Here is a 456,909-nt window from a genome sequence, read left to right on the forward strand (position 1 = left end):
GGAGTAGGCCAGCACACGGTTGGCGGTGTCCTCGATGCTGACGATGCCGCCGGTGAGGATGGCGGTGGTCTGCGCGAGCGCGAACAGATCGCCTTCCTCGGCCCCCTCGCCGGGGCGCCCCTGCGGCGCACTCTCCAGGGCCGCGCGGGCCAGCGCGTCCACCTGCTCCCAGCGCGCTTCGCTCCGTACGGACAGCAGCGCGATGCCCGCCTCGACGGCGGTCGCACTGAGCGCCGCGGCCTGCCCGGGAGCGTCCAGCTTGACCGCCACGGCAGCGGCTCCGTCGCGTCCGCCGGCCCGCAGTGCGGGGAACGCCGCGCGGCCCCGGGCCCCTATGGCGAGGATCAGCTCGCCGGGGTGGGCCATCGGGGGGTCCTCGGGGTCGAGCAGTGCGACGCTGCGGATCTCGACGTCCAGCCCGTCGGGCGCGGCCTGGAGTTCCACCAGGGGCTCGCCCAGCGACATCAGCAACTGGCGCAGGCTGATGCCCGTACGGGGTGGCGGTGCCGCGGCAGCTGGATCCATGATCGGCGCCTCTGGAGGGTTCGGGTGGCCGGGGCTCATAGGACTGCCGGCCCTCTCGCAGGACTTCCGATCAGGTGCTGTCACGTACTCGACCGGCCCACGAGGGAGCCATCACCGCAGGTATGAGCCACGCCAACAGTACTGATGCTATCCGCCGGGACGATCGTGGCCCTGGAGCAGACGAGGCACCGGAGATCCCCCAGGGGGTGTCTCCCCTAGGCCGACGGTGGCGACAGTTGCTTCCCCGCCGCCTGCTTCCCGGCAGGGGGCGCCGCCGCACCGGTCCGGTTCTCCGTTCTGAACGCCCAGGTCATCTTCGGCTCCATCACGCAGCGGAAGACCCGCTGCACGGGTGGTGTGCACAGCAGTGTCACGACCGCTCCGGCGAGGAAGGTGACGGCGATGGCGCCCCACGGGGTGCGGACCCAGCCGACGTCGTACCAGTCCCACCAGCGGGAGGCCTTGGCGAGGAAGCCGTGCAGCAGATAGCCGTAGAGCGTGCCGGCGCCCAGCGCGGTGCACCACATCCGGCGGCCCGGCACCCAGGCCAGGAAGCACGCCGTCAGCACCAGCGAACAGCCGAACATGGCGAGCTGCATCAGCGCACCGATCCACCACGGAGCGCCCAGGTTCTCGGCGCTGTCGGTGTGGTAGAACCAGGCGTCGTTCATCCGGGGCACGGCCCAGTACGCGAAGACCAGGGCCACCGCCAGGACGGGTACCGCGGCGATCCGCACCGGCCAGCGGCGCACCAGGCTGAAGTGCTCCGCCTTCAGGCACATGCCGAGCACGAAGAACGGCAGGAATTGCAGCACCCGCTGGAGGTCCAGTTCGGTGCCGACGTCCGGGGACGCGGAAGCCGCGATGGCGATCACGAGGGCCAGAGGCACCGGCCAGCGCACGATCCGCCACAACGGAGCGGTGAGTCGCCAGATGAACAGGGCCGCCAGGAACCAGGTGAGGAACCACGGATCCAGCAGGCTGACCGTGAAACTCGGGATGTCACCGGCCCAGTAGCGGAAGAGCGCGAAGGCCGTCTGGAAGACGACGAACGGGACGGCGACTCCGGTGACCAGTCGCTGGAGCCGGTCGCGGCGCAGGTCGAAACTGCGCGAGAAATAGCCGGAGATGACGGTGAAGGCCGGCATGTGGAAGGCGTAGACGAAGAGATACAGCGACGCCGCGCTCCGGCTGCCGTGGTAGTACGGCTCCCAGGCGTGGCCGAGCGCCACCAGGACGATGGCCAGGTATTTGGCGTTGTCGAAGAACGCGTCGCGCTGTTTGGCAGGGGCGGGCGGCTTGGCAGGGGCGGGCGGCGCCGGTTCGCCCGAGGCGCCGGCGGATGGGGGCGCCGGGGTGGTGGGCGGTTCGGCGGGGGCGGCAAGCCCGGTGCCCCGCTGGTCGGAGGGCCGGGGAGCGGGGATCACGACACGGCCTCCCAGCAGTCCGTCGGCCGCCGTGGCTCTCTTGCCGTGCTGGTGGGGGCGATGGCCATGGCGATCACGGTGAGCGGCATACCGGCTCCTCGGGTGGACTGCGGGACGGGGAGGCCTGCGGGTGTGCCCTTCCTCCCCCTGGTCGTCTACAGTGCTGTAGACCGTCGGTGAACTTTAGACGCCGGACGCATGGGGCGCACCCGGACCCGGCACCGGAGAGACGGCGACACGGCCCAATGCCCGGCCGTCCGCGCCCTGTTCACCATTGGCCACGGCTGTTTCATCCGTATCGGATCCCGGTGGCCCGCCGCCACTCGATGCCGCAGTCGTGATCCTTCTCTCCCCGTTCCTGCCCGCCGTACGGACCCTCACCGTCCTGTCGCGGCGGCGCCCGCGGAGCGTCACGCTTCGGCCGGACCGCGAGCGCGCCAGTACAGTCACCACACCGACCCGTGTGCCGCGGCGCCCCCACGCCCACCGATCACCCTTCACCCGGAATGGATCCCATGAGCGCGATCAGCATCGGCCAAGCCGTCGTCCTCGGAGCCGTCGAGGGGGTGACGGAATTCCTTCCGGTCTCCTCCACCGGCCACCTCAAGATCGCCGAAGGGCTGATGGGTATCCCCGTCGGCGACAAGACCGTCGTCGCGTTCTCCGCGGTCATCCAGGTCGGCGCGATCGCCGCGGCACTCGCCTACTTCTTCAAGGACATCGTGCGCATCATGGGCGCCTGGTTCCGCGGACTGCGCAATCGTGAGGAGCGGTACCACCACGACTACAAGTTCGCCTGGTGGGTGATCTACGCCACCCTCCCGATCGTCGCCGTCGGGCTGGCCGCCAAGCCGCTGATCGAAGGCCCGCTCGCCTCCCTCTGGGTGGTGGCCGGGTCGCTGATCATCGGCAGCGGGGTGATGTGGGCGGCGGACCGGATGGGCCGCCACAAGCGCGGTGAGGACGACACCTCGCTCAAGGACGCCATGTTGGTCGGCTGCTCACAGATCCTCGCGCTCCTCTTCCCCGGCTTCTCCCGCTCCGGCGCGACCATGTCCACCGCCCTGATGCTCGACCTGGAGCGGGTCGCGGCCACCCGGCTGTCCTTCTTTCTCGGCATCCCGGCCCTCACCGGTGCCGGGATCTACGAGCTGAAGGACGCCATCGGCACCGGCGCGGCCGTCGCCCCGCTGGCCATCGGCACCGTCGTCTCCTTCGGCGTCGCCTACGCCTCGATCGCCTGGCTGCTGAAGTTCGTGGCCAAGCACTCCTTCAACTCCTTTGTCCTCTACCGGATCCTCGTCGGGGCGCTGCTCTTCGGGCTGCTGGGCGCGGGCGTCCTCAGCTGACGGTCGCCGGGGCCGGCCGTGGCTCTCGGCCGCACGGAGGCCCGGCGCGGCCGCCGCGCCGGGCCGTGATGCCGGGTTGCTGATGGTATGGGTGCAGGAGAGCGCCCCGCCCGCGGCGGGCCGCAGTGCCCTGGAGGTGGCCTTGTCGAACCGGGATGGCGCGGAGACGGACCCGGACGCCGAGCACGCCGGCGTCCTGGCCCGTCTGCACACGGCGGAAGAGGCCGCCGAGCGGATCGGCACGACCCTGGACGAGCAGACCACCTGTGCCGAGCTGGCCCGCTTCCTGTGCCGGCACCTCTGCGACGCCGCGGCCGTGGACCTGCTCACCGACCAGGGCACCGGCGCCCGGTCCCCGTCCCCGGGGGCGCTCACCCGCGTCGCGACCGCCGGCCTGGTCAAGGTGCTGGAGGCGCGGTTCCCGGACGAGGGGCGGGCCGAGGACGCGCCCTCGGCGCGGGCGCTGGACGGGGAGCACCCGGTCACCGCGGCGGCGGTCCTGCCGGGTGGCCGTGCCGTCCAGGCCGTAGTTGCGCCGCTCCTGGCGTACGGCCATCGCTACGGTGTGCTGCTCGCCCTGCGCGCGGGCGGCGGCTTCTCCGCGCAGGAGACCGCCACCGTGCACCACCTGGCGCGCCTCACCGCCACCCGGCTCGCCCACGCCCGTCGCCATGCCGCCGTCCAGCGCACCGCGATGGACCTTCAGCGGGCGCTCCTCGCGGAGCCGGGCCGGCCGCACCCCAACCTGGAGCTGGCCACCCGCTATCTGCCGTCCGGCAGCAGCGCCCTGGTCGGCGGGGACTGGTTCGAGACGGTACGGCTCCACTACGGGCGCACCCTGCTCGTCATGGGGGACGTCATGGGGCACGGGCTCGACGCGGCGGTCGATATGAACGCCTACCGCTCCCACCTCCGTTATGTCGCCTCGACCGATCTGCCGCCCCATCGGGTACTGCGGCAACTCGACGCCGCCGTGGCCGAGGAGGAGTCCCGCCGGCCGGCGACCTGCCTGCTGGCCAGGGTCGATCCGGCGCGCGGTATCGCCGCGTTCGCCAGCGCGGGCCACCTCCCCCCGGCGGTCATCGGTCCCGAGGGCGCCGCCGGTCTGGTCGACGTCCCCGTCGGCCCGCCCCTGGGCACCGGCGTAGGCGGCTACGAACTCGTCACCCGTGCCCTCACCCCCGCGGAAACCCTGCTGATGTTCACCGACGGGCTCATCGAGCGCCGCGGCGAGGACATCGACGCCTCGCTGTCCCGGCTGGCGAGGATGCGACTGCCCGCCGGGGCCGGCGTGGAGCAGATGCTCGACGAGGTCCTGCTCCGCCTCGACGGACTGCACGCCGAGGACGATGTCGCCGTCCTCGCCGCCCGGATCCGCCACCATCCGGGCGCGGAGGCGGCCGGGCCGGTGGAGAGTTGACGCCGACAGGGCCCTAGGGGGTGTCCCGGCCCGGCGGTTCAGGATCGGGGCCGGATCGGACACCCCTGAGGTCCGCACAGCGAAGAATCCGGAAGTCGGCTGAACGACCCCGCCACGCGGTGCGTATCTCAGGGTGAGCCGAGGGATTTTCCCCGATTCCCGGCTCGGCCCTGGTTTTGCCTGTGAACCCGGGCCGCGCGGTCGCTCCGCCTCTGCTACCCCCTGGCAGAGGCGGAGCGACCGCCCTCCCCGTAGACGCGGGCCGATCCGGCCTCGATGATGGGGCGTCAGCCGCACCGAACCCCGCCTCAGGGGCAAGTGTCCAGGTCAGCGGCGCACTCGATACGCTTTTTCGGCCGTCGGCCACGCTCTTCTCAGGCCGGCCCATGCCGACTTCTTACGGGGGTTTCCATATGTTCGGAATCGTCAGGCCGTGCACCCATCGCCTGTCCCAAGGGCTCAAAGCGGAGTGGATGGCCCATCTGTGCGGCCTCTGTCTCGCGCTGCGCGGCGATCACGGGCAGTTCGCCCGGGTCGTCACGAACTACGACGGGCTGATCGTCTCGGTGCTGACGGATGCTCAGTCGGGCCCTGCGAAGGCCGGCCGCCGCACCGCCGGACCCTGCCCCCTGCGGGGGATGCGGACCGCGTCGGTGGCGAAGGGGGAGGGTGCGCGGCTGGCGGCCTCGGTGTCCCTCGTGCTCGCCTCGGCGAAGATACGTGACCATGTCGCCGACCGGAACGGCCTGTTGCGCCGCCGGCCGGTGGCCGCCGCCGCGCGCAAGGTCGCCGCGGGCTGGGACCGGGCCGGGGCGCGCACCGGCGCCGCCCTCGGCTTCGACACCGCGGTGCTGGTCGACGCGGTCGACCGGCAGGTGGGCATCGAGGAACTGGCCGGTCCCGGCACGCCGCTGACGGTCATCACCGAACCGACCGAGACGGCGACCGCCGCGGCCTTCGCCCACACCGCCGTGCTGGCGGGCCGGCCGGGCAACGCCGCACCGCTGGCCGAGGCCGGCCGGTTCTTCGGCCGGCTGGCCCATCTCCTCGACGCCGTGGAGGACCGCAGCACGGACGCCGCCGAGGGCGCCTGGAACCCGCTCACCGCCACCGGCGCCACCACGGCGCAGGCCCGTCGGCTGTGCGATGACGCGCTGCACGGCATCCGTCTCGCCCTGCGCGAGGTGGAGTTCACCGACTCCACCCTGGTGCATGTGCTCTTGGTGCACGAGCTGCGCCGGTCGGTGGACCGGGCCTTCGGCACCGCCGCCTGCTCCCATCAGGGACACGGCACGCCGAACCCGTACGGCGGCCAGGGCGGCAACCCGTACGGGAACGGACCCGGTCAGCCCGCCCCGTACGGTCAGCCCCCGCAGTACGGTCAGGCGCCGGCCGGTGGCCCGTACGCCCAGGGCGGGCAGTATCTCAACGGGCCGCAGAACCCTTACCACGGTGGCCAGATGCCCCCGGGCGGCCTGGGCGGCGGCGACGGCGGCGGCTCGGGCGGTGGCGGCGGTGGGATGCCGCAGTTCCCGCAGCAGCCGAAGAAGCCCCGGGGCTTCTTCGCCGGCTGCGCGGTCGCCATCGGGCTGTGCTGCACCTGTCAGCTCTGCTGTGCCGAGGAGTTCGAGGGGCCGTGGTCGCGCAAGAAGCGCGAGGGGTGCTGCCAGAACTGCGACTGCAGCGGCTGCGGGTGCGAGTGCCTCGGCTGCTGTGAATGCCTCAGCTGCTGCAACTGCTGAGCGCTGACGGGGCCCTACCGGACGCGGCCGCCGAGCGCTGACGGTGCCTCACCCGCCGCGGACGGCTCCCCGCATCCGGAGAGAACCGGTGCGGGGCGGCCACGGCACCGTGCCCCGGCCGCCCCGTCCGGTCAGGCGCCCGGCGGCAGGTGGGACGGGCGGCCGGAGCCCCGGGTGAAGCGGTAGCCGGCGATACCGGCGAGGGCCGCGAGCACCCCGCCCACCGCGGTCCAGATCCAGCGGTCGGACCACCAGCCCGAGGACCAGCCGCCGTCCGGCTCACCGAGGGCCGCGGAGGTCCCGGGAGCGCTGCTCTCCTCGGCCTGTGGTGTCGCGGTGGCGACGCCGGGCACCAGGGGCGCGGCGAGGCTGCCGTCCACCGCATGGGCACCGCCCGTGTCGGCCGTGGTGGCGTCGATCTCGGCGCGTACCGGCAGACCGAGGTCGTCCTTCCGCAGGTCGACGACCGTCAGCCGGACGTAGTAGCTGCCCGGCAGCGGATCGTTCGCCCACGGTTCCGCCCAGGCGCGGACCGTGCGCAGGGTGCAGGACAGTTCGACGGAACCGGCGTCCGGTGCCGCCTTCCTGGTCTGCGCGCCGTACGTACACGCCTGGCGGCGGCGCAGCCCGTCGTAGACATCGAGCTGCCAGGTGGCGGCGCCGTGCCGGGCGGCCTGCGGGAGCGTCACCTTGGCCTTCACGGTGGCGCGCTGTCCCGCGTCCACGGGCAGCACCCAGTAGAGGTAGTCGCCGGTGGAGGCGCTGGCCGTGGCCCGCTGGTCCGGCTTGATGGCGGTCGCGGTACGGAAGGAGGTGCCGGCCTCGGTCGGAGCGGCCGCCTCCGCATCGGCGTCGGCGCTCGCGCTGGGGGAGGGGCTGTCGGCGACGGCGGTTCCCGCCAGGCCGAAGAGCCCCGCGCTCGCCACCACGGCCGTCATCAGGGTGCGTAGGGTGCGCATCAGTTGGTCCTCCAGACGGTGACACGCCAACGGGAGATCCAGCCCCACAGCAGACCGGCCGCCAGGCCCGTGAGCACCAGGGCGATCAGGTACCACCAGCCGTGGCCGAGGCCGAAGAAGGCCGCGTCGGAGGCATCGTCGGGACCGTCCACCAGATCGACGGTCAGCTCGACCGGCAGACCCGGGTCGGTCTTGACCGAGGCGGGCGCCGAGAAGGAGTTGCTCACCTGGAGACAGACGGTCTCCGTCGCCGGCTCCGCATCGTCCGAGGACGCGAGCGGTGCCTTGGGATAGCGCAGCCCGGAAGAGATCACATCCGTACGGCCGTCGCCGGCCTCCGCACCGCGGACGATCTCCCGGCCGTGCACGGTCGAGGCGCGCAGCAGGACCCCGTAGTCGTTGTTGACCGCGCGGTCGGCGGCGATGCTCACCGAAGCCCGCAGTTCCTGGCCGGGCCGGACCGCCACCCGGTACCAGCGGTGCTCGGCGAACTTCTCACGGTCGCTGTAGAGACCGGCCTTGAGCTCCGGGGCGCCGGCACACTGCTGGGCACCCTCGGTCGGCTTCGGTGTGGCGACGGGGCGGGCGGCGCGGTCCACCAACTGGTGTACGCGGTCCCGGAGTTCCTTGGTGTGCTGTACCGAGGTGTAGGTACCGCCGGTCGCCTCCGCGATGCAGCTCAGCTGGTTGCGGGTCTTGGCGTCCGGCAGTAGTCCGAGGGTGTCGACGGTGAGGTGGATGCCCTTGGCCGCGATGTCCCGTGCCACCTGGCAGGGGTCGAGCGGGGCGCAGGTGTCCTCGCCGTCCGTGATGAGGACGATCCGGCGGGTCGCGTCGCCGCCCTTGAGGTCGTCGGCCGCGCCCAGCAGGGCGGGTCCGATGGGCGTCCAGCCGGTGGGCGCGAGGGTGGCCACCGCGGTCTTCGCCTCGGTCCGGTCGAGCGGTCCGACCGGGTAGAGCTGCCGGGTGTCCTTGCAGCCGACCTTCCGGTCCTCGCCACGGTAGTTGGCGCCGAGGGTACGTATGCCGAGCTGGACATCGTCCGGCACGGCGTCCAGTACCTCGTTGAACGCCTGCTTCGCGGCGGCCATCCGGCTCTGCCCGTCGATGTCCCGGGCCCGCATCGAGCCGCTGACATCGAGCGTCAACTCGACCTTGGGGGAAGACTTCGCCGCCGGTTCACCGGCGACGGCAGGTGTGGGGAGCAGCCCGACGGCTATCGCGGCGAGCAGGCCGCACACCCCGGCCGCCAGCCGTTTTCTTGTGATCATTGCCGGATCGTATGGAGAAACGCCCCGCACTCCAAAACGGCCTCAAGGGCAGTGCGCGGAACGGCCGGTGGCCGCCCCGGCCGCCGCGCCGCCGAGCGGTCCCGGACCTCCGCCCGCCCTTCCGCCGCGGCGTCGTCCGGCCGCCGTGCCTTCCCCGCATTTCCAGCAGATCCGGTCGTTGCGGCCGACGGGTGGTCTCCCGTACGGTCAGCACACTGCGTCTCACTGGATGGTGTCGAGTCCCAATTAATGGGACATGCCTTGTTGTTGAGGAGTAAATCATGTCACGGACCGCCCAGGGGCGGGGTCGAGATGCGGATCCCGCTTGTCCGCACGCACGGTGCCCGGCGTCATAGGCGCGTCCGGAGTGCTGCCCCGCACCGAACGCTTCCTCCGCCTCTGCCGAGCGCCCCACCGCACCCGCGACGGGGCGCCGTACCGCCCTGGAGAGCCCATGTATCTGGCCACCCTCATCCATCAGGGGCGCGACCGGCTCGCCGGCCGGCTGGCCCCGCAGGACCCCTGGCGGCTGGCACCGCCCTATATCTCCCTGGCGGAGGTCATCGCCGGCGGCACCCTTCCGTGGTCGTGGGGTCAACTGCCCACCGGGGCCGACCTCGTGCCGGCCCTGCCGTACCGGCCGGGAGCGCTGTACGGAGTCGGGCTGAACTACCGGGACGCCCTCGCGGAGCGGGGCCGGGAACGCCCCGCCGAGCCCTGCCTCTTCCCCAAGCTCTCCTCCAGCGTCATCGGCAGCGGCGAGGCGGTCGTCATCGACCCGGATCTCACCCAACGCGTCGACTGGGAAACGGAGTTGGCGGTCATCATCGGCACCGAGGCCCGGCAGGTGTCCGAGGCGGACGCGCTGCGGTACGTCTTCGGCTACACCGTCGCCAACGACATCTCCGCCCGCGATCTGCAGGAGCGCGACGGACAGTGGCTGCGGGGCAAGGGCCTGGACACCTTCTGCCCCTTCGGGCCGGTGCTGGTCACGGCCGACGAGATACCGGACCCGCAGCGGTTGCGGATCCGTACCCGGGTCAACGGCGAGACGGTGCAGGACGGTTCGACGGCCGACATGGTCTTCGGCGTCCCGGCGCTGATCGCCTACCTCAGCCGGTTCTTCACGCTACGGCCCGGTGATGTGGTGCTGACCGGAACCCCGGCGGGCAGCGGCGACTACATGCGGCCGCCGCGTGCCCTGCGGCCGGGCGATCTGCTGGAGTCGGAGGTGGAGGGAATCGGGCGGCTGACCAACCCGGTGCGGAGCACCGTGCCCGATGGTGCCGGGGAGTGCGTCGCCGTGCCCTAGGCGGTCTCCTTCACACCTGGCGGGACTCCGCGGACGTGCCCTGGGCCGCGGGGGGCAAGTAGCCCAGCGCCGAGGAGAGTTCCCGGCACACCTGCGCCACCACCGGGCCGTAGGTCGGCACCAGTGGCGCCATACGTTCGGCCACGCCGGCCACGCTGATGCAGGCGACCGGCATCCCGGTGTGGTCGTAGACGGCGGCGCCGCAGCAGCAGCTCGACTCGTCGAAGTCCCGCAGGTCCTGGGACCAGCCGCGCTCCCGGGTGCGCTCGACCTCGGCATGCAGGTCCGAGACGGTGGCCGCGGACACCGGGGACATCGGGTCGCGGACCAGCTCGATCAGGGTGTCCTCCAGCTTCTGCTGTGGCAGCGCGGCCAGATAGGCGCGGCCCAGCGAGCTGGAGTGCAGGGGACGGGAGGTGCCCAGCTCGGCGGTCACCACGGCCGGCCGGGTGCCGCGCTCGCGGTGGACGAACACCATGGTCAGGCCGTTGGGCACGCCGAGGCTGACGGTCTCCTGGGTGAGCTCGGCGAGCTTGCGCAGCGCGGGCGCCGCGGTATCGCGCAGATTGGTCGAGGACACCGCCGCGGACGCCAGCCGGACCGCCGTCGGCCCCAACTGCCACTGCCCCGCGGCCGGGGTGTGGGTCAGCCAGCCCTGCTCCTCCAGGCGGTCGACGAGACGGTACGCCGTGCTCCGGGTCAGCCCCAGCGCCTGGGCGATCTCCGGAGTCGAGACACCGCGGTTCCCCGCCACATGGGTCAGGATCGCCAGCCCCCGGTCCAGCGCGCCCGCGGCCCGCTCCCCCGGCCCCCCGCCGCCGGAGTTCCGGCCGGTGCCCGGCGCCACTGACTCGCTCATCGTCGCCCTCGGCCCTTCCGGTAACACGCTTCGGATCCGACTGGTCGAGTGACACTACCGACCCAATTCCGGCGCTGCCACTGGGACTTGCCGGTGCCGTGAAGCCGTCGCCGCGCCCCGGATCCCCGCAATGAACGAGATCATGTCCTAATGAATGGGAATCCCGCAAGGTGTGACAGCGGGGCCGAGGGGCCGGGGCCGCCGGATCAGGTCGCGCGCCGGCCACCAGGCGGGGGAGCGGACCGCGCGGCGCCCGCTCCGTCGTCAGTCCACCGCCGCGGCCATCCGCCGGACCGCCTCGGTGAGCAGACCGGGCGAGGTCGCCAGGTTGAGCCGGACGTGGCCGGCGCCGCCGGTGCCGAAGCTCGGACCGGGACTGAGGGCCACCCGGCCGCGGGTGAGGAAGGCCGCCGCGGGGTCGTCACCGAGACCCAGCGGGCGGCAGTCCAGCCAGGCGAGATAGGTCCCGGCGGCGGGGCGGTAGCGGACCCGGGGGAGCCGGTCGGCCAGCAGGTCCGCGAGCAGCCGCCGGTTGTCGTCGATCCCGGTGCGCACCGCGTCGAGCCAGTCGCGGCCGTCCCGCAGGGCGGCGGTGTGGGCGATGATGCCGACGTGGCTGGGGCCGTGGCTGACTTCTTCCGGGAGGCGGGCCAGATCGTCGGCCGCGGCGGGCCCGGCGACGGCGAGCGCGGCCTTGAGACCGGCCAGATTCCACGCCTTCGAGGCCGACATCAGCGCAAGCCCGTTCTCCGCCCCGGGCACGCTCAGATAGGGCACGAAGACGGCGTCGTGGGCCACCACGGGCGCATGGATCTCGTCGGCGACGACCCGGATGCCGTACCGGTCCGCCAGCGCCGCGACGGCGGCCAGCTCCTCGGCGCCGTGCACGGTGCCGGTGGGATTGTGCGGGCTGCACAGCAGGTACGCGGCCCGGCCGCCGCCCGCCGTGGCATGCCGGAACGCCTCCTCCAGCGTGGCGAAGTCGATCCGCAGATCGCCGCCCAGCGGTGCCTCCACCACGCGCCGGTCCATGTGCGTCACGAACTGGTAGAACGGCGGGTAGACAGGGCAGTTGACGACCACCGGGTCGCCCGGCCCGGTGATCAGCTTGAGCATCTCGACGATGCCCAGCATCACGTCCGGCACGATCGCCGTGCGCTCCACGGCGAGCCCGTCCCAGCCCCACCGTGTGCGGGCGAAGTCGGCGAGCGCCCCGGCGTACGCGGTCCCCGCCGGATAGCCGGTGTCGCCGAGCGCGACCGCGTCCGTGATCGCCCGGACGACCGGCGCGGCCAGCGGGACGTCCATCTCCGCCACCCACAGCGGCAGCACATCCTCCGGGTAGGTGCGCCACTTCATGCTCGTACGCCGGCGCAGTGCGTCGAGGGAGAGCCGGTGCAGCGGGTTGGCGTTGTCGTCGGGGGTGTCACGCGGCGCGCTGTCCATGGGGCCAAAATAAGCAGGTTCCCCGGAGAAGGGCAGGGGCGCGGGCGCATCGGGCGACCTCGTATGCGCCGGACGGCGTTGCGTGCTCATCGGTCGGTGCCGGGTGTGCTGAAGCGGTCAGGTGGCGGTGAGGACCAGAGCGGCCTGGTCGTCGGGGGTGGACGGGCCCGCGAAGGCCGTCACCGCGGCATTGACGGAATCGATGAGACCGGCGGCGCCGGCGGACGCGGTGGGCCGCGGGTGGAGGGCCGCGGCCAGGCGCTGCTCGTCGAAGAACTCGCCGGCGGCGGAACGGGCCTCGGTGATGCCGTCGGTGACCAGGACCAGGCTGTCGCCCGGGAAGAGGTCGACCCGGCACACACAACCGTCGAAGTCGGGGGCCACACCCAGCAGCATGCCCGACTGGGTGATCTGTTCGATCGTGCCGTCGGCGCGCAGGACGAGCGGGGGGACATGGCCGGCGCGGATCAGGTCCAGCGTGAGGTGCGATGCGGTGTGCCGCAGTTCGCCGTAGACGAGCGAGACGAACAAGCCCTCGTCGACGGAGCCTTCGGTCAGTGCGTCGTTGATGGCGGCGACCACGGCCACCGGGTCGTGCAGCAGCCGCGCGGCGGCGCGGGCGGTGTGGCGGACCATACCGGTGGTGGTGGCGGCCAGGGCGCCGCGCCCGCACACATCGCCGATCATGAGCGCCCAGCGGTTGTCGGGGAGCGGGAAGACGTCGTAGAAGTCGCCGCCGACGTCGAGCCCTTCGCCGGCGGGATGGTAGGACGCCGCCAGATCGGCGCCGGGAATCCTGGGCAGCTCGGGAGGCAGCAGACCGGCCTGTAGGTCGCGGGCCAGCCGGACGCGGTCGGTGAACTGGTGGGCGTTGTCGGCGCTGGACGCGGCCCGGCGGGCGAGCTCCTCGGCAAGGGCGAGGGCATGGCCGTCCAGGGGCGGGCCGGTGGCCAGGAGGGTCAGGACCCCGAAGGTGCGGCCGCGGGCACCCAGCGGTACCGAGACGTAATCGGTGATGCCGGGCAGCGCGGGGCGGCCGCCGCGTGCGACATCGGCGTGGTCCGTCTCCGTCGCACCGGAGGCCAGGACCCGGCGCACCGCCCGGTCGACCTCCTCATGCAGGCCGGGGGCGGCGAGCAGCTCCTCGTCGGCCGGGGTGGCGGCGGCCACGGCGATCCGCCGGGTCCGGCCGTCCTCCAGCACATGGACCGTGCACAGCGGCGCCAGGGCCGGCACGGTCAGCCGGGCCAGGCATTGCAGACAGTCGTCATAGTGCAGCTCACGGGTGATGGCCGTACTGGCCTCCAGCACGAAGGCCAGGTCGTCCCGGACGGCCTTCTCCCGCTCCTGGGCGGCGCGCCCCGCCTCCAGGGCCTGGTGACGTTCGATGGCCAGCGCGGCAATACGGGCGAACGCGCCGCTGAGGGCCACGTCCTTGTCCGCGGGGGCCTTGGGGGCGCGGTGGTATATCGCGAAGGTGCCCAGCAGCCGGTCGTCCGTCCCCATGATCGGAGTGGACCAGCACGCCGCGACCTCGGCCCGCGCGGCCAGGTCGCGGTAGTCCTTCCACCGGCTGTCGGTGGCGATATCGGTGACGATCACCGGCTCGCGGAGATAGGCGGACGTCCCGCAGGAGCCGACGTCCGGACCGATGGCGACGCCGTCGATGGCGTCGTTGTAGAAGGCGGGCAGGCTCGGGCCGGTGCCGTGCAGCAGATGGGTGCCGTCGGGGTCGGCGAGCAGCACCGAAACGATCAGTTCCGGGGACAGCTCCTCGATCGCCCGCGCCATGCCGGTGAGGATCTCGCCCAGTGGGGCGTCGCTCGCGATCTGCTCCAGCAGGAGGCGCTGCTCGGCCGCGAGGAGCTGCGCGTGGTGGAAGGCGGTGGTCTCCACCGCGATCACGACCACTCCGTCGATCCGGCCGAGTGCGTCCCGGCGCGGCTCGTAGGTGAAGTCGAAGAACCCCTCCCGCTCCGCCCCTGGCGGACCGAGCACCAGCCGCCCCGCGCGGGCCCGGTACGCGGTACCCGTGCGGTACACCGCGTCGAGCCGGTCCAGGACGCCCTGCGGAGCCAGCTCGGGGATCAGCTCGGCGATCGGCACATCGGCACGTCCGCGGTCGCCTCCGAAGGCCTCGAAGAACGCCGGATTCGCCGCCTCCAGCAGATGGGCCGGGCCGCTCAGCGCAGCGAAGATCACCGGAGCCTGATCGAAGAGGTCCTCGTACTCCTCGCTCCGGCGAGGCGGGGACCCGGGATGTGCGGCGACCGCGTCGACGCGGTCCGACTGAAGGGACATGACAGGCACTCTCCCTGCACGCACCGGTACCGGCCCGTACCGCTACACGGTCCGTCCTCCTCCACTCTGGCACACCACCCGACGGAGTCCAGGCCGCGCCGGGAACGGTCGCGGAGCGGATCTGCCTGGTCACATGGTGCGCAGTGGGTCGGCGACAGAGAGACGGCGCGAAAGGGGGACGGGATGCAAGGCCGATGCGGCGTCACGGGCCGACGGGGACCGGGCGACCCGGCGACACGACGAGCGCCGAAGCGGATCATGCCCGGCTTCGGACTTTCCTCCCGTATCGTCCTGGCGGTCGATGTGCCTCAGGCGCCGAGCGGGCGGCCCCGGTTCCGCACGGGCCGGGCCGTCCCGCGATCACCTCAAGGGACCGCAGTGATCGAACTCGCCTCGGACCAACTCCCGCCGCTCGCCCGCTGGTTCGCCGCCGGGTCGCCGGGGACGGCGGCGCTGGCCGACCATGTGTCGGCCTCCGGTACCGGCCGCTGGTGGGCCGACCGCGTCCACGCGCCCCGCACGCTGGCCGTCGCCTGCGCCGGACATGTGCTGCTCCGCGGCGACCCGAGGGCCCTGGCACCGGATGCCCTCGCCGTCTTCGACGCGCACTACGTGCAGGCTCCCCGCTGCTTCCTGCCGGTCCTGGGCAGCGCCTTCGACCGGATCGTGCCGTGGGAGCGGATGCTGTACCTGCACCAGGTGCCGGTGGCGGCGCCGCGCCCGCCGCGTGGGGTGACGGTGCGCCGGCTGGTGCCGGCGGACGCTCCGGCGCTGGCCGCCCTCGCTCCCGACACGGCATGGCTCCATGCCAGCTGGGGCGGCCCGGCCGGTCTCGCCGCCTCCGGACTCGGCTGGGCGGCCTTCGGGACGGACGAGATCCTCGCCGTCGCCTGTACGTACTTCCACGGCACCACGTACGAGGACATCGCCTGCTACACCGCGCCCGCACACCGCCGCCGACGCCTCGCCCTGGCCTGTGTGACCGCCCTGTGCCAGGACATCGCGGGCCGCGGCCACGCCCCCAGCTGGACCTGTTCCCGCGACAACCGCCCCAGCCGGCTCCTAGCCTGGACCGCCGGCTTCCGCCTGGCGCACGAGTACGTGCACTACCTCACCGGAAAACCGGCGCGGCGCGATGGCGGTGGCCCGTCCGGCCCTCCGGCCGCCACGGCGGCCCTCGGAGACACGCCGGCGCCACAACACTGAACACCGCGGTCGCGGGGCCCGGACTCCGTACGCTGACCTGGCCGTCTCGTCGATGGCGGGATGCTTTCGCGGTACGACAGGAGCACACGATGGCCGCCTCCGTCCCTGCCGGTGCCTCCTCCGGGGCCACGGCGCGGCAGCGCCTGCACGCCTGGATGCTGGAAGGCCTGTCCGATATGGCCAAGCATCAGAAAGGGGCGCACGGCGGGCCGGTGAGCTCCCACCCGGGCCAGCGGTGGTGGCGGGTGATGTGCCTGACCGGTGTGGACTACTTCTCCACCCTCGGCTATCAGCCGGGCATCGCCGCCCTGGCTGCGGGGCTGCTGTCGCCGATCGCCACCATCGTCCTGGTCCTCGTGACGCTCGCCGGCGCGCTGCCGGTCTACCGGCGGGTGGCGAAGGAGAGTCCGCACGGCCAGGGCTCGATCGCCATGCTGGAGCGGCTGTTGTCCTTCTGGCAGGGCAAGCTGTTCGTCCTGACCCTGCTGGGCTTCGCCGCCACCGACTTCCTCATCACCATCACCCTGTCGGCGGCCGACGCGGCGACCCACCTGGTGGAGAACCCGCACCTCACCAGCGTCCTGCACAACGGCCAGATGGTCATCACCCTCCTCCTGATCGCACTGCTCGGCGCGGTGTTCCTCAAGGGCTTCCTGGAGGCGATCGGGGTGGCGGTCGTCCTCGTGGGCCTCTACCTCACGCTGAACGTGGCCGTGGTCGCCGCCGGACTGTGGCATGTGGCGACCGCGGCGCAGGTCGTCACCGACTGGTCCCAAGCTCTGACCACCGAACACGGCAGCCCCCTGGCGATGGTCGGCGTGGCCCTGCTGGTCTTCCCGAAGCTGGCGCTGGGTCTGTCCGGCTTCGAAACCGGTGTGGCGGTCATGCCGCACATCGAAGGCGACCCCGGTGACACCGAGGAGCGCCCCACCGGACGCATCCGCGGCGCGAAGAAGCTGCTCACCACCTCTGCCGTGATCATGAGCGTCTTCCTCATCGTCACCAGCTTCATCACCACCGTGCTCATCCCGGAGCAGGCGTTCCAGCCCGGCGGATCGGCCAATGGCCGCGCCCTGGCCTATCTCGCCCACGAGTACCTGGGTTCGGCCTTCGGCACGGTCTACGACATCTCCACCATCGCCATCCTCTGGTTCGCCGGCGCCTCGGCCATGGCCGGCCTGCTGAACCTGATGCCGCAGTACCTGCCGCGCTACGGCATGGCGCCCCACTGGGCGCGCGCGGTGCGCCCGATGGTGCTGGTCTTCACCCTGATCGCCTTTCTGGTCACCTGGATCTTCAACGCCGACGTGGACGCCCAGGGCGGCGCCTACGCCACCGGCGTCCTGGTCCTGATCAGCTCCGCCGCGATCGCCGTGACCATCGCCGCCCGGCGGGCCCGGGAGCGCGGCTGGACGATCGGCTTCGCCGTGATCTCCCTGGTGTTCCTCTACACCACCATCGCGAACATCATCGAGCGCCCCGACGGCGTCAAGATCGGTGCCTGCTTCATCGCCGGCATCATCCTGGTGTCGTTCCTCTCCCGGCTCGCCCGCGCCTTCGAGCTGCGCGTCACCAGTGTCGTGCTCGACGCCATGGCCGAGCGGTTCATCCGCGACATCGCCCACCGCAAGATCCGCTTCATCGCGAACGAGCCCGACCAGCGGGATCTGGCCGAGTACCGCGACAAGCTCGAACAGATCCGCACCGACAACGACCTCCAAGCCGACGACGACTTCATCTTCGTCGAGGTCACCGTCGGCGACCCCTCGGAGTTCGAGAGCGAACTACGGGTACACGGCGAGGTCCTGCACGGCCGTTACCGTGTGCTCTGTCTGGAGAGTTCCACCATCTCCAACGCGCTGGCCGCCCTGCTGCTGCACGCCCGCGACATGACCGGACAGCGGCCGCACATCTACTTCGAGTGGACCGAAGGCAATCCGTTCGCCCAGTTCCTCCGGTTCTTCCTCTTCGGCCAGGGCGAAGTCGCCCCCGTCACCCGCGAAGTCCTCCGCGAGGCCGAACCCGACCGTACCCGCCGCCCCCGCGTCCATGTGGGCTGAGCTGCGCCGATGCCCGCTCATTGCCCGACCCGTCCGCGCAGCAGTACGCAGTCGCCGCACAGGGCGCCCCCGCCGCCCGGTGCGGCGCGGTAGATGAGGCAGCAACTTCGGCGGGTGAAGCGCCCGTTGGGAGGGTTGCGGGCGTGGGTGTTCCGTAGTTGCGGATGCTGTAGGAAGGTCAGGGCCGCTGCGCGGGCGGGGTGTGCCAGGGAGGGGGCGGCCGCGGTGATGCCTGTGGCGGCGCCGTTCACGGCGGAGGCCACATTGCCCCACAGGATGTGCGGGGAGACCGAGAAGGGGGCGAAGGCGGCCACCAGGTCGCGGACCGGTCCGGCCAGCAGATCTTCGGCGAGGGCGCTGACCGGGCGGGTGTCGCTGTCGGCGCCACCCCCGTGCCGCACGCCCTCGGCCACGGCCGGGGTCACCGCCTCCCGGGGCAGCGAGAGTCGGAACGCGCCTCCGAGGGCGGACCCCCACCGCAGGTCGCCCAGGGCGAGCGGCCGCGACGGCAGGCCGTGCAGAGCGGCGAGGCCGAGGGCCGGTGAGATGACCCGTGCCACCAGGCCCAGATGGGCAACCGAGGCGGCCACCCGTTGCTCGACGGCTTCGGGCGGTCTGCCGTAGTTGGCGGCGAGGGAGGCCCGCACGGAGGCGACCCGTTCGCGCAGGACATCGTTCCCCTCCTCCGTCAGCTCGCTCAACTTCCGCCAGGGAGGGGTGAGTTCGGAGCCCTCGGCATGGGTCTCGAAGGCGCAGAAGGGGCCGAGTGCCGCCAGATGTGGCGGGGGTGTGGCAGCGGGTTCCGTCATGGGTGCGGTCCGATTCATCGAGAAGGGGCGGGCGTAAGCACCCGGATGGAGACGAGCGGGTCGGCGTTCACGTGCGCTGCCGGTAGAGGTCGGTGAGTAGCGCGACGGCGGCATGCGTGGCCGGATGTGGGTCATGGCGCCGCCAGATGAGATGGACCTCGACGGGGGCGGCGTCCCGGAGGCGCCGGAAGACGATGCCGTCGCGCCGGTACTGGTTGGCGGTGCTCTCCGGTGTGATGCCGACGCTGCGGCCGGTGGCGATCGCCGTGAGCCAGTCGTCGATGTCCTGGGTGTACTCGACGACCGGCCGTGCGTCGGGGGGCCACAGGTCGGCTGTGGTGGTGCCGGTGCGGCGGTCGAGGAGGAGGGTGCGGGAGCGGATGTCGGCCAGGGGGATGGCGCGGCGGGTGGCCCAGGGGTCGTCGGCGGCCATCGCGCAGTAGCGGCGCTCCTGGCCGACGACGGCGCTGGCGAAGCGCACGTCGTCGAAGGCCGTACGGACCACGGCGAGGTCGCACAGCCCCTCCGCCAGACCACCCGTGGCGGAGTTGGTGCGGACCAGATACAGCTCGATATCGGGATGGCGGGCCGCCCAGCGGCGCTGGTACTCGGCGGTGTGCCGGCCCATGGCCGACCAGGCGTGGCCGATGCGCAGCCGGGTGTGGCCGGTGGTGGCTTCGCGGATGAGGTTGTCGGCCTCGGCCAGTACCTTCCGGGCGCGGGCCAGCACCTGGACGCCCGCGGTGGTGGGAATGACGCTCCTGCTGGTGCGGTGCAACAGCCGTACGCCGAGGAAGTCTTCGAGCGAACCGAGCGTCCGGGACACCGCCGCCTGCGAGATCCCGAGATCGATGGCGGCGTCGGTGAAGCCACCGGCATCGACGATCGCCACCAGGCAGCGCAGATGTCGCAGTTCCATCCTCAGATCCATAACCAGAGCGTATTGATGCGTACGAGGATGCATTTTAGGTATCGCCGCCGTGGGCGGAGGCTGCCGGGTATGAGACGAAGCACGCAGGGTCTGCCGCATCCGGAAGCCGTCCGTGGGGGACCGGCGGCGCGCTCGGGCAGACTGGCGGGCGTGGCGATGATGTGCGGCAGCGGACTCGCCAACCAGACCGGCGCGGCGACGGGAGCGCTGGCCTTTCCGGCGATCGGACCGGCCGGGGTGGTGGCCGTGCGGCAGTGGGTGGCCGGGCTCGTCCTCCTGGCGGTGGGCCGGCCCAGGCTGCGTGCGTTCACCTGGCGGCAGTGGTGGCCGGTGCTGTGCCTGGCGATGGTGTTCGCCACGATGAACCTGACCCTCTACACCGCCATCGACCGCATCGGCCTGGGCCTGGCGGTGACCCTGGAGTTCCTCGGCCCGCTGGCCGTGGCCCTGGCCGCCTCCCGCCGTCCGGTGGACCTGCTGTGCGCCCTCGTCGCCGGGGCGGCGGTCGTCATCCTGACCCGTCCCGAGCCGACCACCGACTACGCGGGCATCGCCTTCGGTCTGGTCGCCGCCGTGTGCTGGGCGTCCTACATCCTGCTCAACCGCCTCGTCGGCGCCCGTCTGCCCGGCGCCGAGGGCTCGGCCGCGGCCGCCGGTGTGTCCGCTCTGCTCTACCTCCCCATCGGGATCACCGTGCTCGCCCACCACCCGCCGAGCCTGCGCGTCCTGGGCTACGCGGCCGTCGCGGGCGTCCTCTCCTCGGCCGTACCGTTCCTCGCGGACCTGCTGGCCCTGCGCCGGGTTCCCGCGCGGTTCTTCGGGATCTTCATGAGCGTCAACCCCGTCCTTGCGGCGCTGGTCGGCCTGGTGGTCCTGGGGCAGACGCTGCGCGGGATCGAGTGGCTGGCCGTCTCCGCGATCGTGGTGGCCAACGCCGTCAGCATTCTGGCCGCGGGCCGCCGCCCGGCGCCCTCGTCGGCGGGGCGCGGCAGCACCGCGCTCCCCGCACGGGCGAGGCGCCAAGCCCCCGCGGCGGACTCGGTCACGCCACACGGTCCGCAGGCCGGGGCGCCGCCGGCGCGGTGTGACGCCCGCTGAGCCGCGTCACGGGTACCTCGGGGATCGCCGCAGCTCAGGAGGGAGGCGGACGAAGCCGGGGCCGGGGGAGGGGGCAGTCCCGGCTCCGGGACGCCGTCGGCGCGTGGCGGCCGCCCACCCGCTGCGCAACCTTCGTCCGCCCGCCCGCCGCGAAACCTCGGCCGACCGGTTCTAACCTGGGGGAATGGGCGGTGACTTGCTCACACTGTTCCTCTGCGGCGATGTCATGCTCGGCCGTGGTGTCGACCAGATCCTGCCGCACCCCGGTGACCCGGCGCTGCGGGAGGGGTACCTCCGGGACGCCCGCGCCTATGTCGAGCTGGCGGCGGCGAAAAACGGCCCCGTTCCGTGTCCGGCCGGCTTCGCCTGGCCATGGGGGGACGCGCTGGAGGTACTCGACGAAGCGGCGCCCGCCGCCCGGGTGCTCAATCTGGAAACCAGCGTCACGCGGTACGCCGGATTTGCACCCGAGAAGGAAATCCACTACCGGATGAACCCGGCGAACCTGCCCTGTCTGGCCGCCGCCCGCCCCGACGTCTGCGTACTGGCCAACAACCACGTCTTGGACTTCGGCCGCCAGGGGCTGGCGGACACCCTCGGCGCGCTCGCGGGCGCGGGCCTGCGGACGGCGGGGGCGGGAGGGGACCCCGACGCCGCGCGCCGCCCGGCGATCGTCCCTCTCGCGGACGGCCGCCGGATCCTGGTCTTCTCCTTCGGGATGCCGTCCAGCGGTATCCCGCGGGCATGGGCGGCAGCCGGCGGCGACTCCGGGGTCGACTTCGTGGCCCGGCCCTCACCGGCCGCAGCGGGCGAGATCATCGGGCGGGTACGGCAGGTGAAGCGGCCGGGGGACATCGCGGTCGCCTCCGTCCACTGGGGCCCCAACTGGGGCTATCACGTGACCCGTAGCGAGGCCGCCTTCGCCCGCGGACTCCTGGAGGGCGGGGTGGATCTCGTCCACGGCCACTCCTCGCACCACCCCCGCGCCCTGGAGGCATATCGCGGAAAGCTCGTGATCCACGGGTGCGGCGACTTCATCGATGACTACGAGGGCATCACCGGCTACGAGGAGTACCGGGACGACCTGCGGCTGCTCTTCCTCGTCACGCTGGACCCGGACACCGGCAGGCTCCACGACGTGCGGATCGTCCCCCTCCAGGCCCGGCGCATGCGGCTGCGGCACGCCTCGCGCCAGGACTCCCGGTGGCTGCAAGGGCTCCTCGACCGGATCAGCTCCGGCTTCCGGCCCTGCGCCGCCGACGAGCCGGAGGGCACGCTCACCCTCCGTCCGGCCTAGGGGAAGGGCGGCGGTTCTGGCCGCCCCTTCACCCCTCAGCAAATTCGCAGCAAACGTGCATTTCTCACGGGTTCTTCGTGACAGTCATGACTGTTTCCCGGTCCCCGCGGCATGACAGCGTGATCCCTGTCACCAGCCGAGGGAGTGCGATGAACAAGGGTTACGCCGTCTTTTGCGACGCCGACCGACAGTTCTACGACGCTCCCCACCGGCTGCCCGCGAGCAGCACGGGCCGCGGTGCCCCGTACGCGACGCTGAGCCGGGAGTTGCCCGAGGGCTGGCAGCGCCACCGCTCCGGCGACTGGCTGGCGTTCCGCCCGCTGGACCGCGAACTCCCCAGCCAGGGCTGGAAGATCCATGTCTCGGCCTGCCTGGACAACGCCGAACGTGTCCTGTCCAAGGTCTGGGACTACTGCGTCCCCCGCTCGATCGCCTTCAAGTGCATGCCGACCCGATACCTGCTGCACATCCGCAACGCCAAATACGCCGACCGCGGCGCCAGCGGAAAGTTCCTCACGGTCTACCCCGCCGACGAGGAGCAGTGCGGCCGCATCGCCGAGGAGCTGAACGAGCTGCTCGCCGGCGAGCCGGGCCCGTACATCCTCAGCGATCTGCGCTGGGGCGCCGGTCCGGTGTATGTGCGCTACGGCAGCTTCACCGAACGGCACTGCTACGACGACAAGGGCGAACTCCGCCCCGCGATCGAGGACGGCCAGGGGCAGTTGGTCCCGGACCGCCGCGAGCCCGCGTTCCGCGTCCCCGAGTGGGTCACCCTCCCGGAGTTCCTCCAGCCGCATCTGGCCGCCCGCTCCGCCACCACCGTCACCGACCTGCCGTACAAGATCGAGCAGGCACTGCACTTCTCCAACGGCGGTGGCGTCTACGTCGGCCGGGACCTGCGGACCGACCAGCGGGTGGTGCTGAAGGAGGCACGGCCGTATGCCGGACTGGCCGCCGATGAAGCGGACGCCGTGACCCGGCTGGAGCGGGAGCGGGACGCGCTGAAAAGACTCTCCGGACTCGGCTGCGCCCCCGAGGTGCACGACTGGTTCACCCTCGGCGAGCACACCTTCCTGGTGCTGGAGTTCGTCGAAGGCCGGCCGCTGAACAGCTTCTTCGCGCACCGTCACCCGCTGATCGAGGCCGATCCGCGTCCCGAGCGGCTCGCGGAGTACACCGAGTGGGCCATCCGCGTCCACGGCCTGGTGGCCGACGCGGTCAAGGCGATCCACTCCCGCGGCGTGGTCTTCAACGATCTGCACCTCTTCAACATCATGATGTCCGAGGACGAATCCTCCGTGGTGCTGCTGGACTTCGAGGCCGCATCCGTCGACGACGAGTCCAGCCGCCAGGTGATCGCCAACCCCGGCTTCGTCGCCCCCGCGGACCGCCGGGGCTTCGATGTCGACCGCTACGCCCTGGCCTGTCTGCGACTTGCGCTGTTCCTCCCGCTCACCAGCCTCTTCGCGGTGGACCGCAACAAGGCAGCACATCTCGCGGAGATCGCCGCCGCACAGTTCCCGGTGCCCCGCGACTACCTCGACGAAGCCGTGGCGGAGATCCTGCGGGGCTACCAGCCCGCGCATGCCCCCGTCCGCACGGGCCGGACCGGGGGAGCGGACTACCTCCCCGTGGCCCTCGGCGACTGGCCGCACAGCCGCGACTCCATGGTCCGGGCCGTGCTCGCCTCGGCCACCCCGGACCGGGAGGACCGCTACTTCCCCGGCGACATCGCCCAGTTCTCCACCACGGGCGGGGGCACCTGCTTCGCCTACGGGGCGGCCGGAGTGCTGTACGCCCTGGCGGAGACCGGCGCGGACCGCTGCCCGGAGGCGGAGGAGTGGCTGCTGCGCAGGACGAAGACCCCCGCGTCCGGCAGCCCACTCGGCTTCTATGACGGGCTCTCCGGCGTCGCCTGGGTCCTGGACCGGCTCGGACACCGGGATCGGGCCCTGGACCTCATCGACACCATCGCCACCCAGCGCTGGCAGGACATCGCACCCGATCTGCACAGTGGCCTGGCGGGCCTCGGTCTGGCCCTCGACTCCCTGGCCGGCACCACCGGTGAAACCGCCCTCGGTGAGCGGGCCTTGCACTGCGCCCAGCTGGTGGCCGACAAGCTCCGGACCGCCGCGCCCACCGCCGAGGGCGGCGCGACGCCCCGCGCCGGGCTGCTGCACGGAGACAGCGGAGCGGCCCTGCTCTTCCTGCGCCTGTACGAGCGCACCGACGACCCCGCGTTGCTCGATCTGGCCGCCGACGCCCTGCGCCGGGACCTGTCCCGCTGCGTCCGCGGCGCCGGGGGCGCCCTCCAGGTCAACGAGGGCTGGCGGACCATGCCCTACCTCGGCGCCGGCAGCGTCGGCATCGGCATGGTGCTCGACGACTTCCTCGCCCATCGCCCGGACGACGAGTTCGCACGGGCGCGGAGCGAGATCGTGCAGGCCGCCCAGGCCAAGTTCTATGCCCAGCCCGGCCTGTTCCGCGGCGCGGCGGGCATGGTGCTGCACCTCGCCCGCACCACGGCCGGCGGCCCCGGCACCCATGCCGCCGACCTCCGCCGCCAGATCGACTCCCTGGCCTGGGGGGCCGTGCCCTACCAAGGCCATCTTGCCTTCGCCGGGGAGCAGATGATGCGGCTCTCCATGGACCTGAGCACCGGCACCGCCGGATGTCTGCTCGCACTGGGCAGCGCCCTGCACGACACCCCCGTGCACCTGCCCTTCCTCCCGCCGCCCAGGCGGCCCTGAAGCCGGCCCCGTCCGGGGCCGATCGAGAAACACCGTCCCCATCAGAGAGGAACCACCATGTCCCTTCTTGACCTGCAGACGCTGGAGACCCCCAAGGCCGAGGCCACGGAGGAGCTGCACACCGGCAGCCGCGCGAGCCTGCTGCTCTGCGGTGACAGCAGCCTGAGCGTCACCACCTGTAACTGACTTCCCGCCGTTACGGGACCTCGGTCCCCGTAGCGCGTAAGTCACGGCGAGCCCCGGGTGGCAACACCGCCCGGGGCCTGCCGCTGCCGTTCGTATCCGTACCTTGGAGGCGAGGTCCGCACCCCTATGCCCCGCACCCCCGGGCCCTCCTCGCCCCCGCCGGCCGCCCGGCGCGGACCGGACCCCGGCGCCCGCTCCGTCCTGACCGGTGCCTTCCGGCACAGCCCCGTACGCACCCTCGCCGTCTGCCTCTTCAGCGTGGCGTCCGCGGGTGCCGCCATCGCGCTGCCCGCCGTACTCGGCCACACCCTCGACCTCGTGCTCGGCGCCCGTCCGGGCCTCCACGGGGCCCTCGTGCTCTGCGCCGTGCTGCTGAGCGCGGAAGTGCTGCTGGACGCGCTGGTGGCGCTGACCGGCGGCGTCACCACCGCCCGCAGCACCGCCTGGCTCCGCCGGAGCGGTATCGACCATCTGCTCTCCCTCGCCCCGCACCGGGTCGCCGACCGCTTCACCCCCGGTGACCTGGTGACCCGCCTCACCGGGAACGCCGCCGACGCCGGGACCGCACCCACCGCCGCGGCCACCGGCCTCGCCGCCGTCATCACCCCGGCCGGCGCCCTGATCGCCCTGGCGCTCACCGACATCTGGCTGGCCGCCGTGTTCCTCGCCGGACTGCCGCTGCTGACCCGGCTGCTGCGCCGCTTCGCCCGCGGATCCTCCGACAGCGTCCGCCGCTATCAACGCGTCCAGGCGGACCTCGCGACCCGGCTCGTCGAGGCGCTCGGCGGCGCCCGGACCATCGCCGCGGCGGGAACGGCGGAGCGCGAACGGGCCCGGGTCCTCGCACCGCTTCCCGAACTGGGCGCGCAGGGACGGCACATGTGGCAGATCTACGGCCGCGCCGTGGTCAGCAGCAGCATCCTGGTACCGCTGCTGACCACCGCCGTCCTCGCCGTCGGCGGCATCCGGCTGGCGTACGGCAGCCTCTCCGTCGGTGAACTGCTGGCGGCCTCCCGGTACGCCGCCCTCACCGCCGGGCTGGGCGGGGTCGTCGGGCAGCTCAACGCCCTGGTGCGCAGCCGTGCCGCGGCCCACCGCACCGGCGAACTCCTCACCCTGCCCACGCCGCCGCAGGGCTCCCGGCCGCTGCCCGCCGACGGCCCCGGCCGGCTCGAACTGCGCGCGGTCACCGTCCTCCGCGGTGGCACCCCCGCGCTGCGCGAGGTCGACCTGGTGGTGCCCGGCGGCACGACCATGGCGGTCGTCGGGCACTCGGGGGCGGGCAAGTCGCTGCTCGCCGCCGTCGCTGGCCGGCTCACCGATCCCGACAGCGGGCAGGTGCTGCTGGACGGGATACCCCTCGACGAGGCCGATCCCGCGCAGCTGCGTCGCGAGATCGGCTATGCCTTCGAACGGCCCGCCCTGTTCGGCGCCACCGTAGGGGACGCCATCGGCTTCGGTCCCTACGAGCCCCCGGACCGGACGATCGAGGCCGCCTCCCGCGCGGCCGGTGCGGACTCGTTCGTCCGTCTCCTCCCCGGGGGATACACCGCGCCGCTCACCGACGCCCCGCTGTCCGGCGGCGAGGTCCAACGCCTCGGCCTGGCACGTGCGTTCGCCCACGCCGGCCGACTGCTCGTGCTCGACGACGCCACCTCCAGCCTGGACAGCGTCACCGAACTCCATGTCCGCCGCGCCCTGGTCCATGACGTACGGACCGGCAGCAGACTGCTGATCGCCCATCGCGTCTCCTCCGCCGCCCGCGCCGATCTGGTCGCATGGCTGGAGAACGGACGGCTCCGCGCCGTCGCCCCGCATGACCGGCTCTGGGCGGACGCCGACTACCGCGCGGTGTTCGCCCACACCGAGAACGAGGACACCCGGACCGCCTCATGACGACCGCGACCGCACGACTGCTGCCCCGGGCGAGGCGCTTTCTCCGCCGCCGGACCCGCGTCCTGCTGCTGCTGGCCGGCTGGTCACTGCTGGAGTCCGCCCACACCTTCCTCGGTGGCTACGGCCTGGCAAAGGCCCTGGACCAGGGCTTTCTGGCCGGCCACACCGGCGTCGGGCTGGTCTGGCTGGGCGTCACCGCACTGGCCGTCATCGTCGGCGGGCTGGCCGGCCGAGGAGTCTTCCGCGGACTGGCCGACCTCGTCGAGCCGCTGCGCGACGGCCTGGTCCGTCAGGTGGTGGCGCGGTCGCTGACGCACGCGGTGGCGCAGCCGGCGCGTGCGGCGGACAGTGCCGTGGTCTCCCGGCTGACCAACCAGACCGAGATCGCCCGGGACAGCTTCGCCGGACTGGTCCTGGTCGCCCGCTCCTTCGTGTTCACCGCGGCCGGAGCGGTGCTCGGACTCCTCTCCCTGGCGCCCCAGTTGCTGCTGATCGTGGTGCCTCCGCTCGCGGCCGGGCTGCTGCTCTTCCTGGCCACCCTCCGGCCGATGGCGGCCCGCCAGCGCGCCTTCCTCCAGGCGGACGAGGACCTGGCCACACAGTTCGGCGCCGTCGCCGAGGGGCTGCGTGACGTGGTGGCCTGCGGTGCGCAGCAGCGGACCGCGGACCGGGCGTACGGCGTCATCGAGGACGAGGCCCGCGCGGCACGGCAACTGGCGCGCTGGGCCGCCGTCCGCTGTCTCGCGCTCGGCCTGGCCGGCCAACTGCCCATCCTCTTGCTGCTGGTCACCGCGCCCTGGCTGCTGCGGCAAGGACTCACCCCCGGCGCCGTGCTGGGCGCGCTGGCCTATCTGACCCAGTCCCTGCTGCCCGCCCTGCACACCCTGATGAACGCGCTGGGCTCGGCCGGCACCCGACTGCTCGTGGTCCTCGACCGCCTCACCACCGGCCCCGCTCCGCAGCCCTCCACCGCGCCGCCGCCCGCCACCACGCAGGAGCCCGCGCCCCACGTCCCCGCCCCGCCCGACGGCCCCCGCGTCGAACTGCGCGCGGTGACCTTCGCCTACGGGCCCGCCGCCCGGCCCGTGCTGCACGACCTCGACCTGACCGTCGAACCGGGCGAACACCTCGTCGTGGTGGGACCGAGCGGCATCGGAAAGTCGACCCTGACCGCGCTCGTCGCCGGACTGCTCGCACCCGCCCACGGCGAGATACGGGTGGCCGGCCGGCCGGTCCGCGCCCCCTTGGGAACCGATCCGTCCCTGCTGCGAGTGCTCATCCCGCAACAGGCCTACGTCTTCTCCGGCACCGTGCGCGAGAACCTGCTCTACCTCCGCCCGGACGGCGCCTCCACAGCAGCCCTGGAGGCGGCGTCGGATGCCGTGGGCCTGGACGCGCTGGTGCGCCGGCTGGGCGGATTCGACGCACCGCTCGACCCAGGCACCCTGTCCCAGGGCGAACGCCAGCTGATCGCACTGGGCCGGGCCCATCTGTCACCCGCCCCCCTCGTCCTCCTCGACGAGGCGACCTGCCACCTCGACCCGGCGGCGGAAATGCGGGCCGAGCGCGCCTTCGCGGAGCGCCCCGGAACGCTGATCGTCGTGGCCCACCGGATCACCTCGGCCCGCCGGGCCGACCGCATCCTGGTACTCGACGGCAACCGGGCCACCTGCGGTACCCATGACGAGCTGCTCGAACGCTCGCCCCTCTACCGGGACCTGGCGGGAAGCTGGCAGCCGGACGCACCGGAGCGCGAGGAGAACCTCACCGCGAAGTCCCGCTTTCCCGTCTGATCACGGGACTTCACGGACTCTCCGGACATGCCCCTATACCCAGCCCGCCCCCTGCGATATCCGTATCGCGTCCACCCGGTTACGCGCGCCGGTTTTGCGATTGATGGCCGCCATGTAATTGCGTACCGTCCCGCTGCTCAGATGCAGTTCACGGGCGATCTCGGAGACCGGAGCGCCGCCCGCGGCGAGTGACAGCACGCTTAACTCACGCGGGGTCAGCGGCATGTCGGCGGCCTCCAGGAAATCCGGACTGAGCGAATGGTCGACATAGCGCTTCCCGGAGGCGACCAGGGTGATCGCGTGCAACAGCCGGGCCGGTGGCGCGTCCTTGTCCACGAACCCCCGCGCCCGGGCGGCGATGGCCCGGCGCAGCGTGCCGGGCCGGCAGGCGCTGGCCAGGACCAGCAGGGCGCATCCCGGGCCGCCGGGATGGTCCGCCGAGGCCACCGAACCCGTACAGTCGCCATCGATGACGCACACCTGCGGCCGGAAGGAACGGGCTCGCCCGGGGGCACTTCTCCAGCAGGAGGCGACCGCGTCGATACCCTCCTCGTCGCGCAACAGCGCGGTGAGCGCCGAGCGCAGCAGCCGCGTTTCGTGCACCACCAAGACCCGGATCACGTTCGTCCCTTCGTTTCTGCTTCTGCGGTCTGCCCCCGTCGTCGGACAGCCACCCGGGGAACAACCGGCGATGTGGCGACAGTTACCCGACGAGCATCTGCCGCAGCACACACTTTCAGCCCCGAACGCTGCCTTGCAGAATTGTTACGGCTGTCATTCCCGCCAGATGGATTTTCGCTGGAGATGACTGGAAACCGCGTCATCGAGCCCGGGTGCGGCCTCGTTCATTACCGCTCAGGATGGCAGGACTCCACAATGCGCGGGGCGGTCGGTGGGCACCGGTGTCCCCGCAGGCCGGTGCGCGGGCGGAGCTGCCGCGGCGGAGCGGCGGGCGCCCGGTGGCCGGCGGTGTTCGTAGGAACTTCACACACCAAGGGGGCGGATTCCGGAAAGCGTCCAGGGCGTCAGGCGCAAAATTCCCGCCAACCTCGTGATGACCGCTTAGCGGGTTGTTTCCTGCACTTGTTACGGGTGTGACGGACGTGCCGGGTGATTTCGGTAGGGGGGCGCGCGGAAATTCCGCGCGCCCCCCTAGGAGGTGTCTCAGGGCAGCAGGGTGTCGAGGAACGTATTGGAGAACACCCTCGCCGGGTCATAGGAGTTGAGGATGTCCCGGGCGGTGCGCCACTCGTCGAACGCGGCCGGCACGCTGCCGCCCAGCGTGCCGGAATCGTGCCATGGCCCGCTGTCCGTATAGGCCCAGCCCTTGGACCACTCGGGACGCACGGTCGCATACGACCCGGTGTAGGTCTGCCAGATCCACTGCTCCAGCTCACGGAAGAAGGGGGCGGCGCCCGGCGTACCGGGATAGGTGGCGAAGTCGAGCCACACCACGGTGTCCCACTCGGGACGGTCCCGGCGGGCCCGGGCCGGGGAGAGCAGGGGACCATCGAGCGGGTCCGTACCGGTGATGCGCAGTTCGATCGGCCCGTTGACGGGGTAGGAGCCGCGGCCCTGGTGAGCCGTGAGCACCTGCTGATAGCGGGAGTAGAAGTCACTCACCACCCGCTGCACATTCGCCCGGGAGGTGAGCACCGCCCACCCCGCCTCGACGATCCGCAGCGTGGTGGGTTCGACGTACAGCAGGCTGTTCTTCGACCAGCCCCAGACATCCCAGGTGCCAGTGACGATCAGCCCGGAGCCGACGATGGACATCGCCAGCTTGGTGAAGACGGGGGTCTTGTCGCCCCCGCCCGCGGCGATCTCCCCGAGCAGCCGCGACATCTCCTCGGTGACCCGGTTGGCGAAGGTGTAGGCGTACGGGGTGTCGATCTGCCGGGAGAGCAGCGGCTTGCCGGGCGCCACGCTCCACACCTTCAGCCACGGCACATCGGTGAACGGGAACCAGATCGCCTCGATACGCCCGGTGCGGTCCAGGTAGGAGCCGATCGTACGGCCGCCCGTACCGGGCGGGCCGAAGACGGTGCCCACGTTCACGTCGTACCAATTCTGGCAGCGCAGCCGGGTGTTGGCCGCGGCCGTCAGCGTCACCTCGGTGACGAAGGCACGGCCCAGGTGAACGAGGAAGGCCCGGATGTCCGGGTCGGAGCGGGAGAACGTCTTGAGTACATAACGCCTCTCCGCCGCGCTCCAGACCACGGCGGTGAGCGAGGTGACCAGCGAGCTCAGGGTGCCGAAGCCGGAGCCCGCGGGCGGGTTCTCGGTCGCGGTGGGCACCCCGGTGCCGTGACCGCCGATGGCCAGCACCCCGCCGATGGTCAGATCACCGGGCGCCGTAGTGGTGGCGAGACCGAGCCCCGACTCCTCCAGGCGGGCGAGGATCCGGTCCAGCGTCGCCCCCGCCTGCGCGGTGACGCTCCCCGGATTGCCGCCCTGCACACTGACCGCGGTGAGGTGGGAGGTGGTGTCGACGATGACCGTACGGTTGGTGTCGGCTCCGGCGGGTACCACCAGCGGCGACCAGGTGTGGCCCTTGCCCCGCGCCCGGAGCCGGTAGCCGTGCTGATGAGCCCAGTTGGCGAGGGCGACCACATCGTCGGGCGTACGTGCCGAAGCCGTCCAGACGCCCTCGACGACGATCTCCAGTGACCAGTTCCGGAAGGCCTGTTGGGAGAGGGGAATGCCCGCGGGAAAGTCGGGCGGAGGGGTGAGGGTGGCCGCGGCGCTGCCCGCGGGGATGCGATGCGCGGGCTGTAGCCCGGCCGCCGCCGCAAGGCCCGCGGCGGCGGCCCCGGTCAGTAACGTACGGCGGGTGAGGGAGGGTCTGCGAGCGCTGTCGTCGGACATGGCTGTCCTTCCGGCACGCGGCGCGCCGCCCCGTTGCACCGCGCACGGATCGTAGGGGTGAGACCGTACGAGCGCCCCGGTGCGGTGGGGGTGTGCCGGAAGGGTAGGGTGACGGCCCGTCAGTTGCAATGCCCGTGCGACGGACGGCGGAAGCGGCCGGCCGGGACCGCGAATCAGGCGGCGTCGTCACGGGGCAGCAGAGACCCCAGGGGACCGAGATCGAGATTGAGGTCCCGCATCGTGAGGCCGTAGCGCTCACAGAGTTCCGCCATCCGGTCCTGGAGAATCATCAGCGTCAGCCCGACCCGCTCTTCCTGCTCCTCGCTCAGGTCTCCCTGGTCGACACGGTGCAAGGCGGTCCGCTCCATCAGCTGCCGCAAAAGTTCCACGATGGTCAGCACCAGCTTGATGAGATCGCGCTCCACCGTCTCCGGGTCGGTCCGCAGCCGCTGGGCGAGAGCGCTGTCCCGCCCCTGCGGCGGCTCGTCGGACGGGGCCGGCACCAGGTCGAAGGCCCGGGCCGCGGCCTGCGCCACCTCCGCGAAGGCGGGCTCCACGGGGGCGGCCGGTTCATTCGTCATGGATATCCCTCGTCATGGGCGCTGCTCGTTTCGGGAAGGCGGACGCACGGTCACTCACCACGGCGCCGGACCGTCGGGTGTGATCGAGCGAATGACGGCCCGCAGATTGATGTGCACCAGGTCCACATCGGCGATCGACAGCACCACATCCCCGGTGAGCACCGCGCCGCCGTTCAGCAGACGGTCCAGGAGATCGATGAGCGCGATCTGCCGGCCTGCGAGAGACTCTTCCGGGGTGAGGTCCGCCGGGGCCGAGACCTCGGTGGACGAGACCTCGGCGCCCGCGGCCTCGGGAAGAGCACCCTCCATCATGCACTCCGGCTTTCCGCGGGCGGGGTCGCGAAGGAGTACGGGGCCCATGGCCCGGTGACCTCGATACGTACGCCGGGGACACCGTCGGCCAGGCCCGTCACCGCCTGGTGGAACTCCCGGAGCCGGTCCGTGGGCACCAGATAGGCCTCATTCGCGATGTTCTCCCCCGCACCGGCGGCCAGTTCACCCTGCTGGGGTCGGTGTGCGACCCGGTCCCGGGCAAGGGCGGCCGCCCGGCCCCGGACCTCGTCGGCGACGGCGCCCGCCGCGCGGTAGGCATCACGCTGCGTCCGGCGCTGGGCCCGGCGCTGTTGCAAGTAGGCCCGGCCGGGGCTGACCGGGGGATCAGCGGGCTCCGGGCCGTCGGAGGCGGGAGCCGGGTCGGCGGCCGCGGCACGTGGGTCCGCGTACACCTTCACCCCAAGCTCGGCATGGCCTTCGAGCCGGGAGAGCAGCGCGTCGAACTCCGCGCCGCGCTCCCGCAGCATCGACCGCACCCGGGCGTCATCCAGATACACGGTGGCCAGCCGCATGGGGAGCACCGTCGTGCCGGTGTGGGCGGCCTCGACGACGGTGTGGTGGGTACGGGCGATCTCCTCCAGCTCGGTCAGGTTCTCCAGCTGTGCCTTCATGCCCTCCTCGCTGAAGGCGTCGGCCGGGACGGAGGAGACGAGCGCCGTGAGGCCGTCGGCGGACGCCGTCCGCACCCGCCCGTCCCGCAGCCCGGTGAGCCGGGGAGCCGCCGTGTCGAGACCGGCGCCCGCCCGGCCGATGGCGTAGACGTACGAGCTGGACGGGGGAGCGGACTCCCGCTGCTCGGGGGGAAGACCGAGCGGCTGCCGCGGGGCTGCGGCGGTCGCCTCGTCTCCTTGCGGGTGGCTGGTCACTGCTCCTCCTCGTGGTGCGTCCGGTGCCCGTCGGATCCCTGGGGCGAGCCGATGGCCGCCCGCAGCTCGGCGAGCTCGGCGCGCAGCTGCCGGTTCTCCTCGGCCAGCGGATCGCGGCCGGCCTCCGGCGGTCGCCCGGCGGACACCTGCTGCGGCGGGCGGGCACGGGACGAGAGCGAGGGATCGTGCTCCCACCAGTCGATGCCCATCTCCTTGGCCTTGTCGACGGAGGCGACGAGCAGCCGGAGCTTGATGGTCAGCAGCTCGATGTCGAGCAGATTGATCTGGATGTCGCCCGCGATCACGACGCCCTTGTCGAGGACGCGTTCCAGGATGTCGGCCAGGTTGGCGGAGGACCCCTGCCGGCCGTACGGGGACGGACCGGAGGACGGCCCCATACGGCCGGCCAGTGAATCGGACATGATCAGCCTCGTCTGTGCGGTCGGGACGGGTCAGCGGGCGGCGGCGGTACGGCGGCCCCGGGAAGGCGGCACCGGCTCGTCCTCGTACGCGTCCCGCTCGTCCTCGTAGGCGTCCGGCTCGTCCGGAGCGGCGTCGTCCTCGTCGAGGGGCTCATCGTCATCACGCGGCTCGTCGAGGTCCTCGTCCTCGTCGACCGGCTCATCGAGGTCGCCGTCTTCCACCGCGGTCCCGTCCTCGTCGGCCAGGTCCTCGTCGGCCAGGTCCTCGTCCGTCTCGTCCTCGGGCCCGATGTCCGGGTCGTCGGCTTCCTCGTCCTCCCCGGCCTCGTCGGCCGCCTCCGCGTCGGGGCCTCCGTCGTCGTCGGAGCCGGGCTCGGCGTTCTCTTCGCCCTGCTCCGCCTCGACGGCGTCGGCGTGCTCGACCACGACCTCGCCGTCCTGGATCTCGCCCCGCCAGCCGTCGGTGGCTGCACCGCGCAGCATGATGAATTTGCGGTAGAGCTTGAGGTCCAGCCGGGCCCGGCGGCCCTGGGCGCGCCAGATGTTGCCGGTCTTCTCGAACAGCCCCTTGGGGAAGTACTCCAGAACCAGCAGCACTCGCGTCAGGTTGTCGGTGAGGCGGTGAAAGGTCACCACGCCCTTGACCGTGCCCTTCGCGCCCTCGGTGGTCCAGGTGATGCGCTCGTCGGGGACCTGCTCGGTGACATTCGCCCGCCAGCTGCGGGTGGACTTGGCGACCTTCACCTTCCAGTTGCTGGTGGTGTCGTCGGTTTTCTCGACACTGACGACGCCCTTGGCGAAGGTGCTGAACTCCTGGAACTGCGTCCACTGGTCGTATGCCTCGCGCACGGGAACGCCCACATCGATGTCCTCGACGATGGTCACGCTCTTGGACTTGCCGCCGCCGCCCTTGCGGCCCTTGCCGAACAGCCCCTTGAGCTTGTCCTTGACGGTGTCCTTGAGGTGGGAGGCGCCGGCGGTCAGTGCCGCCTGCTGCGGCGACTTGCCCTCACCGAGCGCCGCACCGCCCTTCGTCAGGCTGTTCACCAGGCCCCCGGCGCCCCGGCCGGGTTCGGCGAGCTTGCCGACGCTCTCGCCCAGCTTGTGGCCGAGGCTGGTGACGGCGTGCTCTGCCCGTGCCTGGAGGTAGTGCTGCAACTCCTCCTTGAGCCGGTCGGCCGCCGGGCTCTTGGTCACCTCGTGCTTCACCTTGCGGAAAGTGGACTCAGCCATTGCGGCCTCCACGGTCGGCGGCCGTGCGTGCCGCACCGGACGCCTTCTTACGGGCCCCCGAGGCGGTCTTCCGCGCCGGGGAGTTGGCGGGGCGCCCGCGGGACGCACCACCGGCGTTCTTGCCCGATGACTTCGAGGTCCCCGAGGCGCTTGACGACGAGCGGCGCGCGGTGGACCGGGCGGCGCTGCCGGACTTCTTCGCCGAGGCGGCGGACGGCTTCGTGGCCGTCTTCGCGGACGCGGCGGCAGGCGCCTTGCGGCTCGGCGCACCCTTCTCCTCGTCGTCCGCCGCGCCCCCGTCATCCTCGGCGTCGCCGCGTGTGCCGTCCTCGGGCGCCTGCTCCTCGTCGTCCGCCGCGGCACGCTCGTCGTCCGCGGTCCGCTCGGTCTCGCCGCTCACGTCCCGGCCTTCGTCGAGGGCCAGGGTCCGCTCGTGCAGGGAGTCGGCGAGGCCGGACATCCGCTGGGTGAGCGCGGTGCCGGCCGCCGCCTTCGTGGCGTCCACCAGTTCCTTGCGCACCTGGTCGTTGAGGGGGCCCAGCACCGGCGAGTTGGCGACCAGCGTGCCCAGCTGCTTCGGATCCAGATTCAGCTTCTTGCCGGCCAGGAACAGGCCCAGGCCGAGGGCCATCTTCGCTTTCTTCGTGCGCCCCAGGAGGTAGCCCCCGACGAGGGCGACTCCTATCTTGGCGTGGGTCATCATCTGTCGTACACCTCAATCTCCCCTGATCAGGAGTCGGTACGGAGTCGTTGTCGGTGGGCCTCCAGCCACTCCAGCCGGTCCAGGAGCTCGTCCTCGCGGGAGTCGAACTCGTCGGGCCCGATGCTGCCGTCCAGCAACTGCTGCTCCAGTGCGGCCAGTTCCTCACGGACCGGCGCCGGGTCGTAGTACTCGCGCTCGGCGGTGAGCAGCACCTGGTCCAGGACCCAGACCGTGCCCCGCACCGGGGCCAGCGGCAGGGTCAGAAGCTGTGTGAGCAGGCCCATGGCCGATCTCCTCTCGGAGGTCAGACGAAGCTGTACGGCGGCAGCGGGCCGTGCAGGCTGAACGTGTAGGTGTCACCGCGCTGCCCGGCCTCCGCATGGACCGCCTCCGAGAAGGCCGCTGCCTTCTCCCGCTCGACGAGGAAGGACACATTGAGGAAGTGCCGCTTGGTCGGTTCGACGTCCGCGGTGCGCACGGCCGCCGGAGCGAGCCGGGCCACGATGTCCGCACGGGCCCGCTCCTGACGGGCCTGCACCTCCTGCGAGATCAGCTCGCCGAGCGCCACCTTGTCGTCGTACGCGCCCGGGTTCTGGCGGGTCCGGTCGTTGAGCCGCCGCACCTCGGCGGACTCCCGCATGATCTCCCGCAGCAGGTCGTCCTCGTCGCGCTCCACCTTGAGGTGGTACTCACAGCGGCCGTCGACCTCCGAGAGCCGCTGGAGGTAGCTGTCGCGATCCTGCTCCAGCACGGCGGCCACCTGCGCGTCGTCGGTGCCGACCAGCCCGAAGCGCATCGGCAGCGCGGCGCCGTCGGCCAGCAGCCGTTCCTGAACTCCCTGGTGGGCCGCCACATCGCGGCGCTTGGCCCGGAGCTCCTGCGGTGCGTCGCTGACCACCGCGCACAGATCCTTGGTGGTGACGGTGCGCAGCTCGGCCGCGGGGTCGCCGACCCCGTTGAGGCCGGACAGCCGCAACGGGTGGCCGGCCGCGGTGATGGCGTAGAGGTACGTTCCCATGGCTCAGTCCTCCCGGCGGCGTGCGGTGCGACGGTTGCTTGCCGCGGAAGACTTGCGTGCCGGGCGCTCTTCCTCTTCCGCGGAGTCCTCCTGGCCCTTTTGCAGGGATTCACTGAAGGCCTCGACGGCGCCGGTCAGCGCGCCTTTCGACTTTCCTTTGGCGCCGCTCTCGGTTGCCTCACCGACCAGATCGGTGAGCTGGCTCGGCGCCTTGCGGCCGGATTCCAGATCGAGCCGGTTGCATGCCTCGGCGAAGCGCAGATAGGTGTCCACGCTCGCGACGACGACACGCACATCAATCTTGAGGATTTCGATGCCGACGAGGGAGACTCGCACAAAGGCGTCGATTACCAGCCCGCGGTCGAGGATCAGCTCAAGAACATCGTAGAGATTTCCCGAACCGCTCCCGCTGGTGGGCGCGTTGGATTGCTGAATGGCAGTCATGATGGATCGTCCCTTCCAGTTGACTGGAGCGGGTCATGCGGCCGTGTGAGGCCGTGGTGGGGTGCCGGGCGACGGCCGGTCTACCTGTCGATCTGGCCCCGCCCGTAGCGGCGGGTCCGCTCATATCCCACGAGTTGGCCCTGCTCATCGAGGTGGACGCGGTAGGAAGCCATGACGCTCGCGGTGTCCGGCACCCTTTCGATCTCCACCACTTCCACGTTCGCCAGCCAACCGTCATCGGTGGGCTTGAGTGCCGACACCGAAGCGGGCTCGCATTGCAGCATTTGGGCAAGTTGCCCGGTGGCGTGGCGCATAGCCGTGGGGGCGGAGATCCGCTCCGGTCGCTCGTCGTGTGATTTCCCGCGTTCCGTGTTTTCCTCGGTTGCCATGATCCCGCCCGTCGTACGTCGTAGGGCTTTCTGTCGAAGTGCGGAGGCCGTTTGCTGGCGGTAGAGGATCGGGTGCCCCTGGGACTCGAACATATGCGTAGCCGCACACAGGGGGCGGCAATTCCATTGCCCCGCGGACCGCCGTCGCCCGGCAGCGCGGGAACTGATGCGCAGCTGCACGCGCAGGTCGACGCACAGGTCACCGTACGAAGCGGAAGGCGGTCACCGGCCCGACGGGCGGATCGACACAGGCATGCGCTCACCGTCGTCCATCGTGAGCAGCGCAGGACGACAGGCGCAGCGGAAACAGGCAGCCCAACACCGAGCTGCGAAAGGGTAGTTCAGTGGCGGGTCGTTACGCGTCGGCCGGCGGTTCGCCCGCGACGGCCACCTGGGCGGGGCGCAGCAGCTGGTCGCCGACCCGGTAGCCCAGGCGGAGCACCTCGGTGCATGTGGCCTGTTCCAGCCGGTCGGTGGGGGTGTAGGTGATGGCCTCGTGGATCAGCGGGTCGAACGGGTCACCCACCGCGCCGAGGGCCTGGAGGCCCAATGCCCCGACCTCGGTGCGCAGTTCGTCGGCGATGCGCGCGAAACCACCGGTCACCTCGCCCCGCGCGGTGGCCTCGGCGAGCGAGTCGAGCACGGGCAGCAGCCGGCTCAGTACATTGGCCACCGCGATCTCGCCGACCGCCAGCCGGTCGCGGTGGACCCGCTTCCGGTAGTTGTCGTACTCGGCCTTCAGCCGCTGGAGGTCGGCCGTCCGCTCCCGGAGCTCGGCGTGCAGCACCGCCTCCGGGGGCGCCGGCCGCCCGGCGGACTCGTCCGGGCCGGACGGCCGGCCGGTCCCCTGCTCGGTCCGGCTCTCCGGGGGGACGGCGGCGTCGGGCGGGCCCGGTTCGGGGCTCTTCGGTGGCCCGTGTCCCACGAGGGCCGGCGGCGGGTGGGGCAGGCCGTGGACATCGGTCGGGCGGTTCATCGTCCGCTGCCCTCCTGCTTGTCGTCGTCGACGATCTCCGCGTCGACGACATCGTCCTGCTCGCCGGCGGCGGCACCCGCCCCGCCCTCACCGGCAGCCGCGCCCTGGGCACCCGAGGCGGCCTGCGCGCCCTGGGTGTCGGCGTACATGGCCTGGCCCATCTTCTGGGAGACGGCCGCGAGCTTCTCGGAGGCGGTGCGGATCTCCGCTGTGTTGTCGCCCTCGCCCTTGAGCTTCTCCTTCAGCTCGGTGACGGCTTCCTGGACCTCGGTCCTGACCTCGCCGGGGACCTTCTCCTCGTTGTCCTTGAGGAACTTCTCGGTCTGGTAGACGAGCTGCTCGGCCTGGTTGCGGGTCTCCGCGGTCTCCCGCTTGCGGCGGTCCTCCTCGGCGTGGTGCTCGGCATCGCGGACCATCCGGTCGATGTCGTCCTTGGGCAGCGAGGAGCCGCCGGTGACGGTCATCTTCTGCTCCTTGCCGGTGCCCAGGTCCTTGGCCGTGACGTGCATGATGCCGTTGGCGTCGATGTCGAAGGAGACCTCGATCTGCGGGACGCCGCGCGGGGCCGGCGGCAGACCGGTCAGCTGGAACATCCCGAGCTTCTTGTTGTACGCCGCGATCTCGCGCTCGCCCTGGTAGACCTGGATCTGCACGGACGGCTGGTTGTCCTCGGCCGTCGTGAAGATCTCGGAGCGCTTGGTCGGGATCGTGGTGTTGCGTTCCAGGAGCTTGGTCATGATGCCGCCCTTGGTCTCGATACCGAGGGACAGCGGGGTGACGTCCAGCAGCAGGACGTCCTTGACCTCACCCTTGAGCACACCGGCCTGGAGCGCGGCACCGACGGCGACGACCTCGTCCGGGTTGACGCCCTTGTGCGGGTCCTTGCCGGTCAGCTCCTTGACCAGCTCGGTCACCGCGGGCATCCGGGTCGAACCGCCGACCATGATCACATGGTTGATGTCGGCGACCTTGATCCCGGCGTCGTCCACCGCGTTGTGGAACGGGGTCTTGCAGCGCTCCAGCAGGTCGGCGGTCAGCTGCTCGAACTGGGAGCGGGTGAGCTTCTCGTCCATGTGCAGCGGCCCGTCGGCGGACGCGCTCAGATAGGGCAGATTGATCGTGGTCTCGGTCGCCGCCGACAGTTCGATCTTCGCCTTCTCGGCGGCCTCCCGCAGCCGCTGGGTGGCCATTTTGTCCTGGGACAGATCGATGCCGTACGCGTTCTTGAACTGCTTGGTCAGATGATCGACGATCCGCTGGTCCCAGTCGTCGCCGCCCAGGTGGGTGTCGCCATTGGTGGCCTTCACCTCGACGACGCCGTCACCGATCTCCAGCAGCGAGACATCGAAGGTGCCGCCGCCGAGGTCGAAGACCAGGATGGTCTGGTCGTTCTCCTTGTCGAGGCCGTAGGCCAGCGCCGCCGCGGTCGGCTCATTGACGATCCGCAGCACCTTCAGGCCCGCGATCTCGCCCGCCTCCTTGGTCGCGGTGCGCTGGGCGTCATTGAAGTACGCCGGAACGGTGACCACGGCATCCGTGACGTCCTCGCCCAGGTATTCCTCGGCGTCGCGCTTGAGCTTCTGGAGCACCCGCGCGGAGATCTCCTGAGCGGTGTACTGCTTACCGTCGATGTCGCCGCTTTCCGGGAAGCGCCACTGCGCCTCGCCCATGTGGCGCTTGACCGACCGCGCGGTGCGGTCGACGTTGGTCACGGCCTGCCGCTTGGCGACCTCGCCCACCAGCACATCTCCGCCCTTGGCGAAGCCGACCACCGACGGGGTGGTCCGGGCGCCCTCGGCATTGGTGATCACCGTGGGCTCGCCGCCCTCCAGCACACTGACCACCGAGTTCGTCGTACCAAGGTCAATACCCACTGCACGCGCCATGGTCTTCTCCTCACCTTGCGGGCCGTCCGGGGAGCGGTCCGCGTGGGCCTCCTCACCTGCTGATATGGGGAGCAAGCCGCCTACTCATCTGCATAAAACGCACTGTCCCGCATGTCAAGATATTCCTATTCAAGGCAAAAGTTCGGTATGCGCCAACCGCTGCCCGGCACCTTCCGACGGCCGCTCCCGGGTGATCCTCCTCCCGGCATCCGGCCGCACCGCGGCACTTCCCGGGGCGGCACGGTCCCGGCGCCTCCCGCGCGGCCGCACCGACGCGGGCCCGATCGCTACCCCAGGGGAGTGAGGCGTCGCGGTAGCGCGCTGCACGGGCACATGCGCGGTGCGCCCGGCGGATCACCGTCCGGGCGCACCGCGCGAGCGCGCTCACGTCGTGGCAGGGGCCGAGGCCCAGGTGCCCAGGGCCATCTCGGCGGTGATGCCGGGGCCGAATCCCGCCAGCAGACCGCGCTGGCCGTCGACGGCCGACGCCTCGTCGAACATCCTCGCCAGGGCGTCGAGCACCACACCGCTGGCGATATTGCCGTACTCGGTCAGCGTCGCGCGGCTGAAGCGGAACGCGTCGGGCGGTACTTCGAGGAAGCGGCACAGGTCATCCAGAATGCGCGGACCGCCCGCGTGCACGATGTAGAAGTCCAGTTCACCCGCGTCCCATTGGTGCTCCCGCGCGATGGCGCGCAGGGCGGGGGCGAGCGGCTCCATGGTGCCGGGCACCCGCTTGTCCAACTGGAAGTGGAAGCCGGTGGACCGCACCGCGTAAGAGATCCAGTCCTCGGTGTGCGGTATCAGATACGAGCTGTTGCGCTCCAGCCGGACGCCGGTGCCGCCCGTCCCCCGGACCACCGCCGCGGCGACCGCGTCGCCGAAGAGACCGTTCGACAGCAGCGATCCCACGCCCAGATCGGTGGGCTGGTAGCACAGCGAGCAGAATTCACACGCCACGATGAGAACGTTGGAGTCGGGGTACGCCGTGCAGAAGTCATGCGCCCGGTTGATCGCCGCGCCTCCCGCTGCGCAGCCGAGTTGGGCTATCGGCATCTGCCGGGTCTCCGAGCGGAAGCCCAGAGTGTTGATGAGCCATGCCGTCAGGGACGGCATCATGAATCCGGTGCAGGAGACGTAGACGATCAAGTCGATCTGCGCCGGCTCCAGTTCGGCCCGGTCGAGGGCCTCGCGCACCACGGCGGGGACCCGGGCCTTGGACTCCTCCTCGTAGACCGCGCTGCGGGCGTCGAGCCCGGGATGCTTGAGCACCTTGTCGATCGGCTGGATCAAATGCCGTTTGCGTACACCGGTGTGCTCGATCAGGCGGAGCACCAGCCGCAGCTGCGAATGATCCTTGTGCATCCGTCGCGCGAGTTCGAGGGTGTCTTCTTGGGTGAGGATGTATTCAGGGACCGCGATTGCAGGTTTGCACAGAACCGCCATGGGATGGGCTCCTTGCAGACTTGTGGGCCGCTCAGGGAATTCCCGGTATCCATTTCGGTCGCAGTCGGCCGGTGGGCCCGCCCACGGCAACCTGCCCGAGATGACGGGCAAGTTGGCATGGGCGGAATCGGCGGACTGAAGTTGCACGACCTGGAGAGAACTATGGGCGGACCATCCGTCGAAGAATGAACTCTCCCCGTGCTGGTGGATCTTCTTTCCGACTAGTAACCGTACGCCAGCGAGGTGAGTTCTGCATTCGCGGCAGCGGCCCCCATTACCAGGCGACCGGCAGCTCCAGCGGATAGCGCCAGATCGAGTTCGTGTTCCAGCGCACGTCCTCGGCCGGCTGGGCCAGCCTGAGCTCGGGGAAGCGCTCCAGAAGGGCGCCGAGGGCGACTTCCAGCTCCGTGAAGGCGAGCGGGGCACCCAGGCAGTGGTGGCCGCCCCAGCCGAAGGTCATGTGGGACGGGCGGTCCTCCCGCTCCAGGTCCAGCTCGTCGGGCCGGTCGAACTTGCGGCCGTCCCGGTTTGCCGTCAGGTAGGAGACGTGCACGATGTCCCCGGCCCGGATCGTCACCCCGCTCAGCTCCACGTCCTCGGTGGCGACCCGGGGAATGCCGACGCCCTTACGGAACGGGATGAACCGCAGCAGTTCCTCCATCGCCTGCGGGAGCATCTCGGGGCGGGCCCGCACCATGGCGAGTTCCTTGGGCCGGGTGAGCAGGGTGTAGGCGAGATTGCCGATCTCGTAGGTGGTGGTGTCCTGGCCGGTGATGAGCAGCACCATGGCCAGCACCGTGAGTTCCTGGTCGTTGAGGAGCTCATCGCCGTCGCGAGCGGTCGCCAGCGCGCTGATCAGGTCGTCTCCCGGGTGCTGGCGCCGCTTCGCGGTGAGCGTCTTGAAGTACGCCCGCATATCGGCCTTGGCGCGGACGGCGCGGTCCCGGTTCTCGACGGTGACGTTCATCATCGTCCGTGCGTGCCCGCGCAGTTGGCCGCGGTCGGCCTCGGGGATGTCGAGGACCTCGCAGATCGTCGTCAGCGGCAACGGGGACGCCAGGCTCTCCATCAGGTCCGCCGGCGAGCCCTGCGCGGTCATCCGGTCCAGCAGGTCGTCCACGACCCGCTGGGTGCGGGCCCGCATGCGTTCGACTTGACGCGGGGCGAACGCCTTGGAGACCAGGCTCCGCAGCCGGCTGCTGGCGGGCGGGTCCATCACGTTGATCGCCTCGTCCTGCACGATCGGCTCAGGAGTCATCCGCGGGAAGTCCCGGCCGATGATGGCACTGCGGCTGAAGCGCCGGTCGGTCGTCACCGTGCGCACATCCTCGTACCGGGTCACAAGCCAGGCTTCGCCCTCCCCGTAGGGCAGCTTGATGCGGGCGACCGGTTCCTCGGTCAGCAGACGCTTGAGCGTCGGATCGAATTCCAGTGCCTCGGCATAGTCGAACGGGCAGTTCCACACGGTAGCGCCGGATTCCATCATGAGCTCCCGAAGTCAGAGGTGACGAGCGGATTCACCGCCTGTGCAGGCAGGAAAGAAGGCGCACGTACGCGTACGTACCAGGCCGTCAGCCATAAGCGCGCCAATTCATCCCGGATATCGTAAACACCGGGATGCGGGGGCGGCTTAACTGGCCGATCACGCTGGGGAATGACGGACGCCGTGGTCCGCCATTCCCCGGTGAATTGCGCCGGAGGGCGGGCCTCCGGGGTGTTGCGCCATAAGGGTGATATCCCCGAGATGCTGTACCGGTCGCGGCAAATTGACAAACGTGGTTGCCGATACGGCAAAGAGGAGGGTTCGACGGCCTTCGTGCGGTGCCGGGGTGTGCGGCACCCAGGCACCAGCCGTCCTGGTCGCGGTGCGCTCCGCCGTGGAGGCTCGCCGGTGAAACAACTGGCAAAGGAGCAGCCCATGACGGAGCACGAGAAGGTCGTCCTGATCACCGGCGCGAGCAGCGGCATCGGCGAGGCGACCGCCCGCCGCCTGGCCGCCGGCGGGCACCGCGTCTTCCTCGGTGCCCGCCGCACCGGACGACTGGAAACGCTGTGCCACGACATCCACGGGGCCGGCGGCACCGCGGCCTTCCGGCGGCTGGACGTCACCTCCGCCGAGGACATGCGGTCCTTCGTCGCGGCCGCGCACGAGGAATTCGGCCGGGTCGACGTCCTGGTCAACAACGCGGGGGTGATGCCGCTGTCGCCACTGGAGGCGCTGCGGGTGGATGAATGGGACCGGATGCTCGACGTGAATGTGCGCGGCGTCCTTTACGGGATCGCCGCCGCGCTGCCCGTGATGCGGGCCCAGGGCGCCGGACACCTCATCAATATCGCGTCGGTCGGGGCGTATGAGGTGGTGCCCACCGCCGCGGTCTACTGCGCCACCAAATTCGCCGTACGCGCCCTCTCCGAAGGGCTGCGCCAGGAGGCTGCGGCCGGTATCCGGGTCACCCTGGTCTCACCGGGCGTCACGGAATCCGAACTCCCGGACGGCATCACCGATCCGACGGCCCGGGAGGCCATGGCGGCCTACCGCGCGGTGGCCCTGCCGGCCGCCGCGGTCGCGGACACCATCGCCTTCGCCATCAGCCGGCCGCCGGAGGTCGATGTGAACGAACTGGTCGTGCGCCCCGCGGCCCGTAACTGAGAGCAGGGCGCACCTCGCGGCACCGGGAGCGCCACCGACACCGGTGGCGCTCCCGGCCTCTCCACCCGCCGGGCCCGGCTCAGTTCGCCTGCCCCAGGGCGTGGCCCTCGCTCGCGGCGAGCACGAAGGGGTGGCCCGCGGGATCCGCATAGCGGCGGGCGTCATAAGGCCCGCGGTTCTCCCGGGTCTGCAACGGCCGCGCTCCCAGGCTGACCGCCTCGCGCTCCGCCTCGTCCATGTTGTCCTGCGGGACGAGGAAGTGCAGATGCGCCTGTTGTGAGTCATCCGGACGGGGCCAACTCGGCGGCGCCGCGCCCCGGTCCCGTCGAATCGCGAGGTGTACCTTGTCGCTCTCGACGACCTCGATGTAGTCCGGGCTGGACCCGATCCGCACTTCTCCGCCGAGGAATTGTGCGTAGAAGTCCGCCAGTGCCGCGGGCTCCGCGCAATCCAGTACCAGGACGCTGGTCTTGGCGATGGCCATCCCGCCCCCTTCCTGTCGACGGGCCCCCGCCCGCCTCTCCCGACCGCTACCCCGAGACGGCCCCGGCACTCCGCGGACCGGAAAAGCCGCCGCACCCGACGCGGCGTTCCGGCCCTGGGGAAGAAGGCGCGCGCTGCGGGTGTGGTGCCGAGGGCCGGTCGCGGCAGTAGAGTCTGCTCCCATGTCGAAGCCCGACGAGCTGCTTGTCGACATCGCCGCCATGGTGGAGTCGGAGCAGAGCAATCAGATGTCTCTCACAGTGGTCGTCCAGGGCGCTGTGATCACCGGACGGTTGGCGCCCGAGAGCGTGTGGCGGCAACGAGTGGCCGAAGTCCTGGAACAGTCGGAGCGGCTGGGACCGTTCTCCGCCCTCTTCTCCTCAGCCGGCGCGGACACCCGCCCGCCGCAACGGAAAGGGCCGCCCACCCACCTGTATTTCCATGTGGCGAGGATTCTCCAGGGCAGCATCGGCCTGCCCGAGACCGGCGGGATGTACCGGGTCGAGATCAAGGACGTGGGCGCCTGGACGGTGGGCGACTTCAGCTACTCCGACCACTGAGGCCGCGGGACCGCCCCGGCACGGGACCGCCCCGCCGTCCCGGTCGGGGCCGCCGCGCGACGACGGCCTGTCATGAGCCTTGAGGACTGCCCCCGTACAAAGCTGGGCTCCGACCGGTGCGGTCGGAGCCCACTTCGTTGTCCGGTGGTGTCCGGTCTCAGCTCGCCGGGTCACCATCAGGCGTCGACGGAGCCTGGAGCAGGGCCGACGCCTCCTCAAGAGGGGTACGGACGGTGGGGGCCGAGGAGCTACAGGTGAAGCCGAGGCGGGTCAGCGCCCGGGTCACCTCGCCGGCGCTGAAGTCGCGGCGGTCCTGCCGGGTGATGACCTCGCCGACCTGCTTGACGGGGTAGTGGCGGCCACCGATGAGTACCGAGTCACCCGTGATGGGTTCGGGCTCGACACCCTTCATCGAGTCCTGCACCTCGGTCTTGATCAGGTCGAAGGGAAAGCGGGCGATGACGCAGCGCATAGTGCCTCTACAGGGTCGAAGCGAACCGGAATCGGACTGACGGCGGAGCGGGAAAAGCGCGGTGTACGAACCGTACGGCTTCCGTGCTACGAGGTCTTGCCGGCCGAGCGCCGACGCTGCGGCGCCCCGGACGTGGTCCGGGGCGTTCCCGTGCCGGAGGACCGACGGGCCTGGGCGGAGCGGCTGCGCCGGCCGCGGGTCGAGGACCCGCTGCGCTTCGGGCGTTCGACGACCGGCGCCGCGATGGTGACGGGAATACCGGAGGGGGCCTGCGCACCGGTGATACGGGTCAGCTCGGCCTCGCCGGAGCGCACCTGGGTGGACTGCGGCGTGATCCCCGCGTCCGCCATCAGCCGGTCCATCTCGCGGCGCTGGTTGGGCAGGACGAGGGTGACCACGCTCCCGGACTCCCCGGCGCGGGCGGTGCGACCGCCGCGGTGCAGGTAGTCCTTGTGGTCGGTGGGCGGGTCGACATTGACGACGAGGTCGAGATTGTCGACGTGGATGCCACGGGCCGCGACGTTGGTGGCTACCAGCACGGTGACCTGGCCGGTCTTGAACTGGGTCAGGGTCCGGGTCCGCTGGGGCTGGGACTTGCCACCGTGCAGGGCCGCGGCCCGTACCCCGCTGTTCAGCAGGTGCTTGGTGAGCTTGTCCACCGCGCGCTTGGTGTCCAGGAACATGATCGACCGGCCTTCGCGGGCGGCGATCTCGGTCGTGGTGGCGTGCTTGTCGGCGTCGCGGACGTGCAGCAGGTGGTGTTCCATCGTGGTGACGGCGCCCGCCGACGGGTCGACGGAGTGGACCACCGGATCCGTCAGATAGCGCCGGACCAGCAGGTCCACATTGCGGTCCAGGGTGGCCGAGAAGAGCATCCGCTGCCCCTCGGGACGCACCTGGTCGAGCAGCGCGGTCACCTGCGGCATGAACCCCATGTCGGCCATCTGGTCGGCCTCGTCCAGCACCGTGATGCCGACCTGGTCCAGCCGGCAGTCACCGCGGCCGATGAGGTCCTTGAGCCGTCCGGGAGTCGCGACGACGACCTCGGCGCCACCGCGGAGTGCGCTCGCCTGGCGGCCGATCGACATTCCGCCGACGACGGTGGCCAGCCGCAGCGACAGCGCCCGGGCGTAGGGGGTGAGCGCATCGGTGACCTGCTGTGCCAGCTCCCGGGTGGGGACCAGGACCAGGGCCAGCGGCTTGCCCGGCTCGGCGCGCTGCCCGGCGGTACGGGCCAGCAGGGCCAGCCCGAAGGCGAGGGTCTTGCCCGAGCCGGTGCGGCCACGGCCCAGTACGTCACGCCCGGCCAGCGAATTCGGCAGCGTGGCGGCCTGGATCGGGAAGGGGTTCGTCACCCCTTCCGCGGTCAGTGACGTCAACAGCGCGGCCGGCATGTCGAGTTCGGCGAACGACTCGGCCGGCGGCAGCGCGGGCGTATGGGTGACAGGAAGGGCGAACTCCCCCTGCGGCGCGGGTCGGCGCCGCTTGCCACCGCCACCGGAGCGGTTGGACGCCTGCGGGCGGTAGCCGCCACGGCCGGAACCGGCGGAGCGGGTACGGGAGGAACGGTCGTTCGGGCGAGATGTGCGGTTCATGGAGAACCTTCCTCGATGCGGTACGTCGAGGAATTCCCGGCAGCTGTCAGCCGCACACAGGAGAATCGCAAAACGGACCGGAGAAAACAGATGGAGCGCGGCGGGGCGGAATCGACCGCCGGCGCGGGAAAAGACTTCGCCGGAAAGCGGCGAGTGTGTTGCCGGATCGGGGAGCCGGGCGGGGCGGCGTGCTGTCGCAGCGGGCCGCGTGGTCCGGTATCGGGCGGGTTGCGCCGTGTCGCCGGCGCGGCCGTGACGGCACCCGCGGCGTATTCCGGGCAACGAGCTGGGGCCCGCACCCAAGGTGCGGGCCCCAGCTGCGATGTGTGCGTCGGCGTCAGGCAGGGAGAATGTTCTCGGCCTGCGGGCCCTTCTGGCCCTGGGTGACGTCGAAGGTGACCTTCTGGCCTTCCTGGAGCTCACGGAAGCCCTGGGTGGCGATGTTCGAGTAGTGGGCGAAGACGTCAGCGCCGCCGCCGTCCTGCTCGATGAAGCCGAAACCCTTTTCCGAGTTGAACCACTTCACGGTACCGGTTGCCATGTCTATCTCCTTCGGGGGCAGAGCCGGGGCCGCACTGTGCGGACCCCGCGTCGCCGCGATGATTGCCCCGTCCGGAAAACCGGAAATACAAAAGCGCTCCCGCCGGCCTGGAATGGCGGCGGGGGTGCGAGAAGTCTTTGGGAACCACAACCACAACTGCAACTGAGATCGACAGTAGCACGGCACGAGCAGCCGTGCGCAGCTGTTGCCCCGCCATTTCCGGGCGTGGAAACCCTGCTGACCTGGCGAATTTCCGGTGGTTCGGCGGGCCCGAGTCGCGAGACGGCAGTGCGGGGAGAGGCCGGCGCCCGATGGCCGTCCGGCGTCGGACAGGGACCGTACGGCCCCTGTGCGGCGGGCTCGGCACCTTCCAGGCTGGAGGTGTCACGGGCCGGGGGACATCGGTCCGGTACCGAGGAGGCATCATGCAGAACACTCCGCACCTCGTCAGCGATGTGATGACACAGACCGTGGCCGCGGTCGACCGGGAGGCGCGGTTCAAGGAGATCGTCGAGACCATGGAGCAGTGGCAGGTCAGCGCGCTGCCGGTGCTGGCGGGGGAGGGCCGGGTGGTCGGTGTGGTCTCCGAGGCCGATCTGCTGCCCAAGGAGGAGTTCCGGGAGTCCGACCCCGACCGCCTGGAGCAGCTGCGGCGGCTCGACGATGTGCGCCGGGCGGGCGCGCTGACCGCGGGGGAGCTGATGACCGGTCCCGCGCTCACCGTGCGGGCCAATGCCACGCTGTCCCAGGCGGCCCGGACCATGGCGCGCGGCTCCGTCAAACGGCTGCCGGTGGTGGACGCGCACGGGGTGCTCCAGGGCATCGTCAGCCGGGCCGACCTGCTGAAGGTCTTCCTGCGTTCGGACGACGATCTCGCGGACGAAGTCCGCTACGTCGTGGGGGAGCTGTTCACGGCGCCCGTCAAGGATCTGCGGGTCACGGTCGTCGACGGGGTGGTCACGCTCAGCGGCCGGGTCCGGGACACCTCGCTCATCCCGGTGGCCGCACGCCTGGTGCGCGCGGTGGAGGGGGTCGTGGACGTGGAATTCGATGTCAACGCCCCGGCTGCCGCCCGGGCCCGGACGCCGATGGCGGGCCCGCAGCGCTGACGGGACCGTTCGCCGGTTCTCGCGGGCCCTCGCCGCACGCACCGGAGGGCCGGGAGCGGGCGCGACAGCGCGCCGTACCGAGGAGGCGTCATGGCGCACAGCCCCTACACCGTCGGCGATGTGATGACCCGGGCCGTGGTCGCGATCGGCCAGGAGGCGCGGTTCAAGGAGATCGTCGAGGCCATGGAGCGGTGGCGGGTCAGTGCGCTGCCGGTGCTGGCGGGGGAGGGCCGGGTGGTCGGTGTGGTCTCCGAGGCCGATCTGCTGCCCAAGGAGGAGTTCCGGGCGGCGCAGCCGAGCCGGCTGGAGCAGGTGCAGCGGCTGGACGACGTACGCAAGGCCGGCGGGCTGACGGCGGGGGATCTGATGAGCGCGCCCGCGCTGACCGTGCACGCCGGTGACACCCTGGCCCAGGCGGCGCGGACGATGGCGTTCAAGTCGGTGAAGCGGCTGCCCGTGGTCGACGGCCAGGGGCTGCTCCAGGGCATCGTCAGCCGGGCCGACCTGCTGAAGGTCTTCCTGCGACCGGACGAGGACCTGGCGGCGGAGATACGTACGGAGATCATCGGCCGGCTGTGCCCCGCGGCCCCCGACCAGCTGTCGGTCAGTGTCACCGACGGGGTGGTCACCCTCGGCGGCACGCTCCGCGACGCGTCGCTGCTTCCCGTCACCGCCCGTCTGGTGCAGGCGGTCGAGGGCGTCGTGGACGTGCGGTTCGACGTCACGGGACCGGTGCCCGCCGGGCAGGAGCGCCGGGCGGGGTCCGGCTGACGCGTGCTTCCGGCCGTGCCCGCCGCGGGACCGTTCAGGCCTGGCAGGCCCCCGCGAGAGGGGTCACGATGGGGACAGTGAGACGGATGTCTTGGCAGCCGGAGGGCGTCATGAGCGAAGCGGAGGCCTTCTCACCGCACCGGCCGATCCGGGTGTTCCTGCTCGACGACCACGAGGTCGTCCGGCGCGGCGTGGCGGATCTGCTCGATGCCGAGCCCGACATGGAGGTGGTCGGCGATGCCGGGACGGCCGCCCATGCGCTCGCGCGCGGACCGGCGCTCCGGCCCGACGTCGCGGTGCTGGACGTGCGGCTGCCGGACGGCGACGGGGTCTCCGTGTGCCGGGAGCTGCGCTCGCGGATGCCGGGACTGGCCTGTCTGATGCTCACCTCGTTCGACGATGACGAGGCGCTGCTTGACGCGATCATGGCCGGCGCGGCCGGCTATGTGCTCAAGGAGATCAAGGGGGCGGACCTCGTCGCCGCGGTGCGCACGGTCGCCTCCGGCAGCTCGATGCTCGATCCCGCGACGACGGCACGGCTGATGAGCAGTCTGCGCGGCGGCGACTCCGAGGCGCCGCCCGAGGAGGCGGCGCTCTCCGGTCTGTCCCCGCGGGAGCGGGAGATCCTCGGCCTGATCGGTGTCGGCTTGACGAACCGTCAGATAGGTAAGCGGCTCTACCTCTCCGAGAAGACCGTCAAGAACCACATCTCCCGCCTGCTGGCCAAACTCGGTGTGGAGCGGCGCATCCAGGCGGCCGTCCTCGCCACCCAGGCCGCCTCGGCCCCCGGCGCGGGACCGGGTCCGCACGGGACCTGAGGCGGGAGCAACGGTGCTTCCCGCCTCGTACGGCCCCGAAGCCCAGCGCCCCTCCGGCCCGTTTCTCCGACCCCGAAAGGAGCACCGTCATGGAGCCGGACATCATCACCGTGGGGCTCGACGGTTCGCCGGAGAGCCTGGCCGCCGCGCAATGGGCCGCTGACGAGGCGGACCGGCGCCAGGCGGTGCTGCGGCTGCTCCATGCGTGGATACTGCTGGCCGCCGAGGCGGCGGACACGGCCGCTGAACGTGATCAGAACGCCGCCGCCCGGCAGATCATGCGCCAGGCCCTGGAGGAGGTCCGGGAACGCCGGCCGCATCTCCAGATCATCGAGGACCTGGTGGGGTCCGAGGCGGAACCGGCGCTGGTGCGTGCGGCCGGGGAATCCCTGATGGTCGTGCTCGGGTCGCGGGCTCTGGGGACCTGGGAAAGCTATGTGCTCGGCGATGTGAGCCTGAATGTCGTGGGCGGGGCCAAGGGGCCGGTCGTCCTGGTCCGGGCGCCCGGGCGGGCGAAGACACCGCGCCATCCCTCCGGGCACGGCACGCCACCCGCGCCTCAGCCCCGGGTCGTCGTCGGCGTCAGCCTCAACGGCCCCAGCGACCGGATGCTGACGTTCGCCTTCGACGCGGCGGCGAGCCGCGGCCTTCCGCTCCAGGCCGTCCACGGGCGCCCGCTGCCCGTGCAGGCGTACACCCCGTGGGGCATCGACCCCGATGCCGCGAAGGAACTCACCAAAGAGGCGGACATCGAGCTGCGGGACGCCCTGCGCCCCTGGTGCGAGCGCTTCCCCGGTGTGCTGGTCCAGGAGACCGTGCTGCCGGAGAGCCCGACCCGGGCCCTGGTACAGACGGTCTTCGGGGCCGAACTCCTGGTGGTCGGCCGCCGGCTGCACCGTCCCCTGCTCGCGCCCCGTGTCGGCCCGGTCGCCCATGCCGCCATCCACCACGTGACCTGCCCGGTCGCCGTGATCCCGCACGACTGAGCACATGCCGAGCGCACTCCCCGCCCACGGGGCCGACGACATCCGGCCCGGCACACCCGGAGGGACTGGCCGAAGATGAGGCACCGCACCGTGGCAGACCTGATGACGCCCGAGGCCGTCGTCGTCCAACGGGGCACCCCGTTCAAGGAGATCGCGCGGCTGCTCGACGAGTACGACATCACCGCCGTACCCGTGCTCGACGAGGACGACCAGCCGGTGGGGGTGGTGTCCGAGGCCGATCTGCTGCGCCGGCAGATCGCCAAGCTCGGGGCGACCACCGCCGAGGCGATCATGACCAGCCCCGCCGTGGTGGCACACCCCGGGTGGAGTGTCGTCGAAGCGGCCAAGACGATGGAGAAGAAGAGGGTCAAGCGGCTGCCCGTGGTCGACGACTCCGGACGGCTCATCGGGGTGATCAGCCGCAGCGACCTCGTGCAGCTTTTCCTGCGCCGGGACCGGGCCATCCAGGAAGAGGTGCTGGAGGAAGTGCTGACGCGCACGCTCGGGGTGGCACCGTCCGCGGTCACGGTCGAGGTCTCCGACGGCCATGTGACCCTCACCGGCTCCTTGGAGCGCAAAAGTCTGGTCCCCATTGCCGTGCGGTTGTGTGAAAGCGTCGACGGGGTGGTCGAGGTGGTCGACCGGCTCAGCTATCTGCGGGACGACACCGCCACACACCGGCAGGACGCGCCGGAGTAGCGCGAACGGGCCGTCGTCCGGCGTCCGGGAGATGCGCGCGGCACCCGGAACTCAGCCCTGCGGCACGACCGAGACGGGGCAGTTGGCATGGTGCAGGGCCGCATGAACGACGGGGCCGAGCAGCATCGGTGACCGCCGGTTGCGGCGCCCGACGACCAGCAGGCCCGCATCACAGCAGGCCGCCAGCAGCACGGGGGCGGCCCGGCCGTTCGCCACATGCGGGACCACCTCGACGGCGGGGAACTTCGCCCGCCAGGGCAGCAACGCCTCGGCGAGCGTCTCCTGCTCCGCGACGCCGGCCGCCGTCCCGTCCGGCGGGTGGCCCGGGCCGGCGCGCACCGGTTCCACGGTCGCCGCCGGGCCCCACGCCCGTACGGCGCGCACCCGTGTGTGATGGGCGTCGGCGGCCGTGAAGGCGAATTCCAGTACGGCCTCGTCCTCCGGCCCCGCATGCCGCACGCCCACCACGATCTCCCGCTGCGGAAACGCCGCGTCCTCGCGCACCGTGACGACCGGACACACCGCCTGGCCCAGCACCTGGAGACTGACCGAGCCGAGCAGGAAACCGGCGATCGCGCCGTGCCCGCGCGACCCCAGAATCAGCATCGTGGCCTGCGCGCTCCGCTCCAGCAACGCGTCCGCGGGCCGCTCCGCGACCTGCTCGGTGGTCACCGGAATCCCCGGGTGCCCGGTGAATGCCAGGTCCACCGCGCCACGGAGCAGCTCGGCGCCACGGCGCTCCTGGCCGGCCACCTCAAGAGCAGCCGGCGGGACGTCCGCCGACGGGGATCCCCAGGAATGCAGCAGATGGAGCGGCAGACCCCGGGCCGCGGCCTCCTCGGCGCCCCAGAGCACGGCCGGCACGCTGTTCCCCGTGCCGTCCAGTCCTACGACCACCGGGCCGGCCATGACGCACCTCCGCGCACTCGGAGCCTGCACGGGCGCCGACATCTCGCCCCTGCCTCTCCAGCGTGGCCGCAGCGGCACCGCCCCCGGCATGAGCCACTCGGCCCCATCACCCGGCCGGCAGGCCCGGAGGGGCTCGCGTCCGGTCCCCGGCCGGAGCACCCTGGAAACAAGACCGTGTAGCCGTGAACCGAGCTGTGAGGTGCCTGATGAGCACTCTCGAAGAACACATTGACGTGGGCGTTCCCCTCGATACCGCGTGGGACTGCCTGCACCGGGCGGAGTCCTATCCGCGATTCCTGGACGGGGTGCGCGAGGCCCGGCAGGAGGGCGAACACCGGACGCATCTGGACATCGACGCGGGCGGCCGGCCACAGGAGTGCGTGGTCGAGATCACCGACCGCAGCGTGGAAAACGTCATGAGGTGGCAGACCACCAGCGGCCCCGAGCTGGCGGGCACCTTCTCGCTGCTGCCCCTCGACGAGCAGCACACCCGGGTCCAGGCCCGGTTCGAGTACGACCCGGGAACCATCAAGGAGACGTTCGGCGGACCCCAGGGCTTCGCCCAGGCCTCCGCGATCGAACGCGGCCTCCGCAGTGACCTGGAGCAATTGAAGCAACTGGTGGAACGGGAGGGCTGAGCCCGGCCGGCACGCCCGTCCCCGTGGCCCGCCCTGGCGGATCTTCCGCCGCATCGGTGCGGGCCACGGGTGGCCGGGCCGGCGTTCACGAGCCTTCGTGATCATGCGCGTCGTCATCATTCGCGGTGGATGCGCGCGGCAACTATCACTCCGTCCCGAACGGTGTAGGTTCCGGCGAAGAAGCGATGGCTGCCATCGGTCTGTGTGGCGTCGAGTTCCACCTCAACGTTGTTGCCGACCACGGAGCGCACCGTGACGTCATCCCGGGCTGTGTCGCTGAAAGTTCGCACGAAGTAGTCGTACGGCCGCCCCGTGATGTTCTTCCCACCGAGCGCCCAAGCGGCCACGTACTCCCCGTTGTTGATGGCCCGGAAATAGGCTTCGACCACCTCGGCGGGGTCCGGCGCGGGCTGGTTCGGCGCGACCGGGCGGTGGCCGGCGCTGTCGGGTGCCCACGCCAGGGCCAAGGGCTGAGCGACCGCTGCCGTACGGGCGTGGGCCGGGGCCACTGCCGCTCCGGTGGCCACTGTCGTGGACGCCCCGGAACCGCTCGCGGCCGCCGGGGCAACGCCCAGAACCGCGCCGGTACCAATGAGGATCGCGGCCATCGCCACCCTGAAGCTCCGCATCAGGCGGTCGATGACTCCTGGCCGAGTGCCGAATCGGGAGCGGTGCCCGCCGCCCGTCCGCTGTGCGTAACGGCCCTTTGTGCAGTGAAATCCTGAATGCTCCATCATCGAAGTCCCGAGCAATACGAGGATCTGGATCTTCCTCTTCCATCGTGCGCTCCCTGTCTGTCGGATGCACCTGCAAGGGCGAGGCCGTGGAAGGGGGCAGTGCGGCATTGCGGCGGCGCGCCTCAACTGGACTCCTGCCTTGCCGTGTTCTGCGGGCAGCGCGCTGTTGGGGGAGTGGCACGAAGATGCGGGGCTCTGGGAGCTGTGATGTGCTGAGGGCAGTCAAGTGCCGCCGTTTGTACGCATGGAGCCACTGACCATGACGCGGAGTGCACGTCGCAAATTCCTGATCATTACCTGCGCGCCCCTGCTCGCTGTGGGGCTGGCGGTGGGCGTGCCCCCTACCGCCACCGCAGCTTCCGTCGACAGCTGTTCCCTCCGCACGGTTGACGACCAGGAGATCGGCCGGACTGTGGGGGCCCCTGACGCCGATGCTGACGCAACCTCAACTCAAGCTCGCCTTCAGTTGGTTGGGGACAGTTGCCGGTTCATGGCTCGGAACCGCGCCGAGGCCGCCAAGCGCGACCCCGTCGATCTGAGTGCACAGCCCATCACGGTCAACGGGATGGGCCCGCTGCGCATAGGTATGAGCCGTCAAGCGGCCGAGCGTGCGGTCGGGGCCCGGATTCCCGACGGGCCGGGTGGGCCGGAGTGCCGTGACCTTTCCGTCGAGGGAGGGCCCCAGAACCTCTTGCTGCGCTTCTCCAACGACGACGACCGGCTGGTGGCGATCTCCGTCCTGTCGTCGACGCCGGCATCGCTTGCCACCGCCTCCGGAGTTCATGTGGGGAGCACGAGGGAGGACGTGCTGGCGACATACGACAGTGAGGTGACGTCACGTCAAGTCGAGGGCGGGCCCGAGGAACTCGTCTTTGCTCCCAGGTCGGCGAAGTTCCAGGGGAGGATCATCACCTTCCTCATGAACGACGACGGTACGGTCGCGTCCTTCATCGCAGGGGAGCCCTCTTTCGCCGATCCGCTGCCCTGCGGCAGTGACTGACGGCTCCTCAACGGCCAGCTGCTGGAACTACAGCCGGACGACCACGAGGGCGATGTCGTCGCGGGCGCCGGCGCTGACGCCGAGGCGGGCCAGCAGGGCGTCGGCGAGGCGTTCGGGGCTGAATGTGCTGTAGCGGGCGAGGGCGTCGGTGAGCCGGGTGAGGCCGGTGTCGATGTCCTCGTCGCGACGTTCGATGAGCCCGTCGGTGTAGAGGACGAGGGTGTCGCCCGGCACGTACGGAAGGTGGGCCTGGGGGCGCGGCACCTGTTCGGGGTGGGCGCCCAGGGGTGGGTCGGTGGCGCGGTCCAGGAGTGCGTGGGTGCCGTCGGCGTGCAGCAGGACGGGCGGGGGATGGCCGGCGCTGCTGTAGGTGACCTGGCGGCCGGCGGTGTCGATCAGTGCCTGGACGGCGGTGGTGGCCAGCGCCTTGTCGACCGAGCGGGCGTACAGGCCGAGGACTTTGAGCGCCTGGGCGGGACCCTCGACGGAGCGGGCGGCGGCACTGAGGGCGCTGCGGAGCATGCCCATGACGGCGGCGGCATCCAGCCCGTGGCCGACGACATCGCCGACCGCGACGGCGAAACCGTCCCCGGGGAGATCGACGATGTCGTACCAGTCGCCGCAGACGTTCAGGGAGCCGATGGCGGGCAGGTAGCGCACCGCGATGTCACGGTGCCCGGCGAGGTCGGGGGAGTGCAGCATGGCCTCCTGGAGGGTGAGGGCGACCTGGCGTTCGCGGGCGTGGGCCCGGCGCAGTTCCTCGTTGAGGTGCTGGAGCGCGCGGGCCCGGACGTACAGCTCGGCCTCCATCGCCTCCTCGCGTTCGCTCAGCCGCCCGCCGGGCATCGGACGGGCCCGGCGGGAGTGGACGAAGGCCGTCACGTCCTCGACGCGGTGGATGATCCACGCCACCCTGCCGTCCGGCCCGGGGACGGGGGTGTTGATCGTCGACCACCAGCGCTCCTCGAACTCCCCGGGCCGCTCCGTCACGGGGATGTCGTACCTCTGCACCGCCATCGTGTCCGGCTCCCCGGTGGACAGCACGCGGCGCAGTGAGGGGTGCAGGTTCTGCACCCCTTCGGCGTCGGGGTCCGCGGGGTTGTCGGGGAAGGCGTCGAAGACGTACTGCCCGAGCAGATCGTCGCGGGTCCGCGCGGTCGCCTGGAGGTACGCCTGGTTGACGTCCACGATGACCAGCTCCGGATCGAGGACCAGGCATGCGCTCGGGGTCGCGGCGAACAGCGCCGCATGATCGAGCTCCGGTCTCCTCACGCTCCCTGCCCATCCTCCCGCGGCCCGGTGCTGCCGACCCTCGTCAGGCCCGCCGTCCACAGCCGCCGCGTGGCCCGCGTCCGCCGTCGGCCTCGCGCACCGCGCCGCGGGTCCGCCCGTCCCGGGCAGCGGCGGATTACGCCCCCGGCGGGCGGAAGCTGACCGACTTCTTGGTGGCCTCGTCGATCTCCTCGACGGTCAGCAGCGGAATCGTCTTGGAGTGCAGGGCTCCGCTGGCGCGGACGGTCATGGCGATGGCGGCCATCGACACGTGGTCGGGGAAGTCGAGGACGCAGTAGAAGTCGGCGTCCCCGTAGGCGAAGTAGATCGTCTCCAGCTTGCCGCCGCACGAGCTGACCACCTGCTCGACGGCCGCCTTGCGTCCGGTGCCGCCCTCGGCGAGCAGCCCCTTCATGCCCTCGGCGGTATAGCTGGCCTGCACCAGGTACTTCGGCATCCGGCTCTCCCATGCTTCAGCCCATGCGACAGCGGACCGCGATACGGCGGTCACACGGCCACCCTCGCCCGTACGGTGCGGACCGGCCAGCGGGCGGACGCCGGATGGATGAGCCGTCGGACGCGGTCGGACTCCCGTGGCGGGCCGCCGGGACCCGAAGCCGCCCGGTGAGGTCCGGGCGTGTCACCGAACGGCGCGACGAGTTCTCTCCCCCGCAGGCTGCCGGGAACCAGGCGCCGGGACCGTACGACTGACTGGAACGGGGCCCGGAGGAGGGCCGGAGCTGTGGGGAGGGCGCGTGCTGGTGGAACGTGGCAGGGAACCGGGGGCCGCCGGGCCGGACGGTGGTGCCGCACGGGCGCCGGGCGGCCGGTCGCTGACCGTGCTGCTCACGACGGCGATGGCGTTCTCCATGCTCCAGCTGTTCGTGATCGGGGCGCTCGGGCCGCGGCTGGTCGGGGAGTTGGGGATCTCGCGCACGGTGCTGGGCCTGACCACCACGGCGGGCTTCGGGGCGGCGGCCGTGCTGTCGCCGTTGGCGGGCCGGCTGGTGGACCGGGTGGGCCCGCGCCGCTGCCTGATCGCACTGCTGCTGCTCACTGCCGCCTCGCTGGCGCTCATCGGCGCCGTGCCGGGGGCCGGTGTGCTGCTGCTGGCCGTCGCTCTCGGCGGCGTACCGCAGGCGCTGGCCAATCCCGCCACCAACAAGGTGATTCTCGCCGCTGTTCCGGCCGAACGCCGGGCCGCCGTCACCGGCTGGAAGCAGTCGGGGGTGCAGTGCGGGGCGTTCGTGGCGGGGTTGCCGCTGTCGCTGCTGGCGGCGGGGGTGGGCTGGCGCGGCGCGGTCTGGGCGGCCGCGGCCGCGGCGGCAGTGGCCGCGCTCTGGGCGGCCCGGGCGCTGCCGGCCGACCGGCCTTCGGCCACCGCGGGCCCACCTTCCGCGGCCTCGTCCCCCCGCGACACCTGGCGGCTGGCCGCCTTCTCCCTGCTGCTCGGCTGTGGCATCGCCTCGGTCAACACCTACCTGGCGCTGTTCGGCTCGCAACGCCTCGGGTTGGCGCCGACCACGGCGGCGGCACTGGTGGCCGTCCTGGGCGTGGCCGGTATCGGCGGACGGGTCGGCTGGGCACGGGCGGCGGGGCGGCCGGGCTGGGCCGAGGCGCTGCCGGCGCTGCTGGCGGCCGGTGCGGTGGGTGCCGCACTGCTGCTCGCCGCCGCGCTCCGGGCGCATCCGCTGGTGTGGCCGGCCGCCGTCGCGGTGGGCTCGTTCGCGGTGTCGGCGAATGCCGTCTCCATGGTGCTGGTGCTGCGGAAGGCGGCGCCCGGCCGGGCCGGGAAGGACTCCGCGCTGGTATCGGCGGGGTTCTTCGCGGGGTTCGCGGTGGGGCCGCCGCTGTTCGGCGCACTGGTCTCCGCGACCGGATACGGGCCGGGCTGGCTCCTGGCGGCGGCCGAGTTCGCGGCGGCGTCGGCGATCGCCGTTCCCCTGATGCTGCGTCGTAGCGGAGGACCCGATGCATGAGATCGCGCATGAGACCGCGCGTGGGACCGCCCATGGGAACGCGCGTGAGAAGAGCCCTGAGCAGCGCCATGAGACGACCGGCCACGCGCCATGGGCCGACCGTGCCTGGGCGGCGGTGCTGGAGCGGACCGGGCAGACGGCGGCTGAAGTGGGGCCGCGCTTCCCGCTGTACGCCGACCCGGAGAGCGGCACCTGGAAGACCACCTCCCGGGGGTCCTGGACGGGCGGCTTCTGGGCCGGACTGCTCTGGCTGCGCGCCCTCACATCGGGCGCTCCCCAGGACCGGGCGGCCGCATCCGAGTGCACCCGGAGACTGGCCCACTGGACCGACCAGGACACCGCCACCCGCGGGCTGATCTTCTGGTACGGCACCGCCCTCGCCGCGGGGCCCGGGGGTGACGGCCTGGCGGCCGGGCTGCGGGAGAGCGCGGCCCGGTCCTGTCTGGCGGCGTACGACCCGGAGCGGGAACTGGTGCCCTGGGGTGCGGCGTTCGGCGGCCCCCGGATGCTGGCACGGGTGGACGCGGTGCCGGGGCTGGTGCCGCTGCTGGCGGGCCTGGGCACGGCGGGAGAGCGTGCGGCGTACGGCCATCTGACCCGGCATCTGACGCTGAGCCGCAGCGAGAGCCCACCCCGCCCGGCATGGCAGGCCGGACCCGATGACGGCTGGACGCCCTGCGCCGAACCCGCACCGGGATGGAGCCGCACCACGCCCTGGCTGCTGCTGGGCCTCGCGGACGGACTCCACTGCCTCACCGACGGGCTCACCTCCCGTGCGGCCGGAGCCCTGTGGGAGGCGGCGGACCGGCTCACGGCACCGCGGCTCGCCCCGGCCGCCCCGCTCGTCCCGCCGGCACAGGAGGATCAACCGTCCGGCCCGCTCGACACCTCAGCGGCCGCCATCGAGTCGGTGGCCCTGCTGAAGCTGGCCGCCCTGGCGCGGGCCACGGACCGCGGCGACGAAGCCGACCGGCTGACCGCGCGGGCCCGGCAGATCCTGCACCGCCTGTGCACCCGCCACCTCTCGGCCCGTGGGGCGCTGACGGACGGGTGCTACGACGCCGCCCGCGGTCTCGCCCCGCGCCATGAGCTGATCTGGGGCGACTTCTTCCTGGCGGCGGGACTGGCGCTGCTCACCGGCCGGATGGAGCCGTTCACGGCGTGACGGGGTAACCGCGCAGCACCCGGCGGGCCACGGCCGTGATGTGCAGCTCGTCGGGGCCGTCCAGCAGCCTGGCCGTGCGGCCGGTGCGGAACAGCCCCGGCAGCGCGGTGTCCGGGCCGAGCCCGGCGGCGCCGTGCACCTGGATCGCGGCGTCGGCCACCTGCTGAAGCATGCGGGCCGCCGCCACCTTGGCCAGACCGGTCTCCAGCCGGGCATCACCGCCCGCGGCCAGCCGGGCCGCCGCCTCATGGACCAGGAGCCGGGTGGAACGAATCGCCAGCAGCGAATCGAAGACCATCTGCTGGACGAGCTGACGGTCCGCCAGCGGCCCGGCCGACTGGCTCCGCGACCGCGCCCGCAAACACATCAGATCGAAGGCCCGCTCGGCCTGGCCGAGCCAGCGCAGACACCGCAGCACCCGGCCGAGCACCAGCCGCTCCCCGGCGATCCGCAGCGCCTGGCCGGGTGCGCCCACCACCTGCTCGGGCGGCACGGCGACACCGTCGAGCTCGATCTCCCACTGGCCGCCGGCGCCCAGTACCGGCAGCTCCCGCACCACCGTGAACCCCGCGGCCGACACGGGCACCAGAAACAGCGACAGGCTGTCCGTACCGGGCCCTTCGTCATCCACCCGCGCCAGCACGGTGACCAGATCGGCGTCGCCCGCGCCCGAGGTGAACCACTTGCGGCCGTGCAGCACCCATCCGCCCGCGGCGTCCGAGACGGCCCGGGTCGCGGTCAACCCCGGGTCGGTACCGGGGGTTTCGGGCTCGGTCATCGCATAGCAGGTCCGCACCTCGCCGTCGGCGATCCGCCGCAGCAACTGTTCCCGCACGGTGTCGTCGGCATGCCGGGCGAGCATCAGCACATCGAGGAGGGGCGCCGAGCCGAGTGCGGCGGGGCCGTGGTCGCTGGCCCCTTCGGCCTCCGCGACATGGAAGTAGAGCGGCAGGCCGAGCCCCTGGCCGCCGTACTCCTCCGGCAGCGGCAGGGCCCACAGACCCGCCCGCTTCGCCTCCGCCTGGAGTCCGCGCAACGCGGTGCGCGCCGCGTCGCCACCCGCGTCCAGCACCGGCTCGCACGGCATCACCCGCTCCCGTACGAACGCCCTGACCCGCTCGCGCAGGGCCTCGGCCTCGGGCGGGCAGCCGGGCTGCCCGAGTCCGGCGGCCCCCAGGGGCGGGTCCGTCGCCGACAGGGGGTGCTGCTCAGGGTTCATGGCGTGCACGGCCTCCTCCACATTCACCGGGAACTCGGTGAACCGACAGTCCGACTTACTGGCCGTGGAGTTGGTCGGCGCGGGACGCCGTCCGGTTCCCGTGTCTGTGTGTGAACCAGGCGGCGGTCCGCCGCCGGAGAGGAGTGCCGTGGGACACCCTGCCGTCATCCGCGCGTCCCGACCGCTGGAAGAGGTGACCGTCCGGGTCGCGGGCCCGTCGGCGCTCACCGCGCCGGCGGCCGGCCATCTGCGGGCGCTCGGCGCGACCCTGACACCGCAGACGCCCGGGGCGCACACCGGGCCCGCCACGTTCGAGGCCACGGGCGCGCCGGGCGCGGCCACCGCGCACACCTCCTGGGCCGATGTCCTGCCGGCCGCGGACGCCGTCGACGAGCCCACCGTCCAGGCGGCCACCGGCATGATGCAGGTGCACGGCAGACGCGACGGCCGGCCGCGTGGTCTCGCCGTCGACTACGCCGCCACCTGTGCCTCCGTGCTCACCGTGCAGGGCCTGCTGGCCGCCCTGCTCGGCCGGGCGCGCGGCGGCGCGCATCCCGCGCAGGTCACCACCGGCGCCGACCGGGCCGCGCTGCTCACCCTCGGCCAGTACCTCGCGGCGGCGAACGCCCCGGAGGCCGAGGCCGTACCGCTGGCGCCAGGTGGGCCGCCGTTCACCGCCCGATGCGGCACCCGGTTCGAGCTGGAGGCGCTGGACCCCGCCCCCTGGGCCCGGTTCTGGCGGGAGCTGGGCGCGCCCGAGGAGGCGATCCGCACCGGCTGGCAGCCCTTCCAGTTCCGGTACGCCACCGCCTGCGCCCCGATACCCGAGGCCCTGCACCGGGCGGCCCGTGCCGTGCCCTGGGCGCGGGTGCAACAGGCGGCCGCCACCGCGGGGGCAGAGGTGTGTGCCCTGCACGCCCCGGCCGCGCTGCCCGGAACGACGGCCGGCACGGCGCCCTGGACTCTGACCCCCCGGACCGCGGACCACCCCCGGCCGGCCACCGGCACCGCCTCGCACGCCGCTCTTCCCCTCTCGGGGCTGACGGTCCTGGAAGCGGGCCGCCGCATCCAGGCCCCGCTCGCCGCCCATCTGCTCCGTCAACTCGGGGCGGAGGTCCTGCGGATCGAGCCTCCCGGCGGTGACCCGCTGCGCGGTATGCCGCCCTGCTGCGAGGACGTATCGGCCCGCTGGCTCGCCCTCAACCGGGGCAAGAACGCCGTACAGATCGACATCAAGTCCCCCGTCGGGCAGGCCGAGTTGCGGGAGCTGGCCTCCGGCGCCGATGTCTTCCTGCACAACTGGGCGCCGGGCAAGGCCGAACAGCTCGGCCTGGACGCCGACCGGCTGGCGGCCGTCAACCCGGGGCTGGTGTACGCCTACACCAGCGGCTGGGCCGGGCGGCTGCCCGAGGCCCCGATGGGCACCGACTTCATGGTCCAGGCGCGTATGGGCATCGGCGCGGTGGCCCGCCCCGCCGACGAACCGCCCGCGCCGTCCCTGATGACCCTCATCGACGTCCTCGGCGGACTGCTCGGCGCGGAAGCCGTGGTCGCCGGGCTGCTGCTGCGCGAACGCGGCGGCAGCGGCGTACGGGTGGAGTCCTCGCTGCTGGGCGCCGCGGAAGCGCTCACCGCACCGGCGCTGCACCGGGCGGCGGCCGGCGGCGAGCTCCGCCGTCCCGCGGGCTTCCGCCGTCCGCTGCCGACCGCCGACGGCTGGATCGCCCCCGCCGACGACTCCGCTCCCGCCGCCGGGGTCCGCGCGGCCCGGTGGACGGAGATGACCTCCGAGCAGGCGCTGGCCGCGCTGCGGGCCGACGGGCTGGCCGCGACCGCCGTGACCACCGACCTCGGTGCGCTCCCGCAGGACCGGCGCCTGAGCGGTGCCTTCACCCGTGACCCCCATGGCTCCCTCGTCGTCCCCACGCCCTGGAGATTCGTATGACCCCGCGGATACCCGACCTGGTCCCCGGCCCGCTCCGCCGCGCCTGGGCGGCGGAGGGACACTGCCCCGATCTCGACCTGTACGCGCTGTTCCGGGCACACCGGATGCGTCACCCGCTCCGGACCGCCGTGATCGACGCACAGGGCGAGACCACCTACGCCGAGCTGGACACCGAGGCCCGATGTCTGGCCGCCGGCCTCGCCGAGGCCGGTATCCGTCCGGGCGATGTGGTGGGCGTCCAACTGCCCAACAGCAGAGCGGCGGTGGCCGCCGACCTCGCGCTGGCCGCCATGGGGGCGATCGCCCTGCCCTTCCCCGTCGGGCGCGGCGGCCGCGAAGCCGTCTCGCTGCTCGGCCGCTCCGGGGCGCGCGCGGTGATCGCGGCCACCACCTACCGGGGGAGCGAGCACGCCCGGGAACTGGCGGAACGGGCCGACGCCTTGCCCGCCCTGCACACCGTGATCGCCGCCGGCCCGGGCCCGGTCCCCGCCGGCTGCCGGTCGGCGGCCGAACTGACCGGCGACGAGCGGGCCTTCACCCCCGATCGGCCCGACCCGGACTCCGCGGCCCGCATCCTGGTCTCCTCCGGATCCGAGGCGGAGCCGAAGATGGTGGCCTATTCGCACAATGCGCTGGCCGGCGGCCGGGGAAATTTCCTCGCCTCGCTGCTGACGGACGGCACACCGCCCCGGTGTCTCTTCCTCGTCCCGCTCGCCTCGGCGTTCGGCAGCAGCGGGACCGCGGTGACCCTCGCCCGGCACGGCGGCACCCTGGTACTGCTCGACCGCTTCACGCCCGAGTCCGCGCTGGCGGCGCTGCGCGCCCATCGGCCCACCCATGTGCTGGGCGTGCCCACGATGGTGCGCATGATGGTGGAACACTGCGCCACGGAAGGCCGTACGGCGGACGGGCCGACGGCGCTGGTCCTGGGCGGCTCCGCGCTCGACGCGGCCACCCACGACGAGGCGGCCAGGGTCTTCGGCTGCCCGGTGGTCAACCTCTACGGATCGGCCGACGGGGTCAACTGCCATACCGGCCTGACGCAGCGGCACCCGCTCCCGGACGACGGCCCGGGGATCGTGGTGGGCCGCCCCGACCCCGCCGTCTGCGAGATCCGGATCGCGCCGCCGCCCGGCGCGGCCTCGGACGGCACCGGGGAGATCCTCGCGCGCGGCCCGATGACCCCCCTCTGCTATGTCGGCGCCCCCGAGCTGAACATGCGCTACCGCACGGCGGACGGCTGGGTACGCACCGGTGACCTGGGGACGCTCGCCACCGACGGCACCCTGCGGGTCGTCGGCCGCCTCAAGGACATCGTGATCCGCGGTGGCGCGAACATCAGCCCCGCGGAGGTCGAGGGCGAGCTCTCCTCCCACCCGGACGTACGGGACGTGATCTGCGTGGGCGTGCCCGACCCGCTGATGGGGGAGCGGCTCGCGGCCTGTGTGGTGCCGAGAGCCGGCCGGGAGATCACCCTCCAGAGCCTGTGCGCCCACCTCGATACACGGGGTGTGGAGCGCCGCAAACACCCCGAGCACCTGTTGCGGGTGACCGGCGCGCTGCCGCTCACCCCCGCGGGCAAGCCCGACCGCACCGCCCTGCGGAACCGGATCGCCGCCGGGCTCCCGGCCGAGCCCGCACGGACGGGGTGACCGGCCGGCGGTGGTGGGCGCAGGCGCCAACGGCCCACCACCGCCCGCTGATTCACCGAGTGGTCAGGACGCGGCGAACGCCTTCTCCATCTGCTGCGCGGCCTTGCGGTACACCGCCAGCAGATCGAGGTCCTGCCCCGGGTAGTTGGCGATGTTCAGCTGCTTGGCGCCCGAGCCGGGCAGCACCGTTCCGGTCGACATGTTCTCGTTGTCGAGCACGAACTTCGGCTTCTTCGCGGACAGTTTGGACAGCTGAGCCGGAGTCACCGCCTCGGGTCCGTAGGTGCCCACCAGCTGCGCTCCGGCGAGTTTGGCCGCCCAGCTGGTGAACATCTGGGCAGTCACCGCCGGGGCCTTGCCGCCGGGCCAGGCGCCCCGCACCTTCTTGTTCAGCGACTCCCACTCCTTGCCGAACGTGGTGTTCCACCGCGCGGCCGCCTTCTGCGTACCGAACGCCTTGCCCAGACGGGTCACATTGGCCGTCGTCTTCGACGGGGTGTTGTCCAGGTTCAGTTCGATCATCTTGGCCCGGGAGCCCGCCGCCTCCTTGATCCGGCCGGCGAAGGGCTCGAAGGAGGAGTAGAGGACGTAGTCGGCTTGCGCCACCTTGGCCAGATCGGACGGCTTGACGTCGTAATCGGGCGCATGCCGGATCGAGGCGGGGACGATGGAGGTCACCTGCTTCGCCCCGGCGGCCTTCGCCAGCGCCGCCTCCCAGACCGTGGTGGCGACCACCACGGGTCCCGAGGAAGCCTTGTCCGAGGTGGCCGCGGTCTTCTCCGAGGTTGCGCCGGAGCCGCAGCCGGAGATCAGCAGCAGGCCCGCGCTCAGTGCGACGAGGGGACGGACGAGGCCGCGGGTTCGCGCCATGAGGGAGTTCTCCGTTCAGGGATGAGATGAGCTGCGAGGGCGACCGCACCCGCAGCGAGGACGAGGACCGGCCCGGGCGGCAGGTCCCAGGCCAACGAGGCAAGAAATCCGACGACGTTCACCACCAGCCCGATGCCGATCGCCCACAACGTGATCGAGACCAGCGAGCGGCCGAGCCGTCGGGCGGCGAGGGCCGGCAGCAGGGTGAGCGCGTCCACCAGCAGGGCCCCGGTCAGCCGGATGGCACCGGCCACCGCGACCGCCACCAGGACCAGGAGCAGCACGGTCAGCCGCTGCACCGCCACCCCGGAACACAGCGCCAGCTCCCGGTCGTGCAGCAGCAAAGACAGCTCCCGGCGCCGCCAGACGAACAGCGCGGGAAGGGCCACCGCCAGCGCGCCCAGCACCGCGAGATCGGCGGGCCGCACCGCCAGGATCGACCCCCACAGCAGCGCGAAGGCCCCGTTCGCGTTCACCCCGGACAGCGCCAGCATCAACAGCGCGGCGGCGATGGCCAGGCTCATCAGCAGCCCCATCGCCCCCGACAGCCCGTCCGCCGTACGCGCCAGCGGCGCCACCCCGGCACCGGCCAGCGCACACGCGACGAGCGCACACAACACCGGGTCGAGGCCCAGCAGTTGCCCCGCCGCGATCCCCAGCAGCGCCACATGCATCATCGCGAAGCGCACCGGCATGATGTCCAGCCCGACGATCACCACGCCCACTATCGGCAGCCCCAGAGCGGACAGCAGCAGACCGGCCCCGGCACGCTGCACCGGTACCAGCTGGAGCAGGTCACCGACCTGTCCGAGCGCGCTCACCGGACCTCCCGCAGACGCCCGGCGGCCATCTCCAGCGTCCGGTCGCAGCGCGCGGCCATCGCCCGGTCATGGGTGACCACGAGCACCGTCACCGGCAGCGTGGTGAGCACCTCCGCGGCCTCCTCCTGCCCGGCGAAGTCCAGCGCCGCCGTCGGCTCGTCGGCAAGCAGCACGCCGGCGCCCGCGGCCACACACCCCACCGCCCGCGCCAGATGCATCCGCTGCAACTGCCCACCGGACAGACTGCTCAGCGGACGGTCCCCGAGCGCACCCACCCCGAGACGCACGGCGGCGCTCGCCGCCTCGTCCGGGGCGCCGCTGCTCGCCAGCAACTCCTTCGCCAACAGCGGGAAGCGCCCGGCCGCCGGGCGCTGCGGTATCCACGCGCAGGCCCGTCTGCGCCAGGCCCACTCCGCCGCGCTGCGACAGCCCCGCCGCCCGACGAGGATCTGCCCGTCGACCTGCCGGTGCAGGCCCAGCACCGCCCGCAGCAGCGTGGTCTTGCCCGAACCGTTCGTACCGGTCAGCGCGATCCGTTCGCCGGCTGCCACGTCCAGATCGACACCGCTCACGGCCTCCAGGCGGCCATGCCGGCACACCACGCCGTGCATCCGTACGCCGAGACCGGACGCCCTGATCTCCTGCCGTGCCGCTGGGGGCTCCGGCTGCTCATTGCTGCGCTCCACAGCCCACTAGTCGGCCCGGCCGGGCGTCGAGTTCCCGGCCGGGCGGGATTCTCTGTGCGGGGGTGCGCGGGCCCCTGGCCCGTAGGACGCGGCCGGGGCGCGCGGCCGCTGCTCCACATGTCCGCGCGCCCCGGCCTTTCCCCTCGGCCGCCGCATCCGGCCGCCGCTCCCGGACCCCCGTCCGCCGCGGCTACCGCATCACGCCGAGGCCGTCGAAGCGGACACCCGCCACGCCGCGCCGAAGCCGGCCGGCGCCGCTTCCCGCGCCGCGCCGTCCGGCCGCCGCACGGTGCTGCCTTCCGCCGAGTTCACCAGCGCGATCAGCGTCTCCCGGGCCCGTGCCACCCGGGACCGGACGGTGCCCACCGGACACCTCGCCACCGAGGCGGCCTGCGCATAGGGCAGCCCGAGCAATTGCGTGAGCACGAACGCCTCCCGCCGCGCGGGCGCGAGAGCACAGAGCAGATCGGCCAGCACGATGCCCTCGTCGAATCCCGGCAGGATCTCCGGCTGCGCCTGTTCGGCCATGGTCTGCCAGTCGTCGAGCGCGGCGATACGGGGCCGGGCCCGGTTGGCGCGGATCCGGTCGGCGACCGTGCGCCGTGCGATCGTCAGCAGCCAGGTACGGGCCGAGGACCGGCCCTCGAAGGAGGGGAGGCCCCGGAGGGCCCGCAGATAGGTGTCCTGCACCAAGTCGTCCGCCGCCTGGAAGTCACCGCTCAAATGCGTGACATAGCGCAGCACATCGCGCCGGGTGGCCCGTACGAACCGCTCGACGGCGGCCTCGTCACCGCTGCGGCCCTCCAGCGCCCACTGGGTCACCTGCGCGTCCTCAGCCGCACGCATGCGATGCCTCCTCTCCCTCACGCAGTTCCATGGGCACGGGTAGGTGCGATACCGGCATCTGGGCAGGCGTCATCATCGATAGTCCTTCGCTGGATCCGGCCCGGCGAACGGCGCGGGGACCGGAGAAGTCGGGGCGGGCGCGGCCGGCGCGGCATACCCGCGCCTCCGTCCGCTGCCCGGAGGGCGCTGTGCTGTCAGTGGACAGCCGGCGCTCGCGGTGGTCCCCGACGCGAGACGACATGGACCAGGAGCCGGCCCCGCAAGGCGCGATGCGGTGTCCGCTCCGGTTCCCGGGGCTCCGGGGGGAGGGTCGGCAGCACGGTGTGCCGTACGAGGCGGAGGCGTGGCACGAGGGCGAGGGACACCGCCCGTACCAGCCGGAAGACCGCGCGTTCGCCGCCCCACATCCACCACACGCTCAGCGTCGCGATCAGCAGATGCGCCGCGAGCATCACGCCGGCGCCCCCCGGCGCCCCCGGATGCGGGGTGTGCCCCATGACGGCCATCTGGCCGGACATCGACAGACCGCCGAAGTGCCCGCCATGCGCCATCTCCTGCACCGGCGAACCGTCGACCAGGGCCGCACGCACACCACTTGGCACCCGCAGCGGATGAAACGGCACCCCGCCACCGCACCGCAGCGATTCCCACCACAGCCTGGCCCAGGAGAGTTTGCTGTGCCCGGCGTGGTCCAGCGCCTGCCCGAGGGCGAAGGCGGAGTGCAGCGTCGCTTGGGTACCCACCGTCAGGGCCGCCACCGTCAACGGACCGCGTTCCCGTCCGGCGAAGCACCACGCGCCGCCCGCGGCCCCTACCGCGGCCGTGAGCAGCACCCGCCACGGCAGCACCGCCCCGGACGTCAGCACATGCCCGACAGCCGTGAGCAGCACACAGACCACCGCGAACGCGATGGCCCGCAATCCCCTGAGTACGTTTCCGGCTTCCATGGCGAGAACAGCTTGCCCCTCCCGTGCTCCGTCAGACAGAAGAGACCTAAAGATGCTCACTTCCGGAGCGAAAATGACTGCCGGAACGGATGGCGGACTACGGCACATCGAGGGCCGGACGAGCCGCCCAAAGACGTACGGGACACCCGCCACCGAGCAAGAGCCGAATCCGTGGCACATCCGACGGTACGGCGATATCGATCCCGATCACCGCCCCTTTCCGGCCCTTCGACAATGCCCTTTGGACAACGGCCCTGCGGCAACAGCCCTGCGACAACGGCCCTTCGGCCGCCCGGGGACCCCGCGGACGCGCCCGGGACGAACCCCCACCACCCCCACCACCCCCACCACAACCAGTAGCGTCGGGCGCATGCGTGCCTTCATCGTCGATGCGTTCACCGACCGGCCCTTCGCCGGGAATCCCGCCGGGGTGTGTCTGCTGGACCAGCCGGCCGACGCCGCCTGGATGCAGCGGGTGGCCGCCGAATTCAACCTCTCCGAAACCGCCTTTGTGCACCGGACCGCGGAAAACACCTACGGACTGCGGTGGTTCACACCGACCGTGGAGGTCGATCTGTGCGGCCACGCCACGCTGGCCACCGCCCATGTGCTCCACACGACCCGGTCCGCCACTCCTGACGCGCCGCTGCACTTCACCACCCTCAGCGGGGTACTGACCGCCCGTCAGCACCGTCGGGGCGCGATATCCCTGGACTTCCCCGCGGATGCGCCGACCGCAACCCCCGTACCGCCGCTCCTCGCCGAGGCTCTGGGTGCCGAGCCGCAGTGGACCGGCCGGGCCAGGAACGATCTGCTCGTGGAACTGCCGGATGCGGCGACGGTGCGCGACCTGACCCCGGACATCGCCGCGCTGGCCGACTTCAGCGGCCGAGCCGTCATCGTGACCGCGAGCGCCCCGAACGACACCGACCACGACTTCGTCTCCCGTGTCTTCGCCCCCGCCGCCGGCATCCCCGAGGACCCCGTCACCGGCGCCGCCCACTGCGTCCTCGCACCCCACTGGGCCGAACGCCTCGGCCGCACCGCACTGAACGGCAGGCAACTCTCCCCACGCGGCGGCCGGGTGGGCGTCGACCTACGCGACGACCGAGTCACCCTGCTCGGCCACGCGGTAACCGTCTTCACCGGCGAACTCACACCTTGAAGCCGGCGCAGTGGCGTGGGTGGCACCTGCCCGGCCCCCTGCACGTCGCCCGTGTACCTCGCGGAGTTGACTTCCCTCTACGGAGGAACGGAGCTGGGAAGGGCGTTCTCCTCCGTGGCGTGGGAGCTGGCCGGCTGGATCGAGAACCCCAGGGAACCGGCGGCCTGGCGGTCACTGAAGGGACTGCCGGCACCCCGAGGAAGCGCCAGCCCCGGGGCGCTGAACCGACGGACCGGGTAGGGGAGACACGTGGGGGACGACGCCGTGGTGTTCTCGGACGCCGACGCTGCCGCGCTGTATGACCTGGTGAATCCCTGGGACCCCGAACAGTGGCCCGGCGACGGCTTCTATGACGAGCTGGTGAGGGCCGCGGGCTGGTCCACCGGGCGCTGCACCGCGGCGGCCGCTTCGCGTTCGAGACGCGGCACCCGCAGGCGCGTGCCTGGGAGGGCTGGAATCCGTCGGCGGCCTCCGACCTCGTCGACCCGGCCGGGCGGGCCCTGCGCCTCTGGCACGAGACCGAGTCCGTCATCGGTGACGTGGTCACCTTCACCGGGACGACGGCCACGGCCGACGGCACCGTGCTCCGCGTCGACCGGATGCGCCTGCGCTTTCTCGACGAGGCGGTGCTTGACGCGTTCCTCGCCGACGCGGGCTTCCTCATCGAGGCCCGGTACGGGGACTGGGGCGGCGGGCCGGTCACCGGTACGAGCCGGGAGATCATCACGATCGCCCGCCGCCGATAGGCCCCCGCCCCCCGTGTAAAAGGCACTTGATGGGACGTCAAGTGACTGACATCACAAGGCTCTGATATTCGACAAAGTGCCGCACTGTCCAATTTTGGCCTGTGCTTTCGTGATACCTTCCTCCCGCTTCTTATTCTGTCATTACATCCATGGGGGGCCGCGGATGTGTTGTCACTCATCCCGGAAGGATCACCGGTCGACGTCTGACCGACCCTCCTCATCGCGAGGTTCCGCAGGGGCATGAGGTCTCGCCGAGGGGCGGGGCATTGTCGATGTGGACGAGGGGTACGCCGAAAGGCGGCTCGTCGCAGGGCGAAAAGCGCCCGCGAAACTATCGCGATCCGGCCTTTTCTTCAGGGCAGCGTGCCTGGTGAATTGGGCGCCGTGAGCGGCGAACAAGGATCGCCCCGCCGGATCCGGCAGAGATTCGCCGGAAATCGCGCGAGAACCAATGAATTCCCGGTCCGGGAACGCGCTTTCGCGGCCCGGCTCCTTCAGCTGAACCCGGTCGCTTCGACCCTTCAACGGACAGGCTCATGAAACGAATACCTTGGGTGCGCGCCGCTGCCGTCGGTGCCTGCGCCTCGATCGCGCTCGCCGTACCGGCCGTCGCCGCGCACCAAGCGACGTCGGACGCCCCGAACGTCCCCGCCGCCACGACGACTCCGGCGACGGCCGGCCCGGCGACACCTTCCCCCGGCCCGGTGAAGCGTTCCGAGGGCGTGACGCGGGAAGACATCCGCAAGGCGCAGGAGCTGGAGCGTTACTGGACGCCGGAGCGCATCCGGAGCGCCGTCCCGGTGGACGCGGTGCGGGCCGGGGGGACGGCGCAGGCCCCGCTGCGTGCTCCGCACGCGGCGGGCCGGAGTGCGCTGTTCGCGCCGAGCCATCAGGTCGCCTCGGGGGTCCCCACGGTCGGTGTGTTCCTGATCCGCAGCGAGGACGGCTCGGCGACGCCCAACCAGTTCTGCAGCGCCGGGGCCGTCACCTCGCCGACCAAGAGTCTGGTGCTCACCGCGGCCCACTGCCTGAAGGGCGGCAAGCCGTACCGCAACGTCGCCTTCGTGCCCGGCTACCGCGGCGGGGCCTCGCAGGCCGGGGAGCCCGGGGAGCGGCCCTATGGCCTCTTCCCGATGGAGCTGGGCAAGGTGTGGATCGACGAGCGGTATCTGTCCTCGTCACCCAGCGACGATGTGGACTTCGCCGTCCTGCGCGTCGGACCGAACTCCCAAGGGCAGCTCCTGGAAGACGCCATCGGCCGCGGCAACACCCTCACGACGGTCCCTGCCGCCCAGCTGGCCCGCCGTGAGGTGACGCTCACCGGCTACCCCGGCGGCCAGAAGACCCCGCTCCAATGCACGAACGCGACCCGGGCGTTCCAGGGCCGGTTCATGGAGATCGCCTGCGACGGCTTCCGCACGGGGGTCAGCGGTGGTCCGTTCCTGGAAGGCTTCGACGGCAGCCGTGGCAACCTCGTCGGTGCCATCGGCGGCTACAAGACCGGCGGACTCCAGGACAACATCTCCTACAGCTCGCAGTTCGACAACGACGTCCTCCGTCTGTACAACCAGGCGGTCGCGGACGCGGCGCCGGACACCGTCAATCCCCTCGGTGACGCCACTACTTGGCAGCACGCCACCAGCTTCCTCACCGGCCGGTTCCACTCCGACTCGGTGCGCAACAGCACCGGCGACCTCATCGTGCGCTGGTCCGACGGCGAAGTCTCGCTCTACCCCGGCAACCGCGCCTACGGCCTGGGCAAGGACATCCGGCTCGTCAAGGACACGGCATGGAAGCAGGCGAAGGCCCTCACGGCGGGCGAATTCACCGGCAACAGCACCGACGACCTCCTCGTCACCTGGGCCGACGGCAAACTGACCCTCTACAAGGACGTCAACGAAACCAACAAGCTGAACAACCCGGTCCAGCTCAAGGGCCCCAACGGCACCTGGACGCATGCCGTGGGTCTCACCGCCGGCCGGTTCGGCGGTGGTAATACGCGCCGCGACGACCTCGTGGTGCGCTGGTCCGACGCCGAGATGACCCTCTACACCAATGTGGACGGCCGGGGTCTGCACGCCGAGAAACAGCTCGCCAAGCGCAAGAACACGACCTGGTCCCACGCCCGCGACAGCGTCGCCGGGAATTTCGCGGCGGCCGCCGGCGACCAGGATCTGTTCGTCCGCTGGTCCGACGGTGAGGTGACGGTGTACGAGAACCTCGGCGCCAAGGGCTTCAAGGGCGAACACCAGCTCCGCCCGGCGAAGTCGGCATGGCGCTACGGCAGCCTGGTCACCGCGGGTGCCTTCGGCGGCGGTACCCGCCAGGACGACCTCCTCGCGCTCTGGCCCGGCGGCAAGCTCGTCATGTACGGCGACACCACGGCCAAGGCCCTGGGCGGCGAACGCCTGCTCGTTCCCGCACGGATCAGCTGAACCCGTACGTCTCGCCCCAGGAATGCCGTCCGGTCCCGCCATGGAACCGGACGGCATTTCCTGTCGTTGACGTCCCCGTGGCGCCCGTCGCAGGTCAGGCCGGTGCCGGCAGGCCGCGGATCAGATCCGCCGCCTTCTCCGCGATCATGATCGTGGGAGCGTTGGTATTGCCCCGCACCACCGTCGGCATCACCGACGCGTCCACCACGCGCAGGCCGCTGACACCGTGCACCTGGAGCCGGGAGTCCACCACGGGGCCGATCGCGCAGGTGCTCGCGGGGTGGTACAGGGTATGGAGCTCGCGCCGGGCGAACTCCAGCAGCCCGGCGTCGTCCGTGGAGCGGGGGACGCGGAAGTCGGCACGCCGGTGCTTGCGCAGGCTGGGCTGCTCGGCGATGTCCAGCAGCAGCCGCAGCGCCCGTACCGCCGTGGCCCGGTCCTCCTCCGTCGCCAGGTAGTTGTGCAGGATGTGCGGTTTGGCGCTGGGGATCGCCGACCGCAGCGAGACCTTGCCGCGGCTGGTGGGGGCGAGCAGGGCCGCGCCGAACATGAAGGCATGGTCGGTGACCGGGCTGATGCCCTCCTCATGGAACATCACCGGAGTGGCGTGTACCTGGACATCGGGAGCGTCCAGGCCCTCGCGGGTGCGGTGGAACCCCCCGACCTCACCGACGTTGGAGCTCAGCGGGCCGCGGCCCTCGGTCTCCAGCATCCGCACATTGTCCGGTGTCTGGGCGGTCAGCAGGGATTCGGTGTCGGTCAGGTACAAGAGGCCGATGTGCGCGTGGTCCTGAAGGTTTTCCCCCACCGGGAGCTCCACCCGGGGTGTGATGCCGTGCGCCGTCAGCTCATCGCCCACACCGATACCCGACAGCATCAGCAGCTGCGGGGAGTTGTACGCCCCGGCCGCCAGCACCACCTCCCGCTCGGCGTGCCGCTGGAGCAGTTCACCGCCCCGTTCCAGCTCGACCCCGCTCGCGCGGTCCCCGTCGAACAGCACCCGGGTGCACTGGGCGCCGGTGAGCACTTCGAGGTTCGGCCGGTCCAGGGCCGGCCGCAGATAGGCGACGGCCGTGCTGCACCGCATACCGTCGCGCTGTGTCAGGTGGTAGTGGCCCACGCCGTCCTGTTCCGGACCGTTGAAATCATCCGTGTACGGGTGGCCGGCCTCCTGGGCGGCCGCCACGTAGGCAGTCATCAGAGGATGCTGCGAGCGGCCTTCGCTGACGGTCAGCGGTCCGCCGGTGCCGTGCCACGGCGAGGATTCCCCGCGGAAGTCCTCGGCGCGCAGGAAGTAGGGGAAGACGTCGTCCCAGCCCCACTGCTCCGCGCCGGCGGCGGCCCAGGCGTCGTAGTCCCGGCGGTTGCCCCGAATGTAGATCATCGCGTTCATCGACGAGGACCCACCGAGCATCCGCCCGCGGGGCAGGAACCGGCGCCGGCCGTCCAGGCCCGGTTCGCAGTCGCTGAGGTAGCTCCAGTCGTACTTCGTCTGGAACAGCTTGCTGAAGGCGGCCGGCACATGGATTTCCTGCGCATCATCCGCCGGCCCGGCCTCGATGAGGAGCACCCGGGTGTGCTCGTCCTCGGTGAGCCGGGCTGCCAGCACACATCCGGCCGACCCGGCCCCCACGATGATGTAGTCGTACACCCGTACCCCTCACGCAGCGCTGTTGCGGACCCCTCCAGCCAAGCCGCACCGGCAGGTCCGCTCACACCGGGAAACCAGCCAAAGTGTGCGGTCGGCGGGCGGGCCGCGGCGCTCCAGGGCGGTGCGCTCACCGCCGGAACCGCGGCGGCCCGGCGGCCACGATGCCGCTCGCCCCGGGCCCGGTACCACGCCGAGTGTCCGCACCTGAGGGACGGGCGCAGAATGAAGAGAGCCGCTCTGGCGCCCGGAGGGCGGACGGGCCACCGCGCGCGGCGGGTGGAAGGACAAGCCGGTGCCATCAGATCGGCCGAGCGACCAGCAGGCTCGCGGTCCACTCTGGTCCGAGCCCGGTTCGCTGCTGGAGCATGTCGCCGTCGCCGTATTCGGCATCGATGACGCCAACCACATCTGCTACTGGGGCCCCGGCGCCGAGCAGCTCTTCGGCTACCGGGCCGCGGAGGCGCTGGCGAAGCCCGGTGCCCTCCTCTTCCCCGCCGCACCCGATGAGGGCCCCGACGCCTGCGCCCGCCTGGCCGAGCGCGGCCGGACCGAGGGCTACTGGCGTGGGCGGCTGCTCGCCGTGCATCTGGACGGTTCGGTCTTCGACTGCGGCTTCCGGGTCTTCCCGGTGGCCGGGGAGGCCGGGCATTCGGTGGTCATGGCCCTGGCCAGCCGCGGCGACGAACTGGACCGGGTGAAGACCAATCTCGCCTTCCTCGACGCGCTCTTCGAGACCTGCCCCATCGGCCTGGTCATGCTCGACGAGCAGCTGCGCTACGCCCACCTCAACCAGGGTCTGGCCGACATCAACGGGCTGCCCATCGAGGACCACCTGGGACGGTACGTCACCGAGATCATGATCACCGCGGACGGCGGCGAGTACGAGCGGATGCTGCGCGGCGTCGCCGAGGAGGGCAAGCCGATCGCGGGGGCGCGGGTCGGGATGCGCACCCGGGGCCACCCGGACCGGGACAAGGTGCTGTCGGTGAGCTTCTTCCCGCTTTCCCGGGCCGGGGGCACCCGCCCGGGAGTGGGCGGCCTGCTGGTGGATGTGACCGACCGGGAGCAGGCCATCGTGGAGGCGACCGCGACCCGTCAGCGGCTGGCGCTGCTGGACCAGGCGTCCACCCGGATCGGCACCACCCTGGACGTGAAGGTCACCGCCCAGGAGCTGGTCGACGCCGTGGTTCCGGTCTTCGCCGACGCGGCCGTCGTGGAGCTCGTGGAAGGGCTGGACGAGCGCGAGTCGTTCGACCCGGCGCTGCCGGTGATCACCCGCCGTCTCGCGCACGGCACCGTGCTGCCCCCTCCCGCGACGGAACTCGTCAGCGGGGTGGCGGGAGTGCACTACCCGCCGGGCTCCGCCATCCACCGGATGCTGCGCACCGGCCGTCCGATCGCGGTGCCGGTGAACCGGGAGTTCATGCTGCGGACCATGCTCGACGAAGCACGCGCCCAGGTGCTGGCCGACAGCGGTCTGACCTGTCTCCTCCTCGCCCCGCTCATCGCCCGGGGCACGGTGCAGGGCATCGCCATCTTCGGCCGGTCGGCGGCCCGCGCGACCTTCACCGAGCAGGACCTCAGCCTGGCCGCGGAGCTCGCCTCCCGGGCCGCGCTCTGCCTGGACAACGCCCGGCTGTACAGCCGCGAGCGGAACATCGCGCTCACCTTCCAACGCGCGCTGCTGCCCAGCTCCCTGGGGTCCTGCCCGTCCCTGCACCTCGCCCACCGCTATCTGCCCGGCAGCCACGTCACCGAGGTCGGCGGCGACTGGTACGACGTGGTCGACCTGCCCGACCAGCGAGTCGCCCTGGTCGTCGGCGATGTCATGGGCCACGGCGTCTCGGCCGCCGCGGCGATGGGCAGGCTGCGTATCACCGCCAAGGCACTGGCCCGCCACGACCAGGAACCGGAGGAGCTGCTCACCGAGCTCGACCAGTGCGCCCAGGAGGCGGGCATCGAACTCGCCACCTGCCTCTACATCCGCTACGACCCCGTCACCGGACGCACCCGGATGGCCAGCGCGGGCCATCCCCCGCCGCTCCTCCGCTACCCCGACGGACGGACCGAGGTCGTCGACGAGGTGCTGGGGGTGCCCCTTGGCGTCGGCGGCTGTCCCTTCGGCTCGACGGAGCTCGACCTGCCCGACGACACCACCCTCGTCCTCTACACCGACGGTCTGATCGAGGCCCGGGACCACGACATCGACGAGGGGCTGACGGCGCTGCGCAGCGAACTGCACCGGCTCCCCGACTCATTGGAAGCCGCCGCGGACCACATCCTCGCCCGCCTCGTACCGAGTTCCCCGGCCGATGACACCGTCCTGCTGCTCGCCCGGGTCCACCGCGTACGGCTGTGAGGACGCGACCTCGCCGGCACCGACGGGCCGGCTTCCCTCAGGGGCATCCCGGCGCGGCGACGCGCGCGGAGACGCACGGGTCCTCGTTGCGGTACCCGAGGCGGGTGTAGAGCCGTTCGGCGGGGGAGTTGTCGGCGAGCTGCCACAGTGTGCAGAACCCGTGCCGGCGTACGGCGTACCGGGTCAGCCACGAGGTCAGCGCCGCGCCGAGACCCTGGCCGCGCAGCCGCGCGTCCGTCGCGACCGACGCCATCAGCGGGGCCCCGCTGTCCCGCAGGCTGCTCAGGGCGCCGCAGGCCACCAGCCGTCCGTCGGGGTCGCGGATACCGGTCCACAGGCTGACGCCGGAGGAGCCGGGGCCGGTCGAATGGGCGGGGCTGTGCTCGTTGAGGAAGGCGAGCAGTTCCTCGTGGTGCGTCTCGTCAAGCTCGATCACCCGCTCCTCGGCCCGGTGGAGGGGCGGTTCCTCCAGCGTCCACCGGAAGACCCACTCGACGACATCGGACACCGCCAGGTGCCGGCCGACCAGGGCATCGGTGCCCCGGGGCCCGGTGAACTCCCGTATGCCGTCGGGGAGTTCATGCGCAGCGCGGAGTACGAGCCCGGCGGCGGGAACCGCTTCGCCGACGCTCCACAGATGTCCGCGGGCGTCGTCGAGCCAGGCGGCGGCACCGTTGCCGGACCAGCTGATCCGGTCGGACGGGCGTCGTCGGGCAGCGCCGAAACGCAGCAGGGCGGCGCCGGCCTGGCGCTCCAGACCCTGCTGGAACAGGTCTGCGGTCCGGGGAGGAAGAGTCGTTGCCTGCATCGCTCTCTCGGGAAGGACGTAACGGGAGGGCGACGGCCCGGACACGCACAGGGCGCAGCCGGAACCGACCGTCTGGGGGGTGGGGGATTCCCGGCAGGGGCTGCGCAGGCGGCGCGCCCGGCTGACCGGGAGGCCCACTGTTGCACACCGCCCCTGGCCCGAGGCAAATCCGGGGCCCGGGCGCCGAATGCGTACCGGAAATTGCGGCGGCGGACACCGCGGACTGTCCCCGCCGACCCGCCCCGTTCACCCACCGACCGGCCCGTAAAGCGTGCCCGGGATCGCCTGCTCCACGGGGCGTGACCAGCGGGGATGCCGTTTTCCGGGCGCACGCTCCTGACCCGCCGGGACACCGCGGCAGGGGTGGTGTTGATCACGATGCGGGCCGGTGCGCTCCCTGCCCACGGCATCGGCGGCTCGTGACGCCGCGGGCGCGGACCGGAGCGACTGCGCGGCCCCCCTGATCCGGGGAACATGGAAGCACTGCGAGGTGTAGTGGGTACGGGCCGCAGCCCGAAGCCGGCGGGACCGCATGCCGCGCTCACAGGCGGAGGAGGTGCCTGGGATGGGTACAGCAGGCCCCTTCGGCCCGGCGGGCGACCAGCCGCCTCCCGGGGTGCCGCAGCGGAGCGGGCTGCTGGATCTGCTCAGCGTCGCGGCGGTGCTGCTCGACGGCGAGGGCCGGATCGTGCTGTGGAGCCCGCAGGCCGAGAAGCTCTTCGGCTACACCGCGCAGGAGGCGCTGGGCCGGTTCGCGGGGCGGCTGCTGGTCCATGAGCAGGACCTGGACCTGGTGATCAGGCTGTTCACCGAGGTGATGGCGACCGGCGAGAGCTGGGCCGGCGCTTTCCCCGTCCGGCACAAGGACGGCAGCTCCCGGCTCGTCGAGTTCCGCAATATGCGGCTGCTGGACGACCGGGGTGACTTCTACGCGCTGGGCATCGCCACGGACGAGGAGATCCTGCGCCAGGTGGAACGCGATGTGGCGCTGTCCACGCGGCTGGTCTCGCAGTCCCCGATCGGGCTGGCCGTCCTGGACACCGAGCTGCGCTATCTCGCCGTGAACCCGGCGCTGGAGCGGATGAACGGGGTGCCCGCCGAGGAGCACATCGGCCGGTCGGTACGGGAGGTGCTGCCGTTCCTGGAGACCGACGCCATCGAGGCCGCCTTGCAGCAGGTCCTGGCGTCCGGCACGCCGCTGGTCGACGAGTACACCGTGGGCCGCACCCCCGCCGACCCCGACAACGATCACGCCTGGTCGGTCTCCTACTACCGGCTGGAGGACCCGGGCGGGCGGGTGCTCGGGGTGGCCGCGCTCGCCGTGGACATCACCGACCGGCACCGCGCGGCCACCGAGGCGGCCCGCGCCCGCCGCCGCCTGGCCATGATCGCCGACGGTACCGCCCGGATCGGCACCACTCTGGAGGTGGAGCAGACCGCCCGCGAGCTGGCCGAGGTCGCCGTTCCCGAGCTCGCCGACGTAGCGGCGGTGGACATCCTGGATTCCGTCCTGGAAGGCCGCCCGCCCCAGACACCCGGCGCCCGTCATGCGCTCTTCCGGGCCCTCGCGGTCAAGGCCGCCTACCCCACGGAGGCGGTCCGCGCCGCCGATCCTCCCGGCCACCTCACCAGCTACGGAGCCGACCGGCTGGCCACCCGGTGTGTGCGTACCGGCCGTCCCATCCTGATACCCCACGTCGAGGAGCGGGACCTGGCCCGTATCGCCCGTGACCCCGAGGCCGCCGCCCTGCTGGCCCGGGCCGGTATCCACACGTATCTCACGATGCCGCTGATCGCCCGCGGCGAGGTACTCGGCACCCTGGGCCTCACCCGCGCCCGTAACCCGCTGCCGTTCGACGAGGACGACCTCGCGCTGGCCGCCGAACTGGCCGAGCGCGCCGCGGTGTGCATCGACAACGCCCGCCTGTACCAAGGCCAGCGCAACGCCGCCATCACCCTCCAGCGGAGCCTGCTCCCCGACCGGCCGCCGCACCGGAAGGGCCTGGAGATCGCCACCCGCTACCAGCCCGCCGGCACGACCAGCGAAGTCGGCGGCGACTGGTTCGACGTGGTCCCCCTCGGGGCGGACAAGACCGCCCTCGTCGTGGGCGATGTGATGGGCAGCGGCATCGACGCCGCCACCACCATGGGACGCCTGCGCACCGCCACCTCCACCCTGGCCGACCTCGACATCCCGCCGACCGAGGTGCTGCGGCACATCGACAAGATCACCGCAGATCTGGACCAGTACGCCACCTGCGCCTACGCCGTCTACGACCCGCACCACGCGGCATGCCACATCGCCGTCGCCGGGCATCTGCCGCCGGTACTGATGCGCACGGGCCGGTCACCGGAGCTGCTCGACCTGCCCATCGGCGTACCTCTAGGGGTCGGCGGAGTGCCCTTCGAAGAAGCCACCTTCCCCCTGCGCCCCGGCGACCAGCTGGTCCTCTACACCGACGGTCTGGTCGAGACCCGCCACGACCCCATCGACGAGCGCCTGGCGCTCCTGCTCCGTCTTCTCGACCGCCCGGACCGCACACTGGAGGACACCTGCGACCGCCTCCTCGACGCACTGCGCGACCCGGACGACCCGGATGACGTCGCCCTCCTCATCGCGCGGGCCGGGGGCGAGGGACGGGGCACGTAGGGGCCGGCAGGAGAGGCGCCCTAGATGCGGCGGATCCGGGAAGCCAGCGCGTGCCCGATGCACACATAGACGACGGCGGGCAGCCCGTAATTCAGCACGGTCCGCAACCAGTCGGCATCCATGGTGAACAGATCGTGCGACCACCCGGCGAGCCAGCCGGCCGCAGCATGGACAAAGCTGACCAGGTCGTTGGCCCGGTTCGCGTCGAGGAGGGCGAACAGGATCCACAGACCGAGGATCAACGCCGTCAGATCCGCGAGGACGACGATGACCTTCGCTGCTTCGTTGTTGCGGTAACGAGCGCGTGTGGACATGCACAACGCGTTGCCGCTTTCGGCCGCTTGAAACGCGGCCGTGAGACGTCCGCCGCAAGCAGTCCGGTCGGACCAGGGCGGAGGGGCCCGCGAGTCGGTGACCGGCCCGGCAGGTCACAAGGTCACTCGGACGGCTCCTGGTCGGTGCGCGTCAGGCTCGCGATATGGGCGCGGTAGGCGGCGACTTCGGCCTCGGTGAGGGCCAGGCGGCCGGGGCCGGGCTGGTCGGCCGGGAGCTCGGTCGACTGGACCGCGGCCCGGTACATGGGGCCGGGCAGGTTCAGCAACAACTGGCCCTGTTCGGCGGTTTCGATCACCAGCCATGAGTCGGCCTTGTCGTCGTGGACATCGGTGACTCCGATGGTGCTGATGGCGGTCACGGTCAGAACCGGAGGTATTTCGCTCATGTCACCTCCCTATCAGCCGTCGCCGGACACGGCGAATCGCCACGGGGGTGGGTTCCCCAGAGGAGAGCCCACCCCCGCAGCACAGCAGGGAGCCGGCCGGCACCCGGTCACCGACCGTCGCGCCCGGCCCGGCCCGTCCTAGCGCAGGAGGTCGGCCAGGGCCCCGCCGCCGGTGTGCACACCGCCGGACGGCCGGTGGTGGTCCCGCTTGTGGTGGTCCCGCTTGTGGTGGTCACGCTTGTGGTGATCGCGCTTGTGGTGGTTCTTCTTGCGGTGGTCCTTCTTGTGATGGTCGCGCTTGTGGTGTCCGTGCTTGCACCTGTCGTGGTCGTGGTCGGAGCTGCTCGACGCGACATGGTCCGTCGTGTGGTCCTCGACCGTGGACGCGGCGGACGCGGCGGGTGCGGTGATCGCGAACATCGCGGTGATGACGGCTGAGGCGAACAGAGTGCGGGCAGTGCGCATGGACATGTTCCTTTCGGCCTGCTGCGAAGGGCGACACCCTGTCGGCCTTCTGCGGCGCAGTAGTGATATGACACGCAGCCAGTTGCATTGTCACGGCGCACCACTTGAGAGCACCGAATCCGGGCGAATAATTGAGCCTCCCGGGTGGCCCGGACGCGCCGCCGTTGCCGGTGGTCTGAGCAGCAAGGGCATGAGCATGACGGCCACGCCCACCCCGGGGCTTCCCAGTGACCGGCCGCCGGTGGAGTCATCGAATCAAGCCATATCGGAATTCGGCTGCGCAATTAACCCGTCGACGCCTAAGAATTTGCCCTTTAAATGCGCGCATTCAGTCAGTGGAGCTTTGCAGCGGGATGAATGCTCCACGCCAGGAAAACCACATGCGCCGCAGCGCGAAACCGGAGACGCTGGTACGTCGTACTCCGAGGATCAAGGAGAAGGCATGGAACCCTGCGCAGAGTGCGGTGCGCCGAGGAACCCGCGATCTTGTGACGAGCTGTTCCAGTCATTGCTCGCGCTGGACCATGCGCGGCAGGCACCGTGGGGGCCGCTGCACGGCGTATCGGTCTCTTGCTTCCTGCTCCAACACCCCAGTCAGTTGCCCGCTGACGACGGCGCGATGGCCTGGGCGCTCCTGCACGCCTACCTCGAAGGCGGCCTCGACGAAGTGAACCAGCTCGTCGGTCGGGCTCGTCGCGGCAATTCCCACCGTGCGAAGGGCAAGCCCTCACCCGACGTCCGGCACACGGCCCCGCCGCACCGGGACGCGCCGCCCTCCCGCTTCTCCGTCACGATCCATGATGTCGCCGTCGACGGTTCGTTCCCCTCCGCGGAGTTCACGGAACGCGTCCAGGCTTGGGCCGCCGCGACGGTCGACGCGTGGAGCTAAGGGCTGTCCCGCCAGGGATTACGGGAGGAGCCCTTAGGGCTGTCCGGGCGGACGACGGGACGGTGCGGGCACGTCTAGAGCGTCTGCGGGGGGAACCGCTCGGTGCCCGCGATCAGCAGAGCGACGTCGTCCGGGTCGTCGGGACGCCGTAGTTCGCGGAGGAGGCGGTCGCAGGTTTCTTCCAGGGAGTGGTCGGGGGCGTCCAGCAGGCGGAGCAGGGTGTCGAGGCGTTCGTCGAGGGAGTGGTGGCGGGTTTCCACCAAGCCGTCGGTGTAGAGGACCAGTTGGTCGCCGGGGTCGAGGGCGAAGGTGATGGTCTCGAAGGGGACGCCGCCCACGCCGAGTGGGGTGCCCGTGGGCAGGTAGAGGAGCTCGGGGTGCTTGCCGCGGCGTACGAGGGCGGGCGGCAAATGGCCGGCGGTGGCGATATGGAACACCGCGCGGTGGGGGTCGTAGGTGGCGTACACGCAGGTGGCGATGTAGTGCTCCAGCCCCGAGGTGATCTTGTCGAGGTGCTGGAGGACCTGGGCGGGGTCGAGGTCGAGATCGGCGAACGCGCAGGTCGCGGTGCGCAGACGGCCCATGGTGGCGGCGGCGTCGATGCCGCTGCCCATGACGTCGCCCACGACGAGGCCGGTCTTGTCGCCGTCGAGCGGGAGGACGTCGTACCAGTCGCCGCCGATCTCGTAGGTGGCCTGCGCGGGCCGGTACCGGGAGGCGAGCTGGAGGCCGGGGCGGTGCGGTGGGTGGTCGGGGAGCAGACTGCGCTGAAGGGTCTCGGCGGCGTTGCGCACGCTCTGGTGCGAGCGGGCGTTGTCGATGCACACGGCGGCACGGGAGGCCAGTTCGGAGGCGAGGGCGAGGTCGTCCTCGTCGAAGGGGGGCGAATTGCGTGCGCGGATGAGGCCCAGGACGCCGAGGATATGGCCGCGGGCGGTGAGCGGGGCCAGCAGGTAGGAGTGCACCCCGGCGCGGGCCAGCAGGGTGGCGGCGTGGTCGTCGCGGGCGATGCGCGCCAGGTCGTCGGCGTCGGCGTGCGGGACGAGGATCGGGCGGCCGGTGCGCACGCACTGGGTGGCCAGGCGGTCCGTGTCGTACGCGGCGATATGGCCGGGTGGATCGGCGGCCTGGACGGCTTCGGTGGGGTAGGCGGCCTTCACCGCGAGGGCGCGGAAGAGCGCCGTGCCGTCGTCGGGGGTGGGGCGGTGCTCGTCCAGGACGGAGTCGAGGACATCGACCGTCACCACGTCGGCGAGCTCGGGCACGGTGACCTCGGCCAGCTCCCGGGCGGTCTGTCCCACCTCCAGCGTCGTCCCGATCCGGGCGGAGCCGTCGGCGATCAGGGCCAGCCGCTGGCGGGCCTCGGCGGCCTCCCTGGCTGCCTGATACCGGTCGGTGACATCCACCACCAGGTCGGCCACTCCGAGCACCCGCCCATGGGGGTCCTCCAGCCGGTACAGCGAGATCGACCAGGCGTGTTCGTGGTCCGGGTCGGAGGGGGTACGGCCGACGACCGTGGTCTGGTCGACCATGGGCGTTCCGGTCTTCAGCACCTCCCGCATCGCGGCCTCGGGCACCTCGAACTTCGCGGCGGTCATGATCTCGCGGTAGTGCCGCCCGAGGTGATCTTTCGCGGGTATGCCGTGCATCCGCTCCAGGGCGGGGTTGACGGCCACGTACCGCAGTTCGGTGTCGAGCATCGCCAGCCCGATGGGGGACTGGGAGATCAGCCGGGTGGACAGGGCGACATCCCGCTCCACCTCGCGGAGCGTCGAGGAGTCGGTGGCCAGCCCGAGGGCGTAGAAGTCGCCGCGGTCGTCCATCAGCCGCATGTTGCGCAGCTCCACCAGCCGTACGGTGCCGTCCTTGTGCCGGACGGGGAAGGTGCCGCTCCAGCTGCGGCCGGTCTCCATGACCCCGGCGAACCTCCCGATCACCAGGTCCCAGTGCTCTTGGTGGACGAGCAGGGGTGCGGCGTACCGCCCGAGCGCCTCCTCGGCGGTGTAGCCGTACAGGTCCTCGGCCTGCGGGCTCCACAGCACGATCCGCCCATCGGCGTCCAGCAGGACCGCGGCCACACCGAGGAGGTCCATCAGCCCGCTCGGCTGTGGCAGTACTCCCGCCGGCTTCCCGGTCTCGGCCGGACGCCCGTCGGCTGCGCTCACCCGGGCACTCCTTCCACCCGACGGACCACGTGGCCGGGCCCCTCGCTCCGGCCCGTGGCCTGTCCACCTCGCTGGCTGTGGCCCTCCCCTTCGCTGGTGAGTGCTGTGGCTTCCATGGTCCACCAGGACCGGCCGCCCGCCCACTCCGTCCCGCAGGGGCCCCGGCGCCACTTGGCCGGAAGCAACCTGACAGCACTTACATAAGCGCTGTTACGATCCGCGGATGGCCGAGGACCCCACGTTCGATCCCACCGAGCAGACCCTGTGGCGGCCGCTGCGACTGCTACAGGCAGCGATGGACGCGGACATCGCCCGGCTCTACACCGAGGAACGGATCACCGGGCTCAAGCCGAGCTTCGTCCTGGAGCTGCTCCGGCTCCACGCCCGCGGGCCGATGACCATCACCGCACTGGCCGAGTCGGTCGGCCGGACGCACTCCGCGCTCAGCCAGAAGGTGGCCGCGATGCGCGCGGCCGGCTGGGTGGAGACCGCGGCGGGCGACGACGCGCGCAGCAAGACGGTGACGCTCACGGACCGGGCCCGCGGCATCGTCGGACGGCTCGCCGCGGAGTGGCGCGCCACCGAGGCGGCCGTTGCCGAGATCGAGGCCGAGCTCCCCTATCCGCTGACCCGGGTCGTCGCCGATATCGAGCAGCTGCTCGCGCGCAAGAGCTTCCATGACCGGATCGCCGAGAAGCTCGCCGAGGACCCCGCATGGGAGTGAAGCACGCGCTGCTCGATGTGACCCCGCTGCGGCGGTCGGCACCGTTCCGGCGGCTGTGGCTCGGCCAGGCGCTCTCCCGGCTCGGCGGGCACATGACCCTGGTCACCGTGATGTTCCAGGTCTGGCAGACGACCCACAGCACCGTCTGGACCGGGGCCGTCGGCCTGGCCCAGGCCGTCCCCCTCATCGTGCTCGGCCTCTTCATCGGGTCGGTCGTCGACCGCGTGGACCGGCGGAAGTTCTACCTGATCATGACCACCGGCCAGGCCGGGTGCGTGCTGCTGCTCGCCCTGCAAGGGCTCGTCGGGCAGTTCCCGACGCCGGCGGTGCTGTTACTGGTCGCGGTGGAGTCCTGCTTCACGGCCGGCAGCGGACCGGTGTCCCGCACCTTCATTCCGCGTCTGCTGCCGGAGCAACAGCTCGCAGCCGGGCTGGCATTGAACCGGATCTCCTTCCAGGGCGCCATGCTGACGGGCCCGGCACTGGGCGGGCTGATCCTGGGCCGGCTGGGCGTCGGCGGCTGCTATCTGATCGACGCCCTCACCTTCGTCGCCGCGTTCTACGGGGCGTACGGCCTGCCACGGATGAGCCCCGGCGACGAGCCCGCGCGGCCCGGTCTGCGCGGTGTGGCGGACGGTCTGGCCTTCCTGGTCCGCACCCCCGTTATCCGCGGCGCGCTCCTCACGGACCTGGCCACCACCGTGCTGTCGATGCCGATCAGCCTGTTCCCCCAGGTCAACGCGGAACGCTTCGGCGACAACCCCCGCACGCTCGGCCTCTTCCTGACCGCCGTGGCCGCCGGCGGGGTCGTGGCGTCCCTCTTCGCCGGGAGCTTCACCCGCCGCTCCCGCCCCGGCCTCGTCATGCTCGGCGGCTCGGCCACCTGGGGCGCGGCCCTCGCCCTCTTCGGCCTGGCGGCCGACCCCTGGGCCGGCCTGGCCTTCCTGGTGCTGGCGGGTGCCGCCGACACGGTTTCCGTCGTCTCCCGAAGCACCCTCGTGCAGCTGCACACCCCCGACGAACTGCTCGGCCGGGTCAGCGCCGCAGAACAAATCGTCGGCCAGGCCGGCCCGGACCTCGGCAATCTGCGCGGCGGCCTCGTCGCGAACGCCACATCAGGCACGACGGCCCTGGTCAGCGGCGGTTTGTTGTGCATCGGCGCGGTGGTACTGGTCGGCTCGACCACACCGGGGCTGCGCTGGTTCTCCGCGCCGTCCGCGCGCGGGGCGGCGGCCGGTTAGGGGTGTCCTTCCAGCATCTCGGGCCGATGGTCGGCGCGAGATCATCCCGGTCAGCCGTTCTCCGTTGCCGGTTGCGGCTCCGGTTCCGGCGCCTTGCCGGGCCAGATGGTGGTGGTTACGGGCCAGACGAGACTGTAGACGAGGACCTTGGTGAGCGGGTTGAGCCAGACGAGCAGCGGAGCCCCTTTGTCGAGCGTGCCGACCAGCGCCACCAACCCAAAGATCATGCCGACACTGATCGCATAGGCCAGCAGGAACCTGAACCAGGACTTCCAGGCGTCGACGACGGCCGCGCGGCCGTGGAGTCTCGGCCGGGGCGGTGCGGCGCCCGCACCGAAGCGGCGGGCGAACTTCGCATCGGCCCAGCGGACGGTGCGGTGTCCGTAGACGACGGTGAGGCCGAGGTAGGCCGCCGACAGGCCGTGCCAGACGGTCGGTCCGGCGCCGTCCTGGATGCTGACGACGGTGGCTCCCAGGAGCACGACATCGATCAGCGGGACGCAGAGCAGCAGCCCACCACCGAGGGTCCGCCAGCCGGCGGCGTAGCGCGCAGCCAGCCCGCCGACCAGGAAGATCCAAAAAAGCACATCACAGGCGAGAATCAAGTAAAAGATGATGCTGCCCCCCTCTATGCACAATTCGATCATTATCGTTCGAGGGGACCGAGACCCGGCCTCCGGATCCAGCCAGTCCGGGGCGAGCCGCTCATGGGAGGCGACGCACCTTCCGGAGTCTGGTCACACCGGCGGGAGCGGGTGCGTAACGAGCACATCCAGCCCACAAGGCGTATATGTGAAGCCATCGGAATGACGCACATGGCGGTGCGGCACACCGTCCGCCGGTCGCCCCGCGTCGCGGGCGCGGTCCGGCAGCAGGAGATGCGCTGTGAATGGCCTGCAACCCACGCTGGCGAAGGTGCCCTGGATACTCGCGGCGCTGGCCCTCCTGGCCGGCGTTCTGCTGAACCTTTTCGCGCCCGAGCCGTATATGGGGCTCCCGCTGCTGGCCGCCGCACCGCTCGTCGCCGGGGCCACGCTCACGTTCCGCTCCGCGCTCGCCGTCGTGTGTGTCACCTGTGTGGTCTCGGTGGCTCTGGACATCGAGCGGGGGCGTCCGGCGACGCCGCTGTTGGTCGATCTGGCGGTGGTCGGCCTGATCGGCGTGCTGGCGCTCGGGGTGAACCGGCTCATTGTGCGGCAGGGCCGCGATCTGGCGCTGGCCAGGGATGTCGCGGAGGCGGTCCAGCGGGCGGTGCTGCCGGACCCGCCGAAGGAGGCCGGGCCGCTGGCCGTGGCTGCCGGGTATACCGCGGCGCAGGCCGAGGCGCGGATCGGCGGTGATTTCTACGCGGTGCAGGAGACGCCGTTCGGGGTACGGATGATCATCGGCGATGTGCGGGGCAAGGGCATCAAGGCCGTCGCCGCGGTGTCGGTGGCGCTCGGCGCGTTCCGTCAGGAAGCCGAATACGTTCCCAGCCTGAACACGCTGGGGCAGCGGTTGGACGAGGCGCTGGCCAGGGCGGCGGCCGGGAGCGGGCCGGTGATCTCCAGCGAGGGCTTCACCACCGCTGTGCTGGCCGAGGTCTCCGCCGACGGCGAGATGCTGAGCCTGGTGAACCGCGGGCATCCACCGCCGTATCTGGTGCACGGCGGTCAGCTCGTCCGGCTCGACCCGACCATCCCTCAGCTGCCCCTCGGCGTGGGGCTGGGCGACCTCACAGCGGCGGCCTCCGTACCGGTTGACGGGGTGCGACTGCCCCTGGGAGCCTCCCTGCTGCTGATCACGGACGGGGTCACCGAGGCGCGGGACAAGCGGGGCACCTTCTACGACCCGGTGTGCTCGGGGCGCCTGGGCCGGCGGTTCACGGACCCCGAGGCGCTGGTGGAGGCCGTGACCAAGGATGTCGGCCGCTGGACCGAAGGCGACCACGAGGACGACATGGCCATCCTGGCCGTCACCCGGCGCCACCTTCCCCACGACGCCTGATCAGAATGGGCCCGCTCAGGATGCGCGGGGCGGGGAGACGATGAGACTTGGGGTATGGCAGAGCAATCCCGCACGCGGGTGCGGTCGTCCACGGCTACCCGTAAACGGAAATCAACGCCGGAGAACACTCCGGCGGAAGTGGCGCAGCGCGCTGCCGAATTGCTTCAGAGCGTGATCAGCCACCGGACCGAAGGGGTTTCGGCGGTCCGGCGGACCGACGACGGCTGGTGTGTCGTGGTGGATGTGCTGGAGCTGGCGCGGATCCCGGACACCACGAGCCTTCTCGCGACGTACGAGGTAAGGCTCGACAACGAGGGCGAACTGCGCGAGTACTACCGGACCCACCGCTATCGACGAGGTGCGGCCGATCAGTGAGCGCCGTCCCGACCAGCTGAAAGGGCACCCCAGATGAGCATGACGACGTATACCGGCCTGTCCGGAGAGGTAATTCCCTGCCCGCCCAGGGCCGGCACGTTGTACGACGTGATGGAGCTCATCCTGGACCGCGGGATGGTCATCGATGTCTTCATACGGGTGTCCCTGGTCGGGATCGAGATTCTGAAGATTGATGCCCGCATCGTGGTCGCCAGCGTGGATACCTACCTGCGTTTCGCGGAGGCGTGCAACCGGCTGGATCTGGAGCGGGATTCGGGAAGTGTCACCGTTCCCGAACTCTTCAGCGGCCAGGCCGCCAAAGGCATCGGAAAGCGCAAGGTGAAAGACGCCGCCAAATCCGTGGGCGAGACCGTCCGTTCGGCGGTGGGCAAGGGCGATGACGAGGATGACGATGCGGACGAGGAGGCGCAGCCGCAGCGGCGGCGGCGCAGTTCCGCCCGGTCCGGAGCCGCTTCCCGCCGGCGGCACACAGAGGAGGAATGACCCGTGACGGACGACGGTATCTACGTTTACGGCATCATCCGGACCGACCGCCCGTTGCCCTCGCATGTGGGCGGAGTCGGGGATCCCCCAGGCGTCGTGGAGAAAATCGAGGAGGGGCGGGTCGCCGCGGTCGTGAGCCAGGCGCCGCCGAAGCTGCGGGCCCGCCGTCGTGACCTGCTGGCGCATCAGGAGCTGCTGCTGGCCCTGTCCGAACGCGGGCCGGTCCTGCCGATGCGATTCGGCATGGTGGCGCCGGACGAGACGGTGATCCGCCGTCAGCTCGCCGACGACGAGGAACGCCATCTGACGGCGCTGGAGAGCCTCGCGGGCCGGGTCGAGATCAATGTCAAGGCGATGCCGGCCGACGACTCACTCGCCGCGCTCGTCAAAGGGGACGCCACCATCCGCGGGCTGCGCGAAGAAGTGCACCGGCGGCCGAGCTACGAGGCCAATATGCGGCTGGGAGAAGCGGTGGCGACCGCGTTGTCCCGCCGGGCCGCCGAAGCGGGCCGGGAGATCGTGCGCGAGCTGAAGCCCTGGGCCCATGCGGTCCGCCCCGGGCCGGAGGTATCCGGGTGCCAGCTCAATATGTCGTTCCTGGTGGACCGGAGTGACAGCGCCGAATTCGCCGCGGAGGCGGAGCGCCTCGCCCAGGACCGGCGCGAGCGCGTCGCCCTGCGGGTGGCGGGACCGTTGCCCTGCTACAGCTTCCTGGAGCCGCAGGTGCTCGCGGGAAGAGCCGGCGGCTGACATGGGGCTGATCAGCGGAGTGCTCACCCTGCCGCTCGCCCCGGTGCGGGGAGTGGTCTGGGTGGCCGACCAACTCGCCCGGGCGGCCGACCGCGAGCTGCACGATCCGGCCGTCATCCGGGCCCGGCTCGCCGCACTGAACCAGGAGTACGAAGCCGGGCACCTCAGCAAAGCGGCGTTCGAGCGGGAAGAGGAACAGCTGCTCGACCTGCTGTACGAGAGCTGACCGGCGCTCCGGAGCCACCGCCCGCCCGGTACGCGACGAAGAGGAAGGAGTGACCACATGACCGATGTCGACTACCGACCGGCCGCTCCTCCTGCCAACGGTCCCAGCACCGCGAACCTCGCCGACATCCTCGAACGCGTCCTCGACAAGGGCATTGTCATCGCCGGGGACATCAAAATCGATCTGCTGGACATCGAGTTGCTCACCATCAGGCTGAGGCTGTTCGTCGCCTCGGTGGAGACGGCCAGGAAAGCCGGGATCGACTGGTGGGAGACCGATCCGGCGCTCAGCTCCAAGGCGGCGCGGAGTGAACTGCGCGAGGAGAACGCCCGGTTGCGCGAGCGGCTGGATGCGCTGGAGCCGGCCGACGACGGCGAAGCGTCCTCCTCCCGGACGAAGGACAAGGCGGGGTCATGACGAGGGAGCAGCCCGGCGCCCCGGAGACCGCGACCGCGACCTATGTCTATGCGGTGTGCCGCCGGCTGGACCCGGCCGCCCTCAGCGGGCTCGCGGGCCTCGCCGCGGGCTTCCCCGTGCGCACCCTGCCGCTCGGTCCTCTCACCGCGGTCGTCCAGCACGTACCGGCCGACGGCTTCACCGAGGACGCCTGGCAGCAGCGGCTGGCGGACCGTGCGGAACTGGAACGCTGCGCCCGCGCGCACCACGAGGTGGTGACCGCGGCCGCCGCCTGCGGGTCGACGGTGCCGCTGGCGCTCGCCACCCTCTACCGCGGGGACGAGCGGGCACAACAGGCCCTCGGCGCGGACCGGGACCGCTTCGCCGCGGCGCTGGCCCGCATCGAGGGCCACGCCGAATGGGGCGTGAAGGTCAGTCTCCCGGCGACCGTGTCCGAGGCTCCGCAGAGCGCGCCACCCGCACGTCCCCGGGACGGCGGCGGGGCGGGCCGTGCCTACCTGGAACGGAAGCGCGGGCTGCACCAGGCGCGCGAGCAGCACCACGACCGGGCGCTGCGGACCGCCGAAGACATCGATGCCGCCCTGAGCCGCCTGGCCACCGCCACCCGCCGGCTCCGCCCGCACACCCAGGAGATGACGGGGGAGCGGCACCGGCTGCAAGTGCTCAATGCCGCCTACCTGGTGACCACCGTGCGCGAGAAGGAGCTCCTCGATGCGGTGGAGCTCCTGCGGCGCCGTACCGGCGCGGAGGTCGAGGTCTCCGGCCCCTGGGCGCCGTACTCCTTCGCCGGGGAGGTGTGAGCGGTGTCAGGTCACGAACCCGTCCCCTGGGACACCCCGGGCCCACTCGCCGGGCCGATCGGGGTGCCGCTGGTCGACCTCCTGGACCGCGTGCTGTCCACCGGGGTCGTGGTCAGCGGCGACCTGGTCATCGCCATCGCCGAGGTGCCGCTGGTCCGGCTCTCCCTGCACGCACTGCTGTCCTCGGTCAACGAACGCGTCCCCGCGCCGTGGTCGGACGGAGGCCCGCTGTGACCGGAAGAACGCCGGGTACGCCGGAGAGCAGATTCGACCTCGACCGTGAGCAAATGGGCCGCGATCTGGTCTCCCTGGTGCTCACCGTGGTGGAGCTGCTGCGGCAGTTGATGGAGCGTCAGGCCATCCGTCGCGTGGAGCAGGGCGACCTGAGCGAGGAGCAGGTGGAACACATCGGGGAGACCCTGATGCATCTCGAAGCGCGGATGACCGAGCTGTGCGAGCAGCACGACCTGCGCCTTGAGGACCTCAACCTCGACCTGGGGCCGTTGGGGTCCCTCCTGACCCGCAACTGAGAACGCCGGCCGTCTTCGTCAACTCCCCCCTGGTCAGCCGAAGCGGCAGAGGGCCGGCGTGTGCCAGGTGCGCTCCGGGGCTTCGGGCCGGGGCCAGGCCAGAACCTGCGCAGCATGACGTTGAAGGAGCCCTCCGGCGCCGGAAGCCAGTTGGTCAGAAGGCGGGTGCGGGAGTTCCGGGTGGTGGCCATCTGGTGAGCTCCTTGGGTGCTGCGGTGGGTGTGTGGTGCTCGGATGAACGGAGATTGCGGGGTGATTCATCCCAGCCGCCACGAATATTGGGCAGTTGGGGATGCTGGAACACAGAACGGACTTCGTCCGGGAGACATCTAAGGGCCTGGAACGCGGAACGGGACGCGCCGGGTCAGGCGTGGAAGGGGACAACGATGTCTGGGGCGATGGGGGCTGCCGGGGACGCGGACGCGTTCGCGGAGTTATTGCGCGGGTTGAAGGAACGCTCGGGGCTGAGCTACGGGACGCTCGCCAAGCGGCTGCACATGAGCACATCGACGCTGCACCGCTACTGCCGCGGCAGCGCGGTGCCGACCGAATACGCGCCGGCCGAGCGGTTCGCGCGGGTGTGCCGGGCAACCCCCGAGGAGCTGATCGAGCTGCACCGGCGGTGGATTCTGGCGGATGCGGCGCGGGGTCGCCAGCGGCCGGGGCCGGGGCCGGGGCCGGGGCCGGGTGGGGTGGTGGTGCGCGGTGCCGGGGCCGACGAGCCCGAGGGGGCGCCGAAGCCAGACGCGAAGGCGGCCGCCGACGGGAACCGCCTCCGAGATGCGGCCGGTTCGGGTGGTGGACCGCCGGAGGTGAGGGCGGGGACGGAGCCGGTGTCCCTGGACCCGGAACGCAGCGAGGCCCACGAGGTCCACGAGTTCCACAAGGTCCACGAGGCCCGCGATCCCGGTGAGGCTGGTGAGGTCGGTGAGAACGGCGATCCCGGTGAGTCCGGCGGCAGTGATGAACCGGCTGTCGGCGGCGCTGTCCGGTCCGCTCCCGTGCGGCCCCGTCGGCGCCGCTTCACGCTCATCGCGTCCGTCGCCGCGGCAGCCGCTCTGGGAGCCGTCGTGCTGGCCGTGAATCTGCCGTCCTCCGGAGGCGACGGCAGCGGGCAGAAGTCCGCCGGGACCGACCGAGCCGGCACCGGCACTCCCAGCAGCACCGGTACCGCCCGTGCACACGACAAGGGGCGGTCCCCGTCGGCCACTCCTTCTCCGTCTCGGAGCGCGAAGACCGGCAGACCCTCCGCCTCGGCGTCAGAGCCCTCCGCCCACAGCGGCGGGGGCGACGGCGAGGACGCGGACGATGTACGGGTCAACGTCGCCACCCGCCCGTATGTCTACGACAGCCCGTGCAGTCAGCACTTCCTGGTCGACAGGGAGCCCGAACAGGTCGGCCCGCCCGCTGTCGAGCGGGACGCGCCCCGCTGGGCCGCCGCGAACGGAGCGGCCTCCTCGGGGGAGCAGCGGGTCGCGCTCACCGTGCAGGGCACCGGAAAAGAGACCGTCGTCCTGGAAGCCCTGCATGTACGGGTCGTCGCGAAGGGCGCCCCGCTCGCCTGGAACGACTACTCGATGGGTGTCGGATGCGGCGGCAACGTCGAGACCAAGTCATTCGACATCGACCTCGACAACGGCAGCCCCACCGTCACCGTCAAGAACGGCCAGCGCGACTTCCCGTACAAGATCAGCGAGTCCGACCCGGAAGTCTTCTATGTCACCGCCCACACCAAGGCGCACGACGTCCGCTGGGACCTCGCCCTGGACTGGTCCAGCGGGAACCGCCACGGCACCGTGCACATCGACAACCGCGGCACCCCGTTCCGCACCAGTGCCGACGCGGGCCGCCCCGGCTACGACTACCCGTTGGGCGGCAGCGAGTGGATCAAGCGGGAGGAGTAGCCATCGACGTCATACGAAACCGCCCCCTCGCTCTCGCGCCGAGGGGCCGACACCCATCTCGGGTTCAGGGAGTCCAGTGAGTTGACCGCCACCAGACGCCCTTGACGGCAGTGGCGTTGAAGTCGGCCGGCCACGGGCCGCCGCCGGAGCCGCTCATGCCGATACCGGCCACGCCCGGAAGGACGTGGCCGGCATCAGTGAGCCGGGTGCGGGCAGATTCACGCTGCGGAAATGCCGGCGCCCGTCCGGGAAGCGGCGGTATCCGGGAAAGGGAACTCAGTGGCAAACGGCCATTCCGGGCCAACGCCGCCCCGTTGACTCGTCGTTAGCTCGTCACAGGATTTCGATGTCGTTGACCTTCGGCGGGCGGTTCGGGAAGGTGATCTCGTGCCACCGTTCGATCTTCACGGAGTCGCCGTTCGCGTCGTAGTAGATTAAGTCGTTGTTCCCCGTGGAGATCTTGTCGACCCACCACCCGCCGAAGGAAATCTTCCCCGCGTTCGCGTAGCAGTCCACGCTCTGACGCCCGTCGCTGTGCGACCAGATCTTCAGGAAGTTCTCCCCGCCGCGGCAGGGGACCTTGTCAATGGCGAAGGCGTTGCCGGTCGGGACGGTCACGGTGAACGCGGCGGCTGCGGCGAAGGCCACGGCCGCGGACCGGACTACCTTCTTCGTTTTCGAGATCACAAGTTCTCCTTGCTTCGAATGTCGAACCCGGAGCTCAATTCGCGCCACCGGGGGTGGCGTCGATGTGGTGCTCCGGTGATCCGAGCGTGTGGGGTGATCCGTCCCAGCCGCAACGAGAGCCGGGCAGTTCGGCACGCCGGAACGCGGAAATGGGCCATGACCAGGGGATACGCAAGCCGCCTGGGACACGGGAACGGGACGCACCAGGCCACGGGAAGAGGGAGGGCCGGCGGCGATGGCGGCCGGCGCGGATGCGGGGGCCGGTGGTGCGTTGCCTCAAAAGGGAATAACCAGGCCGATTTCGTCCAGATCATTCGGAACCTTCTGGCGCAGCGGGGTGTCTCACCACGTGGTACGGCCCATGCCCCAAGGAGAGGAACTGGTCCGGATGTTGCATCGCGTGCGTGTGTTGCTGCTGACCGCCTTACTGCTGGTGACGGGCTCGGTGATGTCGTCCGCGCCGGCCTCCGCCGTCATCGGCGGGTCGAAGAGCACCTACGGCCCGTGGGCGGTGCGCATGCTCGTCGACGGTGAACCGGCGTGCACCGGGACGGCGGTGGCGCAGCAGTGGATCCTCAGCGCCTCGCACTGCTTTTTCGAGCAGGGGCAGCCGGTCGCCGACAAGCGGATCTCGTTCCGGGTCGGCAGCCTCGACATGCGGAAGGGCACCACGGTCCGTCCGGTGCCCGGGGGACGCGTGGGAAGCGCGCACGCCGACATGATGCTCATCAAGGTTCCGCCGATGAAGGTGCGCACGGCGCCCTTGGCCACCGCCCGTGTCCATCCTGGCCAGGCCGTGCGGCAGTACGGGTGGGGCGCCACCTGCTCCGGGGACGAAAACACCTGCCAGTCGCCGGTGCTCAAGCAGTCGGACCTGCGGGTCGTACGGCCGGACGACCCGCGATGCGAGGGCTACACCGCACCGGGCGGCTCGGACTTCTGTATGGAAAGGGTGTCCGGGATTCCCGCCGGTGGCGACTCCGGAGGCCCGGTGATGAGCCTCGGCCCACACGGCACCGAAACCCTCCTCGGTGTCTTCGACGGCTCTGACCGGGAGAAGATCGCTGAGGCCGGGGAGGTCTTCCAGCAACTCGCCTGGATCCGCTCCGTCACCCGGCAATAGCACACATCGCGGGCAGATCGTGCCGACGAAGGCCGGCGCTCACGAGTTCGCCGCTCACGACGAGGTCGTGGAGCGCACTCTGCGAGCGGCCTGAATGTGGTGTGTTCCGGGCTTACTTGCCCCAGATATTCAGATACGCCGCACGGTATCCGGGCGGGTCCCAGGTGGTGGCCCCGCCGCTGTTGGCGGCCGTGGAGATGTGTACGGGAGCGACATATCCACTGGGGGGCTCGCCGGAGAAGGCGCGGTTGAATTCGTCGAGGATCTGCCAGCCCTGCTGGGAGAGCGGCTCGGGAACGGTGGCTGCCTGGAACTGTCGGCTGTTGATGCGCTGGAAGGCGGAGGGATCGCCGTCACCCGCGCCGATGTTGAAGGGGGCACCGGCCCCCTTCTTACCCGCTGCCCGCAGGGCCGGGGCGGCGTCGGCGAAGTACACATCGTTGATGGCGACGGAGTACGTCCACCGGTCCCGGAAGCGGGAGAGCAGCGAGGAGACCTGCTGGGGAGTCCGGCTGCTGGTGTCCGGGATCGGGATGTTCTCCTCCGCCAGCAGCCGTACACCGTCGCAGGTGGCCAGCCCTTTCTTGATCAGCTCGGATTTGTTTCTGGCGAACGGGATCGAGGCGTCCGTGAAGACGACGACTCCGGCGTGGCCGTGCGCATGCGTGATGACCCAGTCCGCGCTGATCTTCGCCACATTCCGGACCCTGGTGGTGATGTTGCTGAACAGCTCGGGGTCCTTGCTGGGGCCGGGGGAGTCGACCGCATGCCAGCCAATGAGCGGAATGTGCCGGGCGTTGGCCTTGGCGACCTGCTGCGATGTCAGCTTGGGGTCGAAGCCGCCGATCACGATGCCCGAGGGCTGCAGGGCGAGGGCCTGGCTGAAGGCCGCTTGGATCCCGGCGGGAGTGCCCTGGCCATCGATCACCCGGACGTTCCAGCCGAGAGCCCTCGCCGCCTCCCGCACCCCCTTGGCGGCACCGGCGACACCGGGGTTGGTCATGGTCTGCGCGACATAGACGATGCTTTTGCCGGGCACCGCCCGGGGGCCACGGGTGGGGCCGTGCCATGCGGGGTTGGTCTTCATGGCCCGTTGCACGGCCGCCTGGGCACCGGCCAGTACGGCGGGGCAGCCGGCCGTCGTCGGACCCGGGGCGGAGGACCCGCCACCGGTCGAGGTGCCGCGCTCACAGCCGACGAGGGCGGCGGCCACCACCGCCACGGCGACGGTGAGGCCGAGGGCGGTCTGGCGGTTCGGGTGCACGGGCGCTCCTCGCGGAGGGACGACACGGTGATGGGCTGTCACGAGGCGACTTTCCGCAGGTCATGGTGGGCACGGGGCGGCTCCGCCCGTCGGTGGCGCAGCTGTCGGCGCGCGGCGTAGCCGGCCATACCGACGGCGAGGAGCAGCGTGGCGCCGTTGAACAGCGGGGTGACCCAGAACTGGGCCCCGAACTGGCCGATGCCGGCCAGGCCGATGGCGAGGATGACGACCGCGACCAGCGTGCCCAGAGCGTTCGGGCGACCGGGTTTGATCGCGGTCGAGCCGAGCAGCGCACCGACGAACGCGGGCAGCAGATAGTCCAGTCCGACACTGGGGTTGCCGATGCGCTGCTGCGCGGCGAGCAGGACCCCGGCGACACCGACGACCAGGCCCGATCCGGCGAACGCGTAGATGACGTAGCGCCGGGAGGGGATGCCCAGCAGATCGGCGGCGCGGAGGTTGGAGCCGATGACGTACAGATACCGGCCGAGGGGCAGCCTCTCCAGGAGCAGCCACAGCACGGCGGTGAGGGCGAGGACGTAGAAGGCGCAGACCGGCAGGCCGAGGAACCTGGAGTCGTAGAGGTCGGTGAAGGCGGCCGGCAGTCCTTGCGGGCCGGGGATGATGCGGGCCCCGTTGGTGATCCAGCCGGTGAGGGCGTACAGGATGCTGCCGGTGCCGAGGGTGGCGATAAACGAGTTGATCTTCGCGAATTCGACCACGATGCCGTTGAAGGTGCCGACGACCGCCCCGCCGGCCACGACCACGAGGCAGGCGAGCGGCCAGGGCCACGCCGCATTCGCGAGGAGCTGCATCGTCATCACATGCGCGAGGCCGAGCCCGTAGCCGATGGACAGGTCGAAATTGCCGGTGACGATGGGGATCATCGCACCGAGCGCGAGGAGGGCGGGGATCGACTGGTTGGACAGGATCTCGGAGATGTTGTCCAGGGTGGGGAAGGTGTCCGGCAGGGCGAGGGAGAAGGCCAGGAACAGCAGGGCGGTGAGGGCCAGGAGGCCGTAGGCGCCGACGAGGTGTCCCAGCCGGCGGCCCAGTGGGGAATGCGGGGAAGGCGTCATGATCAGCTCGTCTCCCCGGTGAGCGCGGACATGGCCGACGAGGCGCGGGCGAGCTCGGCGACCGTGAGGGCCTTGCCGCTCAGCTCCTCCGTCACCGCCCCGCGAACGAATACCAGGGCGCGATGGCACACATCGGCGACCTCCTCGAAGTCGGTGGAGAGGAGCAGCACGGCGAGCCCTTCGGCCAGTGCGTCCTGGAGCAGCCGGTAGACCGCCGTTTTGGCGCCGACGTCCACCCCGGCGGTCGGCTCTTCGAGGATCAGCAGACCGCGCGGCATCCGCAGCCACCGGCCGACCATGACCTTCTGCTGGTTACCGCCGGACAGGGTGGCGATCGGCGCCTCGCTGTCCCGGGGGTACACCGAGAACCGCTCGGCCAGGGCGGTGGCCTCGGCCCGTTCGCGCCGGGGGCTGATCCAGTGCCAGGCCGTCAGCCCGCCGGCCCGCGGGTTGGCCAGGAAGTTCTCCCGTACGGTCAGTTCCGCGGCACAGCCCTCTTCCTGACGGTTGCTGGTCACGAAGCCGACTCCGGCGGCGACGGCGTCGGTGACCGAGCCCGGGGCGTACGGCCGGCCGTGGAGCCGGGCCCGCCCGTCGACGACCGGCCGGGCGCCGGCCAGGGCGCGGCCCAGTTCCATGTGGCCGGCGCCGGTGAGGCCCACCATGCCGAGGATCTCTCCGCCGCGCAGTTCCAGGCTGACCGGTGCGGTGTTCTCGGTCCGTACGCCGTCGAGGCTCAGGACGGCCGGCCCCGCGGCGGGGGCGAAGTCGTAGCCGGCCGGTTCCTGGCCCACGATGTCCTGCACCAGCCGGGCAGGGCTGTGACCGGCGAGCGGGCCCTGGCTGATGAGACGGCCGTCGCGGAGGACGGCGAAGACATCGGCGGCCTTGTACACCTCGTCGAGGCGGTGGGTGACGAAGACGAGGGCGTGGCCCTGGTCGCGCAGGGTGTGCAGCACCTCGAAGAGCCGGGCGCAGTCCGCTGCCGGGAGGCTGGCGGTCGGCTCGTCGAGGACGATCAGCTCGGCCCGGGTGGCCAGTGCGCGGGCGATGGCCACCAAGGAGCGTTCGGCGCGCGGGAGGTCGGCGAGGACGGTGCCGGGGTCGAGGTGCGCGGCGACGAGGTGCAGGGCCTCGGCGCACCGTGCGCGGGTCTGCCGCCAGGACAGCAGCCCGGCGCGCCGTGGGTAGCCGGTGCCCAGGGCGATGTTCTCGGCGACCGTCATCCACTCGACCAGCCCCAGGTCCTGGTGGATGAAGGACATGGTGCCGGAGGCGGCCTCGGTGCCGAGTGGGTGCCCGGCCACGGTCACCTCGCCCTCGTCCGCGTGGTGGACGCCCGCGAGCACCTTGATGAGGGTGGACTTCCCGGCGCCGTTGGGGCCGAGCAGGGCGAGGATGCGGCCGGAATGGATGTCGAGGTCGACCGCGTCCAGCGCGAGGGTGCCGCCGAACCGCTTGCACAGGCCGCGTATGCGAACGAGAGGCTCCGGGCCGTGGCGCGGGGGCGGGGTGCGGTCAGGAGCGTCGTGCACGGACTTCTCCGGGGTCGGCCTCGTGGTTCTTCCCGGCGGAAAGGACACTGCTGCGGGGCGCTTCGCGGTGGTGTGGGCGCCGGGTGCACGGTCCTGACGGTGCATTACCGGTCCGGTCGCCACATTTCGGTCATGCTAAGGCCCGCCTCGGCCCGGATGCCGGATGGGCTGTCAGATGGCGGGAATGTCGTCGAAGCAGACCTCGGCCGTGCCGGGCTTTCCGCCCGGAGCCTCCAGGGCGCACTCGGCCCAGATGATTTTGCCGTCGGCCGTGTAGCGGGTGCCCCAGGACTGGGTGAGCTGCGCGACGAGGAACAGACCGCGGCCGCCCTCGTCGGTGGTGGCCGCCCGGCGCAGATGCGGGGCGGTGCTGCTGGCGTCGGAGACCTCGCAGATCAGCGTGCGGTCGTGGAGCAGGCGTACCTGAATGGGCTCGGTGCCGTACCGGATGGCGTTGGTGACCAGCTCGCTGAGCAGGAGTTCGGTGGCGAAGACGACCTCGTCCAGCCCCCATTCGGCCAGCCGGCGGGTCACGGCCGCGCGGATGCCGGAGACGCGCGCGGGGTCGGCGGGCACGTCCCAGGTGGCGATCCGCTGTGGGTCCAGGGCGTGGGTGCGGGCGACGAGCAGGGCGATGTCGTCGGTGGGGTGCGGGGGCACCACGCTCCGGAGCACGGCCTCGCAGGTGTCCTCGGGCGAGCGGTCGGGGTGCGCCACGGCTTGGCGCAGCCGGTCGAGCGCCGCGTCGAAGTCACGGTGGCGGTCCTGGAGGAGTCCGTCGGTGTAGAGGACGAGCTGACTGCCCTCGGGGAGGTGGAACGCGGCGGTCTCGAACGGGAGCCCGCCCAGGCCCAGGGGCGGGCCCGCGGGGAGATCGGGGAACGTCACCGTGCCGTCGGGGTGGACGATCGCGGGCGGGGGGTGGCCGGACCGGGCCATCACACACTGCTGGGAGGTGGGGTCATAGATGGCGTACAGGCAGGTGGCGCCGATGATGCCGGGGCCGGCGGTGGCGGCCTCCGCGGTGTCCTCGTCCCGGTCGAGGCGGCCCACGAGATTGTCGAGGTGGGTGAGGACCTCGTCCGGGCCCAGGTCCAGTTCGGCGAAGTTGCGGGCGGCGATCCGCAGTCGGCCCATGGTGGCGGCGGCGTGCATCCCATGACCGACGACATCCCCGACGATCAGGGCGGTACGGGTGCCGGAGAGCGGAATGACATCGAACCAGTCTCCGCCGACCCCGGACGCGGCGGGCATATAGCGGTGGGCGACCTCGACGGCGTTCTGCTCGGGGAAGCTGTGCGGCAGCAGGCTGCGCTGCAGCGCGAGGACCATGGTGTGTTCGCGGGTGTAACGGCGGGCGTTGTCAATGCAGATGGCCGCGCGCGTGGCGAGTTCCTGGGCCAGCGAACGGTCGTCGTCGCCGAAGGGGGCCGGATCGGTCGAGCGGTAGAAGCTCGCCACGCCCAGGGCGATGCCACGGGCGAGGAGGGGGACGGCGATGAGCGAGTGGACGTGGTGGTCCAGGAGCCGCTGGGCGTGCCCGGGATCCTGCCCGATCCACCCGGTGGCGGCCCGCAGATCGGGCTCCAGGACCGGCTCCCCGGCGGCCAGACAGCGGAGCTGGGGCGTGGTCGGGCGAAGAGCTACCGGTTCGCCGGCGGGGTAGAAGGGGCAGTCGTCGCGAATTCCGTGGACGACCGTGCGGTGGAGGCCGGAGCGCGGGTCGGTCGGTTCCTCGCCGCGCAGCACCGCCTCGGGCAGGTCGATGGTGACGAAGTCGGCCAGGCGCGGTACGGCCATCTCGGCGAGCTCCCGGGCGGTCCGGCTCACGTCCAGGGTGGTGCCGATGCGGGTGCTGGCCTCCGACAGCAGCTCCAGACGGCGCCGGGCCGCCACGGCGTACTTCCCCACCTCCGGTTCGCCCAGCAGCACCAGCCCACTGGTCGCAGTGTCGGGTGCGGTGTGACCGGCGGTGTCGGGGAGGCCGGCCGCACTGGGCGTGCCAGGCCTACGGGCGGTCGCCACCGCCGGGCCGGATCCGGCGTCGGGAAGCTGCTCGGGCAGCAGCATGGCGGGTGTGAGGGCCTGCTCCACCGGGGTGGCGGCGGGTGTTCCGGCGCCGGCGGGTACGGCAAGGCGCTGGTGGGTCGACGGGAGGACCGCTTCGATGGCGATCCCCTCCACCCCCGAGGCGCTCGTCACGGGGCGGCTCAGCAAGGTGACCCGCCGGCCGCCGGGCAGCGACACCTCGACGGCGGCCCGCTGGGCCGAGGTGATCAGTTCGGTGGCCTTCTCCTTCAGGATCATCTGGTCCCGCCAGTCCAACCCGCTCTCGGCGAGCTCGACCGGCTGCCCGTTGCCGCTCGTATCGCCGCTCGGCGTACGGCGCCTGGCTTCGAGGTAAGCCTCCAGCAACGCCCGCTCCCGCGTCGAACTCTGCTCCAGCAGCCGCCGTTCGATGGCGCCGGCGGCCTTGCGGATCACGGTGTTCAGCGCGGCGTCCGTGTCGGTGAGCGGATAGCCGAAGCAGAGCACACCTTCAATACGCCCACTGAGCAGGTCCCGGACGGGAATTGCCGCACAGGCGTTGGACTGTGAGCGTTCGGCGAAGTGCTCGGCCCCGAAGACATTGATCAGCTGCCGTTCCGCGAGCGCCAGCCCGATCCCGTTCGTGCCGCCGAACCGCTCGGCGAACACGAAGCCCGGGACGCTCTGGATCGCGGCCAGGTGCCGTACCAGGGAGGGTTCGCCGAAGCGGCGTTGCAGCACCGCACCGCGCCCGTCGGCGAGCGACACATTCATGTTCCGGCCCGCGAACCGGCTCTGAAGTCGGTCCAGTACGGGCACCGCGGCGCGGACGAGCCGGCCGTCCAGATCGAGGTCCTCGCTGTAGGGAAGTTCGCAGCCGTCCGGGGAGAGCCCCAGTGACCGGGAGCGCTGCCACGAATCCAGGATCGGGCTCCGGACCGCTCCCTCGACCGGCCCACCACGAAGGAACTGCTCACGGGCGCGTGCGGGACCGTGGTCCTCTCCCGCCAGCCCCATCCCAATCACTTCCCATATGGGTGCATGCCACGATGGCCACCCGTACGTCGGAGCAGCTGTCCCATTTGATTTAATTGTAGAGCTTTGTACATATGGCGGTCCTGATCACGGCCCGGAAGAGAGCCGTCGCCGCGGGTGCATCCCGGGACCGGCCACGCCGCCCGACGGGCGGAGCTCAGGGCCGGGACAGCGCGGTGATCATGGCCGTGAACTGCACTCCAGCCGGTCGCCCGGGACGTCTCCCGGCACCCGCCGGTCGTCACAGGACCGCGACCGGACTGACGGGCGAGCCGGTGGCGCCGGGGATGTTCAGGGGAGCTACCAGGAGTAGGAACTCGTAACGGCCCGTCGAGGCGCTCGCCGCGGAGAGCGCCTCCAGGTCGAGGTTGTCCAGGAGCGGCACGCCCATCGCGGCGACCGCGAGCGCATGCACCGGGGAGTGCAGACCGTCGACCGGCGAGGGGCGTACATCGCTGTCGCCGTCGCCGCCGAGCAGCGCGATGCCGCGCTCGGCCAGCAGGGGCATCGCGTCCACATGCAGGCCCGCACTCGCCGCGCCGGTGTTCCAGGCGCCCCGTTCCTGACGGCGGCGGAGGCTGCCGGACCGGAGCAGCACCGCGTCGCCCTCGCCGATCGTCACCCCCAGTGCCTGCTCCGCGGCGACGAGGTCCGCCGCGTGCACCGCCCGTCCGGGCTCCAGCCAGGGGACCCCGAACACGGTGGGCAGATCGAGCAGCACGCCCCTGGTCACCAGCGGCCCCAGCGCCGACACGGCACCGAACCGCGCCCCTCCGGCATCGATGCACTCCTGCGCCGCACGGCCCTCGTAGAGCTGCCCGCGATAGGCGATATGGGACAGCGCGTCCAGATGACTGACGGCCTTGCCGTGGTAGTCGACGGCGATGAAGTCCTTGTGCGTGGCGGGTTCAGGAGGCTCGACGTCACCGAGGTCGGACATGTAGTGCAGGGCGGGCTTGTTGTTGTCCGGGCCGGGTGCCGTGTCCCAGGGGCGCGCCATCGGGACGAGTGTGCCGGACCGGACCAGCGCGGCGGCCCGCCGTACCTGCTCCGGCGTCACCCGGTTCCAGGCCCCGCGGTCGGCGTCGGCCCAGCGGCCCCAGGTGCGGACCGCCGAGAACAGGGCGTCGAACTCCTGGCGGGACACGGCGCCCTCGCCGGCGGTGGCCGGCGGGGGAGCCGGTGCGTCATCAGGGTTGCTGCTCACGCCCGGGTGACCGCTTGCGGGAAGTCGAAGACCTTGTCCGGGTCGTATGCGTACGCGACCGAGCGCAGCCGAGCCAGATTCGGGCCGTAGTAGGCCGTGCCCCAGTCGGGGAGGGCCGGGTCGATGTAGTTCACGTAACCGTCCTTGATGCCCAGGTCGGCGAGGCCCGCCACGACCTGGCCGACGCTGTGCGTCACCGTGGCTTCGGACGCCGCCGTCGCGCTGGCGTAGATCTGCGCGGTGGCGAAGGCCTTGCGATGCGGGAAGGCGGTCTGCTGGACGTCGACATCGGCCACCGCACCACCGAGTGCGTCGAGGATCAGTGCCATCCCCGGGCGGTTCTTGAGCAGGGCCTCGACGCCGCCCGGTTCAGCGGTGTGCGTGGCGAGGATCCGCGACGAGGCGACGAACGACTGCCGGTCGGGACTGCCGGAGAAGAAGCGCATGGCCTTGAAGTAGTCGCGGTCCTCGACCCTTCGCTGGGTGGGCCGCACCGCGGCGCGCGCGATCAGGTCGTTCAGCAGGGTATTGCAGGCGCTGCTGGGCCCGACGAAGCAGCCGGCCACCTTGCAGCCCGGTTTGGTCCCGCCCGACACATTGAGGTTGGCCCACATCTCACGCGGCGCAGCCGTGATCCACGGCTGCCATCCGGCCAGCACCTTCTTCACGTTCCCCGCCCCGAAGTCCAGCACGAACACCGTCAGCGCCGGAGCCGGGTCGGTCGCGAAGGTGAACTGCGTGACCACCCCGAAGTTGCCTCCGCCGCCACCGCGCAGGGCCCAGAACAGATTCGGCTCCTGGGTGGCCGAGGCGGTCAGCGTCCTGCCGTCCGCGGTCACGACCTCGGCGGACACCAGATGGTCACAGGTGAGCCCGAACTTGCGTTGCAGCACACCGATTCCGCCACCCAGGGCCACCCCGGAGATGCCGACGGTGAAACAGGAGCCGCCGGGCATACAGCGGTTGGCCTTTCCGAGTGCGGTGTAGATGCCCCCCAGGGTGGCCCCGGCGCCGATGGTGGCGGTGCCGTCCGGCCGGACCCGCACGGTCGACAGACGCCGGAGGTCAATGGTGAGACCGCCGGGCGGTGCTGAGTAGCCGACGTACGAGTGCCCCCCGCTGCGGGCCGCCAGTGGGACCCGGTGCGCGGCCGCGAGCACCGCCTCGCGGACATCGGCCACCGACGCACACTGCGCCACCGCCGCGGGCACCCGGTCGTCATTGAGCGGATTGAACAGCTTCCTGGCGCTGTCGAACCCGGCATCGCCCGGCCGCAGCAGTACTCCCTCCAGCCGCCGGCGAAGGCCGTCCCAGTCCACGTTGTTTCTGACGGTGGCCGTCCGCCCACCGGTCCCTGGGGAACTCCCCTCGCCTCCATGGGCCCCGGTGCCGGTCCCGGATGCGTGGAACAGAGGATCCCGCGCCATGGTCACCATCTCCCTCTGGAGAGGCCAGGAAAGCGGGCAATAATCCGTTTGGTACGGATATCTTCACGCTAACACGGTGCAATAGCCCCCTCCAGTTGACGGCCCTGCGCCTCGGAGCCGCCGGGCAGGGCCGGTTGAAGCGTTGACGATCCCGGGGCGCGAGGGATGCGTCAGAGCCGGCGACCGAAGAGCTCCAGCAGATTGCGCCAATGGCGCTGGTCCGCCTCGGAGTTGTACGCGGCGGTGTCGGTCTGGGTGTAGCCGTGCCGGGCGCCCTCGTACAGCTCGCTGCGGTAGGTCACGCCGTCGGCGTCCAGGGCCCGTTCCAAGCGCGTGATCTGGTCGGCCGGCATCGAGTGATCGTGGTCGGCGTGGCCGAAGTACAGCTCCGCCGTGCTGCGGCCGACGAGCCGGTGCGGGCTGTCCTCGGCATCGGTGACCAGATGGCCGGCGTGGAACGAGGCCGCGGCGCCGACGCGGTCGGGGTAGGCCGCGGCGGTGCGGACCGCGAGCACACCGCCCATGCAGTAGCCGGTGGTGCCCACCGGGCCGTCGGTGACGAGGGGCGAGGCGGCCAGCCAGTCGAGATAGGCCCCGGCGTCCCGCATCGCCCGGTCGGGGGTGAGCTCCCGCATGATCGGGGAGAGCCGCTCGAAGACCGCCGACCGCTCCGAGGGGCCGATGAAGTCCGGCAGGTCGACTACGGGTGCCCGCCCGGCGCGGTACATGACGTTGGGCACCAGCACCGTGTAGCCGTGCCCGGCCAGCCGTCTGGCCATCTCCTTCAGCGCGGGGCGCAGTCCGAATGCGTCCATGTACAGCAGCACACCGGGATGCGGTGTGCCGTCGTCGGGGTGAGCGAGATAGGCGTCGGCGACGCCGTCCGGGGTGGGGATGTCCAGGGGGTCACCGTGCACGCTCGTCATGTCCGCACCTTTCCTCGGGCTCCGGGCGGCAGCGACGCGCAAGGCGGCCACCCGTCCGCCGGTGACACCTCGGCGGATTTCCCCACCGTAGTCACCCGGGGGCCGACCGCACGGGAACCCGAAGCCCCCCTCAGAGCGGCAGCCCCGTCCCCCGCCCCGGCTGATCTGTCGAGAGCCCACCACGGGCGCCCCGCAAGACTGTGCATGCTCGCACAAGTCCCTTGTGTTTCCCCTGTGTTGGAATCCAGTCATGGCCACTCCCGCTGCCGGACCACCCATGCCACCCTCCTGGAACGAGCCCTCCGGTCGGCTGCGCGCCGAGGTGGAGCGGTTATGCGAGGAAGCGCTGCGACAGAAGGACCTCGCGCATCGCAGAGCAGACTTCTGGGCCAAGGTCGATATCGCGCTCGGGTTCCCGGCGGCGCTCCTCGCCGGTGTCTCCGGGGCGGCCGGTCTGGCCTCGGTGGACGCCCGCATTCCCGCGGCGTTGGTGGCGCTGACCGCCGCGGGGTGCGCGGCGGGGGCCGGCTTCCTCCGGGCTGACAACCGGCGGGTGGCCAACAAGCGTGCCCGGCAGGCATGGGCCTCCGTCGAGGCCAAGGCCCGGATGAAGCTGGCGAAGGAACGGCTGGACCCCGAGGACCTCGGCGAGGTGCTGGAGAGGCGCCACATCGCGCTGGCGGCGTACGAAGGGGAGGACTTCCCGCCCGAGGGCCCACCGGCGGTGCCGGGCCGATAGCCGCATGCGATCGACGGGCCTACTCGACGCCCTTCCGTTCGGCCAGCTTCTTGAGGGTCAGCAGCTGCTTGCGCATCATGACGAGATCGCCCCAGGCGAGCAGCCTGCGGCGGATTCTCTGGGGGAGCGTCCCCTTGGCCTCGACCACGACCTTCACCACCAAACGGCAGCCGCCGCCGTCCAGCGGGCGCACGGTGTAGCTGACCGCCATCTGCCCATACCGTGCGGCGAGCTGGGCCGGGAGCACACCGGTGAGGTGGATGCCGGTCTCGAAACCCGTGATCTCGAAGACGAGGAGCGGCTGTCCCACGGCGAGCTCCGGCAGCCCCTCGACCAGGGTGCGCGGGCTCTTGCGTCCGCGGAAGTCGATCCAGTCATAGCTGTACGGCGCGATGGTCAACTGCCGTAGCCAGCGGAAGACGTGGTCGGCCGGCGCCGCTACATCAACGGCCCGCGTCCACCCCTCGGCAGGGACCGCCACAAGGCGATCGCAGGGATAGGGCGCCTCCTGCTCGGGACGGGTGGCGCCCCAGACTCTCCCGGACATGTCCATGCCGCGATCCTAGGGGACCGCTCGTTCCCCGGTTGCGGCCGGTCGCCGGACGTCAGTTGTGGCCGAACTTCCGCTGCGCCTTATGGGCAACATGCTTCGACATCGGCTGCTCCGGCTCCTGCGGGGCCGAGGACTTCGTCTTCCCCTTCGCCTCCGCGACGGTGCCGTGTTCATGGCCGCCGGTGCGGGCGCCGCGATTCTGCCGGCTCTGTTTCTTGCCCACGATCGTGCCTCCTGGCGGATCTCGAACGATGAGCCGGTACCAGACTTGCATGCGTGCACAGGGAGTGCATGTCGGCGGATCCTGAAGGTCGGCCCGACAGCTCGTGAAGGTCGGCACGGTCAGCGATCTGTCTCCGGAAACTGCGCCTGACCAGGCGTCATGGGGGATCTACGAGCGCCGTCATGGCCGCGAAGGCCGTCGGCTTCCGGCTCAGGATGCGCGGAGGAAGCACCCCGCGGACAATGAAAGAGGCGGGGATCCGTAGCGGCGCGCACGCAGCCGCAGCCGCCACCCGCCTTGCACGCCCCACGCATACGGGGCCTTGATTCGGGGCACCGCGGAGCCCCGTTCCGGGGGCGCGCTCTCTTCTGGAGGCGCCGAGATGCCCGTGCTGTACTTCGATATCGGTGAAACGCTCGCGGATGCGAGCATCGGGGCCGACGACTCCCTGACTCTCCACCCGCGGCCCCGCGTTTTCGAAGTTCTCGATGCGGTGGCGGGTCTGCGGAGAGGCATTATTTCGAACCCGGGCCCCGGGGAGGCCGCACGTGCCCGCCTGGCAGCGGCCTTGCAGGCGGCCTTCGCGGGACGCTTTACGGACGAGAGTCTCCTGCACTGGGGCCCGAAGACCGCGCGTGGGATCTTCGACGATGCGGTGGCGAGTGCGGGTGTCCCGGCCGATGACTGCGTATTCGTCGGTGAAGCCCCGGAGGAGCGTGCGTTCGCCCGCGAAGCCGGGATGCGGGCTGCCGCCCACCCGGTATTCGCGCTCGCCGCCGTCGAGGGCCGCCCGGTGTTCTGGGCGAGAATCGAGGTGCCGGCCGACCGGAGTCTGGCCGACCTGGAGGCGATCGCGAATGCCGCCGAAGTCGTTCCGGTCCATGTGGCCTCCGACCGACTCGTCCTCGTCATGGCGAGCGCACGCGGGGTGAACGCGCTGGAGCAGGGCGGCTTCCCGGCCGACCTCCGGGGACAGGTGGCGGAGACCACGGCCTTTCTGATGCGCGACGACCGTCCGGTCTCCCTCCCGGAGGCGTTCACGGAGGACTCGGCGACCGCCAGGGCAACGGCGGAAGCCACCATGCGTGCCGCGGCGGCGTTCGGCTTCCTCGCGAGCGCCCTCGATGAGCCGGAACGGTCCCTCGTCCCGCTCGGCCCGGCCCCGGGCGGCGCCTATATCGCCGCCGTGGCCGGTACCCCCGTCGAAGACCTGCACCCCGCGGAGGCGAAACCCGGCCACACCGAGCGGCTGCTTCCCGACCCGGCTCTTCTCTCCCGGCCGGGGGAGGCCCAAGTCCGGGGATTCACCGATGAGTTCGCGAACGGGGTGCCCTCCCCGGAGACCATTGCCGCGGTCCGGGCGGCCATCACTCCCGCGGCCCTGAGCGGCCACGTCGCCCGTATCTCCGGTGTCGACCCGCTCGTGGAGGGCGACCCGCTGACGGTACGCAGCCGCGACGCGTCGAGTCCGGACAACCCCCTGGTCGTCAGCGCGCTCGCCCGCCGGCTCCATGACCTCGGCCTCACGGTCCGACGGCATGAGTTCACGTGGCACGGGCGCCGGCTCTCCAACGTCGAGGCGGAGTTCCCCGTCGCGGGAGCGGACTCCGCCGTACTCGTCACCGCACATCTCGATTCGACCGCGGCCCGGGGCGAGTTCCTCGACAGCAGCGGCCGGCCGCGCCCCTATGACCCCGCTCGTGACCCGGCACCCGGCGCCGACGACGACGGAAGCGGTACGGCGGCGGTCCTGGCCGCGGCCGAGTGTCTGAGCGCGATGATCGCCGACGGCAGGGCCCCGGCACGGACGGTGCGCTTCGTCCTCTTCAACGCCGAGGAGCAGGGCATGGTCGGCAGCAAGGCCTATGCGCGCGCGGCGGCCGCGGCCGGAGACCGGATCGTCGGCGTGCTCCAGATGGACATGATCGCGGGCTTCCGGGGCGGTACCCGCACGATGGAGATCCACACCGGCTCGTCGGTCCCCGGCCCGGTCGTGGGCGCCTCCGACGCGCTCGGGGGACTCGTCGCCCAAGCCGCCCCGGCGCTCGCGGCCGACTTCTCGCTCCAGTCCCTCGCGGGTGCCGGCGACCCGGCCGCCGGACGGAGCGATCACGCGAGCTTCCATGAACGCGGTTGGGCGGCCGCCGCCGTCTGCGAGAACTTCTTCGACGACACGGCGCCCGCGACCGGCACCCGGCAGTACCACATGCCGGGCGACACCCTCCTCGACGAGGACCACGACACGGACTACGCCGCCGGGATCGCCCGCACGGTCGCGGCGGCGGCACTCACGCTCGCGGGCCTCTGAACCCGCACAAGGAGCACGCCATGAGCGTAATGATCGACAAGCGGAACAAGAACTACGACCGCTTGGCCAGTGTCGCCGAAGCCGACGCCTTTCTCGACCACACCGAACGCGTGGCGGCAGAGGTCGACCACACCCTCGTGGCGGACCGCAGCAAGGTGAACCGCTTCACCGGCCATCTGACGGAGCTACGGGTGGCCGGTGCGCCTGGTTTCACCGGCCTGGACGAGTCGGTGCCGATGCCCGACACCGGCTATATCGCCCAGGCCAAGCGGTACGTCACCTCGGTCGCCGAGGCGATCGGCTTCGCGGCCGGTGAGCCGGCGGAGTTCGAGGCCGACCCGAATGTGATGACGACGAGCGAGGGCCTGCGCGTCGTGAGCCTCCAGCAGGTGCTCAACGGCATCGAGGTGTGGGCCATGGCGCCGAAGGTGTGGCTGCACGAGGACGGCACGGTCGACCGGGTCATCGGCGACACGGTGAGCGCACCGGCGGACCTGCCCTCCAGGCCGACCGTCCCGGCCGAGGTGGCGCTGCGGGTGGCGGCCGCGAAGGCCGCCGAGCCGACCACGCTCCGCGGAGTCTTCGGCGACGACGAACTCCCGCGGCTCGACATATCGGCCGGCTTCGAGCGCCTGTCGCACCAGGCGCGGAACGACCAGCCGATGACGTTCGGCAAGGGGCCGTTCGAGGAAGCCGTCCCGGCCCGGCTCGTCTACCTGTACATGGGCGACGATGCCCGCCTCACCTGGATGTTCACCTTCTCCCGGGAGAAACTGGCCGCTCAGTACCACGCCTTCGTCGAGGCCGACGACCGGACGCAGAACCCGGACGAGCCCGAGATCCTCTACTTCTACGACACGGTCCGGCACGCGGTCGCCGGACGGGTCTTCCGGCGCAACCCGGCCGAGAGCACCTTCGACACCGTTCCGTTCCCGCTGCCGACGGACGACTATCCGACCGCGGTACCCAGCGGACTGCCCGCCGGCTTCCCGCTGCCCTGGGCGGAGACGCACCAAGGGAAGGTCTCGACCGAGGGCAACAACGTCCGCGCGCTCAACGGGACGACCCGCCGCCCCGTCGAGGTCATCGTCGATGACGCCGGCAACAGCCTCTTCGACCCCGCACAGGACAGCCCCGAGCAATTCGTCACCAACATCTTCTACTTCTGCAATTTCGCCCACGACCTCTTCATGATGCTCGGCTTCACGGAGGACCAGGGCAACTTCCAGACCACGAACGTGACGGGCCTGGGGCAGGGGGCGGACCCGGTCCGGGCCCTCGCGCACCCGGGATCGGTGTTCGGGACGGCCAACATGGCCACCCGGGCGGACGGCCTGGAAGCCGTGATGAACATGGGCCTGGTCACCGGCACCGGCCGCCACACGGCCGACGACTTCGACGTCGTCCTGCACGAGTTCTGCCACGGGGTGTCGAACCGTCTCGTCGGGGGCCTGTTCGACGCGAACGGGCTGGAGGAGGACCAGTCGGTCGCGATGGGCGAGGGCTGGGGCGACCACTTCGCCCTCACCACCAGGAACTTCTCGAACCCCCAAGAGCGCACCGTACTGGGCAACTGGGTCGTCAACCGGTCGAAGGGCATCCGGCAGCGGCCTTACGACTCGCAGTACCCCGGCACCTTCGGAGACATCGGCAAGGGGCCGGGACAGGTCGCGGGCGCCGGCAACAGCGACCTGAGCTATCAGGAAGTCCATGACGTCGGTGAGATCTGGTGCGCGGCACTCATGGAACTGACCCGCAAGGTCACCACCGCGCTCAACAACAAGGAGCGGGGCTACCAGGTGACATGGCAGGCGGTGGTCGACGGTATGAAGCTCACACCGAAGAACCCCACCTTCCTCGTCGCCCGCGACGCCATCCTGCGCGCCTTCAAGGCGATGAAGGGCGGCCCTCTGACCAGTGCCGAATACACATCGGTCCGGAAGGCGGCCTGGGAAGCCTTCGCCCGCTTCGGGATGGGCTTCGACGCCTTCTGCCCGAACGCCACTTTCACCGGCTGCCGGGGCGGCACCGCGATGCCGCCGGCCGGACATGAGGACTAGCGCGACGCACGGTTGTCAGCAGGCCGCCAGCCGGACGATCTCGCGAGGGCGTGATTCGCGCTCGTCGAAGGCGAGGTCCAGTCCTGCCGACATGACGGCGGCGAACGACGTGGCGGAGGCTTCCTCGGACTCCCACTGCACAATCGAAACGACCGCGTCGGCGGACTCCCAGCAGTCCGCCGACAGACATCCCGATGTCCCCCGGAACGCCTCGGCGACCTGATGGACGCGTGCGATGAACTCCGCACGGTGAGCAGCGTGCGGATAGTGGTGCGCGACCATTGCTACCTTCATGATTCTCTCCTTGGTGGTGTGTGGTGGTGGGTCTGGTCCTGGTTCTGCCAGGCACGCCCGATCATCCGCATCAGCGCCGGATCCACGATCAGATGTCGCAGCGGCCGGATCGCGGCCATGTAGGCCCTCCCGAACAGCCCGTTCGGCTTCACCAGGACAGCCATCTGACCGCGGTAGCCGCCGGACCCGTCCGGGACCCAGCCGATGTGCATCACCGCGTGCACGGTCCGGTTGGCCACCTCCGCCGCCCACTCGTTGTCCGTCAGATAGACGGGGGTGAGCGGGAGCGCCCGGAAGCCGGGTCCGGGCGCGGCGGCACGGAGATCCGCCGGCAATCCGTCGCGCAATGTCGGCACCCGTGCGCCGAGGCCGGAACCGGGCCGGTCCCAGCCGAGCAGCGACCCCAGCTTCCAGCGGAGCGCGAAGAGCGCGCGGGTGGCACCGGAGAATCGCCCGCTGCCGGAGGTCATTTGCCGCACCAGCCGGGTGAGCTCATCAGGTCCACCGGGCGTCGGCAGCGCCCATACGTCCTCCAGTCGGAAGTCGGAGGTCAGGGCGTGGATCCGCCAGGGATGGGAGAGATGCGCGGAGTTCGGGATTCTCATCGGTGGACCGCTTTCCGTGGGGCCGAGGACTGCCGGCGCCGGTCCCATTCGGCCATCAGGCCGAACAGGGCGAATCTGTCGAGTACGGGCTGGTCGGCGTGGATCTCGCGGTAGCGCCGGTAGATGTTGACCACGACGCGTTCGGCGTCCAGCCAGTCGGCGTACTCGGCCAGATCGACGCCGAATGCCGCCTCCTGGAAGTCGAGGCCCTTGGCGTAGGCGGCGTCGGCCTGTTCGACGATATGGCCGAAGTAGTCGCGGACGGCGCGGATCCCGTCGGCGTCCGTCACCGGGCCGTGCCCCGGCACCACCGTCGACGCGCCGAGGCCGAGCATCGCGTCGCAGGCGGCGATCCAGTTGGCGAGGGGGCCGCTCCATACGATCGGGGTGCACCCGATGAACAACAGATCGCCCGCGAAGAGCACCCCTGCGTCAGGAAGGTGCACCACCGTGTCGGCCTCGGTATGGGCGGGCCCGAGATTGAGCAGTCGTACCTCGCGACCGCCCACGTCGACGGTGAGCCGCCGTTCGAAGGTCCGGTCGGGAGTGCGCAGCCGGATGCCGCCGAAGTCGAACCGACCGAAGCGGTCACGCAGATACGGCGTGAGCGTCGGCCCGAGATCCATGACCTGGAGGGCCGCGGTCAGTTCGGGTGCCATCTCGGTGCGCATCTCGTGTGCCGTTCCCTCGGCGGCGATGACGCACACCGAACCGGGAAGCAGCTGGCCGCCGTGGGTGTGGTCGCCGTTGGCATGGGTGAGCACGGCATGGCTCAGCGGGTGTTGATCCGTCACCGGCCGCATGCCCGAGAGCATCTCGGCGGTGAGCGGCAGGTCATAGAGCGTATCGACCAGCAGGGAGGCGCCGTCGCCCGCGATGAGCCCGGCGTTGCTCCAGCCGTACCCGCCGTCGGGCAGCAGCCACGCCCAGACGCCGTCACCGACCTGATGCAGCCCCTTGGTATACGGCAGGGGGGAGGCAGCCGGGTTGACCCGCGGCCGCCGGGGCGGCGCGGTGGGATCGGGCCGGGCGGCGAGCGGATGGGGCGGGGCACCGGCCCGCACGCTCTGCCGTACCTCGCCCAGCCCCTCGGCGCGCAGCGACACCACATCGCCTTCCTTGAGCCAGCCGCGGAACGCCGTGAGGTCGCCGAAGTCGAGGTGTTCCAGCAGACAGCAGCCGGGAACGGTGCCGGAGCCGAAGACATCTCCCGGCTGGAGCTCGACTCCCCGGGAGGCGTAGGAGATGACTTCGCCGAAGGACCAGTCCATGGCATCGGTACGGCCCGCACCGACCAGCTCGCCGTTGACCTCGGCCTGCACCTGGAGCGCAAGCCTGCCGTCCGGACCGAAGGGCAGCTCGTCCGGCGTGACCAGCCACGGCCCGAGCGTGGTCGCACCGTCCTTGCCCTTCGCCTGGCCGATCTTGAGCTGGCCCTCCAGAGCCTGGAGGTCGCGGGCGCTCCAGTCACAGAAGAGGGTGTAGCCCGCGATATGGCCTTCGGCCTGTGCGGGCGTCAGATCGCGGCCCGCGGTGCCGATCACCGCACCGATCTCCAACTCGAAGTCGAACCAGGCGCTGCCGGGGGAGATGGGCACCTCGTCGTACGGACCGAGGACGGTGGCGGGGTTGGCGAAGTAGAAGGCGGGGATCTGGTACCAGGCCCGCTCCAGCGCTTCCGGGGCGCCGACGGCCTTGCGGCAGGCGCGCAGGTGGTCGAGGAAGCACAGGCAGTCCCGGAGGGACGGGGGTCTGGGGAGCGGGGCTTTGAGTGTGACGTCGGCGAGCGCGACGACGTCGGCGGGCTCGGCGAGGGCGCGCTCGCCGGTCTGCCGCAGTGTGGGGCCGAGCAGTTCGAGGAGGGAGGTGCCTTCCGGTAACGCATGGATCAGGTCGCCGTTGAGGACGCCGGTCCGGTCGCCGTCCGCTGTGGCGTAGGTGACGAAGCGCAAAATGACCTCCCTGTGTTGGCCAGCATAGAATATTATTGCTAGCACAGAGGAGGTGTCGTGACAACGCGACGAGAGCAGACCAGTCACGAGAGCAGCGAGCTGATCCTCAGGGCGGCGGCGGAGCTGTTCGCGGCGAAGGGCTACCGGCAGACCACGTTCGCCGACGTCGCCGAGCGGTCCGGAATCAGCCGGGGATCGATCCCCTGGCACTTCGGCAGCAAAGAAGGACTCCTGCTGGCCGTTCTCGAACGCTCGGTGGACCTGATCCGGACAGGGCTCCCCGAGGAGCCGGCGGAGGGGGCGGAGCCGGAGGAGGTGGCGGCGGGCTTCGACCGCCTGATGGGCGGCGCCGACGCCCTGTTCGCCCAGCCCACCACCAAACTCTTCGTCACACTCCTGGTGGAGGCGCTGGAGCCGGGCTCCCCGATCCACGGCCGCTATGTCGAGATCCACAACACCCTGCGCGACCACTGCCGGCGCTGGCTGGAACGGCTGCCGCTGCCACCCGGGCTGTCCGCCGAGACACTGGCCGTCACGATCATCGGCGCCGGCATCGGCATCCACCAGCAGTGGCTACTCGCGCCCGAACGGGTTGACCCCGAGCAGGCGTTGGTGGCACTGCGCACGCTGGTGGACGGGGCGGTGCTGTCGGCCGGGGAGTGAGTGGGGGCGCGGTGCGCGAGTTCCGGCTCGGGGCAGAGGACCCCGCCGCTGTTCCCACGGCCGGCCGCCCGCCCCTCCCCTGAGAGGCATTCACGAAAACCCCACGCAGATGTACAACCATTCACATCTGTCCCGGGTCTGGTCTGCGGAGTCACCGGACTCCAGACCGATTCGGGTCCCGCCGACAGCGTCCGACGCCGAGGGGCCCCTTCCCTTTCGAGGAATACATGCGCATTCGAGCCACTGTTGCCGCACTGTCCGGCGCCCTGGCCCTCTCCGCCCTCACCGTCCCGGCCGCACAGGCCGTGGACGCCCCGGGCGCCCGCGCCGCCAAGGCGCAGCTCTCGCCGTTCCTCGCGAAGTCTCCCGCCAAGGCCATGGCGGACGACGCGCAGGGCGACACCGAGATCACGAACGTCACCGTCAACGGCGGCAAGGACATCGTCGTCGGCACCAGCCTGAAGAAGACGTACACCGTCTCGGTGACCGCCACCGACCCGGCCGGCATCTACGACGGCTACGCGTTCCTGTGGCACGGCACCGACCTGAAGGACGGTGTCGACGGCGCCATGACCCCGGGCGTCGACCACGGCACCTGCAAGACGGTCAACGCCACGACCGCCACCTGCTCGGTCACCCTCGTCGCCGACCCGAAGTCCACCGTCTACGGCAACATACTCGCCGGCCGGTGGCGTGTGTTCGCGTCCGCGGTGGGCAAGGACGGCGACTTCGTCACCAAGGACACCTACAAGTCCTCCTGGGTCAAGCGGGCCGCCCGGCTGACCACCAACGCCTCGCCCGAGCCCGTGGCGAAGGGCAAGACCGTCACGGTCACCGGCGCCCTGACCCGCGCCAACTGGGACACCGACACGTACGCGGGCTACACCCAGCAGCCCGTACAGCTCCAGTTCCGCAAGACGGGTGCCAGCAGCTACAGCACGGTCAAGACCGTGACCTCGGACAGCCGTGGCAACCTGAAGACGACCGTGAAGGCGTCCGCCGACGGCACCTGGCGCTACACCTTCGCCGGTACCTCGACGACCCCGTCGGTGACCTCCACGGGTGACTTCCTCGACGTGAAGTAAGAGGCGGGAGGGGGGAGTTAGGCTCCCCCACGCGACTCGCGCCGACCGTCCGGAACAGACGAGCAACCGGTCCGTTCCGGGCGGTCGGCACCGCGGTGGACGGGAGCGCGGCTGATGGCACCGCGGCCGTCGGGACGGCGGCGGAGGGGAGCGCACCGAGGCCCGCTCTGCCTGCCCCGGTGCGTGTCGCGCCCCATGTCGGGTACCCGCCCCGCATGGAGAACCTGCTGAGGGAAGCCACGCATCCGTACGCACCTCTGGCCGCTCCGCACGGGACGAGCGGCGTCCTGTTCACGCTCGTGGGCGTCCTCGTCGTCGCCCTGCTGATCGCGGCCTTCGCATGGGGACGGCGCATCAGGTCACGCGAACCGGGCCCACCCCACCCTGAGTCACAGCCCCGGCTGCCGGGCGGCGAACCGGTCGGCGATTCCATGGAGAGCCGCGAGCCCGAGGAACTCCCCCGGACGGACCACCGGCGCAAGCCCCACGAGCTGCAGGGCAACGGCATCGACTCGCGGCGCCGCGGCTAGGGGGCGTACCTCCGCCACGGTCGCCGGGCGGGCCGTCGGCGCGGTGGGACCCGTCGCTGTTCAAGTGAAGAGTCGCTGTTCAAGTGAAAAACAGTGGTGCCTTCGGCATGGCGTGGTACGCCGTTGCCGACCCGTGAGTATCCAGGTGCCATGACCCTTCGTCACCCCGTGGAAAGGGGCGGAAGTCAACGGGGGCGGTTCGCCGAACTGGCCAGGAAATCTTCACATTTCACCAGCTCTCCCGCCTTCTTCGTGGTCTGCCTCGCTCTGATCGCGCTCTTCCTGGCCGTCCATTTCGCGCGTCTGTCGCTGGGATGGCAGCTGCTGGTAGGCGATTTGATAACGGCGGTGACGCTGCTCCTCCTCGCGCTGCTGAAGAATTCCGAGCTCCGCGCGGAACACGCGATCCAGCGGAAGCTCGACGCCTTGGCAGCTGCCCTGCTGGAGTCCCGGGAAGGCCAGGGCGGCGAGGCGGCGGAGGGTCTCAAGAAGGTGATTCGCATGGAGGACGAGACATAGCGCCGTGCGAACGAACAGACGGGTTTCTACGGCCGCCTGGCCACCTGCGCGGCCGGTGAGAGAAGCAGGGCGATGACAGCGAAGACGGAACGCGACGCCGAAAAGGCCGGCCAGGATTACGACGCCACCCCGTATCTGCCCCGACGAGGTGGTCTGCCCGCGCACCGGCGTGCCGCGGCGGACTGCCAGGGGTGCCCGCTGTTCCTGGATGCCTCCGGCACCGTCTTCGGCTCGGGGAGCGCCTCAGCGCGCCTCATGCTCGTCGGTGAGCAACCCGGTGATCAGGAGGACCGGGCGGGGGAGCCGTTCGTCGGGCCGGCCGGGCATCTCCTGAGGAAAGCCATGAGAGAAGCCGGTCTCGACGAACGGCAGGCGTATTTCACCAATGCGGTGAAGCATTTCAAATTCACCCTGGCCGAGCGGGGCAAGCGCCGCATCCACAAGCCGCCGTCGCTCCGGGAGCTCACCGCCTGCCGTCCCTGGCTGACCGCCGAACTGCATCTCGTCGACCCCGATGTCGTCGTCGCGCTCGGTGCGACGGCGGGCAAGGCGCTGCTCGGGCAGTCGTTCCGGGTGACGAAGGACCGCGGCGCCCTCATCCCGCTGCCGGTGGGGGACCGGCCCGCGTCCCGAAGCGCGGCCGACGGCGGCAACGGGCTGGTCGTGGCCACGCTCCATCCCGCGGCGATCCTGCGGTCCACGGAGCGCGAGACCGCGTACGCCGGGCTCGTCTCGGACCTCGGGGTGGCGGCCGAAGCGCTGCGCTGACGCATGCCGCGGCCGGTCGGAGGGCGGTCACCGCGTCCAGGCAGGCCCGAGGCAGCCTCCTGGCAACGTCCGCCGCCCAGGGCCGGTACCGGCGGGCGCGGGCGACCGCCGTTCTCTCGCGAGGTCTACGGATGCAGGACGACCTTGGTGTACCCCTCGATGCGCTTGTCGAACTTGTCGTACGCCGAGGGGGCCTGGTCCAGGGGCAGGTCGTGCGAGACCACGAAGCTCGGCTTCGCCCGGCCCTCGATGATCATGTCGCGCAGGAACCGGTTGTAGCGCTTCACATTGCACTGCCCCGTACCCATCCGCAGGCCCTTCTCGAAGAGCTTGCCGATCGACATCAGCAGCATGCCCCGCTTCGCCTGCTCGTCCGGGCCGCCCGGATCCGCCGGCACGTACAGGCCGGGTACGCCCAGGGCACCGGTGGCGCGGACCGTGTCGACGAGCGAGTTCAGCACGGTCGCCGGTTCCTCGTGTGCCGCGCCGTGCGCCATCGCCTGGTAGCCGACGGCGTCCACGCCCTTGTCCGTGCCGACGCCCTCGGTCTGATCCTTGATCTGCTGCACCGGGTCGCCCTCGGCGAAGTTGACCGGCACCGCGCCGATCTCCTCGGCCTTCGCCAGCCGCTCGGGCACCCGGTCCACGACGAAGACCTTGCTCGCACCGCGCAGCAGTGCCGAGTAGGCGGCCATCAGCCCGACCGGTCCGCCGCCGTACACCGCGACTTTCTCCCCGGGGCGTACCTGGGCGAGTTCGCAGCCGTGGTAGCCGGTCGGGAAGATGTCGGCGAGCAGGATGAAGTCGGTCTCGTGCTCGTTTCCCGGTGGCAGCTTCAGGCAATTGAAGTCGGCGTAGGGCACGCGAAGGTATTCGGCCTGGCCGCCCGACCAGGGGCCCATGGCGACATAGCCGTAAGCGCCGCCCGCAAATCCGGGATTGACGGTCTGACAGAATCCCGTGAATCCCTCGACGCAATTGTCGCAGAATCCACAGGCGACATTGAAGGGCATGACCACCCGGTCGCCCTCCTTGAGGGAGGTGACGCCCTGGCCGAGCTCCTCGATGATTCCCATGTTCTCGTGCCCGAAGACGATGCCCGGCTCGGCTGCCGTACGCCCTTCGTACATATGCAGGTCCGAGCCGCAGATCGCGGTGGAGGTGATCCGTACGATCGCCTCGTTGGGATGCTGGATGCCTGGCTTGTCGACATTCTCGACCGCTACCGAGAACGGCCCTTTGTAGACGACGGCTTTCATTGCTGCCACCTCCCGCTCAGCGAAGAGTGCGCATGGATTCCCCACCCCTTTGACGTGAGCTATCACTCATGATTCTCCGGTCTGCTGGGCGGGGCAAGCCGCTAATGTAAGAGGGAATATCCACTTTCTGGCATCGCAATGTCGCACCGAGCAGTGAATGAGGAGGGCGAGACGTGGCAGCACAGCGACTCGGGACTTTGCTCGTCCCGGTGCCCGGCCTGTCCGGCACCACCTACCCGCCCGGTACCACGGTTACGGTCCGTGGTCGTGGTGCGACTGTCGATGCTTTTGTGAACGGCGACTGGCTCCCCCTTTCGTGGTGGGAGTTCTCCGACGGCCTCCGTGAGGACATCGCCGACCGCTGACCCGCCCCACCTGCGACTTCGCCATGCGCCGCCGCCGCGCGGCCCGCGGCGGGCGGCCGTCACAACCGGGTGATGATCAAGGCGATGTCGTCGCGGGCACCACCGGTGAGACCGAGGTGGGCGAGCAGCGCGTCGGCCAGGCGTTCCGGGCTCAGGGCCCGGAAGCTGCTGAGCGCCTCGGTCAGCCGGGAGAGCCCGGCGTCGATGTCCTCGTCGCGGCGTTCGATCAGCCCATCGGTGTACAGCACGAGGGTGTCCCCGGGGAAATAGGCCAGGCCGGCCTGGGGGCGGGGCACGTGCTGGGGCCGGGCGCCCAAGGGCGGGTCGGTGGCCTGGTCCAGCAGGTCATAGCTGCCGTCCGCGTGCACCAGGATCGGGGGCGGATGCCCCGCGTTGCTGTAGATGATCAGGCGGCTGCGGGGATCTACCAGCGCTTTGACGGCGGTGGTGTTCAGTGCGCCCTCGACCGATCGGGCGTACAGCCCCAGCACCTCCAGCGCCTGGGCCGGCCGCTCCAGGGCGCGGATCGCGGCGCTCAGGGCGCTGCGCAGCATGCCCATCGCCGCGGCGGCCTCCAGGCCGTGCCCGACGACGTCGCCGACCGCCACCGCGAAGCGGCCGTCCGGCAGGTCGACCATGTCGTACCAGTCGCCGCACACATTCAGCGATCCGGCGGCGGGCAGATAGCGCACCGCGACTTCCCGGTGCCGGGCCAGATCCGGTGACTGGAGCATGGCCTCCTGGAGAGTGACGGCCACCTGGCGCTCACGGGTGTGGGCCAGGCGCAGCTCCTCGTTCAGCCGCTGGAGCTCGCGCGCCCTGGCGTACAGCTCGGCCTCCAGGGCCTCACGCTCGGTGAGCTGCCCGGTCGGCGGCCGGTCGCCACCGGCCCGGGCCTGGACGAATGCGGTCACATCCTCGACCCGGTGAATGATCCACGCCACCGCGCCGTCCGGCCCGAGGATCGGCGTATTCACCGGGGACCACCAGCGCTCCTCGAACACCCCGGGCCTGCCCATGAGCGGGATGTCGTACTTCTGGAGGGCCATCGTGTCGGGCTCACGCGAGGTCAGGACCCGGTGCAGCGAGGCGTCCAGGTTCTTTACGCCGTCGGCCTCGGGATCGGCGGGGTTGTCCGGGAAGGCGTCGAAGATATGCCGCCCGAGCAGGTCGTCCCTGGTGCGCCGGGTCGCGTCCAGGTAGGCCTGGTTGACTTCCACGATCACCAGGTCCTGCCCCAGCACCAGGTAGGGGCTCGGCGTGGCGGCGAACAGTGCCGCGTAATTGATCCCTGACATCGCCGCCGTCTCCCTGCCCTTCTCCGCGCCGCCGGCTCCGCCCCCTCACGCTACGGTCCGACCGCCTCACCCGCCCGCTCAACGGCCGCCGGTGCCCCGCGCACGCCCGGGCGGAATCCGCTGGTGGCGCCGGTACCGCCTGGCAAGGACGCCGGGCCCCTCCGCCGCACCGCCTCCACCATCTGGCTGCGCGGACGCAGCCTGGTCGGCTCTCCCATGTCGCGCACCGCGCCCATTGGCAGTGGAGTAGGAGATGCACGGCCACCGCCGGTGGGACGCGCCCGGCTGTGGGTAGGCGACCTTCGGCACAGGCAAACGCCCCATTCGACAAGGAGCGGCACCATGCCGGCAGGTTCGGACAAGAAGCGTGAGCGGCAGTACGAGCACATCAAGGAGAACGCGCTGGAGCACGGGGTCTCGGAGAAGCGCGCCAAGGAGATCGCGGCACGCACCGTGAACAAGGAACGCGCCCGCTCCGGCGAGGCGCAGTCCGCCGGCAAGGTCTCCACCCGCGACCCCAAATCCGCCTCCCGGCGCGGCGGTGAACGCTCCCGCAGCGGACCGCAGGGCCCGACGAAGGACCAGCTGTACGAGGAGGCCAAGAAGAAGCACATCGACGGCCGCTCCCACATGAACAAGGAAGAGCTCCGCAGGGCTCTCGGCCGCTAGGGCCTCTGGCCCGCCGATGCCGGCGCCCGCGTCGAAGCCCGAAAAGACATGTCGTTCCCACGGATCGTGCCCTAAAGTGCCGTCCGCGCCGAACCCTTGAAAGCGTGGTGGCTCCGGATGTTTCCAGCGGGAAACACCGCCACCCGATGGGTGCCGGATTCCGCCCGGCAGGTGCTGCGGACAAAGGAAGGAGGGGGTCGCGGTGACATTCCGAACCTGGCCGCCCGCCCGGAAAGTCCGGGAGCACGGGCGGCGGTTCCGGAAGGAACGAGATGTCCCGTACGGACAAGACGAAGCCGCTGTGGGTGCGCCATGCGGAACACCACCCCCGGCCGGTCCACGATCACCGCTACGGTGCCTGTGATCTGCCGCCGCACCCGGCGCAGGAGGACACCGACACCCGCTGTCGGTGGGAAGACCCCGGCATGCTGCTGCTCGGCCGCACCTGCTGTGCGGGGTGCAATGTCCGCGCCTGCATCAAGGAGCGGCAGCAGATGGTGAAGGCCGACAACCGCAAGGAACGCTACGCGGGCCGGCGTACGGCACGTCGTTTCGTCGCCGGAGTGGACCGCGACTGACCCGGCTCTCGCCGGCAGTCGAAGAAGGGATCAGGACCCCAGGAGCGGCAGGATTCTGCGACCACCTGAACGACGGTTCCTGTCGCCTGTTCCCGGTCCGCCTCGTTCAGCGGGGCGGCGAGCACCGCACGCAGGAGGGCCGCGAGGTCCTCCTCGTGCGGAACGCTTCCATGGGTGTTCTGGGTTGCGGGCTTCGCGGGCCCCGGCCTCCGGCCGTGTTCGTTATGCCAGGGGGTACCGGTGGACGGGCGGCAGATCGGGCAGCAGGCCGGGCCAGACGACATCCAGGACATGGGCGCTGGGTGTGAACAGGTCGGCGGCAAGAGTCGGGAGGTCGGCGATGTCGTGCCACTCCCAGCGGCTGATGAGATCCGGCTCCCGCACGGCCGGCTCGCCGCGGAAGTCGACGACGCGCACCGCGGCGGTCACCCGCGGCATGCCGTGTACGGCGTCCATCAGGATCGCCAACACCCGTGCATCGGCTGCCCCGGCCGTCAGCCCGGTCTCCTCTTCCAGCTCGCGCACGGCGGCCTCGGCGAACGATTCGCCGCCGTCGTTCTTTCCGCCGGGCAGCTCCCACGTCCCCTTCCGAGACCTGCCCAGCAGCACATGACCCGCTTCATCGGTCACCACGACGCCCGCGCCGGTCAACGCGTGTGGGGACGGGCGCCCCTTGCCCCGGTAGGTCACCGGGCCCGAGGCGGGGTCGCGCAGCACGAGGAACGCCAGCCCCGCGGCGTCATGTCGTTCGGCCGTGTGCCACCCGGCGGACAGCAGGGCGATCTCCTCCTCGTCGAGCGCGATGCCGCGGCGGTCGGCAGGCACCGCCGCCGCGACCGGGGTGATGACCACGACCGCGCCGCCGGGGCTGAGTCGTTCGCGCAGCCGGCGCATGACGCGGGTGCGGTCACCGATGAAGGCGTAGCTGAGCCGGAAGGCGATCAGGTCGTACGAGGAGTGCAGGCAGTCGAGGGGGTCCCGCTCGATGTCGCATCGTACGAACCGCACCGTGCCGGGGGCCGGTGGTGTCTGTTCGGCGATGCCGAGGGCAGCGGGAGCGTGGTCGAGGGCATCGACGGTGTAGCCGGCGGTCGCGAGGTGCCGGGCGAGTTCGCCCAGGCCGCAGCCCACGTCCAGGGCATGGCCGCCGCCGGGCGGGGCCGGGACCAGTTCACGGAGCAGGGTGACTTCGGCGTCGTCGAGCGGCCGGAAGGAACGCCCTTCTCTGTAGTGGGCGTCCCATGAGTCCTGCGTCACGTATCCCATCGTGAACTGCCTTTCCGTGTATTGGCGGAGCCGGACATGTGGCCGCGTTCAGCGGATGCTCCCAGTTCACACCTTGCGGCACCCCCGGGCCCCGGGCCCCGGACCTTCAGCCAATTCCGGTGTCAGTGCTCGCCCTTACAGTGTCCGCATGACCGCTGAGACACAGCCGGAGAACTCCCCGCCGCATCTCCTCCAGAAGTGGCTCGACGAACTGCCGTATCAGCTACTGCTCCTGGAGAGGGTGCTCCTCCCCGAGGACTTCCCCTTCGACTACGGTCCCCTGTCGCTGGACGCGCTGGAGGCTCAACTGCTGGAGCAGGACAACTCCGGCCAGGAGAGTGAGAAGCGGGCCGAGTTCGTGGAGAGTGCGGCGGCCTTCCTCGGTGACGTCCTGCTCGGTGTCGCGGGTGGTGGGTGGGGCTGGAACACCCGGCCGGTCGAGGGTCGCCCCGGGCAGCCGGTCGTCTGCCCGGACCCGGAACTGGAACTCTCGCCCGTCGCCCCGATGTTGCTGATCGCGTACGCCCTCCGGGTCCGTACGGGGACCGCCTTCGCCGAGGAGATAGCGCGGCTGCGGCAGGCCGTGACGGCGCGGCAGCAGGCGATACCGGGTTGGCAGCCGGTCAAGGAGCACACGCCGCTGGTGGACCCCAGGGAGGCGCGGCCGGAGGATCCGGTGCTGTCGGCGTGGCTGGCCGAGCGGAGCGAGGCACTCTCGGCCTGGGTCAAGGAGGCCTTTGACGGAGCGTGGCGGTGGAATTACCACCCCGGCACCCTGGACTGGCTGGAAGCGGTCGTGAAGCAGCGCTTCGCCACGGTGGCGGAGTTCGACGCCGCGCGGGACGAGCCGTTCGTGCAGGGTGCTTGCTGGTATCTGGGCGAGGTGATCCGGCGCAACAAGGGAGCGGTGTGGCAGTACATACCCTTCGACCCTGACGCCGAGCCCGGGGCCCCGGGCTCGCGTGAGAACGTGTGGACCGAGGTGCCGTTCGTGGATCAGCCGGACAAGCGGCTCGGGGGCGCGGCGATTCCGCTGGAATGCCTGCGTGAGCTGCTCCCGGCGGGGGACGGGGACGTGGAGCCGGGCGAGCGGCAGCGCGGGCTGACGGACGAGCTGTTCTGGTTCAGGGCGTCGTCGTACGCACATGTGGGGGCGCTCCTGACGCGGCTGGGCATGGTGTCCCGGGAGAAGGTCGACAGCGTGCTCACGGAGTACTCGCGCTTCGCATACAACGAGCTGACACCCCACGAAGTACCCGGTGCGCTCGAATCGTTCGGCGTGGCGATCTCAGCCCACGCGGACGATGTCGACGACCTGGAGGGGAGCTACACGAGCCTGCTGCAAGAGGCCGCGGCGCTCACCGACGGCGCGGTCACCATCACCGACGTCACACTGCACGGCGGCGAGTACGGCGAAATCCTGGAGTTCGCCCGCAACGGTGTCCTGGTGACCCAGGACACCGAGCACCATTCGTTCGACTACCTCGACCATCTGGCGATCTCGGAGTTCATGGGCCACGTCGATCCCGACCCCGACGACGACACCCGCCGGTTCTACCTGGCCGACTTCGTGTACCTCAGGGAGGCCACTTACGACAGCTACTACGTCTTCGCCACACCGGAACAGGCCACCGTGCTGGAGAAGGAACTCGGCCTGGATCTGCGCTGAGCGAGCCGAGCCACCGGGCGAACCGAGCCGGCCGCCGACCGGACGCACAGAGCCGACCGGCGATCGCCCCCCCGCGGCAGGACTTCACCGCTTGGAGGGAGCGACGGCCGCCGGGACTGGCACCATGAACGCCCATGGATGATCAAGCAGCCCCGACCGCCCAAGCTCTTCACCTGATCGCGAGCCGCTACCCGCAGGCCCTGGGAGCGGTACTCGGCGGCTCAGCCGCTCAAGGCCGTGCCACTGCGACCAGCGACCTGGACGTGGCCATCCTGCTTCCGGACTCGGACACCAGCCGCCGCGAAGTGATCCGCCACGACGGCCGCCTGGCCGAACTCTTCTTGCACACCCTTGCGGACCTCCCCGGGTTCTTCGAATGGGACAGAGCACGCCGCCGGGGCACCGTTCTCTTCATCTACGACCAGGGCCTGACCCTGATGGATCCGCACGGCCAAGTGACCCGAGCACGCGCCCAGGCCCGCGCGGTGCTCGCCTCCGGCCCTCCACCCCTCACCCCCACCGAGTGGGCAAGAGGCCGCTACGTCCTCACCTGTTTCATGGACGATCTGATCGACACTCAGCCGGCCGACCGGTACGAACAGCTCTCCCTCGCCGACTTCATCCTGCGCGAGGCCGCACACCTGCTCACCGCCCACCACCGTGCCTGGACAGGCATCGGCAAATGGCTGCCCCGAAGGCTCCTCAGCGCTGACCCGGTACGAGGCAGGGCCCTGCTGGACGGCCATAAAGCAGTGGCCGAACACGGCGACCCCGCCCCCTTGTCAGCCGCAGCCGGGGAACTGCTCGACCTGGTCGGCGGCCCGCTGCGAGAGGGGTACACACAACGCTGGGGTGAATGACTCGCGACGACGTCTTCGGACAGCCCAACTCGGCCACGGCCAACCCGCGTTCCGTCGAATCTCCACATGGCTTGTCACCGCCCTTCGCGCCGGCAGGGGCACAGACCCGCAGGCCCAGGGCCTCCACCGATCCTTTGCCGGTGCGCGTCGGCCTCCCCGCGCTTTCGAATCTGATCGAATTCGGTGTACCTGCTGTGCGACAAGTGCTTGAATCAATCCGGCTCCGACACCGGGCAGCGCCTGGGGGAGGGGGCATTCCATGACCGGGAAGGCCCCACCCACGTCGGTAACACCGTTGATTCAAGGGGGAGAAGAGCAGATGAAGCGCAACATCATGCGGACGGTGAGCGCGGCGGCGCTGAGCACGGTGGGACTGATCGGGATCGGCGCGGCCACCGCGGACGCCACCACCGCCACTCCGGACGTGCCGCACGCAGCGGCAGATGACTCCGCGGCCCCGGCCGAGGTGGGCCTGGCCGCTGCCAAGTTCTATTTCTTCAAGGACGACGACCGGCACGGCGGCTACGCCTATGTCACGGGTTCCGACCGCGACCTGCGGAACAACCGCTGGCTGAGCGGACCGCACAAGGGCCGCACGATCGACAACGGCACCAGCTCGGTCAACAACACCACGTCCCACTTCGTGGTGCTGAGCGACCATCCCGGCAGCTGCGTCGGGCCGCACTACTACTCCAACGCACACAGCTCCGACAACGACCTGTCCAACAACGGGTTCGACAACAAGGCCAGCTGCGTGACGTTCCGGTAGCAGAGCAGTGCGGTGGGGCGTCCGGCAGCGGCCGTCCCACCGCGCCGCAGTGCGTAGTGAGGCCACCATGCGATTCCGTCATACCGCCGCCGTTCTGGCCCTGTTGGTGCCGGCCACCGGGTGTTCGTCCGGGGTGGTGCCCTCCCCGCCGCGCCACAGTGCACCGCCCCCGGCCGTGCCGCCCGCTTCGAAGGAAGTACGCCGCCTGGTCCTGCCGTTCGACGCCTACGCGCTCTCCGGCCCCGATGTCCACACCATCGAATCGGCCGAAGACGTCCTGATCCGCGGCTGCATGCGCGCCGAGGGGAAGGGATGGACCGCGCTTCCCCAACCGAGCGCCCTCGACCCGGACCCGCCGCAACGCCGCCGCTACGGGGTCATCGAGCCGGAGGTCGCCCGCCGGTTCGGCTACCACCAGCCGCCCGCCCCGCCCGAAACCGCTCGGCGGGACGAGATCTGGCGCGCCCGGGAGAAAATGCCACGCGCCGCGCAGCTCGCCGCATACGGGAAGGACGGCGTCAGCGGGTGCTGGAAGAAGGCCCACCTCCGCCTGCTCCGAGACGTCCCGAAGAGCAGCACGGCCCTGTTCAACCGCCGAATCCGTGAGGAGTTCACCGCCTCCCAGAAGGATCGCGCGGTGAGCTCAGTCGTCCGCTCCTGGAGCGCTTGCATGAAGCGGGACGGATATCGCTATCCGGATCCGCTGGCCGCCGCCGGCGACGACCGCTGGGCGAAATCGCCCCGGCCTTCCCGTCATGAGATCGCGGTGGCACAGACGGACGTGCGGTGCAAACGAGAGACCCGTCTCGTGTCGGTCTGGAGCAAGGCGGAAACCCGGTTGCAGCACGGTGCGGTGCGCAGTCACGCCGCGGAATTCCAGAAGCTTGCTGCCCAGAAGGCCGGCTGGCTCAAGGCCGCCCGCAAGGTCCTCCGCAGCGGCGCCTGAGGTGCGCCGCCGCGGGCGTGCGGGCCGCGTGTCACCCGATTGCCGGACGGTGCGGTAGCCGATTTCCGTGAGCGGGCAGAGGTCAGTCCCAGGACGGAGCTGACCAGCGACCCGAGCAGGAGCGTGGCCGTGGCACGGCTGATGGTGGACGGCGACGAGCTGGTGATGGGGCTCGCGTGGTGGGAGAAGCTCATCACCAGGCACGGAGACGTACGGGTGCCGCTGGCCGCCGTGGAGCAGGTGAGCATCCAGCCGGACTGGTGGCGAGCGCTGCGCGGCATCCGCGTCCGTACCCATGCACTGGCGGTTCCGGGCGCACTGTGCTTGGGAGTGTGGCGGCACGGTGACGGCCAGGACTTCCTCGCCTTGCGCCGCCCACGCCGGTCGCCGACGGTCGTGGTGGACCTCCGTACCGCGGCCCCGTACGCGCGGGTCGCGGTGTCCTGTCCACCGGGGTCACAGATGGTGTCGGCCATCAACACAGCCCTGGACCGTCAGCGACGTGCGGAGGCCGGTGAGGATTCCTGAGGGGGTTCCGATACCGCCTCGGACCGCTCGCTCCGCGACGGCCCGCTCGCGCGGCGGGCATTTTTTCCCCCGGCCGTCGCCACTCGAACTCGGCACGACGCCGGTTCACCCGACCGGCCCTTCCGCGATGGCCCAGGGGAGTGCCCTCGTGTTCCATGAGCAACGGATGGAACCGGACCCACGGCACTGGCGGCGGCTAGTTCCCTGCCGTCCAGTCCCCCCACCAGCACCAGGGAGAGGCCCATGTACGAGATGCGCGCCGGCCCCTCGACGACCGGCAGCTCAGGACAGGTGTGGCACGTCATGGCCAAGCACGACGCCCGTGCCACCTTGTGCGGCCGCAAGCTGGCTTCGCATGGCCCCAGGCCATCGGAGCAGGAAGACGACCCCACCGCACGCTATTGCTCGCCGTGCATGACCGCTTTCCGCGAGATTCTGGACATCAATTCCGCCCCGGCGCACGAACACCGGCCGACCTGATCATCCTGACCGAGCCCGGGGAGTGCTCAGCGAGCCTCCCCGGGCTCGATCGCGGACGGGTATGGGAGGCTACGGAGCCGGAGAAGTCGGCCTGCTCGGGTGGTAGCCCTCAGCGTCCGGATAGACGTCCCGGTATATGGCGCGGGAGACGGTCTCTATCGTTTCGATCCCGTAGTCCCACCCCTCGTTCGTGGGGTGTCCTTCGGGGACCCGGTTGTTCTCGGTGAGGACGACCAGCCCGGAGTCGTACCCGTTCTCCGTGAGGGCTGCCATGCTGTTCACCTTCCAGTCACCCCTGTCGAAAGAGTCGACGTCGGGGTTCTGGCTGCGCTGTAGCCAGCCGTCCTTCACATGGATGACGGAGTCGAGCGGAGCGCCGGCGGTGGCCCCCCAGCGCTGGATGCTCTGCACCTGATTCATGAGCTCAAGCGCATAGGACCGGCTCTTGCTCCCGAGGACCGAGTCGTCGTCACCCGTGAAGAGGCGCAGAAGCTTGGCCTGGTCGTCCGCGGTGACCTGGGTGAGGCCCCAGGAGCCTTCCTTGTCGAGGACGGTGTTGCCCATTCCGGCCTCATCGAGGAATTCCTGGATCTTGACAGGGTCCGGCTTCTTGGGATCCTTCAGATCGGACAGCTGCTTCCACAGTGTGGTCGCGGCGGTGTTGTCCGAATCGATGATCATCTTGCGTGCGAGAGCGTCTTCCGCCTCGGTGAGGGTGCCGTCCTTCTGGTACAGCAGCGCCCCGAGAATGATCGTCTTCGCCACGCTGGCCGCGTCGTACTTCTTGCCGGCGTCAGAGGTGCAACTGGTGCCGGTGGGCCGGTCGAAGAAGGAAAGCGACGCCATGCTCTTACGGTTCGCCAGCGCCTCGGCTATATCCGCTTCCAGCTTCTTGGCCAGCTTGTGATGGTTGGACGTGCAGTGCACCTTCGAGGTAACTGCCGTGGCCCGCTGGGGTGCCGCGACGGAAGGCGTAGCCGCTGCGACGGGTCCGGCGACCGCGCCGGCTCCTATAGCGGCCGCGGTGAGGGTGGAAGCCCATCTCATTTCTGCTCACTGTCCTATCTGGGGGCAGGGACAATTGGCTGGTGGAGTAAGGGGATTGGCGCTGCTCTCCGGCTCGCGGGGCAGAGCGGGGCAGAGCTGGGGGGCAGCGCACAGCAGGGGGTGTGCCGGGGAGCGTTCCCGGGTGGCTGATGCCCCATCAATTCGTATAACTGGCAGGGGTTTTGCCGCCGGTTTCGCATCCCCACGGCGTTGCCGTCAGGGCGCGGGGGCCGGGGCGGGGGTCCACGCCCTCCGGCACTCGTCAGCCGCGGCCGGTGAACTTCTGGCCGACGCCGAGTTGGCGCAGGTCGGTGAGGACCTTGGGGTCCTGGGCGTCGAGCCAGTCGCACAGCTGGCGGAAGGAGACCAGCCGGACGTCCTTGTGCTTCTCGTCGGCGATGTGCTTGATCGCCTCCTCGACGGCGTCCATGTAGATGCCGCCGTTCCACTGCTCGAAGTGGTTGCCGACGAACAAGGGGGCGCGGTTCGTCTCATACGCCCGCTGGAAGCCGGCGATGTAGGCGTCGGCGGCCTGCTTGCGCCAGCGCGGGTAGTTGGCCGGCGGGCCCTTGGTGGAGTTCTGCGACTGGTTGTACAGCATGTTGTAGTCCATCGAGAGGACCCCGGCGGGGAGGTTGCCGAACGGTATGGACTGGAGCGGGAAGTCCCAGATGCCCTGCTTCTTGGTGGGCCAGACCTGGAGGCCGCCGGGCGAGCTGGCGTCGTAGCGCCAGCTGCGCTTCCTCGCCGTCGGCAGCAGGTTCTCCTGGCCGAGCAGGCACGGCGTGCGGGCGCCGACGAGTTCCTTGCTGTAGTCGAACGGCAGCGGGTCGAGGTCGGTGAAGCCGGTGTTCGTCCGCCACTTGGTGACGAAGTCCATGGCCTGCTGTATCTCGGAGTCCCACTGGGCGGGGGTCCAGTGGGCGACCGAGCCGCTGCCGGTGCCGCAGAAGTGGCCGTTGAAGTGGGTGCCTATCTCATGGCCCTCCAGCCACGCCGCGCGCAGGTTCTTCAGCGTCAACTTGATGTGGTCATCGGTGAGGTAGGGGATGTCGGAGGCGCCGACGGGGTTGTTCGGCGGGTGGTACAGGCGCTTCTTGGACTCGGGCAGCAGATACAGCCCCGAGAGGAAGAAGGTCATCGAGGCGTTGTGATCGCGGGCGAGCTTGCGGAACCGGGGAAAGAGGCCGTTGCCCACCTCGCCCGCCCCGTCCCAGGAGAAGACCACGAACTGCGGCGGCTTCTGCCCCGGCGCCAGCTTCTCCGGCGCGGACGGCTGGTGGGGCTGCTTGCCGGTATGCGCGGTCGAGCCGTCGCCGATCGGCTTCGACCGGGGCTTCTGCTGCCCGGGCTTGGCCGCCACCTTGCCGGATTCCGACGAACCGGAGGGGGAGCAGCCCGCTACGGACAGAGCCGCCGCCGCTCCCACCCCGAGTCCGAGCATTCCCCGCCGACTGTAATCACGCATAACGGTCCTCATCGCATTTATTCGCCCTGAAGTGCCCCAGTGGACGCCCAGAGAGAGGGGCTGATGGATGCCGGGGTTCCGTTACGGCGGCGAAACTCAAAAAGTGGACCACGATGCCACGGAGGGTCGCTATCCGGTCACCGATGGGCGAGATCCGGCACACTGCCGGGCCTCCGCTGTGCTGCGGAGCGACCGGTGCCGATCAGCCGGATTCCCGCCCCGCCGCGGTCCGTCCCACCGTCAGGGCCAGCCTGCGCACCCTGCGCCAATCCATCGGCGGCTTGCCGCGCGGCGTGCCGGGGCGGTGGCGGGGCAGCCGTACGCGCAAGGCGCCGGGTTCGATCCAGCAGCGTACGGGGGTGGGCACGGTGAGGGCCTCGCCGTCGACACCGGCCGGGATGGCGGGTGCATCGGCGTCGATGACCACCTCGCGGGCGGTGGTCGAGGTCAGGCCGGGCCCACGTCGGCCGCGAAGCATCGCGGCCGCCTGCACCGCATTGTCGACCGTGACACCGAGCACTCCGAGGACGCCCGAGTCCAGCCGTTCCCGCCGCCCCAGACCCGCGGGATCGCCCATCCGGTAGGGGTTGTTGCTCACCAGGACAGCTTGGGGACCGTCGACGGACACGGCGTCCGTACGCACCTTCAGGTCCGGGCCGCTGTGGTGGGTCAGCAGGTCCGGCAGCATCTGGAGGATGGTCCTGGCCTTGTCGTCGCGATAGGCCGGGCTCTGCACCACACTCGCGTACGCGCCGAAGGAGGCGTTGTTGACGAAGACACGCCCCTGGCCCTCTGCCGTGGGCTGCCCGACATCTATGAAGCCCAGGTCGATGCGCAGCTCGACACCGTCGGTGAGCGCCTGAAGGCAGGCAGCGGGATCCTCGCGGTCGAGACCGAGGTCCATGGCGAAATGATTGCGGGTGCCCGCGCAGATGACGACGAACGGTACGTCGCGTGCCGCCGCCACACCCGCGACCAGCGCCTGCGTCCCGTCGCCGCCCGCGACACCGAGCAGGTCGGCGCCCTCATCGACGGCCTGCCTCGCCAGCTCGGCCACATCCTGCGGCTGCGTGGGATCCAGGACGACGACCTCGGCGCCGAGAGCCCTGGCCTGCTCCGCCAGCCGGAATCTGCCGACCTTACCGCCGCCCGAGCGCGGATTCATGAGGAGGAACGGGCGTCTCGGAGGGGCGACCGGCCGCTCCGGTGTGCGCGCCGGCTCGGTGTGCGGTGCCAGCGCTGTTCTGCCTGTGAAGACGGCGAGCGTCCACAGGGCGAGCGAGACCAGCACCACCCACAGCAGTCCGGCGACCGCGTAGAGCACCAGGACGACGACCGGTGTGGCGGTCGCCAGGATGAGCGCGAGCACCCTGATCGCCCCGGTGTGCGCGAGCACCCACCACAGCCCGGCCGCTGTGGCGGCCAGCCCGGCCGCCCCCACGCCCACCAGTGCGATGCTCCGGAGCCCGGCAAACACCAGCAGGACCAGCAGCGCCGCCGCCCCCGCCACCAGCGCCAGACGTGCGGCCCAACGCCTGTCCACCCGCATACGCCTCCCGCCGACTCCGCAGCTTTCCCCCTTCCCCTCCATTGCACGTTCGCAGGCGGCGAAGCGCATCATCTGGGGCGGGCGGACCTGCCCGAAAGCGCGCGTGGCGCTCAACGGCCGGGCGTGCGGGAGGCGACTGCTCAGGACGCAGGATGTGGAGAAGGACTTCACTACGGCGACGAAAGGATGTGTGGCGCGGATGCGGCAGATACGGCAGGTGCGGTGGCTGCGAGCGAACGGCAGGGCAGGGTTACCCGTCACAGCGCTGCTGGCGCTCTCCCTGGGTGCCGGTGGCGCGGTCGTGGCCCAGGCTCGGCCCGCGGTCGCGAGCGGGGTGCTCCCGGGACCGGTGACACCGGCGGCCCGTATGACGGAGCCCGTCACTCCCAAGACCGCGCACCTCAGAATCACCGAGGGCCAGGTCGGCGAGGTCGGGCCCGGTGGGACGATCCGCTACCCGGCCGTGACCAGTTGTCTGACGGTGACCGTCCGCCTCCAGGACGGTGGCAAAGTCGGCGCGCACGCCAGCTTGTTCCAGGTGCCGGGGGAGTACCGGTCGGATCGGATCCTCGCCGCCGTCAAGCAGCGCATCGGGGCGCGGGGAGTACGCGAGGTGGAGGTCAGGGGCGCCGTCGGTGCCTGGGATCCGAGCTACTTCACCAGGGCGATCGAGAGTTACGCAGCGGGCGAGCCGGTGCCCGTGCCTACCGGGCCCGACCCGGAGGGCCTGGCCAGGGCGGTGGCGGACGGGCTCGGGGAGCCGCGGGGAAAGGTGACGGTCGAGGACCTGCCCGACGGCGACCAAACGGTGGACTGAGCCGGGCCGGCCCTCCCGCGTGGCCGCGGCCGGGCACAGGGGTGACCCGGCCCCCGGTCACCTGCCCGGTCCGCCCTGGTCACCGGCTTGGTGACCAGGGCGACAGGCCCGCCGCGGAGGAAGCCGACAGCTCACTTCCCGGCGGGCGCCGGGGCGGCCAGTAGCCGGGCGGCCCGGACGCGGTGCAGATGCACGACGATGTCATGCGACCGCGCGAGCGCGATCCGGTACTCCGTCCCGGGCCCGGGATACGCCGTGCCGATGCACTTGGTCGTACGGGCCGTGGCCAGCCAGGTGCGTGCCGCGGGCGGGGCGGTGCGCAGGTCCAGGACGTAGTCGCGGTGGCGCACCCGGTCCAGGGTGTACTCATTGCTGCCCGGTTTCGCGGGACCCACAGCGAAGGCCCGGACCTGCCCGTCGGCTCCGGTGGCGTTGAACGAACCCCGGTCGAAGGTTATGCCGATGCTCACATAGCGGGTGCCCAACCTGTCGCGCAGAAAGCTCCCTTGCACCTTGGGGTAGTGCTTCGGGTCGTGGGTCCGCAGGGCGACATGCCCATCATGGGCCGACAGCAACGTCTTGTCCCCGGTGTGCTTCTGCCACCAGGCCACGTTGTCCGCCATGATCGCATCGCGGTAGCGCATGGCCGCCGCCGCTTGCTGCGGATCGTCGAGGTCGAAGGCGTAGCCACGGGCCGTCTGGTCGATGGCGGTGGCGTGCTGTACGGCCCAGGCGTGCGCCTCTCCACCGGCGGAACCCGCGCCGGGCTGCTGCCGCTTGAGCAGGTTCAGCGCGCGCTCGGTCCGGTGGGCTATCTCCTTCCGTTCGGCCAGCGGCCGTTTCAGATACCCGTTGATATGGGCGTCGACGGTGGTCGTCGGCCGCAGACCGCGGTAGAGCTCGGTGAAGAGCGGCAGCAGCGCCGGGTGGGACTTGGCCACATAGCCGGTCACCCGGTCATAGAGTTCCGGGCCGGCGTACCCGAAGTCATCGCCCATGAACTGGACCGGGTCGTGCGGATGCCGGCTGTTGTAACCGCGCATCCACGTCAGCAGGTTCAGGTAGTCGGTGTTGTTCCACCAGGAGTAGTTGCTCTGGAACTCCTCGCGCATGATCTGCCGAGGATCGCCCTTGCCGTGCAGCACATAGTCGTTGAGCCGTAGCCCGGTGCTCCAGCTTCCTTCCAGGGCGAAGCTGCGAAAGCCCTTTTCCTCGACGAGGTAGCGGAAGACCCGGTGCTTCATGGCGAAGAACTCATGCGAACTGTGGGTGGCCTCGCCCAGACCCACCACCCGTGCGTCCTTCACCATACGGCCGACCGGGCGCAGATCGTCCAGGCTCCCGTGGGGCTCGGTGGTGCGCAGCGGGTGCGCATCACGTTCCAGCGCGGGTACCGGCGACTGCGCCGGAGAGGGGGCCGCGGCGGCGGCCACCGCGCCGAGCGAAAGGAGCAATGCGAGGAAGGCTGACCTGTGTTGTCTCATCCCCCAAGACTTGCTGCCGGGCGGGACGGGGGCCATGCGCCCCACCCCCGAATCATGGGTGGGGTTGTCCCCACCGACCAGGCGTGCAGCGGCCCACCCGCCGCACCGGTCCGGTCAGCTCAGCTGCCCGCCGACGCATACGGTTCGTCTCCGACACGGACACGGACAGGGACACGTGCAACGATCGCGTTCATGAGCAGTGCGGGAGGTGAGCGGATCGCTGCCGGCATCCGATCGGGTGCTGACGATACGGCGCGCGGAGAGCATGGCCTACCAGGACGACCGCGACGAACTCGCCCTGCACGAGGCGACGACAGGCGAACAGATCGCGCTGTTCGACCTGGAGGAGATCGCCGTTGACCCCGACTACGACGAGTTCGACGACGCCTACGTCCTCGATTCCGGCCATGTCCTCGTCACCGGCAAGCTGAAGCCGCAGGGACGCACCCCAGGAATCTGCCACTGGCTGTTCAAGGCGGCAACGCTCCAGCCACTAGGCCGGCTGCGCTACCCGGTACCGGTCAGCGAGGACGTAACCCCCCTCGGCGACGGCGCCTGGCTCACCCGCCATGGCGGACAACTCCATCACTGGGCGCTCGGCTGACAGCGGGGTACGGGTGGGTGGCGCGGGCTTCCCTTGTCTGAACCACGGGCGGGCTGGCTGGCCACCCTGCTCACCCAGTACGGCACCCACTCCGCTCGCGGCCACGCCTCCGGCCTGGGTATCGCCAGCTGGTCGGCGCCCCCTGGGCGCTGCACGGCCGGCGGGCGGGGACCCCCGTCGGAGGAGGCTCCTCAGCAACACTGCCAGGTGAACATCGCCCGGTCGAAGCGGCATTCGGCCAGGTCTTCGGGGCGTATGAGCCAGTAGAGGGCACCGCAGTCACCCCACATCATGTCCGCGTCGTGATCCGTGTCGAACTGCGCGAGCAGCACCCACCGGAGGGCCTCCTCCTTGATACGGGGGTCATTCCACGGCGGGTTCCCCAGCGCGCCGTGGGCGACCTCGGTCTCCACCTCGCCCTGCACCGGGTGCGCATGGCCACCGATGCGGTGCTCCGTGCCCTCGAAGTGCTCCCCCAGGGCCTCCTGGAAGTCCTCGTCCCACACCGGATGGTCATCGGGCATCGGCGCGAACTCCCGGTAGACGACCGGGTGCCAGAGGTGTGGTGCCGTCGTCTCCACGCGTGCGGTCAGCGGTACCTCGGGGTACGGCTGAATGCCCTCCGGCGCCGTCCGCTCGGCAACGGGAACACCCGCAGGTATGTACAGCACGCGCGCTCCCGCCCAACTGTCGGGCTCATCGGGAGCGACCACGGCACAGCCGTCGTCCAGTTGCCCGTCGAAGTAGAAGAAGGCCAGCGTGCCGTCCGTCGGCATGGCGATGTCGAGGGCGCCCGAGGGCAGCACGGCACAGTCGAGTGAAGCAACAAAGGCAAGCGGCCCGTGCCCCTCCCACACAGGCCACTCCTCGCCCTCCGGCAGCCCCGGCAATCCACCGAGCCGGCCGACGACTGAGCCCGCCCCCTCCGCCTTCTCCAGGCGCAGCCCGGGCCGCAGCAGCCCGATCCACCGCTCGGCGATCTCCTGGGGCAAGTACTCGCGCGCGAGCGCGTGCAGTGCATCGACAGTGCTCTGTGTCATGCGAACCATGATGCCGGGAGCCACTGACAACGGGCTGTCCCGTTCCTGCCCAGCCGGGCATGGACGAACAGCCATCGACGCGCGCGCTCGTCGAACCGCCCGCCACCGGCCCCGGCGCGCTGTCGACAGCGCTGCTGGTCACAGCCTTGAGCAGAGTGACTGTGACCAGCCGTTCCCGACAGAGGCTAGGCGTCATCCGCGCCCTCGTCAGGCACCCAGCGCAGTACATCGCCCGGCTGGCAGTCGAGGGTGCGGCAGATCGCGTCGAGCGTGGTGAAACGCACGGCCTTCGCGCGGCCGTTCTTCAGTACGGCGATGTTGGCGGGGGTGATGCCGACGGCATCGGCGAACTCGCCCACAGACAGGCCGCGTTTGGCGAGTTGGAGGTCGAGATCGACGATGATCGCCATCAGACCACCTCGGCGATCTCGGTCTGTAGCTCCGTCGCCTTGTGCAAGAGGCTGCGCATGATGACGATGAGCATCGCGAACGCTGCCCCCACGCCCACACTCGCGGTCGCTGCGGCCAGTGCGCCGAGGACCTCCATGCCGTCGCTGGGGGAGGGGATGTCTGTGAGGGCCAGGTGTCCGGTGACACCGATCGCCAGCAGTGTCGCGACGAGCGAGCAGCCGATGATGGTGTCGACCCATCGGAAGGCCCGCGGAGTGAAGATCGCGTCGCGTTCGACCATGGTGAGCAGCATCCACACGGCGACGAGCGCGACTTGGACGCAGGCGATACCGGCGATCGCCACCGTCACGTAGGGCGCGGCGAACGGGGCGTAGGGAGGGAAGCGGTCGACCTCATCGGCTGCCGTCGTCGGGAGGACCACGAGCTGGCCGAAGAGGCCGAGCAAGATCACTGCGGCGATGCCGGCCCGGAGCGCGGCGATGTAGAAGCGATGCATGTATCGATTATCGATTGGTTTCGATCGAAAATCAATCGATGGCGCCCCCGGGGTGCGTGCTGTGCTCCCTCCCCGCCGGATGCTGCTCATTGCGTCTGCGCGCAAGAGGTGGCACCTGCGCCGGGCTCGGGCGGAAGGAACTTGGCTGCCTTGGCGGCGAGTTGCTGGTGGAGGTAGGGCGCGGCGTCGTCGGGGCGCATGCGGGCGAGAGCGACCAGGCCGGTGATGATGACGTCGGCGACCTCGGCGTGCACGTCCTGCCAGGTGTGGCTGTCGCCCTTGCGGGGGTTGGTGCCGCGGACGCCGATGACGGCCTGGGAGGCTTCGCCGGTCTCCTCGGCGATTTTCAGCACCTGGAGGGTCCACTGCTGGGCGGCGTCCAGACCGCGTTCGCCGTCATGGGCGTTGAAGCGTCGGGCCAGGCGGGCGACGGTGTCCCAGGTGTCGCTGTGCATGGTGGTGTCTCCTTTGGCGGGCGGGGGTCAGTGGGAGGGGTGTTGAGGGTGCGGGCTGTGGTGGGGAGCGTCGGCGGGGTGGATGGTGCGCGCAGGGCGGAGCCGTTTTGCGGTGGCGTCGGTCAGGTCCAGCCCCACTCGGTGTAGAGGCGTCCCGCCCGGATGCCGTCGATCGCGGCGCGGGCGTACGGCACGAGTGGCTCGGGGAGTGCCTCCGATCGGCACCAGCTCCAGCTGACGCACCTGTCGGGTTCGAGGACCTCGGGTGTTCCCGTCCAGTGCCGGGCGCGGAAGACCAGTTGCATGCGCGGCGGTGTGCCGGGCGTATCGACGAGATGGACGGCGTGCACATACGCGACGTCGCCGGGGTCGATCAGCAGGCCGGCCTCCTCGCGGGCTTCGCGGACGAGGCAGGCGACGGCGGATTCCTGTTCGCAGTGGCCGGCCAGGAAGTGCCAGGTCCTCCCTGCGTAGGCGCAGTCGGGGTGGCGCAGCCCGAGCAGGATCTCGCCGTGGGCGTTCTCCAGGTAGAGATGGACGCCGATGGTGTGGGGGACGGGCCGTCCGCTTGTGGCCGCTGCCGACGGGGAGCGTGGGTACGGAGGCCGAACGGCGGCGGTGGTGGTGGTGTCAGCGTCGGCGAACGTCATCGACGGACCGGGGTCGTCGTGGCCGGCGTCGGGCGACTCGGCGTGGCGGCGGACCAGCTCGCGGGTCGATGGCGGCGGGGCCGGGTCGGTCTGTGACGTCTGGTCGTTCACGGGTGCGCTGTCCTCGGTTCGGGGTCGGAGGCCGTGGACACGGCCTGGTAGGCGGCTGCCTGGAGGGTGAACATCTGGGCGTAGTCGCCGCCGAGGGCCATGAGTTGCTGGTGCGAGCCGGCTTCCGTGATCCGGCCGCCGTCGAAGACGAAGATCCGGTCGCACTCCACGACGCTCGCCAGCCGGTGCGAGATCAGCACGGTGATCTGATCCGCCCGGTTCTTGTTCCGCAACACCGCCTGATATACCGCGTGTTCGGCCTTGGGGTCCATGCTCGCGGTCGGTTCGTCGAGCAGGAGCACGGGAGCGTTCTTGTACAGCCCCCGCGCGACGGCGATCTTGGCCCATTGGCCGGCCGACAGCTCCTGGCCGCCCCGGAACCGTTTGGACAGCACCGCCTGCCAGGTACCCGGCAGACCGGCGATGACCTGCTCGGCGCCGGAGGCCCGTGCGGCGTCCCAGGCCCGTTGCGGATCGGCCTCCGTCAGCGTGCCGCGTGAGACCGTGAGGTTCGCCAGCGCGCTGAAGGGAAAGTGCACCGGGTCCTGCAACACGGTGGCGACGCGCGCCTGTAGCGACTCGGAGTCCATGTCCCGCACATCCACCCCGTCCCAGCGCACCGCACCTTCGTCCGCCTCGTACAGTCCGGCGATCAGTCGTGAACAGGTGCTCTTTCCCGAGCCGTTGACGCCCACGAAGGCGACGGTCTCCCCGGCGCGCAGCGTCATCGAGATGCTGCTCAGCGCGGGAGTCTCCTTGCCGGGGTAGGTGAAGCTGACGTCGTCGAGCGTGAGGGTGGCGACGGTCGCGGGCGCGGTCACCGCACGCCGACGGGGCTGTAGCCCACGGCAGCGTTCCTGGAACGCCAGGAGGTCATCGACCCACATGGCGTGCTCATAGACCAGATGCGCCACATCAACGAAACGCGTCAACGCGGTCTGTCCGGTCTGGATCGCCAGCACCGCGCCGGCGCCGGCCGCCAGGGGAAGCCACCCGGCGATCAGCATGGCTCCCAGCGCGACATACGTGACGCCGGTTCCGACGCCTCCCACGGCCCGGCCGGCCAGTGTCAGCAGCGCGGAACTCACTCCGAGGTGGGTGTCCTCCTCGGCGATCCGGGCGGTAAGCCGGCGGTGCTCGTCCAGGATGGCGTTCTGGGCGGTGTCGGAGCGCAGTTCGGCGGCGGCGTCCCGCTCCAGCAGCAGCCAGGAGAAGACCCGCACCCGGCGCTGGAGCGCGTTCCACCGCTTGAAGCTGTGGAACCGGGCCCGTGCCGTGCGGACGGCCGCGGCGCCCACGGGCAGGACGGACAGCAGGAGCAGGGGGAGGAGAGCGGGGTGCAGAGAGGTCAGGACGCCGGCCGTCCCGATGAGCCCGAGGAGGGTGGAGGCCAGCGAGACGACCTGGCCGACGATTTGCCGGGCGTAGAACAGGCCGCGGTCGGAGGCGCGGTAGGCGTCGTCGTGCCAGTCGGCGTCATCGACGACCTCCAGCCGGACGTGCGCGGTCAGCCGTAGGAAGTCGCACTCCAGCGCGGTGCGGATCTTCGGTGTCACCCGCGCCTGCGCGACGGCGACCCCGGCCTCCAGAAGCGCCCGTGCGGACAGGAAACCCACCACGAGCAAGATCTGCGGCACCGCGTTGCGGACCTTGTCCGGCGTCGGCCCGTGACCGAACAGCTCGCGCAGCACACCCACCGAGGCCACCAAGCCGAAGGCCGCCATCGCCGCGGAGACCAGCTGTAGCACCACGACGGCCAGCGTGGCCGAGCGGTCGGCCTGCCACGCCAGCCGGCCGATCTGCCGGACGATGCGCGGCAGCCGCACCAGGACTTCGCGGACCGTCGACTTGGCCGCGGCGCCGTCGTAGACCGACCAGTACGCCTCTTCCAACTCATCGGCCATATCTCCGTCTCCCGGCCCCGTGGGCACCGCCGTCGGTGGCAGCCCCAGTGGTGCACGGCGGGGGCCCGGCACGCCGGCTCGCTCATTCGGTGACGGGGACGCGGCCCCTTGCGCCGCGCTCATGCCGACCACCTCGTGGCCATACGGGACGAGCGCTCAACGAGCCATGCGGCAGCGTCAAGCACGCGCCTGCGGCGGAGGGCCGGTAAGAGCCCAGGCTGCCGCCGTTCGAACCCGGCGGGGCCATGCACGAGGACGGGCACAGGATCCATGACGTCTCCAGGAGGGCGAGTCGTGGGCACAGGTGCTCTAAAGAACGGTCGATTTGGCTCCCCGTAACGGGTGATGAGGGGGCAGATCGTGGATGCATGTTCTATTGGGTGGTGGAGGCCGGTCGTGGCCCTGATGGCGGGGCCAGGTAGCGACTCGAACGGTGGGTGCCACCCGTTCGTGGGATTGCGTCGGCCTGGCGGCCGGTCGGCCCGGGGTGGGTTTCGGCATGCGGCATGCGGCATGCGGCCGGGGGCGGTGGCGCCGATGTGCCCCGGGTATGCCGGCGGGCGCGGAAAATGCATCAGGTGACGGCGGCCGCCGGAGGCGGGGGCGCGTGCAAGCCGTCAAGCTGGTGGAGCGTCAACTGCGCGCCGCTCACTCGGAATACGGCTGTATGACGCCGCATCGCGCGGCGAGGGTATCGTCGGCTTCTCCCTGCCATCGCGGCGCGCTTTCCGAAGCATTGTTACGTTCTCATCATGTGGCGACAGAAAAACCATGACATGGGGTTCCAAGCATGACCTCATGACCACGCAAACCCCCCTCCGTGGCCCATATCCCCCCACCTCTGCGCTCCGCGTTCCCCTCGCGTCGTTAACCGACGTCTGCGTCCTGGTGCTTACCTCCCTGTGCGGCGGCGGCAATGGCGGGGTGAACGGCACAAGTTCCGTCTTCATTTCCCACGCTCCGCGCTCCGCCCGGTCCAAGGACCAGGTGGCCCCAGACAAGGGCGACTTGGGTGCACCGCGCGATGAACTCCACCGCAAGCGGCGGTTAACAGCGACGGATGAACGACGGATCAGATCCCTACCCATGGTGAACAAGGGCCGACGAAAGGCCGATACGTGAACACGCTGTGCCTGCGCCGTCTAGAGATCTTCGTTGCGGTGGTGGAGTGCGGGGGATTTTCCGCTGCCGCACGGAAGCTGTACATGAGTCAGCCGTCGGTCTCCAACCAGGTGCGGCGCTTGGAAGCCTCTCTCCAAACTACCCTCATCGACCGGTCGGGGGCACGCATCCGGCTGACCGCCAAGGGCGAGACCTTTATGTCGTATGCCCAACGCCTCATGCCCCTGGCCGAAGAAGCGCTGACCGCCGTGCGGATGACGGTGCCTTCCTCTGAGCCTCGGCTGCGAGTGGCCACCACCAACGATGCGGCCTCCTTTCTGGTTCCGGCCGTACTCGCCCGTCTCACCGCCCGGATTCCCGGACAGCGGTGGGACATCCACACGGGCGGAATGGAGCAGGTGACGCAGCAGCTCATCGACGGGGTGGTCGGCATGGCACTGCTCGATGGCGAGCCGAATGCACCGGGACTTGTCATCGAGCCCATTCTGTCCGAACGACTCGTCCTCGTTGTGGGCAGCGGACATCCGCTGGCTGACCGTCAGGCCACGGCGGAGGACCTGACAACGGAGCGGTTGCTGCTGCGGGAAAGCGGCTCCGTAACGCGTCACCTACAGAACGCCGCCCTGCGACGCTGGAACATTCAGCCTGTCGACAAGGGGGAGGCGTGGGGGAACGAAGCGCTCAAGCTCGCGGTGTCCGCCGGGCTGGGAGCAACTCTCATGTCCTGGCACTGCGTGGCGCAAGAAGTGGGTGATGGACGACTTGCGCTGGTCGACCTCATCCCCCCGCCCCCTAGCCACCCGATCGTGATGGCGCACCTCCTGGGCCGGAAATTCTCCGGCGTGGAAGAGGCTTTCGCGCAGCTTCTCTTCGACCTCAAGGAATAGCTGACTCTCTGTCCCGCCGAGAGGTCTGATGGGGAAGCGCAATATGCGGCACCACGTGGCGAGGGGGCGGGCGAATGCCGTCGGATGGCCCATGGCTCATGGCTTTGGCTATGAGCTCATAGCCAAAACAGGGGTTCTCGGGCAGGGGACCGGCTGCCAACAATTGGACCTGTCACACCATCACTGATGACGCGAACACGATGGGCGTCCGGAACCGGGTTGTGCAGCGGACGGTGTCGCCCCCGTGAATTTCCCGAAAGGATCGAGTCGTATGAAGAGGCGTAGCAAGGTCCTGCTCGGCCTGGCCACAGTAGCTGGTGCTTGTCTCCCGCTGGGGGCGTTCGCCACCACTGCGTCTGCGGCGGAGGGCACTCATATCCAGATCAAGCAGAACGCCGCGATAGCCGCCACCACCTGCTACACGTTCGTGGGTGCGGAGGACAAGAACTACTGCCACATCTCCCGCCCGATGGGCGATTCCGTCACGGTGGGGGTCCCGGCGAACACCACCCAAGTGGTGATCGATCTCAAGAACTTCCCCTGGGAATCCCCCTCGGACAGCATCGCCGTGGACCCCAGCAAGAACCGCTGTGTCGAGGTGAGCGGGACGGCCTACAACTCGAAGCTCCTGGAAGTCGGTTGCTGATGCCGGCTGGTGTCGGTACCTCACACATCCCTTGAGCCGTAAGGCTCCCGTCACCGAGAAAGCGAGAAAGTCCCATGACCTTCCGTTACCGGGCAGGAATCGCCGCCGCTGCGTCCGTGATGGCACTCGCCGTGGCTGCGCCGACGGCGTCCGCGGCGCCGTCCCTGCAAGAGATCAACGGCCACACCGACAACTGGCTGAACGAGGGAAGCGCGACCGTCAAGTACGACAACGGCACCACGCTGACCCGACAGGCCGACGTTCTGGAAGCGCTCCAGCAGTGCAGCAACCTCTCCGTTTCGTGTGCCTCCACGACGACTCAGGACGCCGGCCAGGTCACCAAATGGTATGACGCGGAGAACCAGGACCTGGGAACCGGACCGATCGACAACTGTAAGTCGAACGGAAATGACATCACCCAGACGATCACCGCACTCCACACCTTCTCCTGGGGGTGGAACATCGGCGCCAGTGTCGACGTCACCCTGGTCAAGGACCGCCTGGGAATTGGTGCCGAGGCGGGATTCACCCAGTCCCACACCGAAACCAGCTCGGGTGCTGTGGGCATCGCTGTGAAGCCCGGCCAAAAGGGAATGCTCAAGATGGGTTACGACATGGACCGCAAGGTCACCAACGTGTCGATCCAGGGCGGAAAGTTTGGCGGCGCACAGATCACCGGCCTGCGTACCGAAACTCCCCTCCCGGGAGGGAAGCGGGTAGGCCAGGACATTGTCACGTGCGACCAGAAGCTGTTGAACGGTCGCTGAGTTTTCTCCCTCTCAGAAAGGTAATCCCTGTGTCAAAGTCAAAGCGATCCATGGCCTACGGTGTCGCCACGCTGCTGCTCGCCCTCGGCGGCACGGCCGTAACGGCGTCTCCTGCCGCTGCCCAGGACTCGGGCCACATCGGGTTCTCCAACAAGGGCTGGTTCCTCGCCAAGACCTGCTACAAGTGGCAGGGTTCGGCGACTCCGGACAGCTGCGACGACAACAAGGCCATCGGCACGGACTGGGGCGTGGACATTCCCGCCGATGCCACCGGCGTCGAGGTCACGGTGCTCGTTCACGGTCAGCAGATCGGCGATCTCGAAGCACCGCAGATCACCGATTTGAAGCGCAACCACTGCTACGAGCTCAGCGGTTACACGTGGGGCCCGTCCATCACCGAGAAGAACTGCTGACCCTCCTCGGCGACGAGGAAGGGACAAGGAAAGGAATTCCAGCGTGCGCGCTGTCAAGAAGTCGATGACATTTGCTGCCATGGCATGCCTGACCCTCATGGGAACGGTCGCCGCGGCACCCACCGCCTCCGCCAGCTCCGGCAACTACATCCAGTTCTCGAACAATTCGGGCTTCCTGGTCGACACCTGCTACCAGTGGAAGGGCCCGGACGGCATCGAGAGCAAGAACTACTGCCACACGTCCAAGCCGGTCGGACAGACGTGGAAGGCGTACTTCCCCGAAGAGGCAACGGGAGCCACGGCCACCGTGACCTTCGCCATGGGCAACGGGGGCGCCAAGGAGTACCTGTACGACCTCAGCTCCGACAAGAACCACTGCTACCAGACCACCGGCCTCTGGCCGAACGGCGGTGAGGTTCTCGGCACCAACTGCTGAGCACCGAGCCCGGGGCCTGCCGACACCCTGTCGGCAGGCCCCCTTCGCTACCGGAGATCTGGGCTTGCAGCTGCTCGTGCGCCCTTGTTAACGTCACACGCGACATCTCACCGTAGGGTTCCGCCCTCGCCATTCAGCCTCCTTGTGTCCGGTGACACCAGGAAGGTGGGAGTCACACCAGATTCTGACAAGGGTGTGCGGCGATGGCTGCGCTTCGGCGAGCAAAAACGGCTCTGGAAGCTGTTGATCTGATCAAGACCTACTCGGCCGGCAGGAACAAACCCCCGGTCACCGCGTTGCAGGGACTGAGTTTCGCTGCCGCGAAGGGGACCGTTTTCGGGCTGCTCGGCCCGAACGGGGCAGGCAAATCCACCACGGTGAAGATTCTCTCCACGCTCTCGGCTGCTGACTCGGGATCAGCGCGCGTCGCAGGTATCGACGTTGCGGCGAAGCCGGATCAGGTGCGCCAGGCGATCGGGTTCGTGGCGCAGAAGCCAGGGACGGATCCGATGGCGACCGCGACCGAAAATCTGCTGCTCGCGGGCCGTCTCCACGGGATGTCCCGCGTGGACGCCAAGGCGCGGGCCCGTGAGCTCATCGACAGGTTCGGCCTGACCGAGGCCACGAACCGGCGGGTCAGCACGTACTCCGGTGGCATGGCGCGCAAGCTGGATGTCGCACTGGGGCTGATGCACCGCCCGCAGGTGCTCTTCCTCGATGAACCGACCACGGGGCTCGATCCCCAGGCCCGCAGTGAGATGTGGCACGAGATCGCCAGGATGGCCGATGACGAGCAGATGACGGTCCTGCTCACCACGCACTACCTCGACGAGGCCGACCACCTCGCCGATCGGCTCGCGATCGTCGACCACGGCAGGGTGGTGGCGGCGGGCACCCCGGAGGAACTCAAGAGTGCGCTGCGCGGTGACGCGGTGCAGGTCGAGCTGGCCGAGGGCGACAGCCAGGCACGAGCGGTGCTGGAACGGGTGCCTGAGCTACGTGAGATCACCGTGGACGGGTGCACGGTCCGGGGCCGGACCGATGACGGTGCGCGGGCGTTGCCGCCCGTGCTGGCCGCACTCGAAAAGGCAGGGATCGGCGTGACGTCCGCGACGCTGTCCCGCCCTTCGCTCGATGACGTCTACCTCCGGCACACCGGACGGAGCCTTGCGGCCGCGGGAGACGAGGACCGCAAGGCTCTGGAGGCGGCGAAGTGAGCACAGTGCAGAGGGAGTTCGCCGGTACACGACCGCTGACCGTGATCACACACTCCGCCCTCCTCACCGGCCGTCTGCTGCGCACCCTGCGGCGGATGCCCACCTTTCTCGTCGTCGGGCTCGTGCAGCCGGTGATCTGGCTGCTGTTGTTCGGGCAGCTCTTCCGCTCGGTCGTGAATCTGCCCGGATTCACGCTCGGCAGCGGCGGTTTTCTCCAGTTCCTGACGCCAGGCGTGGTGATGATGACCGCGCTGTTCGCGAGCGCGTGGGCAGGGACGACCTATTTGCAGGACATCGACCGCGGTGTGATGGACCGGCTGCTGACCTCTCCTGCCGGCCGGGGCGCCATGATGTGCGCGACCATGGCCTACCAGGCGATCCAGACAGTCATCCAGAGTCTGGTCATCGTGGTCATCGCGCTGATCGCCGGCGCCCGCTTCCCGGGTGGTGTCGTCGGCATCGGTGTCACGGTCCTGGCCGCGGTGCTGCTGGCGCTGATCTTTTCGGCGCTGTCCAACGCCGTTGCGCTGCTGACCCGTCAGCAGGCCACGCTGATCGCGATCTCCCAGTTCACCACGCTGCCGCTGATGTTCCTGAGCTCTGCGGTGATGGACCTGCGGGTGGCTCCGAGCTGGGTGGGGCGGGTCGCCGCGTACAACCCCGTGGAATGGGCGGTCGTGGCGGCGCGGCGGGCGATGCTCGTACCCGCCGACTGGAGCACGGTCTGGGCGCGACTGGGACTGCTCGCGGTGGCGGCCCTTGTCATGGGCTTCCTGGCCACCCGGGCATTCCGCGCCTATCGGAAGTCGGCGTAGGAGCGGCGGGCCGGCCCTCTAGGGACCCGGACTCCTGACTCCGGCCCCAGCTGCCTGCTGGGGCCGGAGCGCCGGCTCAGTGCAGCGGGGGCGGGTGGACTCCAGACCCCGGCGCCCCTCCAGGTCAGCCGGAACCCCGCACGCCGCCCCCCTGCCGAGCCGCTGCCCCGCCATATATAGGCTCACGTCCCTAACGAGCCTGACGGGGGAGAAGCCGAGTGGAGAGGCTGCGGCAGGACGATCCTGCGCGGATCGGGGATCTTGTGGCGTTGGCGCGTCTTGACGCCGAGGGCAGTCGAGGCGTTCCCGAGCGCCGTTATCTGGCCCGCAGTGTCGACGGCGGACACACCGTTCTGGCGTGCCTGCCGCCGCCCGGCGGTGACCCGGCGCGGTGGGCGGGCGAGGTGCAGCAGGCGGCCCGGCTGACCCAACCGGGGTTCTGGCCGGTTGCGCAGATCGGGGGGACGCCGGCCTTCCCCTGGTACGCCTCGCCCTACCGGCCCGTGCTGCCGCTGCCCGCCGCCCTGGCCGCGTACGGCGGCCCGCTGCCCGAACCGTTGGTCCGTACGCTCGGCGGCACGCTCGCCGAAGCCCTGGCCTCGGCCCATGTCCTGGGCATCGTGCACGGTGGTGTCTGCCCGGCGGGCGTGTTGCTGACCGCCTGCGGGCCGCTGCTGGGCTGCTTCGGTGCGACCCGTGCGAACCCGGTGGCAGCGGCTTCCCCCGCGCAGGCGACCGGGCTGGAGACCGGCTGCCTCGCTCCCGAAACCGCGGCGGGCGGTGCGCCGGACCGTGCCGCGGACGTCTACGCCCTGGGCGCCGTGCTGGCGTACGCGGCGACCGGGCACACCGTGCCCGAACGGCAGGAGATCCCGGCCGGACTGCGGGACATCGTCACGGCGTGCCGCTCGCGTGCCCCGGAGGACCGGCCCGAACCGGCAAGAGTATTGGCGGAGTTGCTGCCGGGCGCGGCCTACGGCGCGCTGGCCGGCGCCACGGAGCCGGTGTCGCTTCCCGGCCGCGTCGTCGAGGCATTGTCCCGTCAGTCGGCGGAGGTCCTGGCCGCCGCACTCCCCACCCAAGGGCGCTGAGGCCATGATCTCCCCACTTCTGCACGACGACCCGCACACCGCCGGGCCGTTCCGGATCCTCGCCCGCCTCGGCGGAGGCGGTATGGGCACCGTCTACCTGGCCCGTTCGGCGGGCGGGCACACGGTCGCGGTGAAGACGCTGCACACCCGTCTCGCCGCGGACACCACACTGCGGACCCGCTTCCGGCTGGAGGCGGACGCGGCACGCGTCATCGGCTCCGCGCACGGTGCGGTGGTCGTCGACGCCGACCCCGAGGCCCCGACACCGTGGCTGGCGACGGAGTACGTCCTCGGACCGCCGCTGGACACGGCCGTCGAAGCGGGCGGGCCGCTGCCGGAGGCGGCCGTACGTGCCCTCGGCGCATCCCTCGCCGCCGGGCTGGAGCAGCTTCACCGGTCGGAGGTGGTCCACCGCGACCTGAAGCCGTCCAACGTCCTGGTGACCGCGCAGGGCCCGCGGATCATCGACTTCGGTATCGCCCGGGCCTTCGGCGACGAGCACCTGACGAGCGTGGGCAGTGCCGTGGGGACGCCGGCGTTCATGTCGCCCGAGCAGGCGGCGGGCCAGGAACACGCGGTGGCGGGCGATGTGTTCGCCCTGGCCGGGGTGCTGGTCTTCGCCGCCACCGGCCGCGGCCCGTTCGGCGGCGGGGCCCCGACCGACCTGCTGTACCGCGTCCGGTTCGGTGAGCCGGACCTCGGCGGGGTGCCCGAGCCGCTGCGCCCTCTGCTCGTGCGCTGCCTGGCCAAGGACCCCGCGCACCGCCCGTCCACCACCGAGCTGCGTACCGCGCTGGGTGGCAGCGGGGCCGTCCCGGCCGACCGCGGCGGCTTCGCGGAGCTGCTGCCGGACGCGGTGCTGCGGGAGATCGCCCGGCGCAGCGACGAGGTGTGGCGTGAGCCGCCGCACCGCTTGCCGCCACCGGTGCCCGCCGAAGCACCGCCGGCCGCGGCCGCCCCCGTACCGGGCCTCTCGCGGCGGCGGCTGCTGTCCGTGGCCGGGGGCGCCCTCCTGGGCGGCGGCCTCCTCGGTGGCGGGGGCTGGGCCCTGCTCGCGGGCTCCGGCGAGGGCGGGGACGGCGTCACGAAGAAGGACGCCGTCGACCGGCCGAAGCCGCCGGCCCCGCTGTGGAGCGCCGGTCTGCGCTGCCCGGACTCCGGGGGCGAGGTGATGCGGGTGGGCCGCAACCTGGCCATGCGTGCGGGGATCGTGCTGTGCGGCATCAACGCCGAGTCGGGCGCGTCGACCTGGCAGGCGAACGTCGCCGAGCCCTGGCGCTCGGCCACCGAAGGCAGCCGTGTCTACGCCCTGCGGGGGTACAAGGAGGCGGGCGCGGCGCTGGCGGTGTGCGAGGTCGCGCAGAGCGACGGCCAACTGGGCAAGCCGCTGGTGCAACTCTCCGCGTTCACCGGCAAGGAGCAGTACAACCAGCTGCTGTGCGTGGCCGACGGAACCGCCTACCTGGTGGCCCGGCTCGCTTCCGGCGCACGCTGGTATCTGGTCGCGGCCGACCTGAAATCGGGCAAGGAGCGCTGGCGCAGCCCGGTGGAAGCGCCGCGGGCCGAGGGCACTCCGCCCGCGCTGTGCGGCGCCGTGGCCGGCTCCCGGGTGGTCCTGTGCGGGAGCCCGAGGTTCGCCTCGAATTTCATCCGCCTCTCCGTGCACGACAAGCGCCACGGCCGCGAACTGTGGAGGCTCTCCGAGACGTTCGCGGGCACCGCGCCGTCCCGGTTGGTCCTCGACGACCGGAACCTCTACATGGGCGCCGAGCATCTCACCGCCCGCCGGCTGTCCGACGGCGAGCTGGCGTGGCTGTTCGGGACCGGGCGCGATGTCGGTGACAGCGCGGGCGAGGAGCGGCGCTACGGCGCGCCCATCGTCCACGACGGAGTCGTCTACTGCACCGAGGCGGACCGCGGGCTGATCGCCGTCGACGCCACCTCCGGCACGCTCAACTGGCAGGAGAAGGGGCTGTCCGGCAGGAAGAACAAGCGGGACGTGGCCCCGGCGGTCGGCAAGCGGTACGCCTACTGCGCCGACGACAGGGGCCTGCGCGCCATCGATCTGCGCGCCCGTCAGGCCGTCTGGACGTACGAGTCCGAGCCGATGGTCCTGACCACGGACCCCGAGGGCGGCCGGCTCTACGTCCGTCAGGAGAAGCGGAGCATCGCCCTCCCGCTCGCCTGACGGCAGGCCCGGCCCGGTCTCTGCCCCGCCCCCTTCCACGATCCAGGAGACGACCCACTGTGAAACCCCTCGGCCAGGGAGATCCGCTGCGCCTGGGCCCCTACCGCCTCCACGGCGTCCTCGGAGAGGGCGGCATGGGCAAGGTGTACTTCGGCGCGGACGCCTCCGGAAGCCCCGCCGCGGTGAAGGTCCTGCTGCCGGAACTCGCTCATGACGGGCACCTGGCCGAGCGTTTCCTCCGGGAGGCGCGGACCGCGCAGGCGGTCACCAGCGAGGGCGTGGCGCGCGTCCTGGCCGCCGAACTGGAGGGCGGCAGGCCGTGGATCGCCACGGAGTTCCTGGCCGGCCCGACGCTGGACGACGCCGTCGCGCGCTTCGGGCCGCTCGACGACGCCGCCGTACGGGAGCTGGCGCGGTCACTGGCCCGCACGCTCCAGGATGTGCACGCCACGGGGCTGGTCCACCGCGATGTGAAGCCGCCCAACGTCGTCCTCACCTCGCGCGGCCCCCGCCTGATCGACTTCGGCATCGCCCGCCCCGAGCACGGCCTGACCCTCACCCGTACCGGACAGATCCCGGTCACACCGGGCTACGGCGCACCGGAACAGGTCCTCGGGCAGCGCGTCGGACCGGCCGCCGATGTCTTCTCCCTCGGCGCGGTCCTCGCCTTCGCCGCGGGCGGCCGGCCGGCGTACACCGGCGCCGAGGTCACGGCCGTCCTGTACGAGGTCGTGCACGGCAGCCCCGACCTGTCGGCCGTTCCGGAGGCCCTGCGGTACCTCGTCACGCCATGCTTCGCCAAGGACCCGGCGGCTCGTCCGCTGCCCACCCAGGTCGCCGACGCCGCAGCGGCCCCGCGGCAGTCCGAACGGCTATGGAAGTCCGGCCCCTTGGGGCAGGAGATCCGGCAACGGGAAGCGACCGCCCGCCGCCTGACGGCCCGCCCGGCCGGCCCCTCGACCGCTCCCGACGGCGCGGCCGGCGGGGCACCCGGCCTCTCCCGACGGCGGCTGCTGGTGGCGGCCGGCGGTGGGGCGCTCCTGGCCGCGGCCGGCGGCGGCACCGCCTGGTGGCTCAGCCGGGGCGACGCGCCGTCCGACCCCTTCGACATCCCGCCGGCCGCAAAGGTGCGGGCGGCACCGCTCGGCTCCGCCGAAGGCTCCCCGGAACCGCTGTGGGGCCCGGTCCAGGACGTGGCCGACGCCGCGTCACCGGCGCCGCTGCCGGTGCGCGACGTGGTGGTGTTCGCGGCCTCCGGCGGCGGCATCGCGGCCCGCCGGGTCACCGACGGCCGGGAGCGGTGGCGGGTCGACGAGGCGAAAGCGGACGCCGGCTACCTGTCGATCGGCGACCGGCTGGTGGCCACCGCCGACAGCGAGGGGACGCTGCGCACCTGGGTGGCCGCCACCGGATCCCCCCGGTGGACGGTGGACGCGGAGGTCGGTGCCCTGCTGGCCGCGGACGCCGACGCGGTCTATCTGCTGACTTCCGACGGCCGGCTGCGCTGTGTGGGGACCGACGGGAAGGTGCGCTGGACCCGGCGGCCACCGCTGACGCTGTCGGGCGGCCACCCCGCCGCGGCCCTCGGCGCCGGCCACCTGGTGCTCTGCACGGAGACGGGGGACGTGGCCGCGGTCCGTGCCGGCGACGGTTCCCGCGCATGGGTCCGCAAGGGCCAGGCCGCAGGACCGCTGCGGCCCGCCATCGACGGCGGAACCGTCTACCTCGGCGGCAACAGCCTGGCAGCGGTGAAGGCCACCGACGGCCGCGAGCTGTGGGCCCAGAACCCGTTGCGACCGCCCAGACGGGGCACCGGCGGGTGGGGCCCGCCCACCGTGGCCGGCGGCGTGATCCATGCGCTGGACTGCGAGGCACTGCGTTCCCTGCACGCCGACGGCAGCCAGGCCGCCGACCCGATGATGGTCGCCGGCGTCGCCCCGCCCTGGCGGCCACCGGTAGTCCAGGGCAACAGCGTCTGGATCGTGGAGACCGGCGACACCGGCGTGAGCGGCCTGCCCCGTGCCGGCGAGGGACGGCCCCAGACGTACGCCCTCACCGGCGGCCAGGCCCGCTCCCTCGCCGCCGCCGCCAACCGCCTCTTCGTCCTCAACCGCGCGACACTGCTGGCGCTGCCGGTTTATTAGGGGTGTTCGCCAGGTCGTCGACGCCGGAGTGGGCCTCGCCGAGGTGGCTCCGGTGGCGCCACTGGCGTGGGTCGCGCCTTGGACCTGACCCGTAGCCCGGCCCCCCGCTCACTTACGGCTCTGCCCACGGACCACGTCGAGGAGGTCCGTCGGCGTGAGCCGGGCGCCGTACAGCAGACCGACCATGACGAGGCTGACGATGCCCACGACCTGGGCGATCGCGGCATCCGACACGCCAAGTGCGGAGGCTCCCACCGCCGACCCGATGACGACAACGCCGAGGATGACCATGCGTACCCATTCGCGATTGACCGCCCGGGAGGCGCCGGCGAGGTCGTCGGGGTCCAACAGCGCAAGGGTGCGGCCCTGCGCATAACGCTCGGCGATCTTCGCCAGCATCCGCGCCATGTCCTCGAATACGCGCCCTCTATCGGCGTCTGTGTCCTGCCGGGTCTCCATCATGCGCAAAGCCCCCACCACCTCTGCCGCGTGCTCTTTGTGCTGGGCCCGCAGCACACCGCGGATCGTCGTGTGCCGGGTCCGCCACGCCGACCACACCACCCGTTCCGCGTCCGCCAGATGTACCCGTGGTGCCATCAGCGGGCTACGGATGCGGAGTGACCAGCGGTGACGCGACTGCGCGGCTCCCACCCTGGCCAGACAGTTCACCAACACCACTACCGGCCGGTTCTCCCTGTTCGGTCCCACCCGCAGACTCAGCAGCCTCCGGGCCCACGTGAACCGGGTGCGGGGCTCGGCGTAATGCGGGCCGTGATCCTGGTAGGAGGGTCTCGCTACCTGCCGGAGCGCGAGCCAGGCGACGCGCGACGCCAACAGCATCATCGCGACCAGAACGAGCGAAGCGGCCGCAATGAGCGCCTCGATGGGCCTGCCCACTGGATCGGTGAGTGCTGAGAGATAGGCGCCCGCCTTCTCCGCGATCACCGCGCCCAGCCTGCGCAGTGCCGCCATCAGCGCGAGGAGCGGGTCCGACCGGTCGCCTCCACCGCCCTCGACGACATGGTCTGAAGGTGAGCCTCCAGGGGCCCACCACGGCGCGTTCGCCTGCTTGCTCTTCTCCCACAGGTGAGACACGCCCGTCACCAGTTTGGTCACGATGACGCCTATGTTGACCGTTGCCAGGAGAAGTACGCATGCCTTGATGACGTATGCGATGCCCGCCAGCGGCATGGTGCAGTACCAGTCGAACACCGCACTGCGCACCGCATGGGAACGAGGGAACAGCCGCTCCGCGTCCTGACCGAACCCACGCCGGGCCCATCGCAGATGACGCGTGGTCACCCGGGCACCCCACCGCACATACCAGCGCGCTGCCGGGCGCACCGTGTGGGCATGCACCCATGACACCAAGTGGAACGTCCGGTCCGCGAGGGCTCGTACCCGGGAGCGCACGGGGGCTGGTTCCCGCCATCGGTCCTCGGGGTCCATCCTCCGCAAAATAATGAGCATCCAGACGAGTCCCGTCAGCACCAAGGCGCCTCCCGTCAGCACCAAAGCGAGCACGATGACGGTCCACAACGTTTCGAGCATTCAGGAAGTCTCCTCGAACTGTCGGTAGGCAATGACCCGTTGCCCTGTGACGCTCCTCTCAGCTGGTGCTCAGCCGGTGAGGTCGATGGCGTGAGGAGGACCGCCACGGCCATGCCGGCTTGGGGCGCCGTCCCGGCCGGCATCGGCAAACCCGGGGCGAGGGCCGGGTGGTGAAGGTACGAGGGGGCCATGCCCCTCCCGGCCATACCGGCGTACCCAGTCACGAACCCTTGTGCTCGATTCTGTTCTACATGACACTCTCAGGGCACAGAATCGCGCACCACTGAACATGTTCACACCTTGAATGACGGTCGGTCGAGTCGAGGAGAGCAGAGATGACGCAGTTCAGCCGGCGGAGATTTGTGACTGCGGCCGCGGTGGGGGCCGCGTCCATGGGCGTGTCCCTGGGCGGTGGCCGTACGACCCTGGCGCAGGCCGACAGTCCGCGGGGGCTGACCGTGCGCGGGAACGAATTTCTGCTGGACGGTGAGCCGTTCCGGATCCTCTCGGGGGCCTTCCACTACTTCCGGACGCATCCCAAGGACTGGCGCGACCGGTTGCTACGGATGCGGGCCATGGGCCTCAACACGGTGGAGACCTACGTGGCCTGGAACTTCCACCAACCGCACGAGGGGAAGGCCGACTTCACCGGATGGCGCGATGTCGTGTCCTTCGTACGGGTCGCGGACGAGGTCGGGCTCAAGGTGATCGTGCGACCGGGGCCATATATCTGCGCGGAATGGGACTTCGGTGGCCTGCCGGCCTGGCTCCTCAAGGACAAGGACGCGCCGCTGCGCCGCTCCGACCCCGCCTACGAACGGGCGGTGGACGCCTGGTTCGCGGAACTGCTGCCCCGGTTCACCGATCTGCAGGCCACGCGTGGCGGGCCCATCATCGCCATGCAGGTCGAGAACGAGTACGGCAGTTACGGCGACGACCATGCGCACCTGGAACATCTGCGGGACACCATGCGGGCGCAGGGCGTGGACAGCCTGCTGTTCTGCTCCAACGGGGCCAGCCAGGAAATGCTCAAGAACGGCAGCCTCCCCGACCTCCTGTCCACCGTCAACTTCGCCGGGGACCCGACCGGACCCTTTGCCGAGCTGCGCAGATTCCAGCCGGACAAGCCCCTGTTCTGTACGGAGTTCTGGGATGGCTGGTTCGACCACTGGGGAGAACCGCACCACACCACGGATCCGGCCCAGACCGCTGCCGACGTGGCGAAACTCCTCGAAGCGGGAGGGTCGATCAACTTCTATATGGCGGTGGGCGGGACGAACTTCGGCTGGTACGCGGGTGCCAACCTGACCGGCAGCCACTATCAGCCCACCGTCACCAGCTACGACTACGACTCCCCGATCAGCGAATCCGGCGAACTCACCGAGAAATTCCACAAGGTGCGTGAGGTGCTGGCCAAGTACACCACCCTGCCCAGCACGCCCCTGCCGGCCACGCCGCGCCGTATGCCGGCCCAGCGGGTCGCGGTGCGCGAGTCGGTGCCATTGATGGACACCCTTGACGCGCTGAGCACTCCGGTACGGCGTACCGCTCCCGCTCATATGGAGGGGGTCGGGCAGTCGTACGGACTGATCCACTACCGCACTCGGGTGCGGGGGCCGCAGGGGACCAAGGGGCTGAGGCTCACGGGCCTGGGCGACCGTGCGCTGGTGTTCGGTGACGGTAAGCGGATCGGCACCTTTGACCGTAACCAGCCGGACCACACCGTCGACTTCACCGTGGTCGGCGCGTCCGGCACTCTCGACCTCCTGGTCGATCCCACCGGGCGGATCAACTTCGGGGAGGGGCTGAATGACCCGAAGGGAATCAGCGGCAAGGTCCTCCTCGGCGAGGACGAACTGAGCGACTGGGAGATTCGACGGCTGCCTCTCGACGACCTCTCGGCTGTGAAGTTCGGCAGTGGAGACGCGCCGGCCGGCCCCGCGTTCCATCGGGCCCGGATCCATGTCGACACCCCCGCTGACGGCTTCCTCGCCTTCCCGGGCTGGGACAAGGGCATGGTGTGGCTCAACGGGTTCGCGCTCGGCCGGTACTGGTCCCTCGGGCCGCAGGTCACCCTGTACGCGCCGAGCCATCTGTGGCGGCGGGGGCGGAACGAGCTCGTCGTTCTGGAGATGGAGCGGACCGGGGACCGGATCGAGGTACGGTCCGAGCCCGATATCGGTTAGGTGCTGCCCGCATGTGTCGTCGTGCACGGTGGACTCTCACCTACCTTGCACTACAAGGTTTTTGGCGAGATCGGGTGGGGGCCGGCGGCCCGAGCGCACCGTCCCGTGTGGACCGGGACGGCTGTGCCGGCCCGGTCCTCCGCGGTGACTGGCCGTTCGTTACTGCTTATCGCGCGGGGCGGACCGTTTGGTGATCTCGGTCTTGACCGTCTCGCGCAGCTCGTCTGACGTGAAGCCGAGGTTGCGCAGGATCTGCGCGGCCGGGCTCTCCTCGGCGCGGATCAGGCCCAGCAGGGTGTGTTCCGTGCCGACCCAGTCGTGGCCGAGGTCGGCCGCCGCGCGGCGTGCCTGCTCGATGGCCTCCTTGCTCTCCGGCCGGAACGCGATGTGACCCCGCAGCGCCTTCTCCCCGGCCGGCGGCAGCGCTTCCTCGATCGCGTCGCGGATGCGCTGCTCCGACGCGGTTTTCGCCATCAGCACCTCGTATGCCAGGCCCCGCGGTTCGCCGAGCAGGCCGAGCAGGAGGTGTTCGGTGCCGATGAAGTCGTGCTTGTGCGTGCGGGCGGCCTCCTGCGCCAGCACGATGCTGTGCCGGTTCAGGTGGGTGTACCCCTCGAAAGGACCGGGTGCGTGGCGTTGCTGGGCGGCCTGCTTGGACACCCCGATGGCGTCGCCGATCTCGGTCCACGACGCGCCGGTTTGCTTGGCCTTGCTGACGTAGTGGTCGATGAGCTGGTCACCGAGGTCGGACAGGGTCTGGGCGCGCAGTCGCGCCTCGCTGATGCGGGCCAGTTCGCTGGCGCCGGGGAGTTCCTCGTCGAGCCGGGCGATCAGGTCGGCGAGGCTGATGTCGAGTGGGCTCATGCGTCAACCTTAAGTTGACGATCGAGGATCGTCAACCTGTAATTGACGATCCGTGCTGTCCAGTGCACGGTCCCGTCGCGGATCCCCGCGCACGGCTGCGCCCCGGCATCGCCGCACGCCCGCCACCGGCACGCGGGGGCGATCGATTCAATAGTGCTCGCCACGGGAGGGATGCGTCGGAAGGCCCAGCCCGGTAAGCCACAGAGCGCCGTCGTCCCCCGCGCTGATGTCATGAGCCCGCAGCTCGTTCGGACCGGTGGCCTTGCGGGCCCGGCACTCGGCGATGGTGAGCTCAGCGATCAGCCGGGGCGCGGCAGGATCGGTCTCCGGCAACTTCGTACGCCACCACTGGTGTTCATCCAGGGTCTGCCAGCCGCGCTCGTGCATCTGCACTCGACGCTCCTCGGTCTGTTCGACGCGCCGGTCGTCGATGCACACGGCCAGTTCGCGCCCGTGGTCGGCGGGCGTGTACGACACGATCATGTCCCGGCGCCAGTCGCGGGCGGTCCACAGCGTGAAGCCGATCCAGTCCCCGGGGGCCTGGACGGGATACTGCTCCACCCACGCGGCAAGCATCAGCTCCAGACCAGTCGTCGCATGGTCCCAGCTGCCCGCGACGAACACCCCGTTGTACGTCCACGACGGAGCGGCTCCAGGGCCTTTGCGGTCGAGCTGCCAGGTGTAGGGCAGTGCATCAAAGCCAGACGGCTCCCCGGCCGACCCGAGCTGAGTCCGGTCAAAAGTCCACCACTCGTCACGCTCGAACTCATCGGCGTCGTGCACCGAAAGCTGGGCGCGCGTGTGGTCGCCGGACAGCAGCAGGATCTTCTCCGGGGTGCACCAGCGCACGCTCGGCCCTCCGGCGGCACCGCCGAGCAGGGTAGGGGCACCGATACGCGCCACGATCGCCTCGTACACCGGACGCAGCGCCTCGCGGCGGGCGAGATGATCCGCTCCGGCGGCGTAGGCCAGAACGGGGACAGGCGCTGAGCCGACACCCCCAGCCGAGATGAAGAGGGCTTCCGCGATGTCCGCGGCCTGAGCCGCAGGGCTGCTTGTGCTGGTCATGCCGATCATCGTTGCAGGCCTCACTGACAGCACGGCAGGCCCGCCCGGCATCGGGTGGGCTCAGGCGCCCTGGGTGGGGCGGCCGAACATCACCGGGACACCGGGGGAGTACAGCACACTGAGCGGCGGGCCCATCGGCGTGGACAGGCCCGCCGCCGCGATCAGGTTCTCGTCGAGGTGCAGTAGTTCCGCCCGGTGCAGTGGCCAGCGTGGATGGGCGTTGTGCAGATACGACGGCCGCCCGTGAAACGTGTGGTGCAGGCCCCAGCGCGCGGTCAGGAAGTGTTCGAGTGCGGTGGGCGCTGTCACGGGAGCACCCTTGCGCAGGGTGATCCGGCAGTGTGCCCCGCGCGGACCGGGCCAGCGCCGGGAGCTGGCGTAGCTGACGGTGTCTCCGTCGTGCCGGACGGACATCCGGGACCACAAATACGGCAGCCGGACCACGGCTCGCGCGAAGGCCACCGGTATCAGCCGGGAGGCGTCCAGGGACCGGAAGACCACCCCGCGTCGTCCGCTGCCGTCCACCGAGTAAAGACGGACATTCGTCTCCGGAAACGTGCCGAGGTAGGGGATGCCCGGAAGCCTGAACCATCCGACCCGATGCATCCGGAACGCCACCAGTCCGACGTAGGTGGCTCCGTCGAAGGTGTCCGGGACCGTCCCGGCCGGCAGTAGAGGAGCCACCTCCGCAGGATCAACGGCCCAGTGGAGGAACGCCAGATCGAGCCAGCTCTGGGTGAGCAGGACCGGCGCGAGGGCGTGCGGCGGCTCGACGGTGACGGGCTCCGGCGCGGCGAGTTCGGACAGCACGGCGTCATCGTGGCAGACCGTTCGGCGTGGACCGCCCCCGGGCCACGCACCGAGGTCCGACCGGCCTGCCGGCCTCGCCACGACAATCGCGGCGAGGCCGGCTGTACGCTCGATGCCCGGACCAGGAGGTGAGCCGGCATCCGTCGTGGCCGGCACCGAAGGGATCCGGGAATTCCGCCCGGACATCATGGTCACTCATGACGCCTACGGCGGGCTGCCCGGCCATCCGGACCACGTCCACACCCACCGGGTGACCATGCTGGCTGTCCAGGCGGCCGGACTCGCTCAGCTCTATCCCGATGCCGGTGCCCCCTGGCAGCCACATGCCCTCTACTTGGCCACCCACCCGCACTCGGCCGTGCCGGCGCTGAGAGCGGTGATCGGTGCGCGCAAGGCGGTGTACAGCGTTCCGGACGAACAGGTCACCGCAACCGTCGACGTCAGCCCGTGGATCGAGCAGAAGATCGCCGCCGTACTGGCCCATCGCTCCGAGGTGGCGCGGGGCGCCCTGCCGGGGCTGATCGCCGGCCTGCCGCCGGATGCACGGGAGCGGCTCTTCGGTACCGAGTGGTACATCCGCCACACCCCCATGACCGCGGCGGCACCCCGGACGCGGCTGACCGTCTGACGCGCGGTTCAGTCCGCGACGAAGGCGCAGTGACTCCCGAGCTCATCGGCATTGATTGGGTGTCCGCAACGTGTGCCGGTAATTTCCGGAAGCTACCGGTCAGTTCAACGCAACCGGGCGTAAAGGACTTCCGTCTCTTTACTCGACAGAGACCTACAGGGCTCTGAAGCCGGCCACGGCACCAGGATTTCACACGCTCGAAGTTCGTGCCCATGGCGAAAGCTCCAGGCGTAACGCAGCGCCGTCTTTTCTTCCTCCTTCTCCGTCGCACTTCCGTCCTGCGCATGTGCGCGACCAAGGGGGTTCCGTTCCAGGTGAAAGAGAGAGTCGCATGTCCATACCCACCTCCGCTGCCGCCCGGCGTCAGCGCAGAAGCAGAAGAATGGCAATCGCTGCCACGACCGCATTTCTCGCTGGGGCGTCCGTACTCGGTTCGCAGTCGCCGGCCTTCGCGGACGAAAAGCCCGCAGTGCCCGACGGCATCTATGAAACGGATGACCAGGTCATGGCGGACCTGGCCAAGTGGACCCCGGTCAAGGACTCCGAAAGCGTGATGGGCCTGCCCACCGGGCTCGACGACAAGCAGGTCAACCTCTCGGACGTGCAGGGCGGGCAGGTCAACTACGACCCTGATCAGGCCATCAAGGACGCCCAGGCCGCGGCCAAGACATTCGCCGAGGACCCCAACACCAAGGAACCTGCCCGCGAGAGCGCCAAGCGGCTCTACGAGCCCGTCTCGGGGCTCAAGGAGTCGGCCAACCACACGGCATCCGTCTTCACCGGCAAGGGCGCCTACAAGGACGAGTGGACCCAGGAAAACCTCGATCAGCTCTGCAATCGGCAGAACCACGACTCGGCGCGTGTGGGGCAGAAGCCACCGTGTGCGTTCGTCGGCAAGCTCACCGAGAAATATCCGGTCAGGGGGTCGGCCGGCGACGGTCTGGCCGGCGGCGGGAAACTGACCTACAAGATCTCCAGCTCGGTGGCTGACGAAAAGAGCGAGACGGAGGGCTGGTCAATAGGGGGAAAGATCACGCCAAAGATCGGCGACGGAAAGAGTGAGATTCCGGTAGAGGCAAGTTTCGCCTACAGCTACGCGGCCACATCCACCAAGAAGCTCCAGAGCACCCTGGAAACCGACGTCGAGATCAATGTGCCCGACGGCAAGAAGAAGGGCTGGCTGGAACCCCGGGGGAACGGGGCGTACTACACCGGCTACATCGTCTATCGGCAGAACAACGACACCGAGCAGAGGATGGTGGCCGTGCCGGCCCGCGTCTACGTCCAGGCCCGCGACACCACCAGCCCGATCACCTGGTTCAAGCGCGTGATGTAGGGCCCTGAGCAAGTCATCGGGCGACTGCCGGGGCCCTTCATCCTCCCCGCTTCAAGTGGCCCACGGCGGCGTCAGGATGCTGCCGTCGGCCGGCTTGGCGCCGAGGCCGGCGCGGGTGGTGCCACCCATCCGCGCCGGCTCGTCGCCCGGGTTGGCCACCGCCAGGACGGACCCCGCGGGGGCCACCGAGCCGTGACAGGTCCACCACCCCAGCTGCGTTCGTCCGAACGGCCGGTGGCGAAAGGCCGGTTTGATAGCGTCCCTCGTGCGGCGAAGATCCGTTTGTTCCGTCCGCGCAGAGCGTTTCCGGTGGGATGTCGGCTCGAGAGGCGGAGTTCAGGTGAGGCTAGGCACTGTCCGCGACGCTGTCGTCCCGGACGGAAGGGCCGCCCTCGTTGGCCGCGCGCCGGGCGAACGCCGCGTGAAAGGCCTCCAAGCCGGCCGCGAGCTTGGCGACATCGGCGGGTTTCATCTGCTCCAGGGTGGCCGTGACGTCCCGGCTCCGTGCCGCGCGGTACTCCTCCAGCAGCACTCTGCCGCGCAAGCTCAGCCTCAGTTCGACCTCGCGTCGGCTCGTCGCGCTGGGGCTCCGTTCAGCCAGGCCCATCGCCTCCAGGCGGTCGCAGAGTCTGCTGACCGCCGGCGGCCGCGAGGCGAGCGCTTCGGCGAGGGTGCGCAGATTCGTGCCTTCCCGCTTTTCGAGCACGAGGAGTGCGCGGAGCTGGGAAGGGGAGACCTCCGCCGAGCGCGCCGCTTCCTGTCCACGTCCCCACAGAACCTCGAGCAGCTCGGAGGCGGCAAGGGCCGCCGCGCTCGCCTGCTCGCGGGAAGGGGACCGACTGGTGAAACGGGACACACGAACACTCTGTCACCCTGTGCGTCCTGTTGTCAGACCGACCCTGCCCTTGGCGCGGCACGAAGGGGGTCAGCGAAGGCATGACGGAAGGCATCGATGTGGGCCGGGCGCTGCGTGCATCGGCCCCACACGCCCTGCTCGACACCGTGCGTGACCACCTCGCCACGGCCTACGGGGCCACTTCGGTGCGCCTGTATCTGACGGACTACGGCGGCACCGTTCTCAGCCCGTGCGACTCCTCGGGGGACGAGGACGGACCGCTGCGCATCTCCAGCAGTCCGGAAGGGCGTGCGCTGGGGAGCCAGGAGCGCCGCGCGCAGCAGGTGCCGCACGGTGACGCCGTCGACCACCATCTCCCGGTGACGGTGCGGGGCGACCGGATCGGCATTCTGACGGTCCGGCTTCCCGGGGACCGTTCCACCCCCGCGGTCCTGGATGAGCTGAGGCAGGTCGTTGACCAGCTGGGGCACGAGATCCTTGTCGCCGAGCGGGACACCGACGTCTATCAGCGGGTACGCCGTATCAGTCGCCTCACCCTGGCGGCGGAGATGCAGTGGCAGCTGCTGCCTGCCCGGGCGTGCACCGCCGCGCAGTACGCCCTCGGTGCCCAGCTGGAGCCCGCCTACGCCGTGCACGGCGACAATTTCGACTGGGCCTCGGACGGCGACGAACTGACCCTCGCCGTCACCAACGGCATGGGGCAGGGCATCGACGCCTCGCTCCTCACCCACCTCGCCGTCAGCGCGCTGCGCAACGCCCGGCGAGCCGGCGTCGGCCTCGCCGACCAGGCGGCATTGGCCGACCAGGCGGTGTACGACCACTACCAGGGCGCGTCCCACGTCTCGACGCTGCTCGTGCGGGTGGAACTCGCGACGGGGCGGATGGAGGTCATCGACGCGGGGTCGCCGCAGATGTGGCGGCTGCGGGGCAGGACCGTCGAGCGCATCGAGCTGGACAGGCAACTGCCCCTGGGCATGTTCGAGGAGTCCCACTACGCGACCGAGAGTTTCGCGGTCGAGCCGGGGGACCGGCTGGTGTTCGTGAGCGACGGGGTGTACGAAGCGCCCTCGCCACGCGGCGGAACGTACGTCGAGGCGGCGCTCGCGCGGGGGCTGCACGCCACGCGTCTGCTGCCGGCCGCCCTGGTGCCGGGCGCGCTGCTGCGCGATGTGGCCGAATACCGTGCGGCGGAGACGCTGGATGACGCCTTGGTGCTGTGTTTTGACTGGTTCGGCGACGGTCTGGACTGAGCGCGGATCGTTGTGCGGCCCTGGTCGGCGTCCTTGAGTTCGCCGTCTTCGGGAGGTCCGCCGCCGGGACGCTGCGCGGGCGGCGGGCTCCGCCCCGTGGCCCGGTTCCGTGGCCGCCGACCTGCTACGGCTCTTGTCGCCGGTCGTTGCTGTGAGATCACCCGCGAGGTGCGGCCCGCTGCCCGCCCACAGGGGCGCCGTAACGCCGGATCCCGGAAAGAGCAGGGGTCTCATATCCGCTCCCTGGCCGCAAAATCACCGCACCGATTCGGCCGTCCGGCCATTCCCCGCCTCGTCGGGTGAAGAGGGGGCCCGTGGGTTACCGGGCTTGATCGCGCTCGATAATATTTGCCGGAAGGCAACTATTGACGAGCGCGGCTCGGCCCGGCCGCCCCGTCGGGCGAGCAGTCCGACGGTCACCACGGGTCGGCCGGACCGAAAGGACGAAGAGTTGGTTTCCGCTGAAGCTGCCGCACGCGAGCGTGTCACGAGCGTGCTGCGCGAAGAGGCCGATGAGATCTCGGACCGTTGGGTGCAGTTGCAGCTGGCGCAGCCGTCGCTGGACGGGGAGGTGAGCGAGGCCGAGCTCGGCGAGGAGGCCGACGCCCTGGTCGGTGCCCTGCTGTCCGGTCTGGATCTCGGGCTCCCGGTCGAGCGCGTGGTCACTTCGCACGAGGAGATGCACCGGACGGTGTCCGAGATCTCCATGCGCCGTGCCCGCAGGGGCGTTTCGCCCACCGCGACCTCCCTGGCGGTGCTGTCCCTCAAGGAAGCTCTGCTGGAGGCCGTCCAGCGGCGGACCCGCGAGGGGGACGACCTCTTCCCCAGCGCGGTGCTGATCAACCGCCTGCTGGACAGCGCCGGTGCGCTCTCGTTCGAGACCTTCGTCGAGGGCCGCGAGGAGATCATCCGCCGGCAGAGCCAGCAGCTGCTGGAGGTGTCCACCCCGGTCGTCAGGCTGTGGCGCCAGGTCCTGGCCGTCCCGCTGATCGGCACGCTCGACACCGCACGCACGCAGGTCGTGATGGAGAACCTTCTCCAGGCCATCCAGGAGCACGAGGCGCTGGTCGCCATCATCGACATCACCGGTGTGCCCACCGTCGACACCGCTGTCGCCCAGCACCTGATGCACACCGTCAACGCGGTGCGTCTGATGGGCGCGGACTGCGTCATCAGCGGCATCCGGCCGCCCATCGCCCAGACCATCGCGCAGCTCGGGATCGATTTGTCGACGATCCTGACTCGCGCCACCCTCGCCGACGCCCTCGGAGAAGCCGTGAAGCTCACCGACGCCGCCGCTTCGGACCACGCGCCGCTGGACAAGCGATGAGCACGCCGGCCTCGGGCGGAGTCCCGATCCTGCGTCTGGGGGACGTGCTGGTCACGGGCCTCCTCAACGAACTCGACGACAAGACCGCCGTGGCGTTCACCGAGGAGCTCACCAGCCGGATCAGCAGCGACGGAGCCCGTGGTGTGCTCATCGACATCTCCCGGCTGGAGATCGTCGATTCCTTCGTGGCCCGTACGTTGATGGAGCTGACCACCATGGCGCGGCTGCTGGGCGCCCGGGTGATCGTCGCCGGCATGCGGCCGCCGGTCGCCATCACCCTCGTCGAGCTGGGCATCCAGCTCACCGGGGTGGAGACGGCACTCAACGCCGAGCAGGCGATGGCTGCGATGGGCTGGCGTCAGAGCCTGCAACCGTCCGGAGGGGGCCTGGGTGAGTTCCGCCCGGAACACTGACCACACGGTGACTTTCGCCCCCACGGCGTCCGAAGCCGCCGGGCGTGCGGCGCACACGGAGCGGACGGTCCACCACGTGCGCACCGAAGAAGACCTGTTGACCGTCCGCCACGCTGTGCGGGCGGCCACCCTGCGTGCCGGATTCAGCATCGTGGACCAGACCCGGGTGGTCACCGCCGCCAGCGAGCTGGCCCGCAACGCCTACATCCACGGCGGAGGGGGAATAGTGACGATCGACCAGCTGACACTGGGCGGAAACGCCGGGCTGCGGCTGACGGTCAAGGACGAGGGCCCCGGCATCGTGGACACCGACGCGGCGCTGGCCGACGGCTTCACCACCGGCGCGGGACTGGGTCACGGCCTGGGGGGCGCCCGACGCCTGATGAACGACTTCGAACTGCACACCGTGCCCGGACAGGGCACGACCGTGATCGCCACGCGATGGGCGGGGCGGTGACTTCCCCCGAGACCTTGCCGACGGCACACATCGCCGTGGACCACTACAGCGCCGTCCATCTTGCCGCCGAGACCGCCCGTACGGTGGCCGGGCGCTGCCGCCTGCCGGGCGCCCTGCCCGACCAGGCCGCCGTCATCGCCTCGGAACTGGCCAGCAACCTGGCCAAACACGCGAGCAGCGGCTCGCTGTTCATCCAGCCCCTGCCGCTGGGCGGCGGGATGGAGATCGTCGCGGCGGACCGCGGTCCCGGCATCGACGCACTCCAGCAGTGCCTCGCCGACGGCTACACCACCAGCAACACCCTCGGGGCCGGGCTGGGCGCCGTGAAGCGGATAGCAACCGCCCTCACCATCCGTACGCAGCCCGGGGCCGGCACCCTCGTCTGCGCGCGCCTCACCGGGCCCGACGCCACCCACCCGGCCGACCAGGAAGTGGGAGCCATCTGCCTGCCCGCGGACCGCGAGCAACTCAGCGGCGACGCCTGCGCCGTCGTCGATCAGGGCACCGCCCGCACCGCGATCGTGGTCGACGGCCTCGGGCACGGCCCTCAAGCGGCCGAGGCCGCGCAGACGGCCATACGTTCCTTCCACCGGGCCCCGGACCTTCCGCTGCCCGAACTCCTCACCGCCCTGCACCGAGCGCTGCGCCGCACCCGGGGCGCGGCGGTGGGGCTGCTGCGCCTGCACCCCGGCCGGGCGGAGTACAGCGGTATCGGCAACGTACGGGTCCTGACGCTGACGCCGCTCGACGTGGGCCACCGCCTGACCGGCCAGCCCGGTATAGCCGGTCTGAACATGGCGACGCCTCAGGTGCGGTCCTTTCCCGTCCCGCCCGGCGCCACCGCCGTGCTCCACTCCGACGGCATCGACCAGCGATGGGCCCGGTCGCCCTCGGCCTTCGTGCACCGGCTGCCGCCGCTCCTCCTCGCCGCGTCCCTCGCCCACAGCCACCGCCTCAGCCGCGACGATGCGACCGTGATCGCCGCCCGACCCAGCCAGAGACTCCCGTGAGCCCCCACACCTTCCACACCCTGCCGAGCCTGCGCCGCGCCGTCCGGGGAATCTGCGAGGCGCACCGCCTTCCGTCCCAGAACGGAGCGCGGCTGCTGCTCTCCGTGTCCCGGATGGCCACGGCCGCCCTCGACGCCGGCGGTCCGGTTCGGCTGGAGGCCGTTGAGCGCACCGCGCCAGGCGGAGAAACCCTGCTGGCCGTGACGCTGCACGCCGGGCCGACAGCGGCGGCACCGAGCCCGGCCGACTTGCCGCTGCCCGGCCAGTCCACGCCCGAGGGCACCGTTGCCTGGCACCTCCCTCTCAGCGAAGGGGAGGGCCCGCCGCTCTCCGCCGTGCTGCCCGCGCACCGGGGAACTGCCTCAGCCCCGGCCCGTACCCGCGAGGGGGCGGCCGCCGAGGCGTACGAGGCGGAGATCGCGGCGCTCGAAAGTGATCTCGCTGTCGCACTCTCCCGCGTCGACACCCTCAGCACCGAACTGCACCGGCTCAAGGACGAACTCGCCGAAACCAACAGCGGCGTGCTCGCTCTTTATGTCCAACTGGAGGAACGGGACGAGCAGTTGCGCCGGGCGCACGGCCAGATCCTGCGCGAGCTGGAGGACGCGCTACGGCCCCCGCCGATCACGGTCAGCGGGCTGGAGCTCGCCGTTCACTACGCGCCGGCCGATACGGACGCACCCACGGGAGGCGACTTCTACGACTGGCTCCTGCTTCCCGACGGCACGGTGCACATCACGGTCGTGGACGCGCTGGGCCACGGCGTGCGCAGTACCCGCAGTGCGCTCAATGTCGCGCACGCCGTGCGTACCCTGGCCCTCGAAGGCCATCCGCTGGAATCCATCGTGGCCCGAACCCACGACATCCTCGTGCCGTTCGACCCCGAAATCATGGCCACTGTCCTGCTTGCCCGGATTCACCCCGAGACCGGCGCACTGAGTCTGGCCAACGGCAGCCACCCGCCGGCCCTGGTCGTCCGCGCCGACGGGAGCGCCGACTACCTGGAGGTCCGCGGCCGGGGTATCGGATTCCCGCTTCCCGGGAGTGAGTCCGTACTGGAGGACGCCCTGCACGAGGGCGACCTCCTCATGCTCTACACCGACGGCCTGACCGAGAGCCGGCGGGACCCCATCGAGGGTGAGGCGCGCCTCGTCAAGGCCGCCCAGGCCCATGTCCGACGCCCGGTGCGGGAGATCCCCGGCGCCGTCGCGGAGGACATGCACACCGTCATCCTGCATCCGGACGACACGCTCGCCCTGGCCGTCCGCCGGGCGGAGAGCCCGCAGGTCAGGCGGCCCGTGGCAGGGCAGCCGTGAGCAACGCACCCCGCGGCGGGCCGAAGACGTCCTTTTCCCGATCGGCTGTCTGGGTAGACGCGTCTCGGACAGCCGCCGCGAACGGGACCCTACGAGCGGGGGGAGAACGCCATGCATCGCAGGCTAGTGATTGAGGACCATCCGATACAGCTGACGCAGCACGTCTGCCGTCCAGGCTCCGCGGCGGACGCCCGCGATTTCGCCCGGAGTTTCGCTGCCCTGCTCCACCCCGCGCCACCCGCGCTGACCACCGAGAACCTGCTGCTCGTGGTGTCCGAGCTGGTCGCCAACGCGCTACGGCATGCCGGTGCCGTCACGTCCCTGCATCTTCGCGCGGACCGTGAACGGATCGAGGTGTGTGTCGAGGACCCCAGCCCCACGCGTCCACAGAAGCGCGACCCCGACCTTTCCGGCAGCCACGGCGGCTTCGGATGGCCCATGGTGCACGCGCTGGCCCTCGACGTCGCGATCCTGCCGGGCTCCGGCGGCGGCAAGACGGTACAGGCGGCCCTGGCGCGCTGAGGCGCCAACTGGCTGTTGCAGGGGAGAGGTTCGCTGAGCTGCTGAGCGCGGTGCGAACACCTGCCGGCCGGAGGAGCCCTACGCGCTGAGCACAGCGCGAGAGTTAGCCTTCGCGATCGCCGCCGTCGGCCCCGAGAGGGGCTGCCGGCTCGGCGTCGAGGGCCTTTGCCACGGAGTCGTACAGCGGCAGGACGGTGTCGAGCCCGGTGAGGGTGAAGAGCCGCTCCAGAGCGGCGGAGGGGGCCGCGAGGCGCAGCGCCGGGCCCAGTGCGCTGTGCGCCTGGAGCAGGACATTGACCGTGGTGGAGTCGGCGAACGGGGCTGCCGACAGGTCGACGACGACCCGGGCCACGCCGTCCTCGTCCGCCTTTCGCAGTATCTCTTCCAGCGGCGCGACGCTGTCGAGATCGAGGGGGCCCGTGACGGCGACGACAAGAGCGTCACGCTCCTGCCGCACGGCCACCTCTCCCTCTATCGGTCGGCCTCCTCTGGGCTGGGGCACGGTGAACCTCGCTGTAGGGGCTGACGGTTGGAGCAATGCAGTGGCCCGGACGTGCACACGACCAAGCGACCAGCTCGGACCAGGATAGAAGCGATAGTTGCCGTTTGACAACATTCGCCATAAGGCAACAATCTGTTCTCGTCACAGAACAAGGCGGCTGCGCCTGGCGTGGCTTGGGACGAAAGCGGCCTGAGATCCGCTGCACGCTGTCAGAACATGAGCGTGGCCGCCGACGATGCGTGGGCGGTCACCCTCATATGTGAGGGGGAGGAGGCCGCGCGTGAAACGCATCCAGCCCCGCCTCCACGCCGCGAAGTCCTCCGCCGCCGGGCCCGCCGCGCACCGGAAGGGAACGCGGCCGTGACGACAAGGCCCCCTCCTGGCGGGAGGACTCTTTACGCACCCCTAGGCGCCGCCACCGGTTCAACGGCGCAAGGGGCTTCCCCCCTCCCGCGCTCGCGGCGGTCCGGCCCGCCACGGTAACGGGACACACCCGGCCACTCCGTTCCGTCCCGCGGCGCGGTCCCCGTCAGCCCCCGCCTTTGCCCTCGTCCACGGACGAAGAATGTTTGAGAGACCGTGACTCAGCGTCGTGAGGTAGAACGAGCGGTGCGGGCATCGGCCCCGCACGCTCTGGTGGACACGCTTCGTGACGTGCTCGCCGAACGCTACGGAGCGCTCTCCGTGGAGTTGCTGCTCGCGGACCACGGGGCCACGGTGCTCACCCCCTTCGGTGCGGTGGGGGCGGCAGCCGCGCCGGTCCCGGTCGCCAACAGCGCCGAGGGCAGAGCGTTCGACGGCCGGCAGCCCCACCAGCAGACCCGGCACGGAGACGTCGTCGAGCACCATCTCCCGGTGACCGTCCGAGGGGAGCGCACCGGCCTGCTCACGGTACGGCTGCCCGCCGAGCGGTCCGTTCCGGACGCGGTCCACGACCTGGTCCACGCGGCCGGTCTGCTCGGCCACGAACTCCTGGTGGCCGAGCGCGACACCGACGTCTACCAGCGGGCACGACGCATCGGCCGGTTCACCCTGGCCGCCGAGATGCAGTGGCACCTCCTCCCGGCCCGGGCCTGTTCCGCCGACGAGTACGCCATCGGCGCCCAGCTCGAATCCGCCCACGACACCCACGGCGACAACTACGACTGGGCCTCGGACGCCGACGAACTGACCCTCTCCGTCACCGACGGCATGGGCACCGGCGTCCATGCCTCGATGCTCACCCACCTCGCCGTCAACGCGCTGCGCAACGCCCGCCGGGCCGGTATCAGCATCGAGGACCAGGCGGCACTGGCCGACCAGGCCCTCTACGCCCAATACCGGGGAGCCGCCTACGTATCCACCCTGCTGCTGCACTTCGACTTCGCGACGGGCCGGGTCCAGGCCGTGGACGCCGGGTCGCCCCAGCTGTGGCGGATGCGGGGCAGAGTGATCGAGCGCATAGAACTCGATCCCCAGATGCCGCTCGGCATGTTCGAGGAGACGCACTACAAGGCGCAGGAATTCGAGGTGCTGTCCGGGGACCGGCTGGTCGTCGTCAGCGACGGGGTGTACGCGGCGCGGTCGCCGCAGGGGGAGGCGTACGCGGAGCGAGCCCTGGCCCGGTCCATCCATGCCGGCAGACTGCTCCCGGCAGCCGCCGTGCCCCGTGCCGTACTGCGCGACCTGGCCGACTTCCGTGCCGCGGAACCGCTGGACGACTTGTTGGTGCTCTGCGTCGACTGGTTCGGGAGACCCGGAGACCGGTCGCCCGGGCCGGCAGGCGCCGGGGGCGGTCCCCGTTAGAAGCCGGGGATCCGGGTACGAGGGCCAAGGCACCGCTTCAAGGGCGCAGTTGGTGCCGTCACGGGAGCCTCGAACGCGTCGGCAACCCGACGCACCGGCTCCCTGCCGTCCCCGATACGGAAAGGCGGAGCATGCTTTTCTTGGTCGTAGCCCTGTTCCTGTTCGGAGTCCTGCTGGGGACCGCGGCGCATGTCCCGGTGCCGGTCACGGTCGCCGCCGGAATCGCCATCGCGGCCTGGCTGGTGTTCTTCTTCACCAAGGAGCGCCGGAAGGCCGGCCGCACGACGAAGGGAGCCGGCCGATGACCTCCGCCCGGATCCCCCTGAGGACCGGACCGCATCCGCAGGCCGACCGGATGGCTGTCGCCGCGTTCGTCTGCGGCCTGCTGGGCGTCCTGGTGTTCAACGTCTTCTTCGGCCCGTGCGCCCTTTTCTTCGGCGCCGCGGCACTCCACCGCGGGACCATCCGGCGCCTGCGCGCCTACCTGGGCCTGCTGTTCGGCACCGTGGACCTCGTGCTCCTGGTAGTGCTGTCCGCCCACAACGGGACCATCAGCTGGCACCTCTGAGAGCCGCCGACGGGTCGGCGGCAGCGCGCCGTCTCCCGGCCGGGTAGCCCTCACGTCATGCTGCGCACCGTGTCCCGCAGCCGCCGGGCCTCGTCGATCCGCTTCTCATAGGTGGCCCCGAGCAGCAGCAGGAGCAGGCCGGCCGCGGCCACCGGCACCCAGCGGGGCAGAAGGCCGAAGACCTGGACCACGGTCGGGGCGAGTTCGTGCAGCCCGACCAGCACGAGTACGCCGCCGCCGACGACCAGCGGTGCCTGGAGACGCGCGCGGACCCCGACAACGGTGACGAGCAGGGCCGCCGCACCCAGCAGTAGCGGACGCACCCAGTTCTCATCGCTCCACATGGCGGCGAGGCCGGGGAGCATGGTCGCACTCAGCCCGGCCCCGTACGCGGGCCAGGAGCCCGTGCCCGGTGTGCCGGTACGGCGACGGTGGCCGACGACCAGAGCGGCTGCCGTGATCGGCAGCGTGTACGCCTCGGGGGAGGAGACGCCCGCCAGGGCCAGACGCACCCAGGAGGAGGCGATGAGCAGGCCGGTCCCGACGAGTGCGGCGCGGCGGCGGTCCGGCCGCAGCGCGACGGCCAGGCCCGCGACCCCGGTCACGGCGAGGGCGAGGCTCAGCGCATCGGGGTGAAGCACCGTCAGGGCGATGGCGATCGCCGCCAGGGCGTAGCCGGCGCCTTCGACAGCCGTGGAGACCTGACCGCGCCCCGGCATCCGGTGCCAGGCCGCCGCGGCACCGGCGGCGGTGACGGCGACCGCGAGTACCGCGAACGCGGTGACGTGCCGGGGCAGGCCGGCTGTGGCCCCGGACGCGACCGCCTCGACCCCCAGGGCGAGGACGGCGAAGGCACCCGCGACCCGCGCCGTCGTGCGCACAGCGGGCGGGGAGGCCGTGGCCGAAAGGACGTGGGCGAGTACGGCGGCCGACGCGGCGAAGGTCCCCCACACCGCGAGCACGGCGGCCCGGTCGGCCGACGACCACAGCAGAGCGAGCGCGCCGGTGGCGGCCAGTACCAGGAGCCGCGGTAGGAGTGCGGCGTCCGGCCGGCGCACGACGTCCACTGCTACGGCGACGGACGCGACTACGGCGGCCGCCAGCACCCACGCGTACGGCAGCCCCAGCGCCACCGGCAGTAGGAGCACCGCGGGAACGGCGGTCAGCGCCTGTGCGTTGCGCAGCGCGTTCGCCAGTCGGTCCGGGTGCCGGTCACCGTCACCGACGGCACGGGCCCGCAGCCCGGCCATGGCAGCCAGGACGGCGGCGGACAGCCAGAGCACGACCAGGGGCGCGGCCGCGAGCTGCCAGCTCCACCGCGGCGGGTGACCGCCACCCCAGAGCGCCACGCCGTGGGCGACGGGCCGGATGAGGGCGTGCGCGAGTTTCGGCAGCACCACAACACCGGTCAGCAGCAGGGCGGTTGAGGCGGCGGCCAGCTCTCCCAGCGCGGCCGCGGCTCGGGACGGCGGTGCGAACGGCCCACCCGTCGGCCCACCCGTCGGCTCGCCCGCCGGCCCACCCGTCGCAGGCTTCGCCCACCGGCCGCTCCGCGCGCAGGACACCGCCGCCCACGCGGCGATGAGCGCCGCCGGTGCCGCGTATCCGACCACGGCCCACCCCGGGGGCGTGACGTACCGCAAGCCCGCGCCGACGGCCACGATCACGGCCACGGCGGCCACGCCCTCCGCGCCGGCGCGCAGTGCGAACGGCAGAGCGCGGAAGCCGCGGCACAGCACCGTGCCCAGCAGCACCAGCAGTCCCAGCGGCACCCAGGCCCGTACCACCGCGGCCGGCGACGGAGCGACCACCGCGTATCCCACCGCCAGCGCCCCGCCGAGCAACGCCCAGCCGCCGGCGACCGCCCGGGCCACCGTGACCAGAGTGGTGGCCGCCCGTTCGCCACCCACCCGCTCGCGGAACCCGGCCTGCCCGGCGGTGTCGCGTGCCGTGAGCGCGTACAGGACCGCGAAGTCCACCGCGGCCGTGGCGATCACCGCGGTCGCGTAGTCCTCGGTCGTTCCGCCCAGGGCGGCGGTGCCCAGGAGGGCGGGCAGTCGTGCCATCAACAATCCCACGGGCAGCGGGAGCCGGAGCCGCTGCCACCAGCCGTAGCCCGCCGCACCCACTGCCGTCAGCGCGGTGAGCACCGCCCAGTAGCCGGCCGCCCCGACGCGGTCCAGACCGCCGAGCCCGGCCTGCCGGGCGGCATAGCCGTCCAGGAGCACCAGGGCGAGCCCCACCGCGGCCGACGTCTCGGCGGTGGCCGTGAGCTGCCGCCGCCGCAGCGGACGGGGCAGTGCGAGGGCGCACGCGGTCAGCGCGAGCAGTACGGCGGCCCGCCCGCCGATCCCCAGCCGGCCCCAGCTCACCACGGTGAACACCACCGCGGCCACCACCACCAGCACTCCGCCGACGATCAGCAGCGCGGTCCGGGCAGAGGGCGCGGAGAGTTCCCGTGCCGCGGGGCCGCTCACGGGAACGATCGCCGGCGCTCCCGCGGAGGCGGCCACCGGTATCTCCGCGGGTGCTTCCCGGCGTGCCCGCAGCGCGGCCAGCAACTCGGCGTGCCGCTGCGCCAGCCACTGCCGTCGTGCGTCCAGTGCGCTCAGCTCTCCGGTGACCTGCCACAACGCGAAGGCATCCGGCCCGGTCAGGGGCAGCCGGCAACGGGTACACCGAGCGGGCGGAGGCGACCCCAGCGGTATTCCGCAGTCCGGGCACCCCGGCGATTGCATGTGCATGGCGTGAGTATGCGCAGCCCTGTCGGCCACGGGCCTGAGTACGCGTACTCAGTGTCGGCCTGGTGTCCGGGGCCGAGCCTCAGGCGTCGCCGGTGTCGTCGCCCGGCTCGGTCAGGAGATGCGGGCCGTTGTTGCGCACGTCGTTGACCGCGGTCGATACCGCGCGGGCGGCCAGGTGTCCGGCGGCGGGGGCGGTCAGCAGGGCGCGTAGCTCGCCGGGGTCCTCGTGGGCGGGGTCGAGCCAGGCGCCCCAGTCGGCGGGGGCGATGGCGAGCGGCATACGGGGGTGGACGCGGCCGGCGGCGTCGGTGGCTTCGGTGGTGATGATCGTGCAGGTGGTCCACCAGGCCCCCGGAGCGTCGTCTTCGACGGCCGGGTCGCGCCAGAACTCGTACAGTCCGGCCAGGGCCATCACCTGGCTGTCTTCCGGGCTGATGAAGTACGGCTGCTTGTGGGCCTTGGCGGTCTGGGTGGCGGCGACGGTCTGCCACTCGTAGAAGCCGTCCGCGGGCAGCAGACAGCGCCGCTTGGCGAACGCCCGGCGGTAGGCCGGCTTCTCCGCGACGGTCTCCACCCTGGCATTGATCATCTTCGCGCCCGTCTTCAGGCTCTTCGCCCAGGACGGCACCAGGCCCCAGCGCAGCGGCCGCAGCTGCCGCGTGATCTCCCCGGTCTCCCGCTCCACCCGCTCCAGCACCGACCACACATCGTCCGTCGGCGCCACATTCCAGCTCGGCTCCAGAGCCCGGTCAGGGTCCCAGCGGGGGACATCGAAGACGCTCGCCAGGTCTTGCGGGCTACGAGTGGAGACGAATCGACCGCACATACCTCTACCTTGCCAGGCACTCCGCCGGATACGCCCTCATTGGTCCCCCGAGCGTCGTCGTCAGGCGTCCCATCCGCCCGATCGCACAGGCCGTGACCGGGCGGCGCGTCCGCGAGTCTTTCGAGACCGTGGGAGCCCGGACGCCGGGGTGCGGAGCGCCGCTCTCGCACCCCGGCGTCATGCGGCGGACCTCAGTGCAGATATTCCTCGATCACATCCGCGCCGCGGACGGCTCCTCCGCTGTCCTTGACCACGGTGCGCATCCGGTCGAGATTGCTGCGCACGGCGGGGTCGGAGGCGACTCGGGCGACCGCGGTACGCAACGACTCGGCGGTGAGCGTCGCGGGGTCCAGCTGCACGCCGAGCCCCAGCTCCTGCGCGCGCCCGGCATTGGCGGCCTGCTCGGGCATCTGCGGAATGGTGATCAGGCCCACCCCGTAATACAGGGCCTCCATGGTGGAGTTCATCCCGGCGTGCGAGACGAAGGCGTCGGCGTGCCGCAGCACCGCCGGCTGCGGGAAGTAAGGCCGGACGTCGAAGGTGGGCGGAATGTCTCCCAGCGCGGCCCGGTCCAGATCGCCGATGGCCATGGCCACTTGGTAGGGGCCGTCGCGGAAGGCTTCGATGCAGGTGCGGTAGAACTCGGGCCGGTCGTTGAAGACCGTGCCCAGCGAAATGAACAGTACGGGAGACTCGGGATCGGCCGGCGACCAGGGTTCCGCGTGCTCCCGGCTGCCCAAGGAGGGGCCGATGAAGTGGAAACTTTCGTCGAAGGTGTCCCCGGCGGGCTGGAATTCCCTGGGTATGGACACAAGGTTCAGATTTTCGGTGCCGTTCAGGATGCTCTCCGGGGTGAGCGTGACACCGTGTTCGGCGGCGAAGTCCGCGCAGTCGGCGACGAGCGCGGCCAGTACGGGATTTTCGTCGCCGGCTTCGCTCATCACATCCTCGAACAGCGAGAACTCCTCGTTCGAGGCGAAGTTGGGAATGAACCGCACGGCGGGCAGGCCCAGATTTTCAGCGACGACCCGGGCAGGCCAGTTCATGCCGTCGTAACAGATCGCGTCCGGCGACTCCGCGGCACAGTAGTCGCGCAGCACGGGGTACTGCGCACACATCTCCGCGAACATGCCGCGCATCCAGACTTGGATCTCTTCGAGGCCGAACTGGCGGGGCGGAGTGAGGATTTCAGGCGACTGGAGCTTCAGCTCCACCCAGCGCGCGCCGGCTTTGGTGACCGCCTCGGAGTGCTCCGCACCGGTCGCATAGTCCACTCGGTGCCCTCGGCGTACGAGCTCCTCGACCAGCGGCAGCGTGGGGTTGACATGCCCGTGTCCGAAAAGGGCTACGAATAACAGGTGTTGTGCCATGCCGTCGATCGTACCGAGCCGGGATTTCAACTCCTCCGTTCGCATGCTCTTTCGGTCACCGGAAGAGCTGAGGCCCGCTCGACCATGGGCTTCCCGCGCCCTCCAGCAGGTAGCTGGAGGCAGCGGGCTTCGCCTTCATCCCGCCGACGAGGACGGATCAGTCGCCGACGGCCTTGGCCCAGTTCTCCCGGACGGTGCGCAGAGCCTTGGTCAGCTGGGCCTCATTCGGGAACTGCGGTGTGCCCTCGACCGTCGGCAGCCGTGCGGCCAAGTCCTTGTCGAGGGTGCCGTTCTTCGCCATGGCGGCCATCAGCACCGGGCGGGCGTAGTCCACGAGGCGGAGGTTCTGGCCTTCCGGGCTGAACAGGTACTCCTCCCAGAGCCGTGCCGCGGCCGGGTGCGGGGCGTCCTTGTTGATCGCCTGCGCGTAGTACTGCGAGAAGCTGCCGTCGAAGGGAATGGAGACCTTCCAGTCCACGCCCGTACCGCGGAGTTCGTCGATGAGCGCCAGGTTGAGGTAGTCCCATTCGATGCTGATCGGTGTCTTGCCCTTGGCGATCGAGGCCGGGTCGGGGTCGGCCCGGTTGTAGTTGCCGACTTTGTCGAGCCGGGCGAAGAAGTCGATGCCGGGCTGGATGTTGTCGAATGACCCTCCGTTGGCGAGCGCCGCCGCGTACACGGCGGCGAAGGCCGAGCCCGCGTCTGTGGGTTGGCCGTACATCGAGACCAGGCCCTTGTACTCCGGCCGGAGCAGATTCGCGAAGGAATCCGGGCAGGTCTTGACGCGGGCGGCGTCGCAGCCGATGGAGACATAGCCGCCGTAGTTGTTGTACCAGCGGGCCTCGGCGTCCTTCTGCTCCGGTGGGATCTGGTCGAACTGGGCGACCCGGTAGGGGGCCAGTAGATTCTGCCGCGCCGCGGACTGGGCGAAGGGATCTGCGACGTCGAGCACGTCCGGGGCGCGCTCCTGGCCCCGGTAGCGTTTGACGGCCTCGATCTCCTGCTGGCTGTGGCCGGACGGGTTGTCGATGACGACCTTGATGCCGTACTTCTTCTCGAAGCCGTCGATCAGCCTGCCGTAGCCGGCCCACTGGCGCGGCAGCGCGATCGTGTTGAGCCTGCCCTCCCGCTTCGCCGCCTTGACCAGCGCCGCCGACCCGCCCACGTCGGCAGCGGACTCGGCCCGGGAGGGCGCGACCGGCCGCTTGGTGCCCTCTTCCTGGCAGGCACCGAGACCGAGCACCGCAAGACCGAGACCGCACAGGAGGGCGCCTGCGCGGACCCGATGATGTGTAGCCACAACGCCTCCAGCAGGGCCAGGTGGGGGAGCGGTCCGCCGGGCGGGTGGCGGACGCGGCTCGGGGGCGAGCCATGACACGGTGCGGTCGCACGGCCCGTACAGCGGCCCACCACCAAGGACGGCGCACGCCCGGAGGGGGCGGAACGCCGACGGGGCCTCGCGGGCCGGCCGACCGGACGTCCTCGGCACTCCCGCACGCCGACGACGCCTCGGTACGCGGCCGGTCCGGCGCCACCCCGCAGCGCCTCCACCGGCCGAAGCTTCCTCTACGGCAATGGTCCGGACCAGCCTACTCCGCCCCTTCGCAGGCTTCCGCCAGGACGGTTACCCGGCCAGGTCATGGCGGCCGGCAGACGCCACGCCCGTACGGAGCCCACGCGTGTCCTCGGACGGGCAGGGCAGCCACGGCCTCACCACTGCCCGCGCTGCTCCCACTGGTTCAGGAGGTCTTCCGACGGCTCCTCCTCCGAAGGCAGGGCGTCGGGGGCGATCACCTGAGCGGCCCAGATCGTCTTGCCCCTGGGGGAGTAGCGGGTGCCCCAGTGTTCGGCGAACTGCGCCACCAGGAAGAGTCCTCGGCCTTCTTCGTCGGTGTCCTTCGCCTGGCGGATGTGCGGGGAGGTGCTGCTGCCGTCGGACACCTCACAGATCAGGGTGCGGGTGTGCAGGAGCCGCACATGGATGGGCTCGGCGCCGTGCCGAATCGCGTTAGTGATCAGCTCGCTGAGGATGAGCTCGGTACCGAAGGCGACGGTCTCAAGGCCCCAGTCCACCAACTGGCGGACGCACGCGTTGCGGACCGGGCCCACCGCCGCCGGGTCGCGGGGAACGTCCCACTCGGCGACGTGTGCCGGGTCCAGCCGCCGGGTCCGGGCCACCAGCAGCGCGACGTCGTCGGTTGACCTGGCGGGCAGCAGCGACTGCATGACGGTGGCGCAGGTGTCCTCCGGCGTACGGTCCGGCCCGGCGAGCGCCGCACGCAGTGCCTCCAGCCCCGCGTCCAGGTCGCGGCTGCGGTTCTCGACCAGCCCGTCCGTGTAGAGCACCAGCCGGGAGCCCTCCGGCAGCGACAGTTCGGCCGTCTGGAAGGGCAGACCGGTGCCCAGCCCCAGCGGCGGGGAGACCGGCGAGTACAGGAACTCCACCCTCCCGTCGGGGTAGGCCACGGCCGGTGGCAGATGTCCGGCCGTGGCCACACTGACCCGCCCGGAGACGGAGTCATAAATGACGTAGAGACAGGTGGCGCCGGTGATTGCCGGCACCTCCTCGCCGTCCTCGTCCTGGACGTCGATATGGGTCACCAGCTCGTCCACATGGCCCAGCAGTTCGTCGGGGGAGAGGTCCAGGGCCGAGAAGTTGTGCACGGCGATCCGCAGCCGGCCCATGGTGGCCGCCGCATGCAGACCGTGTCCGACCACGTCGCCGACGACCAGCGCCACCCGGGCGCCGGGCAGCGGGATGACGTCGAACCAGTCCCCGCCGACCCCCGCCCGGGCCGGAAGATAGCGGTGCGCCACGTCCAGGGCGTCCTGGTCCGGCAGGCCGCGGGGCATCAGACTGCGCTGGAGCGTCATCGCCATCGTGCGCTCGCGGGTATAGCGCCGGGCGTTGTCGATCCCCACCGCGGCCCGCCCCGCCAGTTCCTCGGCGAAGGACAGATCCTCGTCGTCGAACGGAGGAGAGCTCCCCGACCGCCAGAAGTACACCATTCCCAGCACCACCCCCCGGGCACGCAGCGGTACGACCGCCAGGGAGTGCACCCCGTGGTCCAGGATGCGTCGGGCGCGTTCCGGGTCCTGGGGCCGCCAAGCGGTGGAGCCGGCCAGGTCCGGCTCCACCATGGACCTGACCTGGTCCGCACTCGTCGCCGCCGGGGTGCCCGGGGCGGCCGTGATCAGCTCGCCGACCGGGTAGAGCGGATGGTCCGGCGTCAGACCGGCGAGGGCCGCCCGGCGCAGCGCGCTGCCCGCCACGCTCGGCTCCTCGCCCTTCAGCACCGGTTCCTGAAGCTCGACGGTGACGATGTCGGCGAACCGGGGGACCGCCACCTGCGCCAGCTCCTCGGCCGTGCGCACGACATTCAGCGTGGAGCCGATCCGTCCCCCGGCGTCGTAGAGGAGCCTCAACCGCTCCCGCGCCACCTCGGCGCGCCCTGACAGCCACCTCAGTTCGGTGGTGTCGCGCAGGGTCACCACGCTTGCCTGGTGGGCTCCGTAGGGGGTGGTGGACCGCTTGTTGACGGCCAGCAGTCTGTCCTGGGCCAGGTGCACCTCGTCGGTGGCGATCCGGTCCGACGCCATGAGTTCGGCGGTGCGGCGGTCCAGCCCCAGATCGTCGACCCGGCGGCCCTCCGCGTCCGCCGGCAGGTCCAGCAGCCGCCGCGCCTCGTCGTTGGCCAGCAACAGGCGCCCGCCGCCGCCGACGATGAGGACACCCTCCCGCACCGCGTGCAGAACCGCATCGTGATGCTCGTACATCCGGGTCATCTCGACCGGGCCCAGACCGTGGGTCTGCCGGCTCAGCCGACGGCTCACCAGCCCCGCGCCTCCTCCGGCGAGTGCCAGCGCCGCGACCGCGGTACCCAGAAAGAGGGGCAGCTGCTGGTTGACCGACTTCTGGACCTTTTCCACCGTCACCGGGGCGGCGACGATGGCGATGACCCGGCCCGACGAGTCCTTGACCGGGGCCGCGGAGATCACGGAGAGACCGAGGGCGCCCTCGAAGGTCCTGGTGAAGGGCTTGCCCCGGGCGGCCTCCGCATACGGGCCGATGACGTGCTTGCCGATCTGCCGCGGGTCGCTGTGGGTGAGGGTGATCCCGTCGAGCTTGTACACGATGAGGGCGTCGACACCGGATGCCTTCCGGGCCGCCTCGGCCAGCGGCTGGAGCTTCGCGGTCGGATCGTTGCTGTTCAGAGCCTCCTGGAGCCCCCAGGAGTGCGCGAAGGACTCAGCGGCGGCGAGCGTCCGGTGCCGGGCGTCGGTCATGGTGTCCCGCCGGGTCTGCACGACGAAAGCCACCACTGCCGCCGCGACGAGCAGCACCACGAGCAGCAGCTGAAGGAGAAAGACTTCCCGGGCGACGCTGCGCGTAGACCAGGACGGCCGAACGTGCTGCCGATCTCCGGCCCCCGCAGAACGCTCGTCCTGACGGCCGCCGCCACCGCTCCCGGTGGACTCCCCACCCGAAAAAGCGGAACGCCCGGGCGCACGGCGCAGCCAACGCCGGAAACCACCCGAAAATCCGCTCATGATTCACATTTATCCTGCTTCGCCCGGGCGGTGGCAAGGCGTGCTACGGCAGGTGCCCGATGGGGCGGCGGGGGCGCGCCGGGCTGGGGCTGTGGTGGCCCCCCGGAGCCCGACGGCGCGGCGGGCGGGGCGAGACGATCTGGTTCATTCCGCGGGACGGCGGCCCCATGCCGAAATGGTGATCTGGGGGATGTCGATGAAAGCGGGGTCCTTCAGAAGGGTGGCGAACTCCGCCAGGTCGGCTTCCGTGATCAGATCGTCGGCGAGAAGAGCGGGGGCCGCTTGGGTGATGAGTGGGAGCCAGCGGTCCTTGCCGAGTCCGCCCATGCAGCCGGGGTTTCCGGCGAAGGCCACCTCGGTCAATGAGTGGCGAGCCAGCAGGGCTGGCAGGCCGCGAACCCAGGTCAAGTCGGCGCCGTGCTCGTGGTACATGCGCTGATAGGCGTCCAGAATGCGCTGGACCACGGGGAAGGGGGAAGAACCGGCCGGCAGATGAAAGGGCTCTTCGATGAGGAGCCAGCCGCCGGGGGAGAGCCAGCGGGTGACACGCGCAACCATCTCATCGCGTTCCGGGAGGTGGCAGAACACATAGCGGGCGTGGATGAGGTCGAAGCTGCCGGGCGCGTAATCCTCGTGCGTGATGTCAGCTTCCTCGATCTCCAGATTCGCGGCCCGACCCGCTTCGAGGTGGCGCGTATCGAGATCAACGCCGACGACGCGTCCGTCCGGGCAGCGTTCTGCGAGCCAATAGGCGATGGAGCCGGCGCCTGCACCCAGTTCCAGGCAATTCCAGGAGGTCTTGAGGGGAAGGCCGTCGAGGATCCCGGTGGTGAATGCGTCGACGTTGCGTTGGATGGACGCCAGGCGGTCACTCTCGCGATGGGCGCCATTGCTCAACATGCCGCTGTTGTAGGGGGTGGTGGCGGGCTGCTGTGTCACGGGTGCGCCTAGCTGGTGGGAGTGCCTCAGCTGGAAGACCCGCGCTTCGCCAGATCGGCGACGAAGTCGATGCAGGCCATGCTGGGGCTGTGCTTCAGGCCACGCTGAAGGTCCACTTTCGACCAGTCACCATCCGTCTTATAGAGATCGGTCTCCTTCTTGAGGTCCGCGGCTTGCTTCTGGAGGGCGGTCTTGACCGACGCGGGGACGTGGGGCTGGTTCAGGGCCCTTTCGGTCAGCGTCGTCAGCTGTTGGAGCAGCGGAATCACCGGAGTATCGCTGTCGTATCCGGAGGACCCGATGGGGTTCTCCTTGGCCAGCTTGTTGTTGATGTCCATCATCTGTTTCTGGTTCTGGCATCCGGCGACGTGGGCGATATTGCACATGCCCGCGCGCGCATCCCAATTCTTTGCGCCGCCCGTACAGAAGCCCGGTACGCGTTCCCCCTGCTTCGCCGTCGGCTTTTTCTCCTGCTCCCCACTGTCGCCACTGAGCCCCACGGCAGCCCCTACGCCGATCGCCGCCACGACGGCCACACCGGTGACGATCAGGCCGAGCTTGTTCCGCTGCATCATCTCTACCCTTACCTGCCTGTCTGCGCGATCGAAGAATCGAAAAGGGGTGACAGTTCTCCCTGGCGGGCGGACCTCACTTCCAGCAAAGGAACTTCAAATCGTCCACGTCCTCTTTCAAGTGCTTCATGGCGAGGTCGGTGGCCTTGGTGCTGACGAGGCGACCATCCACCACTCGTGGGAGCTGGGCATCGAGCGCGTCAGCTTGGGTATTCAGGTCCCCCGCGATGGCGTGGAGCTTTGCCTTGACCGGCGCCTCGGTGGCGTGATCGGCAAGATCCGAAACCTGTTCGGCCCCGTCGCGCAGCGCCGCGCTGCCGTCATGCGCCTTGTCGGCCGAACTGCGGTTGGGATCGCCCAGCGCGACGCCGGAGAGCTGAAGGGCGTTTCCGGCTGTCTGCACCGCCGCATTGCACGCGCCCGCATCAGGCCCCGGACTGCGGCCTTCGGTGGGCGTGGGCCTGGCCGTGGGAGTGGGAGTGGGCGACGGACTGTCGGCGCGCGTCGCACTCACCGCCGCGTCCGACGACTTGCCGGAAGGGTGGCCCTGCTCGCGGAATTGGGAGGCCACCACGAAGGCCAGCAGCCCGGCCGCGCCCACACTCACTACGGACAGCGCCGGCCGTAGCCAGATACGTCTCCGGCCGGCTTCCGCCCTCGGCAGCACCTTCATCCTGCTGGGCGGCTGCGTCCCGTTCAGCATGTGCAGCACGGCGTCGATGCCGGGCCGGGTCTTCGGGTCCTTGTCCAGCAGCGCCATGATGACCGCTGTCAGGTGACCGGCACCGACCGGCTCATCGGGCTGGTCGTGGCTGACGGCATGGATCGTGGACAGCACCGAGCCCCGGTCGAACGGTGAGACGCCGGTGACCATTTGATAGAGCGTCACACCCAGAGACCACAGGTCCCCGGCCGGACTCTCCACGCCCTTCAAACGCTCGGGGGCGACGTAGGCGGCCGTGCCGACGACCGCCCCGGTCATGGTGATCTTGGTATCGGCGTGGTGTCTGGCGATTCCGAAATCAGTCACGAGAACGTCGCCGCTGTCCGTGATCATGACGTTCGGCGGCTTGATGTCCCGGTGGGTGATCCCGACTCCGTGCGCCGCGGCGAGCGCGGCGAGGACACCCCGGGCGATGCGGTCGGTCAGCTCAACGGAAAGCCCGTCGGGTTCGTCCTCCAGCAGCTCCGCGACCGACTGCCCACGCACGAGACGCATCACCGTCCACGGCAGCCCGTCGTGCTCGACGACGTCATGGACGGCCACGATGTTCGGGTGGTCACGCAGCGCGGCGGCGTGCTGTGCTTCCTTGCGGGCGTACGCGAGGGCGGACCGGTGCGGTTCGGTGGTGTCCTGGGGGTGTATCCGGATGGACTTGACGGCCACATCGACGTTCAGGCTCAGGTCCCGGGCCTGCCACACCTCGCCCATGCCCCCGCGGCCCAGACGCTCGACCAGCTCGTACCGGTCGGCGATGACCATGCCAGGTGCAACCTGCGTCGCCAAATCTTCAGCCCCGCCCCGAGATCCGACACTGCGCCCTATCGACGGCACATTGTAAGGGCGTGGTTACAGGCCCGGTAGCGGTAATGGCCTGACCGGCGAATCCACCGGACCGATGCCCGGCACGCACCCGCTGCCGGGGAACTCCTGGCTTGTGCCGCTCACTTGCCGGCCGTCCAGGGGGCGCCTGATCACTGCCCTCTCCCGCAGGGGAGGGCCGGAGCGTCATAATCGAGCCATGGGGAAGAGCTACGAGCGGATAGACGGCAGGCTGCGTACCTTCATCGAGGCGCAGCACATCTTTTTCACCGCGACGGCGCCGCTGGACGGCGACGGCACCGTCAACCTTTCACCCAAGGGCCTGAACGGCTCGTTCGCCGTGCTCGACGAACTCACCGTGGCCTACCTCGATTTCGCCGGCAGCAACGCCGAGACCATCGCGCATCTGCGCGAGAACGGCCGCATCACCCTGATGTGGTGCGCCTTCGACGGTCCACCCAACATCGTGCGGGTACACGGTCGCGGAGAGCCGGTCTTCCGCGACGATGCCCGTTGGACCGAGCTGATGGGGCACTTCCCGGACATCGACCCGACCGCGCACGGCCTGCGAGCGATCATCGTCGTGACGGCCGAGAGCATTCGCGACACCTGCGGGTACGGCGTCCCGTTCATGACCTATGACGAAGACCGCCCGCTGCATGCCTCGCGCTTCGCGCGCGAGACCGATGAGTCACTCGACGCGTACTTCCACAAGAAGGACCACATCGCGACCAGCATCGACGGCCTGCCGGGTCTTCCCCTGCCGCTGCCACCGCTTCCGCGGGCCGCGAACCACCGCGGGTAGGGGGGCACGCAGCCGCCGACGGTGCAGAACAGATGGTTCTGGACGGCAGAAGTGCAGGATCTTGGACTCCTGACGGATACCCGGCCACCCTTCGGCGATGGGCGCGTCGATCCTGAGTTCCCTCCCGCTCGCCGTGTGCTGATCGTCCTCGCCTTCGGCGGACCGCGGGCGTCCGTCCCCTCCTCCCACCTGTGTTAGCCGGACGTTAGTGGAGCGGCAGCCTTGCGCTAGTGGCCCCGGTCAGAGTCGTTGACGTACCGAGGAGACCACGTCACCGACTGTCCGGGGGGACCCGAAATGAGCTCCAGCCCTACTGTTCGCACCGCTCGCCGCCGTACCCTGCGAGTTGCCGCCGCGGCTTTGACCGCGGCCGCCGCCCTTGCCCTGACCGCCTGCTCCGGCTCGGACGCCGCCGGCACGAAGCCCGCGGGCCATTCGGACAAGGACATGGCCGCCGCCGGGTCCAGCGGCACGAACTCCTCCGCCAAGGCGCAGGGCTCCGATGCCCCGCCGAGCCCCGGGGCCAAGGCCGACGCCAAGGCGGGCGCCGCGGGCAAGCAGTCGGGCGGCGCGCCCGCCGCCGACGGTGGCAGGGCGGCATCCCCGGTTCGCACCCAGCGCCTGGCGGACGGCATCAGCAAGGCGGAGATCTACAAGCTCGGCGACCAGCGCTACAGCGCCAAGATCGTCGCCCGCGGTGCGGTCCTGGCCACGCTGGAGACGAAGGGGCACGACGACGGGCTCGACGCCAACGACATGTTCGTCACGCTCACGCTGGACGGCCAGGTCCATTCCTGGATGGGCGGCGGACACCAGGGGCCGGGCACCTTCAAGCTCGCGGGCGGCTGGACGGCCAAGGTCACGAAGGTCGGCGAGCTGCGGTACCGCGCGCAGATCATCGGCCATGACGGCGTAGCCGCCACGCTGGAGGCGAACCAGCACGACGTCGGGCTCGACGCCAACGGCGTATACGTCGTGCTCAGCAGCGGCGGTGTGATCAGCGCCCACGAGTAAACGCCTGCCCGGCTGCGCGGTGGAGCTGCCTCCGGTGGCCCCACCGCGCAGGTGACGGAAGCGTTCGGGCGGTCCTGAAGCCCTCCTGACGCCTCGTGAAGCCGGGACCGGCAACGACACGGGCGGACCTTCGGGGAGCCCACATGTGCACATCCGATGCCGCGCGCCTGTCCCACGGCCGGTGGCCCAGAGACTTAAATATCGGAGCGTGACTACAAAGCCGCAGCGCTTCACGATCTTGTTGGTCCCCGAACATGTTGAGGACAGAGGCGGTGCCTCCGAGGAGGACTCAGCCGTCCGGTCGGCGGTCGTCGAGGCCACCGGCGAGACGGGCGCCTCTGGCTACCCCCGCTACGCCGGACACGGGATCGTGGCCGACATCGACCCCAGCACACGGACGGTCGAGGCGCTACTCGTCGATGGTGCAGAGCTGGACTACGGGCTGACCGCCAAGGTCACCTCCTGATCATCCGTGGGTTCACACAGCCGCACAGCGAGGGCGGCGATGTCGTCGTCCAGGCGTCCTCTGCTGTAGCGGAGGAGGTCGCGGTGAAGGGCTGCGAGCAGTTCGTGGGGCGGCAACGGGGGCTGTTGGCGCATCCAGGCCGCCAGCGGGAAGAACCCGCCGTCGCGGGCGCGGGCCTCGGCGATCCCGTCGGTATAGAGAAGCAGCAGGTCGCCGGGGGCGAAGTCGAAGGTGTCGATGGTGTAGTGATCGCCGATCAGCTCCGCGAGGTTGAGCAGCGGCGAGGGGGTGGTGGGCGCGAGGGCACGGAGTTCCCCGTGGTTCAGGAGCAGCGGTGGGGGGTGTCCGCAGTTGAGGATCTCGATACGTCTGTCCCCGTGCGGGATCTCGACAAGAAGGGCGGTGGCGAAGCGCTCCATCGGCCCCTCGGGGGGAAAGGCGGCGTTGTAACGGGTGCTGCTGGCGTCCAGCCGGCGCGCGACGCTGACCATGTCGGCCTCGTCGTAGGCCGCCTCCCGGAAGGAGTTGACGATCGCCGCGGCCGCCCCCACTGCCGGCAGCCCCTTGCCCCGCACATCACCGATGAGCAGCCTGACCCCGTAGGGCGTGTCGACCACCTCGTAGAAGTCCCCGCCGATACGGGCCTCCGCCGCGGCCGCGAGATACAGCGACTCGATCTCGACGCTCCCGAAGCGGCGCGGCATCGGACTCAGCACCACTTGCTGCGCCGCGTCGGCGACGAGCCGCAGCTGAAAGAGGGTCCGCTCCCGCTGGAGCCGGACATGACTTCCGTACGCGGCCGCCACGGTGACCGCGATGATCCCCGCGGCCGTCCACCATGTCCCCAGACCGGGGAACACGATGCTGAGGCCGATCATCAGAAACAGGCACACCGTCCCCAGCAGGACGGTGGGGAGCACCGGCCACATAGCGGCGGCGAGGGCCGGCGCCGCGGGCAGGAGGCGGCTGAAGGCCACTTCAGGGGGAGTGGCGTAGGCCAGGGCGGCGATGACGACGGTCAGGATCACCGGCGACAGCCGCACAAGCCATCGGCCGTGGCGGCGACGGAGCCGCGGCCGTCCAGACTCGATCACACTGCACAGAATATCTACGCAAAGGGAACATAGCGCTCTGGCGGACCGGAGTCGGCCGCCTGTCGGGGTCCGGCCCCGTTGGGCGACGGCCGGTGCTACGGGCTCACGCCCCCACTGCTCTCGACGCTTGAGTGGGACGGCGCGCGCAGTACCCGTAATCGAATGCGAGAGCGAATTATCTCCTGGTCCTGGCCACCTCCAGGCCCTGGCGGCCTGCCTGCGGCTGGAGCTGGATGTCGGGGCGGTTTCACGTTCGGCCTTCGTGCGTCACGCTGAGTGTTCAGCCGGCGGCGCGCGGACGAGGTGCCGGGCCTGGCGGTGGGCGGCGTCAAGCGGCGAGCCGCACGGGACGCGAATGGCCCAGTAGCCGGTCGGCGCTGGGCCACGCCGGCAGCAGAGTCTCCACCGTTTGCGCGGCACCCCGTGGGCGCGGGCCCCGGTCCGCCCCGGGCCCCATCCGTGTGCCTGGTGGGCGGGGACCCGGGAAGGAGCGTCAGGACCGGGCGTGGGCGAACAGGGTGGCCAGGCCCCGGGCCAGATCCTCCTTGAGGTCATTCAGGGCCTCGAAGCCGACGTGCACGCGCAGCAGCGGGCCGCGGCCCGTCCAGGTGCCCGGGAGGCGGTGGGTGACCGGATCGGCCGGCACGATCAGGCTCTCGTAGCCGCCGTAGCTGTGGCCGAGGCCGAACAGCCGCAGCTCTCCGAGCAGCGCGTCCACGGCGGGCTTGCCCGGCCCGGGTTCGAGTTCGAGGCCGAACAGGCCCGCGGCGCCGGTGAAGTCGCGGCACCACAGCTCGTGCCCCGGGTCCCCCGGCAGCGCCGGGTGCAGCACGGCGCGCACCCCCTCCTGTTCGCGCAACCAGGAGGCGAGGCCGATGGCTTGGTGATGGTGCTCTCGCATCCGGACCCCCAGCGTGCGGAGTCCGCGCAGGCCCAGATAGACATCGTCCGCGCCGGCGCACTGGCCGAGCCGGATCGCGGTGGCGCGCACCGCGGGGTAGGTCTCCTCGGAGCACACGATGGCCCCGAGGATGCTGTCGGCGTGACCGGTGAGGTACTTCGTCGCCGAGTGCACGACGACATCGGCGCCCAGCTCCAGGGGGCGGTGAAAGACGGGGGTGGCCCAGGTGTTGTCGATGAGGGTGACCACGTCGTGGGTACGGCACACGCTCGTGACGGCAGGGACGTCCTGCACCTCGAAGGTCGTGGAGCCGGGTGACTCCAGGCAGACCAGACGCGTGGTGGGGCGGAACAGCTCCTCGATGGACTTGTCCGCACGCGGATCGTAGTACTCCGTCTCCACGCCCAGATCGGCCAGCGAGTTGCAGAACTTGCGGGTGGGCAGATAGACGGAGTCGCTCACGAGGATGTGGTCGCCGGCCCGGACGAACGACAGGATCGCCGTGGTGATCGCCGCGAGACCCGAGCAGGTGGCGACGGCGGCGTGCCCGCCCTCCAGATCGGTCAGGGCCGTCTCGAAGGCGCGGCCGGTGGGTGTACCGAAGCGGCCGTAGACCGGCATCCGGCGTTTGAGGGGGTCGGCCTGCGAGGCGTCCATGGCGGCCACGTCCTCGTAGAGCACCGTCGAGGCCCGGTGGACCGGCGGGTTGACGTAGCCGTGTTGTTGCCGCGGGTGGGAGCCGGCGTGCACCAACCGGGTGTCCATCGAGGTTTCGCCGGTCATGACACCACTTCCAGATCCGCCTTCTCGTCATGGGGCACGGCCGCCGCGGTCCGGCGGCCGCCCAGTACCAGGGCGATGGCGGCCGCGACGGCGCACTGCACGGCGACGGCGGCCCAGAACATGCCCAGGTCGTGTGCCGTTTCGTAGTGGGCGAAGAGGAAGCCGCCCACGACGCCGGCGAGGAGGCCGCCGACACCCGCCGTCAGCCGCTGGACGCCGAAGGCGAAGGCCGGATTGCTCGGTATGCGGTCGACCATTTCCAGGTCACAGCGCAGGAAGAGGAAGACCTCGCCGAGGCTGAAGAGCACAGTGCCGCCCAGCAGGGCAGCGGTGTGCCCCAGCGACATCACGGCCGTCCCGGCAGCCATCAGGGCGAATGATCCGGCCACCAGACGGCGGTAGTCGGCCCGCGCGATCCAGCCCGACAGCGGCGGCTGGAGCGCCACCATCATGGCGCAGTTGACGAGCATGGCCCAGCCGAGCACCTGGATGTTGTGCACGCCCGCGGCGTACAGGCCCAGGAAGCTCTGGAAGAAGAAATAGAGGTAGAACGCGAGGGCCGTGAAGAACACCGGCCGCAGGGCGCCGCGCAGTGTCCGGAGCTTCCCGGAGGGGGCGGGCCCGTCGACGATGGCAACGTCCCGCGCGTCGTCCTGGCGGCGGGCGAGGGGCCGCATGGTGAGCTGGTGGGCCAGGGCGATCAGGCCGAAGAGCGCCGCGGCGCCGAGGAGCAGCACCACCGGATCGGCGTCGATCAGGACGGCGGCCAGCAGCGGCCCGAGCCCCATCCCGGCGTTGAGGGCCGCGCTGCTGACGCCGAGGAACAGCGGCCGCAGCTCGTCGGAGACGCAGGTGACGATGTAGGCCTTGTTCGCCGGGAGGTAGAGCGCCGGTCCCGCGGCAACGAGGACCACCGCCGGGTAGGCGACCCAGGGGACCTGCACGGCCAGCCCCAGCAGGAGCAGACCCGTGGTCCGCAGGGCGAGGGAGCCGACCATCGTCCGCTTGAGGCCGAGCCGGTCCACGACCAGGCCCCCCAGGATGCTGCCGCCGAACTGGATGAACGTGGCGACGGCCACCAGTACACCGGCCAGGCGGACGTCCAGGCCCACCGCTTGGACCATCAGGACGCCGATGAACGGGGTGACCATGTAACTGCCGAGTGCGACCACGAAGGACAGCACGATCAGCGACTTGAGGCTCGACGACAGCCCCCTGAACGTGCGCCACTTGGCCGAGAGCGCGGACATCACGCCTGCGGACCTCCGCTCTGCGGACCGGTGACGACCGGCCGGTCCGCGCGCGGCAGACCCCATTCGCTCCAGGACCCGTCGTACACGGCCAGGTCGTCGTATCCGGCCAGCTCGGCCCCCAGCGCCAGGATGCAGGCGGTGACGCCGGAACCGCAGCTGAAGAGCAGGCGTTGACGCTCCCCGGCGAGCGGGGCGAACGCGTCGCGCAGCTGCGCAGCAGGACGCATCCGGCCGTCCCGTTGGAGCTCGCCGAACGGCAGGTTGAGCGCTCCGGGCATATGGCCGGGACGCAGTCCCGGGCGCGGCTCGGCGACCGCGCCGGCGAAGCGGTCGCGGGAGCGGGCGTCGAGGACCGCAGAGGCCGGATCGGCCAGGGCCGCGGCGACCTCGTCGCTGCCGACGATCAGGCCGGGACGCGGTCGTGCGGTGAAGTCGCCGGGGCGCGCGGCGGGCGCGGGTGCGCCGGTCTCCAGCGGCAGCCCGGCGGCGCGCCAGGCGGGCAGGCCGCCGTCGAGCACGGCCACCCGGTCGTGGCCCATGGCCCGCAGCATCCACCAGGCGCGGGCACTGGAGTAGAGGCCCGCCCCGTCGTAGACGACGACGGTGTCGCCGTCGTCCACGCCGAGCGCCCGCAGTTCCCGGGTGAAGTGGTCGGCACCGGGCATCGTGTGCGGCAGCGGCCCGGAGTGGTCCGAGAGCGCGCCGTCGATGTCGAAGGGCCGCGCCCCCGGGATCCGTTCGCCGGCGTCGCGGTGCCCGCCGATCGAGGCGTCGAGCACCACCAGCCCCGGGGTGCCCAGTCGCGGTGCCACCCAGTCCGTACCGACCAGCGGGCCCGGCAGGGCGCCGGGCGCCGGCCCGTTCATCGCGTGCCTCCCTTGGGAGCGGGGGACCACTGGGCGCGGTCGGCGAACCAGGCCGCCACGTTCTCCAGGTTGGCCGCCACGTCCTCCTCGGTGTCGCCACCGACGACGTAACCGGCAAGGAAGAGACCGGACTTGACCCCGCCGTGGAACTCCTGGCCGACCGTGCCGGTGAGCGCGACCTCCTTGACGCACGCCGGCTCGTCACCGGAGGGCAGACGGTTCAGTACGCCGTTCGACGGCGGGATGCACAGGGCGCCGGTGGGCCGGTAGGCGGGGGTGCCCAGGGTGCTGGGCAGGCCGCATTCGGCGTACAGCCATTCCTTGTCGAGATCGATGCCGAAGGCGTGCCGGACCATCGAGCTGATCATCCCGCCGCCGGTCCGGCTGGCGATCTCGCAGAACACCGTCCGGTCGTCGGGGGTGATCCACAGCTCCGCGTGAAAGGCGGTGTGCGGTGGTGTGGGCAGCTCCGCCAGCACCGCCCTGGCCGCCTTGAGCAGCCGGTCGTGGACCGGGTCCTGGGGTGTCAGCGGGAGGTTGGCCACCCAGTCGTTCGCCCGGAAGGACAGACAGTCATTGAGGTAGCGGAAAGGGTGGGCGAACACCACCTCGCCGTTCACGACCAGCCCGTCCACGTGGTACATCTGCCCGGGGACGAACACCTCGATCTCGCTCGCGCCGCGCCACGGGCGGGCGAGGTAGGCGTCCAGCTCCGCCTCGTCACGGATGATGGCCGCGCCCAGGGAGCCGGACTCCGAGAGCGGTTTGATGACCACGGGATAACCGTGCTCGGCGATGAACTCCAGGGCGGTGTAGGCCGAATCCAGGGCCCGGTAGGCGGGAATCTCCACCGGGCCGCCGACGAGGTGGTCCTTCATGACCACCTTGTCGCGGAAGGCAAGGGCGCTCGCGGTCCGCTGTCCCGGCAGGTCCAGCAGGTCACGCAGCTGTGCCGCGCGTACCACGTCCGCCTCGGCCCGGGCGAAGACGGCCGTGACGGCGTGCTCGCGGGCCAGGCGCAGTGCCGTCTTCTCGACGAGCTGATTGGTGTCGTAGTCGTCGAAGGCGTGCACATGGGGCAAGTGGCCGTATCCGGCGGCGAACTCGGTCGTGGTGAGGATGACCGGCTCGACGCCGGAGCCGGCCAGCCAGCGGTCGTAAGGGGTCTTGGCGTAGGGCGTCTTGGCGAAGACGAGGACGTGCGGCATGTGCGTGTACTCCTTCAGCCCGTCGTCTCGACGAGAGGAAGCCGGCGGCGCGCGGGAACCCGGGAGACCAGCTGCTGCTCCTGGGCGAGTTCGCGGGCGAAGCAGCCGTCCTTGTAGGCGCCGGAGAGGCGCTTGTTGGTGAACGCCTCGATGGCCGCGTGGTCGAATTCCAGGTCGTAGCGGACGTCTTCGCCCCCGTCGGCGACCGTGCGGACGAGGATGCCCAGGTGCGGCTCGAAGGTGTTGACGCAGCCGACGATGTCACCGATCTTCTCGCGGCGCCCGTCCGCGGACTCCGACAGCACGCTCTCCTCGGTGGGGATGGCGGCGAACAGCTGGCGGCCGGCCCGGCACCAGCCGACATGCCCGGGGAACCCCATCGCCTTGATGCCGAAGGTCCCGAAGTCCTCACTCACGCCGAGCTGGAAGCCCAGTTCGACGTTCTCGTGCAGCCACTTGAAGTCGCGGTAGGCCTGCTCGATCTCCTCGTAGCTGAGCTGGAGTTCGGGGTGCCGGCCGCCGTGGTCGGAGAAGTTGTTGAAGCGGACCGTGTCGACGCCCAGCTTGTTGAAGTAGTGGGCGTAGCGCTCCAGGGACTGGCGGCCGTGGTTGTGCTTGCCGATGGTGACGCCGATGTTGACCCGGAAGGCATCCGAGCGGTCGGCGTCCGCGGGAAGCGTGCTGCGGTGGTGGTCGTTGTAGTGGTCGATCCGGCGCAGCACCTCCTCGGTGTTCGCCCCGCTGAAGACGCCCTTGATCGGGTAGCTGCCGTCGTCGATGACGGCCAGGTTCTCGTCGATGACGCCGTGGTAGGTGATGGAGATGGTGCCGTAGCCGTTGACCCGGGCGAGGTCGAGAAGCTCCAGGTAGTTGTCGGCGAGCAGCGGGCGGCCGCTGGTCCAGGCGTCGCCCTTCTCCATTGTCTCGGTGGGCTTGTGGTCGGATTCCTGTCTGAACTCACGGTTGTTGGCGGGGCCGTAGATGCGCATGAACTCACCGTCGTACGCGAAGCTGTCCACGTACCGCGGGTAGACGTGGTAGCCGTGCGACTGGAGGCCGGAGAGGATCCGCGGGCCCTCCTCCATGGCGAACGACTTGTCGTAGACCTTCTCGTAGTTGACGAACCAACAGTGCGTACATTTCTGTCCGCAGGTGTTCTTCCCGACCTTGGTGTCCAGGTCGAGGTAGATGTGGATCTCCTCGGGCTTGATCTCGTGGAACGGCGTCGTGAACGGCGCGTCTCCGTGGAAATCATAGGAAATCGGCGCGTTGTCGACAGACATGTTTCCCCCTGGGGCGTGGTCGAGTCGAGTGATGAGAGACGTACGGCTGTAGCGATGAGCGAGGTACGGCTGTGATCGGCCCAGGGTGCTCCCTGTGGCAGGGCGGGCCCCGGACCGGAATGTGGGGGTGGTGGTGCGTGTTACGCGACGGGCGCGGGGACGTCGGGTCGCGTGGTGACGATGGGCAACGCCGTCAGCTCGGCCACCGCCGCCACGCACGCCGCCGCGTCCGCGGCGGTGACGACGGCCGTGCCCAGGCGGTCGGTGGAGGACCTGAGCGGGCGGACCGGGTCGCCAGGCTCCACGGTGACCTCCCACTCCACGATCGTTCCGTGCGCCAGTGACGGTGGTGGGGCGACGGCGGTGACCGTGCCGGGCGGTGCGGTGAAGAAGACGGTCGCGGCCGCGGCGGCCACGGCCTGCCCGCGCGGCACTCCCGCGTCCACGGCCCATCCCAGGGCGGCGACCCGCCAGTCGATGCCCGTGGTGAGCCGCACCAGGTCGGCGATGCCGTCGCCACCGAGGCGGTTGTGCGTCTCGATCACGATGACGCGGTCGCCGTCCACCTTGACCTCGGTGTGGCTCGGCCCGTCCGTCAGCCCGAGGGCGTCCAGCAGCTGTCCGACCGCCTCTTCGACCCGTGCCCGCCCGCGGGCGTCCAGGGCCGGAGGCGGCATCATGTGGCTGACCTCGACGAAGCTGCCCGTCGTCCCCTTCTGGGCGATGCCGACGACGGTGTGCCGGCCGCCGGCGGACAGCGTCTCCACGCTGAACTCCAGCCCGCCGACGAAGGCTTCCAGCAGGGTGCCGGCGGTCCGGCGGTCCGCCGGCAGGTCCGCCGCAAGGTCCAGCAGAGCCACCGCATTGCTGCCGACGCCGCTGACGGGCTTGGCCACCACGGCGGTGTGCCCGGCGAACAGCCGGGCCACCGCGTCCGGGTCGCCGCCGGACGCGAAGGCCGGGTTCAGATGTGGCGCCTTCCGTTCGAGGACCCGCCGCATCTCCAGCTTGTCGCGGGTGTGCCGGACGACTGCGGGGGTGACCCCCCGCACGCCGAGCCGCTCCGCCGCCGCGGCCGCCGGCTCCAGACCGAGCTCGGTGAGCGAGACAACGGCAGTGGGCGATAGCGGCTTGAGCACCTCGTCGACGAACGCGAGGAAGGCCGGGCCGTCGTGGAAGTCGACGGTGTGCACCTGCCGTGTGCCCGGCGTTCCGTTGCTCCGGTCCAGGGCCGGGGCCCCGGGCAGCTGTACATGAAGGAGATCACCGGGGAGAGCCTCGGCCGCTCGCGCGACCGTCGGATTGGCACCGATGACCACCAGGGTCACGACAAGGTCTTTCTGGATTGCATGCTGCGATACACGTCTGGCCCCCCGCTTTCTTCAGGTCCGGGAACACGTCCGCCGACGGCACCGGGACCACATAACTGAGCCAACGCCAAAACGGGGGCCGCAGCGCGACGACCGACCGTTCGAGTGGCGAGGCGTTGACAAGGTCGCAGCGGTACTCCGTCCCTGTCAACAGACTTGCGCAAAGCTTGACTTACCGGGAAGGGCGCTCTGACCTGCATCAAGTCCCAGGGCCAGAGAGTTGACTGAAACTGTGCGATGCCCGTCCCATATCCGCCCCTGACGTTTTCCAGTCGATTCCACCCCCACCCCAAACCGCCCGGAACCGAGCGGCAGCACCGGAGGCAAAGGCCCGCTGCGCCTGGTCAGTACGCGAGGTGCGAGGGGCACCCGATGCCTCCTCCGGGGGCTGCTTTCGGACAGGGCGCGCCAGCCATCCTTGACGGTAGCCCTCCGTCTCCCCTCTTGGACGGGCACGTCCCCAGGAACCGGAGAAGCTACGCAAAAGCACATGACTCCGGTTCGCGGGAAGACGCAGTTTCCGTACGGCGAACGAGGGGCGGCGCCCCGGTTGAGGAGGGCGGCTGCGTGGAGCTTCGCGAGCCGGGGGAAGGCGGTGCCGGGCTCAGTGAACGGAGAGCCCGCCGTCGACGAAGATCGCCTGCCCGGTGACGTAGCCGGAGGCGCGACCGGCCAGGAACACCGCCGCTCCGGCGAAGTCCTCGGCCAGGCCGTTGCGACCGACCATCGTGCGCGCGGCCAGCGCCGCCACCTTCTCCGGGTCGGAGGACAACCGCGCATTGAGCGGGGTCATGACGAAGCCAGGAACCAGCGTGTTGCAGGTGACGCCGTGTGGTGACCACGCCTCGGCCTGAGAGCGGGCCAGCGACTCCAGCGCCCCCTTGGAGACTCCGTAGGCGCCGCTCTGGACGAACGCCCGGCGCGCCTGCTGGGAGGTGACGTGGATGATCCGCCCGAAGCCCCGCTCGGCCATGCCCGGCCCGAACCGCTGGCCCAGCAAGTAGGGCGCCTCCAGGTTCACCGCCATGGTGGCGTCCCACACCTCCTCGCCCAGCTCGCCCATCGGCGGACGCAGGTTGATCCCGGCGCTGTTGACGAGAATGTCGGGCTCGCCGAACACCCCAGCCGCCTGCTCCGCCGCCGCGCGCACCCCGTCACGACTGCTCAGGTCGGCGCTCACCCAGGCCGCCCGACAGCCGTCCGTCGCCAACTCGTCGACCGTGGCGGCAAGTTCCCGCTCCTTGCGCGCCACGATCACCACACGTGCCCCCGCTCGGGCGAGAGCCCCGGCGATGGCTCGGCCAATGCCGGAACTGCCGCCCGTCACCACGGCGACCCGGTCGTCCAGCGAGAACAGTTCGGAGAGATAGCTCTGCGAGATCATGCCCGCACCCTAAGGGCAGTCGCACCCTAAGGGCTGTCCCGTAATCCCTGGCAGGCGCACGACGACAGCTACGACACTCTGTTGCCGCCCTTGTTGACGATGCTCGCCCTCGTGCAGTTGCTCCAAGTGAGCCTGAGGCCGGTGCTGCCGCCGCCCTTGCCTCCCCACTTGATCAGCGGGAGCCGCCTGCCGGAGTAGCCGGTTCCGTACTTGTTGCTCTTGAACACGTTGCCGCGACCGCAGGTCTCGCCCTTCTCCAGCCGACCCCACTCGCTGAACATGGCGTACTTGCCGGACTTGCCGAAGGTGTTCCCGCTCACCGTGTTGTTCCGGCTGCCGTCCCTGATCCGTACGGGATCGCCGGTGATCGACGAGAATTTGTTGCTGGTGACGCTGCTGCCCGACGTCTGCACCAGGTAGACGCCGTGCATGTTCCCGCCGTTGCGCAGCCCGGAGAAGGTGTTCTTCCGGATCACGATGCCGGAGGAGTGCTTCACATGGACGGCGGCGTAGCCGGTGGAGCCGCTGAGGTTCTTGAACGTGTTTCCGCTGACCGTGACGTTCGAGACGTTCCTCAGCAGGATCGCGTTGGCGTGGCCGGAGAACTTCCTGCCGCTGATGGTGAAGCCGCCGGGACCGCCGTCGATGCACAACTGGTAGTCGCCCCTGGGGCACTTGACCTGCCCCGGGTATCTGGCGGCGGTGGCACCCCAGCTCGGCTCAGCCATACCGCCGAGCAGCAGTGCGGTGCCGATGGCGGTGGTGAGGGCGGCGGTCGGTACGAGACGGCGGGCACGCGGGCCGTGTGTGGGCATGGACGACTCCTGCCGGTGGTGTCGGGTGGGTGGTGGTGCGCGTCGGCCGGCCCCCCGTGTGGCCGGCCGCCGCGACAGCAACCGAGCCTGGGCGACCGGATCCGTTCCGGCAACGGCTTTCGGTGTCCGGGACAGCCGTTCGGCTGTCCGGGCTGGTCAGCGGCTTGTCCGGAAAGTTGCGGCTGGGGCATCCGACGTGGCCGGGACGGGAACCCTGGTCCCCCCCCCCGCGACCGGAAGGCCGCCGAGCACGTCGGCCTTCCGGTTGCCGCGCCCGTTACGGTGCGTGACGATCGAAGAGGGGCAAAGCGGCGGGGGTGCAATGAGGGGTTATGGCCATGTCACACCTGGAACGGTTTCGCTATCACGTTGCCGACGACCCGGAGGTGCGCGGCGCGCATCTGGGCCCCGAGATGGTGCGCGGAGTGAGCGCGCCCGAGGGTGAAGAGAGCCGGCAGGAGTTCAACTCGGCAGAGTCTGCCGCGCGGTTCTATCTCGCTGAGAAGCTCGCCCAGGAAGAAGCACCGGGGCTGCGCCGTGCGGTCCGGGACGACCGGCCTGAGCGCGTTCCCGATTTGGCCCTGCGCGAGGCGCCGCGCCGTCAGCTCGGCATGGGCACCACCCTGGTCCGCTTCGAGCAGACGCAGCAGGAGATCCCCATCTTCGGCACCGAAGCGTTGGTCGAGATAGACGAAGACCAGCGACTGGTGTCGATGGACTGCCGGCTCGGCGAGGTGACCGGTGTCGGCTCCGTGCCCGAGCTGTCAGGGACGGATGCGCTGGAGCGCGTCAAACAGGAGACAGGGAGCACGGTCGCTGCTGAAGAGCTGCCGCCGGCGAAGCTGGCCTACGTCAACCAGGGCGACGACTGGCACCTGGCCTGGCATCTGCGAGAGGTGCCGGCCCAGCTGCCCGCCATGCGCCGTGAGGAGGGCGACCGTGGCCATGGTCTGGGCCGGTCCCCGCGCGAGGACTTCCCGCTCACCGGTTACCTCGTCGACGCCTATTCCGGCGAGATCATCCAGTCCTACGGGATGACGCCCACGGTGACGGTGCCCACTCGGCTGGAGGGCGACGACGAGGTCAGCGTCCACCACCGGTTCCACGGCAGCCGGCAGGACGGCTCATACCTCCTGGACGACCTGCGGCGGCAGATCGCCACCTACGACTTCGATTTCGCCGACCTTGCGCAGGTCGACGAGCTCCCGGCGTCGGCGATCCGTTCTCCGCAGGCCGACTTCGGCACCGACCACCGGGCCGGGATCTCGGCCCACGTCAACGCTGAGCGGGTAGCGAGGTTCTACCGTGATCAGCTGTACCGCGACGGCATCGACGACGCCGAAATGGACCTGGCCTCGGCGGTCAACTGCATCTACACCGAAGACGGGCCGGGGCCTGAGTGGGTCAACGCCGTCTGGTGGCAGGGGCGGATGTGGTACGGCCAGGTCTCCGTAGGAACCCGGCTGGTCAGCCTGGCCCGCCATCTCGACATCATCGCGCACGAGCTGACCCACGGAGTCATCGAGACCTCCAGCAACCTCGTCTACCAGGACCAGTCCGGTGCCTTGAACGAGTCGCTGGCCGACACGATGGGCACGATCATCGCCAACTGGTACCAGGCGCCCCACCGCGACGATGTGCGCACCTGGACGTGGGAACTCGGGGTCGGACTGGGCGGCAACGGGCTGCCGCTGCGTGATATGAGCGACCCCACTCGTACCGGCGATCCCGACCATATGCGTGACTACCTGCACACCACACGCGACAACGGCGGCGTCCACACCAATAGCAACATCCACAACAAGGCGATGCACCACCTGCTCACCTCGGTGGACGGCGCGGGCAAGCCGGTCCTCACGGTCGAGGAGTGGGCGCTGCTGGTCTATTGCGCGTTTGTGCGACTGCTGAGTCAGTCGGGGTTCGCGGATATGCGCCGGGCGCTGCGGGACGTCACGAAGACGTATCTCGCCGGCAACACCGCCGCGCGGACCGGCGCGCTGGCGGCAGTCGATGACGCCTATCGGAGTGTGGGCATCACCTAGGGACCGTCCGGCAGGGAGCGGCCACTTTCGGCGGAGCTTGCTGGGGTTTACCGGCGCGGCCGCGTCAGAGCCCAAGGTCGCGGGCGAGGGCGGTCATCACGGCCCGGGTCTTGGTCTCGCCGAATCGCGGCGATGCGACGTTGCGCTTCCGCAGCGCGCGTTCGAGCAGCTTCTCGGCCTCAGCCGCTTCGGCCGTACTCATACGGACCGAGACCTCAAGGAAGCGCAGGCCCTCGGTGGTCCACTCCTCGATGGCCACGGGACGGGGCAGCATGTCCCACTCCTGCTTCCACTTGACGGCGTGCACCGGACCGAGCGCCCGCAGATCCGTGAGGTCGTTCTTCTTCAGCCCGACGGCGTCTTCCAGGAGGTCGCGGTGCGGCTCGGCGAGGAGGTGGTCCAGCGCTCCGTGCCCGGGGCCGAGCGCCGACTCGATGAGCTTTGCCTTGACCTCCCGGTCGGCCTGAAGTGAGGCGGACAGCACGGGCGTGAAGGCGGGGCCGGTCCGGTCCTCCTCGATCGTGAACTCCCAGTCCTCGTCCTCATTCTTGACGTTCTTCTGCCAGTCGCGTGGCAGCGGGGGGCACGGTCGCAGCTTGACGGTCATGTCGGTTTCGCGCTTGGACCCGTGATCCTCGTTGTCCATACGCAGGCGGATGATGACCCCGCGGTCGAGGAAGGGCAGCGCGATGCCGTCGCCACCCCTCTCGGGACTGTCCCAGAAGTGGATGGTGCGACTGCGGCCCTCACCGGCCTTGAGTTCGAGCGCACGGGCCGCCTGCTGGGCCTCGTCTCCGGAAAAACTGATCTTGATTTCCGCGGCCGTGGCCGTTGGAGTCTGTGTCATGGTGCTGTTATTCCACGACGTACCGCACCTGGCGTTCTGCCTCACCGGCCCGGTCGACGGGGGTGCTGCCCATTCCCCTTCCCGGAGCAGGCAGAAGCGGCTCACAGCGCCGACGGGGGCCGGCCCCGGATGAGAAACAGGCACTCAGCTGGGCGATGTCGCCCCATGGTCGCGGACCTCGCGCCCGTGTACCGGCTCAGTTGCCGCGGCGCACCCGGGCTGCCTTGCGGGCTTCGGCGAGCTTACGGGCCTCGTTGGCCTTGCGGGACTTGCCGCCGGCGCCGCGGGAGGCGTCCTTGCTGGTGCCCAGGCCGCGGAAGGGGGAGTTGGTGTTCTTGGCCCGGGGCGCGGAGGGCCCACCGTCGAGCGGGGTGCCGGAGGGGGTCTTGGCCCCGGTGATCCGGCTGAGCTCCGCCTCACCCGAGCGCACCTTGGTGACCGTCGGCTCGATGCCGGCCGCGGCTATCAGCCGGCTCGTCTCGCGGCGCTGGCCCGACAGCACCAGCGTGACGACGCTGCCGGACTCACCGGCCCGGGCAGTGCGGCCCGCCCGGTGCAGATAGTCCTTGGGGTCGGTGGGCGGGTCGACGTTGACCACCAGATCGAGGTCGTCGACGTGCAGACCACGGGCCGCGACATTGGTCGCCACCAGGGCGGTGATCTGGCCGTTCTTGAACTGTGCGAGGGTCCGAGTGCGCTGCGGCTGCGATTTTCCGCTGTGCAGGGCCGCGGCGGGCACTCCGCTGGCCCGCAGATGCCGGGTGAGCTGGTCGACCGCGTGCTTGGTGTCCAGGAACAGCAGTACGCGGCCGTCGCGGGCGGCGATCTCCGTCGTGACTGCGTACCGGTCGGGGCCGTGGACGACCAGCACATGGTGGTCCAGCGTCGTGACCGCACCGGCGGACGGGTCGACCGAGTGGACGACGGGGTCGTGCAGGTAGCGGCGGACCAGGTGATCGACGTCGTGGTCCAGGGTGGCCGAGAACAGCATCCGCTGGCCGTCGCGGTGCACCTGGTCGAGCACCGCGGTGACTTGCGGCAGGAAGCCCATGTCGCACATCTGGTCGGCCTCGTCGAGGACGGTGATCCGCACCCGTTCCAGGCGGCAGGCCTTGCGCTCGATGAGGTCGTGCAGGCGGCCGGGGGTGGCGACGACGACCTCGGCCCCGTCGCGCAGCGCAGCGGCCTGCCGGCCGATCGACATACCGCCGACGACCGTGGCCATCCGCAGCCGGAGCGCGTCGGCATACGGCGCGAGCGCCTCGGACACCTGTTGGGCCAGCTCCCGGGTAGGCACCAGGATCAGGGCGAGGGGCTGCTTCGCCTCCGCGCGCCGCCCGGCCGTCCGTGCGAGCAGCGGCAGACCGAAGGCGAGCGTCTTGCCCGATCCCGTGCGCCCGCGCCCCAGGACATCGCGTCCTGCGAGGGCGCTGGGCAGTGTGGCCGCCTGGATCGGGAAGGGCTTGTGTACCCCGAGCCCGGTGAGCGTTCGCAGCACCTCGGCCGGCAGTTCCAGGTCGGCGAAGGAGGCGGCCGGGGACACCGCCGGGGTGAGGGGCACCGGCCGGGCGAGGTTGCCGTGCGAGGTGCCGAGGCGGTCCGGGTGGTTCATGAAGAGCCTTCCGCAGGGGAACGTACCGAAGAAGGCCCGGCAGGAATGAGCAGCCGACGAAACAAAGGGAACCGCTCGGACGGAATTGTCGACCGTCATGGCCGCCCGAAAATTTGAGGCTAACACGAAGTGACTGCTCGGCCCGGCCCTGCGGCACTGATAGGGCCCCAGCAGACGCCCGGAAGCTGACAGGAAGAGCTGCGGTTTCCGGTGCCAATATCCACCGCGTCCACCCAGGCGCTCACGGAAGACCCAGCAGCCCACCGGCATAGCGCGATCGATCGGCCCGAGGGATGCGGCGTACTCCGGACTCACGGAAAGCCGGAGATCCTCGAATAATCGGTGCGTCGACTCCAGCGCCGGGACGGGAGTTGGAGCCCATCTATGTGCCTCAGGGATCTGGAGGACGTATCGGGTGCGGTTACCGGCCGCGGCCGGTGACGTAGTCGCGGGCCCGGTCGACCAGGCCGAGGCCGGGTGCGAGGAGCCGGTTGGCCGGGGGCTTACTCGGTGCGGCCGGGTGCGGGCGGGTGGGGGCGGTCTTCTTCGCCTCGCGGACCTTTTCTCCCAGACTTTCGAGGATGTAGGAGTGCACGTGGTTGCGCAGCTGGGGGAAGAGGTGGTTCTCCTCGTCATCGACGTGCGAGGTGACCTCTGTCTTGAGCTTGACCACGAGGCGGTCGAAGTCGGTGTCGTCCGGCGCGCGCTCTTCGAGGTCTTTGAGGAGTTGTTCGACGCGTGCGTGGTCGGCGATCTCCTTGTCCGCCAGTGCGTCGCCCTCCTCCAGGTGCTCGCGCACGGCCGGGTAGAGGTGCATCTCCTCGGCGACCGAATGCCGCACCAGCTCGATGGTGATCGCGTCGACCAGCCGCTTGCGGTCCGCACTGCCGGGCAAGGCGTCCTCGAACTGCCCGAACAGCTCGTCGACCTCTCGGTGGTCGGTGGTCAATTCCTGGATGACATCTCCGCCGTGACCCACGAACTTCGCCTCCGCTCGCTGCGCACCTCGGCCGGTACCGGGTGTGTGAGTGCACGGGTTCCCGAGGCGGGCCCTGGATAACGCGATGCGGGCGAATTACGCCGGACGCCCGGCCGGGGGCCGAGCAGTCAGCCTGGAATCATGCGGATGCAGCACAGAGCGCGACAGCGGCCCTCAGGGCCCTCGCCGAGAGCCCCAGCAGCTGCTGGGACGCTGTCTCTGCCGGTCTTCCTGGAATACGGGTGACGGACAAACTGAGGCAGCACGAGGAAAAAGGACCATTGCGCGCGTGGCACCCACGCGCCCGGCCCAGCAGCCGGGATGATCACCGGCGGGTGCGGTGCGTTCTGTGCCCATCGTCCCGGCCACCCTCACCGGCCGGCGCCTCTGTGCCCGCCCGCCTCCCGTTCCAAGGGCGTCCGGCGGGCACAGGGGCGACGACACCTGACGTGAAGGGACTTCAGCCACCCCACACGGGCCGGCCGGGACCTGATGTATCAGCGCCATGCGCGGCCCGGTGTCCCGTGGCTCTCGGAGGCAGCGCGTGGGAGGTGTGGACACGACAGGCCGGAACGGTCGTTGGGCAGACGCATGCGATGGGCCAGGTCACGCGTCATGCGTTGAGTGAGGCAGCTGCGCCAGGTGACATCGGGGTAGCAGGCACGCAGGTGCGCAACGGCGCGTGTGCCCAGGCCGCTGTCCTGCAAGGGCGTAGCGACATGGACCTGGGTGATCACGCCGTTCGCACAGATTTCGCACACCTCGTAGGTGACCTCGCCGACGACGCGGCGGATGTACACCAGCAGCAGGCTTTGGGCCCACTCACTCGTCGCAGCCGGGGAGTGGAAGATCTCCACATCGCGGTAGGCGAGCACCCGCCGGTGGAGCTTGCCACGCCGGCGGCGGGGGCGGATGTGTCGTGGCCGGCGGCGGTGGAGGTTCTGTCGTAGGGCTCCCGGCACAAAGTTACGTGTGGCAACCATGCACGCCGTCTACCCCCGGCGAAACTGGACAATCACCTCAGTGCGGGCCACTGCTCCCGCCACCGCGCCCAGTGGTTCCGCCGGGCCCGCGCCCCTCGGCGGTGGTCGAAGCTCGTCTGCGAGCTCGGTAGGCCGCAGCCTTGACGCGGTTGCCGCACTCGTCCATCCCGCACCAGGTGCGCCGGGCGCCGCGTGAGCGGTCGAGATAGATGCGGGTGCAGTCAGTACGACCGCACTCCTTGAGGCAGGCGTGGGGATCGGCGAGCACGGCGATGCCGCTTCTGGCTGTGTGAGTGAGTACTGCGAGAAGGTCTCCCGCGATATGCAGCCCCGCGTCGCTGAGTTTGATGACGGGGACTGGCCCGGTAGCCGTGTCGTTGACGATCTTGAGGCTGCCCGGATCGAAGGGCCGGTCGAGCACGCGATCCAGAGCTAGTCGGTAGATCGCTTCTCGCAACGACAGCGCGGACTCGAAGGCGGCGAAGTCGGCGGTGACGCGGTCCGGGAGCTCGTCGCATTCGGCCACCCACCGCTCAAGGTCTGCGGGCGCGGCTAAGAGGTCGACGGGCTCGTCTCGGCGAGACACCACGGTGCCGGCCAGATCGAGGGCTGGGTTGCCGCTCACGAACGCAAAATTCACGTCACCATCTTGACCGGTGACGAGGCTGACGGCAAGATCGTCACCTGTTGAGCCGGTGACGCAAGCGCGCAGGAGAACGCATGGCCGAGATCTGCGACATCGAGGTCGTCGTCTTCGACGTCCTCGGAACACTGGTCGACGAACGCAGCGGGCTTCGAGCGGAAATCCGCGAGGCGGTGTCCGCGTCCCCGTATGCGTCTGTCGATGAGCTGTGCACCTTGTGGCAGCAGCATGTCGAGGTCGAGCAGCAACGCATCACGGAAGGGCACCGCACGTACGTCAACACTGAGATCATCGACAGCGAGGCTGCTCAACGGGTGGCCGACCACGCCGGGTTCGCCGATCCGACGACCATCGCCCGGCTGGCCACAGCGGGGCAGCGACTGCCCCCCTGGGGCGACTCCGTCGCCGGTCTCGCGCGGCTCGCGCAGCGATTCCCCGTGCTGGGGCTCTCCAACGCCAGTCGCACCGCTCTGCTGCGGCTCAACGCACATGCCGGCCTGCGCTGGCACCAAGCCCTGTCCGCCGAAGCTGTCCTCGCCTACAAGCCGGCGCCCGAGGTCTACCAACTCGCCGTCGACGTCGCCGGATGCCCACCAGAACGCGTGCTTATGGTGGCCGCCCATGCCTGGGACCTCCGCGGAGCCCAGGCGAAGGGCATGCGGACCGCCTACGTCCAGCGACCGGTCGGGGACCCGCCGACGAACTCCGACGTCTTCGACGGGCGGTTCGACGGACTGGACGAACTGCTCACTGCGCTGACAGCGAGGTAGCCAGTCGGCGGCCCGCGGTTCGCGGCGGCGACATGACGAGTGGAGCCGGCCGGGTCTCTCGGACCTCAGCCGTCGGCCTGCCACGGGGCTGGGCCGATGCCTGCTTCCCAGGCGAAGAGCATGTCGTGGTCGAGGCATCGGATGCCGCTCTGCTCCGCGTAGGCGACTGCGGGTTCGGTGAAGGTGCTGGTGGTGATGACCGCCGCAATGTCGGCGTCATGGACGGTGAAGCAGGTCCCACCGAAGCGTTGGAGGTCCTGGGACCCGACCCGGTTGGCCTCGCGGTACTGCTTGCACTGGATGACGAGACGGAGTCCGTCGGGCGTCACGGCGAGAACATCGGCCCCCAGGTCATTGGCACCGCCGACGACACGGACGTCCAGGCAGCCATCACGTTCACACAGGAGCGCCACCAATTGCTCGAATTCATCCGGGCTCACGTCGGCGTCATCGGCCAGATAGACATCTTCGTCTGCTGGGTCTTCGCTCTGGACGCTGAGTTCGGGGGCGGCCGGAGACGCTTGGGCACAGGTGGTCTCGGCCCCTCGCCGTATGGGTCGGCTGCGATATCGGCGCCGGATGATGCCCAGGGCCGTGGCGGCGAGCACCAGGCTGAGAAGTGCGACTGCCCCAGGGCGGACCGTCGAGCCCTGCAAGAGCGCCTTGAGGACGAGTCCTACGCCGAGAACACCGCTGGCGACGAGACCGAATGCAATGGTCAACTGCCGCATGCGGAAACGGGGGCGGCGAGTTGGGGCATGCTCCCGGGGCATCGGTGACACCATGGCGATTGTCTCCTAGCCTTGAGTCGATGATCGTTTAGATCTCCTGCCCCACGGCTTCCGGATCATTGCCTGAAGATCATTCCCGCGAAGAACCCCTTCCCCGGGTGGGCATCGCGCTCGCTACAAGCCGCCCGTCCGCCTCTGCTGGACGACGTAACGGAGCTTGCCCGGACCCTCGATCTCGGGGAGCCTTCGCGGGAGATCACCGACGGGGGCTCCGTGAGCGCGGCCGGCAGCGCTTGCGTTCAGGCTGATCTGGCCCGGTGCAAGGCTCGTGCCGGCCACCGGCGCCTTGCGCGAGGCCACCCGCCCACATGCAACGTACGCAGGGTGCAGGCAAGGTCATCCATCCGCTGCCGTGCCTCTTCGCCCCCCGGGTGGGCCACCGGCATGGTCAGGTCAGGTGAGTCCGCCGTCGGCGCGAATGTTCTGGCCGGTGACCCAACGGTTGTCGGCGCGGACGAGCAGGGCGACGAGGTCGGCTACGTCACCGGGTTGGCCGATCCGGCCGAGCGCGGTCATGGCGGCGGCTCCCTCCAGCGCACCCGGTTGAGCGCTGTCCCGGAGGAGGTCCGTGTCGGTCGGGCCGAGAGAGAGGGTGTTGGCCGTGATGCCCCTGCAACCGAGTTCGCGGGATGCGACGCGGGTGATCTGTTCGACGGCAGCCTTGCTGGCGGCGTAGATGGCCTCGCCCGGGCTGGGCCAATGCGTGCCGACCGTGGAGATGGTGATGATCCGTCCACCGTCGCGCATGCGGGCTGCGGCCTGTTGCACAGCCAGGAACGTGCCTCTTGCGTTCACCGCCATGACGCGCTCCCAGTCATCGACAGTGGCCTCAGCGATGGGTGCACTGGTGAACACCCCGGCGTTGACCACCAGAATGTCCAGCCCGCCGGCTCCGGCCTCGCGGAAGGCTCCGTCAGCCGCAGCAAAAGCCTCGGCGACCTCGTCGGGCGCGGCAAGATCGAGACGTACTGCGTACGCCCTGCCGTTCAGCTCAGCGATTTCGGCGACCAGACTTTCGGCTGCCTCGGGCTGCGTGCGGTAGGTGAACACCACAGTGGCGCCGTCCGCGGCCAGCCGGCGGGCGATGGCGCGGCCGGTACCGCGCGATCCGCCGGTGACCAGAGCACCGCATCCTGCCAGGGGCCGAGGAGAAGCATCAGATGAGCCCGTCGAAGAAGTCATGACGGCACGATGACATCGATTGCGGCACAGATCCTTCCTCATTCGCGGAAAGCGTGACAGATGTCGAAATCGCGCTCAGGAGAGCAGCTCAGATCCGATTCGACGCAGTCCCACGCTGCTGCGCGTGGCGACGGGCACCGCCTGGCCGGTGGCCGCTGCGCGCACGTCAGGTCGCGGAACCGGCTGCCCGGTTGTGGTCAGGTTCCACGAGAACGACGGTCGCGCCGGGCGGCGTATCGGCTCCCGCGTCAGCCGCCTGCTGGCGGCCAGGGACAAGGCATGCTCATGTAAAGGGCTTGTTCGCCCGATGAGGGTGTGCCGTCGTAGAGCGCTGCGTCCAGTCCGCAGAAGGTGAATCCCATCCGCCGGTAGGCGTGGATCGCCGGGGCGTTGACGTTGGTGACTTCCAGCCAGATGTGCCCGGCGCCGCGCTCACGGGCGAACTCGACGGCGTGGCCCATCAGGCCACGGCCGACGCCCTGGCCCCGGTGGGCCGGAGCGACCTCGATGTCCTCGATGGTCAGCCGCTGGTTCCACGGAGCGTAGGAGACAGTGGCGAAGCCCGCCAGGCAGCCGTCAGTGCCGACGGCGACGAAGGTACGGATGTGGGGATCCTCCTCGGTCGCGGGGCCGTCGCCGTCGTCGTCGGTGTCCTCCGTTGGGAAGACTTTGTGGAGGGGCGGGTCCACCGGGATCTCCTGGAGGGCGAACCCGTCCTCGGTGACGGCCACGTGGAAGATGGTGCGGGTGGTGAAGGACCCGTCGAGCGCCTCGATGGCCTCGGTGTCCTCAGGGCGGGCAGTGCGGAACTCGTAGTCCTTGTCGTCAACGGTCGTCATGGCATGAATCTACGACCGGCCTGACCGGCATGGATCGGATTCTCCCTCCGCCGCTGGGTGCACGCCACACTGTGCTGGACGAGGCGGCGAAATCGCAGGTACGGAGCCGCGAAACCCGCCTATTTCAGAGGCGGGTCAGGACGCTGCCGCCACTCTGGTGCTTGGGGGATGGGCCCGATACCGGGCACTTTCCGTCGGACTAAGGGGGCTTTGGGGGGTGCCGTGGATCCGCTGTGGGTCCGCGGCCGCCCTCCTGGATACTGATCCTCATGCGCATTGACTTCGATCCCGCTGCTATGTCCCGCAACGAGTTCTACCGGCTGCTGACCGCCACCGTGGTGCCGCGGCCCATCGCCTGGGTGTCCACCACATCGGCGGACGGAACGCACAATCTCGCGCCGCACTCCTTCTTCACGATCGCCAGCGTCGCGCCGCCCGTGGTGCAGTTCAGCTCCGTCGGACGCAAGGACACCCTGCGGAACGTCGAGGCGACCGGACAATTCGTGGTGAACCTCGCGCCGGAGGGGCTCTTCGAGCAGATCAATGACACGGGTACGGATTTCCCGCACGGGGTGAGTGAGTTCGAGGCGGCCGGGGTCGGATCCGAGCCGAGTCTGCGGGTCAAGCCGCTGCGGGTGGCGGGCTCGCCGGTGGCTTTGGAGTGCGAGGTGCACACCACGCTGGGAATCGGTGACGCGACCGTGGTGTTCGGGCGCGTGGTGCATGCGGTCGTGTCGCAGGAGGCGCTGGTCGACGGGCACCCGGAAATCTCCAGGATGAAGCCCTTGTCGCGGCTCGGGAAGGACGAGTGGGGGACGGTCGGCGACGTCCGGGAGATCTCCCGTATCCGTCACGCGGACTGGCGGGGGCCGGCGGGCGATCGGTAGGGGAGTGGGAGACGGGGCGGGAGAAGTTCCCGGGAGGCCGGGGGAAGGGATCACCCCCTGGTTTCGTGAGCGTTCCACGTCGATTTATCCGTAGGCAACTTATGGCCTGTGGCGGGGTTCGAGACTTTCGCATGATGGTTGTTGCTGCGCCGGTGGTGCCGGCTCCGGTGCCGGCACCCATGCCGGTTTCCGGGCCGGTGGCTGCCTCTGCGACGGATGACTGGAGTTGCTGTGACTGCTCTCGTTCCTGGGTGGAAAGCTTCATCCGTTTCCATTGATGTCTCTGGTCCCGCTGCTTCCGCCCTTTCCTCTGACTTCACTGATGCCGCTGCTTCCCCGGCGTCCCTGAATTCCGCTGATTTCTCTCGTTCCCCGGGGAGCAGTTCCCCGGCACCGGGTTCCCGAGGCGCGATGGCGTCGGTCAGCCGGCGGTTTTCCCTTCGGGCGGTGGCTGCGGCGGCGGTCGCCGGGCCGGCGGCGGCGGTGTACGGGCCGGGGACCGCATACGCAGCCGACGGCCGGCGGGGGCTACGGGTGATGACCTTCAACCTGCGGTACGCCTCGGATGCCCGGCCGCACTCCTGGGCCGAGCGCCGGCCCGTGATGCGGACCTTGATGCGGGACGAGGTCCCGCATCTGCTCGGGACGCAGGAAGGGCTGTACGGGCAGCTGCGCGATATCGCCGAGGATCTCGGACCGCATTACGACTGGGTGGGGACCGGGCGGGGCGGCGGGAGCAAGGATGAGTTCGAGGCCGCTTTCTATGATGCCCGGCGGCTCGCGCCGGTCGAGTACGACCATTTCTGGCTGTCCGATACGCCGTATCTGATGGGGTCGGCGACCTGGGGAAACACCGTAATCCGGATGGTGACCTGGGTCCGGTTCCGGGATCTGCGAGCCGGCGGCGAGTTCTTTCTCCTCAATACGCATCTCGATCATGCGAATCAGTACTCGCGTGAGCGTTCCGCCGGTCTGATCAATGAACGGCTGGGTGGGCTGGACCCTTCGCTGCCCCGGATCGTCACGGGCGACTTCAATGTCGCCGCGCACAAGAATTCCGTGTACGAGGCGATGCTCGACGGCGGCTCGCTCGTCGACAGCTGGGACACGGCCGACGAGCGCAGCCGGCAGTACGCCACCTTTCATGGCTACCGGCCACTGGTGCCGGATGGGGACCGCGTCGATTGGATCCTCACGTCACCGGGGGTGCATACGCGCCGCGCCACGATCAATACGTACTCCGCACACGGGCAGTTTCCGAGCGATCACCTACCGGTGCAGGCGCTGCTCGATTGGTGATCGCGAGCCGTGGTGCGGGCGCGGAGTCGCGGTCGCTGCTCAGGAGTGTGTGTGCCGGCGGGCGACGGGGCCGCGGATCCGGAGGCCGTCGAGAAGTTCCTGGGTCGCGGCGGCCACGGCGTCCACGGCCTGGTCGAACACCTCGCGGTTGTGTGCGGCCGGGGCGCGGAATCCGGAGACCTTGCGGACGTACTGCAAGGCCGCGGCCCGGATGTCCTCGTCGGTGACCTCGGGGGTGGTGGGCGGACGGAGTGTCTTGATGCTGCGGCACATGAGTCCAGTGTGCCTCGCGGGCCGGCGTCAGCCGTCGAGTCCGGTCACCCGCATCGTGATGTTGAGGCGGCCGCCGGCCAGACCGGACGCCGGGTCGCCGGTGCCCGGCCGGACCTTGGGAACGCCGTGGTAGGCGAAGCGGGACGGTCCGCCGAAGACGAAGAGGTCACCGGAGGCCAGCTCGACATCGGTGTACGGCTTGGTCCGCGTCTCGGTGTTGCCGAACCGGAAGACACAGGTGTCGCCGATGCTGAGGGAGACGACCGGCGCGCCGGAGCGCTCTTCCTTGTCCTGATGCATGCCGAGTTTCGCCTGGTCGTCGTAGAAGTTGATCAGTGCGGTGTCCGGTGTGTAGCCGTCACCCGCAGTGGAGTCCTGGTACGCCTCGACCAGCGCGCGGCGGCCCAAATCGACCATCCAAGGGGGGAATTCGGCCACCCGGGCCCCGTTTACATCGTCGGCGGTGCGGGTGTACGCGTACGGCTGCCAGTGCCAGCCGATGCACACCGTCTGGACGGACATCACGCCGCCGCGCGGAAGCTTGGTGTGCCGGATCGGGGCCGGGCCGCGCGCCCAGCCACGGCACGCGGTGACCAGCTCGCGCTGCTGGGCCATGGTCAGCCAGCCGGGGACGTGAACGGCGCCGGGGGCGATTTCCCGCCGGTGGTCGCTACGGGCAGGGCTCTGGCCGGGCACACCGGAGTGGCGGCCTCCGGGTTCGCCGGAACCGACCGCTCCGCCATCGCCGTCCGAGCCTCCATGTCCTCCGGAGATCCCCGGTCGACCAGGTCCTTTGGCGCCCGCGGGCTCCTCGAACTCCTCGAAGCCGGGAAGTGGCGTGCTCATCTGCTCCTGCCTCATCGCTACCTGCTTACAGCGTGCCATGGGGATGAACCGGCGGCTTATGGGCCGGTAGCTGCTGGGTGACCCAACCACGGTCGATGGCCCAGGTGGCCCCGTCCGCCGTGGCACCGCGCATGCCGTCCAGCGTTGCCCGGCCGGCCAGGGCGGGGACGCGGGAGTCGCCGAGTGCCGCAAAGCCGAAGGTGCGGGCGGGGTCCCAGTCGGTGCTGTGCCGCAGTCGGCGGCTCATCTGGGCCCAGCCGACGGGCGCGGCGGCCACCACCCAGGCGTCCGGTCCCTGAGCGCTGAAGCGGCGGGCCGCACGTAGCCAGGACGCGGCGGATTCCGGCCAGTCGACCATGGCGAGGACCGGCTGCCGGCCGGCCGCGCGCCATGCTGCGGCGAAAGCCGCCGCGGACGAGCGCGATGCCGCGTCCCTGCTGTGCCCGACGATCACGGTGGCGATGCGCATTCGGGGCGCGGTCAACAGCGCGAGCAGCGCGGCGAGTTCTGCCTCGGTATGCGGGGCGGGGGAGGGGAGGCTGCCATGGGCGGCCACCTCGGCGGGGGGAATGAGCGGTGAGGTCATCGTGAGGGGTACCGGGCTCGCCGGCGTCAGAGGAGGGTGGGCTGGAGAGCGCCCTCGTGGGTGAGCAGCGCAATTTTGGCTTCGACGCCCGCCGCGTAGCCGCGCATCGTGCCGTCCGCGCCGATCACGCGGTGGCACGGACGCACGATCAGCAGAGGGTTGGCGCCGATCGCGGCGCCCAGCGCACGTACCTCGCCCCGCGGCACCCCTAGAGCGTCGGCAAGGCGCCCGTAGGACGTTGTGGTGCCGTACGGGATCGCCTCCAGGGCCTGCCAGACGCGCTCCTGGAAGGCCGTACCGCTGGTGCGGAACTCCAGCTCGAAGTGGGTGAGCTCACCGGCGAAGTAGGCGCGGAGCCGGCGGACGACCTCGGCGAAGGGGGCAGGGTCGCGCTGCCGGCGCGGGTGTACGGTGACGCCCCGCTGCTGCGGCAGGGAGAGGGCGGTCAGGGCGGTGCCGCCGGGTGCGGTGGCCGATTCCTCTCCGACGAGCAACAGCTCACCGAGGGGGCTGTCGAAGGTGGTGTAGCTGGTGGTGACCGTGGTCGTCTCGGGGGAGATCATGACGCGTCCTCGTTCGTGTCCGCTGCTTTCACTCTTCGAGTCTGCGGGGCCGGGGGCGCGTCGGCTGGCGAAAATCGGACGTCACGGTTGCTGGCTTGCTTGCTGTGGCGGGCCGGCTTGCTGGCTCGCTTGGTGCGTGGGTGGCGGCCGGTGGTCTGTGGTCCGGCGGCTGGTCACGGGTGACGAGCGGGTATGCGTCCGCCGCGACGGACCGGCCATCACCACCGACGAGCACCGGCGCGCTGACCTGCCCGACTGGGGTCGGGCCCGATCCCGTCGCCCCGTGGTGAGACCTGCCTCCCGGGCCAAGCGCCGCCGACCGGATACGACGGCGCCGTCAGGGGTGGGGCACCGCTTACCACCAGGCTCGGGAGGCCCGGGCCGGTCGAGCGCTCCCGCCCCCCCGCTCAGGACCGGTAGTGCTCGACGATCTTCGTCGCGACACCGCCCTTGATGGTGACCTTGACCTCGATGGAGCTCATCTTGGCCGCCTTCTCCAGCTGGGCCTCGGTGCACGGGGAGGTGCCGTAACTGCTGCTGTCGATGGTGACATTGCCGTTCGACGCACATATCGCGGCGGCACCCAGTGTCTTGGTCTGGGGCCCGATGAAGAAGGCCTGCTCGGTACCGGCGTCCGGAGTCACGGTCAGTTTGCCGGGCGCCAGGTACTTGAGGACGCCGTTCACGGTGGCGTTGACCCCCTTGCCCCTGGAAGCGGAGCCGGAACCGCTCGTGCTGCCGCCGCCGCTCGCCCCGCCGTTGGTTCCGCCGCTCTTTCCGGGCTCGGACTTCTTCGGGTCCTCTGCCGCGCCGTCCTTGGAACCCGGCTTGTCGGCGGTGTTGCCGTCGGATGCCGCGTCGTCCGAGGGCTCGGCAGGCAGGGGGCTCGACGAGACCTTGGTGCTCGCCTGCGTGTTGTCGTCCTCGCCTTGGCCACAGGCGGTCAACGCCAGCGAGGCGACGGCTACCAGCGAAGCGGCGGCGATCAGACGCCCCCGGCGGAAGCCAGAGCCCGCGGCATGGGTAGTCGGCGTGGTGCGGACGGCTTCGACTTCTACTTCGGCTTCGGCGGCCTTGTTCCAGGACACAGATCCCCCTTGTGTACGGGCTACCGCTCAACATCTCCGCGGAGCGGCGGCGTTGCTGCGTGGGTGAGGCGTTGACATGGCCTTGCCGTCAGGCGGTTGCCTTTGGCTTTGCCGTTCGCACCGCTTCGGGGAGCGGTACATGCGTCAGCTTGATCGCGCACGCTGCCGCACGGCTAACACACCACTAACGCAGCCTTCCGATCCGGGGAGGCCCTTGCCCTGACCGCGGGCGGCTACGCCGCCTCGACAACCTCCGCTACCTCAGAGCGCACCGCCAACGTCCATATCTCCAGCAGCACCGCATACTCCGCCATGTCCTGAGCCGACCACGCCAGACCGCGCCGGGCGCGCACAAAGCGCCGGATCGATTCGTTCGCCTCGGAAGAAGGGACGGGCACGCCTGTAGGGGCAGAAGGAGTTGGGGACATATGAGCAATGCTAGGGGCAGACACTGACAACGCGGCCCCACGCGCATTGGCCCATGGCCGGCAGCTGCTGCCCGCGCGGGTCCCCCGACGGTCACTCAACTTCCTGACCAGCACAGACCGTCGGCCCTCCGATCCACTCCCGCTACCTGCATGTGTCCATTCCCACACGCTCCGCGATCACTCGGGGGCACGAACGGAAGTCCGCGACACCGAGGCCCCTCAGTGGAGGAAGAGGCAGAACGGGTGACCCGCCGGATCAAGGAACACCCGGACATCGTCCTGCGGTTGGACCGTCGCGCGCCGTGCCCCGGCCGCGACCGCATACGCCTCGGCCTCGTCGAGATCACCAACCCGGAGATCGAGATGGAGCATCTTCTGCTGCTCCTCGGGCCGTTCGGGCCACACAGGGGCCTGGTACCCGGCCTCGGACTGGAACGAGAGCCCGGTCCCGCCGTCCGGGCAGCGGAGCAGGACCCAGTCCGGTTCGCTGCAATTCACTTCCCAGCCGAGCAGTTGCCGGTAAAACTCCGCCAGGGTGTGAGCATCCGGACAGTCCAGGACCACCGTCGCCAGCGAAATCCGAGGTCGCCCAGTCATCATCGGTTCCACGCCTCCTACCGCTTCTGCCACTGTCGTCGCATCCACCATTCCTGCCCTCGGGCCCGCGGAAACGGGCGAGGCCGGGTTGCCGCTGCCCAGGACGAGCTCCCGATCGGGTGACGTACCGAGTCCTTCGTCGGCAGCGGGGCGGAGGGGCCTCACCCCGGCGTCACCTCAACGAAGGCCCTCTGGCGGAGCCGCCATCCCCTCATCGCACTCGGCCGGCGGGCGGCGCCCGGAGGCCGGCCCGTAAGCGCACCGTCGTGTGCTTCCGATCTGCGTTGTCAGTGGTGGCCCGTACCGTGGTTTCCGTAACCATCCGAGCTGCTGGCGCTTCTCGGACCCGCTCCGCTCCCGTGACAGCGCACGGGAGCGGAGCACACCCCCGAGTGGCCGAGCGTGCTCATTGGTGGGGTATCGGGAGGTGAGGCTCCTGCGGAGCGACCAGGAGTGAGTTGAAGGGGTTCGTTTCGGTCGCGCCCGGGGGCCGGCCGGCACTGGTCCCGCACAACGCCTGTGCGACGTGCGCGTTCATGGCGGCGTCTATCGGGCCGGTCTGGGGAACGCCGTTCCCGTCGAGCTTCTGGTAGCGCGTCAAATTGAAACCGAGGGACATTTGTCGTTTGCCGTCCGCACTGGACATGGACCAGGTCATGGCACCCAGCACCAGGCCGTTGTGTCCCCAGAACTCTCCGCACGGCAGGTGCCTGGTGAACAGGCCCAGGCCGTAGCGGAACGGGCTGCCCTCGATGGGCACCGTGGTCTTCATCTGCCGCAGCTCAGCCGGGGCGAGCAGTTCGCCACCCAGCAGTGCACGGTAGAAGCGGTTCAGATCGGCCATGGTCGAGACGAGTGATCCCGCCGTACCGGCCCAGGAACCGTTGTAGACGCTGAAGTCCCGCGGTGGGTTGAACCCGCCATACGCGGCCTCGTACATCTTGGCGTGCGGCCCGGTCAGGTAGGCCGATCGCGGAAAGTATGTGTGCCGCAGTCCTGCCTTCCGGATGACGTGCTCGGTGATGTACGCCTCCGGCGACTTGCCGGTGATCTTCTGGAGCAGGAGCCCCGCGAGCACGAAATTGGTGTTGGAGTAGTGATGAGCCTGGCCCGGTTTGCCCAACGGCTCGGCCTTCAGCCCCAGCCGGGCCAATTCCCGGGGATCGAACTGGCGGAAGCGGTTGCCTTCGATGCTGTCCGCCGAGGGGAAGATCGCCCCGGCATAGTCGCCGATGCCGCTGGTGTGGTTCAGCAGCATCCGGACGGTGATGGCCCGCCCGCGCTCACCGGGAACCAGGCCGGACAGATAGCGGCCTATCGGAGCGTCCAGCTCGATGTGTCCCTTGCTGACTTCTTGGAGGACGGCGACCGCGGTGAAGGTCTTGGTGATGCTGCCTATCCTGTGCCGCATCTGTGGAGTGGTGGGGCGCCCGGTGTCGACGTCGGCGACCCCCGAAGCGCCCTGCCATTCCTCGGCGCCGTCCCGCACCGCAGAGTAAGCGCCGTACATCCCTGCGTGATGGAAGGCGTTGAGCGTCGCCTTCAGGGCTGCCCGGTCGATGCCGGACCGGTTGGCGTTCCCGGCGGTGGTGGCGTTGCTCGAGTCCGTGGTCGGCGCCGTGGTGGCTGAGGCGGTGGTGGGAATCGTCAGCGCGAGTAAGGCGGCGGTGGCGGTGCCGGCCAGCCGCATGCGCCGGCGATGGGGGGTAACAGGCATGGATTCTCCGGGAGTTCAACGTCTGCGTCAGCATTCGACCTTCGCGGTCCTGATTCTCGCGGTGGGGCAGCGGTCAGACGTCAACCCTCGGAACGACCTTGATCACAAGCCCGCATGACAAATGTCAGGTTTACCGAGGCTGGGCTTTGCGTTCCTGTCGAGGGGGCGCGGGGGCCGCCCTCGGGCGCCTCGGTGAGGCCCGGCCGGCAATGCCGCCTCCGGCCCGGGAGTCGCGCCCCGGTGGTCTCCTCAGGCGCCGTGGGCGTGAGTGGGTGACGATGGAATGGCCGAGGTGCAGCGGCGCGCTGAGAGCGGCGGCGGGGAGCGCCGCCGGAGCACCTGCCCAGTTGTATCGGGAGGCCCTGATGGATTACCCGGAATGCTATGAGCTGGTATTTCAAGCTCCCGCGGTGGAGGACGACGTGGTGATCGTCCACCGCACCGAGCGAGCGGGAGCGGGCGGGTATCCGGTCTACGAGGATGAGTCGGGGATCGTACGCGCAGAGATCAGCGACCGGGGCGAGGTCCGGATGCTGGCCAGCGGGGGGCACCAGATGCTCCGTACGCCGCTGCTGGCACGCCCCCTCACCCCGTGAGCTTCAGGAGCCCATCCGGCAGCGGGGCATGCGCACACGTGCACACGCTCTGTAAAGGCTTACTCGCGTTGCGTTGAGGCGACGGTATTCGAGGTGCCTCGCGTCCGCGTTGGCATCCCGATTCCGCCCGCGGTAACCTTCTGCGCTTCATCCGTTGCGGTGCGTGTGGAGTGCGGGATGAGTGGCGGGTTACTTCTGTGCCGGGCAGTCATAGGGTCTCCGCTCGGCGAATTTCCTTCGCCGAGCGGAGAGCGGATTTCACAGGCCGCGTAGATGGCCGCGCTTCCGAGGCGTTCGCCGGGCGTCGGGCTTTGGCGCTTTCTCGGTGTCCGCGTCGCTTTCGTTGGCCGCCCCGGCCGTGCCGGGTTCGTCGGCCCGACCGTTCTCGATCCCGCCGTTCTCGACCTTGCCGAGCTCACCCTCACTGTCGTCGAGATTGCTGTGCTCGGCGGCATCGGGCTTGGCGTCGGGTTCGGATGGCGATGTGTCGGCGGTGGTATGGCCTTCGAGCACCGCCATGGCGCGTTCCAGCGTCTCACCGGTGACCTGCATCCGGATCCTGGCCAGTCGTTCTAACTCGGTACGCGACACCACGTCAGAGTACCTGCCGTCAGTTCAAACCTCGGTACGACACAAGAATCTGTGGAGAGCGGCGAGTTGGGGATGGTCATTTCTCCAACCCGGGGTTTCGGAGAACTACTGGATTTACCCGGCTGTGCTGCTACGGGGCGTCGGTGAGGGCGCGGGCGACGGCTGCTTCGGCATGCAGTCGTGTGGTCGGGAAGACCGGGACCGGGCTGTGATCCGGCCCGATGAGCAGCTCGATCTCGGTGCAGCCCAGCACAATGCCCTCGGCTCCGGCGGCGACGAGGTCCCTGATGACGGCCATGAATGCCTGCCGGGATTCCTCTTGGACGATGCCGAGGCACAGCTCCTCGTAGATCACACGATGGACGGTGCTGCGCCCGGCGGCATCCGGAACGAGCACATCCAGCCCGTGGCTTTCCAGTCGGCCTCGGTAGAAGTCCTGCTCCATGGTGAATGCGGTGCCAAGCAGTCCGATACGACGCAGGCCGCGCGCACGGACGGCGTCGGCTGTGGTGTCGGCGAGGTGCAGCAGCGGGACGGTGACGGCGGCGGCCACTTGGCCGGCGACCTTGTGCATGGTGTTGGTGCAGATCAGCAGCATGTCCGCGCCGGCCGACTCCAGCGCCCTGGCGGCGTGGGCGAGAACCTCGCCCGCCTCCTCCCAGCGCCCTTCGGCCTGTAGCCGTTCGATCTCTGCGAAATCCACGGAGTAGAGCACGCACCGCGCGGAGTGCAGGCCGCCCAGACGCTCGCGCGTCAACTCGTTCAGCAGCCGGTAGTACTCCGCCGTGGACTCCCAGCTCATGCCTCCGAGCAGCCCGATTGTCTTCATCGGGCCACCTTTGCACAGGGGGGAGGGGCGTTGTGTCTCCACCCCCGGTAACCACCGTTCTGCGCTGTCCTGCCGCCATGTCCCCAGTCTCTCGCGGGGGTCTGACTGCCGCGCTGCTGAGCGCCGCGACCGTAGTCGGGGGCGTAGCACTCGTCGTGCCGACGATGCCGGCGGCTGCCACTACGGGCTGTGCCCACTGTGCCCACTGTGCCGCGGCCCCGGCCGGTGCCGACGTCCGAGCCGAGGGGTTCGTCGTCAGCGAGGCGCAGTTCAACCAGATGTTCCCGAACCGGAATGCCTTCTACACCTACAGCGGGCTGACCGCGGCTCTCAGCGCCTACCCGGAGTTCGCGAACACCGGGAGTGACACCGTGAAGCGTCAGGAGGCAGCGGCCTTCCTCGCGAACGTCAGCCACGAGACCGGTGGCCTCGTCCATGTGGTCGAGCAGAACACAGAGAACTATCCCCACTACTGCGACGCCACCCAGCCATATGGGTGCCCCGCGGGACAGGCGGCCTACTACGGCCGCGGGCCGATACAGCTCAGCTGGAACTTCAACTACAAGGCGGCGGGTGATGCGCTCGGCGTCGACCTGCTGAACAACCCCTATCTGGTGGAGCGGGATGCCGCCGTCGCCTGGAAGACCGCCCTCCGGTACTGGAACACACAGACCGGGCCGGGCACCATGACCCCGCACCACGCGATGGTCAGCGGCGCCGGTTTCGGCGAGACGATCCGCAGCATCAACGGCTCCCTGGAGTGCAACGGCGGCAACCCCGGCCAGGTGCAGAGCCGGATCAACAACTACAAGAGCTTTGTACAGATCCTGGGAACCACACCCGGCGACAATTTGAGCTGCTGACGGGGCGCGCGGCGGTGTCTGTTGATCACTATCAGCCCATGCGGCTCCCAGCCATGATGACGGTCGCTCAGAGCCGCGGACGCGCTGCTCCCGGAGCTGCCTCCGCCCTCCTGGGCGGAGGACAGTTCCTCGTCGGCGCGGCCGCCTCCCCCTTGGCCGGGCTGTTCGGTCAGGCGCCCTGACGCCGGCCTTGAGACGCTCTAGTCCTTCCAGCGCACCGGCAGTTGCGCCGGTCCGCGAAGCATTCCGACGCGCCAGGTGAGGTCGTCGAAATCGGCGTCCATAGCGAGGTCGGGGCAGCGTTCCAAGAGGGAGCGGAGGGCGATACGGGCCTCCAGCCGGGCCAGTGGGGCGCCGAGGCAGAAGTGGATGCCGTGGCCGAAGGCGGTGTGTCCGCGCGCGTCGCGGGTGATGTCGAAGTCGTCGGCGACGGCGAAGAGTTCCGGGTCCCGGGAGGCGGAAGCCAGGGCGATCACCACGGTCTCGCCGGCGGGGATCAGGGTGCCACCGATCTCGACCGGCTCGCCGGTGAAGCGCCAGGTGGCCGTCTCCACCGGGCCGTCATAGCGCAGCATCTCCTCCACGGCGTTGTCGAGGAGGGAGAAGTCGGCTCGCAGGGCGGCCAGTTGGTCCGGGTGCTGGAGCAGGGCGCGTACACCATTGGCCAGGAGGCTGACGGTGGTCTCATGGCCTGCGACCAGCAGCAGGAAGGCGGTGCCGACCAACTCGTCACGGGAGAGCTGGTCGCCGTCCTCGTCGCTGGTGCGGATCAGGGCGCTGAGCAAGCCGTCGCCGGGAGCGCTGCGCTTGGTTTCGATCAGGTCGACGAGGTAGCCGGACATCGCCTCAACCGCCTCTTGTGCCGCCTCGTCACTGGTCGGCGCGACGATCTCGTTCGACCAGGAACGGAAGGCCTCCCGGTCCATGGCGGGGACGCCGAGCAGTTCGCAGATGACGGTCATGGGCAGCGGGAAGGCGAGGGCCTCCACCAGGTCGGCCCGGCCCTCCGGGGCAGCGAGCATCGTGTCCAGCAGCTCGTCGGTGATCTGCTGCACCCGTGGCCGTAGTGCCTCGACGCGGCGGGAGGTGAATTCCTTGGCCACCAGCTTCCGCAGCCGGGTGTGCTGAGGCGGGTCCGCGTCCAGCATGTTCGTGAAGAGGGCCGACTCCTCGCCCTCGTTGTCCTGCGGCCTGGCGAGGCGCCAGTCCTTGTTGAGGCGGGAGTCGCTGAGCGCGGCCCTGACCGCTTGGTGCCCGACGACGAGCCACGCGTCGTTGCCGTAGGGGAGGCGCACCCGGTGTACGGGCCCCTGGGCACGCAGCTTGGCGTAGTACGGGTAAGGGTCCGTGGTGAAGTCCTTGCCGTACGCCCCCAGATCGACAATCTCCGCCATGCGTGGTCCGCCCCTCTCGATGATCCCCGATGGTGCACGAGTTCCGGCACCGGTCAGACCGTACGTACGCGAACCCGGGGTCAACATCGGCCCCACGGAGGAATCACAGCGGTCCATGTCCTCCCGTTGCAGTGCTCCGGCTGTAGTTCTGTCGTCCCACGGCGGGTTCCCTGGGACGAGCCCGGGCCGGCTCGCGGCGGGTGCGCGGCTGGGGGCCGATCGGTCCCGCCGGTCGGTGCGTGGGGGAGGGCCGCGCCGGCCGTCAGCAGCGGGCATGGGCGGTGATGTCGGCGCTGAATTCGTCGACCATGGCGGGGGTGACGGTCGGCCGGCACCGGTCGATGGCGGCGAGATAGTCGTCGGTGCTCGCCCCGAGCCTCCCGGGCGCGGCCGCGCCGCCGCCGATCGCCTCCAGGTCCCGCTCGAAGGACGTCTGGGCGGCCATCCGGGCGGCGTGCTCGATATCGGCCGGGGTGAACAGCTCGCTGGCCGCCACCAGCGCCGCCACCTCCACCTCGGGACGGCCGTCCGTGTACCGGGACCAGATCGCCGACCGGGCCGCCGGGTCCGGCGTACCGATCGGGATCAGGTAGTCGAACCGACCCGGCCGCAGGAACGCCGGATCGAGCGAGCGGACGGAGTTGGTCGCACACACCAGCAGCCGCTCGTCCCGCTCCCGGAACCCCGGTATGAGCTTGAGCAGCTCATTCGTCACCCCGTGCAGCCCGCCCGGCCGGGCCGGCTCATGGCGGACCGGAGCGATCTCCTCGACCTCGTCGATGAAGACGAGGACCCGCTCCAGTTCCGCGATCCGGGCGAACGCGCTGCGCAGTGCCGCCGCCAGATTGCCCTCGTCGGCCAGCCGGGACGGAAGCAGCTCGACGAACGGCCAGCCGAGCCTGGCGGCGATACCCCTGGCGAAAGTGGTCTTCCCGGTCCCCGGCGGCCCGAACAGGGCGATGGCCCGAGGCGGCCGTACTCCGTGCCGGGCGGCTCGCTCCGGCTCCGCCAACGGCAGCACGACCCGCCGCTCGATGAGGTCCTTCTCCGCCTCCATGCCGGCGACCTTGGCCCACAGATCAGCGGGCAGGAAGCGCCCGCCGAGCTCCTCCAGGAGGCTGGCCGCGGGGCCGTGGTGCGGTTCGACCTTCTCGAAGTAGGCCACCGCGGGCTGCCGCGTATAGCCCGCATTGAGCAGGCCCTCCCCGAGCAGATCCTCTTCTGGAAGCACATAGGCGATCCGGCTCACCCGGGCCGCGACCAGGCGCCGCTCCAGTTCCACCAGCAGCGCACTCGCCAGCCCCCGGCCACGCCAGGCCGAAGAGATCGCGATCCGCATCACCCAGCCCCGCTCACCCGCCACACATGCGAGCGCCGCCCCTACGGGAGCGCCCTGGTGGACGGCCACCACGGCAGGCTGCCGAGAGGTCAGCGCACTGATGCACTCGGCGAGCGAGAAGACGGACTCCTGCCCCAGCTCGGCCGTGGAGTCGATCAGGTGGACCACTTCGGCGAGATCGTTCTCGCGGTAGTCGTGGATGTGCCAGTTCACCGGTACCGCCCCTCATTGGTGATGGTGGTGATGTGGTGGCAGTGAGGCTAGGGGCGGCGGGGGAGCGGGGCCTGCTCCACCGTGCACAATCCGGGGCGCCGACCGCTACGGTCCGTATGTAGCCAGACGCACCACCACCGCGGTCGAGCCATGGCACAGCCACCTGCCGGGCGGCTCACCCCGTGCCTCTGACCGGCAGGAATCCGCTCGCTGGCGTGACTCGCCCGATGGCATGCTGTCCGGCGTGAACGGACCCGAGATCCACTTCAGCTTCGACCCCGCGCTGCACCTTTTCGTCGCTTCAGCGCACAGCACCGCCGGTACGCCTGTGGCAACCGATGGCTCATCGACGCTCGGCCATGTCGTCGAGTCGCTCGGCGTCCCGCTCACCGAGGTCGGCCGGCTTGTCGTGGACGGTGCGGAGGTTTCCGTCTCCCATGTCCCGCAGGAGGGCGAGCGCATCGAGGTGCACGCCATCGAGCGCCCACAGCGGCTCCCCGGCGCGCCGCTGAGGTTCCTGCTCGACGTACACCTCGGCACCTTGGCGCGCAGGTTGCGGCTGCTCGGCGTGGACGCAGCGTACACGAACGAGGACCCCGGCGACGCGGCGCTGGCCGCCCTCTCGGCGAAGGAACAACGGGTACTCCTCTCCCGGGACCGCGGTCTGCTGCGACGGCGGGAGATCTGGGCGGGTGCGTTCATCTACAGCGACCGTCCCGACGAACAACTCCGGGACGTGCTGGGGCGCTTCGCCCCCACCCTCGCTCCGTGGACACGCTGCACCGCGTGCAACGGCCGGCTCATGGATGCCGACAAGGACTCCGTCCGTGAGCACCTTGAGCACGGCACGCAGCGTACGTATGACGTCTTCGCGCAGTGCACGGCATGCGGCCGCGTCTACTGGCGAGGGGCGCACCATGCCCGGCTGGAGGCGATCGTCGAACAGGCGCTCCGGGAAAGTGCCACCTGAAGGGCGGGGCAGGTCGCTTTGCGATGTTTCACATGAAACATCGGGCGGCCTCTCGGCTGATCCTGTTGGGCGTACGGATTCCGCAATCCGGGTGAGGCTCTCGTTCAGGGGTGTGGGCAGAGCTGGTCATTGCCTATGGCCGGGAGGTGGTCGAGTGGGCGGCGAGAGCCGTTGATCATTAGCGGGCTCGCGGACAGCGCGACGCCGTCCACGAGGCCGAGTAGGCCGACGACCAGGTCTCGCGGAGCCGCTTCCCAACTCGCCCTGAGAGCAAGGCGATGCGGCATCGGGATAGTCGACCCGAGTTGATTCCGTGGCGGCGCTTCATCGCCCGAGCCCTTCGCGGCTGCCTGCGATGACGACCTGCTTGTCGTTTCCTCGAAGGGACGGCGACAGGAGGGGAGTTGGCGAATTGGCCGCCGCCCCCCGGAGCCCCGTATGCCGCCAACAGGTGCCCCGTGCCCCACACCGCCGATATCGACCAGCATCGCCGTGCGAAACGAGAGGAGATGGCCGGCGAACGGCGAGCCGCCCTCGTCGGCAGGCGCAGCCGGAGCCGTTCCCGATGCCCGCCGGAGCCTTGCGCGCCCAGGGCCGTACGCCCGTCGAGCCGGCTGCGGCCTGCCACCCGCCCGCCCCTCCAGGGGACGTGGACTCCCGGCTGCGCCGCCCCGCACAGCGAAGCTGTTCAGACCGTCAGGAACCGTCGGCGGGTCGCGGAAGGGCCCCGTTCGCGATGCTCGTTGCGCGAGGAATGGCGTGGCTCGAAGGGCCCCTCGGAGTCCTCTAGCCCACTCGTTACGCGACACGCCGACGACGCGCGCCGTCCAATGGGTGAATCCGCTGCCTTCCGCCACCCGAAGAGCCCACGACGTACCTCGAATGCGACGTTCTCCGGTGGTGCGCGGCCGCAATCCGGCTGACGGTGATCACGTCGCCACTGCGATCCGATGAGCCGACAAAGAGTCAGCCTTCGCAGTCGCGCCGAAAGGAACATGTCCCCATGCGCACTGCTCGCACCCTGTTCGCTTCAGCCGCCATCACGGCGGTGCTTGCAATCTCTGCTCCGGCTGCGAACGCCATGATCACGGAGGACATTGCGTCGGACAGCGCTTCCTCCAGCAACCACAACCAGGCCACGAACGGCGACCGCGACCGTGACCGTGACAACGGTCGGGACCGTGACCGTGACCGTGACCGTGACCGCCGGCGTGACCACTGCCGTGATGGCCGTGACGGCCGCGATGGCCGCGATGGCCGGGGCAACGGTCGCGACGGCCGCGACGGCCGCGACGGCCGGGGCAACGGTCGCGATGGCCGTGACGGCCGTGACGGTCGCGATGGCCGCGATGGCCGCGATGGCCGCGGCGGACGTGACTTCGGTCGCGACGGCCGTGACGGCCGGGGCCACGGACGTGACCACTGCCGTGACGACCGCAGGCCGAGCGGTGGCATGCACACCGGTGGCGGTGCCATGGCCAAGACCGTGCTCGGTGACTGGGACCAGGGCAGCGGCTACGGCGACGACCACGACAGGCGTGGCGGCCACGGCGACCGTGACCACGGCCGCGGCGGTGACCGTGACCACGGCCGTGGCGGCGACCGTGACCACGGCCGTGACCACGGTGGCTACGGCGACCGTGACCACGGCGGCTACGGCGACCACCGCAGGCCGCACGGCGGCATCCACACCGGTGGTGGCGGCCTGGCGACCGGCGGCGGGATGGCCGCGGGTTCCGTGCTGATGCTCGGCGGTCTCGGCGCCGGTGCGTACATGCTGCGTCGTCGCAATGCCTCGGGTACCGCGGCTGCCTGATCAGGCGCCCGCACGGAGACCGATGCGCTGTCGCGGCCACCGTTCCACGTGGACGGTGGCCGCGGCGATTGCGCACCGATGCCCCCCCTCACGCCCCACCGCCTCGTTCACGAAAGGCACCCTGACATGACCGCCCCGCAGTCGCCTCAGCCGAATTCGAATCCCTCCCGGACCGCCTCCGCGTCGCGCCCCATCGGCCGCGGTCTGCTGTGGTCTGCGGGAGCGTTTCTGCTGGGCTCACTCCTCGTCTACAACTCCGTGGACACCTCGGCGGACCCCAAGCCGCAGTCCCACTCCGCCGTGGCCGAGTCCGCCAACCCGCACAGCTCCGCCTCCCCGGCGGTCCCCGACCTGGCCCTGCCCCGTTCCGCACCGAAGCGGGTGTCGATTCCGCAGATCGCCGTCGACGCGCCCTTCACCCAGCTGACCATCGGCCCGACCGGGCAGCTCAACGCGCCGCCCGCGGGCGACAAGAATCTCGTCGGCTGGTACAAGGACGGTGCCGCGCCCGGCGAGCGCGGATCGGCGATCATCGCTGGTCACGTGGACACCAAGACCGGACCGGCGGTGTTCTTGCAACTCGAATCGCTCAAGCCCGGCGCCACGATCAACATCACCCGTGAAGACGGCATCATCGCCACCTTCAAGGTCGACTCCGTCGAGACCTTCAACAAGGCGCGATTCCCCAGCGAGCGGGTCTACTCCGACGCTCCCACCGCGCAGCTTCGCGTGATCACCTGCGGCGGCGCATACGACCGGAAGGTCAAGGACTACGTCGACAATGTGGTGGTGTTCGCCCACCTCGCGTCGTTCAGAAACGCCTGAGTGGGCGCGCTGCGCATCGCAGAAGCCCGCACCGGCATCTCAGGACAAAGCCCAGGCCGCCTCTCCACCGACCGGCCTGGGCCTTTGTCATGGGCGGGAGCCGGGGGCCACCACCGGCCCGCCATTGACCGGCCGATGAGTTTTCACGAGGCACCCAATTCCGCCCCTGTTGACGGGATGAGAAAAACAGCGCTGTGGGCAGGTCGGACAACGCCTGGATCCGGACCTAACCGAGTGCCGACGGGTCCTCGGCTGGACGGCGTCCCCAGGCCGAAATCAGTGGCGCGAGTGTCAGGTCGAGTTTGCCGGCGTGGATGGCGGCCAGGTGCGCGTCGATCTCGGCGTCGTCGGCCAGGCCGGCCGCGAGCAGCTCGCCGCGCACGTGCCGGATGGTCGCCGCCTCCAGCCGGTCGCAGGCCGGCCCGCCGACCGGGAAAGCGCCCCCCGCGGCGACATCTACCAAGCCGGCCTCACGCAATGCCCGCGGCAGGGTCCGGCCGTAGCGCAGGTCCGCGCCGCGGCGCGTCAGCAGCTCCCGGACCGCGTCACGCAGCCGGTTGGCCCGCCGCTGATCAGGGCCGCTGTCGTCCAGGCATGCCAGTGGCTGCAGAGCGGTATCGGCGTCCTCGATCAGCAGCCAGCCGCCGGGTCGTAGCGCTGCCGCCATCGTGGCCAACGCCCGGGCCCGGTCGGGTACATGGACCAGCACGAGGCGGGCGTGCACCAGATCGAACGTCCCCGGCTCCGGGGGCGGGTCAGTGGCGACGTCGTGCCGGCGCACCTCGTACCCGCCGCCTGTCTTCAGCCACGACGGGTCGATGTCCGTGGCCAGCACGTGCCCGGTCGGACCGACGGCCGCCGCGAGCGCCTCCGGGATACCGGGGCCACCGGCCCCCACTTCCCAGCAGCGCGAGCCGGCCCTGACCCCCAGTCGATCGAAGTGCCCGCGCGTCACACCGTCGAACAGCTCGGCTAGCCAAACGAATCGCTCGCCCGCCTCGGCGCGCGCGTTGTCCAGCAGATACCCGCGGGCGGGAGCGGGCTCTCCACCGAGCGCGGTGGTCCCGTCCATCGGATCCGGTCGGTCACCAATGTGCGGCGGGCGGGGTAAGGAGGTCATTACTGCATGATCAACCTCCCCAGGCCACCAGCGCCACGACGACGGCAGAGGGATATCTCACACAGCCGGCGAACCCCGTACGTCCTACAGCACGGTTCTGCGCCGTGACGCGCCGAAGGGGTACATGTATTCGGCCCCGGGCGGCCGCTGGGCGGCCTGGTATTCGGCCCGCTCGGCGACCGGATCGGCCGCCGGAGTGTCCGCGCCCGCCCCGGCTCACCCGGCCGGTGTCATCACGCGGGACCTATCCCCGCACCCTCGCGTCCCGGCGCCACGTGGTGCGCCGAGGCTGACCCGGCAGCCCGGCGCGCCCGGTGGCCCCCAGCGGTGACGGCCGACGGCGGGAGCGCGGCTTCGGTGCCGCGGGAAGTTGACCGGGGGTGGGACCGTACCGATACGAGTGGAGCCGGGCGGAGCCGGGAGCTGCGCGTGGTCGGCAACGGGATCTGACGGTCTATCGTGGGCCCATGTCCGCCCCAGAACTGATCCGTATCGTCTCCCGCGACTCGCCCATGGCGCTGGCACAGGTGGAGCGCGTCCGCGCCGAACTCGGCGCGCTGCATCCCGGCATCGCCACGGAGGTCATCCCGGTCAAGACCACCGGCGACCGCTGGATGGGCGCCCTCTCCCAGGTCGAGGGGAAGGGGGCGTTCACCAAGGAGGTCGACGCCGCCCTCCTGGCGGGCGAGGCGGACCTCGCGGTGCACTGCGTCAAGGACATCCCCGGTGACCGTCCGCTGCCGGCCGGCACGACCTTCGCCGCCTTCCTGGAGCGCGATGACGTCCGTGACGCGCTGATCCACCCCGGCGGGCTCACCCTCGACGAACTCCCCGCAGGCACCCGGATCGGCACCTCGTCGGTCCGCCGGATCGCCCAGCTCGCCGGATCCCATCCGCAGCTCCAGTGTGTGCCGATGCGCGGCAACGCCAACCGCCGGATGGAGAAGCTGGCAGCCGGGGAGGCGGACGCACTGCTGCTGGCCGTTTCCGGCCTCCAGCGCATCGGGCGCCCGGACGTGATCACTCAGATCCTGTCCGTGGACGAGATGTGCCCGCCCGTAGGTGCGGGCGTGCTCGCCCTCCAGTGCCGCGAGGACGACACCCGGACCATCGACGCCGTCAGCGGCCTCGGGCACCCCCAGACGTTCCAGGAGACGACCGCCGAACGCATGCTGCTGCACGTCCTGCAGGGCCACTGCAACAGCCCGATCGCCGGCTACGCCAAGACGGACCGTCGCGGCGAACTGTCCCTGCGGGCCTGCGTCTTCACCCCGGACGGCAAGACGGTCCTCAACGCACACGAATGGGCCGGCCCGCTCACCCCGGAGACCCTCGGCACGTCCGTGGCCGTCGCCCTGCTGCGCCAGGGTGCCCGCGAACTGATCGACAGCATCGCGCACTGAGGACCGAGTCCCCGGAGGGCCGGTCACTGCGGTCGGCGGCGGTCACCTTGCTCTCCGGGCCGGGCCGGCGGTACGACGGTGTCCCTCAGCGACGTCCCGGCGGCCCTGACGCGCCGACCGCCTCCCGGAGGGCCTGCCGGCAGGCCCGGATGGCCGGGTGCCGGCCGCGGCCACGCCGGATCGCCGTGAACAGTCTGCGGCCCCGCCGGCCGCGCGGGAGCTGGTGGAGGGGGACGGTCGCCGGGCGGCCGTCCCAGACGAGATCCGGAAGCAGGGCAGCGGCGTGGCCCTGCTCGACGAGCCGCAGATGCAGCAGCAGGTCCGTGGACTCGAACCGGACATCGGGCTCGAAGTCCGCGCTACGGCACAGCGTCATGGCCCAATGCCGCGCCGCGGTGCCCTCGGGTTCCAGGACCCAAGGGTGGTCGGCGAGCGCGCGCAGCCGCGCCGTCGGGCCGGTGGCGTCCGTCGCATCCGCCGTGCCACCGGTTCCCGCACGCTGCGGGTGAGCCAGCCGCAGCGGGTCGTGACACAGCTCCTCCTGCTCCAGCTCGGCCGGCCGGGGATTCGGGTTCCCCGGGTACTCCTCGGCGATGACCAGATCGAAGTCGCGGGCCAGCAGGCCCGGTAGCGCCCGTTCCGGCTCCATCTGGGTGACATGCACCCGCAGCCGGGGGTGGGAAGCACGCAGCGACGTGAGCGCGGGCGGCACCAGGGCGAGCGCCGCGGTCTGGAAGGACGCGACGCGCAGGGTGCCGGTGAGATCGACGAGGGAGGTGGCGATGTCCGCCTCGGCACGCTCCAGCCGTTCGAGCACCGCTTCGGTGTGGGCGACCAGAATCTCCGCCTGCTGGGTCAGCCGCACCCGCCGCCCCACCGGCTCCAACAGCGGCACCCCGACCTCCGTTTCCAGCTGCGACAGCTGCTGCGAGACGGAGGACGGGCTGTACGAGAGGGCGGCCGCGACGGCGGCGAGCGTGCCGCGGTGCTTGAGCTCGCGCAGCAGCCGGAGACGGTGGAGGTCGAACATGGGCGGGCCTGACCTCCGGATCCGTTAGCTTTCCTGATGAATATAGATGGGAAACATTCGCTGGACCGAGCAATGGGAAGGGCCGCAGGCTGCTCAGGTGTCTGAAAATCTTGCCTCCCTCCCCGCACCCTCCTGGTTCGCGCACCCCGCCGCCCGTACCTGGACCTGCCCGCCCGCCCCTGCCGACGTGCTCGGCTTCCATGCCGCGCTCCCCGGCTACACCCCCACGCCGCTCACCGAACTGCCCTCCCTGGCGGCCGAATTGAACGTCGGCCGGGTCTTCGTCAAAGACGAGTCGTGTCGTTTGGGCCTGCCCGCGTTCAAGGCGCTGGGGGCGTCCTGGGCCGTCCACCGGACCCTCGCCGAACGGGCGGGCACTCGGGAAACCGGCAGTCAGGAAGCCGACGGCCCGGTCACGCTCGTCACCGCCACCGACGGCAACCACGGTCGGGCCGTGGCCCGTATGGCCCGCCTGCTCGGGCAGCGCGCCCACGTCTTCGTCCCGCACGGGGTCCACCCGGCCGCCGTGGCAGCCATCGCGGCCGAAGAGGCGCGGATCACCGAAGTCTCCGGCAACTACGACGAGGCGGTACGGCGAGCGGCCGCCGAGGTCGCCGCCACCCCGGCCGCGATCCTCATTCAGGACACCGCCTGGCCCGGCTATGAGCGGATTCCCGGCTGGATCGTCGAGGGCTACGCGACCCTGTTCGCCGAGATCGACGCCCAACTGGCCGCACTGGACGCCGGATCGCCCGATCTCGTCGCCATACCGGTGGGCGTGGGCTCACTCGCCCAGGCCGCCGTCACCCATTACCGGAGCGGCCCGGCCGGCGCGAACCCGGCGGCTCTGCTGTCGGTCGAGCCCGACAGCGCAGCCGGCGTCCTGACGAGCCTCACCCGCCAGACGCCGGTCACGGTCACGACCGGCGAGACCACTATGGCCGGCTTGAACTGCGGCACCCCCTCCACCCTCGCCTGGCCCTACCTCCGCGACGGCCTGGATGCCGCCATCGCCGTCACCGACGCCGCCGGCGCACGCGCCGCCGACGACCTCGCCGCCCTCGGTGTCCCCTCCGGCCCGTGCGGCGCCGCCTCGCTGGCCGGTGTCCGCGCCGCCCTCACCGGCGACGGCGCTCCCACCCGCCGCGCCTCCCTGTCCCTCGGCCCCGCCTCAACCCTCGTCCTGCTCAGCACCGAAGGCACCGCCGCCAACCCGCATCACCTGGAGAACCCGTCATGACCGCCCCGCCCAGATCACCGTCGGCCGGCCGGTGCAGTCCTTGGCAGAGCTCGCCGGGACCGGTGCGTACGAGGACCGGCGCACCGGTCGGCGCGGCGTCGCACTACCCGGCACTCATCGACGCCGAGGCGGTCGGGCGGCCGGTACGACGGGGGCAGCCCCAACCCCCACCGGCCGCACCGGCGTTGCTGCGGAACCTTGGCCCGACGTGCAGTGCCCGGCGACCAGCGCGGTCAGTCGTTGAGATCGACCCGGAACGTCAGCAAATTCGTCCCCACCGCCCGGACCGCCGTGCTGTTCAGCCGGGGCAAGGTTTTGAGCCGCGCGCGGGCGTCGTCCTCCGGGATCGGATGGGCGATACCGGCATGCCATCGCCCCTTGATCCGGACCCGGACCTGCGGATGCGCCTGAATGTTCCGTACGTACTGTGACTTCTCGCCGTACTCCGAAACGAACCAGAAGGCCCGCCCGATACGGCGTCCACCGATGGGTGTCCGCCGGGGCAATCCGGACTTGCGCCCGGTCGTCTCCAGAAGAGTCTGCTGCGGAAGCCGGGAGAGAATCGGATTGCCGATTCTTCTCTGGAACGACGTAACAGCCCGGAACTTGATCTCGCGATAGCCCGACATCCACGGCCTTCCCGTTGGGTGCTTGGTTGCTGCTGCTGGTACTCGCCATGCCCGCCGGCTACACGACAGGTGGCCGGCCGGCGCGCGTCAGACGGACAACGGTGCGCCACCGCAAGGGAGTTCTGGTCCCCCAGCCGCCCGTCAGTCCCTCCCGGAGGCCGCTGAACCACGTGCGGAGGGCCTTGGGGGAGTGGATGCGGACGAGACTCAGCAGGATCCAGGTGGCGAGGTAGACGGGGATGAGCGGCAGCGGCAGGAGTCTTATGGCGAGCCATACCCGGTTGCGGGCGACCAGCCGGTAGTAGCGGCTGTGGCGAGCCGGGTCGGTTGCCGGGTGATGGACACTCCGGGATGCCGACGTTCTCCCCGAGGCTGACGGTCCTGATGCCGTCGGGCACCTGCTCGGGCACCACGCCGTTGCCGACCACCACGATCTCCAGCTCGACGCCCTGCTGGGCCAGCAGCGAGTCCAGGGCACGGGGGAAGTCCTCCGGCCGGTCATTCATGGTGAGCAGAATCGCGCCGAAGCGAGGTAGCGGCAGGGGCATCAGGAGAACCTCGTCGAGTGCGTCGGTCAGGCTGGGCTCCCGGGGGTTCGGAGCGGCCCGCAGGAGTTGTCGGCCGGGGTGCCCGTGGGCAGCCGTAGGACGCCACTCATGCCGTAGACCCTTGGCCGTCGCTCAGAGTTCACCCACTGGTCGGCTCACCCTAGCGGTCGACCGGACGATGGTCGGTGGACACGGCCATGGCGTCGGGTTCGAACGCGCGCGCCCGAAATGCAGCGCGCCTCGCGCGGTGGCATGGGGGCCTCAGGCCGGGGTCTCAGGCTCTGGGATGATCTTTTGCGTGCTCGCCGCGCACATGACACGATGTCCAGCGCCGCACGGGGGAGCGGCACACGTGTGGGGACAACCTCCCTTTGCGCACCGCGTTTTCCACCGTGGTGCTCCCTTCTTCCCAGGGCGGCGAGAACCTACCAAGCCGCAGCACAAGGAATCACTAGGGAACGGGACGAGACATGACGACCTCCACGCACACCTCCAGCCCCACGCCGATCTACGAAGAGCTCGTCGAGGAGCACGGAGATATCCTCGCCGAAGCCCGTGAGGCCGCCGAGCGTTCCCAGCTGACCGCGTCACAGGCGCTGGACTGGAGCGATCTGCGCCGTCGCTGACCGCGGTCTGCTCGGTGAGCAACGGCAGCAGCTGGTGGCAGACGGCAGTAATCGGCGGATCAGCGCTGGACGGATCAGTCGTTCCCCGGGAAAGTGTCCACCAGCCGCGTCGGGGCCGCTTGTTTCCAGGAATCCACGAGGATGTCCCGTAGTTCGGTGAGGTCATCGAGCGCGGCCAGGCGCACTCTCACCCAATGGGAGCTCGCCTCGTGCGGTGGTACCCAGAACTTTTCCGGTTCCGCTGCGATCAGCTCCTTGCGCTCGTGAATGGGGCATCGCACGGCGAATGACGTCTCATCGTCGGGGATCGTGATGAACATCTTCCCGGCGACCCGGAAGGTGGGCATCTCCCAGGCTTCCTTCTCCACTGTCTCGGGCAGGGAGAGGGCGATACGGCGGACGTCAGCGGAATCGATCACGGTGAGTACTTTAGACGCGCGGCGAAGTGCACGAACAGGGATCTGCCGGGCTCCCCAGATACGCGAAGCTGCCCCGAGGGCCGCGCCGCCCTGGCTCAGGAGGCGGAGTGCGTCCCCTTGTCCCGGATCAGACTCTCGACGTGATCGAAGCGCTCGTGCAGCGTGTGCAGCTCCGAACGCAGCGCCTCCGCGTCCTCGCGCGCATGGTTCCCCACCGCCTTGCCCAGGCGGACCATGTCCTGCTCCGCGTGGCCGACGAACCAGGTGGCGAGGGCCGCGGTGATGACCCCGAATGCCGTAATGGCGCTGAGCATCAGCAGGGAAGCGATGACGCGACCCCACAGTGTGACGGGATAGAAATCCCCGTAACCCACGGTCGTCGCAGTCTCGATCGACCACCACAACGCCTTCGGATAAGACGTGATATTGGCGTGTGGCGCACCGGATTCGGCGACCACGACCAGAGCGGCACCCGCAAGGAGTACCGCGGTCATGACCACGGTGACCCAGATCGCCGCTTGTGCGTGCAGCCGGCGCCAGGCCTCATTACGGAAGAGGCGATTCAGTACGGATACGAGAAACGACGGCACCAAGGGGCGTCACCTTCCACTGCGGCCTGGCGGGCAACCGGCCTTCCGCCATCGCCGACATTAACAGGAGCGAACACCATGCCCCGGATATGCCGGCGGCCGTGATCAGTGCGATGCGACGTTCTGGCGTGGTGTGGCCGGGGGATCGCCATGGACGGCGTGCAGATAGAGCGCCAGGGTGTCGAGCGTGAAGTATGAGCTGTAGGAGACGTCCGGGAAGTCGCCGCCCGTGTGATAGCCGCCGATGACGCCGATCAGGGCGTAACCGGTGACATTCCGCACCAGGAATGGACCGCCGGAGGTGCCGCCGATATAGCCCGCACAGGCAATTTCCAGGAAATGGCCGGGGGCTGCTGGATCGGTGCTGGTGTATCGGTGTGTGGAGGAGGTGCAGTCGAGCGGTTTGGGGTGGGTGGTGTCCTTGTTGCCGGGGTAGCCGATGAGCCGTACGGTCCGGTGGGCATAGCCCGGGTACGGCAGGAGGTCGAAGCCGCCGGTCACCTCCTCCACCTCGGCGCCGTCCTCCCGTGCGCCGAGCCGCACGACGGCATAGTCCCAGCGTGCGCCCGCGTCCGTGCCGAGGTCGTAATACCGCTGGTCGAGGTAGATGCGCTCGATGGGGTAGATCCCATGCGGTTTCAGCCCGTCGTGGTACTGCGGGACGAACGACAGATGTCGCTTCGGGTCGGGGGAGCGCAGACAGTGGGCGGCGCTGACCACCAGGTCGCGGTGCGGACTGCGGACGACCGTGCCGCCGCAGAACCGGCCGGTGTTGCTGCCGTCCGTCCAGAAGAACGTCCCCACCTGGGGGAGGCCGTCGAAGGGGTGGCTCGGCGGGGTGTCGGCCGGCGTCGGGCGCGGCGTCTCTGTGTCCTTTCTCGCGGCGGCCGGTCGCGCTGCCCGCATCCGCTGCGGAGTCCAGTACGTGTCGGCCGCCTCGGCGGTGCGGCGTGACCCGTGCCCGGGGCCGTGCGCGATGTGCGCGGCGTGCGCCGGCGCCGCCGGGGCGAGGGGGAACGACAGCCCGAGCAGCAGCGGGGTGAGCAGCAGGGTGAGGCGGCCGCGTACAGCGTTCGGTCTGCTCATGATCCGGGTCCTCCCGAGGGCCGGCTACGGAACGAGAGACGTGTGCGAGGTGAGCGTGCCATGGTCCTACGGCCGGGGAGCGTATGGCGAGAGGCCGGGGCGGAATGTCTGGCATACCGTCAAGAGCACATGAGGTGACGGCTGGGCGCGGAACTCATGGCTCCGCGTAGCTGAACCGTGGCCGGGCCGGAGCCAGGGCCCGGCCGACGGGCCCGCGGGGCTCGGCGGTCTGACAAGCCCCCGAGTATGCGGGCCACCGGCCAGGCCCCGCCACTCAGCATGTCGGCAGATGCCGGGCGAAGAACGAGACCACGTGGTTGCGGACCAGGGGGACCGAAACGGCCGGATCGATCGCGCCGACCAGCTTGATCCGGTGGGCGGCGGACATCAGCCCGGCGGCCTGCAACTGGGGCGCTATGGCGGCGTAGTCGTTGAACACGGCGTGCGCGGCGTGGTCGAGCTGCCGACGGGTGGTGCAGCCGTGCCGGTGAGCGAGCATCGCCGACCAGGAACGCTCCAGCTCCTTCTTGTAGGGGAAGCCATCGGTTCCCAGGAGGAGCAGCGGCCGGTCCGTGCCGTATTGGGCGATCGGAAAGAGCTTTCCTTCCTGGCCGGGGGACGCCGGGGGGTGATCCAGAAAGCCTTCCAGGTTGATTGCGGCCTGGAGGCGCCGGTCCTCGTACATCGCCTCGGCCGCGGTGGTGCCACCGGCCGAGTGGCCGTAGATGCCCACCCGCCGCAGGTCGAGCGCACGACCGAGGTGCTCCGGCAGCGGACGGCCCTCCGCGTCCGGATTCCGTCCGGCGGCCAGCGCCTCCAGCTGGTTCAGCACGAACCGGGTGTCGGCAATCCGGGTGTCGATCGCGGTACGGAATATCTTCGGGTCCGTCCGCGGGTTCCCCCGGAAAACCGTCTCCCGGACCTTCTTTCTCCCCGCCCGCGCGTGCGGAAACTCGACCTCGCTGCCGTCCCCGGGGTGGTCGATGGTCACCACCACGTAGCCGCGCCCGGCCAGTTCTTCGGCGATACCCGTGCCGAGGGTGCGCGGGTCGCCGCCTCCCGGGCTGTACAGCAGCACCGGCCGTCGCACGTCCTGTGCGGGCGCGCCCGTATGCGCATGGGTTTTGGTGGCCGCCCAGTTGACGCCTTTCGCCGGCAGCCCCTCATGGAAGAGCAGGTCGATGAAGGGCAGACGTTCCGCGGCGCCCCTGGACATCTGCGGTGCGACCGGGTAACCGCGCACGGTGCGGGCCGGATAGAACACCGTCGCCATCACTTCCCGGACGGGGAGCGGCTCCCACGGGTCGCGCCTGGTGCGATCGACCAGATACAGCGTGGTGACCCCGATCCGGTGCGGTCCGGTCGGCGCCGGCAAGCGGAGAGTGAGGTCCTTCGCGCCGGGGGCCTTCCCGGGCTCCGCCTGCGCGATCCCGCCGCTCGCGAGCAGCATCGTGGCGGCCAGCGCGGCTGATTTGGTGAGGGTCCGACGGTCCACTCCTGCCTTCTCCCCGCCGCCGGACACGGCCGCCTCACGGCCGCGCTCCAGTGCAGACCTGCCGCCCGCTCGCTCCCCATCGTTGCCGTTCTTGTGGAACATGACTCTCCCCTTGCGCCTCTGTGATCTCGGTCCTTGTGCCTTCCGGCGACCCCTGAGTGAATGGAGGGGCGTGGCCTGGATGTTGGCAGCGAGGGGGCAGGGCAGACCATCCTTCAGGCCCTGCCCTAAACGATGGCGGTCCGCCGCCGGGGAGAGTAGTGATCCGGATCCATTTCACGGCGGCCGACTTCGCCCAGGTCCGGTTCGCACCCCGGCCGGCCCCGCTGCAAGAGCTGAACGTGGCGCTCATGAAGATGTGCACGCCGGGCGACGAGTTGCTGTTCGGCCGCTGGCGACGGCGGTTGCTCCAGTCCCTGCCGCCCGCCGTCCAGCCGTTCGGTGACCTGGTCCCCGCCGCGATCGCCCCCGCCTTCCTCGACGTTTTCAGCGACACCCTGAAGGACGGACTGGACACCGTCCGAGCTTCACCCCCGGAGCTGGTCCGCGCCGAAATCGAGCGGGTCTACGCCCGGCAACCGGCCCCGGCTCCGCTGTGGCTCCGCGATCTGCACCGTGGGGACGGCGCCGCCTGGCACCTCCTCCGCCGCGCGCAGCATGCGGCGTTCGATACGGCCCTGCGCCCGGTATGGCCCGTGGTGCAGGACCTCCACCAGGCGGAGTTCACCCGCCATGCGCTGGCGGTCGCCGAGCACGGCATCGGCGCGGCACTCACCGAACTCGTCCCGGGCGCCCGGCTGCGGGAGAACGTCTGGCACTTCGCGGCGCCCTACGAGCACGACATCGAGCTGCGCGGTCGCGGCGTACTCCTGCTGCCCACCTTCCACTGGACCGGCCACCCGCTCATCTCCGACCTGCCCGACCGCCCCGTGGCCGTGACCTATCCGGCCGGCCAGGGGCTGCCGCTCTCGCCGGCCGGGGCGGTCGGGACGGACGAGGCGCTGGCCGGCGTACTGGGACGCACCCGCTTCGACATCCTGCTTCTCCTCGCGGACGAGCACACCACCAGCGAACTCGCCCGGCGGCTGAACGTCAGCAACGCCACTGCCTCCGCCCACACCGCCGCACTGCGCGGCGCGGGCCTGATCACCACGGCCCGCGCGGGCCGGGCGGTCCTGCACCGGCGCACCGCGCTGGGAAGTCTGCTGGTGCAGCGCCGCGCCGAACGGGGAGCGCGAGCGGCTGAGGCGGTCCCCTAGGGGGAGACACCCCCTAGGGGAGGGGCCGGCTCGCGGAGGCGCCGGCTACCGGAGCGCGCTCAGGGCTCATTCCGGCCGCGTCCGGAGCCGCTCCGCCAGGAAGGCGATGATCTCGTCCCGGGCCTGCATGGTGGGGTGACCTTCCTGGTCGACGAGGTGCGCGGTGACGACGCTGTGGGCGCAGCCGACGACGTCACGGAAGAAGGGCGGCGGGTTCGTGTTCGCCGTCCCGGCTTCGAGCACCCGACCGTCGAAGGCGTCCCCGAGCAGCGCGCGGTAGGCCGCGAATCGTTGGCCGGTGCACCACCTGTCGTTCTCGAAGCGGTAGGCGAGCACCCGCAATCCGTCTCGCGCCACACGTTCCGCCACGGCAGTCGCGTCTTCGTCGCTGATCTCCAGACCGCCGGGGTCGTCGAGCGGAAGCGACGGATGGTTGACGACCGGTGCGATGACGGCGGGTTCGAGCGCCATGGTCAAGGCGAAGTTGCCGGTGAAGCACAGACCGACGGCGCCGACGCCGGGCCCGCCGCACTCGGCGTGCGCCAAGCGCGCGAGGCCGCGCAGCCAGGTGACGACGGGACTGGTGCCGCCACCGGCGAACGCTCGGAACTCGGCGCTGACGCAGGCGCGTCGCACGACGGTCTCGCGTGCCTCGGCGAGTGGATACGCACCGTCGACGCCGAAAAGAGAGGGCAGGTAGACGGAGAAGCCGGCCGTACGGACCCACCGTGCGAACCGCGCGACGTCGGGGCTGATACCCGGCATCTCGGGCATGAGAACGACCGCCGGTCCCGACCCGGAAACGTACACGGTCTTCTCGGCGTCCTCGACGCTGACGGTTCTCCGGACGAAGTCGTCCAAGGGGTCGCTCTGGCCTCGCATGTTTGTCATGACCGAGAGCATGAGGAGTGGCCGCCCCTCCTGAGAAGCGGCGGCATCGCCACGTATCCCGGTAATATCGCCACCCGTTCCAAGGCGCCGGAGGGCCGCATGAGTCCGCTGCGAGTGGGTGTGCTGGCCTACCCCGGCTGCTTCGCGTCGGAGGTGTTCGGAGTCCCCGACCTGCTGGCGATGGCCACGCACATCGCCGCGGCGCACGGGGCGGTTCAGCCGGCCTACGAGGCGTCGGTCCTCTCGCCCCGGCGGCGGGTGATCGCGTCCGGCGGCTCGGTCCTCGACGTCTCGGCGATGCGCCCGGTGGACGTCCTGATCGTGCCGGGCTTCGAGCTCTCGCCCACGCTCGATCTCGACGCGACACTGGCCGACTTGGGACCGGAAGCAGCGTCGATCCGGTCCCAGGCGGCCTCGGGGACAGCTGTCGTATCGATCTGCGTGGGCGCCTTCCTGATCGCCGAAGCCGGGCTGCTCGACGGGCGCGAAGCGACCACGTCCTGGTTGTTCGCGGATCGCTTCGCCCGCCGATACGCCGATGTGCGCCTCCGCCCGGACAGCCTGGTCGTGACCGACCGGGGAGTGACGACCACCGCGGCCTTCAGCGCCATGTACGACTTCGCGCTGCAATTCATCCGTGCGCACGACGGCCCCCGCGTCGCCCGTAGTACCGCGCGTATCGCGCTGGTCGATGACGCGCGCTCCACACAGGCTCCCTATGTCGATTCGGCGCTCATACCCACGGTGGGCAGGGAGTTCTCGCTCAGCGTCAAACGGTGGCTTGACCAGAACCTCAGCGCGCGCTATGACCTGCCCACCCTCGCCCAGGAGTTCCACGTCAGCACGAGAACCATGCTCCGTCGCTTCGGCGGCGAAGCCGGCGAGACGCCACTCGGCTACCTTCAGACGGCCCGGGTGCGGCGGGCCAGGCACCTGCTGGAGACGACTGACAAGACCGTCGCGAGCATCGCCGCCGACGTCGGGTACCGCGACCCCGGAGCGTTCAGCGCCCTCTTCGCCCGGCACACAGGTCGGCGGCCGCGGGAGTACCGCGCGATATTCCGTCGTAGCTGCGATCGCGGCGGGACAGAAGAACTCCGGGGGAGACGTGAGGAAGGCCTGCCCGCGTGCGATCCGCCGTGCGTTTGATCATCGTTTCGGGGTGCGTTTCGGATAGGGTGGGGGTGGAGGTGTTCTCTGTGCCCAACGATCAGGATGAGCTGTTCGCATCGGTCGATGCGCTGCTCGCGCAGGCTGCCGCGCAGGACGCATTGCCCGAGCCGGCCGAGCGCAAGCGGCTGCGGGAGGCCGGTGGCCTGAGCCAGGATCAGGTCGCCAAGGCCCTTTCTGTACGGCGCGAGACCATCACCAGCTGGGAGTTGGGCCGGACCGAACCGCGGCCACCGAAGCGCGCCGCCTACATCCGGCTCCTGGAGGGCCTGGCCGAACGCTTCCCCACCCAGGGGAGCCAGGGCAACACGGCGCCCGCTGCCGCGCCTGAGGCCTGCCATGGCCCTGCCGCCACACCACCGTCGCCACCGGCCCCGGCCGTGGCCCCGCCTTCGGCACCCGGCGCTGCCACCGATCCCGCCCCCGTCCCTGCCCCCACCAGGGCGGCGCGCACCGGACCCACCTCCTCATCCTCATCCTTGTCCGCGTCCCGCCGTCCGCCCGCGAAGAAGGCCGCGACGAACAAGCGGGCCACCGCTCCGGCCCCGCCCCCGCCCGCAGCCGATCCCCGGTTCGTCCACGGCCCGCTCGCCGTACTGGACGGCGACGGCTCGGCGTACTGCGTCGACGGTCTGGTCCTCGACTGCCCAGCCGCGACCTTCCCGGCCCTGGTCGAATGGACGCTGAACGAGGCGAAGCTGGGCGCGACGCGCCTCCACCGCCATGGCAAGGACGCCGATCCGCTCATCGTCATCACCGCCGAAGCCGCCGAACGTCTGGGACTGCCCCGCGAGTTGGAGGACCGGCGCGGTCTGCGACTGCCCGAGGACCACCCGGTCGTCAGGCACCTCGGGCGCGCGAAGTGGCGGCTCACACGCCGTGGTTTCGGACCCTGGCCGCGCATCTACCGTCCGGCGCAGGGCGGGGAGCGGCAGTGTGTGCAGTTCGCGATCCTTCCCTGGGGCGCGCTGGATGCGCGCTCCTGGGGGGACTCGGACCAGCTGCCGCCGGCGGAACTCGCGCGCGTACTCGGCTCCTACGCGACCCGGGTCATCACCCCGCGCGGCTCGACCGCGGTCTGCGGCCTGGAGCTGATGACGGCTCTGCGCCCGCCGACCCGCGCCGTCAGGGACGAGGCCACCGGCTCATGGGTGTCCGGCCCGAACCCGGGCGCCCTGACCGAGCCGGTCGACCCCGCGCCCCCCGAGGCGCCCGGCGAGCATCCGGTCGTCGCCTCCCGTTACCCGCGCCACCACGAACGCACCCCGGACCAGGCCCTGGACGAGGAGGCGTACGACTGGTTCCGGCCGCTCACCGACGAGGAGTGTGCCCGGGGCTACTCCCACGGGGTCGGCATCGACGTCAATATGGCCTTCGCCGCCGCCGCGAACCGCCTCAATGTCGGGACCGGCCCGGCCACCCACGTCAGCTCCCCGGCGTTCGACGCCAAGCTGCCCGGCTCCTGGCTGGTGGACCTCTCCCACCTCGACCTGGATCCACGGCTCCCGTCGCCCTTCACCCCTAAGGGCACCCGCCCTACGGGCCCGGCCTGGTACGCGACCTCGACCGTCGCCTACGCGGTGGAACTCGGTGCGACGGTGCAGCCGATCGAGGCATACGTCCGGTACGAGCACGGCGCCTACCTGGACGCCTGGTACACCCGGCTGCGTGATGCGTACATGGCCACCATGGCGGATCTCGGCGTCACCGCCGGTATGCCGGATGACGACTTCCTCGCCGCCATGGCCCGCCACAAGGATCTCGATCCAGGACAGGCCGCTGTGCTGTCCGCCATCAAGTCGTCCGTCAAGGGCGGCATCGGCAAGCTCCGTGAGCGGCCGCAGGGCATCGGCTACAAATACGGTGAGCGGTGGCCTGCTCTGGAGCGGCCGACCTGGAGCCCGCACATCCGGGCGGAGCTCATCGGCAAGGCCCGTACCAACATGCACCGCAAAATGCGGAAGCTCGCGTCGGCCGGCGTCTTCCCGGTCGCCGTACTGTCGGATTGCGCCGTCTACCTCTCGCACGGCGCCGGTCCGCTCGACTTCCTCCCCCGTACGGAAGAGGGCAAGCCGCTGCCGGGTGGGTTCCGGCTCGGCGTCTCCCCGGGCATGGTCAAGCACGAAGGCACCCAGGACTTCCTGTGGGTGGCGTCGATGATCGAGGACGAGCAGATCAACCCGGCTCGGCACATCAAGGGCAGCGACGCCGCCGCAGGCGGAGAGTAGGCAGACGCGATGGGCATCCTCGGCGACAGCCTGGACAAGGCCGCGGCGAATACCGCCACGCGCCCGATTCCGAAATCCGCCGGTGCGCAGATGCGGTTCCTGGTGAAGCGCGAGAAGGGCTCCACCAAAGCGGTGGCGCAACGACTCGGCATCTCCCAGCGCACGGTGGAGCGTTACCTGAAGGACCAGATCAAGCGGCCCCGCAAGGAGCTGGCTGCGCGACTCGTCGCCGAGGTCACCAAGGACTGGCAGCCCAGGGTCCGCGACCGGGCCAAGAAGCAGGCGGCCAGCACAGGCGGCATCGTCATCGAGACCCGCGCCCGCTTCGGTTTCACCGCCGCACCGGGCACCACCGACGACGGCCGTATCCGTCTCATCACCCAGCATCTGCCACCGGCGTACGCAGCCCGCCTCTTCGACGCCCAAGCCGCCGGAGCATCGGAACAACAGCTCCAGAACATCGCCGCGGAAGGCCTTCAGGAGATCTATTTCAAGGACCGCGGCCGACGGGCGGCCGGGCTCCAGGTGGAGTTCACCGATATCGATTATGTCGAGATGGAGTTCTAGGGTCTTCAAAGTCCCGCCTGCCTCGCTCCGCAAGCATCACGTGCGGGGCCGCGTGCGGGCGCCAGATCCACGGTGAGGAACTCCAGGCCGCCCGCGGCTCGGCCTCACCCGTTCGCGCGGTGTGTTTGCGGGACGTGAGTGAGGCGTTTCCGGAACGTCAGCGGCCCCGGGAAAAGTGGTGGCCACACCGCGGGAACGACCAAAGACTCCCGCACGAAACGCAGGGGGAACCCGATCATGCGCACTTCCCGGATTCGTACCGCCACCCTGGCCGCCGTCACCGCCGCGCTGGCGCTGGGCCTGACCGCCTGCGGCGGCGCCGACGGCAGCTCGAAGGCGGCGGGCGGCGACGACGCCGCCGGTACCGCGCAGAGCCGGTCCGCGATCAACGGGGAGGGCAAGGGCGGCGGTGACACCAAGGAGGGCGCGCGCTCGACGACCGCCTCGGGCGGGACGGACGAGGGGGCGAACAGGGGCACCACGGCCGGCGCCCAACAGTGTCGCGGCGACGAGGTGCAGCTCACCGCGGTGCACCGGTTCGCCGGGCAGCAGGGCGACCACCTGCTGGTCACCGCGTCGAACGCGGGCACCAAGCCCTGCTGGGTCACCTCGTACCCGACCGTGAAGCTCGGCGACGTCGACGGCACCGCACTGCCGCACGCGAAGAAGGACAACCCGGGCGGCGGCAAGCACCTCATGCTCCAGCCCGGCGGCAAGGCATACAGCGCGGTCAACCTCTTCGACTACGGCTCGAAGAACCACACGGCACAGTCGTTCGCCCTCGCGCTGCGCGGCACGGACGGTCACAACGGCCCCTTCTACTCCGTCCACCTCAAGGGCGAGAAGCCGCAGTTCAGCTGGAACGAGGCCGACGTGCTGAACTGGAGCACCAAGAAGCCGTACGACTTCTGACGGCCCGTTGGCCAGTGACGCGTCATTCGGGACGCGCCGCACCGCGCGTCCCGAACTCCGCCGGCACGGCGTCGGTGTGCCGGAGATCGTGTCCGGCTGGTCGGGGGACGGGACGACGCTGGGTCTCGCGCTGAAACTCAGTCAGACTCTCGCTTGCGCAACCCACTTCGATGACCCGGCGTCCAACTCCCTGACGGACGGCTGCCGATCACCCGGGAGAGCACGTGGCGAAGAAGGACCAGACGACGGACGCGGCGACGGAGAAGGACCGCGAAAAGTGGATGGCGCGTTTCCAGGTACGGCTGGCCATGCAGCCGGGCGTGGACCGGGCAGTCGTGCTCCAGGCGGTCAAGGATGTCACGGCGCACTGTGCGGATACGGGAGAGCACCCGCGGACCGCCTTCGGTGACCCGGACGCCTGCGCCGTGCAGGCCGCCGCGCGGCTGGTGCCGGCGGACCGGGCGGCGCGTACGAGGCGGCACGACGCCGTGGTGGACGCGCTCGATTCCGTGCTGAAGGGTGCCAGGGACGTCGCCGGTCTGTGACCGGTTGAAGCGACTTCCGTCATGGCCCGGTGCAACGGGTTCTTGCCCAGTGTCTGTCCGCCGGGGCTGCTGGGCTGGGCAGCTCAGGCGATGGCGGAGCGCCGGAGCCGGTGACACCGGCGGGCAGGGCCCGGTACCCCGATCGTCGTCGGGTAGCCGGGGCGAATTGCGTCACGGTGAGTGACTGAATCGCACCGTGTGGAGCTGGGGGCGGTGGCGGTCGTGCCCCGTCCGCCACAACGGGGACGTAGTGGCCCCGGGAGGTAATCTGAAGGCACTGCACCTGCTCCCCAATGCCGGGGAGGGCATATGACAGCCGGTGTGAGTCTTCGTCCCAGCAAGGCGGATGAACTCCGTTATACGCCCATCGCCGAGCACGGCATGATCGGCGATATGCGTACCGCTGCGCTCGTCGGTACCAATGGCACCATCGACTGGTATTGCTGTGCGCGATTCGACGCACCCAGCGTATTCGGGGCGCTCCTGGATGCCGATCGCGGTGGCGCCTTTCAGCTGGCCGCGGATGTTCCCGCCCGGACGAAGCAGTTCTATTTTCCCGACACCAACATCCTGATCACCCGGTTCTTCGCGGACAACGGGGTCGGTGAGGTCCAGGACTTCATGCCGATCGTCGATGACTCCCGGGAGGCGGACCGGCACCGGCTGATCCGCCGGGTGCTGTGTGTGCGCGGGTCGCTGCCGTTCATCGCCCGGGTCGCTCCGCGCTTCGATTACGGGCGGAGCGTGCACACCGTGAGCTCCCAGCAGGGTCAGATCGTGTTTGATTCGCCGGGGCTTTCGCTGGCGCTGTCGTCCAGTGTTCCGGTCGAGATCGATGGTCCGGACGCCTGCTGCGCTTTCACACTGGACGAGGGGAGTGCCGCGGTGTTCGCCCTGGACCGGATCGGTGACGGGGTGGAGCCACGGGCCTGTCCGCTGTCGGAGGCGGAGGATCTGTTCGGCGCCACGGTGCGGTATTGGCGCGGCTGGCTGTCGCACTCCCGCTATCGAGGGCGCTGGCGGGAAATGGTGCACCGCTCCGCGCTCACCCTCAAGCTCCTCACCTACGCCCCGACCGGCGCCATCGTGGCCGCGCCCACGACCAGCCTGCCCGAACAGATCGGTGGCGAGCGGAATTGGGACTATCGCTATGCGTGGGTGAGAGACGCCGCGTTCTGCATCTACGCGCTGCTCAGACTGGGCTTCACCGACGAGGCCAAGGCCTTTGTGCACTTCCTGTCCCAGAACGTCTGCCTCACGGAATGCCCCAAGGGCCCGTTGCAGATCATGTACGGCATCGACGGCCGCAGCGAGCTGCCCGAGGAAGAACTCCTCCATCTGGAGGGTCACTTGGGCTCAAGCCCCGTCCGGGTCGGCAACGACGCCGTCAACCAGCTCCAACTGGACATCTATGGGGCACTTATCGACTCCCTCTACCTCTATGACAAATGGGGGGAGCCGCTGTCCAGCGAGCACTGGGACACCATCGGCATGCTGGTGGACTGGGTCTGTGACAACTGGGACCAGCCGGACGAAGGCATTTGGGAAACCCGCGGCAAGACCCAGAACTTCCTGTACTCGCAGTTGATGTGCTGGGTGGCGGTGGAACGGGCGATGCGGATCGCCGCTCACCGGGGGCTGCCGGCGGACATGGTCCGCTGGGGAAAGGCCAGGGACACCATCTACCGGCGGATCATGGACCGGGGCTGGTCCGGCAAACGGCAGGCGTTCGTTCAGCACGAGGGCGATGACGTTCTCGACGCCTCGGTTCTGATGATGCCGCTGGCCAAGTTCATCTCCCCCACGGACCCGAAATGGCTGTCCACTCTGGACGCATTGGGCGAGGAGCTGGTGTCCGACTCCCTGCTCTACCGCTATGACCCCCGCAGCAGCCCGGACGGGCTGCGCGGTGAGGAAGGCACCTTCTCGATCTGCTCGTTCTGGTACGTCGAGGCGCTGTCCCGCGCCGGCCGGGTGGATGAAGCCCGGCTCGCCTTCGAGAAGATGCTCACCTACGGAAATCACCTCGGCCTGTACGCGGAAGAAATCGGCCGCACCGGCGAACAGATTGGCAACTTCCCCCAGGCCTTCACCCACCTGGCCCTCATCAGCGCCGCATTCAACCTCGACCGGGCGTTGGGCTGAGGCCGGCAGTCGCGACCACTCCGGAGCGGCTGAATCCGGTTTTCTCCCTGCGGATTGCTCCCCCGCGCGCCCCGTTCGGCGTCCCCGCATGGCGCGGTGCTGCGAGCGGCTCTACCGTCGGCGGAGAACCCGTCCCGATGGCGGGGAAAGGCTGCGGCGCACTGCCCTTCGCACGTCGGTGCGCCCCAGCCGCCTTCTTTGCCCGGGTGCGGAGGTGTGCGGAGGGCTCCCGCGCCTTCGCCGGCCGGGCGCCCGTCTTCAGTGCCTGGGTGGCGGGCTTCAACAGGTGAACCTTCGCGGCTGGGTAAGACTTGCGGCCTGATGGCTTCAACTGCTCTGCGACAGTCGGGAAGTTGACGATCGATCAGTTCGCGCTGTGGTTTTCCGGCAGAACCCTTGACGCACCGTCCACACATGGTGAACATGCATCGGGCAAGAGAGCGCTCCCATGAACTTCAATCGTTCACTTCCTGAATCAGGAGAGCCGCTATGCCCATACCCCCCACCGGCGACCCGGCGCCCCGCACACCGAGGCCCGCACGCCGCAGAGTCCTGGCCGCGATGGCGGCTGCCGTGCCCGCCGTGAGTCTGTCGGCCCTTCCCGCCCGGGCGTCCGCAGCGCCCGCCGCCGCGCTGCCGGGCGGCGGCGACCTGGGTCCGAATGTGCTGGTGTTCGACCCCGCCACACCCGACATTCAGGGCACCCTCGACGAGATCTTCCAGCGGCAGGAGTCGGCGCAGTTCGGCGAGGGGCGCTTCGCGCTCCTCTTCAAACCGGGTACGTACCGCGGGCTGAACGCTCAGATCGGCTTCTACACCTCGATCGCGGGGCTCGGACTGTCGCCCGGTGACACGACGTTCCACGGCGATGTCACCGTCGACGCCGGCTGGTTCAACGGCAACGCGACCCAGAACTTCTGGCGCTCGGCGGAGAACCTCACGCTCCATCCGGTCAGCGGCACCAACCGCTGGGCCGTGGCACAGGCGGCTCCGTTCCGGCGGATGCACGTCAAGGGCGGACTGAATCTGGCGCCGGACGGCTACGGCTGGGCCAGTGGCGGCTATATCGCCGACAGCCGCATCGACGGCACCGTGGGCCCCTACTCGCAGCAGCAGTGGTACACCCGTGACAGCGCGGTGGGCGGCTGGAACAACGGCGTGTGGAACATGGTGTTCTCCGGCGTCGAGGGAGCCCCGGCACAGAGCTTCCCGGATCCGCCGTACACCACCCTCGACACCACCCCGGTCTCCCGCGAGAAGCCCTTCCTCTATCTCGACGGCGCCGACTACAAGGTCTTTCTTCCGGAGAAGCGCGTCAATGCCCGCGGCACCACCTGGGGGAGTGGCACACCAAGGGGCGAGTCCCTGCCGCTCGACCGGTTCTATGTGGCCAAGCCCGGTGCCGACGTGGCGACTCTCAACGCGGCGCTGGCCCAGGGCCTCAACCTGCTGCTCACGCCCGGGATTTACCACCTCGACCGGCCGGTCGAGGTGCGGCGCGCGAACACCGTGGTTCTGGGGCTGGGGTACCCGACCCTCGTTCCCGACAACGGTGCGACGGCCATGAAGGTCGCCGATGTCGACGGTGTGCGGCTCGCCGGGTTCCTGATCGATGCCGGTCCGGTCAACTCCGTCACGCTGCTGGAGGTCGGCCCCGAGGGCGCGTCCGCCGACCACGCCGCCAATCCGACCACGGTGCAGGACGTGTTCATACGGATCGGCGGGGCGGGCCCCGGCAAGGCGACCACCAGCATGGTGATCAACAGCAACCACACCGTCATCGACCACACCTGGGTCTGGCGGGCCGACCACGGGGACGGTGTGGGCTGGGAGACGAACCGGGCCGACTACGGGGTCCGTGTCAACGGGGACGACGTCCTGGCAACGGGGCTCTTCGTCGAGCACTTCAACAAGTACGACGTGGAGTGGCGCGGCGAACGGGGGCGGACGGTCTTCTTCCAGAACGAGAAGGCCTACGACGCGCCCAATCAGGCCGCGATACAGAACGGCGACACCAAGGGGTACGCCGCGTACAAGATCGCTGATGGTGTGACCACCCACGAAGGGTGGGGCCTGGGCAGCTACTGCTACTACAACGTGGACCCCACCATCCGTCAGGACCACGGTTTCCGGGCTCCCGGCAAACCGGGCGTGCAGCTCCACCATCTGCTGGTGGTCTCGCTGGGCGGCAAGGGGCAGTACGAGCACGTGATCAACGACCTCGGCGCTCCCACCTCGGGCACGTCGACGGTGCCGTCCACGGTGGTCTCCTATCCGTGACCCGCCTGCGCGGGCCCCCCGTGACCCCGGCATGGCCGCCGTGTGGCCCCCGTACGGTAGCGGCAACGGTGGCGGTGCCGCGCCAGGGGGCCCCGACGGGCGGGCCGGTGCCCGAAAGTAACCGTTAAGGGAAGAATGCCCGGCTTTTCGCCGTGTGGTTCGCCCCCAACCTCACCATGACCGGAGTGTTCTCCGGCACGGTGGGCGTCTCGCCGGGGCTGGACTTCTGGACGGCCTTCACCGCCATGGTGCTCGGCACGGTCGTCGGCGCGGTCCCGGCCGCATACCTGGGCACATGGGGCAGCCATACCGGAACCGGTCAGCTGCCGCTCTCCCGGCTCGCCTTCGGGTGCGGGGTGGCCCTGCCCGGCATCATGCAGTGGCTCTCCTCCGGGGCCTGGGACGCGCTCATCGGGCTCTTCGGCGGTGAGGCGCTGGCCCAGCTGCTCGGCCGGCCGTTCTGGCTGGGGGCGCTGGCGCTCGTGCCAGGGCAGGTGTCCGGGGCTGTGCTCCTCGCACGGGGAGGCGGGTCCGGGGCCGTTGGCCGTCATGAGATCTGCCGCGCGGCGGGTCGTGCAGCGGAAGGAGCGCAGTCCCTTTTACCCACCGGATCGTGCGGCAAACCGGGGGTGATTTCCGATTGGCGGCAGCGGATACGGGCACGCGATTGTCTTGAGGTTGACAACTGTGGTTCCCCTTCTTCTGATGCTGCCGCACTGATCATTTCCGGTGCCGGAATCGTAGGGAAGACCTGATGGCCGTGGCGGTCACCGAGCTCACCGTGCGACTTCCGGTCCGGTGCGGTGTTCCGCGGCGCTCCGCGTGCCCCGTGTCGGTTCGGGCAGGCCGGGGTTCGATCATTCCGAGGTTGCGAAGAGCAAACATTTTCGTCCGAACTCGGAAATGTGTGGTTGACACTTCGGGGAGGGGGCACGCTTTCCGGCCTGAAGGTAAGTCGATGCGATACGAGGTGAGCTTTATCATGAGCACCGCCGAGGCTCCGCGCACGGTCACGGCGTCGCCGGTGCTGGAGCTTGAACTGGACTGCTATTCCGAAGTTGTCGGTCCCGCCCGGCACATTGCGGCCACGTTCCTGGAGCGCCTGGAACCCTCCCTGGAAAGGGATGCCAGGGACGCGGTGATCCTGGTCGTCTCCGAACTGGTCACCAACGCCGTACGTCATGCGGGAGGCAAGCTCTGCACCTTGCGGCTGACGGCCGACCCGGAGTCGGTCGTGATCGCCGTGGGCGACTCCAGCCCCGTTCTTCCGCGCCCCCGTACGCCGGACGTCACCGGAGAGGGCGGCGGTTTCGGCTGGTCGATGGTGTGTCGCCTCGCGACATCCGTAGAGGTCCACAGCAAGTCGGCCGGTAAAACCGTGACGGCGGTCATCTCCCGCCTGAGCGCCCCGGACGGTGGCCGCTCAGGCCGTGACTCAAGAGCCACGGCCTGAAAGCGAACCGTCTGCCGCGCAATTCTCCGTGAGCCCGGTCGGTGAGGGTGTCATGGTCGGCGCAGTCGGAATGTGGTGGGGCCGGCGCTGAGCCGTCGTTCACATTCCTTGACGTGTAATCGACAGCTAAATGCGCTGTGTCGCAGTCAGCCGAATCCATCACACCGTCAACAGCCCGCCTGAATCGCAGAGTTACGCGACAATCCGGCGGAGACGGAATCGTCCGAGCACGCCCGGTGACGCCCCCTCACTTCCGTTGTTTTTCCCAACTCTCGGGCGTTCGACCGGCATTCCTTCCGGGGGTCAGGAGACGGCGTCCGGCCAGGGGACCTGGGTGGTGGTCGGGGCCGAGTAGTCGATTCCCGGTACCGCGAAGCCGTAGAGCCGCTGGACCTCGGCGTGGAACCAGTCGAGGTCGGCGAGGCGGGTGATGCTCTCGGTGGTGGCCGTGTCCCACCGCTCGGTGACGGCGGCCTGGACCGCGCTGTTGAGCTCCCAGGAGTCGAGACGGACCCGGCCGTCGTCGTCGACGTCGAGCGGCCGGGCATCGGTGAGCTGGTCCCACAGGCTGGTCAGCTGGGCGATCGGCGGCACCATCGCATCGCCGAGGACACCGCGCAGCAGGCCCACATAGAGCGCGATCCCGGGGATGGCGGTGGAGGACTGGGTGACCGCGGCCCCGTTCACGGAGGTCACCGCGCGGCCGCCGACCAGCTTCTCCAGGCGCTCGTTGAGCGTACGGGCGGTCGCTTCGAGGTGGCACTTCGCGGCGCCGATGGTGCCCTGCCGGTAGATCCCGTCCGTCAGCGGCGAGCCGATGTACGACAGGGCGGCGGTGCTGAATCCGTCGGCGAGCAGCTCACGCTCGGCGAGGTGGTCGATCCACCGCTCCCAGTCCGCGCCGCCCATCACGGCGACGGTCTGCTCGATGTCGTCATCCGTGGCCGGCGCCGTCTCCACCTCCTTGACCTCCGGCGTCCCGTCGCTGTCGAAGGCGAGGGTCTTGGTGCGGTACGCCTCGCCGATGGGCTTGAGGGCGGAGGCGTAGGTGGCACCGGTGTCCGGGTCGGTGCGGCGCGGTGCGGCGACCGAGTAGATCAGATGGTCCAGGCGGCCGAAACGCTCCCGGAGCACCTCGGCGACCTGGTCCTTCATCGCGTCGGAGAAGGCGTCGCCGTTGAGGAAGACCATCTCGTGGCCGTGTTGGCGGGCGAGTTCGGCGGTGGCGGCGGTGCGGTACCAGCCGGCCGTGGCGGTACGCCGTTCGGTGGGGCCCTTCTCGAAGCAGACGCTGATGCCGCGGATGCCCACCCGGGCGAGGCCGGCGATCGTCGCGGCCAGCCCGTAGCCGGCCGAGGAGCCGACGATGAGCGCCACCGGTGCGTCGCCCGGAACCTCGCTGGGCGCGGGGACGGCCTGCCACATCTCCTGCACCAGGCGGGCGCAGCCGGCCGGATGGGAGTCGAGGAAGAGGAAACCGCGGCTGCGCGGGGTGATGACTCGTTCGCTCATGAGGCACGTCCTTCGGGTCGTCGCGGAGGCGGCGGCCCGAACCGGAGCACGCACCGCACCCTGCAAGTCTGCGACCACGCACCATTTCATGATCAGTTGGACGGTCACAGCAATGAGGGGGCCGTTTTGGAGGATTTCCCTCAGTTCGGGCAGTGAGGGGGCGGCCGAGGTGCTGACAAGCCGGCCCTCAGCGCGTCGTCTGCTCCCTCGTCGTCGGAAGCCGGCGCAGCCAGTGCTCTCCGGTGCTCCAGCCGAGGAAACGGCGGGCCCGGCCGCCGAGCGCCGTCCCGTCTGCGGTGAAGCTTCCGCCGTCCGCCACCAGGCGCAGCCCTGCCAGTGCGGGGGCGAGCCGGGCGGCGACATGCGCCGGGTGACGGGCCGTCTCCGCATCCAGCCCGGCGAGCAGCCGGGTCTGCTCAGCGGGCGTGCACAGCGCAAGAAAGAAGATCAGCTGGCGCCAGGCGTACGCCGCGTCCTTGATCGTCGCCAAGGGCCGCGGGTTGTGGTGCACCCGGGCCGTCAGCCGGCAGACCGTACGGAAGCAGCGTTGGGCCAGATCCGCCCAGCCGGGCTCCGGGGCGATGCCCACCTGGCGCACCAGGGTCGCCAGATTGTGCGTGGTCAGGATCTGAGACTGCTCGATCACCTTGCCGTTCGCCGCCACCGAGCCCCGCCCGGACGACCCGGCCCGCGCGGCGCACAGCCGCGCGAACTGCGGGGAGGTACGCGGCCGGTAGGTGCGGGTCAGTGCCTCAGCCGTCTCGGCGATCGCCAGGTTGCGCAGCGCCCCGTAATCGATCCCGTAATAGCGCTCGTAAAGCGTGCCGCGCAGCAGGTCGCCCGCGATCCGCGCGGCCGTGAGGAACTTCGGGGCGAAGGTGCCCATGAAGATGTCCGCCGCCAGCTCCTCGACCATCGGAGCACCGAGGTCGGCCTGACGGGCCAGCACGCCGAGTTCGCGGACCAGGGGGTTGGGGAGAAGCGTGCCGGGGAACCCCTGCACGGCCAGCTCGCCCAGCTGCCGCAGCGCGGAATGCGCACCCTCCTGCGCCGCCTCGTCGCCCCGCTGCCCGGAGACCGCCCGTACCCAGGGCAGCTCCTCGATCCGCACCTGCCGCTCCAGATGGAGCAGCAGCAGCGAACGGCGGTTACGGAACGCCCGGTAGTTCGCGGCCATCAGGGTGCGCAGCGCCTCATCGGGATAGCCCTGCGCAGTAGTGGCGGCGACCAGCTGCGGCACCAGCTCGGCCAGGACCTCGGCCGAGGGCACCACGCCCCGCTCCACGAGCGTGCCGAGCGGAGCGCTCAGCGTGGCCTCGACGACCCCGCGGAGCGTCGCCGGAACCGGCGCTCCGGCCGGCAGCCCGGTCTCCCGGTGCTCCGGCTCGGTCACCGGAACCACCAGTGCCCCGACATCGGCCGCGCCCACGTCCTGGGGGAGATCGCCGAGCCGGCGCAGCACCAGCTGCGCCAGGGCGTGGTGCGAGGGGAGCGCCCCCTGCGCCGCCTGCCGGGCACGCAGCGTCAGATGCCGCTCGGAACCGGGCATCCCGCGACGCCGCACCATGGACGAGACGGCGTGCCGCAGCAGACCGAGCCGGCGGGCATCGAGCGGACGCCCGGCGGCGGTCTCCTCCAGTGCGCCGCGCAGGATGCCCAGGTTCTCCTTGGGGTCGCGATGCTTTGCGCAGCGTGTGTGGGCCGTTGCCAACTGTCGGTATCGACGCAGGAGGGCGGCCCCGCGCTCGTGCCAGCCCTCGTCCGGCGTGCGCGCGAGGACGCGCTCGCCCTCGGCCGTCTCCAGCCAATGGACCAGCAGGTCATCGGCGAACGGCTGCCAGACCGTGAGCGCTTCCCGCTGGGTCTCGACCGCCGCGTGGGGCCGCCGTCGCGCCAGGGTGCGGGCGGCGTCGGCGACCGTGCGGCGGTGCACCGCGGAGGCGTCCGGCGCGGGCGCGACCGACGGCCGGGGGGTGAACCGCAGCCGGCCGGCGAACGGTCCCAGCGCCTCGACGAGCTCCACCGCCTCGGCCAGTTGCCCGGAGCGCACCAGCCAGGCGACGGTGAGCAGCGCGGCTTCCTCGGGCACCGACACCTCATAGCGCCCGGTGTCCAGCAGCGCGCACAGGTCGGCCAGCCCGGCCTCGGTCAGCGCGTGCGCGAAGAGCGCCCGGCGGTCGGCCTTGACGCCGGCCCGGCGCGCCGCCTCCTTCTCGTACGGCTGGAGCGGCCCGCCGGCGCTCGCCTCACCGGTCGCGAAGCCACCCCGGACGACCTCGGGGGTCACCCAGACCGGAAGGCCGGCCACCGGGGTGCGCGAACCCACCGTCAACGATCCCTCGGCCACACCGTCCAAGACTGCGCGCCAGCGGCGGGCGCGCTCCTCCGCACGATGGCGGGTATCGGTGTCCTCGTGGGTCAGCGCCGTGACGAAGGCCTTCGCCAACTGGTCCCGCGCATAGGACGGGGCGCGGGTGAGGGGCTGCTGCTCAGCGTCGTCGTTCATAGCCGACGTGGCGGGTTCCGCCCCCGCGCCCTCCGGGTCTGAAGCCCGGTGCTCTACTGCTGAGCTACACGTCGATGATCCGTAAGACTAGACGGGGCGTCGGCGGCCGTACAAACGAGTTTTCGACGGCGGTCGTCGCCCCGGACTCCCGGCCTGGTCAGGGCACTCGGGGCCGCTGTCCAGTGGGGCCACCGACGCTTCGTAAGCTGCCTGCATGCTCCCCGGACGTACCCCAGCCCCTGACGCCACCATGTTCCGCTTCGGCAAGCAGCGGATGCGCCGGACCATGCCCGGTGCGGTTGCCGCTCTCGCCCTCGGACTGTCGCTGCCGGTCTCCTGCGTGGTCTACGGATACGGCGTCGGCACCTGGGTGTTCGCGGTGATCTGGTTCCTGGTGTTCGGCACGGCCGCGGTGTTCATGGCGTGGGCCGTGTGGGGCGACCGCGACGCCTGCCTGGCGTTCGACACCACCGGTGTGTGGTGGTGGCGCAGCAAGACGGCATATGTGGTCATTCCGTGGGACTCGCTGGATGCTGTGGGCCTGTTCTGGTGCCCTCAAGGACCGGCCGACTCGGGGCACCGGCTGGTGAGCCTTGAGCTGTGCCCCACCGGTGGTGTGCGGGAACCGCAGGATCCGGCGCTGGCCCCGCTGTTCATCGAGGAGCGGTCCGGCGTGGCGGGCGTACCCGACCGGCGCTACCGCATCGGCCTGCCGGTCTTCGTCATCCGCCACTACGGTGGCGCGCTGATCGAGGCGGCCCGCTCCCGTGCCGCTCACCGCTGGTTCGGCGAACACGAGCGGCCCGCCGGTTATCTGCGCACCCAGGACCTCATCAGCTAGGACGCGCGCACCGGCCCGCGCGGTCCGTGCTCCGGCGGGCGGGCCGCGTTGTCAGACCCTGCGGCTACGGTCTGTGGGCATGGACGAACTGTCACCGCACGCCGCGCGGTTGCGGGCCGCGATGGCCGGACGCGGCCCGGCGCTCGACTGGTCCGGCGGTCTCCGGTCCGCGTGCCCCCAACTGACGTCGGAGGAACCGCGCACTGCTCCACCGTCCGCCGGGGCCGGGGCCGGGCCCGGGCCGGGGCCGGGCCGGGGCGCGGAGGGCGGCTCGCCGGGCGGAAATTCGGCGTTGCGGAACGGGCGGCAGCCTTGATGTGACCGTTGCGCAAGGGGTCCTTCCTGCGGAGAAGGCGATTTACCTCGGCAGAAGCGGAGCGTGATGAAACCGATAGCAAGCAATTCGTGAAGGGGATGTGAGAGTTGGTGTGAGGCGTGGCACACTCCCCTCACCGGTCGCGAACGACGAGGGGGGCGAGCGGGGTGCAGCGGATTCCTGTGCGGTTCGGGGCGGAGTTACGCCGGCGAAGGATTGAAGCGGGGCTGTCGCTGGGAGGACTGGCGAGCCTGATCTGTTTTTCCAAAGGGCACTTGAGCAAGATCGAGCGCGGTGTGAAGGCGCCCAGTCACGATCTTGCACAGTTATGTGACAGCGCTCTCCACGCCGGCGGACAACTCAGCAGCCTGATTTCCGCACCCGAGCGCAGTACCCCCGCGCCGCCGATGACCGAGGCGGAGGTCGGTACGCCCTGGACATTACGTATGCAGGCCGGCGGTGAGAGTGACTTCGTGGCATTTGACCCCGCGTCGTCCGGTGGCGGGGCCATGCCCTCCACCATTGTGAGTTGGTCTCTCGCACCGCCTCTCCTCGAAAGCGGGGAGACGAATTCGGCATTGCCGTACTTCCGCAATGTCTTCGACGAGTTCCGTCGGCTGGGACAGCTCTTCGGGCCGTCGGTGGTCGCCCAGCTCTGTATCGCGGCCACCAGCGCGCTGCGGGGCATGGCACACCAGGCGCAGCCCGCGCACCGCGATGTGGTGCTCCGGCTCGCCTCCCGGTTCGCCGAGTACACCGGCTGGATGGCGCAGGAGGCAGGCAGCGACGCGGCCTCGCTGTGGTGGACCGAACAGGCGGTCCAGCTGGCCGCGGACGGCGGCGACGACGAACTGGCCGCCTACGCCCTGATCCGACGCGCGGAACTGGCCCTGTACTCCGGCGATTCGGTGGCCACCGTCCAGCTGGCGCGACGGGCGGCGCAGCAGGCCCGCAGCGTACGCATCCGCGGACTCGCGGCGCAGCGCGAGGCGCAGGGGCATGCGCTGGTGGGGGACCGTGACGCCTGCCGGCGGGCGCTCGACCGCGGCGCGGAGCTGACGGCCGGTGCGGTGACGCCGGACGGCACGGACCCGGTCCTCGGCAGCATCCATCTGCCGGATCTGACGGCCTTCGTCGCCGGCTGGTGCATGCACGATCTCGGTTCCCCGGCGGAGGCCGTTACTTTGCTCGGCGACGGTCTGGATGCCATTCCGCCGGAATCCCGCCGTGCCAGAGCCCGATATGGCGCCCGGCTGGCGCTTGCACTGGCGAACGTCGGGGAAATCGAGCAGGCCTGTGCGATCGCGGAATTGGTCGCTTCTCATGTTGCCCTGATCGACTCGGCCACCATCCGCGCCGACCTTCTGCGGCTGAGCCGCGCCCTGAATCGTTGGCCAAAGAATCCCACCGTCCGTCGGACCCTTCCGCACCTCGCGATCGGACTGCACACCCACCGGACCGGTCCGGGAACTCCGGCCTGACATCTCACCCATCGGCCCGCACCACGGAGAAGGCCGCCCGAAGAACCGCACTCCCGCCGCATCCGCGGTGTTCCGTTGCCCGGCCAAAAGGCCGGGGGCAACGCGTTGACCACGCCTGAAACCCCTGTGAATCTCGGCTTCATCCCCCTGTGCCCGCGACAGCCCGAGTAACCAACACAGCACCCGGCTGCCGCAATCCACCGCTGTCCGCATGAGGAAAGGCAGAACAATCATGGCCGGAGTATTCATCAACTACCGGACCAACGACGGCACCGAAGCGGCTGTCCTGCTCGATGAGCAATTGAAAAAGGTATTCGGGCCGGAGAACGTCTTCCGGGACCGCCGCACCACGCAGCCGGGCGTGCACTTTCCGCCCGTTCTGTGGGGCCACCTCGAAAGCTGTGGGGTCCTCCTCGTGCTGATCGGCCCGAACTGGCTCTCGCTGTGCGACACCGACGGCCGGCGCCGGATCGACGTACCGGGCGACTACGTCCACGACGAGATCCAGCGCGCCCTCACCTGGCGCAAGACCGTCATCCCCGTGCTGATCGATTCGGCTCAGCTCCCGACGAAGAAGCAACTGCCCGCCGATATCGCCGAGCTGACGGAACGGCAGTTCATGCAGCTGCGGGTGCCGTACGCGCATCTTGACCTCCCCGTCATCACGGAGGCGCTGCGCAGCCACGTACCGGTGCGCAGGCCCGAGCCGCAGCCGGCACCTCCCGCGAGCGGCGCCGCGCAGCCCGGCTCGCACTCCACCTACACCGGCTGCGCCGTGGTCAACAGCGGGAGCGGCAACGCCATCGTGAACGAGGACCGCAACGGACAGAGCGGAGGCCGACAGTGAGCGAGACCGAACAGGCCGGGACGGAGAGCGCGGCGGCGGACGTGCCCGCCGAGGAGCCCGCTGCCGCCGCGGAGGAACCGGCACCGCCCGAAGCCGTGGAGCCGGGCCCGGCCGGACCGTCGGACGGCACCGAGGCCACCGGTGCGAGCGCCCCGGACGACCTCGCAGCAGCCCAGAACGGTGACGGCCGGCCGTCGGCCCAGGACACCGCCCGGGCCGCCGCCCGCCGGGAAGCCGGCGACGGCGGCGACTTTACCCGCTACCAGCAGGCCCGACAGCAGAACGCCCTGAACAAGCTCAAGCGCAGCGCGGTCGCCAACGGCAGCGGCTCCGCCTTCTACGCCGAGCAGCTGACCATCGGCGGCGACAACGGCATCGAGATCCAGGTGCTGAGCGTCACCTCACTGACCGTCGCCCAGCACCTGGACTCCCACCAGGACGTCGAGCAGCAGACCCAGATGGCCGCCCGGCTCGCCGCCCAACACGTCCTGGTGCTCGCCGGGCAGCCGGGCAGCGGCCGGCAGTCCACGGCACTGACCCTGCTCGCCGGCTGCTGCCCCGACGACCGCATCAAGATCCTGCACAGCGAGGCCCCGGGCATCCTCCAGGCGCTGTGCCAACGCGCCGACGACCTGCTCACTGACGGTGGCTTCGTGGTGGACCTGGACGACCAGCCGCTGAAGCTGTCGACACTGGAGACCCTCGGCCATCTCGCCCGCAAACACCGCGCCTTCCTCGTCATCCTCGGTGAGCTGGGCCGGGTGGACCCCGACCGGCTGCGGCCGCACGCCTTCGAGCACCGGCGCCCGGCCCTCGGCCAGGTCCTCGCCGTACATCTGCGCCGCCTGCTCGCAGGGCACCCCGGTGTGTGCCCCGAGCCGGACTGCACCGCCGAGCACACCACGTCGTTCACCGCCCGGATGCTGGAGTCCCAGCAGGTGCAGCGCACCCTTGACGGGGCTCCGTCCGTACGCAGCGTGGTGGAGTTCGCCGAGGTCCTGGCACAGAGCATCCACTCCGAGGACACCAGCCTCAGCGACGTCATCGGCCAGTGGCGCGACCGGCTGCGCCGACTCGCGAAACAGCTGCTCCAGGTCCCCGCCGAGACCTCGCACGGGCCGGTGCTGGACCCGCACCGCCAGGCGTTCCGGATCGCCTACGCGTTCTTCCACGGCCTCCCGCTCTCCGATGTCTTCGAGGCCGGTGAGGTCCTGAGCGCGACCGTGCTGCCGCGCTACGAGACCCGTGAACCGGCCCCCACCAACCATGTCTTCGAGCGGGAACTGGACCAGCTGATACCGCAGGAGATGCGCGCCTCCGGGGACGCGATGTCCGGCGGGCGCACCGACGACAACCCCCGGTGCGCCCGGCTGGTGGACGAAGAGCTGATGCACGCCGTCATCGAGGTCGTCTGGCACGACTACGACAGTCTGCGCGACCCCATGCGCGAATGGCTGACGGCGCTGGTCGCCGGGCCGCTGGAGCGGATACGGGTACGGGCGGCGCACATCGCCGGGATTCTGCTCAGCCATGACTTCGACAGCGTCTACCGGGACTTGATCCGGCACTGGGCCCGGAAGTCCGCGGCCTACCGGCAGTCCGCCGCGCTCGCCCTGGAGATGGCCGCCCACGACCCCCGGATGGTGGGCCGGGTGCGGGCCCAGATCCGCAGCTGGCTGAGCAGCCCCCGGTGGGAGTACCAGGACAGCGCGGCACGGGCGTACGGAACCCTGGTCGGCGCCCAGGACGTCCCGGACACCCTCTGGGCGCTGCGTGAACTGGGCACCCGGCCGGAGCTGGCGTTCAGCAGCTCGGTGGCCTTCTCGATGTCCTGGCTCTACCTCGCCGGCGCCCCGGGCCAGACCGCCGACGCCCTGGACCGCTGGATCGCCTCGGACAACGACCATCTGGCCAAGCACGCGATCCGCACCCTGCTGATCCTCAGCCGCTACGGCGCCGGCCCGGACCGGCGCGACCGGCCCGTCCTGGCCGATACCGCGATGACCGACCCGGACCGTGCCGATGCCCTGGTCCGTCTGTGGCGGCACGCCCTGATGGGACAGGACAGCTCGACGCGTGCCTGGGACCTGCTGCGGCGCTGGCTGCTGGCAGGGGACGCGGACAAAGAGCTGGCCGCCTTCCTGGAGGTCCTCGTCCCGCGCATCTGGGCCCGGCCGCTCTCCCTCCGTGCCGGGTTCTACCTCGGCATGTGGGCCGGCCGGCACCCGGACTCGCGCACCATCCGCCAGCTCCGGGACCAGCCCCCCGACGCGGGGACCGCTCCCCGCTCCGCGTCCTGACGACACCCCGTACGAAGAGGAGACAGACCATGACAGAGCGCAAAGGACTCCGCACCAGGCTGCGCAACTGGTGGCGCCGGGTGACACGCAAGGACGAGACCGGGCCCGCCGGCACCCCGGAGCCCGCTGACGACCCGGAGAGCCCGGACACCCCGGCGCTCGGGCAAGCGGCCCAGGGCGAGGTGGCCGTGGAGCTGCCGCCGGTCGAGCAGACGCTGTCGGTGGCCGCCGACGGCGATGTGTTCGCCTTCGAACTCGTCCCGCACTTCCGCTGGAGCAGCCAGGAGATGACGCTGGACGTCCTGCGGGAGCGTGCGGCGCTCCACGAGGAGGCGGCCCGCGGCAAGCTGCTGCGACGCGCCTGGTCCGTCGCCCGCGCCTGCGACGCCGGCGATCCGGTGGCCGCGGAGAAGGCCGTCAACAGGGAACTGCGCGGCGGCTGGTGCTACCACGACGAGAAGGGCCTCATCCGCTGCCGCCCCTCGGTACGGATGCGGATGGACCCGGCGCTGCGCGAACATGTCCTGCCCTTCCACCTCGCCGAAGTACGGATGGAGAAGGAGCACCGCCTCGGCAAGCTCAAGGCGGACCAGGTGCAGGTGCTGACCGAGCGCTGGCTCCAGGTGATGAGCGAACTGGAGCTCCTCGGCACCCTCGGCGCGGCCGAGCGGCGGCTCCTGGTGCCCTTCGCCGCGGCCCTCGCCGACGAGGACTTCTTCAAGGTCATGCAGGCGCTCAAGAACACCCGCCGCAACGGCGCCGAGGCGCTCGCCGACGTCCTCACGGCGGCGACCAAGCACCACGAGCAGGTGGGCCTGTTCGAGTACGCCAACGCCTACGACAAGGCCCTGAGCGAATTCTGCCGCCAGATGGGGCTCAACCCCTTCTCCTGGGTGGACACCGTGGGCGACGTCGGGGAGTTGGCGCCGTGAACACCACCACCAGCGCCGCGGTCGCACCCGGACGCCGCCGGGGCACGTCCACGATCGCCGGCGCCCTGGGAGCGGCGCTGATGGCCGGCCTCCTCGGCGCCTGCGGCGAGCAGCCCCGCCTGGACCCCTGCGCCTGGATGAAGCAGCCCGCCGACTCCGCCGGCCGTACGGTCGTCCTCGTCGACGCCTCCTCCTCCGTACGCGGTTCGGACGCCGGGCGCGACTACGCGCACAGCATCGGCGCCCTGCTCACCTCGGTGGTCGAGCGCAAGGACACCGTCTCGGTCGGCAGCTTCAGCGGCGCCTCGGCGCAGATCAGCTGGATCGCCAAGGACCGCTCGGCCGACTGGGTCAAGGACAACAACAACGAGATCAATCAGAAGACGCGGAAGCAACAGGCGGTCAGCTGCCTGACGGGGCTGGTCGGCAAGGCCGAGCGCGCCGTTCCCCGCAGCGGCGGCAGCAACGTCCTCGCGGCCCTCACGGCCGGAGCGTCCTCGCTGGAAGGCGCGTCCGGCAGCCGCAGCCTGCTCGTCCTGACCGACGGGCTGTCCACCACGGGCTGTGCCGATCTGCGCGCGGCCGCGTTCCGGGACAGGCGCGAGATCAAGGCCATCACCCGGGTCTGCGCCGCCCGGGACGAGACACCCGCCCTGACCGGAGTGCATCTCACACTCGCCGGGCTGGGCCAGCCGGCCACCGGCCAGCCCGCGCCCACCGCGGCCCAGCGGACCTGGCTGGGCAACCTGTGGCGCGCACTGTGCGGCGCGGGCCGCAAGGCCGCGCACGGCACCTCCTGCACCCTCGCCCCGACCGCCATCGGCACGGCCGAGGGGCGCCGCCGGCCGGGGAAGAAGTCACCCCAGGACCCGGCGGTCCACTACGCGCAGGACCGCCCGCAGACCTACGAACTCCCGGGCGCGGCGCTCTTCGACACCAACTCGTCCACCGTCCGCCCGCAGGCCCTGCCGCTGCTCAACGATGTCGCGGTCAGCGCCCGTACCACCCCCGGCAGCAGGGTCGTCGTCTCCGGCTATGTCGACCCGCGCGGCCGGCCGGACAACAACCACCGGCTGTCGCAGGCACGCGCGGACGCGGTGAAGGACGTGCTGACCGGACTCGGGGTGGAGCGGGTGACCGCACACGGACGCGGCCTGCCCACGGGCTGCGCGAAGCCGGACCACAGCGCGGGCGGCCGGATGACCGCCGAGGACAAGCTTCAGTGCGACCGGCGCGTCGATATCGAAATCACCAGGAAGTGAGGGCGGCGGGCAGCGATGAACACCACCAACGGAACGAACCGGGCGGGGCCTGCCGCCCGCTTTCAGTCGGCGGTCGACTGCCCCGGCAGCGACCCCGCCTTCATTGAACTGGACCTCAGGAATCGGCCGTCCGCCCGTCCCGTGGACCAGACCGACAGCCGGGAACAGGCCGCCCTCATGCGGGCCTTCACCGACGCCAACACCGCGCTGACCGCGGCGCAGCCCGGGCTCGGCACCGCGGCCACCGCGGTCGCCGACACCTTCCAGCAGGCCCGGACGACCATCGAAGCGGCCGAGCGGTTCGTCGTTGCCCGGTCGTCCCAGCAGGCCCAGGAGCGCGTCGGAGAACTGCGCGCCCGCCATGCCGGGGACGGACCGGAGAGCCTGCGCCGCCGGCCGGTGCTCTGGCGACGGCTGCTGTGGCCCACCCTGGTCGCCTGCGTGGCCTTCGACACGATGTTCATCGGTACCCTGATGCAGCGGTTCTTCGGACTGGGCGAGACCGAAGTCGGTTACTACCTCGCCTACTTGCCCGGCTTCGGTGTCGCCGTCTGTCTGCTCGCCGCGGGCAGTCTGCTGGCCGAGTCCGTCTTCCGGCGGCGTACCCGTACCGCCCGCACGCTGGAGCGGACGCGCCGCGGTCCGGTCGCGGTGCTGCGCGAAGCACTCTGGCCCAGGAGCCCGCGTACGGAACGGCGTAAGGCCGGCGAACTGCCCTGGCCCAACGCGGCCGGGCCGGTCCTCTTCACCCTGGCCATCCTCACCATGGTCGGTATATGGGCGCGGATGCGCGCGGCCGGTGCGGTGCGTGAACATGTGGATCTGGCGCCGGACCAGAGCGCCGTCGTCATCCTCACCCTGGTACTCAGCACCGCCGCGATCGTGGTCAAGGTGCTCGCCCACAACCCCTGCGCCGACAGTGACCGGGAGGCCCGGCGGGACGTCACGGACGCGGAGCAGCAGGGCAGAAAGCTGCTGGGCGCGGCGCGGCGCAGTCTGGTGGCGCACACCGAGACCTGGTGGCGGCTGCGGTCCACGGTCGAGGCGGCGGCGAGCGAGGCCCACCGTACGCTCGACGAGGCCTGCATCCGCATCGTCGAGGAGCGCGCCCGCACCGGCGTGGCCGGCAGCTACGACCTTCCGCTGACGGCACCCGCCTGGCCCTACCCCGCCGCCGCCCGCAACGGCGCCCGCCTGCCCACCGGAGACCGGGCACCCGCCCACCCCACACCGCCCCGGGCCCGCCTCGAACTCCTCGATCACGTCTACACGGTCCTCGTTCGCTACGGCCCCGGTCAGCTCGAAGACCGCCTCAACGGCATCGCCGGCGATCTGAACGCACAGTTCCGTGCCTCGCCGGGGCAGCCGGTGGAGCAAGCAGGGCCGACGCGTTCCGACGAGGACGAAGGGGATCAGGCACCCGAGGGGGCCCCGGCGGCAGCGGAGGACGTCCGGGCACCCGAGGAGGACCGGTCCGAGGAGGACCGGGCGCCGGAGGAGGAGGACCGGGCGTCCGAGGAGGAGGGCCGGGCACCCGAGGAGCCCGCCGCCCCCAGCCAGGCACCCGATCCCGATCAGCCGCCGGGAGAAGAGCAGGCCGCCGGTGAGTCCACGGCCGAGCCCCGCGACGCCGGCCCGGACAATCGGCCGTCCGGGGACGAAGGCTCGGCATCATGACCGCCCAGCCGGCCCTCGGCCCGGAGGAAGTGAAGCACCTGGAGTTCCTCCAGGCGGTGATCGCCCGGCACGCCAACACCTCGTTCCTCGTCAAGAGTTGGGCCATGACCGTCAGCGGTGCCTTCATCGCGGTCGCCACCCGCGGGCCGAGCTGGAAAACGGCCGCGGTCGCCGTGGGACTGGCGACGGGATTCTGGCTGCTCGACAGCTACTACCTCCGCCAGGAACGGAGATTCCGCAGCCTCTACGAGAACGTCGCCGGGCGCGTGAGCCCGGCGGTGCCGCCCTTCAGCATGGACGCCGAGCAGCACGGCGGCCCCGTGCCCTGGCGGGCGGTGGCGCTGTCCCGGACGATGCTGCTCTCCTATGGCGTGCTGGTCGCCATCGACACGATGACTGTGCTCTTCCTCGCCTGACTGCCGCCGCTGGTGGTCCGCACAGGGGCGCTGCGGTTCACCTCTCCGCGGGCCGGGCGGCGGTCCACGGCAGCAGCAGACCGTCGCCCTCGGCACGCGGGACGAGGTGGAGATGGAGATGGCGGACGGTCTGGGTGGCCGCGGGGCCGCGTGAGGTGATCACATTGCAGTCCCCGGCCTCCGCCGCGAGTTCGGCGGCCCGCAGCATGGTGGCCGCGGACACCACCGGGTCCTCGGCGACATCGGCGACATGCACCCGGGGGATGACCAGCACATGCCCGGCGGTGACACCGCCATGGCGGGGCCGGATGGCGAGGGCGTCCGGCCATGCGCGCAGGACCGTGGCCGGCGCCCGGCCGCACACGATGAGGCAGAAGGGGCAGCCGGGCCGCGGAGCAGTACGGGGAGGCCGCGGGCGGGCGTCCGCGGCCTCATCGGTCACCTCGCGGGACTCCCCATAACTGACCATCGATCCTCCGCAGGGGCCGGCCGGGCGGGTCGGATCGTCACCGGGCCGGGCCGACGCACACATCCGCTGCCCCCATCATCGCCCCTTCGCTCCGCTGATGCGGTACTTGGCCTTGTTCCATCCGATTTGCACGCCATCACCGCCCCGGGGCAGCCGTCGTCACCAGAGCCTGTCGATCTCGCCCGGGTACAACTCGATCCGGGAGTGCGGGAACGAGGAACGGTGGTCCCGGCCCAGCGGCGAGAAGAAGTCGGCCATGGTGACCTTGTCGAAGCCGGGCCGGTCGCTGGCGAACGGGGCCTGGGGCGTACCGCCGATGAGCACCGCGCCGGGCAGCCACTGCCAGCCCGCACTCTCGTAGAACGGCTGAAGCGGCCGGTCACAGGTGAACAGGCCGATATCCAGCTCCATGGTGGCCATCGCGTCGTGGGCGGCCGTCACCAGACGGCGGCCGTGGCCCTTTCCGCGGGCGGTGCCACGGGTCACGACCGTGCTCAGCCCCGCGGCCCGGTACCGCTGTCCGGCGTGGACGATCTCTTTGAAGAGGATGTCCAGCGCGGCGAGCACCGTGGCACCGTCGACGAGCAGCATCGACACCGGCCGCAAGGCCGGGTCATGGGCGAACGTGCCGGGTGCCGACGCGGAGTCCGGCGGCCACGCCTCGTCCTGGAGCTCCGACACCTGTGTCTGAAGCGCTGTCGGGGTCTCGGTCTCCGGGAAGGTCATGATCGGCACGCGCTCATTGTGACGGCCCCGTACGACGGAGGCCAGGGGTTTTGGGCCGGCCGACCGGACCCGCACGGTGCCGCGCCCACGGTGCTCGCGAACCCGCATCGTGCCTGCATGCGGCGGCGGGCTCCGGGGCAGGTGAATCTCATGGGAATATTGAGGCGTTGGGAGCGCGTGGTGGAGGACTGCGAGAGCGCACTGGTGGCCAAAATCTTCCGCACCGACCCGGTCCAGTTGCTCGATGCCCTCCGGCAGGAATGCGACGATCACGCGATCGTGTGCAGCCAGAGCCGAGTCCTGGTACCCAATGACTACACCGTCGAACTCTCGCGGCACGTACACGACGAACTGGCCGCCCGCGGCGGAGAGGTGGGCCGGCAACTGACCGATGTCCTCGCCGGGCACGCCGTCGACCGCGGCTACGAATGGGCGGGCCCGCTCACCGTCCATGTCACCACGGCCGAGGTGCCGAACGGCCGGTACCGCATTTCGAGCGCGGCCCTCGCCCACATTCCCGCCGATGCCGCCGGTCCCCGGGGAGCCTGAGCAGGAAGCCCGCCGAGGCCGCGGGGTGGCGCCGGATGCGCACTCCGCCGCCGTCTCGCTCTTCATGACCGAGTAGGCGGCCGCCCCCGCGTGACCGCGGATGTGCGCGGGGACGGGCCGCCTACTCGGGGTTGCTGCAAGCGGCTACCGGTGAACTGCCGGAAGCCGTGCGGGGTTTACAGCGGCCGGGCCCACAGGTCGTACTGGAGGCCCGTGCCATCGCAGAAGGGGTCGGCCCACTTGCCGCTGCTGACCAGGTCGGTGCCGGCCGCCTGGCAGCCGCTGAGGGTCCAGAACTTCTTGCCGGTCCACACGGTTCCGGGCGGGCCGTCCATCGGCTTGACCTGGTGCTGCGCGGAGGAGACGGCCGGCGCTGCGGCCTCGGCCCCGGTGGCGGCGTGGGCCTGGGCGGCACCACCCAGTCCGACGACCGTGAGGGCCGCAGCGGCGACCGCGGTGCTGAGAATTCGCCTGTTACGCATGTGTTGTCCTTCCCCGTAGTCAGGGCCCCTCGTGGGCCCGTCACCCTGCACACGGATGCCACCCCCTCGACGTATGACACCTCTTCATGTGACGTGCGTCACATTAGCGTCGGGATCTGGTGAAGGGTGGCCCCTCCCCCCGCGCTCCGATGAAGTGCCATGGCTGAAAAGGGATTTGACGGCAAGTCAGCGCTCTGGGATCGGCCCCTGCGCGTCTGATAGGGAAGTGTGCCGTGGCGCCCGATTTCGCCCGTCGCCTCGAAGTCGGTGCCGTGGGGCGTGCTGATGGGGCGTCCGGCGTGGTGCGCAGGTTTCGGGAGGTACGGATGTGATTGGGCGAGCTGTCCCTACCTGCGGGTTTACCTGTTCTTTTCAGGGTGTTGGCCGGAGACGCTTGCCTTGGAAGTGCGGGCATGGATAGCGTAACCAGCACCTAAAGCTTTCTGGACAGCTTTAGTGAAAGCTAAAACATCGTTCCGTTCCCGGGTGGGGGAGAAGTATGCAGATCAAGGTTGCGGTGGCGTATCACAGTGGGTACGGCCACACCGCAAAGCAGGCGGCGGCCGTCGCGGCCGGCGCGGAGAAGGTCCCCGACACCCAGGTACGCCTGGTCTCCCTCGCCGAGCTCAACGACGAGCTGTGGGAGGTGCTTCAGGAGTCCGACGCCCTGATCTTCGGCACGCCGACCTACATGGGCGGCAGCAGCGCCGTCTTCCGCGCGTTCGTCGAGGCCACCAGCCAGGTCTGGGGCGACAACATGCGCTGGAAGAACAAGATCGCGGGTGGCTTCACCAACAGCGGCAACATGGCGGGCGACAAGCTCAACGCGCTGATCGACATCGCGCTGTTCGCCGCCCAGCACGGCATGGTCTGGGTCGGTCTCGCCGAGTACGGCGGCTGGAACACCTCCTCCGGCAGCCCCGAGGACCTCAACCGGCTCGGCAGCTGGCTGGGCGCCATGTCCCAGTCGAACAACGACGAGGGTGCGGACGTCACCCCCTGCGCCAGCGACCTGCGCACCGCCGAGGCACTCGGCCGCCGGATCGCCGAGACCGCCCACATCCACAAGGCCGGACGCGCGGCCGTCGGGTTCGACGAGGTGTCCGCCTGACATCCGGTGAGCCGCACTGAGGCAGCTGCGACCGGGGGGGGGGGACCCGATGAACAGCCGTCAGGAGTCTGCGGTGTCTCCTGCGGACGCACAGTCCGGAGTGGTCGCACCGCAGCATGACCAGCCGTCAAGAACTCATCGGGACGACGGTGGCCGGGGCCGAGGCGGCCCGCGTCGTGGGGGCGCGGGCACCATGGCCGGGATCACTCCCGGCGCCCCTTCGGGCGACCCGGCCGGCGCCTTCCGTATCGCAGCCCTCCACCGCGGGGTCTTCGGGTTCCAGCCCGCCCGGGGCAGCTCGCCGTCCGGCGGCCCCGGAGCCCCGCAGCCCGGCCCGGGGAGCGGACGGGCCGTCAGCAGCGTGCCGCCGGGGAGAGCGGCGGTCCTCGCTGCCCTCCCCGGGCCGGCCCCAAGAGGTTTCCGCCCGGCGCCACCCGCGTCCGGCATGTCCGGGGACCCCGCCGCACGGGCTCCGCGAGACCTTCCTCGTGCGGCCCCCGACCCCCCGGTTCCCGCTCCGCCACACACCGGCCGGGGCCCGATGAAGCCCCACGGTGCCGTGAGGTCCGCGCGGCCGGTGCCGAAGGGGCGCCGCGCGGCGCCGGCGGGCTTCGCCGGCGGCCCGAAGCAACACCACTCCGGGGGCCCGGCACCCGGAGTGAGCTACCACGGCCGCCATGGCGTGGCACACCTCCCGCTCGCCCTCGCGGCGCCGGCGCGCCCCCGGGCGTACCGGCTCCCACCGGTCCCGGCCGGCTGAAGTTCGTCCCCGTTCGGCAGTCCCACACTTCACCGTGCCCGCGGCCGTCGCGCGCACGGGCATATCCCGGCCGCGCAGGCTGTGCGGCCGTTCCCTGCCATCCCGAGGAGATCAGCCATGTTCAAGACCACCACCGACGCCGAACTGGCGGGCAACCCGATCGATGAGGTGATCGGCTCCACCATCCGCTACGCGGCACTCACCTCCGCCGCCAAGCTCGGCATCTTCCGGACCCTGGAGGAGGACGGCCCCAAGACCCTCGACGAGCTGGCCGCCGCGATCGGCGCGAGCACGGACGGCACCCGCGCGGTCGCCGACGTCGCCGCCGTCCTCGGCTGGCTGACCCTGGAGGACGGGCGCTACCGCAACGGCCCGCTCGCCGAACGCTGGCTGGGCAAGAACGCCGAGTACGACTTCACCCCGGCGCTGCTGTGGGCGTACGAACTCACCAACGTGATGTGGGAACTGCCGCAGGCCGTCCGGGACGGCAAGCCCGCCCAGTCCCTCTGGGAGCGCTGGGCCGACAACCCCGAGGCCGGGCGGGACTTCTCCGCGTACATGCAGGTCAAGTCGCGGCTGACCGTGCAGCCCATCGTCGAGGCGGTCCCGCTGCCCGAAGGGGCGCGGCGCCTCCTCGACCTGGGCGGCTCGCACGGCCTGCACTCCATGGCCATGTGTGAGCGGCACCCCGAGCTCTCCGCCACCATCCTCGACCTGCCCGAGGCGCTCGCCGACACCGGTGCCGCGATCGAGAAGGCCGGGCTGTCCGACCGGATCACCCTCCAGCGCGGCAGCTTCCTCAGCGGCGACCTCGGCACCGGCTACGACGTGGTCTTCCTCTTCGAGATCGTGCACAACCACACCGACGAGGAGAACCGGGACCTGATCGCGCGGGCCGCCAAGGCGCTGCGCCCCGGCGGCCGGATCGTGGTGCTCGAAGACGTGCGCGGCGAGCAGCTCGAGGAGCACAACGCGGCGTTCTCGCTGGCCATGTACGCCTGCTCCGGTGACCGCACCTACAGCGAGCCGGAGATCTCCGGCTGGCTCACCGACGCGGGTCTGAAGTCCGTCGAGCGCATCGCGCTGCCTTCATCCGTGTCTCTGGTCGTCGGCACCAAGTAAAGCCGGCAGCCGGGGAAGGGGGGAGCACCGTGCAGATCGATCTGGCACACCGGTCGACCAGCTCATGGCTGGACGCCGCGGACCTCGCTCGCGAGGTGTACGCCCAGGCATACGGCGCCGATGTGGCGCCCCGGCCCGACTCGTTCATCGTCGCCCGGCCGGCCTGCGGCGCGGCGGAGGAGCCCTGCGCGCCACTGGCCTGCGCGGGGCTCACCTTCGGCAGCGACCAGGAGCTGTTCTCCGAGCGGTACCTCGACACCGGCGTCGAGGACGCCGCACTGGCCCGTCTCGGAGCCTCGGTGGACCGCAGGCGGGTGGTGGAAGTGGGGGCGCTGGCCACCCGCCGCGCCGCGGTCGGCCGCGAACTGATCAGAGCCACCCCGATCATCGCCTGGTGCCTGGGCATGGAGTACATCCTGTGCACGGTCACCCGGAGCCTCATCACGACGCTGGACCGTACCGGCATCTCCTTCGTGCCGTTCGGCCCCGCCGACCCGAGCCGGCTGTCTCCCGACGAGGCGGCGCGCTGGGGCACGTACTACGAGCATGAGCCACAGGTCGGCGTCATCCCGCTGAACGCCCTGGACCGGCTGTTCTCCGACGCCACCGGGCGCTACTCCGTCACCGATCTCCAACTGAGCATCAGCGCCATGGAGGTGGCCGGCCATGCTGGGCATTGAGCAGAGTCTGGTCCGCTTCGGTGAATCGGCGCGTCCGCTGGTCGAGGTCCTGGGGGAGGACGGCACGCCGGCCCGGACCCTCAGCTACCAGGAGGTGACGCGCCGGGCCGCGGAGCTCGCCGAGCGGCTCGGCGCGCACGGCGGCCGCCCGCTGCGCATCGGCGTGGTCTGCGGCAACACCCCGGAATATGTGGTCGCCGACCTCGCACTGATCGCCGCGCGCGCCACCGAGGTGCCGGTCCCGCTGGCCTTCTCCGCCGAGCAGGCCGCCGGTCTGCTGGCCGAGACCGATCTGTGTGTGGTGGACGCCGCCGGACAGGAGCGGCTGACCCAGTGGGGCAGGGACCGGGTCCTGCGCCCGGACTGCACGGTGCTGCCGCTTTCCACGGACGGGCCCGTACCGTCCACGCCCCTGGTGCTGCCGCCGGCCGCCGCCGGGGGAGCGGACTGGGAGTGCAAGATCATCCATACCTCCGGGACGACCTCGCGTCCCAAGGGGGTACGCATCCGGGCGGCGGCCCTGAACGAACTGCTGGGCTCACTGCGGTCGGTGATGCCCGACGGGGCCTTCTCCCGCTATCTCTCCGTCGTCCCGTTCAGCCTGCTCATCGAGCAGGTCACCGGCCTCTACATGGTCCTGCTCGACGGCGGGACCGTGGTCCTGATGCCGCCCGGCAAGGCCCTGGTCGGCACGGCGGCGGCGGCCCCGGCCGACGTCCTGCCGTATGTGACGGCCGCCCGCCCGACCGCGATGGTCGCCACGCCCGCGCTCGTCGACGCCTTCGCCACCGCCGCGGACGAGGCCCTGGCGAGCGGACAGGCGGTCGCACCGGCCCTGTTCGGCACTCCCGGCGCGCCGCTCATCTGCTGCGGCGGGGCACCCGTGCACCCGGAGCTGCTGCGACGGCTGGAAGACCACGGGCTCCCCGTGCACGAGGGGTACGGCCTGTCCGAGAACAGCTCCGTGGTCAGCTGGAACACCCCGGACGCCCGCCGGCCGGGCACTGTCGGCCGTCCGCTGCCGCATGTCCGCGTCCGGACCGCGGACGACGGTGAACTCCTGGTCAGCAGCACCTCGTTGTTCGCCGGCTACACCCGCGACGACCCCTCCAGCCTGGTCCTCGACGCCGACGGCTGGCTCCGTACCGGCGATCTGGCCGAGATCGACGAGGACGGCTTCATCAGCATCACCGGACGCAAGAAGAACGTCATCATCACCGCGGCCGGCCGCAATGTGGCCCCCGAGTGGGTCGAGGCGCAGTATGCCCAACTCCCGTTCGTCCGCGCCGTCGCCGTGATCGGTGACGGGCTCGCCGCCCTCCACGGACTCTTCCTCGTCAAGGAGTCCACCGACCTCGCGGCGGCCGAAACGGCCGTCCGGGAGTTCGGCGAAGCGCACCTCTCCGAGGTGGAGCGGATCGCCGTGCCGCACCTCACCGTCGCCGACGAGCGCCTCTACCGGCGGTTCTTCACCGTCACCGGACGGCCCATGCGGGCAGCCATCCGTACTGCCCTGTCCAACGGAACGCTGTACGACCACCAAGGAGCAGACGTATGACCACCATCGCTGACGTCGAGCCCTACGGGGCCGCCACCGGCCGGCTCGTCCTGCCCACCGGGGACCGGTCGCTCGGTGCACTGGACCCCGCATGGGTCACCGGGCTGCTCGCCGACGCCGGCTTTCTGCTGTTCCGGGGCTTCCGCACCGACCTGGAGGAGTTCACCTCCTTCGTGAAGGCGCACTCCAGCCGGATCACCCTCGACCCGGCGCGCTCCTTCCACGGCGGCGAGGTCGCCCAGAAGGTGGACGCGGGCACCGTCGCCGTCGGCCTCCATCTGGAGAACGGCAACAGCCCGTTCGGCCCCGACCTGACGTGGTTCCTGTGCGAGAAGGCCGCCGCCAGCGGCTCCCAGACCACCGTCTGTGACGGCTACCGGGTCTGGGACGCGGCGAGTGACACCGCCCGCGAGGTCTTCGGCGTCAAGGACATCATGTACAGCCGCCGGGTGGAGGAGCAGAAGTGGAAGGCCTTCGTCTGCCACCAGACGGAAGGCCGCAAAGCGCTCGACGACGTCACCTTCGCCGATATGAAGGACCTGGTGGGCGGCAGTGTGTCCACCACCCTCCAGCTCAACGACGACGGCTCCATCCACTACGCCTACCGCATCGGTGCCGTCCACCCCACGCTCTTCGGCAGCCGGCTCTCCTGGGCCAACAGCGTCTTCGGCCCCTCGTACAACTACGAGGCCCCGCGCATCACCTTCGCCGACGGCACGGAGATCCCCGAGGAGCTGCTCGCCGAATTCCGCCGCCTCACCGAGGAACTGACCGAGGAGCTGGACTGGCAGGACGGCGACGTGGCGCTGATCGACAATACCCGGGTGATGCACGGCCGGCGCGAGATACTCGACACCGACCGGACCATCTACAACGCGCAGAGCTACCTCGACCCCGCGCTGCTGGCCGCCGTGCGGGACGGGAGGGCCCAGGCATGACCACCGCCACCACCGGACTCGCCGACCCGCGCGTGGGCGCCGTCCTGGACGAGATCGCCCGGACCGCCGAGCGCAACGACCCGGACGTCATGAAGCGGGCCTACGCCACCGCGGCCGACTGGCCGCAGCCGCCCACCGCGCAGGAGGCGGCCGAGCTGTGCGCCCAGGCCGCCCTGCCCGTACACCCGCAGGTCGGCACCTTCCTCTACCAGCTCGTACGGAGCCTGCGCCCCGCCCTCGTCGTGGAGTTCGGCACCTCCTTCGGCGCCTCGACGATCTATGCGGCGGCCGCCCTGCGCGACAACGGCGCCGGCCGCATCATCGGCTCGGAGCTGCACCCGGGCAAGGCCGACCGGGCCCGCAGCCACCTGGAGCGCGCCGGGCTCGCCGAATACGCCGAGATCAGGACCGGCGACGCCCGGGAGCAGCTCGGCACGCTCCCCGGGCCAGTCGATGTGCTGCTGCTGGACGGCTGGAAGGAGCTCTACCTCCCCGTCCTCAAGCTGCTCGAACCGCAACTGCGCGACGGTGGCCTGGTCGTCTCCGACAACCTGCCCATGTTGCCGCCCGAGTTCACCGACCATGTCCGCACCGCCGGCAACGGCTATCTCTCCCAGCAGCTGCCGCTGGGTGACGGCATCGAATTCTCCGTCCGCCTCCAGGAAGCCGGATGACACCGACTCCGCCCGGCCGCGCGAAGCCGTCGCCGGCCGCGTCACCCCGTCCGCACGGAAAGGGCACCGAACACCTGTGACTCCCCGTACCCACCGCCGCACCCTGCTCCGCGCCGGCGCCGCCGCGCTGCCCCTGGCCGCCCTGGCGCCGGCCGCACAGGCCGATGAACGATCCGACCGGCTCACCGCCGCCCAGGTGTCGAGCTGGACCGACGCCTATCTGGAGAGCTGGCGGACCAAGAACGACAAGGCCGCGGTCCGGCTGTTCACCCCGGACGCCGTGTACGAGGCGGTGCCCGGCGTGGAAGCGCAGACGTTCCGCGGACGCGACGCCATCGGCCGCTACTGGCGCGACATCACCGCCGGCCAGAGCGACATGACGGGCCGTCACGGCACGCCGGTCGTCACCGGAAACCGGGCGGCCGTCGAACTCTGGGTCACCCTGCGGGCCCCCGCCCTCAACCCCGACGGCGAGCACTGGGTCACCTTCCTGGAGACCAACTTCCTGACCTTCGCCCCCGACGGCCGCTGCCGGCGCAACACCGAGTACTGGAACCTCCAGATGGGCCGCCTGGCACCGCCCCAGGGGTGGGGCACTGCATGACCTCCGCACGCCTGCTCGTCACCGGTGGCCGGGTCCTCACCATGGACCCGGCCACCGGTGAACTCCCATCCGCCGACATCCTGGTGGCGGACGGCCGGATCATCGAGGTACGCCCGGACATCGACCCCGCCGCGGCGGACGAGCGGATCGACGCCCGGGGGTGCCTCGTGCTCCCCGGCTTCGTCGACACCCACCGGCACATGTGGCAGGCGGCGCTCCGCGGCAGCGGCGCCGACCAGACCCTCGACCAGTACTTCGCGACGGTGCTGCACACCCTGGCGCCCCGGCTCAGCGCCGACGACCTCCACCTGGGCAATCTGCTGAGTGCGCTGGGTGCCCTGGATGCGGGGGTGACCACCGTCCAGGACATCTCCAATGTCGACAAGCCGACCGAGGAGCACACCGACGCCCTGCTCGACGCGCTCACCGAGTCCGGGCTGCGCAGCGTCTTCGCCTACGGGCAGGGCACGGCGCAGGACGCCCGCCGTATCCGCGGCGGCCGGCTGCACGGCAGGGACGGCCTGGTGACCATGGCGCTGAACGCCGAGTTCGGCAGCGATGAGGGCACCCGGAACAGCTGGGCCCTGGCCCGTGAACTGGAGGTGCCGACCGCGCTGCACGTCCGGGGCGGCAGACCCGTCTCCCGGCTGCGCCGCCTCGGCGTACTGCGCCCCGGAACGGTGTTCATCCACGGCACCGGGATGGACACCGGCGAGCTGGAGTTGATCCGCGACAGTGGTGGGGCGCTGTCGGTCGCGCCCGCCATCGAAATGACCATGGGGCACGGTCTGCCGCCGTTCGCCGCGGCGGCTGCCGCCGGTCTGCGTCCCAGCCTCAGCGTCGATGTCGAAGTCGCCGCACCGAGCGATATGTTCACGCAGATGCGGACCGCCTTCCAGGTCGGCCGCTTCGCCGCGCTCCAGGGCCACGCGGGCTCCGACGCGCCGTTGCTCACCACTCGGGAGGTGCTGGAGTTCGCGACGCTCGGCGGTGCCGAGGCGCTCGGGATGGCGGACCGGATCGGCTCCCTCACCCCGGGCAAGCAGGCGGATCTGCTCGTGCTGCGGACCGACCGCCCCGGAGTGGCGCCGGTGCATGACGCCACCGCGGCCGTCGTGTCGTCGATGGACCGCGCCGATGTCGACACCGTGATGGTCGCCGGGCGGATCGTCAAGCGCGCCGGGCGGCTGGAGTACGCCGGGCTGCCGCGGCTGCTGGACCGGGCGGAAGAGGTGCGCGACCGGCTGTCCGGACGCTGACCTCGCGTCAGCGCCGGATCAGCACGCCCTCCTCGATGGCGGCCAGCGCGATGCGCAGCTGCTCGCTGAGGGCCTTCGCCGTACGCTCCGGAATCCGGTCGACGAGCCGGGCGTGCACGGCGGTGGTGGCGCGCACCGCCGCCTCGGCGGTCTCCACCCCGCTCGGGGTGAGCTGCACCCAGCTGCTGCGCGCATCGTCCTCGGCCGCCGCGCGGGTGACATAGCCGGCGGCCACAAGACGCTTGATGACATTGCTGGTCCCACCGGAGGACAGCAGGAGAGCGTGCGTGAGCTCGGTCGGCTTGAGGCGGTAGGGGGCGCCGATCCGGCGGAGGGTGGCGAGGACCCCGTACTCGGCCTGGGTGAGCCCGAGTTTCTCCAGCTCGGCGGCTGCGGCGATATCAAAGGCCGAAACCAACAGGGCGGTCCTTTTGGCCAGTTCCAGGGGAAGACCGGCGATTTCGGGCAGCTCGTGCCCCCATGCCGAGATGATCTCGTCTACGTGGTCAGGCTCCACTGCGAACCGCCTTCCCTCTTCCCGATGCTCAGTACAAAGATATCCCACCCTCCGTACAGGCATCTTCTGACCTGGGGAGACTGTGTGGTTGCCAGATGTGGACGCTGTGAAAAGCTTTCCATCTACCTTTCAATATAGCTTTTCCCAATGCTTTCTCTCTATGCTTCTCTCATGTTCACACGTGCGCCGAGACGTGCCCTGGCCATGACAGCGGTCCTGTTTCTGGCCTTGACCAGCGCCACCGGCTGTGCGGGCCGTGACGCGGAAAAGGCCCCACAGGGGAGCGCAATGGCGGAAAACCGTCGCTCCGCCGAGGGAGGAACCACCGAGAAAGGAACCATCGCAGTGCGAGAGTTCAGCGCCACACCGGACCGGCTGCCGTCGTGCTTCCACGGCGTGCGAGGCGCCACCGCCTACCGCCCGTCCGGTTCCTCCGGGGACGACCGCCTGGTCACCTTGGGCACCGGTCCCCGCGGGGTGGTCTTCGCCCCCATCTCCTGGGGTGACGCCTGCGAATGGGCGGCCGAGGCCAAGCGGCTCGCCGCCGGCGGCTATCACGTGGTCAGCCTCGACTGGGGTGCGGACCGCCGCCGGACCATCTCCGACGCGACCCGCTTGCTGCGCTCGCGCGGCGCCAAGGACGTGGCATGGGTGGGCGGTTGTATGGGCGGCACGCTGATGCTCGGCATGCTGACGGACCGCACCGACCGGCCGGCCGGCGTCGCCGGCATCAGCCCCCTCGCCTCGTTGGGCGGCTACTCCGCCGGGAACGGCACCTCGTACGACGGGGAACTGCTGCTCCTGGGCACCGCCGACGATCCGCTCTCCGACGAGAAGCGGCTGCGCGAGGTCGCCCACAGCTTCCCCGCGGCCGAGGTCACGGTCCTGCCCGGCACCCGCCACGCCGCCGAGATCTTCGCCGGCCCGCACGGTACGGCGGCCCGCCGCAGTCTCGACGGCTTCCTCGACCGGACCTTCGCCCCGGCGGACAGCTGAGCCTGCGCGGCCCCAGGGCACCGGCGGTGCGAGCCGGCTTCGGCCCGCACCGCCGGGGAGCCCCGCCGTATCAGCGGTGGGTGGCGAAGTCCTGCGTCCACCAAGGGCCATTGCCGCTGAGATTGACGCCTACGCCGGTGGTCTTGTAGGAGCAGTTGAGGATGTTGTCCCGGTGGCCCGGGCTCTTCATCCAGCCGTCCATCGCCGTGGCCGGGTCCTTGGGGCTCTTGAAGATGTTCTCCGCCCAACTTCCCCACGGGTAACCGGCCTTGGTCATCCGGGTACCGGGGTCGACGCCTTCCGGGGTGTTGTGGTCGTAGAAGTTGCGGGCGGCCATGTCGTCCGAGTGGGCCTGCGCCGCGCGCTGTATTCGGGTATCGACGGTGAGCGGGCCGCAACCGTGCTGCGCCCGCTGCGCGTTGACCAGCTCGACGATCTTCTGCGCGAAGCGCGCGGCGGTGCCCGACGCGGTCTGCGCTCCGTTCGGCGTGGTGGCACCCGCGCCGGAATCGACGTGCGGCGTACGGGGTGTCGTGCGCTGGGCGCTCCCGGAGCCGCTGCTGGGACGGCTGGCCTTCGGCCGGGGTGAAGCGTGCTTCTTCGCGTGCTTCTTGGCCTTGGACGGAGAGGCCGAGGGCTTGCGGGGCTTGGCCGAGGGCGAGGTGTCCGGTGTCGCGGGAGCGGAGACCTTCGCCGTGGGCGCCGACGGCTCGGACGCGTCCGCCGCGAGTGCCCGGTCGGTTCCGGAGTCGGGGCGCATCAGCACCGCGGACGCGCCGCCCACGGTGACCACGGCCGCCACCGCCAGCAGGGTGGCCTTGCGCCGGGGAGTGCTGCCGGCGCGGTGCGAACCGCCGGTCCGCCCGTGCCGGCCTCCCGTCCCGGCCCCGCCGGAACGCCGGTGCATACCGGCCTCGCCCGTCCCGCGGCCGCTCCCGGCCGGAGTCTCGTCGTGGCGCTCCGTCTGAAGGTGGTCGTAGTTCATGGTTCCGTTTCCTGTGGGGGACAGCGATCCGTCGGCCCGCGGAGCCCGGGGGACCCGTTGGCTTAGCGGCCGACACAGGGGAGACCACGGGGCCGGCGCCCGATAACGAAAAGCTCGAAAACTTTTTTCGCGGGCCGTCGGCAGGCCGCATCCCCCGTGGCGTGAACGGTCCGGGACACGGAGCGTTGCCACGGGCGCGGGCCGGGGAACAGCGCTCCTCCAAATCCCCGTAGGTTTTCGTTATCGCGGCCGGCGCAGGGGATCTCCGGTGTGCGGGGGCCACGGGTACGCACGAAGGAACAGGAACGAGTGGGCGTGAAGCAGGAAAACGGGACGGCGGCCGTCGAGGCAGCCAAGGCCGGGGACGAAGAGGCCCGGGAGCAGCTGGTCGCCGCCTACCTGCCACTGATCTACAACGTCGTGGGACGGGCGCTGGACGGTCATGCGGACGTCGACGACGTGGTGCAGGAGACCATGCTGCGGGTCCTGGAGTCGCTGGCCGACCTGCGGGAGCCGGCGTCCTTCCGCTCCTGGCTGGTGGCGATCGCCATGAACCAGGTACGCCGCCGGTGGACCGCCACCCGTAAGACCCCCGTGGTCGGCCTGGACCAGGCGCCGGAACGGGCCGACCGCTCGGCCGATTTCGTGGACCTGACCATCCTGAAGCTGGGACTGTCCGGCCAGCGCCGTGAGGTGGCCGCGGCCACCCGCTGGCTGGACGAGCGGGACCGGTCGCTGCTGTCCCTGTGGTGGCTGGAGGCCGCCGGCGAGATCACCAGGCCGGAGCTGGTCGCCGCCGTCGGCATCGACTCCCGCCATGCGGCGGTCCGGGTGCAGCGCATGAAGGAGCAGCTGGAGGCCGGCCGGGTCGTGGTCCGCGCGCTCTCGGCGACGCCGCTCTGCCCCGAACTCTCCCAGCTCACGGCGGCCTGGGACCAGGAGCCCTGCGCCCTGTGGCGCAAGCGAATAGCCCGCCATGCACGGCAGTGCACGGACTGCTCCGGCCACTGGGACGGCCTGCTGCCCGCCGAGGGCCTGCTGGCGGGTCTCGCCCTGCTGCCGCTGCCCGCGCACCTCACTCCGCCGCACGTCCTGCCGGCCCCCGCCGCCGCGACCGTGCAGGCGAGCTCGGCGGCCCCGCCGCACCACGCCTCCGGTACATCCGGCGCGCACTCCGTGCCGCCGCGGCCGCCCCGGGGGAAGACGGGCCCGGTCGTCGCGGGCACCGCCACCCTCGTGGTGGCCGTCGGCGCCGCCGTGTGGTGGTCTCCCGGCACGTCCCCGGAGAAACAGCAGGCCGAGCCGAAGGCGACCCGTACCGTGGCCTCGCGCACCCCGTCGCCCACCCCCACCCCCACGCCCACCCCGTCCCCGTCGCGCTCCAGGACCGCACCCCCCACCCGGTCCGCCACACCGACTCCCACCCCCTCGGCCACCCCGCCCGACCTCGAAGCGCAGGCCACCGCACTCATCAACCAGCGGCGGGCGCGGGCCGGCTGCGGTCCGCTGCGCATCGACCCGCGACTGCACACCGCGGCACAGCGTCACTCCGCCGATATGGCGGCCCGCCAGTACTACGAGCACCAGTCCCCGGACGGCACCGGCCCCGACGACCGGATCACCGCCACCGGCTACCGGTGGAGCAGCTGGGGCGAGAACCTCGACCGCGGCCCGCGGACCGCTGCCGGGGCGGTGAACGACTGGATGGGCGACCGTATGCACCGCGACAACCTGCTCAACTGCGCCTACACGGAAGTCGGCATCGGCGTCGTCCAGGGGTCGGGCGGTCCCTGGTGGACCCAGGATCTCGCGGCACCGCGCTGACCTTCGTGACCGGAGAGCCCAACGGCCGCCCGGAGCCCGCCAGATGGCGCCGACCGCCGGCACCGGAATGCCCCGTGGGCCGGCAGCGCTGCACCTTTACGGAGAAGCATTCCGTCGCACACAAGGAGAGCAGCGCATGACCGACACCGTGCAGGAGTGGCAGCTGGCCGCACGTCCCGTGGGGCGTCCGGTGCCGGGGGACTTCCGGCTCGTGGAGCGGGAGTTGCCGACACCGGCCGAAGGAGAGGTATGGGTCCGCAACACCTTTCTGTCGGTGGACCCGTATATGCGGGCCCTGATGAGCGCCGAGGAGACGGGGAGCCTGGCCTACGCATTAGACCGGCCGATGACGGGGGGAGCGGTCGGCGAAGTGGTCGTCTCGCGGGCGGCCGGTCTGTCGCCGGGGGACCTGGTCCTCAGCGACCTCGGATGGCGCACCGCCGCGGTCGCGCCGGCCGGACGGTTCACCAGGCTGCGGCGCGTCGAGGGGGTACCGGACTCCGCTTTCCTCGGCGTACTGGGGATGCCCGGACTGAGCGCCTACGTCGGGCTGACCGAGATCGCGGGAATGCGGCCGGGGGACACGGTGTTCGTTTCCGGCGCGGCCGGGGCGGTGGGCAGCCTGGCCGGGCAGATCGCGCGGCTGCGCGGGGCGAAGGCGGTGCTCGGCAGCGCCGGTTCCGCGGCGAAGGTGGAGTATCTGACCGGCGAACTCGGCTTCACCGCCGCCTTCAACTACAAGACCGGCCCGGTGCGTGAACTGCTCGCCGAGGCCGCCCCGGACGGTATCGATGTCTACTTCGACAATGTCGGAGGCGACCACTTGGAGGCCGCCATCGACGCACTGAGGCCGAACGGCCGGGCCGCGCTGTGCGGAGCGATTTCCGGGTACCACGACACCGAACCCGCGCCGGGGCCGCGCAACATGGTCGAGCTGGTGAAGAAGCGGATCACGCTGCGCGGCTTCGAGGTCGGGGACCATGCGGACCTCCAGCCGCGCTTCGCCGAGGAGATGGGCGGCTGGCTGGCCGAACGGAAGATCACCTTCCGTGAAACGGTCGAGGACGGCATCGCCCACGCGGTGGATACCTTCCTCGGGCTGATGAACGGCCGCAACACCGGAAAGATGGTGGTGCGCATCTGACGGCGCCGGACCGCGCCTGACCGCGTCGGCCGCCCGTACGAGGCGCCGTTGACGGCGATGACTGCCCACATCCTTACCCCACCGGAGGACGACGGCGGCGGGCCGGAGTGCCCCACCGGACCGCTACGGCCGGGCCCGGGATCAAGGTGAGACGCGCGTGGTCAGGCGACCAGGCGCAGCCAGGCCGACGCGAGAGCGGCGTGACCGGCCGGCGTCGGGTGCAGGTCTCGTCAGAGATACCTGGGGCCCAGGAGAAGACGCGGCCCCGGCCGCCGGGCGGGCGCGTTGACCGGCCCGCCCGGCGACCGGGGCGGTGTGCGAGGAGCTGTGCGGGGTGTACTAGGGCGCGATGTGCCAGGTCAGCGAGCGGGAGAGCAGCTTGCGCAGCGCCGGGTCGCGGACCGCCTTCGTACGGTCGGTGGCCCGTGCCGTGACCGTGTGGGGGCGCCCGTCGGCCGGGACGCCGAGGGTGCGCGGGATGACCGAGGTCTTGCCGCGCGCGGCCTTGCGTTCGCGGCCGTCGACGGACCACGTCAGCTGCGCGGAGGCGGGTGCGGTGACCCGGATACGGGTCCCGCGGGACACCGCGTGGTGGGTCGAGAGCGGGCTGCTCAGCACGCTCGCATAGCGGTAGAAGCCCGCGATCATCGCCTCGCGACCAGGGAGGTTGAACTCCTGGCCCAGGGTCCGCATGATCGAGTTCTCGGTGGGGCGGTTGAGCCCGTACTGGTAGTAGCCGCCGCCTTCGAACGCGCCCACCGCGCCGCCGTCCGGCGACTGCTGGCCGAGCCACCGGTACCACTTCTGCCGCTGAGCGGTCATCTGGTCGGCGGAGAGCTTGCTGAGGTTCGACTGGGCGGGCTCGGGCCCGGAGTAGGTTCCGGACTGGCCGTAGTCGTACTCGTCGGCGAGCTTGCCCAGCGAGTGACCGGTTTCGTGCACCGCGACCTGGTCCGACTGGTCATTGTCGGAGGAGGCGGTGGCGATCCCGTCGTAACCGACCTGCGAGGAGATGTCGTTGTAGCCCGCACCGCCGTACTTGGTGGAGTTGGAGAGGACCACGACGAGGTCGGCGGCCGGGGCCTTGGAGGCGTACGACTCGACCTTGCCGGTGTCGACGCACAGCAGCCGTTCGGTGCCCTCGCAGAAGAACGCGGAGTCCAGGGCGGTGTCGCGGACCACGTCCTTGGTCGGGTCCCCGGAGACGCCGGACTCGTTGGAGACGGCGTCGACGGCCCAGACGTTGAACAGGCCGCGGTATGCCGCGTACGGCTCCACGGCGGAGATCTTGGCCCACTTGGTGCGGACGTCGGCGTGGAAGTCCTTCTGCTGGGCGGCGGTGTAGCCGTCACCGATGAAGACGACATCGAGCTTGGAGCCGACCGGGCCGCTCTGCACGATCGAGGTGACATCGCCGTCGCCGGCGGCGATCGCGGCCTTCTCGGACGGCGCGAGTGGCTTCGAGACCGGGACGGTGGTCTGCCGTGGGTGGCCGCCCGCGCCGCTGAAGTACTCGACGTGCTGGGTGCGTGCGGCGTGCGGGGGCGGGGTGGCGGTTTCCGCGGTGGCCGCGGCGGCCGTCGCGGCCACCGCCACCGCGGCGACGCCGACGGACACCGTGGTGCGTATGCGTGGCGATATGCGTCTGCGGTGGTGTCCGGAAGTGTTTCTGCGCATGGGGGGTTCCTCCCGATGCCCGCCGCAACGCGGCGGGTTGAGCCGAAATCAGGCGCGCTCAACGTAGAGGCTCCGGGGGCTCCAGGCAACGGATGGTGCGTAAGTGGCACACCGGCAGTTGAGTTCGGGATATGGAGGGGGCGTGCGGAGTCCTTCCGGGAGGGCAACGTCTGTGCCTGGCGGGCGACTTGTGTGCCCGGCGCCGACACCCCGCCCGGCCCCCCCGTCCCGGCACCCGCCCACCGTCCCGTCGGCCCCGATGACCCGTGCCCCGTAAGGGAAGCACGGCGATACGTGTAGGGGGTGTCGCGGGTGGTGGGGCGAGCGCGGGGGCGTACGCGCCTGGCGTGGTGCGGTTGTGTATATGTCCGTGTTTTGTCACACCAACGTGGATTTCTTCCGCCAGGGCGTGACGGGTCGTCACTCTGTGGGGGCCCGGCCAAACCGGCCGGGAGTCCGGTTTTTGGGCGCTCTGAATGTGGCGCCTTTCACAGGAGGTTCGATGTTCCGTAACGCTTCGCGTGTCGCCATGGTGGTACTGGGCTCCGCCGCCCTGGCAGCCACCGCCGCCCTCCCGGCCGGCGCGGATGGCCACCACCGCCACACTCCGCAGCGCTGGCGGTCCGCTGTGGTCCTGGGACCGATCCAGTACGACAGCCCGGGACGCGACGACCGCTCGAACCGCAGCCTCAACGCGGAGTGGGTGACGGTGCGGAACACCGGCCGCACACCCGTCAACCTCAAGGGCTGGAGCCTGTCCGACAAGAGCGGACACGCCTACCGCTTCGGCAACCTGCGACTGGCCGGCCACAGTCAGGTCCGGGTCCACACCGGCTACGGCCACGACAACCGCTGGGAGGTCTACCAGGACCGGCGCAACTACGTCTGGGACAACGACCATGACCACGCGACCCTGCGCAACGACCACCGCCGGGTCGTCGACCAGGTGCGCTGGGGACACGGACACGGACACGGCCACGGTCACTGACCTCGTGCGGCTCTGACCGGTGAGGGAGGGGGCGCCCATCTCTCTCACCGGCCGCCGCTCCGATACCGGTGCGCCACAGGCAGCCGGCCTGTGGCGCACCGCTCTTTGTGCGGGTGGCCGTCAGCCGACCCGCACACCGGCCGCCGCGGACTCAGACCGTGATGACGAGCTTGCCGCGCACATGCCCCGCCTCGCTCAACTCCTGCGCCTTGGCCGCGTCGGCGAGCGGGAAGGCCTCGACGACCGGTACCGCGAGCCTGCCCTCCACGGCGAGGCGGGCGTGCGCAGCGAGGTAGGCGCGGACCTGCTCCGAGGGGGTACCGCCCGCGGAGAAGGGCACACCGTGCTCGGCGGCGGTCATATCGGCGATGGTGACGATCCGGTCCGTCGTGCCGCCGCGCAGTGCGATCGAGACCGGCAGCGCGTCATGGCCGGCCGCGTCGAAGACCGCGTCGACGCCCTGGGGCGCGGCCGCCCGGACCCGGTCGGCGAGTCCCGCCCCGTACGCCACGGGAACCGCACCCAGTGTGCGCAGGAAGTCGTGATTGGCCGGGGACGCCGTACCGACCACCGTGGCGCCCCGGGCCACCGCGAACTGGACCGCGACCTGGCCGACCGCGCCCGCCGCCCCGTGCAGCAGCAGGGTCTCGCCCTGCGCCAGGCCCAGCTCGTCGAGGACGCGCTGCGCCGTCTCACCGGCCACCGGGAGGGCCGCCGCGGCCTCGAAGGAGAGCGCGGCGGGCTTGTGCGCGATGTCTCCCGCGAGGGCGTACTCCGCGTACGCGCCGGTCCTGGTCAGGCCGAAGACCTCGTCGCCGACGGCGAACGTGTTTCCCGCGCCGTCACCGAGCGCGTCCACCACCCCGGCGAACTCCAGCCCCGGCACGGCGGGGAACGTCGTCGGATAGAACTGCTCCACCCATCCGTAACGCCGCTTGTAATCCAGCGGATTGACGCCGACCGTCACCACCTTCACCCGTACGTCGCCCGGTCCGGGCTCCGGCTTGTCGGTGTCCTTGAGGCTGAGCACCTCGGCGCCGCCGAAGGTGTCGTAAAGGATCGCTCGCATATGGGTCTCCCCGTTCGATGCATGAAATGCAGTGGAGGCACTGGGCCGATGTCTTCAGCCTCATTCCTGGGGACGGCCACGACGCCGCTCATCGGGCCAGTCCGACCTGGCCGAAAGACCGGCGCCGGTCCCGGAGCGCCTGGCTACGCTGAGGCTCATGCAGTTGACCGGACCCGTGCCCGCCCTGACCGCCGCATACGAGGTGATCCGCCGGCCACTCGGCGAGATCTTGCCCCGGCTCTCCGCCATCCTGGCCGAGCCGGTGCCGCACCTGGCGGCCGCCGAACTCTCCACCCACTGCGCGCACTCACCGTTCAAGGCATACGGCGATGCCGAGATCACCGGGCGGCTGTCCACCGCCGACCTGGCGCCGCTGCTCGCCGCCGGCGTCCCCGGCCGCCCCTGGCAGGGCATGCTCACCCTCGCCGACACGGAGCGGCCGGCCCTGGTCGTGACGAGCCATGCGACACCCCGCGGCGCCGTCCTGCTGCTGGTACGGGACGCGGCGGCCGCCCCGGTCGACGAGGCCGCAGCCGCCCTCGTACAGGCGCTGTGGGACCTGGTCACCAGCCACTTCGACCGCCTGGCGGCGGAGGCCATGCCCGGGGCGCTGGCCCGCTCGCGGGCCGCCGCCGGAACCCGGGCCCGAGTGATCGCGGAGCTGGGCGAGGCCTACTCGGCCGCGCTCACCGGGCTGTTGGGCGTTCTGCGCAGCCGCACCCTCGATGATGCGGCGGCCCGCGCCACCGCCACGGATCTGGCCGTTTCCGCGCTGGTGGAGCTGCGTGCGGAGGCGGAACGGGACCAGGAGATCGCCGAAGAGCCGGTCGGGCAGGCCTTCGCCCGGCTCGCCGACGCACTGCGGCCGCTCGTCCGCCACAGCCCCGTACGGCTGGAGTTCGGCGCCCCCGACTCCCCGCGGACGGTGGCCGCCGACGTGGCGCATACCGCGCGCTTCATCGTCCGGGCGCTGCTGCTGAAGGTCCTCGAACAGGAGGGGGTGACCCGCGTCCACGTCGCCTGGCAGCTCACCGACGACGAGCTGCGCGCGACCGTACGGGACGACGGGCCCGGCACCCTCACGCACGGCGCTCTGGCCCCCGGCGGGGTCGCCGAGCGACTCGATGTGCTGGACGGACGGCTGGACCTCGACGCGGTGCCCGGGTGGGGGACCACGGTGTCGGCGACGATCCCGCTGCGGGTGCTCCAGAACCCGGCACCCGACCCGCTCACCGCACTGGGCGAGCGGGAACTCCAGGTACTGGCCCGGCTCGCGCTCGGGCACCGCAACCGGGCGATCGCCCAGGAACTCCACATCAGCGAGTCGACGGTGAAGTTCCACGTCGCGAAGATCCTCACCAAACTGGGCGTCGAGTCACGGGGCGCGGCGGCGGCGCTCTTCCACGCCGTGGCATAGGGCACCGCCCCGCCACCGTGCCCGACCGCCCGGCTACCTGCTGCGCGACGGCTCCGGGATCTCCTCGTCGGGCGGTGCGTCCTGGGGTCCGGCGGCCCGGCTGCGACGGGTGAAGAAGTAGCCCGCCGTCAGGATCGCCGCCCATACCGGAGCCACGTACAGCGCGATGCGGGTCTCGGCGTCAAAGGCCAGCAGGACGACCACCAGGCCGAGAAAGGCCAGGACGAAGTAGTTCGACACCGGCGCCAGTGGCATACGGAAGGCGACCGGCCGGAGCCGCCCGGCGCGCACCGCCGCCCGGAAGCGCAGATGCGCCGAGGAGATGATTCCCCAGGTGAACACCGCGGCGACGGTCGCCACGCTCGTGACATACGCGAAGGCCTGCTCCGGGACGAAGTAGTTCGCGGCCACCCCCAGCAGCATGACGGCCATGGAGGCGAGGATGCCCGCTGCCGGTACGCCCTGGCGGCTGACCTTCCCGAACGCGGCCGGTGCGTGCCGGTCCCGGGCCAGGGCGTGCAGCATCCGGCCGGTGGAGAACACCCCGCTGTTGCAGGACGACAGCGCCGCGGTGAGCACGACCAGGTTCACCACACCGGCCGCCGCGGGGATCCCGACCTTCGCGAAGACCAGCACGAACGGGCTGACGTGCGGATCGAGTTGGTTCCACGGGACCAGTGCCATGACCGCGGTGAGGGCGCCCAGGTAGAACAGCCCGATCCGCCAGATCACCCGGCGGACGGCGGTGGGCAGGGTCTTCTCGGGGTCCTTGCTCTCGCCGGCGGTCACCCCGAGCAGTTCGACTCCGACGAAGGCGAACACCACCACTTGGAGGGCGAGCAGCGGCCCGGCCATACCGTGCGGGAAGACGCCACCGTGCGACCAGATGTTGCTCAGTGACGCGGTCTCCCCCAGGGGACCGAAGCCGAAGATCAGGATCGCGGCGGCCATGACCAGCAGGACGACGATGGTCAGCACCTTGATGATGGCGAACCAGAACTCGAACTCGCCGAACAGCCGGACCGCCGCGAGATTGGCCACGCCGAGGATCGCCAGGGCGATGAGGCCGGGCAGCCACTGGGGCACCGCGGGCCACCAGTAGCGGACGTAGATCCCGGCCGCGGTCAGCTCGGCGGTGCCGGTGACGACCCACATCAGCCAGTAGCTCCAGCCGGTGGCGAACCCGGCCCAGTGGCCGATGAACTCCTCCGCGTACGTGGCGAACGAACCGGAAACCGGCCGGTACACCAGGAGTTCACCCAGGGCACGCATCACGAAGAAGATGACCACGCCGGCGACTGCATAGGTGAGCAGCAGGCCCGGACCGGCGTTGTGCAGGGCCTCGGCGGAGCCGAGGAACAGCCCCACACCGATGGTCCCGCCGATCGCGATCATCTGGATATGGCGGGAGTGCAGGCCCCGGTGGAGTCGTTCCGGACCGGGGTCGCCGGAGCGGGCGTCCTGCTTCCCGGCAGGACGCGGCGAGGACGGTGGAAGCCGGTACGTCATGTGAAGGCTCTCTTCGTCAGGGGGCGGTGATGATCCAAGGGGGTGGGGGAGCGGAGGTCAGTGGTCGCCGGGGGCCGAGCCGCCGGTGTAGGCGCGCGGTATGCGGGCGCCTATGCGGGTGACGATTTCGTGGGAGATGGTGTGGGCGGCCCGCGCCCAGTCCGCCGCACCGGGCTCCCCGCGGTCGCCGGGCCCGAAGAGCACCACCTCGTCCCCGGGCGCGGCGGGGGCGTCGCCGAGATCGACGACGAACTGGTCCATGCACACGGTGCCCGCCACCGTGTGCTGCCGCCCGGCGACAAGGACGGGGCCCGCCTGCGACGCATGCCGGGGAACACCGTCGGCATAGCCGAGCGGCACCAGCCCGAGGGTCGTCGCACGGGCGGTGCGATAGCGGTGGCCGTAGGAGACACCCTGTCCGGCGGGGACCCGCTTGACGGAGGCGAGCCGGGCGGTGAGGGTCATCGCCGGCCGGAGCCCCAGCTCCGCAGGGCCGGCCAGGTCCGGCACCGGGCTCAGTCCGTAGACGGCGAGCCCGGGACGGACGAGGTCGAAGTGCGCCTCCGGAAGTGTCAGGGTGGCGGCCGAGTTGGACAGATGCAGGACATCGGGAGCGAGGCCGGCCCGGCGGGCGATCCCGGCCGCGTCGCGGAAATTCGCCAACTGCCGTGCACAGGAGGGGTGTCCGGGCTCATCGGCCCGCGCCAGATGCGACCACACGCCGACCACCCGGAGGTACCCGGCCGCTTCGGCGGCCGCCGCGCCGTCCACCAGCGTCTGCCAGTCGCCCGCGGCGGCGCCGCCGCGCCCGAGCCCGGTCTCCGCTTCGAGGTGGAGCAGCGCGGGACGGTCCACGGCCCGCGCCGCCCGGACCGCTGCCCGCACCGCCCACGGGGCACCGGCCGACAGCTCGACACCCGCGGCCACCGCGGCAGTCCAGTCGTCACCGGGGGTCAGCAGCCACGCCAGCAGCCGGCCGGGGACACCGGCCGCGCGCAGCGCCAGTGCCTCCCGCATCCCGGCGACGCCGAGCCAGGTGGCGCCGCCCGCGAGCGCCGCGCGGGCGACGGGGACCGCGCCGTGCCCGTAGGCGTCGGCCTTGACCACGGCCATCACCTCGGCGGACCCCGCCGTGTCACACAGCCGGCTGACGTTGGCGCGGATCGCCGCGAGGTCGATACGGGCCTGCGCGTGCGGTGTTCCGGCCTGCTGTCCGTCCTGTCCGTCCTGGCCGTACTGCCCGTCCTGGCTGTGCGGTCCGGCCGCCGGTCCTGCCACCGATCCGGCCGTCGGGGCCGGTCCGGCGGAGGGCGCTGGGCCCGCGGCCGGGACCGGCCCGGCGGACACCCCCGGAGGGTGCCGGTCCACGACCGCGGTCACCGCCGCTCCGTATCCGGCTGCGGCGTTCTCGGCCTCGCGGGCCATGCCGAACGACATGCCACCGTCCTTCCACGAAATCCATTGCTGCCCGGTGAGCTGCGGGTGGAGCCATGGTTTCGGCGGGGGGACGGCACGTCATCGTTCGCTCGGCACTGTCTCGGGCCACTCGGCAGTGGGGCCGGGACAACGGGAGGCGGCGGCGGGGCAGGAGGCTGTCTACGGGAGGACGGCATACGGAAATCCCGCCATACGGAGACACCGGACCGTCACAGCGACATACCGGGCGGCGGCCCGGGTTCCCTCACCCGGAAGTACCCACGGCGTCGTCCGGGCCGCCTTCCGCGCCGTATCGGCGGGCGGTGAGCTGGAGCAGCAGAGCGGTACGGACCTCCGGGTCGTCCAGCGGCAGCGCCACGACCTCCTGAAGCCGGCGCATCCGGTGCCGGAGCGTGTTGGGGTGGATGTGCAGCCGGGCGGCGGCGGCCCGTGGATCGCCCCGCTCCTGGAGCCAGGCATACAGCGTCGGCACACAGTTCGTCCCGTGCGTCCGGTCGTGGTCCACCAGCTGTCGCAGCGGTCCGACGCCCGCGATCCGTGCCGCCGCGGCGGACCGCGCGACATGGCGCAGGACGACCGTCGCCCACACCTCGTCGTGCACGGCCTGGTGGCGCGCGATCAGACCGGTCCGGAGCAGATCGAGCGTGTCATCGGCCTGCTCACGCGAGCGCGCCAGCCCGGGGACCGACGCGGCGAGTCCACCGACCGCGAGCAGCGGAGCGGGCTCTCCGGTGGTGCCACGGAGCGTCTCCAGCCATCCGGGTCCGTCGTCGGGGCCGGGGCCGACCATTTCCGCCGGGACGATCCCGTAGACCACCCCGCCGACGACCGCCGCGGGTGACCGCAGGCGACTGCCGCGGAACCGGGACATACGCTCCCATACGGTCAGCCGCTGTCGCTCCGCCTCCTCGTCGTCCTCGCAGCGCACCCCCACGGCGATCACCCGCCAGGGACCGGTCGTGAGCCCCAGCCGCCGCGCCGCGTCCGCCGCTCCCTCCTGGCCGTGCAGCACCGTGGCGACCATGTCGGTCAGCACCAGGCGCTCCACATCCGCACCGGCGCGCCGGCGCAGCAGATGCAGCGCCGCCGTCGCGGCCGTGTCCGCGAACGCCTCGGCCCGCTCGGCGGGCACCGGCCCCGGCACGATGGCCCAGATCGAGCCGAGTACGTCCCCGCCGGCATGCACCGGCACGACCAGCCGCGGCTTGGTTCCCTCGACCACCGCGGGCACGTAGATGGGGCCGGTGTCCTGGGCGATTCGGTGAAAGACGCCGTACCGCCGGAAATGGGCGTTGACCTCGTCGGGGACGTGCCGTCCCATGATCGTGGCCACCCGCGCCTCGTCACCGCGCTCCTGCCGCGCGGAGTACGCGAGGACCCGGGAGCTGCGGTCCTCGATGGTGACTGGCGCGTCGATCACGGCGGCGATCGCATCGGCCAGGCCGAAGAGGTCCCCCGCCTCGGCACCGGCCGTCCCGCTGCCGGAGTCCGCGTACCCCTCGCTGTCGAGCACCGCCCGCAGCAGCGACACGACCTGCGCCCAGCCCGCCTGCTGCTCGACCTGTACCAGCGGGAGTCCCGCCGCGCTCGCGGCCGTGACCACCGTCTCGTCGACCGCGACCGGGGCCTTGAGCAGCAGAGCGCCCGCCGACCGCCCGGCGCACGACGACAGCAGCCGCAGGGCCTGCGCCCGGTCCGTGAGATTCACTCCGAGGACGACATCTCCCGGACGCAGATCGAAACCACCGTCCGGCTCGGCGATCACCACATCTCCCACCGGGACCGCGGTGCCTCCGGGGGCGCACACCCCCGACAGCACGGCCGGCCCGATGGAGCTGAGAAGCCGCTGAAGGCTCATCACTGGCATCACCCGCTCACCGTTCCACCCACCATCGTGCCCTACGGAATCCGCACCTCCGCCGGCCGGGTCCGCCCCGGCTCCCAATTCCGTCGGCGGGAGGTGAACGGTCGCGGGAGCCCGTGCGTATCTCTCCATATCCGTGTCCCCTGAGGCACCGGTCCACGATGTGAGGAGGCAGCATGACTGACCCGGGTATCCCGCAGCTTCAGGCATTGCCGGACGGAGACGCCGAACTCTCGCTGGTGGTGCGCTTGCAGTGGGAGGACGTCGCCGCCCTCGGTCAGGACGCCGCCCGGCTGGCTGCCCGGTTCAAACGCCCGGTGACCCTCGACGAGGCCGCCGGCCATCGCCTGCGTATCCGGTCGCCCGCAGCCCACGCCAAGGCCATGCCACAGGAGCGGGCCCAGCCCGCCGTGGCCTCCACGACGGTGTCGCCGCTGCCCGCCCGCTCCCCACAGGAACAGGCCCGGCAGGCGATCGAGAAGATCAACGGCTCCAACGGTCATGAGACGGCGTAGCGCGACGCAGGGCTGAGAGCACGAGGGGGCCCGGCGGGTCCCCCTCGCGGAGGGGTTCGGTGGTGTGGGGCCGCCGGGCCCCTCAAGCGCGCCCGGGGGCCCGCGGCCCGGTCGACGGCCGGCCGCGGGGCCGCTCCTGAGCCGCGCCGGGCCGCCGGCTGGGCCGACCGGGCGAAGTACATCGGCCCAACGGCTCAACCCGGGAGCACGGTGCGTGCTGCCCCGCGCTCACCGGTGGTTGGGTGACGAGCCGGCGCGACCGCCGCTGGGCCCCGCAGGGCGGGGCCGTGCACCGAGGAGGCAGGCAAGCGTGGACGCCGAGGCCGGCGCTCTCCTGAACGTCCCGAGCAGCGAAGGCACGTAAGGCATGGACACCACGGTCACCCTGCTGGCGGGCGTCCCGGCCCAACTGCTCCCGGCCCGGGAGCTGATGGCCTTCACCCTGGCCTCCCACATCATTCTGGTACCGCTCGGGGTGGCGCTCCCGCTGATCACCCTGGTGATGCACCATCGCGGTCTGCGCCGGAACGATCCCGTCGCACTGCTCCTCGCCCGGCGCTGGTCGGCGGTGATGGCGGTGCAGTTCGCCGTCGGTGTGGTCACCGGCACCGTGCTGTCCTTCGAGTTCGGACTGCTCTGGCCGGGCCTGATGGGCAAGTGGGGCGGCGTCTTCGGTATCGGTTTCGGGGTGGAGGCATGGGCCTTCTTCCTCGAAGCGGTCCTCATCGCCATCTACCTCTACGGCTGGCGGAGGCTGAAGCCCCGCACCCACTTCCTGCTCGGCCTGCCACTGCCGGCCGCCGCCCTGCTGGGCGCGTTCGGCATCCTGGCGGCCAACGCATGGATGAACACGCCCCAGGGGTTCACCCTCGACGCCGAAGGCAACCCCGAGGACGTGCACATCTGGTCTGCGATCTTCACCCCGATGTTCGGCCCCCAGTACTGGCACTTCGTCGTGGCGATGCTGATCACCGCGGGCTACACCGTCGCCGGGGTCTACGCCGTCGGCTGGCTGCGCGGCCGCCGCGACCGTTACCACCGGCTCGGCTTCACCGTGCCGTTCACCCTCGCCGCGGTCTTCACCCCGGTGCAGTTCGTGCTGGGGGACTCGATCGCCCGGTCCGTCTTCCACAAGCAGCCGGTGAAGTTCGCCGCGACGGAACTCGTCTGGCGGACCGACACCCATGTACCCGAGTACATCTTCGGCCGACTGCATCCGGACGGCAGCATCTCCGGCGGCATCAAGATCCCCCAATTCGACTCCATCCTGGCCGGGTTCACCCCCGGGACCAAGGTGACCGGACTGACCTCCGTCCCGGCGGACGACCGGCCTACGGCCACCCAGGCCACCATCGCCCACTGGGCCTTCGACCTCATGGTGGTGATCGGCTCCCTGCTGATCCTCCTCGCCCTCTGGTACGGCTGGTGCCGGCTGCGGCAACACCGGCTGCCCACCTCACCGTGGTTCTTCCGCGGCGCGGCCTGCGCGGGCGTCGCCTCCGTCATCGCCGTCGAATGCGGGTGGATCACCGCCGAAGTGGGACGCCAGCCCTGGATCGTCTACCGGCACATGCGCATCGCCGAGGCGGTGACCGCGACCCGCTCCACCAGCCTCTGGATCATGCTGAGCCTGGTCATCGTGGTGTATGTGTTCATCTTCGGCTCGCTGCTCGCCGTGCTGCTCAAGATGCGGACGAACTGGCGGCTCGACGACGCGCGCCGGGCGACGGGGGAGCGGACAGACGAACCGGAGGCCGACACCCCGTACGGGCCCCGCGCGCGGGTACCGGCCGGTGACCCGCCACCCGACGGCGGCGCCGGGCCCGGACCGGCCGAGGACGGCCGGCCGTGATCGCCGATGTCATCGCCGTGGTGCTGCTGCTCGCCGTCGCCGCCTACGCCTGCGCCGGAGGCACCGACTACGGAGCCGGGTTCTGGGACCTGACGGCCGGTGGCGCCGGGCGCGGCGCGCGCCCCAGGTGGCTGATCGACCACGCCATGGCCCCCGTATGGGAGGTCAACAATGTCTGGCTCGTCTTCGTCTTCGTCATCATGTGGACCGGCTTCCCGACGCTGTTCCAGACGGTGTTCTCCGCCATGTGGCTGCCGCTCGCCCTGGCCGCCATCGGCCTCGTGCTGCGCGGCGCCGGCTTCGCGCTGCGCAAACCCCTCCGCCGGATCGCCGGGCGACGCCTCTACGGTGCCGTCTTCGCCGTCTCCTCGCTGCTCACTCCGTTCTTCCTCGGCGCGGCCGTCGGCGGGATCGCCTCGGGCCGGGCGGTACCGGGCACGGAGGCCTCGGCCCACGCCTGGGCCAACCCCACCTCCATCCTCTTCGGACTGATCGCCATCGTGGCGACGGCGTTCCTCGGCGCCGTGTTCCTGGCCGGCGACGCCGCCCGTTACGGCGCGCCCGACCTGGTCGGCTACTTCCGGCGGCGGGCTCTGGGGAGCGTCGTCGCCCTCGCCGTCCTCGCGGCGGTCATGCTGACCGTCACCCGGAGCGATGCCCCGCACGTCTGGCACGGGCTCACTCACGGCGTCGGCCTCGGCCTCGTCATCCTGGCCGGAGTCTGTTCCCTCGCCACCGGTTGGCTGCTGCTGCGCCGGTCCGGAGTCTGGTCCCGGGTCACCGCCGTCGGCGTGGTCGCGGCGGCGGTCATCGCCTGGGGAGCCGCCCAACGCCCCTATCTCATCCCCACGTCGCTGACCGTGGCCGAGGGGGCCGGCGACCCCGGCAGCCTGCGCTGGACCGGCCTGGTCACCCTTGTCGCCGTGGTGCTCGTCTGCCCGGCCGTGGCCTTCCTGTACTGGCTGGACACCCACGGCGAACTCGAACCGCTCTCCGACACCGACCTGCGCCGCACCGAACCGGCTCGCGACGATCCGACTGAGCTGAACTGACCACGGTGCCACCGGCCGCTGGTTGCGGACCGCGGTGGCGCCCCGGCTTCCCGGCATGCTGCTCCCGCCTCGCCGCTCCCCTCCGGGCGGCACCGGGCAGACGTCAGCAGTACCGGCGGAGCGAGCCCTTGGCACCGGCGGGGCGGACCTCGCGGTCGCGCAGGGTGAGGGAGAGCCTCTTGCCCCAGGCGCGGCAGGCGGCCGTGAAGTCCTGCTTCCGGTATTCGATGACGAAGACCCGGTTGGCGTAGGCCTCCGCGAAGTCGGTGCATTCCTTGTAGCGGGTGCACTCCTCGACGACGGCGAAGTCGAAGCCGATACGGCCGCGTTGTGGCAGCAGGTCGGTGGTGTTCTTCTGGGCGATGGCCAGATGCCGCTGGTGGGCGCGGCGGGCCAGGAGCCGGGCGAAGGCCGCGGCGTGCCCGGCGGTGAGCCTGCCGTCGGAGCGCTCGTAGGAGTCGAGGTTGTCGGGCTCCACGGCGTCATAACCGGCCTTGGCGCAGCCGTCGATCCACGGGCCGACGATCTCCATGAGGGCCGCCCGCTTGGCGCTGGTCGAGATGTCGAGCAGCGGCTCGTCCCAGTCCTCGTCGATGACCGGGTCTCCGTGCTCGTCCCGCAGCAGCAGTCCGGGGTGGTCGTCCTCCCAGGAGCCGTCGTCGGGCTGTGCCTGGAAGGCATTCACGTAGCAGACGTTGTAGCGGCCGGGCGCCGGCCTGGCCGTACGGTCGCGGGAAACGGCCCGGACTCTGTCGGGCGGCGGATATGCGCCGCCGAGCTGATAGTCGAAGACGGCGTTCGCGGTCGGTGGCCGTACCGCGGTGGGGGCGGCGGGGGAGGGTGCCGAGGTCCCGGATCCGGCGGCGTGCCGGGGAGGTTCGGCGGAGCATGCCGTGCCGAGCGCCATGATCAGGACGAGGGCGCCGGCGGCGCGGGAGCGTAAAGAGTGCACGGGCGGAGCTTATGCGCGCACGCACGTACAGCCGGCGTGGAGGCCGCCGGCAGGGCCCGAAGGTGCCTCCCGGTCTGCGGGAGCCGAGAGGCACTGTGGTCGGCGGCCGTGATGCGGTTCCGTGCCAGGAGGCAGGGACCGCGCCCCCGTTCAGCTGCGCGACTTCGCCGTGGTCAGCGCTTGACCACGAACGCCTGGCCCTTCTTCGCCTCGGACGAGCAGGAGTTCTTCTCCGCGGCGGTCATCTTGCGGGTCTTGACGGTCACCGCGTTGCTCTGGCCGTCCGTCCCGTTGGGCGCGGGCCCGGTGACGGTGTCCGGCACGAACCAGTAGTAGTGCCCCCACTTCGGGCTGTCGTAGTGGGTCTGCCAGGTGCCGGAAACGGTCTGCATCACCTGTGCGCGGGAGATCCAGCCCACCTCGCCGGGCTTCACCGTCATGTTCAGCGAGCTGTTCTCGGTGTGCGAGCTCGACCAGGTGTGGCTGTAGGTCGCGGTCACACTGAGGTCGATCAGACCGGCGATCTTGCCGCCGGCGGTGACGGAGACCCCCGCCGAGTCCGTGGAGCCCACGGTGTCGGACCAGCCCATCGACTGGGTGGCGTCCGAGGTGCTGCAGTTGTACAGCGAGTTGGAGACCTGACGGAAGTCTCCGAGGTACGCCTTGCCAAGAGTCGGCTCGTTGAAGCTGCACTTCCCTTCACCGGAAGCGCAGTCGGCTATGAGCTGGTCCCGGGTGGGCTGGTCCTCCGCGGCGGCCGGCATGGTCATCGTGGCGACCAGCCCCAGAGACACCGTGGACAGCGCCAGCAGCCGGCTGCCGTGGCGGGTCATTCTGCTTTTTCTCATCGTGCTGTTACCTCTCGCCCAGCTTTGTGTAAGCGACGTGTCTGCGTGTGACGTTCGTCGCGTTACGTTTGAGACTGGTGTGAAATCTGTTTCAACTACACCAAGAATTAGTAAAGTTGTAGTTGATGTCGAAACAGAGTCTTTAAAGGGGTTGAAACGGAGGCGGCGTCAGGTCCGTACGCGTGCTCCGTTGAGCACGGTGTCGACGGTGCGCGCCACGAAGTCCTTCTCATCGAGCGGGAGTTGGCGCAGGGCGACCCGGACCCAGGCGGCTCCGGCCAGCAGATCCATCAGCAGCGTGGTGTCGGTGTCCGCCGGGAGCTCGCCGCGGGCGACGGCGCGGTCGAAGACGGGTTGCTCCAGCGCGATCCGGTCGGCGAAGAAGTTCTTTACGTGAACGGCCAGTTCGGGGCTCTGGGTGGCGGCGCCCAGCACGGAGACGGCGATATCGGAGGCCGGTCGCGTGGTGAGGAGGGTCATCACCGTGTGCAGCAGGGCCTCCAGATCCCCGGTGAGGCTGCCGGTGTCGGGAGGTGTGAAGTCGAGTTGGCGCGCGCCGATGAGCGCGGCACCCAGGAGCGCTCCCTTGGACGGCCACCAGCGGTAGATCGTGGTCTTGTTGACGCCGGACCGCTGGGCGACCCCCTCGATGGTCAGCCCCTCATAGCCCTTCTCCGCCAGTAGATCCAGCGTGGCATCGAAGATCTCCTGTGCCTTCCGTGGACCGCCGCTGCGCCGTGTTCCGTGCCGCTCCTCGCTCATGAGGGGAGGTTAGCAGCAAGAACAACGCAACGTTGCGTTGCATTTGGGGTACGGTGCCGGACATGGAGTCCAATGAAGCCGGGCTGCCCATCGTCTTCGTGCATGGCATGCGCGTGAGCGGCACGATGTGGCGACCCGTGATCCAAGCCCTCGGTGAGCGTCATCCCATAGCGGCGCCCGACCTGCCCGGCCACGGCACACGGCGCGGGGAACCGTTCACCCTGCCCGGCGCCGTGGAGGCGGTCAGCGACGCGGTGGACCAACTCGGCGGCCGTGCACTGCTGGTGGGACTGTCCCTGGGCGGCTATGTCGCCGTCGCCACCGCCGGCGCCCACCCGGACCGTGTCCTCGGCCTGATGGCCATGGGGTGTACGGCGTTGCCGCGCGGGGCGTTCGGCGCCGTCTACCGGGCAGCCGGCCGGCTGGCGGCCAGGCACCCCGAGGAGTTCAACCGCCTCAGCGCCTTCGCGTTCCGCCGCGCGCTGCCCCGGCCCCAGGCGGACGCCATGCTCGCGGGCGGGCTGAGCTCCGAGGCCGTGCCGGGCATCGTCGAGGCCGTGCGGGAGATGGACCCCCTGGCGTCACTCGCCGCGTATCCCGGCCCGGTCTGGCTGGTGAACGGCGAACGCGACCACTTCCGCTGCCATGAACGCCGCTTCCTCAACGCCTGTCGCGACGGCCGCCTCACTGTCCGCCCGAGGTGCGGGCACATCACCAGCCTCACCGATACGGCAGAGCTCACTCGGCACGTGCGGGATGCCGCCGCGGCCATCACGGCCCGGACGCACGGGTCGGCGCCCCAGGGGGGCCAGCGATGACCGGCCGGGTGTGGAGCGTGGAGGAATCCCTGGAGGTCCCGGCCCCGCCACGGGCCGTCTACGCGGCGCTCGCCGACGTCCGGCGGATGGCGGAGTGGAGCCCGGAAGTCATCTGGGTGTGGCCCCGCGGAGACCGCTTCGTGGGGGTCAACCGCAAGGCCTGCTGGGTCTGGTTCGCCACCTGTCGGATCGTCACCGCCGCCCCCGGCCGCGAATTCGCCTTCGACAACACCACCTTCGGTCTGCCCGTGGCGCGCTGGGGCTACCGGCTGACCCCGACCGAGCGGGGCACTCTGGTCACCGAGTACTGGATCGACCGCCGCCGCAGTGGGTGGCGTCGCCGGCTCGCCGAGCTGCTGGGCCTGGTCTTCACCGGCACCCCGCCCGCCCGGCGCGCAGCCCACAACCGCGCCAGCATGCGCACGACGCTCCGCCGGCTGAGCGCCGCGTGTGAACGGGCCGACTGAATCGGCGAACCTCCCGGGCGCGTGGAGGGGGCGGGACAGGTCACCCGCCCCCGTGCGAAAACGGACTGATCAACGGGTGGGCAAATGGGTATGAATCACCCAGCCCCCTACGTCCGAATCCCCATCGGAAGAGACGTTCCAGCCGCAAAGCACAAGGTCTGTCCCCCCTTCCGCTTTTGCTGCACGGCGCGGTACTTCTGTGGGCAGTGCGCACTGACCGCACCTTCCGACACCTACCCTGACCAGGAAGGACGGACCTGTCATGAGTAACGACCTGTCACCCGAGGCGGCACCGGGGGAGCGGACCGGCGAGGGCTGGTTCGTCGATGCGCGCTGCACCAACTGTGACGTGGCCCGGCAGCTGGCCCCCGACGTCATCCGGGAACAGGACGGGCGGGCGGAGGTGATCCGGCAGCCCCAAAACGAGTCCGAGCAACGGCAGTTGTACGCAGCCGCCTTCGCCTGCCATACCCGGTCCATCCGCCACCCCGCGCACCACCTCACCCCCGACCTCGACCCCTTCCCCCTCGCCCTCGATGACACCGTCCAGCTCTGCGGCCACAACTCCCGCCACACGGCGGGGGCCAACGCCTACCTGCTGCGCCGGCCCGACGGCAGCACGATGATGATCGACACCCCGCGATGGAGCGACGAACTCGCCACCCGTTACGAGGCGTTGGGCCCCGTCACCGACGTACTGCTCACCCACCGGGACCATGCCGCGCACGGCCGCCGCTACGCCGACCGGTTCCGGGCCCGGCTTTGGATCCACGAGGGCGATCTCGACGCCGCTCCGGACGCGGACCACGTCATCGGGGGCACCGACCCGGTCGAGATCGGCGCGGGAGTCACCGCGTATCCGCTGCCCGGCCATACCCGCGGCAGCGTGCTCTACCTCGCCGATGGGAGGTACTGCTTCAGCGGCGACAGTTTCTACTGGTCGCGCACCACCGCCGACCTGGAGGTGGCGGCCAGTGTCACCTGGTACTCGATCACGGAGCTGGCGGCTTCCCTGGCCCGGACGGCGCCTCGGCTGCGCTTCGAGTGGGTGCTGCCCGGCCACGGCGACCGCAAGCGGCTCCCGGCCGAGGAGATGGCCCGCCGCCTGGAGCAGCTGACGGCCCGCACCCGCACCCTTCAGCCGCAGCCCATCGACTTCACCGCCGTGCGCTGGTGAAGGGCCCCGGGCCGGGGGAACCCGGTATGGGCGGGCCGCCGACCACACCAGGACCGGCGATCCGCCCGTACGGTGTCCCGGTTCACCAGGCCCGGGTGGCCACCACCAGTCGGCACCGGGGGCTGCCGTCGGGGCGGCGGCCGAGCTCCGGGAGAGCCTGAAGCCGCACGTCGAAACCGGCCTGGATCAGCTCTGCGCGCACCTCGGCGAGCCGGAACGTGCGGTAGTACATGACGAATTCCGGGCGCCACAGCGCGTTGCGCACCCGCATCACCGCGTCGAAGGCCAGCAGCGTCCAGTAGCCGGCCGACCCCGGCCGGGCAGGGGCCCCGATCGGGAACACGAACCGGCCGCCGGGGCGCAGCACCGAGTGGACCTGCGCGAACAGCTCCGGCCGCTCCCGGGGCAGGAAGTGCCCGAACGCGCCGAAGCTCACCGCGAGATCGAAGACCGGCTCGAAGGGGAGGGCCCGGGCATCCGCGCGCACCCACTCGACCCGGGGTGCGGCCGCGGTCACCCGTTCACGGGTCCGGGCCACGGAGAGCATCCCCGCACTGATGTCGACACCGGTGACCCGCTCCCGGCAGACCTGCCGCAGGACATCCATGCCCGCGCCCGTTCCGCAGCACAGATCGAGGCCGCTGTCGAACGGCCCGAGCTCGTGCAGCGCCCGTGACACCGGTGTCAGCACCCGGTCCGGGGTCCGGAACGGAGTGTGGTCGAACTTCGGGGCGAGCAGGTCATAGCCCCGCTCGACGGAGGACAGCGCCTGGACGGCGAGTTCACGGAAGGTGGGTCCCTGAGGTGCGAACATCGCCCCCAGCATAGATCCGATACACACTTCACCGCATCGGCCGCGCCCCGTGGTGGTACTGTGCCGGAGAGACGCACTTGTGCTCGCCGTATTTCCGGCGCCGGTGTCTCTCTTCCTCCCTCGCGGAGTGTATTTCCCTCGCCTTTGCGCCCGTCGTTTCCGGGCCGGCGAGCTGACACCACTGTTCGGCACCCGCAGTCCAGCGATGCCGCAGCTTCTCTCTCCGGCCGCGGGCCGTCCGGCCCGCCCGTGGGGCGTGATCTCACCGCCCTCCCTTGCCGGTTCCCTCCCATCTGCCGTGTACCGACGTCCCGAGAGGACCCCCGTGACCAGGAGCACTCAACTCCGCACGCCCACCACTGCCCCGTCCGCCACCACCGCCACCTCCCGCACCCCCGCACAGCCTGCTGCCGCGCCCACGAAACCCGTCGTCACGGCAGCCGGGATCCTGGACCTCGTCAACGGACGGCAGGAATCCGGGTTTCTCCGCGCGGAGGGCTGCCGTGCCTCGTCCCACGATGTCCGGGTGCCCGCCGCGCTGATCCGTGCGGCGGGCCTGCGCCCCGGCGACTTCGTCGTCGGGGTCTGCGACCGGCCACGTTTGCTCGCCCGGGTCGAAACGATCAACGGGCACCGGCCGGGCGACGTGCGCGGCCGGCCGCACTTCCGCGACCTCACACCGCTGCACCCTCGGCACCGCATCCGCCTGGAAAGCGCCACCGGCGGACCGGCACCGCGCATCGTCGACCTGCTGACGCCGATCGGGAAGGGACAGCGCGGGCTGATCGTGGCACCACCGAAGACCGGGAAAACCGTGCTGCTGCAACAGCTCGCGGCCGCCGTCGCCGCGAACCATCCCGAGTGCCGGCTGATGGTCGTGCTGATCGACGAACGGCCGGAAGAAGTCACCGAGATGCGCCGCTCGGTGCGCGGCGAGGTGCTCGCCTCCACCTTCGACCGTCCGGCCAAGGAACATATCGCCCTCGCCGAACTGGCCGTGGAACGCGCCAAACGACTCGTCGAGCAGAGACAGGACGTGGTCATCCTTCTCGACTCCCTCACCCGGCTGTGCCGGGCTCACAACAACGCCGCCACATCCGGTGGCCGCACGCTGAGCGGAGGCGTCGACGCCGCCGCGCTGCACGGCCCCAAGCGGCTCTTCGGTGCGGCGCGGCTCGCCCAGGAGGGCGGTTCGCTGACCCTGCTCGCCACCGCCCTGGTGGAGACCGGCTCCCGCGCCGACGACTACTACTTCGAGGAGTTGAAGAGCACCGGAAACATGGAGCTGCGGCTGGACCGGGTGCTCGCGGGCAAGCGGGTCTATCCGGCGGTCAATGCCGTCGCCTCCGGCACCCGCCGCGAGGAACTGCTGCTCACCCCGGCCGAGTTGGCGGCGACCCGCCGCCTGCGCCGCGCCCTCCAGGCCGGCGACGGACCGGCACATATGCAGTCCCTGCTGGAGAAGGTCCGGCGTACGCCCGACAACGCGACGCTTCTGCGGCAGCTACAGCACACCGCCCCCGGTGTCTGACCGCCGCGTCTCCATGTCGTTCCGCTCATGGGAAGTGGCCCCCGGAGAGATGTCCGAGGGCCACTTCGGCCGGCGCCGGCCGAGCCGGTTGCGCGTCCGGAACGGTCGTGCGCCGCCCCGGTGTCAGCCGGTCAGCAGGGGGTGCCGAAGACGGGGTTGAACGCCCCGATGACGCTGACGGTGTTGCCGCAGACCTGGACCGGAATCTGGACCGGGATCTGGATGTTGTTGCCGGACACCACCCCTGGTGAGTCGAGAGCGGCACCCCCGGCGCCGCTGTCGGCGCCGGCGGCACCCGCCCCGCCGAGAACGACGGCGCAGGCGCCCGCGGTTACCAGAGCACTCTTGATCCGGTGAGCCATCGGTCGGTCTCCTAACTGGTGGAGGAACTGCGGCTCATGGCGATGCGGTCCGGTTGACCACACTGCGCCACGGCTGTGAGCCGCCCGTGCACAAGGCTGTCGTTCCCCACCGGTTCCCGCTCCAGAGACACCGGGCCTGAAGAGCAGACTTTTAGGTGATATGGCCTTCCGTGTTGACGTTCCGACGGCCGGCCCGCCGCCGTGTCAGGTGCGGTCCGCGGGCAGCAGATGGGCGCCGGTCCGGTCGGTGCTCGAACACAGGGAGCAGACCATCGCGCCATGGTTGTGGCAGGCGGTGAGGTCCGGGCGCTCGAAGTCCTGTCGGCACACATGGCACGGGAACGTCGTCGAGCTGGGGTTGCCGTCCTGGTCCAGCAGCGGAGCGTCGATCCCGTCGGAGGTGCGCCGCAGGTAGAACCTCCCCCGGGTCAGGACCGCCATCAGCGGGGTGACCACGAAGGCGATCACCGCCGCCGCGACCGGGGAGTACGGCTGAAGCGTGTCACCCAGGGCATGGAAATACAGGGCGATGGACAGTCCGGACGCGGCGACGAAGGCCACCACGCCCACGGGGTTGACCGCGTACAGCATGCCGCGGCGGAACTCGGGGGCGTGCGGGGAGAGTTTCAGCAGGTACTTGTTGACGATGATGTCGGTGGCCACGGTCACGATCCAGGCGATGGCGCAGTTGGCATAGAACCCCAGGATGTTGTTGAGGAAGCTGAACATGTCCGCTTCCATCAGGATCAGCGCGAAGGCCAGGTTGGCGAGCACGAACACCATCCGGCCCGGGTAGCGCTTGGTGACCCGGGTGAAGGAGTTCGTCCAGGCCAGCGAACCGGAGTAGGCGTTGGTGACGTTGATCTTTATCTGGCTGATCACGACCAGCGCCACGGCCAGCGGGATGACCAGCCAGGACGGCATCATCGCGGCGAAGGCGCCGGTGAACTGCTGAATGGGTTCGGTGGCCGAGGCCGCGCCCACCTCGGCGAGGATGTAGACGGCCAGGAAGACCCCGATGGCCTGCTTGAGGGCGCCGAGCACCACCCACCCGGGGCCGGCCATCACCACCGCCGTCCACCAGGCCCGCTTGTTCCGCTCGGTCTTGGGCGGCATGAAGCGCAGATAGTCGACCTGCTCACCGATCTGCGCGATCAGCGACAGACACACGCCCGCACCCAGCAGCACCGAGGCCGTATTGACGCCACCGCCGCCCTGCGCGCCCGTATACGAGAGGAAGGTGTGCACCGTACCGGGGGCGGTGGCGACCAGGTAGACGAGCGGGCCCACCATCAGCAGCAGCCAGATCGGGGTCGTCCAGACCTGAAGCTTGCTGAGTGCCTTCATCCCGTAGATGACCAGCGGGATCACCATGAACGTCGAGATCACATAGCCCAGCCACAGGGGCAGGCCGAAGCCCAGCTTCAGGCCCTGGGCCATGATCGAGCCTTCGAGGGCGAAGAAGATGAAGGTGAAACTGGCGAAGATGACGCTCGTCAGCACCGACCCGTAGTAGCCGAAGCCGGAGCCCCGGGTGATCAGGTCCAGGTCGATGTTGTAGCGCGCCCCGTAGTAGGCGAGCGGGAAGCCGGTGACGAAGATGACCACCGCGGCGACGAGGATCGCGGCCAGCGCGTTCCCGGTGCCATGGGTGAGCCCGATCCCCGCACCGATCGAGAAGTCGGCCATATACGCGATACCGCCGAGCGCCGTCGTCGCCACCACCATCGGCGTCCACCGGCGGTAACTGCGCGGGGCGAAGCGGAGGGTGTAGTCCTCCAGGGTCTCGTTCGCCGCCGTGTCGGCAGGCGCGGGAGCCTCGACGGACGCGGGGGCCTCGACGGGCGCCTCAGCGTGCGGGGGCCGCCGGCCGCTGTCAGGGTCTGTCACACGTGGCGCGACACTCATGCCGGACCTCCTGAAGGTGCGTGGGGAATGCGGTGCCCTGTCTCGCCCATGGCGCGGGCGGCCGTGTCCCGCGCGACGGCGTTGGCGGAGCGGGAGCGTGGTGCGGCGTGCGCACGCGCCGGCGGGCGAAGGGCGGCGGCCGTGCACGGCGCATCGGGCCGGTGCCCATGGCAGGGACATTAGGCAGCACGTGTTTCCCGCAGCGACTTCCCAGATGAACCCGACGTTTCCGCCGTGGCTCCGGTCGCGGAGCGGGTAAGGATGAAGACCCGCACTCAGCCCGCAGGAGCCACCATGACAGCGGACCGCCACGGACATCTGATGAGTGACACCGGCCCCGAGGCCCTGGCCTCTTACGAACAGGCCCTGGACGACCTGCTGTTCTTCCGGCCGCGGGTCGCGGAGGCCGCACAGGGCGTACTGGCCGCGGCGCCGCGGTCGGTGATGGGGCAGACGCTGGCCGCGTATCTGGGCGTACTGGGTACCGAGGAGAAGGACGCCGCCGCGGCACGTGACGGCTTCGCCAACTTCCGCTCCGGTCTGGACACGGCCGGTGTGACGCCTCGGGAGCGGATGCATCTCGCGGCCGCAACGGCCTGGCTGGACGGCGATCTGCACGGTGCCGGCCGAATCCTCGGTGACCTCACCATCGCCTATCCGCGCGATGCGCTGGCCCTCTTCGCCGGGCATCAGCACGACTTCCTCACCGGGGACGCCGCGCGCCTGCGGGACCGCGTCGGCGGCGCCCTGGACGCCTGGGACGAGGACGACCCGCACCATGGGCCGCTGCTCGGCATGTACGCGTTCGGCCTGGAGGAGTCGGGCCATTACGAACGTGCCGAGGAGGTCGGTCTGGCGGCCCTGGAGCGGCATCCGGGCGATGTGTGGGGCATTCACGGTGTGGTGCACACCTACGAGATGCGCGGGCGCTTCACGGACGGCATCCGCTTTCTCGACGCCCGGACCGATAACTGGTCACAGGCCAGCCTGCTCACGGTCCACAACTGGTGGCACTACGCCCTCTTCACACTGGAGGCCGGTGACACCGCCCGGGTACTGGAGATCTATGACGCGGCGCTGCACCACGAAGGGTCGGCGGCGGTGGCGATGGAACTGCTCGATGCCGCAGCCCTGTTGTGGCGGCTGTATCTGGCAGAGGACGACCAGAGCGCGCGGTGGGCCCGGCTCGCCGACGCCTGGGAGAGCCGCCACGACGGCCCCCATTACGCTTTCAACGACGCACACGCGGTGATGGCCTATGTAGGAGCGGGCCGTGTCGCCCAGGCGCAGCGCCTCGTCCACGACCGGGAACACTGGGTGGCGACGGAGCCCAGCGGGTCGAACCGCGCCATGACGGCCCAGATCGGACTGCCCGTCTGCCGCGCCCTGATCGCCTACGGACAGCACGACTACGGCCGGGCCACCGATCTGCTGCTGCCCGTCCGGCACCGGCTGCACCAGTTCGGCGGCAGCCACGCCCAGCGGGACGCGATCCAGCGGACCCTCGTCGAGGCGGCCCTCCGTGCCCGCCGTACGCAGCTGGCCCGTACGCTGCTCAGCGAACGTATCCAACTGCGCCCGATCTGCCCGTACAACTGGTCGGCCAAGGCCCGGCTGGAGGAGCAGCTCGGCGACCCGGTACGCGCCGCGGCCGCCCGCGAGCGCGCCGCCGCACAGGCGGCGACCTGAGCTGCGGTGGGACGCCCATGGGCGCACCACGCGCAGCGGTGCGCCCTGGACAATCCGGGCCCGCGCCGCCTGCGCCAGGAGTGGTACGGCCGTGCGCGGGCGTACGCGCATCCGGCGCCGCCGAGGCGTGACCCGTCCTCCCATCGGCTGTTAAGTCGGTTATGGATACTTCTCGTTCGGTCAGACGAGCAGTCATCGGCGCGGTCACCGCACTGCTGGTCCTCGCCCTCACCGCCCTGGCGGGCCCCACAGCCACCGCCGACAGCCACCGGCCACCGGCCGCGGACCCCGCCGCGATCCGTGACTGGAACGTCATCGCCACCGACACCATCAGCGCCAACCTCGGCCCCACCCGCCCCTCCGGACAGGTCGTCATCTGGCACGGGTTCGTCTCGGCCGCCGTCTACAACGCCGTGGTCGGCATCCAGCGCACCTACGCCCCGTACAAGTGGCGGGCCCGTGGCCCCGTCACCGCCTCACCCGAGGCGGCGGCCGTGACCGCCGCCCATCGCGTACTGGTCACCTACTTCCCGGCCTCCCAGGCCTCGCTCGATGCCGCGTACGCCGGTTCGCTCGCGAAGATCCCCGACGGCCGGGCGAAGCGGCAGGGCGTGGCCTTCGGGGAGCGTGCCGCCGGCCACCTCATCGCGCTGCGTGAGGACGACGGCCGGTTCGCACCGGTGGAGTTCACCGCGGCGCCCGCGCCCGGTGTCTGGCGGCCCACCCCGCCGGCCCATCAGCCCTTCATCGACCCCTGGCTCGCCGTATTGCGTCCCCTGCTGCTCACCTCTCCGGCCCAGTTCCGTCCCGGGGGGCCGCCCGCGCTGTCCTCGGCCCGCTATGCCCGGGACGTGAACGAGGTGAAGACGATGGGGGCGAAGACCGGTTCGGCGCGCACCGCGCAGCAGACCGCCACCGCCCTGTTCTTCGGGGGCAATCTGGCGGCGCAGTTCCAAGCGGCGTTCCGGGACCACACGGCCCGGCACCACCTGGACATCGCGGACACGGCACGGCTGTTCGCCGCGGCGAACGCGTCGGCAACCGACGCCGTCGTCACCGCATGGGACGCCAAGCTCCACTACGGATTCTGGCGTCCGATCACCGCCATCCAGCTGGCCGACACCGACGGCAATCCCGCGACCGACGCCGACCCGCAGTGGCAGCCGCTGCTCGTCACACCACCGCACCCCGACTACCTCAGCGGCCACACCACGGTCGCCGGCGCCGTGACCCGGACCCTGACCGGGATCCTCGGCACCACTCACCTCGACCTCAACGTCCCCTCCGAGATCACCGGCACCACCCGCCACTATGACGAGGCCGACCAGCTCAACGAGGACATGATCAACGCCCGTGTCTGGGCCGGGATCCACTTCCGCACCGCGGACGTCGTCGGATGCCAGACCGGCAGCCGCATCGGCGTCTGGGCCCTCACCCACTACTTCCGCCCGCTGCGCTCGGCAGGTCTGCACGCCGTGCCACCGGCCCGGCCGAACTGTCCGAGTGACAGCGCGAGTTGACCGGATCGCCGGCGCTCGCCGATCTCCGGACGCGGGGGCCAGGGCCGACCGGCCTGCACGTGCCCGGCCGGTCGGCGAGCGAAGCGGCAAGGCCCGTCAGTGACGGCCCGCGGGAATCCTCGTGCCGTCGGCTGCCGGTGCGGGGGACGGTTCGGTGGGCGGCGCGGTGAACTCCGGGTCGGGTTCGAGGAATCGGATCGCGACCGCGGTGGCGAGATGCAGCAGGGCGAAGATCCAGGCGATGCCCTGCACACCGACCGGCCCCAGGGCGACGGCGACGACGGCCGGCCCGGCGAAGGTGCTCGCGCCGGCCCCCAGATTGAGTGCCGACATGGCCTGGCCCTTGTGGCGCGGTGCCAGTGCGGGCACCAGTGCCGAGATCGGGACGTAGCCGGCGAGGGCGATGCCGTAGAGGGCGGCGGCGACCGCGCAGGCGACGAAGTGCGGGCCGGCCAGGACCGGGACGTAATACAGCGCCAGACAGGTCACCGCGCAGGCCACCGCGCCGAACCAGGTCATGGTGCGCTGCCAGCCGAGCCGGTCGCCGACGGCTCCGAAGAACAGGTTGGCGAAGATGTTCGCGGCGAACATCACGCTGAGCAGACGCAGCCAGGCCGAGGTGCTGAAGCCGACCGTCTCGGTGAAGAAGAACGGCAGGCAGACCAGGAAGCCGAACTGTGAGCCGGTGCTGAAGACGCGCACCGCGGCGCCGACGGCCACCCGTGGGCGGCGCCGCATGATCGAGACGCTGCCCGCCAGCGTCCTCAGCGGATTCCCGTCGTCCGGGGCGAGACCGGAGCGGCCGGTGGGCTCGCGCACCAGCAGCAGGGCGACCAGACCGCCGAGCGTCACGAGGCCGAGCGCGAGCCACAACGTCCGGTAGGAGCCGGCCAGCGGGATCGTGGCGCTGGCGACCAGTGAGCCGAGGGTCGGCAGCCCGCCGGTGAAGGCGAACCAGTACCAGCCGACCGCCGTTCCCAGCCGCTGCGGTGGGGTCGCCGCGGTGACCCAGACCAGGAAGCCGTAGGCGAACAAGGGGTAACCGAAGCCGCGTAGCCCGTACAGGAGCAGTAGCAGCGGATAGTTCATGGTGGGCAGTGCCACCGTCAGCAGGAGCACCTGGAAGACGAGCCAGATGGCGAAGCCGGCGGTCATCACCCGCCGTGGCCCCCACAGGTCGGACAGCGCTCCCGAGAGCCAGGCGCCGATGGCGACCGTGACCCCGTAGACGGTGATGACCACCGCCGCATCGGCCTTGGCCAGACCTTGGTCGGCCAGGTACTTCGAGAAGAAGCCGGTCTCCACCCCGTCACCTGTCATGAACAGCAGGACTCCGACGAAACCCCAGGTCAGGGCGGGAGGTATGCCCAGGCGGGCGGAGCCGGAGCGACTGCGGCCGGCCGGCGGGGGGCCGGTGTGCGGTGTCCGTATCGGCCGGCGGCGGACGGAGCTGCTCATGGGCTCTCCAAGGGAGCTTTACCAGGGGGACGGGGGAGGGTGCACCGATGTGCCGTGCAGACGGTGGGCCGGCGCAAGTCTTCTCGTATTTTGTGAGAAGTCAAGGCTCCTCTGATAGAAAAAGAGGCGGTACGGTGCTGAAGCCAAGGGGCGACGCGGCAGCCCGCCGGTCCAGCGCCGGATCGCGCGACGTCCCCCACACATCGCCACACCCCGAGGGAGCCGTGAGCCCGTCATGACCGCCACATCCGGGATTCCCACCACCATGCGCGCCGCCGTCCTGCACGGACCCGGGCAGCTGAGCCTCGCCGAACGCCCTGTCCCCGAGCCCGGCCCGGGAGAGGTCCTGGTCCGTGTCGAGGCGGTCGGCACCTGCGGCTCGGATGTGCACTACTACCGGCACGGACGCATTGGCGACTTCGTCGTACGGGAGCCGCTCGTCCTCGGACACGAGGCGGCCGGTACGGTCGTCGCCTGCGGGCCGGGCGCCGACACCCGCCGGATGGGCCGGCGCGTCTCCATCGAGCCCGGCACCCCCTGCGGCAGCTGCGGTGAATGCCGTCCGGGCCGCTACAACCTCTGCCCGGACATGCGCTTCCTCGCCACGCCGCCGGTGGACGGCGCCTTCTGCGAATACCTGGCCGTCCGCCAGGACTTCGCGCACGAGGTCCCCGACTGCCTGACCATCGAGGACGCCGCACTGCTGGAGCCGCTGTCGGTGGCCGTGTGGGCCTGCCGCAAGGCCCGGGTCGCACCCGGCGACCGTGTCCTGATCACCGGTGCGGGACCCATCGGCCTGGTGACCGCCCAGACGGCTCGGGCCTTCGGCGCACGGGAGGTCATGGTCACCGACGTCCTCCCGCACCGCCTCGCCCTCGCCCGCGCCGCCGGCGCCACCGCCCTGGACGTCTCGGCCACCCCGCTGCGCGACGCCGGCTACACCCCCACCGTCCTCCTGGAGTGCTCCGGCGTCCCCGCGGTGAGCGGCGAGGCGATCCGTACGGTGGGCCGGGCCGGCCGGGTGGTCCTCGTCGGCATGGGCGGGGACGAGATCCCGCTCCCGCTGAGCCGGGTGCAGAACCGCGAACTGGAACTGACCGGCACCTTCCGCTACGCCCACACCTGGCCCACCGCGACGGCCCTGGTGGCGTCGGGTGCGGTCCGGCTCGACTCCCTGGTCTCGCACGGTTACGGTCTTGCCGAGGCCGAGAGCGCACTGACCGTCGCCACCCACGACGCGAGCGCCGTGAAGGCCGTCATCTACCCGCAGCGGTAGCCGCTGCCGCTGTCCGACCTGAAAGGGGCGGCCCCGATGGCTTCCACACGGTCGTCGCTGGCCGAGGTCGACCGGCGACGGCAGGACGTACTGGCCCATGTCGTCGAACACGGCGAAGTCCGCATCGACGAACTGGCCAGACACTTCGGGGTCAGCCTCGCGACCATGCACCGCGATCTGGACCAGCTCGCCGAACGCCGGCTGCTGCGCAAGGAACGCGGCCGGGCCGCGCCCTTTCCGAGCCTCACCATGGAGACCGCCACCCGCTTCCGCATCGGCGTGAATCATCCGGTGAAGGAAGCGCTGTGCGCCGCCGTCGCCGACGAGATCCGGCCCGGCAGCACCGTCGTGCTGGACGATTCGACCACGGTCTTCCCGCTCGCGGCCCGGATCGCCCGGACCGAGGCGGTCACCGTGGTCACCAACTCCCTCGGTGTGGCCCGGCTGTTCGATGAGACGCCGGGCACCGACGTGACGCTCCTGGGCGGTCGCTACCGCGGCGAATTCGGCTCCTGCGTCGGCCCGGACGTACTGCGCGGTCTCGGCCGGATCCGCGCCGACCTCGCGGTGATGTCGGCGGTGTCCGTGCTCGGCGGCCGCCTCTTCCACCCGATCCGTGAGTACGCCGAGATCAAGGAAGGCATGCTGGAGTGCGCGCAGCGGTCGCTGCTCCTGGTGGACCACAGCAAGTTCGGCAAGACCGCGACGCACGCCTACGGCGACATCGGCGACTACGACCGTGTCGTCACCGATCGCGGCACCCCGGCAGAGGAGTTGACCGCACTGCATCGCAGCGGGGTGACCGTCGACGTGGTCGACGTCTGACTGATGTGACTCCGGGGCGGGGCGCATCTCCGCGGCGGACGGCCCCTGCGGCCGGTGGGCACCTCCGTTGCGGCGGCGCAATCCGACTGACGGGCGCCCGGTGCCAGTACCTCCGCTTTCGCGACAACATGGCTCCTCCGTCGGCCAAATGCGGACCGGCGCACAACGTCCCCGCCCCTGCGCCCGTCCTACCGCACGCATCTGTACACAGGCTCTTCTCAGGAGGTAAGTGATGCGACGGTTGGGGACAGTGGCCGCGGCGTTCGTGCTGGCGGGCGTCGGGGTGGCGGGCACGGCCGGGGTGGCCGGGGCCGCGACCGGCCCGGTGGGTGAAGCCGCCCCGGCCACGGCCTGTTCGACCGTCTGGGGCAGTGGCAACAAGTCGGCCACGGACGCGAACGCGATGCCGCTGAAGAACGTCAAGACCAGCCGGAACGCCTGCTACGACCGCATGGTCTTCGACATCGGCGGAGCGGGCGGCAAGGTCGGCTACCACGTCGGGTATGTCGACGCGTTCCACCAGGACGGCTCGGGCGAGAAGATACCGGTCAAGGGCGGCGCCATCCTTGAGGTCTTTGTGTCCGCGCCCAGCCATGACCCGGCGACCGGTAAGCAGACCTACGCCGGGACGGCCGGCAAGCCGCTGCCGGGGGTGAACCTCGCCGGATACCGCACGTTCAAGGACACCAAGTTCGGGGCGAGCTTCGAGGGGCAGACCCAGGTCGGCCTGGGCGTGCGCGCCAAGCTGCCGTTCCGGGTGCAGCAGTCCGGTCACGAGCTGATCGTGGATGTCGCGCACACCTGGTGATCCGGCGCACCCCGAAGGGCCGTCCGGTGCCGCTGCGCTGAAAAGCGGGAGCTGACACCGGCGGCTCCGAGGGGAGCTCCTGCCGGACAAAAAGAAATACCCCGGACCGAGTTGACGGCCGGGGTATTTCTTTGGGTATATTGAGAGCTTCTGTGTTTTGGAGAATTCAAACCAAAAACTCACCCTACATACCGAACTGTATCCGAGCGGAGCTGAATTGTCAAACGAGGAATGGCAGCACGAGCAGGAATTCATCGATCTGCTCTATGACCGCCTCACCGAACTACGGGACCTGGCCGAGACGGCGGTGCACACCGCCGTCCAGTCGCCGGAAGGCAACCACGCCCAGATGCGGCTGGAGCGCAATGTCCTGGTGGCTGAACAGTCCGGTCTGCTGGCCGCCTTCAATGCCGGGGAAAATGGCCTGTGTTTCGGTCGGCTGGCATTCCGCGACGGCCGCGATCACCACATCGGCCGGATCGGTATCCGGCGCGACGACCCGGACCGTACCCCGCTCGTCATCGACTGGCGGGCCGAGGTCGCCCGCCCGTTCTACCTCGCCACCGGTCACACACCGATGGGGCTGCGCCGCCGGCGGCACATCACCACCGAGGGCCGGCGGGTCACCGGGCTGCATGACGAGATCATGGACCTCGCCGACGCCGTACGGACCGGGCACGAGGGCACCGACGGGGACACGGTGCTGCTGGCAGCGCTGGACGCCGCGCGCACCGGACGGATGCATGACATCGTGCAGACCATCCAGGCCGAGCAGGACGCCATCATCCGCGCCCCGCACCACGGCGTCCTCGTCGTGGAGGGCGGCCCCGGCACCGGCAAGACCGTCGTCGCCCTGCACCGCGCCGCCTATCTGCTCTATGCGCACCGTGAACAGCTGGCCCGGCGTGCCGTGCTGATCGTCGGGCCGAACCCGGCGTTCCTCAGCTACATCGCGGAGGTGCTGCCCTCGCTCGGCGAGACCGGAGTGCTGCTCGCCACGCCCGGCGAACTCTTCCCGGGGGTCACCGCGACCGGGACCGACACCCCCGAAGCCGCCGAGGTCAAGGGCCGTGCGGCGATGGCCGACGCGCTCGCCGCGGCGGTCCGGGACCGGCAGGCCCTGCCCGACTCCGTGATCGTGATCGACCATGAGGACGGCGAACTGCGGCTGGATGCGGGCATGGCACAAGAGGCGCGGCGCCGGGCACGGGAGACCAGGCTGCCGCACAATCTGGCCCGCCCGCACTTCGCCTTCCGCGTCATCGACGCGCTCACCGGGCAACTGGTCGACCGGATCGGTGCGGACCCCTTCGGCGGGCCGAACTTCCTCGGCCCGGACGACATCGCCCAGCTGGGCAAGGCCATCGCCACCAGCGCCGAAGTGCACGGCGCCATCGACGAGTTGTGGCCCGAGCTCACCCCTGAACAGCTGGTTGCCGACTTCCTCGCCGAGCCCGTCCACCTGCCGGACGCCGATGCGGACGCCATCCGACGGGTGGACGGGGAGTGGACCCCGGCGGACGTGCCGCTGCTGGACGAGGCGGCCGAACTCCTCGGAGAGGACTCCTCGGCGGCCCGTGCCGCCGCCGAGGCGGAGCGCCAGGAGCTGATCGACTACGCCCAGGGCGTGCTCGACCTCTCCTACGGCTCCCGCACCCAGGAGTTCGAGGACCGCGACGACGAGGAGTCGGAGGTGCTGGCGGCGCACGACCTGGTGGACGCGGAGTTGCTCGCCGACCGGCACGAAGAGGCCGACCACCGCAGCGCCGCCGAACGCGCCGCGGCCGACCGGACCTGGGCGTTCGGCCACATCATCGTGGACGAGGCACAGGAACTGTCCGTGATGATGTGGCGGTTGCTGATGCGCCGTTGCCCGACCCGTTCGATGACACTGGTCGGCGATCCGGCGCAGACCGCCGAGCCCGGCGGCTGTGGCTCCTGGGAGACGATCCTCGCGCCGTATGTGGGCGACCGCTGGGAGCACGTCAGGCTCGGCGTCAACTACCGTACGCCGACCGAGATCATGGAGGTCGCGGCGCAGGTGCCCCGGTCCGCCGATCCGTCCTTCGCGCCGCCGCGCTCGATCCGCTCCACCGGGGTGCGCCCATGGGCGCACCGTACGGACGACATCCCGCGCGTGGCTGCCGGGGCGGTCGCACGGGAGAGCCACCAGGACGGCCGCCTCGCGGTGATCGCCCCGCCCGCCCACCACGAGGCGCTGGCCGCCGCCCTCCCGGACGCCTCCGCCGGACCTTCCCCGGACCTGACCCGTCCGGTGGTGCTGCTCGGCCCCCGGCAGGCCAAGGGCCTGGAATTCGACTCCGTGATCGTGGTGGAACCGGCGGAGCTCGGTGCGAGCGATCTGTACGTCGCGCTCACCCGGGCGACACAACGACTGGGCGTGATCCACACCGGGGCACTGCCGGTCGGGTTGGAGACCCTGGCCGCAACCGGCTCCCCGACCCCGTCGGCTCCCTGACGGAACGGCCCGGACGGTCTCATCCCCGCTCGGCGGCCCGCCAGTCTCCGGCGGCGATCCGGTACAGCACGCTCCGGCGCAGCGGGCCGTCGGGCACATCGGGATCGTCGAAGTCGTCGGCGGGGTTGCGGGTCATGCCGAGGCGGCGCATCACCGCCTGTGAGCGGTGGTTGGTGGTCGGCGTCACCGCGAGGATCTCCGGCAGGCCGAGGGTGGTGAAGCCGAAGGCCAGGGCGGCCGCGCCGGCCTCGGTGGCATACCCGTGCCCCCAGGCCGCGCGGGCCAGCCGCCAGCCGGCCTCCACACCGGTGAACGGCATGTCGTCATCCACCGGGTCCAGACCGGTGAACCCGATGAACTCCCCGGTGGCGCGCACTTCGAGCGCCCACCATCCCCAGCCGCGGTCCGCGAGATCGGCCTGGAAACCGGCGACGGATGCCGCGCTCTGCTCCGGCGTGAGCACATCCGGGAAGTACGCCCGGACCTCGGGATCGGCGTTCATCGCGGCCCAGGGGCCGAGGTCGGACTCCCGCCAGGGGCGGAGCAGCAGGCGCTCGGTACGCAGTTCGGACATCGCGCCAACCTAGCCCGGACGCGTACCGGTGGCGAGCGAATAGTGCGCGACCCTCGGACGGCCGTGCCCGGGTCGGGCCCGCACTCGCCGTGCACCCGTCGCACAACGGCCCGGCGCGCGACACGATGCTGAACACGTGCCGCGCGCCGTCCCCTCCTGGGCCAATCCCTCGACTCACCCGACCGGCCAGGTAACCGGACCGGTCTATTTGACCGAACCGGCCATGATGCCCTGAACGAAATGCCGTTGGAACACGAAGAACACGATCAGCGGCACGATCAAGGACAGAAATGCACCGGGCGCCAGGACCCCGATGTTGCTGCCGAACTGCCTCATCTGCGACTGGAGGGCCACGGTCAGCGGCTGTGACTCGTTGTCGGCGAAGAGCAGGGCGACCAGCATGTCGTTCCAGACCCACAGGAACTGGAAGATGGCCAGGCTGGCGATGGCGGGCCGGCCCAGGGGCAGCACCAGCTGGGAGAAGATCCGCCATTCTCCGCCGCCGTCCATCCGGGCGGCCTCCAGCATCTCCTTGGGGATTTCCGCGAAGTAATTACGCAGCAGGAAGATGGCGAACGGCAGACCGTAGGCGGTGTGGAAGAGCACCACACCGGGAATCGAGCCGAACAGCCCCAGCGCACCGAACAACTTGGCCACCGGCAGCAGTCCGATCTGCACCGGCACCACCAGCATGGCGACGACGACCAGGAAGATCCAGTCCCGGCCCGGGAACTCCATCCAGGCGAAGGCGTATCCGGCCAGCGCGGCGATCACCACGACGGCCAGGGTGGTGGGCACCGAGATCAGCACCGTGTTCCAGAAGGCCTGGACGATGCCGGAATCCTTCAGCAGCGACGTGTAGTTGTCGAGCGACAGCTGGCCGGGTGTGGTGAGCGCGGTCCACCATCCGCTGCTCGCGTTCGCCTCCTCCGTACGCAGCGAGGAGAGGAAGAGCCCGGCGGCGGGGGTGAGCCAGATCAGACCGATTACGAGCAGGAACACCTGGATCACGCCACGGCTGAGCCACTTCGCCGGCCGGGCGGCCGTCCGCCTGCGGGGGGCCGCGGTTCCTTGAGCGGTGGTCATGACTGGCTCCTGCGGAAACGTCGGATGTTGAGGGCCATGGCCGGGACCACCAGGAGGAGCAGCAGCACGCCGAGGGCGCTGCCGAGTCCCTGGTTGTTGCCGCCGCCGAAGGAGACCAGCCACATCTGGAGGGCCAGGACATTGGCGTCCTGCTGTACGGGACCGGGGGCGATGATGTAGACGAGGTCGAAGACCTTCATCACATTGATCACCATCGTCACGAACACCACGCCCAGGACCGGCCCGAGCAACGGCACGGTGATCCGGCGGAAGACCTGCCATTCATTGGCGCCGTCCATCCGGGCCGCCTCCAGGACGTCCCGCGGCATCGAGGAGAGCCCGGCGCCGATGAGGACGAGCGCGAAGCCGGTCCAGATCCACATGTAGGCGCCGATGATGGCGGGGGTGATGAGGGCCGGGCCGAGCCAGGAGATGCCCTCGTACGGCGGGGCGAAATCCTTCGCGGGGAGCTGGACGGCGTACGACCCCGGGGCCAGATGAGGCAGACGGTAGGAGCCGTCCGGTGCGGTGGTCGCCGTGGCCACCACCTTGCCGTGCGAGTCGACCGCCTCGACGGAGAGCGCGGGCAGCCCGCGTTCACCGCGGTCCACCCTGCCGGGCTTGCCGCCACCGCCGGGGGTGAAGTCGAGGTAGACCACACCGCGCAGTTCGCCGTCGGCGGCATGTGACGCGGCGGCCGGTGCGGCGGGGCGTGCCTGGGACGGCATGTCCTTCGGCGCGACGCCGACCAGGCCGAGGTTGACGGTGTTTCCGGGGCCGGTGCGGTGCGCCGTCCGGTAGGAGCCGTCATGGCCCTTGGTCAGCTGCTTGTCGCCGAGACGCACCTTGGCGGTCGGGAAGGAGGTGGACTTCCCCTGGGCACTGTCGTGGATGCCGACGGTGACCGCGTTGAGCACACCGCGCTGCGGATCCTGCTCGTAGGCGAGCCGGAAGATGATGCCGGCGGCGAGGAAGGAGATCGCCATGGGCATGAACATCAGCAGCTTGAACGCCGTCTTCCAGCGGATCTTCTCGGTCAGGACCGCGAGGACCAGGCCGAGTCCGGTCAGCAGTGCGGGGGCGAAGACCACCCAGATCGCACTGTTGCGGATGGCCCGGAGCGTGGCGGGGTCCTGGAACATCGCGGTGTAGTTGTCGGCGCCGACGAAGGTGTCGCCCGAGGCGTCGTACAAGCTGCGGATGACCGAGAACACGATGGGGTACGCGACGAGCGCGCCCAGCAGCAACAGTGCGGGAAACAGGAACACCGCGGCGATCCGCCGGCGGCGCCGGACCGCGCGCCGCGCGGGGGCGCTCGCCCCGTCGGGTGTGCCGCCCGGGGGGTGGGGCGCGGTGCCGCGCGTCGAAGCGGGCGGCACCGCGGGAGTGGTGACAGGCATGGGATCGGGCCCTTGGTCCTTACTTTCCGTACGCCTTGGCAGCGGCGGCCTCAAGCTTGCGCGCCGTGGCCTCGGGGTCCGAGGGGTCGCGCAGGAAGTCCTGGAGCAGCTTCCATTCGCCCGCGCCCTGGGTGCCGCCGAAGGCCGCGGGGGCCTGGTCGGACATGTCGAAGCGCACGGAGTTCCCGGCGTCGGTCAGCGACTGGGCGGCCTTGCGGGTGACCTCGTCGTGGTACGCGCCCGCGGGCACCTTCTTGTTGGGCGAGATATAGCCGCCGGCCTTGGCCCACACGCCGGACGCCTCGGGCGTGGCCAGGTACTTCACCAGCTCCATGGCGGCCTTCTTGTGCTTCCCGGCCTTGAGCACCACGGCGGCGTCACCGCCGCTGACCACCGGCGCCTTGCCCTTGTCGACCGCGGGGAAGGGGAAGAACTTGGCGTCCTTGCCGACCTGCTTGTGCAGCTCATCGGTGATCAGTGCGCTGACGAAGTCGCCCTCGTAGACCATGGCCGCGCCCGGCTCCGGGCCGAAGACCTGCTGGACGGACTCGGGGAAGTCGGTGCGCAGCGCGCCCGAACCGCCGCCGGCCACCAGGTTCTTGTCGCCGAAGAGCTTGCCCAGCGTGGTGAGCGCCTTGACCACGGTGGGGTCGGTCCACGGGATCTTGTGGGCGGCGAGCTTGTCGTAGTTCTCCTGCCCGGCCTGGGAGAGGTAGATGTTCTCGAACCAGTCGGTGAGCGGCCAGCCGGCCTCGCCCGCGACGGAGAAGCCCGGCACACCCGAGTCGGAGAGCGTACGGCCCGTCTTCAGCAGGTCCTGGTACGTCTTCGCGGGCTTGACCCCGGCCTGTGCGAACGCCTCCGGGCTGTACCAGACCGTCGACTTGTGCGAGGCCTTGAAGTACAGGCCGTAGTAGGTCTTGTCGACCGTGCCGTAGTCCTTCCACACCTGCGCGAAGTTCTTCTTGGCCTCGGCGGCGATCTCCGGGGAAAGGGGAGCCAGCCAGCCCTTCTTGGCGAACTGCTGGAGCACGCCGACCTGAGGCACCATCACCACATCGGGGGCGTTGCCGCCCTCGACCTGGCTGCCGATCACCGTGGAGACATTGTCGCCGGTGGAGGAGAAGGTGACCTTCGCGCCGGTCTTCTCGGAGAACGCGTCCAGGACCTTCTTGAAGTTCTGCTGTTCCACACCGGTCCAGACACCGGCGACGGTGATGTTCTCACCGCTCAGTTCCTGCTTGCCGCCCCCGGCGGAAGCCCCGCCGCCGCAGGCGGTGGCGGAGAGCGCCAGGCCGAGCACGGCCGCGCCGGACAGGGCGGCTCGGGTGTGTCGTACTGCGGGTCGTCTCATCGTGGGATTCCCTTCGGGAGAACTGCGGAAGAGTGCAGAGGCGTGGAGGTCGGGTTGTCGGGGGCTATCGGGATTCGGGGGTGCCCATCCACCAGGCGGCGGTGGAGCCGGGGAGCGTTCCTGCGGGGCAGTCGCCGCTCGCCAGCAGCGGGACACCCGGTACCGGGGCCGGCACCGGCTCGGTGCCGAAGTTGACGGCGCAGACCAGGCCGTCACCCCGGACGAACGCCAGGACCTGGGGCGGGGAGTCGAGCCAGCGCAGGGTGCCTTCGCCGAGCTGCGGAAGACTGCGGCGTAGCGCCAGCCCCTCGCGGTACAGGTGCCAGAACGAGCGGGTGTCGGCCAGCGCCCGGTCCGTCGCGTGGTCGGCGAACCATTCGGGCTGCGGCAGCCAGGGCCGTGCCGCGTCGGTACCGCTGGTGAAGCCGAACGGCGAGGCGTGCCCGGACCAGGGCAGCGGCACCCGGCAGCCGTCGCGGATCTTCTCGCGGCTGCCCGTGCGGTGGTAGATCGGGTCGGTCAGGACCTCGTCGGGCAGGTCGACGACCTCCGGCAGGCCCAGCTCCTCGCCCTGGTAGATGTACGCCGCGCCGGGCAGCGCCAGCATCAGCAGCGCGGCGGCACGGGCCCGCGCCGGGCCCAGCCCGCCCGCGGACTCGGCGAGGCCGGCGCCCCCGGTCTCGGCCGCGTACCGGGTGACGGTGCGGACCTGGTCGTGGTTGTTGAGCACCCAGGTGACCGTGGAGCCGGTGCCCGCGATATCGGTGAGCGCCTCGGAGATGACCTTGCGGAAGGTGTCGACGTCCCAGCGCGCGGTCAGCAGATGGAAGAAGAACGCCTGGTGCAGTTCGTCGGGCCGGACGTAGGCGGCCTGCTCGCTCGGTGTGCGCACGGAGACCTCGCCGACCAGCAGCCGGTCGCGGCCGTCGTGGGCCGTGTACTCCTCGCACAGCGCGCGCCACTCGCGCCACACCTGGTGCACCTCGGGCTGGTTCCAGGCCAGCGGGTTGACCGAGTCGCGGGTCCGCTCGTCGGCCGCCGGGTCGGGGGAGTCGGGCAGTTCGGGGTGCTTGAACAGCCCGGCCGCCACGTCGATACGGAAGCCGTCGACCCCACGGTCCAGCCAGAAGCGCAACACGCTGTCGAAGTCGGCGCGCACGGCGGGGTTGCGCCAGTTCAGATCGGGCTGCTCGGGCGTGAACATGTGCAGGTACCACTGGCCCGCACCGCCCTCCGCCTCCGTGACCCGGGACCAGGCGGGGCCGCCGAACATGGCCCGCCAGTTGTTGGGCGGCAGCTCACCGTGCTCCCCGCGCCCGTCGGCGAAGTGGAAGAGCGACCGTGCCGCGCTGTCCGGACCGTCCGCCAGGGCGGCGCGGAACCACGGGTGCTCGCTGGAGCAGTGGTTGGGGACGATGTCCAGGAGCACCTTCAGGCCCAGCCGGTGGGCGTCGGCCACCAGGCGGTCGAACTCGGCGAGGTCGCCGTATACGGGGTCCACCTCGCGGTAGTCCGCGACGTCGTAGCCGTGGTCGTGCTGGGGGGAGGGGTAGAAGGGGCTGAGCCAGATGCCGTCCACCCCGAGCTTCTTGAGGTACGGCAACCCCGTCCGCACACCGGCCAGATCGCCGATGCCGTCGCCGGTGCTGTCGAGGAAGCTGCGGACGTAGACCTGGTAGATCACCGCGTCGCGCCACCAGCGCTGTGCCGTGTTCCGGGTCGCGGCCCCGGTGGCCGGACCGGGGAGGGAGGGGGAGGGCGCGGAGTCGGCGGAGGAGCCGTTCCCTGCCGTGGCTATGAGCATCTGCCGTGATCCCGTTCTTGCCTGGGCATGCCGTGCGGCTGCAATCGCTGTTATGCATGCATGTTAAGTAGGCATGTCTTTTCGGTGTCAACGAAATGGTCGAAAGTCGCTGCGAGATGCCCGAATTTGCGGGGAATTATCCATCCTGCCTGTACTTAACAAGTAAGTAGAGCGGGGGTGAGGGAGGCGCTGAGGAGCTCCGAGGTCAGCCGCGGCCGACGAGGGCCGTCAGCTCGCGCGTCAGACGCGCGACGGTGGCATCCGTGCTCCGCCGGTGGAGCAGCGCGTCATGCATGACCGCCTGCACCGCCAGGCTCACCTGGTCGTACTGCGGGCTCTTGATCCGCGGCTTGGCCGCCAACACGGCCCGCTGGAGCGTCGGAAGGTACGGGAAACGCCGCACCAGATCCGGGTCCTTGTACAGATCGGCCCAGACCGGTGGCAGCGCGCCCTTGGTGAGCACCCGGCGCTGGACCGACTCGGTCGTCAGATAGGAGATCAGCTCGGTGGCCGTCTTCTGGTGCCGCGACTGGGTGTTGACCGCCAGATTGGAGCCGCCCAGCGCGCTGGAGCCCGGCCCGTCGGGACCCGGCAGCGGCACCGCGCCGACCTTCCCCGCCACTTCGGAGGGCCGGGCATTGGCCAGCGCATAGGCGTACGGCCAGTTCCGCAGGAACAGCAGCCGGCCCTCCTGGAAGTCCTTACGGGACTCCTCTTCCTTGTACGTCAGGGCCCGCCGCGGGATCCAGCCCTCGCGCACCCCGTCGAGCAGAAACGACAGCCCGCGACGGGCTGCGGGGGAGTCCACCGTCACCCGCGAGCCCTCGCCCGCGAGCACCGTGCCGCCGGCCGACTGAACGGCCTCGACGACATTGGCGGTCAGCCCCTCGTACGGCAAGAACTGGCCCGCGTAACCATCGAGCCCGTACTTGGGCGCGACGGTCTTCGCGAGGTGCGCCAACTCGTCCCAGGTGCGCGGCGGCCGCGCACCCTCCCGGGCGAGCACGTCCTTGCGGTAGTAGAGCAGCCCGGCATTGGTCACATAGGGAACCGCGTAGAGCCGCCCACGGAAGGTGGCGGTGTCCACCACGGGAGGAAGGAAGCGCTTCAGCGGGAACTGGGCACCGTCCACGGGCTTGATCCACCCCGCGGCAGCGAACTCCGACGTCCACGCCACATCGATGTTCAGCACATCGAAGCGGTCGCTGTGCGCACGCAGCTCGGTGACCATCTGCGCCCGCACCTCGTCGGCCGCGTCCGGCAGCTCGACCAGGGTCACCTTCTCGCGCGGATGCCGGGCGTTCCAGCCGTCGAGGACACCCCGCAGATAACCCGTGAGGTCCCCGCCCGTCACCAGAGTGATCGGGCCCCGCCCGTCCGAACCGCCCGCCGGCTCCCCGGCCCGGGCGCCCGCATTGCCCGCGAACAGCAGGGCGCAGACCAGCAGAGCCCGGCTTGCGGCACGCTTCCACCGCATGGGCTCCTCCTTGAACCAGGCGTCGACGGGACACTGGACCGACAGCCCGCCCCATGTATACCTGTTAGCCATGCGGGATACTAGATCCCGCAGGAAGATGTGACAGCGACCCGGCTCACAGCCGTATGGGGTCAGATGACCGGCAACTAGGGCTGTCCGACAGAACGCCCCGGTGCGGGGAGGGAGAGGGAGAGCGTGCGGCTGCCACTCCTGGCATTGTTGGTCAGCGGCCCCGCGCACGGTTACGAACTCAAACAGGGCCTTGAGAACCTCCTGGGCGCCGCATACCCTCAGCCGAACGTCGGCCAGATCTACGTCACCCTGGGCAGGCTGGAGAAGGCGGGCCTGATCGAGGGAGAGGACGTCGAGCAGTCGGACCGCCCGAACAAGCGCATCTACCGGATCACCGCGGCGGGCCGCGAGACGGTGGACGCCTGGTTCGAGGAGCCCACCGCCGAACCACGGGTCCGGGACGAATTCTTCATGAAGCTCGCCCTGGCCCCCCACACCGGGACCGCAGACCAGATCGCCCTGATCAACAAGCAGCGCCGCCACTACCTCAACACCATGCGTGACCTGTCGAAACTCGCGGCGGGTGAGGACCGGGAGAACCGGGTGGCACAGCTGCTGATAGAGGGCGCGATGCTGCATCTCCAGGCGGATCTGGACTGGCTGGAGCGCTGTCAAGAGGAGTTGGAATGAACCGGGACGAGCCGTCCGGCCCGATAGTCCGGGCAGCCGGGCTGGTGAAGACCCACCGGCCCGAAGGCGCTGCCCCGGTCCACGCGGTACGTGGCGTCGACCTCAGCATCGAACGCGGAGAGTTCGTCGCCCTCACCGGCCCCTCGGGAGCCGGCAAGTCCACCCTGCTGCATCTCCTCGGCGGCCTCGACCGCCCCGACAGCGGCTCCCTGTGGCTCGACGGCCGCCAGGTCGACGCCTACAGCGAGGCACGCTGGGCGGTGCTGCGCCGCAACCACATCGGCATCGTCTTCCAGTTCTTCAACCTCGTCTCCAACCTCACCGTCGCCGACAACGTCGAGCTCCCCGCGCTGCTGGCCGGCCGGTCCCCGCGGCAGGCCCGCACCGACCGCGCCGAGCTGCTCGACGAGCTGGGGCTGACCGGCAAGGAGAACAGCACCCCGGGCGAACTGTCCGGTGGTGAGCAGCAGCGCGTCGCCCTGGCCCGCGCCCTGGTCAACACCCCCAGCCTGCTGCTCGCCGACGAACCCGCCGGCAGCCTCGACAGCAAGGGCACCAAGGAGGTGCTGCGGCTGCTCGCCCGCTTCCACCAGCGCGGCCAGACGATCCTGCTGGTCACCCATGACGCCAGGATGGCCAGCGCCGCGGACCGGGTGATCAGCTTCTTCGACGGCCAGGTCGTCGACGACGCACACCTCGGCGACACCCCGAAGCGCCCCGCGGCCGGTGTGGCCGACGTACTCAAGCTCAAGGGCTGACCCGGTGCGAGCAGCGGCGCGCTGGACACAGGCGCATCTGACGGCACACCGCCCCGCGGCGGTGCTCACCGCGCTGGCCACCGCCGGGATCACCATCTCGCTGCTGCTGGCCACCGCACTGTTCGCCTATGCGGCCGACCCCTGGCAGCGGGCCTTCACCCAGTCCTCCGGCGCCCACGTATGGATCCACACCCAGGGCGGCGCCCCCGCCGGATCGCTCGCCGGCCTGGACGAGGTACGGGCCACCTCCGGCCCCTTCCGTACGGTCCGCACCACGGCGAGCCTCCAGCCCGGCGACGCCAGGGCAACCCTGGAACTGCGCGGCGCGGCGAAGCGCCCCACCACGGCCGCGCCCCAGATCGTCGCGGGCCGCTGGCTGGATGCGGACACCGACGCGGGCACTGGCGCGGGCGCCACCAAGGGCATCGTCCTGGAGAGCTCGGTGGCCCGCGCCATGTGGGCCAAACCGGGCGACACCATCGTGCTCAGCGGCTTCGCGGCACATCTGCGCGTGGTGGGCGTCGCCGACACCGCCGAGGTCACCTTCCGCGCGGGCGAGACCCCGGGCGTGGCCTGGGTGCTCCCTTCCACCCTCGACGCCTCCGACGCGGGCCGCGACCAGCGCGGACGCACCATCGGCCTCCAGCTCGGCGACCCCGCGGACACCGACTATGTCGTCCAGCGGGCGGTCACCCAGCTCGGCGCCGACCAGATCACCGATGTCTCCACCTGGCGGCAGGCCAAGGCCGAGGCCGAAGGCGACAACCAGCTGCTCGGGCGGCTGCTCGGGCTGTTCGGACTCGGCGCGCTGCTCGCCGCCGCCCTGGCGGTGGGCGGCGCCATCAGCACCAGGATCCGCGGACATCTGCGGGACATCTCCATCCTCAAGGCCATCGGCTTCACGCCCGGCCAGGTGGTCCGCATGTTCGTCGCCCTCCACCTCGGCCTGGCGCTGCTCGGCGTCGCCCTCGGGGCGCTGCTCACACAGCTGGTCGGCACGCTGGTCCCCGGGCGGATCGGGGAGGCGATGGCCCTGTGGCGGCAGCTCCCCGGGCACGCCTGGCTGACGTTGGTGATCTCCGGCGGTGTGGTGGCCTTCATCGGCGCGGCGACCTGCCTGGCGGCGTGGCGGGCCGGGCGGGTATCTCCGGTGCCCGTCGCCCGCGCCGCCACGGCCGCCGGTGGCCGGGCCTCCGCGCTCACCCGCCGGGCCCTGGGTCTCAGGGTCCCGCCGGCGCTGGTCCTCGGCTGGCGGGGTGCCTTCCACCGTCCGCTGCGCTCCTCGGCGGCCGTGGCGCGGCTGGCCGTCCCGCTGCTGCTGATCACCATCGCGCTGGGCGCCTGGACGACGCTGGACCGCTTCAGCTCGCACCCCGAGAACGTCGGGCTGCCCGCGGCCCTCACCGCGCGCTCCGACGCCCTGGACGACCGCCAGCTGCGCCAACTCCTCGATTCCCAGCGGCAGATGACCGCCTACCCCGGTGCCGAGGTCCAGGCGCTCGTACCGGGTCAGACCGGGACGATCACCCTGCGCGGACTCGGCACGGACGCCCGGCCGTACCCCGGCGCCGTGGTGGAAGGGCGCGCCGCCCGCGGCCCCGACGAAGCGGTCGCCGGACAGGGCCTGCTCGATCTCCTGGACGCGCGGGTCGGCGACTGGGTCCGGATGACCGTCGCCGGACGCCCGCATGTCCTCCATATCGTGGGCCGCAGTATCGAGACCGCCGACGGCGGCCGGGTCGTCTCCACCACTCTGGACACGCTGCGCGAAGGCGACAGCGACGCTGTGGCGCCCGGAGCGTCCGCCCCGCCTCGCCCGGATTTCTACCAGTTGGTCCTGCGTCACGGCGCCGACCCGGACTCCGTGCGGGAGGCTCTGTCCAAGGCGTCCGCCGGCCGTCTTGAGGTACGCGAGATCCCCAACCCGGCCGACCAGCTGTCCGCGGTCCGTGCCGTCAGCGTCGGGCTGATCGCCGTACTGACGCTGATCGGGCTGGTGGAACTGGCGACGACGGTCGGCGCCGGTGTCCGTGACCGCAGCCGCGACCTGCTCGCCCTCCGGGCCGTCGGTCTCACGCCACGCCAGATCACCGCGGTCATTGTCTCGGCCACCGCCTTCATCACGCTGGCCGCCGCGCTGGCCGGCACGACCCTGGGCGTCCTCGCCTCCCAGTGGCTGATCGACCTCCAGGGCCGCACCAGCGGCTGGGGGACCGGCATCGCCCAGCGCCCCGCCCCGGGCATCCTTCTGCTGGTCATCGTCATCGCCGTCCTCATCGCCGCGACGGCCACGGTCCTCCCCGCCGCCCGCGCGGCACGACGCCGCCTCGCGGACTCGGCCACGGATCTGCTCTAGGCGCATGTTCGGGGGCCCGCACCGCCCTCCGCCCGGACAGCGCGAGGCCCCCGACCGGAAAACGGTCGGGGGCCTTCATGCGCTCTGTGCCGATGCCCGCTAGCGCGCCGTACCGAAGTCCTGCGTCCAGTAGTCGTCGGGCTGGGCATGGCCGACGCCGATCTCCTTGAAGGAGCAGTCGAGGATATTGCGCTTGTGGCCGGGGCTGGACATCCAGCCCTTCATCACGCTCTCGGGCGAGGAGTAACCGTAGGCGACGTTCTCGCCGTAGGAGCTCCAGTTGTAGCCGGCCCGAGTGATCCGGTCCTCCGGGGACGAGCCATCGGAGCCGGTGTGCGACATATTCCGATGGTCCGCCATGTCCTTGCTGTGATCCTGCGCGGCCTTTGTCAGCTTTGCGTTCACGGTCAGCGGCGAGCAGCCGGCCTTGCGGCGCTCACTGTTGACGAGTTCCACCACCTGGGCCGTGGCGCCGGACGCCGTGGTGGTGGCCTTCGAAGCGCTCGGGGACGCGGTGGGCGCCGGAGAGGTCTTCGCGGCCGGCTTCGACCCTCCATGGGATTTCGACCACCGGTGCTCGAAGGAGGCGTCCTTCCACTCGCCGCGGTGCCAGTCGCCTGCATTCTCCTGCCCGTTCAGACAGGCCATAGCGGCAGAGGGCACGCCCACGGCGCCTATGGCGAGAGCAGCAATGGTTATCTGCCGATAGCGCCGCGTTCTGCGATGTTTACTCATGCGTGACCTCACTCGGTAATTGCGGAGCGTCCACGGCGCGGCTGGCTCTGTGCAATCCCCGCGCCTGAGCTGCGAAGACGCCTTGCGGGTCGTCATTCTTGGGGCCGCCGTAGGACAAGGCAACGCAGCTCAGTACTACTGCGCCTCGTAGTACCCGAAGGCCCTTGTCATTGCTCTCCCGGCGTGCTGGTCCGCATTTCGCCGCATTCGAAATCGCTGTTGCCCCGTCAGGTGGACTTATGTGCTCAAGGCGTGGGCGAAGGTGCTGAGTGGTACGCAATGCGGCTGCCCCGGTGCGAGAAATTCCCCGCTCAAGACGGACAAGTCTCCTATGTCGCCGAGCAGATTTCTACTATTCGCTTTAGTAGCTGCTGCGGATCGATATGACGGATGTCACGATGCCGCGAAATTTCAGGGAGGTGGGTGCCGAGGGGGGGACCCGCGCCGGGCTGGTCGGCGTCCTTCCGGCGGTCCGAAGATCATGAATGCCGGCGGAGGGCGCGGGCCTGTGGCTGTGCCCTCACATGCCCCGTACGGAGAGCGGGTGGGATGGCTCTCAGCCGGCGTCGAGCATGGCGCAGCGGAACCCGGGTACCGGGCCAGGACGTCACCGTACCCATGGAGGAGGCACGTCAACTGATGACCCGTCATGATGCGACCGACGAGGACCGCACTCCACTGCCCCATGACCTGCCGAGCCACCAGGCCGACGTTTCCAGCCCGGTCCCCGACCCGTGGGACCCGGAGCTGTCGGAGGACGAGAGCGACGGGCCCGACGAGACGGTTCCCGACACCGACCAGGCCGGCACCGGGCGGACCGGCGGGCAGAAGGCCGCGGGGTTCCGCACCGACCAGCCCGTTCCGCACGAGCCGGTCGACTGAGCCTGCGTGCCTGCCTGGCTGCCCGGCCGGCCAGGCCGATCGGCCGGAGACGCAAGCGAGGGGGCGGCACTCGTCCGCGACGGTCGCACGGGTGCCGCCCCCTCCGTCGCCCGGTGAGGAGGTGTCTTCCTTGGCGCGGCCAGGTGAGCGCATCACGACCCGGCATGTGCTTCCGGCTCCCGTCACGCACCGCGACGTACATTGCCGTGGGGGCCCGCGCCGGACCGTCTCACGAGATCGGAATGTGCCAATGAACTGCTACGACTGCGCGCCGGACCACGCCACCACCGCCGCGGTGGCGATCTGCCGGAACTGCGGTGCCGCGCTGTGCCACCAGCATGCGGAGTCCGCCCCGCAGACGGTGGTCCGCGTAAAGGGCGTCGGCCAGAGCACGCTGCCGGAGATGGCCCGCCGCATCATGTGCACGATCTGCCGAGGCGCACAGCCGGCCTGAGCCGTTCCCGCGCAGGATGTCGCCCGATTCCGTACGCGGTGATGGCGAGTTCTGGAGCGAACCGGACCTGACAGCGATGCGCGCCACAGGCACGGCCACCCGTAACCGGGCCGGCGCCGGTGGCCGACGGGAGGCGGACCATGACGACGACCTTTGTGCTGATTCCCGGTGCGGCGTGCGACTCCTGGCACTGGCATCTGCTGGCGGCTGAGCTGCGGGCCCGGGGGCGTGCGGTGGTGAGTGTGGATCTGCCGTGCGAGGACGACGCGGCGGGTCTGGAGGAGTACGCGGACGCCGTGGTCGCCGCTGTTGCGGGGCGTGGCCGACTGACGCTCGTGGCGCATTCGTTCGCCGGGTTCACGGCGCCGTTGGTCTGTGCGCGGGTGCCGGTGGATCTGCTCGTGCTGCTGGCGGCGATGGTGCCGTTGCCGGGGGAGGCGCCACAGGAGTGGTGGGCGGCGACGAAGCACCCGGACGCTCAGGTCAGACGGGCCGGGCGGGCGGCTCAGCGGGCGGGCGCCAGTGCGGGTGCGGAGGGGGTGCCGGAGGCCGCTGTGCCGGGGTCCGCCGCCGACCCGTTCTTCCAGGACCTGCCGCCGGACCTGGCCGCGGAGGCGGCGGTCCGGTGGCGGCGGCAGTCCGAGACCCCTGCCGCGCGGCCCTGGCCGATGGCGGCCTGGCCCCCGGTGGACACCCAGTTTCTGTTGTGCCGTCAGGATCGTCTCTTCCCGGCGCCGTTCTTGCGCGCGCTGGCGGCGGAGCGCCTGGGGCTGGTGCCCGACGAAATGGAGGGCGGGCATTTCCCGATGCTCTCCCGCCCGATTGAGCTGGCGGACCGGCTGGAGAGCTACAGCGCGACGACGGCGGGGTGACCGCCGGACCGCCGACCTGGCCCGGCGGTGCGTACCGGGCGAAGCCGACGGTCGGCAGATGTAGCGGCCGGAGCCGTAGCCGGAGCCGAGCCGTGGTCGGGGAAGGCGACCGGGGCGCCGAGTCGGGGACGGAGGGCACCGGATGACGCCCGCGTCCCCGTCCCCGTCTACACAGACTGTCCCCCTCAACGCCCCTTGGAAGAGGCCGTGTTCGCCCCCGCTTTCCCGTACGGCAGATGAGAGAGGGCGGCAATCAGCCGCACCGGCAGATACGCGGGCCACCCGGGCCGGGCCACCTGGTAGGAGAAGTATCCGAGGGAACGGCCCACCTGCACCTCGTCCGGCGTCTCCGCCTGGTAGACCACTCGGCAGGAACCCGCGGCCTTTTTGGCGCGTTTCCAGAGGGCGGGGGCGGGCTTCCGCTCCGCCTCGGTCCGCGGGGTGAAGATCCGGTCGCCGAAGTCCGACCAGGCGAACGGGCGGCTGCCCACCCAGTCCTGGTCGATCACCTTCTTCAACTCCGCCGCACGCTCCGCGTCGGTGGAGCCCCAGGAGGGCGGCACGTTGGTGATCAGGCCGACGGGAATGTGGCGGGCACGCAGCGCGCGCAGATATGCGGCGGCTCCCGGCGAGTAGCGCACGCTCTTGTCCTCGGCCGTGTGCACCAAGGTCTCACCGAGGTCGAAATACACCACGACGCAGCGGCCCGCACGGCCGCCGTCCGCCACGGTGCGCGGCGCGGCCTCGGCGGGGCCCGCGCCCGGCACGGCTAACGCCGCCATACCGCCCAGAGCGAGCAGCATGCGCCAGGTGACTTTGCGGGCGGAGGTGTCTTTCGCGGATGTCTTCTTCATGTGGGGGAGTCCTTCGTGTAGGGGGCAGTCGATCGTATACGCGCCATGTGCACGTCACTAGCGTGTGCGGCCGACCTGGGCCGGAAGCGGGTGTGTGGTGCTGCCGGGCGGCCGAATTGGCCCACTCCGACGGGCCGTAAGTGGACCTGCCGCCGGAACCCGCCGGCTGTCTAACGTCATTGCGTCCACGCGTCATGGAAGAGGCCGGCCGTCCGGCCGTCGTACTCGGGAGACCTGTGTCCCTACGGATCCTGCCGCCGGCCGGCGCACCACGCGTCCTTGCCGCGGCGCAGCTGAGCAACTCGGTCGGCGACGGCGCCTTTTACGTCTGCTCGGCGCTCTACTTCACCCGGGTCATCGGCCTCTCACCCACCCAGATCGGCCTGGGGCTGACCCTGGCGTGGGCCGTCGGTTCGGTCGCGGGGGTGCCACTGGGCGCGCTCGCCGACCGCCGGGGGCCGCGTGGCACCGCGGTGCTGCTCGCCCTCGCCACCGGCATCGCCGTCGCGTCGTTCCTGTTCATCCGCTCCTTCGTGCCGTTCCTCCTCGTGGTGTGTCTCTACGCCACCGCGCAGTGCGGACTGGCCGCGGCCCGCCAGGCGCTGCTCGCGGGGCTCGTGGACCGCTCGGCCCGTACCGGCGTACTGGCCCACCTCCAGTCGACGCTCAACGCCGGGCTGGCCCTCGGCGCGGCCCTCGGCGGACTGGCCCTCCAGTACGACACCCAAGAGGCCTACCTCGCGGTCTTCGCCCTGGACGCGGTGGGCTTCCTGATCTGCACCGCGGTGCTGCTCCTGCTGCCCGCGGTGGCCCCGGTCCCCGGCCATACGGGCGGCGAGCCGCGGTTCGCGGTGCTGCGGGACCGCCCGTACGCCGTGCTGACCCTCCTCAACGCGGTCCTGCTGCTGCGGATGCCGCTGCTCAGCCTCGCCATCCCGCTCTGGATCGTGGCGCGTACGGACGCGCCGAGCTGGCTGGTCTCGGCGCTGTTCGTCCTCAACACCCTTGGTGTCATGGCCTTCCAGGTCCGTACGGCCCGGTCGGTGACGGGGCTGCGCACCGCCACCCGGGCCGTGTGGCACTCCGGCCTGATCATGCTCGCCTCCTGTCTGGTCTTCGCCCTGTCGGCCGCGGGCATGGCGCCCTGGGGAGCCGGTGTGGTGCTCGCCGCCGGCGCGGTGCTCCAGCTCGTCGGCGAGATGCTTCAGTCGGCCGGATCCTGGCAGATCAGCTTCGACCTCGCGCCGGCTCATCAAGTCGGCCAGTACCAGGGCTTCTTCGGCACAGGCGTCCCCTTGGCACGCACGCTGGGCCCCCTGCTGCTCACCTCGCTGCTGGTCACCTGGGGGGTGCCGGGCTGGCTCCTGCTGGGGGCGCTGTTCCTGCTGACCGCGCTGGGGATGGGCGCGGTGGTGCGCTGGGCGGAGCGGGACCGGGCACGGCGGCCCGGCCTGTCGGCAAAGGAGGCGGAGACGGCACCGCTGACCGCCCAGGCGTCCTGAGCACGAGCCCGGCGTCCCTCGCTCCGGAGCCGTAGCCGCCCGTCCTCCTCTTGCTCACAGCCGCCCCGCCCGTCGTTTAGTGATCGTTTAGGGCGCGACGGGAGCGTGGGATCTGCATCGGCCAGAAGCAATACAACCGGGGAGCAGCATGCCGACACTTCACCTGAAGAAGATCAAGTGCATCGAGCAGGAGGACTGGACCTTCCATGACGACGTCGTCATCAAGGTCAATGGCGCGGTGGTCAACTTTCATTCGATGGATGCGGGCGACACGGACACCCTCGACGAGTACGTCAACTTCACCGGCAAGGCCCTGATCCAGATCTACGAGGCCGACTACGGCGACGATGACGACGACTTCCTCGGCGCACACACGGTCCGGCGCGGCAGCGGCGTACTGGAGTTCACCGGAGACGACGCCCACTACAAGCTGTCCTACGCGGTGGAGTAGAGGCCCGGCATTCCATGGGCCGGCCGGCTGAGTACGGGGCCTGTGCCGGGAAGGAAGGCTGACAACGGTGTGGGCCGGGCAGAAGAGAAGCCCGGCCCGCACCGTGCTGTTCTTCGGCCGACGGCCAGCGCGAGGGCACCCGCAGCTCCGGCGCACCGGCCCGGATCTGAGTAGAGCTACTCATGACATCGCCCCGCGGCGGCCACGACGCTGAGCGGATGAAAGCGCGGCCGACTGGTCCCGGTACCCGGTGGTGCGCCGGCGTCGGCCAGGCGGCCGTACGCGGCGACCGTCCGACCGCCCCGTGACGGTGCCGCGCCGACCCGTACCCGACGTCTCCGAGGCTTATCCATGCAGGCCACGACCGCTCCCCGCATCCTGCCGCCGGTGCTGCTCGCCGCGGTGCTCCTCGCGCTGGCCCTCTCGGGCCTCCAGCCGCACGACCGCGTTACCTGGCTCATGGAGACCTGCTGGGTGATCGTTGGCCTGCCGGTGCTGGTCGCGACGCGGAAGCGCTTTCCGCTGAGCCCGCTCCTGTGCTGTCTGCTCGCCGCACACGCCCTGGTCCTGATCGTCGGCGGCCATTACACCTACGCCGAGGTCCCGGCGGGGCACTGGCTTCAGGACGCGCTGGACCTCTCCCGTAATCCCTACGACCGCTTCGGCCATCTCATGCAGGGCTTTGTGCCGGCCATCCTGGTCCGCGAACTCCTGGTCCGGACTTCCCCCTTGCGCGGCAGCGCCTGGCTGGCCCCGCTGACCGTGTGCGCCTGCCTGGCCTTCAGCGCGTTCTTCGAGATGATCGAGTGGTGGGCGGCGCTGGCCGGCGGCTCGGCGGCCGATGCGTTCCTCGCCACCCAGGGGGACCAGTGGGACACCCAGTGGGACATGGCCTGCGCCCTCCTCGGAGCGATCCTCTCGCTGCTGCTCCTGAGCCGCCTGCACGACCGCGGGCTCGCCCGGCTGGGCACCGGGGAGGCCCGGACCGCCTGACGGCCTCCGGGCCGCTGGTGAGGGTGCTCTGCCCCCGCCGAGGGCGAGGGCGATTCGGTCCGTCTTCGCGGCACCGCCGCCCAGTGCCAAGGGCCGGGCGGGCGGCGGATACGCGCCCCGGCCGCGCCGCTTCCGGCTGAGGGCCTCGGGGCTCAGCTCCGGGCGGAGAAGGGGCAGGCCCAGTCGGCCGGCTTGGGGCGGCCCGAGTAGCGCCGGGCCTCGGAGAGCTTCTCGTACTCCAGGAGATTGGGGTTGATGGTGCCCTGAAGCCCGATGTCCTGCTTGCGGATCTTCTCGGCCAGCCGGTCCCAGAGGCCGGCGGCCTTTATCCGGTCGAACTGGTGGTGAGAGTTGAAGGCGAGCATCGGGAAGGGCGGGCGGCGTCCGACGCGGCTGTGCGTTTCGTGCAGCCCGATCACGAAGAACGGGTGCCCGGCGACGCTGTACGCGAAGGCACCGGACGACGGGTCGGGGTCATAGCCCTCGGCCCAGGAGTGCTTACGGCTGTCGTGGTCGTGCACCGCCTGGAGCTGCTGCCACAGCAGCTGCTCGAACTCGATCTCCGAGACGTTCAGCGGGCCCGAGAAGGTGGCCACGAAGCTCGTGAAGGGTTTGGCGGCCCAGTCAACCGCCGCCACATAGGACTCCAGATCCGCCGCCATCTGCTCGGCCGCGGTGTCATCGCCGAACCATGTGTAGTGGCGATGGGTGATGCCGCCCTGTCGCCATGCTGAACGGCCGGCCAGGCAAGCAAAGGAGTCGCCGAGCAGGAACTGCCCGACTTCAGTGGCGGCGGAGACGTCAACCGTCATGTTTGTGACCTTCGGTGAGTGGGCCAATACCCCTGGTGGGGGCCCTGGCAGGGGTGGGACCCTGGCAGTCAAGATCGGGCGAGGCCGGTTCGTCAAGACTGGACCGATTCACCCGCTGCGACTGCCCTCACCGACAGCGTCCGGACTGCGGCTGCGATGACCCGCGGTCCCTCGGGACGCGACCACGCGCGGGCCCGCCGGGCGGCTCGTTCCGGCTCGGCGAGTGCGGGTCGATCTGCCGCGTTTCCGCAGCTCGGGACCTTGATCGCCATGGTGGACCAGGGCGATCAGACTCTACAGGCGAGGCGGCTGATCGCAAGACTGCCGAGTGATTCCGCCTGCGGTGACCGCCCCCCGCGGCACGGCCGGCCCGCCCCTGCCGGGGACCTCGTCCCGGGACGGGGTCCGGCTCGGCGCACCGTCGGCGAGGCCCACCACGAGGCAGGGGCCGACGGTGTCGCCGAGCACCGGACGACATACCCGTCAGGCAGGGGTGGACGCGGCCTCCTTCTTGGGGGCGGCCGCATCGGTTCCCTGAGCTTCGGCGCCGGCCGCGGGGCGCGAGTAGAAGACGGTCCTGCCCTGCTTGCTGCGGTGCGCGAGGCCCTTGGCGACCAGCGAGGTCTCCAGGGTGTTGCGTACGGCGGTCTCCGGTGCGGCCTGCTCCGGATGCTCCTGCGCCAGCAGCTTCGTCATCTCCGCGACCGTGCGCGGCTGCTCGTCAAGGAGTCCGAGGACGCGGTCGGCGCGGGTGGAGCTCCGCCGTCCCGCGGTGGACCGGGCCGCCTTGGCCTTCCGCGGCTTCTTCTTCGCGTTCGTGCTCTTTGCCGCCTTGGCCGGGGGCTTCGCCGCCGGCTTGGCCTTCGGTGCGGTGGCCTGCGCCCGCCGCGCCGGGGGGACCGTCGCCGGTTTTGTCACCGCGGGTTCGGGCTCTGCCGGCTGCGGTGCGACGGCAGCCTTCCGGGCACCGGTTCCGAGGTGCTTCTGGAGGTCCTCCAGCTTCACCTTGAGCTTCTGGAGCTCGTCGATCTCCTTCGCGATGCTCTCCAGTTTGGCAGCTACCTGCGCAGCGAATTCCGAGTCTGACATGACACAGCCTGCTCTCTATCGCCTGGTCGATCTACGGTTGGCTGGATGTTACTCATCTCTCTTGGCAATTAACCCAGAGTTGGGCTTCCTTATCGTCGGGAACATGGCGTACGGGGCGGGTTTCACGCCTCAACCCGCCTACCCTCACGGGTAGTTCGTGACCAGCGCAAGCGTCGTGTGTCAGTCAAGAAATGAGCCGTGAATGAGCCATACGGGACTCGTCCGCAGCCTGGTGTACCGTGCATCAGCCAACTGAACTCTGTCCGTATGTCACTCCTTTGAGGCTTTCCGGCAGTCAACTCATCGGTGCCGGGAGCCGTCCGCCGGGGAGGGGAACCACGACTCTGGCCCCCGGTGACATACGGCTGTGACGACGGATGACTTGTGTGTAGGAAGTGAACTCTGCATGGCGAGCTATTACTTTTGACGGCTCCGGAGGGACGCGGATCGGCCGAACCTGATGTCGTGGTCGGCCTGGAAAACGGGAGTGCCAGGGCCACGGGCTGCCCCGTGCCCGGGCCCGCCCCGCGCTTCCGCTCACACCGCGCTCCCACTCACCCCGCGTAAACCCTCGAACGGCCGAGCATCCTCTGCGCCGCGCCGCCACCGCTAGTAGGACGGAGACGACGGGTGTGGCGGTGGGCGGTGGGAGGAGTGGCTCGGGTTGAACGTCGTCGTAGATCTCAATCGCTGTCAGGGCTATGCGCAGTGCGCGTTCCTCGCCCCCGAGGTGTTCGCGATGCATGGCGAGGAGTCCCTGCTGTACCACCCGGTCGTGCCGGACGGGCACCTGGAACAGGTGCGCCGGGCCGTGGTGGCCTGCCCGGTGCAGGCCATCGTCATGGGCGAGGAGGCGGGCGCCGGTGCGCGGTGAACCACGCGACGGCCGGATCGTCATCGTCGGCGCGTCGCTCACCGGGCTACGGGCTGCCGAGAGGCTCCGCGCGGAGGGGTTCACCGGCCCGCTGACCCTGGTCGGGGAGGAACCGCAGCCCCCCTACGACCGGCCTCCGCTGTCCAAGCAGGTGCTGCTCGGGAAGGTTCCCGCGGGCCACACCGGCCTGCCGCAGCGCCGCGCGCTGGACGCGCGGTGGAAGCTCGGGGTGCGTGCCACCGGACTCGATCCGATCGAGAAGCGGGTCCTGCTCGCCGACGGCACCGAAGTGCCCTTCGACCGGCTGCTGATCGCGACCGGAACCCGCGCCCGGCCCTGGCCTCACCCGGCCGAGGCTGCCTTGGACGGTGTCTTCACCCTGCGCACCAGCGACGATGCACGCCGTCTCGCGGAACGCCTGGACGCCGGACCACGGCGGGTCCTGGTCATCGGTGCCGGCTTCACCGGTTCGGAAATCGCCTCCGCCTGCCGGGAGCGCGGCCTGGCGGTGACGGTCGCGGAGCGGGGACCGGCGCCACTCGTCGGCGCGCTCGGCGGCACACTGGGCGCGCTCGCTGCCAAATTGCAGCGCGCGCACGGCGTCGACCTGCGCTGCGGAGTGACGGTCACCGCCCTGGAGGGCAGCGGCCGGCTCACCGGCGCCCAGTTCTCCGACGGCACACGGATCGACGCCGACATAGCCGTGGTCGCCCTGGGCGCGGTCCGCAACACCGAATGGCTGGCCGAATCGGGTCTCGCCGCGGGCCCGCGAGGGGTGACCTGCGACGCGGGGTGCCGCGCCTTCGACATGTACGGAATCGTCACCGACGACATCTTCGCCGCCGGTGATGTCGCCCGGTTCCCGCACCCGCTCTTCGAGTACCAGTTGCTCTCCCTGGAGCACTGGGGCAACGCGGTCGCGCAGGCGGAGGTGGCGGCCCACAACATGGTCAGTCCGGGGCCGCGCCGACTCCCGCATCTGACCGTACCGGCCTTCTGGTCGAGCCAGTTCGGCCTCAACATCAAGTCGGTGGGTGTGCCCACCTTCTCCGACCAGGTGGTCATCGCCCAGGGCTCGCTGAAGGACGCCCGGCTGGTCGCCGTCTACGGCTACCGGGGGCGGGTCACCGCGGCCGTGAGCGTGAACCAGGCCAGGTCACTGGAGTACTACCAGCGGCTGATCGAGACGGCCGCGCCGTTCCCGCCCGCGCCGGGAGCCGCCGACCAGATCGAGTCCCCGGACCCCGTCCCCTCCGACGTACCGGACCCGAAGCTGCTCTCGCACGGTCCGACCGTCGCCCTCACCGGTCATCTGCCGGACCGACGCCTGACGGTGGTGCAACCGGCCCGCTGAGACCACCGCCACTCCACAGCGACAGCGATGAGGAGCCCCGCGCATGGCTGCGGACACCTTGTTCCAACGGATCACCGACTACGCCCACCGCGCCGACCCCTATCCGCTCTACGCCGAACTCCGTGAACACCGGGTGGCACGTCAGGAGGACGGCAGCTACCTGGTCGGGACCTACCACGAGATCGAAGCGCTGCTCCATGATCCACGGGTCAGTTCGGACCGCCGCAACCGCACCGCACCGGACGAGACCGAGGCCGGCGACGCAGGACTCCCGCCGGCCTTCATCGGGCTCGACGACCCGGAACACCACCGGCTGCGGAGCCTGGCGATGCGGTCCTTCGGCCCGCCCCACACGCCCGGCCGGATCAATGGCATGCACGGCGAAATCACCCGTATCGTCAAGGACTTCCTCGCCGGTCTGGAGGGCAAGGATCGGATCGACATCGTCGACGACTTCGCCTACCCGCTCCCCGTCACCGTGATCTGTCGCCTGCTGGGCGTACCGATCGAGGACGAGCCGCGGTTCCGCCAGTGGTCGGACGCGATCGTCGCCGGCATCGACCCCAACCCCAAGGAGGACCCCGCGGAGCGCCAACGCGCCGCCGCGGAGGCCCGTAAGGCGATGGCGCTCTATCTGGGAGACCTCGCCGAGAAGCGCCGCGACCATCCGTCCGACGACATGCTCTCCGCGTTCGCCGCGGGAGACGCCACCGACGGCCGGCTCACCCCGCTCGAAATCATGACGACCTCCGTGCTGTTGCTGATCGCCGGTCATGAGACCACGGTCAATCTGATCACCAACGGTGTCCTCACCCTGCTGCGCCACCCCGACCAGCTGGCACGTCTGCGCAACGACCCCACACTGATGCCGCGGGCCGTGGAGGAACTGCTGCGCTACGAGCCCCCCGTCCAGATGCTCCCGCAGCGCACCCCGCTGGCCGACATCGAGGTCGCGGGGCTCACCGTCCCCAAGGGCGCCCCGCTCATCCTGATGCTCGCCTCCGGCAATCGTGACCCCGAACGGTTCCCTGACCCCGACCGCTTCGACCCGCTCCGCGAGGACATCCAGCACCTCGGCTTCGGCAGCGGCATCCACAGCTGCTTCGGCGCCCCGCTCGCCCGTCTGGAAGCCCAGATCGCCCTGAACGAACTCCTCCGGCACCTCGACACACCCCGCCTGGCCGAGGACCCGCCGCCGTACCGGCGCAGCCCGGTATTGCGCGGGCCCCGGCACCTGCTCGTCGAGCACGGCTGACGGGCGCCGTAGGCGCGGGAAGCCGTAAGGGACGGGGCCGGGTGGGGCGCTACGGGGTGTCCAAGGGCCGGCTGTCGGCCAGGACGGCGCGCGCGTAGGTCACGTAGCGCGCGAACAGTTCGCGCTGGGAGGCCCTGGCGATATCGAGCACGGGCGAGTCGGCCCGCCGGACACCCGGCAGATACGGTGCCGTACGACAGCGCCCGGTCTCCGCATCGGGATCGACCAGGCTCAGGTAACACGTCGGCAGCTGACCGGTGACCCGGATGACCATGCGGCCGGGCAGCCCCTCGGCATCGAAGCCCCGGGCCACCGCCAGCAGTTCCCGGGCCGAGGAGGCCGCGCGGTGCGGGAGTTCGGGTTCGCCGAGGCTCCGGGCGTACTCGGTCATCAGGACCGACTCGGGATCGGCCACCACGTAGGTGATGTTCACGCCCTCGCTCAGGAGCCGACGGACCGGACCGGTGAAGTCCCGTTCGGGCCGTGAGACGAAGAGGGCGGCCAGACTGCGGAGTGCCACCCCGATTTCGATGATCTCCGAGTGCGCCCCCTCCAGAAACACGGCCTTCTCCGTCGGCGACGGCCGCCCCTCGGCACGAACGGTCAGGCCACGGCCGGCCTCACCGCCCAGCAGCCGTTCGTCCAGTAAGCGGGTCATCTCGCCGAGAAACCGCCCCCGTTCGACGTCCCTGAGGAACAGGTCGTAGTAGAACGGGATCGCGACGGCCGCCGCGGCGAAGAGCGCGAGCTCGTTGAGCGCGGACCACACGAAACCAGGACGGCCGTTGGACACCAGCGCCAGGCTCAGCCCGCCGAGGAAGACACACAGCGCGAGAGCACCACGGAGCCTGCGCAGCAGACCACGGCTCCCCGCTATATCGCCGTTCATCGACCACCCCCCGGTGTCAGGGTGTCTTTCCCCCTTCGGCAGGCCGCCAAGCCTTGCCCCGGCAACTAGCTTGCTAGGATGCTAGCATCGGCACGTGAGTGCTGAGGAAGTCAAGCAGTTCAACGTGTACCTGCCGATCGGGCTGATCAAGCAGGTCAAGTACCGCGCCATCGAGTCGGGCATGTCGTTGTCGGCGCTGGTCGCAGACGCGCTGCGTGCCTACCTCGACGACACCGACGGGCACCAACGGCAATCGACGGAGAAGGAGACCTGATATGGCGACCGAAGGAATCGAGGCCGTGTTCCTGACGACCCACAACTGGGGCAAGGCGGCGAAGTTCTTCCAGTCGCTGGGCTACGAGTTGGAGTTCTCCACCAACCACAACTCCGGCCGGCTCCGCAATGGCGACGGGCCCTACGTCTTCATCGCCGAGGTTCCTGAGGACCGCGAGCCCCAGACACAGATCGTGCTGAAGGTGCCGGACGCGGACGCGTTCCACCCCGACCCTGCCGTCGAGGTGGTCACGCCGTTCGAGGAAACCCATTACGGCACCAAGGAGATGACCGTCCGCGACCCCGACGGCCGCCTGTGGAGCCTCCAAGCTCCCGCCGGCAACTGACCGCATCGGCAACGGAAGGGGACACCATGGCAGGCGAGAAGACCGAGGCGCCGGACAACACCGCGCTGCGGACCGCCCTCTGGCGGGCACTGCACGTTCAGGCAGACCCACCACCGCATGTGCTCAAGGACGAAATCGGCCTACGGCTGGCAGCCCCCGACACCGACTGGCGCAGCCGCCCCGACATGCACCCGCAGACCACCAGAGGATTCCGGGCAGCCATGGTGGCCCGTGCCCGTTTCGTCGAGGACCTGATGGCCGAGCAGGCCGACCGCGGCATCACCCAGTACGTCATCCTGGGAGCCGGCCTGGACACCTTCGCCCAGCGCAGACCGGAGATCGCCGCCCGTCTACGGGTCTTCGAGGTCGACCAGCCCGCCACTCAGGCATGGAAACGCCACCGCCTGGTCGAACTCGGATATGGCATCCCCGACTGGCTGCACCTGGTGCCGGTCGACTTCGAGGCGAGCGAGGACTGGCTGGAGCAGCTGACCGCTGCCGGTTTTGATGCCGGTCGGCCGGCGGTCATCGTCTCCACCGGTGTCAGCATGTACCTCACCAAAGAGGCCACCGCGGCCACCCTGCGCCAGATCGCCGGGCTCGCACCCGGCTCGACGCTCGCCATGAGCTTCCTGCTGCCGACCGAACTCGTCGCCGAAGCCGACCGCCCCGGCCTCCGGGCGAGCCAGGCGGGCGCGCAAGCCTCCGGAACGCCGTTCCTCAGCTTCTACACCCCACCCGAGATGCTGGCACTGGCCCGCGAAGCCGGCTTCGAAGACGCCCGTCACGTGTCGGGAGATACTCTCGCCGAGCGCTACTTCGCCGACCGCACCGACGGCCTCCGCCCGTCGAGCGGGGAGGACCTATTGCTGGCCACAACCTGACCACTCGTCAATTCCTGCCCCTAGGATCGACGGCGTGATCGACATTCCGGAAGAGCTCGTGGCCACCCAGACCAGGATCAACGGGGCGGCGGGGCGTGACTTCATTGCCGCGTTGCCGGGGCGGGCCGCGGAGTTCCTGGATCGTTGGGGGCTGAAGCTGACCGGGCCTTCTCTGTGTGGGATGGCGGCGCTCGTTCTGCCGGTGGAGCGGAGCGATGGGACGCCTGCGGCGCTGAAGATGCAGTTGCTTGATGAGGAGAGTGCGGGGGAGCCGGTCGCCCTGCGGGTCTGGGGCGGTGACGGCGTCGTCCGGCTGCTGGAGCACGACGCGGACACCAACACGCTGCTGCTCGAACGCCTCGATGAGAAGCGCCACTTGTCGACGCTCGATGACTCCCGCGAGGCCATCCGGATCCTCGCCGAACTGCTGGCCAGGCTCTGCTCCGTGCCCGCGCCCGCCGGTCTGCGTCAGCTGGGCGACGTCGCGCGGACGATGCTCGACACGGTGCCGGACGCCGTGCGTGCGGTCGCGGACCCGGCCGAACGGGCGCTCCTGAAGAGCTGTGCGGCGGCCGTACGCGAGGTCGTCGATGAACCCGGTGACCGGCTGCTCCACTGGGATCTGCACTACGACAACATCCTCGCCGCGGACCGGGAGCCCTGGCTCGCCATCGACCCCAAGCCGCTGGCCGGCGACCCGGGCTTCGAGCTGATGCCCGCACTCGCCGACTACTTCGATCCGTCCGAGGTGCGCTACCGCTTCGACCTGATGACCGAGGTGCTGGGACTCGACCGGCAGCGGGCGGTCGCATGGACGCTGGGGCGGGCCCTGCAGAACCTGCTGTGGAACGTCCAGGACGGGGAGGACGAACTGGATCAGGAGCAGCTCGCGATCGCGCAGCTGCTGCTCGGACGGTGAGTGGGCGGACGCCGGGCCGGCGGGGATGCCCGCCGGCGCCCCCCGTCCGGCGTCCTCGTCCCGGCAGTCCGGGTGCGGGAGCCCTGATCACGTAGGCTCGACGGATGGCGAAGTATTTCGACGTACACCCCGAGAATCCTCAACGGCGCACCATCAGCAATGTGGCCGACAGCATCCGCTCCGGCGCGCTCATCGCATACCCGACGGACTCCTGCTTCGCGCTGGGCTGCCAGCTGGGCAGCCGCAGCGGTATCGATCGGATCAAGTCGATCCGGAACCTCGACGACCGGCACCACTTCACCCTCGTGTGCGAGAACTTTTCGCAGCTGGGGCAGTTCGTGCACATCGACAATGACGTGTTCCGCGCGATCAAGGCAGCCACCCCCGGCAGCTACACCTTCATCCTTCCCGCGACGAAGGAAGTGCCGCGCCAGCTGCTGCATCCGAAGAAGAAGACGGTCGGCGTCCGCATCCCGGACCATGTCGTCACTCAGGCGCTGCTCGCCGACCTCGGTGAGCCGCTGCTCTCCAGCACCCTGCTCCTGCCCGACGAGGAGGAGCCGATGACGCAGGGGTGGGAGATCAAGGAACGGCTCGATCACGTCGTGGACGCCGTGATCGACTCGGGCGACTGCGGCACCGAGCCGACCACGGTCATCGACTTCTCCGGCGGCGGGGCCGAGATCGTCCGCCGAGGCGCGGGCGACGTCTCGCGGTTCGAGTAGCCGGTCTCTCTGAGGGTGTCGGGTTCGTGACGGCCGGCTACCGGTGGAGTTCGCCGCCCACCGGGCCGGGCGGACGGGTACGCACCCGCGCGCCCGCGGCCGGCAGCGTTGCGGGCAGGGATCAGGAGCGCGGGGGGCGGGGCTGCTCGGCTCGCTCCGCGTTCTTCTCCTTGATCCGGGCCGCTTCCTTACGGACCTCGGCCTGGGTGGCGCGCTCCCGCTCCAGCCACTCGGGGCCTTCCTTCTTCAGCGCCTCGATCTGCTCCGTGGTGAGAGCTTCGGTGACACCACCACGGGCGAGACCGGAGATGGAGACGCCGAGCTTGGCCGCGACCACCGGCCGGGGGTGCGGACCGTTGCGGCGCAGTTCCACCAGCCACTCGGGCGGATCGGTCTGGAGTGCGTTCAGCTCGGTGCGCGAGACGACACCCTCCTGGAATTCGGCGGGGGTGGCCTCTAGGTACACCCCCAGCTTCTTCGCCGCGGTCGCGGGCTTCATCGTCTGGGGGGTCTGGTGCGACTTCATGCTGTCAAGGGTATCGAGCATGTGCGCTACCTCCGACCACGACCGGTAACCTGGCGGCGTGACAAGCTCGGAAGCATCCCCGTCGTTCCGGCTCGCGTATGTCCCGGGAGTGACGCCCACGAAATGGGTGCGGATCTGGAACGAGCGGCTGCCCGACGTCCCCCTGACCCTGATCCCGGTGCCCGCCGCCGAGGCCTGTGCGGTGTTGCGGGACGGTGGCGCCGACGCGGGTTTCCTGCGGCTGCCGGTGGACCGGACGGATCTCGCCGCGATTCCCCTCTACACCGAGACGACCGTCGTCGTGGTCCCGAAGGATCACCTCGTGACGGCGGTCGACGAGGTGGCCTCGGAGGACCTGGCCGACGAGATCGTGCTGCACCCCCTCGACGAGACCCTTGAGTGGGAGCGCCGGCCGGGGCTGCCCGCGAAGGAGCGTCCCGCCACGACGGCGGACGCCATCGAGCTGGTGGCGGCCGGGGTGGGACTCCTCGTGGTCCCGCAGTCACTGGCCCGGCTGCACCACCGCAAGGACCTCACCTACCGGCCGGTCTCGGACGCCCCCGCGTCGCGCGTCGCGCTGTCGTGGCCGCAGGAGGAGACCACCGACCTGGTGGAGGACTTCATCGGCATCGTCCGCGGCCGGACCGTGAACAGCACCCGGGGACGCTCACAGGCCCCGGCCCCGGCACAGCCGAAGGGCAAGCGCCCCGAGACGGGCGGCACCCGGCGGAAGCCCGCGGGAGGCAAACCAGGGGGCAAGACGGCCGGCAAGCCGGTGGGCAAGTCGGGCGGCAAGAGTCCTCGGAGCGGCTCGGGCGGTTCCGGCGGCCCCAAGGGCGGCAGACGCGGCAAACCCCGCCGCCGGCCGTAGCTCCGACGCCACGCGGCGGTGCGGGGCCCGAGCGCGGGTCGTAGTGATCCGACCGCGGCATCCGATGCCCGAGCAGCCGCGGATGGTGCGGCTGAAGCCCTTGGGCCGTGGCCCCGGGGGAGAGGTAGCGCCACGGCCGCGCGCGCTCCTGCGGTATGACGGCCGGGTGCGTGGGTGGCCCTGGGCGGACCAACTCGCCGCGGATATGCGGAACTTGTTCCGCCGACCGAGCTGCGGGTAGCTTCCCGGAGTCGAAACCTTGGTCACTGAAGGGGGCAGTGTGGACTGGGGGACCCTCGTCGCGACGTTGGGTGGTGGTGGCATCGCCATCTCCGGCACCGTGCTCGCCGATTACCTGCGCCATCGGCACGAAAGCGACCGGGGGGCCGAGACGCGGCGGCGGGCGGTGTATATCGAGTTCATCAGCGCCGCAGGGGTGTGTCATGCGCGGCTGCGTCAGATCGCGCAGGATCCGGGTGCCGAAGCCGACCTTGAGGCGGCCACTCGTGCGGCGTTGAGCGAGGCCGCGATACATGAGGTGCGCGAGAGGCTGTTCATCGATGCGACGACCACCGTCGCCGGGGCGGGGCAGGCGATGTTCCAACAACTCCGCCTTCTTCAGCGGGTGGTCGCGACGGGGGCCTCGCTGACCTCACGCGCCTTCCACGACGTGTATCACCCCTACCTCGCAGCGGTGTGGGCCTACCGGGTGGCGGTGCGCACCGAGTTGGAGGGGCTGCCCCTGTCGCCCGCGGTGTTCGGGTGGGACGGCTGGGACGGCAAGGACCGCTGCGCGATATGTGAAGAGGCGGGCGCCGGGGGCGGGTGAGCGCCGCGGAGGCGGGGACGGCGCCGGCCCGGCCCCTGTCATGGGGGCCGGGCCGGTTGCCCTCTTGCGGCAGGGCTCAGGGCGTGGGGAGCCCGGCGTGCAACTCGGCTCAGGGCGTGGGCAGTCCGGGCCCCGTGCAGTGCACGTCGGTGCGGGGCACGGTGCCGTCGGTCAGATAGGCCGCGGCCGTCTCGTCCACACAGCCGTTGCCCCGGCTGGCGAACACTCCGTGGGAGTAGTCGTCGTGGAGGGTGACCAGACGGGAGCCGGGCAGTCGCCGTTGCAGTGCCCGGGCGCCTTCGATGGGGGTGACGGGATCGTGCTCGGAAGCGATCAGCAGGACCGGTGGCGCCTCGGGGCTGCCGAGCGGCGTACCGTGCGCGGGCCGGTGGTGCCAGTACGCGCACACCGAGGCCTCCATACCGGTCAGCACCGGCTGCGGGTCGAGCCGTCGCATCCGCCGGATGTCGGCGAGGACGCGGGCAGGCGAGGGCGCCGGTCCGTCCGCGCACTTGACCGTGCGGTTGGCGGCTTCGTACGTGCGTGACGCGGGGCCGTCGAAGGGCTCTGCCGGGCGCAGCGGGCCGGTGGTGCCGTCGCGCAGGTAGGTCCGCAGGCCGTCGGCCAGGCCCGCCCAGCGTTCGGTGCGGCCCAGCGCCCGGTAGACGGCGCGGTCGAACTCCGCCGCCCCGAAGCCGTCCACGGGGCGCTCGGCGAGACCGTCCCGCACCTTCTGGTACGCGGCCCGTACCTCCGCTGCGTCGGCACCGAGCCCGAAGCGTTCCTGGTGCCGGGCCGCCCAGGCGAAGAACACCGCCCGCTGGCGTATCAGTGCCCGGCTCTGGAGAAGATCGAAGTCGTACCACGCCTCGGGGCCGACGACGCTGTCCAGCACCATCCGGCCCACCCGCTGCGGGAATTGAGCGGCATAGGCGGCCCCGAGGTAGCTGCCGTAGGAGACGCCGAGGTAGCCGATCCGGCGCTCACCGAGCGCCTCGCGCAGGGCGTCCATGTCCCGGGCGGTCTCGGTGGTCGACAGATGCGGCAGGGCGTCCTTGAGGTGCCGGGCGCAGTCGTCGGCGGTCCGCCGCAGTCCGTCGAGGTAGGTCCGTTCGGCGGTCCGCCCCGCCGGCACCGGGTCCTGCCCCGGGCTGTCGAAGAGGCCGCCCATCGGACCGCAGTCCGCGGGTGCGCTCGCACCGGTGCCGCGCGGGTCAAAGCCGATCACGTCGTACGAACGCCGCACCGGCTCCGGCAGTTTGGCGCGCTTGGTCACGGCGTAGGGGAGGCCCGATCCGCCGGGGCCGCCCGGGTTGACCAGCAGGACACCCTGCCGCTCGGAGGCCGGGCCGGAGGCGCGGACACGGGATACGGCGATGTCGAGCTGCTTGCCGTGCGGGTGGCTGCGGTCCAGGGGGACGCGCAGCCGGCCGCATTCGACGCGCTCGGGTGCGGGCGGCGTCGGTACGGAGTCCGGGCAGGCGCCGAAGCGGAGCGCCGGCGGTGGGGGAGCGGCGGGGGCGGGGGCGGCCGGGAGCAGGGCGGCGGTGGCCGTGAGGGCGCAGAGCAGGCCGGTGCGGCGTACGGCAGGAATCACTGGTCTCGCATTCGGGAGTGCGGCGGAGGGGGGCCGCAGGACTTGGTGATGAAAATGATTATCGTTTACAGTGTGGCCCGGTCAAGCGAACGGCCCTCGCCAAGGGGCCGCCGCTTCGTCAAGTACCGCCGCACCAACGCCCGAACGACGCTGCGAAGAAGGGACACCGTGGCTCATCTGCTGATGGTCGAGAGCTGGGTCGGAGCGATGAGCAGGCTGCTCCCCCGCGCGATCCGGGAGGGCGGACACGAGTTCAGCTTTCTCACCCGCGACCTGCACCACTACCTGCGCTCCGCGCCCGAGGGCGGCGCTCACCCGCTGCTCGGCGCCCGCAATGTGCTGACCGCCGACACCAACGACCTCGACACGCTGCTGCCGTACGCCGAGCGGCTGCATGCCACCCTTGGCTTCGACGGTGTGATCACCTCCTGCGACTACTACCTCCCGGCCGTCGCGCGGATCGCCGGCCGGCTCGGGCTGCCCGGCCCGGCGCCCGAAGCGGTCGAGAACGCCTGCCGCAAGGACGCGACCCGGCAGACCCTCGCCGCCGCCGGGCTCCCCGGTCCGCGCTTCGCGGTCTGCGCGGACCGGTCCGAGGCTGCCGCCGCCGCGGCGGAGATCGGCTATCCGCTGGTGCTCAAGCCCGTCGACCTGTGCGCGGGGATGTTCGTACGGCGCGTCGACGACGAAGCGGAGCTGGCCCGCGCCTACCGCGCCGTCGAGGGCTTCCCCGTCAATGCCCGAGGCCAGCGCCGGGCCCCCGTGGTCCTCCTCGAAGAACTGCTCCACGGCCCCGAAGTCAGCGTCGAGACCGTGACGTTCGACGGGAGCACCCAGGTGGTCGGGGTGACCGACAAGAGCGTCGGCGGGGCACCGGCCTTCATCGAGACCGGCCATATGTTCCCCGCCGCGCTTCCGGCGGCCGATGCGGCCGCGGCCGGGGAGACGGCCCGGCAGGCCGTCGAGGCACTCGGACTGGACGGCGTCGTGGCGCACACGGAGATCAAGCTGACGCCCGACGGACCGCGTCTGATCGAGGTCAACCCCCGCCCCGCGGGCAACCGCATCACCGAACTGATCCGCCATGTCACCGGTGTCGACATTGCCGCTGCCGCGGTGGACGTGGCGATAGGACAGCGTCCCGATCTGCACATACGGGACACCGGGCTGCGCAGCGCCGCGATCGGTTTCCTCGTCCCGCAGTCCACGGGCGTGCTGGAGGAGATCGACGGCGCGGACCTCGTGCGGAAGGCGCCGGGGGTGCTGGAAGTCCAGCTCGCCGACCCCGGCAAGCCGGTCAAGGCGGCCGGCAGCAACAACGCATACCTGGGGCATGTCATGGCCGGCGACGCCGAGGGCCCGGACGCGCGCCGGTGTGTCGAAGCACTGCTGTCCGAGCTGCGCCCGCGGGTGGTGAACCGATGACCGCCCTCACCACTCAGCTCCCTGCCGCCGCCGCTTCGTACGACGACCTCGTGGCCCGTGTCCTCGGCGGTGAGTTCGGGCCCGACCCGAGGACCCAGCGGGTCGCCGTCGCCTTCAGCACCCGGCAGGCCGTACGCCATGAGAGCCGCAGCGGCGGCTACCGCAACGAGGTGCTGAGCCTGCGGCTGGCCGCCGCGGTCGGCTCGTGCGCGGTGGAGCCCGGTGAGCTGCCGGACGCCGCGATCGAGGACTGCGTCGGCGCGGACCTGGCGGGCCTGATGGCGCACGAACTGCGCCCGGTGCGGGTGGCCGCCCTCGACACCTATCTGATGCACGTACTCCCGCACACCCCGGCGAACGGTGCCCGGTCCTGGTCGCTGCCCGCCGGATCGTCCCTGCGGAAGTCCCGGGCCAGGGCACGGGCCGTCGCCGGGCTGGTCGACGCCGCCCCGGGCGCCCGGGTGCTCGTGGTCGGCGTGGTCAATTCGCTGCTGGAGGCGCTCCGTGCGCGCGGGCTGTCGTACGTGCCCTGTGACCTCAAGGGGGGCACGACGGAGTGGGGCGAACCGGTCCGCACCGATGCGCTCGCCGAGTTGGCGCACTGCGACGCGGTGCTCGCCTCCGGGATGACGCTCGGCAACGGCAGCTTCGAAGCGCTGCGGGAGCACGCCCTGCACCACGGCAAGCCGCTGGTGATGTTCGCCCAGACGGGCAGTGCGGTGCTGCCGCGATTCCTCGGCTCCGGGGTGAGCGCGGTGTGTGCGGAGCCGTACCCGTTCTTCTGGCTCGACGGCGGGCCGGGCACCCTGCACCGCTACCGCGCCGACGCATCCGGAGCCGCCCGGTGACCACGGCCGTCCGGCATCCCACCGGTAACCGCGAGCTCCTCGGCCTGCTCGGCCGCACACCGCTCGCCCGGATCACCGCCGACCTCCCCTGCCCGCACCCCGGATTCTGGGCCAAGCTCGAAGGGCTCGGCGCGGGCGGTATGAAGGCACGCGCCGCGGTGTCCATGCTGCTCGGCGCCCGCGAGCGCGGCCAACTACGGCCCGGCGCCCCTGTCGTGGAGTCCACCTCAGGCACCCTCGGCATCGGCCTGGCCTTCGCGGGTCAGGCGCTCGGCCATCCGGTCGTGCTGGTCGGCGACACCGAGCTGGAGCCGGCCATGCGCCGGCTGCTGCGGACCCACGGGGTCCGGCTCGAACTCGTCGACCGGCCGGCGGCCGAGGGCGGCTGGCAGGCGGCCCGGCTCGCCCGGCTGCGGCAGCTGCTCGCCGAACTGCCCGGCGCGTACTGGCCCGACCAGTACAACAACCCCGACAATATCGCCGGTTACGCCTCCCTCGCCGCCGAAATGGCAGCCGAACTCGACCACCTCGACGTCCTGGTGTGCAGCGTCGGCACCGGAGGACACAGCGCGGGCATCGTCGGCCCGCTGCGCCGGCACTGGCCGCGGCTGCGCCTGATCGGGGTGGACGCCACCGGCTCCACGATCTTCGGCCAGCCCGCCCGGGCCCGGCTGATGCGGGGCCTCGGCAGCAGCATTCATCCCCGCAATGTCGCCTACGACGCCTTCGACGAGGTGCACTGGGTCGGCCCGGCCGAATCCGCCGACGCCTGCCGCAGGCTCGCCACCGGCAACTTCGTCAGCGGCGGCTGGAGCACCGGCGCGGTCGCCCTGGTCTCCGCATGGGCCGCGCGGGTTCACCCCGGAGCCGTCGTCGCCACCGTCTTCCCCGACGGGCCCCAGCGCTATCTCAACAGCGTCTACGACGACGACTTCGCCACCGCCCACGGCCTGGACCTGGCCACCGCCGCCGGCCGCCCGGTCGAGATCCCGCATCCGACGGCCGCGGAGGCGACCGGATGGACCCGGTGCGGGACGGTCACCGACCCGCTCGCGTCCCCGGGCGCGACCGGCGACCGCCCGCCCGCCCCGCTCCCCGGCACCGCCCCGCACCACCCCGCCCGCCCCACCACCTGGGAAGAAGCCCCGTGAAGGTCAGCCAGCGCACCGTGCGACTCGAACTCACCGAGCCGCTGCGGATCTCCCGCTCCACGATGGCGGCCCGCGACGCCGTATGGCTCGCCATCGAGCACCAAGGCACGCGCGGCTACGGCGAAGCGGTCACCAGCACGTACTACGGTCTGGACGCCGCCCGCCTCGGCCGGCTGCTGCACGACGCCGCGCGGGAACTCGCCCGCTGCGCCACCCCCGAGAGCGCCCTCGACGCGCTGCGCGCGGGCGAACTGCCCGCGCCCGGCACACCCCCGGCGGTGACCGCGGCCGTGGAGTCCGCACTGCTCGATCTCGTCGGGAAGCGCGCCGGCGTCCCCGTGCACCGGCTGCTCGGCGCCCCGGAAGCGCCACACGCCGCCACCGCCCGCACCATCGGCATCACCCCGTACCGGGCGGCCGCGGAGCAGGCACGCCGGCTGACCCGGCGCGGCTTCTCCGTCCTCAAGATCAAGGCCGGTGCCCCGGATCCCGAGGACGACCTCGACCGCGTCCTGGCGGTACGCAACGCCGCACCGCACGCCCGGCTGCTGCTCGACCCCAATGGCGCCTGGAGCCCCGCCATGGCCGACGCCCTGCTGCCCCGCTACGCCGGCCTCGGCGTCGAGGCGGTGGAGCAGCCGCTCGCCCCCGGCGACCCCGAGGCGCTGGCCGCACTCGCCGCACGCTCGCCGCTGCCCGTCATCGCCGACGAGGACGCGGTCGGCTTCGAGGACGCCCGGCGGCTGGCCGGGCGGGTGCACGGCATCAACGTCAAGCTCGCCAAGTGCGGTGGTGTCACCGCGGCGCTGCGCATCGCCGACCTGCTCGCCGGCAGCGGCACCGCGCTGATGCTGGGCTGCCTCACCGCCAGCAGCCTCGGTCTCGCCCCGGCCGTCCACCTCGCCGACCGCGCCCGGTGGACGGATCTGGACGGTCACTTGCTGCTCGCCCACGACCCCTGGACCGGCATCGGCGGTACGGACGGCACCGTACGGGCCGGCCGGGAACCGGGACTCGGCGTGCGACCGGTCCACGGCGCACCACCACCGGGCGAGGAGCCGGCCGGCTGGGAGACGGCGGGCCAGGAGACGCCGATGCCGGCCGGTGGCGGGGAGGCGGCACAGTGAAGACCTGGCACGAGATGCGCCGTTTCCCGCTCGCCATCCGCCTGCTGCTGATCAACCAGCTCGGCGTCAACACCGGCTTCTACCTGCTCATTCCCTACCTCGCCGTGCACCTCGGCGAAGACCTGGGAATGTCCGCAGCGGTCGTCGGAATCGTCCTCGGCGTCCGCAACCTGAGCCAGCAGGGCCTGTTCCTCATCGGCGGCTCGGCCTCCGACCGGCTGGGCGCGCGCCGCGTCATCATCGCCGGCTGCGCGCTGCGGACCGTCGGCTTCGGCCTCTTCGCGCTCGGCGACGGCCTGGCCGTACTGATTGCCGCATCCGTGCTCAGCGGACTGGCGGGCGCGCTGTTCAACCCCGCCGTACGGGCCTACCTTGCACAGGAGGCGGGCACGCGCAAGGCCGAGGCGTTCGCCCTCTTCAATGTCTTCGCGACCACCGGCGCCCTGATCGGGCCGCTGCTCGGCAGCGTCCTGCTGCTGGTCGACTTCCGGGTCTCCGCGCTCACCGCCGCCGCGATCTTCGCCCTGCTCACCGTCGCCCAGGCCGTCGTGCTGCCCGCCTCCGAGGTCGCCCCCGCGACCAACAGCGTCCTCGGTGACTGGCGCGAAGTCCTCGGCAACCGCGTCTTCCTGGCCTTCGCACTGGCCATGGTCGGCATGTTCACCATGCAGAACCAGCTGTATCTGCTGCTGCCGGACGGCGCCCGCCGGGCCACCGGCTGGGACGGCGCGGCCGGACTGGTCTTCCTCATCGGCACCGTCGCCAACCTCTCGCTCCAGATGCGGATCACCCGCGCCCTCAAGGAGCGCGGGAACCGGGCACGGTGGATCAGTGCCGGACTCGGCCTGATGGGGCTCGGCTTCGTCCCGCCGATGGCCGTCGCAGGCATGGGGGCGCCGTCCGGTGGCCTCGGCGACGCCGCGCTGCGCGCACTGCCCGTACTGGCCGGGGCACTGCTGCTCTACCTCGGCGTCATGGTCGCCCAGCCGTTCGTACTGGAGCTGATCCCCGCCTTCGGCCGCGCCGAACTCACCGGCACCTACTTCGGACTGTTCTACGTGGTCTCCGGGATCGCCGCGGCGGTGGGCAACACCGTCGTCGGCTGGGCCATGGACACCGGCGAACACACGCGTACCCAGTGGCTGCCGTGGGCGTGCTGCCTGGGCTTCGGCCTCATCTCCGCGGCCGGTGTCGCCTGGCTGCACCGGCTGCGCGGTCTGCCGGGGGACGCCACCGACCCGGCACCGGCCGCCGCGGCGCCCACGACGACGGCAAAGGCCTGACCACCCCATGGAAACGGACATGCACCGCGAAAACCTGCTGACCGACAACCCGGAGCTCTACGAGGCCCGCTTCCCCGACACCGAACGGCTCGCCGGCCGCTGGGCCGAGGACTGCCTGCGCCGGCACCACTCGGGCAGCCGCGTGCTGGACCTCGGCTGCGGCACCGGACGCGACGCCGCGCATCTGCACCGGGCGGGCCGCACCGTCGTCGGGGCGGATCTCTCCGCCGCGATGCTGGCCCACGCCCGCACCCAGCACGCCGGACCGGACTACGTCCACGCCGACCTGCGCGACTTCGCCCTCCACCAAGGCCCGTTCGACGCCGTCGTCTGCCTGGACAGCGCCCTGCTCTACTGCCACACCAACGCCGAACTCGACGGCTTCCTCGCCTCCTGCCGGCGCGGCCTCACCCCCGGCGGGCTGCTCGTGGCCGAGATGCGCAACGGCGCCTTCTTCCTCGGCCGCACGGAACTGCTCGACGCCCCGGCCGTTCACGACGTCACCTGGCGCGGCACCACCTACACCTCCACCACCACGCTGTCCGTCGACCGCGCCGCCCAACTCCTGCGCCGCACCCGCATCTGGACCGCCGACGACGGCTCCCCGCCCCACGAGCAGCGATCCGCATGGCGGCTGCTCTTCCCCCAGGAACTGCGTCACACCCTCGCCGCGCACGGCTTCGAGGTGCTCGAACTGCACGACGGGCCGGGGCCGCGCACGGACCCGGCCTGGCACGAGGGCGCCGCGCCGGGCGTATCCGCCGACGGGGACCGGCTGCACCTGGTCGCCCGGCTGGCCCGGCACGACTGACACCCGCCCGACCTCCCGCCACCCACCCGCGCACAGCAAGGAATCCGCCATGTACGAAGGTCCCGTCCACGAACCACGCTTCCCCGGCCTGCGCCGCCGCGGCTTCCTCGCCGCGGCCGGCGGGGCGGCCGGACTCGGCGCGCTCGCCCTCACCGGATGCACGGGCCCCACCGGGGGCGCCGCTGAGGGCGGCGGCAAGCCCCGGCGCGGTGGGAAGCTGCGTGCCGCCTTCGCGGGCGGCGGCGCGAGCGAGACCCTCGACCCGCATCTGGCCAACCTCTTCGCCGATGCCGCCCGCGCCAAGGCCCTCTTCGACAAGCTCGCCGACTTCGGCGCCGACCTCGCCGCCGAGCCGCGGCTGGCCGCCTCCTGGGAGCCGAACGCCGCCCTGGACCGCTGGACGGTGCGGCTGCGCAAGGCGACCTTCCACAACGGCAAGCCGGTCACCGCCCGCGATGTCCTCTACAGCTTCCGCCGCATCGCCGACCCCAAGAAGGCGTTCCGGGCCAAGGCCTCACTGGAGCCCCTCGACCTCAAGGCGAGCCGGGCCGCCGACGAGCGCACCGTCGAGTTCGCACTGAAGCGCCCGACCGCCGAATTCCCCAACATCCTGGCCGCGTTCGGCGCGTACATCGTCCCCGACGGCGCCACGGACTTCGACAAGAAGCCGGTCGGCAGCGGCCCGTTCCGCTTCGTCTCCTTCACCCCCGGACGCTCCGCCGTCTTCCGGCGCAACGACGACTACTGGGACGGCGCGCCCTACCTGGAGCAGCTGGAATTCCTGGTCGCCAACGAGGAGTCCGCACGCGTCAACTCCCTGCTGGGCGGCCAGGTCGAGTACGCCCACGAGCTGTCGCCGACGACCGCCCGCGCCCACGAGGGCAAGGGGCAGATCGAGATCGTCCGGCTGCGCAACAGCGCCATGCAGGCGTTCGCGATGAAGACCGACCGGCCGCCGTTCGACGACAAGCGGGTGCGCGAGGCGTTCTTCCTCCTCACCGACCGCAAGGAACTGGTGGACGGCGCGCTTTCCGGCGCGGGCGAGATCGGCAACGACCTGTTCGGCAAGGGGTACGAGTACTACGCCGACGGGCTGCCGCAGCGCGAGCAGGATCTCGACCGGGCCCGCCACCTGCTGAAGAAGGCCGGCGCCGACGGGCTGCGGGTCACCCTCGACACCTCGGCCGTCGCCGCCGGGTTCACCGAGTCCGCCGCCATCTTCCGCGACCAGGCCGCCAAGGCCGGAGTGCGGGTGAAGGTGGCGATGGGCAGCAAGGACAGCTACTGGCAGGACACCCTCGACTCCGGAACGCTGTGCTGCTACCGCTCCGGCGCGATGCCCATCGAATCGCACTTCTCCCAGCGCCTGCTGTCCGGCTCCACCACCAACGCCACCAAGTGGCACCACAAGGACTTCGACGCGCTCTACCAGCAGGCCCAGTCCACCAGGAACAAGGAGGACCGGGCCGCCGTGTACGCACGCATGCAGCGCCGCCTGTACGCCGAGGGCGGCTTCCTGGTCTGGGGCTTCGCCGACTGGATCCTGGGCACCGCCCGCACGGTCCGCGGCGTGGCACACAAGGCCCCCGCCAACACGCTCGACTGGGCCCGCTTCGACAAGGTGTGGCTCGCGTGACCGGTCTGCGGTCGTGGCTGGTCCGGCGGCTGCTGCTCGGCGCCGGACAGACCGTCGCCGTCGTGCTGCTCGTCTTCGCCCTCACCGAGGCGCTGCCCGGCGACGCCGCGGTGGTGCTCGCCGGTGACCAGCCCGACCCCGGGCGGATCGCGGCCATCCGGGAGGCCATGCACCTCGACCGGCCCGCCCACGAACGCCTCGCGGCCTGGACGGCCGGGCTGCTGCACGGCGATCTCGGCACCTCGTTGGCCTCCGGCCGGCCGGTCAGCTCCTACCTCGCCGACGGCTTCGGACCGACCCTGCTGCTCGCCGCGCTCACCCTGCTCCTGCTGGTGCCGCTGGCGGGCGGCCTCGGCGTGCTGGCCGCCCGACACGAAGGACGGCTCCTGGACCGCCTCATCAGCTCGGTGACCCTGGGGGTGTACGCGGTACCGGAGTTCGCCTTCGGGGTGCTGCTGGTGACGCTCTTCGCACTGCGCCTGGGCTGGCTGCCGCCGACCGCCGTCGGCTACGGCGACGATCTGCTCGCCCACCCCGCGGCGCTGGTGCTGCCCGTAGTGGTGCTGCTGTCCCGGCCGGTGTGCTCGCTGGCGCGACTGGTCCGCGCCGGCATGATCGATGCGCTGGCCTCGCCGTACGTCGCGCAGGCCCGCCGCTACGGCATCCCCGGCGCGCGCCTCCGCTATGCGCACGCCCTCCCCAACGCCCTTGCGCCCGCCGCCCAGCAGCTCGCCCGCACGATCGACTGGCTGCTGTGCGGTGTCATCGTCGTGGAGGCCCTGTTCGTGATCCCCGGACTCGGAACGGTCCTGATGAACGCCGTCGCGGAACGCGATGTTCCCGTCATCCAAGGCCTGGCCGTCGTCTTCGGCTGCACCGCCGTCGTCCTCAACCTCGGTGCGGACCTGGCCACTTATCGTCTGGTGCCCCGGGCGGAGGTAGCGGCATGAGTCCCCGTACGGTCCCCGGCCCACGTCGCTTCACTCTCGCCCTGCTGATCATCACCGTTCCGCTGCTCCTCGCCCTGCTCGGGCCGCTGTTCGCCGGGGAGCCCGGACCACGGGCCGCCTCCTTCACCCTCGGCGGCGGGCACTGGGCCGGGACCGACTTCGTCGGCCGGGACGTCTGGCGGCAGCTACTGCTCGGCGGCCGCCCCGTGGTCCTGACTGCCCTCGCGGCGACGGCGCTGGCCTACGCGGTGGCGATCCCGCTGGGCCTCATCGCTGCGCTGACCCACCGCGGTTGGCTGGAAGAGCTGCTGATGCGGCCGTTGGACGTGCTGCTCGCCGTGCCGTCACTGCTGTTCCTGCTGCTGGTGGCGGCGGTCCTGACACCCGATGCCGGCGGCCTGGCACTGCTGGTGGCACTGGTCAACATCCCCGACGCCGTCCGAGCGGTCCGGGCCGCCACCGCCGAAGCGGCCGCCCGGCCCGCGGTCGAGGCACTGCGGATGCAGGGCGAGACCTGGTGGCGGACGGCCATCGGCTACGTCGGCCGGTCCGCCCTGCGCACCCTCGCCGCCGACGCCGGGGTCCGGCTGACCGGCGTGCTGTACCTGGTCGCCACGGCCGCCTTCCTCGGCGTCGGCGCCGAACCGGACGCCGCCGACTGGGCGGTGATGGTCGACCGCAACCGGACGGGCATGTTCATCCAGCCCTGGGCCGTCGTGCTCCCCGCCGTGCTGATCATGGCGTTGACCATGGGCACCAACCTGCTCTTCGACGCCGCCCTCACCCGGCGCGACCGCGGGCCGGGGCGGGAACGTCGTGGCCGGAGGTTCGCACCGGATCGTCGCGTCCAAGGGCCCGCACAGGACCGAGCACCGAGGCCCGCCCGCACCCCCGCACCTCCGCCCACCGACGGCCCGCCCCGCGCGCCCGGACGAGACGAGAAGAGCAACCCGTGCACGTGAACGAGGCCGAGGCCGCCGAGGTCCGGGACCTGCGCGTCGAAATCGACGGCCGGGCGCTCGTCGACGGAGTGAGTCTGCGGGTGCCACCCGGCCACATCACCGCCCTGATCGGCGCCTCCGGCAGCGGCAAGACCACCACCGGACTCGCCCTGCTCCACGAGTATCCGCCCGGCGCCAGGGTGACCGGCGAGGTCCGCGTCCCCGACGGCCTCGTCGGCTACGTACCGCAGCACCCCGCCACCGTCCTCAACCCCGCCCGGCCGGTCGCCGCCCTCCTCCAGGACATCGCGCGCACCCAGGTACGCGCGCTGCCCCGCCGCGACCGCCGGACCGCGATCCGGCACCGCATCCTGCGCGCGCTCGCACAGGCCCGGCTCCACGACGGCGAAACCCTGCTGCACCGCTACCCCCACCAGCTCTCCGGCGGCCAACAGCAGCGCGTCGTCCTGGCCCAGGCCCTGCTGACCGGCGCCGGCATCCTCGTCGCGGACGAACCGACCACCGGCCAGGACGCGGTGACCAAGCAGCAGATCGCCGACCAGCTGGCCGCCGTGGCCCGGGAGGGCATCGCGGTACTGCTCCTGAGCCACGACCTGGAGGTCGTCCGGGCCCTGGCCGACCACGTCCATGTCCTGCGCGCCGGCCGCATCGTCGAATCCGGCACCCCGGAACAGCTCTGGAGCCACCCTCAGCACTCCTGGACCCGGGCACTCCTGACCCCCGCTGCCTCCACCGAGCCGCCCGAAAGCCCAGCCGTCCAGCGCACGGACGCGGAGCCACCGGCCGACGACACCGCCGCCCGCCCGCCCGCCGCCGAGGCAGTGCTCCGGGTGCGGAGCCTGACCGCCCGCCACGGCAGGACCACCGTCCTGCGCACCCCCGAACTGCTGCTCCCGCCCGGCTGTTCGGCCGTCATGGGCCGCTCCGGCAGCGGCAAGACCACCCTCGGCCGCTGTCTCGCCGGTCTGCACCGGAGCTACGACGGCGAGGTCCTGCTGGACGGTGTCGTGCTGCCCCGCAGCCTCCGGGACCGCGCCCGTGAGCAACTGGCCGCGGTCCAGTACGTCTTCCAGGACGCCCGCGCCGCCTTCGACGCACACCGCCCGGTCCTCGACCAGGTGGCGCGCAGCGCCGTCCGGCTGCGCGCGCTCCCGCGGACCGAAGCCCTCACCGAGGCCGAACGCACCTTGAGCACCCTCGGGCTGTCCGGTGACCTCGTACGCCGCCGGCCCATGGAGCTCTCCGGCGGTGAACTCCAGCGGGCCGCCCTGGCCCGCGCCCTGCTCGCCCGCCCCCGGGTCCTGATCTGCGATGAGATCACCTCCGGGCAGGACGCCGTCACCCGCCGCAGCATCCTTACGCTCCTCGCCGGCCTCGTACGGACCCACCCGGACCTCTCCCTGGTCCTGATCACCCATGACCGCGACACCGCGACCCTGGCCACCCGTATCGCCGTGCTCGACGACGGCCACCTCGTCGAACAGGGCCCGGCCGGCCAACTGCTCACCGCCCCCCAACACCCCCTCACGGCCGCCCTGCTGCAACCGGCACCCGACGTCAGGGTCACGTCCGTATGAGGCATCCCCGGGGAGCCGCACCCCGGCACCGCTCCCGGCCCGCGTGGCCTACCCTGCGCCGGGAACGCCCACCAGCCGCATCGGCAGCGACTTCAGACCGTGGATGAAGTTCGATACCAGCCGCTGCGGCGGACCGGCGACCGCCAGGGCGGGCAGCAGACGGCAGGTCTCCTCGTACAGCACCCGCAGTTGCAGCCGGGCGAGGTGGGCGCCCAGGCAGACATGCGGTCCGTCGCCGAAGGAGACATGGGGATTGGCGGACCGGGCCAGGTCCAGCCGGTGCGGGTCGGCGAAGACCCGCTCGTCGTAATTCGCCGAACCGTGGAAGACCACCACCTTGTCGCCGGCGCGAAGGGGCCGGCCGGCCAGTTCGGTGTCCTGGGTCGCGGTCCGGCGGAAGCTGAGCACCGGCGGATGCCAGCGCAGCAGCTCCTCCACGGCCGTAGCCGTCCCCACGGCGCCCGCGCGCAGCCGGCGGTACGCGTCCGGGTGCCGGGCCAGTGCCAGCAGTCCGCCGGGGGCCGCGCTGCGCACGGTGTCATTGCCCGCGATGGTCAGCAGGAAGAAGAACATCTCCAGTTCGGGCGTGGCCAGTTCCGGGTCCGAGGCGAGCACCGTCATCACATCGTCGCCCGGACACCGGCGCTTGTAGGCGGCCAGTTCCCGTGCGAAGCCGAACATGTCCTGCAGCAGCGCCGGGGAGCGCGGGTTGGCGGGCCGCCCGTCCGGGCCTGCGGTGGTCGGGCCGGCCTCGTCCGGGTCCTGGTAGCCGATGACGCGGCGGGTCCAGTCCAGGAGCAGCCCGCGCTCGGCGGCCGGCACCCCGAGCAGATCCGCCAGGTTGAGCAGCGCGAAGTCGTCGGTGACCGCGGTGACGAGGTCGACCACCCCGTCCCCGGCGCGCGCCGTGGCGACCGCTTCCGAAAGCAGCGCACGGGCCCGCTCGCGCAGGACGGTGCCGAAGCGGTCGACCTGGCGGGGGGTGAAGGCCCGGCTGACCGAACGGCGCAGCCGCCCGTGGTCCGGGGGATCCTGATTGAGCATCATGCGGCGGATGAACGGCAGGTCGGCAGGGTCGGGATCGCGGATCTGGGTGGCGCCCAGGTGTGAGGAGAAGGTGCGGGCGTCCTTCAGGACCCGTACGACGTCCTGATGGCGGGTGACCGCCCAGAATCCCGACCCGGCGGGCCAGCCGAGCACCTCGGGCTCCTCCTGCCAGGCCACCGGACATCGATCGCGCAGGAACCGGTACGCCGCGTGCGGCAGACCGTCGGCGTAGCCGCGCGGATCGAAGACGTCCGGCACCTCCCGGTCCGCGGCGTCGGCGGCGGACGAGGTCATCCCGCCGCCGCTCCGTCATCGTCGGCGCGCAGGAAGTCCTCCACGGCCCGGATCAGTTCGAGCGGGGTCTCGTCCATGGCGTAGTGCCCGGCCGAGGGCAGCTCGACCAGCTCACTGCGGGTGTACCACCGCAGCCACGTCTGCCGGGCCAGCTCCGCGTTGAGCGCCGGATCCAGTGTGCCGGTCACCGCCAGCGCGGGCACCGCCGACCCCTCGACCTCCGCGGCGAAACTCTCCCCGGACCAGGAGTCCAGCCAGGAACGGAACGCCTTGGGGTCGCTGCACTCCAGTGACCGCCGCACCATCCGGTCCAGCCAGGCGGCGGGCCGCTGCCCGCCCGTGGTGAGGTCGAGGATGGCCCGCCGGTTCCCCGGGGTGTGGGCGGCGGAGGAGAACAGCTCCCACTGCTCCGGCGGCAGCGGCAGACCGGAGGCCGGGACCGGAGAGATGCCGACCATCCGGCGCACCCGGCGCGGCGCCGCGGCCAGCACCCGCTGGACGACGCTCGCGCCCATCGAATGGCCGATCACCGAGAACCGTTCCCAGCCCAGCCGGTTGGCGAGCGCCAGCACATCGGCCGCCCCCTCACCGGTGGTGTACGCGCCGGCCGCGTCCTTCGCCTCGCCATAGCCACGGAGATCGACCAGCGCGTACTGGAAGGCGTCCTGGTCCAGATCCGGCCGGACCGGATCGAAGGCGGACCGGTCCGCGAACCACCCGTGCACGGCGATGACCTTGTGCGATCCCGTGCCGTGCAAGGCATGGGGCAGTACGAAGGAAGCCACGCTCACTCCAACCGTGTGACGGAACCTGCCGGCGGCGCAGGCCCACTGACCTTGTGCGACCACAGTGGCCGTAACCTCCCTGCCCTGCAAGGGCGCCACGGGCCCGGTGGGCCGGGGGAGCGGTTCACCGGGTGCATCAGCCCTCGTAGTCCTCCTCGTCCTCGTCGTCGTACCAGCCTTCGACCATCCCGACGAGCCGTTCATCCACCGGATTGCCCAGCTCGTCGTCCTCGGTGAGCAGGCGGCGTAGCGAGTTCAGCGGGTACCAGTGCTCACCGGGGCCGGCCCCGGGTGCGCCCACGCAGGGGGTGTCCAGGAGTCCCGGCGCTTCCGTCTCGCCGTAGAACGGCGGTACTTCACCCGTGTCGAAGTCCGGCTCGAACTTCCATACCCACCCCTTGCGGCGGCACAAGACTTCGCCGATGTACCACACGGCGCCTTGGACGAAGAGGGTGCGGCGCTGCTGAGTGACCTCCTCCGTCATGGTGTACGCCTTCCTCACCAGGTCTTCCAGTGCGTCCAGGGAGGCGTTGGAGAAGTCGAACGGGGTGACGCCGCCGGCTTCGTGAGCCCAGCGTTCGAAGCCGGTCTGCCGTTCGGTCAGCCACGCCAGGAGATCGGGGTGACGGGTCGAGTCGTAGCTATCACGGGGAGCAGGCATGCCCGGAACCGTAGCGAAGCCGATCCCTTGGCACCTCCTGTACCGCAACCACCACCGGGGCCGGTGTCGGCTGGTTGTCGGCGGTGGACGGTGACCTGTCGGTGGGCTGTCGGTGGTGGCCGGGACAGTGGAGCCGGTGGGCGCCGGCCATCGACGGCGCCGGCCACCAGCACCGCATCGTCCCGGCTTACGGGAGAGGCGCTCCCGGCGTGACCTGCCGGGTGTCCGCCCAGCGGTCCACGCTCAGGAAGGAAGCCCCATGACCACTGACGTCACGATCATCGGCGCCGGGCTCGGCGGCCTCACGCTCGCCCGCGTCCTGCACGTCCACGGAATACCGGCCACGGTCTACGAGGCGGAGCCCTCCCCGGCCGCGCGTTCGCAGGGCGGGATGCTCGACATCCATGACTACAACGGTCAACTCGCCCTGGAAGAAGCGGACTTGATGGACGAGTTCCGTGGCATCGTCCTGGAGGGCCGCCAGGCGATGCGGGTTCTCGACCCGGACGGGACGGTCCTGTTCGACAAAGCCGACGACGGCACGGGTGGACGCCCCGAGGTGCAGCGCGGTGAGCTGCGACAGGTGCTGCTCGACTCACTCCCGGCCGGCACCGTCCGGTGGGGTCACAAGGTCAGCGGTGTCCGCGCCCTCGGCGAGGGCCGCCACGAGGTGACGTTCGCCGGCGGCGGCACCGTCGTCACGAGCCTGCTGGTCGGGGCGGACGGTGCGTGGTCACGGGTCCGGCGGCTGCTCTCCACCGCCACACCCGAGTACGTCGGCAGGTCGGTCGTCGAGACCTACCTGTTCGACGCCGGAACCCGGCACCCCGCCGCCGCGAAAGCGGTCGGCGGCGGGTCGATGATCGCGCCCATGCCGGGCAGGGAGATCTTCGCTCACCGGGAAAAGGGCGACACCCTGCACGCCTATGTGGGGCTGTCCGGGCCGCAGGACCGGTTCGCCGCCATCGATTTCACCGATGCCGCCGCGGCCACCGCGCGGATCGCGGAGGAGTTCGCCGGCTGGGCGCCGGAGCTCACCGCGCTGATCACCGACTGCGACATCCCACCGGTCCTGCGCCTCCTCTACGCTCTGCCGACCGGGCACCGGTGGGACCGGGTGCCGGGGGTGACTCTGGTCGGCGACGCCGCTCACCTCACGGCCCCGAACGGCGAGGGCGCCAACCTGGCCATGCTCGACGGCGCCGAACTCGCCAAGGCCCTCTCCGCGCACCCCGACGACATCGACGCCGCGCTCACCGAGTACGAGCAGGCCATGTTCACCCGCAGCTCCGAGGCCGCCACTTTTTTTGACGGTGAGGAGGCCCACGGGATCGACTCCGAAAACAACACAGCCCACGGTCTGATCGCCGCGTTCACCCGACACGAGCAGGCCCGGTAAGGCATTCGCCCAGACGTTCGCCGTCGTGCGGGCCCAGGGCGTGTCCGCTCGGGGCGCCGGCCGGGGCGCGCCCGCCATGTGTATGTATCGGATGATCGACCGGGTATGCCACCGGCGCATTCAGGCCGCAGCGGCGCGCGCCCGGCCGGAGGGAGGAATCTGCGCCTTAAACCTCCGGTTCGCCTGTCGCGTTTTCCGTCACGGCTCGTTGTCGCTCACGTGATTCCCTGCAACAGCCCGACCTCGGGCATCAACAGCACCAAGAGACCGCAGAGCGTCAGCTGGGCCGGACGTATCGCCCTGATCGAGCCCGCCCCCAGGTGGGCCCGCTACGCCCGCTATCTCGCGCCCCATTGGAAGGGCATGGCACGCCTGGACAGCGCCAACGGCATCGGCGCCCTCCCGGCCGCGCTCCTGCTGCTGCTCACCGCCGCCCTGCTGTTCGGCGCCGGGGGAGCGGGGGCGGCCCTGGCGGTACGAGCCGTCTGCGGGGAGCCCCATCTGCTCGGATCCTGGCTGACCTTCGACGCCGCCACCGCTTTCGTCCTGGCCACCTCCTATTGGCTGGTGAGCCGCTACGGCCTGCGGTTCTACGACACCGACCCCGCCGACAACGAGATCTGGCGCCTGGTCACCGTCGCCAACACGGCCTGGCGCGCCCTTCCCCGCCCCCACCGCCGTATCCATCAGCCCCGACTGCGCGCCGCCAACACCGCCGCCCGTCTGCTGCTCACCGACCACACCGACACCCGCACCCGCCAGGCCCTGGCCGCCCACACCGAACTGCTGCGGCAACTGTCCGTCGCCGTGCTGCCGGACACCCCACCGCACGACCAGGCGGAGGAAGCCCTCACCGCCGCCCTCGCGCATCTGACGGACGAATGCCAGAACCTCCGGGACAGCGCCACCCCCACTCCGCCCACGCCCCTCCCGTCGCTCACCGCCGCCCGGGCATAACGGGCCCGCACCACCCGGCCTCGCTCGGTGCCCCTGCCCCTCCCACGGCGCGCCCGCTCTGCCCTCCCACCACCACCGAGTGGCAGCGCTGCCGGGTCACCTCGCGCCGTGGGGGCCGCCGGTCCCGGTTCACCGGGCGGCCGTTCGCACACCCCCGGCCTCGTCACTCCCGGGAAAGTGCCTCAAGACCGCGCTGGAGAAAGCGGCGTTCCGCCGTGTTGTCGGTGCGGGCGAGGGCCCTCTCGTAGGCCTGGGCCGCCTCGGCATCGCGGCCGAGGCGGCGGAGCAGATCGGCGCGGATGGCGTGGAAGACGTGATAGCGGTCGAGGGGGAGGCTGTCGACGAGGGCGAGCGCCGCTTCCGGTCCCTCGACCTCGGCCACCGCGACGGCGCGGTTCAGGGCCACGACCGGGCTCGGGTCGAGGGTGAGCAACTGGTCGTACAGCTGACGGATCTGCCACCAGTCGGTGGCGGCCGCGGTCGGTGCGTCGCTGTGGACCGCGTTGATGGCCGCCTGAATCTGATACGGGCCCGGCTGATTGCGGCGCAGACACTGCCGGACCAGGGCCTGGCCTTCGGTGACAAGGGCACGGTCCCAGCGGCTGCGGTCCTGGTCGGCCAGCAGCACGAGATCACCGTCCGGGCCGGTACGGTCGGCCCGCCGCGATTCGGTCAGCAGCATGAGGGCGAGCAGCCCCACCGCCTCCGGCTCGTCGGGCAGCAGCTCGGCGAGGAGCCGTCCGAGCCGGATCGCCTCCCGGCAGAGGTCCTCGCGGACCAGCGACTCCCCCGAACTGGCCGCGTACCCCTCGTTGAAGATGAGGTACACCACGGCCAATACGGCCCGCAGGCGGTCCGGGAGGTCGGCGTCGGTCGGGATGCGGAAGGGAATCCGTGCGTCGCGGATCTTGCCCTTGGCCCGGACGATCCGTTGGGCCATGGTCGGCTCGGTGACGAGGAAGGCGCGGGCGATCTCCGCCGTGGTGAGCCCGCCGAGAAGCCGGAGCGTCAGCGCGACCCGGGCGGCGGGGGCGAGCGCCGGATGGCAGCAGGTGAAGATCAGGCGTAGCCGGTCGTCGCGCACGGGTCCCTCCTCGGGCGGCTCGTCACCGGCGTGCAGCAGCGCGGCCTGTGCGTGTCTGTCGTCGCGGGACGCTTCCCGGCGCAGCCGGTCGACCGCGCGGTTACGTGCGGTGGTGATGATCCATCCCGCCGGGCTCGGGGGCAGCCCCGCGGCCGGCCACCGTTCGACCGCCGTGGTGAAGGCGTCCTGGACCGCCTCCTCGGCGACGTCGAGGTCACCGAAGACGCGGACCAGGACGGCGACCGCGCGCCCGTACTCCTCACGGAACACGCGCCCGACTTCGGCCGCGGTCGCCTCCGGCATGCCGGAAGTCACCCGCAGGAGCCGTGCTGAAGCGGCCTGACCTCGATGGGGAGGGTGGTGGCGCGGGCGAGCTTGCGGCCCCATTCGAGCGCCGCGTCGAGGTCGGGCGCCTGGATGACGGTGAACCCGCCGATGTGCTCCTTGCCCTCGACGTACGGGCCGTCGGTCGTGAGCACCTCGTTGTCCTTCTGCCGCACCACGGTCGCCGTGCTCGGCGGGTGCAGGCCCCCGGCGAACACCCAGGCGCCGGCTGCTCTGAGCTCGGCGTTCAGGGCCTCGACGTCCCGCATGATCGGCTCCAGGATCTCCGGCGCCGGCGGGGGCCCGTCCGGCTGGTAGATGCTGAGCAGGTAGTGCGTCATGGTGGGCCTCCTCGGCCGTCGTGCCGCCGGCGCTGTGCCGGCCTCTCACCCTCTATACGAACGGCCCCCTCCCGGATCGACACCGTGACACGACCGGTCGCGGATTTCCTGGCCAAGGCCCGGCCGGCGTCGCTGCGGGGCCGGGCGGCGGGGGCGCCACCGGCATGTGCGCCGACCGCCTGCTCCATCGGGGGAATGCACGCCCGCACACGTTCGAAGACCGCTCCGCGGTGATACCACCTCTGGGTATGCGCCGAGCGTGCGCACCAGCTCGCGCGCGGCAGTCGTCCCCTTCCGGCGCTGGTCACGGGAGGGGCGGGAGGTGGTGACGGCCCAGTGCGGAACCGATCCGGCGGGGAGCGCGAGCGTCCCCCCGACGCCCACGGGAACGGGTCCCGGCGGCCCCGGGGCACCGCGCGGCGTACCGCCCGCGGGGTGCGGGCCCTGAGCGTGCGCCGGGCGAGGGGACGTGCGCCGGACCGCGGCCCCGGGGACGGCGCCGAGGTCTCTCCGACACTGCGGGTGGTGGCCGGATACGCCTGGCGCCTGATCATCGTGGGGGCAGCCGCCTACGCGATCTTCGCGGCGCTGGGCCGCTTCCATCTGGTGACGCTGGCCGTCTTCCTGGCCCTGGTGCTGACCGCCCTCCTGGAGCCGGCGGTCAGCCTGCTGAGCCGTTGGATGCCACGCTCGGCGGCGGTCGCGCTCAGCCTCGTGGTCGGCATCCTGCTCCTGTTCACCGTCCTCAGCCTGATCGGGGCGACCGTCGCCGGCGAGTGGGACGGACTGCGCCGGGAGTTCATCGGCGGCGTGCAGCGCATCGAGCGCTGGCTCGAAGGGCCGCCGGTCCATCTGCGTCCGGGGACGCTCTCCGACCTCCAGGCCCGGCTCTCACGCTTCGTGACCAGCCACCGCGCCACCCTGATCAGCACCGCACTCAGCGGCGTCGGCCAGGTCGTGGCCGTCCTGACCGTCGGAGTACTGGCGCTCTTCTGCTCGGTTTTCTTTCTGCATTCGGGCGACCGGATGTGGGAATGGTTCGGCGGCCAGTTGCCGGTGCGCGGGCGTCATCCCGTGCATGCCGCCGGGTGCGCCGCATGGATCACCTTCACCGGCTACACCCGCGGCATCGTGGTGGTGGCCGCCATCAACGCCGTTCTCGTAGGAGCGGGACTCTTCGCGCTGGGGATTCCCCTCGCCCTTCCCCTGGCCGTGCTGGAATTCTTCGCCGCATTCATCCCGCTGGTGGGCTCACCCGTGGCACTGGCCATCGCCGCCGTGGTGGCACTGGCCGCGAAGGGACCGGTGGTGGCCGCCGTCGTCGTGCTGCTGATCGTGGTCATCGGACAGATCGAAGGCCATGTACTGCACCCCCTCGTGATGAGCAAGGCGGTCCGGCTGCACCCGGTGGTGGTGGCCCTCACCGTCATCTGCGGCAGCGTCACAGCGGGCGTACTCGGCGCGGTCGTCGCCGTACCGATGGTCTCGGTGGCCTGGTCCGTGTACGGCGTACTGCGGGTGCCGGCTGAGCCGGCTCCGTCGGGCGGCTGAAGGCGTGTCTACGCGACCTCCCCGCGGCGGCTGCCGGGTTGCCTTCCCTCGTTCCGGGTGCTCGCCGCATGCGTCTGCTCGGACCACCCGTCAGGCGACGGCGCCCTCGGTCCAGGCCCGGCTGAGGATCTCGTCGACGGTCTCGTCCACCGTCTGCTGCGAGGTGTCCAGCCACAGTCCGATGTCCCGGGGCGTGTCGGCCCGCAGCAGCCGGTCCAGGTCCCGCACGGTCCAGTCCGGCCCGTACGCCGTCTTGGGGCGGGATGCCTCGCGCGCCTCGACCACCGCCGGACCGGGGAGCAGCACGACGACCGCGAGCGGCCTGGTCTTGATGAACCCGGTCATCCCGGCGAGGTATTCGCCGAGGAGGATGTCCTGCGCGATGACGGTGAAGCCGGCCTGCGCATACTCGTCGGCGCAGTGCGCCGTCAGCCGGTAGCGCAGTTCGAGCTGGGCGACGGCGGGCTTCTCCGCGTCGGGCGTCATGGGGATCTGGCCCCGGACGATGTTGCGGCGGAAGGTGTCACCGCGCAGGTGGACGGAGCGGGGCAAGCGCTCGGCGAGCGCCTGGGCCACCGTGGACTTGCCGGCTGCCTGAATGCCGGTGATCACTACGACGCCGCCGTCGTTCCACGGCCCCTGCGGGGTCACTCGTCCGGGAGTGTGTGCGGTCATGGTGCGGGCACTGCCTTTCTGCTGTGCGCTGGTCGGAAGGGGCCTGCGATCCGAGCACGGACAGATCGCCCGGTCGGCCGCACGGATTGTTGGGCCGGGGCCGATCCGGGTACCTGGCCCTGGGGCCGGCCTTCCGGGGCAGCCCGAGCCTGCGATCACGGGGCGCACGAATCAGCGAACGGACGATCCCCACCCCGCAAACCCCCACCCCGCAAACCCCCACCCCGCAAACCCCCACCCCGCAAACCCCCACCCCGCATACTCCCAAACCCCGAATCCCAGGGAGCCACTGTGAAGTTCGGTGTGTCGACCTTCCTCACCGACCAGGGCATCGCGCCCGCCGCGCTGGGGCGCGCCGTCGAGGAGCGAGGACTCGACTCCCTGCTCATCGCCGAGCACACCCACATCCCGGTGGACCGCCGCTCGCCCTACCCGGGCGGCGGCGAGCTGCCGAAGATCTACTACCGCACCCTCGACCCGTTCGTCGCGCTCAGCGCGGCCGCCGCGGTGACCGGGCGGATTCTGCTGGGTACCGGCATCGCCCTGGTGGCCCAGCGGGACCCGCTCATCACGGCCAAGGAGGTGGCCTCGCTGGACCTCGTCTCCAACGGGCGGGCCGTCTTCGGGGTCGGTGTCGGCTGGAACCGGGAGGAGATGGAGAACCACGGCACCGACCCGCGCACCCGCGGCCGTCTCGTGGACGAGCGGCTGCGGGCCATGCGTGAGCTGTGGACGCAGGAAAAGGCCGAATTCCACGGGGAGTTCGTCGACTTCGACCCGGTCTACTCCTGGCCGAAGCCGGTCCAGCGGCCGCACCCGCCGGTCTACGTGGGCGGCGGCGAGGCGGCCTTCGACCGGGTGGCCGCCCTGGGGGACGCCTGGCTCGCCAACAGCCTGCCGCCCCAGGAACTGGGGCCGAAGATCGACCGGCTGCGCAGCATCGCGGGCCGCAACGTACCGGTGACCGTTTACGCGGTGGCGAACGAGCCGGAGGTCATCGAGCAGTACACCCAGCTCGATGTGGAGCGCCTGCTGTTCTACCTTCCGACGTTGCCGGAGCCCGAGACCCTGTCGTATCTGGACCGGTTCTCCGACACCGCGGCCCGTTTCCGGTGAGTGGCCGGGTGCCGCGGCGTCCGAACGGCCGGGGGCCGCAGTGCCGAGGATGACCGGCCAGCGGGCTCGGGAGTGCTTCACCCGGGCCCGGATCGCCCGCCTCGCCACGCTCGACGACACCGGCCGCCCGCATCTCGTTCCCGCGGTCTTCGCGCTGACCGGAGACACCCTGGTCTTCGCCGTGGACCACAAACCGAAGCGCACGGCCCACCTCAAGCGGCTGGCCAACATCCGTGCCCACCCCGAGGTCTGTCTCCTCGTCGACGGCTATGACGAGGACTGGGACCGCCTGTGGTGGGCACGCGCCGACGGCACGGGCGCCGTCCTGCCACCGGCCGAGCGGGCGGCGGTGTCCGCGCACTACGTAGACCTGCTGACGCGCAAGTACCGGCAATACGCCGACCGCTCCCCGGACGGCCCCGTGGTGGAGATCCAGGTGGCCCGCTGGTCCGGCTGGTACGCAACCTGACCACTCGGGGCCGGTCCGGTGGGCCGGGAGCGAAGGCCCGCACCCACCGGACACCCACGGATGTCAGGCGCCGATCACGCCGGACTTCGCGATGACGATCTCGGCCTTGGTGGCGCCGCTGCGCGAACCGAGCGATTCGATCTTCCGGACGAGGTCCATGCCTTCGACGACCTCACCGAACACGACGTGCTTGTTGTCGAGCCAGTCGGTGACGATGGTGGTGATGAAGAACTGCGAGCCGTTGGTGTTAGGGCCCGCGTTGGCCATCGAGAGCTGACCGGGCTTGGTGTGCTTGAGCTGGAAGTTCTCGTCCGCGAACTTCTCACCGTAGATGCTCTTGCCACCGGTCCCGTTGCCGGCGGTGAAGTCGCCTCCCTGGAGCATGAAGTCGGGGATCACGCGGTGGAAGCCGGATCCTTCATAGCCGTAGCCGTTCTGGCCGGTAGCCAGCTCGCGGAAGTTCCTCGCGGTCTTGGGGACCACGTCGTCGAAGAGCGTGAAGACGATCCGGCCGGCCGGGTCGCCGTTGATGGTGATGTCGAAGTACACGTCGTTACTCATGCCGGTAATCCTCACATCCGCCGGTCTCGGGTCGGCACCCAGCCCCGGTTTGCCGGTCACGGGTCGGCACCGAGCCCCGGTTTGCCGGTCATGGAGGGGAGCGTCCCCCTGCTCCACCGCCTCACGCCTTGATCATTCCAGCCGGACGCCTCTCCTCGGGCAGCACCACCTCACCGCCATACTCGGCAGCGCTGCGGTAGGCGAACCACGGCAGGAAGAACTGGGTGACCGGGCCGACCGCGAGCGCGTACAGCACGGTGCCCACCCCCACGCTCCCACCGAGCAGCCGGCCCACCACCAGCACGGCGACCTCGATCAGCGTGCGGACCAGCCGGATCGAGCGCCTGGTCACGGCGGACGCACCGGTCATCAGCCCGTCCCGGGGCCCGGGGCCGAAGCGCGCGCCGACGTAGACGGCGACGGACAGCCCATTGAGGACGACGCCACCGACGAGCAGACCGGCCCGGGCGGGGAGCCCGAGGTGCTGGGGGAGGAGCCGGAGACCGAGGTCGGATGCGGATGCCAGAACGACGATGTTGGCGATGGTGCCGAACGTCGGCCGCTGCTTGAGGGGGATCCACAGCAGCAGCACCAGCACACCCAGGACGGCGCTGATCATGCCGAAGCTCAGCGGGGTGTGGTGCTCCAGTCCCTGGTACAGCACGCTCCAGGGATTGACGCCCAACGAGGCCCTGACCAGGACCGAGAGGCTGAACCCGTACAGGGCGAGGCCGACGAGCAGTTGGGGGAGACGGCGCAGCGGACGTTCACCGAATGGGACGTAGCTGAGCGGGGGCGGCGACGGGCGCGTACGGGACATGAGCCGGGCCGACCCGGTGCCCGGCACGGCCCTCGCGATGCGCTCCTCGCCGCGGCACCGATGTTGACGCTCATGACGTTCCGTACGGTCCTGCTCCATACCGGTCCCCTCCACGGGTGCGCTCCAGGCACGCTCACTGCGACGCATGTGCCTCGCTGCAAGTGCCTCAAGGCCAATGCGGCGAGTCTGTAGAGTGATTGGTCTGGGAAACACGGCCAATCCGGGGAGGGTGGTATGGCGGAAGCGCATCCATTCCGCCCGGTGGACAGGGCGGCGCGCACCCAACGGACCCTGGGGAGCCGGCAGCTCGCCGCGATGCTGCCCGACCCGTCGGGAACGCGGCCCGCCTACCGCCACCTGGCTCGGGCGATCAGCGCACTCATCCTGGACGGCCGTATCGCGCTGCACGTCAAACTCCCCGCCGAACGGGAACTGGCCACGGCCCTCCACACCAGCAGGGCCACCATCACCGCCGTGTACGACCTGCTCCGCGAGAGCGGCTACGCCCACAGCCGCCAGGGCTCCGGCACCTGGACGGCCCTGCCCGACGGCCGGGCTCCGCACGGCATCACCCGTCTCCTCGGACCCCAGGACACCGCGATCGACCTGGCCAGAGCCGCCCCCGGACTCTCACAACAGACGCTCACCGAGGCGCTCTCCCGGGTCGCCCCGCAACTGGCCGAGCATGTCCACACACCCGGCTACCACCCCTACGGCCTGCCGGAACTGCGCGCCGCCATCGCCGAGCGCTTCACCCGGCGGGGACTGGCCACCGTGCCCGAACAGATCCTGGTGACCTCTGGCGCTCAGCACGCACTCACCCTCGTCCTGGGGCTGCTGTGCCGGCCCGGCGACCGGGTCATGGTCGAGAACCCGTCCTACCCGAACGCTCTGGAGGCGATGCGCCGCGGCCGGCTGCGCACCGTGTCGGTCCCGGTGACCGACACCGGCTGGGACATCGAGATCATCGAATCGACCCTGCGTCAGGTGGTGCCGCAACTCGCCTACCTGATGCCGGACTTCCACAACCCGACCGGCTGCCTCATGCCCGAGGACGAGCGGGCCCGCACCCTGTGTGCCGCGCAACGCTCCGGCACCTGGCTGGTCATCGACGAGACCCTGGCCGACCTCGCCCTCGACGTCCCCGCCCCACCGCCCTTCGCCACCCACGCCACGCCCGACCGAACCGGCCAGGTCATCACCATCGGCTCGATGAGCAAGACCCACTGGGGCGGCCTGCGCATCGGCTGGCTGCGCGCCCCCGCGCGGCTCGTCACCGAACTCGCCGGCCAGCGGGTCGCGACCGACATGGGCGGCTCGGTCCTGGACCAACTGCTGGCCCTCACCCTGCTGGCACAGGCAGCTGATCTGTTGCCGCCCCGCCTGGAACAGCTGCGTCGCCGGCGCACCGCCCTGGCCGCGGCGCTCACCGCCCACCTCCCGCAGTGGACCTGGCACCTGCCGCCCGGCGGCCTGTCCCTATGGGTCGACCTCGGCGAACCCATCGCCTCGGCGCTGGCCGAGCGGGCGCTGGACTACGGCGTGCGCATCGAGGGCGGCACCCACTTCGCCACCGACCCGGGCCTCTTCGAACGGCGCCTCCGCATCCCGTACACAGTCCCGTCGGACACCCTGCACGAGGCCGTACGACGCATGGCCACCGCCCTCGCCGACGGTCTCCCGCACCCGCCGACCACCCGACAGCAACCGCACTGGGTCGCCTGAGACGGACCGCTCTGCCTCCTGCCGGTGCACTTTCACCGTGCCCGGCGCCCCTCAAATGCGGCTTGCACCTCACGTAACGGGAGGTCCTACGGTCGCAGCCATGAAGATTGTTGTGCATGACACGGCGTCCACCATGCTCGACCTCCTCCAGCGTCCGCTGGAGGAGCGGCCCGACGCCTTACGGGAAATCCTCAGTCCGCTCCAGAGCGCGTTGTCCGTAATGGGAGACATAGACCTGGTCCAGATGCACCAGTTCAGTGGCTTCCGCCTCGACCAAGAGGACCCGCGATATGTGCCCGCCCTGCGTCAGATGCAGGACGCGGGGGTGTGGCACCGCATCGAGGCATCCCTCACCTCCGCGTGGGAGCGGATCAGCGGCGCGGTGCCCGGCATCAAGCACGCCGAGACCGTGCACGTCGTCCTGGTGCTCGGCAACCCCGACGACCACCACCTGACGGTCCGCAGCGCCGGCTACTTCGGTGCGGGAGGCTTCCCGGGTGCGATCCACCTGACGATGTGGCCCACCGAGACCGCCCTGAAGAAGATCGGCCACGCCGCCGCACACGAGCTCCACCACAACGTGCGCTACGCGAATGTGGCCTGGAACCCGACGGCCGTCACGGTGGGGGAGCACGTCGTCGCCGAGGGCCTGGCCGAGGCATTCGTACGGGAGCTGGCCGGCGAACAGGCCATGGGCCCGTGGTCGAGGGCGCTGACCGGCGCCGGACTGGACAGCGCCTACGAAAGAATCACCGCCGACATCGACGTCGCCGGGATGCAGAACCTGACCGCGTATGTACTGGGCGACGCCACCGCACAGCTCATGGGCCAACAGCCCGTGGGTCTCCCGGACTTCGCCGGCTACGCGGTCGGACTGCGCATCGTGGACGCCCATTTGGCGGCCTCCGGCCTGACCGCCGCCGAGAGCACCGCTCTGCCCGTGCGCGAGATCCTCACCAACGCGGGCGTAGCGACCAGCGCGTAACGGGCCTGGCGACATGAGGGGCGACGGGGCGTCTCCGGCTTGTCCGGGGCGCCCCGGCATGCCCCTTTACACGAACATTCGGCGGCCCCCGGCCCCCGGATGGGTTACCGGACGGGAACCTCAGATCTCGCGCAAACCTTGCAGTGCAGCGTTGATCCGGCGGTCGAGCGGTGCCAGGGTTTCGGAAATCGCACGTCACCACACAGTGAATACCTGGAGGCCGTATGGCTGTCCGTCGTGCCGCTGTCGCCGCTGCATCTGCGGCTGCGCTCAGTCTTTCCCTGCTGGCCACCTCCTGCGGCGTCAACGGCACCGCGTCCGCCGCCGAAGCCAAGGGCCGGCCGCCGGCGAAGAAGGCCGTGGCCACCGGTAGCGGCGGCGCGGTGTCCAGCGTCAATCCGTACGCCTCCCGAGCCGGGATCGAGGTGCTGCGCAAGGGAGGCAACGCCGTGGACGCGGCGGTGGCAACCGCCGCCGCACTCGGTGTAGTTGAGCCGTACTCCGCAGGAGTGGGAGGCGGCGGCTACATGGTCTACTACGACGCCAAGGCCAAGAAGGTGCGCACCATCGACGGCCGGGAGACCGCGCCGCGCCGCATGCGCTCGGACTCCTTCCTCGACCGTTCGACCGGCAAGCCCCTCCCCACCGGTGAAGTGATCAACTCGGGCCTGTCGGTCGGCATCCCGGGCACGCCGGCGACGTGGGACAAGGCGCTCAAGGACTGGGGCACGGTCCCCCTGGCGAAGGCCCTGCGCCCGGCCACCCGGATCGCCCGCGACGGATTCGTGGTCAACGACGAGTTCCGCGCGCAGACGGAGATGAACGAGAAGCGCTTCCGCGACTTCAAGTCCACCACCGACCTGTTCCTGCCCAAGGGCAAGCTTCCGGTCGTCGGCTCGCGCTTCCGCAACCCCGATCTCGCCCGGACGTATCGACAGCTCGCCCGTGAAGGCGTCGGCGCGCTCTACCACGGGGACGTCGGGCGCGATGTGGTGCGGACCGTCCAGAAGCCGCCGATGGCTGCCGGCGCCTCGCACAAGGCCCGCCCCGGCCTCATGAAGACGCAGGACCTCGCCGACTACAAGCCCCTGCGCAGGGAGCCGACCCGGACCACGTATCACGGGCTGGACGTCTACTCCATGGCACCGTCCTCGTCCGGCGGCACCACGGTGGGCGAGGCGCTGAACATCCTGGAGAACTTCCACCTCTCGAAGGCCGACAAGGCCCAGGCCCTGCACCACTACCTGGAGGCCAGCCGGATCTCCTTCGCCGACCGCAACCGTTGGGTGGGCGACCCGGCGTTCTCGGACGTGCCCACCAAGCAGCTGCTCGGCAAGGACTTCGCCAAGGACCGGTCCTGCCTGATCCGTTCCGACAAGGCGCTGACCAGCCCGCTGGCCCCCGCCGACCCACGCCACCCCGGCTCGGGCTGCGCTCACAAGACCGGCAGCAAGCAGCCGCACGAAGGGCCCTCGACCACTCATCTGGTGACCGCGGACCGCTGGGGCAATGTCGTCTCCTACACCCTGACGATCGAGCAGACCGGCGGCTCGGCCATCACCGTGCCCGGACGAGGCTTCCTGCTCAACAACGAGCTGACCGACTTCGACTTCGCCCCTCTCACCAAGGGGACGCCGGACCCGAACCTCCCGGGCCCCGGCAAGCGCCCGCGCAGCAGCATGTCACCGACGATCGTCCTGCGGGACGGCAAGCCGATGATCGCGGTGGGGTCACCGGGCGGTGCCACGATCATCACCACGGTGCTACAGACCCTGGTCAACCGGCTGGATCTCGGTATGCCGCTCCCGGCGGCGGTCGCCGCACCGCGCCTCTCACAGCGCAACCAGACCGCGACCGAAGCCGAACCGGCCTTCCTCTCCTCGCCCGAACGGAAGAAGCTGGACGGCATGGGCCACCACTTCGTCCTCGCCCCGAAGGCCTTCACCCCGTCACCGGAGATCGGGGCGGTGGCCGCCCTGGAATTCCTGCCGCACGGCAAGCTCTCGGCGGTGGCCGAACCCAAGCGCCGTGGTGGGGGATCGGCCATGGTGCTGAAGGAATCCCGCTGAGGCCGGTGCCGTGAAGGCCGCCGAGTGAAGGGCCGTGACTGATGCCCTTCCAGTAAGGCCGTCCCCCTCCGGGGCATGATCCGGAGGGGGACTTGTCTTTGCGGGGCTGTCGCCGCGGGGAACTGCTATACGGTGCGCCGGGTTCGGTGTCTTGTAGTGCGGCCGGTGGAGGACGCGATGGGTGGATCGGCGGGATCGGCGGGATCGGCGGGCGCGGGGGAGCTGCAACGGCGGCTGGGGGTGCCCGACGCCGTGGTGATCGGCTTGGGGTCGATGATCGGCGCGGGGGTCTTCGCGGCCCTCGCTCCCGCCGCCGCGGCGGCAGGTTCCGCACTGCTCCTGGGGCTGGCGCTCGCGGCGGTGGTCGCCTTCTGCAATGCCACCTCCTCGGCCCGGCTCGCTGCCCGCTACCCGGCCTCCGGCGGCACCTACGTCTACGGCCGGGAACGGCTCGGCGACTTCTGGGGCTACCTCGCGGGCTGGGCCTTCATCGTCGGCAAGACCGCCTCCTGCGCGGCCATGGCCCTGACCGTCGGCTCGTACGTGTGGCCCGGCCAGGCCCATGCGGTCGCCGTCGCGGCGGTGGTGGCGCTGACCGCCGTGAACTACGGCGGCGTGCAGAAGTCCGCCTGGCTCACCCGGGTGATCGTGGCAGTGGTCCTCGCCGTACTCGCCGCCGTGGTGTGCGCCGCCCTCACTTCCGGCCAGGCGGACCCCGTACGGCTGGACCTCGGCGACGATGCCTCCCTCGCCGGCGTACTCCAGGCCGCGGGCCTGCTGTTCTTCGCCTTCGCCGGATACGCGCGCATCGCCACTCTCGGCGAGGAGGTCCGCGACCCCGGCCGGACCATTCCCCGCGCCGTCCCGCTCGCCCTGGGGATCACGCTGGTCGTCTACGCGGCCGTCGCCGTCGCCGCCCTGCTGGTGCTGGGACCGCAGCAGTTGGCGCAGGCCCCGGCCCCGCTGTCGGACGCCGTACGGGCCGCCGGCGCCGATTGGCTGGCGCCCGCCGTACGGGCCGGTGCCGCCATCGCTGCCCTCGGCTCGCTCCTCGCGCTGATCCTCGGCGTCTCCCGCACCACCCTGGCCATGGCCCGCGACCGGCATCTGCCCCATGCGCTGGCGGCGGTCCATCCGAAGTTCAAGGTGCCCCATCGCGCCGAGCTCGTGGTCGGCGCCGTCGTGGCGGCACTCGCGGCGACGGCGGACGTGCGCGGGGCCATCGGCTTCTCCTCCTTCGGCGTACTGGCCTACTACGCCCTCGCCAACGCCTCCGCCTGGACGCTGTCCCCCACCGAAGGCGGCCCACCGCGGCTCATCCCGGTGGTCGGACTGGCCGGCTGCCTGGTCCTGGCATTCGCTTTGCCGCTGACGTCGGTGCTCTCGGGCACCGCGGTCCTGATCTGCGGCGCCGCCGCGTACGGCGTCCGGCGCAGGCTCTGCGCCCGCAGGAAGCGAGGCTCATGAGAAAAGCGCGAGTCCGGCTCCACTGCTCCGTTCGGTCTTCAGTATGTGAACCGTCGGTGGGAGCTTGCTGAGGCACTACGCCCCGGCCGCCGGGCAAGCACTCTCACAGTGCCCTCGTCATGAACGAACTGTTCGGGTCGGGCCGGTAATCCGCGAAGGGGCCGCAGTACTGGAACCCGAACTTCTCGTACAACCTTCGCGCGGGCAGAAAGAAGGCAGCGGCACCGGTCTCCAGGCTCAGCCGTGCGAAGCCCATGCCTTGAGCCTCAGCGATGATGTACTCCAGCAGGCGGGAGGCGACTCCACTCCGCTGCCGCGCCGGTCTGGTACGCATCGACTTCAGCTCCGCATGGCCCGAGTCCAGTCTCTTGATCGCGCCGCAGCCCACCAGGCTGCCACCGTCCGATGCCGACCAGAAGGTGATTTCGGGCTTCCGGAGGCTGTCGAGGTCCAGGGCGTGCTTACTCTCCAACGGCGTGAGGGACCGCATCTGCTGGACGTGTTCATCGAGAAAACTGGCGATCTCCGGGCCGGAGAGATCGTCCACCACGATCTTCAACATGCTCACTTTCTTCCGCTCCTGATTGTCACGGGGCCGCCGCGTTACGTCGGCTGCCGCACGTCCCTGCTGGCGTGCTGCGTGACGACACTATGTTGACCTTGAAGGCCGAACCAGGGGCGTTGGCCTCTCGTAGTGGGCAGCACCGCCGTTGGCGGACTACCTGAACATGACCCACTTTCAGCCCTGCGCGCCTACGATGTCGCGGATGAGCTCTCTGTCCATAGACACCACGTCCGTCAGCTTTGCCCTGGGCGAAGTTTTCGGCGTTCTGCTTGTCGTCGGTGGCGTCATGACGCTGGTCTGGCGCCTGTCCGGCCCTTGGAGACGCGTCTCCGTGTCCCCGCGCCCGCTGCCCGCCGTGCAGCTCGCCCAACTGCGTGCCAGGCGGCGCAACATCGTCGTGGGCGTGCTGGCCCTGATCGCCCTTGGGGGAGTGGCGGCAGCAGCCTCCTCGTACAACCCGGAGCCGCGAGCCGCCGATACAGACACCGCACGCTCCCACAAGGAGCCATCGGACGCTCCTGCGGGTACGGATCACGCCCTGCCGAAGCGCACCATCGTCGCGCCCGAGAGGGTGGCGGGCTACCAGCTGATGACGGATCAGGAGGCGGCGCCGTACGCGATGCCGACCGCGAAGCCTCCGGTTCGGTACAAGCGCTGGTTCTACGACTCCGTACTGGACGGTGAGCCCGATGGTGTCCTGGCCATCGACACCGTGGAGTGGGACCCCGAGCTCGCTGCGCAGAAGCGTCGTGACTCGCTCACCCAGGAGTTGCGCAATTTCTTCGCCGGGGTGAAGGCAAGGGAGGTGACCTCGTTTCCAGCCGGCCCGTCGGGCGGCCGACTGAGCTGCGGCTATACGAACACCGAGCACGGCGAGGCGACCGTCTGCGCCTGGAGCGATGCCGCCACCTTCGGTTTCCTGGCCCTGGCAGACGTGGCACGCCTCGGCGATGCCGCCCCGATCGCCGTCGCGTTCCGGACGGCTGCCGAACGGCCGTCCTGAGGGCCGGCGCAGCGGGAGCGCACACCCCCGGGCCGCGCTGCGGGTGTGGCTACCATCTGCGCATGGCTCGCAGGGACAAGACGGCGCGGCGCCTCGTGGTCGACGGGAAGACCTTCCTGTGGTCGCTGAGCCACCACCACCGCGCGCTGGGCAACGGTCGGTACGAGGGCTGCTGCGAAATTCTGGTGATCCGCCTGTTCAGGGCGAGGGGGCGGCTGCGCATCTCCTTCGAAGAGGGCCCCGGCAGACTTGTTCCGGACGGGTATCTCATGCACTCCGGGGCGGTCGGCACGACCGAGGGCGGGTTCTTGAACCTGCATGAGCCGGGCACGGCCAGAGCCCTGCTCGACGTGGCTGTGACCAAGGGGTGGTGTCCCGACGATCCGGCGACCGCGGAGATGGACGGCTGGTCCCTCTTCGACGCTGTGGCCACACGTCGTGGCGCCTTGCCGCCCGCATGACCTTCGGCTGCCGGGTCGTACCGTGACCGACCGTACCGTGGCCGACGTCGCGCGCGTTCGAGTCGGATTTCCCAGCCGGGCTGACACACGGTCAGAGCTCCCCGTACCTGCGCAGCGACTCCCCCGCATCGGGGTGGGATGCGAGCTGTTGCTTAGCCCATCTGGCCCCATAGGGGTGGCGGAGACGGCGTTGAAGCCGCTTCGTCGTGCTTCCATCTCGCCATGGAGGTGCTCACGTGATGGCCGCAGACTCACCGCACGACAGCAATCCGCAGAAGGGCGCGCCGCGGCGGCGCGTACTGGCCGCAGCCGCCCTGACTCCGATGCTGGCCGGTGCCGCAGCCCCCGCTCGTGCCCTGTCCGCCAGGACGGGCGAGGCGAAGAGCCGCCGGCTGGTCCAGCCCGTTACCACCACCTTGTCGGACTGGGAGGAGGTGGCCCACGCGCTCGGCCGAAAAGGCGACATGAAGCGAAAGCTGATGTATCACACAGCGCTGCCACGCCACGACCTCCGGGTGCGCTCGCACGGCATCCACGTCAAACCGGCGCTCGCTCTCGGCTCGCATGTGTCCTTCGTCCGGTACGCCGACAAGAGCACGCTGTTGATGGGTGACGTGGTGGTCACCGAGCAGGAAATGCAGGCGTTCACCGATGCCCTGCACAAGCACAAGATCGGGCAGACCGCGATCCACAAGCATCTGCTGTCCCAGACTCCCGACATCTGGTGGATCCACGTCCATGCCCACGGCCACCACCCGGGGGCCCTGGCCCGCGGCCTGCGCGCGGCGTTCGACCGTACCGACACCCCGCCCCCACGCCCGTCCTCCCAGCGCGGCGTCGACCTGGACACCGCCGGCATCGACACCGCGCTGGGAGTCAAGGGCACCGTCGACGACGGCATCTACAAGTCCATCTTCGTCCGCGGCGAGACCATCACCGACGGACATCTGGTACTGCCACCGGGCCTGGGCTCGACCAGCGCGTTCAACTTCCAGCCGCTGGGCGACGGGCGGGCCGCGATCAGCGGCGACTGCGCCATGATCGCAAGCGAAGTCCAGGACGTCCTGGTGGCGCTGCGGAGTGCCGGGGCCCGTCTCGTCGAACTGCACAACCACGGCTTGACGGACGAACCCCGCCTGTTTTTCGTCCACTTCTGGGCCGTGGGCGACGGCGCCAGACTCGCCCGTGCCCTGCGCCCGGCGGTTGCCGCCACCAATGTCGTGCCGGCCGGCTGACCTCGCGCATGGCCCCTGCGGACCACGCCTGAGCCTCGCGCGCAGCCGCCTACCCCACCGACAGGTCCACCACTCCCAGCCCCATCTTCTCCCGGAGGAACCGGGCGCCACCTGGTGCCACAGCGCGCCTCAAGCGTCTTGCCCTATCTCCTCGGCCAGCTCGTACTCCTCCTCCAACGCATCGGTGACCTTCTCCCACAAGTCGGACTCCACGAGCGGGTCCAGCTCCTCGATCGCTGTGCGGAACTCCGCCAGCTCCTTCAGCGGCTCCGCCCCCTCGAAGCGCCGAGCGAACTGCGCAGCCAGTCCCAGGGCACCCGCCAGCGTCTTCACGGAGGAGTGCGCCTCGCCCGCGTAACCCGCCGCGTGATCCCAGCCGTCGGGGTCGTACAGATCGACGCATCCCGTCACACCGTTCACCATCAGCGAAAGCTCCTGGCACTTCCCGAACTCGAACGCGTACGAGCTGGGCGGTGAATCGTCGTCCGGGGTCCGCCGCCCGAAGAGCTCGTCCGGGTCTTCCGCCCAAGGGCCCTCGGTCTTCAGCCTGCTCGAGTCGAAGTCGATGAATTCGAGGAACCCGTCGATCCGCACGGCGGGGAAGCCGACCGTGGTGAGAAATTCCCTCGTCCCCTCATGCTCCAGCGATTCGGGCAGCTCCGCCTCCGCAGGCCGCCACAGCGACCCCACCCCGAAACAGGACTCCAGCCACTCCGCCGTGGGGTTCCTGGCTGCCGCCATCCACTCATTCATGCTCACGTGGCTCTCCCGGACCCTTCTGCTGATGTGACACCCACAGTGAACCCCAAGGCACTGACAACCGGGCCTGGCAGGCGGCGCCCCCTCCGCACCGTCCGTCCGTGCACCACCCCTCGGGCGGCTCGACTGCCTTACGAATGAGGGAGATTGAGTCTGTTTCAGGCGCCACAGCCCGGGTGGCCACGGATGGCCACCGGATGGCTCGGTGACCGCACTGCCGATCAGTGGGCGTCAGGCACTCGGCGAGGGGCAGGTCTCCAGGCGCCAGATCACATCAATGCCCGTCTCACTCGGGGCCGTAGGCCCTTCCGGCAGCTTCACGCGCTCCACTTCGGTGAAACCCAAGCGCCGGGCGACGGCCCCGCTGGCGGGGTTGGCCTCGTCATGATGGATCTCGATGCGATCGATGCCGGGCATCCGGCGTCCCGCATGTACCAGCGCGGCAGCAGCCCTCGTGGCCAGCCCTTTCCCCGTCCACGCGTGGTGGAGCCAATAGCCGATATCCAGCCCGCCCGGCCCGATCCGGCGCATCAGACTGATGCTGCCGACCGCCACACCGTCCGTGGTGATCGCGTAGTGGTACGCCTGCCCCGAGACCCACTCCTCCTGGCACCGGGCCAGAAACGCTTCGCCCTGCGCCCGGTCATGACTGGCCGCGAACGGCATCCAGGGAAGCAAGTGATCACGTGACTCGGTGATCAACCGGTGCAGAATGTCGAGGTCTTGGCCACACCAACGGCGCAGCTCGACGTGGTCCGAGCGAAGGATTTCCGCGGGATGCTCCATGGCCGAGATCCTGGTGGAGTCGCGTCAGGTCGACAACGCATTTACCGGGGCTCAAGAGACGGCGGAGTCCGCGGCGTGCTTCAGCCGGTGGACTCTTCCGTGTCGCGTAGGCCTACACAATCCAGCGCCCAGAAGGTGTCGGAGTAGACGAGGGTGCCGGTCATCCAGGGTTCGTGCGCTGCCAGCCGGACGACTTGGAACGCGGGAGGCGGGATGCGCAGCGACGGTGAGCGGAAGCCGAGGGTGTCGGCGCGTTCGAAGCCGCGCTGTGCGTAGTAGTGCGGCGAGCCTTCGAGGAAGACCAGGGGCACGTGCCGGTCTTCGGCCGCTGCGAGGGCGTGCTCGATGAGCCGGGTGCCGATCCCCTGATCCTGGAACTGCGGGAGCACTCCCAGCGGTGACAGCACCAGGACGTCCACAATCCGCCGTGGCGCGTCCAGCCGGCCGGCGCTCAGCAGCACGTGCCCCACCACCTGCTCGTCGACCGTGGCGACGAACGACACCGGCGTCAGGGGTGCTCGCGCACTCCGAAGGGCGTCCGCGAGGGCCGGCACCCGCTCCTCGCCCTCGAACGCGGCCAAGTGGAGCGCGTGCACCGCCGGATGGTCGTCACCGCACTCCTGACGGATCGTCACTCCTGCGCCAGGCGTCGCCTCTGCATCGGTGTTGTCTGTGGTCACGGCCGCGAGCGTAGAGGCACCACCTCACCCGTGCCATTCAATTCCGGCCCGCAGTCCGCAGCCTGCCTGCCCAGGAGGGAGGAGGTCAGGACCTGGCCGTCGGGGAACGGGCGCTCCCCGGGAACGGGAACTCCCCGGGAACGGTGGCGTCCCAAATGCGGGGAGCCGGCGATCCGGCATTCCCGCAGCATCGCAGCGCCGCAGCACCGCAGCGCGGACCGTATGCCGTCAGTCGCCTGCTGACGAGGGCAGCTGCCGAGAGGTGGAGTCGGTTGATGCGGAGTCGGTGGCCAGTCCGCGGATTTCGGTGGCGACGCGGTCCCACGCGCAGGCGGGGAATTCGTGGCCGACGCGTGGCAGGAGCACGAGGCGCGAGTCACGGATCCGTGCGGCGATCGCCCTGCCGGCGCTGGGCTTGATGAGGGGGTCGTCCTCCCCGTGGAGGACGAGCGTGGGCCGGGTGACGGCGCTGATCGGCGGTCCGTGCCACTGGGCGCCGATCTGGCGGCTCTGCGCCTGCTGGTCGTGCATACCGCGGTCGGCGTTGCGCTCGGCGGCCTCCCGGGCGGCTCGCTCGTCGAAGGTGCGGTGGGGCGAGGCGAGGAGCCGGGAGACGGCGACACCGGCCGCGACGGCCCCGTCGGGGGTGTCGGGAAACCTCAGGCGGGCGAACTTCGCCAGGGTCCGCATGCGGATGTATCGCATGGTCCGCAGGCCCGAGACGTCTCCGGGGACGGCGGCCATGGAGGTGAGGGTGCGGACCCGGCCCGGGTGCCGCAGCGCCACGCGTTGGGCGACGGCTCCGCCGAGGGAGACGCCCAGCAGATGCGCCGACCGCCACCCGAGGGCGTCCATGACGGCGACGGCGTCATCTGCCATGTCCTCGGCCGTGTACGCCGTCTCGCGCTTGGCGAAGAGTGCGGAGATCGGGGTGCGGGCGGGGGCGGGCGGCAGGTGGGTCGACTCCCCGCTGTCGCGCTGGTCGTACCGGGCCACCGCGAAGCCCCGCGCGGCCAGCACCCGGCACAGCCCGTCCGGAATCCACAAACGGTTGACGCCCAGACCCGTGGCCAGCAGAAGCGGCTCACCCTCGGCCCCTTCGGTCAGCGCATCGAAAGCCAGCCGCACCGCGCCGTTCTCGGCCCAGCGGACGGGGCTCCACAGGTTTCCCGGGGTCGGGGACATACGTACCTCCCATAACTGCGACTGACATTAATTGCGACCGGTGTTCGCAGTTTAGGGTAGGGGAGACGCCAGGGGAACGGGAGAGGGCAGGTGGGCGAGTGGCTCAGGAACCGGTGACGGTCTGGACGAGGGCCGAACGCGGTGCCCGCGGCCGCCTGCCCGCACACAGCCGCGCGGACCTGACCGCGGTCGCCGTCGAGCTGGCGGACCGGGGCGGCCTGTCGGCGGTGTCCATGCGCCAGGTGGCCAAGGAACTGGGCACCGGCCAGGCCTCCCTCTACCGCTATGTCTCCGGTCGTGACGACCTGCTCGACCTGATGACGGATGCGGTGGCGGGAGAGATCGACCTCGACGTCCCGCTCCACGGTGATCCCGTTGCGGACCTGGTCGCCCTGGCGGCCCGGGCCAAGGCCGTCCATCTGCGGCACCCCTGGCTCCCCGACATCCCGCCGGAACCTCTGCGGCTGGGGCCGCGGGGCGTGGACTACCTCGAATACGCGCTGCGGGCGATGGCGTCCGTACGGCTGCCGGGCCCGGCCAAGATGGAAATCGTCGCCCTCATGAGTGCCCTGGTCGCGCAGTTCGCCCGGGCGGAAATCCAGGGCAGCCGCGCGACCACCGACCGCCAGGCGGCGCAGGCCGCCTACCTGAGTCAGACAGCCTCCCAGGGAGATCATCCCCATGTCGCGGCTGCCATGGCCGAGCACCCCGGGACGGCCCCCGCAGAGGATCCCCAGCGGCTCTTCGAGCGGACGATGCGCAGGGTGCTCACCGGCCTCGTCGTCGATGACATCACCGCGGCCGGCGTCGAGGACGTAGAGACCCCCGCCGCCCACGACGCCCAGGGCACCCGCGATGCGCCCGAAGCCCACGAAGCCGACCCTCGTGACCCCACCGTCGGGAAGCGCCCTGAGCAGTAGCAAGAGGGCCACACGCCAAAACGATCTCGGTTCGGCGCCGCGATCATTCCTCGAAGCCGCTGCCCTGGATCACCCCGTGCGATGTCGGCTGTTTGGCTGCGGCGGCGGTGTCGTCGCGGACATGTCCGTCGTCACGGGCACACCGAGAGGCATCATGGTCTGATGAGGGTGTTGCCGGTGTGGTCACGGGTGCGCCGTTGGGTTCCGGCCTTGGTGATCGCTCTTGCGGCGTTGGTGAATCTGCTGACGCCTACCTCGGTGTCGTCCGCTCCACTGCTGGCCGTGGCGCCGGTGACGGCGGTTTCGTTGTTCGGGCCGGCGGGGGTTGTCGGTGTCGGACTCTCGGCGATGGTGGTGCAGGCGGGGCTGGCTTTCCTGAACGGTTCGTACGACTGGCAGGGCGACGTCGCCGTGCAGATCACGCTGGCGTCCGTTACCGCGCTGGCGGTCGGTTTGAACCGTTCGCTGCGTTTGCAGCATGCGAGTGCCAGCCGGGCGCGGTACGCGGCGGAGATGGCTCAGCGGGCCGTGCTGCCCAGTCCTCCCAGCCGGCTGGGGGATCTGCGGATCGCCGCCCGCTATGTGCCGGCCGAGGACATGGCGCTGATCGGCGGCGATCTCTACGTGATGCAGGAGACCCCGTTCGGGGTGCGCGCCATGGTCGGCGATGTGCGGGGGAAGGGCCTGTCCGCCGTCACGGCCGTCAGCGTTGACATCGGTGTCTTCCGCTACGCGGCCGATCATGAGCCTGACCTGCCCGCGCTGGTGGCGTGCATGGAAGAGGCCCTTTTGCGTGAGAGCCAGCGCCGGGAGGGCCTGGATGCGACGGAGGGGTTCACCACTGCCCTGATCGTGCAGTTCGCCGACGATCTGAGCCAGGTCCATATCGTCAACCGTGGTCATCCCGCCCCTGTGCTGTTGCACGCGGACGGCCGGGCGCGCGTGCTGGAGCCGGCGGAGGAGGCGCCGCCCCTGGGCATCTCCGGCCTGGACGCCTGGGCCTCCCCGGTGGAGACGCACCCGTTCCCGCCCGGGGCGATGCTGCTGTGCTTCACCGACGGTGTCACCGAGGCGCGCGATCCGGCCGGTGTCTTCTACGACCCGGCGGACCGGGTCCCGCGCATGGTGCAGTCCTACCTTCGCCAGACGAGCCATTTCCCGGAGCCGTCGACGGTCCTCGACCTCCTGGCCCGCGACGTCAGCCGCCACAGCGGTGGTGCGCCCCAGGACGATCAGGCCCTCCTCGCGCTGCACCGGCCGCTACCGCAACAGGACCTCCTGGCCCGGCCGCGCCAGGGATCGCCGCCGGGGGCGGGCGCTCTGTGACGGGGTGGTGCTCGCGGCCGTTCCGCCCGCACGGTTGTCCGGCCCTGGCTCACCCGAGGGGTCTGAGTGGCGATGGGGCCGGCTGAATGACGAAGGGCCCCTGCCTCACCCGAGGCAGGGGCCCTTGTGCGTGGAGCGCCCGGCAGGCCTTGCACCTGCATTTCCCACCGGCTGGTGGGCGTCTTTCCTTGGACCACAGACGCGTGACTCCGAGTGGTGCGCCGGAGTTGCATCATGATCATACAGGGCTCGTGGGGCCGCAGTGCAACCCGCTCGTCCTCGTCCCCGCCCTCGACTGTTTCCGGGGCACCGGCCGCTCGTCCCGGCACCTCAGCAAGCTCCGCTCGGCGTCCCTGCTCCCTCTGCTCCGGCGGGCCAACGCTCGCCCTGTTCCGCTGGCCCGGCGTTGACGCCGATGTCCCGGCACACGCCAAGTTCCCCCCCCGTACTCATGCCTTTGGGCGGCTCCCGGCCCCCACAGTGACAGCGGAAGTCCACACATGCATGTCCGATTGTGAGGTGCCGATTGCCGGCTGTCCGGCTCGGGCATCCTCGCAGTGGCATATGCCGCAACGGTGCGTGAAGGAGACACATGGAGTGGCAGAGCGAGGAGTTCGGGGCTTCCCATGAAGGCATGGCGGGGGCGGTTCTCGCCGACGGCAGCGAGCCCGGACCGGTCTATCTGGACGCCGGCAGCGGCAGCCATGTGCACCAGACCAAGCAGTGGTGGGCCTACAACGGCCGGCTGGGCAGACAGCGGGCGGACCACATGCGGGGAGCGTGCTCGTGCGGCTGGCGCGGCGCGCGCCACTACCCGATCGACTGGGACCAGATGAACGACCGCCGCTACTACGACTTCGACCCTCCGGGCCCGTACGAGGACTGGCAGGCGCACATCGACGAGGTGGAGTCACGTTCGGTGCCGCTGCCCACTGAAGTGGCGGATCTGCTGGACCGGTTGGACGACCAGCTGACGGCTCTGGCCGACCAGGCGCCGCTGGCCGCGCTGAAGGCTGTGGCGTCACTGGAGCGCACCACCGGCCGTGTCGGCCGCGACGCCGCCTGCGCTGCTGAGGCGGATGAAGACTCGTGGGAAGCGATCGGCCAGGCGCTCGGCCTGACCGCGAAGGACGCCCGTTCACGACTCACCCGCTACTACCTCAGGCACTGACCTCCCGGGCCACGGCGACCCGAAGGCACCTGTGCCGGTGCCGCGCGCGGGCGGCCGTACGAACCGACCTGGCTCGCGCGGCCGCCCAGGTCCGGTCGCCGCTGCCCGGGGGCCCCGAAAGCAAGATCAGCACCCCTCACCGCCTGCATGATCTCTATGCTGACGACATGTTCGATATACCTCTTTCGGCGCTCGAAGTCGCGATGGTCCAAACAGGCGCCCGGGCCGTGGACACCTTGCGAGACACCGCGGCGTTCGCACAGGGACTGGAACGGCTGGGCTACCACCGGATCTGGTACGCCGAGCATCACCACTCGCCGGCGATCGGCGCGTTCCCGCCGGTGGTGCTGACCGCGCACGCTGCCGCTTCGACCTCGGCGATCCGTCTCGGTTCGGGCGGCGTGCTGGCCCCCAACCACGCACCCCTCACGCTGGCCGAGCAGTTCGGAACGCTCGCGGCCCTGCACCCGGACCGTATCGACCTGGGCATCGGCCGCGGCCCCGGCACCTTCGACGAGTCCATCGCACGGGCGCTGCGCCGCGGAGCCGGACCGGCGACGGACGCGGAGTACGAGGACGACGTGGCCGCGACGCTGTCCTTTCTGGTCGACGAGGTCGCCCTCGGCCCGCTGCCGGAACCGTGGCTGCTGGCCTCCAGCCCCGCGGGTGCCGCTCTCGCCGCGGGACTGGGCCTGCCGGTCGCCGTCGCACACCACATCCGGCCGGACAACACCCAAGCGGTGCTGGAGCGTTACCGGGCGAAGTTCACCCCGTCGCGCTGGTGCGAGCGGCCCCGGGTGCTGTTGTGCGTGGAGACGGTATGCGCCGAGACGGCAGAAGAGGCGGCGTGGCGCGTCGGACCGATGGACGTCGTCAAGGCCGGGCTCCTGAAGGGGCTGAGTGAGATCCCCTTCCCCACGCCCGCGGAGGCGGCCGCCCACGCCTTCACGGAGGAGGAGCGACGGGCACTGGCCGGCTTCCGTGCACAACAGGCCGTCGGGACGCCGGAAACCGTCATACGCCGGCTCACGGAACTGGCCGGCGAGACCGGGGCAGACGAACTGATGCTGACCACACCTGTCTACGACCTCGCTGACCGCATCCGTTCTTACGAGCTCATCAAGAAGCACTCCGGGGCCACGGCAGCATCCTAGGAATCGGGGTGGGCAGTGCCGGTCTCGTTGCCGCTTGCCGGGTGATTCGCAGGACCTGTTGGCCGGCTTGCCGGGGGCGGAGGGCGCGCCGGGGTTCAGCAGGCAGCCGAGCAGGGCGACGGCGCCACCCCGGTGGCTCAGCGGACCTGCGCTGCCCTCCCCGGTTGATGCGACGGTCGGGGCTTCCTTTGCGCGCCACCGGGGGCTGCCTGGACGCCCTGTGCCCCGGCTGACTTCCCGCTGTGCGCGTTGGGGCGGCTGCGCTGCGGTCGGCTCCGGCTGCGTGAATCCGGTCGGTTCCGGGCTGGGCGATACCGGGGGTTCCGGGCGGTTCCCGCAACGTGCTTTCGCCCGCTTCCCGCTGTGCGCCCCGTTCGCCTCCGCCGCGTGCATCATGGCGTCCGCCGGGCCCCGCTGGGCTGCGCATGGGCCTACGAAGCGCACTGGAGCGGTAGGCCGCAACAGGATTCGGCGACACCCCACGACCGGGGACATTCGGGGTGCGCGCTCAGCCGGAGCTGGAGCCAGGCCCCTGCACCGACTGCCTGGATGCCGCGCCTGCGATCCCTGCCGAGTGCGAAGCCCTGAGACGACTCCGGCAATTCATCGCGGGAGGTGCCGCCTGCCGGTCAGGTCCACTCAACCAGTGTGGAGTACGCCCGCTCGAGGCCCTGCGTGTCGCCGGTCCCCAACTCGATGTAGACATGGCCGCTGACCGCACACGCTTCCCGCAGGGCAGTGCTCTGGTCCCTGACCCACGTGGCGATCTCGCGGTAGGTGGTGTCGTCGGCTCCCTCGAGCCAGTCCGGGGCGGTCCGCAGGTGTTCGGGAGTCAGCTTCGCATTTCCGAGGAAGACGGAGGCCAGAGGCAACCCGAGACCGGCAGCGGCCGTGGCGGCGGCCGGTGTGACGATGTCGCCCTCGATCACATAGCCGTCTTCGGGATCGGAGTCATCGAGAGCCTCCGCAGATGCCCGGATGAACTCGATGAGAAACGGCTGGGCGGGCACTGCCTTGTCCGGATGCGTACCGTGCCGTACACCGTGCTCGGGCGCAGCGCGCTGAAGCATCGACACCAGAGCATCAGTCGGGCACCCCGGCAGGCCCGCCCGGTCCAGCAGCATCCACGCGAGGGTGCTCTTGCCCACTCGCGGCGGGCCACCAATCAGGTAGATCACCTCAAGACCGTACCTCGGGCGACGACTTGGGCGATCTCGTTGCGGCCGGCTCGTAACGCGGGGGAGGGGGCGGACGGAGGCTGTTGGCGGACGGTGCGTCGGTTGAGGTGCAGGCCGGCTTGACCGCGGGGTTCGCGTCGCCCTGCCCGAGCAGTCGGTGCGGCGGCTCCGCGGTGTGTTGAACGCGAAGAATGCCCCGCCGGCCGGCCGGCGGGGCATTCATGGCCTCAGATCATGAGCAGTAGACGCGTGTGCGGTACCAGCTTTCGGTTCACGCTGGTGCTCTGCACGAAGATCGTGAAGTCGTCGTTGTGGTCCGGCTTGATGCGGACTTCCTGGTCGGGCAGGCCGAGGAGGGCCCGGGCCTGCGGCCCGGTGTACACCCGGTCCGTTTTCTTCTCCAGCACAGCAATCTGCTTCCGTGCCTGGATCTTCTCCGACTTGCTCAGCTGATAGAACGCACAACCGGTTCGGTAGGTGTGTCCGCATTCGGTGACCCACTCCCGGATCACCGCATCGCGAGCCACCGGAATCAGCTGGTATTCCGACGGGTCCACCGGGGTGAGGCCTGCTGCCTTTATGGTGTCCTTGTTGACCGCTTCGGCGCCCGTGGAGAACACGGCGCGCGACCCCCGGATGCCCTGGGCACGGCCCATCATAAAGTTTTCGGTTGCCTGCTGGATGACCTGCCCGGCCTCCTCCAGACCCTGCGTGCTCGTGGCGTCCCAGATGGCGATGTTGTCCTTCGGGAAGCCGCACTGCATGGCCTCGCGCTTGCCCATCTGGTCCGGCACAAGGACGGCCAGCGTCCAGTTGTCCTTCTGCGTCGCGATCATCTGGGACACGGCCTGCACCAGTTCACGCGGATCCTTGGCAGGGGCATCCAGGCAGCGATGACTTGCGTTCTCCTGTCCATCGGTCAGAACGAACGTCAGGAAGCTGTGGTCACCGTAGAGTTGAGCGGTCTGCGCCAGCTCCCGCTGCGACTTCAGCGTGGCCGCCAGCAAAGCCGTCATTCCACCGACCCGGTAGAGCTGCTTCAAAGACGGCATGCGCAGCACGTCCTTGTCGTAGATGACGCACTCCACCTTGTCCGCGAAGACGTACACCGTCACGCGGGTCTCCTGGTCCAGTTCCTTCGACCGGCGGGCCAGATAGGCAATTTGCTGGTCGGCGACTTCGACGACCTTGCGGCTCAGGTGTGACATGGACGAACTGGCATCCAGCACCAGAGCAACGTGATTGATGTAGTTCTGGGTTCCGGACATGACTGCTCCCCCTCGTTCCGATTCGATGCTCCTACCTTCGCACCCACCACTGACAATCGATCTTGAAGACGAGGTGGGATGGCTGCACGAAGGCCTGTCGATGGGTCCGCTGCCCCCATGCCCTCAAGGAGAGCCGGCGTGCCAGGCGCCGGGCCGCGTCACAGACCAGCCTTGGCCTGGCACGCATTGGTGACCTGGCACCCGAAGTCGCCGGCGAGGGCCCGCAGGAGCGTGTTGCCGAGGTCGTAGCGGCGGTAGATGTCCGCCACCCAGACCAGGTGATGCGCGGGCGCAGGCTGTCGTGTCCCGGTCGCCGTAGCGCGGACCGTCGATCCGATTCCAGCGGTGGTGCTGGTTGGTGTCGTGGACGGCCAGGGGGCCGATGACATACTCGTTCGCCTTCGGTAGGTACGCCCGCGCATTGTCCGGTCGCTTCAGGCTCACCACGGCGGACCATCGGGCGGAAGACGTAGTGGTTCTCCCTGCGGCATTCGCGCCACCTGGTAGGCCAGCTTCCGCCACGCGCTGGGCGACGGTGCGTCACGACGGCCAGGCCGCCCCCTCCAGATTCCTGGGCGTCTCGGCGCCGAACACCCACGCCCACGGAGGGCAGTGCGCTGCCTGTCGCTGTCCCAGAGCCCTTGCAACCGCAGGCCGCAGGCCGTCGTCGCCCTCAACGTCCTCACAGCACGGAACTTGACGGGCCCAGCCATCAATACGGAACGCCGGTCGGGTCGGCGAGCGCGTGGAGCCTGCTGTCGTGCTGCGCGAGTGGTGGTCGAGCGCGGCTGCGCGCAGCGCTTTGGCCGTGGCTCGATGTGCGGGAACTGAACCTACGGGATGACCCCAGCGCGGGCTGTTCCCCATGAGAAGTCGCCGGGGGGCCGTCGAACCAGATGTGGTTGAACCGGCGCGTCGCGCGCCCTGTCGACCACTTCTATCCAGAAAGCGGGCAGCTCGATGTCGTGCCCGAGCGAGGTGGCGGCGTCGACGTGCTGTCGTGGTCGAGTTCGCCCGTGGCGTACCAGCGAAAGACCCGGACGCCGAGCTCCGCGTGCGGCGGCAGCGGCCGAGCCTCGCTGGTACACAGTGAGAGAGGGCCTGCTCGCGGCCGAAAGTCCACTCGCCCTGCGATCCGGGCTTGTCCAGCTGCTGCCGAGTCCCGCTACGGGGGAGGCACAAAAGTCCGGCCGGACGGAGGTATCACTGTGCTCGTCCGACTGGTGGGAGGTCCGCTCGGTCGCCGTGAGTTGCGACCGACCCGGGCCGTGGGCCGGGCCTGGCTCGTTGCCGGTGACGCCGGCTTGGGGTGTACATCCCCGCGCACCGCGAGCCCGTGACCGGCATTGCCCTGGCAAGGGCCCGGCCCCACCGCGCACCGTGCCGCTGATAGCCGCCGACGGCTACACGGTCCGCATGGCCCGTCCATTGGCTCGCAGCCATACCAGACCCCGGGCTCATGACGGCCCGGGGCCCGCGCGCACTGCCGTGTCCGGCCAGTCAACCACCCTCCGCGACTACGGGCAGCCCAGGGTTCCGACTCGACACCAGAGCCGTTGCAACGCCGACAGCCCGCATGCGGCACCGGCGCACGTCATGGCGGCCCGTACGCTGCTCCTCCCGTACACGGCCCAGCCGTTCTCCTGACCCACGCAGTCTTGCCCAGGCCAGGGCTCTTGTACGGGCACAGCCTCGCTTTGAGCCGTCCACGAGCCACGCCATGACGGGAAGGGGCCCCTGCCTGCCGCCCGCTCACGTGCCGGACCTGGCCACGTCATCCCTTCATGGCGGCCCAGAACTCCTCGAAGGACATCTGGCGATCGCCGTTCGTGTCGAGCGAGTCGATCAGCTCCTGCGCCTGCGCCTCGCTGATCTCCGAACCCTCCAACTCCGCCACGACCTTGCGGTATTCGTCCGCAGTGACCAGGCCGTCCCCGTCGATGTCGTAGCGCTCAAAGACCTTGCGCGCTGCCGTCTCCATGATGTCTGCCATGTGCGTCACCCTTATACGATCTTTGCTGACGGGCCCAGATTATCTGTCCGTCCGGAGCAACGCGGGCGCGGCCCAACCTGCCCAGCTGTTGCGGCGTAAAAGCCACCGTCCGATCGAGCCCGGGCCGACACGGAGCGGTGATCTGCTGGGTGACCGGCAGCCTCGCCCCGCCGTCGCTACGGCTATGGCCAGTCGATACCTAGCTCCCCGAGTGCGTGGCGCTGCCTCTTGGCGCGGGGGCGGGAGACGGCGCTTCAAGCGGCTGTACGCCGAGCCGCCCGGTCAGCCGTTCCTGCTGCTGGTCTGACAGCTGTGCCCAGGTGTGTGGTGCTGCTGTCGGCGGCCTCGAACAGCACCCGGGTTCGATGGCCGGCAGTGTGAGGACGGCGAGGACGCGGTAATGCCGCTGCCAGTCCAGCGGCCACGGGCGATTCCACTCCGGGCCGACCGCCGGTCTGCCGGATAAGACGGAGGGCAGGAAGCTTCCCGATCCCCATTACGGCTAAGTCTTCATCAGGCCGTTCAAGGCTGACCGCGGACATTCCGACAGGCTCAAGGAACGGGCCACTGCCTGCCCTCAGTGACGCCTCGCCCAAGACGCCAGCCAAGAGCAAGGCCGGGGGCGCTGAGAAGGGCACCAAGGGCGCCATCATCGGCATCGTCGGTGGTGTGGTCGGCCTTCTCCTCGTCATCCTGTTTGTTGTCCTGGTGGCCGTGAAGAAGAAGCGCCGTATCGGGCCGCCTCTGGTTGGTATTGGCGGTTATGGCGGTCCCGGTGGGCCGGGCGTCCCCGGTGGCTTTGTGCCGCAGCATTTCTGGTCCCTACCGGCAGCCCAGCGCGCCGGGCGCATACCCGCCTGGCCCCTACCGCAGCAGCCGGGGCGCCCGCTCCGTTCCCTCCAGCACCGCCCACCCAGCTGCCAGGACGATGGCGCACCGCCGTAGCGAAGACGGTAGGGGTATCAGCCTCAACAAAGGCGGCTGGCTCCAACCTGCCTCGGACTGCATTCAGTCCGGGGCTTTTCGATCACGTGTAGGGCCTGAACGTGCGTGGCCGACCAAGGGTAGGGGGTACCGATGGCGAGGACGTCGGCGAGGAGTCGGCGGTGGAGTGCGCTGAGACGGACTCCGCTGCTTCGTGTGGCAGCGGCCTCTGGCCAGCCCGTCGTATCGGTCGGTGCCGCTCGGAGCAGCCCTGGACCGTGCCTCCGTGGGTACCACCGTTTGTTCCACGGTGTGTTCCACCGTGAGCGCCACCCTACGTTCCAGGTCAGTTTGGACCTCAGGTGCATTCATGAAGCCTGGCGGTGCGATGTGCAGCGCACGAGGGGTGGCCGATGCGCGCTGTGCCGAGGTGATTCCCCTCCTCGCTCACGAAGCCAACCGCTGGTCTGCCATCTCCGGCGCACCGATCCACCTGCATGGCCCAGCGAACCGGTCGTTACCGAACTCGGCCTGGTCTGCTGCCCGGACGCTGTCTTGCGCCGCACGGACGTCGGTGCCATCACCGAAGTCGTCCAACTACCGGCCGCTGAAAGACCGCGTTCGCCCTCGTCGGGTGAGGCGAGAGCCTGCGCGCCCGGGCCTTAGCTGCTCGCCTGCAGAAAGGCCGCCGAACCAGTCATACCGAACTCGTACTGTTCACCTCGTGGGGCGACTTGCAGGACTACGAACCTCTTACGCCCCATCAGGGCGCGACCTGCAACCGCTGGTCAATCTCGCCGACAAGCACGGCACAGCCATTCTCGCCGTCGTTCAACCAGCTCACTCACGAAGACCAGGCGCACGTGACCGTCTCGACGGCGCACAAAGCCAAAAGCTGTGAATGGCCCAACGTGCGGATCGCCGACGACCTCCCACCAGGTAAGCCCCGCCAGGGCGCATCTGGCGGGGCTTCATTTTTGCTAGCGCTATCGAATCTATCGCTTCCCTATCTGCTTCATCGTCTGTCACCCTGAAAAACAGGTCCAATCCAGACAGAAACCAGATTACCGGTATCGATACCCAGGACAAGGCCACTGGCGATCTGAACGAAATCGGCGTCGTCAGAATCCTTCAGGCGAATGGCGACCCATCCAGATGAAAACTCGGCCACCTTACCCCGGACGTTCGGGAAATATCCCCAGGCGAACAGCACGTCTCGAGATTCAACGTCGACCTCGAGTTGCAGCGCGCCGATCAGTACGCTCGTAATCCCCTCTGAGTCAAGCCTCTCACTCAGCAATGTTGAGCTCTGCGCACTAAGGAGAATCCGTACTCGGAATCATCGTATGTGAGTACACCCTCAAGGGGAGATCCTTCTCGGATGGAAAACATCACTTAGATGACTAACCTTTCGTGCTCTTGGAGGGGAAGTGGGCAATTCTGTTCGAGTTTGCGTCGATGTTGAGCTCCCAGATCCCGTTGCTTCCGTTCATGGCTCCGGGCGTCCTCCACTCGATCGCAACCCTGATCCTGGAACAAGGCGTCGATCTCGTCGTCATCAAGGAACTCCTCGGCTATGCCCACATCGGCGTAACCGCCGGCGTCTGCGCTCACGTCCGACTCCGCCTTCAATGCCAAGCCTCGACGCTGAACGATGCCCTCAGCTCGGTCGACGACAGCACTGACGACCCGCCCGCAGTGGGTGTCCGCTGACATTGCCGTCACCGTTGCCGTCAAACACGCCAGAAGTCCCGCCGGAATGAAATCCGGCGCGGCTTCTGGCGAACTCGCTTAACGATCGGAATCGGACAAAGTGAGCCCATCATGATAAGCCCTCGCCAGAGCATCCTCTTCGATGCCAATTTTCCCTTCATCGGCAACACGAAGGAGAGCAGTCCTCATGGATGAATAGTCAACGTGTGGCGGCACGTCGATTGCCCACAACTGCCCCGTCGTATCAATCTCCCAGGAACAATCAAAGCTGCGGAGCATGGCTTCAACCGTGTCCCTCGCGTCCTCACCTTTAATGATGATTCGAACCGTCGAGTGCCCGGCCTCCGACACGAACTCTCTGCGCTCGTGATCAGGTCTGACTCGCACAATGTCTCCGAAGGCGATTCCCTTCACGTAGAAGGGAGTGTTCCGAACTTGAACCTCCATCTGCACGGATGTCTTCCCAGTCCAGAGCCGCTCCGAAGAGGCGTGGGTCCAATCGGCAATCTTGTCAGGGAGGTCGAAGGCTACCTTGTGCAGCCTCTCAGGCTTACCCGCCGGCACCGACTCACCCCCGCTAGGGTTCGAGGTCTTCGTGGACTTATCCCTGTTGCATCGGCGGCAGGCCACGGCACCGTTATGTGCGCCACCGCGCCCGCCGCGCCGGCCCTCGGCGCTATATGATCGATCCGGGAATCGTCGAGCCTTCCCGGGATGGGGGTTCCATCGGTGTCTCGCGATCCCGCCGTTCCACCTTCTGCCCACAGACGTCACACCTGTACTCGCCGACATTCTTCGCGACGTTTGCTTCGTGAACCTTTTGCCTCTCGGTCTCAGTGAAATTCAAACCGGCTCTGTTGCAGTTGCACATCAGGGACCGGAGTGGCCCCGCCAGCACATAGTTCGTGTACCAGCTGGCGCCATCTCCATCTGCTTCTTCACTGGCCAGCCCATGGCTTTGGGATTTCTCCTCGATCTCTTCCGGTGGTACGAACCGGAGTTCGATGGACTCGTCATGGCCGCCGGTGATGCGGTCGGAGCCCCACGGAGAGAACTCCTCCGTGGGGCTTCTGGGGCCCTGCACTCCGCGGGGAAAAGGATTTCCCATTATGCGAAAGCCCGACCAGCCAGCTGGTCTGATCTATCCAATGAGAACCTCTAGCTCGTTGAGAGCTTCTTCTATCTCCCGCATTTCATCTCGCGAGAGATTCGCTAGATCGCCACGATCCAGGGCAACCGAGTAAATCTGCTCCAGCGTCCACCAGTGACCACGAAACTCGTCTCGCCACCCAGAGGTCTCAAGGCTATTCCAGACCGAATCAAGTGCATCGATGAGTCTGCGGAGCGAGAGGTTGCCCGCTCGATATTCAGACAAGGTCTGAGCTGCGTGATCACGGAGTCGCCCCTCGGTATCCCGTTCAGTGCTCACTGGCGAATCCTCCCATAGTCGACCGTGATAACACGCCCCGATCCAGTGTCGGTGATCACAGTCATGTCGTTGGCCTCATCATAGAAAGCCGTCGTCCCCGCGTTCTTTCCTGGAATTGGTGTCCCTCGTGTGGCATTTTCGACAGCCGAAGACATAATCCCTTGCCGTTGCATTCGATCGAGCGCGTGGCCTGTGTAGTCACGTCCATCGATGGTTGCGGGCTTATTGGGCGTATTGATATCGAGCGGTCTACCGCGTCCTCCAATTGGCGTGCGCGGGCAGTCTGAATTGTGTACGAGGACCGGAGTGGCGCCAGCGAGTACATAGTACGTGTGTGTGCCGGCGATGGTCAGGTCGTGGGTGCGTTGCTTCTTGTGGAAGTGCCGGACTGCGGTGATTTTGGCGATGGTGCCCTGAGGGGTGCGGAGTTGGGTTCCGGGGCGCAGGTCGCCGGCGTCGATCCACTTTTTCTTGTCGATGGACCAGAAGGGGTGGGTGTCGGTGGCGATGATGCTGGAGTCGCCGGTTGGGGTTGTGATGGTGAGGTCGGTGAAGTGTTTGTCGTCCTTGGTGACGATGGTGGCGACGACGGGGCGGGTGGTTGTCTTGCCGGTTTCGGGGTCGGTGGCTACGACCTTGTCGCCGGTGGTGACGTCTTCGATGTTTTTCTTCTCGCCGTCGGCGAGGGCTACTTCGGTGCCGGGTAGGAAGCTGTGGGGGCACGGGGAGGTGGTGTCGCCTCGTCTGCTGCCGCCGGCTCGTATTCCTCCGCCGTCACGGCTGCCTGCGAAGGTCATCGCGCCACTGGCCATGGAGGAGAGCAGGAGCTGGGCGAAACTTTCCGGGCAGTGGCCTTCCATCTCGGCGCACACCCCGAATTTGAGGTTCGCGAGCGTGAGTTGTGTGCTTCCTTCCCTTGGGTCGATCTCGAACATGCCCTGGTAGAACAGCTGACGGCTGGTTGCCTCGGCATAGATGGCGTTGGTGAACTCGTCGGAGTGCTCCCACGTGGACTCGACCCAGAGTCCGGGAAGTACCGCTGCCTGCGGATGGCTGCGGTAGCCGCCCCATTTCGCCGGATTGATGGCCGCCAGCCCGTTCAGGAATCGCTGTCGGTCCTGCTTCGAGCCCCAGTCCATCCATGGGCACAGGACGGGGTCGCAGCCCTTCGCGCCTGATTCGGCGGGTCTCATGAGGCCGCTGGGGTCGGAATCCGTCATCGGCGTGCTGCCGGCGTAGGTGTATCCGTTGAGGGATTCTGAATCGGCCAGGTTCATCAAGGGGTCGACGGAGAGGAAGCGTCCGGTCTCCGGGTCGTACTCGCGCGCCCCGAGGTGTGTCAGGCCGGTGTCCGCCGTGTCGTCGGTGCCGCCGACGTAGCCCTTGGAACCGGGCCAGTTGGTGGGTTTGGCGCCGCGGAGGCCTCCGAAGGGGAGGCTGCGGCGCTGGGTGAGGGACTGGTCGGCCGCGTTGATGGCGAGTTGGCCGGTCCCGAGGCGGTCGGCGAGGGTGACGGTGTAGGTGCCGTCGTCGGCCAGGACGGCCTGGTTGCCGCCGCCGAGGGGGATGTAGCGGGTGGCTTTGGGTTTGGCAGCGCCCTTGTCGAGGGTGAGTTCGGTGTGGTCGCCGAGGGTGAGGGTGGTGCGGTCACCGGTGCGGGTGATCAGGCGGTTGCCGTCGGCGTCGTAGACGTAGGAGGTGGTCTTGGTGCCGTTGTCGCCTGCTGGTTGGGTGACCTTGGTGAGGTGGCCCTCGACGTCCCAGTGCAGGGATTGCTGGTCACCGTGCAGGAGTCGTCTGGTGGTGTTGCCGAGGGCGTCGTAGTCGTAGCTGCTCTTGCTGGTACCGGTGGGCCCTGTGGTGTCGACGGAGGTGAGGGTGTGGGGCTGGTGTGTGCCGGGCTTGGGGTAGGTGTAGGTGCTCTTGCTGTCCTTGGCGGGGTCGCCTGAGGGGTCGTGTTGGGTGAGGCTGGTGCGGTTGCCGGCGCTGTCGTAGGCGTACGAGTGCCAGTAGGGTGCCGGGCCGGCGATCAGGTTCCCGGCCGGGGCCGCGGCGCAGGTTTTCTCGTCCTGGGTCCAGGCGTCGGTGAGGCGGCGCAGGTGGTCGTAGGTGAAGCACTGGGTGTCGGTGCCGGTACGGGAGACGTCGGAGAGGGACGTGACGTTGCCGGCGGGGTCGTAGCCGTAGGTGGCGGACTGGTCGACGCCGGCGACGTCCTGGCGGTCGACGCGGGAGTTGGACAGGCGCTGGGTGCCCCACTCGTAGGTGTTGGTGAGCTGGGTGGGTTTGCCGTTGCCGACGATTTTGTAGGTGAGGGGCTTGCCGGTGAGCGTGTAGGTGGCGTCGGAGCGGATGCCGGAGTTGTAGACCGCCGTCGTGCGCAGGGTGTTGTCGGCGTACTCGTAGTTCCACACCTGGGCCGGCAGGTTGCCCGCCGCTGCCGTGCCGCGCCCCTGCGGCTGTCCGTTCGAATAGAAGTTGGTTGAGGCCATGTAGGTGCCGGCCAGAGCCCCTTCGGACTCGGGGATGACGGTGGCGGTGCGCAGCGGCCGGTAGACGGGGTCGTACTGGATGATCTTGTTGGTGTACGGCTTGCCGTCGAGGTAGCGGGTGGACTCGGCGAGCTGCCCCTTGGCCTTGGTGACGGTGTCATAGACCCACTTGGCGCGCAGCGGGCCGTCGGGTGTCTTGTCGTGCAGTTCGGTCTTGCGTCCGAGACCGTCGTAGACGGTGGCCAGGACGGCGCCGTTGGCGTCCTCGCTGGCGATTTGCCGGCTGCGGTCGTCGAATGTGGCCTTGGTGATGCCCTTATCGGGGTCTTTGGACCAGGTCTGGTTGCCGAGCTGGTCGTACTGGTAGGCCCACGTGTTGCCCGCCGGGTCGGTGACGCCTTCGAGCTTGCCGGCCGGAGTGTAGGAATAGCGGGTGGTCTCGGCCGGTGCGTCGGCGGCGCGGGTGCGGTGCCGCAGGAGCTGGGTGGTCTGGCCGCGGGCGTCTGTCACCGTGGTGGTGGCGGTGCCACCTGCGGGTGGGATGACGGTGGTGCGGTCGCCGCTGTAACGGGTGGTGGTGACGGCGAGAACCTTGCCGCCCTCGCCGTTGCCTGCGACGTCCCGGCTCTCGGTTTCGCGGCCCAGGCCGTCGTACGTCTTCCAGGTCTGGGTTTCGACGCTCAGGGCATCGGCGGGCTTGAAAAGCTCGCGTTCCGGCTTCTTTGCGACGTAGTACGGGGCGAACGTTTTGGTTGCCAGGCCGCGTTCGTCGTAGAAGGTGTCGCTGATGAGCCAGCCGGCGTCGGGCCCCGGCGCCTGGGTCTGGCGGGGTCGGAGGTAGCCGTCGTAGAGCGTGTACGAGACGGCCTGGCTTGCGCCTTCCGGGTTGAGGGTGCGGGTGGCGACCGTGGCCGGCTTGCCGTCTTCGACGTAGTAGTCGAACTGGTAGTTGGGCAGCAACACCGTGGTGCGTGCCCGGTCCGGCAGCCACACCTTCAGCGAGCGGCCCAGCGCGTCGTAGGTGCGGGTGGTGCGCTTGCCGTTGGTGTCGACGGTGGCGGCGGGCAGGCCGCGCAGCGGGTCGAGTTCGGTGGTGGTGGCCTGGGCTGTGGCGGCGTCCTTGGCGTCGGCGGGGGGTGTGGTGGTGACGGTCTTGGTGGGGAAGCCGGTGGCGGGGGTGTAGGCGGTCGTGGTGGTGCGGCCGTCGGTGCGGGCTGTGCGGGTGGGTGCGCTGTCACCGATGGCGGTGACATTGGCCGTGAGGTCGGTGACCTTCTCCGGGCGTCCGTAGCCGTCGTAGGTGGTGCCGGTCTCCAGGTAGGTGGCCGTGGTGCCGTCGTGCTTCTTCAGCTTGGCGACGGCGGTGGCATCGCCCTTGGTGGGCGCGGCGCCGTAGCCGCCCCCGTCGTAGGCGGTGCGGACATCGGAGATGACCTGCTTCGTACGGTCGGGGCTGCTGCCGCATTCGGTGGCGACGGTCTCGACGCGTGCGGGCAGGGTGAGGATGTTCTTGTCAGTGTTGGTGGCATAGGTGGTGCGGGTGCACCGGTCGTCGTCGGTGGTGGAGTCGTCGCCGCGGTCGCTCACTTCTTTGACGCGTCCGGCAACGGTGTCGAAGGTGGAGGCGGTGGTGGTCGTACGCCACTTCGCACCGGCACCGTCGTCGAGGGAGGTCCAGGCGCGGGCGCTGGCCGTGCCGGAGAAGTTGGCGGTGACCGTTCCCCAGTCGCGGGTCTTCTTCGCCGTTTGGTGGTGCCAGGGCCGGCTGACGGTCTTGGTCAGGACCTTGCCGCCGGGCGCGGAGTAGGTGGCGGTCTTGTAGGCGAATCCGGCTGCCGAGGCGTCGTCGGTAAGAGGCTCGCCCTCTCCAGCGCTCAGCGAGACGCTGACGTCCTTGGTGCCGCCACCCGTGTTCTTGCGGTCGCCGTCCATGCCGCGCAGGAAGTAGCTGTCCTCCTGCGTCTTCATGGCGTCCGCACTTGTGCCCTGGCCGCCGGTCTGGACGCGGACGTGGCCGTAGCCGCGCCACTGGGACCAGGTCTTGAACTTTTCCTTGGTCAGCCCGTCGTCATCGTCGTAGTGCCAGGCCGCGTCATCGCGGTAGTCGTAGCGGGTGACCTGGTCGGGTGCGCCGCCGGTGCGGTCGGTGGTCGTCACGGACTCGACGACGTACTTGTTGAACCACTCCCTGTCCATGTCGTCGCTGGAGCTGCCGCCGATGAACTGGGGGAAGCAGCGGGTGGTGTTGGACTCCGGGGTGGGCAGGTTGCTGAACGAGCAGGCCGGCTTGGAGTAGTTGACGTCGGTCTGGCCGCCGTATTCGTCGGCGATGGTCGACAGACGGTCCTTGATGTAGGGGGCGTAGCCGTCGCCGGTTTTGTCGAGGCGGTTGGCGAGCTGGGTGTAGGCGAAGGTGGTCTTCGGCAGGGTGAGGGGTTTGGTGTCGGTGTGGCCGGTGTGCTGGATGGATTCCAGCTCCAGCTGGTAGTCGACGTCGGCCTTGCCCCAGCGGTGGGCCAGCGCCCAGGAGTCGACCGGGGTGAGCGCGCCGTCCTTGAGGACCTCGGTGGTCACCCCCGTCAGCCGCTTGCGGGTCCAGAAGGTGGGGGAGAGGCGCCCCTGGTCACAGGCGGTGCCGGCCTTGCAGTTCAGGTCCCAGGGGGTGTCGTACCAGTAGAAGCTCTTGGCGTCGATGGTGTCGGCCGCGCAGGTGACACCGCTCTGCGGCAGGCAGCGCTCGGAGTTGGCGAAGGACACCCGCGCCAGCGGCTTGCCCGCGTAGAGGTCGGCGGAGGTGCGGCCGTACTCGATGCGCTTGAGGTAGCCGCCCCGGGTGTAGGGGGTGTCGTCGTCCTTGTTCAGGTCGCGGCCGTAGGAGTTGGTCTCCTTGTCGTAGTAGTACGAGATGGCGTTGCCGTGCGGGTCGACGACGTAGTCGAGGTTCCAGCGCCACGCCTGCCGGCACCAGGAGTCCTTGAAGGCGTCCTTGTGACAGTCCTCGCCGCTGTCGTTGCCGAAGACCGGGACCGTCCACGTCGAGTCCGTGGTGTCCTTGCCGGCGGCCCAGCCGGGCAGCTTGTGGTAGCCGAAGTAGAAGCGGGTACCGGAGGGTTCGGTCAGCTCCCAGTACTCGTTGTCGTTGTCACCGTTGTCGCGAGCCGAGGACGTCAGCCGCTTGATCCTGGTGCCGTCGTCGTTCTGGAGCTTCCACTCGTCCTTGCCGGCCGGGACCAGTTCGCCGGCCTTGCCGTTGAAGGAGATGAAGGCGTTGTCGTAACCCCAGCACAGGTCAGCGGGCTTGCTGCCGTCGGTGTGCTTCTCGCCGTCGTCGGCGCAGGGCTTGTAGCGGCGCTCGATGTAGCCGGGCCACAGTTCGAAGCCGTCACCGGCCCAGGAGCCCTGGTTGTTGCTGTTGCCGGTGCGGCCGTCGATGGAGCCGGAGGAGTACGACAGGCCCACGCTCGGCTTGAGACCGCCGGGGACCTCGGGGACGGGCATGTCGTAGGACCAGGTGAAGTCACCGGTGTTGAGGTTGGTGTTCCAGGTGGCGGAGGGGGAGAGGCTGGTGGCCTTGTAGTCGCCCTTGACGCTCTTGTCGTCACCGACCGCCGCGAGCACGGTGGGGCCTTTCGCGCGCAGTGGCACCGAGGACGCGGTCAGGGTGTGCTTCTCGGTGTCGTTGCGGGTGGCCAGCGGCTTCGCGGTGCGGCACTCGGCCTTGTCCGGGGCGGTCGCCGCGCACGCGGGGAGTTCGACCAGACGCAGCCGGGAGGCGTAGTTGCCGCCGTGGGCCCCGGCGAAAGCACCGTAGTCGACACCGACCCGCAGCGGACCGGGCCGCTGCGGGTCGGTCGCGGTGGAGCGGGCGGCGGGCTGGAGGGTGAACGGCATTCCGTCGATGCCCGCCTTGCGAGCCCATCGTTGACCGAGGATGCGAGCGGTCACCGAGCCGGGCACGGCACTTCGGTGTGTGCCTGTTGCCTTCGCCGACTTGTCCGACCGGGCATCGGCGGCAGCGAGCGTCAGCGGGAACGCCTCGCCCCTGCCGTTGGCCTTCTTCGGCGGCCCTGCGATGCCGGGATTCGCGAGACTGATGGTTGCCGTAGCGGCCTTGGGCCACCTGCTCTTGGGGCGTTCCGTGGGCGTGCGTGGTCCGGTGGGGAGCTTGCGTGGCCTGGCCCGGATGCCGTAGGTGCCGTCGACGGCCTTGCCGGCGTAGGGGCGATTGGACGTTTCCGTTGCTGAAGCGGGTTGCGCCGCTGAGGGCAGAACCGGCAGCAATGAGCCGGCGAGCACGGTGGAGATGCCCACGGCGAGGCTGCGCCGCAGTCGTGCGCGTCTGAAGAGACCAAGTGTGCCGTTCATTTCCGTCCCACCCCTTGCTACTCACCGCGTCTGTGCCCGTGGCGGCGCGGTGTTATCTACGTCAGAAAGTCCGATCGGTGCAGGTCGTGCGGTGGCTCGCACGCCCTGCCGTCAGCCCCCGTCGGGCACGTTGGGCACTTCGGTCGGCAGGCCGACCCACGCGCTGGAGAGCTGGTTGATCTGTGCGTCGCTGAGCGCACCCTGGAACGTCCACACGTCGTCGATCGCGCCGGGCCAGTAGTCCCCGAAGGAGCCGTGGCCCTTGTCCCGTCCAAGCTGCAGGGACTTCAGCGCCTTGAAGGAGATGACGTTCTCCGCCCAGGGGACCGCCTCGATGCAGGCCGCGTCGTCGGCCTGTCCGTCGTCGTTGCCGTCGATGCAGGCAGCTTCGCCAAGCTGCCCGTTGACGTAGATTCGTGCCTGTTTGGCGAAGCCGTCGTAGACGACCGCGAGGTGATTCCAGTCCGTGACGCTGTTGAAGGATTGCGCGTTACCGGCCCAGTCAAGCTCTGCGTCCACCGTGTCCGCCCGCGGCATCGCCAGAGTCCAAAAGCCCTCCGCTGTGGGGTCCTTGAGATTGGGGATGAAGCCGCTGACGAAGCTGCTGGTATTGGTTCCTTCGGCACTGACCAGCGCCGAAGGACGGGACGGTACCGACGCCGCCTGGACCCACGCCGTCACCGTGAAGCTCTCACTGGTGTCGAACGGCAGGGTGCTGGAGGCGTAGTCCTGCTGCTTGCCGTCAAGGACCAGACCCCCGTCACCCAGGAAGCCCGCACCGGGGACCTGCTTCGCCCCGCCTCCCAGCGTCATGGCCGGCCCCCGAGCAACGGAGTTGGCCCCAGGATCAGCCGCCTGGTCGAACTGCCACCGGCCGGTCAGGACCGGACGGCGCTGCACGAGCTGGTGGATCTCCCCCTCGGAGACCGGGCGGTCGAAGACACGCACGTCATCGATCTGACCCGTGAGGTAGTCCGTGTACGCGCCCCGGTAGAGAGCACGGCCGATCTGCAGGCCACCGTCGCCGTACCAGGCCTGCGATGCCGCGGTGCTGCCCTGGAGGATGCCGTTGACGTACAGGCTCACGGTGTTGTCGATCGTGTCGTGCACGGCGGCCAGGTGCACCCAATTGCCGATGGACGCCTTCTGCTTCGAGGCGATGCGCTGTTGGGTGACGTTGCCGTCGGTGGCGTCCTTGCTGGCCAGCCGGGCACTCCACACCCCGCCGGAGGCCTCGTACGACAGGTAGAAGGCGCTGAGGAAGCTGCCGTCCTGCGCGACGACGGTCTGGTTGCGGGTGGCGTCGGTGACCCGGGCCCAGGCGGTGACCGCATAGGACCGCTCGGTGTTGAAGTGCGCCGCGTCCACCGAGGCGTGGTCGTCCTTGCCGTCCAGGGTCAGGGCGTTGCCCGCCACCCCTGCTGTGCCGGGTTCGGCACCGCCGTGCAGGACGGCGGGCAGGACCTCGCCGTGCGCGGTCACCTGCTGTGCCGCGGCCGGTTCGTCGAGCGGGAAGACCGCGCGGGCCGGCCGCCCGGGGCCATGGATGCGCTCCTTGTTGTACAGCCGGGTGACCTCACCGGCGGAGACGGACTTGTCGAAGACCTGCACCTCGTCGATGGACCCGGGGAAGAAGGAGCCGGGCGTACCGCCGTAGGAACCGGCGCCCAGCTGGAGGCCGCGGCGGGCGTTCCAGGCGGTGGTGTACGGCGTCTGACCGGCCAGCTTGCCGTCGACGTAGAGCTGGAGCACCTTGGCGGTGCTGTCGTAGGCGCCCACCAGATGGGTCCATGCGTTGGCGGTGACACCGCCGGGCTGGGCGGCCATCGCGCGGGCGATGCCGGCGTCGGGGCTGTCGGCGGTGTACTGGTTGAACACCCACCGCTTGAGATCGGCGGAGTAGTACAGCTCGAAGCCCGGCCGGTGGTTGCCCGGCTGGGTGGCAACGATCGCCGGATGGTCGGGAATCTGACTCGGGCGGACCCAGGCGGAGACGGAGAAGCCGCGGGAGGTGTCGACGACGGGGATGTCGGTGGCCGCGTAGCCGTCGGTGCCGTTGAGGGACAGGGCGGTGCCCGCCACTCCGTCCGCACCGGGTGTGGCGCCGCCGTGCAGGTCGGCGGTCCGTGCCGGGGTGGAACCCTTCGCCTCGGCGGCGCCGGCCGGCTCGTCGAACTGCCAGGTGGCGCGCTCGGGCTGGCCGGCCTTGACCCGGAACCGGTAGGTGCGGATCTCACTGCTGTTGCCGGCCGTGTCGAAGGCCTGCACGGTGACGAAGTTCAGCCCGGGCTTCTCCGGTTGGACCGAGATGTTCCGCGCCGCGCCGGCACTGGTGGTGACCGTGCTCTTGCTGGACGGGTCGCCGTTGATGCCGTACACGTAGCGGTTCACGTCACGATGACTGTCCGCGACGGTGAAGGTGCCGTACTGGCCGACCCCGTCGAGCCAGGGGTCGTCCGGGTTCTCGGGGTCGGAGGGGGGATACTCCCCTGAGCTGACCGTGGGGGCCGCGGGCACTGTGGTGTCGAGGACGAAGTAGCACGCCTCGGCGGACCCGGTGAACGACCATGGGGAGTACTGTGCGCCGTCGTAGGTCCGCACGGCCCAGCTCACCGTCTTGTTCGTCGGAATCGAGGCGGGCAGACTGACGACGAAGTCCCAGCCGGACTGCTTCGCTGTGGTCAGTCCCGGCTTCCACCGTGCGGTGGTGCCCTTGCCGTCTCCGGCGTCCCAGCTGGCCTGGAACTGGACCTGAACCCTGTCGTGATCCGGGTCGGTGACGTGGTTGGCGTGGATCTTGCCCCGGGTGCGGATCCGAGCGGGAGCGCCGGACTTCTTGCAGGTGCCGCCGTACTCCATCGTCAGCTGCGAGGGCCTCACCTGCGGCGGCGGCCGGTTGTAGGTCACCCGCAGATAGGCCTTGTCCGAGAACCGCTTCCAGGCCAGAGCGTCGCTCTCGCTGCCGGCCTTCAGCCCGAACGTCAGCGTCGGCCACTTGTTGTCCGCCGCCTCCTGCACGGCGGATCTGACACCGAACTCGGCGTCCTTGGCCGAGCAGCCCTCGTAGCCGTGCGCGAAGCTGTCCGAGGCCAGCTGCTTCTGCCAGAACCCCGACTCGTTCTGGGAGTTCCAGGTCGTTGAGGACGAGATCGGTCTGGTCCGCCACAGTTCCACCTCTTTTTCCTTGCAGGAGGCGGACCAGGTGTTGCGGACCACGAACTCGGCCGACAGCACCGACTTCCCGGCGAACGCCGATGTCGGGATCTGGTAGAAGAGCCGCTTGGTGTCCTCGGGCTGGCAGTGGTTCCAGTCGCAGTACCCCATCCCCGCGTCGTGGTCGCCGTTGAACTTCCACTGCGGGGAGGACGCCCAGTACTTCGACGCCATCGTCCATGAGGTCGCCCGCGGGGTGGACCACTGCGGGTCGATGTAGACCGGATAGACGGTGTCCTTGCCCTTCAGCACGTCGGCGTCGGGCTTGAGGACGACCTGGTCCTGGCCGGCTGGGACGTCCACCCCCACGGGCGCGAGCTTGCCCGACTCACCGGCCGACGGTTCATCGCCCTCAACACCGGAAGCGCTCACCCGTCCGGCTGCCCGGGCTGCCTTCCCCTTGGCCGGCACGGACTTCAGGCCCTTGCGAACTGCGGAGGTCTTCCCGCCCGTGCTGGAGTCCCACATCAGTGGGGTCGGTGCCTCGAACACCGGGGACCCGGCGCCCTTGTCGAGCGCCTCCAAACCACCCGCGGTCGTCTCTTTGACGTCCATGCCGGCGGCCGACAGCTTCAGTCGAAGCTGCGCGAGCTGCGAACTGGCGGCAGCCTGCGCTGACTTGACGATCAGAAGCTGCGTGAACCCGTCGGCCTGAGCCCCCATTCTCAGGTCCACGCCGGGCAGTACGTCGGGGTACGTGGCCTGTGCCCCGTCGAGTACCGGAGCCGGCAGCGTTCCCGGCCAGGACAGCTCCAGCTCGCGCCCCGCCTTACGAAGCGTTACCAGAGGCTTGTCGCCACCCCCCGAGAACGTCAGGTCTACGACCGCGGCCTTCGGCGCCACCGTCCCGTCACTGGTCTTGGCCAGGTCGGTATCGATGTCCCGCCAGCTCCCTGACGCCCGGGTCCGCACGGGACGCAGGTACTGCCGGGCCTGGAGTTTGCCCGCCGGAGTGGCCACGACATCAGCCGACTCACCTCGCAGAGAGGTGACTTCCACCTCCCGCCCGGTGCGCTTGGCCTGCTCCAGGGCGGAGTCCTCGTCGGGAGCCTGAGCGTCAGGGGCGTGTGCCGCGGCGGCTGCCGACGGGCGGGGCGCCGCCCATGCGGCCGCTCCGAGGGGCGCGGGCAGCAGGCCTGCTGTCAGCAGCCCGCCTATCCCCGCTGAGAGCACCCGATGTAAGCGTCTTCGACGCACCGAGACCGGCATCCCGTTCCCCCACCCACACAAAATGAAGATTTCATGAAGAAGTTGTGGGCGGGAACGTATACGCACGCATGTCCATCTGGATAGCTCCACGAAACGGTCTCTAGGTGAAACAACCGGCATTCCGGATTGAGGGGTTAAGTGATGCCCCTCACCATGCTGCGGGGTTGTACGGCTTCAAGCCGACTCCGAGGTGAGAACGCGCCAACGGAGCGTCAGTGCAAGCTTGAGGACAGGCAGACCGGTTGAGGGGCGTGAGGGGCGAGCATGACGGAACCCGTCCGCCTGGCTGCGAGCACAGCCCCGGCCGGATGGCAACGGCGGAGGGGATGGCGCCCTTCCGTCGAGGCGGCGCTCCATGCCCCAAAGGGCGCGACACCGGGCTTTTGGGGGTTGCCGTGGATGTCGTCGGCGCCCAACTCGTCGTCGACGCTACCTCTCGGCATCCTTGAGTGACCCGGTGTGCGATTGTCGATAACGCCATGGGGCGTCTGGAAGCGTGTAGGAGGTGCCGCGTTGGGGCTGGTGGACGCCCGGGGGAGCGCTGCGCCTGGCTTGATGGGGGGCGCGTCCCGTAATGCTTCACGTATCGGCGCCGCGGTCTTCGGCTCTCGCGGCCACCGCTGTCCTTCCGGCCGCTGCGTCGGCCACGGTCACCACGTCTCGGCCCCGCACCGCCACTACCGCTCGTTGGTGACTCCCGGAGCGATCCAGTACGGCAGCGCCCCGTGTGCGACGACGGCCGCTCCAACCGAACCTGTATGCGGAGTAAGTGACGGTGAAGAACATCGGTCACCGCGCGGTCATCCTCCGCGGACGGACGCTGTCGACCGCTCCGGGCAGACCTACCGCTTCGACAATGCGCGCCTGAACGGACACAGCCACTGGCCTATCCGAACGGCTGGTGAGGCTTACGCCGCCTCACCAGCCCTGCGTGTTGCCGCAGGTTCCTGCCCTGCGGAACCCCGCCACGTCCGGTTTCCAGGCCGGGAGTTCGGCCTGGCTGGTCAGGCGGCGGTGCGGGGTGACGAGGCCGGTTCCTGGACAGCCGCAGGGTGATGGCGGGTGGTAGGTGGGGGTGGCTTTTCGGTTGCTCGGCGGCTGAGTGGTCGCAGGTTGGCGCCACGGTGCCGTCCGCGTTGAGCACGGTGTGACTGCGGAGATGTTTGCGTGGCTGGAGGGCGAGAAGTGCCCTGTTCTCGTTCGCGGAAGTGACGTCGCCCCGCCTGCTCTGCCGGGCAGTCGGCCTCTTAGACTGCCTTGGTCCCACAGTTTGATCGGAGCACGACATGCGTCGCCTCACCCTCGTCCCCGCCCTCATCGCGGTCGCCGCCCTCGCACTCGCCGGGTGTGCGCAGGATTTCGGCCATGGCCCTGAAGGCCGGGTCACCGAAAAGACCAAGGACGGGAAGAAGTTCTACTTGGTCGTCGATCCCTCGAAGAAGGGTAAGGAGGAGAAGTTCCGGGTCAGCAAGTACGACTACCACGACTGCAACCGGGGCTCGAAGTACCCCAAGTGCATCGACGATTAGTCCTCGCAGGTCCTCCCCGCTCGGCCACCTCGCTCCAGGAGTCTGCGACGGGCGCAGCCGTCAGTGCAGCTGAGGGAGGTGTTCCACGTCCCAATTCCTCAGCGCAGAAGCCTCGATGTGCCCCTATCGTGGCGCACTCGACGTCTCGCAACGCCCTGGTGGAGTGGGTGACGATGCTGGTCTTCACCCAGGCGGAGGTGAGCCGGGAGCCCCTTCCGCCTGCGCGGAGGGCACGAGACGGCATGCGCGACCCGCGGCCATGACCCCGGCCCACCTCCGCCTGCGCGGAGAGGGCAGTGAGGCCGGCTGACTAGACGGCCCAAGCCTTCCTCTGAAGATCTTGAGTAACCGACTGCACCTGCATCTCCGCCGAGTGCTTGTCGCTCAGGGCTTGGGCGACCTGTTCGATCAGAGGCACGTCCGCGGGATCGACACCCCGCATCAATGCCAGCAACTCACACAGATGCTTGGGTACTTCATCGTCCGGGCGTACGCCGTACCACTGCTCCGGGAGCATCTCTGCCGGCCTCATCACTGGCGTCACCGATGCTCTGGGCAACACCGCCCGTCTCACCTACGACGCCTTCGGCCGCACCATCGCCTTCACCGACCCGCTCGGAGCCACCACCCACCTCACACGGCGCCCCGAAGGAAAGATCACCGAACGTCGCCACCCGGACGGCACTCTCGGCACACTGGCCTTCGCCTACGATGCGACCGGACAGGAAACCACCCGCTTCCTCGGCAGCGGCGCAGCCCTGACACAAGCCTGGGACGCATGCCAGCGCCTTAGCGCCCAGTCCCTGTGGGCCATCGACCACACCGCACAAGCCACCAGGCCTACACCAGCATTCAGGAACGCACCTACGCCTACCGCACGGACGGCTGCCCAGCACCGTCACCGAACGTCGCCGTGGTCGCCGCCAATTCGAGCTGACACCCGCAGGCCGCATCACCCGCGTCACGGCCGACAACTGGTCCGAGACCTACGCCTACGACGCCCTCGGCAACATCACACACGCCCACGACACCCGCGAACCCCACGCGGCAACCGCCGGCGAACGCGCCTACACCGGATCGCTGTAGCGGTCGGCAGCGAGGATCTGCACGGTGTTGATCTCGTCGACGCGAGACCTGGGAGTGGTGCCCAACATGTTCTCTGGTCCCAGAGCCAGCAGGTGTCGGTGCCCAATGGGCAGCACGATGGAGTGCGCGTCCCCGAAAGCCATGTTGTAAGGAAGGGGCGTCGCATCCGTGCGCACGGTCACCGCAGGGTTGTCACCGACCAGGAACTGCCCGCTCTCCGCCGTGAGAGCCTCCAGCTGCCACTTTGCCGCCATGGCGTGCACCTTCTTGAACACGCTTTCGATGCTGGTGCGAAACAGTTTGCCGCTCCCGAATTCCCGGTCCCAGTCCGCCAACGTTCTATGCGGCCGTAGGCGATGCGCGCGGAGGGGCGTACTTCGCTTGTCGACTCGACCTTATGGACCAGTTGACTCGGCACATTTTGGCTCTGTCCGCCGGACCATGGCCGAGGAAGGGTGGGAGGACCTTGAACTTTTTGGAGGTCTCCTTGAGTATCGCGTTCCTGCTGACCACCTTGGTCGTGGTGGTCACTCCCGGCACCGGAGTGGTGTACACCCTGGCTGCCGGGTTGTCCCACGGCCGCCGGGCGAGCGTGGTCGCTGCGCTCGGCTGCACCCTTGGCATCGTGCCGCATCTGGTAGCCACGGTCACTGGCCTCGCCGCGCTGCTGCACACCAGCGTCGTCGCCTACGAGGTGGTGAAATACCTCGGGGTCGGCTACCTCCTGTACATGGCGTGGGCGACGCTTCGCGATAAGGAGGCGCTGTCCGTCGAGGGGGAGACCGAGCCGCGGTCAGCGGCCCGTGTGATCGCTTCCGGGGTACTGATCAACCTTCTCAACCCGAAGCTCACGATATTCTTCGTTGCGTTCCTGCCGCAGTTCGTGCCCGCCGACGAGTCCGGCTCCCTTGGCGCGATGCTCCGGCTCAGCGCCGTCTTCATGGCGCTGACTTTCGTCGTCTTCGCCGCGTACGGGATGTGCGCCGCCGCCGTACGACACCGCGTGCTGGCCAGGCCGAGGGTGATGACCGGCATCCGCCGGGGGTTCGCCGCCTGCTTCGTGGGCCTGAGCGCGTGGCTGGCGGTGGCGTGAGATGCGCTTCCGGCACGCGGGCGCAATCTGGTCCGGCCACCCCGAACTCACCGCCGGTGCGCTGTGGGCCACCGGCATTGGCGCCGCCGCCGATGTTGGCCCGCGTGTCGCTGAATACACGGCCCGTGCCGCGGCCCGGCCGGCCGGTGCCACCGAGAGTGAGTTCCCCGAAGTGCTGGCCTGGCGGCGGGCCTTTTCCCGGATGGGGCTCAAGCCGACGCAATACCGCTGCGCCTCGGAGTCGCTGCTGCGGCGGCTGAGGAAGAAGGGAGAACTGCCGCGCATCCATCCGGTGGTCGCATTGTGCAATGCGAGATCGGTCGCGTACGCAGTGCCGGTGGCGGTCCTCGACACGGACCGCATCGCCGGCCCTCTGCTGGAGGTGCGCTACGCCCGTGGTGACGAGCACTACACGATCTTCGGCGGCGGCACCGAGCATCCTCAACCCGGCGAGGTGCCCTTCACCGACTCCGTCGGACGGGTGCACGCCCGCCGCTGGGCCAAGCGGCAGAGCGGCTACTCCGCGGTCGGTGAGCGCACCTGCCGGATCCTGGTGGTGACGGAGGCCATGCACGACGGCGGAGCCGAGGTCGTGCCGGAGCTATTGAACACGGTGGCTGAGGAACTGGCCGCGCACTGGCCGACCGACCCCGCGGCGGCCTTCCTCACCTCATCCGCACCGGAATTCGTCTTCGGTGGGTAGGCCCCTGGTGAGCACGCAGAGGCCGCGATGGCGTGTGACACCATCGGCCCGGTGAACGAGGGGAGACGGGTAGCGGACGGAACGGCCGCCGTACCCGTGACGGCAGCCACGTCGGCGGACTGCGGACCCCCGGCCTACGGCTCCGATTTCCTGCAGCTCGACGCCGGTGACGCACCCGTTGGCGGTAAGGCGGATTGGCTGGCCCGGCGGCTGCGGCAGGCGATAGCTGACGGCCAGTTGGCGATGGGCAGCAGGCTGCCGCCCACCCGGGTGCTGGCCGCCGAACTGCGCGTCTCGCGCGGGGTGGTCACCGAGGCGTACCGGCGGCTGGCCGAGGACGGCCACGTCGAGGGGCGTCGGCGCGGTGGGACGGTGGTGGTCGCGGCACCTCTCTTGCAGCCGTCGGTGCCCTGCGGGACCAGGCCGTGCCGGGGCCCGGCGCCAGTCGTCGCCAACCGGGCGGTGCCAGGCACGCTGTTCGCCGGCGAACCCAATGCCGACGTCTTCGACGCGCTGCGCGCTACCCGCGCGCGCATCGACTTCACCCCCGGCCAGCCCGACCTCACCGCGTTCCCCCGCGCGGCCTGGTTGCGCGCCGAACGAGCCGTGCTCGCCGAGTTGTCCGCCGAGAACCTCGGCTACGGCGACCCCCGCGGAGCCCCACAACTGCGCCGCGCCGTCGCAACCTGGCTGGCGACCAGCCGCGGCATCCGAGTGGAGCCGGACGAGGTGCTGATTGTCGCTGGCACCGCGCAGGCGCTTACGCTGCTGCACCCCGTGCTGCGGGCGGACGGCATCGACAGCGTTGCGGTTGAGGACCCCGGCTCGCTCGGTACCCGCCAGCACCTGCAGAACGGAGCCCTGGCCACCCCGCCGGTGCCGGTCGACGACGGTGGCGTGCGCGTCGACGCACTGCGCGCCACCGGCGCCCGCGCGGTGCTGCTCACGCCCGCCCACCAATTCCCCACCGGCGTGGTGACGAGCGGCGAGCGCCGCCGCGAGCTGCTGCTCTGGGCGAAGGACGGCGGGCTGATCATGGAGGACGACTACGACGCGGAGCACCGCTACGACCGGCCGCCGGTGGCCGCGCTGCGCTCGTTGCTGGCCGACCGGGTGTGCTACATGGGCAGCGTGTCCAAGCTGCTCGCGCCCGCGCTGCGGATCGGCTGGGTGGTACCGCCGCCCCGCTACCGCGACGCGCTGACCGACGCGAAACGCTTCACCGACCTGGGCAATGCGGTGCTGCCGCAGCTCGTGCTCGCCCGGCTGATGGAGTCCGGCGACTTGGAGCGGCATCTGCATCTGCTGCGCGGCCGTCACCGGCGGCGCCGCGACGCTATGATCAACGCCATCGCCGAGCACCTGCCGGGCGCGGTCGTGCACGGCGCATCGGCCGGCCTACACCTAACCGTCACGTATGCGTCGGAGGTGCCTGACACCGAGCTCGCCGCCGCCGCGCTCGCCCGGGGCGTGAAGTGCCAGCCGCTGTCGTGGCACCGGCAGATGCCCGGCCACCCCGGCCTCGTCCTCGGCTACGCGGCCACCCCGTCGGGGGCCATCGCCGAAGGGGCGGCGGCGCTTGGCGAGGCGCTGCGCGAGCTGGCCTGACGCCTTCGGACGAGGTTACCGACGCTGTCCACCAGCTTGGCCACGCCGGGCACGGACCGCTGGGAAAGGCCACGTACCTGAGACAGCAGGCGGATGCCACAGCGTGAGACAAAACGGCTCGACTGGATCCGCTGGATGATGCGCACCGGCCCGCTCGTCAACGGGCTCACCACATACCTGGTCGATGATCTGGGCGAGCGGCAAGAGGTACTCACCTCCCTGGACCGCCTGGCGGCCGCCACCGGCCGCGATGCCGACGATGTCCGCATCGCCCTCGCGGAACTCGTTGAGGCCGGCGACGCCCAGGTGCATCGAGTACAGGAGCAGGCCGACGTGGAACGGCTGGAGGTGCATCAGCGCTTCCGTCTGGTCATGAACTGGGATCACTTCCACGAGCCCCGGATGCGGCTGAGCGTAAGGCCGACGGCGAGTGACTGAGACGGGCCCTGCGTACTCCGCAGCCCAGTGAGAGAGGGTCATGTCAGCGACCGCCGCTATCGTGCTGGGCGTGGTGGGAACCGAAGGCACACGCCTCATCGTGATCCGCGGCAACAGCGCCTCGGGGAAGTCGTCCGTTGCGGCCGGCCTGCGCGAGAAGTTCGGCCGCAACCTCGCGATCGTCAGCCAGGACAACCTGCGTCGGATTGTGCTGCGCGAACGCGACCGGCCCGGCGGCGCCAACATCGGCCTGATCGATCTCACTGCCCGCTACGCCCTGGACAACGGCTTCCACGTCGTCGTGGAGGGCATCCTGTACGCCGACCGTTACGGCACGATGCTCCAGAAACTGGTGTGCGCCCACCGCGGCGTCTCACGCTGCTACTACCTCGACGTGCCCTACACGGAGACGGTGCTCCGGCACGCGACGAAACCCGATGCCGAGTACCTGAAGCACGTCACCGAGGACCACCTGCGTGACTGGTACCGGGAGAAGGACCTCCTGCCCGACACCCTGGAGACCGTCATCGACGCCGCCAGCACCCTGGACGACACCATCCAGCAGATCCTGCGCGACAGCGGCCTGGACAGGGTGCTCCCGATCGACCGCTGACGCGAGGTGTCAGCGGCTCAGCCGGATGCGGGACCCCCGCCCACGAGGCCACGGCCTCAGGGAAAGAGCTGTGACGAGTACCCCCTGGCCACGTCGAAGGAGGGGCTGTCTGCCGGCGGGAAGCGTCGTAGCTTCCCCGGGTGCTCCATACCCGGCGTGCCCTCGCGCACGGGTGCGAAGGGGGCAAGCGCCTGCATGATCAGTGTCTCCGATCAGAACTACCAAGGCGGCATGAACAGCAGCTTCTACAAGGCCGAGCGGATGCTGGACGGTGATCCCTACCGGGTGCTGATCGGCGACTGACCGCTCATGGAGGGGGCGCTGCGGAATTCTCCGCAGCGCCCCCTCCATGCTTGCTCCCCAGGTAGCCTCGTACACGTGACCACATCGTCTGTCATGTTCGTCAACGAAGGCATCTTCGGTGTCTCGGACGACGCCCAAGTGCCCATGGAAACGGTGCGATGGTCAAACGGCCTCGCCGCTCCGATGGACCACGGAGCGTGGATCCTCACCGGCATCAACACCGGCCATGTGCGCGTAACGGCCCAGTGTCTCGATGCCGCACCGCCCGTTGAGGCGACCGACTGGGAAGAGATCGTAGAGATCAGCGTGCGGTCGGTCGAAGGTGACCTGCGCATCAACTCCGGCTACGACATCGCGCCCGATGACCTTCCCTCGCTCAACCCCCAAGGACCGGGCTGGTACCGAATGCGCGTCCATGCATCGGGGCGCTCGATCAACCCGGACGGGGTCAGCGACGAGCCGGTCGAGGACTACCTCATCGCCGTCTGGCCGCAAGAGCCGGCAGAGTCCGTCGTCATCCGCTCCAGCAAGATGATCGACGAGGCACTGCTGGCCAACGCCGACACAACGCCCGACGAGAATGCACATGCGGCCTTGGAGCCCGACGACACAGCCGAAGACGACCGGAGGGCCGACGTGCGAACTCGACTTCTGCGGTCACTGCAAGACGACTGAACCACGTGCGGTGCCGTCCTCCTACTGCTTCCCTGACGAGAAGATCCGGCTTGGAGTCCGCTGACCGCATGCTGTGTCGGCCCTGGATGTCCCGGGCCGACAGCAGCCCTTACGGCGTCTACAGCCTCCCACGATGCGCTTCTGTCAGGCGGCGTCGGACCGATTGCACCTGGCTACCTCGCCACGGACGTGATGAGGGCGTGCAGCGGTTCAATGAGTTCGGGGTGGTCGCCGCGGGAGGGGGACTGGAGCAGGTCTGCTGCGACGACGAGCAGTGCGGTGTGGCCGGCAGGGCTCGACGCGCAGGGTGTTGCCGTCGGGGGTGAAGGCGAGGGCGAGAACAGGGTCACCCGGGGCGTGGAGAGGGCTTGGCCGAGAGGCTGGGCGGAGGCGGTGTCCCACAGACGTACGGTGCCTTTGTCATAGGGGACGAAGAACGGGATCGATCTCTGCCAGGACCTCGTGTAGCTGACGGGCTCCCAGTGCAACACGGTCGTCGGTCTCCCGCGACATCTCCTCGCACAGCCTTATCGCATGGTCCCGGTCGTCGGAGAAGAGGCTGAATACGTCGACGATTGCGGTGTGGATCCAATCGCTGTGATTCGAGTTGGCGACTGTCAGCGCGGACGCGACTATCGTCAGCCCGACCCTGTCCATTCGCCGAAGCAATGCTTCCGTGGTCTGCCGCGTGACGAAGGTGTCATCCGGGTCGAGCACAAGCTCCCGCAGCGGCCCGAGGGCCTCCTGCATCTCGGCGAACGCGGCCAGGCCGTGACCGGCATCCGCCCGGTCACGGTAGTCATGGCTTCGCCCGAGCTCGCCTAGTGCCATGACAGCCGCATGCCGCAGGTCAGTGTCCACCTGTCCCCCCTCACACGATTCTGCGAAATTACCATCGAGGCGCCCTACGGGATGGTCGCCAGGACAAGGCCCAGCGGAGTCCTCCGCGCGTGGAGGAGGACGAGCTGGCTGAGAACGTGTGAGGGCGTTCAGAGGCCGCTGGTGTCGAGAACGAGGTTGAACGGTGCCGGGATGCAGGGTGGTGCCATAGGGGTGGGGTCCGTCGGCGCGGGAGTAGCCGAGCTGGCAGGGTCCGGAGTAGAGGATGACGGAGCGCTCCTGACGGTCGACAGCCCCGCCTCATCCGTGAGCATGCCCGCAGACCGTCCTCACATTGCAGCAGCCTTGGGAGAGCAACACGTTGCCCCGTACCACACCACCCCGGCCCATCGACGTCACCGCCGAACTGCCGGAACTGGCGGCCCACACCAGGGAGACGACCCGGCTGCACCCGAGACCCGGCGCTCCGGACGTTACCGAGAGCTCGATCGGCGGTCCTCTGCTCTGGCCCGCCGATGAGTCGTGGCCTACGTGTACCGCGCCTCGGATGGTGCAGCGCAGTGAGCCGATAGCCCCCGAGCTCGTCATCGCGTTGCAGCAGGCTCAGGCCAAGCGGGAGGCGCAGCAGGGGGTGGGACGCGGCGGACGGCGCAGCCCGGAGGAGTTCGCTCTGCTCGATGACGCAGTTGGCCGTCGCGGCGCTTCCGTCGACCTCATCCACTACACCACCCACTGGTACGAGGCCGAGGCACATGAGGAGCCGAACCCCCTGGTGGCCGTCGCCCAGCTGCACGCCCGCGATATCCCGAACGTCAGCTTCCCCTCAGGGACCGACCTCCTCCAGGTTCTGTGGTGCCCCACCAACCACCAGGATCTGCCCGGTCAGCCCCACTTTTACATGGGCCCGTCCGTACACCTCGTCTGGCGGCGCGCACCCGATGTCTCCACCGCTCCCGGCATCGCGCGGCCACAGCCTCGGGATGCAGACGACTCCCACCTGCCCACGCCGTGTGCGCTGCACCCTGAGCTGGTGACCGAGTATCAGTACGCGGATCTGCTGCCCGACGCGCTCTGCGAGCGCCTCGACGCGCAGGATGAGCGATGGTTGGACGAGACTGATGTCACTTACCAGTACGACCTGTCCATCGCCCCCGGTTGCAAGGCCGGCGGTTGGGCAACCTGGCATCTGACCGATCCGGCGCCCGCCAATTGCCGGTGCGGAGCGTCGATGGACCTACTGCTCAGCTTCGACAGCAGCGAATGGGACGGTGGCTCCAAGAGCTGGCGCCCCATCGAGGATTCCGAGGCAAACCACGTGGGCGCCTGCGCGCCAACCGGATTGAGTCCCGGCAGAGGGGGCGCCCTACGGATCTTCATCTGCCCCATCGATCCGACACACCCCCACCTGCTGGACATCCAGTAGGGAAGCCGACCACCATACCTTCTGCCTGTTCGAAGGCAAGCCTCCGCCACTTCGCCTATGAAGGGCTTCGCCGGCTTCCTCCGCCAGGTCCTCGACGCAGTGACTGCCGGCCTGAACCCTGCCCTGGAACTCCGGAGTCGTCGAAGGGCGCGTAAACCGGGTGAAGAGGCTCAAGCGGGCCATGTAGGGCCGAGCCTCGTTCCGACTCCTCCGGATACGCATTCTCACCCGGCCATGATCTTCCTTATCAGAGCACCGGTTTCAGGCTACGGCCGCGACACTATGACAGTGGACGCGAAGGACGAGACCTGCGATCAACAGTTGCCCCTGCCTCCAAGACCAGTTCTGCCAGACATAGCCGCAGCACGCAGTCGCGGGCCAGCTGACGTTGTCGAGGCCCATTGGCAGTCCCTACGACTCAGCTGGCAGTGGCGCCATGCAGTACACCAGATCCGCTCGCCCGGGCGCCCATATCCGGGCATCGTTCCGCTGTTGGAGGCCGCCGCCGCTCAACCACGACTCCGGCGGCTGTATCCGTTCACCAGCCACTTCGCCCTGTTCTTCAGCAGTTCCCCCAGCTACCCCTGGACTGTGCAGGCCGGATCCATCGTGCCCCTGCACAACGGACGGTTCAAGGTTCGCCGACGCAGTCCTCGCGCCGTGATCGGCGAAGTCGAGACCGCCGAACAAGCTGTGGCCCTAGTGCTTGAACTCCTGCCCACCGGCCCCGAGCCCGTCATCACCACCTCCGCGGACGAGCACGTCTGACGGTGTGTGGCCACGACCGTCGATATCAGCCCTCACCAGCCTCTCCTCAAGATCATTCACGAAAGAGCGGCCAGAACCCGGATCTTTCTCACTGCTGCTCTTCGCCCCAGTTGGTTCACGGAGCGAGTCAACTGGGGGGTGGAGGCCGGAAATCAGAAGGACTCACCGATCGCTTGGCCGGTGAGTCCTTGTGCGCGGGCTGAGTCAGTGGGACGGGACGAAGCCCACAGATTGGTCGAGGAGGAACGGTGGGCCGGGGCTCATCGGCGACCAGCCGTTGGTAAGGGCGGTGCGGATACTGTCAGCCACCTGGGTGGGCAGGACCGTGCTGCCTTGGATTTCGAGCCAGTTGCTCGGATGCGGCTGGTCGGTGGTGATCACCAGTGTGGTTCCGGGAGTGTCGGCGTTGTTCGACCGCGAAGGTGAGGGGCGACTGCACCACTCCCTGGCCGTAGGTCGGCCGTCCGCGCAGGCGCCGTCGGTAGGTGGTGCCATTAACGGTGATGAGCCGCGATCCCTTTTTGACCAGTGCCATGCCCGCGTCCTTTTCCCGGTGACAGTAGCGAGCGGTGGCTGATCGCTCTAGTTCCGGCTTGGTTGCGAAGACGGGGTCCTCGCTGAGCCCGCGGCCCGGCTGCGGTCCGGATCACAGGTCCACGAACGAGGGATGCACAGCTCCCGGTCCACCGCCGCATGGCCGCGCTCAGCGGCATAGACGAGGGGGGCAGTGACCTGGGAGTTCTCGAGCCGGCCGGCGGTGCCGGTGTACTGGCGCTGTACCCCGACGGTGCCGGTGTCCTTCTTCACGTCGTCGTCTCGTCGACGATCAGCACCGCGGCCTCGTCGTGGAGGTGCTCGACGACGTATTCGCGCACGTCGTCCCGGACGGCGTCGGCGTCCCAAGAGGCCCGGCACAGCAGGTGCTGCATGCCGTGCGTGCCGTTCTCCCTGCCTACTCGGCGATCGTCCAGCAGTTCTTCCACGGCGAGTCCGACGGCAGGCCCAGCACCAACCGCCCGGCCCGCAAGCGGGGTTCGTACCGGGCGAAGGTGGCATGCCATCCGGCCCATACCCACCTCGAGCGCTTTCCGCCCACCGGTGGGAACTATGCCGTGGCCTGCGGCCACCCTCTCTTCGTCGGTCCACACAACTCACGGTGATCAACGGTGGGCGCACCCCGCGGTGTTACCTGTCAGTCCCGGACGAGACAGAACGGGTGTCCTGCGGGATCCGCGAAGATGCGCCAACTCCGCTTTCCGTCACCCTCATTGAGTAGTGCGGCGCCCATGTTGAGGACGTCTTCCTGAGCTTGGTCCAGGTCCTTGACCTCCAGGTCGAGGTGGAACTGCTGGGGCCGAGCGGGATCCAGCCACCGCGGTGGCTGATAGTCATCCACCCGCTGGAAGGCCAGCACGAACCCACCATCGGAATGTAGCGTTGCCCAGCCGTCGTCGAGCGACCACCGTGGATCCGGCTGGTTCACCACGCCGCCGAGAAGCGACTGGTAGAACCGGGACAGCTCAACTACATCGGCACAGTCCAACACCACACACTGCAGCTTGGCGATCATGAAGGGCAGCGTAGAGCAGCACCGCGCATCAGCCTCAAACGAGCCTGGTCACGATCTACAGCTGGATTGTTAGGCCGTCATGAAGCGGCCCAGCTCACGTCACTTCCGCTGGAGGGTGGCTGCCCAAGCCCTCTCAGAGGAAACCGGGGCCCTCGGGACCTGAACATCCTTGACGCCGTCGCCCTCAGCGAAGCCTGCTGGTGACCAGTTCACTTCGATGTCTGCTCTCTCCGCCAGGACCAGCACCATGGCGACGAAGCCATCGGACAGGGCAGCCATGACGACGTGACTCGTTCTCCGGTGCCACGCGAGCAGGGCGTCGACGAACGCTTTGAACGCGACGGGGTCGACCTGGCACTCGTCGGCCTGCATGGGTCCGATACCGGACGGCAGACCCAGTTCGGCTTGATAGACGCTCACCTGGCTCATGAATAGCCGGGAGGCCCCGTTGGACGGGTTCCACAGGGTCTGGTCGCCCATGTCGTAGTACTGCTCAATGCAGCCCCTCCTGCTGGCCACACCGACCAGCTGAGTAAGCGCATGACATTACGGCCAGTCAGCTCCCACGGAAAGTGAGGCAGAACCGTTCTCGTAGACGAAGCCACTTTCGGCACGGACCGCAGCCACAACAGGCCCCGCCTCACCGTGGCGGATGAGGAGAGCAAGCCAACACATCGGCACGCGAGGGGGCTTCGGGGCCCATCCCCGCGGATGCGGGGAGTAGCGGGTCGTCTCGCCCACTTGTCCATGCCGACGGGGCCATCCCCGCGTGCGCGGAGAGGACCGCTCGATCGACCCCGCCGCCCGCTCCATCGCCGGCTCACCTCCGCCTTTACACGGGGAACAAGACCTGTTCCATGACTGGCAGCGCCTCAGCAGTGCCTTGGTCGTCATCGCCTTGGCGAGGAGGGGCTCGGTGTCCCTCTTGCGCGCCAGCCCGCGGATGGGCTTCTTCTCGCCCGAGGTGTTCTTGCGCTGCGACCACCCCAGGGCGCCGAGGGCGGCGAGGGCGAGCAGCACGACGATGGGGCGATGCGGGCGCCGGTCAGCAGCGCGGTGTGGTCGAGGCCGGGCCACAGCTGGTCGGGATGGAGGAGCGCTCCGAAGGGCTGGCAGGCTGCGGGGCCGCCGGAGCCCGTTAGCCGCGCGGTGTTGTTTCCGGCAAGCCAGGCGAGGTTGGTGAATTTGAGAGCGTGCAGGACGTGAGTGAGATGTCGGCGCGCACCTTGCAACGTCGCTTCTCTTGGCCAGAAGACCCCGGTCCTGACCACGAGCAAGGCACCGCATCCGTACCAGCGGATCATGGTGAGCTACGACGAGCCGGGTCGCGCGATCGTCTGCCTCGTCTCCACGGTGAGGTTCTGACCTGCGAAGACTCTGCTTCGGGCGCGGTGGGCGGCTACCTTCCGACGGCTCCAGACTGATGAGGATCTTAGAATCTCCCCACCCTCTGCTTGGGCCGGGGACAGACATGCTCACTCGGATTCCCCACACAGCAGCCCGTCCAGAGCGAAATCAATGGATGCCCCGACTGCCGCTTCGTCGAGTAAAAAAGTCTCTTATGATCGACTGATAGCTTCTCACCATGTTCTTCCCGGTCACCTTCCTTATCGGCGTTCTGGGTGGTGTTGCCCTCTGCGCGGTCACCACCCGGCGCAGAAGTCCTCGGCAGATGTCGCAGCGGGTCGCCCTCGGGCTGCTGTGGTTCTGGGCAGCCTGCATCGTCTACTTCACCTTCGGGACCCCCTCCGGCGGCGGCCACGCTCTCAACCTGAAGCCACTGGACCTGACCAATGCGGCGGACATCAAGGACGCCGTGCTGAACGTGCTCATGTTCGCCCCCGTCGGCCTCCTGCTAGCCCTGTTCCCGGTGCGCTGGTACCAGGCCACCCTCTTCGGATTCCTCGGCTCCCTCACCATCGAGGTCACCCAGTACCTGACCCGATCAGGACGCAGCGCCGACATCAACGACCTCACCAGCAACACCCTCGGTGCACTGATCGGCTTCTCCTGCACCGCCGCAGTCCTCGCCCTCACCAGACATAGCTCTCGCATCCGTGGCACCAGAGTTGACTGCTGAATCGACTGGGGAATCCGAGTGACACTGGGGAAAATCGCTGATCCCATCAAGACTCGGTATCAGGATAATTCGGTAGCGTGGCCGGGTGAGTGAGCAGACCTTGCAACACCGGATCGACGGCCCGGACGACGCCCCCGTACTCGTACTGGGGGCCGCTCTGGGACCACATGGCACAGGTCGTAACCCGTGTCCTGGGGCGTCCAGCCGAACCGGTGAACGACTCCCAAGGCCATGCCGGAGCCCCTGAGTCCGGGGGCGTCCACACAGTCTGTGAGACGCGTGTGAGAGCACGTGAGACGAGAAGCCCCGCCGGAATGCTCTGGCGGGGCTTCTAGCGCGGTGGGCTAAAGGTTGTCCCGTGACGGCGGGGCGGTGCTGAGATTCCCGGAAGGAAACGGCTGACCCCGGGCGCTCGCCGAAGGCCATCCGGCGCCGGTCCGGCGAAAAGGTTGTGTGCGGGGCCGGCGGAACCGGGTAATGTCCTTGTCATGTTCTTCCAGACGCCGATTTACGAGTGAGAGCGTGACGGGCCCCTGCTGACGTCCTTCGACGTCGCCGCCCGTCCCCCACCGATGAATCCGTAGATCACTTCACATCATTACCGGGAGGACCCGTGACCGTGAGCAAGAACATCAACAACCCCGTGGGCATGGGCGGCGGCCAGCGCAAGAGGCTGTCCCGCGCCGAACGACAGAACAACGGCCCGCACCGCAACCTCGACCGCCAGGGTGCCGCCGACCGGAAGGTGGAGCTGGTGCGCAAGATGCGCGAGAAGGCAGGCGCAGCTGAGGGCGCCGGGCAGACAGGCGACGCCACCGCACAGAGCTGACGCACCGCCGCCGCAAGGCGGCACCGCACGGGGCAGGGCCCGGACCGCGACGCGCGGGACGGGCCCTGCTGCCGTACCGGGGTTCTGGTGGGCGGCGGGATGACGAGTGACGTGAGTGACACCCATGAGGAATTGATCGAGGCGGCCGGGAGGCGTATCCGCATAGGGTGGGGCAGCCGAGGGTGCCGGAAGCCAGTGGCGCGTGCCGTTCAGCCGGGAGAGCACGTGAGGTCGTTTAGCGCCCCGCTGAACATCCGCGGCTCACTTCTGCCTGCGTGGAGAGCACCCGGTCGGGCTCTCGAGGACGACACGCCACGGCGGCCCATCTCCGCCCGAGCGGGGAGCAGGACCACGAGGAGCCCGATCCGGACACCCGGGGCCAACCCCGCGCACGTGAGCACGTGTTGACGCGGCCGGCGAGTGGCTGGACGCGGGCTGCCGGAGCGGAACTCGCGTGGACAAGCCTCCGGATGTGCCCGCTCGATCGCGCCGTGCGGCCGATGTGCTTTTCCGGGCCTCGGGCGGACGGTCGGATCAGTGCACTCCGGCGATCGTTGTTCGTAGAGGGCGCGCAGCTGGCGTGCGCGCATCTGTACGCACTGGGCGGTGCTCAACCGCAGTTGGCCCAGGCGCCGTTAACCGGGCGTCACTATGCTCCTGGCGACCACTCACGGTCGCCAGGAGCATAGTGATGCCGCCCCGCCGAACACTTCGGCGGGGCGATGCGATCACAGTGGAATCGAATGGGCTCAGGCTCGCTCTCGCACCTCGGTGCCGTCGTACGTCCCGCCGACGCAGGTGCCTAGCCCGGGCTCGATCTGTCTAACCTGCCCGCCCCCGTCCAGGCACTGTCGCGGGAAGATCCAAGCGTCCGCGTTGGCGAATCCCGCGCTTCCGAGCGTGAGAGCAACGGTCCCGGCGCACAAGGCAACCGCTGTAAGGGCACGATGCATGGGGACATCCTCGGGTCGAATCGGCTGGGCAAGCCAGCCAATTGGATCCCCGTTCGGTGCCTTGCTTTCGGCATTCCTCCGATTGAGGGCGCTTCACGCTCGCATCCGTCGGTTGCCGAGGAACGACTGCCTGGGGTGTGAAACTGGCGACCACTCACGGTCACCAGGAGCACTCAACGGCTGAGGAATGCGAGACTCCCGATTACGCGAGGTCGCCAGTTTCGCTCAAGAGCGGCGAGAACCCGCAGATCGGGGTGTCCGGGTCGGGCGAGTATCCGTCTTCGACGTCTGGTCGCCAGAACGCCGAAGCAGGGTGTCGTTGCCCTGTGCGATCCCCTGAGACAGTACATCTGCGACCAGAGACGGTGGCACACTTCAGTCCGGTTGTTGGTGCGGTGCAAGACACCGCGTTCCCTGGGGGGCTGATGAGACGGCTGAGTTTTTTGGCAGTTGCTTGTGCGGTGGCTGTCGTGGCGTTATCCGGGTGCTCGCCGAGCACACCAACCACCACGCCCGCGAAGCCTTCGCCGCAGCGCGCCACGGCGTCACCGTCTCCAGGCCCTGACAAGACACGCGCCGAGGTCACCGCCGATCTGCGTGTCGCCGGCCAGGATCTCGGGACCTACACAGACTTGAACCCCCGGCTGGCTCCCGGCGCCTGCATGGTGTCGGCGAGGCGCCTGTCCGGCCGGGTCCTCACGATGCGGGATGCCCAGCTGGCCGCTCGACGGCTGCAGCAACGAGGCTGGAAGTTGGGCCGGGTCAAGCCGGAAACGATTGCCCTCAGGTCGGGTGAATGGCACGCGGCTCTCGCAGCGTTGGAGATCTCCGGCCAAAACAGGGCATCGGAACTCGCCCCCTACAAGGGAGCCCTTGTCCTGACGGCGACGGGGAGTTGCGGACGCCGGTGACCCGTGGATCGAGGCTGGCCGGGCCGTGAATCCGCCGTGTCCGGGCGTCATCGCGGTCGGCACGGTGTGCGGCGGCGGGAAAGGGCGGACGCCGCCCCGTCCTCGCGGGGCGACACGGTCACCGACGTACAAGTCGACTGCTGGTCGGTCGACACCCGCTTGTAGACGAGATTGGCCACGCTGTTCCCCGCTCCTGTCGGCGCATCGGACCTCGGGTGTCATCTAACCCTGTCGCCAATCTCCATCGGATCTCATTGGATCGGAGCCGTCGTCAGACCCCCGAATCACTGGGTTCATTGGACGCACGCCGCCCCATTCGTCATTGGATCGTTTGACGACAGGCGGACGACGCGTCCGGGTGATGTAGTCGGGACAGGCTGCTGTCTGCCATCGGTGAACACCACCCCGAGCGGGCGCAACGGTCATTACCGTCCAGTCGCATGACGACGGTAACAACCCGTACGGTCGAATACCCGGCCGACAACCTGACGATGATCGGATACCTCGCGCTCCCGGCCGGTGCCGAGCGCCGGCCCGCGGTCCTGATCGGACCCGAGGGGACGGGGCTCAGCGATGTCGAGCGCCGGCGGGCCGAGGCTCTGGCCGAGCTGGGGTACGTGGCGCTGGCCTTCGACCTCCACGGCGGACGCTATTTGGAAGACCCAGAGGAAATGTTGGCCCGTTGCATGCCGCTGCTCGCCGATCCCGACCGCATGCGAGGAATCGGTCACGCCGCGCTCAACGTGTTGCGTGCCGAATCACGGGCCGACCCCGACCGGACCGCCGCCGTCGGCTACGGCACCGGGGGCGCAGTCGCACTGGAACTCGGTCGCGATGGCGTCGACCTGCGCGCGATTGGGACAGTCAACGCACTGACCACGGGCCGACCGGGCGAGGCGGCACGCATTCGCTGCCCGGTATGGGCCGGGGTCGGGTCGGAAGACCCGATCATGCCGCCCGCGCAACGGGAGGCGTTCACCGCAGAGATGCAGGCCGCGGGCGTCGACTGGCGCCTCGTGGTCTACGGAGGAGCCCTTCACGCCTTCCACCACCCACCGGTCGACCACACCGTGCGCCCCGGCGTCGGCTACCACCCACGGCACGCACAGCGAGCCTGGCGTGACATCGTCGCCCTGCTCGCCGAGTGCCTGCCCGTCACGGATTGATGCGATCGGCTCCTGATACTCAGTCCTGCCCGTCGTCGTCTTCGTCCAGTTCTGGGGCGTCCGGGTCGCGCAGCGGGCGCAGGGCGCCGGCGGCCGGGGTGGAGGCGGTGAAGCTGTAGCGGCCGAGCAGGTTCAGGTTGCGGTGCTTGAGCGGCGACAGGCGGGCGATGTCCTCGTCTCGGGTCTCGTGGCCTTCGGCGTGAAGCTGGGCGACGGCGGCGTCGATGTACTTCGTGGTCCACAGCACGATGGCGTTGAGGACCAGGCCGAGCGCGCGGAGCTGGTCCTCCATCCCGTCCCGGTATGCCTGATGGATGGTGCCGCGCTTGCCGTGGCACACGTCCCGGGCCAGCTTGTGGCGGGACTCCTGCACGGTGAGCTGCCGGTTCATCTGCCGCCGGTAGGTGTCGTCGACCGGGTCGACCACGCGCAGCAGGTGTTCGGTCGGGCGGCCGTCGCGTCCGAACATGCGCAGCAGGTCGTAGGCGCGGACCTGGTTGGTGACCAGGGAACCGGCGACCTTCAGCATGTCCGGCCAGTGCGTGATCACCTTGTTCAGGTTCACCCGGTTGCGGGCCAGGTCCTCCACCGCGCCGTAGCTGCCCGTCTCGACGCCGGGCATCGTGGCCCGCCAGAACCGCTGGTCGTCCAAGTCGTGGAACCTGGGGCTGAAGTTGTAGCCGAGGATCTTGAACAGGCCGAACACCATGTCGGAGTACGAGGCGTTGTCGGTGGCCACCATCTCCGGCTTCACGCCGTCGTCCAGGTTCAGCAGCGCGTCCAGGATGTGCAGGGAGTCGCGCGGAGTGCCAGGCACGACCATCTGCCCGATGCCCGCGGCCTGGTCGTTGACGGCGTTGAGCCAGGTGATGCCGCGCTTGAACCCGAAGTACTTCGGCGACGGCGCCGCGCTGACGGTGCGGACGGGGACGATGAAGCGCAGCCCGTCCACCGAGGCGAGCAGCCCGTCGCCCCAGAACTTCACGATGGGCACCTCGGCCTGGGCGGCGATCAGCGCGGCGTTCGCCGCGGCGATGGTGTCGGCACGCAGGTAGTACTGATCGACGTGCACGAGCCGGGCCCGGGTCAGGGCCTCGCAGCCGGGGTTCAGGGACTTCGGCTCGCCGAGCGCGCCAAGCTTGTCGACGTTCAGCTTCGGCTCGCCGCCCAAGCGCCGCAGCGTGCTGACCGTCTGGCAGTGGACGCCGGTCGTCATCGAGGAGTGGGTCACCGAGGTGCGTCCCGGGATGCGGCACGCCCACGGGCCCGCGCTGTGGCCCTCCGAGCGGGGGCTGCGGGTCGGGCTCCGGCGGCTGGACTCCCGCTTCGCCGCCTACCGTGACGCGCTCGGCCTGGACCCGGCGCTGGAGTTCCACTCGCTGCGCAGGCCGTACATCACCCACCTGATCGAAGACGGCTACGATCCGCTGTTCGTCCAGCAGCAGGTCGGCCACGAGTACGCATCCACCACCGCGATCTACACGTGCGTCTCCTCCGACTTCCGAACCCGCACCCTTCGCCGGGCCCTGGACGCCACCGTTGAGGCCGCGATGCGGCCGGGAAGGACTTCGTGATGTCCCGCCAGATCACCTACCGGTGGCGCCTGCGCGAGCTGATGGCCGCCCGCGGCACGTTCACCGTCCCCGAGCTCATGCCGCACCTGGCCGAACCCGGGATCACCCTGTCCGCCTCCCAGGTCCACCGCCTCGTCTCCGGCACCCCCGAGCGGCTGTCCCTGCCGGTGCTCGCCGCGCTCTGCGACCTCCTCGACTGCACAGCCAGCGACCTGATCCCGACCAGCGCCGAGAACGTCCGCCTGCGCCGCACCGCCGGACAGGACGCACCGATCAACCTCGCTGCCCGTCGGCCGACACGGGTCCGGCTCACCGACGAGGGGTGACTGACAGGCTCACCAACATTTTGGAGGACGGCACCGGCCGCCCCAACCCGCGCCTGCTTCCGCTGCACGACCTGCTGGTCGGAATGACCGGCCCAAGGGCCGCCTCGTCTGGCTGAACAACCCGCAGGTCCCCGCGCTGCTGAGGGACCTCGCCACCGGCAACATCGCCCTCACCCACGAGGCGATCCAGCAGGTGCCGAACTGGCGGACCGCCGCCTACCCGCGCGACCTGCTCATGGAATGCGGCGTCCTGCCCCGGCAGGACCGCCGGATCCTGCTCTTCCAACGCTGGCTGGCCGAACGCCTCGCGGCGACCACCAATCCCGAACACGAGCAGCTCCTGCGGCACTTCGCCCACTGGCACCAGCTCCGCAAGCTGCGGGCCAATGCCGACGTCGGCCCGCTGAGCGTTAGCACCGGCAGCAGACCACCCAGGCTGGTGCCTTCCTCACCTGGCTCACCTGCCGAGGCAGCACTCTGGCGGCGACAACCCAAGCTGATCTCGACGCCTGGCACACCGAGAACTACGCCACCCGCCGCGCGGCACAACCCTTCTTGCGCTGGCGCATGGACACACGCCGCATGCCCCGGCTGACGATCCCCTACCGTGCGACGACCAACCCACAACCCATGGGCCGGCACCAGCGGTTGACCGCCCTGCGGCGTGTCCTCGACCACGACGCCGCCCCGCTGAGAAGCCGGGCCGCCGCCGCTCTCGTCCTGCTGTTCGCCCAGCCCCTCACCCGCATCGTCTGCCTCACGACCGACGACATCCTGGACGACGGCCAGCAGGTCCACCTCCGGCTCGGAGCCCCGCCCTCGCCTCTACCTGAGCCCGTCGCCGATCTCGTTCGGGACTACCTCCGCTCACTCCCGGCCCACACACCAGCGGTGAACCTCTCCGCCCACTGGCTCTTCCCCGGCCGCCGCCCGGGCCAGCCGGTGAACACCTCCACCCTGCGCGACGCCCTCCGCGACCTCGGCATCCCCAATCAACGCGCCCGCACCTCCGCTATCCGACACCTCGTCCTCCGAGCCCCAGCCCCCGTCATCGCCAAGGCCCTCGGCTACCACGACAAAACGGCCACCCGCCTGGTCACCGAAGCCGGCGGCACCTGGAGCCGATACGCCCCTGGCGACCACACACGGTGACAAGACTTCCGCCATCCCAGAGGAATATGCGACTCCTCAACATGCGGGCCTACCGGCTCAACCCCAGGGATCAGGCCGTTTCGAGGACGTCGACGAGGAACTGGGACGCGGGGCATCGCTTCGAACTCGTCTCGTGAGTCGTCGTTCAGCACCGTGTGCGTATCAGGTGACGGATGCTCAGCGATGGCTGCGCCCGCCGGTCAGTCGATGCCTTCGATGATGCGGAAGTCACGCTCGACGCCGTCGGGGAGGGCCACCAGCGCCTTCTGGTATGCCTCGCTCTCGTATGCCGCGACGGCCTGTTCAAAGCTGTCGAACTCGATCAGAACGACGCGTTGCGTGATTCCGGCCTCGTGGGCGACGACTCGACCGCCACGGGACGGGATCCGGGACAGGGTGCGCCCGCCCCCAGCCTGGACAGCCGGACCGGCCAGCTTGTCGTAGGCAGTCAGCGCCTCAGGGTCGGAAATGGCGGGGTAGACACTGACCCAGTAGCCCTTAGCCATGGAAACCTCCTGTATTCGGCCGGACACGTCCGACTTCGAATTGACACTCAGATCGATCGATCCCGGCGACGGGTACCGCGGTCAGTCGAACCGTCATATGCGCAGGTTAGGGCTTGACGTGGGGTCGAGGGAAAGATCAATACGGGATAGACTCAGAACGAATCGTTATCAATCGGCAGGGAGGGCACGTGGCGCCGGATACGGTGAGCCTGCGGTACTTCCTGGTGCTGGCGCAGGAGTTGAACTTCACCCGCGCGGCCGCACGGATCGGTATCGCGCAGCCCGCACTCAGCGCCCGGATGCGCCGATTGGAGGCGGAACTCGGTACGGCCCTGCTGGTCCGCAACACGCGTAGCGTCGTATTGACCACGGCCGGTGCGGCTTTGGCGGAGTCCGCGCCGCCCGCGCTGGCGGCGCTGGACCGGGCATGGGACACCGCCCGGAGCGCGGCGGCCGGTGAACTGGGCACGCTGCGCATCGGATACAGCCTCAGCGTCGGGGCCGAGACGGCACCGGCCCTGGTGGACAGGCTGATTCGCGGCAACAGCGGACTCGAGGTCCGTGCGGTCCCGATGGCGACACCGGAGATCTCCCCCGCGGTTGCCGACGGCCGCATCGATGCCGGGATCACCCGCGGTGAACAGCCGGGCCGTGGCGTGCGCCGGTTCCTGCTGCGGCGTGCGCGCATCGGGGTCCAGCTGGCGCAGCACCATCCGCTGGCCGAACACCCGGAGATCGAGATCGCCGACGCGGCCGCGTATCCGCTGCGACTCCCGGACCGTGCGGCCAACCCCGTGATCCACGATCAGCTGTCCGCACTGTTCCGAGACACCCGACCACACCCCCGATTCCACACACCCGCAGTCTCTTTCGACATGTCTCAGCGCGACCTGCGCGACGGGGTCACCCTCGCCCCGGCCGGAGAAGCCGCGGTCACGGCACAACCGGCCGGTCTCACCTGGCGACCGCTGCGAGGCGCGCCCAGTCTGACGATCCACCTGGTCCTCCCACGCGAGCAGTCGCCGCTACACCGCCGCATCCGTGCCGTCGCCAAAACCCTGGCGCACGAGCTGCACTGGCTGCCGGACTGACGCGCAAGAGGTCAAGCGAGACGGACGCCTGCGGTGGCGAGGCCGAAGACCTTGCGCCCGGCCGACTTCGCGGTGATGACGACGGCGGTCCGCGAGCACGGCATCGTCGACGCACTCGCCCGGCCGATCTCAAGTGCTGGACTGACAAGGCATACCAGGGCGCCGGCCGCCCTGTCCGCGTTCCGTTCAAGGGACCCCACCTCAAGCGGTGGCAGCGTCGCCACAACACCACCCACGCCAAGATCCGGTGCGTCGGCGAGCAGGCCATGGCCACGCTCAAGGGCTGGCGCTTACTACGGAAGTGCGCTGCAGCACCAACCGGGTCACAGGCATCGTGAAGGCCGTCCTCGCCCTTCCTCTCATGTCAGCGTGAGAGTGGGAAGAGCTCACTCCAGAAGGGAGACCGGGGATGAATCGCGCGCCCACCGTACGGCCAGCAGCGGACCGAGGCGACCTGGCCCATAGGAGGGTCCCGGATACCGCCTGGTGACTCGATGCCGCGCAAACCAGAGCTACTGCTGCTTCCACTGCTCCTTGGTGATCTCGTACCGTACGCCTCCGTGCTCGGAACCCTCGATCATCTTCATGTCGGAGGGGGTGGGAATGGTGTCCGTGAGCGTCATCCCGAGCTTCTCCATGATGTTGCGCGAACCGTGGTTCACGGACATCGTCTCGGCCCAGACCATGCGCACACCGAGCTCAGTGAATGCCTTCGCCAGCAAGGCTCGCGAGCCCTCGGTCGCATAGCCCTTGCCCCATGCCGCCTGTCGCAGTCGGTAGCCGAGTTCGGCTTCGTCCACCGGGCCCTTTGGTTGTGGACGGGAGTGGAACCAGCCGATGAATGCACCGCCGTCCTTTTCGTGCGCGGCGAAGAGCCCGAGTGCGCCGTCCCACCGCTCGTAGCCGGCAAGGATGCGCGGCAGGTATTCCTCTCGGACGACCTGCGGCGCGGTCGGCTGGCCGCCGGTCAGGTATCGCATTACCGCCGGGTCGCTGTCCAGCTCGATCAGGAGGTCGGCGTCATCGGCAGTGAAGCGCCGCAGGACCAGACGTTCGGTCTCCAGATAGGTATCCATGAGTAGATCATGGCTGGATCAAGCCGGGCAGCCCAGCGGTTTTCCTCGGAACCTCGAGAACTCTGCTGCTCCAAAGGCCGCACTACGACGCCCCGTAATCCCCTAGGCCGCATGAACGCAACCTCGCCCAACTCGACGGTGAGCATTCTCCGCTTGCGCGCTGAGGTGAGAGTGGAAAAAGCTCACTGTCGCCGAAAGGGTGAACGTTGGTTGTTCATGGGTGAGTTGAGCTGTCGTGGACAGTGTCTGGAAGCCCGTCTTTCGTCGGGCACACTCTGACCCGAGGAGCGCTATGACGCGTCGTCCGATCAAGGCTCTTATGGCTGCGATTGCCATGGCAGTGGCCCTCACGGCCGGTTCCACGGCCAGCGCCTCCGCCGTGGCGCCGACATCCACGGCACGCGCGGAGCCGTCGCTTCAGTGCGGAGAAAAGATGGTCAACTACAGCGAGGGCCGTTGGACCTACTCTGAGGCGCGCCTGTGTCTGCACACGGACGGCGAGTTGGTGCGGCCCGTCTTGGAGGTGGAGGCGTGTCAGTACTACTGGGGCGCCGCCTGGTACAACGCCGGCAATGCGCACAAGTGCAAAATCGACTTCGCCTTCACGGTTCTGGGGCCCGACGGCAATGTTGTGAACTCAGGCACGGCCGAGGGCGACGCCACGCCGAGCGCAGAGATCTTCGGCGAACCCAGTCGCTGCGCAGGCTCCGGCACCTACCAGATCAGGGGCAGGTACGTGCAGCATGGTCCCTACTGGAGCGAAACGTCCCTGGATAGCGGTTTTCGCGCGGTGAACATCGACGTGCCCTGCGGGGGATAGTGCCCTTCAGGCCCTCCGGCGACGCTATCTGCCTGCGGCCCCGTCCCTCCGGGCCCGGGGCCGCAGCCGTTCCCGTCCAGAGAATCCCGACGCCACCAGCAGGGGATCACCACATCCGTGAAGCCGCAGAACCGTCTCGCTTCTCGGCGATGGTTGCGGCGTGGAAGGCGAACCAGTGCTCGATAGCCTGAAAATCGGCGCGTTCCTCAGCCCCGACTGCCCGGGCGCACGAGTGTTGTAGGCCGTAGGGGAGCGGCACGACCGGACGGCCAGGACGCCGGCAGTGGTCGCCCTCAGTCAGCGGTTGTTGGGGCTCAGCAGCGTGGCAGCCGCGGCGATGAAGGCTACGGATGCTTCCTTGGCCGCATGCCGCCGGGCGTCCAGCTCGGTGCGGTCGGTGGCCTTGCGCAGCGCGTACGTGGCATCTGCGGCCTGCTGTGCGGGGCCGGTCAGCTCGGGGACCAGGACCTGAAGGCGGAGGTGGGGTGCGGTGATTGCCGCCCGGGTGTCGTGGGACCTCGTCTGGGCTTCCAGCTGGTGCTCGGTGCTTGCCTCGGTGAGGGCCAGACGCTCCCGATGGAACATCGCCGAGCGGTGCGCGTCCAGGGCGGCAGCGAAGTCGGTGACGGCGCCGAGCTGGTCTTGGCGGTGGCTGTCGGCGCGCTCTTCGGCGCGTGCGGTACGTGCCGAGCGGTGCTGGAGGAGTCCGGCGGTCAGGGCGCCGGCGAGGGTACCGAGCACGGCAACGATGGAAGGCCATATGGACATCGGGTGTTGGGTCCTCTCGGGTAGTCGGTTTCGGTGGTGAGGCCGGCGGACGGCGAGGTACGCGGCGGCGCCTTCGGTAGCGGGGTTACGCCTGCGGCGCTCCAGACCTACCTGGTGGTCAGTTTGCGAAGTGGGTCAGAGATGAGGAGTCCGGAGCCGTGATCACTTGCTCCGAGCCGACCGGAGTGGCATGGCTCCCTCGTCTTCGCCCACGCCCTCGCTCTCCTTATCCGATGCGCAGACTCCGACGCGGAGACGGTGGCACCGGCCGACGCCAAGAAGGGCCCTGGTGGGTGTCCGCAAAGTCCCGTCGTTCGCCCGTAGGGCGGGGCTCGCGGCGTCCGGTGCGTTCGCTCGCAAGGCAGGGAGTGCCCTGCACCTGCTACAGCTCGCCCTGAACTGCCTGCATCAAAGGTCGTTGAGCACGGCTCTGGGCATCAATCAGGGGTGATCGACAACACGTCGGAGAGCCCGGAGGATCCGAGTACGCCAGCGAAGACGGTCGCAGATGACCAGGTCTGATGAGGTGGCGGACTGCATGGTGTTGCTCGTGCATTACTCCCTGGTGGGGCCGAGCTCGACGCAGCATTCCCCCGGGCGGGGCGCCAGTGCAGCTTCCACGCCCCTGACCTCGAGGCCCTGGAGGTAGCCGGCGATGAAGGCGTGGTTCATGCCGCACACCAGGTCGGGGGCCTTGGCCGCCAGGGGGTGGAAGGGGCAGTTGCGCAGCCGGAGCTGGGTGGGCGTTTCTCGGACCGGCTCGAAGCCGTGCTGGTCGAGCATCCGCTCGCAGACGTTCAGTCCGCGTTCTGCGCCGAGCCGGCCGGGGCGTGCTTGCTCCCGCTCGGCCTCGCCGAGTTCCCGGCCGCGTCGGCCGGCCGTTCGCACAGCGGCATGGGCTGCGGTTTCCCCGTCGTCCTCGGTCAGGACGGCCTCCAGGAGGAGACCGGCCAGCAGCTCGTGGCGGCGGTCGGGGATGCTTACGCGGATTTCGTTGTCGGTGGGTTCGTAGACCTTGGGCTGGCGGCCGACCTTCCGGATCCCGCCTGGTGAGGCGTACCGGGCACGCAGCAGGCCGGCGTCCACGAGCTTGTCGAGGTGGAACGCGGCGAGCTTGCGCGAGATGCCCACGCTGGCGGCTGCCTCGTCCCGGGTCACGGGACGGCGCTCCCGCCGGATGAACGCGAACATCTGCCGCCGGGAGTCCTCATTGAGGACGCTGACGGACTCGATGTCGGCGTCACGTGCGGGAGTCTGCGGAGTCATGTCGGAGGCCACGTCTCCACAATAACGCGCATATCGGCAGGTGAAACCAGCGAATCTTCACGAGTTGCGGGGCGGAACCGGGTCGCTTGACGCCCCTCCGGAATAAGACCAAGATTGATTGGTGAAACTGGAGGTGGTCGGCATGGCTGATCCGTTGGCTGATCCGCTGGCTGAGCGTGCCAAGCGGCCGGTGAGCGCCGCCTTGGCCGGACCGTACGGGCACCCGTTCCATCCGATCTTGGTGACCGTCCCGATCGGCGCGTGGGTGGGCAGCCTGGTCTTCGACATCGCTTCGCACCTCGTGCACGATCCGGCCTTTCTGGCCCAGGGCGCGATGTGGTTGATCGCGCTCGGGGTGATCGGCGCTCTGGCCGCGGCGATGGTCGGTTTCCTGGACCTGTTCGCGATCCCGCCCGGGACCCGGGCGTTCCGTGTCGGTCTCATGCACATGACGCTGAACCTGCTGGTGACGGCGGCGTATGCCGGGAACTTCCTGTGGCGGCATGCAGGCGTGGGGCCGACGGGCAGCGTCGGGGGCGGGGTGCTCGCGCTGAACGCCGTGAGCCTGGTCGTCCTGGGCGTCGCGGGCTATCTGGGCGGGAAGCTCGCCTACCGCTACGGGGTGCGCGTCGCGGACGAGATCACCCGGGCCGAGGGCTTCGCCCCCGCTCACAGCCGTCCGGACCGGCCGACCGGCTGACCACTTCTGTCCACGCGGTCGCGCGCAGCCGTGGCCGCTTGGCCCACCAACGACACAACAAGGAGTCCTCATGGACATCGCCGCACTGATCGCTTGGGTGATCACCGCTCTCGGCGGCTTCTACATGCTGGGTACCTGGCTCTCACGAGGCGGAGCCCGGGGTGGAAGAAGCCGGCTGCCCGTCCCGGTCGTCTTCGGGCACTTTGCGCTGGCCGCGGCCGGCCTGGTCGTCTGGATCGTCTACCTGATTGCCGACAAGGACGTACTGGCCTGGACCGCCTTCGGCCTGCTCGTGCCCGTCGCCCTGCTCGGCTTCGCGATGCTGGCGCGTTGGATTCCCGTCTACCGGGCCCGTTCCGCCGCCCCCGCCGCCGCGGGGGCGCCGTCCGAGCCCGCCGAGCGGTACTTCCCCGTACCGGTGGTTGCCGGGCACGGGCTCTTCGCCGTCATCACCGTCGTGCTGGTCCTGCTGACGGCCCTGGGCATCGGTGGCAGCTGAGATGACCCACCGCCCTTCCACCGCCGTGCAGCTGACGCCCGGCGATCCGGAGATACCGATACCCGCCCCGGCCGCGCTGCGCGTCGTCCATGAAGTCGACGGCATCGACCTGGCCGCGGCCGAACGTGCCGCGGGGCAGTTCCTGGAGGCCCTCGGGATCTCCACCGAGTCCGAGAGTCTGCGCGGGACCCCCGGCCGTATGGCCCGGGCCTACGCCGAGCTGTTCAGCCCCCGCCCGTTCGAGCTGACCACCTTCCCCAACGACGAGGGTTACGACGAGCTCGTCCTGGCCCGCAGCATTCCGGTGCGCTCGGTGTGCGAGCACCATCTGCTGCCGTTCGTAGGCACCGCCCACGTCGGCTACCTGCCCGGCCGGCGGATCCTGGGGTTGTCGAAACTGGCCCGTGTGGTCGAGCACTTCGCCTGCCGTCCTCAGGTCCAAGAGCGCCTCACCAAACAGGTCGCCGACTGGCTGCAGACCCAACTGGAGCCCAAGGGCGTGGGCGTCGTCATCGAAGCCGAACACACCTGCATGACCCTGCGCGGCGTCCAGGCCACCGGCTCCAGCACCCTCACCTCCACCCTCCTGGGCACGCTGCGCAGCGACGCCCGATCACGCAGCGAATTCCTTGCCCTGGCCGGGCTCACCTGACACGGCCCTGCGGGGCGCTGCTTCACTCGAACGAACCGAAAGACCGACCTCATGGAAATCTGGATCAACCCCGCCTGCTCGAAATGCCAGTCCGCGCTGTCGCTGCTTGACGGGGAAGAAGCGCAGTACGTGGTGCGGTACTACCTGGAAGAGCCGCCGACTGTGGAGGAGATCGACGCGGTCCTCCAGCGTCTGGCGCTGGAGCCATGGGACCTCACACGCATCGGCGAACCGGCCGCAGCGGAACTCGGTCTCGCGGAGTGGCCGCGCGAAGCGGGAGACCGTACCCGGTGGATCGAGGCGCTGGCCGCCCACCCCTCGCTGATTCAGCGGCCGATCATCACCGCCGACGACGGCACAGCGGTGCTGGGCCGGTCACCGGAGTCGGTGCGATCAGTCCTGCCGTAGCCCGGGGCATCTCCAGCGCCTGCCGCGGACCGGTGAACCGCTGTGCGGGGTCGGGCTGTCGCTCAGCCAGGGGGCGGCCACCTACGTCCTGTCTGATGGTCAGTGACGGCCGGGACGAATGGATCGTTCTGGGCGATGTGAGGCGGAGTGATCTACGAGACGATGAGAGGGTTCGGCGGAAGCCGCACCCGCCCAAGCGCGGGCGGCCGACCCTGTGGCTTTGACCAGCGAACCTACCGTCGCAGGAACGAAGTTGAACGCATGGTCTTGGCGCTCAAGGTGTTCCGGGCGTTGGCCACCAGATACGAGAAGCGGGCGTGCGTCTTTCACGGCACGCTCACCGTCGCGGCGATCCGGCTCCGGCTCCGCCCATGGCCGCCGCGGCCCTGGGAGGGGCTCACATACCGGCGTCTTCGGCGAGGGTGTGGGCGACCAGGGCGTTGGCGTGGCCGTGGCCCAGGCCGTGTTCAGTCTTCAGCCAGCTGACGAGCTCCATGTGCTTGGTCAGGGGGGAGGAGCGGATGAGATCCTTCCATTCCGTGATCGGGCGGCCGTACTTCTTCTCGATGGAGGGGAAGTAGCTGGCGGGGCCTTTCGCTGCAGCGGTCATGTCGGGGTTCTGTCCTTCTGTCCGTGTGCTGCCGGTGGCGTACTTCGGGTGCGGGAGCTTTGTCAGCGGACGACGTCGAAGACGTTTTTCTGCAGGCCGTTGGCGTAGACCTCGTGCTCGACCAGCTTCAGCTTCTGGGTGTCCTTGTCCGTGGTGCTGAACAGGCGCTTGCCCGCGCCGAGCAGGAGCGGGAAGACCAGCAGGTGGTACCGGTCGATCAGGCCGGCGTCCGAAAGGCCCTGGTTCAGGGTGGCGCTGCCGTGGACGATGATCGGGCCGCCCTCGGTCTCCTTCAGTGCGGCGACCTCGTCCAGCGAGCGCAGGATCGCGGTCTCGCCCCAGTTCGTCACCAGGTCGTCCTCGGTGAGAGTGGTGGAGACGACGTACTTCGGCATGACCTTGTAGTCGGCGAAGTCCTCCATGTCCGGCCACACCGGGCTGAACGCCTCGTAGCTGGTTCGGCCCAGCAGCATCGCCGTGGCGTCCTTCTGCTCCCGGCCCTTGATGTCGAACGCTTCGGGGAGGAACTCGATGTCCTTGAAGGTCCACCCGGAGTTCCGGTATCCGGGCTCGCCGCCCGGGGCCTCCACGACGCCGTCGAGCGAGATGAAGGCGGTGCTGATCAGGGTACGCATCTTGAGGTTCCTCGGTTTCTCGTGCCTGGGTGCAAGAAGGTTCAGTCGGTGCATGCTTCGATCACACTCGTTGCTGCGGTGCACCACCGCGATCTCTGACTGCTGACCACGGAGAAACTCATCGGTCATTGCCCGCCCCACGGGGCGGGCTTGAGCGGAACGGCCTAGTTGGCCCGTTCGTGACGGAGGAGAACGACCTGGGAGTCGAAGGTCCTGGTCTCGGTCAGGGTCAGGTCGAACCGCTGCTGCGGGGTGGTGAAGACGGGCTTGCCGCCGCCGAGCACGACGGGGTGGACGAAGATCTGGTATTCGTCGATCAGCTGGTGTTCGGTGAGGAAGCCGGCCAGCGTGGAGCCGCCGAACAGCAGTAGGTGGGCGCCGCTGTCCTTGAGGGTGGTGAGCTCCTCGATGACGTTGGTGTTGATGACGCGGGTGTTCCAGTCGGCCTCGGCCAGCGTCGAGGAGACGACCACCTTCGGTGCCTTGCGCCAGACGGGCGCGAACGCGAGGTCGTGCTCGTTTGTGGAGAACTCCTCGGCGCGGGGCCAGTAACCGGACATCATGTCCCACACCACACGGCCGTACAGGAAGATGTCGGTGCTGCCGGTGAGGGCCTGCGAGTAGGCGGACAGCTCGCCGTCCATGCGGGGCCAGTCGAACTCGCCGTTCGGGCCCTCGATGAAACCGTCCAGCGACTGGTGCACAAAATGCGTGATCTTGCCCATGAGAAGCGGATCCCCCTGATGAAAGAGCGTCCGGCGGGTCGACGGCCACTCATTGTGTACGATGTCCACATTCGGCGGGTGTGGCGATCCGCACCCCCGAGTGATCACGCAGGAGCCTAGACGACCTAAGTGGATGCTGTCCACATTGGAGGCAGCGGCCATGACAGCAGCCGAGAGCAAGAAGCCGAAGCGGGACACCTACCGCCACGGCGACCTCCGCAACGCACTGATCGAGGCCGGCCTCGAACTCGCCCGCCAGGGCGGGCCGGCAGCCGTCGTGCTACGCGCCGCCACCCGGCAGGCCGGAGTCGCCCCCAACGCCGCCTACCGGCATTTCACCGACCGCAACGCACTGCTCCACGCCGTCTCCCAGGCCGCCATGGCCCACCTCGCCCGCACCATGGAGGCCGAGCAAGCCACCTTGCCGCCGACATCGGGGACGACGGCTGCCGCCCGTGCCCGCTTCCGTGCCGTCGGCACCGGCTACCTGCGCTTCGCTCAGGAGGAACCCGGCCTGTTCCGCACGGCCTTCCACGTCCCCGACGACATGACCCACGCCGCCGCCGACACTGCCGCAGGCACCGCCGGCAAGACCCCCTTCGAACTCCTCGGCGCCGCCCTCGACGGCCTCGTGGAGGCTGAACTCCTGCCCGAAGACCGCCGCCCCGGTGCCGAGTTCCTCGCCTGGTCGGCCGTCCACGGCCTGGCCGCCCTCCTCATCGACGGCCCCCTCCGTGGGCTCCACCCCACCCAGGCTCACGACGCCGGCCAGCACGTCATCGACATGATCGAACGCGGCATCTGACACCTCATCAAGCAGAAACCCTGAACACCCTCGACCCGGCAGGCAGGCCCTAGGCGGATCCCGATTTCGGGGCGTTCGGGTGATGATGTCGGCCCCTGGCGGTCCAGAGCCCTTCACCAGGCGATGACTCTGATGCCGAAGGAAGTGGCCTAGAGCAACGGCTGGGAAGGAGTCTGTCTTGTCGGACGCGCCCGGATGGGTGGGCATCGGGATGAGTGCGCTGGTATTCGGTGTCGGCCTATTGGACAAACGTCGCCAGGACCGTCGCTCCGACGAGCAAGAGCGGAAGCAGGACCGTCGCTTCGAGGAGCAAGAGCAGAGGCAGGACCGTCGCTTCAGGGAGCAAGAGCGAGGCAGGAGGTGAGAGACGCCCGCCAGGCGATCACCAACATCGTGTCGTACTGGACGAGCCGCCAGTTGGGCACTGAGTGGGTGGTAAACGACATGAACCGTGAGGCTCTGCTTGCGAGCGTCAAGCGGTGGCGCGAGGTACTTGCTGCGGATCGGGCACGCCTTGTTACCCATGGGCACCAGGGCACCTCGCGTGCGCATGCGCTGGCGAGTGAAGCCGTGGACGCCGCGAAGGCGTTCTTGCAGACGGTGACTCCGCTTGTCGACAGGCACCCGGGTGTCCCCGGCAATGTCTGGAACGAATCTGACCGCCGGGCCCTAGAGGCGGCGATCAAGCCTTTCCAGGTACGCACCAATGAGGCGGTGAGGAAACTGGTGCGCGCGCTGCAGCAGACCGTGCTCGACGCCGACATGGTCCCCCTGGTCATCGCACCGGCCGGCGGCAAGTTGGACGCGGGCGGCGATCCGATCACGGTGCAGCGCACCTTCGCCACCGCCCGCTCCATCGAGTTCGACGCCCTCGTGCTCGCCGGGGCCCCCGGACCGGCAAGGACGCCTTTGCCGCCCGTGACGCCAAGGCCGGTGATCCCGCGGCGGCGGACCGGACCGAGACCGACCCCCGGGTCCGGCTGATGCTGTCCGAGACCTACCGCCACGGCAAGGAACTCGGCGGCTGGGCCGGCGCCGAGGACGCCCTCCATGCCGCAGGTGTCCCCACTGACGCCCCGGCGTAGTCATCGGCAACGACGGTCCGGCACCCTGGATCAGATCTCCCGGCTTCTCGGCCAGCACCGTGTGGGGAGCGGTTCTCCACGCATGTCCAGGGTTTGGCGAGTTTGTCGCTTGCCGCCCCTGGCTCCTGGAGTCGCGCCCTGGCCGGGTACGGCGTAGACAGGAGAAACCGGAGCGAGGAGGCACCATGACGGTGAATGTCATCGAGAGTTCCGGTGCCACCGCCTGTTCGGCGGGATCCAGGGCCGCGCCGGGCGAGAGCGCGGGTCGGAGGGGCTGCTCGACCGGGCCTTTTGCCGGTCCTTCCCGTGGCCGTCTGCCCGGAACAGTGGCAGAGAGCCGGCAGGGGCCGGAGGGAGGATGACCAGCGGGCCGTGCCCCGGAGCGGGGCCGACGGGCCATGCCCCGGCTCCGTTGCTGGGCGTGGAGGAAGAGTTCTTTCTCATCGATCCAGGCAGCCGGGCGGTGTCATCGCTGGGCAGCCGGGTGGTGGCGCGCGCCCGGGCGGCGGTGGGTGACCTCGTTTCGGGGGAATTCGATGAGTGTCAGGTCGAGGTGAAAACGCCGCCCCGCCGGGAGGGCGCCGCCCTGTACGACGAGCTGGTCGCTGTACGAGGGGCCGCCGCAGCAGCCGCGCGGGCCGAAGGGCTCGGTGTCTGTGCTTCCGGTACTCCGGTCATGGGGCGCCAGGGCCCGGCAGTCGTCGGGGACCACCCGCGCTACCGGGCCGGCCTGGACCAGTTCGGGACCTTGCTCGACGGATTCACCATCTGCGCCGCACACATCCACGTGCACATGCCCGACCGAGAGACGGCGGTGCTAGTCGGCAATCACCTTCGGCCGTGGCTGCCGCTGCTCGTGGCGATGAGCGCCAACTCGCCTTTCCTCGACGGGCGGGACATGGGGTATGCCAGCTGGCGCACCGTTATCAGAGGCCGCTTCCCAGCCCTGGGGCCCCCGCCGTACGTCGATTCCCTGGACCACTACGAGCGGCTTACCGCCGCCCTCCAGGAATCCGAGGCGATGCTGGATGCCGCCATCCCCTTCTGGGACGTACGACCCAATCCCCAGTTCCCCACCCTGGAGATCCGGGTCATGGATGTCCCGGCGGAGGCGGCGGACACCGTCGGCCTAGCGGTCCTGATCCGGGCCCTCGTGGTGACGGCCGGCGCGCTGGTGCAGCGCGGCCACACCGGCCCCGAAACCTGTGGCGAACTGGTGCGTGCCGCCTACTGGCGAGCCGCGCGCGACGGGTGGTCCGGCAAGGGGGTCGATGCGCTGACGGGCCGGATCCTGCCCTGCTCCGTGCAGGCCGCCCGGCTCGTCGAGCATGTCCGACCCGCGCTGGAGGAGCACGGGGATCTCGACCGGGCCGTCGCCTTCCTGCGCCGCCTTGCCGAGCGGGGCTGCGGAGCTCAGCGTCAGCGGATCTCGTGGCGCCGTCGTGCACACCTGGCGGACGTGGTGGATGATCTCGCGCGGCTGACGTTCGACGAGGAGAGCCACTGGGAGGGCGGCCATCGGGAGGCGTCACCGTCAGGCCGGCGTGAGCGTGGTGACCAGCACGTCCCGGTGCGCGGGCCGGGACGGATCCAGCGGACGGATGGGTGACACGCCGTGCAATGTGTGGCGATCGTCTGACAGGAGCAGGCTCGCGGGTTCGTCCAGAGTGGTCGCGAGCAGTTCGGGCCCGTCCGGAGCGAAGACGGTGCTCCGGCCCCCGGTCGCATTGTTGCGGCCGACCAGCAATGAAGAGACCAGCGTCACTCCGTCGCGGTGCCGGCCCTCCGGAGTCGGCTGCCCTTCGTCGTCGACTGTGGCGAGGACCCGGAACGGATGCACCTTCGCGATCCAGCATGCGCCGGAGTCCAGGGCGCCCGCGACGTGGCCGAGAAGCGACACCACCGAGCGCAGCAGTGGGTCTGCCACAAAGGCGTCGGTCAGCGGTTCGAAGTGCCGGTCGACGTCCACGTAGAGCGGGTTGCTGCGATCCGGCTGCATGAAAGGGGTGTCCGGCAACTGGGCCATCTCTCCGGTGGCGGGGGTGAGCGAGAACTGTCCGTAACGGCGCAGCCGGCAGGTGCCGCGTTCGGCGGCATACCGGTCCTGGGAAAGGTCCTCCCAATGCGAGGCGAAGCGCGCCCACTCCTCCTCTCCGGAGCCGAAGTGTGCCCTCACGGTGGCTGCGGGCATGAGGTGGACGCCGGTCGAGGCCAAGGACTCGCGCGCCGCTGCCACGGCGGGCGGACACTCCTGAAAGGCCGTGGTCTCCGCCGGACCCCAGAACCTTTCCGTACTCTCGTCCATCACACCCTCCTGTCGTCCTTTCGCCAGGCTCTGCCGATGAGGACGCAGCTTTCAGGTCACGCTCCGTGCGGGCTTGCGGGTGCGGACGTGCGGCAACGGTGCCGGCAGTGCGCTGCGCTCCTCGCGCCAGGCGGCAAGGAGATATGTGGCAAGTCGGTCCTCGAGAAGTGTGGTGGCGCCGATTCCGAAGGCGACATCGGGTTCCAGATCCGGCTCGTCCTTCAGCAGACCGTCGATCACTTCTCTACGGACGATCTGTTCATGGACGGCGTCGGCTTCGACATGCTCGTCGTAGAACCTCTCCGCAGCGGGGCCTGCACCGGTGCGGCGCATGGCTTCTGCGAGGCGTCGTGATCCTGGCGACGAGGTCACCTCGACCGCGGCGAAGTGACCGACCAGCGCCCCGCGCAGGGACCGATGCAGTCCCAGTAGGGACATGAGATTGACGATGGCGAGCGTCTCCGCGGGCGCCACGTCTACGTAGTGCCCGTACGCAGTTTCCAGGGCGAGGTCTGCCATGAGGTCGGCGAAGAGCTGGGCGTGGATGTCCTCGGCCCGTCCGGCACCGAACTCGTCGAATTCGATGGCGGCCATCCCGGCCTTGGCGCGGCCCCGCAGACGAGGGAGGACCCAGGCGTGCGGGTCGGCTTCCTTCAGGTGGTACAGCGAACGCAGGGCCGCGTACTCCCTCAGCTGCCACAGCCGGCCCTCACGTTTCACGTAGTGACTGACGCTGCTGCTGTCGTCGGCGGGCTCGATCAGCAGGCCCGCCAACGCCTCCTGCGCGCCGAGCGCCGGGACGTCAGCCCGCAGGGCCCGGAGGAACGCTTCCTCCAGGTAGCGCCGCACCGACAGAGGTGCAGGAGCCCATTCACGGTCGTCGTCCACGCCGTCGAACCCCTGATAGTGCAGTTCATACAGCACGTAGAGGGCGAGCTGGAGATCTGCCCCGTACGGGCCCTCACGCTGGACCTCCTCCCGCGTCGGCAAGGGCCCCTCCCCGATGCGGAGCCACGAGATCACCGTGTCCGACAGGTGGCCGCGCGGTCGCGGAAGCTGCGGCTTGCCGGGCCGGGCGGCTCCAAGGTCGGCCTTCATCGCTGGTCGCCTTCGGCGCTCCGGTCGGCTGCCGGGCAGTCGGCGCCGGCGGCGCGGTCGGACGGGAGCTTCGAACGATTGCGGTGGCTGGTGTCGCACCAGGGGTAGCTGCGGCTGCGCCGGCACATGCAGATCGCAACGGTGAAGCGCCGGGAGACGGCTACTGCACCGTCGTCATCGACCACTTCCACCGGCCCCTCCACCAGGAGCGGGCCGTTTCGGACGAGGGTGATGCGGCGTGGCCGCTCAGGATTGCTCGGCACGGATGATCACCAATTCCTCGGTGTCCTGGACCTCGTCCAGCAGGCCCTGGCACCGCAGCCAGGCCAGCCGGGAACGCAGAATCGGACCGAACGGTATGACCGCGCGGTCGCTGACCGTAGCCCGCAGTCCCGCGGATGTCAGGCGTTCCAAGGTGTCCTCGGTGCCGCACAGTCCGGAATGGACCATGAGCAGGACGCCACCAGGGCGGAGCGCGCGCGGCGCGGCGTCGCAGATCCGGTCGACGAGCAGCCGCCCGTCGCGTCCCGCGTCCCAGGCGCGAGCCGGCCCCCGGGGCGTCTGATTGCCGGGTGCCGGGACGTAAGGCGGATTGCTGACGAGCACGTCGAAGGAACGGCCGCCGACAGCTGCGGTCAGATCGCCGCGACGCACGGTGACGCGCTGCCGGGAGAGCCAGGCGTTGATCCTTGTGGCCAGGACTGCCTGCCAGGAGATGTCGACGGCAGTGACCAGAGCGCCACACCGCGCCGCTCCCACCGCGAGGGCCCCACTGCCCGAACCGAGGTCCAGGAGCTCGGTGCCGGCGCCCACACCTTCGCGATACAGGGCGCGCAACAGGAGTCGTGTGTCGTGCTGCGGAAGATAGACACCGGGAAGCGTCACCAGCGGACGCAGGCCAGGGGCCGTGGCCGGCCACGTGCTCATACGGCACCTCCGCTCCGAGAGCCTGATACGAGGATCTGGATGGGTCCGCGTGCGTCTTCTTCAGCCTGCTAGCTATTCGAGCCCCTGGCCACCCGGCGGCGGTGTCGTGGTCATGAGGGCCATGCCTGCGCCCCTCTTCCGGCAATGAACCGGGCCGCGCTGAGGTGCAGTGCCCGAGCCTGGAGGTATGGGGGCCGGCGAGTGCTGCGGTAAACGCGATCGTCGAGACGCGATGGTGAACGCGGCCCGTCACGAGCGACGACGAGAAGGAGGCATGCTGGGCACGGCCGGTGAGCCCGCGCGTCCCCTGCAGGGAGGACGCTGAGGCATAGAGGTCTCGGCGCGCAGATTCTCTGAGCGCACTCGCTGATCACGGTCGGCTTCGTAAGACACATGTGGGCGGGCGCAGGCTGGGCCGCGGGGACCGAACGCTGTGCAGGCGAGGTCGGGTGAGGCCCTCGCGCTGGCTGTCTTCGCCCGCGCTGAGCGGCCGAAAAAGGACGACGTAGCTCCTGGTCGCCGAGCCCCCGGCACGCCATGGCCAGGACCGCGACGCACCGACCTGGCTCCGACCGCTGCTCGGTGGCGCGGCAGTCGATGCGATTACCGGCGATCGCCGTGCCGTAAGGGGGTGGCAGTCTGCGGAGAGGGCTTCGAGGAGGTCGCCGACCTGGAGTGCGGGTAGGGCGCGGACGACGTCGGCTCGAGTGGGCATGCCCTTGAGTTGTCGTCGCTGCCGCTGAATCAGGGCGATGATCACCGCGGTACCGGGGATCAGCCGGCGAACGGCCGTCATCTGTGCCGAGCGTTCCAGGCCGACGGGCCGGATGTCGCGTGGGCAAATCGATCGGCGGGACGCTTGGCCGGTTACGCGGAGTGGGCGGAGCCGGGCGCCGGCGGCCTGCTCCATGGCTCCCGCCTCGGCGGGAGCCGCGGTCAGGGACTTGTCGGCCCCCGGGACGCGGCGCTTGGTCCAGCGGAGCGAAGTCGACGCCTGTGGATCACTCCTGCCGGAAGGAGGCGCACCTTCCCGCTGCGGGGTATTCGACTTCCCGGCCGAGCACTGGATCCCCTTGCGGACCACGAATCCGGTCGAGTCGACCCTCTTCACCGTCCGGCTGCGGACCCGTGGCACCGCAGCCCTGGCCATGGTCTTCAAGCTCGTCGAGTCCGCCCAACAGCGGTGGCGGGCGGTCAACGCGCCTCACCTCGTCCCCCTGTTCAGCTCCACGTTCCGGGCCACATTGCGCGCCAGTTCGTCCTCTCCAACGACGTGCCCGGGTGGGGCTGTGTGTTGGTCTGTCCGGGTGATAGTCGGGTCAAGACGGTGGTGTTTCATTGGCCATTTCGGGTTAATGGTGGTGACCGTTATCCGGTGGGTTGCCCATCTCTCCGGGGAGAGATGGGCAACCCCTGCGGTGCGCCGGTGCGTGGTACGTGTCGGTGTGTCCTCTCTCTGTCCCGGTGTGCAAGCGGTGGTCCGGCGCGCGTATACCGGCGCCGTGCGACGCGGGCCCCGGATGGGAGTTCTCGGGCGGCCCTCTCAGCTGAGAGAGGTTTGTCATGGATCTGACTACAGGTTGGTGGGGAGCTCCGGCGGTGGCCGGGGTTCGGCCGGTTGTACCGGCCGGTGAATCTGAGGTGGCCGCTGTACGGGGGCTTGTGGCCGCGCCGTTCAGTGCGGCGTTCTCCACGGTGACGATCCCGGCGGGCACGACCCCGCTGGCGGTGGCCGTGGCGCCGAACGGCAACGTCTACGTCGGCAACGCCAACTCCAACAACGTCACGGTGATCAGCAGCACCACGAACACCGTCCTGGCCACCGTCCCCGCCGGCTCAAACCCGGCCATGATTGCGGTGGCGCCGAACGGCAACGTCTACGTCACCAACCAGAGCTCGAACAATGTGACGGTGATCAGCAGCGCCACCAACACCGTCCTGGCCACCGTCCCCGTCGGCGGGGGCCCGTTCGCACTGGCGGTGGCGCCGAACGGCAACGTCTACGTCGCCAACAGCACTTCGAACAACGTGACGGTGATCAGCAGCGCCACGAACACGGTCCTGGCCACCGTCCCCGTCGGCGCGGTCCCGGACGCGGTGGCGGTGGCGGCGAACGGCAACGTCTACGTCGCCAACCGGAACGCGAACACCGTGACGGTGATCAGCAGCGCCACGAACACCGTCCTGACCACCCTCCCCACCGGTGGTTTCCCGGGCTATGCGGCGGTGGCGCAGAACGGCAACGTCTACATCGCCAACCAGACCTCGAACAACGTGACGGTGATCGACAGCGCCACGAACACGGTCGTGGCCACCGTCCCCGCCGGCACGGTTCCGGGGGTGATCGCGATCGCGCCCAACGGCAACGTCTACGTCACCAACACCGTTTCGAACAACGTGACGGTGATCGACAGCGCCACGAACACGGTCCTGGCCACCGTCCCCACCGGCGGGGGCCCGTTCGGGGTGGCGGTGGCGCCGACCGGCAACGTCTACGTCGGCAACAGCAATTCCAACAACGTGACGGTGATCAGCAGCACCACGAACACCGTCCTGGCAACCGTCCCCGTCGGCGCGTTCCCGTTCTCGGTGGCGGCGGCGCAGAACAGCAATGTCTACGTCACCAACGCCAATTCGGCCAGCGTGACGGTGATTTCGCCGTTGACGGTGACGACCTCGCCGGCGTCGCCGGTGTGCGGGCAACCGGTGACGTTCAGCATTTCCGGGGGGACTCCGAACGGGACAGCGGTGGTGAACTTCGGGGACAGCAGCCCCACGGTCACCGTCCCCCTGGACGCCACCGGGAGCGGGCAGACCACCCACACCTACACCGCCGGTACGTTCACCGCGACCGTGAACGGCAACCCCACCCCCGTCACCGTGAGCCCCAACCCCACAACGACGACGCTGTCGGTGACGCCGAACCCCTCCACCTGCGGGCAGAGCGTGACCGTGTGCGCCACCATCACCCCGGCACCAGCCACCACCTCAGTGCCGACCGGCACGGTCACCTTCACCCTCCCCAACGGCCAGACCCAGATGGTCCCCGTCAACGCCTCGGGGCAGGCCTGCTTCACCACCACCGCCCTGACCACCGGCACCCTCACCGCCGCCTACGGCGGTGACAGCTGCTTCACCGGCTCCACCGCCAGCACCCCCGTCACCGTGAACCGCACCCCCACAACGCTGACCGCGCAGCCAGGCACGATCCGGCTCCGGCTGACCCCGCTGCCCGAGTTCTACATCCCCACCCTCAGCGCCACTCTGACGACCACCTCGGGGATGCCGGTGGCCGGTCAGCCCGTGACCTTCACCGCCACCACGATCTTCGGCCCGGTCAACCTCGGCACCGCCGTCACCGACGCCAACGGCACCGCCACCATCCACAACGCCGTCGTCCCCGTCTTCGCCATCGCCACCCCCTTCTACACCGCTACCTTCCCCGGCACTGCCTGCTACACCGCCGCCACCGCCCACGGCATCCTGCTGTTCATCCCCCTCCCGGGCTGATCTCACTGGCTCCGAAACCCCCACCTCACCTGGTCTGCTGCGACGGGAGGAACATACCGTGGCCCAACTGGACGACCTGGCAGACCAGTTGAGGGGTTCGGCGACACGTGTGGATTCCAGAGGCGGGGCTCCGGCCGTGAGGGCGGCTCCAGCATCGGCACGGTGATCCAGCAGGCCACGACGCAGGAAGGGCGGCAGAACAACCCGACTCCGCGCTCGCGAGCTGCGATTGGAGGGCGCCACAGCGACGGTGATGACGGCAACGACGGCACACCTCGGCTGCCGACCGGCCACTCTGATGGCACAGCCTGGAGGAGCGGGAGGCCTGCGTGGGAACTCTCCCGACCCTGCTGATCCACAGGTATCGACAATTGCTCCCGCCCGGCTAGTGCTGTGACCACATGGTCCGCCGGGTTGGCGATTGGATGGGCGGTGACATCCGTTTCGCCCCCTGGGGGATGTGGTGGCCGAGCCTGTGCGGGTGCCCAGACTCACCGATCAGGAAGGGCAGAGGCTGCAGCAGATCGTGGGCCGGGGCACCAGCTCGGTGCGCTATCGCCGGGCGATGATGCTGCTGGAACGAGGAGGGCGACGAAGAGGCGGTGCTGCCGGCCACCAGCAACACCCTGTGCCTGCTGGCCCACCGAATCGGGCAGCTCACCGAGCAGATCCAGGAGCTGGAACGCCGCCTGGTCCTGCTCGCGGAACGCCACGCGCCGCAGTTGCTCACTGTGATGCGCATCGGCCCGGGCACGGCCGTCACTTTGCTGATCACGATGGGGGCAACCCGGAACGTCTGCACAGTGAGGCGTCCTTCGCCGCGCTGTGCGGGGTCAGCCCCGTAGAACGCTGCCTCGGGCAGTCGACAGTACCGTCGCCTCAACCGCGGCGGAGACCGTAGAGCCAATGCCGCCCTGTATCGGATCGTGCAGCCCACGGCTCCGGTTCGATGCACGTATCCGCAACTACTACGAGCGGCGCATCGTGGAGGGTAAGACCCGGCGCGAGATCATCCGCTGTCTCAAACGCTATGCCGCCCGAGCAGTGTTCATTCTGGTCCGGTCTGGCATCGGGCCCCGCGAAGTGGCTTAAGAACTCCTAACGAAATGATCTTCAAGTTGGTTGGAGCACTCCGGGGCTGATGATCCGGGGTGTGGGGTGGCTCGGCCGAAGCTGGGGGAGTCGCCGACGAGCTGTGGGTCGTGCATGCTGCGCCGAATGGAACGACCGCACCACTCGCCCCGCGCCTCTGCCGGAAGCTTCTTTTGGGCTGATCGGGGTGCTTAGGGATGGGGCGCCGGGCCCATGGTCCGTGGCGGTCAGTGCGGCTACGGTGCCGGCTTGAACGTCACCGTCGCATCCCGGCAGCCGGCCGCGATCGTCCGCAGGGCCCTGGCTTCGGTGGCGTCGACGGTCAGCTTCCAACGGAGCTTCGCGGTGACCCAGTCGGTGGCGTAGGTGCAGGTGGCGTCGTTGGCGGGTGGCATCCACTCGGCGGGGTCCTTCTCGCCCTTGGTGCGGTTCGGGCCAAGCTGACGGCCACCGGGCTGAGGTCGGCACCCAGGTCGTTGGCATACCGCTGTCGTCAAGGACGGCTTCGTCAGCGATCTGCGCGCCGAGAAGCCCCCTCACCATCGAGCCATAACCCCTCGCCCGCGCCGAGGCGTTCCGCGACGCGGGATCGGGCAATGCGGCGGCCGTACCCAAGCCCTATCGAACCCCACCCACTTCGGCATCGCCGGATACCGGTCGCACGCGCCCGGGCCGAGGCACTGCGCGACGGATGACCCCAAACGGGCGAGGGGGCCGCCGTAGCGGGTGGCGAAGATCTTCCCGTCCTTCAAGTGGGCGATGGCCCGTTCGACTGCGGCCCCGAGCGTGTTGACGGAGCTCCCGTAGCCGGTCCACCCCGCTGAATAAGACTCTTCGTCCCGGTCGACGACGGCTTCAACCGCACCGTGGGATTCTCGACAACATCGGTACCGGCCTCGCCGCGAACCGCACGCCAGGAGCAGGGGAACGCTGCCGCATCGCATCCCCACAGGCCGGCTCGGATACATGGCCAGATACGTCCTACGTGACAGATTGGCCGATTGTAAGACGGCGACGTTGCCGGGGAGTTGGCGCCGGGGCATGATCACTGCTCGTATCTACCTGATCACTCATCCAGGAGCCGATACGTGATACGCCCCATCGCTTTGCGTGCTCTCCCTGCCGTCGCCGTGACCGGCGCCCCCGCCCTGCCCCTCGCCCAGGGAGCCCAGGCGGCCGCCCCGACCCCCGTCGCCCCGGCGACCGCCGCTGTCGGCCATCCCGGCCAAGTCCGCCGGGGCGACACCGACTTCATGCACTCCCATCCGCGCACCGAGGTCCGCTACGGCGACCTCGGCCCCCCGGACCGGGCCCGCGTCGTCGCCTCGGCGGCGACGCTGATGTAGCGAGGCACCGGTGCCGCCCGACCCGGGCGGCCCGCCGGCCACCAGGTCATGACCGGCGACGGCCACGCCGCCACCGCCGTCTCCCGCCTTTGCCGCATCTCCTTCCGCCTCGTGGCGGCGTCCCTTCCTGTCGCAGGCGCAGCGACCCAGGACAGCGCGGCTGAGGTCACGGAGCGGCTGCTTACCGCAACCTCTCATTGCGTCGTTCGCTCGCATGCCCCGTTTCACGAGATTCCACAACAAGGGAGTCACTGATTTTCATGTACAAGCGTCGGAGTTTACTCGCCTTCGCCACTGTGAGTGCGGCGATATTCACCGCTGGAGTCATGCCGTCGGTCAGCCATGCCGCCAGCGGCGGCGACGGGGAAACGGAGGGGTCCTACGCCGAAACGCACGGCCTGACGGCGGAGGACGTCAAGAACATCAACGCGCTGAACAAAAGGGCCCTGACTGCGGGTCAACCCGGCAATTCTCTGGCGGAATTGCCGCCGAGCGTCAGTGCGCTCTTCCGGGCCCCCGACGCTGCCGACGAGAGGGTGACCCCTCCCGCCGAGCCGCTCAACCGGATGCCTGACGCGTACCGGGCCTACGGAGGTAGGGCCACTACGGTCGTCAACAACTACATACGCAAGTGGCAGCAGGTCTACAGTCACCGCGACGGCATCCAACAGCAAATGACCGAAGAGCAGCGAGAAAAGCTGTCCTACGGCTGCGTCGGCGTCACCTGGGTCAATTCGGGCCCCTACCCGACGAACAAATTGGCGTTCGCGTTCTTCGACGAGAACAAGTACAAGAGTGACCTGGAAAACAGCAGGCCACGCCCCAATGAGACGCAAGCCGAGTTTGAGGGGCGCATCGTCAAGGACAGTTTCGACGAGGGGAAGGGTTTCAAGCGGGCGCGTGATGTGGCGTCCGTCATGAACAAGGCCCTGGATAGTGCGCACGACGAGGGGACTTACATCGACAACCTCAAGAAAGAGCTCGCGAACAAAAATGACGCTCTGCGCTACGAGGACAGTCGCTCGAACTTTTACTCGGCGCTGAGGAATACGCCGTCCTTCAAGGAAAGGGATGGAGGCAACTACGACCCATCCAAGATGAAGGCGGTGGTCTACTCGAAACACTTCTGGAGCGGGCAGGATCAGCGGGGCTCCTCTGACAAGAGGAAGTACGGCGACCCGGATGCCTTCCGCCCCGACCAGGGCACAGGCCTGGTCGACATGTCGAAGGACCGGAACATTCCGCGCAGTCCCGCCCGACCTGGCGAAAGTTGGGTCAATTTCGACTACGGCTGGTTTGGGGCTCAGACGGAAGCGGATGCCGACAAAACCATATGGACCCACGCCAACCACTATCACGCGCCCAACGGCGGCGTGGGCCCCATGAACGTATACGAGAGCAAGTTCCGGAACTGGTCTGCCGGGTACGCGGATTTCGACCGCGGAACCTACGTCATCACGTTCGTACCCAAGAGCTGGAACACCGCCCCCGCCGAGGTGAAGCAGGGCTGGTCGTAACAGCCGGGTAGGAGGGCCGGGCCACCCGGCCCTCCTACCCCCAGCCCGCCACACGTCGGCGCCGATGCGGTCCCGGTCTTCTTCGGTCACACCCCAGCGGTTCAGGTGAGCCAGGACGAAGCGGCGTACGGTGCGCGCGTGGCTCTTCTCAGCGGGCAGGGCGATCACGGCGTGCCGGCATCCTGGTTCAGGAAGCAGAAGCGGCGCCGGTGTCGATGTGCCGGCGGGGGCGCGTCCTTGGGGTCCCGGGGGACAGTCGCGGAGGGACTGGCGTGCGCGTGGTGCATGGGGGAGGCCCTTCTCCCGTAGCGACGGCGTTGTTTTCCTGACGCCGTCTTCCTTCCTTACGCTGAGGCCGGCCGCACTGTTCGTCGCACTCGCTGTCAGGGAGAGGACACATACGGCGCCTTACGACGGCGTACGGGCCGCGATGGCCAGCAGTCGTTCGGTGTCCTCGTGGCTGAGGAGCAGGGCCCGGCCGACCGCGGCCAGGGTTCGGTGCTCGCTGGGGGTGTACGGTCCGTCGGCCAGGGCGATGCGGGCGCCCTGCAGCAGGATGTCCTCGCTCCCGGCGGGGGCCAGGTGGGGGGCGAGCGGGTCGAGGACCTCGTGGAGTTCGATGGTGAGCGCGGTGCCGCTGCCATCGATGCCCTCCTTTCCGGCGGCGAGGACGGCGAGGGCGACAGTGTGCACGGCGTCGCGGAGCATCGCTGAGAAGCGGGTGGTGGTGGGGTGGCCGAGGACGTCGGTTCGGAAGCAGGTCCGGCAGGCGGCGCATTCGACCACGGTTCCCGCGGTGCCGCGGGGGAGGAGGGGGATGCCGAGGAGAGCGAACCGATGGCGGCCGATGCGGCGCAGGTAGCTACGGTCGCCGCCGCAGCCGGGGCAGAAGAACTCGCCGTCGCCGACCGTGCGCCAGGTCGTGCGCACTCCCCATATGTGTGGCATCTGTCCCTCCTGCGGCTGCGTCTGATTCTCCCGGCACGGACTGCCGTCGGCCGGTGACACTTCGGCAACGGCGCCGTGTGATCGTGACGTTGAAGATGGATTCCCACTCGGGTGTCGGTTCCGGCCCGGTGCCTTCACCGCATCAGTCCTTCTGCACAAGCAGGTCCTGGACGCCGGCGCGGACCTCGTCCGTGCCGAGACCGCGGACCGTCAGCGTCGTACGGCGGCGCAGCACGTCGTCGACGGTCTCCGCCCACTCGTGGTCTCGCGCATGGACGACCTGTGCCCAGATCTCCGGGCCATCGGGGTGGATCCGCTCGCCCAGGGCCGGGTCCTGGCCATCGCGGCCTTCCACGGAGCTTTGCGCTTGAGGACGACGTGGGTGCCCTTGGAGAGGCGGATGCTGGGGGCCGCACCCTTGTCCTCCATACGGCGCAGGTGGTCCACCCACGGGCCGGTGGTGTTGATGACCAGGCGGGCGTCGATGCCGAACTCGGTGCCGTCCAGGCGGTCTTGCACGTTCACGCCGGTCACGCGGCCGTGGGTGAAGCGCAGGCCGGTGACCTCGGCGTGATTGATGACGACCGCGCCGGACCGGACGGCCGCGCGCACGGTCATGACGGCCACGCGGGCGTCGTTCATCTGGTGGTCGCCGTAGACCGCGACCGCCTTGAGGCCGTCGGCGCGCAGGCCGGGGTTGTCGGCCGCGGCCCCTGGCGGGGTATATGAGTCGCCCGACGCCGTCGCCGAAGGCCGCCGGCATCGAGTACGCGAAGACGCCCGCACCGAGCTTGGCCGCGCTGTGCGGGCCGCCCTTGTGGACCGGCAAGTAGAAGGAGAGCGAGTTGACCAGGTGGGGGCCACGTCCTTGGCCGGCACCCGCCGCTCGTGGTGGTTCTCCGCGACCGGTTTGACCGCGCCGGTCTGCAGGTAGCGCAGACCTCCGTGGGTGAGCTTGGAGGAGGCGGAGGACGTGGCACCGGCGAAGTCGCCGGCGTCCACCATCGCCACCCGCAGCCCGGACTGCGCGGAGTGCCAGGCCACCGAGGTGCCCAGGATTCCGCCACCGATCACCAGGAGGTCGAACGCCGCCTTGGACAGTCGTTCACGGGTCTCGGCTCGGCCGGGAGCCGGATACGCGCCCAGGGGATGATCGCTCTGCAGGGTGCTCATACCTTTCTCAGTGCCCCTCTTCGATCCAGCCCGTGGTCCGCTTGACCGCCTTGAGCCAGAGTTTGTATGTGTGGTCGCGTTCGGCCGCGTCCATCCGGGGGGTCCACTCGGCGGCGCGGCGCCAGTTGGCGCGCAGTTCGTCGGTGTCCGGCCAGAAGCCGACGGCCAGTCCGGCCGCGTAGGCAGCGCCGAGGCAGGTGGTCTCGGCGACCATCGGGCGCACCACGGGGGCGTCCAGGACGTCCGAGATGGTCTGCATCAGCAGGTTGTTGGAGGTCATGCCGCCGTCGACGTTCAGTGAGGTCAGGGCAACGCCGGAGTCCTTGTGCATCGCGTTGACGATCTCGCGGGTCTGCCATGCGGTGGCCTCGAGCACAGCGCGGGCGATGTGCTGTTTGGTGACGTAGCGGGTCAGGCCCGTGATCACGCCGCGGGCGTCGGAGCGCCAGTACGGGGCGAACAGCCCGGAGAAGGCAGGGACGATGTAGCAGCCGCCGTTGTCCGCCACCGAGCTCGCCAGGGTCTCGATCTCCGCGGCGGTGCCGATCAGGCCCAGCTGGTCGCGCATCCACTGGACCAGCGAGCCGGTGACCGCGATGGAGCCCTCCAGCGCGTAGACCGGCGCTCGCCGGCCGATCCGGTGGCCGACCGTGGTCAGCAGCCCGCTGTGGGAGTGGACGGGCCGGCGGCCGGTGTTCATCAGCAGGAAGGTGCCGGTGCCGTATGTGGCCTTGGCCTCGCTCTCGGAGAAGCAGGTCTGGCCGAACAGCGCCGCCTGCTGGTCGCCGAGCGCGGAGGCGACCGGCACGCCGTAGAGGGCTCCGCCGGCCATGCCGTACACCTCGGCGGAGGAGCGGATCCGCGGCAGGATGGCGGCCGGGATATCCATGGCGGCGAGGAGGCGCTCGTCCCACTCCAGGGTGTGCAGGTTCATGAGCATGGTGCGCGAGGCGTTGGTGACGTCGGTGACGTGGACGCCGCAGGAAGGGCCGCCGGTGAGGTTCCAGATGACCCAGGAGTCCATGGTCCCGAAGAGGATCTCGCCGCGCTCGGCGCGCTCGCGCAGGCCGGCGACGTTGTCCAGCAGCCAGCGGATCTTGGGGCCGGAGAAGTAGGAGGTCAGCGGCAGGCCGGTCTCGCGGCGGAACCGGTCCTGGCCGACGTTGCCGCCGAGCTCCTTGCACAGCGCGTCGGTGCGGGTGTCCTGCCAGACGATGGCGTTGTGCACCGGCTCGCCGGTCTTCTTGTCCCAAAGGACAGTGGTCTCACGCTGGTTGGTGACGCCGATCGCTCTGAGGCCGCGGGTGATCCCGGCCTTGCCGAGGGCGCCGGCGACGACCTCCTCGACGTTGGTCCAGATCTCACTGGCGTCGTGCTCCACCCAGCCCGGCCTGGGGAAGATCTGCTCGTGCTCCTTCTGGTCGATGGAGACGATCCGGCTGTCCCGGTCGAAGATGATGCATCGGCTTGACGTGGTGCCCTGGTCGATCGCGGCGATGAACGGGCCGGCGGTTCGCGCGTGGGTCACGGTGTGCTCCTGGAGCGGCTCAATACGGTGCGGGGGTGGGGCGGCTGGGCTCGATCGACGTGGGAGCCGGCTGGTACGGGGCGGCGCCGATTCAGCTCGTCGACGCACCCCGGCGGAGACCAATCGGGGCGACTCTGGCTCGATGTCATCCACTGTTCGACAATGTCGACCGCAGGACGGCAGTTTTGCCCGCCCTGAGGATGACGTCAAGGGGTTGCCTCCCGGTAACTTAAAGTTTCGAAGATCCTTGAGGCGGTGATCCAGAGCCTGCCGTGGCCGAGATCGCGCGGCACGGGGAGGGCGCAGTCCCGTATGGCAGCCGCGCCCTCAAAGGTCGCCCTCCCGGACTCCCCGGGGCGATCGAGCAGAGCTCTTCCACGTAGCCGAGCGCACTGTCGGCATGGGTCAGTAGGGGCCGGCGAGAGGGGTTTTCCGACTTCCGCAGAAACTGTCCGGATTGGATCGCCGGAGCGTCCGGGCGCGACTCAACGGCGGCCCGGGGTCCGCGATTCGACGATGCCTCTCACGTGTGAATGAGCTGCCGCGTCTGCCCACAGCCGGCCGTGCCCGTATCGCCGAAGCTCTGCATCAAGGATCTTGGGATGGCGCCCCGCCTGGAGCTTTTTAAGCCGCCGCACTCATCTGCTGCCGGCGACTCACCAAATGAACATCGTCTAAGGCCACGCGGTGTACAACACCAGAAAGAACGTGATGGAGAGGAAGGCCATCAAGATATAGGGGATCCTGTCCGTTTATACGGGTGCCCCACCCCATCAAAGGGAGGGAGCACCCAGTTCATTGTCACCTATCGGGTGTACTCAACGTCAGGCTTCTTCGCGGGAGCACCACAGAACTGGGCGTCGGGGTCGGTGTCGACACCGGACAGGACGCCGATACTCCACGGGTTTCCCCCATGCCCACTGTCACGGTTACAGCCCATGTACGGATCACCTTGGTTGAACGGTGAGGCGGGGCCGCTGAAGTGGTAGAAGTCCCCGATGGTCACCGGCTCCTGCGCTCTCTGCCGCAGGTCACCGTGGGCCCCGCGCGTGGATTCCTGGTGCCCATGGACGACTTCGCGGCATGGGCGGACGGCCACGGCGGCGGGCGGCTGCGCCAGGAGGACTGTCATGGTCGACAACGCTAGACCGGTGAGGAAGAGCGTTGGGGTGATTTCGGGAAATGCTCGGCATGATCTTTCGGAGACGTACCGGGGCGTTCAACCTGCCCCGTACCGCCCACTCACTCGCAGCCCGCACATGCGAGCCCGCGCCGGCGGCTGACGCGGGGGTCCGCCACTGTGCACAATCACGATCCGGCGTGCCGCGGAGGTCCTGGGCTGGCCTCAGAAACGCGTATGACTCAGTACGTCCGCGGCCCTCAGGGCCTTGTCCGCGGCCTTTGAAAGACTCTTCGCGTTGTCCGGGAGGTTCTCGAGGGAGTCGGCAGCTTTCAGGGCTTTATCGGAGGCCCGCCAAAGGATCCTTGTATCGTCCGTGAGATTTACGAGGGAATCGGCAGAGTCGGCGAGGACGTCGGCGCTGTCTTCCAGGCCATCGGCCTCGCGGGCGTGCTTCCAGCCCAGTAGTACCTTCACGGGATAGTTGTCGCTCTCGTCGCCGTCGACTACCTCGTGGTGGGGGTTGCACAGCAGGATGAGGTTGTCGAGCTACTCCTACATCGTCGACCGGGTCAAGGACATGTTCGTCTCAGGCGGCGAGAACGTCTATCCGGCCGAGGTCGAAGAGGCAGTTCTCTCCCACCCCGCCGTCGCCGAATGCGCGGTCATCGGGGTCTCCGACCAGGTCTGGGGCGAAGTCGGCCGCGCCGTCGTCGTCCTCGGATCCGGAGCCCACGCCGAAGAGCAGGACATCCTCGGCCATCTGCACGGCAAGCTCGCCAAGTACAAGATCCCCAAGTCCGTGATCCTCACGGACAGCCTGCCTCGCACGGCCACCGGAAAAA

At 70.2% G+C, this 456,909-nt stretch carries 415 protein-coding genes and 13 pseudogenes (2 of these 428 running past the window's edge); 227 read left to right on the forward strand and 201 right to left on the reverse strand.

Translation table 11 applies throughout. The features are described 5' to 3' along the window. Together TU31_RS10905 and TU31_RS10910 are read right to left on the reverse strand one after the other, a co-directional pair. Window positions 1-525: the 5' end (the start) of a helix-turn-helix domain-containing protein gene (locus TU31_RS10905; RefSeq protein ID WP_042152757.1), read on the reverse strand. 1,107 nt of this gene lie to the left of the window's left edge; only the first 525 of its 1,632 coding nucleotides appear in the window; it begins with the start codon at window positions 523-525; its stop codon lies off the left edge, out of view. A 215-nt stretch (window positions 526-740) separates the two neighbouring features. Continuing rightward, window positions 741-1,952, reverse strand: coding sequence for an acyltransferase family protein (locus TU31_RS10910; protein WP_042152760.1), 1,212 nt, complete (start codon window positions 1,950-1,952; stop codon window positions 741-743). 515 nt (window positions 1,953-2,467) lie between these two features. Between TU31_RS10910 and TU31_RS10915 the strand changes: the two genes are divergently transcribed. The 3 genes from TU31_RS10915 to TU31_RS10925 all read left to right on the forward strand — a co-directional run bounded on the left by TU31_RS10915 (window position 2,468) and on the right by TU31_RS10925 (window position 6,463). Beyond that, entirely contained in the window at window positions 2,468-3,301 is an 834-nt protein-coding gene (locus TU31_RS10915) for an undecaprenyl-diphosphate phosphatase (protein ID WP_042152763.1), read from the forward strand. Window positions 3,302-3,443: 142 nt separating this feature from the next. Continuing rightward, window positions 3,444-4,721, forward strand: a complete 1,278-nt coding sequence (locus tag TU31_RS10920) for a PP2C family protein-serine/threonine phosphatase (protein WP_245698492.1) — start codon at window positions 3,444-3,446, stop codon at window positions 4,719-4,721. A 413-nt stretch (window positions 4,722-5,134) separates the two neighbouring features. Continuing rightward, complete coding sequence (locus tag TU31_RS10925; RefSeq protein ID WP_042152766.1) at window positions 5,135-6,463, forward strand: DUF5685 family protein; 1,329 nt, start codon at window positions 5,135-5,137, stop codon at window positions 6,461-6,463. A gap of 131 nt (window positions 6,464-6,594) precedes the next feature. Here TU31_RS10925 and TU31_RS10930 read toward each other — a convergent pair whose 3' ends face one another. Both TU31_RS10930 and TU31_RS10935 read right to left on the reverse strand, forming a co-directional pair. Further along, window positions 6,595-7,422, reverse strand: a complete 828-nt coding sequence (locus TU31_RS10930; protein WP_042152768.1) for a hypothetical protein — start codon at window positions 7,420-7,422, stop codon at window positions 6,595-6,597. After that, entirely contained in the window at window positions 7,422-8,693 is a 1,272-nt protein-coding gene (locus TU31_RS10935) for a VWA domain-containing protein (RefSeq protein WP_042152771.1), read from the reverse strand. The genes TU31_RS10930 and TU31_RS10935 overlap by 1 nt, the downstream gene beginning before the upstream one ends. Before the next feature lie 325 nt (window positions 8,694-9,018). On the opposite strand from TU31_RS10935, the gene TU31_RS10940 reads away from it, so the two are divergent. After that, a complete protein-coding gene (locus TU31_RS10940) occupies window positions 9,019-10,005 on the forward strand; it encodes a fumarylacetoacetate hydrolase family protein (protein WP_245698493.1) in 987 nt (328 codons plus the stop codon). A 10-nt stretch (window positions 10,006-10,015) separates the two neighbouring features. Here TU31_RS10940 and TU31_RS10945 read toward each other — a convergent pair whose 3' ends face one another. The 3 genes from TU31_RS10945 to TU31_RS10955 all read right to left on the reverse strand — a co-directional run bounded on the left by TU31_RS10945 (window position 10,016) and on the right by TU31_RS10955 (window position 14,611). Next, window positions 10,016-10,864 (reverse strand): IclR family transcriptional regulator, encoded by an 849-nt coding sequence (locus TU31_RS10945; protein WP_052718883.1) that lies wholly within the window; start codon window positions 10,862-10,864, stop codon window positions 10,016-10,018. Between the two features lie 264 nt (window positions 10,865-11,128). Further along, window positions 11,129-12,310: a MalY/PatB family protein gene (locus TU31_RS10950; protein ID WP_042152774.1), complete on the reverse strand. Its 1,182-nt coding sequence runs from the start codon at window positions 12,308-12,310 to the stop codon at window positions 11,129-11,131. A gap of 117 nt (window positions 12,311-12,427) precedes the next feature. Then, window positions 12,428-14,611 (reverse strand): SpoIIE family protein phosphatase, encoded by a 2,184-nt coding sequence (locus TU31_RS10955; protein WP_042152776.1) that lies wholly within the window; start codon window positions 14,609-14,611, stop codon window positions 12,428-12,430. A 378-nt stretch (window positions 14,612-14,989) separates the two neighbouring features. On the opposite strand from TU31_RS10955, the gene TU31_RS10960 reads away from it, so the two are divergent. After that, window positions 14,990-15,817 (forward strand): GNAT family N-acetyltransferase, encoded by an 828-nt coding sequence (locus TU31_RS10960; protein ID WP_042152779.1) that lies wholly within the window; start codon window positions 14,990-14,992, stop codon window positions 15,815-15,817. An 89-nt stretch (window positions 15,818-15,906) separates the two neighbouring features. Then, complete coding sequence (locus TU31_RS10965) at window positions 15,907-17,877, forward strand: APC family permease (protein WP_042152782.1); 1,971 nt, start codon at window positions 15,907-15,909, stop codon at window positions 17,875-17,877. Window positions 17,878-17,894: 17 nt separating this feature from the next. On the opposite strand, the gene TU31_RS10970 is transcribed toward TU31_RS10965, so the two are convergent. Both TU31_RS10970 and TU31_RS10975 read right to left on the reverse strand, forming a co-directional pair. Next, entirely contained in the window at window positions 17,895-18,686 is a 792-nt protein-coding gene (locus tag TU31_RS10970; protein WP_042152785.1) for a (2Fe-2S)-binding protein, read from the reverse strand. Between the two features lie 67 nt (window positions 18,687-18,753). Then, window positions 18,754-19,617 (reverse strand): LysR family transcriptional regulator, encoded by an 864-nt coding sequence (locus TU31_RS10975; protein ID WP_042152789.1) that lies wholly within the window; start codon window positions 19,615-19,617, stop codon window positions 18,754-18,756. 69 nt (window positions 19,618-19,686) lie between these two features. On the opposite strand from TU31_RS10975, the gene TU31_RS10980 reads away from it, so the two are divergent. The 6 genes from TU31_RS10980 (at window position 19,687) to TU31_RS11005 (ending at window position 28,637) form a co-directional block, all read left to right on the forward strand. Further along, window positions 19,687-20,715, forward strand: coding sequence for an EamA family transporter (locus tag TU31_RS10980; RefSeq protein WP_078885694.1), 1,029 nt, complete (start codon window positions 19,687-19,689; stop codon window positions 20,713-20,715). A 184-nt stretch (window positions 20,716-20,899) separates the two neighbouring features. Beyond that, complete coding sequence (locus tag TU31_RS10985) at window positions 20,900-22,012, forward strand: CapA family protein (RefSeq protein ID WP_042152792.1); 1,113 nt, start codon at window positions 20,900-20,902, stop codon at window positions 22,010-22,012. A 149-nt stretch (window positions 22,013-22,161) separates the two neighbouring features. Beyond that, on the forward strand, window positions 22,162-24,762 hold the full coding sequence (lanKC, locus tag TU31_RS10990; protein WP_107070665.1) for a class III lanthionine synthetase LanKC: 2,601 nt from the start codon (window positions 22,162-22,164) through the stop codon (window positions 24,760-24,762). Window positions 24,763-24,819: 57 nt separating this feature from the next. Further along, the gene (locus TU31_RS37940) at window positions 24,820-24,948 is read left to right on the forward strand and encodes a SapB/AmfS family lanthipeptide (RefSeq protein WP_042152795.1); all 129 of its coding nucleotides are present in this window, start codon (window positions 24,820-24,822) and stop codon (window positions 24,946-24,948) included. Window positions 24,949-25,074: 126 nt separating this feature from the next. Next, on the forward strand, window positions 25,075-26,844 hold the full coding sequence (locus TU31_RS11000; protein WP_042152798.1) for an ABC transporter ATP-binding protein: 1,770 nt from the start codon (window positions 25,075-25,077) through the stop codon (window positions 26,842-26,844). Continuing rightward, entirely contained in the window at window positions 26,841-28,637 is a 1,797-nt protein-coding gene (locus TU31_RS11005; protein WP_042152801.1) for an ABC transporter ATP-binding protein, read from the forward strand. Before TU31_RS11000 ends, TU31_RS11005 begins: the two co-directional genes overlap by 4 nt. Before the next feature lie 33 nt (window positions 28,638-28,670). Here TU31_RS11005 and TU31_RS11010 read toward each other — a convergent pair whose 3' ends face one another. The 16 genes from TU31_RS11010 to TU31_RS11085 all read right to left on the reverse strand — a co-directional run bounded on the left by TU31_RS11010 (window position 28,671) and on the right by TU31_RS11085 (window position 43,285). Continuing rightward, on the reverse strand, window positions 28,671-29,258 hold the full coding sequence (locus tag TU31_RS11010) for a response regulator transcription factor (protein ID WP_078885695.1): 588 nt from the start codon (window positions 29,256-29,258) through the stop codon (window positions 28,671-28,673). 543 nt (window positions 29,259-29,801) lie between these two features. Further along, window positions 29,802-31,505, reverse strand: a complete 1,704-nt coding sequence (locus tag TU31_RS11015; protein WP_052718884.1) for a cholesterol oxidase substrate-binding domain-containing protein — start codon at window positions 31,503-31,505, stop codon at window positions 29,802-29,804. Window positions 31,506-31,678: 173 nt separating this feature from the next. Beyond that, window positions 31,679-32,086 carry a gas vesicle protein K gene (locus TU31_RS11020; protein ID WP_042152803.1) on the reverse strand — a complete coding sequence of 136 codons (408 nt, stop codon included), beginning with the start codon at window positions 32,084-32,086 and terminating at the stop codon, window positions 31,679-31,681. Between the two features lie 54 nt (window positions 32,087-32,140). Further along, complete coding sequence (locus tag TU31_RS40570; protein WP_078885696.1) at window positions 32,141-32,395, reverse strand: gas vesicle protein; 255 nt, start codon at window positions 32,393-32,395, stop codon at window positions 32,141-32,143. After that, a complete protein-coding gene (locus TU31_RS11030) occupies window positions 32,395-33,285 on the reverse strand; it encodes a GvpL/GvpF family gas vesicle protein (RefSeq protein ID WP_078885697.1) in 891 nt (296 codons plus the stop codon). The genes TU31_RS40570 and TU31_RS11030 overlap by 1 nt, the downstream gene beginning before the upstream one ends. Further along, the gene (gene gvpJ, locus TU31_RS11035; RefSeq protein ID WP_042152806.1) at window positions 33,282-33,707 is read right to left on the reverse strand and encodes a gas vesicle protein; all 426 of its coding nucleotides are present in this window, start codon (window positions 33,705-33,707) and stop codon (window positions 33,282-33,284) included. Before gvpJ (TU31_RS11035) ends, TU31_RS11030 begins: the two co-directional genes overlap by 4 nt. Window positions 33,708-33,737: 30 nt before the next feature. After that, entirely contained in the window at window positions 33,738-34,940 is a 1,203-nt protein-coding gene (locus TU31_RS11040) for an SRPBCC family protein (protein WP_042152808.1), read from the reverse strand. Further along, a complete protein-coding gene (locus TU31_RS11045; RefSeq protein WP_181018582.1) occupies window positions 34,933-35,643 on the reverse strand; it encodes a hypothetical protein in 711 nt (236 codons plus the stop codon). Before TU31_RS11045 ends, TU31_RS11040 begins: the two co-directional genes overlap by 8 nt. Before the next feature lie 26 nt (window positions 35,644-35,669). Continuing rightward, window positions 35,670-35,927: a gas vesicle protein GvpG gene (locus TU31_RS11050; protein WP_042152811.1), complete on the reverse strand. Its 258-nt coding sequence runs from the start codon at window positions 35,925-35,927 to the stop codon at window positions 35,670-35,672. A 20-nt stretch (window positions 35,928-35,947) separates the two neighbouring features. After that, window positions 35,948-36,661 carry a GvpL/GvpF family gas vesicle protein gene (locus TU31_RS11055; protein ID WP_042152815.1) on the reverse strand — a complete coding sequence of 238 codons (714 nt, stop codon included), beginning with the start codon at window positions 36,659-36,661 and terminating at the stop codon, window positions 35,948-35,950. A 3-nt stretch (window positions 36,662-36,664) separates the two neighbouring features. Further along, window positions 36,665-37,105, reverse strand: a complete 441-nt coding sequence (locus TU31_RS11060) for a gas vesicle structural protein GvpA (protein WP_042152818.1) — start codon at window positions 37,103-37,105, stop codon at window positions 36,665-36,667. Between the two features lie 80 nt (window positions 37,106-37,185). Then, on the reverse strand, window positions 37,186-37,494 hold the full coding sequence (locus tag TU31_RS11065) for a gas vesicle protein GvpO (RefSeq protein ID WP_042153768.1): 309 nt from the start codon (window positions 37,492-37,494) through the stop codon (window positions 37,186-37,188). A 355-nt stretch (window positions 37,495-37,849) separates the two neighbouring features. Continuing rightward, window positions 37,850-38,470 (reverse strand): nucleotide exchange factor GrpE, encoded by a 621-nt coding sequence (gene grpE / locus TU31_RS11070; RefSeq protein WP_063770790.1) that lies wholly within the window; start codon window positions 38,468-38,470, stop codon window positions 37,850-37,852. Beyond that, a complete protein-coding gene (gene dnaK / locus TU31_RS11075; protein WP_042152821.1) occupies window positions 38,467-40,356 on the reverse strand; it encodes a molecular chaperone DnaK in 1,890 nt (629 codons plus the stop codon). The genes grpE and dnaK overlap by 4 nt, the downstream gene beginning before the upstream one ends. A gap of 384 nt (window positions 40,357-40,740) precedes the next feature. After that, window positions 40,741-41,802 (reverse strand): type III polyketide synthase, encoded by a 1,062-nt coding sequence (locus TU31_RS11080; protein ID WP_042152823.1) that lies wholly within the window; start codon window positions 41,800-41,802, stop codon window positions 40,741-40,743. A 274-nt stretch (window positions 41,803-42,076) separates the two neighbouring features. Further along, window positions 42,077-43,285, reverse strand: coding sequence for a cytochrome P450 (locus TU31_RS11085; protein ID WP_042152826.1), 1,209 nt, complete (start codon window positions 43,283-43,285; stop codon window positions 42,077-42,079). Between the two features lie 435 nt (window positions 43,286-43,720). On the opposite strand from TU31_RS11085, the gene TU31_RS11090 reads away from it, so the two are divergent. Continuing rightward, a complete protein-coding gene (locus TU31_RS11090) occupies window positions 43,721-44,452 on the forward strand; it encodes an SDR family oxidoreductase (protein WP_042152830.1) in 732 nt (243 codons plus the stop codon). A 79-nt stretch (window positions 44,453-44,531) separates the two neighbouring features. Here TU31_RS11090 and TU31_RS11095 read toward each other — a convergent pair whose 3' ends face one another. Next, on the reverse strand, window positions 44,532-44,936 hold the full coding sequence (locus TU31_RS11095) for a VOC family protein (RefSeq protein ID WP_042152833.1): 405 nt from the start codon (window positions 44,934-44,936) through the stop codon (window positions 44,532-44,534). A 181-nt stretch (window positions 44,937-45,117) separates the two neighbouring features. Between TU31_RS11095 and TU31_RS11100 the strand changes: the two genes are divergently transcribed. Next, window positions 45,118-45,495 carry a GvpU-like protein gene (locus tag TU31_RS11100; RefSeq protein WP_042152836.1) on the forward strand — a complete coding sequence of 126 codons (378 nt, stop codon included), beginning with the start codon at window positions 45,118-45,120 and terminating at the stop codon, window positions 45,493-45,495. A 157-nt stretch (window positions 45,496-45,652) separates the two neighbouring features. Here the strand turns inward: TU31_RS11100 and TU31_RS11105 are convergent, their stop codons facing one another. From TU31_RS11105 to TU31_RS11115, 3 genes are all read right to left on the reverse strand, one after another. Further along, window positions 45,653-45,967, reverse strand: coding sequence for an SCO5918 family protein (locus TU31_RS11105; protein ID WP_042152839.1), 315 nt, complete (start codon window positions 45,965-45,967; stop codon window positions 45,653-45,655). 86 nt (window positions 45,968-46,053) lie between these two features. Further along, window positions 46,054-47,562: a DEAD/DEAH box helicase gene (locus tag TU31_RS11110; protein ID WP_042152843.1), complete on the reverse strand. Its 1,509-nt coding sequence runs from the start codon at window positions 47,560-47,562 to the stop codon at window positions 46,054-46,056. Between the two features lie 337 nt (window positions 47,563-47,899). After that, window positions 47,900-48,103, reverse strand: a complete 204-nt coding sequence (locus TU31_RS11115; protein WP_042152846.1) for a cold-shock protein — start codon at window positions 48,101-48,103, stop codon at window positions 47,900-47,902. A gap of 425 nt (window positions 48,104-48,528) precedes the next feature. Here TU31_RS11115 and TU31_RS11120 point away from each other — a divergent pair, with 425 nt between their 5' ends. The 5 genes from TU31_RS11120 to TU31_RS11140 all read left to right on the forward strand — a co-directional run bounded on the left by TU31_RS11120 (window position 48,529) and on the right by TU31_RS11140 (window position 52,486). Then, entirely contained in the window at window positions 48,529-49,212 is a 684-nt protein-coding gene (locus TU31_RS11120; protein ID WP_042152848.1) for a CBS domain-containing protein, read from the forward strand. A gap of 90 nt (window positions 49,213-49,302) precedes the next feature. Further along, entirely contained in the window at window positions 49,303-49,983 is a 681-nt protein-coding gene (locus tag TU31_RS11125) for a CBS domain-containing protein (protein ID WP_042152849.1), read from the forward strand. Window positions 49,984-50,093: 110 nt separating this feature from the next. Next, on the forward strand, window positions 50,094-50,801 hold the full coding sequence (locus TU31_RS11130) for a response regulator (protein WP_042152852.1): 708 nt from the start codon (window positions 50,094-50,096) through the stop codon (window positions 50,799-50,801). An 89-nt stretch (window positions 50,802-50,890) separates the two neighbouring features. Further along, window positions 50,891-51,787 carry a universal stress protein gene (locus TU31_RS11135; protein ID WP_042152853.1) on the forward strand — a complete coding sequence of 299 codons (897 nt, stop codon included), beginning with the start codon at window positions 50,891-50,893 and terminating at the stop codon, window positions 51,785-51,787. A gap of 75 nt (window positions 51,788-51,862) precedes the next feature. Beyond that, complete coding sequence (locus tag TU31_RS11140; protein ID WP_042152855.1) at window positions 51,863-52,486, forward strand: CBS domain-containing protein; 624 nt, start codon at window positions 51,863-51,865, stop codon at window positions 52,484-52,486. Window positions 52,487-52,537: 51 nt separating this feature from the next. Here TU31_RS11140 and TU31_RS11145 read toward each other — a convergent pair whose 3' ends face one another. Next, complete coding sequence (locus TU31_RS11145) at window positions 52,538-53,395, reverse strand: universal stress protein (protein WP_042152856.1); 858 nt, start codon at window positions 53,393-53,395, stop codon at window positions 52,538-52,540. 206 nt (window positions 53,396-53,601) lie between these two features. On the opposite strand from TU31_RS11145, the gene TU31_RS11150 reads away from it, so the two are divergent. Next, on the forward strand, window positions 53,602-54,033 hold the full coding sequence (locus TU31_RS11150; protein ID WP_042152858.1) for an SRPBCC family protein: 432 nt from the start codon (window positions 53,602-53,604) through the stop codon (window positions 54,031-54,033). A 116-nt stretch (window positions 54,034-54,149) separates the two neighbouring features. Here the strand turns inward: TU31_RS11150 and TU31_RS11155 are convergent, their stop codons facing one another. Beyond that, complete coding sequence (locus TU31_RS11155) at window positions 54,150-54,647, reverse strand: hypothetical protein (RefSeq protein WP_158894356.1); 498 nt, start codon at window positions 54,645-54,647, stop codon at window positions 54,150-54,152. Between the two features lie 613 nt (window positions 54,648-55,260). Here TU31_RS11155 and TU31_RS11160 point away from each other — a divergent pair. Continuing rightward, on the forward strand, window positions 55,261-55,770 hold the full coding sequence (locus tag TU31_RS11160; RefSeq protein WP_158894359.1) for a hypothetical protein: 510 nt from the start codon (window positions 55,261-55,263) through the stop codon (window positions 55,768-55,770). 27 nt (window positions 55,771-55,797) lie between these two features. On the opposite strand, the gene TU31_RS11165 is transcribed toward TU31_RS11160, so the two are convergent. After that, entirely contained in the window at window positions 55,798-57,042 is a 1,245-nt protein-coding gene (locus tag TU31_RS11165; protein WP_042152865.1) for a PP2C family protein-serine/threonine phosphatase, read from the reverse strand. 136 nt (window positions 57,043-57,178) lie between these two features. Continuing rightward, window positions 57,179-57,499: a GYD domain-containing protein gene (locus tag TU31_RS11170; RefSeq protein ID WP_042152867.1), complete on the reverse strand. Its 321-nt coding sequence runs from the start codon at window positions 57,497-57,499 to the stop codon at window positions 57,179-57,181. 301 nt (window positions 57,500-57,800) lie between these two features. Between TU31_RS11170 and TU31_RS11175 the strand changes: the two genes are divergently transcribed. Further along, window positions 57,801-59,021 carry an MFS transporter gene (locus tag TU31_RS11175; protein ID WP_370682728.1) on the forward strand — a complete coding sequence of 407 codons (1,221 nt, stop codon included), beginning with the start codon at window positions 57,801-57,803 and terminating at the stop codon, window positions 59,019-59,021. Next, complete coding sequence (locus TU31_RS11180) at window positions 59,014-60,186, forward strand: sugar ABC transporter permease (protein WP_245698494.1); 1,173 nt, start codon at window positions 59,014-59,016, stop codon at window positions 60,184-60,186. Before TU31_RS11175 ends, TU31_RS11180 begins: the two co-directional genes overlap by 8 nt. On the opposite strand, the gene TU31_RS11185 is transcribed toward TU31_RS11180, so the two are convergent. After that, window positions 60,176-61,405: an acyl-CoA dehydrogenase family protein gene (locus tag TU31_RS11185; protein ID WP_042153780.1), complete on the reverse strand. Its 1,230-nt coding sequence runs from the start codon at window positions 61,403-61,405 to the stop codon at window positions 60,176-60,178. The genes TU31_RS11180 and TU31_RS11185 overlap by 11 nt on opposite strands. Before the next feature lie 148 nt (window positions 61,406-61,553). Here TU31_RS11185 and TU31_RS11190 point away from each other — a divergent pair, with 148 nt between their 5' ends. Beyond that, on the forward strand, window positions 61,554-63,350 hold the full coding sequence (locus TU31_RS11190) for a CoA transferase (protein ID WP_042152870.1): 1,797 nt from the start codon (window positions 61,554-61,556) through the stop codon (window positions 63,348-63,350). Beyond that, window positions 63,347-65,002 carry a class I adenylate-forming enzyme family protein gene (locus tag TU31_RS11195; protein ID WP_042152873.1) on the forward strand — a complete coding sequence of 552 codons (1,656 nt, stop codon included), beginning with the start codon at window positions 63,347-63,349 and terminating at the stop codon, window positions 65,000-65,002. Before TU31_RS11190 ends, TU31_RS11195 begins: the two co-directional genes overlap by 4 nt. A gap of 63 nt (window positions 65,003-65,065) precedes the next feature. On the opposite strand, the gene TU31_RS11200 is transcribed toward TU31_RS11195, so the two are convergent. The 5 genes from TU31_RS11200 to TU31_RS37945 form a co-directional block, all read right to left on the reverse strand. Continuing rightward, the gene (locus TU31_RS11200) at window positions 65,066-65,872 is read right to left on the reverse strand and encodes a metal ABC transporter substrate-binding protein (RefSeq protein WP_042152876.1); all 807 of its coding nucleotides are present in this window, start codon (window positions 65,870-65,872) and stop codon (window positions 65,066-65,068) included. Continuing rightward, on the reverse strand, window positions 65,830-66,693 hold the full coding sequence (locus TU31_RS11205) for a metal ABC transporter permease (RefSeq protein ID WP_042152878.1): 864 nt from the start codon (window positions 66,691-66,693) through the stop codon (window positions 65,830-65,832). The genes TU31_RS11200 and TU31_RS11205 overlap by 43 nt, the downstream gene beginning before the upstream one ends. Further along, the gene (locus TU31_RS11210; RefSeq protein ID WP_042152879.1) at window positions 66,690-67,304 is read right to left on the reverse strand and encodes an ABC transporter ATP-binding protein; all 615 of its coding nucleotides are present in this window, start codon (window positions 67,302-67,304) and stop codon (window positions 66,690-66,692) included. The genes TU31_RS11205 and TU31_RS11210 overlap by 4 nt, the downstream gene beginning before the upstream one ends. 273 nt (window positions 67,305-67,577) lie before the next feature. Next, a complete protein-coding gene (locus TU31_RS11215) occupies window positions 67,578-68,225 on the reverse strand; it encodes a sigma-70 family RNA polymerase sigma factor (protein ID WP_078885699.1) in 648 nt (215 codons plus the stop codon). A gap of 194 nt (window positions 68,226-68,419) precedes the next feature. Then, complete coding sequence (locus TU31_RS37945) at window positions 68,420-69,172, reverse strand: hypothetical protein (protein WP_042152882.1); 753 nt, start codon at window positions 69,170-69,172, stop codon at window positions 68,420-68,422. Window positions 69,173-69,542: 370 nt separating this feature from the next. On the opposite strand from TU31_RS37945, the gene TU31_RS11225 reads away from it, so the two are divergent. The 3 genes from TU31_RS11225 to TU31_RS35860 all read left to right on the forward strand — a co-directional run bounded on the left by TU31_RS11225 (window position 69,543) and on the right by TU31_RS35860 (window position 73,518). Continuing rightward, entirely contained in the window at window positions 69,543-70,337 is a 795-nt protein-coding gene (locus TU31_RS11225) for a PhzF family phenazine biosynthesis protein (protein ID WP_042152885.1), read from the forward strand. Between the two features lie 539 nt (window positions 70,338-70,876). Then, window positions 70,877-71,083: a hypothetical protein gene (locus TU31_RS35855; protein ID WP_052718887.1), complete on the forward strand. Its 207-nt coding sequence runs from the start codon at window positions 70,877-70,879 to the stop codon at window positions 71,081-71,083. Window positions 71,084-71,619: 536 nt separating this feature from the next. After that, window positions 71,620-73,518, forward strand: a complete 1,899-nt coding sequence (locus tag TU31_RS35860; protein ID WP_158894363.1) for a trypsin-like serine peptidase — start codon at window positions 71,620-71,622, stop codon at window positions 73,516-73,518. Window positions 73,519-73,612: 94 nt separating this feature from the next. Here TU31_RS35860 and TU31_RS11240 read toward each other — a convergent pair whose 3' ends face one another. Further along, on the reverse strand, window positions 73,613-75,169 hold the full coding sequence (locus TU31_RS11240) for a GMC family oxidoreductase (protein WP_042152888.1): 1,557 nt from the start codon (window positions 75,167-75,169) through the stop codon (window positions 73,613-73,615). A 292-nt stretch (window positions 75,170-75,461) separates the two neighbouring features. Here TU31_RS11240 and TU31_RS11245 point away from each other — a divergent pair, with 292 nt between their 5' ends. Then, window positions 75,462-77,528: a SpoIIE family protein phosphatase gene (locus tag TU31_RS11245; protein ID WP_042152890.1), complete on the forward strand. Its 2,067-nt coding sequence runs from the start codon at window positions 75,462-75,464 to the stop codon at window positions 77,526-77,528. A gap of 37 nt (window positions 77,529-77,565) precedes the next feature. Here TU31_RS11245 and TU31_RS11250 read toward each other — a convergent pair whose 3' ends face one another. Next, window positions 77,566-78,336 carry a GNAT family N-acetyltransferase gene (locus TU31_RS11250; protein WP_042152893.1) on the reverse strand — a complete coding sequence of 257 codons (771 nt, stop codon included), beginning with the start codon at window positions 78,334-78,336 and terminating at the stop codon, window positions 77,566-77,568. Window positions 78,337-78,901: 565 nt separating this feature from the next. On the opposite strand from TU31_RS11250, the gene TU31_RS11255 reads away from it, so the two are divergent. Continuing rightward, window positions 78,902-80,986 carry a SpoIIE family protein phosphatase gene (locus TU31_RS11255; protein ID WP_042152897.1) on the forward strand — a complete coding sequence of 695 codons (2,085 nt, stop codon included), beginning with the start codon at window positions 78,902-78,904 and terminating at the stop codon, window positions 80,984-80,986. A gap of 20 nt (window positions 80,987-81,006) precedes the next feature. Here TU31_RS11255 and TU31_RS11260 read toward each other — a convergent pair whose 3' ends face one another. The 3 genes from TU31_RS11260 to TU31_RS35865 form a co-directional block, all read right to left on the reverse strand. Continuing rightward, window positions 81,007-81,300: a hypothetical protein gene (locus tag TU31_RS11260; protein WP_042152900.1), complete on the reverse strand. Its 294-nt coding sequence runs from the start codon at window positions 81,298-81,300 to the stop codon at window positions 81,007-81,009. A 122-nt stretch (window positions 81,301-81,422) separates the two neighbouring features. Next, window positions 81,423-81,707 (reverse strand): hypothetical protein, encoded by a 285-nt coding sequence (locus TU31_RS11265; RefSeq protein ID WP_042152902.1) that lies wholly within the window; start codon window positions 81,705-81,707, stop codon window positions 81,423-81,425. Window positions 81,708-81,845: 138 nt separating this feature from the next. Further along, entirely contained in the window at window positions 81,846-82,172 is a 327-nt protein-coding gene (locus TU31_RS35865; RefSeq protein WP_052718889.1) for a hypothetical protein, read from the reverse strand. 442 nt (window positions 82,173-82,614) lie between these two features. Between TU31_RS35865 and TU31_RS11275 the strand changes: the two genes are divergently transcribed. After that, window positions 82,615-83,061, forward strand: a complete 447-nt coding sequence (locus tag TU31_RS11275) for a DUF5946 family protein (RefSeq protein ID WP_042152904.1) — start codon at window positions 82,615-82,617, stop codon at window positions 83,059-83,061. Window positions 83,062-83,135: 74 nt separating this feature from the next. Here TU31_RS11275 and TU31_RS11280 read toward each other — a convergent pair whose 3' ends face one another. Further along, window positions 83,136-85,226 carry a SpoIIE family protein phosphatase gene (locus TU31_RS11280; protein WP_042152907.1) on the reverse strand — a complete coding sequence of 697 codons (2,091 nt, stop codon included), beginning with the start codon at window positions 85,224-85,226 and terminating at the stop codon, window positions 83,136-83,138. 223 nt (window positions 85,227-85,449) lie between these two features. Between TU31_RS11280 and TU31_RS11285 the strand changes: the two genes are divergently transcribed. Both TU31_RS11285 and TU31_RS11290 read left to right on the forward strand, forming a co-directional pair. Then, window positions 85,450-85,950, forward strand: a complete 501-nt coding sequence (locus TU31_RS11285; RefSeq protein ID WP_042152910.1) for a MarR family winged helix-turn-helix transcriptional regulator — start codon at window positions 85,450-85,452, stop codon at window positions 85,948-85,950. Further along, window positions 85,941-87,191, forward strand: a complete 1,251-nt coding sequence (locus tag TU31_RS11290; RefSeq protein WP_042152914.1) for an MFS transporter — start codon at window positions 85,941-85,943, stop codon at window positions 87,189-87,191. Before TU31_RS11285 ends, TU31_RS11290 begins: the two co-directional genes overlap by 10 nt. 50 nt (window positions 87,192-87,241) lie before the next feature. Here the strand turns inward: TU31_RS11290 and TU31_RS11295 are convergent, their stop codons facing one another. Beyond that, window positions 87,242-87,796 carry a hypothetical protein gene (locus tag TU31_RS11295; RefSeq protein WP_158894366.1) on the reverse strand — a complete coding sequence of 185 codons (555 nt, stop codon included), beginning with the start codon at window positions 87,794-87,796 and terminating at the stop codon, window positions 87,242-87,244. 280 nt (window positions 87,797-88,076) lie between these two features. On the opposite strand from TU31_RS11295, the gene TU31_RS11300 reads away from it, so the two are divergent. From TU31_RS11300 to TU31_RS11345, 10 genes are all read left to right on the forward strand, one after another. Further along, window positions 88,077-89,177 carry a PP2C family protein-serine/threonine phosphatase gene (locus TU31_RS11300; protein ID WP_370682719.1) on the forward strand — a complete coding sequence of 367 codons (1,101 nt, stop codon included), beginning with the start codon at window positions 88,077-88,079 and terminating at the stop codon, window positions 89,175-89,177. A gap of 54 nt (window positions 89,178-89,231) precedes the next feature. Then, entirely contained in the window at window positions 89,232-89,552 is a 321-nt protein-coding gene (locus TU31_RS11305; RefSeq protein ID WP_042152917.1) for a gas vesicle protein GvpO, read from the forward strand. A gap of 33 nt (window positions 89,553-89,585) precedes the next feature. Continuing rightward, the gene (gvpJ, locus tag TU31_RS11310; RefSeq protein ID WP_042152919.1) at window positions 89,586-90,056 is read left to right on the forward strand and encodes a gas vesicle protein GvpJ; all 471 of its coding nucleotides are present in this window, start codon (window positions 89,586-89,588) and stop codon (window positions 90,054-90,056) included. 3 nt (window positions 90,057-90,059) lie between these two features. Continuing rightward, entirely contained in the window at window positions 90,060-90,806 is a 747-nt protein-coding gene (locus tag TU31_RS11315) for a GvpL/GvpF family gas vesicle protein (RefSeq protein WP_042152921.1), read from the forward strand. Between the two features lies 1 nt (window position 90,807). Continuing rightward, the gene (locus TU31_RS11320) at window positions 90,808-91,032 is read left to right on the forward strand and encodes a gas vesicle protein GvpG (protein ID WP_042152923.1); all 225 of its coding nucleotides are present in this window, start codon (window positions 90,808-90,810) and stop codon (window positions 91,030-91,032) included. Between the two features lie 57 nt (window positions 91,033-91,089). Then, window positions 91,090-91,449, forward strand: coding sequence for a gas vesicle protein (locus TU31_RS11325; RefSeq protein ID WP_042152926.1), 360 nt, complete (start codon window positions 91,090-91,092; stop codon window positions 91,447-91,449). After that, window positions 91,446-92,249: a GvpL/GvpF family gas vesicle protein gene (locus tag TU31_RS11330; protein ID WP_042152929.1), complete on the forward strand. Its 804-nt coding sequence runs from the start codon at window positions 91,446-91,448 to the stop codon at window positions 92,247-92,249. Before TU31_RS11325 ends, TU31_RS11330 begins: the two co-directional genes overlap by 4 nt. 3 nt (window positions 92,250-92,252) lie before the next feature. Further along, on the forward strand, window positions 92,253-92,483 hold the full coding sequence (locus tag TU31_RS11335; RefSeq protein ID WP_042152932.1) for a gas vesicle protein: 231 nt from the start codon (window positions 92,253-92,255) through the stop codon (window positions 92,481-92,483). Then, on the forward strand, window positions 92,480-92,779 hold the full coding sequence (locus TU31_RS11340; protein ID WP_078885701.1) for a gas vesicle protein K: 300 nt from the start codon (window positions 92,480-92,482) through the stop codon (window positions 92,777-92,779). Before TU31_RS11335 ends, TU31_RS11340 begins: the two co-directional genes overlap by 4 nt. A gap of 386 nt (window positions 92,780-93,165) precedes the next feature. Then, the gene (locus TU31_RS11345; RefSeq protein WP_042152935.1) at window positions 93,166-94,683 is read left to right on the forward strand and encodes a helix-turn-helix domain-containing protein; all 1,518 of its coding nucleotides are present in this window, start codon (window positions 93,166-93,168) and stop codon (window positions 94,681-94,683) included. A gap of 333 nt (window positions 94,684-95,016) precedes the next feature. Here TU31_RS11345 and TU31_RS11350 read toward each other — a convergent pair whose 3' ends face one another. After that, window positions 95,017-95,370, reverse strand: a complete 354-nt coding sequence (locus tag TU31_RS11350; RefSeq protein ID WP_042152938.1) for a beta/gamma crystallin domain-containing protein — start codon at window positions 95,368-95,370, stop codon at window positions 95,017-95,019. Window positions 95,371-95,758: 388 nt separating this feature from the next. On the opposite strand from TU31_RS11350, the gene TU31_RS11355 reads away from it, so the two are divergent. Further along, the gene (locus TU31_RS11355) at window positions 95,759-96,493 is read left to right on the forward strand and encodes a S1 family peptidase (RefSeq protein WP_042152941.1); all 735 of its coding nucleotides are present in this window, start codon (window positions 95,759-95,761) and stop codon (window positions 96,491-96,493) included. Window positions 96,494-96,605: 112 nt separating this feature from the next. Here the strand turns inward: TU31_RS11355 and TU31_RS11360 are convergent, their stop codons facing one another. The 7 genes from TU31_RS11360 to TU31_RS11390 form a co-directional block, all read right to left on the reverse strand. Next, window positions 96,606-97,757: a substrate-binding domain-containing protein gene (locus TU31_RS11360; protein WP_078885703.1), complete on the reverse strand. Its 1,152-nt coding sequence runs from the start codon at window positions 97,755-97,757 to the stop codon at window positions 96,606-96,608. Window positions 97,758-97,795: 38 nt separating this feature from the next. Continuing rightward, a complete protein-coding gene (locus TU31_RS11365; protein WP_042152944.1) occupies window positions 97,796-98,836 on the reverse strand; it encodes an ABC transporter permease in 1,041 nt (346 codons plus the stop codon). Window positions 98,837-98,838: 2 nt separating this feature from the next. Next, on the reverse strand, window positions 98,839-100,371 hold the full coding sequence (locus tag TU31_RS11370) for a sugar ABC transporter ATP-binding protein (RefSeq protein WP_042152947.1): 1,533 nt from the start codon (window positions 100,369-100,371) through the stop codon (window positions 98,839-98,841). A gap of 171 nt (window positions 100,372-100,542) precedes the next feature. Next, a complete protein-coding gene (locus tag TU31_RS11375) occupies window positions 100,543-103,416 on the reverse strand; it encodes a SpoIIE family protein phosphatase (protein ID WP_042152950.1) in 2,874 nt (957 codons plus the stop codon). Window positions 103,417-103,675: 259 nt separating this feature from the next. Beyond that, window positions 103,676-104,641, reverse strand: a complete 966-nt coding sequence (locus TU31_RS11380) for a cyclase family protein (RefSeq protein WP_042152953.1) — start codon at window positions 104,639-104,641, stop codon at window positions 103,676-103,678. Next, on the reverse strand, window positions 104,638-105,960 hold the full coding sequence (locus tag TU31_RS11385) for an FAD-binding oxidoreductase (RefSeq protein ID WP_052718891.1): 1,323 nt from the start codon (window positions 105,958-105,960) through the stop codon (window positions 104,638-104,640). The genes TU31_RS11380 and TU31_RS11385 overlap by 4 nt, the downstream gene beginning before the upstream one ends. A gap of 278 nt (window positions 105,961-106,238) precedes the next feature. Then, complete coding sequence (locus TU31_RS11390; protein WP_042152959.1) at window positions 106,239-106,994, reverse strand: dienelactone hydrolase family protein; 756 nt, start codon at window positions 106,992-106,994, stop codon at window positions 106,239-106,241. A gap of 250 nt (window positions 106,995-107,244) precedes the next feature. Here TU31_RS11390 and TU31_RS11395 point away from each other — a divergent pair, with 250 nt between their 5' ends. Further along, on the forward strand, window positions 107,245-107,733 hold the full coding sequence (locus tag TU31_RS11395) for a hypothetical protein (RefSeq protein WP_042152962.1): 489 nt from the start codon (window positions 107,245-107,247) through the stop codon (window positions 107,731-107,733). Window positions 107,734-107,752: 19 nt separating this feature from the next. Here TU31_RS11395 and TU31_RS11400 read toward each other — a convergent pair whose 3' ends face one another. Then, window positions 107,753-108,286 carry a hypothetical protein gene (locus TU31_RS11400; protein ID WP_042152964.1) on the reverse strand — a complete coding sequence of 178 codons (534 nt, stop codon included), beginning with the start codon at window positions 108,284-108,286 and terminating at the stop codon, window positions 107,753-107,755. 52 nt (window positions 108,287-108,338) lie between these two features. Further along, complete coding sequence (locus TU31_RS36710) at window positions 108,339-108,509, reverse strand: hypothetical protein (protein ID WP_245698495.1); 171 nt, start codon at window positions 108,507-108,509, stop codon at window positions 108,339-108,341. A 382-nt stretch (window positions 108,510-108,891) separates the two neighbouring features. On the opposite strand from TU31_RS36710, the gene TU31_RS11405 reads away from it, so the two are divergent. Both TU31_RS11405 and TU31_RS11410 read left to right on the forward strand, forming a co-directional pair. Continuing rightward, a complete protein-coding gene (locus TU31_RS11405) occupies window positions 108,892-110,817 on the forward strand; it encodes a M20/M25/M40 family metallo-hydrolase (protein ID WP_042152967.1) in 1,926 nt (641 codons plus the stop codon). A 20-nt stretch (window positions 110,818-110,837) separates the two neighbouring features. Further along, a complete protein-coding gene (locus TU31_RS11410; RefSeq protein WP_078885705.1) occupies window positions 110,838-112,877 on the forward strand; it encodes a M36 family metallopeptidase in 2,040 nt (679 codons plus the stop codon). Window positions 112,878-112,892: 15 nt separating this feature from the next. Here the strand turns inward: TU31_RS11410 and TU31_RS11415 are convergent, their stop codons facing one another. Genes TU31_RS11415 through TU31_RS11425 form a run of 3 tightly spaced genes read right to left on the reverse strand, consistent with a single transcriptional unit; the run spans window position 112,893 to window position 115,728 of the window. After that, window positions 112,893-113,171, reverse strand: a complete 279-nt coding sequence (locus tag TU31_RS11415) for an antibiotic biosynthesis monooxygenase family protein (RefSeq protein ID WP_042152971.1) — start codon at window positions 113,169-113,171, stop codon at window positions 112,893-112,895. Then, window positions 113,168-113,776: a DUF2867 domain-containing protein gene (locus TU31_RS11420; protein ID WP_042152973.1), complete on the reverse strand. Its 609-nt coding sequence runs from the start codon at window positions 113,774-113,776 to the stop codon at window positions 113,168-113,170. Before TU31_RS11420 ends, TU31_RS11415 begins: the two co-directional genes overlap by 4 nt. Then, the gene (locus tag TU31_RS11425; RefSeq protein ID WP_042152975.1) at window positions 113,773-115,728 is read right to left on the reverse strand and encodes a fumarylacetoacetate hydrolase family protein; all 1,956 of its coding nucleotides are present in this window, start codon (window positions 115,726-115,728) and stop codon (window positions 113,773-113,775) included. The genes TU31_RS11420 and TU31_RS11425 overlap by 4 nt, the downstream gene beginning before the upstream one ends. A 57-nt stretch (window positions 115,729-115,785) precedes the next feature. Between TU31_RS11425 and TU31_RS11430 the strand changes: the two genes are divergently transcribed. The 5 genes from TU31_RS11430 (at window position 115,786) to TU31_RS11450 (ending at window position 119,293) form a co-directional block, all read left to right on the forward strand. Beyond that, window positions 115,786-116,391 (forward strand): TetR/AcrR family transcriptional regulator, encoded by a 606-nt coding sequence (locus TU31_RS11430; RefSeq protein WP_042152978.1) that lies wholly within the window; start codon window positions 115,786-115,788, stop codon window positions 116,389-116,391. A gap of 227 nt (window positions 116,392-116,618) precedes the next feature. Continuing rightward, complete coding sequence (locus tag TU31_RS11435; RefSeq protein ID WP_042152980.1) at window positions 116,619-117,476, forward strand: hypothetical protein; 858 nt, start codon at window positions 116,619-116,621, stop codon at window positions 117,474-117,476. 215 nt (window positions 117,477-117,691) lie between these two features. After that, complete coding sequence (locus tag TU31_RS11440) at window positions 117,692-118,006, forward strand: DUF6479 family protein (protein WP_042153800.1); 315 nt, start codon at window positions 117,692-117,694, stop codon at window positions 118,004-118,006. A 150-nt stretch (window positions 118,007-118,156) separates the two neighbouring features. Then, the gene (locus TU31_RS11445; protein ID WP_042152983.1) at window positions 118,157-118,525 is read left to right on the forward strand and encodes a low affinity iron permease family protein; all 369 of its coding nucleotides are present in this window, start codon (window positions 118,157-118,159) and stop codon (window positions 118,523-118,525) included. A gap of 36 nt (window positions 118,526-118,561) precedes the next feature. Continuing rightward, entirely contained in the window at window positions 118,562-119,293 is a 732-nt protein-coding gene (locus TU31_RS11450) for a UdgX family uracil-DNA binding protein (protein WP_275451779.1), read from the forward strand. Between the two features lie 125 nt (window positions 119,294-119,418). On the opposite strand, the gene TU31_RS11455 is transcribed toward TU31_RS11450, so the two are convergent. After that, entirely contained in the window at window positions 119,419-120,552 is a 1,134-nt protein-coding gene (locus TU31_RS11455) for a glutathione-independent formaldehyde dehydrogenase (RefSeq protein ID WP_042152988.1), read from the reverse strand. 173 nt (window positions 120,553-120,725) lie between these two features. On the opposite strand from TU31_RS11455, the gene TU31_RS11460 reads away from it, so the two are divergent. After that, a complete protein-coding gene (locus TU31_RS11460) occupies window positions 120,726-120,917 on the forward strand; it encodes a hypothetical protein (protein ID WP_030931808.1) in 192 nt (63 codons plus the stop codon). 59 nt (window positions 120,918-120,976) lie between these two features. Here TU31_RS11460 and TU31_RS11465 read toward each other — a convergent pair whose 3' ends face one another. Then, window positions 120,977-122,215: a PP2C family protein-serine/threonine phosphatase gene (locus tag TU31_RS11465; protein ID WP_042152993.1), complete on the reverse strand. Its 1,239-nt coding sequence runs from the start codon at window positions 122,213-122,215 to the stop codon at window positions 120,977-120,979. A gap of 342 nt (window positions 122,216-122,557) precedes the next feature. Here TU31_RS11465 and TU31_RS11470 point away from each other — a divergent pair, with 342 nt between their 5' ends. Next, complete coding sequence (locus TU31_RS11470; RefSeq protein WP_042152995.1) at window positions 122,558-122,884, forward strand: plasmid stabilization protein; 327 nt, start codon at window positions 122,558-122,560, stop codon at window positions 122,882-122,884. 272 nt (window positions 122,885-123,156) lie between these two features. After that, entirely contained in the window at window positions 123,157-123,462 is a 306-nt protein-coding gene (locus TU31_RS11475) for a hypothetical protein (RefSeq protein ID WP_042152997.1), read from the forward strand. A 222-nt stretch (window positions 123,463-123,684) separates the two neighbouring features. Here TU31_RS11475 and TU31_RS11480 read toward each other — a convergent pair whose 3' ends face one another. Further along, complete coding sequence (locus tag TU31_RS11480; protein WP_042152999.1) at window positions 123,685-124,728, reverse strand: bifunctional class I SAM-dependent methyltransferase/NUDIX hydrolase; 1,044 nt, start codon at window positions 124,726-124,728, stop codon at window positions 123,685-123,687. A gap of 148 nt (window positions 124,729-124,876) precedes the next feature. Here TU31_RS11480 and TU31_RS36715 point away from each other — a divergent pair, with 148 nt between their 5' ends. The 6 genes from TU31_RS36715 (at window position 124,877) to TU31_RS11515 (ending at window position 129,980) form a co-directional block, all read left to right on the forward strand. Next, a complete protein-coding gene (locus TU31_RS36715; RefSeq protein ID WP_052718892.1) occupies window positions 124,877-126,397 on the forward strand; it encodes a hypothetical protein in 1,521 nt (506 codons plus the stop codon). A 134-nt stretch (window positions 126,398-126,531) separates the two neighbouring features. After that, window positions 126,532-127,257, forward strand: coding sequence for a nucleotidyltransferase domain-containing protein (locus TU31_RS11495; protein ID WP_042153001.1), 726 nt, complete (start codon window positions 126,532-126,534; stop codon window positions 127,255-127,257). Window positions 127,258-127,576: 319 nt separating this feature from the next. Next, window positions 127,577-128,026: a hypothetical protein gene (locus TU31_RS11500; protein WP_052718893.1), complete on the forward strand. Its 450-nt coding sequence runs from the start codon at window positions 127,577-127,579 to the stop codon at window positions 128,024-128,026. 67 nt (window positions 128,027-128,093) lie between these two features. Continuing rightward, window positions 128,094-128,972: a hypothetical protein gene (locus TU31_RS11505; RefSeq protein WP_042153003.1), complete on the forward strand. Its 879-nt coding sequence runs from the start codon at window positions 128,094-128,096 to the stop codon at window positions 128,970-128,972. A 129-nt stretch (window positions 128,973-129,101) separates the two neighbouring features. Beyond that, window positions 129,102-129,500 (forward strand): hypothetical protein, encoded by a 399-nt coding sequence (locus TU31_RS37950; protein WP_042153005.1) that lies wholly within the window; start codon window positions 129,102-129,104, stop codon window positions 129,498-129,500. A gap of 243 nt (window positions 129,501-129,743) precedes the next feature. Then, entirely contained in the window at window positions 129,744-129,980 is a 237-nt protein-coding gene (locus tag TU31_RS11515; protein WP_042153007.1) for a hypothetical protein, read from the forward strand. Between the two features lie 69 nt (window positions 129,981-130,049). Here the strand turns inward: TU31_RS11515 and TU31_RS11520 are convergent, their stop codons facing one another. The 3 genes from TU31_RS11520 to TU31_RS11530 form a co-directional block, all read right to left on the reverse strand. Beyond that, the gene (locus TU31_RS11520; RefSeq protein WP_042153009.1) at window positions 130,050-131,027 is read right to left on the reverse strand and encodes a serine hydrolase; all 978 of its coding nucleotides are present in this window, start codon (window positions 131,025-131,027) and stop codon (window positions 130,050-130,052) included. Between the two features lie 262 nt (window positions 131,028-131,289). Beyond that, window positions 131,290-132,495 (reverse strand): polysaccharide deacetylase family protein, encoded by a 1,206-nt coding sequence (locus TU31_RS11525; protein WP_042153011.1) that lies wholly within the window; start codon window positions 132,493-132,495, stop codon window positions 131,290-131,292. A gap of 202 nt (window positions 132,496-132,697) precedes the next feature. Beyond that, window positions 132,698-134,044, reverse strand: coding sequence for a diacylglycerol/lipid kinase family protein (locus TU31_RS11530; RefSeq protein ID WP_042153013.1), 1,347 nt, complete (start codon window positions 134,042-134,044; stop codon window positions 132,698-132,700). A gap of 199 nt (window positions 134,045-134,243) precedes the next feature. On the opposite strand from TU31_RS11530, the gene TU31_RS11535 reads away from it, so the two are divergent. Next, window positions 134,244-134,861, forward strand: coding sequence for a hypothetical protein (locus TU31_RS11535; protein ID WP_042153015.1), 618 nt, complete (start codon window positions 134,244-134,246; stop codon window positions 134,859-134,861). Between the two features lie 131 nt (window positions 134,862-134,992). Here the strand turns inward: TU31_RS11535 and TU31_RS11540 are convergent, their stop codons facing one another. Further along, on the reverse strand, window positions 134,993-136,345 hold the full coding sequence (locus TU31_RS11540; RefSeq protein ID WP_042153808.1) for an erythromycin esterase family protein: 1,353 nt from the start codon (window positions 136,343-136,345) through the stop codon (window positions 134,993-134,995). Between the two features lie 265 nt (window positions 136,346-136,610). Between TU31_RS11540 and TU31_RS11545 the strand changes: the two genes are divergently transcribed. After that, on the forward strand, window positions 136,611-136,949 hold the full coding sequence (locus tag TU31_RS11545) for a hypothetical protein (RefSeq protein WP_219819192.1): 339 nt from the start codon (window positions 136,611-136,613) through the stop codon (window positions 136,947-136,949). A 191-nt stretch (window positions 136,950-137,140) separates the two neighbouring features. On the opposite strand, the gene TU31_RS11550 is transcribed toward TU31_RS11545, so the two are convergent. The 6 genes from TU31_RS11550 to TU31_RS11575 form a co-directional block, all read right to left on the reverse strand. Further along, a complete protein-coding gene (locus tag TU31_RS11550) occupies window positions 137,141-137,989 on the reverse strand; it encodes a YwqG family protein (protein ID WP_078885753.1) in 849 nt (282 codons plus the stop codon). Between the two features lie 185 nt (window positions 137,990-138,174). Further along, window positions 138,175-138,399, reverse strand: a complete 225-nt coding sequence (locus TU31_RS11555; RefSeq protein ID WP_042153021.1) for a helix-turn-helix domain-containing protein — start codon at window positions 138,397-138,399, stop codon at window positions 138,175-138,177. Further along, complete coding sequence (locus TU31_RS11560; protein WP_042153023.1) at window positions 138,399-138,896, reverse strand: DUF2975 domain-containing protein; 498 nt, start codon at window positions 138,894-138,896, stop codon at window positions 138,399-138,401. The genes TU31_RS11555 and TU31_RS11560 overlap by 1 nt, the downstream gene beginning before the upstream one ends. 86 nt (window positions 138,897-138,982) lie before the next feature. Further along, window positions 138,983-139,351: a MazG-like family protein gene (locus tag TU31_RS11565; RefSeq protein WP_042153025.1), complete on the reverse strand. Its 369-nt coding sequence runs from the start codon at window positions 139,349-139,351 to the stop codon at window positions 138,983-138,985. Between the two features lie 122 nt (window positions 139,352-139,473). After that, entirely contained in the window at window positions 139,474-140,112 is a 639-nt protein-coding gene (locus TU31_RS11570; protein WP_245698496.1) for an NUDIX hydrolase, read from the reverse strand. Beyond that, complete coding sequence (locus tag TU31_RS11575) at window positions 140,109-142,016, reverse strand: ABC transporter ATP-binding protein (protein ID WP_245698497.1); 1,908 nt, start codon at window positions 142,014-142,016, stop codon at window positions 140,109-140,111. The genes TU31_RS11570 and TU31_RS11575 overlap by 4 nt, the downstream gene beginning before the upstream one ends. Window positions 142,017-143,134: 1,118 nt before the next feature. Between TU31_RS11575 and TU31_RS11580 the strand changes: the two genes are divergently transcribed. From TU31_RS11580 to TU31_RS11625, 10 genes are all read left to right on the forward strand, one after another. After that, on the forward strand, window positions 143,135-144,025 hold the full coding sequence (locus TU31_RS11580; RefSeq protein WP_052718895.1) for a LysR family transcriptional regulator: 891 nt from the start codon (window positions 143,135-143,137) through the stop codon (window positions 144,023-144,025). Between the two features lie 271 nt (window positions 144,026-144,296). Next, on the forward strand, window positions 144,297-144,671 hold the full coding sequence (locus tag TU31_RS11585) for a hypothetical protein (RefSeq protein ID WP_042153029.1): 375 nt from the start codon (window positions 144,297-144,299) through the stop codon (window positions 144,669-144,671). Between the two features lie 74 nt (window positions 144,672-144,745). Beyond that, the gene (locus TU31_RS11590; protein ID WP_045867307.1) at window positions 144,746-145,438 is read left to right on the forward strand and encodes a hypothetical protein; all 693 of its coding nucleotides are present in this window, start codon (window positions 144,746-144,748) and stop codon (window positions 145,436-145,438) included. Between the two features lie 29 nt (window positions 145,439-145,467). Further along, window positions 145,468-145,851 carry a hypothetical protein gene (locus TU31_RS11595; RefSeq protein WP_158894372.1) on the forward strand — a complete coding sequence of 128 codons (384 nt, stop codon included), beginning with the start codon at window positions 145,468-145,470 and terminating at the stop codon, window positions 145,849-145,851. A gap of 43 nt (window positions 145,852-145,894) precedes the next feature. Beyond that, window positions 145,895-146,287 carry a hypothetical protein gene (locus TU31_RS11600; RefSeq protein ID WP_158894376.1) on the forward strand — a complete coding sequence of 131 codons (393 nt, stop codon included), beginning with the start codon at window positions 145,895-145,897 and terminating at the stop codon, window positions 146,285-146,287. Window positions 146,288-146,490: 203 nt separating this feature from the next. Next, window positions 146,491-147,504, forward strand: coding sequence for a daunorubicin resistance protein DrrA family ABC transporter ATP-binding protein (locus tag TU31_RS11605; protein WP_042153040.1), 1,014 nt, complete (start codon window positions 146,491-146,493; stop codon window positions 147,502-147,504). Next, on the forward strand, window positions 147,501-148,319 hold the full coding sequence (locus tag TU31_RS11610) for an ABC transporter permease (RefSeq protein WP_042153043.1): 819 nt from the start codon (window positions 147,501-147,503) through the stop codon (window positions 148,317-148,319). Before TU31_RS11605 ends, TU31_RS11610 begins: the two co-directional genes overlap by 4 nt. 263 nt (window positions 148,320-148,582) lie before the next feature. Then, entirely contained in the window at window positions 148,583-149,410 is an 828-nt protein-coding gene (locus tag TU31_RS11615; protein ID WP_078885755.1) for a protein kinase family protein, read from the forward strand. 4 nt (window positions 149,411-149,414) lie between these two features. After that, on the forward strand, window positions 149,415-151,598 hold the full coding sequence (locus TU31_RS11620) for a protein kinase domain-containing protein (RefSeq protein ID WP_052718896.1): 2,184 nt from the start codon (window positions 149,415-149,417) through the stop codon (window positions 151,596-151,598). Between the two features lie 59 nt (window positions 151,599-151,657). After that, entirely contained in the window at window positions 151,658-153,742 is a 2,085-nt protein-coding gene (locus TU31_RS11625; RefSeq protein ID WP_042153049.1) for a protein kinase domain-containing protein, read from the forward strand. Between the two features lie 108 nt (window positions 153,743-153,850). On the opposite strand, the gene TU31_RS35875 is transcribed toward TU31_RS11625, so the two are convergent. Then, on the reverse strand, window positions 153,851-155,281 hold the full coding sequence (locus TU31_RS35875; protein ID WP_158894378.1) for a hypothetical protein: 1,431 nt from the start codon (window positions 155,279-155,281) through the stop codon (window positions 153,851-153,853). Between the two features lie 347 nt (window positions 155,282-155,628). On the opposite strand from TU31_RS35875, the gene TU31_RS11635 reads away from it, so the two are divergent. Further along, complete coding sequence (locus TU31_RS11635) at window positions 155,629-157,479, forward strand: glycoside hydrolase family 35 protein (RefSeq protein ID WP_107070668.1); 1,851 nt, start codon at window positions 155,629-155,631, stop codon at window positions 157,477-157,479. A 159-nt stretch (window positions 157,480-157,638) separates the two neighbouring features. Here the strand turns inward: TU31_RS11635 and TU31_RS11640 are convergent, their stop codons facing one another. The 3 genes from TU31_RS11640 to TU31_RS11650 all read right to left on the reverse strand — a co-directional run bounded on the left by TU31_RS11640 (window position 157,639) and on the right by TU31_RS11650 (window position 160,221). Next, window positions 157,639-158,343, reverse strand: coding sequence for a Clp protease N-terminal domain-containing protein (locus tag TU31_RS11640; RefSeq protein ID WP_052718898.1), 705 nt, complete (start codon window positions 158,341-158,343; stop codon window positions 157,639-157,641). Between the two features lie 147 nt (window positions 158,344-158,490). After that, entirely contained in the window at window positions 158,491-159,420 is a 930-nt protein-coding gene (locus tag TU31_RS11645; protein WP_052718899.1) for a hypothetical protein, read from the reverse strand. 51 nt (window positions 159,421-159,471) lie between these two features. Then, on the reverse strand, window positions 159,472-160,221 hold the full coding sequence (locus tag TU31_RS11650) for a YqjF family protein (protein WP_042153052.1): 750 nt from the start codon (window positions 160,219-160,221) through the stop codon (window positions 159,472-159,474). Between the two features lie 145 nt (window positions 160,222-160,366). Here TU31_RS11650 and TU31_RS11655 point away from each other — a divergent pair, with 145 nt between their 5' ends. Then, a complete protein-coding gene (locus TU31_RS11655; RefSeq protein ID WP_370682720.1) occupies window positions 160,367-160,849 on the forward strand; it encodes a PIG-L family deacetylase in 483 nt (160 codons plus the stop codon). A 382-nt stretch (window positions 160,850-161,231) separates the two neighbouring features. Continuing rightward, window positions 161,232-162,185 carry a hypothetical protein gene (locus TU31_RS11660; protein WP_158894381.1) on the forward strand — a complete coding sequence of 318 codons (954 nt, stop codon included), beginning with the start codon at window positions 161,232-161,234 and terminating at the stop codon, window positions 162,183-162,185. Window positions 162,186-162,236: 51 nt separating this feature from the next. Here TU31_RS11660 and TU31_RS40240 read toward each other — a convergent pair whose 3' ends face one another. Further along, the gene (locus TU31_RS40240) at window positions 162,237-162,371 is read right to left on the reverse strand and encodes a hypothetical protein (protein ID WP_275451777.1); all 135 of its coding nucleotides are present in this window, start codon (window positions 162,369-162,371) and stop codon (window positions 162,237-162,239) included. 160 nt (window positions 162,372-162,531) lie between these two features. After that, window positions 162,532-163,041: a MarR family winged helix-turn-helix transcriptional regulator gene (locus TU31_RS11670; RefSeq protein WP_042153057.1), complete on the reverse strand. Its 510-nt coding sequence runs from the start codon at window positions 163,039-163,041 to the stop codon at window positions 162,532-162,534. An 80-nt stretch (window positions 163,042-163,121) separates the two neighbouring features. Here TU31_RS11670 and TU31_RS11675 point away from each other — a divergent pair, with 80 nt between their 5' ends. The 7 genes from TU31_RS11675 to TU31_RS11705 all read left to right on the forward strand — a co-directional run bounded on the left by TU31_RS11675 (window position 163,122) and on the right by TU31_RS11705 (window position 169,339). Next, window positions 163,122-164,291 carry a PP2C family protein-serine/threonine phosphatase gene (locus TU31_RS11675; protein WP_042153060.1) on the forward strand — a complete coding sequence of 390 codons (1,170 nt, stop codon included), beginning with the start codon at window positions 163,122-163,124 and terminating at the stop codon, window positions 164,289-164,291. Window positions 164,292-164,742: 451 nt separating this feature from the next. Continuing rightward, entirely contained in the window at window positions 164,743-165,621 is an 879-nt protein-coding gene (locus tag TU31_RS11680; RefSeq protein WP_042153063.1) for an STAS domain-containing protein, read from the forward strand. Next, window positions 165,618-166,034, forward strand: a complete 417-nt coding sequence (locus tag TU31_RS11685; protein WP_042153066.1) for an STAS domain-containing protein — start codon at window positions 165,618-165,620, stop codon at window positions 166,032-166,034. The genes TU31_RS11680 and TU31_RS11685 overlap by 4 nt, the downstream gene beginning before the upstream one ends. A gap of 7 nt (window positions 166,035-166,041) precedes the next feature. After that, window positions 166,042-166,491 carry an ATP-binding protein gene (locus TU31_RS11690; RefSeq protein WP_042153831.1) on the forward strand — a complete coding sequence of 150 codons (450 nt, stop codon included), beginning with the start codon at window positions 166,042-166,044 and terminating at the stop codon, window positions 166,489-166,491. Further along, entirely contained in the window at window positions 166,488-167,501 is a 1,014-nt protein-coding gene (locus TU31_RS11695; protein WP_306304255.1) for a SpoIIE family protein phosphatase, read from the forward strand. The genes TU31_RS11690 and TU31_RS11695 overlap by 4 nt, the downstream gene beginning before the upstream one ends. Beyond that, complete coding sequence (locus TU31_RS11700; protein ID WP_042153072.1) at window positions 167,498-168,817, forward strand: PP2C family protein-serine/threonine phosphatase; 1,320 nt, start codon at window positions 167,498-167,500, stop codon at window positions 168,815-168,817. Before TU31_RS11695 ends, TU31_RS11700 begins: the two co-directional genes overlap by 4 nt. A 111-nt stretch (window positions 168,818-168,928) precedes the next feature. Then, window positions 168,929-169,339, forward strand: a complete 411-nt coding sequence (locus TU31_RS11705) for an ATP-binding protein (RefSeq protein ID WP_042153074.1) — start codon at window positions 168,929-168,931, stop codon at window positions 169,337-169,339. Window positions 169,340-169,442: 103 nt separating this feature from the next. Here the strand turns inward: TU31_RS11705 and TU31_RS11710 are convergent, their stop codons facing one another. Then, window positions 169,443-169,796, reverse strand: coding sequence for an STAS domain-containing protein (locus TU31_RS11710; RefSeq protein WP_245698499.1), 354 nt, complete (start codon window positions 169,794-169,796; stop codon window positions 169,443-169,445). 681 nt (window positions 169,797-170,477) lie between these two features. Between TU31_RS11710 and TU31_RS11715 the strand changes: the two genes are divergently transcribed. From TU31_RS11715 to TU31_RS11725, 3 genes are all read left to right on the forward strand, one after another. Next, entirely contained in the window at window positions 170,478-171,626 is a 1,149-nt protein-coding gene (locus TU31_RS11715) for a PP2C family protein-serine/threonine phosphatase (RefSeq protein WP_370682721.1), read from the forward strand. A gap of 131 nt (window positions 171,627-171,757) precedes the next feature. Beyond that, window positions 171,758-171,931 (forward strand): hypothetical protein, encoded by a 174-nt coding sequence (locus tag TU31_RS39100; RefSeq protein ID WP_042153077.1) that lies wholly within the window; start codon window positions 171,758-171,760, stop codon window positions 171,929-171,931. After that, entirely contained in the window at window positions 171,928-172,194 is a 267-nt protein-coding gene (locus tag TU31_RS11725) for a hypothetical protein (protein ID WP_042153079.1), read from the forward strand. Before TU31_RS39100 ends, TU31_RS11725 begins: the two co-directional genes overlap by 4 nt. A gap of 50 nt (window positions 172,195-172,244) precedes the next feature. Here the strand turns inward: TU31_RS11725 and TU31_RS11730 are convergent, their stop codons facing one another. The 8 genes from TU31_RS11730 to TU31_RS35880 form a co-directional block, all read right to left on the reverse strand. After that, window positions 172,245-174,827 carry an SCO7613 C-terminal domain-containing membrane protein gene (locus TU31_RS11730; protein WP_042153082.1) on the reverse strand — a complete coding sequence of 861 codons (2,583 nt, stop codon included), beginning with the start codon at window positions 174,825-174,827 and terminating at the stop codon, window positions 172,245-172,247. Window positions 174,828-175,017: 190 nt separating this feature from the next. Then, window positions 175,018-175,764 (reverse strand): SOS response-associated peptidase, encoded by a 747-nt coding sequence (locus TU31_RS11735; RefSeq protein ID WP_042153085.1) that lies wholly within the window; start codon window positions 175,762-175,764, stop codon window positions 175,018-175,020. 191 nt (window positions 175,765-175,955) lie between these two features. Beyond that, window positions 175,956-177,134 carry a macrolide family glycosyltransferase gene (locus tag TU31_RS11740; RefSeq protein WP_042153835.1) on the reverse strand — a complete coding sequence of 393 codons (1,179 nt, stop codon included), beginning with the start codon at window positions 177,132-177,134 and terminating at the stop codon, window positions 175,956-175,958. A 157-nt stretch (window positions 177,135-177,291) separates the two neighbouring features. Further along, window positions 177,292-178,434 (reverse strand): ABC transporter substrate-binding protein, encoded by a 1,143-nt coding sequence (locus TU31_RS11745; RefSeq protein ID WP_078885709.1) that lies wholly within the window; start codon window positions 178,432-178,434, stop codon window positions 177,292-177,294. 410 nt (window positions 178,435-178,844) lie between these two features. Then, window positions 178,845-181,685: a SpoIIE family protein phosphatase gene (locus TU31_RS11750; protein ID WP_078885710.1), complete on the reverse strand. Its 2,841-nt coding sequence runs from the start codon at window positions 181,683-181,685 to the stop codon at window positions 178,845-178,847. Window positions 181,686-181,829: 144 nt separating this feature from the next. After that, window positions 181,830-182,624 (reverse strand): class I SAM-dependent methyltransferase, encoded by a 795-nt coding sequence (locus TU31_RS11755; protein WP_245698500.1) that lies wholly within the window; start codon window positions 182,622-182,624, stop codon window positions 181,830-181,832. 26 nt (window positions 182,625-182,650) lie between these two features. Then, window positions 182,651-183,199: a hypothetical protein gene (locus tag TU31_RS11760; RefSeq protein WP_042153088.1), complete on the reverse strand. Its 549-nt coding sequence runs from the start codon at window positions 183,197-183,199 to the stop codon at window positions 182,651-182,653. A 73-nt stretch (window positions 183,200-183,272) separates the two neighbouring features. Then, complete coding sequence (locus TU31_RS35880; protein WP_052718901.1) at window positions 183,273-184,679, reverse strand: serine/threonine-protein kinase; 1,407 nt, start codon at window positions 184,677-184,679, stop codon at window positions 183,273-183,275. Window positions 184,680-184,938: 259 nt separating this feature from the next. Here TU31_RS35880 and TU31_RS11770 point away from each other — a divergent pair, with 259 nt between their 5' ends. The 3 genes from TU31_RS11770 (at window position 184,939) to TU31_RS11780 (ending at window position 187,024) form a co-directional block, all read left to right on the forward strand. Then, window positions 184,939-185,544 (forward strand): pyridoxamine 5'-phosphate oxidase family protein, encoded by a 606-nt coding sequence (locus tag TU31_RS11770; RefSeq protein ID WP_042153091.1) that lies wholly within the window; start codon window positions 184,939-184,941, stop codon window positions 185,542-185,544. Window positions 185,545-185,841: 297 nt separating this feature from the next. Continuing rightward, window positions 185,842-186,558, forward strand: a complete 717-nt coding sequence (locus TU31_RS11775; protein WP_042153094.1) for a hypothetical protein — start codon at window positions 185,842-185,844, stop codon at window positions 186,556-186,558. A gap of 208 nt (window positions 186,559-186,766) precedes the next feature. Next, on the forward strand, window positions 186,767-187,024 hold the full coding sequence (locus TU31_RS11780) for a hypothetical protein (RefSeq protein ID WP_042153096.1): 258 nt from the start codon (window positions 186,767-186,769) through the stop codon (window positions 187,022-187,024). On the opposite strand, the gene TU31_RS11785 is transcribed toward TU31_RS11780, so the two are convergent. The 9 genes from TU31_RS11785 to TU31_RS35885 all read right to left on the reverse strand — a co-directional run bounded on the left by TU31_RS11785 (window position 186,994) and on the right by TU31_RS35885 (window position 197,981). Then, window positions 186,994-188,118, reverse strand: a complete 1,125-nt coding sequence (locus tag TU31_RS11785; protein ID WP_245698501.1) for a PP2C family protein-serine/threonine phosphatase — start codon at window positions 188,116-188,118, stop codon at window positions 186,994-186,996. The two genes, TU31_RS11780 and TU31_RS11785, sit on opposite strands and share 31 nt — an antisense overlap. Before the next feature lie 493 nt (window positions 188,119-188,611). Next, window positions 188,612-189,802, reverse strand: a complete 1,191-nt coding sequence (metC, locus tag TU31_RS11790; protein ID WP_042153103.1) for a cystathionine beta-lyase — start codon at window positions 189,800-189,802, stop codon at window positions 188,612-188,614. Continuing rightward, window positions 189,799-191,052 carry an MFS transporter gene (locus TU31_RS11795; protein WP_042153106.1) on the reverse strand — a complete coding sequence of 418 codons (1,254 nt, stop codon included), beginning with the start codon at window positions 191,050-191,052 and terminating at the stop codon, window positions 189,799-189,801. Before TU31_RS11795 ends, metC begins: the two co-directional genes overlap by 4 nt. Beyond that, window positions 191,052-191,921 (reverse strand): sulfurtransferase, encoded by an 870-nt coding sequence (locus TU31_RS11800; RefSeq protein WP_042153109.1) that lies wholly within the window; start codon window positions 191,919-191,921, stop codon window positions 191,052-191,054. Before TU31_RS11800 ends, TU31_RS11795 begins: the two co-directional genes overlap by 1 nt. Next, complete coding sequence (locus TU31_RS11805; RefSeq protein WP_042153112.1) at window positions 191,918-193,129, reverse strand: ATP-grasp domain-containing protein; 1,212 nt, start codon at window positions 193,127-193,129, stop codon at window positions 191,918-191,920. Before TU31_RS11805 ends, TU31_RS11800 begins: the two co-directional genes overlap by 4 nt. Before the next feature lie 14 nt (window positions 193,130-193,143). After that, the gene (locus tag TU31_RS11810) at window positions 193,144-194,412 is read right to left on the reverse strand and encodes a hypothetical protein (RefSeq protein ID WP_042153115.1); all 1,269 of its coding nucleotides are present in this window, start codon (window positions 194,410-194,412) and stop codon (window positions 193,144-193,146) included. 140 nt (window positions 194,413-194,552) lie between these two features. Continuing rightward, entirely contained in the window at window positions 194,553-195,740 is a 1,188-nt protein-coding gene (locus tag TU31_RS11815) for an ATP-grasp domain-containing protein (RefSeq protein WP_042153118.1), read from the reverse strand. 646 nt (window positions 195,741-196,386) lie between these two features. Continuing rightward, a complete protein-coding gene (locus TU31_RS11820) occupies window positions 196,387-197,166 on the reverse strand; it encodes an SDR family NAD(P)-dependent oxidoreductase (RefSeq protein WP_042153121.1) in 780 nt (259 codons plus the stop codon). A gap of 68 nt (window positions 197,167-197,234) precedes the next feature. Then, on the reverse strand, window positions 197,235-197,981 hold the full coding sequence (locus TU31_RS35885; RefSeq protein WP_052718902.1) for a right-handed parallel beta-helix repeat-containing protein: 747 nt from the start codon (window positions 197,979-197,981) through the stop codon (window positions 197,235-197,237). Between the two features lie 332 nt (window positions 197,982-198,313). Between TU31_RS35885 and TU31_RS11830 the strand changes: the two genes are divergently transcribed. Continuing rightward, entirely contained in the window at window positions 198,314-200,023 is a 1,710-nt protein-coding gene (locus tag TU31_RS11830; RefSeq protein WP_042153123.1) for a M4 family metallopeptidase, read from the forward strand. Between the two features lie 64 nt (window positions 200,024-200,087). Here the strand turns inward: TU31_RS11830 and TU31_RS11835 are convergent, their stop codons facing one another. The 5 genes from TU31_RS11835 to TU31_RS11855 all read right to left on the reverse strand — a co-directional run bounded on the left by TU31_RS11835 (window position 200,088) and on the right by TU31_RS11855 (window position 205,084). Continuing rightward, a complete protein-coding gene (locus TU31_RS11835; RefSeq protein ID WP_042153126.1) occupies window positions 200,088-200,870 on the reverse strand; it encodes a hypothetical protein in 783 nt (260 codons plus the stop codon). A 196-nt stretch (window positions 200,871-201,066) separates the two neighbouring features. Then, complete coding sequence (locus tag TU31_RS11840) at window positions 201,067-202,482, reverse strand: DEAD/DEAH box helicase (protein ID WP_042153129.1); 1,416 nt, start codon at window positions 202,480-202,482, stop codon at window positions 201,067-201,069. Window positions 202,483-202,903: 421 nt separating this feature from the next. After that, window positions 202,904-203,461, reverse strand: a complete 558-nt coding sequence (locus tag TU31_RS11845; protein ID WP_042153132.1) for a hemerythrin domain-containing protein — start codon at window positions 203,459-203,461, stop codon at window positions 202,904-202,906. Window positions 203,462-203,958: 497 nt separating this feature from the next. After that, entirely contained in the window at window positions 203,959-204,444 is a 486-nt protein-coding gene (locus TU31_RS39645) for a hypothetical protein (protein WP_245698502.1), read from the reverse strand. Between the two features lie 37 nt (window positions 204,445-204,481). Continuing rightward, on the reverse strand, window positions 204,482-205,084 hold the full coding sequence (locus TU31_RS11855) for a CGNR zinc finger domain-containing protein (RefSeq protein ID WP_042153133.1): 603 nt from the start codon (window positions 205,082-205,084) through the stop codon (window positions 204,482-204,484). A gap of 80 nt (window positions 205,085-205,164) precedes the next feature. On the opposite strand from TU31_RS11855, the gene TU31_RS11860 reads away from it, so the two are divergent. Then, a complete protein-coding gene (locus tag TU31_RS11860; RefSeq protein WP_042153135.1) occupies window positions 205,165-205,857 on the forward strand; it encodes a haloacid dehalogenase type II in 693 nt (230 codons plus the stop codon). A gap of 65 nt (window positions 205,858-205,922) precedes the next feature. Here the strand turns inward: TU31_RS11860 and TU31_RS11865 are convergent, their stop codons facing one another. The 3 genes from TU31_RS11865 to TU31_RS11875 all read right to left on the reverse strand — a co-directional run bounded on the left by TU31_RS11865 (window position 205,923) and on the right by TU31_RS11875 (window position 208,669). Then, window positions 205,923-206,588, reverse strand: a complete 666-nt coding sequence (locus TU31_RS11865) for a restriction endonuclease (RefSeq protein WP_245698503.1) — start codon at window positions 206,586-206,588, stop codon at window positions 205,923-205,925. A gap of 453 nt (window positions 206,589-207,041) precedes the next feature. Next, window positions 207,042-207,830, reverse strand: coding sequence for an SDR family oxidoreductase (locus TU31_RS11870; RefSeq protein WP_042153139.1), 789 nt, complete (start codon window positions 207,828-207,830; stop codon window positions 207,042-207,044). A gap of 248 nt (window positions 207,831-208,078) precedes the next feature. After that, on the reverse strand, window positions 208,079-208,669 hold the full coding sequence (locus TU31_RS11875; RefSeq protein WP_042153142.1) for a GNAT family N-acetyltransferase: 591 nt from the start codon (window positions 208,667-208,669) through the stop codon (window positions 208,079-208,081). Window positions 208,670-208,938: 269 nt separating this feature from the next. On the opposite strand from TU31_RS11875, the gene TU31_RS11880 reads away from it, so the two are divergent. Then, window positions 208,939-209,556 carry a flavin reductase family protein gene (locus TU31_RS11880; protein ID WP_042153847.1) on the forward strand — a complete coding sequence of 206 codons (618 nt, stop codon included), beginning with the start codon at window positions 208,939-208,941 and terminating at the stop codon, window positions 209,554-209,556. Between the two features lie 411 nt (window positions 209,557-209,967). Then, window positions 209,968-210,855, forward strand: coding sequence for an endonuclease/exonuclease/phosphatase family protein (locus tag TU31_RS11885; RefSeq protein WP_042153145.1), 888 nt, complete (start codon window positions 209,968-209,970; stop codon window positions 210,853-210,855). A 39-nt stretch (window positions 210,856-210,894) separates the two neighbouring features. Here the strand turns inward: TU31_RS11885 and TU31_RS11890 are convergent, their stop codons facing one another. The 7 genes from TU31_RS11890 to TU31_RS11920 form a co-directional block, all read right to left on the reverse strand. Next, window positions 210,895-211,128 (reverse strand): DUF2277 domain-containing protein, encoded by a 234-nt coding sequence (locus tag TU31_RS11890; protein ID WP_042153146.1) that lies wholly within the window; start codon window positions 211,126-211,128, stop codon window positions 210,895-210,897. 27 nt (window positions 211,129-211,155) lie between these two features. Beyond that, window positions 211,156-211,974 (reverse strand): alpha-ketoglutarate-dependent dioxygenase AlkB family protein, encoded by an 819-nt coding sequence (locus tag TU31_RS11895; protein WP_078885713.1) that lies wholly within the window; start codon window positions 211,972-211,974, stop codon window positions 211,156-211,158. 25 nt (window positions 211,975-211,999) lie between these two features. Beyond that, window positions 212,000-212,560 carry an ABC transporter substrate-binding protein gene (locus TU31_RS11900; protein ID WP_042153150.1) on the reverse strand — a complete coding sequence of 187 codons (561 nt, stop codon included), beginning with the start codon at window positions 212,558-212,560 and terminating at the stop codon, window positions 212,000-212,002. Between the two features lie 26 nt (window positions 212,561-212,586). After that, the gene (locus TU31_RS11905) at window positions 212,587-213,123 is read right to left on the reverse strand and encodes a methylated-DNA--[protein]-cysteine S-methyltransferase (RefSeq protein WP_042153153.1); all 537 of its coding nucleotides are present in this window, start codon (window positions 213,121-213,123) and stop codon (window positions 212,587-212,589) included. A gap of 407 nt (window positions 213,124-213,530) precedes the next feature. After that, a complete protein-coding gene (locus tag TU31_RS11910) occupies window positions 213,531-214,211 on the reverse strand; it encodes a hypothetical protein (RefSeq protein ID WP_052718903.1) in 681 nt (226 codons plus the stop codon). Window positions 214,212-214,858: 647 nt separating this feature from the next. Then, window positions 214,859-215,236 carry a VOC family protein gene (locus tag TU31_RS11915; RefSeq protein WP_042153851.1) on the reverse strand — a complete coding sequence of 126 codons (378 nt, stop codon included), beginning with the start codon at window positions 215,234-215,236 and terminating at the stop codon, window positions 214,859-214,861. Between the two features lie 406 nt (window positions 215,237-215,642). Continuing rightward, window positions 215,643-216,953: a serine hydrolase domain-containing protein gene (locus TU31_RS11920; RefSeq protein ID WP_078885714.1), complete on the reverse strand. Its 1,311-nt coding sequence runs from the start codon at window positions 216,951-216,953 to the stop codon at window positions 215,643-215,645. 365 nt (window positions 216,954-217,318) lie between these two features. Here TU31_RS11920 and TU31_RS11925 point away from each other — a divergent pair, with 365 nt between their 5' ends. Then, window positions 217,319-217,549, forward strand: a complete 231-nt coding sequence (locus TU31_RS11925) for a DUF6296 family protein (protein WP_042153157.1) — start codon at window positions 217,319-217,321, stop codon at window positions 217,547-217,549. A gap of 258 nt (window positions 217,550-217,807) precedes the next feature. On the opposite strand, the gene TU31_RS11930 is transcribed toward TU31_RS11925, so the two are convergent. Further along, the gene (locus tag TU31_RS11930) at window positions 217,808-218,140 is read right to left on the reverse strand and encodes a hypothetical protein (RefSeq protein ID WP_158894385.1); all 333 of its coding nucleotides are present in this window, start codon (window positions 218,138-218,140) and stop codon (window positions 217,808-217,810) included. A 130-nt stretch (window positions 218,141-218,270) separates the two neighbouring features. Continuing rightward, window positions 218,271-218,969 (reverse strand): aspartate/glutamate racemase family protein, encoded by a 699-nt coding sequence (locus tag TU31_RS11935; protein WP_042153160.1) that lies wholly within the window; start codon window positions 218,967-218,969, stop codon window positions 218,271-218,273. Between the two features lie 77 nt (window positions 218,970-219,046). Between TU31_RS11935 and TU31_RS11940 the strand changes: the two genes are divergently transcribed. Next, window positions 219,047-219,832 carry a chitinase gene (locus TU31_RS11940; protein WP_042153162.1) on the forward strand — a complete coding sequence of 262 codons (786 nt, stop codon included), beginning with the start codon at window positions 219,047-219,049 and terminating at the stop codon, window positions 219,830-219,832. Window positions 219,833-220,032: 200 nt separating this feature from the next. On the opposite strand, the gene TU31_RS11945 is transcribed toward TU31_RS11940, so the two are convergent. Both TU31_RS11945 and TU31_RS11950 read right to left on the reverse strand, forming a co-directional pair. Next, window positions 220,033-221,226, reverse strand: a complete 1,194-nt coding sequence (locus TU31_RS11945) for a cytochrome P450 family protein (protein ID WP_042153168.1) — start codon at window positions 221,224-221,226, stop codon at window positions 220,033-220,035. 262 nt (window positions 221,227-221,488) lie between these two features. Next, window positions 221,489-222,778, reverse strand: coding sequence for an ATP-binding protein (locus TU31_RS11950; RefSeq protein ID WP_042153170.1), 1,290 nt, complete (start codon window positions 222,776-222,778; stop codon window positions 221,489-221,491). 244 nt (window positions 222,779-223,022) lie between these two features. Between TU31_RS11950 and TU31_RS11955 the strand changes: the two genes are divergently transcribed. Continuing rightward, window positions 223,023-223,748 carry a Mut7-C RNAse domain-containing protein gene (locus TU31_RS11955; protein WP_042153852.1) on the forward strand — a complete coding sequence of 242 codons (726 nt, stop codon included), beginning with the start codon at window positions 223,023-223,025 and terminating at the stop codon, window positions 223,746-223,748. Between the two features lie 1,030 nt (window positions 223,749-224,778). Here TU31_RS11955 and TU31_RS38525 read toward each other — a convergent pair. After that, on the reverse strand, window positions 224,779-225,159 hold the full coding sequence (locus tag TU31_RS38525; protein WP_158894388.1) for a hypothetical protein: 381 nt from the start codon (window positions 225,157-225,159) through the stop codon (window positions 224,779-224,781). A 63-nt stretch (window positions 225,160-225,222) separates the two neighbouring features. Here TU31_RS38525 and TU31_RS38530 point away from each other — a divergent pair, with 63 nt between their 5' ends. Beyond that, the gene (locus tag TU31_RS38530) at window positions 225,223-225,564 is read left to right on the forward strand and encodes a hypothetical protein (RefSeq protein WP_158894391.1); all 342 of its coding nucleotides are present in this window, start codon (window positions 225,223-225,225) and stop codon (window positions 225,562-225,564) included. 126 nt (window positions 225,565-225,690) lie between these two features. Next, entirely contained in the window at window positions 225,691-226,389 is a 699-nt protein-coding gene (locus TU31_RS11970) for a class F sortase (RefSeq protein ID WP_042153172.1), read from the forward strand. A gap of 226 nt (window positions 226,390-226,615) precedes the next feature. Here TU31_RS11970 and TU31_RS11975 read toward each other — a convergent pair whose 3' ends face one another. After that, window positions 226,616-227,461, reverse strand: coding sequence for a methyltransferase domain-containing protein (locus tag TU31_RS11975; RefSeq protein WP_042153174.1), 846 nt, complete (start codon window positions 227,459-227,461; stop codon window positions 226,616-226,618). A gap of 515 nt (window positions 227,462-227,976) precedes the next feature. On the opposite strand from TU31_RS11975, the gene hemC reads away from it, so the two are divergent. Next, the gene (gene hemC, locus TU31_RS11980) at window positions 227,977-228,912 is read left to right on the forward strand and encodes a hydroxymethylbilane synthase (RefSeq protein WP_042153176.1); all 936 of its coding nucleotides are present in this window, start codon (window positions 227,977-227,979) and stop codon (window positions 228,910-228,912) included. An 85-nt stretch (window positions 228,913-228,997) separates the two neighbouring features. Here the strand turns inward: hemC and TU31_RS11985 are convergent, their stop codons facing one another. After that, complete coding sequence (locus TU31_RS11985) at window positions 228,998-229,942, reverse strand: LysR substrate-binding domain-containing protein (RefSeq protein WP_042153178.1); 945 nt, start codon at window positions 229,940-229,942, stop codon at window positions 228,998-229,000. A gap of 97 nt (window positions 229,943-230,039) precedes the next feature. Here TU31_RS11985 and TU31_RS11990 point away from each other — a divergent pair, with 97 nt between their 5' ends. Then, window positions 230,040-231,182: a diaminopropionate ammonia-lyase gene (locus tag TU31_RS11990; RefSeq protein WP_042153181.1), complete on the forward strand. Its 1,143-nt coding sequence runs from the start codon at window positions 230,040-230,042 to the stop codon at window positions 231,180-231,182. 233 nt (window positions 231,183-231,415) lie between these two features. On the opposite strand, the gene TU31_RS11995 is transcribed toward TU31_RS11990, so the two are convergent. Both TU31_RS11995 and TU31_RS39655 read right to left on the reverse strand, forming a co-directional pair. Next, on the reverse strand, window positions 231,416-231,811 hold the full coding sequence (locus tag TU31_RS11995) for a nitroreductase/quinone reductase family protein (protein WP_042153184.1): 396 nt from the start codon (window positions 231,809-231,811) through the stop codon (window positions 231,416-231,418). A gap of 58 nt (window positions 231,812-231,869) precedes the next feature. Next, window positions 231,870-232,359: pseudogene (locus TU31_RS39655) on the reverse strand (glycosyltransferase family 2 protein). Between the two features lie 470 nt (window positions 232,360-232,829). Between TU31_RS39655 and TU31_RS39105 the strand changes: the two are divergent. Continuing rightward, entirely contained in the window at window positions 232,830-232,985 is a 156-nt protein-coding gene (locus tag TU31_RS39105; protein WP_167536036.1) for a hypothetical protein, read from the forward strand. Between the two features lie 74 nt (window positions 232,986-233,059). Here the strand turns inward: TU31_RS39105 and TU31_RS12000 are convergent, their stop codons facing one another. From TU31_RS12000 to TU31_RS12015, 4 genes are all read right to left on the reverse strand, one after another. Beyond that, window positions 233,060-233,404 (reverse strand): MmcQ/YjbR family DNA-binding protein, encoded by a 345-nt coding sequence (locus TU31_RS12000; RefSeq protein WP_042153186.1) that lies wholly within the window; start codon window positions 233,402-233,404, stop codon window positions 233,060-233,062. A 95-nt stretch (window positions 233,405-233,499) separates the two neighbouring features. After that, the gene (locus TU31_RS12005) at window positions 233,500-233,997 is read right to left on the reverse strand and encodes a potassium channel family protein (protein WP_042153189.1); all 498 of its coding nucleotides are present in this window, start codon (window positions 233,995-233,997) and stop codon (window positions 233,500-233,502) included. A gap of 102 nt (window positions 233,998-234,099) precedes the next feature. Beyond that, the gene (locus TU31_RS12010; protein ID WP_078885717.1) at window positions 234,100-235,080 is read right to left on the reverse strand and encodes a trypsin-like serine peptidase; all 981 of its coding nucleotides are present in this window, start codon (window positions 235,078-235,080) and stop codon (window positions 234,100-234,102) included. 274 nt (window positions 235,081-235,354) lie between these two features. After that, window positions 235,355-236,677 (reverse strand): alpha/beta hydrolase, encoded by a 1,323-nt coding sequence (locus TU31_RS12015; protein ID WP_078885718.1) that lies wholly within the window; start codon window positions 236,675-236,677, stop codon window positions 235,355-235,357. A gap of 158 nt (window positions 236,678-236,835) precedes the next feature. On the opposite strand from TU31_RS12015, the gene TU31_RS12020 reads away from it, so the two are divergent. After that, the gene (locus TU31_RS12020; RefSeq protein ID WP_042153191.1) at window positions 236,836-237,834 is read left to right on the forward strand and encodes an ArsR/SmtB family transcription factor; all 999 of its coding nucleotides are present in this window, start codon (window positions 236,836-236,838) and stop codon (window positions 237,832-237,834) included. A 66-nt stretch (window positions 237,835-237,900) separates the two neighbouring features. Here TU31_RS12020 and TU31_RS12025 read toward each other — a convergent pair whose 3' ends face one another. After that, entirely contained in the window at window positions 237,901-238,725 is an 825-nt protein-coding gene (locus TU31_RS12025) for a dienelactone hydrolase family protein (RefSeq protein ID WP_245698505.1), read from the reverse strand. Between the two features lie 99 nt (window positions 238,726-238,824). On the opposite strand from TU31_RS12025, the gene TU31_RS12030 reads away from it, so the two are divergent. From TU31_RS12030 to TU31_RS12070, 9 genes and pseudogenes are all read left to right on the forward strand, one after another. Beyond that, the gene (locus TU31_RS12030) at window positions 238,825-239,874 is read left to right on the forward strand and encodes a GlxA family transcriptional regulator (RefSeq protein WP_042153193.1); all 1,050 of its coding nucleotides are present in this window, start codon (window positions 238,825-238,827) and stop codon (window positions 239,872-239,874) included. 50 nt (window positions 239,875-239,924) lie between these two features. Beyond that, window positions 239,925-242,123 (forward strand): telomere-associated protein Tap, encoded by a 2,199-nt coding sequence (gene tap / locus TU31_RS12035; RefSeq protein WP_042153863.1) that lies wholly within the window; start codon window positions 239,925-239,927, stop codon window positions 242,121-242,123. 9 nt (window positions 242,124-242,132) lie between these two features. Further along, window positions 242,133-242,690 carry a telomere-protecting terminal protein Tpg gene (gene tpg / locus TU31_RS12040; RefSeq protein ID WP_042153195.1) on the forward strand — a complete coding sequence of 186 codons (558 nt, stop codon included), beginning with the start codon at window positions 242,133-242,135 and terminating at the stop codon, window positions 242,688-242,690. A gap of 237 nt (window positions 242,691-242,927) precedes the next feature. Further along, the gene (locus TU31_RS12045; protein ID WP_042153197.1) at window positions 242,928-243,602 is read left to right on the forward strand and encodes a DUF4232 domain-containing protein; all 675 of its coding nucleotides are present in this window, start codon (window positions 242,928-242,930) and stop codon (window positions 243,600-243,602) included. Window positions 243,603-243,826: 224 nt separating this feature from the next. After that, window positions 243,827-244,147 (forward strand): hypothetical protein, encoded by a 321-nt coding sequence (locus TU31_RS12050; protein ID WP_042153201.1) that lies wholly within the window; start codon window positions 243,827-243,829, stop codon window positions 244,145-244,147. Window positions 244,148-244,456: 309 nt separating this feature from the next. Next, window positions 244,457-246,292, forward strand: coding sequence for a glycoside hydrolase family 15 protein (locus tag TU31_RS12055; protein ID WP_042153203.1), 1,836 nt, complete (start codon window positions 244,457-244,459; stop codon window positions 246,290-246,292). Between the two features lie 489 nt (window positions 246,293-246,781). Beyond that, window positions 246,782-248,572, forward strand: a complete 1,791-nt coding sequence (locus TU31_RS12060; protein WP_042153205.1) for a pectate lyase-like domain-containing protein — start codon at window positions 246,782-246,784, stop codon at window positions 248,570-248,572. A 68-nt stretch (window positions 248,573-248,640) separates the two neighbouring features. Further along, a pseudogene (locus tag TU31_RS39660) lies at window positions 248,641-249,084 on the forward strand (cytosine permease); the annotation flags it as partial. Between the two features lie 470 nt (window positions 249,085-249,554). Next, complete coding sequence (locus tag TU31_RS12070) at window positions 249,555-250,025, forward strand: ATP-binding protein (RefSeq protein WP_052718906.1); 471 nt, start codon at window positions 249,555-249,557, stop codon at window positions 250,023-250,025. Window positions 250,026-250,328: 303 nt separating this feature from the next. Here TU31_RS12070 and fabV read toward each other — a convergent pair whose 3' ends face one another. Both fabV and TU31_RS12080 read right to left on the reverse strand, forming a co-directional pair. Beyond that, entirely contained in the window at window positions 250,329-251,537 is a 1,209-nt protein-coding gene (gene fabV / locus TU31_RS12075) for an enoyl-[acyl-carrier-protein] reductase FabV (protein ID WP_042153209.1), read from the reverse strand. 187 nt (window positions 251,538-251,724) lie between these two features. Further along, window positions 251,725-254,043 (reverse strand): hypothetical protein, encoded by a 2,319-nt coding sequence (locus TU31_RS12080; protein WP_042153210.1) that lies wholly within the window; start codon window positions 254,041-254,043, stop codon window positions 251,725-251,727. A 214-nt stretch (window positions 254,044-254,257) separates the two neighbouring features. Here TU31_RS12080 and TU31_RS35895 point away from each other — a divergent pair, with 214 nt between their 5' ends. From TU31_RS35895 to TU31_RS12125, 8 genes are all read left to right on the forward strand, one after another. Then, window positions 254,258-254,884 (forward strand): hypothetical protein, encoded by a 627-nt coding sequence (locus TU31_RS35895; RefSeq protein WP_158894394.1) that lies wholly within the window; start codon window positions 254,258-254,260, stop codon window positions 254,882-254,884. Window positions 254,885-255,382: 498 nt separating this feature from the next. Continuing rightward, window positions 255,383-256,681, forward strand: coding sequence for a helix-turn-helix domain-containing protein (locus TU31_RS12095; protein WP_251085675.1), 1,299 nt, complete (start codon window positions 255,383-255,385; stop codon window positions 256,679-256,681). Window positions 256,682-256,913: 232 nt separating this feature from the next. Beyond that, a complete protein-coding gene (locus TU31_RS35900; protein WP_052718909.1) occupies window positions 256,914-257,528 on the forward strand; it encodes a toll/interleukin-1 receptor domain-containing protein in 615 nt (204 codons plus the stop codon). Beyond that, a complete protein-coding gene (locus tag TU31_RS12105; protein WP_042153217.1) occupies window positions 257,525-259,828 on the forward strand; it encodes a hypothetical protein in 2,304 nt (767 codons plus the stop codon). Before TU31_RS35900 ends, TU31_RS12105 begins: the two co-directional genes overlap by 4 nt. A gap of 29 nt (window positions 259,829-259,857) precedes the next feature. After that, window positions 259,858-260,760, forward strand: a complete 903-nt coding sequence (locus TU31_RS12110) for a hypothetical protein (protein WP_042153220.1) — start codon at window positions 259,858-259,860, stop codon at window positions 260,758-260,760. Beyond that, window positions 260,757-262,022 (forward strand): OmpA family protein, encoded by a 1,266-nt coding sequence (locus tag TU31_RS35905; RefSeq protein ID WP_052718910.1) that lies wholly within the window; start codon window positions 260,757-260,759, stop codon window positions 262,020-262,022. The genes TU31_RS12110 and TU31_RS35905 overlap by 4 nt, the downstream gene beginning before the upstream one ends. A gap of 15 nt (window positions 262,023-262,037) precedes the next feature. Then, on the forward strand, window positions 262,038-263,699 hold the full coding sequence (locus TU31_RS12120; RefSeq protein ID WP_042153222.1) for a hypothetical protein: 1,662 nt from the start codon (window positions 262,038-262,040) through the stop codon (window positions 263,697-263,699). Next, on the forward strand, window positions 263,696-264,115 hold the full coding sequence (locus TU31_RS12125) for a hypothetical protein (protein ID WP_042153225.1): 420 nt from the start codon (window positions 263,696-263,698) through the stop codon (window positions 264,113-264,115). Before TU31_RS12120 ends, TU31_RS12125 begins: the two co-directional genes overlap by 4 nt. 37 nt (window positions 264,116-264,152) lie before the next feature. On the opposite strand, the gene TU31_RS36740 is transcribed toward TU31_RS12125, so the two are convergent. Continuing rightward, the gene (locus TU31_RS36740; protein ID WP_078885721.1) at window positions 264,153-264,584 is read right to left on the reverse strand and encodes an HIT family protein; all 432 of its coding nucleotides are present in this window, start codon (window positions 264,582-264,584) and stop codon (window positions 264,153-264,155) included. Between the two features lie 159 nt (window positions 264,585-264,743). Then, window positions 264,744-265,310, reverse strand: a complete 567-nt coding sequence (locus tag TU31_RS12135; protein WP_245698527.1) for a GNAT family N-acetyltransferase — start codon at window positions 265,308-265,310, stop codon at window positions 264,744-264,746. A gap of 150 nt (window positions 265,311-265,460) precedes the next feature. Between TU31_RS12135 and TU31_RS12140 the strand changes: the two genes are divergently transcribed. Beyond that, window positions 265,461-265,859 carry a DUF3662 domain-containing protein gene (locus TU31_RS12140; protein ID WP_042153231.1) on the forward strand — a complete coding sequence of 133 codons (399 nt, stop codon included), beginning with the start codon at window positions 265,461-265,463 and terminating at the stop codon, window positions 265,857-265,859. Between the two features lie 176 nt (window positions 265,860-266,035). Here TU31_RS12140 and TU31_RS12145 read toward each other — a convergent pair whose 3' ends face one another. Then, on the reverse strand, window positions 266,036-266,341 hold the full coding sequence (locus TU31_RS12145; protein WP_042153233.1) for a hypothetical protein: 306 nt from the start codon (window positions 266,339-266,341) through the stop codon (window positions 266,036-266,038). A gap of 499 nt (window positions 266,342-266,840) precedes the next feature. Here TU31_RS12145 and TU31_RS12150 point away from each other — a divergent pair, with 499 nt between their 5' ends. The 8 genes from TU31_RS12150 (at window position 266,841) to TU31_RS12185 (ending at window position 275,047) form a co-directional block, all read left to right on the forward strand. Further along, entirely contained in the window at window positions 266,841-267,452 is a 612-nt protein-coding gene (locus TU31_RS12150; RefSeq protein ID WP_042153236.1) for a flavodoxin family protein, read from the forward strand. 877 nt (window positions 267,453-268,329) lie between these two features. Then, window positions 268,330-269,334, forward strand: coding sequence for a methyltransferase (locus TU31_RS12155; protein ID WP_042153238.1), 1,005 nt, complete (start codon window positions 268,330-268,332; stop codon window positions 269,332-269,334). A 29-nt stretch (window positions 269,335-269,363) separates the two neighbouring features. Next, window positions 269,364-270,014 carry a thermostable hemolysin gene (locus TU31_RS12160; protein ID WP_042153240.1) on the forward strand — a complete coding sequence of 217 codons (651 nt, stop codon included), beginning with the start codon at window positions 269,364-269,366 and terminating at the stop codon, window positions 270,012-270,014. Beyond that, window positions 270,001-271,572 (forward strand): AMP-binding protein, encoded by a 1,572-nt coding sequence (locus tag TU31_RS39110; RefSeq protein ID WP_042153243.1) that lies wholly within the window; start codon window positions 270,001-270,003, stop codon window positions 271,570-271,572. Before TU31_RS12160 ends, TU31_RS39110 begins: the two co-directional genes overlap by 14 nt. Then, entirely contained in the window at window positions 271,569-272,510 is a 942-nt protein-coding gene (locus TU31_RS39115) for a TauD/TfdA family dioxygenase (RefSeq protein WP_042153246.1), read from the forward strand. Before TU31_RS39110 ends, TU31_RS39115 begins: the two co-directional genes overlap by 4 nt. Beyond that, window positions 272,507-273,184 carry an O-methyltransferase gene (locus TU31_RS12175; RefSeq protein ID WP_042153249.1) on the forward strand — a complete coding sequence of 226 codons (678 nt, stop codon included), beginning with the start codon at window positions 272,507-272,509 and terminating at the stop codon, window positions 273,182-273,184. Before TU31_RS39115 ends, TU31_RS12175 begins: the two co-directional genes overlap by 4 nt. Before the next feature lie 76 nt (window positions 273,185-273,260). Further along, the gene (locus TU31_RS12180) at window positions 273,261-273,788 is read left to right on the forward strand and encodes a nuclear transport factor 2 family protein (RefSeq protein ID WP_042153252.1); all 528 of its coding nucleotides are present in this window, start codon (window positions 273,261-273,263) and stop codon (window positions 273,786-273,788) included. Then, window positions 273,785-275,047 carry an amidohydrolase family protein gene (locus TU31_RS12185; protein ID WP_042153255.1) on the forward strand — a complete coding sequence of 421 codons (1,263 nt, stop codon included), beginning with the start codon at window positions 273,785-273,787 and terminating at the stop codon, window positions 275,045-275,047. The genes TU31_RS12180 and TU31_RS12185 overlap by 4 nt, the downstream gene beginning before the upstream one ends. Window positions 275,048-275,054: 7 nt before the next feature. On the opposite strand, the gene TU31_RS12190 is transcribed toward TU31_RS12185, so the two are convergent. Then, entirely contained in the window at window positions 275,055-275,564 is a 510-nt protein-coding gene (locus TU31_RS12190) for a MarR family winged helix-turn-helix transcriptional regulator (RefSeq protein ID WP_052718911.1), read from the reverse strand. Window positions 275,565-275,909: 345 nt separating this feature from the next. On the opposite strand from TU31_RS12190, the gene TU31_RS12195 reads away from it, so the two are divergent. After that, complete coding sequence (locus TU31_RS12195) at window positions 275,910-276,560, forward strand: alpha/beta hydrolase (RefSeq protein ID WP_042153257.1); 651 nt, start codon at window positions 275,910-275,912, stop codon at window positions 276,558-276,560. Window positions 276,561-276,630: 70 nt separating this feature from the next. On the opposite strand, the gene TU31_RS39665 is transcribed toward TU31_RS12195, so the two are convergent. After that, window positions 276,631-277,545, reverse strand: a complete 915-nt coding sequence (locus TU31_RS39665) for a CAP domain-containing protein (RefSeq protein WP_245698507.1) — start codon at window positions 277,543-277,545, stop codon at window positions 276,631-276,633. A gap of 315 nt (window positions 277,546-277,860) precedes the next feature. On the opposite strand from TU31_RS39665, the gene TU31_RS12205 reads away from it, so the two are divergent. Together TU31_RS12205 and TU31_RS12210 are read left to right on the forward strand one after the other, a co-directional pair. After that, window positions 277,861-279,369, forward strand: a complete 1,509-nt coding sequence (locus TU31_RS12205; RefSeq protein ID WP_042153878.1) for a sigma-70 family RNA polymerase sigma factor — start codon at window positions 277,861-277,863, stop codon at window positions 279,367-279,369. Between the two features lie 136 nt (window positions 279,370-279,505). Beyond that, window positions 279,506-280,513 carry an NADP-dependent oxidoreductase gene (locus tag TU31_RS12210; RefSeq protein WP_042153260.1) on the forward strand — a complete coding sequence of 336 codons (1,008 nt, stop codon included), beginning with the start codon at window positions 279,506-279,508 and terminating at the stop codon, window positions 280,511-280,513. Window positions 280,514-280,852: 339 nt separating this feature from the next. Here TU31_RS12210 and TU31_RS12215 read toward each other — a convergent pair whose 3' ends face one another. Further along, window positions 280,853-282,190, reverse strand: a complete 1,338-nt coding sequence (locus tag TU31_RS12215; RefSeq protein WP_042153262.1) for a M64 family metallopeptidase — start codon at window positions 282,188-282,190, stop codon at window positions 280,853-280,855. A 502-nt stretch (window positions 282,191-282,692) separates the two neighbouring features. Between TU31_RS12215 and TU31_RS12220 the strand changes: the two genes are divergently transcribed. Beyond that, window positions 282,693-283,178 carry a lamin tail domain-containing protein gene (locus TU31_RS12220; RefSeq protein ID WP_042153264.1) on the forward strand — a complete coding sequence of 162 codons (486 nt, stop codon included), beginning with the start codon at window positions 282,693-282,695 and terminating at the stop codon, window positions 283,176-283,178. A 151-nt stretch (window positions 283,179-283,329) separates the two neighbouring features. Here TU31_RS12220 and TU31_RS12225 read toward each other — a convergent pair whose 3' ends face one another. Further along, window positions 283,330-284,247: an NADP-dependent oxidoreductase gene (locus TU31_RS12225; protein ID WP_042153267.1), complete on the reverse strand. Its 918-nt coding sequence runs from the start codon at window positions 284,245-284,247 to the stop codon at window positions 283,330-283,332. A gap of 157 nt (window positions 284,248-284,404) precedes the next feature. On the opposite strand from TU31_RS12225, the gene TU31_RS12230 reads away from it, so the two are divergent. Further along, window positions 284,405-285,664, forward strand: a complete 1,260-nt coding sequence (locus tag TU31_RS12230) for a LuxR C-terminal-related transcriptional regulator (RefSeq protein ID WP_042153270.1) — start codon at window positions 284,405-284,407, stop codon at window positions 285,662-285,664. A 33-nt stretch (window positions 285,665-285,697) separates the two neighbouring features. On the opposite strand, the gene TU31_RS12235 is transcribed toward TU31_RS12230, so the two are convergent. The 3 genes from TU31_RS12235 to TU31_RS12245 all read right to left on the reverse strand — a co-directional run bounded on the left by TU31_RS12235 (window position 285,698) and on the right by TU31_RS12245 (window position 290,477). Continuing rightward, complete coding sequence (locus TU31_RS12235) at window positions 285,698-287,173, reverse strand: amino acid permease (RefSeq protein ID WP_078885724.1); 1,476 nt, start codon at window positions 287,171-287,173, stop codon at window positions 285,698-285,700. A 57-nt stretch (window positions 287,174-287,230) separates the two neighbouring features. Further along, window positions 287,231-288,610, reverse strand: a complete 1,380-nt coding sequence (gene alr, locus TU31_RS12240) for an alanine racemase (RefSeq protein WP_245698508.1) — start codon at window positions 288,608-288,610, stop codon at window positions 287,231-287,233. 244 nt (window positions 288,611-288,854) lie between these two features. Continuing rightward, on the reverse strand, window positions 288,855-290,477 hold the full coding sequence (locus TU31_RS12245) for a PucR family transcriptional regulator (RefSeq protein WP_219819193.1): 1,623 nt from the start codon (window positions 290,475-290,477) through the stop codon (window positions 288,855-288,857). A 173-nt stretch (window positions 290,478-290,650) separates the two neighbouring features. Between TU31_RS12245 and TU31_RS12250 the strand changes: the two genes are divergently transcribed. The 3 genes from TU31_RS12250 (at window position 290,651) to TU31_RS12260 (ending at window position 293,893) form a co-directional block, all read left to right on the forward strand. After that, a complete protein-coding gene (locus TU31_RS12250) occupies window positions 290,651-290,989 on the forward strand; it encodes a hypothetical protein (RefSeq protein WP_042153276.1) in 339 nt (112 codons plus the stop codon). Window positions 290,990-291,356: 367 nt separating this feature from the next. Further along, window positions 291,357-292,841: a cytochrome ubiquinol oxidase subunit I gene (locus tag TU31_RS12255; RefSeq protein ID WP_042153279.1), complete on the forward strand. Its 1,485-nt coding sequence runs from the start codon at window positions 291,357-291,359 to the stop codon at window positions 292,839-292,841. Beyond that, window positions 292,838-293,893, forward strand: a complete 1,056-nt coding sequence (locus TU31_RS12260) for a cytochrome d ubiquinol oxidase subunit II (RefSeq protein WP_042153282.1) — start codon at window positions 292,838-292,840, stop codon at window positions 293,891-293,893. The genes TU31_RS12255 and TU31_RS12260 overlap by 4 nt, the downstream gene beginning before the upstream one ends. A 103-nt stretch (window positions 293,894-293,996) precedes the next feature. Here TU31_RS12260 and TU31_RS12265 read toward each other — a convergent pair whose 3' ends face one another. From TU31_RS12265 to TU31_RS12275, 3 genes are all read right to left on the reverse strand, one after another. Next, the gene (locus tag TU31_RS12265; RefSeq protein WP_042153286.1) at window positions 293,997-294,800 is read right to left on the reverse strand and encodes an endo alpha-1,4 polygalactosaminidase; all 804 of its coding nucleotides are present in this window, start codon (window positions 294,798-294,800) and stop codon (window positions 293,997-293,999) included. 218 nt (window positions 294,801-295,018) lie between these two features. Beyond that, entirely contained in the window at window positions 295,019-295,693 is a 675-nt protein-coding gene (locus TU31_RS12270; protein WP_042153288.1) for a hypothetical protein, read from the reverse strand. Window positions 295,694-295,861: 168 nt separating this feature from the next. After that, entirely contained in the window at window positions 295,862-296,455 is a 594-nt protein-coding gene (locus tag TU31_RS12275; protein ID WP_042153291.1) for a TetR/AcrR family transcriptional regulator, read from the reverse strand. Window positions 296,456-296,517: 62 nt separating this feature from the next. On the opposite strand from TU31_RS12275, the gene TU31_RS12280 reads away from it, so the two are divergent. From TU31_RS12280 to TU31_RS12290, 3 genes are all read left to right on the forward strand, one after another. Continuing rightward, entirely contained in the window at window positions 296,518-297,273 is a 756-nt protein-coding gene (locus TU31_RS12280) for an alpha/beta fold hydrolase (protein WP_042153294.1), read from the forward strand. Next, on the forward strand, window positions 297,270-297,740 hold the full coding sequence (locus TU31_RS12285; protein ID WP_042153296.1) for an SRPBCC family protein: 471 nt from the start codon (window positions 297,270-297,272) through the stop codon (window positions 297,738-297,740). Before TU31_RS12280 ends, TU31_RS12285 begins: the two co-directional genes overlap by 4 nt. Before the next feature lie 262 nt (window positions 297,741-298,002). Further along, complete coding sequence (locus TU31_RS12290) at window positions 298,003-298,917, forward strand: MBL fold metallo-hydrolase (RefSeq protein ID WP_042153298.1); 915 nt, start codon at window positions 298,003-298,005, stop codon at window positions 298,915-298,917. An 82-nt stretch (window positions 298,918-298,999) separates the two neighbouring features. On the opposite strand, the gene TU31_RS12295 is transcribed toward TU31_RS12290, so the two are convergent. Then, entirely contained in the window at window positions 299,000-299,731 is a 732-nt protein-coding gene (locus TU31_RS12295; RefSeq protein WP_042153882.1) for a class I SAM-dependent methyltransferase, read from the reverse strand. A gap of 325 nt (window positions 299,732-300,056) precedes the next feature. On the opposite strand from TU31_RS12295, the gene rho reads away from it, so the two are divergent. Further along, window positions 300,057-301,262, forward strand: coding sequence for a transcription termination factor Rho (gene rho, locus TU31_RS12300; RefSeq protein WP_042153300.1), 1,206 nt, complete (start codon window positions 300,057-300,059; stop codon window positions 301,260-301,262). A 131-nt stretch (window positions 301,263-301,393) separates the two neighbouring features. Here rho and TU31_RS12305 read toward each other — a convergent pair whose 3' ends face one another. Together TU31_RS12305 and TU31_RS12310 are read right to left on the reverse strand one after the other, a co-directional pair. Continuing rightward, window positions 301,394-301,624, reverse strand: a complete 231-nt coding sequence (locus TU31_RS12305; protein WP_042153302.1) for a chaplin — start codon at window positions 301,622-301,624, stop codon at window positions 301,394-301,396. A 204-nt stretch (window positions 301,625-301,828) separates the two neighbouring features. Further along, window positions 301,829-303,532: a purine-cytosine permease family protein gene (locus TU31_RS12310; protein WP_245698509.1), complete on the reverse strand. Its 1,704-nt coding sequence runs from the start codon at window positions 303,530-303,532 to the stop codon at window positions 301,829-301,831. Between the two features lie 294 nt (window positions 303,533-303,826). Here TU31_RS12310 and TU31_RS12315 point away from each other — a divergent pair, with 294 nt between their 5' ends. After that, window positions 303,827-305,221 (forward strand): tetratricopeptide repeat protein, encoded by a 1,395-nt coding sequence (locus TU31_RS12315; protein WP_042153304.1) that lies wholly within the window; start codon window positions 303,827-303,829, stop codon window positions 305,219-305,221. 161 nt (window positions 305,222-305,382) lie between these two features. Beyond that, on the forward strand, window positions 305,383-306,741 hold the full coding sequence (locus tag TU31_RS12320; RefSeq protein ID WP_042153306.1) for a vanadium-dependent haloperoxidase: 1,359 nt from the start codon (window positions 305,383-305,385) through the stop codon (window positions 306,739-306,741). Between the two features lie 96 nt (window positions 306,742-306,837). Here the strand turns inward: TU31_RS12320 and TU31_RS12325 are convergent, their stop codons facing one another. Continuing rightward, window positions 306,838-308,199, reverse strand: a complete 1,362-nt coding sequence (locus tag TU31_RS12325; protein WP_042153307.1) for an MFS transporter — start codon at window positions 308,197-308,199, stop codon at window positions 306,838-306,840. 235 nt (window positions 308,200-308,434) lie between these two features. On the opposite strand from TU31_RS12325, the gene TU31_RS12330 reads away from it, so the two are divergent. From TU31_RS12330 to TU31_RS12345, 4 genes are all read left to right on the forward strand, one after another. After that, window positions 308,435-309,475, forward strand: a complete 1,041-nt coding sequence (locus TU31_RS12330) for an NAD(P)-dependent alcohol dehydrogenase (protein ID WP_181018585.1) — start codon at window positions 308,435-308,437, stop codon at window positions 309,473-309,475. Between the two features lie 36 nt (window positions 309,476-309,511). Continuing rightward, window positions 309,512-310,300, forward strand: coding sequence for a DeoR/GlpR family DNA-binding transcription regulator (locus TU31_RS12335; protein WP_042153310.1), 789 nt, complete (start codon window positions 309,512-309,514; stop codon window positions 310,298-310,300). Window positions 310,301-310,532: 232 nt separating this feature from the next. After that, window positions 310,533-311,108 carry an AMIN-like domain-containing (lipo)protein gene (locus tag TU31_RS12340; protein ID WP_042153313.1) on the forward strand — a complete coding sequence of 192 codons (576 nt, stop codon included), beginning with the start codon at window positions 310,533-310,535 and terminating at the stop codon, window positions 311,106-311,108. A 217-nt stretch (window positions 311,109-311,325) separates the two neighbouring features. After that, window positions 311,326-313,587 carry a HelD family protein gene (locus TU31_RS12345; RefSeq protein WP_042153318.1) on the forward strand — a complete coding sequence of 754 codons (2,262 nt, stop codon included), beginning with the start codon at window positions 311,326-311,328 and terminating at the stop codon, window positions 313,585-313,587. A 19-nt stretch (window positions 313,588-313,606) separates the two neighbouring features. Here the strand turns inward: TU31_RS12345 and TU31_RS12350 are convergent, their stop codons facing one another. The 6 genes from TU31_RS12350 to TU31_RS12375 all read right to left on the reverse strand — a co-directional run bounded on the left by TU31_RS12350 (window position 313,607) and on the right by TU31_RS12375 (window position 321,282). Beyond that, entirely contained in the window at window positions 313,607-314,161 is a 555-nt protein-coding gene (locus tag TU31_RS12350; RefSeq protein WP_042153321.1) for a GNAT family N-acetyltransferase, read from the reverse strand. A 204-nt stretch (window positions 314,162-314,365) separates the two neighbouring features. After that, the gene (locus tag TU31_RS12355) at window positions 314,366-315,247 is read right to left on the reverse strand and encodes a carbohydrate ABC transporter permease (RefSeq protein ID WP_042153325.1); all 882 of its coding nucleotides are present in this window, start codon (window positions 315,245-315,247) and stop codon (window positions 314,366-314,368) included. Beyond that, complete coding sequence (locus TU31_RS12360) at window positions 315,244-316,647, reverse strand: ABC transporter permease subunit (RefSeq protein WP_042153327.1); 1,404 nt, start codon at window positions 316,645-316,647, stop codon at window positions 315,244-315,246. The genes TU31_RS12355 and TU31_RS12360 overlap by 4 nt, the downstream gene beginning before the upstream one ends. 19 nt (window positions 316,648-316,666) lie before the next feature. Further along, window positions 316,667-318,001, reverse strand: coding sequence for an ABC transporter substrate-binding protein (locus tag TU31_RS12365; protein ID WP_042153330.1), 1,335 nt, complete (start codon window positions 317,999-318,001; stop codon window positions 316,667-316,669). Window positions 318,002-318,065: 64 nt separating this feature from the next. Then, a complete protein-coding gene (locus TU31_RS12370; RefSeq protein WP_042153332.1) occupies window positions 318,066-319,805 on the reverse strand; it encodes a glycoside hydrolase family 13 protein in 1,740 nt (579 codons plus the stop codon). A gap of 205 nt (window positions 319,806-320,010) precedes the next feature. Then, window positions 320,011-321,282 carry an ABC transporter substrate-binding protein gene (locus tag TU31_RS12375; protein ID WP_042153334.1) on the reverse strand — a complete coding sequence of 424 codons (1,272 nt, stop codon included), beginning with the start codon at window positions 321,280-321,282 and terminating at the stop codon, window positions 320,011-320,013. A gap of 195 nt (window positions 321,283-321,477) precedes the next feature. Between TU31_RS12375 and TU31_RS12380 the strand changes: the two genes are divergently transcribed. Genes TU31_RS12380 through TU31_RS12390 form a run of 3 tightly spaced genes read left to right on the forward strand, consistent with a single transcriptional unit; the run spans window position 321,478 to window position 325,098 of the window. Beyond that, window positions 321,478-321,984: a PadR family transcriptional regulator gene (locus tag TU31_RS12380; protein ID WP_042153336.1), complete on the forward strand. Its 507-nt coding sequence runs from the start codon at window positions 321,478-321,480 to the stop codon at window positions 321,982-321,984. Beyond that, window positions 321,981-322,742: an ABC transporter ATP-binding protein gene (locus TU31_RS12385; protein ID WP_042153338.1), complete on the forward strand. Its 762-nt coding sequence runs from the start codon at window positions 321,981-321,983 to the stop codon at window positions 322,740-322,742. Before TU31_RS12380 ends, TU31_RS12385 begins: the two co-directional genes overlap by 4 nt. A gap of 4 nt (window positions 322,743-322,746) precedes the next feature. Then, entirely contained in the window at window positions 322,747-325,098 is a 2,352-nt protein-coding gene (locus TU31_RS12390) for an ABC transporter permease (protein ID WP_042153341.1), read from the forward strand. Window positions 325,099-325,197: 99 nt separating this feature from the next. Here the strand turns inward: TU31_RS12390 and TU31_RS12395 are convergent, their stop codons facing one another. Then, entirely contained in the window at window positions 325,198-325,833 is a 636-nt protein-coding gene (locus TU31_RS12395; RefSeq protein ID WP_042153343.1) for a CAP domain-containing protein, read from the reverse strand. A gap of 639 nt (window positions 325,834-326,472) precedes the next feature. On the opposite strand from TU31_RS12395, the gene TU31_RS12400 reads away from it, so the two are divergent. The 3 genes from TU31_RS12400 (at window position 326,473) to TU31_RS12410 (ending at window position 328,041) form a co-directional block, all read left to right on the forward strand. Next, on the forward strand, window positions 326,473-326,715 hold the full coding sequence (locus TU31_RS12400) for a hypothetical protein (RefSeq protein ID WP_042153886.1): 243 nt from the start codon (window positions 326,473-326,475) through the stop codon (window positions 326,713-326,715). Between the two features lie 250 nt (window positions 326,716-326,965). Beyond that, a complete protein-coding gene (locus tag TU31_RS12405) occupies window positions 326,966-327,169 on the forward strand; it encodes a DUF2180 family protein (protein ID WP_042153346.1) in 204 nt (67 codons plus the stop codon). A gap of 140 nt (window positions 327,170-327,309) precedes the next feature. Next, complete coding sequence (locus TU31_RS12410; protein ID WP_042153349.1) at window positions 327,310-328,041, forward strand: alpha/beta fold hydrolase; 732 nt, start codon at window positions 327,310-327,312, stop codon at window positions 328,039-328,041. Window positions 328,042-328,226: 185 nt separating this feature from the next. Here TU31_RS12410 and TU31_RS12415 read toward each other — a convergent pair whose 3' ends face one another. Next, entirely contained in the window at window positions 328,227-328,895 is a 669-nt protein-coding gene (locus TU31_RS12415) for a hypothetical protein (protein WP_245698510.1), read from the reverse strand. 236 nt (window positions 328,896-329,131) lie between these two features. Here TU31_RS12415 and TU31_RS12420 point away from each other — a divergent pair, with 236 nt between their 5' ends. The 3 genes from TU31_RS12420 to TU31_RS12430 all read left to right on the forward strand — a co-directional run bounded on the left by TU31_RS12420 (window position 329,132) and on the right by TU31_RS12430 (window position 331,841). Continuing rightward, the gene (locus TU31_RS12420) at window positions 329,132-330,397 is read left to right on the forward strand and encodes an MFS transporter (RefSeq protein WP_245698511.1); all 1,266 of its coding nucleotides are present in this window, start codon (window positions 329,132-329,134) and stop codon (window positions 330,395-330,397) included. Between the two features lie 148 nt (window positions 330,398-330,545). Continuing rightward, window positions 330,546-330,848 (forward strand): hypothetical protein, encoded by a 303-nt coding sequence (locus TU31_RS12425; RefSeq protein ID WP_042153355.1) that lies wholly within the window; start codon window positions 330,546-330,548, stop codon window positions 330,846-330,848. Between the two features lie 351 nt (window positions 330,849-331,199). Then, window positions 331,200-331,841, forward strand: coding sequence for a DUF2238 domain-containing protein (locus TU31_RS12430; protein WP_042153357.1), 642 nt, complete (start codon window positions 331,200-331,202; stop codon window positions 331,839-331,841). A 152-nt stretch (window positions 331,842-331,993) separates the two neighbouring features. On the opposite strand, the gene gntA is transcribed toward TU31_RS12430, so the two are convergent. Then, the gene (gene gntA, locus TU31_RS12435; RefSeq protein WP_042153360.1) at window positions 331,994-332,653 is read right to left on the reverse strand and encodes a guanitoxin biosynthesis heme-dependent pre-guanitoxin N-hydroxylase GntA; all 660 of its coding nucleotides are present in this window, start codon (window positions 332,651-332,653) and stop codon (window positions 331,994-331,996) included. Between the two features lie 483 nt (window positions 332,654-333,136). Beyond that, window positions 333,137-333,742, reverse strand: coding sequence for a hypothetical protein (locus TU31_RS12440; protein ID WP_052718914.1), 606 nt, complete (start codon window positions 333,740-333,742; stop codon window positions 333,137-333,139). Window positions 333,743-334,406: 664 nt separating this feature from the next. On the opposite strand from TU31_RS12440, the gene TU31_RS12445 reads away from it, so the two are divergent. Genes TU31_RS12445 through TU31_RS12455 form a run of 3 tightly spaced genes read left to right on the forward strand, consistent with a single transcriptional unit; the run spans window position 334,407 to window position 337,225 of the window. After that, window positions 334,407-334,616 (forward strand): ferredoxin, encoded by a 210-nt coding sequence (locus TU31_RS12445; protein ID WP_042153362.1) that lies wholly within the window; start codon window positions 334,407-334,409, stop codon window positions 334,614-334,616. After that, window positions 334,606-335,970, forward strand: coding sequence for an NAD(P)/FAD-dependent oxidoreductase (locus TU31_RS12450; protein WP_042153364.1), 1,365 nt, complete (start codon window positions 334,606-334,608; stop codon window positions 335,968-335,970). Before TU31_RS12445 ends, TU31_RS12450 begins: the two co-directional genes overlap by 11 nt. 43 nt (window positions 335,971-336,013) lie before the next feature. Beyond that, window positions 336,014-337,225, forward strand: a complete 1,212-nt coding sequence (locus TU31_RS12455; RefSeq protein WP_042153366.1) for a cytochrome P450 — start codon at window positions 336,014-336,016, stop codon at window positions 337,223-337,225. Window positions 337,226-337,274: 49 nt separating this feature from the next. On the opposite strand, the gene TU31_RS12460 is transcribed toward TU31_RS12455, so the two are convergent. Then, the gene (locus tag TU31_RS12460) at window positions 337,275-338,114 is read right to left on the reverse strand and encodes a hypothetical protein (protein ID WP_042153368.1); all 840 of its coding nucleotides are present in this window, start codon (window positions 338,112-338,114) and stop codon (window positions 337,275-337,277) included. Window positions 338,115-338,208: 94 nt separating this feature from the next. Here TU31_RS12460 and TU31_RS12465 point away from each other — a divergent pair, with 94 nt between their 5' ends. The 5 genes from TU31_RS12465 (at window position 338,209) to TU31_RS12485 (ending at window position 341,262) form a co-directional block, all read left to right on the forward strand. Continuing rightward, a complete protein-coding gene (locus tag TU31_RS12465; protein ID WP_042153371.1) occupies window positions 338,209-338,388 on the forward strand; it encodes a ribbon-helix-helix domain-containing protein in 180 nt (59 codons plus the stop codon). A 1-nt stretch (window position 338,389) separates the two neighbouring features. Next, window positions 338,390-338,734 carry a VOC family protein gene (locus tag TU31_RS12470; protein ID WP_042153375.1) on the forward strand — a complete coding sequence of 115 codons (345 nt, stop codon included), beginning with the start codon at window positions 338,390-338,392 and terminating at the stop codon, window positions 338,732-338,734. A gap of 26 nt (window positions 338,735-338,760) precedes the next feature. Beyond that, window positions 338,761-339,618: a class I SAM-dependent methyltransferase gene (locus tag TU31_RS12475; protein WP_042153381.1), complete on the forward strand. Its 858-nt coding sequence runs from the start codon at window positions 338,761-338,763 to the stop codon at window positions 339,616-339,618. Between the two features lie 25 nt (window positions 339,619-339,643). Further along, a complete protein-coding gene (locus TU31_RS12480) occupies window positions 339,644-340,537 on the forward strand; it encodes an aminoglycoside phosphotransferase family protein (RefSeq protein ID WP_370682729.1) in 894 nt (297 codons plus the stop codon). Window positions 340,538-340,641: 104 nt separating this feature from the next. Further along, window positions 340,642-341,262: an L-threonylcarbamoyladenylate synthase gene (locus TU31_RS12485; RefSeq protein ID WP_042153385.1), complete on the forward strand. Its 621-nt coding sequence runs from the start codon at window positions 340,642-340,644 to the stop codon at window positions 341,260-341,262. Window positions 341,263-341,383: 121 nt separating this feature from the next. Here TU31_RS12485 and TU31_RS12490 read toward each other — a convergent pair whose 3' ends face one another. Then, window positions 341,384-341,788 carry a DUF5997 family protein gene (locus TU31_RS12490; protein WP_042153891.1) on the reverse strand — a complete coding sequence of 135 codons (405 nt, stop codon included), beginning with the start codon at window positions 341,786-341,788 and terminating at the stop codon, window positions 341,384-341,386. A gap of 58 nt (window positions 341,789-341,846) precedes the next feature. Here TU31_RS12490 and TU31_RS12495 point away from each other — a divergent pair, with 58 nt between their 5' ends. Together TU31_RS12495 and TU31_RS12500 are read left to right on the forward strand one after the other, a co-directional pair. Further along, window positions 341,847-342,659 (forward strand): LysR family substrate-binding domain-containing protein, encoded by an 813-nt coding sequence (locus TU31_RS12495; RefSeq protein ID WP_042153388.1) that lies wholly within the window; start codon window positions 341,847-341,849, stop codon window positions 342,657-342,659. Between the two features lie 280 nt (window positions 342,660-342,939). Next, complete coding sequence (locus TU31_RS12500) at window positions 342,940-343,488, forward strand: hypothetical protein (RefSeq protein ID WP_042153392.1); 549 nt, start codon at window positions 342,940-342,942, stop codon at window positions 343,486-343,488. Window positions 343,489-343,597: 109 nt separating this feature from the next. Here the strand turns inward: TU31_RS12500 and TU31_RS12505 are convergent, their stop codons facing one another. Further along, window positions 343,598-345,085 carry an alpha/beta hydrolase gene (locus TU31_RS12505; RefSeq protein ID WP_245698512.1) on the reverse strand — a complete coding sequence of 496 codons (1,488 nt, stop codon included), beginning with the start codon at window positions 345,083-345,085 and terminating at the stop codon, window positions 343,598-343,600. A gap of 168 nt (window positions 345,086-345,253) precedes the next feature. On the opposite strand from TU31_RS12505, the gene TU31_RS12510 reads away from it, so the two are divergent. Genes TU31_RS12510 through TU31_RS12555 form a run of 10 tightly spaced genes read left to right on the forward strand, consistent with a single transcriptional unit; the run spans window position 345,254 to window position 356,855 of the window. Continuing rightward, window positions 345,254-346,510, forward strand: a complete 1,257-nt coding sequence (locus TU31_RS12510; protein WP_181018586.1) for an ATP-grasp domain-containing protein — start codon at window positions 345,254-345,256, stop codon at window positions 346,508-346,510. Beyond that, window positions 346,507-347,358, forward strand: coding sequence for a Rossmann-like domain-containing protein (locus TU31_RS12515; protein WP_042153394.1), 852 nt, complete (start codon window positions 346,507-346,509; stop codon window positions 347,356-347,358). Before TU31_RS12510 ends, TU31_RS12515 begins: the two co-directional genes overlap by 4 nt. Then, window positions 347,355-348,509 carry a PLP-dependent cysteine synthase family protein gene (locus TU31_RS12520; protein WP_275451778.1) on the forward strand — a complete coding sequence of 385 codons (1,155 nt, stop codon included), beginning with the start codon at window positions 347,355-347,357 and terminating at the stop codon, window positions 348,507-348,509. Before TU31_RS12515 ends, TU31_RS12520 begins: the two co-directional genes overlap by 4 nt. After that, window positions 348,506-349,636, forward strand: a complete 1,131-nt coding sequence (locus TU31_RS12525; RefSeq protein ID WP_042153397.1) for a mandelate racemase/muconate lactonizing enzyme family protein — start codon at window positions 348,506-348,508, stop codon at window positions 349,634-349,636. Before TU31_RS12520 ends, TU31_RS12525 begins: the two co-directional genes overlap by 4 nt. Next, a complete protein-coding gene (locus TU31_RS12530) occupies window positions 349,633-350,919 on the forward strand; it encodes an MFS transporter (protein ID WP_042153400.1) in 1,287 nt (428 codons plus the stop codon). The genes TU31_RS12525 and TU31_RS12530 overlap by 4 nt, the downstream gene beginning before the upstream one ends. A 19-nt stretch (window positions 350,920-350,938) precedes the next feature. Continuing rightward, a complete protein-coding gene (locus TU31_RS12535) occupies window positions 350,939-351,730 on the forward strand; it encodes a class I SAM-dependent DNA methyltransferase (protein WP_042153402.1) in 792 nt (263 codons plus the stop codon). 49 nt (window positions 351,731-351,779) lie between these two features. After that, window positions 351,780-353,366 carry an ABC transporter substrate-binding protein gene (locus TU31_RS12540; RefSeq protein ID WP_042153405.1) on the forward strand — a complete coding sequence of 529 codons (1,587 nt, stop codon included), beginning with the start codon at window positions 351,780-351,782 and terminating at the stop codon, window positions 353,364-353,366. Beyond that, window positions 353,363-354,316: an ABC transporter permease gene (locus TU31_RS12545; protein WP_042153408.1), complete on the forward strand. Its 954-nt coding sequence runs from the start codon at window positions 353,363-353,365 to the stop codon at window positions 354,314-354,316. The genes TU31_RS12540 and TU31_RS12545 overlap by 4 nt, the downstream gene beginning before the upstream one ends. Then, entirely contained in the window at window positions 354,313-355,278 is a 966-nt protein-coding gene (locus TU31_RS12550; RefSeq protein WP_078885727.1) for an ABC transporter permease subunit, read from the forward strand. Before TU31_RS12545 ends, TU31_RS12550 begins: the two co-directional genes overlap by 4 nt. After that, entirely contained in the window at window positions 355,275-356,855 is a 1,581-nt protein-coding gene (locus TU31_RS12555) for an ABC transporter ATP-binding protein (RefSeq protein ID WP_370682730.1), read from the forward strand. The genes TU31_RS12550 and TU31_RS12555 overlap by 4 nt, the downstream gene beginning before the upstream one ends. 48 nt (window positions 356,856-356,903) lie before the next feature. On the opposite strand, the gene TU31_RS12560 is transcribed toward TU31_RS12555, so the two are convergent. From TU31_RS12560 to TU31_RS12570, 3 genes are all read right to left on the reverse strand, one after another. Next, entirely contained in the window at window positions 356,904-358,196 is a 1,293-nt protein-coding gene (locus tag TU31_RS12560; RefSeq protein ID WP_042153413.1) for a cytochrome P450, read from the reverse strand. Continuing rightward, complete coding sequence (locus tag TU31_RS12565) at window positions 358,193-358,981, reverse strand: alpha/beta fold hydrolase (protein ID WP_042153416.1); 789 nt, start codon at window positions 358,979-358,981, stop codon at window positions 358,193-358,195. The genes TU31_RS12560 and TU31_RS12565 overlap by 4 nt, the downstream gene beginning before the upstream one ends. A gap of 136 nt (window positions 358,982-359,117) precedes the next feature. Continuing rightward, complete coding sequence (locus TU31_RS12570; protein ID WP_042153419.1) at window positions 359,118-359,642, reverse strand: hypothetical protein; 525 nt, start codon at window positions 359,640-359,642, stop codon at window positions 359,118-359,120. Between the two features lie 259 nt (window positions 359,643-359,901). Here TU31_RS12570 and TU31_RS12575 point away from each other — a divergent pair, with 259 nt between their 5' ends. Together TU31_RS12575 and TU31_RS12580 are read left to right on the forward strand one after the other, a co-directional pair. Then, entirely contained in the window at window positions 359,902-361,041 is a 1,140-nt protein-coding gene (locus tag TU31_RS12575) for an FAD-dependent oxidoreductase (protein ID WP_042153422.1), read from the forward strand. Window positions 361,042-361,260: 219 nt separating this feature from the next. Then, the gene (locus tag TU31_RS12580) at window positions 361,261-361,998 is read left to right on the forward strand and encodes a hypothetical protein (protein WP_042153425.1); all 738 of its coding nucleotides are present in this window, start codon (window positions 361,261-361,263) and stop codon (window positions 361,996-361,998) included. Between the two features lie 163 nt (window positions 361,999-362,161). Here TU31_RS12580 and TU31_RS12585 read toward each other — a convergent pair whose 3' ends face one another. Continuing rightward, window positions 362,162-363,385 (reverse strand): RNA polymerase sigma factor, encoded by a 1,224-nt coding sequence (locus tag TU31_RS12585; RefSeq protein ID WP_042153428.1) that lies wholly within the window; start codon window positions 363,383-363,385, stop codon window positions 362,162-362,164. A gap of 8 nt (window positions 363,386-363,393) precedes the next feature. Then, a complete protein-coding gene (locus TU31_RS12590; protein WP_042153431.1) occupies window positions 363,394-363,747 on the reverse strand; it encodes a YciI family protein in 354 nt (117 codons plus the stop codon). A gap of 522 nt (window positions 363,748-364,269) precedes the next feature. Between TU31_RS12590 and TU31_RS12595 the strand changes: the two genes are divergently transcribed. Next, a complete protein-coding gene (locus TU31_RS12595) occupies window positions 364,270-365,298 on the forward strand; it encodes an AI-2E family transporter (protein ID WP_042153432.1) in 1,029 nt (342 codons plus the stop codon). Window positions 365,299-365,388: 90 nt separating this feature from the next. Here the strand turns inward: TU31_RS12595 and TU31_RS12600 are convergent, their stop codons facing one another. Continuing rightward, window positions 365,389-365,973 (reverse strand): AAA family ATPase, encoded by a 585-nt coding sequence (locus TU31_RS12600; protein WP_042153434.1) that lies wholly within the window; start codon window positions 365,971-365,973, stop codon window positions 365,389-365,391. Between the two features lie 291 nt (window positions 365,974-366,264). Between TU31_RS12600 and TU31_RS12605 the strand changes: the two genes are divergently transcribed. Together TU31_RS12605 and TU31_RS12610 are read left to right on the forward strand one after the other, a co-directional pair. Next, the gene (locus TU31_RS12605) at window positions 366,265-367,089 is read left to right on the forward strand and encodes an LLM class F420-dependent oxidoreductase (RefSeq protein WP_042153436.1); all 825 of its coding nucleotides are present in this window, start codon (window positions 366,265-366,267) and stop codon (window positions 367,087-367,089) included. Between the two features lie 49 nt (window positions 367,090-367,138). Further along, window positions 367,139-367,558: a TIGR03668 family PPOX class F420-dependent oxidoreductase gene (locus TU31_RS12610; protein ID WP_181018587.1), complete on the forward strand. Its 420-nt coding sequence runs from the start codon at window positions 367,139-367,141 to the stop codon at window positions 367,556-367,558. 63 nt (window positions 367,559-367,621) lie between these two features. Here the strand turns inward: TU31_RS12610 and TU31_RS12615 are convergent, their stop codons facing one another. After that, on the reverse strand, window positions 367,622-368,119 hold the full coding sequence (locus TU31_RS12615) for a peptidylprolyl isomerase (RefSeq protein WP_042153440.1): 498 nt from the start codon (window positions 368,117-368,119) through the stop codon (window positions 367,622-367,624). 121 nt (window positions 368,120-368,240) lie between these two features. Beyond that, window positions 368,241-368,939 (reverse strand): membrane protein YczE, encoded by a 699-nt coding sequence (gene yczE / locus TU31_RS12620; protein ID WP_045867312.1) that lies wholly within the window; start codon window positions 368,937-368,939, stop codon window positions 368,241-368,243. 234 nt (window positions 368,940-369,173) lie between these two features. On the opposite strand from yczE, the gene yczR reads away from it, so the two are divergent. From yczR to TU31_RS12640, 4 genes are all read left to right on the forward strand, one after another. Beyond that, complete coding sequence (gene yczR / locus TU31_RS12625) at window positions 369,174-370,664, forward strand: MocR-like transcription factor YczR (protein ID WP_042153443.1); 1,491 nt, start codon at window positions 369,174-369,176, stop codon at window positions 370,662-370,664. Window positions 370,665-370,764: 100 nt separating this feature from the next. Next, a complete protein-coding gene (locus tag TU31_RS12630) occupies window positions 370,765-371,649 on the forward strand; it encodes a DUF2268 domain-containing putative Zn-dependent protease (protein WP_042153446.1) in 885 nt (294 codons plus the stop codon). A 224-nt stretch (window positions 371,650-371,873) separates the two neighbouring features. Beyond that, complete coding sequence (gene ggt, locus TU31_RS12635; RefSeq protein WP_052718915.1) at window positions 371,874-373,718, forward strand: gamma-glutamyltransferase; 1,845 nt, start codon at window positions 371,874-371,876, stop codon at window positions 373,716-373,718. A 177-nt stretch (window positions 373,719-373,895) separates the two neighbouring features. Next, window positions 373,896-375,185: an APC family permease gene (locus TU31_RS12640; RefSeq protein ID WP_042153905.1), complete on the forward strand. Its 1,290-nt coding sequence runs from the start codon at window positions 373,896-373,898 to the stop codon at window positions 375,183-375,185. A gap of 103 nt (window positions 375,186-375,288) precedes the next feature. Here the strand turns inward: TU31_RS12640 and TU31_RS12645 are convergent, their stop codons facing one another. Next, window positions 375,289-375,744 (reverse strand): GNAT family N-acetyltransferase, encoded by a 456-nt coding sequence (locus tag TU31_RS12645; protein WP_042153907.1) that lies wholly within the window; start codon window positions 375,742-375,744, stop codon window positions 375,289-375,291. A 208-nt stretch (window positions 375,745-375,952) separates the two neighbouring features. On the opposite strand from TU31_RS12645, the gene TU31_RS12650 reads away from it, so the two are divergent. The 3 genes from TU31_RS12650 to TU31_RS12660 all read left to right on the forward strand — a co-directional run bounded on the left by TU31_RS12650 (window position 375,953) and on the right by TU31_RS12660 (window position 378,449). Further along, window positions 375,953-376,753 carry a hypothetical protein gene (locus tag TU31_RS12650; protein WP_158894398.1) on the forward strand — a complete coding sequence of 267 codons (801 nt, stop codon included), beginning with the start codon at window positions 375,953-375,955 and terminating at the stop codon, window positions 376,751-376,753. Between the two features lie 62 nt (window positions 376,754-376,815). Continuing rightward, window positions 376,816-377,214 carry a hypothetical protein gene (locus TU31_RS12655; protein ID WP_042153452.1) on the forward strand — a complete coding sequence of 133 codons (399 nt, stop codon included), beginning with the start codon at window positions 376,816-376,818 and terminating at the stop codon, window positions 377,212-377,214. Window positions 377,215-377,453: 239 nt separating this feature from the next. Further along, entirely contained in the window at window positions 377,454-378,449 is a 996-nt protein-coding gene (locus TU31_RS12660; RefSeq protein WP_042153453.1) for a DUF1259 domain-containing protein, read from the forward strand. Window positions 378,450-378,578: 129 nt separating this feature from the next. Here TU31_RS12660 and TU31_RS12665 read toward each other — a convergent pair whose 3' ends face one another. The 4 genes from TU31_RS12665 to TU31_RS12680 all read right to left on the reverse strand — a co-directional run bounded on the left by TU31_RS12665 (window position 378,579) and on the right by TU31_RS12680 (window position 381,859). Then, on the reverse strand, window positions 378,579-379,202 hold the full coding sequence (locus tag TU31_RS12665) for an SUKH-4 family immunity protein (protein WP_245698531.1): 624 nt from the start codon (window positions 379,200-379,202) through the stop codon (window positions 378,579-378,581). A 237-nt stretch (window positions 379,203-379,439) separates the two neighbouring features. After that, a complete protein-coding gene (locus tag TU31_RS12670) occupies window positions 379,440-379,994 on the reverse strand; it encodes a GNAT family N-acetyltransferase (RefSeq protein ID WP_042153456.1) in 555 nt (184 codons plus the stop codon). An 80-nt stretch (window positions 379,995-380,074) separates the two neighbouring features. Next, a complete protein-coding gene (locus TU31_RS12675) occupies window positions 380,075-380,674 on the reverse strand; it encodes a GNAT family N-acetyltransferase (protein WP_245698514.1) in 600 nt (199 codons plus the stop codon). 228 nt (window positions 380,675-380,902) lie between these two features. Then, window positions 380,903-381,859, reverse strand: a complete 957-nt coding sequence (locus TU31_RS12680; RefSeq protein WP_042153462.1) for an alpha/beta fold hydrolase — start codon at window positions 381,857-381,859, stop codon at window positions 380,903-380,905. Window positions 381,860-381,957: 98 nt separating this feature from the next. On the opposite strand from TU31_RS12680, the pseudogene TU31_RS12685 reads away from it, so the two are divergent. The 4 genes and pseudogenes from TU31_RS12685 to TU31_RS12700 all read left to right on the forward strand — a co-directional run. Continuing rightward, window positions 381,958-382,674 (forward strand): annotated as a pseudogene (locus TU31_RS12685) (TetR/AcrR family transcriptional regulator); the annotation flags it as partial. 318 nt (window positions 382,675-382,992) lie between these two features. After that, window positions 382,993-384,105, forward strand: a complete 1,113-nt coding sequence (locus TU31_RS12690; RefSeq protein WP_306304258.1) for a PP2C family protein-serine/threonine phosphatase — start codon at window positions 382,993-382,995, stop codon at window positions 384,103-384,105. A gap of 592 nt (window positions 384,106-384,697) precedes the next feature. Continuing rightward, window positions 384,698-385,276: a hypothetical protein gene (locus TU31_RS12695; RefSeq protein ID WP_042153465.1), complete on the forward strand. Its 579-nt coding sequence runs from the start codon at window positions 384,698-384,700 to the stop codon at window positions 385,274-385,276. 167 nt (window positions 385,277-385,443) lie between these two features. Then, window positions 385,444-386,430: an MsnO8 family LLM class oxidoreductase gene (locus TU31_RS12700; RefSeq protein WP_042153467.1), complete on the forward strand. Its 987-nt coding sequence runs from the start codon at window positions 385,444-385,446 to the stop codon at window positions 386,428-386,430. Between the two features lie 629 nt (window positions 386,431-387,059). On the opposite strand, the gene TU31_RS12705 is transcribed toward TU31_RS12700, so the two are convergent. The 4 genes from TU31_RS12705 to TU31_RS38535 form a co-directional block, all read right to left on the reverse strand. Further along, window positions 387,060-387,608 (reverse strand): hypothetical protein, encoded by a 549-nt coding sequence (locus TU31_RS12705; protein WP_158894401.1) that lies wholly within the window; start codon window positions 387,606-387,608, stop codon window positions 387,060-387,062. Window positions 387,609-387,835: 227 nt separating this feature from the next. Beyond that, complete coding sequence (locus TU31_RS12710) at window positions 387,836-388,876, reverse strand: vWA domain-containing protein (protein ID WP_042153472.1); 1,041 nt, start codon at window positions 388,874-388,876, stop codon at window positions 387,836-387,838. Window positions 388,877-390,650: 1,774 nt separating this feature from the next. Then, entirely contained in the window at window positions 390,651-390,869 is a 219-nt protein-coding gene (locus TU31_RS12715; protein WP_042153911.1) for an EF-hand domain-containing protein, read from the reverse strand. Window positions 390,870-392,808: 1,939 nt separating this feature from the next. Next, a complete protein-coding gene (locus tag TU31_RS38535) occupies window positions 392,809-393,006 on the reverse strand; it encodes a hypothetical protein (RefSeq protein ID WP_158894404.1) in 198 nt (65 codons plus the stop codon). A gap of 296 nt (window positions 393,007-393,302) precedes the next feature. On the opposite strand from TU31_RS38535, the pseudogene TU31_RS12725 reads away from it, so the two are divergent. Next, window positions 393,303-393,506, forward strand: a pseudogene (locus tag TU31_RS12725) (site-specific integrase); the annotation flags it as partial. Between the two features lie 78 nt (window positions 393,507-393,584). Here the strand turns inward: TU31_RS12725 and TU31_RS12730 are convergent. The 3 genes from TU31_RS12730 to TU31_RS12740 all read right to left on the reverse strand — a co-directional run bounded on the left by TU31_RS12730 (window position 393,585) and on the right by TU31_RS12740 (window position 406,214). Beyond that, window positions 393,585-394,070, reverse strand: a complete 486-nt coding sequence (locus TU31_RS12730) for a DUF4265 domain-containing protein (protein WP_042153476.1) — start codon at window positions 394,068-394,070, stop codon at window positions 393,585-393,587. Between the two features lie 861 nt (window positions 394,071-394,931). Then, the gene (locus tag TU31_RS12735) at window positions 394,932-401,792 is read right to left on the reverse strand and encodes a polymorphic toxin-type HINT domain-containing protein (RefSeq protein WP_245698515.1); all 6,861 of its coding nucleotides are present in this window, start codon (window positions 401,790-401,792) and stop codon (window positions 394,932-394,934) included. Between the two features lie 111 nt (window positions 401,793-401,903). After that, window positions 401,904-406,214: a LamG-like jellyroll fold domain-containing protein gene (locus TU31_RS12740; protein ID WP_078885733.1), complete on the reverse strand. Its 4,311-nt coding sequence runs from the start codon at window positions 406,212-406,214 to the stop codon at window positions 401,904-401,906. 1,286 nt (window positions 406,215-407,500) lie between these two features. Between TU31_RS12740 and TU31_RS12745 the strand changes: the two genes are divergently transcribed. After that, on the forward strand, window positions 407,501-407,743 hold the full coding sequence (locus tag TU31_RS12745) for a hypothetical protein (protein ID WP_042153479.1): 243 nt from the start codon (window positions 407,501-407,503) through the stop codon (window positions 407,741-407,743). Between the two features lie 1,067 nt (window positions 407,744-408,810). Here TU31_RS12745 and TU31_RS39130 read toward each other — a convergent pair. Further along, window positions 408,811-409,104: a DUF4238 domain-containing protein gene (locus tag TU31_RS39130; RefSeq protein WP_045867308.1), complete on the reverse strand. Its 294-nt coding sequence runs from the start codon at window positions 409,102-409,104 to the stop codon at window positions 408,811-408,813. 212 nt (window positions 409,105-409,316) lie between these two features. Between TU31_RS39130 and TU31_RS12760 the strand changes: the two genes are divergently transcribed. The 7 genes from TU31_RS12760 to TU31_RS12785 all read left to right on the forward strand — a co-directional run bounded on the left by TU31_RS12760 (window position 409,317) and on the right by TU31_RS12785 (window position 414,262). After that, the gene (locus tag TU31_RS12760; protein ID WP_042153918.1) at window positions 409,317-409,922 is read left to right on the forward strand and encodes a LysE family translocator; all 606 of its coding nucleotides are present in this window, start codon (window positions 409,317-409,319) and stop codon (window positions 409,920-409,922) included. Window position 409,923: 1 nt separating this feature from the next. After that, window positions 409,924-410,625: a B3/B4 domain-containing protein gene (locus TU31_RS12765; protein WP_042153488.1), complete on the forward strand. Its 702-nt coding sequence runs from the start codon at window positions 409,924-409,926 to the stop codon at window positions 410,623-410,625. Between the two features lie 27 nt (window positions 410,626-410,652). Then, window positions 410,653-412,233: a MocR-like pyridoxine biosynthesis transcription factor PdxR gene (pdxR, locus tag TU31_RS12770; RefSeq protein ID WP_078885735.1), complete on the forward strand. Its 1,581-nt coding sequence runs from the start codon at window positions 410,653-410,655 to the stop codon at window positions 412,231-412,233. A 93-nt stretch (window positions 412,234-412,326) separates the two neighbouring features. After that, window positions 412,327-412,671 carry a DUF6042 family protein gene (locus tag TU31_RS12775; RefSeq protein ID WP_052718918.1) on the forward strand — a complete coding sequence of 115 codons (345 nt, stop codon included), beginning with the start codon at window positions 412,327-412,329 and terminating at the stop codon, window positions 412,669-412,671. A 40-nt stretch (window positions 412,672-412,711) separates the two neighbouring features. Beyond that, a complete protein-coding gene (locus TU31_RS12780; RefSeq protein WP_042153491.1) occupies window positions 412,712-413,284 on the forward strand; it encodes a P-loop NTPase family protein in 573 nt (190 codons plus the stop codon). A gap of 6 nt (window positions 413,285-413,290) precedes the next feature. Next, window positions 413,291-413,587, forward strand: a complete 297-nt coding sequence (locus TU31_RS40770; RefSeq protein WP_078885736.1) for a NucA/NucB deoxyribonuclease domain-containing protein — start codon at window positions 413,291-413,293, stop codon at window positions 413,585-413,587. A gap of 75 nt (window positions 413,588-413,662) precedes the next feature. After that, complete coding sequence (locus TU31_RS12785; RefSeq protein ID WP_158894411.1) at window positions 413,663-414,262, forward strand: hypothetical protein; 600 nt, start codon at window positions 413,663-413,665, stop codon at window positions 414,260-414,262. Between the two features lie 420 nt (window positions 414,263-414,682). On the opposite strand, the gene TU31_RS12790 is transcribed toward TU31_RS12785, so the two are convergent. Beyond that, window positions 414,683-415,123 carry a hypothetical protein gene (locus TU31_RS12790; protein WP_245698516.1) on the reverse strand — a complete coding sequence of 147 codons (441 nt, stop codon included), beginning with the start codon at window positions 415,121-415,123 and terminating at the stop codon, window positions 414,683-414,685. A gap of 340 nt (window positions 415,124-415,463) precedes the next feature. On the opposite strand from TU31_RS12790, the gene TU31_RS12795 reads away from it, so the two are divergent. Together TU31_RS12795 and TU31_RS39375 are read left to right on the forward strand one after the other, a co-directional pair. Further along, window positions 415,464-416,525: a hypothetical protein gene (locus tag TU31_RS12795; protein ID WP_063770792.1), complete on the forward strand. Its 1,062-nt coding sequence runs from the start codon at window positions 415,464-415,466 to the stop codon at window positions 416,523-416,525. Between the two features lie 282 nt (window positions 416,526-416,807). Continuing rightward, window positions 416,808-417,293, forward strand: coding sequence for a DUF6193 family natural product biosynthesis protein (locus tag TU31_RS39375; protein ID WP_245698532.1), 486 nt, complete (start codon window positions 416,808-416,810; stop codon window positions 417,291-417,293). Between the two features lie 204 nt (window positions 417,294-417,497). Here TU31_RS39375 and TU31_RS39675 read toward each other — a convergent pair whose 3' ends face one another. The 4 genes and pseudogenes from TU31_RS39675 to TU31_RS12815 form a co-directional block, all read right to left on the reverse strand. Then, window positions 417,498-417,674 (reverse strand): hypothetical protein, encoded by a 177-nt coding sequence (locus TU31_RS39675; RefSeq protein ID WP_245698517.1) that lies wholly within the window; start codon window positions 417,672-417,674, stop codon window positions 417,498-417,500. Window positions 417,675-417,852: 178 nt separating this feature from the next. Next, a pseudogene (locus tag TU31_RS12805) lies at window positions 417,853-418,363 on the reverse strand (IS701 family transposase); the annotation flags it as partial. 122 nt (window positions 418,364-418,485) lie between these two features. After that, a complete protein-coding gene (locus tag TU31_RS12810; RefSeq protein ID WP_042153496.1) occupies window positions 418,486-418,863 on the reverse strand; it encodes a VOC family protein in 378 nt (125 codons plus the stop codon). 99 nt (window positions 418,864-418,962) lie between these two features. Then, the gene (locus TU31_RS12815) at window positions 418,963-419,382 is read right to left on the reverse strand and encodes a DUF6086 family protein (RefSeq protein WP_306304257.1); all 420 of its coding nucleotides are present in this window, start codon (window positions 419,380-419,382) and stop codon (window positions 418,963-418,965) included. Between the two features lie 1,066 nt (window positions 419,383-420,448). Here TU31_RS12815 and TU31_RS12820 point away from each other — a divergent pair. From TU31_RS12820 to TU31_RS12835, 4 genes and pseudogenes are all read left to right on the forward strand, one after another. Then, window positions 420,449-420,943 carry a VanZ family protein gene (locus TU31_RS12820; RefSeq protein WP_042153498.1) on the forward strand — a complete coding sequence of 165 codons (495 nt, stop codon included), beginning with the start codon at window positions 420,449-420,451 and terminating at the stop codon, window positions 420,941-420,943. An 85-nt stretch (window positions 420,944-421,028) separates the two neighbouring features. Next, a pseudogene (locus tag TU31_RS40585) lies at window positions 421,029-421,117 on the forward strand (3-oxoadipate enol-lactone hydrolase); the annotation flags it as partial. A 439-nt stretch (window positions 421,118-421,556) separates the two neighbouring features. Next, window positions 421,557-421,772, forward strand: coding sequence for a DUF6243 family protein (locus tag TU31_RS12825; protein WP_181018588.1), 216 nt, complete (start codon window positions 421,557-421,559; stop codon window positions 421,770-421,772). 2,304 nt (window positions 421,773-424,076) lie between these two features. Further along, a complete protein-coding gene (locus TU31_RS12835) occupies window positions 424,077-424,802 on the forward strand; it encodes a dienelactone hydrolase family protein (RefSeq protein WP_042153501.1) in 726 nt (241 codons plus the stop codon). 19 nt (window positions 424,803-424,821) lie between these two features. Here the strand turns inward: TU31_RS12835 and TU31_RS12840 are convergent. Further along, window positions 424,822-425,904, reverse strand: a pseudogene (locus tag TU31_RS12840) (Tn3 family transposase); the annotation flags it as partial. A gap of 37 nt (window positions 425,905-425,941) precedes the next feature. Between TU31_RS12840 and TU31_RS12845 the strand changes: the two are divergent. The 3 genes from TU31_RS12845 to TU31_RS12860 all read left to right on the forward strand — a co-directional run bounded on the left by TU31_RS12845 (window position 425,942) and on the right by TU31_RS12860 (window position 427,854). Next, window positions 425,942-426,376, forward strand: a complete 435-nt coding sequence (locus tag TU31_RS12845) for a tyrosine-type recombinase/integrase (protein WP_245698518.1) — start codon at window positions 425,942-425,944, stop codon at window positions 426,374-426,376. Then, window positions 426,376-426,702 carry a helix-turn-helix domain-containing protein gene (locus tag TU31_RS12850; protein ID WP_042153502.1) on the forward strand — a complete coding sequence of 109 codons (327 nt, stop codon included), beginning with the start codon at window positions 426,376-426,378 and terminating at the stop codon, window positions 426,700-426,702. Before TU31_RS12845 ends, TU31_RS12850 begins: the two co-directional genes overlap by 1 nt. Before the next feature lie 582 nt (window positions 426,703-427,284). After that, a complete protein-coding gene (locus tag TU31_RS12860) occupies window positions 427,285-427,854 on the forward strand; it encodes a site-specific integrase (RefSeq protein ID WP_052718920.1) in 570 nt (189 codons plus the stop codon). A 200-nt stretch (window positions 427,855-428,054) separates the two neighbouring features. Here the strand turns inward: TU31_RS12860 and TU31_RS12865 are convergent, their stop codons facing one another. Beyond that, window positions 428,055-428,360, reverse strand: a complete 306-nt coding sequence (locus TU31_RS12865; protein ID WP_042153509.1) for a DUF1330 domain-containing protein — start codon at window positions 428,358-428,360, stop codon at window positions 428,055-428,057. Window positions 428,361-428,548: 188 nt separating this feature from the next. Between TU31_RS12865 and TU31_RS12870 the strand changes: the two genes are divergently transcribed. Continuing rightward, window positions 428,549-429,451, forward strand: a complete 903-nt coding sequence (locus tag TU31_RS12870) for a LysR family transcriptional regulator (protein WP_042153512.1) — start codon at window positions 428,549-428,551, stop codon at window positions 429,449-429,451. 84 nt (window positions 429,452-429,535) lie between these two features. Further along, window positions 429,536-429,824, forward strand: a pseudogene (locus TU31_RS36770) (transposase family protein); the annotation flags it as partial. Between the two features lie 139 nt (window positions 429,825-429,963). On the opposite strand, the gene TU31_RS12875 reads toward TU31_RS36770, so the two are convergent. After that, on the reverse strand, window positions 429,964-430,527 hold the full coding sequence (locus TU31_RS12875; protein WP_042153515.1) for a GNAT family N-acetyltransferase: 564 nt from the start codon (window positions 430,525-430,527) through the stop codon (window positions 429,964-429,966). 292 nt (window positions 430,528-430,819) lie between these two features. Here TU31_RS12875 and TU31_RS12880 point away from each other — a divergent pair, with 292 nt between their 5' ends. Continuing rightward, on the forward strand, window positions 430,820-431,347 hold the full coding sequence (locus TU31_RS12880) for a hypothetical protein (RefSeq protein ID WP_158894417.1): 528 nt from the start codon (window positions 430,820-430,822) through the stop codon (window positions 431,345-431,347). A gap of 297 nt (window positions 431,348-431,644) precedes the next feature. Here TU31_RS12880 and kilB read toward each other — a convergent pair whose 3' ends face one another. Beyond that, the gene (gene kilB, locus TU31_RS12885) at window positions 431,645-432,115 is read right to left on the reverse strand and encodes a plasmid transfer protein KilB (protein WP_042153521.1); all 471 of its coding nucleotides are present in this window, start codon (window positions 432,113-432,115) and stop codon (window positions 431,645-431,647) included. Window positions 432,116-432,670: 555 nt separating this feature from the next. Then, window positions 432,671-433,393, reverse strand: coding sequence for a helix-turn-helix transcriptional regulator (locus TU31_RS12890; protein WP_245698519.1), 723 nt, complete (start codon window positions 433,391-433,393; stop codon window positions 432,671-432,673). Window positions 433,394-433,523: 130 nt separating this feature from the next. Between TU31_RS12890 and TU31_RS12895 the strand changes: the two genes are divergently transcribed. The 5 genes and pseudogenes from TU31_RS12895 to TU31_RS36775 all read left to right on the forward strand — a co-directional run. Further along, on the forward strand, window positions 433,524-434,081 hold the full coding sequence (locus TU31_RS12895) for a DUF2231 domain-containing protein (protein ID WP_042153935.1): 558 nt from the start codon (window positions 433,524-433,526) through the stop codon (window positions 434,079-434,081). Window positions 434,082-434,151: 70 nt separating this feature from the next. Then, complete coding sequence (locus tag TU31_RS12900) at window positions 434,152-434,580, forward strand: hypothetical protein (RefSeq protein ID WP_042153522.1); 429 nt, start codon at window positions 434,152-434,154, stop codon at window positions 434,578-434,580. A 1-nt stretch (window position 434,581) separates the two neighbouring features. Then, on the forward strand, window positions 434,582-435,232 hold the full coding sequence (folE, locus tag TU31_RS12905) for a GTP cyclohydrolase I FolE (RefSeq protein WP_181018589.1): 651 nt from the start codon (window positions 434,582-434,584) through the stop codon (window positions 435,230-435,232). A gap of 51 nt (window positions 435,233-435,283) precedes the next feature. Continuing rightward, the gene (locus tag TU31_RS12910) at window positions 435,284-435,640 is read left to right on the forward strand and encodes an ArsC/Spx/MgsR family protein (RefSeq protein ID WP_042153524.1); all 357 of its coding nucleotides are present in this window, start codon (window positions 435,284-435,286) and stop codon (window positions 435,638-435,640) included. Window positions 435,641-435,823: 183 nt separating this feature from the next. Next, window positions 435,824-436,012, forward strand: a pseudogene (locus tag TU31_RS36775) (IS5/IS1182 family transposase); the annotation flags it as partial. Between the two features lie 25 nt (window positions 436,013-436,037). Here the strand turns inward: TU31_RS36775 and TU31_RS12915 are convergent. The 3 genes from TU31_RS12915 to TU31_RS12925 all read right to left on the reverse strand — a co-directional run bounded on the left by TU31_RS12915 (window position 436,038) and on the right by TU31_RS12925 (window position 437,610). After that, complete coding sequence (locus TU31_RS12915) at window positions 436,038-436,250, reverse strand: DUF4287 domain-containing protein (RefSeq protein ID WP_042153527.1); 213 nt, start codon at window positions 436,248-436,250, stop codon at window positions 436,038-436,040. 62 nt (window positions 436,251-436,312) lie between these two features. After that, window positions 436,313-436,885: a dihydrofolate reductase family protein gene (locus tag TU31_RS12920; protein ID WP_042153531.1), complete on the reverse strand. Its 573-nt coding sequence runs from the start codon at window positions 436,883-436,885 to the stop codon at window positions 436,313-436,315. Window positions 436,886-437,049: 164 nt separating this feature from the next. After that, window positions 437,050-437,610 carry a dihydrofolate reductase family protein gene (locus TU31_RS12925; protein WP_042153533.1) on the reverse strand — a complete coding sequence of 187 codons (561 nt, stop codon included), beginning with the start codon at window positions 437,608-437,610 and terminating at the stop codon, window positions 437,050-437,052. A 160-nt stretch (window positions 437,611-437,770) separates the two neighbouring features. Between TU31_RS12925 and TU31_RS12930 the strand changes: the two genes are divergently transcribed. The 3 genes from TU31_RS12930 (at window position 437,771) to TU31_RS12945 (ending at window position 441,109) form a co-directional block, all read left to right on the forward strand. Next, on the forward strand, window positions 437,771-438,415 hold the full coding sequence (locus TU31_RS12930; protein WP_042153535.1) for a TetR/AcrR family transcriptional regulator: 645 nt from the start codon (window positions 437,771-437,773) through the stop codon (window positions 438,413-438,415). 360 nt (window positions 438,416-438,775) lie between these two features. Further along, entirely contained in the window at window positions 438,776-439,399 is a 624-nt protein-coding gene (locus tag TU31_RS40590) for a type 1 glutamine amidotransferase family protein (RefSeq protein ID WP_042153539.1), read from the forward strand. A gap of 459 nt (window positions 439,400-439,858) precedes the next feature. Next, window positions 439,859-441,109, forward strand: coding sequence for a carboxylate-amine ligase (locus TU31_RS12945; protein WP_078885737.1), 1,251 nt, complete (start codon window positions 439,859-439,861; stop codon window positions 441,107-441,109). Here the strand turns inward: TU31_RS12945 and TU31_RS12950 are convergent. From TU31_RS12950 to TU31_RS12965, 4 genes are all read right to left on the reverse strand, one after another. Then, entirely contained in the window at window positions 441,035-441,736 is a 702-nt protein-coding gene (locus tag TU31_RS12950; protein ID WP_042153940.1) for a 2OG-Fe dioxygenase family protein, read from the reverse strand. The two genes, TU31_RS12945 and TU31_RS12950, sit on opposite strands and share 75 nt — an antisense overlap. Before the next feature lie 120 nt (window positions 441,737-441,856). Then, the gene (locus TU31_RS12955) at window positions 441,857-442,903 is read right to left on the reverse strand and encodes an iron-containing redox enzyme family protein (protein ID WP_042153540.1); all 1,047 of its coding nucleotides are present in this window, start codon (window positions 442,901-442,903) and stop codon (window positions 441,857-441,859) included. Continuing rightward, complete coding sequence (locus TU31_RS12960) at window positions 442,900-443,166, reverse strand: CDGSH iron-sulfur domain-containing protein (protein WP_042153543.1); 267 nt, start codon at window positions 443,164-443,166, stop codon at window positions 442,900-442,902. Before TU31_RS12960 ends, TU31_RS12955 begins: the two co-directional genes overlap by 4 nt. Next, window positions 443,150-443,830 (reverse strand): HemK2/MTQ2 family protein methyltransferase, encoded by a 681-nt coding sequence (locus TU31_RS12965; RefSeq protein WP_042153544.1) that lies wholly within the window; start codon window positions 443,828-443,830, stop codon window positions 443,150-443,152. The genes TU31_RS12960 and TU31_RS12965 overlap by 17 nt, the downstream gene beginning before the upstream one ends. A 1,043-nt stretch (window positions 443,831-444,873) precedes the next feature. Here TU31_RS12965 and TU31_RS37980 point away from each other — a divergent pair. The 4 genes and pseudogenes from TU31_RS37980 to TU31_RS39685 form a co-directional block, all read left to right on the forward strand. Continuing rightward, window positions 444,874-445,050 (forward strand): annotated as a pseudogene (locus TU31_RS37980) (IS256 family transposase); the annotation flags it as partial. Between the two features lie 421 nt (window positions 445,051-445,471). After that, complete coding sequence (locus TU31_RS12970) at window positions 445,472-447,340, forward strand: virginiamycin B lyase family protein (RefSeq protein WP_042153546.1); 1,869 nt, start codon at window positions 445,472-445,474, stop codon at window positions 447,338-447,340. A gap of 463 nt (window positions 447,341-447,803) precedes the next feature. Continuing rightward, a pseudogene (locus TU31_RS40445) lies at window positions 447,804-447,938 on the forward strand (IS630 family transposase); the annotation flags it as partial. A 4-nt stretch (window positions 447,939-447,942) separates the two neighbouring features. Continuing rightward, window positions 447,943-448,185 carry a hypothetical protein gene (locus TU31_RS39685; RefSeq protein WP_052718921.1) on the forward strand — a complete coding sequence of 81 codons (243 nt, stop codon included), beginning with the start codon at window positions 447,943-447,945 and terminating at the stop codon, window positions 448,183-448,185. Window positions 448,186-448,668: 483 nt separating this feature from the next. Here TU31_RS39685 and TU31_RS38545 read toward each other — a convergent pair whose 3' ends face one another. After that, the gene (locus TU31_RS38545) at window positions 448,669-448,827 is read right to left on the reverse strand and encodes a hypothetical protein (protein WP_158894420.1); all 159 of its coding nucleotides are present in this window, start codon (window positions 448,825-448,827) and stop codon (window positions 448,669-448,671) included. A 711-nt stretch (window positions 448,828-449,538) separates the two neighbouring features. Between TU31_RS38545 and TU31_RS12985 the strand changes: the two genes are divergently transcribed. Both TU31_RS12985 and TU31_RS12990 read left to right on the forward strand, forming a co-directional pair. Continuing rightward, window positions 449,539-449,778 (forward strand): hypothetical protein, encoded by a 240-nt coding sequence (locus tag TU31_RS12985; RefSeq protein WP_042153549.1) that lies wholly within the window; start codon window positions 449,539-449,541, stop codon window positions 449,776-449,778. Between the two features lie 260 nt (window positions 449,779-450,038). Further along, the gene (locus TU31_RS12990) at window positions 450,039-451,295 is read left to right on the forward strand and encodes a protein-glutamine gamma-glutamyltransferase (RefSeq protein WP_042153551.1); all 1,257 of its coding nucleotides are present in this window, start codon (window positions 450,039-450,041) and stop codon (window positions 451,293-451,295) included. A gap of 408 nt (window positions 451,296-451,703) precedes the next feature. Here TU31_RS12990 and TU31_RS12995 read toward each other — a convergent pair whose 3' ends face one another. The 5 genes and pseudogenes from TU31_RS12995 to TU31_RS13010 all read right to left on the reverse strand — a co-directional run bounded on the left by TU31_RS12995 (window position 451,704) and on the right by TU31_RS13010 (window position 456,541). After that, window positions 451,704-452,243: a TerB family tellurite resistance protein gene (locus tag TU31_RS12995; protein WP_042153553.1), complete on the reverse strand. Its 540-nt coding sequence runs from the start codon at window positions 452,241-452,243 to the stop codon at window positions 451,704-451,706. Window positions 452,244-452,508: 265 nt separating this feature from the next. Beyond that, a pseudogene (locus TU31_RS39690) lies at window positions 452,509-452,694 on the reverse strand (hypothetical protein); the annotation flags it as partial. Beyond that, window positions 452,655-453,416, reverse strand: a pseudogene (locus tag TU31_RS13000) (FAD-dependent oxidoreductase); the annotation flags it as partial. The pseudogenes TU31_RS13000 and TU31_RS39690, both read right to left, overlap by 40 nt. A 7-nt stretch (window positions 453,417-453,423) precedes the next feature. Next, window positions 453,424-454,944 (reverse strand): glycerol kinase GlpK, encoded by a 1,521-nt coding sequence (gene glpK, locus TU31_RS13005; RefSeq protein ID WP_042153555.1) that lies wholly within the window; start codon window positions 454,942-454,944, stop codon window positions 453,424-453,426. A 1,345-nt stretch (window positions 454,945-456,289) separates the two neighbouring features. Next, on the reverse strand, window positions 456,290-456,541 hold the full coding sequence (locus TU31_RS13010) for a hypothetical protein (protein ID WP_042153558.1): 252 nt from the start codon (window positions 456,539-456,541) through the stop codon (window positions 456,290-456,292). Between the two features lie 58 nt (window positions 456,542-456,599). Between TU31_RS13010 and TU31_RS13015 the strand changes: the two genes are divergently transcribed. After that, a protein-coding gene (locus tag TU31_RS13015) for an AMP-binding enzyme (RefSeq protein ID WP_078885740.1) crosses the window boundary here: on the forward strand, window positions 456,600-456,909 show its 5' portion. 62 nt of this gene lie beyond the right edge of the window; the window shows 310 of its 372 coding nt (coding positions 1-310); it begins with the start codon at window positions 456,600-456,602; its stop codon lies off the right edge, out of view.

This window comes from Streptomyces lydicamycinicus (genome assembly GCF_000829715.2).
Classification (GTDB): Bacteria; Actinomycetota; Actinomycetes; order Streptomycetales; family Streptomycetaceae; genus Streptomyces; species Streptomyces lydicamycinicus.

Bases quoted from the DNA above. Each gene is read 5' to 3' on its own strand.
- TU31_RS10915 (WP_042152763.1), top strand. From the start codon at position 2,468: ATGAGCGCGATCAGCATCGGCCAAGCCGTCGTCCTCGGAGCCGTCGAG.
- TU31_RS10925 (WP_042152766.1), top strand. From the start codon at position 5,135: ATGTTCGGAATCGTCAGGCCGTGCACCCATCGCCTGTCCCAAGGGCTC.
- TU31_RS10930 (WP_042152768.1), bottom strand. From the start codon at position 7,422: ATGCGCACCCTACGCACCCTGATGACGGCCGTGGTGGCGAGCGCGGGG.
- TU31_RS10935 (WP_042152771.1), bottom strand. From the start codon at position 8,693: ATGATCACAAGAAAACGGCTGGCGGCCGGGGTGTGCGGCCTGCTCGCC.
- TU31_RS10945 (WP_052718883.1), bottom strand. From the start codon at position 10,864: ATGAGCGAGTCAGTGGCGCCGGGCACCGGCCGGAACTCCGGCGGCGGG.
- TU31_RS10950 (WP_042152774.1), bottom strand. From the start codon at position 12,310: ATGGACAGCGCGCCGCGTGACACCCCCGACGACAACGCCAACCCGCTG.
- TU31_RS10955 (WP_042152776.1), bottom strand. From the start codon at position 14,611: ATGTCCCTTCAGTCGGACCGCGTCGACGCGGTCGCCGCACATCCCGGG.
- TU31_RS10965 (WP_042152782.1), top strand. From the start codon at position 15,907: ATGGCCGCCTCCGTCCCTGCCGGTGCCTCCTCCGGGGCCACGGCGCGG.
- TU31_RS10970 (WP_042152785.1), bottom strand. From the start codon at position 18,686: ATGACGGAACCCGCTGCCACACCCCCGCCACATCTGGCGGCACTCGGC.
- TU31_RS10975 (WP_042152789.1), bottom strand. From the start codon at position 19,617: ATGGATCTGAGGATGGAACTGCGACATCTGCGCTGCCTGGTGGCGATC.
- TU31_RS10980 (WP_078885694.1), top strand. From the start codon at position 19,687: ATGAGACGAAGCACGCAGGGTCTGCCGCATCCGGAAGCCGTCCGTGGG.
- TU31_RS10985 (WP_042152792.1), top strand. From the start codon at position 20,900: ATGGGCGGTGACTTGCTCACACTGTTCCTCTGCGGCGATGTCATGCTC.
- lanKC (WP_107070665.1), top strand. From the start codon at position 22,162: ATGAACAAGGGTTACGCCGTCTTTTGCGACGCCGACCGACAGTTCTAC.
- TU31_RS37940 (WP_042152795.1), top strand. From the start codon at position 24,820: ATGTCCCTTCTTGACCTGCAGACGCTGGAGACCCCCAAGGCCGAGGCC.
- TU31_RS11000 (WP_042152798.1), top strand. From the start codon at position 25,075: ATGCCCCGCACCCCCGGGCCCTCCTCGCCCCCGCCGGCCGCCCGGCGC.
- TU31_RS11005 (WP_042152801.1), top strand. From the start codon at position 26,841: ATGACGACCGCGACCGCACGACTGCTGCCCCGGGCGAGGCGCTTTCTC.
- TU31_RS11015 (WP_052718884.1), bottom strand. From the start codon at position 31,505: ATGTCCGACGACAGCGCTCGCAGACCCTCCCTCACCCGCCGTACGTTA.
- TU31_RS11020 (WP_042152803.1), bottom strand. From the start codon at position 32,086: ATGACGAATGAACCGGCCGCCCCCGTGGAGCCCGCCTTCGCGGAGGTG.
- TU31_RS40570 (WP_078885696.1), bottom strand. From the start codon at position 32,395: ATGGAGGGTGCTCTTCCCGAGGCCGCGGGCGCCGAGGTCTCGTCCACC.
- gvpJ (WP_042152806.1), bottom strand. From the start codon at position 33,707: ATGTCCGATTCACTGGCCGGCCGTATGGGGCCGTCCTCCGGTCCGTCC.
- TU31_RS11040 (WP_042152808.1), bottom strand. From the start codon at position 34,940: ATGGCTGAGTCCACTTTCCGCAAGGTGAAGCACGAGGTGACCAAGAGC.
- TU31_RS11045 (WP_181018582.1), bottom strand. From the start codon at position 35,643: ATGATGACCCACGCCAAGATAGGAGTCGCCCTCGTCGGGGGCTACCTC.
- TU31_RS11050 (WP_042152811.1), bottom strand. From the start codon at position 35,927: ATGGGCCTGCTCACACAGCTTCTGACCCTGCCGCTGGCCCCGGTGCGG.
- TU31_RS11055 (WP_042152815.1), bottom strand. From the start codon at position 36,661: ATGGGAACGTACCTCTACGCCATCACCGCGGCCGGCCACCCGTTGCGG.
- TU31_RS11060 (WP_042152818.1), bottom strand. From the start codon at position 37,105: ATGACTGCCATTCAGCAATCCAACGCGCCCACCAGCGGGAGCGGTTCG.
- TU31_RS11065 (WP_042153768.1), bottom strand. From the start codon at position 37,494: ATGGCAACCGAGGAAAACACGGAACGCGGGAAATCACACGACGAGCGA.
- grpE (WP_063770790.1), bottom strand. From the start codon at position 38,470: ATGAACCGCCCGACCGATGTCCACGGCCTGCCCCACCCGCCGCCGGCC.
- dnaK (WP_042152821.1), bottom strand. From the start codon at position 40,356: ATGGCGCGTGCAGTGGGTATTGACCTTGGTACGACGAACTCGGTGGTC.
- TU31_RS11080 (WP_042152823.1), bottom strand. From the start codon at position 41,802: ATGGCGGTTCTGTGCAAACCTGCAATCGCGGTCCCTGAATACATCCTC.
- TU31_RS11085 (WP_042152826.1), bottom strand. From the start codon at position 43,285: ATGGAATCCGGCGCTACCGTGTGGAACTGCCCGTTCGACTATGCCGAG.
- TU31_RS11090 (WP_042152830.1), top strand. From the start codon at position 43,721: ATGACGGAGCACGAGAAGGTCGTCCTGATCACCGGCGCGAGCAGCGGC.
- TU31_RS11095 (WP_042152833.1), bottom strand. From the start codon at position 44,936: ATGGCCATCGCCAAGACCAGCGTCCTGGTACTGGATTGCGCGGAGCCC.
- TU31_RS11100 (WP_042152836.1), top strand. From the start codon at position 45,118: ATGTCGAAGCCCGACGAGCTGCTTGTCGACATCGCCGCCATGGTGGAG.
- TU31_RS11105 (WP_042152839.1), bottom strand. From the start codon at position 45,967: ATGCGCTGCGTCATCGCCCGCTTTCCCTTCGACCTGATCAAGACCGAG.
- TU31_RS11110 (WP_042152843.1), bottom strand. From the start codon at position 47,562: ATGAACCGCACATCTCGCCCGAACGACCGTTCCTCCCGTACCCGCTCC.
- TU31_RS11115 (WP_042152846.1), bottom strand. From the start codon at position 48,103: ATGGCAACCGGTACCGTGAAGTGGTTCAACTCGGAAAAGGGTTTCGGC.
- TU31_RS11120 (WP_042152848.1), top strand. From the start codon at position 48,529: ATGCAGAACACTCCGCACCTCGTCAGCGATGTGATGACACAGACCGTG.
- TU31_RS11125 (WP_042152849.1), top strand. From the start codon at position 49,303: ATGGCGCACAGCCCCTACACCGTCGGCGATGTGATGACCCGGGCCGTG.
- TU31_RS11130 (WP_042152852.1), top strand. From the start codon at position 50,094: ATGAGCGAAGCGGAGGCCTTCTCACCGCACCGGCCGATCCGGGTGTTC.
- TU31_RS11135 (WP_042152853.1), top strand. From the start codon at position 50,891: ATGGAGCCGGACATCATCACCGTGGGGCTCGACGGTTCGCCGGAGAGC.
- TU31_RS11140 (WP_042152855.1), top strand. From the start codon at position 51,863: ATGAGGCACCGCACCGTGGCAGACCTGATGACGCCCGAGGCCGTCGTC.
- TU31_RS11145 (WP_042152856.1), bottom strand. From the start codon at position 53,395: ATGGCCGGCCCGGTGGTCGTAGGACTGGACGGCACGGGGAACAGCGTG.
- TU31_RS11150 (WP_042152858.1), top strand. From the start codon at position 53,602: ATGAGCACTCTCGAAGAACACATTGACGTGGGCGTTCCCCTCGATACC.
- TU31_RS11160 (WP_158894359.1), top strand. From the start codon at position 55,261: ATGGCTCGGAACCGCGCCGAGGCCGCCAAGCGCGACCCCGTCGATCTG.
- TU31_RS11170 (WP_042152867.1), bottom strand. From the start codon at position 57,499: ATGCCGAAGTACCTGGTGCAGGCCAGCTATACCGCCGAGGGCATGAAG.
- TU31_RS11180 (WP_245698494.1), top strand. From the start codon at position 59,014: ATGCATGAGATCGCGCATGAGACCGCGCGTGGGACCGCCCATGGGAAC.
- TU31_RS11185 (WP_042153780.1), bottom strand. From the start codon at position 61,405: ATGAACCCTGAGCAGCACCCCCTGTCGGCGACGGACCCGCCCCTGGGG.
- TU31_RS11195 (WP_042152873.1), top strand. From the start codon at position 63,347: ATGACCCCGCGGATACCCGACCTGGTCCCCGGCCCGCTCCGCCGCGCC.
- TU31_RS11200 (WP_042152876.1), bottom strand. From the start codon at position 65,872: ATGGCGCGAACCCGCGGCCTCGTCCGTCCCCTCGTCGCACTGAGCGCG.
- TU31_RS11210 (WP_042152879.1), bottom strand. From the start codon at position 67,304: ATGCACGGCGTGGTGTGCCGGCATGGCCGCCTGGAGGCCGTGAGCGGT.
- TU31_RS11215 (WP_078885699.1), bottom strand. From the start codon at position 68,225: ATGCGTGCGGCTGAGGACGCGCAGGTGACCCAGTGGGCGCTGGAGGGC.
- TU31_RS37945 (WP_042152882.1), bottom strand. From the start codon at position 69,172: ATGGAAGCCGGAAACGTACTCAGGGGATTGCGGGCCATCGCGTTCGCG.
- TU31_RS11225 (WP_042152885.1), top strand. From the start codon at position 69,543: ATGCGTGCCTTCATCGTCGATGCGTTCACCGACCGGCCCTTCGCCGGG.
- TU31_RS35860 (WP_158894363.1), top strand. From the start codon at position 71,620: ATGAAACGAATACCTTGGGTGCGCGCCGCTGCCGTCGGTGCCTGCGCC.
- TU31_RS11250 (WP_042152893.1), bottom strand. From the start codon at position 78,336: ATGCAGGCAACGACTCTTCCTCCCCGGACCGCAGACCTGTTCCAGCAG.
- TU31_RS11255 (WP_042152897.1), top strand. From the start codon at position 78,902: ATGGGTACAGCAGGCCCCTTCGGCCCGGCGGGCGACCAGCCGCCTCCC.
- TU31_RS11260 (WP_042152900.1), bottom strand. From the start codon at position 81,300: ATGTCCACACGCGCTCGTTACCGCAACAACGAAGCAGCGAAGGTCATC.
- TU31_RS11265 (WP_042152902.1), bottom strand. From the start codon at position 81,707: ATGAGCGAAATACCTCCGGTTCTGACCGTGACCGCCATCAGCACCATC.
- TU31_RS35865 (WP_052718889.1), bottom strand. From the start codon at position 82,172: ATGCGCACTGCCCGCACTCTGTTCGCCTCAGCCGTCATCACCGCGATG.
- TU31_RS11275 (WP_042152904.1), top strand. From the start codon at position 82,615: ATGGAACCCTGCGCAGAGTGCGGTGCGCCGAGGAACCCGCGATCTTGT.
- TU31_RS11285 (WP_042152910.1), top strand. From the start codon at position 85,450: ATGGCCGAGGACCCCACGTTCGATCCCACCGAGCAGACCCTGTGGCGG.
- TU31_RS11290 (WP_042152914.1), top strand. From the start codon at position 85,941: ATGGGAGTGAAGCACGCGCTGCTCGATGTGACCCCGCTGCGGCGGTCG.
- TU31_RS11305 (WP_042152917.1), top strand. From the start codon at position 89,232: ATGGCAGAGCAATCCCGCACGCGGGTGCGGTCGTCCACGGCTACCCGT.
- gvpJ (WP_042152919.1), top strand. From the start codon at position 89,586: ATGAGCATGACGACGTATACCGGCCTGTCCGGAGAGGTAATTCCCTGC.
- TU31_RS11320 (WP_042152923.1), top strand. From the start codon at position 90,808: ATGGGGCTGATCAGCGGAGTGCTCACCCTGCCGCTCGCCCCGGTGCGG.
- TU31_RS11325 (WP_042152926.1), top strand. From the start codon at position 91,090: ATGACCGATGTCGACTACCGACCGGCCGCTCCTCCTGCCAACGGTCCC.
- TU31_RS11330 (WP_042152929.1), top strand. From the start codon at position 91,446: ATGACGAGGGAGCAGCCCGGCGCCCCGGAGACCGCGACCGCGACCTAT.
- TU31_RS11345 (WP_042152935.1), top strand. From the start codon at position 93,166: ATGTCTGGGGCGATGGGGGCTGCCGGGGACGCGGACGCGTTCGCGGAG.
- TU31_RS11355 (WP_042152941.1), top strand. From the start codon at position 95,759: ATGTTGCATCGCGTGCGTGTGTTGCTGCTGACCGCCTTACTGCTGGTG.
- TU31_RS11365 (WP_042152944.1), bottom strand. From the start codon at position 98,836: ATGACGCCTTCCCCGCATTCCCCACTGGGCCGCCGGCTGGGACACCTC.
- TU31_RS11375 (WP_042152950.1), bottom strand. From the start codon at position 103,416: ATGGGGCTGGCGGGAGAGGACCACGGTCCCGCACGCGCCCGTGAGCAG.
- TU31_RS11390 (WP_042152959.1), bottom strand. From the start codon at position 106,994: ATGACGAGCGTGCACGGTGACCCCCTGGACATCCCCACCCCGGACGGC.
- TU31_RS11395 (WP_042152962.1), top strand. From the start codon at position 107,245: ATGGCCACTCCCGCTGCCGGACCACCCATGCCACCCTCCTGGAACGAG.
- TU31_RS11400 (WP_042152964.1), bottom strand. From the start codon at position 108,286: ATGGACATGTCCGGGAGAGTCTGGGGCGCCACCCGTCCCGAGCAGGAG.
- TU31_RS11405 (WP_042152967.1), top strand. From the start codon at position 108,892: ATGCCCGTGCTGTACTTCGATATCGGTGAAACGCTCGCGGATGCGAGC.
- TU31_RS11410 (WP_078885705.1), top strand. From the start codon at position 110,838: ATGAGCGTAATGATCGACAAGCGGAACAAGAACTACGACCGCTTGGCC.
- TU31_RS11415 (WP_042152971.1), bottom strand. From the start codon at position 113,171: ATGAAGGTAGCAATGGTCGCGCACCACTATCCGCACGCTGCTCACCGT.
- TU31_RS11420 (WP_042152973.1), bottom strand. From the start codon at position 113,776: ATGAGAATCCCGAACTCCGCGCATCTCTCCCATCCCTGGCGGATCCAC.
- TU31_RS11435 (WP_042152980.1), top strand. From the start codon at position 116,619: ATGCGCATTCGAGCCACTGTTGCCGCACTGTCCGGCGCCCTGGCCCTC.
- TU31_RS11440 (WP_042153800.1), top strand. From the start codon at position 117,692: ATGGAGAACCTGCTGAGGGAAGCCACGCATCCGTACGCACCTCTGGCC.
- TU31_RS11445 (WP_042152983.1), top strand. From the start codon at position 118,157: ATGACCCTTCGTCACCCCGTGGAAAGGGGCGGAAGTCAACGGGGGCGG.
- TU31_RS11455 (WP_042152988.1), bottom strand. From the start codon at position 120,552: ATGAAAGCCGTCGTCTACAAAGGGCCGTTCTCGGTAGCGGTCGAGAAT.
- TU31_RS11465 (WP_042152993.1), bottom strand. From the start codon at position 122,215: ATGTCAGGGATCAATTACGCGGCACTGTTCGCCGCCACGCCGAGCCCC.
- TU31_RS11470 (WP_042152995.1), top strand. From the start codon at position 122,558: ATGCCGGCAGGTTCGGACAAGAAGCGTGAGCGGCAGTACGAGCACATC.
- TU31_RS11475 (WP_042152997.1), top strand. From the start codon at position 123,157: ATGTCCCGTACGGACAAGACGAAGCCGCTGTGGGTGCGCCATGCGGAA.
- TU31_RS11480 (WP_042152999.1), bottom strand. From the start codon at position 124,728: ATGGGATACGTGACGCAGGACTCATGGGACGCCCACTACAGAGAAGGG.
- TU31_RS36715 (WP_052718892.1), top strand. From the start codon at position 124,877: ATGACCGCTGAGACACAGCCGGAGAACTCCCCGCCGCATCTCCTCCAG.
- TU31_RS11495 (WP_042153001.1), top strand. From the start codon at position 126,532: ATGGATGATCAAGCAGCCCCGACCGCCCAAGCTCTTCACCTGATCGCG.
- TU31_RS11500 (WP_052718893.1), top strand. From the start codon at position 127,577: ATGAAGCGCAACATCATGCGGACGGTGAGCGCGGCGGCGCTGAGCACG.
- TU31_RS11505 (WP_042153003.1), top strand. From the start codon at position 128,094: ATGCGATTCCGTCATACCGCCGCCGTTCTGGCCCTGTTGGTGCCGGCC.
- TU31_RS11515 (WP_042153007.1), top strand. From the start codon at position 129,744: ATGTACGAGATGCGCGCCGGCCCCTCGACGACCGGCAGCTCAGGACAG.
- TU31_RS11520 (WP_042153009.1), bottom strand. From the start codon at position 131,027: ATGAGATGGGCTTCCACCCTCACCGCGGCCGCTATAGGAGCCGGCGCG.
- TU31_RS11525 (WP_042153011.1), bottom strand. From the start codon at position 132,495: ATGCGTGATTACAGTCGGCGGGGAATGCTCGGACTCGGGGTGGGAGCG.
- TU31_RS11530 (WP_042153013.1), bottom strand. From the start codon at position 134,044: ATGCGGGTGGACAGGCGTTGGGCCGCACGTCTGGCGCTGGTGGCGGGG.
- TU31_RS11535 (WP_042153015.1), top strand. From the start codon at position 134,244: ATGCGGCAGATACGGCAGGTGCGGTGGCTGCGAGCGAACGGCAGGGCA.
- TU31_RS11540 (WP_042153808.1), bottom strand. From the start codon at position 136,345: ATGAGACAACACAGGTCAGCCTTCCTCGCATTGCTCCTTTCGCTCGGC.
- TU31_RS11545 (WP_219819192.1), top strand. From the start codon at position 136,611: ATGGCCTACCAGGACGACCGCGACGAACTCGCCCTGCACGAGGCGACG.
- TU31_RS11550 (WP_078885753.1), bottom strand. From the start codon at position 137,989: ATGACACAGAGCACTGTCGATGCACTGCACGCGCTCGCGCGCGAGTAC.
- TU31_RS11555 (WP_042153021.1), bottom strand. From the start codon at position 138,399: ATGGCGATCATCGTCGATCTCGACCTCCAACTCGCCAAACGCGGCCTG.
- TU31_RS11560 (WP_042153023.1), bottom strand. From the start codon at position 138,896: ATGCATCGCTTCTACATCGCCGCGCTCCGGGCCGGCATCGCCGCAGTG.
- TU31_RS11565 (WP_042153025.1), bottom strand. From the start codon at position 139,351: ATGCACAGCGACACCTGGGACACCGTCGCCCGCCTGGCCCGACGCTTC.
- TU31_RS11575 (WP_245698497.1), bottom strand. From the start codon at position 142,016: ATGGCCGATGAGTTGGAAGAGGCGTACTGGTCGGTCTACGACGGCGCC.
- TU31_RS11585 (WP_042153029.1), top strand. From the start codon at position 144,297: ATGAAGAGGCGTAGCAAGGTCCTGCTCGGCCTGGCCACAGTAGCTGGT.
- TU31_RS11590 (WP_045867307.1), top strand. From the start codon at position 144,746: ATGACCTTCCGTTACCGGGCAGGAATCGCCGCCGCTGCGTCCGTGATG.
- TU31_RS11605 (WP_042153040.1), top strand. From the start codon at position 146,491: ATGGCTGCGCTTCGGCGAGCAAAAACGGCTCTGGAAGCTGTTGATCTG.
- TU31_RS11620 (WP_052718896.1), top strand. From the start codon at position 149,415: ATGATCTCCCCACTTCTGCACGACGACCCGCACACCGCCGGGCCGTTC.
- TU31_RS11635 (WP_107070668.1), top strand. From the start codon at position 155,629: ATGACGCAGTTCAGCCGGCGGAGATTTGTGACTGCGGCCGCGGTGGGG.
- TU31_RS11640 (WP_052718898.1), bottom strand. From the start codon at position 158,343: ATGAGCCCACTCGACATCAGCCTCGCCGACCTGATCGCCCGGCTCGAC.
- TU31_RS11645 (WP_052718899.1), bottom strand. From the start codon at position 159,420: ATGATCGGCATGACCAGCACAAGCAGCCCTGCGGCTCAGGCCGCGGAC.
- TU31_RS11660 (WP_158894381.1), top strand. From the start codon at position 161,232: ATGGCAATCGCTGCCACGACCGCATTTCTCGCTGGGGCGTCCGTACTC.
- TU31_RS11675 (WP_042153060.1), top strand. From the start codon at position 163,122: ATGACGGAAGGCATCGATGTGGGCCGGGCGCTGCGTGCATCGGCCCCA.
- TU31_RS11685 (WP_042153066.1), top strand. From the start codon at position 165,618: ATGAGCACGCCGGCCTCGGGCGGAGTCCCGATCCTGCGTCTGGGGGAC.
- TU31_RS11705 (WP_042153074.1), top strand. From the start codon at position 168,929: ATGCATCGCAGGCTAGTGATTGAGGACCATCCGATACAGCTGACGCAG.
- TU31_RS39100 (WP_042153077.1), top strand. From the start codon at position 171,758: ATGCTTTTCTTGGTCGTAGCCCTGTTCCTGTTCGGAGTCCTGCTGGGG.
- TU31_RS11725 (WP_042153079.1), top strand. From the start codon at position 171,928: ATGACCTCCGCCCGGATCCCCCTGAGGACCGGACCGCATCCGCAGGCC.
- TU31_RS11735 (WP_042153085.1), bottom strand. From the start codon at position 175,764: ATGTGCGGTCGATTCGTCTCCACTCGTAGCCCGCAAGACCTGGCGAGC.
- TU31_RS11740 (WP_042153835.1), bottom strand. From the start codon at position 177,134: ATGGCACAACACCTGTTATTCGTAGCCCTTTTCGGACACGGGCATGTC.
- TU31_RS11750 (WP_078885710.1), bottom strand. From the start codon at position 181,685: ATGAGCGGATTTTCGGGTGGTTTCCGGCGTTGGCTGCGCCGTGCGCCC.
- TU31_RS11760 (WP_042153088.1), bottom strand. From the start codon at position 183,199: ATGATGCAGCGGAACAAGCTCGGCCTGATCGTCACCGGTGTGGCCGTC.
- TU31_RS35880 (WP_052718901.1), bottom strand. From the start codon at position 184,679: ATGGTCATCGCCGACCGGTACGAGCTGGTCGAGCGTCTGGGCCGCGGG.
- TU31_RS11770 (WP_042153091.1), top strand. From the start codon at position 184,939: ATGGGGAAGAGCTACGAGCGGATAGACGGCAGGCTGCGTACCTTCATC.
- TU31_RS11775 (WP_042153094.1), top strand. From the start codon at position 185,842: ATGAGCTCCAGCCCTACTGTTCGCACCGCTCGCCGCCGTACCCTGCGA.
- metC (WP_042153103.1), bottom strand. From the start codon at position 189,802: ATGACCGGCGAAACCTCGATGGACACCCGGTTGGTGCACGCCGGCTCC.
- TU31_RS11795 (WP_042153106.1), bottom strand. From the start codon at position 191,052: ATGTCCGCGCTCTCGGCCAAGTGGCGCACGTTCAGGGGGCTGTCGTCG.
- TU31_RS11800 (WP_042153109.1), bottom strand. From the start codon at position 191,921: ATGAACGGGCCGGCGCCCGGCGCCCTGCCGGGCCCGCTGGTCGGTACG.
- TU31_RS11805 (WP_042153112.1), bottom strand. From the start codon at position 193,129: ATGCCGCACGTCCTCGTCTTCGCCAAGACGCCCTACGCCAAGACCCCT.
- TU31_RS11810 (WP_042153115.1), bottom strand. From the start codon at position 194,412: ATGTCTGTCGACAACGCGCCGATTTCCTATGATTTCCACGGAGACGCG.
- TU31_RS11820 (WP_042153121.1), bottom strand. From the start codon at position 197,166: ATGATCTCGCAGAGCTATCTCTCCGAACTGTTCTCGCTGGACGACCGG.
- TU31_RS35885 (WP_052718902.1), bottom strand. From the start codon at position 197,981: ATGCCCACACACGGCCCGCGTGCCCGCCGTCTCGTACCGACCGCCGCC.
- TU31_RS11830 (WP_042153123.1), top strand. From the start codon at position 198,314: ATGGCCATGTCACACCTGGAACGGTTTCGCTATCACGTTGCCGACGAC.
- TU31_RS11835 (WP_042153126.1), bottom strand. From the start codon at position 200,870: ATGACACAGACTCCAACGGCCACGGCCGCGGAAATCAAGATCAGTTTT.
- TU31_RS11840 (WP_042153129.1), bottom strand. From the start codon at position 202,482: ATGAACCACCCGGACCGCCTCGGCACCTCGCACGGCAACCTCGCCCGG.
- TU31_RS39645 (WP_245698502.1), bottom strand. From the start codon at position 204,444: ATGGTTGCCACACGTAACTTTGTGCCGGGAGCCCTACGACAGAACCTC.
- TU31_RS11860 (WP_042153135.1), top strand. From the start codon at position 205,165: ATGGCCGAGATCTGCGACATCGAGGTCGTCGTCTTCGACGTCCTCGGA.
- TU31_RS11865 (WP_245698503.1), bottom strand. From the start codon at position 206,588: ATGCGGCAGTTGACCATTGCATTCGGTCTCGTCGCCAGCGGTGTTCTC.
- TU31_RS11870 (WP_042153139.1), bottom strand. From the start codon at position 207,830: ATGACTTCTTCGACGGGCTCATCTGATGCTTCTCCTCGGCCCCTGGCA.
- TU31_RS11875 (WP_042153142.1), bottom strand. From the start codon at position 208,669: ATGACGACCGTTGACGACAAGGACTACGAGTTCCGCACTGCCCGCCCT.
- TU31_RS11880 (WP_042153847.1), top strand. From the start codon at position 208,939: ATGCGCATTGACTTCGATCCCGCTGCTATGTCCCGCAACGAGTTCTAC.
- TU31_RS11885 (WP_042153145.1), top strand. From the start codon at position 209,968: ATGGCGTCGGTCAGCCGGCGGTTTTCCCTTCGGGCGGTGGCTGCGGCG.
- TU31_RS11890 (WP_042153146.1), bottom strand. From the start codon at position 211,128: ATGTGCCGCAGCATCAAGACACTCCGTCCGCCCACCACCCCCGAGGTC.
- TU31_RS11895 (WP_078885713.1), bottom strand. From the start codon at position 211,974: ATGAGCACGCCACTTCCCGGCTTCGAGGAGTTCGAGGAGCCCGCGGGC.
- TU31_RS11900 (WP_042153150.1), bottom strand. From the start codon at position 212,560: ATGACCTCACCGCTCATTCCCCCCGCCGAGGTGGCCGCCCATGGCAGC.
- TU31_RS11905 (WP_042153153.1), bottom strand. From the start codon at position 213,123: ATGATCTCCCCCGAGACGACCACGGTCACCACCAGCTACACCACCTTC.
- TU31_RS11915 (WP_042153851.1), bottom strand. From the start codon at position 215,236: ATGACTGGGCGACCTCGGATTTCGCTGGCGACGGTGGTCCTGGACTGT.
- TU31_RS11920 (WP_078885714.1), bottom strand. From the start codon at position 216,953: ATGCCTGTTACCCCCCATCGCCGGCGCATGCGGCTGGCCGGCACCGCC.
- TU31_RS11925 (WP_042153157.1), top strand. From the start codon at position 217,319: ATGGATTACCCGGAATGCTATGAGCTGGTATTTCAAGCTCCCGCGGTG.
- TU31_RS11935 (WP_042153160.1), bottom strand. From the start codon at position 218,969: ATGAAGACAATCGGGCTGCTCGGAGGCATGAGCTGGGAGTCCACGGCG.
- TU31_RS11940 (WP_042153162.1), top strand. From the start codon at position 219,047: ATGTCCCCAGTCTCTCGCGGGGGTCTGACTGCCGCGCTGCTGAGCGCC.
- TU31_RS11945 (WP_042153168.1), bottom strand. From the start codon at position 221,226: ATGGCGGAGATTGTCGATCTGGGGGCGTACGGCAAGGACTTCACCACG.
- TU31_RS38530 (WP_158894391.1), top strand. From the start codon at position 225,223: ATGGCCAAGACCGTGCTCGGTGACTGGGACCAGGGCAGCGGCTACGGC.
- TU31_RS11970 (WP_042153172.1), top strand. From the start codon at position 225,691: ATGACCGCCCCGCAGTCGCCTCAGCCGAATTCGAATCCCTCCCGGACC.
- TU31_RS11975 (WP_042153174.1), bottom strand. From the start codon at position 227,461: ATGGACGGGACCACCGCGCTCGGTGGAGAGCCCGCTCCCGCCCGCGGG.
- hemC (WP_042153176.1), top strand. From the start codon at position 227,977: ATGTCCGCCCCAGAACTGATCCGTATCGTCTCCCGCGACTCGCCCATG.
- TU31_RS11985 (WP_042153178.1), bottom strand. From the start codon at position 229,942: ATGTTCGACCTCCACCGTCTCCGGCTGCTGCGCGAGCTCAAGCACCGC.
- TU31_RS11995 (WP_042153184.1), bottom strand. From the start codon at position 231,811: ATGTCGGGCTATCGCGAGATCAAGTTCCGGGCTGTTACGTCGTTCCAG.
- TU31_RS39105 (WP_167536036.1), top strand. From the start codon at position 232,830: ATGACGACCTCCACGCACACCTCCAGCCCCACGCCGATCTACGAAGAG.
- TU31_RS12010 (WP_078885717.1), bottom strand. From the start codon at position 235,080: ATGAGCAGACCGAACGCTGTACGCGGCCGCCTCACCCTGCTGCTCACC.
- TU31_RS12015 (WP_078885718.1), bottom strand. From the start codon at position 236,677: ATGTTCCACAAGAACGGCAACGATGGGGAGCGAGCGGGCGGCAGGTCT.
- TU31_RS12025 (WP_245698505.1), bottom strand. From the start codon at position 238,725: ATGACAAACATGCGAGGCCAGAGCGACCCCTTGGACGACTTCGTCCGG.
- TU31_RS12030 (WP_042153193.1), top strand. From the start codon at position 238,825: ATGAGTCCGCTGCGAGTGGGTGTGCTGGCCTACCCCGGCTGCTTCGCG.
- tpg (WP_042153195.1), top strand. From the start codon at position 242,133: ATGGGCATCCTCGGCGACAGCCTGGACAAGGCCGCGGCGAATACCGCC.
- TU31_RS12045 (WP_042153197.1), top strand. From the start codon at position 242,928: ATGCGCACTTCCCGGATTCGTACCGCCACCCTGGCCGCCGTCACCGCC.
- TU31_RS12055 (WP_042153203.1), top strand. From the start codon at position 244,457: ATGACAGCCGGTGTGAGTCTTCGTCCCAGCAAGGCGGATGAACTCCGT.
- TU31_RS12060 (WP_042153205.1), top strand. From the start codon at position 246,782: ATGCCCATACCCCCCACCGGCGACCCGGCGCCCCGCACACCGAGGCCC.
- TU31_RS12070 (WP_052718906.1), top strand. From the start codon at position 249,555: ATGAGCACCGCCGAGGCTCCGCGCACGGTCACGGCGTCGCCGGTGCTG.
- fabV (WP_042153209.1), bottom strand. From the start codon at position 251,537: ATGAGCGAACGAGTCATCACCCCGCGCAGCCGCGGTTTCCTCTTCCTC.
- TU31_RS12080 (WP_042153210.1), bottom strand. From the start codon at position 254,043: ATGAACGACGACGCTGAGCAGCAGCCCCTCACCCGCGCCCCGTCCTAT.
- TU31_RS35895 (WP_158894394.1), top strand. From the start codon at position 254,258: ATGCTCCCCGGACGTACCCCAGCCCCTGACGCCACCATGTTCCGCTTC.
- TU31_RS35900 (WP_052718909.1), top strand. From the start codon at position 256,914: ATGGCCGGAGTATTCATCAACTACCGGACCAACGACGGCACCGAAGCG.
- TU31_RS12110 (WP_042153220.1), top strand. From the start codon at position 259,858: ATGACAGAGCGCAAAGGACTCCGCACCAGGCTGCGCAACTGGTGGCGC.
- TU31_RS12120 (WP_042153222.1), top strand. From the start codon at position 262,038: ATGAACACCACCAACGGAACGAACCGGGCGGGGCCTGCCGCCCGCTTT.
- TU31_RS12125 (WP_042153225.1), top strand. From the start codon at position 263,696: ATGACCGCCCAGCCGGCCCTCGGCCCGGAGGAAGTGAAGCACCTGGAG.
- TU31_RS36740 (WP_078885721.1), bottom strand. From the start codon at position 264,584: ATGGTCAGTTATGGGGAGTCCCGCGAGGTGACCGATGAGGCCGCGGAC.
- TU31_RS12135 (WP_245698527.1), bottom strand. From the start codon at position 265,310: ATGACCTTCCCGGAGACCGAGACCCCGACAGCGCTTCAGACACAGGTG.
- TU31_RS12140 (WP_042153231.1), top strand. From the start codon at position 265,461: ATGGGAATATTGAGGCGTTGGGAGCGCGTGGTGGAGGACTGCGAGAGC.
- TU31_RS12145 (WP_042153233.1), bottom strand. From the start codon at position 266,341: ATGCGTAACAGGCGAATTCTCAGCACCGCGGTCGCCGCTGCGGCCCTC.
- TU31_RS12150 (WP_042153236.1), top strand. From the start codon at position 266,841: ATGCAGATCAAGGTTGCGGTGGCGTATCACAGTGGGTACGGCCACACC.
- TU31_RS12155 (WP_042153238.1), top strand. From the start codon at position 268,330: ATGTTCAAGACCACCACCGACGCCGAACTGGCGGGCAACCCGATCGAT.
- TU31_RS39110 (WP_042153243.1), top strand. From the start codon at position 270,001: ATGCTGGGCATTGAGCAGAGTCTGGTCCGCTTCGGTGAATCGGCGCGT.
- TU31_RS39115 (WP_042153246.1), top strand. From the start codon at position 271,569: ATGACCACCATCGCTGACGTCGAGCCCTACGGGGCCGCCACCGGCCGG.
- TU31_RS12175 (WP_042153249.1), top strand. From the start codon at position 272,507: ATGACCACCGCCACCACCGGACTCGCCGACCCGCGCGTGGGCGCCGTC.
- TU31_RS12185 (WP_042153255.1), top strand. From the start codon at position 273,785: ATGACCTCCGCACGCCTGCTCGTCACCGGTGGCCGGGTCCTCACCATG.
- TU31_RS39665 (WP_245698507.1), bottom strand. From the start codon at position 277,545: ATGAACTACGACCACCTTCAGACGGAGCGCCACGACGAGACTCCGGCC.
- TU31_RS12210 (WP_042153260.1), top strand. From the start codon at position 279,506: ATGACCGACACCGTGCAGGAGTGGCAGCTGGCCGCACGTCCCGTGGGG.
- TU31_RS12215 (WP_042153262.1), bottom strand. From the start codon at position 282,190: ATGCGCAGAAACACTTCCGGACACCACCGCAGACGCATATCGCCACGC.
- TU31_RS12220 (WP_042153264.1), top strand. From the start codon at position 282,693: ATGTTCCGTAACGCTTCGCGTGTCGCCATGGTGGTACTGGGCTCCGCC.
- TU31_RS12225 (WP_042153267.1), bottom strand. From the start codon at position 284,247: ATGCGAGCGATCCTTTACGACACCTTCGGCGGCGCCGAGGTGCTCAGC.
- TU31_RS12230 (WP_042153270.1), top strand. From the start codon at position 284,405: ATGCAGTTGACCGGACCCGTGCCCGCCCTGACCGCCGCATACGAGGTG.
- TU31_RS12235 (WP_078885724.1), bottom strand. From the start codon at position 287,173: ATGACGTACCGGCTTCCACCGTCCTCGCCGCGTCCTGCCGGGAAGCAG.
- alr (WP_245698508.1), bottom strand. From the start codon at position 288,610: ATGTCGTTCGGCATGGCCCGCGAGGCCGAGAACGCCGCAGCCGGATAC.
- TU31_RS12245 (WP_219819193.1), bottom strand. From the start codon at position 290,477: ATGCCAGTGATGAGCCTTCAGCGGCTTCTCAGCTCCATCGGGCCGGCC.
- TU31_RS12250 (WP_042153276.1), top strand. From the start codon at position 290,651: ATGACTGACCCGGGTATCCCGCAGCTTCAGGCATTGCCGGACGGAGAC.
- TU31_RS12255 (WP_042153279.1), top strand. From the start codon at position 291,357: ATGGACACCACGGTCACCCTGCTGGCGGGCGTCCCGGCCCAACTGCTC.
- TU31_RS12265 (WP_042153286.1), bottom strand. From the start codon at position 294,800: ATGGCGCTCGGCACGGCATGCTCCGCCGAACCTCCCCGGCACGCCGCC.
- TU31_RS12270 (WP_042153288.1), bottom strand. From the start codon at position 295,693: ATGAGAAAAAGCAGAATGACCCGCCACGGCAGCCGGCTGCTGGCGCTG.
- TU31_RS12275 (WP_042153291.1), bottom strand. From the start codon at position 296,455: ATGAGCGAGGAGCGGCACGGAACACGGCGCAGCGGCGGTCCACGGAAG.
- TU31_RS12280 (WP_042153294.1), top strand. From the start codon at position 296,518: ATGGAGTCCAATGAAGCCGGGCTGCCCATCGTCTTCGTGCATGGCATG.
- TU31_RS12285 (WP_042153296.1), top strand. From the start codon at position 297,270: ATGACCGGCCGGGTGTGGAGCGTGGAGGAATCCCTGGAGGTCCCGGCC.
- TU31_RS12290 (WP_042153298.1), top strand. From the start codon at position 298,003: ATGAGTAACGACCTGTCACCCGAGGCGGCACCGGGGGAGCGGACCGGC.
- TU31_RS12295 (WP_042153882.1), bottom strand. From the start codon at position 299,731: ATGTTCGCACCTCAGGGACCCACCTTCCGTGAACTCGCCGTCCAGGCG.
- TU31_RS12305 (WP_042153302.1), bottom strand. From the start codon at position 301,624: ATGGCTCACCGGATCAAGAGTGCTCTGGTAACCGCGGGCGCCTGCGCC.
- TU31_RS12310 (WP_245698509.1), bottom strand. From the start codon at position 303,532: ATGAGTGTCGCGCCACGTGTGACAGACCCTGACAGCGGCCGGCGGCCC.
- TU31_RS12315 (WP_042153304.1), top strand. From the start codon at position 303,827: ATGACAGCGGACCGCCACGGACATCTGATGAGTGACACCGGCCCCGAG.
- TU31_RS12320 (WP_042153306.1), top strand. From the start codon at position 305,383: ATGGATACTTCTCGTTCGGTCAGACGAGCAGTCATCGGCGCGGTCACC.
- TU31_RS12325 (WP_042153307.1), bottom strand. From the start codon at position 308,199: ATGAGCAGCTCCGTCCGCCGCCGGCCGATACGGACACCGCACACCGGC.
- TU31_RS12330 (WP_181018585.1), top strand. From the start codon at position 308,435: ATGACCGCCACATCCGGGATTCCCACCACCATGCGCGCCGCCGTCCTG.
- TU31_RS12335 (WP_042153310.1), top strand. From the start codon at position 309,512: ATGGCTTCCACACGGTCGTCGCTGGCCGAGGTCGACCGGCGACGGCAG.
- TU31_RS12340 (WP_042153313.1), top strand. From the start codon at position 310,533: ATGCGACGGTTGGGGACAGTGGCCGCGGCGTTCGTGCTGGCGGGCGTC.
- TU31_RS12350 (WP_042153321.1), bottom strand. From the start codon at position 314,161: ATGTCCGAACTGCGTACCGAGCGCCTGCTGCTCCGCCCCTGGCGGGAG.
- TU31_RS12355 (WP_042153325.1), bottom strand. From the start codon at position 315,247: ATGACCACCGCTCAAGGAACCGCGGCCCCCCGCAGGCGGACGGCCGCC.
- TU31_RS12360 (WP_042153327.1), bottom strand. From the start codon at position 316,647: ATGCCTGTCACCACTCCCGCGGTGCCGCCCGCTTCGACGCGCGGCACC.
- TU31_RS12365 (WP_042153330.1), bottom strand. From the start codon at position 318,001: ATGAGACGACCCGCAGTACGACACACCCGAGCCGCCCTGTCCGGCGCG.
- TU31_RS12370 (WP_042153332.1), bottom strand. From the start codon at position 319,805: ATGCTCATAGCCACGGCAGGGAACGGCTCCTCCGCCGACTCCGCGCCC.
- TU31_RS12375 (WP_042153334.1), bottom strand. From the start codon at position 321,282: ATGCGGTGGAAGCGTGCCGCAAGCCGGGCTCTGCTGGTCTGCGCCCTG.
- TU31_RS12385 (WP_042153338.1), top strand. From the start codon at position 321,981: ATGAACCGGGACGAGCCGTCCGGCCCGATAGTCCGGGCAGCCGGGCTG.
- TU31_RS12395 (WP_042153343.1), bottom strand. From the start codon at position 325,833: ATGAGTAAACATCGCAGAACGCGGCGCTATCGGCAGATAACCATTGCT.
- TU31_RS12400 (WP_042153886.1), top strand. From the start codon at position 326,473: ATGACCCGTCATGATGCGACCGACGAGGACCGCACTCCACTGCCCCAT.
- TU31_RS12405 (WP_042153346.1), top strand. From the start codon at position 326,966: ATGAACTGCTACGACTGCGCGCCGGACCACGCCACCACCGCCGCGGTG.
- TU31_RS12410 (WP_042153349.1), top strand. From the start codon at position 327,310: ATGACGACGACCTTTGTGCTGATTCCCGGTGCGGCGTGCGACTCCTGG.
- TU31_RS12415 (WP_245698510.1), bottom strand. From the start codon at position 328,895: ATGAAGAAGACATCCGCGAAAGACACCTCCGCCCGCAAAGTCACCTGG.
- TU31_RS12425 (WP_042153355.1), top strand. From the start codon at position 330,546: ATGCCGACACTTCACCTGAAGAAGATCAAGTGCATCGAGCAGGAGGAC.
- TU31_RS12430 (WP_042153357.1), top strand. From the start codon at position 331,200: ATGCAGGCCACGACCGCTCCCCGCATCCTGCCGCCGGTGCTGCTCGCC.
- gntA (WP_042153360.1), bottom strand. From the start codon at position 332,653: ATGACGGTTGACGTCTCCGCCGCCACTGAAGTCGGGCAGTTCCTGCTC.
- TU31_RS12440 (WP_052718914.1), bottom strand. From the start codon at position 333,742: ATGTCAGACTCGGAATTCGCTGCGCAGGTAGCTGCCAAACTGGAGAGC.
- TU31_RS12455 (WP_042153366.1), top strand. From the start codon at position 336,014: ATGGCTGCGGACACCTTGTTCCAACGGATCACCGACTACGCCCACCGC.
- TU31_RS12460 (WP_042153368.1), bottom strand. From the start codon at position 338,114: ATGAACGGCGATATAGCGGGGAGCCGTGGTCTGCTGCGCAGGCTCCGT.
- TU31_RS12470 (WP_042153375.1), top strand. From the start codon at position 338,390: ATGGCGACCGAAGGAATCGAGGCCGTGTTCCTGACGACCCACAACTGG.
- TU31_RS12475 (WP_042153381.1), top strand. From the start codon at position 338,761: ATGGCAGGCGAGAAGACCGAGGCGCCGGACAACACCGCGCTGCGGACC.
- TU31_RS12485 (WP_042153385.1), top strand. From the start codon at position 340,642: ATGGCGAAGTATTTCGACGTACACCCCGAGAATCCTCAACGGCGCACC.
- TU31_RS12490 (WP_042153891.1), bottom strand. From the start codon at position 341,788: ATGAAGTCGCACCAGACCCCCCAGACGATGAAGCCCGCGACCGCGGCG.
- TU31_RS12515 (WP_042153394.1), top strand. From the start codon at position 346,507: ATGACCGCCCTCACCACTCAGCTCCCTGCCGCCGCCGCTTCGTACGAC.
- TU31_RS12535 (WP_042153402.1), top strand. From the start codon at position 350,939: ATGCACCGCGAAAACCTGCTGACCGACAACCCGGAGCTCTACGAGGCC.
- TU31_RS12540 (WP_042153405.1), top strand. From the start codon at position 351,780: ATGTACGAAGGTCCCGTCCACGAACCACGCTTCCCCGGCCTGCGCCGC.
- TU31_RS12550 (WP_078885727.1), top strand. From the start codon at position 354,313: ATGAGTCCCCGTACGGTCCCCGGCCCACGTCGCTTCACTCTCGCCCTG.
- TU31_RS12560 (WP_042153413.1), bottom strand. From the start codon at position 358,196: ATGACCTCGTCCGCCGCCGACGCCGCGGACCGGGAGGTGCCGGACGTC.
- TU31_RS12570 (WP_042153419.1), bottom strand. From the start codon at position 359,642: ATGCCTGCTCCCCGTGATAGCTACGACTCGACCCGTCACCCCGATCTC.
- TU31_RS12575 (WP_042153422.1), top strand. From the start codon at position 359,902: ATGACCACTGACGTCACGATCATCGGCGCCGGGCTCGGCGGCCTCACG.
- TU31_RS12585 (WP_042153428.1), bottom strand. From the start codon at position 363,385: ATGCCGGAGGCGACCGCGGCCGAAGTCGGGCGCGTGTTCCGTGAGGAG.
- TU31_RS12590 (WP_042153431.1), bottom strand. From the start codon at position 363,747: ATGACGCACTACCTGCTCAGCATCTACCAGCCGGACGGGCCCCCGCCG.
- TU31_RS12600 (WP_042153434.1), bottom strand. From the start codon at position 365,973: ATGACCGCACACACTCCCGGACGAGTGACCCCGCAGGGGCCGTGGAAC.
- TU31_RS12610 (WP_181018587.1), top strand. From the start codon at position 367,139: ATGACCGGCCAGCGGGCTCGGGAGTGCTTCACCCGGGCCCGGATCGCC.
- TU31_RS12615 (WP_042153440.1), bottom strand. From the start codon at position 368,119: ATGAGTAACGACGTGTACTTCGACATCACCATCAACGGCGACCCGGCC.
- yczE (WP_045867312.1), bottom strand. From the start codon at position 368,939: ATGTCCCGTACGCGCCCGTCGCCGCCCCCGCTCAGCTACGTCCCATTC.
- yczR (WP_042153443.1), top strand. From the start codon at position 369,174: ATGGCGGAAGCGCATCCATTCCGCCCGGTGGACAGGGCGGCGCGCACC.
- TU31_RS12630 (WP_042153446.1), top strand. From the start codon at position 370,765: ATGAAGATTGTTGTGCATGACACGGCGTCCACCATGCTCGACCTCCTC.
- ggt (WP_052718915.1), top strand. From the start codon at position 371,874: ATGGCTGTCCGTCGTGCCGCTGTCGCCGCTGCATCTGCGGCTGCGCTC.
- TU31_RS12640 (WP_042153905.1), top strand. From the start codon at position 373,896: ATGGGTGGATCGGCGGGATCGGCGGGATCGGCGGGCGCGGGGGAGCTG.
- TU31_RS12650 (WP_158894398.1), top strand. From the start codon at position 375,953: ATGAGCTCTCTGTCCATAGACACCACGTCCGTCAGCTTTGCCCTGGGC.
- TU31_RS12655 (WP_042153452.1), top strand. From the start codon at position 376,816: ATGGCTCGCAGGGACAAGACGGCGCGGCGCCTCGTGGTCGACGGGAAG.
- TU31_RS12660 (WP_042153453.1), top strand. From the start codon at position 377,454: ATGGCCGCAGACTCACCGCACGACAGCAATCCGCAGAAGGGCGCGCCG.
- TU31_RS12665 (WP_245698531.1), bottom strand. From the start codon at position 379,202: ATGAATGAGTGGATGGCGGCAGCCAGGAACCCCACGGCGGAGTGGCTG.
- TU31_RS12670 (WP_042153456.1), bottom strand. From the start codon at position 379,994: ATGGAGCATCCCGCGGAAATCCTTCGCTCGGACCACGTCGAGCTGCGC.
- TU31_RS12680 (WP_042153462.1), bottom strand. From the start codon at position 381,859: ATGTCCCCGACCCCGGGAAACCTGTGGAGCCCCGTCCGCTGGGCCGAG.
- TU31_RS12695 (WP_042153465.1), top strand. From the start codon at position 384,698: ATGGAGTGGCAGAGCGAGGAGTTCGGGGCTTCCCATGAAGGCATGGCG.
- TU31_RS12700 (WP_042153467.1), top strand. From the start codon at position 385,444: ATGTTCGATATACCTCTTTCGGCGCTCGAAGTCGCGATGGTCCAAACA.
- TU31_RS12710 (WP_042153472.1), bottom strand. From the start codon at position 388,876: ATGTCCGGAACCCAGAACTACATCAATCACGTTGCTCTGGTGCTGGAT.
- TU31_RS12715 (WP_042153911.1), bottom strand. From the start codon at position 390,869: ATGGCAGACATCATGGAGACGGCAGCGCGCAAGGTCTTTGAGCGCTAC.
- TU31_RS12735 (WP_245698515.1), bottom strand. From the start codon at position 401,792: ATGAACGGCACACTTGGTCTCTTCAGACGCGCACGACTGCGGCGCAGC.
- TU31_RS12740 (WP_078885733.1), bottom strand. From the start codon at position 406,214: ATGCCGGTCTCGGTGCGTCGAAGACGCTTACATCGGGTGCTCTCAGCG.
- TU31_RS12745 (WP_042153479.1), top strand. From the start codon at position 407,501: ATGCGTCGCCTCACCCTCGTCCCCGCCCTCATCGCGGTCGCCGCCCTC.
- TU31_RS12765 (WP_042153488.1), top strand. From the start codon at position 409,924: ATGCGCTTCCGGCACGCGGGCGCAATCTGGTCCGGCCACCCCGAACTC.
- pdxR (WP_078885735.1), top strand. From the start codon at position 410,653: ATGGCGTGTGACACCATCGGCCCGGTGAACGAGGGGAGACGGGTAGCG.
- TU31_RS12775 (WP_052718918.1), top strand. From the start codon at position 412,327: ATGCCACAGCGTGAGACAAAACGGCTCGACTGGATCCGCTGGATGATG.
- TU31_RS12780 (WP_042153491.1), top strand. From the start codon at position 412,712: ATGTCAGCGACCGCCGCTATCGTGCTGGGCGTGGTGGGAACCGAAGGC.
- TU31_RS39375 (WP_245698532.1), top strand. From the start codon at position 416,808: ATGACAGTGGACGCGAAGGACGAGACCTGCGATCAACAGTTGCCCCTG.
- TU31_RS12810 (WP_042153496.1), bottom strand. From the start codon at position 418,863: ATGATCGCCAAGCTGCAGTGTGTGGTGTTGGACTGTGCCGATGTAGTT.
- TU31_RS12820 (WP_042153498.1), top strand. From the start codon at position 420,449: ATGTTCTTCCCGGTCACCTTCCTTATCGGCGTTCTGGGTGGTGTTGCC.
- TU31_RS12835 (WP_042153501.1), top strand. From the start codon at position 424,077: ATGACGACGGTAACAACCCGTACGGTCGAATACCCGGCCGACAACCTG.
- TU31_RS12850 (WP_042153502.1), top strand. From the start codon at position 426,376: ATGTCCCGCCAGATCACCTACCGGTGGCGCCTGCGCGAGCTGATGGCC.
- TU31_RS12860 (WP_052718920.1), top strand. From the start codon at position 427,285: ATGCCCCGGCTGACGATCCCCTACCGTGCGACGACCAACCCACAACCC.
- TU31_RS12865 (WP_042153509.1), bottom strand. From the start codon at position 428,360: ATGGCTAAGGGCTACTGGGTCAGTGTCTACCCCGCCATTTCCGACCCT.
- TU31_RS12875 (WP_042153515.1), bottom strand. From the start codon at position 430,527: ATGGATACCTATCTGGAGACCGAACGTCTGGTCCTGCGGCGCTTCACT.
- TU31_RS12880 (WP_158894417.1), top strand. From the start codon at position 430,820: ATGACGCGTCGTCCGATCAAGGCTCTTATGGCTGCGATTGCCATGGCA.
- kilB (WP_042153521.1), bottom strand. From the start codon at position 432,115: ATGTCCATATGGCCTTCCATCGTTGCCGTGCTCGGTACCCTCGCCGGC.
- TU31_RS12895 (WP_042153935.1), top strand. From the start codon at position 433,524: ATGGCTGATCCGTTGGCTGATCCGCTGGCTGAGCGTGCCAAGCGGCCG.
- TU31_RS12900 (WP_042153522.1), top strand. From the start codon at position 434,152: ATGGACATCGCCGCACTGATCGCTTGGGTGATCACCGCTCTCGGCGGC.
- folE (WP_181018589.1), top strand. From the start codon at position 434,582: ATGACCCACCGCCCTTCCACCGCCGTGCAGCTGACGCCCGGCGATCCG.
- TU31_RS12910 (WP_042153524.1), top strand. From the start codon at position 435,284: ATGGAAATCTGGATCAACCCCGCCTGCTCGAAATGCCAGTCCGCGCTG.
- TU31_RS12915 (WP_042153527.1), bottom strand. From the start codon at position 436,250: ATGACCGCTGCAGCGAAAGGCCCCGCCAGCTACTTCCCCTCCATCGAG.
- TU31_RS12920 (WP_042153531.1), bottom strand. From the start codon at position 436,885: ATGCGTACCCTGATCAGCACCGCCTTCATCTCGCTCGACGGCGTCGTG.
- TU31_RS12925 (WP_042153533.1), bottom strand. From the start codon at position 437,610: ATGGGCAAGATCACGCATTTTGTGCACCAGTCGCTGGACGGTTTCATC.
- TU31_RS12930 (WP_042153535.1), top strand. From the start codon at position 437,771: ATGACAGCAGCCGAGAGCAAGAAGCCGAAGCGGGACACCTACCGCCAC.
- TU31_RS12945 (WP_078885737.1), top strand. From the start codon at position 439,859: ATGACCAGCGGGCCGTGCCCCGGAGCGGGGCCGACGGGCCATGCCCCG.
- TU31_RS12955 (WP_042153540.1), bottom strand. From the start codon at position 442,903: ATGAAGGCCGACCTTGGAGCCGCCCGGCCCGGCAAGCCGCAGCTTCCG.
- TU31_RS12965 (WP_042153544.1), bottom strand. From the start codon at position 443,830: ATGAGCACGTGGCCGGCCACGGCCCCTGGCCTGCGTCCGCTGGTGACG.
- TU31_RS38545 (WP_158894420.1), bottom strand. From the start codon at position 448,827: ATGCCACCCGCCAACGACGCCACCTGCACCTACGCCACCGACTGGGTC.
- TU31_RS12990 (WP_042153551.1), top strand. From the start codon at position 450,039: ATGTACAAGCGTCGGAGTTTACTCGCCTTCGCCACTGTGAGTGCGGCG.
- TU31_RS12995 (WP_042153553.1), bottom strand. From the start codon at position 452,243: ATGCCACACATATGGGGAGTGCGCACGACCTGGCGCACGGTCGGCGAC.